Annotated in this window: 363 protein-coding genes, 7 tRNA genes, 20 pseudogenes and 3 CRISPR repeat arrays (2 of these 393 running past the window's edge); of the genes and pseudogenes, 193 read left to right on the top strand and 197 right to left on the bottom strand. The window is 72.5% G+C overall.

Annotated elements, in window-relative coordinates:
- From ACOBQU_RS27100 to ACOBQU_RS27065, 8 genes and pseudogenes are all read left to right on the top strand, one after another.
- On the top strand, positions 1-71 hold the final stretch of the coding sequence (locus ACOBQU_RS27100) for a DUF3367 domain-containing protein (protein ID WP_423630390.1). Its footprint begins 4,450 nt before the window's first position; only the last 71 of its 4,521 coding nucleotides appear in the window; its start codon lies off the left edge, out of view; it ends in the stop codon at positions 69-71.
- Positions 68-1,491 (top strand): annotated as a pseudogene (locus ACOBQU_RS27095) (condensation protein). Before ACOBQU_RS27100 ends, ACOBQU_RS27095 begins: the two are co-directional and overlap by 4 nt.
- On the top strand, positions 1,488-2,258 hold the full coding sequence (locus ACOBQU_RS27090) for a class I SAM-dependent methyltransferase (RefSeq protein ID WP_423630388.1): 771 nt from the start codon (positions 1,488-1,490) through the stop codon (positions 2,256-2,258). The pseudogene ACOBQU_RS27095 and the gene ACOBQU_RS27090 overlap by 4 nt, the downstream one beginning before the upstream one ends.
- A gap of 3 nt (positions 2,259-2,261) precedes the next feature.
- Positions 2,262-3,209: a DMT family transporter gene (locus ACOBQU_RS27085; protein ID WP_423630386.1), complete on the top strand. Its 948-nt coding sequence runs from the start codon at positions 2,262-2,264 to the stop codon at positions 3,207-3,209.
- Between the two features lie 96 nt (positions 3,210-3,305).
- Positions 3,306-3,533 carry a Trm112 family protein gene (locus ACOBQU_RS27080; RefSeq protein ID WP_423630384.1) on the top strand — a complete coding sequence of 76 codons (228 nt, stop codon included), beginning with the start codon at positions 3,306-3,308 and terminating at the stop codon, positions 3,531-3,533.
- 80 nt (positions 3,534-3,613) lie between these two features.
- Positions 3,614-4,417 (top strand): FkbM family methyltransferase, encoded by an 804-nt coding sequence (locus tag ACOBQU_RS27075; RefSeq protein ID WP_423634737.1) that lies wholly within the window; start codon positions 3,614-3,616, stop codon positions 4,415-4,417.
- Positions 4,395-5,000: a hypothetical protein gene (locus ACOBQU_RS27070; RefSeq protein ID WP_423630382.1), complete on the top strand. Its 606-nt coding sequence runs from the start codon at positions 4,395-4,397 to the stop codon at positions 4,998-5,000. Before ACOBQU_RS27075 ends, ACOBQU_RS27070 begins: the two co-directional genes overlap by 23 nt.
- A gap of 284 nt (positions 5,001-5,284) precedes the next feature.
- Positions 5,285-6,751: an acyl-CoA synthetase gene (locus ACOBQU_RS27065; protein WP_423630380.1), complete on the top strand. Its 1,467-nt coding sequence runs from the start codon at positions 5,285-5,287 to the stop codon at positions 6,749-6,751.
- 185 nt (positions 6,752-6,936) lie between these two features.
- Here ACOBQU_RS27065 and ACOBQU_RS27060 read toward each other — a convergent pair.
- Positions 6,937-10,738: pseudogene (locus ACOBQU_RS27060) on the bottom strand (S8 family serine peptidase).
- A gap of 172 nt (positions 10,739-10,910) precedes the next feature.
- On the opposite strand from ACOBQU_RS27060, the gene ACOBQU_RS27055 reads away from it, so the two are divergent.
- The 6 genes from ACOBQU_RS27055 to ACOBQU_RS27030 all read left to right on the top strand — a co-directional run bounded on the left by ACOBQU_RS27055 (position 10,911) and on the right by ACOBQU_RS27030 (position 18,571).
- Positions 10,911-11,798, top strand: a complete 888-nt coding sequence (locus tag ACOBQU_RS27055; protein WP_423630379.1) for a CU044_2847 family protein — start codon at positions 10,911-10,913, stop codon at positions 11,796-11,798.
- The gene (locus ACOBQU_RS27050; protein ID WP_423630377.1) at positions 11,795-13,648 is read left to right on the top strand and encodes a trypsin-like peptidase domain-containing protein; all 1,854 of its coding nucleotides are present in this window, start codon (positions 11,795-11,797) and stop codon (positions 13,646-13,648) included. The genes ACOBQU_RS27055 and ACOBQU_RS27050 overlap by 4 nt, the downstream gene beginning before the upstream one ends.
- Positions 13,649-13,673: 25 nt before the next feature.
- Positions 13,674-14,723, top strand: a complete 1,050-nt coding sequence (locus tag ACOBQU_RS27045) for an AAA family ATPase (RefSeq protein WP_423630375.1) — start codon at positions 13,674-13,676, stop codon at positions 14,721-14,723.
- Positions 14,710-15,975 (top strand): SAV_2336 N-terminal domain-related protein, encoded by a 1,266-nt coding sequence (locus tag ACOBQU_RS27040; protein WP_423630373.1) that lies wholly within the window; start codon positions 14,710-14,712, stop codon positions 15,973-15,975. Before ACOBQU_RS27045 ends, ACOBQU_RS27040 begins: the two co-directional genes overlap by 14 nt.
- A 71-nt stretch (positions 15,976-16,046) precedes the next feature.
- Positions 16,047-17,525: a BTAD domain-containing putative transcriptional regulator gene (locus ACOBQU_RS27035; RefSeq protein WP_423630371.1), complete on the top strand. Its 1,479-nt coding sequence runs from the start codon at positions 16,047-16,049 to the stop codon at positions 17,523-17,525.
- Positions 17,525-18,571 carry an HAD family hydrolase gene (locus ACOBQU_RS27030; RefSeq protein ID WP_423630369.1) on the top strand — a complete coding sequence of 349 codons (1,047 nt, stop codon included), beginning with the start codon at positions 17,525-17,527 and terminating at the stop codon, positions 18,569-18,571. Before ACOBQU_RS27035 ends, ACOBQU_RS27030 begins: the two co-directional genes overlap by 1 nt.
- A 2-nt stretch (positions 18,572-18,573) precedes the next feature.
- Here the strand turns inward: ACOBQU_RS27030 and ACOBQU_RS27025 are convergent, their stop codons facing one another.
- Positions 18,574-19,848, bottom strand: coding sequence for an MFS transporter (locus ACOBQU_RS27025; RefSeq protein WP_423634735.1), 1,275 nt, complete (start codon positions 19,846-19,848; stop codon positions 18,574-18,576).
- 332 nt (positions 19,849-20,180) lie between these two features.
- Between ACOBQU_RS27025 and ACOBQU_RS27020 the strand changes: the two genes are divergently transcribed.
- Together ACOBQU_RS27020 and ACOBQU_RS27015 are read left to right on the top strand one after the other, a co-directional pair.
- Positions 20,181-21,218: a rod shape-determining protein gene (locus tag ACOBQU_RS27020; RefSeq protein WP_423630367.1), complete on the top strand. Its 1,038-nt coding sequence runs from the start codon at positions 20,181-20,183 to the stop codon at positions 21,216-21,218.
- Positions 21,219-21,251: 33 nt separating this feature from the next.
- The gene (locus ACOBQU_RS27015; protein ID WP_423630365.1) at positions 21,252-22,898 is read left to right on the top strand and encodes a GAF domain-containing protein; all 1,647 of its coding nucleotides are present in this window, start codon (positions 21,252-21,254) and stop codon (positions 22,896-22,898) included.
- Positions 22,899-23,676: 778 nt separating this feature from the next.
- Here the strand turns inward: ACOBQU_RS27015 and ACOBQU_RS27010 are convergent.
- The 4 genes and pseudogenes from ACOBQU_RS27010 to ACOBQU_RS26995 all read right to left on the bottom strand — a co-directional run.
- A pseudogene (locus tag ACOBQU_RS27010) lies at positions 23,677-25,595 on the bottom strand (ABC transporter ATP-binding protein); the annotation flags it as partial.
- Between the two features lie 77 nt (positions 25,596-25,672).
- The gene (gene modA / locus ACOBQU_RS27005) at positions 25,673-26,464 is read right to left on the bottom strand and encodes a molybdate ABC transporter substrate-binding protein (protein ID WP_423630363.1); all 792 of its coding nucleotides are present in this window, start codon (positions 26,462-26,464) and stop codon (positions 25,673-25,675) included.
- A 110-nt stretch (positions 26,465-26,574) separates the two neighbouring features.
- Positions 26,575-26,967, bottom strand: a complete 393-nt coding sequence (locus tag ACOBQU_RS27000) for a TOBE domain-containing protein (protein ID WP_423630361.1) — start codon at positions 26,965-26,967, stop codon at positions 26,575-26,577.
- Between the two features lie 119 nt (positions 26,968-27,086).
- Positions 27,087-28,334: an MFS transporter gene (locus tag ACOBQU_RS26995; RefSeq protein ID WP_423630360.1), complete on the bottom strand. Its 1,248-nt coding sequence runs from the start codon at positions 28,332-28,334 to the stop codon at positions 27,087-27,089.
- Positions 28,335-28,467: 133 nt separating this feature from the next.
- On the opposite strand from ACOBQU_RS26995, the gene ACOBQU_RS26990 reads away from it, so the two are divergent.
- From ACOBQU_RS26990 to ACOBQU_RS26960, 7 genes are all read left to right on the top strand, one after another.
- Positions 28,468-29,487, top strand: a complete 1,020-nt coding sequence (locus ACOBQU_RS26990) for an ABC transporter substrate-binding protein (RefSeq protein ID WP_423630358.1) — start codon at positions 28,468-28,470, stop codon at positions 29,485-29,487.
- Complete coding sequence (locus ACOBQU_RS26985) at positions 29,477-30,601, top strand: FecCD family ABC transporter permease (protein ID WP_423630356.1); 1,125 nt, start codon at positions 29,477-29,479, stop codon at positions 30,599-30,601. Before ACOBQU_RS26990 ends, ACOBQU_RS26985 begins: the two co-directional genes overlap by 11 nt.
- On the top strand, positions 30,598-31,380 hold the full coding sequence (locus ACOBQU_RS26980) for an ABC transporter ATP-binding protein (RefSeq protein ID WP_423630354.1): 783 nt from the start codon (positions 30,598-30,600) through the stop codon (positions 31,378-31,380). The genes ACOBQU_RS26985 and ACOBQU_RS26980 overlap by 4 nt, the downstream gene beginning before the upstream one ends.
- 64 nt (positions 31,381-31,444) lie before the next feature.
- Complete coding sequence (locus tag ACOBQU_RS26975; RefSeq protein WP_423630352.1) at positions 31,445-32,194, top strand: methyltransferase; 750 nt, start codon at positions 31,445-31,447, stop codon at positions 32,192-32,194.
- A gap of 5 nt (positions 32,195-32,199) precedes the next feature.
- Positions 32,200-33,021, top strand: coding sequence for a Rossmann-like domain-containing protein (locus ACOBQU_RS26970; protein ID WP_423634733.1), 822 nt, complete (start codon positions 32,200-32,202; stop codon positions 33,019-33,021).
- Entirely contained in the window at positions 33,018-34,064 is a 1,047-nt protein-coding gene (locus ACOBQU_RS26965) for a GHMP kinase (RefSeq protein ID WP_423630350.1), read from the top strand. The genes ACOBQU_RS26970 and ACOBQU_RS26965 overlap by 4 nt, the downstream gene beginning before the upstream one ends.
- Complete coding sequence (locus ACOBQU_RS26960; RefSeq protein ID WP_423630348.1) at positions 33,985-35,061, top strand: pyridoxal-phosphate dependent enzyme; 1,077 nt, start codon at positions 33,985-33,987, stop codon at positions 35,059-35,061. Before ACOBQU_RS26965 ends, ACOBQU_RS26960 begins: the two co-directional genes overlap by 80 nt.
- On the opposite strand, the gene ACOBQU_RS26955 is transcribed toward ACOBQU_RS26960, so the two are convergent.
- Positions 35,030-35,803, bottom strand: a complete 774-nt coding sequence (locus tag ACOBQU_RS26955) for an FHA domain-containing protein (RefSeq protein ID WP_423630346.1) — start codon at positions 35,801-35,803, stop codon at positions 35,030-35,032. The two genes, ACOBQU_RS26960 and ACOBQU_RS26955, sit on opposite strands and share 32 nt — an antisense overlap.
- Positions 35,804-36,335: 532 nt before the next feature.
- On the opposite strand from ACOBQU_RS26955, the gene ACOBQU_RS26950 reads away from it, so the two are divergent.
- A complete protein-coding gene (locus ACOBQU_RS26950) occupies positions 36,336-36,566 on the top strand; it encodes a hypothetical protein (RefSeq protein ID WP_423630344.1) in 231 nt (76 codons plus the stop codon).
- A 126-nt stretch (positions 36,567-36,692) separates the two neighbouring features.
- On the opposite strand, the gene ACOBQU_RS26945 is transcribed toward ACOBQU_RS26950, so the two are convergent.
- The 12 genes from ACOBQU_RS26945 to fabG form a co-directional block, all read right to left on the bottom strand.
- Positions 36,693-37,073: a hypothetical protein gene (locus ACOBQU_RS26945; RefSeq protein WP_423630342.1), complete on the bottom strand. Its 381-nt coding sequence runs from the start codon at positions 37,071-37,073 to the stop codon at positions 36,693-36,695.
- Positions 36,968-38,623 carry a serine/threonine-protein kinase gene (locus ACOBQU_RS26940; protein WP_423630340.1) on the bottom strand — a complete coding sequence of 552 codons (1,656 nt, stop codon included), beginning with the start codon at positions 38,621-38,623 and terminating at the stop codon, positions 36,968-36,970. The genes ACOBQU_RS26945 and ACOBQU_RS26940 overlap by 106 nt, the downstream gene beginning before the upstream one ends.
- An 88-nt stretch (positions 38,624-38,711) precedes the next feature.
- Positions 38,712-39,497 (bottom strand): ABC transporter ATP-binding protein, encoded by a 786-nt coding sequence (locus tag ACOBQU_RS26935; RefSeq protein ID WP_423630338.1) that lies wholly within the window; start codon positions 39,495-39,497, stop codon positions 38,712-38,714.
- Positions 39,494-40,576 (bottom strand): FecCD family ABC transporter permease, encoded by a 1,083-nt coding sequence (locus ACOBQU_RS26930; RefSeq protein WP_423630336.1) that lies wholly within the window; start codon positions 40,574-40,576, stop codon positions 39,494-39,496. Before ACOBQU_RS26930 ends, ACOBQU_RS26935 begins: the two co-directional genes overlap by 4 nt.
- A 131-nt stretch (positions 40,577-40,707) precedes the next feature.
- Positions 40,708-41,766: an ABC transporter substrate-binding protein gene (locus ACOBQU_RS26925; protein WP_423630335.1), complete on the bottom strand. Its 1,059-nt coding sequence runs from the start codon at positions 41,764-41,766 to the stop codon at positions 40,708-40,710.
- 91 nt (positions 41,767-41,857) lie between these two features.
- Positions 41,858-43,063: a methionine adenosyltransferase gene (metK, locus tag ACOBQU_RS26920; RefSeq protein ID WP_423630333.1), complete on the bottom strand. Its 1,206-nt coding sequence runs from the start codon at positions 43,061-43,063 to the stop codon at positions 41,858-41,860.
- Positions 43,064-43,151: 88 nt separating this feature from the next.
- A complete protein-coding gene (locus ACOBQU_RS26915) occupies positions 43,152-44,828 on the bottom strand; it encodes a lyase family protein (protein WP_423630331.1) in 1,677 nt (558 codons plus the stop codon).
- The gene (locus tag ACOBQU_RS26910) at positions 44,825-46,837 is read right to left on the bottom strand and encodes an FAD/NAD(P)-binding protein (RefSeq protein WP_423630329.1); all 2,013 of its coding nucleotides are present in this window, start codon (positions 46,835-46,837) and stop codon (positions 44,825-44,827) included. The genes ACOBQU_RS26915 and ACOBQU_RS26910 overlap by 4 nt, the downstream gene beginning before the upstream one ends.
- An 80-nt stretch (positions 46,838-46,917) precedes the next feature.
- A complete protein-coding gene (locus ACOBQU_RS26905) occupies positions 46,918-47,886 on the bottom strand; it encodes a quinone oxidoreductase family protein (RefSeq protein ID WP_423630326.1) in 969 nt (322 codons plus the stop codon).
- Positions 47,883-48,836, bottom strand: a complete 954-nt coding sequence (locus ACOBQU_RS26900; protein WP_423630324.1) for a DMT family transporter — start codon at positions 48,834-48,836, stop codon at positions 47,883-47,885. Before ACOBQU_RS26900 ends, ACOBQU_RS26905 begins: the two co-directional genes overlap by 4 nt.
- A 112-nt stretch (positions 48,837-48,948) precedes the next feature.
- The gene (locus ACOBQU_RS26895; protein ID WP_423630322.1) at positions 48,949-49,803 is read right to left on the bottom strand and encodes an SAM hydrolase/SAM-dependent halogenase family protein; all 855 of its coding nucleotides are present in this window, start codon (positions 49,801-49,803) and stop codon (positions 48,949-48,951) included.
- 871 nt (positions 49,804-50,674) lie between these two features.
- Entirely contained in the window at positions 50,675-51,478 is an 804-nt protein-coding gene (fabG, locus tag ACOBQU_RS26890) for a 3-oxoacyl-ACP reductase FabG (protein ID WP_423630320.1), read from the bottom strand.
- A 521-nt stretch (positions 51,479-51,999) separates the two neighbouring features.
- Positions 52,000-52,762: direct repeats of the CRISPR family, unit length 29 nt; unit sequence GTGGTCCCCGCGCGTGCGGGGGTGGTCCC.
- A gap of 834 nt (positions 52,763-53,596) precedes the next feature.
- Here fabG and casA (ACOBQU_RS26885) point away from each other — a divergent pair.
- The 13 genes and pseudogenes from casA (ACOBQU_RS26885) (at position 53,597) to ACOBQU_RS26825 (ending at position 69,436) form a co-directional block, all read left to right on the top strand.
- Positions 53,597-58,363, top strand: a complete 4,767-nt coding sequence (gene casA, locus ACOBQU_RS26885) for a type I-E CRISPR-associated protein Cse1/CasA (protein WP_423630318.1) — start codon at positions 53,597-53,599, stop codon at positions 58,361-58,363.
- The gene (gene casB / locus ACOBQU_RS26880) at positions 58,360-59,130 is read left to right on the top strand and encodes a type I-E CRISPR-associated protein Cse2/CasB (RefSeq protein WP_423630316.1); all 771 of its coding nucleotides are present in this window, start codon (positions 58,360-58,362) and stop codon (positions 59,128-59,130) included. The genes casA (ACOBQU_RS26885) and casB (ACOBQU_RS26880) overlap by 4 nt, the downstream gene beginning before the upstream one ends.
- 111 nt (positions 59,131-59,241) lie before the next feature.
- Positions 59,242-60,441 (top strand): type I-E CRISPR-associated protein Cas7/Cse4/CasC, encoded by a 1,200-nt coding sequence (gene cas7e, locus ACOBQU_RS26875; RefSeq protein ID WP_423630314.1) that lies wholly within the window; start codon positions 59,242-59,244, stop codon positions 60,439-60,441.
- Positions 60,438-61,193: a type I-E CRISPR-associated protein Cas5/CasD gene (gene cas5e / locus ACOBQU_RS26870; RefSeq protein ID WP_423630312.1), complete on the top strand. Its 756-nt coding sequence runs from the start codon at positions 60,438-60,440 to the stop codon at positions 61,191-61,193. The genes cas7e (ACOBQU_RS26875) and cas5e (ACOBQU_RS26870) overlap by 4 nt, the downstream gene beginning before the upstream one ends.
- A complete protein-coding gene (gene cas6e / locus ACOBQU_RS26865) occupies positions 61,193-61,951 on the top strand; it encodes a type I-E CRISPR-associated protein Cas6/Cse3/CasE (protein WP_423630310.1) in 759 nt (252 codons plus the stop codon). The genes cas5e (ACOBQU_RS26870) and cas6e (ACOBQU_RS26865) overlap by 1 nt, the downstream gene beginning before the upstream one ends.
- Positions 61,948-62,922 carry a type I-E CRISPR-associated endonuclease Cas1e gene (gene cas1e, locus ACOBQU_RS26860; protein WP_423630308.1) on the top strand — a complete coding sequence of 325 codons (975 nt, stop codon included), beginning with the start codon at positions 61,948-61,950 and terminating at the stop codon, positions 62,920-62,922. Before cas6e (ACOBQU_RS26865) ends, cas1e (ACOBQU_RS26860) begins: the two co-directional genes overlap by 4 nt.
- Entirely contained in the window at positions 62,919-63,281 is a 363-nt protein-coding gene (gene cas2e / locus ACOBQU_RS26855; RefSeq protein ID WP_423630306.1) for a type I-E CRISPR-associated endoribonuclease Cas2e, read from the top strand. The genes cas1e (ACOBQU_RS26860) and cas2e (ACOBQU_RS26855) overlap by 4 nt, the downstream gene beginning before the upstream one ends.
- 263 nt (positions 63,282-63,544) lie before the next feature.
- A complete protein-coding gene (locus ACOBQU_RS26850; protein WP_423630304.1) occupies positions 63,545-64,774 on the top strand; it encodes a sensor histidine kinase in 1,230 nt (409 codons plus the stop codon).
- A gap of 18 nt (positions 64,775-64,792) precedes the next feature.
- Complete coding sequence (locus ACOBQU_RS26845) at positions 64,793-65,491, top strand: response regulator (protein WP_423630302.1); 699 nt, start codon at positions 64,793-64,795, stop codon at positions 65,489-65,491.
- A gap of 330 nt (positions 65,492-65,821) precedes the next feature.
- Positions 65,822-66,157, top strand: a complete 336-nt coding sequence (locus tag ACOBQU_RS26840) for a hypothetical protein (RefSeq protein ID WP_423630300.1) — start codon at positions 65,822-65,824, stop codon at positions 66,155-66,157.
- A gap of 761 nt (positions 66,158-66,918) precedes the next feature.
- Positions 66,919-68,799: pseudogene (gene fxsT, locus ACOBQU_RS26835) on the top strand (FxSxx-COOH system tetratricopeptide repeat protein); the annotation flags it as partial.
- A 103-nt stretch (positions 68,800-68,902) separates the two neighbouring features.
- A pseudogene (locus tag ACOBQU_RS26830) lies at positions 68,903-69,049 on the top strand (tetratricopeptide repeat protein); the annotation flags it as partial.
- On the top strand, positions 69,047-69,436 hold the full coding sequence (locus ACOBQU_RS26825; protein WP_423634731.1) for a tetratricopeptide repeat protein: 390 nt from the start codon (positions 69,047-69,049) through the stop codon (positions 69,434-69,436). The pseudogene ACOBQU_RS26830 and the gene ACOBQU_RS26825, both read left to right, overlap by 3 nt.
- 199 nt (positions 69,437-69,635) lie before the next feature.
- Here the strand turns inward: ACOBQU_RS26825 and ACOBQU_RS26820 are convergent, their stop codons facing one another.
- The 3 genes from ACOBQU_RS26820 to ACOBQU_RS26810 are packed head-to-tail and all read right to left on the bottom strand — an operon-like array spanning position 69,636 to position 70,758.
- A complete protein-coding gene (locus tag ACOBQU_RS26820) occupies positions 69,636-69,809 on the bottom strand; it encodes a hypothetical protein (RefSeq protein WP_423630299.1) in 174 nt (57 codons plus the stop codon).
- 15 nt (positions 69,810-69,824) lie between these two features.
- Positions 69,825-70,406: a hypothetical protein gene (locus tag ACOBQU_RS26815; protein ID WP_423630297.1), complete on the bottom strand. Its 582-nt coding sequence runs from the start codon at positions 70,404-70,406 to the stop codon at positions 69,825-69,827.
- 43 nt (positions 70,407-70,449) lie between these two features.
- A complete protein-coding gene (locus tag ACOBQU_RS26810) occupies positions 70,450-70,758 on the bottom strand; it encodes a hypothetical protein (RefSeq protein ID WP_423630295.1) in 309 nt (102 codons plus the stop codon).
- A gap of 838 nt (positions 70,759-71,596) precedes the next feature.
- A CRISPR array of direct repeats spans positions 71,597-73,882; the repeat unit is 29 nt; unit sequence CGGATCACCTCCGCTCGCGCGGAGAGCAC.
- A 193-nt stretch (positions 73,883-74,075) separates the two neighbouring features.
- Between ACOBQU_RS26810 and ACOBQU_RS26805 the strand changes: the two genes are divergently transcribed.
- From ACOBQU_RS26805 to cas2e (ACOBQU_RS26765), 9 genes and pseudogenes are all read left to right on the top strand, one after another.
- Positions 74,076-75,845, top strand: coding sequence for a CRISPR-associated endonuclease Cas3'' (locus ACOBQU_RS26805; protein WP_423630293.1), 1,770 nt, complete (start codon positions 74,076-74,078; stop codon positions 75,843-75,845).
- Positions 75,754-76,956: a hypothetical protein gene (locus ACOBQU_RS26800; RefSeq protein ID WP_423630291.1), complete on the top strand. Its 1,203-nt coding sequence runs from the start codon at positions 75,754-75,756 to the stop codon at positions 76,954-76,956. Before ACOBQU_RS26805 ends, ACOBQU_RS26800 begins: the two co-directional genes overlap by 92 nt.
- Positions 76,957-77,025: 69 nt before the next feature.
- Positions 77,026-78,644, top strand: a pseudogene (gene casA / locus ACOBQU_RS26795) (type I-E CRISPR-associated protein Cse1/CasA).
- A 16-nt stretch (positions 78,645-78,660) separates the two neighbouring features.
- The gene (casB, locus tag ACOBQU_RS26790) at positions 78,661-79,416 is read left to right on the top strand and encodes a type I-E CRISPR-associated protein Cse2/CasB (protein ID WP_423630289.1); all 756 of its coding nucleotides are present in this window, start codon (positions 78,661-78,663) and stop codon (positions 79,414-79,416) included.
- A 71-nt stretch (positions 79,417-79,487) separates the two neighbouring features.
- On the top strand, positions 79,488-80,660 hold the full coding sequence (cas7e, locus tag ACOBQU_RS26785) for a type I-E CRISPR-associated protein Cas7/Cse4/CasC (RefSeq protein WP_423630287.1): 1,173 nt from the start codon (positions 79,488-79,490) through the stop codon (positions 80,658-80,660).
- A complete protein-coding gene (gene cas5e / locus ACOBQU_RS26780; protein WP_423630285.1) occupies positions 80,657-81,517 on the top strand; it encodes a type I-E CRISPR-associated protein Cas5/CasD in 861 nt (286 codons plus the stop codon). The genes cas7e (ACOBQU_RS26785) and cas5e (ACOBQU_RS26780) overlap by 4 nt, the downstream gene beginning before the upstream one ends.
- The gene (gene cas6e, locus ACOBQU_RS26775; protein WP_423630283.1) at positions 81,514-82,188 is read left to right on the top strand and encodes a type I-E CRISPR-associated protein Cas6/Cse3/CasE; all 675 of its coding nucleotides are present in this window, start codon (positions 81,514-81,516) and stop codon (positions 82,186-82,188) included. Before cas5e (ACOBQU_RS26780) ends, cas6e (ACOBQU_RS26775) begins: the two co-directional genes overlap by 4 nt.
- Entirely contained in the window at positions 82,185-83,180 is a 996-nt protein-coding gene (cas1e, locus tag ACOBQU_RS26770; RefSeq protein ID WP_423630281.1) for a type I-E CRISPR-associated endonuclease Cas1e, read from the top strand. The genes cas6e (ACOBQU_RS26775) and cas1e (ACOBQU_RS26770) overlap by 4 nt, the downstream gene beginning before the upstream one ends.
- Positions 83,181-83,206: 26 nt before the next feature.
- Positions 83,207-83,518 (top strand): type I-E CRISPR-associated endoribonuclease Cas2e, encoded by a 312-nt coding sequence (gene cas2e, locus ACOBQU_RS26765; RefSeq protein WP_423630279.1) that lies wholly within the window; start codon positions 83,207-83,209, stop codon positions 83,516-83,518.
- Positions 83,519-83,536: 18 nt separating this feature from the next.
- Positions 83,537-86,492: direct repeats of the CRISPR family, unit length 29 nt; unit sequence GTGCTCTCCGCGCGAGCGGAGGTAGTCCG.
- Positions 86,493-86,622: 130 nt separating this feature from the next.
- Here the strand turns inward: cas2e (ACOBQU_RS26765) and ACOBQU_RS26760 are convergent.
- From ACOBQU_RS26760 to ACOBQU_RS26740, 5 genes are all read right to left on the bottom strand, one after another.
- Positions 86,623-87,231: a hypothetical protein gene (locus ACOBQU_RS26760; RefSeq protein ID WP_423630277.1), complete on the bottom strand. Its 609-nt coding sequence runs from the start codon at positions 87,229-87,231 to the stop codon at positions 86,623-86,625.
- Positions 87,228-88,496, bottom strand: a complete 1,269-nt coding sequence (locus ACOBQU_RS26755) for an MAB_1171c family putative transporter (protein WP_423630275.1) — start codon at positions 88,494-88,496, stop codon at positions 87,228-87,230. Before ACOBQU_RS26755 ends, ACOBQU_RS26760 begins: the two co-directional genes overlap by 4 nt.
- Before the next feature lie 49 nt (positions 88,497-88,545).
- Positions 88,546-89,073: a hypothetical protein gene (locus tag ACOBQU_RS26750; RefSeq protein ID WP_423630273.1), complete on the bottom strand. Its 528-nt coding sequence runs from the start codon at positions 89,071-89,073 to the stop codon at positions 88,546-88,548.
- 34 nt (positions 89,074-89,107) lie between these two features.
- Entirely contained in the window at positions 89,108-89,614 is a 507-nt protein-coding gene (locus ACOBQU_RS26745; RefSeq protein ID WP_423630271.1) for a hypothetical protein, read from the bottom strand.
- A 349-nt stretch (positions 89,615-89,963) separates the two neighbouring features.
- A complete protein-coding gene (locus tag ACOBQU_RS26740; protein ID WP_423630269.1) occupies positions 89,964-90,770 on the bottom strand; it encodes a helix-turn-helix domain-containing protein in 807 nt (268 codons plus the stop codon).
- Between the two features lie 459 nt (positions 90,771-91,229).
- Between ACOBQU_RS26740 and ACOBQU_RS26735 the strand changes: the two genes are divergently transcribed.
- The 16 genes from ACOBQU_RS26735 (at position 91,230) to ACOBQU_RS26660 (ending at position 107,041) form a co-directional block, all read left to right on the top strand.
- Positions 91,230-91,841: a WhiB family transcriptional regulator gene (locus tag ACOBQU_RS26735; RefSeq protein ID WP_423630267.1), complete on the top strand. Its 612-nt coding sequence runs from the start codon at positions 91,230-91,232 to the stop codon at positions 91,839-91,841.
- A 1,033-nt stretch (positions 91,842-92,874) separates the two neighbouring features.
- Positions 92,875-93,597: an ATP-binding protein gene (locus tag ACOBQU_RS26730; RefSeq protein WP_423630265.1), complete on the top strand. Its 723-nt coding sequence runs from the start codon at positions 92,875-92,877 to the stop codon at positions 93,595-93,597.
- Positions 93,597-94,379 (top strand): DUF6195 family protein, encoded by a 783-nt coding sequence (locus ACOBQU_RS26725; RefSeq protein WP_423630263.1) that lies wholly within the window; start codon positions 93,597-93,599, stop codon positions 94,377-94,379. The genes ACOBQU_RS26730 and ACOBQU_RS26725 overlap by 1 nt, the downstream gene beginning before the upstream one ends.
- Before the next feature lie 44 nt (positions 94,380-94,423).
- Positions 94,424-95,491: a DUF2637 domain-containing protein gene (locus ACOBQU_RS26720; protein WP_423630261.1), complete on the top strand. Its 1,068-nt coding sequence runs from the start codon at positions 94,424-94,426 to the stop codon at positions 95,489-95,491.
- A gap of 1,080 nt (positions 95,492-96,571) precedes the next feature.
- Entirely contained in the window at positions 96,572-97,180 is a 609-nt protein-coding gene (locus ACOBQU_RS26715) for a hypothetical protein (RefSeq protein WP_423630259.1), read from the top strand.
- A gap of 7 nt (positions 97,181-97,187) precedes the next feature.
- On the top strand, positions 97,188-98,168 hold the full coding sequence (locus tag ACOBQU_RS26710) for an NlpC/P60 family protein (RefSeq protein WP_423630257.1): 981 nt from the start codon (positions 97,188-97,190) through the stop codon (positions 98,166-98,168).
- A gap of 49 nt (positions 98,169-98,217) precedes the next feature.
- On the top strand, positions 98,218-98,553 hold the full coding sequence (locus ACOBQU_RS26705) for a hypothetical protein (protein WP_423630256.1): 336 nt from the start codon (positions 98,218-98,220) through the stop codon (positions 98,551-98,553).
- A gap of 249 nt (positions 98,554-98,802) precedes the next feature.
- Entirely contained in the window at positions 98,803-99,819 is a 1,017-nt protein-coding gene (locus ACOBQU_RS26700; RefSeq protein WP_423630255.1) for a hypothetical protein, read from the top strand.
- Between the two features lie 64 nt (positions 99,820-99,883).
- Entirely contained in the window at positions 99,884-101,446 is a 1,563-nt protein-coding gene (locus ACOBQU_RS26695; RefSeq protein WP_423630254.1) for a hypothetical protein, read from the top strand.
- A 3-nt stretch (positions 101,447-101,449) separates the two neighbouring features.
- The gene (locus ACOBQU_RS26690; RefSeq protein ID WP_423630253.1) at positions 101,450-102,976 is read left to right on the top strand and encodes an SCO6880 family protein; all 1,527 of its coding nucleotides are present in this window, start codon (positions 101,450-101,452) and stop codon (positions 102,974-102,976) included.
- A complete protein-coding gene (locus ACOBQU_RS26685; RefSeq protein WP_423630252.1) occupies positions 102,973-104,415 on the top strand; it encodes an ATP/GTP-binding protein in 1,443 nt (480 codons plus the stop codon). Before ACOBQU_RS26690 ends, ACOBQU_RS26685 begins: the two co-directional genes overlap by 4 nt.
- Positions 104,416-104,477: 62 nt before the next feature.
- Positions 104,478-104,804 (top strand): DUF6238 family protein, encoded by a 327-nt coding sequence (locus tag ACOBQU_RS26680; protein ID WP_423630250.1) that lies wholly within the window; start codon positions 104,478-104,480, stop codon positions 104,802-104,804.
- The gene (locus ACOBQU_RS26675; RefSeq protein WP_423630248.1) at positions 104,801-105,061 is read left to right on the top strand and encodes a hypothetical protein; all 261 of its coding nucleotides are present in this window, start codon (positions 104,801-104,803) and stop codon (positions 105,059-105,061) included. The genes ACOBQU_RS26680 and ACOBQU_RS26675 overlap by 4 nt, the downstream gene beginning before the upstream one ends.
- A gap of 23 nt (positions 105,062-105,084) precedes the next feature.
- Positions 105,085-106,050 (top strand): type IV secretory system conjugative DNA transfer family protein, encoded by a 966-nt coding sequence (locus tag ACOBQU_RS26670; RefSeq protein ID WP_423630246.1) that lies wholly within the window; start codon positions 105,085-105,087, stop codon positions 106,048-106,050.
- A complete protein-coding gene (locus ACOBQU_RS26665) occupies positions 105,957-106,532 on the top strand; it encodes a TraM recognition domain-containing protein (protein WP_423630244.1) in 576 nt (191 codons plus the stop codon). The genes ACOBQU_RS26670 and ACOBQU_RS26665 overlap by 94 nt, the downstream gene beginning before the upstream one ends.
- Positions 106,529-107,041: a hypothetical protein gene (locus ACOBQU_RS26660; RefSeq protein ID WP_423630242.1), complete on the top strand. Its 513-nt coding sequence runs from the start codon at positions 106,529-106,531 to the stop codon at positions 107,039-107,041. The genes ACOBQU_RS26665 and ACOBQU_RS26660 overlap by 4 nt, the downstream gene beginning before the upstream one ends.
- Before the next feature lie 334 nt (positions 107,042-107,375).
- On the opposite strand, the gene ACOBQU_RS26655 is transcribed toward ACOBQU_RS26660, so the two are convergent.
- From ACOBQU_RS26655 to ACOBQU_RS26605, 11 genes are all read right to left on the bottom strand, one after another.
- Positions 107,376-108,029, bottom strand: a complete 654-nt coding sequence (locus ACOBQU_RS26655) for a hypothetical protein (RefSeq protein ID WP_423630240.1) — start codon at positions 108,027-108,029, stop codon at positions 107,376-107,378.
- Positions 108,030-108,252: 223 nt separating this feature from the next.
- Positions 108,253-109,455, bottom strand: a complete 1,203-nt coding sequence (gene fxlM / locus ACOBQU_RS26650; protein ID WP_423630238.1) for a methyltransferase, FxLD system — start codon at positions 109,453-109,455, stop codon at positions 108,253-108,255.
- A 20-nt stretch (positions 109,456-109,475) separates the two neighbouring features.
- A complete protein-coding gene (locus ACOBQU_RS26645; RefSeq protein ID WP_423630236.1) occupies positions 109,476-110,681 on the bottom strand; it encodes a lanthionine synthetase C family protein in 1,206 nt (401 codons plus the stop codon).
- On the bottom strand, positions 110,621-113,629 hold the full coding sequence (locus ACOBQU_RS26640; RefSeq protein WP_423630235.1) for a lantibiotic dehydratase: 3,009 nt from the start codon (positions 113,627-113,629) through the stop codon (positions 110,621-110,623). Before ACOBQU_RS26640 ends, ACOBQU_RS26645 begins: the two co-directional genes overlap by 61 nt.
- A gap of 70 nt (positions 113,630-113,699) precedes the next feature.
- Positions 113,700-113,846 carry an FxLD family lanthipeptide gene (locus tag ACOBQU_RS26635; RefSeq protein WP_423630233.1) on the bottom strand — a complete coding sequence of 49 codons (147 nt, stop codon included), beginning with the start codon at positions 113,844-113,846 and terminating at the stop codon, positions 113,700-113,702.
- A 257-nt stretch (positions 113,847-114,103) separates the two neighbouring features.
- Complete coding sequence (locus ACOBQU_RS26630; protein ID WP_423630231.1) at positions 114,104-115,081, bottom strand: endonuclease/exonuclease/phosphatase family protein; 978 nt, start codon at positions 115,079-115,081, stop codon at positions 114,104-114,106.
- A gap of 100 nt (positions 115,082-115,181) precedes the next feature.
- Entirely contained in the window at positions 115,182-115,640 is a 459-nt protein-coding gene (locus tag ACOBQU_RS26625) for a DUF6624 domain-containing protein (protein ID WP_423630229.1), read from the bottom strand.
- A 21-nt stretch (positions 115,641-115,661) separates the two neighbouring features.
- Positions 115,662-116,276 (bottom strand): hypothetical protein, encoded by a 615-nt coding sequence (locus tag ACOBQU_RS26620; protein WP_423630227.1) that lies wholly within the window; start codon positions 116,274-116,276, stop codon positions 115,662-115,664.
- A 45-nt stretch (positions 116,277-116,321) separates the two neighbouring features.
- Positions 116,322-116,738, bottom strand: coding sequence for a hypothetical protein (locus ACOBQU_RS26615; protein ID WP_423630225.1), 417 nt, complete (start codon positions 116,736-116,738; stop codon positions 116,322-116,324).
- Positions 116,735-117,100 carry a hypothetical protein gene (locus ACOBQU_RS26610; protein ID WP_423630224.1) on the bottom strand — a complete coding sequence of 122 codons (366 nt, stop codon included), beginning with the start codon at positions 117,098-117,100 and terminating at the stop codon, positions 116,735-116,737. Before ACOBQU_RS26610 ends, ACOBQU_RS26615 begins: the two co-directional genes overlap by 4 nt.
- Before the next feature lie 98 nt (positions 117,101-117,198).
- Positions 117,199-117,618, bottom strand: a complete 420-nt coding sequence (locus ACOBQU_RS26605; protein WP_423630222.1) for an ATP-binding protein — start codon at positions 117,616-117,618, stop codon at positions 117,199-117,201.
- 290 nt (positions 117,619-117,908) lie between these two features.
- Here ACOBQU_RS26605 and ACOBQU_RS26600 point away from each other — a divergent pair, with 290 nt between their 5' ends.
- Both ACOBQU_RS26600 and ACOBQU_RS26595 read left to right on the top strand, forming a co-directional pair.
- Entirely contained in the window at positions 117,909-118,808 is a 900-nt protein-coding gene (locus ACOBQU_RS26600; RefSeq protein ID WP_423630220.1) for a helix-turn-helix domain-containing protein, read from the top strand.
- Positions 118,808-119,080 carry a DUF397 domain-containing protein gene (locus tag ACOBQU_RS26595; RefSeq protein WP_423630218.1) on the top strand — a complete coding sequence of 91 codons (273 nt, stop codon included), beginning with the start codon at positions 118,808-118,810 and terminating at the stop codon, positions 119,078-119,080. Before ACOBQU_RS26600 ends, ACOBQU_RS26595 begins: the two co-directional genes overlap by 1 nt.
- A gap of 1,054 nt (positions 119,081-120,134) precedes the next feature.
- Here the strand turns inward: ACOBQU_RS26595 and mobF are convergent.
- Entirely contained in the window at positions 120,135-124,574 is a 4,440-nt protein-coding gene (gene mobF, locus ACOBQU_RS26590; protein WP_423630216.1) for a MobF family relaxase, read from the bottom strand.
- Positions 124,575-124,802: 228 nt separating this feature from the next.
- On the opposite strand from mobF, the gene ACOBQU_RS26585 reads away from it, so the two are divergent.
- The 4 genes from ACOBQU_RS26585 to ACOBQU_RS26570 are packed head-to-tail and all read left to right on the top strand — an operon-like array spanning position 124,803 to position 129,890.
- Complete coding sequence (locus ACOBQU_RS26585) at positions 124,803-125,564, top strand: TnsA-like heteromeric transposase endonuclease subunit (RefSeq protein ID WP_423630214.1); 762 nt, start codon at positions 124,803-124,805, stop codon at positions 125,562-125,564.
- A gap of 20 nt (positions 125,565-125,584) precedes the next feature.
- A complete protein-coding gene (locus tag ACOBQU_RS26580; protein ID WP_423630212.1) occupies positions 125,585-127,597 on the top strand; it encodes an integrase in 2,013 nt (670 codons plus the stop codon).
- Complete coding sequence (locus tag ACOBQU_RS26575; RefSeq protein ID WP_423630211.1) at positions 127,594-128,682, top strand: AAA family ATPase; 1,089 nt, start codon at positions 127,594-127,596, stop codon at positions 128,680-128,682. Before ACOBQU_RS26580 ends, ACOBQU_RS26575 begins: the two co-directional genes overlap by 4 nt.
- Positions 128,682-129,890, top strand: coding sequence for a hypothetical protein (locus ACOBQU_RS26570; RefSeq protein WP_423630209.1), 1,209 nt, complete (start codon positions 128,682-128,684; stop codon positions 129,888-129,890). The genes ACOBQU_RS26575 and ACOBQU_RS26570 overlap by 1 nt, the downstream gene beginning before the upstream one ends.
- Before the next feature lie 223 nt (positions 129,891-130,113).
- Here ACOBQU_RS26570 and ACOBQU_RS26565 read toward each other — a convergent pair whose 3' ends face one another.
- Positions 130,114-133,653, bottom strand: a complete 3,540-nt coding sequence (locus tag ACOBQU_RS26565) for a helix-turn-helix domain-containing protein (RefSeq protein WP_423634729.1) — start codon at positions 133,651-133,653, stop codon at positions 130,114-130,116.
- Between the two features lie 246 nt (positions 133,654-133,899).
- Here ACOBQU_RS26565 and ACOBQU_RS26560 point away from each other — a divergent pair, with 246 nt between their 5' ends.
- The 4 genes from ACOBQU_RS26560 to ACOBQU_RS26545 all read left to right on the top strand — a co-directional run bounded on the left by ACOBQU_RS26560 (position 133,900) and on the right by ACOBQU_RS26545 (position 137,628).
- Complete coding sequence (locus tag ACOBQU_RS26560) at positions 133,900-134,196, top strand: hypothetical protein (RefSeq protein ID WP_423630207.1); 297 nt, start codon at positions 133,900-133,902, stop codon at positions 134,194-134,196.
- A 579-nt stretch (positions 134,197-134,775) separates the two neighbouring features.
- The gene (locus tag ACOBQU_RS26555) at positions 134,776-135,201 is read left to right on the top strand and encodes a hypothetical protein (protein WP_423630205.1); all 426 of its coding nucleotides are present in this window, start codon (positions 134,776-134,778) and stop codon (positions 135,199-135,201) included.
- Between the two features lie 706 nt (positions 135,202-135,907).
- Positions 135,908-136,828, top strand: coding sequence for a hypothetical protein (locus tag ACOBQU_RS26550; protein ID WP_423630203.1), 921 nt, complete (start codon positions 135,908-135,910; stop codon positions 136,826-136,828).
- A 95-nt stretch (positions 136,829-136,923) separates the two neighbouring features.
- Complete coding sequence (locus tag ACOBQU_RS26545; protein WP_423630201.1) at positions 136,924-137,628, top strand: hypothetical protein; 705 nt, start codon at positions 136,924-136,926, stop codon at positions 137,626-137,628.
- Positions 137,629-137,930: 302 nt separating this feature from the next.
- Here the strand turns inward: ACOBQU_RS26545 and ACOBQU_RS26540 are convergent, their stop codons facing one another.
- The 17 genes from ACOBQU_RS26540 to ACOBQU_RS26460 all read right to left on the bottom strand — a co-directional run bounded on the left by ACOBQU_RS26540 (position 137,931) and on the right by ACOBQU_RS26460 (position 149,314).
- On the bottom strand, positions 137,931-138,104 hold the full coding sequence (locus ACOBQU_RS26540) for a hypothetical protein (RefSeq protein ID WP_423630199.1): 174 nt from the start codon (positions 138,102-138,104) through the stop codon (positions 137,931-137,933).
- A 1-nt stretch (position 138,105) separates the two neighbouring features.
- Complete coding sequence (locus tag ACOBQU_RS26535) at positions 138,106-138,759, bottom strand: hypothetical protein (RefSeq protein ID WP_423630197.1); 654 nt, start codon at positions 138,757-138,759, stop codon at positions 138,106-138,108.
- 46 nt (positions 138,760-138,805) lie between these two features.
- The gene (locus ACOBQU_RS26530; protein ID WP_423630195.1) at positions 138,806-139,084 is read right to left on the bottom strand and encodes a DUF6211 family protein; all 279 of its coding nucleotides are present in this window, start codon (positions 139,082-139,084) and stop codon (positions 138,806-138,808) included.
- A gap of 199 nt (positions 139,085-139,283) precedes the next feature.
- Positions 139,284-139,880 carry a DUF6349 family protein gene (locus tag ACOBQU_RS26525; protein ID WP_423630193.1) on the bottom strand — a complete coding sequence of 199 codons (597 nt, stop codon included), beginning with the start codon at positions 139,878-139,880 and terminating at the stop codon, positions 139,284-139,286.
- Entirely contained in the window at positions 139,877-140,287 is a 411-nt protein-coding gene (locus tag ACOBQU_RS26520) for a DUF6181 family protein (protein ID WP_423630191.1), read from the bottom strand. Before ACOBQU_RS26520 ends, ACOBQU_RS26525 begins: the two co-directional genes overlap by 4 nt.
- A 71-nt stretch (positions 140,288-140,358) precedes the next feature.
- Complete coding sequence (locus ACOBQU_RS26515) at positions 140,359-140,787, bottom strand: DUF6197 family protein (RefSeq protein WP_423630189.1); 429 nt, start codon at positions 140,785-140,787, stop codon at positions 140,359-140,361.
- Between the two features lie 166 nt (positions 140,788-140,953).
- A complete protein-coding gene (locus ACOBQU_RS26510) occupies positions 140,954-142,000 on the bottom strand; it encodes a DUF3560 domain-containing protein (RefSeq protein ID WP_423630187.1) in 1,047 nt (348 codons plus the stop codon).
- Positions 142,001-142,329: 329 nt separating this feature from the next.
- Complete coding sequence (locus tag ACOBQU_RS26505) at positions 142,330-142,743, bottom strand: DUF6409 family protein (RefSeq protein WP_423630185.1); 414 nt, start codon at positions 142,741-142,743, stop codon at positions 142,330-142,332.
- A 120-nt stretch (positions 142,744-142,863) separates the two neighbouring features.
- Positions 142,864-143,748: a hypothetical protein gene (locus ACOBQU_RS26500; protein ID WP_423630183.1), complete on the bottom strand. Its 885-nt coding sequence runs from the start codon at positions 143,746-143,748 to the stop codon at positions 142,864-142,866.
- A gap of 131 nt (positions 143,749-143,879) precedes the next feature.
- Positions 143,880-144,233: a hypothetical protein gene (locus tag ACOBQU_RS26495; protein WP_423630181.1), complete on the bottom strand. Its 354-nt coding sequence runs from the start codon at positions 144,231-144,233 to the stop codon at positions 143,880-143,882.
- 145 nt (positions 144,234-144,378) lie between these two features.
- A complete protein-coding gene (locus ACOBQU_RS26490; RefSeq protein ID WP_423630179.1) occupies positions 144,379-144,615 on the bottom strand; it encodes a hypothetical protein in 237 nt (78 codons plus the stop codon).
- Between the two features lie 5 nt (positions 144,616-144,620).
- Positions 144,621-145,604 carry a hypothetical protein gene (locus ACOBQU_RS26485; protein WP_423630177.1) on the bottom strand — a complete coding sequence of 328 codons (984 nt, stop codon included), beginning with the start codon at positions 145,602-145,604 and terminating at the stop codon, positions 144,621-144,623.
- 135 nt (positions 145,605-145,739) lie between these two features.
- Positions 145,740-146,162 (bottom strand): hypothetical protein, encoded by a 423-nt coding sequence (locus tag ACOBQU_RS26480; RefSeq protein WP_423630175.1) that lies wholly within the window; start codon positions 146,160-146,162, stop codon positions 145,740-145,742.
- A gap of 65 nt (positions 146,163-146,227) precedes the next feature.
- On the bottom strand, positions 146,228-147,439 hold the full coding sequence (locus tag ACOBQU_RS26475; RefSeq protein ID WP_423630173.1) for a hypothetical protein: 1,212 nt from the start codon (positions 147,437-147,439) through the stop codon (positions 146,228-146,230).
- Positions 147,436-147,948: a ParB/RepB/Spo0J family partition protein gene (locus tag ACOBQU_RS26470; RefSeq protein WP_423630171.1), complete on the bottom strand. Its 513-nt coding sequence runs from the start codon at positions 147,946-147,948 to the stop codon at positions 147,436-147,438. Before ACOBQU_RS26470 ends, ACOBQU_RS26475 begins: the two co-directional genes overlap by 4 nt.
- Before the next feature lie 120 nt (positions 147,949-148,068).
- The gene (locus ACOBQU_RS26465) at positions 148,069-148,512 is read right to left on the bottom strand and encodes a DUF6197 family protein (protein WP_423630169.1); all 444 of its coding nucleotides are present in this window, start codon (positions 148,510-148,512) and stop codon (positions 148,069-148,071) included.
- Between the two features lie 67 nt (positions 148,513-148,579).
- Positions 148,580-149,314 carry a DUF2786 domain-containing protein gene (locus tag ACOBQU_RS26460; protein WP_423630167.1) on the bottom strand — a complete coding sequence of 245 codons (735 nt, stop codon included), beginning with the start codon at positions 149,312-149,314 and terminating at the stop codon, positions 148,580-148,582.
- Positions 149,315-149,837: 523 nt separating this feature from the next.
- Here ACOBQU_RS26460 and ACOBQU_RS26455 point away from each other — a divergent pair.
- From ACOBQU_RS26455 to ACOBQU_RS26440, 4 genes are read left to right on the top strand one after another with little or no spacing between them, the layout of a single operon-like run.
- Positions 149,838-150,092, top strand: a complete 255-nt coding sequence (locus tag ACOBQU_RS26455) for a hypothetical protein (RefSeq protein WP_423630165.1) — start codon at positions 149,838-149,840, stop codon at positions 150,090-150,092.
- Entirely contained in the window at positions 150,089-150,535 is a 447-nt protein-coding gene (locus ACOBQU_RS26450; protein ID WP_423630163.1) for a hypothetical protein, read from the top strand. The genes ACOBQU_RS26455 and ACOBQU_RS26450 overlap by 4 nt, the downstream gene beginning before the upstream one ends.
- Positions 150,525-151,157, top strand: coding sequence for a hypothetical protein (locus ACOBQU_RS26445; RefSeq protein ID WP_423630161.1), 633 nt, complete (start codon positions 150,525-150,527; stop codon positions 151,155-151,157). The genes ACOBQU_RS26450 and ACOBQU_RS26445 overlap by 11 nt, the downstream gene beginning before the upstream one ends.
- A 40-nt stretch (positions 151,158-151,197) precedes the next feature.
- On the top strand, positions 151,198-151,899 hold the full coding sequence (locus ACOBQU_RS26440; RefSeq protein ID WP_423630159.1) for a zinc finger domain-containing protein: 702 nt from the start codon (positions 151,198-151,200) through the stop codon (positions 151,897-151,899).
- A gap of 233 nt (positions 151,900-152,132) precedes the next feature.
- Here the strand turns inward: ACOBQU_RS26440 and ACOBQU_RS26435 are convergent, their stop codons facing one another.
- Positions 152,133-152,408 carry a Clp protease N-terminal domain-containing protein gene (locus ACOBQU_RS26435; protein WP_423630157.1) on the bottom strand — a complete coding sequence of 92 codons (276 nt, stop codon included), beginning with the start codon at positions 152,406-152,408 and terminating at the stop codon, positions 152,133-152,135.
- A 1,282-nt stretch (positions 152,409-153,690) separates the two neighbouring features.
- Between ACOBQU_RS26435 and ACOBQU_RS26430 the strand changes: the two genes are divergently transcribed.
- Positions 153,691-153,927, top strand: a complete 237-nt coding sequence (locus tag ACOBQU_RS26430) for a hypothetical protein (RefSeq protein ID WP_423630155.1) — start codon at positions 153,691-153,693, stop codon at positions 153,925-153,927.
- A 454-nt stretch (positions 153,928-154,381) separates the two neighbouring features.
- Here the strand turns inward: ACOBQU_RS26430 and ACOBQU_RS26425 are convergent, their stop codons facing one another.
- The 4 genes from ACOBQU_RS26425 to ACOBQU_RS26410 form a co-directional block, all read right to left on the bottom strand.
- Positions 154,382-155,614 (bottom strand): tyrosine-type recombinase/integrase, encoded by a 1,233-nt coding sequence (locus ACOBQU_RS26425; RefSeq protein WP_423630153.1) that lies wholly within the window; start codon positions 155,612-155,614, stop codon positions 154,382-154,384.
- Between the two features lie 104 nt (positions 155,615-155,718).
- A tRNA-Ile gene (locus ACOBQU_RS26420) sits at positions 155,719-155,792 on the bottom strand.
- 287 nt (positions 155,793-156,079) lie between these two features.
- Positions 156,080-156,152, bottom strand: a tRNA-Asn gene (locus ACOBQU_RS26415).
- A gap of 5 nt (positions 156,153-156,157) precedes the next feature.
- A tRNA-Asn gene (locus ACOBQU_RS26410) sits at positions 156,158-156,230 on the bottom strand.
- Between the two features lie 167 nt (positions 156,231-156,397).
- Here ACOBQU_RS26410 and ACOBQU_RS26405 point away from each other — a divergent pair.
- The 4 genes from ACOBQU_RS26405 to ACOBQU_RS26390 all read left to right on the top strand — a co-directional run bounded on the left by ACOBQU_RS26405 (position 156,398) and on the right by ACOBQU_RS26390 (position 162,355).
- Positions 156,398-156,700, top strand: coding sequence for a YtxH domain-containing protein (locus tag ACOBQU_RS26405; protein WP_423630151.1), 303 nt, complete (start codon positions 156,398-156,400; stop codon positions 156,698-156,700).
- A gap of 180 nt (positions 156,701-156,880) precedes the next feature.
- The gene (locus ACOBQU_RS26400; protein WP_423630149.1) at positions 156,881-158,332 is read left to right on the top strand and encodes a xylulokinase; all 1,452 of its coding nucleotides are present in this window, start codon (positions 156,881-156,883) and stop codon (positions 158,330-158,332) included.
- A 367-nt stretch (positions 158,333-158,699) separates the two neighbouring features.
- Positions 158,700-160,433 (top strand): ABC transporter ATP-binding protein, encoded by a 1,734-nt coding sequence (locus tag ACOBQU_RS26395; protein WP_423630147.1) that lies wholly within the window; start codon positions 158,700-158,702, stop codon positions 160,431-160,433.
- A gap of 26 nt (positions 160,434-160,459) precedes the next feature.
- Positions 160,460-162,355 carry an ABC transporter ATP-binding protein gene (locus ACOBQU_RS26390; RefSeq protein ID WP_423630145.1) on the top strand — a complete coding sequence of 632 codons (1,896 nt, stop codon included), beginning with the start codon at positions 160,460-160,462 and terminating at the stop codon, positions 162,353-162,355.
- Positions 162,356-162,378: 23 nt separating this feature from the next.
- Here ACOBQU_RS26390 and ACOBQU_RS26385 read toward each other — a convergent pair.
- From ACOBQU_RS26385 to ACOBQU_RS26365, 5 genes and pseudogenes are all read right to left on the bottom strand, one after another.
- A pseudogene (locus ACOBQU_RS26385) lies at positions 162,379-163,619 on the bottom strand (sigma-70 family RNA polymerase sigma factor).
- A 186-nt stretch (positions 163,620-163,805) separates the two neighbouring features.
- Positions 163,806-165,707, bottom strand: a complete 1,902-nt coding sequence (gene dnaG, locus ACOBQU_RS26380; RefSeq protein ID WP_423630143.1) for a DNA primase — start codon at positions 165,705-165,707, stop codon at positions 163,806-163,808.
- 221 nt (positions 165,708-165,928) lie between these two features.
- Positions 165,929-167,191 (bottom strand): NAD(P)/FAD-dependent oxidoreductase, encoded by a 1,263-nt coding sequence (locus tag ACOBQU_RS26375; RefSeq protein ID WP_423630141.1) that lies wholly within the window; start codon positions 167,189-167,191, stop codon positions 165,929-165,931.
- Positions 167,192-167,315: 124 nt separating this feature from the next.
- On the bottom strand, positions 167,316-168,656 hold the full coding sequence (locus ACOBQU_RS26370) for a deoxyguanosinetriphosphate triphosphohydrolase (protein WP_423630140.1): 1,341 nt from the start codon (positions 168,654-168,656) through the stop codon (positions 167,316-167,318).
- 46 nt (positions 168,657-168,702) lie between these two features.
- A complete protein-coding gene (locus ACOBQU_RS26365) occupies positions 168,703-169,470 on the bottom strand; it encodes a sirohydrochlorin chelatase (RefSeq protein WP_423630139.1) in 768 nt (255 codons plus the stop codon).
- A gap of 223 nt (positions 169,471-169,693) precedes the next feature.
- Here ACOBQU_RS26365 and ACOBQU_RS26360 point away from each other — a divergent pair, with 223 nt between their 5' ends.
- Complete coding sequence (locus tag ACOBQU_RS26360) at positions 169,694-171,784, top strand: molybdopterin oxidoreductase family protein (protein ID WP_423630137.1); 2,091 nt, start codon at positions 169,694-169,696, stop codon at positions 171,782-171,784.
- Here ACOBQU_RS26360 and ACOBQU_RS26355 read toward each other — a convergent pair.
- Positions 171,750-172,193: an ATP-binding protein gene (locus ACOBQU_RS26355; RefSeq protein ID WP_423630135.1), complete on the bottom strand. Its 444-nt coding sequence runs from the start codon at positions 172,191-172,193 to the stop codon at positions 171,750-171,752. The two genes, ACOBQU_RS26360 and ACOBQU_RS26355, sit on opposite strands and share 35 nt — an antisense overlap.
- 178 nt (positions 172,194-172,371) lie before the next feature.
- Between ACOBQU_RS26355 and ACOBQU_RS26350 the strand changes: the two genes are divergently transcribed.
- From ACOBQU_RS26350 to ACOBQU_RS26335, 4 genes are all read left to right on the top strand, one after another.
- Entirely contained in the window at positions 172,372-173,250 is an 879-nt protein-coding gene (locus tag ACOBQU_RS26350; RefSeq protein WP_423630133.1) for a helix-turn-helix domain-containing protein, read from the top strand.
- Positions 173,251-173,253: 3 nt separating this feature from the next.
- Entirely contained in the window at positions 173,254-173,451 is a 198-nt protein-coding gene (locus tag ACOBQU_RS26345) for a DUF397 domain-containing protein (RefSeq protein WP_423630131.1), read from the top strand.
- Complete coding sequence (locus ACOBQU_RS26340; RefSeq protein ID WP_423630129.1) at positions 173,444-173,635, top strand: DUF397 domain-containing protein; 192 nt, start codon at positions 173,444-173,446, stop codon at positions 173,633-173,635. The genes ACOBQU_RS26345 and ACOBQU_RS26340 overlap by 8 nt, the downstream gene beginning before the upstream one ends.
- A gap of 238 nt (positions 173,636-173,873) precedes the next feature.
- Positions 173,874-174,272, top strand: a complete 399-nt coding sequence (locus ACOBQU_RS26335) for a DUF6507 family protein (RefSeq protein ID WP_423630128.1) — start codon at positions 173,874-173,876, stop codon at positions 174,270-174,272.
- Positions 174,273-174,411: 139 nt separating this feature from the next.
- Here the strand turns inward: ACOBQU_RS26335 and ACOBQU_RS26330 are convergent, their stop codons facing one another.
- Positions 174,412-174,792 (bottom strand): hypothetical protein, encoded by a 381-nt coding sequence (locus tag ACOBQU_RS26330; RefSeq protein WP_423630126.1) that lies wholly within the window; start codon positions 174,790-174,792, stop codon positions 174,412-174,414.
- A 327-nt stretch (positions 174,793-175,119) separates the two neighbouring features.
- Here ACOBQU_RS26330 and ACOBQU_RS26325 point away from each other — a divergent pair, with 327 nt between their 5' ends.
- From ACOBQU_RS26325 to ACOBQU_RS26295, 7 genes are all read left to right on the top strand, one after another.
- The gene (locus ACOBQU_RS26325) at positions 175,120-176,781 is read left to right on the top strand and encodes a hypothetical protein (protein ID WP_423630124.1); all 1,662 of its coding nucleotides are present in this window, start codon (positions 175,120-175,122) and stop codon (positions 176,779-176,781) included.
- On the top strand, positions 176,778-177,650 hold the full coding sequence (locus tag ACOBQU_RS26320) for an immunity 49 family protein (RefSeq protein ID WP_423630123.1): 873 nt from the start codon (positions 176,778-176,780) through the stop codon (positions 177,648-177,650). The genes ACOBQU_RS26325 and ACOBQU_RS26320 overlap by 4 nt, the downstream gene beginning before the upstream one ends.
- A gap of 42 nt (positions 177,651-177,692) precedes the next feature.
- A complete protein-coding gene (locus ACOBQU_RS26315) occupies positions 177,693-178,709 on the top strand; it encodes a hypothetical protein (protein ID WP_423630121.1) in 1,017 nt (338 codons plus the stop codon).
- 322 nt (positions 178,710-179,031) lie between these two features.
- Positions 179,032-179,382, top strand: coding sequence for a hypothetical protein (locus tag ACOBQU_RS26310; protein ID WP_423630120.1), 351 nt, complete (start codon positions 179,032-179,034; stop codon positions 179,380-179,382).
- Positions 179,375-179,962, top strand: coding sequence for a hypothetical protein (locus ACOBQU_RS26305; protein ID WP_423630118.1), 588 nt, complete (start codon positions 179,375-179,377; stop codon positions 179,960-179,962). Before ACOBQU_RS26310 ends, ACOBQU_RS26305 begins: the two co-directional genes overlap by 8 nt.
- Complete coding sequence (locus tag ACOBQU_RS26300) at positions 179,959-180,819, top strand: immunity 49 family protein (protein WP_423630116.1); 861 nt, start codon at positions 179,959-179,961, stop codon at positions 180,817-180,819. Before ACOBQU_RS26305 ends, ACOBQU_RS26300 begins: the two co-directional genes overlap by 4 nt.
- A gap of 59 nt (positions 180,820-180,878) precedes the next feature.
- The gene (locus ACOBQU_RS26295) at positions 180,879-181,742 is read left to right on the top strand and encodes an immunity 49 family protein (RefSeq protein WP_423630114.1); all 864 of its coding nucleotides are present in this window, start codon (positions 180,879-180,881) and stop codon (positions 181,740-181,742) included.
- Positions 181,743-181,785: 43 nt separating this feature from the next.
- Here the strand turns inward: ACOBQU_RS26295 and ACOBQU_RS26290 are convergent, their stop codons facing one another.
- The 3 genes from ACOBQU_RS26290 to ACOBQU_RS26280 form a co-directional block, all read right to left on the bottom strand.
- A complete protein-coding gene (locus tag ACOBQU_RS26290) occupies positions 181,786-182,223 on the bottom strand; it encodes a gamma-glutamylcyclotransferase family protein (protein ID WP_423630113.1) in 438 nt (145 codons plus the stop codon).
- Positions 182,220-182,555, bottom strand: a complete 336-nt coding sequence (gene cutA / locus ACOBQU_RS26285; protein WP_423630111.1) for a divalent-cation tolerance protein CutA — start codon at positions 182,553-182,555, stop codon at positions 182,220-182,222. Before cutA ends, ACOBQU_RS26290 begins: the two co-directional genes overlap by 4 nt.
- A 151-nt stretch (positions 182,556-182,706) precedes the next feature.
- Positions 182,707-183,372 carry an NADPH-dependent FMN reductase gene (locus tag ACOBQU_RS26280; RefSeq protein ID WP_423630109.1) on the bottom strand — a complete coding sequence of 222 codons (666 nt, stop codon included), beginning with the start codon at positions 183,370-183,372 and terminating at the stop codon, positions 182,707-182,709.
- A 64-nt stretch (positions 183,373-183,436) separates the two neighbouring features.
- Between ACOBQU_RS26280 and soxR the strand changes: the two genes are divergently transcribed.
- The 3 genes from soxR to ACOBQU_RS26265 all read left to right on the top strand — a co-directional run bounded on the left by soxR (position 183,437) and on the right by ACOBQU_RS26265 (position 185,629).
- Positions 183,437-183,895, top strand: coding sequence for a redox-sensitive transcriptional activator SoxR (gene soxR / locus ACOBQU_RS26275; protein WP_423630107.1), 459 nt, complete (start codon positions 183,437-183,439; stop codon positions 183,893-183,895).
- Between the two features lie 430 nt (positions 183,896-184,325).
- A complete protein-coding gene (locus ACOBQU_RS26270) occupies positions 184,326-184,877 on the top strand; it encodes a hypothetical protein (RefSeq protein ID WP_423630105.1) in 552 nt (183 codons plus the stop codon).
- Between the two features lie 107 nt (positions 184,878-184,984).
- The gene (locus ACOBQU_RS26265) at positions 184,985-185,629 is read left to right on the top strand and encodes a class F sortase (protein WP_423630104.1); all 645 of its coding nucleotides are present in this window, start codon (positions 184,985-184,987) and stop codon (positions 185,627-185,629) included.
- 127 nt (positions 185,630-185,756) lie between these two features.
- On the opposite strand, the gene ACOBQU_RS26260 is transcribed toward ACOBQU_RS26265, so the two are convergent.
- A complete protein-coding gene (locus ACOBQU_RS26260) occupies positions 185,757-186,539 on the bottom strand; it encodes a sulfite exporter TauE/SafE family protein (RefSeq protein ID WP_423630102.1) in 783 nt (260 codons plus the stop codon).
- 1,197 nt (positions 186,540-187,736) lie between these two features.
- Between ACOBQU_RS26260 and ACOBQU_RS26255 the strand changes: the two genes are divergently transcribed.
- From ACOBQU_RS26255 to nirD, 3 genes are read left to right on the top strand one after another with little or no spacing between them, the layout of a single operon-like run.
- Complete coding sequence (locus ACOBQU_RS26255) at positions 187,737-188,966, top strand: NAD(P)/FAD-dependent oxidoreductase (RefSeq protein WP_423630100.1); 1,230 nt, start codon at positions 187,737-187,739, stop codon at positions 188,964-188,966.
- A gap of 1 nt (position 188,967) precedes the next feature.
- The gene (gene nirB / locus ACOBQU_RS26250) at positions 188,968-191,517 is read left to right on the top strand and encodes a nitrite reductase large subunit NirB (protein WP_423630098.1); all 2,550 of its coding nucleotides are present in this window, start codon (positions 188,968-188,970) and stop codon (positions 191,515-191,517) included.
- The gene (gene nirD, locus ACOBQU_RS26245) at positions 191,514-191,867 is read left to right on the top strand and encodes a nitrite reductase small subunit NirD (protein ID WP_423630096.1); all 354 of its coding nucleotides are present in this window, start codon (positions 191,514-191,516) and stop codon (positions 191,865-191,867) included. Before nirB ends, nirD begins: the two co-directional genes overlap by 4 nt.
- 270 nt (positions 191,868-192,137) lie before the next feature.
- Here the strand turns inward: nirD and ACOBQU_RS26240 are convergent, their stop codons facing one another.
- Positions 192,138-192,740, bottom strand: coding sequence for a hypothetical protein (locus ACOBQU_RS26240; protein ID WP_423630094.1), 603 nt, complete (start codon positions 192,738-192,740; stop codon positions 192,138-192,140).
- Positions 192,741-192,977: 237 nt separating this feature from the next.
- Here ACOBQU_RS26240 and ACOBQU_RS26235 point away from each other — a divergent pair, with 237 nt between their 5' ends.
- The 4 genes and pseudogenes from ACOBQU_RS26235 (at position 192,978) to ACOBQU_RS26220 (ending at position 198,196) form a co-directional block, all read left to right on the top strand.
- Positions 192,978-194,834 carry an APC family permease gene (locus ACOBQU_RS26235; RefSeq protein ID WP_423630092.1) on the top strand — a complete coding sequence of 619 codons (1,857 nt, stop codon included), beginning with the start codon at positions 192,978-192,980 and terminating at the stop codon, positions 194,832-194,834.
- 306 nt (positions 194,835-195,140) lie between these two features.
- Positions 195,141-196,403 carry an ABC transporter substrate-binding protein gene (locus tag ACOBQU_RS26230; protein WP_423630090.1) on the top strand — a complete coding sequence of 421 codons (1,263 nt, stop codon included), beginning with the start codon at positions 195,141-195,143 and terminating at the stop codon, positions 196,401-196,403.
- A gap of 38 nt (positions 196,404-196,441) precedes the next feature.
- Positions 196,442-197,356: a carbohydrate ABC transporter permease gene (locus ACOBQU_RS26225; protein WP_423634727.1), complete on the top strand. Its 915-nt coding sequence runs from the start codon at positions 196,442-196,444 to the stop codon at positions 197,354-197,356.
- Between the two features lie 4 nt (positions 197,357-197,360).
- Positions 197,361-198,196, top strand: a pseudogene (locus tag ACOBQU_RS26220) (carbohydrate ABC transporter permease).
- A gap of 18 nt (positions 198,197-198,214) precedes the next feature.
- Here ACOBQU_RS26220 and ACOBQU_RS26215 read toward each other — a convergent pair.
- Positions 198,215-199,225: an alpha/beta hydrolase gene (locus ACOBQU_RS26215; protein ID WP_423630089.1), complete on the bottom strand. Its 1,011-nt coding sequence runs from the start codon at positions 199,223-199,225 to the stop codon at positions 198,215-198,217.
- 757 nt (positions 199,226-199,982) lie between these two features.
- Between ACOBQU_RS26215 and ACOBQU_RS26210 the strand changes: the two genes are divergently transcribed.
- A complete protein-coding gene (locus tag ACOBQU_RS26210; RefSeq protein ID WP_423630087.1) occupies positions 199,983-202,916 on the top strand; it encodes an AfsR/SARP family transcriptional regulator in 2,934 nt (977 codons plus the stop codon).
- A gap of 148 nt (positions 202,917-203,064) precedes the next feature.
- On the top strand, positions 203,065-203,826 hold the full coding sequence (locus ACOBQU_RS26205; RefSeq protein ID WP_423630085.1) for a DUF4232 domain-containing protein: 762 nt from the start codon (positions 203,065-203,067) through the stop codon (positions 203,824-203,826).
- A gap of 173 nt (positions 203,827-203,999) precedes the next feature.
- Here ACOBQU_RS26205 and ppdK read toward each other — a convergent pair whose 3' ends face one another.
- Both ppdK and ACOBQU_RS26195 read right to left on the bottom strand, forming a co-directional pair.
- Positions 204,000-206,735 (bottom strand): pyruvate, phosphate dikinase, encoded by a 2,736-nt coding sequence (ppdK, locus tag ACOBQU_RS26200; protein ID WP_423630083.1) that lies wholly within the window; start codon positions 206,733-206,735, stop codon positions 204,000-204,002.
- A gap of 435 nt (positions 206,736-207,170) precedes the next feature.
- Positions 207,171-208,346 carry an ROK family protein gene (locus ACOBQU_RS26195; protein WP_423630081.1) on the bottom strand — a complete coding sequence of 392 codons (1,176 nt, stop codon included), beginning with the start codon at positions 208,344-208,346 and terminating at the stop codon, positions 207,171-207,173.
- A 270-nt stretch (positions 208,347-208,616) separates the two neighbouring features.
- On the opposite strand from ACOBQU_RS26195, the gene ACOBQU_RS26190 reads away from it, so the two are divergent.
- Together ACOBQU_RS26190 and ACOBQU_RS26185 are read left to right on the top strand one after the other, a co-directional pair.
- Positions 208,617-210,224 (top strand): MGH1-like glycoside hydrolase domain-containing protein, encoded by a 1,608-nt coding sequence (locus ACOBQU_RS26190; RefSeq protein ID WP_423630079.1) that lies wholly within the window; start codon positions 208,617-208,619, stop codon positions 210,222-210,224.
- Positions 210,217-212,196 carry a glycogen debranching N-terminal domain-containing protein gene (locus tag ACOBQU_RS26185; RefSeq protein WP_423630078.1) on the top strand — a complete coding sequence of 660 codons (1,980 nt, stop codon included), beginning with the start codon at positions 210,217-210,219 and terminating at the stop codon, positions 212,194-212,196. The genes ACOBQU_RS26190 and ACOBQU_RS26185 overlap by 8 nt, the downstream gene beginning before the upstream one ends.
- 238 nt (positions 212,197-212,434) lie before the next feature.
- Here the strand turns inward: ACOBQU_RS26185 and dusB are convergent, their stop codons facing one another.
- Positions 212,435-213,577 (bottom strand): tRNA dihydrouridine synthase DusB, encoded by a 1,143-nt coding sequence (dusB, locus tag ACOBQU_RS26180; RefSeq protein ID WP_423634725.1) that lies wholly within the window; start codon positions 213,575-213,577, stop codon positions 212,435-212,437.
- Between the two features lie 142 nt (positions 213,578-213,719).
- Here dusB and ACOBQU_RS26175 point away from each other — a divergent pair, with 142 nt between their 5' ends.
- Complete coding sequence (locus ACOBQU_RS26175) at positions 213,720-215,171, top strand: MFS transporter (RefSeq protein ID WP_423630076.1); 1,452 nt, start codon at positions 213,720-213,722, stop codon at positions 215,169-215,171.
- Here ACOBQU_RS26175 and ACOBQU_RS26170 read toward each other — a convergent pair.
- The 3 genes from ACOBQU_RS26170 to ACOBQU_RS26160 all read right to left on the bottom strand — a co-directional run bounded on the left by ACOBQU_RS26170 (position 215,168) and on the right by ACOBQU_RS26160 (position 216,322).
- Positions 215,168-215,530, bottom strand: a complete 363-nt coding sequence (locus ACOBQU_RS26170; RefSeq protein ID WP_423630074.1) for a hypothetical protein — start codon at positions 215,528-215,530, stop codon at positions 215,168-215,170. The two genes, ACOBQU_RS26175 and ACOBQU_RS26170, sit on opposite strands and share 4 nt — an antisense overlap.
- Before the next feature lie 85 nt (positions 215,531-215,615).
- Positions 215,616-216,059, bottom strand: coding sequence for a PIN domain-containing protein (locus ACOBQU_RS26165; RefSeq protein WP_423630072.1), 444 nt, complete (start codon positions 216,057-216,059; stop codon positions 215,616-215,618).
- Positions 216,056-216,322 (bottom strand): CopG family transcriptional regulator, encoded by a 267-nt coding sequence (locus ACOBQU_RS26160; RefSeq protein WP_423630071.1) that lies wholly within the window; start codon positions 216,320-216,322, stop codon positions 216,056-216,058. The genes ACOBQU_RS26165 and ACOBQU_RS26160 overlap by 4 nt, the downstream gene beginning before the upstream one ends.
- 168 nt (positions 216,323-216,490) lie before the next feature.
- Between ACOBQU_RS26160 and ACOBQU_RS26155 the strand changes: the two genes are divergently transcribed.
- The 3 genes from ACOBQU_RS26155 (at position 216,491) to ACOBQU_RS26145 (ending at position 219,853) form a co-directional block, all read left to right on the top strand.
- Complete coding sequence (locus ACOBQU_RS26155; RefSeq protein ID WP_423630069.1) at positions 216,491-217,507, top strand: aldo/keto reductase; 1,017 nt, start codon at positions 216,491-216,493, stop codon at positions 217,505-217,507.
- A gap of 31 nt (positions 217,508-217,538) precedes the next feature.
- Positions 217,539-218,129: a TetR family transcriptional regulator gene (locus ACOBQU_RS26150; RefSeq protein ID WP_423630067.1), complete on the top strand. Its 591-nt coding sequence runs from the start codon at positions 217,539-217,541 to the stop codon at positions 218,127-218,129.
- 185 nt (positions 218,130-218,314) lie between these two features.
- Entirely contained in the window at positions 218,315-219,853 is a 1,539-nt protein-coding gene (locus ACOBQU_RS26145; RefSeq protein ID WP_423630065.1) for a GMC family oxidoreductase, read from the top strand.
- A gap of 69 nt (positions 219,854-219,922) precedes the next feature.
- On the opposite strand, the gene ACOBQU_RS26140 is transcribed toward ACOBQU_RS26145, so the two are convergent.
- Complete coding sequence (locus tag ACOBQU_RS26140; protein WP_423630063.1) at positions 219,923-221,305, bottom strand: glycine--tRNA ligase; 1,383 nt, start codon at positions 221,303-221,305, stop codon at positions 219,923-219,925.
- Between the two features lie 467 nt (positions 221,306-221,772).
- Here ACOBQU_RS26140 and ACOBQU_RS26135 point away from each other — a divergent pair, with 467 nt between their 5' ends.
- The 4 genes from ACOBQU_RS26135 to ACOBQU_RS26120 all read left to right on the top strand — a co-directional run bounded on the left by ACOBQU_RS26135 (position 221,773) and on the right by ACOBQU_RS26120 (position 225,110).
- Positions 221,773-222,780, top strand: coding sequence for a metal ABC transporter substrate-binding protein (locus tag ACOBQU_RS26135; RefSeq protein ID WP_423630061.1), 1,008 nt, complete (start codon positions 221,773-221,775; stop codon positions 222,778-222,780).
- 46 nt (positions 222,781-222,826) lie between these two features.
- Positions 222,827-223,603: a metal ABC transporter ATP-binding protein gene (locus ACOBQU_RS26130; protein WP_423630059.1), complete on the top strand. Its 777-nt coding sequence runs from the start codon at positions 222,827-222,829 to the stop codon at positions 223,601-223,603.
- A gap of 11 nt (positions 223,604-223,614) precedes the next feature.
- Positions 223,615-224,508 carry a metal ABC transporter permease gene (locus tag ACOBQU_RS26125; protein ID WP_423630057.1) on the top strand — a complete coding sequence of 298 codons (894 nt, stop codon included), beginning with the start codon at positions 223,615-223,617 and terminating at the stop codon, positions 224,506-224,508.
- Positions 224,509-224,699: 191 nt separating this feature from the next.
- A complete protein-coding gene (locus ACOBQU_RS26120) occupies positions 224,700-225,110 on the top strand; it encodes a Fur family transcriptional regulator (RefSeq protein WP_423630055.1) in 411 nt (136 codons plus the stop codon).
- A 109-nt stretch (positions 225,111-225,219) separates the two neighbouring features.
- Here the strand turns inward: ACOBQU_RS26120 and ACOBQU_RS26115 are convergent, their stop codons facing one another.
- Together ACOBQU_RS26115 and recO are read right to left on the bottom strand one after the other, a co-directional pair.
- Complete coding sequence (locus ACOBQU_RS26115) at positions 225,220-226,041, bottom strand: isoprenyl transferase (RefSeq protein ID WP_423630053.1); 822 nt, start codon at positions 226,039-226,041, stop codon at positions 225,220-225,222.
- A gap of 91 nt (positions 226,042-226,132) precedes the next feature.
- Positions 226,133-226,879 carry a DNA repair protein RecO gene (gene recO, locus ACOBQU_RS26110; RefSeq protein WP_423630051.1) on the bottom strand — a complete coding sequence of 249 codons (747 nt, stop codon included), beginning with the start codon at positions 226,877-226,879 and terminating at the stop codon, positions 226,133-226,135.
- A 163-nt stretch (positions 226,880-227,042) separates the two neighbouring features.
- Here recO and ACOBQU_RS26105 point away from each other — a divergent pair, with 163 nt between their 5' ends.
- A complete protein-coding gene (locus ACOBQU_RS26105; protein WP_423630049.1) occupies positions 227,043-227,246 on the top strand; it encodes a hypothetical protein in 204 nt (67 codons plus the stop codon).
- A gap of 78 nt (positions 227,247-227,324) precedes the next feature.
- On the opposite strand, the pseudogene ACOBQU_RS26100 reads toward ACOBQU_RS26105, so the two are convergent.
- Positions 227,325-227,528: pseudogene (locus ACOBQU_RS26100) on the bottom strand (hypothetical protein); the annotation flags it as partial.
- 354 nt (positions 227,529-227,882) lie between these two features.
- On the opposite strand from ACOBQU_RS26100, the gene ACOBQU_RS26095 reads away from it, so the two are divergent.
- From ACOBQU_RS26095 to ACOBQU_RS26065, 7 genes are read left to right on the top strand one after another with little or no spacing between them, the layout of a single operon-like run.
- Complete coding sequence (locus ACOBQU_RS26095) at positions 227,883-228,725, top strand: helix-turn-helix domain-containing protein (RefSeq protein WP_423630047.1); 843 nt, start codon at positions 227,883-227,885, stop codon at positions 228,723-228,725.
- A complete protein-coding gene (locus tag ACOBQU_RS26090) occupies positions 228,707-228,907 on the top strand; it encodes a DUF397 domain-containing protein (protein ID WP_423630045.1) in 201 nt (66 codons plus the stop codon). The genes ACOBQU_RS26095 and ACOBQU_RS26090 overlap by 19 nt, the downstream gene beginning before the upstream one ends.
- A 58-nt stretch (positions 228,908-228,965) precedes the next feature.
- Positions 228,966-229,166: a DUF397 domain-containing protein gene (locus ACOBQU_RS26085; protein WP_423630043.1), complete on the top strand. Its 201-nt coding sequence runs from the start codon at positions 228,966-228,968 to the stop codon at positions 229,164-229,166.
- A 37-nt stretch (positions 229,167-229,203) separates the two neighbouring features.
- A complete protein-coding gene (locus tag ACOBQU_RS26080) occupies positions 229,204-229,404 on the top strand; it encodes a DUF397 domain-containing protein (protein ID WP_423630041.1) in 201 nt (66 codons plus the stop codon).
- Positions 229,405-229,441: 37 nt separating this feature from the next.
- Complete coding sequence (locus tag ACOBQU_RS26075; RefSeq protein WP_423630041.1) at positions 229,442-229,642, top strand: DUF397 domain-containing protein; 201 nt, start codon at positions 229,442-229,444, stop codon at positions 229,640-229,642.
- Positions 229,643-229,679: 37 nt separating this feature from the next.
- On the top strand, positions 229,680-229,880 hold the full coding sequence (locus tag ACOBQU_RS26070; protein WP_423630039.1) for a DUF397 domain-containing protein: 201 nt from the start codon (positions 229,680-229,682) through the stop codon (positions 229,878-229,880).
- Between the two features lie 53 nt (positions 229,881-229,933).
- Complete coding sequence (locus ACOBQU_RS26065; RefSeq protein WP_423630037.1) at positions 229,934-230,542, top strand: DUF397 domain-containing protein; 609 nt, start codon at positions 229,934-229,936, stop codon at positions 230,540-230,542.
- Here ACOBQU_RS26065 and ACOBQU_RS26060 read toward each other — a convergent pair.
- Complete coding sequence (locus ACOBQU_RS26060; protein WP_423630035.1) at positions 230,439-231,866, bottom strand: MFS transporter; 1,428 nt, start codon at positions 231,864-231,866, stop codon at positions 230,439-230,441. The genes ACOBQU_RS26065 and ACOBQU_RS26060 overlap by 104 nt on opposite strands.
- A 103-nt stretch (positions 231,867-231,969) precedes the next feature.
- Between ACOBQU_RS26060 and ACOBQU_RS26055 the strand changes: the two genes are divergently transcribed.
- Entirely contained in the window at positions 231,970-232,893 is a 924-nt protein-coding gene (locus ACOBQU_RS26055) for a LysR substrate-binding domain-containing protein (RefSeq protein WP_423630033.1), read from the top strand.
- Between the two features lie 24 nt (positions 232,894-232,917).
- Here the strand turns inward: ACOBQU_RS26055 and ACOBQU_RS26050 are convergent, their stop codons facing one another.
- A complete protein-coding gene (locus ACOBQU_RS26050; protein WP_423630031.1) occupies positions 232,918-234,798 on the bottom strand; it encodes a beta-galactosidase in 1,881 nt (626 codons plus the stop codon).
- Positions 234,799-235,000: 202 nt separating this feature from the next.
- Here ACOBQU_RS26050 and ACOBQU_RS26045 point away from each other — a divergent pair, with 202 nt between their 5' ends.
- The 5 genes from ACOBQU_RS26045 (at position 235,001) to ACOBQU_RS26025 (ending at position 242,288) form a co-directional block, all read left to right on the top strand.
- On the top strand, positions 235,001-236,644 hold the full coding sequence (locus ACOBQU_RS26045) for an ABC transporter substrate-binding protein (RefSeq protein WP_423634723.1): 1,644 nt from the start codon (positions 235,001-235,003) through the stop codon (positions 236,642-236,644).
- 456 nt (positions 236,645-237,100) lie between these two features.
- Positions 237,101-238,060, top strand: coding sequence for an ABC transporter permease (locus ACOBQU_RS26040; protein WP_423630029.1), 960 nt, complete (start codon positions 237,101-237,103; stop codon positions 238,058-238,060).
- 37 nt (positions 238,061-238,097) lie between these two features.
- The gene (locus tag ACOBQU_RS26035; RefSeq protein WP_423630027.1) at positions 238,098-240,134 is read left to right on the top strand and encodes a dipeptide/oligopeptide/nickel ABC transporter permease/ATP-binding protein; all 2,037 of its coding nucleotides are present in this window, start codon (positions 238,098-238,100) and stop codon (positions 240,132-240,134) included.
- A gap of 82 nt (positions 240,135-240,216) precedes the next feature.
- Complete coding sequence (locus tag ACOBQU_RS26030; protein WP_423630025.1) at positions 240,217-241,356, top strand: oligopeptide/dipeptide ABC transporter ATP-binding protein; 1,140 nt, start codon at positions 240,217-240,219, stop codon at positions 241,354-241,356.
- Positions 241,353-242,288, top strand: coding sequence for a dihydrodipicolinate synthase family protein (locus tag ACOBQU_RS26025; RefSeq protein WP_423630023.1), 936 nt, complete (start codon positions 241,353-241,355; stop codon positions 242,286-242,288). Before ACOBQU_RS26030 ends, ACOBQU_RS26025 begins: the two co-directional genes overlap by 4 nt.
- A gap of 551 nt (positions 242,289-242,839) precedes the next feature.
- On the opposite strand, the gene ACOBQU_RS26020 is transcribed toward ACOBQU_RS26025, so the two are convergent.
- The 5 genes from ACOBQU_RS26020 to leuA form a co-directional block, all read right to left on the bottom strand.
- Positions 242,840-243,457 (bottom strand): response regulator, encoded by a 618-nt coding sequence (locus tag ACOBQU_RS26020; RefSeq protein ID WP_423634721.1) that lies wholly within the window; start codon positions 243,455-243,457, stop codon positions 242,840-242,842.
- Between the two features lie 59 nt (positions 243,458-243,516).
- Positions 243,517-244,764: a sensor histidine kinase gene (locus ACOBQU_RS26015; RefSeq protein WP_423630021.1), complete on the bottom strand. Its 1,248-nt coding sequence runs from the start codon at positions 244,762-244,764 to the stop codon at positions 243,517-243,519.
- Positions 244,765-244,908: 144 nt separating this feature from the next.
- Complete coding sequence (locus ACOBQU_RS26010) at positions 244,909-247,002, bottom strand: MMPL family transporter (RefSeq protein WP_423630020.1); 2,094 nt, start codon at positions 247,000-247,002, stop codon at positions 244,909-244,911.
- A gap of 328 nt (positions 247,003-247,330) precedes the next feature.
- Positions 247,331-248,071, bottom strand: coding sequence for a TerB family tellurite resistance protein (locus ACOBQU_RS26005; protein WP_423634719.1), 741 nt, complete (start codon positions 248,069-248,071; stop codon positions 247,331-247,333).
- A gap of 199 nt (positions 248,072-248,270) precedes the next feature.
- Complete coding sequence (leuA, locus tag ACOBQU_RS26000) at positions 248,271-249,995, bottom strand: 2-isopropylmalate synthase (RefSeq protein ID WP_423630018.1); 1,725 nt, start codon at positions 249,993-249,995, stop codon at positions 248,271-248,273.
- 391 nt (positions 249,996-250,386) lie between these two features.
- Between leuA and ACOBQU_RS25995 the strand changes: the two genes are divergently transcribed.
- The 3 genes from ACOBQU_RS25995 (at position 250,387) to ACOBQU_RS25985 (ending at position 253,246) form a co-directional block, all read left to right on the top strand.
- On the top strand, positions 250,387-251,472 hold the full coding sequence (locus ACOBQU_RS25995; RefSeq protein WP_423630016.1) for a M4 family metallopeptidase: 1,086 nt from the start codon (positions 250,387-250,389) through the stop codon (positions 251,470-251,472).
- A gap of 60 nt (positions 251,473-251,532) precedes the next feature.
- Positions 251,533-251,799 (top strand): protealysin inhibitor emfourin, encoded by a 267-nt coding sequence (locus ACOBQU_RS25990; protein WP_423630014.1) that lies wholly within the window; start codon positions 251,533-251,535, stop codon positions 251,797-251,799.
- Between the two features lie 142 nt (positions 251,800-251,941).
- Positions 251,942-253,246: a GH1 family beta-glucosidase gene (locus tag ACOBQU_RS25985; RefSeq protein WP_423630012.1), complete on the top strand. Its 1,305-nt coding sequence runs from the start codon at positions 251,942-251,944 to the stop codon at positions 253,244-253,246.
- An 85-nt stretch (positions 253,247-253,331) separates the two neighbouring features.
- On the opposite strand, the gene era is transcribed toward ACOBQU_RS25985, so the two are convergent.
- The 3 genes from era to ACOBQU_RS25970 form a co-directional block, all read right to left on the bottom strand.
- Complete coding sequence (era, locus tag ACOBQU_RS25980; protein WP_423630010.1) at positions 253,332-254,294, bottom strand: GTPase Era; 963 nt, start codon at positions 254,292-254,294, stop codon at positions 253,332-253,334.
- A gap of 115 nt (positions 254,295-254,409) precedes the next feature.
- Positions 254,410-254,760: a cytidine deaminase gene (locus tag ACOBQU_RS25975; RefSeq protein WP_423630008.1), complete on the bottom strand. Its 351-nt coding sequence runs from the start codon at positions 254,758-254,760 to the stop codon at positions 254,410-254,412.
- 29 nt (positions 254,761-254,789) lie between these two features.
- Positions 254,790-255,608, bottom strand: a complete 819-nt coding sequence (locus ACOBQU_RS25970; protein ID WP_423630006.1) for a helix-turn-helix transcriptional regulator — start codon at positions 255,606-255,608, stop codon at positions 254,790-254,792.
- A 232-nt stretch (positions 255,609-255,840) separates the two neighbouring features.
- Here ACOBQU_RS25970 and ACOBQU_RS25965 point away from each other — a divergent pair.
- Positions 255,841-257,321 (top strand): annotated as a pseudogene (locus tag ACOBQU_RS25965) (MFS transporter).
- Between the two features lie 27 nt (positions 257,322-257,348).
- On the opposite strand, the gene ACOBQU_RS25960 reads toward ACOBQU_RS25965, so the two are convergent.
- On the bottom strand, positions 257,349-257,591 hold the full coding sequence (locus ACOBQU_RS25960) for a DUF397 domain-containing protein (RefSeq protein WP_423630004.1): 243 nt from the start codon (positions 257,589-257,591) through the stop codon (positions 257,349-257,351).
- A gap of 192 nt (positions 257,592-257,783) precedes the next feature.
- Entirely contained in the window at positions 257,784-258,683 is a 900-nt protein-coding gene (locus ACOBQU_RS25955; RefSeq protein WP_423630002.1) for a helix-turn-helix domain-containing protein, read from the bottom strand.
- Between the two features lie 515 nt (positions 258,684-259,198).
- Here ACOBQU_RS25955 and ACOBQU_RS25950 point away from each other — a divergent pair.
- Positions 259,199-259,333, top strand: a complete 135-nt coding sequence (locus tag ACOBQU_RS25950) for a hypothetical protein (protein WP_423630000.1) — start codon at positions 259,199-259,201, stop codon at positions 259,331-259,333.
- 232 nt (positions 259,334-259,565) lie between these two features.
- On the opposite strand, the gene ACOBQU_RS25945 is transcribed toward ACOBQU_RS25950, so the two are convergent.
- The 15 genes and pseudogenes from ACOBQU_RS25945 to hrcA all read right to left on the bottom strand — a co-directional run bounded on the left by ACOBQU_RS25945 (position 259,566) and on the right by hrcA (position 276,063).
- Positions 259,566-259,922 (bottom strand): MmcQ/YjbR family DNA-binding protein, encoded by a 357-nt coding sequence (locus ACOBQU_RS25945; RefSeq protein WP_423629999.1) that lies wholly within the window; start codon positions 259,920-259,922, stop codon positions 259,566-259,568.
- The gene (locus tag ACOBQU_RS25940; RefSeq protein WP_423629997.1) at positions 259,919-261,253 is read right to left on the bottom strand and encodes a hemolysin family protein; all 1,335 of its coding nucleotides are present in this window, start codon (positions 261,251-261,253) and stop codon (positions 259,919-259,921) included. Before ACOBQU_RS25940 ends, ACOBQU_RS25945 begins: the two co-directional genes overlap by 4 nt.
- 4 nt (positions 261,254-261,257) lie before the next feature.
- Positions 261,258-261,755 carry an rRNA maturation RNase YbeY gene (gene ybeY, locus ACOBQU_RS25935; protein ID WP_423629995.1) on the bottom strand — a complete coding sequence of 166 codons (498 nt, stop codon included), beginning with the start codon at positions 261,753-261,755 and terminating at the stop codon, positions 261,258-261,260.
- Positions 261,756-261,768: 13 nt separating this feature from the next.
- The gene (locus ACOBQU_RS25930) at positions 261,769-262,821 is read right to left on the bottom strand and encodes a PhoH family protein (RefSeq protein ID WP_423629993.1); all 1,053 of its coding nucleotides are present in this window, start codon (positions 262,819-262,821) and stop codon (positions 261,769-261,771) included.
- 169 nt (positions 262,822-262,990) lie between these two features.
- Positions 262,991-264,142: a carbohydrate kinase family protein gene (locus ACOBQU_RS25925; RefSeq protein ID WP_423629991.1), complete on the bottom strand. Its 1,152-nt coding sequence runs from the start codon at positions 264,140-264,142 to the stop codon at positions 262,991-262,993.
- A 119-nt stretch (positions 264,143-264,261) separates the two neighbouring features.
- Positions 264,262-265,248 carry an adenosine deaminase gene (locus ACOBQU_RS25920; RefSeq protein WP_423629990.1) on the bottom strand — a complete coding sequence of 329 codons (987 nt, stop codon included), beginning with the start codon at positions 265,246-265,248 and terminating at the stop codon, positions 264,262-264,264.
- Positions 265,249-265,348: 100 nt separating this feature from the next.
- Positions 265,349-266,257, bottom strand: coding sequence for a ribonuclease Z (locus ACOBQU_RS25915; protein ID WP_423629988.1), 909 nt, complete (start codon positions 266,255-266,257; stop codon positions 265,349-265,351).
- Positions 266,258-266,263: 6 nt separating this feature from the next.
- Positions 266,264-266,617, bottom strand: a complete 354-nt coding sequence (locus tag ACOBQU_RS25910) for a histidine triad nucleotide-binding protein (protein ID WP_423629986.1) — start codon at positions 266,615-266,617, stop codon at positions 266,264-266,266.
- 98 nt (positions 266,618-266,715) lie between these two features.
- A complete protein-coding gene (locus tag ACOBQU_RS25905) occupies positions 266,716-269,937 on the bottom strand; it encodes a S41 family peptidase (protein ID WP_423629985.1) in 3,222 nt (1,073 codons plus the stop codon).
- A 45-nt stretch (positions 269,938-269,982) separates the two neighbouring features.
- Entirely contained in the window at positions 269,983-270,633 is a 651-nt protein-coding gene (locus ACOBQU_RS25900; RefSeq protein WP_423629983.1) for a hypothetical protein, read from the bottom strand.
- A gap of 309 nt (positions 270,634-270,942) precedes the next feature.
- The gene (locus tag ACOBQU_RS25895) at positions 270,943-271,344 is read right to left on the bottom strand and encodes a VOC family protein (protein WP_423629981.1); all 402 of its coding nucleotides are present in this window, start codon (positions 271,342-271,344) and stop codon (positions 270,943-270,945) included.
- A 49-nt stretch (positions 271,345-271,393) separates the two neighbouring features.
- Positions 271,394-272,142: pseudogene (locus ACOBQU_RS25890) on the bottom strand (16S rRNA (uracil(1498)-N(3))-methyltransferase).
- On the bottom strand, positions 272,139-273,212 hold the full coding sequence (locus ACOBQU_RS25885; RefSeq protein WP_423629979.1) for a nitronate monooxygenase: 1,074 nt from the start codon (positions 273,210-273,212) through the stop codon (positions 272,139-272,141). Before ACOBQU_RS25885 ends, ACOBQU_RS25890 begins: the two are co-directional and overlap by 4 nt.
- Before the next feature lie 694 nt (positions 273,213-273,906).
- Entirely contained in the window at positions 273,907-275,046 is a 1,140-nt protein-coding gene (gene dnaJ / locus ACOBQU_RS25880) for a molecular chaperone DnaJ (protein WP_423629977.1), read from the bottom strand.
- Complete coding sequence (hrcA, locus tag ACOBQU_RS25875) at positions 275,047-276,063, bottom strand: heat-inducible transcriptional repressor HrcA (protein WP_423629975.1); 1,017 nt, start codon at positions 276,061-276,063, stop codon at positions 275,047-275,049. It abuts the gene before it with no gap.
- 194 nt (positions 276,064-276,257) lie between these two features.
- Between hrcA and ACOBQU_RS25870 the strand changes: the two genes are divergently transcribed.
- Together ACOBQU_RS25870 and ACOBQU_RS25865 are read left to right on the top strand one after the other, a co-directional pair.
- The gene (locus ACOBQU_RS25870; RefSeq protein ID WP_423629973.1) at positions 276,258-277,043 is read left to right on the top strand and encodes an MBL fold metallo-hydrolase; all 786 of its coding nucleotides are present in this window, start codon (positions 276,258-276,260) and stop codon (positions 277,041-277,043) included.
- Positions 277,044-277,101: 58 nt separating this feature from the next.
- Complete coding sequence (locus ACOBQU_RS25865) at positions 277,102-277,917, top strand: DUF3097 domain-containing protein (RefSeq protein ID WP_423629971.1); 816 nt, start codon at positions 277,102-277,104, stop codon at positions 277,915-277,917.
- Positions 277,918-278,043: 126 nt separating this feature from the next.
- Here ACOBQU_RS25865 and hemW read toward each other — a convergent pair.
- Positions 278,044-279,269, bottom strand: a pseudogene (gene hemW / locus ACOBQU_RS25860) (radical SAM family heme chaperone HemW).
- A gap of 151 nt (positions 279,270-279,420) precedes the next feature.
- Complete coding sequence (locus ACOBQU_RS25855) at positions 279,421-281,376, bottom strand: SpoIIE family protein phosphatase (protein ID WP_423629970.1); 1,956 nt, start codon at positions 281,374-281,376, stop codon at positions 279,421-279,423.
- 750 nt (positions 281,377-282,126) lie between these two features.
- Between ACOBQU_RS25855 and ACOBQU_RS25850 the strand changes: the two genes are divergently transcribed.
- Both ACOBQU_RS25850 and ACOBQU_RS25845 read left to right on the top strand, forming a co-directional pair.
- A complete protein-coding gene (locus ACOBQU_RS25850) occupies positions 282,127-286,284 on the top strand; it encodes a HAMP domain-containing protein (protein WP_423634717.1) in 4,158 nt (1,385 codons plus the stop codon).
- Positions 286,281-286,877 (top strand): response regulator, encoded by a 597-nt coding sequence (locus tag ACOBQU_RS25845; RefSeq protein WP_423629968.1) that lies wholly within the window; start codon positions 286,281-286,283, stop codon positions 286,875-286,877. Before ACOBQU_RS25850 ends, ACOBQU_RS25845 begins: the two co-directional genes overlap by 4 nt.
- Before the next feature lie 116 nt (positions 286,878-286,993).
- Here ACOBQU_RS25845 and ACOBQU_RS25840 read toward each other — a convergent pair whose 3' ends face one another.
- A complete protein-coding gene (locus ACOBQU_RS25840; protein ID WP_423629966.1) occupies positions 286,994-288,883 on the bottom strand; it encodes an AMP-dependent synthetase/ligase in 1,890 nt (629 codons plus the stop codon).
- A 404-nt stretch (positions 288,884-289,287) separates the two neighbouring features.
- The gene (gene lepA / locus ACOBQU_RS25835; RefSeq protein WP_423629964.1) at positions 289,288-291,150 is read right to left on the bottom strand and encodes a translation elongation factor 4; all 1,863 of its coding nucleotides are present in this window, start codon (positions 291,148-291,150) and stop codon (positions 289,288-289,290) included.
- Positions 291,151-291,352: 202 nt separating this feature from the next.
- On the opposite strand from lepA, the gene rpsT reads away from it, so the two are divergent.
- Positions 291,353-291,619, top strand: a complete 267-nt coding sequence (gene rpsT, locus ACOBQU_RS25830) for a 30S ribosomal protein S20 (RefSeq protein WP_423629963.1) — start codon at positions 291,353-291,355, stop codon at positions 291,617-291,619.
- 275 nt (positions 291,620-291,894) lie between these two features.
- Here the strand turns inward: rpsT and holA are convergent, their stop codons facing one another.
- Positions 291,895-292,881, bottom strand: a complete 987-nt coding sequence (gene holA, locus ACOBQU_RS25825) for a DNA polymerase III subunit delta (protein WP_423629961.1) — start codon at positions 292,879-292,881, stop codon at positions 291,895-291,897.
- A 127-nt stretch (positions 292,882-293,008) separates the two neighbouring features.
- Here holA and ACOBQU_RS25820 point away from each other — a divergent pair, with 127 nt between their 5' ends.
- Positions 293,009-293,254 carry a hypothetical protein gene (locus ACOBQU_RS25820; RefSeq protein WP_423629959.1) on the top strand — a complete coding sequence of 82 codons (246 nt, stop codon included), beginning with the start codon at positions 293,009-293,011 and terminating at the stop codon, positions 293,252-293,254.
- A gap of 194 nt (positions 293,255-293,448) precedes the next feature.
- On the opposite strand, the gene ACOBQU_RS25815 is transcribed toward ACOBQU_RS25820, so the two are convergent.
- The 6 genes from ACOBQU_RS25815 to leuS all read right to left on the bottom strand — a co-directional run bounded on the left by ACOBQU_RS25815 (position 293,449) and on the right by leuS (position 303,901).
- Complete coding sequence (locus tag ACOBQU_RS25815; RefSeq protein WP_423629958.1) at positions 293,449-294,333, bottom strand: YceI family protein; 885 nt, start codon at positions 294,331-294,333, stop codon at positions 293,449-293,451.
- 281 nt (positions 294,334-294,614) lie between these two features.
- A complete protein-coding gene (locus ACOBQU_RS25810; RefSeq protein ID WP_423629956.1) occupies positions 294,615-297,308 on the bottom strand; it encodes a ComEC/Rec2 family competence protein in 2,694 nt (897 codons plus the stop codon).
- Positions 297,305-298,453, bottom strand: a complete 1,149-nt coding sequence (locus tag ACOBQU_RS25805; protein WP_423629954.1) for a helix-hairpin-helix domain-containing protein — start codon at positions 298,451-298,453, stop codon at positions 297,305-297,307. The genes ACOBQU_RS25810 and ACOBQU_RS25805 overlap by 4 nt, the downstream gene beginning before the upstream one ends.
- Positions 298,454-298,826: 373 nt before the next feature.
- Positions 298,827-299,672, bottom strand: coding sequence for a DegV family protein (locus tag ACOBQU_RS25800; protein WP_423629952.1), 846 nt, complete (start codon positions 299,670-299,672; stop codon positions 298,827-298,829).
- Positions 299,673-299,782: 110 nt separating this feature from the next.
- Positions 299,783-300,595: a hypothetical protein gene (locus tag ACOBQU_RS25795; RefSeq protein WP_423629950.1), complete on the bottom strand. Its 813-nt coding sequence runs from the start codon at positions 300,593-300,595 to the stop codon at positions 299,783-299,785.
- Between the two features lie 366 nt (positions 300,596-300,961).
- Complete coding sequence (gene leuS / locus ACOBQU_RS25790) at positions 300,962-303,901, bottom strand: leucine--tRNA ligase (RefSeq protein ID WP_423629948.1); 2,940 nt, start codon at positions 303,899-303,901, stop codon at positions 300,962-300,964.
- 675 nt (positions 303,902-304,576) lie between these two features.
- On the opposite strand from leuS, the gene ACOBQU_RS25785 reads away from it, so the two are divergent.
- The gene (locus ACOBQU_RS25785; RefSeq protein WP_423629946.1) at positions 304,577-305,686 is read left to right on the top strand and encodes a hypothetical protein; all 1,110 of its coding nucleotides are present in this window, start codon (positions 304,577-304,579) and stop codon (positions 305,684-305,686) included.
- Positions 305,687-305,691: 5 nt separating this feature from the next.
- Positions 305,692-307,281 carry an NADH-ubiquinone oxidoreductase-F iron-sulfur binding region domain-containing protein gene (locus tag ACOBQU_RS25780; RefSeq protein ID WP_423634716.1) on the top strand — a complete coding sequence of 530 codons (1,590 nt, stop codon included), beginning with the start codon at positions 305,692-305,694 and terminating at the stop codon, positions 307,279-307,281.
- A gap of 142 nt (positions 307,282-307,423) precedes the next feature.
- Here ACOBQU_RS25780 and ACOBQU_RS25775 read toward each other — a convergent pair.
- Positions 307,424-307,496 (bottom strand) — tRNA-Ala (locus ACOBQU_RS25775).
- Between the two features lie 145 nt (positions 307,497-307,641).
- Here ACOBQU_RS25775 and ACOBQU_RS25770 point away from each other — a divergent pair.
- Positions 307,642-309,072, top strand: a complete 1,431-nt coding sequence (locus ACOBQU_RS25770) for a glycosyltransferase 87 family protein (RefSeq protein WP_423629944.1) — start codon at positions 307,642-307,644, stop codon at positions 309,070-309,072.
- Here ACOBQU_RS25770 and ACOBQU_RS25765 read toward each other — a convergent pair.
- From ACOBQU_RS25765 to ACOBQU_RS25755, 3 genes are all read right to left on the bottom strand, one after another.
- The gene (locus ACOBQU_RS25765) at positions 309,041-309,274 is read right to left on the bottom strand and encodes a hypothetical protein (RefSeq protein WP_016643127.1); all 234 of its coding nucleotides are present in this window, start codon (positions 309,272-309,274) and stop codon (positions 309,041-309,043) included. The genes ACOBQU_RS25770 and ACOBQU_RS25765 overlap by 32 nt on opposite strands.
- Positions 309,275-309,277: 3 nt before the next feature.
- Entirely contained in the window at positions 309,278-309,454 is a 177-nt protein-coding gene (locus ACOBQU_RS25760; protein ID WP_423629942.1) for a hypothetical protein, read from the bottom strand.
- A gap of 89 nt (positions 309,455-309,543) precedes the next feature.
- A complete protein-coding gene (locus ACOBQU_RS25755) occupies positions 309,544-311,055 on the bottom strand; it encodes an MFS transporter (protein ID WP_423629940.1) in 1,512 nt (503 codons plus the stop codon).
- 94 nt (positions 311,056-311,149) lie between these two features.
- Between ACOBQU_RS25755 and ACOBQU_RS25750 the strand changes: the two genes are divergently transcribed.
- Positions 311,150-312,088, top strand: coding sequence for a helix-turn-helix transcriptional regulator (locus ACOBQU_RS25750; protein ID WP_423629938.1), 939 nt, complete (start codon positions 311,150-311,152; stop codon positions 312,086-312,088).
- 141 nt (positions 312,089-312,229) lie between these two features.
- On the opposite strand, the gene ACOBQU_RS25745 is transcribed toward ACOBQU_RS25750, so the two are convergent.
- The 7 genes from ACOBQU_RS25745 to ACOBQU_RS25715 form a co-directional block, all read right to left on the bottom strand.
- Positions 312,230-312,302 (bottom strand) — tRNA-Ala (locus tag ACOBQU_RS25745).
- A gap of 128 nt (positions 312,303-312,430) precedes the next feature.
- Complete coding sequence (locus ACOBQU_RS25740) at positions 312,431-313,072, bottom strand: histidine phosphatase family protein (RefSeq protein WP_423629936.1); 642 nt, start codon at positions 313,070-313,072, stop codon at positions 312,431-312,433.
- A complete protein-coding gene (rsfS, locus tag ACOBQU_RS25735) occupies positions 313,069-313,527 on the bottom strand; it encodes a ribosome silencing factor (protein WP_423629934.1) in 459 nt (152 codons plus the stop codon). The genes ACOBQU_RS25740 and rsfS overlap by 4 nt, the downstream gene beginning before the upstream one ends.
- A 245-nt stretch (positions 313,528-313,772) precedes the next feature.
- On the bottom strand, positions 313,773-315,575 hold the full coding sequence (locus ACOBQU_RS25730) for an LCP family protein (protein WP_423629932.1): 1,803 nt from the start codon (positions 315,573-315,575) through the stop codon (positions 313,773-313,775).
- 16 nt (positions 315,576-315,591) lie between these two features.
- Entirely contained in the window at positions 315,592-316,242 is a 651-nt protein-coding gene (nadD, locus tag ACOBQU_RS25725; RefSeq protein ID WP_423629930.1) for a nicotinate-nucleotide adenylyltransferase, read from the bottom strand.
- Positions 316,243-316,295: 53 nt separating this feature from the next.
- Entirely contained in the window at positions 316,296-316,460 is a 165-nt protein-coding gene (locus tag ACOBQU_RS25720) for a hypothetical protein (RefSeq protein ID WP_423629929.1), read from the bottom strand.
- Positions 316,461-316,644: 184 nt separating this feature from the next.
- Complete coding sequence (locus tag ACOBQU_RS25715) at positions 316,645-316,797, bottom strand: hypothetical protein (protein ID WP_423629927.1); 153 nt, start codon at positions 316,795-316,797, stop codon at positions 316,645-316,647.
- Between the two features lie 99 nt (positions 316,798-316,896).
- Between ACOBQU_RS25715 and ACOBQU_RS25710 the strand changes: the two genes are divergently transcribed.
- Positions 316,897-318,000, top strand: coding sequence for a M48 family metallopeptidase (locus tag ACOBQU_RS25710; RefSeq protein ID WP_423629925.1), 1,104 nt, complete (start codon positions 316,897-316,899; stop codon positions 317,998-318,000).
- 28 nt (positions 318,001-318,028) lie between these two features.
- Here ACOBQU_RS25710 and ACOBQU_RS25705 read toward each other — a convergent pair.
- From ACOBQU_RS25705 to proB, 5 genes and pseudogenes are all read right to left on the bottom strand, one after another.
- A pseudogene (locus tag ACOBQU_RS25705) lies at positions 318,029-319,092 on the bottom strand (hypothetical protein).
- Positions 319,093-319,170: 78 nt separating this feature from the next.
- Positions 319,171-319,827 (bottom strand): hypothetical protein, encoded by a 657-nt coding sequence (locus ACOBQU_RS25700; RefSeq protein WP_423629923.1) that lies wholly within the window; start codon positions 319,825-319,827, stop codon positions 319,171-319,173.
- 82 nt (positions 319,828-319,909) lie between these two features.
- Entirely contained in the window at positions 319,910-321,196 is a 1,287-nt protein-coding gene (locus ACOBQU_RS25695; protein ID WP_423629921.1) for a glutamate-5-semialdehyde dehydrogenase, read from the bottom strand.
- A gap of 173 nt (positions 321,197-321,369) precedes the next feature.
- Positions 321,370-321,867: a hypothetical protein gene (locus ACOBQU_RS25690; protein WP_423629919.1), complete on the bottom strand. Its 498-nt coding sequence runs from the start codon at positions 321,865-321,867 to the stop codon at positions 321,370-321,372.
- Between the two features lie 272 nt (positions 321,868-322,139).
- Positions 322,140-323,244 (bottom strand): annotated as a pseudogene (proB, locus tag ACOBQU_RS25685) (glutamate 5-kinase).
- 447 nt (positions 323,245-323,691) lie between these two features.
- Between proB and ACOBQU_RS25680 the strand changes: the two are divergent.
- Positions 323,692-325,752: a hypothetical protein gene (locus ACOBQU_RS25680; protein WP_423629917.1), complete on the top strand. Its 2,061-nt coding sequence runs from the start codon at positions 323,692-323,694 to the stop codon at positions 325,750-325,752.
- A gap of 191 nt (positions 325,753-325,943) precedes the next feature.
- Here the strand turns inward: ACOBQU_RS25680 and obgE are convergent, their stop codons facing one another.
- The 18 genes and pseudogenes from obgE to folC form a co-directional block, all read right to left on the bottom strand.
- Positions 325,944-327,392: a GTPase ObgE gene (gene obgE / locus ACOBQU_RS25675; protein ID WP_423629916.1), complete on the bottom strand. Its 1,449-nt coding sequence runs from the start codon at positions 327,390-327,392 to the stop codon at positions 325,944-325,946.
- A gap of 116 nt (positions 327,393-327,508) precedes the next feature.
- Positions 327,509-327,763, bottom strand: a complete 255-nt coding sequence (gene rpmA / locus ACOBQU_RS25670; protein ID WP_127912897.1) for a 50S ribosomal protein L27 — start codon at positions 327,761-327,763, stop codon at positions 327,509-327,511.
- A gap of 14 nt (positions 327,764-327,777) precedes the next feature.
- Positions 327,778-328,098 carry a 50S ribosomal protein L21 gene (rplU, locus tag ACOBQU_RS25665; RefSeq protein ID WP_030673925.1) on the bottom strand — a complete coding sequence of 107 codons (321 nt, stop codon included), beginning with the start codon at positions 328,096-328,098 and terminating at the stop codon, positions 327,778-327,780.
- 266 nt (positions 328,099-328,364) lie between these two features.
- Positions 328,365-329,732: a phospholipase D-like domain-containing protein gene (locus ACOBQU_RS25660; RefSeq protein ID WP_423629913.1), complete on the bottom strand. Its 1,368-nt coding sequence runs from the start codon at positions 329,730-329,732 to the stop codon at positions 328,365-328,367.
- Between the two features lie 237 nt (positions 329,733-329,969).
- Positions 329,970-334,439: an Rne/Rng family ribonuclease gene (locus ACOBQU_RS25655; RefSeq protein WP_423629911.1), complete on the bottom strand. Its 4,470-nt coding sequence runs from the start codon at positions 334,437-334,439 to the stop codon at positions 329,970-329,972.
- Between the two features lie 247 nt (positions 334,440-334,686).
- Positions 334,687-335,496: a TIGR03936 family radical SAM-associated protein gene (locus ACOBQU_RS25650; protein ID WP_423629909.1), complete on the bottom strand. Its 810-nt coding sequence runs from the start codon at positions 335,494-335,496 to the stop codon at positions 334,687-334,689.
- A 180-nt stretch (positions 335,497-335,676) separates the two neighbouring features.
- Positions 335,677-336,717 (bottom strand): hypothetical protein, encoded by a 1,041-nt coding sequence (locus ACOBQU_RS25645; protein ID WP_423629907.1) that lies wholly within the window; start codon positions 336,715-336,717, stop codon positions 335,677-335,679.
- A gap of 62 nt (positions 336,718-336,779) precedes the next feature.
- Complete coding sequence (locus ACOBQU_RS25640; RefSeq protein ID WP_423629905.1) at positions 336,780-336,932, bottom strand: hypothetical protein; 153 nt, start codon at positions 336,930-336,932, stop codon at positions 336,780-336,782.
- Positions 336,933-337,012: 80 nt separating this feature from the next.
- Positions 337,013-338,953, bottom strand: a complete 1,941-nt coding sequence (locus ACOBQU_RS25635) for a TIGR03960 family B12-binding radical SAM protein (RefSeq protein WP_423629903.1) — start codon at positions 338,951-338,953, stop codon at positions 337,013-337,015.
- Between the two features lie 93 nt (positions 338,954-339,046).
- Entirely contained in the window at positions 339,047-340,576 is a 1,530-nt protein-coding gene (locus ACOBQU_RS25630; RefSeq protein WP_423629901.1) for a CHAD domain-containing protein, read from the bottom strand.
- Between the two features lie 72 nt (positions 340,577-340,648).
- On the bottom strand, positions 340,649-341,845 hold the full coding sequence (rodA, locus tag ACOBQU_RS25625; RefSeq protein WP_423629899.1) for a rod shape-determining protein RodA: 1,197 nt from the start codon (positions 341,843-341,845) through the stop codon (positions 340,649-340,651).
- A pseudogene (gene mrdA, locus ACOBQU_RS25620) lies at positions 341,845-344,108 on the bottom strand (penicillin-binding protein 2). The gene rodA and the pseudogene mrdA overlap by 1 nt, the downstream one beginning before the upstream one ends.
- Before the next feature lie 166 nt (positions 344,109-344,274).
- The gene (gene mreD / locus ACOBQU_RS25615; RefSeq protein ID WP_423629897.1) at positions 344,275-344,949 is read right to left on the bottom strand and encodes a rod shape-determining protein MreD; all 675 of its coding nucleotides are present in this window, start codon (positions 344,947-344,949) and stop codon (positions 344,275-344,277) included.
- A gap of 14 nt (positions 344,950-344,963) precedes the next feature.
- Entirely contained in the window at positions 344,964-345,920 is a 957-nt protein-coding gene (mreC, locus tag ACOBQU_RS25610) for a rod shape-determining protein MreC (protein WP_423629896.1), read from the bottom strand.
- Between the two features lie 226 nt (positions 345,921-346,146).
- A complete protein-coding gene (locus tag ACOBQU_RS25605; protein ID WP_081217257.1) occupies positions 346,147-347,166 on the bottom strand; it encodes a rod shape-determining protein in 1,020 nt (339 codons plus the stop codon).
- Positions 347,167-347,458: 292 nt separating this feature from the next.
- Positions 347,459-347,872: a nucleoside-diphosphate kinase gene (ndk, locus tag ACOBQU_RS25600; protein ID WP_423629894.1), complete on the bottom strand. Its 414-nt coding sequence runs from the start codon at positions 347,870-347,872 to the stop codon at positions 347,459-347,461.
- A gap of 593 nt (positions 347,873-348,465) precedes the next feature.
- Positions 348,466-348,822, bottom strand: coding sequence for a DUF4233 domain-containing protein (locus tag ACOBQU_RS25595; protein ID WP_423629892.1), 357 nt, complete (start codon positions 348,820-348,822; stop codon positions 348,466-348,468).
- 6 nt (positions 348,823-348,828) lie between these two features.
- Positions 348,829-350,385 (bottom strand): bifunctional tetrahydrofolate synthase/dihydrofolate synthase, encoded by a 1,557-nt coding sequence (folC, locus tag ACOBQU_RS25590; protein WP_423629890.1) that lies wholly within the window; start codon positions 350,383-350,385, stop codon positions 348,829-348,831.
- 165 nt (positions 350,386-350,550) lie between these two features.
- Here folC and ACOBQU_RS25585 point away from each other — a divergent pair, with 165 nt between their 5' ends.
- The 6 genes from ACOBQU_RS25585 (at position 350,551) to ACOBQU_RS25560 (ending at position 357,542) form a co-directional block, all read left to right on the top strand.
- Positions 350,551-351,558 carry a rod shape-determining protein gene (locus ACOBQU_RS25585; protein ID WP_423629888.1) on the top strand — a complete coding sequence of 336 codons (1,008 nt, stop codon included), beginning with the start codon at positions 350,551-350,553 and terminating at the stop codon, positions 351,556-351,558.
- Between the two features lie 574 nt (positions 351,559-352,132).
- Complete coding sequence (locus ACOBQU_RS25580; RefSeq protein WP_423629886.1) at positions 352,133-352,762, top strand: hypothetical protein; 630 nt, start codon at positions 352,133-352,135, stop codon at positions 352,760-352,762.
- Positions 352,759-353,901, top strand: coding sequence for an ATP-binding protein (locus ACOBQU_RS25575; RefSeq protein WP_423629884.1), 1,143 nt, complete (start codon positions 352,759-352,761; stop codon positions 353,899-353,901). The genes ACOBQU_RS25580 and ACOBQU_RS25575 overlap by 4 nt, the downstream gene beginning before the upstream one ends.
- Positions 353,898-354,575, top strand: a complete 678-nt coding sequence (locus tag ACOBQU_RS25570; protein ID WP_423629882.1) for a response regulator transcription factor — start codon at positions 353,898-353,900, stop codon at positions 354,573-354,575. The genes ACOBQU_RS25575 and ACOBQU_RS25570 overlap by 4 nt, the downstream gene beginning before the upstream one ends.
- A 428-nt stretch (positions 354,576-355,003) precedes the next feature.
- A complete protein-coding gene (gene wecB / locus ACOBQU_RS25565) occupies positions 355,004-356,155 on the top strand; it encodes a non-hydrolyzing UDP-N-acetylglucosamine 2-epimerase (protein ID WP_423629880.1) in 1,152 nt (383 codons plus the stop codon).
- A 34-nt stretch (positions 356,156-356,189) separates the two neighbouring features.
- A complete protein-coding gene (locus ACOBQU_RS25560) occupies positions 356,190-357,542 on the top strand; it encodes a glycosyltransferase family 2 protein (protein WP_423629879.1) in 1,353 nt (450 codons plus the stop codon).
- A 75-nt stretch (positions 357,543-357,617) separates the two neighbouring features.
- On the opposite strand, the gene ACOBQU_RS25555 is transcribed toward ACOBQU_RS25560, so the two are convergent.
- On the bottom strand, positions 357,618-360,242 hold the full coding sequence (locus ACOBQU_RS25555) for a valine--tRNA ligase (protein ID WP_423629877.1): 2,625 nt from the start codon (positions 360,240-360,242) through the stop codon (positions 357,618-357,620).
- A gap of 164 nt (positions 360,243-360,406) precedes the next feature.
- Here ACOBQU_RS25555 and ACOBQU_RS25550 point away from each other — a divergent pair, with 164 nt between their 5' ends.
- From ACOBQU_RS25550 to ACOBQU_RS25540, 3 genes are all read left to right on the top strand, one after another.
- Positions 360,407-361,366 (top strand): hypothetical protein, encoded by a 960-nt coding sequence (locus ACOBQU_RS25550; protein WP_423629875.1) that lies wholly within the window; start codon positions 360,407-360,409, stop codon positions 361,364-361,366.
- A gap of 142 nt (positions 361,367-361,508) precedes the next feature.
- On the top strand, positions 361,509-362,507 hold the full coding sequence (locus tag ACOBQU_RS25545; RefSeq protein ID WP_423629873.1) for a hypothetical protein: 999 nt from the start codon (positions 361,509-361,511) through the stop codon (positions 362,505-362,507).
- A 220-nt stretch (positions 362,508-362,727) separates the two neighbouring features.
- Complete coding sequence (locus ACOBQU_RS25540) at positions 362,728-363,663, top strand: hypothetical protein (RefSeq protein WP_423629871.1); 936 nt, start codon at positions 362,728-362,730, stop codon at positions 363,661-363,663.
- A gap of 106 nt (positions 363,664-363,769) precedes the next feature.
- Here the strand turns inward: ACOBQU_RS25540 and clpX are convergent, their stop codons facing one another.
- The 5 genes from clpX to ACOBQU_RS25515 form a co-directional block, all read right to left on the bottom strand.
- Positions 363,770-365,056, bottom strand: coding sequence for an ATP-dependent Clp protease ATP-binding subunit ClpX (clpX, locus tag ACOBQU_RS25535; protein ID WP_030673850.1), 1,287 nt, complete (start codon positions 365,054-365,056; stop codon positions 363,770-363,772).
- Positions 365,057-365,265: 209 nt separating this feature from the next.
- Positions 365,266-365,937: an ATP-dependent Clp protease proteolytic subunit gene (locus ACOBQU_RS25530; RefSeq protein WP_423629869.1), complete on the bottom strand. Its 672-nt coding sequence runs from the start codon at positions 365,935-365,937 to the stop codon at positions 365,266-365,268.
- A gap of 102 nt (positions 365,938-366,039) precedes the next feature.
- Complete coding sequence (locus ACOBQU_RS25525) at positions 366,040-366,645, bottom strand: ATP-dependent Clp protease proteolytic subunit (RefSeq protein WP_423634714.1); 606 nt, start codon at positions 366,643-366,645, stop codon at positions 366,040-366,042.
- A gap of 347 nt (positions 366,646-366,992) precedes the next feature.
- A complete protein-coding gene (gene tig / locus ACOBQU_RS25520) occupies positions 366,993-368,387 on the bottom strand; it encodes a trigger factor (RefSeq protein WP_423629867.1) in 1,395 nt (464 codons plus the stop codon).
- A gap of 184 nt (positions 368,388-368,571) precedes the next feature.
- A tRNA-Pro gene (locus ACOBQU_RS25515) sits at positions 368,572-368,648 on the bottom strand.
- Between the two features lie 281 nt (positions 368,649-368,929).
- Between ACOBQU_RS25515 and ACOBQU_RS25510 the strand changes: the two genes are divergently transcribed.
- A tRNA-Gly gene (locus tag ACOBQU_RS25510) sits at positions 368,930-369,000 on the top strand.
- A gap of 78 nt (positions 369,001-369,078) precedes the next feature.
- Here ACOBQU_RS25510 and ACOBQU_RS25505 read toward each other — a convergent pair.
- Together ACOBQU_RS25505 and ACOBQU_RS25500 are read right to left on the bottom strand one after the other, a co-directional pair.
- A complete protein-coding gene (locus tag ACOBQU_RS25505; RefSeq protein ID WP_423629865.1) occupies positions 369,079-371,199 on the bottom strand; it encodes a protein kinase domain-containing protein in 2,121 nt (706 codons plus the stop codon).
- Between the two features lie 41 nt (positions 371,200-371,240).
- Positions 371,241-371,435 (bottom strand): hypothetical protein, encoded by a 195-nt coding sequence (locus ACOBQU_RS25500; protein ID WP_423629863.1) that lies wholly within the window; start codon positions 371,433-371,435, stop codon positions 371,241-371,243.
- A gap of 711 nt (positions 371,436-372,146) precedes the next feature.
- Between ACOBQU_RS25500 and ACOBQU_RS25495 the strand changes: the two genes are divergently transcribed.
- Positions 372,147-373,358 carry an acyltransferase family protein gene (locus ACOBQU_RS25495; RefSeq protein WP_423629861.1) on the top strand — a complete coding sequence of 404 codons (1,212 nt, stop codon included), beginning with the start codon at positions 372,147-372,149 and terminating at the stop codon, positions 373,356-373,358.
- 211 nt (positions 373,359-373,569) lie between these two features.
- Here ACOBQU_RS25495 and ACOBQU_RS25490 read toward each other — a convergent pair whose 3' ends face one another.
- The 3 genes from ACOBQU_RS25490 to ACOBQU_RS25480 all read right to left on the bottom strand — a co-directional run bounded on the left by ACOBQU_RS25490 (position 373,570) and on the right by ACOBQU_RS25480 (position 378,512).
- Positions 373,570-376,005 carry an FtsX-like permease family protein gene (locus ACOBQU_RS25490; RefSeq protein WP_423629859.1) on the bottom strand — a complete coding sequence of 812 codons (2,436 nt, stop codon included), beginning with the start codon at positions 376,003-376,005 and terminating at the stop codon, positions 373,570-373,572.
- Positions 376,002-376,838: an ABC transporter ATP-binding protein gene (locus tag ACOBQU_RS25485; RefSeq protein ID WP_423629857.1), complete on the bottom strand. Its 837-nt coding sequence runs from the start codon at positions 376,836-376,838 to the stop codon at positions 376,002-376,004. The genes ACOBQU_RS25490 and ACOBQU_RS25485 overlap by 4 nt, the downstream gene beginning before the upstream one ends.
- 489 nt (positions 376,839-377,327) lie before the next feature.
- Complete coding sequence (locus ACOBQU_RS25480) at positions 377,328-378,512, bottom strand: PP2C family protein-serine/threonine phosphatase (protein WP_423629855.1); 1,185 nt, start codon at positions 378,510-378,512, stop codon at positions 377,328-377,330.
- A 174-nt stretch (positions 378,513-378,686) separates the two neighbouring features.
- Between ACOBQU_RS25480 and ACOBQU_RS25475 the strand changes: the two genes are divergently transcribed.
- Complete coding sequence (locus ACOBQU_RS25475; RefSeq protein ID WP_423629853.1) at positions 378,687-379,922, top strand: GNAT family N-acetyltransferase; 1,236 nt, start codon at positions 378,687-378,689, stop codon at positions 379,920-379,922.
- A gap of 35 nt (positions 379,923-379,957) precedes the next feature.
- Here the strand turns inward: ACOBQU_RS25475 and ACOBQU_RS25470 are convergent, their stop codons facing one another.
- Positions 379,958-380,782, bottom strand: coding sequence for an Fpg/Nei family DNA glycosylase (locus ACOBQU_RS25470; protein WP_423629851.1), 825 nt, complete (start codon positions 380,780-380,782; stop codon positions 379,958-379,960).
- 260 nt (positions 380,783-381,042) lie between these two features.
- Positions 381,043-381,528 carry a ribose-5-phosphate isomerase gene (locus tag ACOBQU_RS25465; protein ID WP_423629849.1) on the bottom strand — a complete coding sequence of 162 codons (486 nt, stop codon included), beginning with the start codon at positions 381,526-381,528 and terminating at the stop codon, positions 381,043-381,045.
- 218 nt (positions 381,529-381,746) lie between these two features.
- Between ACOBQU_RS25465 and ACOBQU_RS25460 the strand changes: the two genes are divergently transcribed.
- Entirely contained in the window at positions 381,747-383,198 is a 1,452-nt protein-coding gene (locus ACOBQU_RS25460) for an amino acid permease (RefSeq protein WP_423629847.1), read from the top strand.
- Between the two features lie 186 nt (positions 383,199-383,384).
- Complete coding sequence (locus tag ACOBQU_RS25455; protein ID WP_423634712.1) at positions 383,385-384,713, top strand: FAD-binding oxidoreductase; 1,329 nt, start codon at positions 383,385-383,387, stop codon at positions 384,711-384,713.
- On the opposite strand, the gene ACOBQU_RS25450 is transcribed toward ACOBQU_RS25455, so the two are convergent.
- Positions 384,697-385,308 (bottom strand): biotin transporter BioY, encoded by a 612-nt coding sequence (locus tag ACOBQU_RS25450; protein WP_423629845.1) that lies wholly within the window; start codon positions 385,306-385,308, stop codon positions 384,697-384,699. The two genes, ACOBQU_RS25455 and ACOBQU_RS25450, sit on opposite strands and share 17 nt — an antisense overlap.
- Positions 385,309-385,568: 260 nt before the next feature.
- On the opposite strand from ACOBQU_RS25450, the gene ACOBQU_RS25445 reads away from it, so the two are divergent.
- From ACOBQU_RS25445 to ACOBQU_RS25430, 4 genes are all read left to right on the top strand, one after another.
- Positions 385,569-386,999: an amino acid permease gene (locus tag ACOBQU_RS25445; protein WP_423629843.1), complete on the top strand. Its 1,431-nt coding sequence runs from the start codon at positions 385,569-385,571 to the stop codon at positions 386,997-386,999.
- Between the two features lie 268 nt (positions 387,000-387,267).
- Complete coding sequence (locus tag ACOBQU_RS25440) at positions 387,268-388,674, top strand: amino acid permease (protein ID WP_423629841.1); 1,407 nt, start codon at positions 387,268-387,270, stop codon at positions 388,672-388,674.
- 253 nt (positions 388,675-388,927) lie between these two features.
- Entirely contained in the window at positions 388,928-389,578 is a 651-nt protein-coding gene (locus ACOBQU_RS25435) for a superoxide dismutase (protein WP_423629839.1), read from the top strand.
- 142 nt (positions 389,579-389,720) lie between these two features.
- Positions 389,721-389,930: a hypothetical protein gene (locus ACOBQU_RS25430; protein ID WP_423629837.1), complete on the top strand. Its 210-nt coding sequence runs from the start codon at positions 389,721-389,723 to the stop codon at positions 389,928-389,930.
- 3 nt (positions 389,931-389,933) lie between these two features.
- Here ACOBQU_RS25430 and ACOBQU_RS25425 read toward each other — a convergent pair whose 3' ends face one another.
- On the bottom strand, positions 389,934-390,587 hold the full coding sequence (locus ACOBQU_RS25425; protein WP_423629835.1) for a DsbA family protein: 654 nt from the start codon (positions 390,585-390,587) through the stop codon (positions 389,934-389,936).
- A gap of 164 nt (positions 390,588-390,751) precedes the next feature.
- On the opposite strand from ACOBQU_RS25425, the gene pepN (ACOBQU_RS25420) reads away from it, so the two are divergent.
- The gene (pepN, locus tag ACOBQU_RS25420) at positions 390,752-393,340 is read left to right on the top strand and encodes an aminopeptidase N (RefSeq protein ID WP_423629833.1); all 2,589 of its coding nucleotides are present in this window, start codon (positions 390,752-390,754) and stop codon (positions 393,338-393,340) included.
- A 152-nt stretch (positions 393,341-393,492) separates the two neighbouring features.
- On the opposite strand, the gene ACOBQU_RS25415 is transcribed toward pepN (ACOBQU_RS25420), so the two are convergent.
- A complete protein-coding gene (locus ACOBQU_RS25415; RefSeq protein ID WP_423629831.1) occupies positions 393,493-394,572 on the bottom strand; it encodes a S1 family peptidase in 1,080 nt (359 codons plus the stop codon).
- A 357-nt stretch (positions 394,573-394,929) separates the two neighbouring features.
- On the opposite strand from ACOBQU_RS25415, the pseudogene ACOBQU_RS25410 reads away from it, so the two are divergent.
- Positions 394,930-396,011, top strand: a pseudogene (locus tag ACOBQU_RS25410) (hypothetical protein).
- A 134-nt stretch (positions 396,012-396,145) separates the two neighbouring features.
- Here the strand turns inward: ACOBQU_RS25410 and ACOBQU_RS25405 are convergent.
- The 3 genes from ACOBQU_RS25405 to ACOBQU_RS25395 all read right to left on the bottom strand — a co-directional run bounded on the left by ACOBQU_RS25405 (position 396,146) and on the right by ACOBQU_RS25395 (position 400,930).
- Complete coding sequence (locus ACOBQU_RS25405) at positions 396,146-397,348, bottom strand: serine hydrolase domain-containing protein (RefSeq protein ID WP_423629829.1); 1,203 nt, start codon at positions 397,346-397,348, stop codon at positions 396,146-396,148.
- Between the two features lie 146 nt (positions 397,349-397,494).
- Positions 397,495-399,291 (bottom strand): TIGR03767 family metallophosphoesterase, encoded by a 1,797-nt coding sequence (locus ACOBQU_RS25400; RefSeq protein ID WP_423629827.1) that lies wholly within the window; start codon positions 399,289-399,291, stop codon positions 397,495-397,497.
- Between the two features lie 1,081 nt (positions 399,292-400,372).
- A complete protein-coding gene (locus ACOBQU_RS25395) occupies positions 400,373-400,930 on the bottom strand; it encodes a CGNR zinc finger domain-containing protein (RefSeq protein WP_423629825.1) in 558 nt (185 codons plus the stop codon).
- A gap of 122 nt (positions 400,931-401,052) precedes the next feature.
- Here ACOBQU_RS25395 and ACOBQU_RS25390 point away from each other — a divergent pair, with 122 nt between their 5' ends.
- From ACOBQU_RS25390 to ACOBQU_RS25375, 4 genes are all read left to right on the top strand, one after another.
- Positions 401,053-401,508, top strand: coding sequence for a VOC family protein (locus ACOBQU_RS25390; protein ID WP_423629823.1), 456 nt, complete (start codon positions 401,053-401,055; stop codon positions 401,506-401,508).
- A gap of 72 nt (positions 401,509-401,580) precedes the next feature.
- On the top strand, positions 401,581-402,501 hold the full coding sequence (locus tag ACOBQU_RS25385) for a pyridoxamine 5'-phosphate oxidase family protein (protein ID WP_423629821.1): 921 nt from the start codon (positions 401,581-401,583) through the stop codon (positions 402,499-402,501).
- A gap of 41 nt (positions 402,502-402,542) precedes the next feature.
- Positions 402,543-402,995, top strand: coding sequence for an NUDIX hydrolase (locus ACOBQU_RS25380; protein WP_423629819.1), 453 nt, complete (start codon positions 402,543-402,545; stop codon positions 402,993-402,995).
- 747 nt (positions 402,996-403,742) lie between these two features.
- Positions 403,743-407,051, top strand: coding sequence for a S8 family serine peptidase (locus ACOBQU_RS25375; RefSeq protein WP_423629817.1), 3,309 nt, complete (start codon positions 403,743-403,745; stop codon positions 407,049-407,051).
- Positions 407,052-407,131: 80 nt separating this feature from the next.
- Here the strand turns inward: ACOBQU_RS25375 and ACOBQU_RS25370 are convergent, their stop codons facing one another.
- The 3 genes from ACOBQU_RS25370 to ACOBQU_RS25360 all read right to left on the bottom strand — a co-directional run bounded on the left by ACOBQU_RS25370 (position 407,132) and on the right by ACOBQU_RS25360 (position 410,194).
- The gene (locus ACOBQU_RS25370) at positions 407,132-408,628 is read right to left on the bottom strand and encodes a M28 family metallopeptidase (protein WP_423629815.1); all 1,497 of its coding nucleotides are present in this window, start codon (positions 408,626-408,628) and stop codon (positions 407,132-407,134) included.
- A 193-nt stretch (positions 408,629-408,821) separates the two neighbouring features.
- Entirely contained in the window at positions 408,822-409,670 is an 849-nt protein-coding gene (locus ACOBQU_RS25365; protein WP_423629814.1) for a hypothetical protein, read from the bottom strand.
- Positions 409,667-410,194: an RNA polymerase sigma factor gene (locus ACOBQU_RS25360; protein WP_423629812.1), complete on the bottom strand. Its 528-nt coding sequence runs from the start codon at positions 410,192-410,194 to the stop codon at positions 409,667-409,669. Before ACOBQU_RS25360 ends, ACOBQU_RS25365 begins: the two co-directional genes overlap by 4 nt.
- Positions 410,195-410,614: 420 nt before the next feature.
- Between ACOBQU_RS25360 and ACOBQU_RS25355 the strand changes: the two genes are divergently transcribed.
- Together ACOBQU_RS25355 and ACOBQU_RS25350 are read left to right on the top strand one after the other, a co-directional pair.
- Positions 410,615-411,625, top strand: a complete 1,011-nt coding sequence (locus tag ACOBQU_RS25355) for an aspartate-semialdehyde dehydrogenase (protein WP_423629810.1) — start codon at positions 410,615-410,617, stop codon at positions 411,623-411,625.
- A gap of 300 nt (positions 411,626-411,925) precedes the next feature.
- Positions 411,926-412,432 carry a DUF1203 domain-containing protein gene (locus ACOBQU_RS25350; protein ID WP_423629808.1) on the top strand — a complete coding sequence of 169 codons (507 nt, stop codon included), beginning with the start codon at positions 411,926-411,928 and terminating at the stop codon, positions 412,430-412,432.
- Between the two features lie 44 nt (positions 412,433-412,476).
- Here the strand turns inward: ACOBQU_RS25350 and ACOBQU_RS25345 are convergent.
- Positions 412,477-413,331: pseudogene (locus ACOBQU_RS25345) on the bottom strand (LysR family transcriptional regulator); the annotation flags it as partial.
- 143 nt (positions 413,332-413,474) lie between these two features.
- Between ACOBQU_RS25345 and ACOBQU_RS25340 the strand changes: the two are divergent.
- Positions 413,475-414,659, top strand: a complete 1,185-nt coding sequence (locus ACOBQU_RS25340; RefSeq protein WP_423629807.1) for an MFS transporter — start codon at positions 413,475-413,477, stop codon at positions 414,657-414,659.
- 713 nt (positions 414,660-415,372) lie between these two features.
- Here ACOBQU_RS25340 and ACOBQU_RS25335 read toward each other — a convergent pair.
- The 5 genes from ACOBQU_RS25335 to ACOBQU_RS25315 all read right to left on the bottom strand — a co-directional run bounded on the left by ACOBQU_RS25335 (position 415,373) and on the right by ACOBQU_RS25315 (position 420,552).
- The gene (locus tag ACOBQU_RS25335) at positions 415,373-416,647 is read right to left on the bottom strand and encodes a flavin-dependent oxidoreductase (protein WP_423629805.1); all 1,275 of its coding nucleotides are present in this window, start codon (positions 416,645-416,647) and stop codon (positions 415,373-415,375) included.
- Entirely contained in the window at positions 416,644-417,426 is a 783-nt protein-coding gene (locus ACOBQU_RS25330) for an ABC transporter ATP-binding protein (RefSeq protein ID WP_423629803.1), read from the bottom strand. The genes ACOBQU_RS25335 and ACOBQU_RS25330 overlap by 4 nt, the downstream gene beginning before the upstream one ends.
- Before the next feature lie 324 nt (positions 417,427-417,750).
- Entirely contained in the window at positions 417,751-418,530 is a 780-nt protein-coding gene (locus ACOBQU_RS25325) for an ABC transporter permease (protein ID WP_423629801.1), read from the bottom strand.
- On the bottom strand, positions 418,527-419,372 hold the full coding sequence (locus tag ACOBQU_RS25320; RefSeq protein WP_423629799.1) for an ABC transporter permease: 846 nt from the start codon (positions 419,370-419,372) through the stop codon (positions 418,527-418,529). Before ACOBQU_RS25320 ends, ACOBQU_RS25325 begins: the two co-directional genes overlap by 4 nt.
- A gap of 181 nt (positions 419,373-419,553) precedes the next feature.
- Positions 419,554-420,552 carry an ABC transporter substrate-binding protein gene (locus ACOBQU_RS25315; RefSeq protein ID WP_423629797.1) on the bottom strand — a complete coding sequence of 333 codons (999 nt, stop codon included), beginning with the start codon at positions 420,550-420,552 and terminating at the stop codon, positions 419,554-419,556.
- 372 nt (positions 420,553-420,924) lie between these two features.
- Between ACOBQU_RS25315 and pepN (ACOBQU_RS25310) the strand changes: the two genes are divergently transcribed.
- From pepN (ACOBQU_RS25310) to ACOBQU_RS25300, 3 genes are all read left to right on the top strand, one after another.
- Complete coding sequence (gene pepN, locus ACOBQU_RS25310; RefSeq protein WP_423629795.1) at positions 420,925-423,489, top strand: aminopeptidase N; 2,565 nt, start codon at positions 420,925-420,927, stop codon at positions 423,487-423,489.
- A gap of 380 nt (positions 423,490-423,869) precedes the next feature.
- A complete protein-coding gene (locus tag ACOBQU_RS25305; protein ID WP_423629793.1) occupies positions 423,870-424,217 on the top strand; it encodes a hypothetical protein in 348 nt (115 codons plus the stop codon).
- A 92-nt stretch (positions 424,218-424,309) separates the two neighbouring features.
- Positions 424,310-424,483 carry a hypothetical protein gene (locus ACOBQU_RS25300; RefSeq protein WP_423629792.1) on the top strand — a complete coding sequence of 58 codons (174 nt, stop codon included), beginning with the start codon at positions 424,310-424,312 and terminating at the stop codon, positions 424,481-424,483.
- A gap of 7 nt (positions 424,484-424,490) precedes the next feature.
- Here ACOBQU_RS25300 and ACOBQU_RS25295 read toward each other — a convergent pair whose 3' ends face one another.
- Entirely contained in the window at positions 424,491-425,435 is a 945-nt protein-coding gene (locus tag ACOBQU_RS25295; RefSeq protein WP_423629790.1) for an EamA family transporter, read from the bottom strand.
- Between the two features lie 154 nt (positions 425,436-425,589).
- Between ACOBQU_RS25295 and ACOBQU_RS25290 the strand changes: the two genes are divergently transcribed.
- Entirely contained in the window at positions 425,590-426,153 is a 564-nt protein-coding gene (locus ACOBQU_RS25290; protein WP_423629788.1) for a MarR family winged helix-turn-helix transcriptional regulator, read from the top strand.
- A gap of 162 nt (positions 426,154-426,315) precedes the next feature.
- On the opposite strand, the gene ACOBQU_RS25285 is transcribed toward ACOBQU_RS25290, so the two are convergent.
- From ACOBQU_RS25285 to ACOBQU_RS25275, 3 genes are read right to left on the bottom strand one after another with little or no spacing between them, the layout of a single operon-like run.
- Positions 426,316-426,555: a hypothetical protein gene (locus ACOBQU_RS25285; RefSeq protein ID WP_423629786.1), complete on the bottom strand. Its 240-nt coding sequence runs from the start codon at positions 426,553-426,555 to the stop codon at positions 426,316-426,318.
- A gap of 48 nt (positions 426,556-426,603) precedes the next feature.
- Positions 426,604-428,793, bottom strand: a complete 2,190-nt coding sequence (gene malQ / locus ACOBQU_RS25280; protein WP_423629784.1) for a 4-alpha-glucanotransferase — start codon at positions 428,791-428,793, stop codon at positions 426,604-426,606.
- Positions 428,794-429,030: a hypothetical protein gene (locus ACOBQU_RS25275; protein ID WP_423629782.1), complete on the bottom strand. Its 237-nt coding sequence runs from the start codon at positions 429,028-429,030 to the stop codon at positions 428,794-428,796.
- Between the two features lie 1,198 nt (positions 429,031-430,228).
- Between ACOBQU_RS25275 and ACOBQU_RS25270 the strand changes: the two genes are divergently transcribed.
- Complete coding sequence (locus tag ACOBQU_RS25270; protein WP_423634711.1) at positions 430,229-433,012, top strand: beta-N-acetylglucosaminidase domain-containing protein; 2,784 nt, start codon at positions 430,229-430,231, stop codon at positions 433,010-433,012.
- A 259-nt stretch (positions 433,013-433,271) separates the two neighbouring features.
- On the opposite strand, the gene ACOBQU_RS25265 is transcribed toward ACOBQU_RS25270, so the two are convergent.
- The gene (locus ACOBQU_RS25265) at positions 433,272-433,808 is read right to left on the bottom strand and encodes an HNH endonuclease (RefSeq protein WP_423629780.1); all 537 of its coding nucleotides are present in this window, start codon (positions 433,806-433,808) and stop codon (positions 433,272-433,274) included.
- Positions 433,809-434,097: 289 nt separating this feature from the next.
- Between ACOBQU_RS25265 and ACOBQU_RS25260 the strand changes: the two genes are divergently transcribed.
- The 10 genes and pseudogenes from ACOBQU_RS25260 to ACOBQU_RS25215 all read left to right on the top strand — a co-directional run bounded on the left by ACOBQU_RS25260 (position 434,098) and on the right by ACOBQU_RS25215 (position 446,461).
- Positions 434,098-435,186: a mechanosensitive ion channel family protein gene (locus tag ACOBQU_RS25260; protein ID WP_423629778.1), complete on the top strand. Its 1,089-nt coding sequence runs from the start codon at positions 434,098-434,100 to the stop codon at positions 435,184-435,186.
- Between the two features lie 375 nt (positions 435,187-435,561).
- Entirely contained in the window at positions 435,562-436,743 is a 1,182-nt protein-coding gene (locus tag ACOBQU_RS25255) for an ROK family transcriptional regulator (protein WP_423629776.1), read from the top strand.
- Positions 436,744-436,849: 106 nt separating this feature from the next.
- Positions 436,850-438,192, top strand: a pseudogene (locus tag ACOBQU_RS25250) (ABC transporter substrate-binding protein).
- A gap of 13 nt (positions 438,193-438,205) precedes the next feature.
- Complete coding sequence (locus tag ACOBQU_RS25245) at positions 438,206-439,138, top strand: carbohydrate ABC transporter permease (protein ID WP_423629774.1); 933 nt, start codon at positions 438,206-438,208, stop codon at positions 439,136-439,138.
- A gap of 7 nt (positions 439,139-439,145) precedes the next feature.
- Entirely contained in the window at positions 439,146-440,057 is a 912-nt protein-coding gene (locus ACOBQU_RS25240; protein ID WP_423629772.1) for a carbohydrate ABC transporter permease, read from the top strand.
- Between the two features lie 7 nt (positions 440,058-440,064).
- On the top strand, positions 440,065-441,330 hold the full coding sequence (locus ACOBQU_RS25235; RefSeq protein ID WP_423629770.1) for a 6-phospho-beta-glucosidase: 1,266 nt from the start codon (positions 440,065-440,067) through the stop codon (positions 441,328-441,330).
- Complete coding sequence (locus tag ACOBQU_RS25230) at positions 441,321-442,319, top strand: N-acetylglucosamine kinase (RefSeq protein WP_423629769.1); 999 nt, start codon at positions 441,321-441,323, stop codon at positions 442,317-442,319. The genes ACOBQU_RS25235 and ACOBQU_RS25230 overlap by 10 nt, the downstream gene beginning before the upstream one ends.
- A 211-nt stretch (positions 442,320-442,530) precedes the next feature.
- A complete protein-coding gene (locus ACOBQU_RS25225; RefSeq protein WP_423629767.1) occupies positions 442,531-443,940 on the top strand; it encodes a hypothetical protein in 1,410 nt (469 codons plus the stop codon).
- Between the two features lie 29 nt (positions 443,941-443,969).
- A complete protein-coding gene (locus tag ACOBQU_RS25220) occupies positions 443,970-445,028 on the top strand; it encodes a glutamate ABC transporter substrate-binding protein (RefSeq protein ID WP_423629765.1) in 1,059 nt (352 codons plus the stop codon).
- A 107-nt stretch (positions 445,029-445,135) separates the two neighbouring features.
- Complete coding sequence (locus tag ACOBQU_RS25215) at positions 445,136-446,461, top strand: hypothetical protein (protein ID WP_423629764.1); 1,326 nt, start codon at positions 445,136-445,138, stop codon at positions 446,459-446,461.
- 58 nt (positions 446,462-446,519) lie between these two features.
- Here the strand turns inward: ACOBQU_RS25215 and ACOBQU_RS25210 are convergent, their stop codons facing one another.
- The gene (locus ACOBQU_RS25210; RefSeq protein ID WP_423635041.1) at positions 446,520-446,918 is read right to left on the bottom strand and encodes a hypothetical protein; all 399 of its coding nucleotides are present in this window, start codon (positions 446,916-446,918) and stop codon (positions 446,520-446,522) included.
- Here ACOBQU_RS25210 and ACOBQU_RS25205 point away from each other — a divergent pair.
- The 4 genes and pseudogenes from ACOBQU_RS25205 (at position 446,845) to ACOBQU_RS25190 (ending at position 454,342) form a co-directional block, all read left to right on the top strand.
- Positions 446,845-449,242: pseudogene (locus ACOBQU_RS25205) on the top strand (tetratricopeptide repeat protein). The gene ACOBQU_RS25210 and the pseudogene ACOBQU_RS25205 sit on opposite strands and share 74 nt — an antisense overlap.
- A gap of 2 nt (positions 449,243-449,244) precedes the next feature.
- Positions 449,245-450,675, top strand: a complete 1,431-nt coding sequence (locus ACOBQU_RS25200) for a PP2C family protein-serine/threonine phosphatase (RefSeq protein WP_423629762.1) — start codon at positions 449,245-449,247, stop codon at positions 450,673-450,675.
- 194 nt (positions 450,676-450,869) lie between these two features.
- The gene (locus ACOBQU_RS25195; RefSeq protein ID WP_423629760.1) at positions 450,870-452,213 is read left to right on the top strand and encodes a vWA domain-containing protein; all 1,344 of its coding nucleotides are present in this window, start codon (positions 450,870-450,872) and stop codon (positions 452,211-452,213) included.
- A 308-nt stretch (positions 452,214-452,521) separates the two neighbouring features.
- On the top strand, positions 452,522-454,342 hold the full coding sequence (locus ACOBQU_RS25190) for an FHA domain-containing protein (RefSeq protein WP_423629758.1): 1,821 nt from the start codon (positions 452,522-452,524) through the stop codon (positions 454,340-454,342).
- 48 nt (positions 454,343-454,390) lie between these two features.
- Here ACOBQU_RS25190 and ACOBQU_RS25185 read toward each other — a convergent pair whose 3' ends face one another.
- A complete protein-coding gene (locus ACOBQU_RS25185; protein ID WP_423629757.1) occupies positions 454,391-455,380 on the bottom strand; it encodes a methyltransferase domain-containing protein in 990 nt (329 codons plus the stop codon).
- A gap of 85 nt (positions 455,381-455,465) precedes the next feature.
- Here ACOBQU_RS25185 and ACOBQU_RS25180 point away from each other — a divergent pair, with 85 nt between their 5' ends.
- Positions 455,466-455,870 (top strand): globin, encoded by a 405-nt coding sequence (locus tag ACOBQU_RS25180; RefSeq protein ID WP_423629755.1) that lies wholly within the window; start codon positions 455,466-455,468, stop codon positions 455,868-455,870.
- A gap of 162 nt (positions 455,871-456,032) precedes the next feature.
- Here ACOBQU_RS25180 and ACOBQU_RS25175 read toward each other — a convergent pair whose 3' ends face one another.
- From ACOBQU_RS25175 to ACOBQU_RS25155, 5 genes and pseudogenes are all read right to left on the bottom strand, one after another.
- Positions 456,033-456,722, bottom strand: a complete 690-nt coding sequence (locus ACOBQU_RS25175) for a hypothetical protein (RefSeq protein ID WP_423629753.1) — start codon at positions 456,720-456,722, stop codon at positions 456,033-456,035.
- Complete coding sequence (locus ACOBQU_RS25170; protein ID WP_423629751.1) at positions 456,719-457,174, bottom strand: acyl-CoA thioesterase; 456 nt, start codon at positions 457,172-457,174, stop codon at positions 456,719-456,721. Before ACOBQU_RS25170 ends, ACOBQU_RS25175 begins: the two co-directional genes overlap by 4 nt.
- Position 457,175: 1 nt before the next feature.
- On the bottom strand, positions 457,176-458,840 hold the full coding sequence (gene ettA, locus ACOBQU_RS25165) for an energy-dependent translational throttle protein EttA (protein ID WP_423629749.1): 1,665 nt from the start codon (positions 458,838-458,840) through the stop codon (positions 457,176-457,178).
- A gap of 483 nt (positions 458,841-459,323) precedes the next feature.
- Positions 459,324-460,721: pseudogene (locus ACOBQU_RS25160) on the bottom strand (LAETG motif-containing sortase-dependent surface protein).
- Positions 460,722-461,068: 347 nt separating this feature from the next.
- Positions 461,069-461,373, bottom strand: the 3' portion of a protein-coding gene (locus ACOBQU_RS25155) for a single-stranded DNA-binding protein (protein ID WP_423629747.1). Its footprint extends 223 nt past the window's final position; the window shows 305 of its 528 coding nt (coding positions 224-528); its start codon lies beyond the right edge, outside the window; its stop codon occupies positions 461,069-461,071.

Here is a 461,373-nt window from a genome sequence, read left to right as displayed (position 1 = left end):
CCGACACCGGCGCCGACACCGGCACCCGCGCCGACTCCGGCATCGACGACACGCGAGAGGACCGGTCATGACCGCGTTGGAGAACCCGGCGCACTCGACGGGCCCCGCCCGGCGCGCCGCCGGGCCCCGCCGCGTGCCGTTCCCCGTCGTCGACGAGGTGTCCCGGCACTGCCTCCAGGAGGAGGAGCCGGAGACCGTCCACATCGAGGTGCACCTGCCGGGCAGGCCGGACGCGGACCGGCTGCGGGCCGCGTTCGGCGAGGCGCTGCGGCGGCACGCGCGGATCCTGATGCGGGAGGCGCGCGGGCCCTGGTACCGGCGGCGCTACGAGTGGGAGCTGACCGAGCGGCCCGACGTGGACGTGGTGTCCTTCCCGCGGCCCGAGCCGGACGCGCTGGAGCGGGCCCGGGAGCGCGCCCTGAGCGACGCGCCGCCGCTGACCGCGTCCCCGCCGGTCCGCCTGGAGGTCGTCGCCGCCGACGCGGCGGCCGGGGGCGGCGCGGTGGACGGCTGCCGCACGGTGCTGTTCCTCACCATCAACCACACCGCCCTGGACGGGCCCGCGTGCCTGCGGGTCCTCGCGACCGCCGCCGAGCTGTACGGCGGCCGCGACAACGCCCCGGCGGCGCCCCCCACCCGGACCACGGACACCGCGACCGCCTCCCCCACGGACCTCCCCTCCCCGTGGGCGGCCCCCGCCCGCGTCGCCCACGGCACCCCCGAGCCCTCCCCGGCAACGGCATGCTGGTCGCCGAACTGCCCGTGCCGCGCCGCCCCAAGGGCGCGCCGTTCACCGTCAACGACCAGCTCATGGTCGCCACCGCGCTGATGATCGCCCACTGGAACCGCGAACACGGCGCCCGGCCGCGCCCGTTGCGCATCACCATGCCCGTCGACGACCGCCCGCGCGACATGACGATGCCCATCGGCAACGGCACCCGCCTCGTCGAAGTCCCCTTCGCCGCCGCCGAGTTGACGCCGCTGCTGGACTCAGGCCCGCGCCCGGGGGACATCCACGCGCTGCTGCGCCGCACCTCCGACCGCACCCGCGCCCTCAAAGCCCTGTCCCGGCCGCAGCTCGGCCACGGCGCCACCCTGCTCACCGCGCCGGTCCTGCCCGTCACCGTGCGGGCGGCCGTGACCCGGGCCCTGCGCCGGGCCGCCGCGCCGTGGACGTCGACGACGCTGCTCAGCAACATCGGCCGGGTGCCGTACGCGCTCGACTTCGGAGACGCCGGGCAGGCGCGCGCCGTGTGGTTCTCCGCGCCCGCCCGCATGCCGCGCGGCCTGACCGTGACCACCGCGTCCACCGCGGGCCGTCTGCACCTGGCGCTGCGCTGGTCGAAGGCGCTGCTCAGCCAGGGCGACGGCGCCCGCCTGCGGGACCTCTTCGAGCACTATCTGCACGCCACGCAGGAGACTCAGGAGTCCAAGGGAGCCCAGGAGACCGACCGGAAGCGGAAGGCCGAGGGGAAGGGCGGCGGCTCATGACGACCGGCACGACCTCCGATACCGGCACGGCCTCCCGTACCGGACCGCACCGCCCGCGCGGCCTGCGGGACTTCTACGAGAACCCCGACGTGCCGGTCGCCTCGGGGGACGCGCGCAGCCTGCGCCAGGCGCGCATGCTGGCCGCCGCCCTCGGGCCCGCGGCCGGGGAGCCCGGCGTCGTCCTCGACGTCGGCTGCGGCGACGGCAGCGCCGCCCGCGTGGCCGCGCCGCTGCTCGCCGGGCACCGCGTCATCGGCGTCGACTGGTCCCAGGACGCGCTGCGCCGGGCCCGGGGCCACCTGCCGCACGTCGTACGCGGCGAACTCAGCGACGGCGGCCTGCCGTTCGCGGACGGCTCCGCCGACGCCGTCCTGTTCAGCGAGGTCATCGAGCACCTCGTGGACCCCGACAGCGCCCTCGACGAGCTGCGCCGCGTGCTGCGGCCCGGCGGGCACCTGATGCTGTCCACGCCCAACCTCGCCGCCTGGTACAACCGCGGGCTGCTGCTCGCCGGGGTGCAGCCGGTGTTCTCCGAGGTCAGCCTGCGCGGCATCCACGGCCGCCCCGGCAAGGAGGTCGTGGGGCACCTGCGCCTGTACACCGCCCGCGCGCTGCGCGCGTTCGTGACCGCGTCCGGCTTCCGCGTGGTACGCGTGGCGGGGGCGCCCTTCCACGGCGTGCCGCGCCCGCTGCGCGCCCTGGACCGGCTCGCCTGCGCCGCACCGAGCGCCGCCTCCATCCTGCTGCTCCACGCCCGGAAGGCGTAGCCCGTGTGGTGGGGGGTGGCCGCGGCGCTGCTCGCGAACGTGCTCTACAGCACCGGCTTCGTCCTGGAGAAGCGGGCGCTGAGCGCCATGCCGTCGGTGAGCGTGCGCAGGCCGCTGCGGCTGCTGCGGCAGGTGCTGGCCAGCCCGCTGTGGTTCGCGGGCTCGGTGGCGCTCGCCGCCGGGTTCGGCGCGCAGCTCGTGGTGTACCGCACGCTGCCGATCGCCGCCGCGCAGGGCATCTTCGTCTCCGGCCTGGTCCTGCTGCTCCTGCTGTCCTCGCTGCTGCTCGGGGAGCGGACCTCGGGGCGCGAGCGGTTCGCGGTCGGCGGGATCCTCGCCGCGCTGCTGATGGTCGTGCTGTCCCTGAAGGAGCACGGCGACGGCGCGGACACCGTGGGCCACGAGGCACCCGTCTACCTGGTCCTCACCGTGTGCCTGCCGTCGCTGGCGCTCGGCGTGTGGCTGTACGCCCACGGGGAGCGCCGCGCGCGGCGGCCGCACCGGCAGCCGTCGTCGGGCGTGGAGTACGGCGTGGGCGTGGGCCTGCTGTACGGGGTCAGCTCGCTGGCCATCAAGGGCGTGTCCAGCTCGCTCACCGACGACGGCCTTGGCGGCGCGCTGCTCGGCCTGCTGCGCTCCCCGTACCCGTATCTGCTGCTGTTCACCGGCGCGTTCGGCCTGGTCATGTCGCAGGCGGCGCTCCAGCGGTGCCGGGCGTCGCTGATCGTGCCGGTGTGCACGACGGTGACGTCGCTGTTCACGGCGGTGCTCGGGACGCTGGCGTTCGGCGAGGCACTGCCGGACGAACCGGCACGCCTTGCGCTGCGGGTCGCGGGCACGGGGCTCGCGGTGGCGGTGCTCCTGGTGATGCCCAAGCACGACGAGGCGCCGCCGTCCGGCGCCGCCGGGACCGGACCGACCGTACCTCCGAAGGAGTTGACCTCCGGATGAACCGCTGACTGGACCGCCGGACGAACCTCCGGATGAACCTCCGGATGAACCTCCGGATGACAGAGGCCTCCGCACGACAGAGGAGCTGACCCCCACATGACCCCCGACGACCCCCTCCTGAAGATCCTGGCCTGCCCTTTGGACAAGGGCCCGCTGACGCTGCTGATGCCCGACGAGTCCCTCGTACCGGAACAGGCCCTGTACAACCCCCGGTTGCGCCGCCGCTACCCCATCGTCGACGGGGTGCCGCAGCTGCTGCCGTCCTCCGGGGAGCAGCTCACGGAGGACGAGCACGAGCGGCTGCTGAAGCGGATCGCGCCGTGACGGGCGGGACCGCCGAGACGGCTGGGTCGGCCGGGACGGAGCCCTCGGGGGCGGGCCCGCCCGACGCCGCGCACCGGACGCTGGCCGCCCGCGTCGCGCCGCGCCTGCCCACCCGGGCCGTGGCCGCGCTCGCCCGGCTCGTCTACCCCCGCTTCGAACCGGAGCTGGCCCGCCTGCCCGAGCTGTGCCCGCCGGACTGCGGCACCGCCGTGGACGTCGGCAGCTGGTACGGGCCCTGGTCGCGCCGCCTCGCCGCCCGCGCCCGGCGCGTGGTGGCCGTCGAGCCCGTGCCGCACCTGGCCCGCGCGCTCGCCGCCGCCGCGCCCGCCAACGTCCGCGTCGTCCAGGCCGCGGCCAGCGACCGCCCCGGCACCGCCCGCCTGTGGCTGCCCCGCGGCGACCGGGGCGACCGGGGCGTGTCCTCGCTGGTGCGGCGCGACGAGGTGCACACCGCCGCCGTGGAGGTGCCCTGCCTCACGCTGGACGGGCTCGGCCTGCGCGACGTGCGCTTCATCAAGATCGACGTGGACGGGGCGGAGCTGCCGGTGCTGCGCGGCGCCCGCGGACTGCTCACCCGTGACCGGCCCGCGCTCTTCGTCGAGCTGGAGACCCGCATCCAGCCCATCGCCCCCGTCGTGGACTTCCTGGCCTCGGAGCACGGCTACCGCGGCTGGGTGCTGCCGGGCGCCGCCTGGCTGCCGCTCGACGCCTTCGACCTGGCGGCGCACCAGCGCGCCACGGCGCACGTCGTCGCGCAGGGCCTGCTGCGGCGCGTCCTCACGCCGAGACGCCCCCGGTATGTGAACTCGGTGCTGTTCCTGCCGGACGGCCGCCGTCCGCGCGGCCCGGTGATGCGCGACGATGGAGCACATGCCGCCCGCTAGCTCCGCCGCCGCGCCCTTCACCCCCCTCGACTTCCAGCTGGTCCTCCTGCGCCGCATGGCCGACCACAACCCGGTCCTCGTCGAGGACGCCCGCCGCGAACTGGGCGCGTCCGTCGCCGACATGCGCGAGGCGAACCGCCGCTGGCAGGCGATGCTGCACTCCCGCCGTGCCCGCGCCGCCGTCTCCCGCTACCGCTCGGTCCTCGGCGAGCCGGAGGCGACCGTGCGGCGGCCGGTCGGCGACCTCACGTGCGAGGCCCTCCTGTGGCCCGTACCGCTCTGGCCCGACCTGCGCTTCGAGGTCCTGCTCGCGCCGAACAACGCGGTCTGGAACGAGTGGCTGATCCGCGCCCCCGGCGCGCCCGCCCCCGCCCTGCGCACCCTCGCCGACCTCACCCCCTGGTCCTGCACGGTCGACGAGGCCGCCCGCGCCTTCGCCCCCGCCCGGCCCCTGGAGGGCACGGCCCCCACCCGCTGGCGCCTCGCCTTCACCGCCCCGGACGCGGACACCGGCGAACCCCGCCCCTGCGTGGCGGAGTTCACCTGGGGCCTCCTCCAGCGGGTGTCCTTCCCGACCGGGTGACCCCCTGGCACCCCCGTGAATTGCCGCTTCGCGGCTCGTCCTCAAACGCCGGACGGGCTGGATCCAGCCCACCCGCCCCGGAGGGGGCGGGTGGGCGGAGAACATCCGCCGCGAAGCGGCGGATCACGGAGAGCCGAACACGGCGAGCAAGCGCGTGACCCAGCCCGTCCGGCGTTTGAGGACGAGGCGCGAAGCGCCCATCAAGCGGTGCCGGGCGCCCACGCCAGGGAGTGGCACCGCCCGTCGCTGGATAGGTTGGCGGCGGACCCGCACACGTCGCGCCTATGAGGAGCCCGCCCGTGGAACCCGAACCCCTCTTCCCCGCCCTGACCGGCACCCCCGCCTCCGGGCCCGCGCTGCGGTTCGGTGACCGCGCGCTGACGTACGCCGAACTGGCCGCGGCGGCGGGGGCGGTGGCGGCGCGGCTGACGGGCGCGGGCGCCGCGCGCGTGGCCGTGTGGGCGACGCCCACGCTGGAGACGGCGGTCGGCGTGGTGGGCGCGCTGCTCGCGGGGGTGCCCGCGGTGCCGCTCAACCCGAAGTCGGGGGACGCCGAGCTGGGCCACATCGTGCGGGACAGCGAACCGTCCGCGGTGCTGGCGGCGCCGGGCGACGAACTGCCGGGCGCGCTCGGCGCGCTGGACCGCGTCGACGTGGCGGTGAGCGGCGGCGAACCCCTGGCCCCCGCCCCGGCGCACGCCCCCGGCGCCCCCGCCCTGATCGTGTACACCTCCGGGACCACGGGCCCGCCCAAGGGCGTCGTCCTGCCGCGCCGCGCGCTCTCCGCGACGCTGGACGCGCTGGCCGACGCCTGGGAGTGGACCGGCGACGACGTCCTCGTGCACGGCCTGCCCCTGTTCCACGTACACGGCCTGATCCTCGGCGTCCTGGGCCCGTTGCGGCGCGGCGGCTCGGTGCGGCACCTGGGGCGGTTCAGCACACAGGGCGTGGCCCGCGAGCTGTCCGGGGGCGCCACGATGCTGTTCGGCGTCCCCACCATGTACCACCGCCTGGCCGAGGCCCTGCCCGACCAGCCGGGGCTGGTCAAGGCCCTGGCCGGGGCGCGGCTCCTCGTCTCCGGGTCCGCCGCGCTGCCCGTCCACGACCACGAGCGCATCACGTCCGCGACGGGGCGCCGCGTCATCGAGCGGTACGGGATGACGGAGACCCTGATGAACACCAGCGTCCGCGCGGACGGCGTCCCGCGCGCGGGCACCGTGGGCGTGCCGCTGCCCGGCGTCGAACTGCGCCTCGTCGACGAGGCGGACCAGGAGCTGCCGCCCGGCCCCGAGGCCGTCGGCGAGATCCAGGTCCGCGGCCCGAACCTGTTCACCGAGTACCTGAACCGGCCCGACGCCACCGCCGCCGCCTTCGCCCCCGGCGGCTGGTTCCGCACCGGCGACATGGCGGTGCGCGACCCCGACGGGTATGTGCGCATCGTGGGGCGCAAGGCCACCGACCTCATCAAGAGCGGGGGGTACAAGATCGGGGCCGGGGAGATCGAGAACGCCCTCCTCGAACACGAGGGGGTGCGGGAGGCCGCCGTCACCGGCGAGCCGGACCCCGACCTCGGGGAGCGCGTCGTCGCCTGGGTCGTCCCCGCGGACCCTGGGCGGGCGCCGTCGCTCGACGAGCTCGCCGCGCATGTGGCGGCGCGGCTGGCTCCGCACAAGCGACCGCGGGTCCTCCACTGCGTGGAGGCGCTGCCTCGGAACGACATGGGGAAGGTGCTGAAGCGCGCGCTGGGCTGACCCTGGGGCCAGCCCCCTGGCACCCCGACAAGCCTCGGCCTGACGGCCTCGTCCTCACACGCCGGACGGGCTTGTTGTGTTCTGCGGCGCCGTTCGTGGGCTCCGCCGCTTCGCGGCGGATTTTCCCCGCCCACCCGCCCCTTTTCAGCGGCGGGTGGGCGGGGAGATAGCCCGCCCGGCGGGGGCTAGCGGACGCCCGCTCCCCGTACGATCTCCTGTCTCACCGAACCGCCCCGGTCGTCCTTGGCCGAGGCGCGGAAGGAGATGGCCGGTGCGTCCCGGGGGACGCGGAGCTTGCCGGTCCAGGCGGCCCCGGCGCGCTTCAGGGGGACCGCGTGCCAGGACGCGCCGTCGTCGTAGGAGACGGCGAGGGACGCGGACCCGATCCGCCCGGTGCCGGTCGCGCCGCGCACGTACTCAGCCGAGAGGCCGACGGGGACGGCGCGGCCGCCGCGGACGTCGCCGTGGAGGTCGGTCGGGACGTCGAAGCCGAGGTTGAGCATCGGCAGGAACGTGGCGCGGCCTTCGGGGGTGCGGGCCGAGCGGACGGTCCACTCCGAGTGGGCCCTGGTGGCGAGGCGCCAGCGCGCCGGGTCCAGGGTGGTGTCCGTCTCGACCTTGTAGGTGCGTTCCTCGGGCGCCGCGTCCCACACGTACACGCCGGAGCTGTTCTTGCGCTCGACCAGCTCCCCGTCGGCGTACACCGCGGTGGTCTGCGTCATGGAGTCATCGCTCCACACGTCGCCGAAGCCGGTGTGGTCGGGGCCCGAGTCGCCCCAGCCGGGGGTGTTGAAGGCCAGGTCGTCGCCGGTGCGCTGCTGGCCCCAGCCGAGGCCGGTGCCGAGCCAGGGGTGCCAGACCGGCTTGAACCAGTCGAGGCCGGTGCGCTTGCCGGGCCGGTAGGCGACGAGGCCGCCGCGCTGTTCGAGGGAGGTCGGGCCGGTGGTGACGGACTCGTGCCACCGGCGGGCCCCGCCCGCGGCGACGTAGTCGGTGCGCTCGGCCGGGTAGGCGACGCGCTCGGGGAAGCCAAGGCCGACGCGGAAGGTGTCGGTGAGGGAGTAGCGGAACTCGCCGCCCGTCTCCGGCTCGCGGGACGGGGCGTGGAAGGCGGTGTCCAGGACGGCCAGTTCGCGCGCGGCGGGCGCGTAGGTGAGGGCGCGGTCCGGGATCGCCCCGGTGTGGCCGTGCTCCAGGTCGTACACGTACGGGGTGTACGGGGTGCCGGTGGCCGTCACGGTGCGGCCCGCGCGGGCGGCGGCGCGCAGCTTCGCGCCGTCCGCCGCGTTCACGGTGGCGATCGTCAGCGGCCGGTCCTGGTTGTCGTCGGTGCCGAACCAGGCGTTGAGGCGGCCGGGCACGTCGTCGGTGACGTACAGGGCCTTGGCGCCCGCGTCCTGCGCGGCCTGCGCGAGCTGGGCGGGGCCCGGCTGACCGGCGGCGCCGGTGCGGCGGACGACGGCCGCCTTGCCGCGGACGTCCTTGCCCGCGTACGCGGCCGGGGTGCCGTCCCCGGCGTCGACGAGCTTCAGCCGGGTGCGGCCCTCGGTGACGGTGCCGCCGGGCTGCGCCACGGCCTCGCCGACGCCCCGGACGTCCACGACGGGCTTGCCGAGCCGCCACACCGTGCGGTACTCGAAGCGGCCCTGGCGCACCTTCCCGGTGGGCGCGGCGAAGACGCTGTCGTACCGCACGGGCACCTGCACCGCGCCCTGGTAGGCGGAGCCGTTCGCGGTGCGGTCGAACTCCATGATGAGCTGCCGGGTCTCGGAGCGGCGCGGCACCTTCGCCGTGACCTCCCTCAACTCACGTGCGTCCAGGGTGACTTCGCGGTCGCGGTCCAGGGTGACCTCGGGGGCGGCGAGGAAGCCGAGGCCGAGGGAGTCCTCGCCGTGGCTGCCGCGCACGTCGAGGAAGGTGGACAGGGCGTACGCGCCGGGGGCAGGCGCAGCTTCAGCTCGCCGCTGTCGCCGACCGGCGCCGGATACGCGTCGCCGTTCTCCACCAGCGGCTGCACCACCAGGTGCGCGGGGCTCGCGGCGCCGTCGCGGTCCTTGACGCGGACCGTGAGGGTGTACCGCTCCTCCTCCTTGACCAGGCCGAACGCGGTGTGCGCGACCTCCTTGCCGCCCGCGCGCGCGACGATCCGGCCGCTGGTCTGCCCGACCGGGGCCCCGCGCCGTCGCCGGTGACGGTGGTGGTGGCGGTGCCGTGCGCGGGCACGGTCAGCTTCGGGTCGGCGATCCGCGCCACGCCGTCGGCGGCGCCCTCGGCGGTCAGGGTCAACTCCACCGTTTCGTCGGTGGAGTTGGTGTACGTGAGGGTGCGGGTGACCGGCTTGTTGTCGTCGTACGGCCAGCGGTAGAAGCCGAGGTCGGCGCTGCCGGTGGCGGTGACCGGAGCGGCGAGCGCGGACGGCACGTCGACGCGGCCCGCGCCCAGCGCGTACGCCGACGCGTCCAGGCGGTGGGACGTCGACATCAGCGCGTCCTTGAGCTGCCGCCCGCTCCAGTCGGGGTGCCGCTCGGCGAGCAGGGCGGCGACGCCCGCGACATGCGGTGTCGCCATCGACGTACCGCTCATGGCGGTGTACGGACCCTCGCCGGACGCCAGGTGGGAGCGGGCCGCGAGGATGTCGACGCCGGGTGCGGACAGGTCGGGCTTGAGGGCGTTGTCGCCGAAGCGGGGGCCCTGGCTGGTGAAGTACGCGGCCCGGTCGGCGGAGTCGACGGCGCCGACGGCGAGCGAGGCGTCGGCCGCCGCGGGGGAGCCGATGGAGGAGGGCGCGCCGGTGTTGCCCGCGGCGATGACGAACAGCGTGCCGGTCTCCTTGGAGAGGCTGTTGACGGCGGCGGCCATCGGGTCGGTGCCGTCGCTCGGCTCCGACGAGCCGAGGCTCATGGACACGATCCTCGCGTCCACGTCCCTGGCCGCCCACTCCATGCCCGCGACGATCTGCGACTCGCTGCCGAAGCCGTCGTCGCTGAGCACCTTGCCGACGGCGAGGTCGGCGCCGGGCGCGACGCCCTTCTCCTTGCCGTCGGACGCGGCGCCGCTGCCGCCGACGGTGGAGGTGACGTGCGTGCCGTGGCCGTCGCGGTCGGCGACCTCCTCACCGGGGATGAAGCTCTTGGCCGCGCTGACGCGGTCCTTCAGGTCGGGGTGCGTGGCGTCGACACCGGTGTCGAGGACCGCCACCTTCACGCCCTTGCCGGTGAGCCCGGCCTCCCAGGCCTTGGGGGTGCCGATCTGGGCGTTGCTCTCGGCCATGTCCGCCTTGACCCGGCCGTCGAGCCAGATCTTGGCGATGCCGTCGCGCAGCGCGCGGGGGCTCTTGGGCGTGGTGACGGCGCGCCAGAAGGCGGTGCCCGGGGCGGCCTTGACGGCGGTGGCGCGGATGCTGGGCAGGGCGCGGACCGCGCGGGTGCCGGGCGGGGCGCTGGCGCCACCGCGGGCGGCCCGCCGCTTGTCGTACGTGTCCTTCTTGTACGTGACGATCAGGGGCGTCGCCCCGGAGTTCTCGGTGCCCTTGGCGTCCTTGGCTTTGGCGTCCTTGGCTTTGGCGTCCTTGCCGCGCGTGGTGCCGAGGCCCTGGCGTATCAACTCCGTGACGTCGAACAGTCGTTCGTCCAGGACGCCCGCGTCCAGATACGGGCGGGCCTCGTCCGGCACGACGGTGACGCGGCCGTCGCTGACCTCGGTGCGGACAGCGCCGTGCGCGCCGCGCGGGCGGTCCACGGTGACGGTCTGCCTGCCGCCGCCGAGGGGGGTGACGGTGACCTTGTCACCGGTGACGAGGGTGACGGTGTGCGCGGCGGACGGGCGGGGCGGGGCGGCCTGGCGTCCGGTGCCGCGCGCGCCGTCCGCGGCGGTGGCCGTCGCGAGGGAGGTGGCGGTCAGTCCGGCCGGGAGCAGGGTGAGCGTGAGCCCGGCGGTCAGGAGTCGGCGTCCGGCTCTTCGGGAGCGCCGCGTACGGGATCGCTGCATGAAGCCTGCCTCTCTGGGGCGGTTCGTCGGCACGGCCGGATCGGGGGCATCCGGGTGCTGGGAGAAGTGTCAGTCCGCTTGTGTTAAGGGAGAGTTGCACGGGGCTGGCGGGAAGCTGCCAGGGCGGCTTTCCGCCAGGGGTCCGGTCGGCAAGAATGTGGGCGGGTTTCCCATGGATCTCTACGGGGGCGCGATGGAAGGTCTGGTGCAGTTCACGACGGAGGACGGCGCGCGGGTGGTCGTCGCCGACGCCACCGACGACGCGTCGGGCGCGCGGCTCGTCGCACGGGGCGACGGCCCCACGCAGGCCGCCCGCACCTTCGAGGCGTCCCTGGCGGGGGCGCGGGCCGCCGCCGCGTCGGCCCTGCGGACCTTCCGCGACGGCAGCCTGCGGCCGGACGCCGTGGAGATCGAGTTCGGCGTCCGCATGACGGCGGAGACCGGTGCGGTCCTGGTGAAGGGCTCGGCGGAGGGGCACCTGCTGGTCCGGCTGTCGTGGTCGCCCCAGGGGGCTTCCGACGGGGGCGCGCGGGGGGCTTCCGACGCGCACGTCCAGGCAGGATCCGGCGCCAACGCCCAGACAGGTTCCGGCGCGCACGCCCAGGCAGGCCCCGGCGCCAACGCCCAGGCGGGTTCCGGCGCGCACGCCCAGACAGGACCCGGCGCCAACGCCCAAGCAGGCCCCGGCACACACGCCCAGGGTTCCGGCACCAACACCCAAGCAGGCCCCAACACGCACGCCCAGACAAGACCCGGCACCAACACCCAGACGGGTCCCGGGACACACGCCCAGGCAGGCCCCGGCCCCCACGCCCAAGCAGCTCCCGACACACACGCCCAGACAGACCCCGGCACCCACGCCCAAGCAGCCGCCCCGCGCGCCGCGTCCGTCGCGTCCGTCGCGTCCGTCGCGTCCGGCGCGTCCGTCGCGTCCGGCGCGTCCGTCGCGTCCGGCGCGTCCGTCGCGTCCGGCGGCGCGGTGCCCGCTGCCGCCGCCAGTGACCCGCCCGCGTACGGGCCGTCCGGCGCCGCCGCCCCGGAGCCCCCGTCCGGCTCATGAGCAGCACGTCCTGGCACGCCCGCGTGGAGTGCGGCCGCGAGCGGGGCGCGGGGTTCCTCGTGTCGGAGCGGCACGTGCTGACGTGCGCGCACGTCGTACGGGACCACGCGGCCGCCCCGGTCGCCGTGTCCTTCCCGCACCGCAAGGACCTGGGCGAGGTCGGCGCGGCCGTCGAAGCGCACGGCGGCTGGGACGGCCCCGGCGCCGACCCCGGCGACCTCGCCGTCCTCGAACTCGACAGGCCCGTCCCGATCGCGCCCGCCGCCTTCGCGCCGCCCGACCACGCCTACGCCGAGCCCCGGCCGCGCCTGGTCGCGTACGGCTTCCCGCGCGGCTACGAAGAGGGCACCCTCGCCGAGTACCGCGCCACCGCCGCCCAGTTGATCGCCGACGAGTGGGTGCAGCTCGAAGCGTGGAGCGCCCACGGGCAGCCGCTCGCGCCGGGCTTCAGCGGCGCCGCGGTGGCCCTCGCGGAGAGCGGGCTCGTCGTCGGCATGGTCGCGGCGGCGGCCGGGGCGGCCGGGGTGCGCAACGGGCGGATGCTGCCCGCCCCGGTCATGGCCCGCTACTGGCCCCGGCTCGCCGAGCTGATCCCCGCCCCCGGTGGGCAGGAGCGGGCGGCGCTGCACCGGCTGCGGGACCTCGTGGAGCGGGCGGGCAAGGAGCCGGGGGCCGTGGGCGCCCCGGAGCGGCTCTACCGGGACGCGGTGGGGCCGCTGGGCCCGCCGGTGCCGCCGGGCGGCTTCGGCTCGCTGTGGTCGGCGGCCTGGTACGTGGTGTCGGAGGTGGACGTGCCGGGGGCCGTGGAGCGGTTCGCGGACCGGCTCGCGGCGCTCCTGGACGCCTCCGGCGCGCAGGGCCCGGCACCGGCGCGGGGCGGTGGCGGCGGTGCCGGACCCTGCGCGCCCGCCTGGTCGCCCATCGTCGTCGAGCTGGCCCACAGCGGCGCGGGCGGCGACCAGGTCCTCGTCGAGGTGTCCGCGAGCCGCGAAGGGCGCCGCCACCCGGTGGGGTCGCGGACGCTTCCCCGCGGCCAGGTGCGCCGCTACGTCCAGGAGTGCGTCGACGAGGCGTTCGGGCACCTGGCGCCGGGCGCCGACGAGCTGATCGTGTTCGTGCTGCCCCGGGACTGGCTGAACGAGCCCGTGGCGCGCTGGGAGCGCAGCGCCCACGACGCGACGCCGCTCGGCTGCTCGTACCCGCTGGTGGTCACCGACCGCTCGCGGCGCGCGGGCGGCCTGCGGCACCAGCTCGCCCGCAAGTGGGACCGGCTCGACGGCAAGGCCACGACAGCCGTGCACCGGGTGGCGTGCGACGGCGCCGAGAAGCCGAACCAGCTCCGGTACCGGCTCCGCCGCGACGAGGCCGACCTGACGGCCTTCGCCGCGCCGCCCGCGCCCCACCGCCCCCACTTCGACGCCTCCCTCAACGCCCCCGGGCCGGTGCTGCTGTGGGCCCGGGAGGGCTGCGCGCACACGGCGGACGGCACACCGCCCGGCGCCGCCGGGCAGGAGCGCGGGGAGCGCCCCGGAACCGGGCACCACACAGGCCCAGGGCACCCCGCGGGCCAAGGGCACCCGGCCGACCGGCCCCACCCCGCCCCCGAGTCCGCCCCGGCACCGTCGCCGCGCCCCCACGAGGAGTGCACCGCCTTCCTCGACGCCGTCGTCGCCCACCTGTCCACCCTGCCGCCCGCCGAACTCCCCCGGCACGTCCTGGCGTTGCGCGAGAGCGCCGACGCCGAGGACGAACCGGAGCGGCACTGGGCGCGGGACGTGCAGCTGCTGTGGGACGATCCGCGCCGCATCCCCGACGCCGTCGCCGCCCCGCTGCGCTCCCCCGTCGCCTGACCCGACCGCACCCTACGGAGGTCGCATGTCCCTGTGGCCCGTCTACACCGGCTCCGGAGAGCCGCACGACGGCATCGAGCAGCTGCCGCCGCCCCCTCCGTGGCGCGCCTTCGACGGCGGCCCCGTCCTTCCGCCCCCGCCCGCCGGAGGCGGCACGGCGTCCCCGGACCGCGCGCACCGCGCCCGCACCTACCGCGCCACCCCCGAGTGCGTCCAACTGGTCAACGCCGCCCTGTACTTGCGCCGCCCCCTGCTGGTGACGGGCCCGCCCGGCAGCGGCAAGTCCAGCCTCGCCTACGCGGTGGCGCGCGAGCTGGGCCTCGGCCCCGTACTCCGCTGGAACATCACGAGCCGCAGCACCCTGCACGACGGGCTCTACCAGTACGACCCGCTGTCGCGCCTGTACGCCGCCGGGCGCGCCCACGGCGCCGGGGTGCCGGACGGCGTGGACCGCGCGGGCATCGGGGACCACCTGCGCCTCGGCCCGCTCGGCACCGCCCTGCTGCCGTACGCCCGCCCCCGCGCCCTGCTCATCGACGAGATCGACAAGAGCGACCTGGACCTGCCGAACGACCTGCTGAACGTCCTGGAGGAGGGCCAGTACGAGATCCCGGAGCTGGTCCGGATCGCCCGGCACACCCCGACCGCAGCGCTGCTGCCCGACGGCGCCGACGGCACGGCGGAGCCCGTCACCGTCGAGCACGGCCGGGTGCGCTGCCGCGCCTTCCCGTTCGTGGTGCTCACCAGCAACGGCGAGCGCGAGTTCCCGCCCGCGTTCCTGCGGCGCTGCGTGGCGCTGCGGCTGCGCCAGCCGCACGGCGAGCACCTGGAGGAGATCGTCCGCGCCCACCTGGGCGAGCCGGACGCGTACGCGCACGAACTGATCGACCGCTTCCTCCAGCGCGGCAGCGGCGGCGAACTCGCCACCGACCAGCTCCTCAACGCCCTCTACCTCACGGGTGCGGCGGGCCTCACCGCGTCGTCGCGCGACGACCTGGCGGCGCTGCTCATGCCGTACCTGAGCGCGGACGCGGGCGGCGCGGCGGCCGACCAGGGGTCCGATGCCGCCTTCTGACTCCGCCGCGCCCGGCCCCGCGCCAGGCCCCGCGTCCGGCCCCGCGTCCGGCCCCGCGTCCGCCGCCGCGTCCGTCGACCGGCTCGCCGCCGTGCTCGCCGCCGCGCGCCGCGGCCCCGGCCCCTCGGCGGAGGAGCTGGCCGAAGTGCTGTGGCTGGCCCGGCACTTGGGGCAGCGCTCGGCACCCGGCGAACCGCCCGCGCCCCGCACCGAGGACGCGCCCCGCGACGCACCGCCCCCAGCGCCGCCCCCGCCCCCACCGGAAGCTCCGCACCCCCCGGCGCCCCCGCCCACCGGCCGTGTCCCGCTGCACCTGCCGCCCGCGCCGCCACGGGACAGCGCCCCCGCGGCGCGGCCCGGCGGCGGGGCCCCGCTGCGCGTTCCCGTCCCGCCGATGCTCCCCCACCCGCTCGCCCTCCAGCGCGCCCTGCGCCCGCTGGGCCTCCGTGTGCCCGCGCCGGACCGGCGGGTCCTCGACGAGGGCGCCACCGCCCACCGCATCGCCGCGCTCGGCGCGCACCCGCGCGTCTGGCTGCCGGTGCTCCGCCCGGCGGACGAGCGCTGGCTCAGGCTCTGCCTGGTGTACGACGACGGGCCCACGATGCCCATGTGGCGGCCCCTGGTGCGCGAACTGCACACCGCGCTCGCCCAGTCGGGCCTGTTCCGCACGGTGGAACTGCACCGGGCGGCGCCCGACGGGACGGTTCCCGCGCGGGCCGCCGAGGTGCCCGCGACCGGCCGCACCGCCGCGCTCGTCGTCAGCGACTGCATGGGCCCGCAGTGGCGCCCCGGCCCGGCGGGCCGCCGCTGGCGGCGGACACTGAGCCGCTGGGCCGCGCGGCTGCCGCTGGCCGTGCTCCAGCCGCTGCCGGAACGCCTGTGGCCCACCACGGCGTTCCCCGGCGCGCCGGGCCTCCTCAGCGCCCCGCACGCGGCGGCGCCCTCGGCGCTGCTCGACTTCGCCCCGTACGACGCCCCGGGCGCGGCGCCCGCCGGGGCGGTGCCGGTGCCGGTCCTGGAGGTCGCGCCCGCGTGGCTGTCCCACTGGGCGGCGCTGGTCGCCGACGCGGGGCGGCGCCGACTGCCGGGCGCGGCGGCCTGGTTGGGCGCCCCCACCGAGGACGCGCCGCCCCGCGAGGACGTCACGCTCCTGTCCCCCGAGGAACTCGTCCTGCGCTTCCGCTCCACCGCATCCCCGAGGCGTTCCGCCTCGCCGGTCACCTCGCCGTCGGCGAACCCCACCTGCCCCTGATGCGCCTCGTCCACGCCGCCGTCTCCCCCTGCCCCCGCCCCCAGCACCTCGCGGAGGTCGTCCTCAGCGGCATGCTCACCGAGGTCCCGGGCGCGGCCCCCGGCGCGTACGCCTTCCGCGAGGGCGTACGGGACGTCCTCCTCGGCACGCTGCCGCGCACCGCGCGCGGGCGCACCCGGCACCTCCTGGCCCGCGTGGGCGGGTTGATCGACGAGCGGGCGGGGGTGACGCCGGGGGTGCTGCGGGCGGTCGCTGGCGGGGGCGCGCAGGGCGGGGAGCCGTTCGCGGAGGTGAGCGAGGACAGCGCCCGGCGGCTGGCCGGGGGGCGGCGCAGGCTCTTCGCGGGGCGGTACCGGTTGCTGCACCGAATGACGTCGGCGCGTGTGTGGCTGGCGGAGGACACGCTGAACGACCGCGTAAGGGTGCTCATCCAGACCTATCCCTTCGAGGTGCGGTCGGAGACCATCCTGCGGAACGCCCGGCTACTCAGCCTCGTCCACCATCCCGGCGTAGCCACCGTCACGGACTACGGCAGGCACGGCGGCGTCCCTTACGTGGTACAGCAGTTCGTCGACGGAATCAGTCTGCGGGAGCTGCTGCGTGAGGCGCCGCAGGGCCTGCCCGCCGAACGCGTTCTGTCCTTGGTTCCGGCCATCGCCGAAGCGGTGGCCGTACTGCACGACCATGGCATCCGGCACGGCGCCCTGAACCCCCATCACGTGTACGTCACCCCGACAGGGCCCGTTCTGACGGTCCTGGATGAGACGCCGCTGGGAACGGCAAGCCGCGCGGATGACTTCCGCGCACTTGGGGAACTGGTCCGCGAGGCATGTCTGGGCACGAGCGCCCCTGACGGCGCGCCCGACTCGTCTGCGAGGTTGCCTGATTGGCTGCGCCAGGACCTGGCGGCGGCATTGTGGGGCCTCGCTCACCAGCGTCCGGACAGCCAACTCCATGGGTTCAACCAACTGCGCCTCCTGGCACGGGGGCGGCACCGCTACCGCCTTCTCGGCCCGGTCCACGTGATGCAGGACGAGCACCCGCTGGTGATCGGATCCCCAGGCGCGCAGGCTGTCCTCTGCATGCTGCTCCTCCACGGAAAGGGCGGCACCGTCACCAGCGCCGAACTGATTCGAGGCTTGTGGTCCAGCCGCCCCCCATCACATCCCGACCACACCCTCCGGTCCCATGTGTCACACCTGAACGCGGTGTTGGGCGCCCATACCATCGTGCGCCACAGGGACGGCTACGCCCTCCCGCTCGACGCCAGGCGCGGTCTCGACGTCATCGACGTCTTCCAGTTCCAACGGCTCGGCGCAGGCGCGGCGGCGGCCCGCACCGCGGGCGAGACGGGCCGCGCGCACGACCTCGCGCGGTCCGCGCTCGCTCTGTGGCGCGGCGAGCCCCTACAGGGCGTCCCCGGCCCCGCAGCCCGGGGCAACCGTGCGGAACTGCTCGATCTCCACAACCGGCTACGCGGCATGCTTCCCCACCCACCACCCTCTCCTTCTCCTTCGCCGCGCGACCCGGCTGGCAGGCCGACACCCTGATGAAGCTCAGCCGGGCGGTGTCCGAGGTGCTCGGGCGAGCGGGCGTGGCGCCGGAGCAGTTCGAGCTGCTGCCGCGCGAGCGGGGCTGGGACGCGGAGGTCGGCGCCGAGGTGGCCGTGGGGCCGCTCGTCGCGGAGGTCCTGCGGGAACTCCCCGCACTCGTACGCAGGTTCAACGGGCTCGGCCTGATCGTCGCCGTCGACGTGCGGCCCCCGTCGGCGCTGCCGGGGCCCACCGACCACGCGACCGTCGTCATCCCGCGCGCCCTGCGGGACACGGTGGCCGACCCGCGCTTCCAGCCGTTCCCGGGGACGGACACCTGGTTCTGCCAGCTGCCCGCCGCGCCCGGCACCAGCCCCCTGGCGGTCACCCTGGCCGCCGCCAGCGCGGTCGTCCTGGGCTTCGACGGGACGCTGACCCGCCTGTACACGCCGGGCAGGGCCCGTGAGACCACGCTGCGGCTGCTCGCTTTCGTCGGAGAGCGGCGCGATCCCGAGGAGGCGTCCAGCGGACGGCCGATCGAGGGGACGTCGGAGTTCACGCACCCGCTCGACGTGCTGCGCGCGTTCGCCGACGAGGGCGCCGTCACGGGCGCGATGCACGCCGAGTTGGCGCAGTCCGAGCGGCAGGCGGTGCGGGACGCCGTGCCCGTACCGCACAGCGCCACGCTCGTCGAGACCCTGCGGGGCCGTGACTACCGGGTGGCCGTCGTCTCGGACGTGTCGGCGCGGACCGTCACCGCGTACGTGGCGGTACAAGGGCTCGGCATCCCGCCGGAGGGGCTGCTCGGCCGGGGTCCGGACACCCCGCAGCTGCTGCCGGACCCGGTCTGTCTGCGCCGGGCCCTGTGGCGCCTTGACGTTCCTCCGGAGCGGTGCGTGATGGTGGGCGCCACTGTGCCGGAGGCCATGGCGGCCTGGGCCACGGGCATCCCCTTCATCGGGCTCGCCCGCGACGACCGCACCCGGGAGGCCCTGCTGGCCGCCGGTGCCCGGCACACCGTGGCGTCGCTCGCGGAGGTCGTCGACGCCCTGCGGGCCGGGTGAGGTCAGGGGCGCGGGTCCCGGGCGTCGTACTGGAGGAAGGCCCGCCAGCGCGTCACAAGCAGGCCCACGGCCACCACGCACGCGACGCCGCCGCCGACGATCGCGACGGAGGGCGAGAAGGCGTCGCCGACCGTCCCGGCGAGGAAGTCGCCGAGCCGGGGGCCGCCCGCCACGACCACGATGAACACGCCCTGGAGGCGGCCGCGCATCGCGTCCGGCGTCGCCGCCTGGAGCATGGTGCCGCGGAACACCATGGAGATGGTGTCGGCGGCGCCCGCGAGGCCCAGGAAGAGCAGGCCGAGCCAGAGGTTCCGGGTGAGGCCGAAGACGGCGATGGCGGTGCCCCAGGCCGCCACGGACAGGGCGATGGCGAGCCCGTGCCGCCGGATCCGGCCGAGCCAGCCGGAGAACACGCTGCCGAGCAGCGCGCCCACCGCGGGCGCCGCCGCGAGCAGGCCCGCCGTGCCCGCGTCGCCGCCGTACCAGACGACGGCGACGGCGGGGAACAGCGCCCGGGGATGGGCGAGGACCATCGCGCACATGTCGGTGAAGAAGGTCATGCGGAGGTTGGGCCGGGTGGCGAGGAAGCGCAGGCCGTCGGCGACGGAGGCGCGCCGCCGCTTGCCGTCGGGCCCCTGGTCGCCCTCGCCGGGCCGCATCGGCGGCAGCTTCCACATCGCGTACAGCGCCGCCGTGAACGCCACCGCGTCGATCGTGTACGCGGCCTGGTAGCCCCACAGGCCGACGAGCAGGCCGCCGAGCATGGGGCCGACGGTGGTGCCGGACGTCGTCGTCAGGGAGTTCAGGGCGTTGGCGGCCGGGAGCTGCTCGGGCGGGAGGAGGCGGGGGATCATGGCCGTGCGGGCGGGCGAGTTCAGGGCGCCGCACATCGCCTGGAGCGCGACCACCCCGTACAGGAACCACACGTGGTGGAACCCGGCGAACGCCGCCACCGCGAGCGCGCACGACAGGCCCCACAGGCCCGCCGCCGAGTACAGGCCGAGCTTGCGGCGGTCCACGGTGTCGGCGATCGCGCCGCCGTACAGGCCGAAGACGACCAGCGGCACCAGCGAGCACAGGCCGACGAGCCCCACCGAGAAGCTGGAGCCGGTGATGTCGTACACCTGGAGCGACACCGCCAGCGCGGTCATCGCCTGCCCGACCCAGGAGATGGTGTTGCCGACCCACAGCCGCCGGTAGTCGGCGGAGGTCCGCAGCGGCGTCAGATCGGCGAGGATCCGCCGCTTGGGCGGGGCGGGCGCGGCGGTGTCGGGTATCTCGGGTTCGTCAGTCGCGTCTTCGGTCGATGCTCGTGTCACACGGGATGCTAACCGACGGTGCGCCTCGGCCCGTCCGGTGCGATTCAAGCCCGTCCGGCGTTTGAGGACGAGCCGCGAAGCGGTGATGAACAGGGGTGCCAGGGGGGCGGAGCCCCCCTGGTTTCGGGAAAGGGGCGGGCCTGGGGCGCCCCCGCGAGGGAAACCACCCGTGCGGCGGCACCCCGCCCGGCCCACCCCAGCGCGCGCCCGCCACCGGCCCCCCACACGATGCCAGTGGGGACCGCCGCCCCGGCGTCCCGCAACGGTCTGTGCTCTCGGGAGGATCCGCCATGACCGTCAGCCTGGAACAGCTGCGCCGCTGCCATATCGCCGTGGACCTGGGGGCCGCCCGCACCCGGGTGTACGTGAAGGGCGCGGGCCTCGTCGTGGACGAGCCGAGCTGCGCCGCCGTGAACACCCGCACGGGCGCGCTGATCGCGGTGGGCCAGTTCGCGGAGCAGATGACGGGCCGCACGCCCGCCTACATCCGTGTGATGCGGCCCGTGTCGGGCGGCACGGTCGTGGACATCGAGATGTGCCAGCGCATGCTGCGCCACCTGCTCGGCGAGAAGCTGCGCCGCGCCCTGCGCCGCAAGCCGCGGCTGCGGGCCGCCGCCTGCACGCCGCACGAGGCGGACCCGCTGGCGCAGCGCGCCGCCGTCGAGACGATGGTGGGGCTCGGGGCGCGGCGCGTGGAGCTGGTGGACACGCTGATCGCGGCGGCCGTCGGCTGCGGGCTGCCCGTGGAGCGGCCCGAGGCGACGATGATCCTGGTGTGCGGCGCCGCCACCACGCAGGTCGCCGTGCTTTCGCTCGGTTCGATCGTGACGGCCGAGCGGATTCCGGTGGGCGGCGAGGCCATCGACCACGCGATCGTGCAGCACCTGCGGCACCAGCACGAGCTGATGCTGCCGTCGCAGTCGGTACGCCCCCTCCAACTGGCCCTCAGCGGCAACGGCCTGACGCCGCACGGCCCCGCGTCCACCGAGATCCACGGCCGGGACGTGGCCACGGGCCTGGCCCGCTCGGTGCAGGTGGACACGGCGGCGGTCCGCGACGCCATCCACACGCCGCTGACCGCCGTCCTCGACGGCATCGGCAAGGTGCTGCGGGACTGCCCGCCGGACCTGGTGGCCGACCTCGCCGACCGCGGCATCATGATGGTCGGCGGCAGCGCGCTGCTCCCCGGCCTCGACCAGATGCTGCGCGACGCGACGGGCATGCCGGTGCACATCGCCGAACGCCCCGACGTGTGCGCGGTGCTCGGCCTCGGTGCGATGCTGGAGGGCAAGATCCAACCGCTGGTGCTCAACCCCCTCGCGGGCTGACCACGCGACACGGACGGGGAGTACGCCGCCGCCATGAGCCACGACGCCAACGGAACGCGGGACGGCGGCGGGCGCGCTCACGCGGGCGCGGGGAGCGGTGCTGGCGGCGGCGCTAGTGACGGCGGCCCCGACGCCCGTACGCATGCCAGCGGCAACGGCAACGGCGGCGGCAGCGCGGACGACGGCGGGCGCAGGGGCGCGAGGCCCGGCGGGGCTGGCGCCGGGGGGTCCGGTGGGGCGCCGCTGCCCTCGCTGCTCGACGCCGTCCTGAGCGTCGGCGCGAAGCTCGACCTGCCCGCCACGCTCCAGCACCTCGTGGACAGCGCCGCGCGCCTGACCGGGGCCGGGCACGGCGTCCTGCGGGTCGTGGACCCGGACGGCGGGGGCCCGACGGCGGTGTACACCACCGGCTCCCCCGGGCCGGACGACGACGACGGCGGCGGTGACTCTCTGAGCCTGCCCGTGCACGTCCATGACGAGGAGTTCGGCCGTCTCCACCTCACCCGCAAGCGGGGCGGCGCCTCCTTCACCGACGCCGACCTCGGCCTGCTGCGGGTCCTCGCCAGCCAGGCGGGCATCGCCATCGGCAACGCCCGCCTGTACGAGGCGGCCCGGCAGCGGGAGCGGTGGATCGAGGGCGCGGCGGCCGTCACCACGGCGCTGCTCACCGGCGAGGCCGCGCCCGACGCCCTGATGACGGTGGCCCAGCAGGCCCGGCTCCTCGCGGACGCGGCGGCGGGCGTCGTCCTCCAGCCGACCGAGGAGGGCGGCATGCGCATCGTGGCGGCGGCGACGGACGTCGGCGGGACGCCCGGCGCGGGCACCGACGCGCGGGCGCGCAGGCCGCACCCGGCCGCCGCCGCGCAGAACGACCTCATCGGCACCACCATCGAGCCCGGCAGCGCCGTCCTCGAACAACTCCTCGGCGGCGAACCGGTGTTCATCGAGGACTCCGCGACCGACCCCCGCATGACCACGCACGTACGGACCCGCTTCGGGCCCAGCATGATGCTGCCGCTCCAGTCGGGCGGGCGCCTCATCGGCACGCTCGCCCTGCCGCGCCGCCGCGGCGAACGCCCGTACACCGCCGTCGAGCGGCTGCTCGCCACCCAGTTCGCCTCACAGGCCGCGCTCGCCCTCGTCCTCGCCGACGCGCAGCGGTCCCGGCAGCGGCTCGCGGTGTTCGAGGACCGCGACCGCATCGCCCGCGACCTGCACGACCTCGTCGTCCAGCGCCTCTTCGCCACCGGCATGATGCTGGAGTCGACGCGGCGGCGCGCCGAGTCCGACCCGGTGCGGTCGGCGCTCGACCAGGCCGTGGAGGAGCTGGAGTCCACGATCCAGGAGGTCCGTACGGCGATCTTCGCGCTCCAGCAGCCGCCCGCGGACGCGCCCACGACGTTCCGCGGGAGGGTGCTGAAGGAGGCGGCGGGGGCGGGGGCCGCGCTCGGCGCGCAGCCGTCGGTCCACTTCGGCGGGGCCGTTGACGCGTGCGTCACGGAGCCGGTGGCGGGGCGGCTCCTCGCCGCGTTGCGGCGCGCCCTCGCCGGGCGCGCCGGGGACTCCCGGGTCGATGTGGCCGTCGAGACCGTCACCCTCCCCGACGGCCGCCCCGGCGTCCGCCTCACCGTCTCCGACGACACCGCCACGGCCCCGCGTACCTGGCAGTGCCCGCTGTAGCCGTCTCTCCCACCCACCGGCTCCCCTCACCGCCCCGCGCCACACCCTCAAACGCCGGACAGGCTCTTCCCCCACCCACCCGCCCTCACCGCCACTCCGCGCCGTGTCCTCAAACGCCGGACGGGCTCTTCCGCCCCACCCACCCGCCCTCCAACGCGCTGACGCGCTCGTCCTCAAACGCCGGACCGGCTGAATCATCGCGCTACGCGCTCGCCCTCAAACGCCGGGCAGGCTCCATCCCACCCACTCGCCCCGAAAAGCGCGGGCGGGCAGGACAAAGGGCCACACAGGCCCGGCGGTTGAACCCCGACCGCGAACTCGCCCCCACACGCCAGACCGGCCGAAACAGGCACACCACGCGCTCACCCGAACACCGGGCAGACCTCATCCAACCCGCCCACCCCTGAGGGGGCAGGCAGGTGGGACAAGAGGCCGCGCAGGCGCGGTGATCGAACCGGAGACTCGTCCTCACACGCCGGACCGGAACCACCCCACCCACTCGCCCCGAAAAGCGCGGGCGGGTGGGACAAAGGGCCGCGCAGACGCAGTGGCCAAACCGCACTCGCCCCGGAGAGGGCAGGTGGGCAGGGCAAAGGGGTGCACAGGCGCGCTGGTCAAACCGCAGCTACAGACCCGCCCCCACACCGGACCGGCCGAAACAGGCGCGCTGCGCGTTCGCCCCAACGCCGGGCAGGACTCATCCCATCCGCTCGCCCCGGAAGGGGCGGGCGGATGGGACCAAGGGGTGCGGTGGGCGGAACCGCGGGATCGGGCACCGTTACAGCGGTACGACCGACACCTCCGTGGCCTTGACGCTGGCCCAGACCTCCACCCCGTCCGTGAGCCCCAGCTCCGCCACGGCCGCGGGTGTGACCTCGGCGACGAGGTCGGGCACCTCACCGGAGGTGACGAGCACCCGCAGCCGACTCCCCGCGGCGGTGACCTCCCGCACCGTCCCGGCCCACACGTTGCGCGGGCTCCCCTCGGGCCGCTCCCGGTGCAGGGACACCGCCTCCGGCGCGATGACGGCGAGGGCGGGCTCACCCGGCGGCAGCGGGTCGGCCACGACGAGCCGTCCCCCGCCGCCGAGCGCCAGCGAACCGTCGTCGCGCCCGGCCCCCGGCCAGGCGTTGCGGCCCAGCATCCGGGCCACCCAGGGCGACCGGGGGTGCCGGGTGACCTCGGCGGGCGGCGCGTCCTGCACGGCGCGCCCCTCGTCGAGGACGAGCACCCGGTCGGCCAGGGAGACCGCCTCGACGGGGTCGTGGGTGACGATCAGGCAGACCCCGCCGAAGCCGTCGAGGTGCCGCCGCAGGGTGTGCCGTACGTGGGCGCGGGTCGTCTGGTCGAGGGCGGCGAGCGGCTCGTCGAGGAGCAGCAGCCGGGGCCGCGCGGCGAGCGCCCGGGCGAGGGCGACGCGCTGGGCCTGCCCGCCGGAGAGCTGGGCGGGCCTGCGGTGGGCGAGGTGCCCGACGCCGAGCCGCGCCAGCCACTCCTGGGCGGCGCGGCGGGCCTCGCGCCGGGGCACGCCCTGGGCGCGCAGCCCGTACGCGGTGTTGCCGAGGGCGGTGAGGTGCGGGAACAGGGCGCTGTCCTGCGGCACCCAGGCGACGCCGCGGCGGTGCGGGGCGAGCGCGGTGACGTCGGTGCCGCCGAGGCGCAGGGCGGCGTGGGCGCGCGGGGTGAGGCCGAGCAGGGCGCGCAGCAGGGTGGTCTTCCCGGCGCCGTTGGGGCCGACGACGGCGACGGTGGTGCCGGGCGGCGCGTCGAGGGTGAGCCGGGTGCAGCCGGTGACGTCGGCGTGCAGCGCCCAGCTGCCGCCGCCGGCGGGCTCGTTGGCCGGGGGTGGGCCGCGCTGCCGTCGTCCTCGTCGGCCGGGGCGGGCGCCGCCCGGCCCTGGGTGGTGGCGCCCGCCGTCCACCTGCCGCGCAGCGCCACCAGCACGGCCAGGGCGATGGCCAGGAGCAGCAGGGAGACGGAGGTGGCGGCTTCCGGGGAGTTCTGGAGGAGGAGGTAGACGTGCAGCGGCAGCGTCTGGGTCGTCCCCGGCAGGTTGCCCGCGAAGGTGATGGTGGCGCCGAACTCGCCGAGTGCCCGCGCCCAGGTGAGCGCGGCCCCGGCGGCGAGGCCGGGCGCGACCATCGGCAGCGTGACGGTGCGGAACACCCGTACCGGTGAGGCGCCGAGCGAGGCCGCCGTCTCCTCGTACGCGGGCCGCAGTCCGGCGATCGCGCCCTCCAGGCTGATCACCAGGAACGGCATGGCGACGAACGTCGCCGCGATGACGGCGCCCGAGGTGTGGAACGGCAGGACGATCCCGAAGGTGTCCTCGAGCCAGGGCCCGAGCAGGCCGCGCCGCCCGAAGCCGAGCAGCAGCGCGACGCCGCCGACGGTGGGCGGCAGCACCATCGGCAGCAGGACGAGGCAGCGCACGGCCGCCTTGCCGGGGAAGGGCACCCGGGCGAGCAGCCACGCCAGCGGCACCCCGAGGACCAGGGACAGGCCGAGGGCCCAGAAGGACACGACCAGGGACAGCTTCAGGGCCTCGGTGACGCCGGGCTCGGTCAGGTGCGTGCCGAGTTCGCCCCACTCGGTGCGGGCGAGGACGCCGATGAGGGGGATCAGCAGCAGCGCCACGGCCCCGAGGGCGGGGAGCAGCAGGGTGACGGGGGCGCGGGTCCCTCGGGTGCGGGTCATCGGTGGTCCTCTGTACGGGGCTGCGCCGCCGCCCCCGCCGTCGGCGGCGCAGGCGGAGGGTGGGCGGGGAGGAGCGCTTACGGTCGTTGGAAGCCCGCGTCCCGGAGGATCCTCTGCGCCTCGGGCGAGCGGAGCCACTGCACGAACTCGGCGGCGGCGCCCTGGTGGTCGGAGTCCTTGAGCGTCGCCGCCGGGTAGTCGGCGACGGCGTTCTGCGCGTCGGGGATGGTGATCGCGTCGACCTTGTCGGGCGCGGTCGCGGCGTCGGTCTGGTAGACGATGCCCGCGTCGGCCTCGCCGAGTTCGACCTTGCTGAGGACGCCGCGGACGTTGCTCTCCTGCGAGACCGGGCGGACCTTCAGGTGCTGCTTGTCGAGGACCTGCTGGCTGTAGCGGCCGACGGGCACCTCGGGCGCGGCGAGGACGACCTTGAGGCCGTCGCCGGTGAGGTCCTTGAGCGCCTTGATCTTCTTGGGGTTGCCGTCGCGGGTGGCGATGACGAGGCGGTTCCTGGCGATGACGGTGGGCGTGCCCGTCTCGCCCTTGAGGCCGTCCATGGTCTTGGTGTCGGCGGTGACCAGGACGTCGGCGGGCGAGCCCGCCCTGACCTGGGCGGCGAGTTCCTGGGACCCGGCGAAGGACAGGGTCAGCCTCGTGCCGGGGTGCTTGTCCTCGTACGCCTTCTGCGCGGTGGTGAAGACGTCGGTGAGGGACGCCGCCGCGAGGACCGTGAGGTCGGCCTTCTTGCCGCCGTCCTTCGTGTCGTCGTCGCCGTCGTCGCCGCAGGCGGCGAGGGAGACGAGCAGCGCGCTCGCGGTGAGCGCGGCGGCGGTGCCGCGCCGGACGCGCGGGGACGTGATCGTGGGCATGGGGGCGGGACTCCTTACGGGGCTGGGGCGCACGGCTCGGGCCGCTCCGGTGCGCACGCCGGTCGGGCCACTCGGGGGCCGGTCGGGAGGAGGCGGGGCGGTCGGGCCGGTCAGACCGTGTCGATGTGCACGCTGGTCGACTTCACCCGGGCCGTGGCCCGCATCCCGACCTCCAGGCCGAGTTCCTCCACCGCCTCCCGGGTCAGCAGGGAGACCAGGCGGTGCGGGCCCGCCTGGATGTCGACCTGCGCGGCGACGTCGCCGAGCTTCACGGCGGTGACGATGCCGGGGAAGGCGTTGCGCGCCGAGGTGTAGGCGTCCTCGTCCTCGCCGTCGCCCTGCGCCAGCTCGACGGAGAACGCGGCCAGGTCGCGGCCGTCGATGACCCGCCGCCCGCTGTCGTCGCGGCGCGTGGCGACCCGCCCGGCGTCCGCCCAGCGGCGCGCGGTGTCGGGGCTGACCCCGAGCACCCGCGCCGCCTGGCCGATCGTGTAGGACTGCATGTGCAGCACAATAGGCCAATTTTCCTCGCACCTGCCAAACTTTGGACGAAGGTCCATGGCATCTGCGGGGGCGTGCGACCGCCGCTGGAGGATGTCCCAAGCCCCGGCGGCGGCCGGGGTCAGCGCCGCGTGAAGCCCCGCGCGCTCGGCACCAGCGCCGCCGCCGCGGGCGCCGCGAAGCACAGCGCCGCGCACACCGCGAGCACCGGCCGGGCCCCGAAGTGGTCGATGGCGGGGGCGATCAGGGCGAGGCCCGCCGGGGCCAGGCCGTAGGACAGCAGGAAGTCGAGGGACGAGACCCGGGCGAGCTTGTCGGGCGCGACCTCGCGCTGGGTCGCCGTGAACCAGGGCACGTTGAACAGCTCGATGCCGATCCCGGCCACCGCGTACGCCGCCACGACCAGCGCCCCGTGCGCGGGCAGCAGCAGGCTCAGCGGGGCGAAGCCGTACAGGGCCAGGCCCGCGAGCGCCGCCCAGCCCTGGGCGCGGGGCCGCCAGCGGGCGACGACCAGGGCGCCGCCGAGGGCGCCGAGGGTGTAGGCGGTCAGGGCGGCGGCGAGCACCACTTCGGTGCCGTAGGTGTCCCGGCTGACCAGCGGCAGCGCGACACCGGTCGCGGAGTAGCCGGTGGCGATGACGGCGGTCAGCGCCCCGAGCCCAGCGAGGAACCAGGGGTGCCGCCGCGCCTCCCGCAGCCCGTCCACGAACTCGGCGCGCAAGGAGGGCCGGGCCGTACCGCCGGAGGCCGCCGCGCCCCGCGCCGCCCCCGGGCCCGGCACCAGCGCCGCCACCAGCCACAGCACCCCGATGCCGAGCAGCAGCGCCCAGGTGTCGAGGGCCACGGCGAGCAGCGCGGTGAGCGAGGGCCCGGCGAGGGTGGTGACGCGCACGGACAGGGTCATCGCGGCGTTGGCCTGCTGGCGCCGGTCCTCGTCGACGGTCTCGGCGGTCAGCGCCTGGAAGGCGGGGCGGCAGGCGCCCTGCCCGGCGCCCGCGACCACGGCGGCGGCCAGGGCCAGCGCCAGCGAACGGCCGAGGCCGAGCGCGAGCAGCGGGGTCGCGGCGGCGGCCGCCAGGCCCGACCAGCGGACCACGCCGCGCCGCGAGTGGCGGTCGGCGAGGACGCCGCCGACCGCCACGGCCACCAGGAAGCCCGCGGTGCGGGCGGCGAGCAGCAGGCCGAGCGTTCCGGCGCCGATGGTCCGGTCGAGGACGGCGAGGCCGAGCACGAAGGGCAGCGCCCAGGTCGCGAGCCCGGACGCGGTGGTGCCGGACCAGAGCCGCAGGAAGGCGGGGTCCCGCAGCACGGACCGTGTGCGCGGGGGGCGTTCGGGCTGCTCGGCGGCTCGGGTGGACGTGGTCGCCACGTGGGGCGCCCCCTTCTGTCGTACGGGTCGCGGCCGACCCCGGCGCGCGGTCGAGGCCGACCCCGGACCCGTAATTGAAAATGATTACCATTACAGTACTCTTATCGCACCCCACCCCCAGACCGGAGGTCCCATGCGTCACCCCGCCCGCCTCGGCATCGCCGCCCTGGCCCTCACCCTCACGGCCGTCGGCTGCTCGTCGGACGGCGAGGGCAGCGAGGACGGCACCGGCGACAAGGCCGCCGCCCACCGGACGACCGTCACGAGCTGCGGCCGCACGCTCGCCTTCGACAAGGCGCCCGAACGCGCCGTCGCCCTCGACCAGTCGTCCACCGAGGTGCTGCTCGCCCTCGGCCTCCAGGACCGCATGGCCGGTACGTCCAACCTCAAGACGAAGATCGCGCCGGAGTACGCGAAGGCGTACGACCAGGTGAAGGTGCTCAGCCCGAAGATCCTCACCAGTGAGCAACTGCGCGCCGCCACACCGGACTTCACCCTCGGCGGCTTCACCGACTACTTCACCAAGGACCGCGTCGGCACCCGCGAGGAGCTGGCGAGGCTCGGCCTGCCGTCGTTCGTGAGCGCCGTGGACTGCCCGAAGCAGAACGGCACGGGCAAGACGCCCTTCGAACTGCTCTTCAAGGACTACGCCGACGTCGGGCGGATCTTCGGCGTCGAGAAGCGCGCGGCCGAGCTCGTGCGGCAGCAGCGGGCCACGCTCGCCGAGGCCGCGAAGACCAAGGAGAAGGTCAGGGGCGAGCCCAGCGTGGTGTGGGTGTACTCCGTGTACGGCGACACCCCGTACGTCGCGGGCGGGACGGCGATCCCCAGCGAGATGAGCCGGATCGTCGGCGCGAAGAACGCCTTCGACGACATCGACGAGGACTGGCCGCAGGTCACCTGGGAGGAAGTCGCCAAGCGCGAGCCGGACTTCCTGGTGATCGGCGACCTGTCGGAGCGCGGCAAGCCCGGCGACAGCGCCGCCGACAAGCTCAGGGCGATCCGCGCCAACCCGGTCATGGCGAAGCTGCCCGCCGTGCGGGAGAAGCGCGTCGTCGAGATCCCCGGCACGGAGATGGACCCGTCGGTGCGGACGTCCAAGGCGCTGCCGCGGCTCGTCGCCGGGATGAGGGACCTCGGGTATGTCCGCTAGCGCGGGCCTTCGGGAGGCCGTCGGCGCCCCAGACCTGCTGCACCCGTCGGCGCGCGGCGCGGCGGTGCCCGAGGAGTCCCGTGCCGCCGCCCCGGGCGTCCGGGGGTTCGGGGCGCGGGCCGGGCTGTTCCTGCTGTGCGCTCTCGCGCTGGTCGCGTCCGCCGCCGTGTCCGTGCGCATCGGCACCACCGATGTGTCGTACGGCGACGTCTGGCGCGGCGTCGGCTTCCATCTGGGCCTGGACGTGGAGCCGTTGCCGCCGCTGGTGGACTCGCTGATCTGGGAGCTGCGGGCGCCGCGCGTGCTGCTCGCGGCGCTCGTCGGCGCCTGCCTCGCGGTGTGCGGCGCGGCCCTCCAGGCGGTCACCCGCAACGCGCTCGCCGACCCCTACCTCCTGGGCATCTCCTCGGGCGCCTCGACGGGGGCCGTCACCGTGGTGGTGCTCGGCGTCGGGTCGGCGTCGCTCGGCGTGACGGGCGGCGCGTTCGTGGGCGCGATGGTGTCGTTCGCGCTGCTCATGCTGCTGCTGCGGCGCTCCGGGCTCGACTCGACGCGGATCGTGCTCACGGGCGTCGTCGTGGCGCAGCTCTTCACGGCCCTCACCTCGCTGGTCCTGATGGCGTCCGGCGACGCGGAGATGGTCCGGGCGATCACGCAGTGGCTGCTCGGCTCGATGGCGCCCGCCCGCTGGGACGCGGTGGCGGTGACGGCCGCCGTGACGGGGGCGGGACTGCTTGTGCTGTGGCTCAACTCGGCGGCCCTGGACGGGTTCTCGTTCGGCGCGGACACCGCGTCCTCGCTGGGCGTGGACGTGCGGGCCACCCGGTGGGCGCTGCTGGTGGTGACGTCCCTGATGACGTCGGTGGCCGTCGCGTCCGTCGGGGCGATCGGGTTCGTCGGGCTGATCGTGCCGCACGGCGTGCGGTTCCTCGTCGGGCCGCCGCACCGGGTGCTGCTGCCGCTGTCGGCGCTGGTCGGCGCGGTGTTCCTGGTGTGGACGGACGCGCTGGCGCGGGTGGCGTTCACACCGCAGGAGGTGCCCGTCGGCGTGTTCACGGCGCTGCTCGGGGTGCCGCTGTTCCTGCTGGTGCTGCGCGGGAGGGGGGAGCTGTGAGGATCACCGCCGAGCACGTGAGCTGGTCCGTCGGCGGCCGGGTCGTCGTCGACGACGTGTCCCTGGACGTGGCGCCCGGCGAGACCGTCGGCCTGATCGGGCCCAACGGCTCCGGCAAGTCCTCCCTGCTGCGCTGCCTGGCGGGCCTGCGGGCCCCCACCGCGGGCGCCGTCGCGTACGACGGGGAGCCGATCCGCGGGTGGGGCGCGCGGCGGATCGCGCGGCGCCTGGCGTTCGTGGAGCAGGCCGCCGACACCGACAGTGAACTGCGGGTCGTCGACGTCGTGGGCCTCGGGCGCACCCCGTTCGGCGACCGGTGGCGCGGCGCCGACGCCCGCGACCGGGCCGTGGTGGCCGCCGCCCTGGACCGGCTCGGCCTGACCGGGCTGCGGGAGCGCCCCTGGAAGGCCCTGTCGGGCGGGGAGCGGCAGCGCGCCCACATCGCGCGCGCCCTGGCCCAGCAGCCGTACGCGATCCTGCTCGACGAGCCCACCAACCACCTCGACGTCAAGCACCAGTTGGAGCTGCTCGGGCTGCTCGCGGCCACCGACCAGACCGTCCTGGTCGCCCTGCACGACCTGGCGCTCGCCGCCCGCCACTGCGACCGGCTGCTCCTGCTGCACGGCGGCCGCCTCGTCGCCGCCGGGCCGCCGAAGGACGTGCTGACGCCGGAGCTGCTCGCGGAGGTCTTCGAGGTGGACGCCGAGACCGGACCGGACGCCCTCGGCCACCTCACGGTCAGCTACCGCGGCACCCTCCCCACACCCCCGAACCCCTGAGAGAACCCCTTAGAGATCCCCCTAGAGAACCCTTTAGACAACCCCTTGGAGAAAAGGACTGTTGATGGACACCACCGCCACCGGACCCGATCTGCTGCGGCAGCTGCCGCCGCCCCTGCCCGCCGAGCGGATCATCGCGCTCAACCGGCCCCAGCAGGACCTGCACACCACCCGTGCGTACGAGTGGAACGGCTGGACCTTCGACGTGCCGCCCGGCGTCTTCCTGCCGGGCTGGACCAGCCGCCTGATCCACGAGCGGATCCTCGACGGCCGCATCGAGACCCGCGGCCTGCGCTACGGCGCCATGGGCGCCGGACTCGGCGTGGAGGCCGTCGCCGCCGGGGTGCGCGGGGCGCGGGAGATCCACGCGATGGACGTGCACCCCGAGTCCGTCGCCACCGCCGCCCGGCACTACGCCCGGCTCGTCGGCGACCGCGACGGCACCGCGTTCCTGCCCGCCGCGGGCGACCTGTTCGACGGCCTGCCGCCCGGCACGCGGCTCGACGTCGTCACCTTCAACCCGCCCGCCGTCAGCCAGAGGGTCAGCGACGACCCCGACGTCGTACGGAACACCTGCGTCGGCGCGCCGCTGCTCGCCCGGTTCTTCGCGCGGCTCGCCGAGCGGGAGCTGCTCGCGCCGGGCGGCGCGGTGTACGTGATCGCCTCCAACACCGCCGACCTGCGCACCATCGTGCGCGACGCCCAGGAGAGGGGCTTCACGCCGGAGATCGACTACGTGCGCGACTGGCGCGACGGCGTCCTCACCTTCCTGTTCAGGTTCGTGTCCCACCGCACCCGCGGAGGCCGGGCGTGAAGGCCGTGAAGACCGTCGACGAGCTGCTGGCCGCCGCCCTCGCGGGCGAACTGGGCCCCGACCCGGCCGAGTTGACCGCCACCAGCGTGTTCTGGATCCACCACGGGACGCGCCTGGCGGGCGGCGGCGTCACCTACCTCAACCAGTACGTCCTCGTCCGCGTCGGCGGCGCCTTCGGGGGCTGCGCCTTCGAGGCGGGCGAGATCGACCCCGCCGTCTGCCGGGACGCCTCGGGCAGTCCGCTCGCCGCCCTGCTCGGCACGGCGCCCACGCCGCTGCGGACGGCCGCGCTCGACGCCTACCTGGCCGCCGTCCAGCCGCACCGCGAGAGCCCCGGCGCCGAGCCGGTGACGCTGCCCGCAGGCCCGCCGGAGGTGCGGGCGGTGGCCAGGGACACGGCCATCGCGGGCCTCCTCGACATCGAACCCGGCGCCAAGGTCGCCCTCATCGGCGTCGTCAACCCGCTCGTCGCCGCCATCCGCGAGCGCGGCGGCCAGCCGCTGCCCTGCGACTTCAACCTGCGCGCCACCCAGTGGGGCGACCCGGTCACGCGCGACATGCACGAGGTGCTCGACGCCGCCGACGCCGTCGTCGCCACCGGCATGACGCTGTCCAACGGCAGCTTCGACACGATCCTCGGCCGCTGCCGCGAGCGCGGCGTCCCGCTCGTGGTGTACGCCCAGTCCGGCAGCGCGGTGGCGCGGGCCTTCCTCGGTACGGGGGTGACCGCGCTGTCCGCGGAGCCGTTCCCGTTCTCCCAGTTCAGCGCCGAGCCGACGGCCCTGTACCGGTACCGGGCGGCGCCGGGCGGGAAGGGTGCCGCATGACCGCGCGGGAGGGCACCGGGCACGCCGCCTGCCACCACGGCGAGATCCTCCAGGGCGTCTTCCTCGACGAGCGGGGGCGGCGCCGCGCGGGCCTGGTCACGCTGCCGCTGGCCGGGCTCGGCACCCGGGCGCGGTTCGTCCGCCGCCCCGGCACCGAGGACGTCACCGTGGTCCCCGCCGACCGCACCAAGGCGCTGCGCGCCGCCACGTACGCCATGGCCGAGTGCGCCACGCTCCGCCAAGAGCCGCTCTGCGGCGGCGAGTTGCGCCTCACCGGCAGCGTGCCGGTGGGCCTCGGCATGGGGTCGTCGAGCAGCGACGTGATCGCCGCGGTGCGGGCCGTCGCGGACGCGTTCGGCGCCCGGCTCGCCCCCGACGCCGTCGCGCGGCTCGCGGTGCGCGCCGAGCGGGCCTCGGACCCGCTGATGCTGGACGGCCGCCCCCGGCTCTTCGCGCAGCGCGAGGGCCGGGTCCTGGAGGAGTTCGGCGCCGCGCTGCCGCCCGCCGTCGTCGTCGGCTGCGCGCTCGGCGGCGGGCGGCCCGTGGACACCCTGGCGCTGCCGTGCCCCGCGGACGACGACGCGGACGTCACGGCGTACGAGCACCTGCGGGCCCAGCTGCGGCGCGCGGTCGCCGCCGCCGACCCCGTGCTGCTCGGCCACGTGGCGACCGAGAGCGCGCGGCGGCGCCAACGCGTGCTGCCGCACGCCGAGTTCGGGACGCTCACGGACATCGCGGGCCGCGTCGGCGCCGTCGGCGTGCAGATCGCGCACAGCGGCAACGTGGCGGGCCTGCTGTTCGACCCGGCGGCGCCGGACCTGCGCGACCGCGTCGCCCGCTGCGCGCGCTCCCTCGACGCGGCCGGAATCCCCACCACGTACACCTTCGCGACGTCCGCGACGGCCGCCACGCGCCCCCCGACCCACAGAACCGCCCACCACCCCACCCCCCTGGAGCCCCCGCATGGACGAGCACATCGCGGAAGCGATCGGCCGACCCGACCTGATACGCGTCGACGAACGGCTCATCTGCCTGCGCTTTGAGACCATGAAGGTGGTCTCGGCCCTCGCGGCCGTGCGCCACCTGCTCGACACCGGCGCGGTGCGCCCCGGCGACACCCTCCTGGACAGCTCAAGCGGCATCTACGCCTACGCCCTCGCCCTGGCCTGCCACCGCCACGGGCTGCGCTGCCACATCGTCGGCTCCACCACCGTCGACCACACCCTGCGCACCCAACTGGCCATCCTGGGTGCCGAGTTGGAGCAGATGCCGCCGAGCGCCGACCTGAAGCTGGACCAGAAGCGGCGGGTGGAGCGCGTCCACGAGATCCTCCGCGAGCGCCCCGGCTACTTCTGGATGCGCCAGTACCACGACGACATCCACTACCTGGGCTACCGGGCCGTCGCCGAGCGCCTGCGCGCCGCCGCCGGGCCCGGGCCGCTGACCCTCGTCGGCGGCGTCGGCTCCGGCGCCTCCACCGGCGCGCTCGCCCGCTACCTGCGCGCGGGCGGCGACGGGGTGCGGCTCGTGGGCGTACAGCCCTTCGGCAGCGTCACCTTCGGCAGCGAGCACGTGTCCGACCCGGAGATCATCATCGCCGGGATCGGCAGCTCCATCCCGTTCGCCAACGTCGCCCACGACGCGTACGACACGGTGCACTGGCTGTCGTTCGACACCGCGCTCGCCGGGAGCGTCGACCTGCTGCGCCGCCACGCCGTGTTCGCGGGCCTGTCCACCGGCGCGGGCTACGCCGCCGCGCGCTGGGAGCACGGCCGCTCCCCCGGCGGCACCACGGTGTTCATCGCCGCCGACACCGGCCACCGCTACGTCGACACGGTCTTCGCCCGCCACCTCGAAGCCGCTCCCCTGCACACCCTCGCCCCCCGCACGGTCACCTCCCTGACCGACCTGGCGCTGCCGTGGGCGCGGATGGAGTGGAACGGGGCGGCGGCCCCGCCGCCCGCGGTGGCGCCGCGCGAGGCCACCGCGCCCCGCGGGGAGCCGTCCCCTACGCTTCCGGGTCGTCGTCCATCAGGGTGAGGTCCGGGGGGACCAGGGTCGTGGACTCCACCAGGCCCCTGAGCAGGTTGTGCAGCAGGCTGTTGTCGGAGGGGCGGCCCGCCGTCGTGTCGTGCAGCAGCGGGTAGGGGAAGCCGCTCTCGTGCAGGCGGCGACGCACGGACTCCACCCGGTACTCGATCTTCCGCTCGCCCCAGGAGCGGTCGGGCCGCAGATACGCCAGCTGCTTCGCGGCCCGTGTGTACGTCAGGGGGCGCGGGCTCTCCTCGTACAGCAGGTACTCCTGGCCGAGGACGACGAGCAGCAGCCGCTCGTCGTCGTCGAGGTGCCAGCGCTTGGGCGGCACGGTGTCGGCGCGGCGCCGGGTCACCAGGCCCTGGTCGTCGTGGCCGGAGACGTACAGCTCGACGAGGTGCTCGCGGTAGCCGGAGCCGCGCACGAACAGCGGGGTGTAGCCGGGGGCGAGCGGCACGGGGTCGGTGCTGGTGTGCATCATCCGGCCGCGCGGCAGGCGCAGCAGCTGCTGCCCGGTGTTGCGCAGCCACCAGCTCCGGTCGTGGTACGTGAGTTCGCCGTGCCGTCGGCTCACCATCAGGTCGTGCTCGCCGACCCCGAGGTCGACGTCCGGCTCCTCGCCCCGCCCGAACCGGACCACCAGGCCGGGCCGCGGCGGCACCTTGATGTCGCCGGTGACGGTGCGCGCGTGCAGGGTGCCGGGCCGGGCGGGCGCGACGCCGCGCGCGAGACTGCTGGCGCTGTTCATGGTTCGGCCTCCTCGTCGGCCGCGCTGGGACGACCTGGGACGACCAGTGTGTCCCGCCGGTACGGGACCCGTCCCGGACCGCCCGCCCTACAACCGTGGCACGGCACACGGCAGTCACGGGTGGGACGAGGGATCACGCCATGGGGAAGCAGCGGACGCGGACGGCCTATCGGACGGCGGGCCTGCTGGCCGCGGCGGTGGCGCTCGGCCTGACGGCGGTCTGCGGCTGCGGCGCCGACGAACCGGACGACGGCTCCGCAGGGGGAGGGAGCCGTCGTCCGCCGCCCCGGGCACGGCCGCGCGGACCCCGGGCCCGGCCACGGACCCCGCGGCCGGGGAGAGCCCGGAGCCCGGCCGCGGCTCGGCGCGGCCCAAGAGGCCCGTACGGCGCACGAGTCCCGCGCGGCCCCCGCACTCCGCGCGCCCCACCCGGACGGCCGAGCCCCCGCGCCCCGCCCCGTCGACCGGGCCGCCGCGCACCGCGCCCGTCACCGACGTGCGGGCCTGCTTCGACGGGCGGTGCCGGATCGCCGTGTCGAAGCCGACGGTCATCCCCATCGACAGCCGGTTCCGGGTGGGTGAGCTGACCGTCGCCGCGATCACCCGGGACTCGGTGGTCGTGGAGGCCGTGGGCGTGGGCGGCGGGCCGTTCCTCAGTACGACGATGAGCGAGGGCGGCACCGGCCAGCTGAACCGCGTCGCCTTCCGCGTCCTGTCCCTCGGCGGCGGCACGGCCGTGCTCTCCATCCACCCCGCGAAGTGACCGCCCGGCCGACCCGCGCAGCCCGAGCAGCCCGGCCTGTCTGGCCTGTGCGGCCTGTCTGGCCTGTGCGGCCTGTGCGGCCTGTGCGGCCTGTGCGGCCTGTGCGGCCTGTGCGGCCTGTGCGGCCTAGCCGACCCCGGCCCGGTGGGCCGCGGCGGCCGCGAAGCGCGTGGCCAGGCGGCGCAGCCGGTCCTGGGACGGGTCGCCGCCGACGGTGACGTTCAGCGTCTCCACGGCCTTGTCGCCGCCCGCGTCGGTGTACTCGCGGTGGACGACCCGGACGCGGCAGGTGCGGGGGCCCTCGACGTCCGGCTCGACGACGGCGCGCCGCCCGTCGATCCGGGTGAGCGTGCCGTCGTCGGCGGTCAGCGGCTGGCCGCGGTCGAAGCGGATCTCCAGGGTCAGGTCGTTGGTGGTGCTGGCCCACTCGCAGTCCCACGCCCCGAAGCCGATGTCGCGGGCGCGGGCGTCGATGCCGGGGATCGCCTCCAGGGTCTTGGCGTCCACCAGGGCGCAGGCGTCCTCCCGGATGAGGGAGCCCGGCGGCGACGGCGGACGGCGGGGAGCTTCCCCCGGTTGAGGACCCGCACGGCGTGCTCGGTGGCGGCGTCGGCCATGGCGCACAGCCGCGCGTCGCCCTCGTCCTGCTGCACGGCGACGGAGATGTTCACGTCGGGGTCCCCGGCGGGCAGCATCGTGCGGACGCACACGTCGCTGTCGTCCGCCTCGTCCACCACGGTGACGCGCCCCCGGGTGCGGCGCGGCCCGGACAGGTCGCTGGCGCCGCCGGTGTCGAAGTGGAACTCGACGTCCACGGGGTCGCCGTCGCCGGTGTCGACGATGACGTCGCAGCGGTCGAAGTTGCCGTAGTCACGGTCGAGTTCGGCCTCGCCGTACCGTTTGAGCACGGCCGGGTCGGCGAGCGCGCACGGGTCGGCGGTGCGCTGCTCGCCGACGGCGGGCAGCGCCGTGGCGCGCGCCGTGCCGGTCGGGTTCCGCCCGTCGCCGCCGCCGTCGTCGTCCGACCACACCTCGGGGATGACCAGGGCCGCGGCCAGGGTGACGGCGGCGACGCCGAGCGCGAGCAGCAACTGCCGTGACCTGCCCGGCAGTACGCTCCGCCCGGCGTCCGTGCCGCCGTCGGAGCCCGTGGTGTCGCCGCTGCTGTCGCCGCCGTCGCCGCGCTGCGGGGGCAGCCGCTCCTGGGGGCCCGCGACCTGCTCGAAGAGCCGCTGGGCCTCGACGGCGGTGGGCCGGTACTTGGCGCGGGCGTCGAGCATCGCGGGCAGGATCTCCGCCAGCGGTCCGAGCCCCGGGCCGAGGGCGGTCTCGCCGCGCTCGGCCTGCCGGTCGGCGATCAGCGCGTCGACGTCGGCGCCCGTGTGGGGGCGCGGCGGCACACCGGTGACCAGGGCGTGCACGAGGGCGGCGAGGGAGAACACGTCCGACGCCGGTTCCGGCTGGCCGCGGACGACCTCGCGGGCGGCGTAGTCCGGCGTGTAGCCGCAGCGGACGGGCGGGGTGATGGTCTCGGTGCCGCCCACGCGGTAGGCGGCGCCGAAGTCGGCCAGCTTGACGAGGCCGTCGGGCGTCGCGACCACATTGCCGGGCTTGACGTCGCCGTGCACGATGCCCTCGGCGTGCAGCGCGGCGAGGGCGGAGGCGATCTGCGCCCCGGCGCGCGCGGCCCGCTGCGGCGTGAGCGGCGGCCGGTCGGCGAGGCTGCCCCCGGACACGTACTCCATGACGAGCCAGGAGCCGTACCGGCGGCGCACCCGGGCGAGCGGGCCCTCGGACAGCGACAGCACGTCGTGCAGGGTGACGACGTGCGGATGGCTGAACCGGGCCAGCGCGCGGGCCTCGGCGAGCAGCCGGTCGAACTCCTGGCGCTCCAGGCGCTCGGCGCCGGGGCCGCCCGCGCTCGGCACGCGCAGCCGCTTCAGCACCACCTTCCGGGGCAGCCTGAGGTCATGGGCGATCCACACCTCGCCCGTGCCCCCTTGGAGCGGACCTCGCATCAGACGGTAGCGGCCACCGACGGTCGTGCCCCGGCGCACACCAGCTCCCCTCACCGCGGGGTAGGGGCCCCGCTGCCTCCCACGTGCCCCTGAACCTACTGGCTGCGCCGGGGGGCCCACAGGTCCTTCACGGGATGTCCGCGCACTGCCCCCGATGGTCGAAGGCGATGAGCGGATCGCCGGTCAGGGGGTGCCCGACCACCGCGGCCCGCACGCCGAACACCTCCTCGATCAGCGCGGGGGTCAGCACCTCGCGCGGCGGCCCCGACGCGACGACGGCGCCCTGGTGCAGGACGTGCAGCCGGTCGCAGACGGACGCGGCGGCGTTGAGGTCGTGCAGCGACACGAGGGTGGTGCGCCCCCTGCCGCGCAGCAGCGAAAGCAGCTCCACCTGGTGGCGGATGTCGAGGTGGTTCGTCGGCTCGTCCAGCACCAGCACGTCCGGCTCCTGCGCGAACGCCCGCGCCAGCAGCACCCGTTGGCGTTCGCCGCCGGACAGCGCGGAGAACGCGCGCCCGGCGGCGCCGTCCATGCCGACCTCGGCGAGCGCCTTCGCCACGGCGTCCCGGTCGGCGTCGTCGTCCGCGGCGAAGGCCCGCTTGTACGGCGTGCGCCCCAGGGCGACCACCTCCCCCACGGTCAGCTCGACGTCCGCGCCCCGCTCCTGCGGCAGCGCCGCCACGTGCCGGGCCGTCCGGGCGGGGCTCAGCGCGCGCAGGTCGGCGCCGTCCAGCAGGACGCGGCCCGCGGTGGGGCGCAGATGCCGGTAGACGGTGCGCAGGAGGGTGGACTTGCCGCTGCCGTTGGGCCCGACGAGCCCGGTGACCTCCCCGTCGGCGGCGAGCAGCCGCGCCCCCGACACCACGGTGCGCCCCGCGTAGGCGACGCTCAGGTCCTCGACGTCGACCCTCACCGGGCGCCTCCCTGCCCGCCGCGCAGCCGCCGGTCCAGGAGGTACAGCAGGGCGGGGGCGCCGATGGTCGACGTGACGACGCCGACGGGCAGCTCCTGGGTGTCCATGGCGGTGCGGCACACGGTGTCGACGACCACCATGAGCAGCGCCCCGGCGAGCGCGGACAGCGGCAGCAGCCTGCGGTGGTCGTCGCCCACGAGGAGGCGGCAGGTGTGCGGCACCATCAGGCCGACGAAGCCGATCGCGCCGGACACGGCGACCAGGACGCCGGTGAGCACGCTCGTCACGGCGAACAGCTCCCGCCGCAGCCGTCCGGTGTCGACGCCGAGCCCGGCGGCCGTCTCGTCGCCCATGAGCAGCGCGTTCAGGCCGCGGGCGCGCGCCTGGAGCAGTACGAAGGCCAGCGGCACGGCCGCCGCGGGCGCGGCGAGCTGCTCCCAGGTGGCCCCGCCGAGGCTGCCCATCAGCCAGAACAGCACGCTCTGCGTCTGCTGTTCGTCGCCCGCCCGCAGCACCAGGTAGCTGGTGACGCCGGACAGGAACTGCCCGATGGCGACTCCGGCGAGCACCAGCCGCAGCGGCGCGAACCCGCCGCCGCGCCGCGCCACCGCCCACACCAGCGCGAACGTCACGAGCGCCCCCGCGAACGCGGCCCCCGACAGGCCGAGCCCGAACGCCCCGCCCGCCCCGGCGCCGAGGACGATCGCGGCGACGGCCCCGAGCGAGGCCCCGCTGGAGATGCCGAGCAGGTAGGGGTCGGCCAGCGGGTTGCGCACGAGCGCCTGCACGGCCGTGCCCACGAGCCCGAGCCCGGCCCCCACCAGCGCGGCGAGCAGCGCCCGCGGCACCCGCAGCTGCCACACGATCATGTCGTCGGTGCCGCCCCGGGGCGCGGCCCCGCTGACCCGCCGCGCCACCACGCCCCACACCTCGCCGGGCGGCAGGGAGGTCGACCCCCAGGACACGGCGGCGGTCAGCGCGAGCAGCAGCAGCACGCCGAGCACGCACGCGAGGGCCCCTGCGGGGAGGCGCCGGGGGGCCGCAGGGGAAGCGGGCGCCCCAGAAGGACCGGAAGGCATCGGCGGCTTGGACTGCTTGGACGACTCGGACGACGCAGAAGACGCAGAGGACGCAGAGGACGCAGAGGACGCAGAAGACGCAGAAGACGCAGAAGACGCAGAGGACATCGAAGACCCCACCACGCCCCTCCCTACCGCACCTTGCCGGGATGGACGGCCCGGGCGATCTCCCGGACCGTGTCGGCGTTCGCCACGCCCGCGATGGTGGTCCGCTCGGACCCGATGCGCAGGAACCGCCCCCGCTTGACGGCGCTGAGCCCCTTGGTGGCCGGGTTCGTCTCCAGCCACCGCTGGGCCTCGTCGAAGGCCTTCTCGTTCGCGGCGGCGCCGCCCCGGTTGCGTACGGCGAGCTGGATCCAGTCGGGGTCCTTGGCGACGACGTCCTCCCAGCCGACCTGCTTGAAGGCGCCGTGGCAGTCGCCGAAGGCGTTGCGGGCCCCGGCGAGGGTGATCACGGCGTGGGCGATCTGGCGGTCGCAGACGACGGTGGGCTGCCGGGTCCCGGCGTCGTAGTCGAAGAAGAAGTACGAGGGCCGCTGGTCCCGCGGCAGTCCGCCGACCGCCCTGCGCACGGCCGTGACCTTCGCGCGCATGTCCGCGACGAGCCGCCGCGCGGTGGCGGAGCGGCCCGTGAGGGCGCCGAGCGCGGTGATGTCGTCCTCGACGGCCGACAGGTCGGTCAGCGGCTCCTTCCGCTCGGCGGCGCAGGCGGTGGACTTGAGGAAGACCCGCTTCATGCCGACGGCCCGGTACTCCTCGGCGGTCGGGACGCCTGCGGCGCCGCCGCCCATGCCCGCCATGGAGGCGAACGTGTCGACGTACAGGTCGGCGCCGGAGCCGAGCAGCTTCTCCTTGGGGATCACGCCCCGGCTGAGTACGGTGACCTTCCGGGCCCGCGCGTCGAGCGCCGTGGGCAGCGCCCCCTTGCCCGGTGGGAACCCGGTCCCGACCACCTTGTCCCCCGCGCCGAGCCGCAGCAGCAGTTCGAGACCGGCCGCGTTGCTGGTGACGATCTTCCGGGGGGCGGAGGAGAAGGTGGTCTCGCCGCCCGCGCAGTCGCTGACGCTCACCGGGAACCCGCGGGCCGCGCCGCCCCCGGCGCCGCCGCCCCCGCCGCCGCCCCCACAGCCGACGGCGGCGGCGAGCCCCACCACCGCACCCACCACACCGAACCGCACCCGACCGCGCATGACGACGCTCCCACCGCGTGACCCGAGGGGCGGCCCGTCGCCGCCCGCACCGGTAGTCGCGCCGCGGCGCCGCCGGGTTCCCGGCGGCCCGCTACCCGACCGCCCGGCGCAGGGCGCCCACGCGGTCGGTGCGCTCCCAGGTGAACTCCGCGCGCTCCCGCCCGAAGTGGCCGTAGGCGGCGGTCTGGGCGTAGATGGGGCGGCGCAGGTCGAGGTCGCGGATGATGGCGGCGGGGCGCAGGTCGAAGACCTCGGTGACGGCCTGCTCGATGCGCTCCGCGGGCACGGTGTGGGTGCCGAAGGTCTCCACGAACAGGCCCACCGGCTCGGCCTTGCCGATGGCGTAGGCGACCTGGATCTCGCAGCGGGCGGCGAGGCCCGCGGCGACGACGTTCTTGGCGACCCAGCGCGTGGCGTACGCCGCCGAGCGGTCCACCTTGGAGGGGTCCTTGCCGGAGAAGGCGCCGCCGCCGTGGCGGGCCATGCCGCCGTACGTATCGATGATGATCTTGCGGCCGGTCAGGCCCGCGTCGCCCATCGGGCCGCCGATCTCGAAGCGGCCGGTGGGGTTGACGAGGAGGCGGTGGCCGTCCGTGTCGAGCTTGATGCCGTCCTCCTCCAGTCGGCGCAGCACGGGTTCGACGACGTACTCGCGGACATCGGGGGTGACGTGCCCGTCCAGGCTGGCGTCGGGGGCGTGCTGCGTGGAGACGACGACGGTGTCGAGGCGCACCGGGCGGCTGCCCTGGTACTCGATGGTCACCTGCGTCTTGCCGTCGGGGCGCAGATAGGGAATCGACCCATCGCGCCGGGCCTGCGCGAGGCGGTATGAGAGGCGGTGCGCGAGGTCGATGGGCAGCGGCATCAGGGTGGGCGTCTCGTCGGTGGCGTAGCCGAACATCAGGCCCTGGTCGCCCGCGCCCTGGGCGGCTAACGCGTCGTCGGCGCCGAGGACGCGCCGCTCGTACGCGGCGTCGACGCCCTGCGCGATGTCGGGCGACTGGGTGCCGATGGACAGGGACACGCCGCAGGAGGCGCCGTCGAACCCCTTGGCGGAGGCGTCGTAGCCGATCTCCAGGATCTTGTTGCGGGCGAGCGCCGCGATGTCGGCGTACGCCGTGGTGCTCACCTCGCCCGCGATGTGCACCTGACCGGTGGTGATGAGGGTCTCCACGGCGACCCGGGAGGCGGGGTCGGCCTTGAGGAGGGCGTCGAGGACGGTGTCGCTGATCTGGTCGGCGATCTTGTCGGGGTGGCCTTCGGTGACGGATTCCGAGGTGAACAGGCGAGTGGCCATGGCGGCTTCCTTGGGGTCGGTGGGGGCGAACGGCTCGGCGGGGTGCGGGAGTTCACTGAGGTGCCGGGGTGCGGCGGAGTACGGGGGTTCAGCGCGGGACGGGCGTGGGCAGCGCGCGGCGGGTGTGCGGGGCGGCGGCGGGCTGGCGCAGGGCGCCGGTGACGAGGCGGTCGGCGGCGCCCGTGTAGTGGGCCGGGTCGAGCAGGGCGTCGAGGGCGGCGGCGTCGAGGTGCCGGGCGACGTCGGCGTCCTCGGCGAGCACGGCGGCCAGCGGGCGGTCCTCCCGGTCGGCCCGCGCGGAGGCGTCGGCGAGCAGCCGCGCGGCCCGCGCCCGGCCCAGGTGCGGCGCGAGGGCCGCCGCGAGGCGCTCGGTGACGATCTGGCTCCTGGTGAGCGCGAGGTTGGCGCGGACGCGCTCGGGCCGCACGACGAGACCCGCGGCGAGTTCGTACGCGGTCGCCGCCGCGCCGCCCGTCAGGCGCAGGCACTCGCGCAGCGGCAGCCACTCCGCGTGCCAGGCACCGGCCGCGCGCTCGTCCTCCGCCACCAGGGACCGGGTCAGCACGGAGGCGAAGGCGGGGACTTGGAGGGCGGCGCTGCGGATGAGGGTGGCCAGGGCCGGGTTGCGCTTGTGCGGCATCGCGGACGAGGCGCCGCGCCCCGTCCCCGTCGGCTCGGTGACCTCGCCGACCTCGGTCCTGCTCAGGGTGGTCACGTCGGCGGCGAACTTGCCGAGCGCCCCGGCCGTGAACGCCAGCGCCGCCCCCAGGTCGGCCACCGGGGTGCGCAGCGCGTGCCACGGCAGCACGGGCCGCGCGAGGCCCAGTTCGGCGGCGTAGGCGTCCACCAGGCGGTCGGCGTAGTCGTCGTCGAGCGTCCCGGCGCCCTGGCGGGCGTACTCCAGGTAGCCCGCGAGGGTCCCGGCCGCGCCGCCGAGCGACACCGGCAGGGACCGCTGCACCACCGCCAGGCGGTGCTCGGCGTCCAGGACGAGGGAGCGCCAGCCCGCGGCCCTGAGGCCGAAGGTGGTGGGGACGGCGTGCAGCGCCAGGGTCCGTGCGGCGGCGACCGTGGCCCGGTGCCGCTCGGCGAGGTCCGCGAGGGCGTCCGCGGCGCGCGCCAGGTCCGACCGCACCACGGTCAGGGCCCGCGAGGCGACCAGCATGGCGCCGGTGTCCAGGACGTCCTGGCTGGTGGAGCCGCGGTGCACGTACTCGGCGGCGCGCGGGTCGCGCCGGGCGACGGCCTCGGTCAGGGCGCGGACGAGGCCGACCACGGGGTTGGCCGTGGCGCGGGAGGCCAGGGCCAGCTCGCGCGGGTCGTACAACTCCGCCCGCGCGGCGCGCCCGATGGCGTCGGCGGCCGTCGCCGGGACGGCGCCGAGGGCGGCCTGCGTGCGGGCCAGGGCCGCCTCGGCGTCGAGCATCGCCTGCAGCCAAGCACGGTCGCCGACCACGTCCTCCACGGGGACGCCCGCGCGCACCGGGGAGAGCAGCCCGCTGTCGGGGGCGGTCGCCGCGGGGGCGTCGAGGGGGGTGCCGTGCTCGCCGCCCGGCGCCTCGGGTCCCGTAGGGCCGAGCGCGCCCGGTGCCTCAAGTCCCGTACGTCCGGGCGCGCCCGGCGCCTCAGATCCCGTACGGCCGGGCGCGCCCGGTGCCTCAGATCCCGTACGGCCGGGCGCGTCCGGCGCCTCAAGTCCCGTCGGAGCGGGCGCGTCCGGTGTGTCGGCGGTGCGCTGCCGGGGCTGTGCGGGGTGGCGGGTCACGGGGTCACCTCCAGCAGGTCCCGTTCGCGGCCGGGCCGTGCGGGCGGCGCCGGGGCGGCCGCGCGGGCGGGGCGCAGCGCGAGGACGGCGCGCGCGATGGCGTCCGCGTCGCCGAGGGTCACCGAGTCCACGCCGGGCCGGATCCCGGCGGCGGTCACCCAGTGCACGCCCTCCGTGGGCACGCCGTAGGCGAAGCGCCGCGGATGGGCCCGGCCGTGGGCGTCGACCAGGCGGGACGGGCGCGCGGTGACGGCGAGTCCGCCGGTCTCGTACGCCGTGCCGCGCCCGGCCTCGATGCGGTACGCGGTGGCCTGGCCGTCGGCGAGGAGGCGGCGGAGCAGGGTGTCGCCGGTGTGCCGCACGTCGGGTTCGGGCAGGCGGGCCTCGATGAGCGCGGTGGCCCTGACCGGGGCCGCGTCGACCGCGGGCGAGCGGGCGACGAAGGCCGGGTTCGGCCCGTCGGCGTCGACGGTGACGTCCAGGTCGGGGCCGAGGAGTTCGACCACTCCGGCCTCGACGAGGGCGCGCAGTTCCTCGACGCGGGAGACGGGCGGCCCGATGGACAGGAAGGCGTTCAGGGGCGTGTACCAGCCCTGGAGTTCGTCGCGGTACGAGTCGCCCTCCACTCCCCCGTGGTCCACGCACAGGCGGATCTCGTTGCGCAGGTCGCGCAGCACGTCGAGGGCGGCCTTGAGGGGGCCGCTGACGTTGCCCTGCCGGGCGGCGCGCACGTCCTCGGACAGGTGGCGCAGCGTCCAGGAGCGGAAGTGGGCGCGGGAGGCGAAGCGGCGCCCGAGGTGCGGCCGGGCGAGGCGCTCCCAGTCCCAGCGGTCGGCCTCGGCGACGCCGTGGGCGTCCAGGAGGCGGCACCGGGCCCGCTCGTCGGGGGCGGTCAGGTAGCGGTCGGCGAAGTCCGCGGCGCCGGGGTGGCGGCGGGAGGCCAGGAGGGTGCCGTAGTAGACGCTCTCGACCTCGCGGGCGATCAGCGGCCACAGGTCGGTGCCGAAGCGGGCGCCGCGCTCGCCGTCGCGCCGCCGCAGCCGTGCAGCCGTCTCCTCGGTGACCAGGCGCGGCACGTACCGGCCGTGCGCGCCCTTCTCGTTCTCGCCGCGCGCGTGGTACGGCAGGCCGCGGCGCGACCCGGCGACGATGACCGGCTCGCGCCCGGAGGGCTGGTACACGAGCCTGCCGTGCCGCCGCGTGAACAGCCCGCCCCGGCCGCGGGTGAGCAGCGCCAGGTGGTCGAAGAAGTTCAGGCCGAGGCCGCGCAGCAGCACCGGCTCGCCGGGCGGCAGCGCGGACAGGTCGAGGTCGGCGGGGTTGGCGGGGCGTACGTAGGTCAGGCCGTGGGCGGCCGCGGCGCGGGCCAGGCGGTCCTCGTGGGCGGTGGCGGCGGCCGGGAGGTGCCCCTGGGCGAGGACGACGGCCTCCAGGTCGGCGAGGCGCGTGCCGTCGGCGAGGTCCAGGGTCTGCGCCGCGTCCGGGTGGCCGTCCGCGTCGACGAGGCGCACCGCGCGGGTGCGGTGCTCCACGACGCGGCAGTGCGCGGGCGCGGCGGCCCTGACCCGTGCGTATACGTCCTGGAGGTAGCGGCCGTAGAACGCGCGCGTCGGGTAGGAGTCGGGCAGCAGGTCGCGGGCCTCGGCGCGCACCTGGTCGTCGTACGCGGCCGGGTCGCCGGGCAGCGCGGTGTGCTTGGCCCACTCGTACAGGCTGGGGCCCTCCTCGACCGGCCCGGCCATGGTGACGGTGGCGTCCGTGTACGCGGTGACCTGGCTGGCGACGGTGTTCATCAGCAACAGCCGGGACTGGGTGGTGCGCCAGACCCGGCCGGGCCCCGGCGGGTAGGGGTCGATCACGTGGATCGTCAGCGGGGTGGGGCGGGGGTCGGCGCGTTCGTTGGCGCGTTCGTTGGCGCACAGGCGCTCCAGTACGGACAGGCCGCGCGGGCCCGCGCCGACGACGGCCACTTCACGGCGCGCCGCGGGGGGTGGGGTGTGCGGGTGCATGGTGCCGGTGTCCTCCGATGGGTCCGGGGTCGTCCGAGGTCACCCTGGTGCGTGCCAGGGTCGGTCCGGGGTGGCCCGGGTCAGGGGCGCAGCAGGACCTTGCCGAGGCTGGCGCGGCGCTCCAGGTGCGCGTGGGCCGCGGCGGCGTCGGCGAGGGCGAACTCGGCGTCGACGCGGGCGCGCAGCGTGCCGTCGAGCAGGCCCGCGAAGACGTCGTCGGCGCGGGCGGTGAACTCCTCGCGGGTGAGGACGTGGTGGGTGAGGGTGGGCCAGGTGAGCTTGAGGGAGCCCTTCTGGGCGAGCAGGAACGGGTCGATGGGTTCGGTCTTCCCGCTGGCCTGCCCGAACAGGACGAGGGTGCCGCGGGGGCGCAGCGCGTCGAGGCTGCCGTGGAAGGTGCGCTGGCCCACCGAGTCGTAGACGGCGTGGGCCCCGGCCCCGTCGGTCGCGGCCAGGACCGCCGCGGTGAAGTCCTCCCGGTCGTAGCGCACCACGGTGTCCACGCCGAGTTCGGCGGCGAGCGCGGCCTTGGCGTCGGTGGAGACGGTGCCGACGACGTGGGCCCCGGCCCGCTTGGCGAACTGGACGAGGAACTGGCCGACGCCGCCCGCCGCGGCGTGCACGACGACGGTCTCGCCCTTGGCGATGGGGTGCGCGTCGTGCGCCAGGTAGTGGGCGGTGAGCCCCTGGAGCATGGCGGCGGCGGCCAGGCGCGAGTCGAGCGCCGGGGGCACCGCCACGGCGAGCCGGGCCGGGACGGTGACGAACTCGGCGTAGGCGCCCGGCACTTCGCCGTAGGCGACGCGCTCGCCGACGGCGAGTTCGGTGACGTCGGAGCCGACGGCGTCGACGGTGCCGACGGCGTCCATGCCGGGGGTGAACGGCAGGGGCAGGCCCATGGCGCCGGTGCGGTGGTAGACGTCGACGTAGTTGACGCCGATGACCTCGGTGCGCAGCCGGATCTCGTCGGGCGCGGGCTCGGGCAGGGGGACGTCTTCGAGGCGGAGCTCTTCCGGTCCGCCGGGGGCGTGGACGCGGATCGCCTTCATCGGGTGCTCCCTTGGCTGTTGGTGAGGGGTTCGGTGGAGGTCGGTGGCGGGGCTGGGGCCGGTTCGGTGGCGGTGCGGTCGGGGCGCTGGGCGACCAGACCACCGGCGATCATCAGGGCGCCGCCCGCGAACTGGAGCGGCGTGGGCACCAGGGCGAGGGCGGCGAGGCTGATGACGACGGTGAAGGCGGGCTCCAGCTGCAGGACGCTGGCGGTCTGCCAGGGCCGCAGCCGGGCCAGGGCCAGGTGCAGGGTCACGTACGCCAGGCAGAAGTTGGTGACGGCGAGGACGAGTTGCAGGGTGAGCGTGGTGGTGGTGGGGTGCCAGCGCAGCCGTCCGGGGACGAGGGGCAGCACGGGCAGCAGGACGACCGCGGCGGGCAGCAGCCGCCACAGGCTCAGCTGGAGCGCCGGGACGCGGTCCATGAGGGACTTGGCGGGCAGGTAGGCGATGCCCGCGAGCAGCGCCCCGAGGAGCACGAGGACGTCCCCGCCGTGGATGGAGGTGAGCCCGGCACTGGGGCTGCGCATGACGATGAGCAGCCCGCCGAACAGGGTGACGGCGATGCCCAGCGTCTGCCACCAGCGCAGCCGGTCGCCGAGGACGGCGACGGACGCCAACACCGCGGCGGGGCCTTGGAGTTGGATGAGGAAGCCGCCGTTGACGGGGCTGGTCATGCTCAGTCCCGTGATGACGAGGGCGAGCGAGAGTCCCGTACCGACGACGGAGACGAACGCGAGCCGCACCCAGTCGCCGCGGCCAAGGCCGCGCGGCAGCAGCGGTCGGCGGCGCACCGCCAGGTAGGTGCCCAGCAGTGCGGCGCCGATCGCCAGGTTCAGCTCGGTGGTCAGCAGCGGATGGATGTCGGCGGTGACCCGGTTGGCCAGGACGGCGCCCGCCCCGAAGAACGCGGCGGTCAGGAGCGCGAAACCGTAGCCTTGCGCGGGCATGGGCGGGCCTTCCGGGTCGTGGGGGATGTCCGGTGGCGGCTCTACGTGCGGGCCGCGACCGGTGGTGCGTACGGCGGCGGGGGCGCCGCCCGGCTGTCCGGCGTGGCGGGCGTCACTGGGCGCGCAGCCGGACGGGGTGGCCGCGCTCGACGCCGTACCGGGCGGCGAAGTTCCCCTGGTTCAGGGCGAGTCCGAGCTGATTGCGGCTGGCGATGTAGGCCAGCGGTTCCCCTTCGCCGGTTTCCCCGAAGGTGTGCCGCAGCGGGGTACGAATTAAAGTGCCGTTCACTTCGATTTCCAGCTCGGCGCCGAATTCTATGCGCTGCCCGTCGAGGAATTCGCGGGTGATGTTGGTCCACACGTTGCCGTAGTTCTTGTCGAGCAGGGCGACCTCACCGACGACCCACCCGTCGTTCAGCTCCGGCTGGGCCACCTTGAGCAGGGTGATGTCGGCGGCGTCGATTTCCTCGCCTATTTCCGCGAACGGCACGCCGTTGGCGACGTGCGCGGCCGCCGACATGACGATGTCACGCCCGTAGAACGTGGGGTCGATGACGGGGCGGCGCACCTTGTCCGCGGTGATGTGCCGCACCTCGGCGACCCCGGCCTCGGCCACGATGCGGGTGAGCAGCCCGTTGTTGGGTGCGAAGTAGGTGTGCCCCTGCGGGGTGCGCAGCCCGATCGCGTCGTCCTGGACGCCGGTGTGCGGGAACGTCACGCACGCGAAGATCGCGTCGGCGGGAAAGTACCGGAAGGAGTCCCGGATATACAGACTCGCCTCGTAGATGTCGAACGGCGTCACATCGTGCGTGACGTCGACGATGTTCGCCTGGGGCGCGATGCCGAGCACCATGCCTTTGCAGATGCCCACGGCGTCGTCGACGAGCCCGAAGTCGGTGAGCAGCCCGACGATGGGCCGGTTGCCGACGAGCGTGGCGGCGGGGTCGGTGGGGGCGGCGACGGTCATGCGGGGGTCCTTTCAGGGACGCGGTGACGGTGACATGGGTGAGGGCACGGATGTCGACGGGCGGAGGAGGGGAATGAAGGGGGCCCACGAAGGCCGCACGCACGAGCACACCACCTCGCGCGCACGCAGCGGCCCCCGAGGCTCGGGCCTCGGACCCCGGGCCTCGGAAGGCGACGGCCTACGACGGCTTCCGCGTCAACAGGAGCGACAAGCGAACGGCACGAACAGCGAGCACGGCACGCACAGCACGCACAGCACGAACGGCACACACGAACGAATGACGCCAGGACTCACGGTCGGCACCGAAAATCCTACTGAAGCGAACACCCTTCCCCCTGTAATTCTCCGCAAGGGCGAAACCTGGTTGATCAGGTGCGACCGGTTCTCCACGGCCACCTGTTTTCAGGGTGGTGCGTAATTGAAAGGGACACTAGCACCGCGCCAAGGACTGAACCAAAGATTCCTCGGTTTCCGTCCCATAAACACCCTGTAAAAAAGCGGAGTTCAACTTACCGCTTCGCCCCGGGCTTTCCACGCCACGCCGACCGCGGGCCGGGCACGAAACACCGCCGGAATTCACGGTCGTACACACGTGCGTGAGCGGGCCGGGAGCGGAACGGCCCAGCGTGAAGAGGGGGTCGCGGTCCGTACCGCGAGGAAGAGCACGCACCTGCGCAGGGCGAGCCGCACTCTCCAGGGGCGAGGCGCCCGGGCCCCGGGATCATCTGGATCATCTCGCGGCCGAGGGAGAGCAACGCGGCGAGGCCCACCGGCGCCCGTCCCGCCTGGGAGGCGGCAGGAGGAGCGCCCGGGGCACCGAGGGAACCAAGGGAATCGAGGGGATCCAGGAAACCCAAGCGAACCAAGAGGATCAAGGGGCTTCGAGGGAGTCGAGGGAGTCGAGGGATTCCGGCAGGGTCTGGCCGCCGTCGACGGTGAGGGTCTGGCCGGTGATGAACGCGGCCTCGTCGGAGGCGAGGAAGAGCGCCGCGTGGGCGATGTCCGCGGTCTCGCCGATCCGGCCGAGGGGGATGGAGGCCGTCATGCGCCGCAGGTAGTCCGCGCCCATCGCGTCCAGGCCCTCGGTACGGATGTTGCCGGGCAGCACGGCGTTGACGGTGATGCCGAGCGGGGCCAGCTCCAGGGCGGCGCCGCGCAGGAAGCCGAGCTGCCCGGCCTTGCTCGCGCCGTAGTGGGACCAGCCGGGGAAGCCGGTGGTGGGGCCGGTGATCGAGGACGTGAGCACGACGCGGCCGCGCCCGACGCGCTCCATGGCGGGCAGGCAGGCCCGCACGGCGAGCATCGAGCCGCGCAGGTTGACGTGGAGGACCTCGTCGATGTCGGCGGCCGTCATCTCGCGCAGCGGCTTCTCGGGGAAGATCCCGGCGTTGGCGCAGAGCACGTCGATGTGTCCGTGGCGGCGTTCGACCTCCGCCGCCAGTGCCTCGATCGCCTCCGGCTCCCGCAGGTCCGCCCCCACGCCGCACACCCGGCCGCCGGTGGCCCGGGCGAGGCCGTCGGCGACCTCCTCGGCGGTCTTCGCGTCCCTGCCGGTGAGCGCCACCGCCGCGCCCCGCCGGGCGAACGCCTCCGCGATGCCGCGCCCGATGCCACGCGTCCCACCGGTCACGACGACGGACCGGTCCTGCCAGGGAGTACTGGGGGTGAAGCTCATACCGTGAAGCACCTCGCCGTCCTGCGCCGCCATGTTCGTACCAGGCCCGTGGGGGCCGGTGGCCTCGGGCACGGCACACCGTAGAGGACTCCCACCCACCCGACGCACGCATTCGGCCGCGCGACACGACGACTGCCGCCGCACCCCTCAGGGGAAGCCCCTCCCCAAGGCGCGCTCGCACATCGCCGCCTCCCCAAGGACTCACACGACAGGAGGACCATCACCACGCCCCGTATGCAGCAAGGGGCCTGGAGATCGCTTAAGGCTTGCGCAGCCCATAAAGGGAGAGCACAGCCCGAACGGCCACGGACCTCAACACGCCTACGGATACGCTCTACTGGCCCCGTCCGACCACATCAACGTCAGGCACACAGCCCCGCCGACGGCTTGACGCCTGACAGCCACCACCTGCGGAGCCCTGCCACGTGACGGCAATTCACGAAGATTGAGACGGAATGCCGCCTTCTGAAGAAGTAAGCAAAAACCAAGAGACAGCCAACTAAAGCCGCAGGCCACGGCCTGTGGTCCCCGCGCGTGCGGGGGTGGTCCCGGACATGGGGGCCTCCCTCCTCCCCGCCAGCCGTGGTCCCCGCGCGTGCGGGGGTGGTCCCTGACCCGTGGTCGATCCGGCGGAGCCGCTGAAGGTGGTCCCCGCGCGTGCGGGGGTGGTCCCGGCGGTGCGGGCGGTCCGGTCGGTGTGGTGTCGTGGTCCCCGCGCGTGCGGGGGTGGTCCCGTTTCAACCCTTAAAGGAGGTGCGCGGATGGCGTGGTCCCCGCGCGTGCGGGGGTGGTCCCAGCTCGATGGCGGCGGCGGGCCCGGGGTAGGCGTGGTCCCCGCGCGTGCGGGGGTGGTCCCCGCGATCGCCGCCTGGACGATCCGCTGTTCCGGTGGTCCCCGCGCGTGCGGGGGTGGTCCCGCGACCGGGCTCCCGAGGTCGGTGACCTTCTTGTGGTCCCCGCGCGTGCGGGGGTGGTCCCAGATACGCCTTGGGGCCCTCGATCGGCTCGCCGTGGTCCCCGCGCGTGCGGGGGTGGTCCCGATACGACCCCGCGGACGCCTCGGGTGAGGAGGTGGTCCCCGCGCGTGCGGGGGTGGTCCCGTCTGGCAGCTCGATTCGGATTACGGCATGTGGTGGTCCCCGCGCGTGCGGGGGTGATCCCTCGCCGACGCCCGCATCCACGGCAACGTAGCGGGTGGTCCCCGCGCACCCGGGGGTGGTCCCGCTCAGGAGTTCCTGGCAGTGTGACCAGTCGGATGGTCCCCGCGCGTGCGGGGGTGGCCCCTGGGATGCTCGGTCGGCTACGTGCTCCCCGCCGCTGCGGGGCTATGGCGAGCTGTACCGGGGCGACCGCCGACTCATTTCAAGTCCGGCATTCGCCTTCCGCATTCGGGCCCAACTCTGCTACTGAGCCGGGAACGCTCTCTCATGCCCTGGGGCAAGCAGTCACCGGCTTGCCAGGACGCCAGAGGCGCCACCACCGCTACGGTCCGGGTGGCCCTCACTGGCGGACGCGAGGGGAGACGAGCGAGCTCAGCATCGCCAATTGTGCTTCCCAGTTTAGAACTGGGAAGCACGATCTGCTGGAAAGATCATCCAATCGAAGCCGGGACACAGCGCGCACCACACGCGTAGGCTCCACCTCGCCCAACAGACACGGCGCTTGACCAACAGGCCGAGCCCCCTGGCCGCTCGTGTCACCGAGGTTGGGGCCAGGGGGCCCGGGATGCCGTAAGAGCCAAGCTCCGACGACACGAGAGGATGCTATTCCGTGACCCATCGACACGCACCCGCACCCCAGCCTGAGCCTCCGTTACCACCGCGGCCCACTCTGTACGGCCTGCTCATGGCGCTGATCGCGGCGTGCCCGTCAGCTCCTTCCTCGTACGCACCGTGGGTATGGGGCGCCGTAATCGTGATCGTGGTGCTCATCCGTCCGAGCGTGTTCGCCCCGCGCCCAGCCTGACCGGCAGGGTCCAACAGCCTGGTGTCGGCTCGGGGCCGACACCAGGCGCCGCCCACAGGGGCACCTGTCTCCCCATAGCACCTCTTCGTGCGCGGCCCATCGACTTCCCTGTTGTTCCGTACTCAGGATGTGGCAGGCATGTTTCATGCACCCATGACTCCGGACGCCCCCAAAGCAGCTGTGCCGTTCGCGGCGCTGTCGCCGACCGCTCGTACGGTGTGGGCGAAACACGAGCGCGCGTCGGACAGTTGGCTGCCCCTGTGGCGGCACCTGGCGGACACTGCTGCCACTGCCGGGCAGTTGTGGCAGCACTGGGTGCCCCAGGGTGTCGTCGAGTTGGTGGCCGCCGCGCTGCCCGGCGGGGCGGAAGACGCCCTCCGGCTCGTCCGGTTCCTGGGGGCCAGCCACGACGTCGGCAAGGCGACACCCGCCTTCGCCTGCCAAGTCGAGCCGCTGGCCGCGGAGATGCGGGACGCCGGACTCGACATGCCGCTCGCCAAGGAGTACGGGCAGGACCGGCGGCTCGCGCCGCACGGCCTCGCCGGGCAGTTGCTGCTGCGGGAGTGGCTGACGGAGCGCTACGGGCTTCGCGAGCGGGAGAGCGGGCAGTTCACGGTCGTGGCCGGAGGCCACCACGGGACGCCTCCCGACCACCAGCACATCCATGATCTCCTGTTGCGGCCGCACCTGCTGCGGCACCCGGGACCGAGCGAACAGACCTGGCGCCAGGTCCAGTACGAACTGATGGACGGATGCGCCGAACTGGCCGACGTGACGGACCGGCTGCCGACGTGGCGTGACGTCCGCCTCCCGCAACCCGCCCAGGTGGCCCTGACCGCGGTGGTCATCCTCGCCGACTGGATCGCCAGTTCCCCGGAACTCTTCCCGTACGAACCGGAGACCTGGCGCCCTGAGGGCCCGGTCGGCGAGCGGCGGCGGCTGCGCGCGGCCTGGGAGGGACTCGCGCTCCCCGGGCCGTGGGCGCCGGAGGAACCGGCGGGCGAGCCCGCGGAGCTGTTCGCCCAGCGGTTCCCCCACCTGGCCGGGGCCGAGGTGCGCCCCGTGCAGGCGGAGGCCGTACGCCTGGCCCGGGAGATGCCCGCACCAGGGCTCCTGGTGATCGAGGCACCGATGGGTGAGGGGAAGACGGAGGCGGCGCTCGCCGCGGTGGAGGTCCTCGGCGCACGCGCGGGCGCCGGTGGCGTGCTCGTCGCCCTGCCGACACGGGCCACCAGCGACGCCATGTTCTCCCGGCTGACGGCGTGGCTCGACCGGCTTCCTGGGGCGGGAGAGGACGACGAGGCCCGTTCCGTCGTCCTCGCGCACGCCAAGGCGGCGCTCAATGACGAATGGGCGGGGCTGCTCGCCAAGGGACGGCGGACCATCGCCGCCGTCGACCTCGACGGCGAGGAGACGGTGGCACCCGGCGCCCTCCGGCCTGCCGGACTCCAGGCACATCAGTGGTTGCGGGGGCGGAAGAAGCAGCTCCTGGCCTCCTTCGCGGTGACGACCATCGACCAGGTGCTGTTCGCGGGGCTGCGCAGCCGCCACCTCGCGCTGCGACACCTCGCCGTCGCGGGGAAGGTCGTCGTCATCGACGAGGTCCACGCGTACGACGCCTATATGGGGCGGTACCTGGACCGCGTACTGGAGTGGCTGGCGGCGTACCGCGTCCCCGTCGTCCTGCTCTCGGCGACGCTTCCGGCGGCACGCAGGAACGCCCTCGTAGCCGCCTACTCCGGCGGCAAGGGCGACGGGAGTCACGCCACCGGCGACGCCGCCTACCCGCTGCTCACTGCCGCCGCTCCTGGGCACACCGCGATCACCGCGACGCCGCCCGCGGCATCCGGCCGCCGCACCGACGTGGTGGTCGAGCGCCTGGACGACGACCTGTCCGCCCTCGCCACCCGCCTGGAGCGCGAACTGGCCGACGGCGGCTGCGCCTTGGTTCTCCGCAACACGGTCGACCGCGTCCTGGAGGCCGCCGACGAACTGCGGGCACGGCTCGGCGAGGACGTGGTGACGGTGGCGCACTCCCGTTTCCTCGCCGCGGACCGGGCCGCCAAGGACACGACGATGCTTCGGCTCTTCGGCCCGGACGGCGCGGAGCGGCCCCGGCGGCACGTGGTGGTCGCCAGCCAAGTGCTCGAACAGTCCCTGGACGTCGACTTCGACCTGCTCGTCACGGACCTGGCGCCCGTGGACCTGGTGCTCCAGCGCATGGGACGCCTGCACCGGCACCCGAGGGCGAGGCCGCCGCGCCTGACGCGGCCGCGCTGCCTGATCACCGGCGTGGCCTGGGAGGACGACCCGCCGCGACCCGCTCCGGGGACGCTGGCCGTGTACCGGAGCGAGTACACCCTGCTGCGCACCCTGGCGGTGCTCGGCCCGTTCCTGGACGGGGCGGCGCTGACGCTCCCCGACGGCATCAGCCCCCTCGTGCAGGCCGTGTACGGCGATGAACCCGTCGGGCCGGTCGCCTGGGCCGACCGGCTGGACGAGGCCCGGACCGCGCACGAGCGCCTGCTCGCCGAGAAGCGGGAGCGCGCCGAGGGGTTCCTGCTCGGTCCGGTGCGGCGCCCGGGACGACCGGTGTACGGGTGGCTGGACACCCATGCCGGTGACGTGGATGACGAACGGGATGGGCGCGCCCAGGTGCGCGACTCCGACGAGTCGTTGGAGGTGCTGGTCATCCAGCGGCAGGCCAACGGTCGGCTCAGCACCGTCCCGTGGCTGGACGAGGGCGCCGAAGGCGGGCGGGGCGGTCTTGAGCTGCCCGTCGACTTCCCGCCCTCGCCCCGCGCCGCCACGGCGGTCGCGGCGAGCGCGCTCACGCTCCCCCGGCGCTTCAGCACGCCGTGGATGATCAACCGGTCCATCACCGAGCTGGAGCGCTTCCTGATCCCCGCCTGGCAGGTCAAGGAGTGCCCCTGGCTCGCGGGCGAGCTGATCCTCGTTCTGGACGCCGCTTGTCAGACCCGTCTGTCAGGCTTCCATCTCACCTACAGCCGGGCCGATGGGCTGCGGGTGACGGCTCCCGGTGCGCCCGTGGACGGTCGCGACGAGGCGGGGGACGGGACAGCGAGATCGGTGGGGACAGGAGGTTCAAGTGAGCCAGGTGTTGGGGGACTTAAGGCTTCGACAGCGGACGGAACCGTCCAAGTGCCGTGCCGGGACGCCGATCGCGCCTCGCGGCAGGAGGCTGCCGTGACCGCGCGGGGCGCCGGGCCTCCCTCCTTCGACCTGGTGTCCGCGCCCTGGATTCCCGTCCAGCGGACCGACGGCACGGTGACGGAGGTCTCCTTGCTCGGTCTCTTCGAGGAGGCCCACACCCTGCGGCGGATCGTGGGCGACCTGCCCACTCAGGAACTGGCGCTGCTGCGCCTGCTGCTCGCCATCCTGTACGACGCGCTGGAAGGCCCCGAGGAGCTGGAGGACTGGGAGCAGCGGTGGCTCTCGGACGAGCCGTTCCGCGAGGTGGCGCCATATCTGGACCTCCACCGAGACCGCTTCGACCTCTTCCATCCCGAGTACCCGTTCTTCCAGGTCGCCGATCTGCGCACCGTCAGGGACGAGGTGGCTCCGCTCAGCCGCGTCGTCGCGGACGTGCCCGTGGGCGAGCCCTTCTTCGCCATGCGCCGCCCTGGAGTCGAGCGGTTGTCGTACGCGGAGGCGGCGCGCTGGCTCGTGCACGCCCACGCCTACGACACCTCCGGGATCAAGTCGGCGATGCGCGAAGACCCGCGCGGGAAGGCCGGGAAGGTCTACCCGCAGGGGGTGGGCTCGCTGGGAGACCTCGGCGGGGTCTTCGCCGAAGGCGACACGCTGCGCGAGACGCTGCTGCTCAACCTCATCCCGCTTGAGGAGGCGTACGACGGCACCGGGAGAGGCGACGAGGACGCGCCCGTCTGGCGGCGGCCGCCCGTCGGGGCCGCGGAGCGCACGGACGTGCCCGCCGGGCCGCACGGCCTGCTCGACCTGTACACCTGGCAGTCCCGCAGGATCCGGCTGCACGCGCGGGGCGGCGCCGTCACCGGGGTGGTCCTCGGCTACGGCGACCGGCTCACCTGGTCCTCTCCGTGGGCGGTGGAGCCGATGTCCGGCTGGCGACGCAGTCCGGCGCAGGAGAAGAAGCAGAAGCGCCCACTGGTGTACACCCCCCAGCGGCACGACCCCAGCAAGGCGGCCTGGCGCGGGCTCGCCTCCCTGCTGCCCGCGCGGCAGCGGACGACGGACGCCGCACGCCGCGGTGAGCCCCCGGCCACCCGGCGCTCTGGCGTCACCCGCTGGGTCACCCAAGTGATCACCACTGGGCAGGTCGCCCCCGGCAAGCTGGTGCGCCTGCGGCTCGTCGGCGCGGCCTACGGGACCCAGCAGTCCGTGATCGACGAGATCGTCGACGACTCCGTCGTCCTGCCGATCGTCACCCTGCACGAGGAAGACCCGGTGTACGGCGCGGCGGCCGTGGACGCCGTCAGCGAAGCCGAGCAGTGCGTGATCGCGCTCGGCCAGCTCGCCGCGAACCTGGCCCGCGCCGCGGGCAGCGACCCCGCCTCCCCCACGGCCACGGCGCGCGACCTCGGCTTCGGCGCACTGGACGGACCGTACCGAGCGTGGCTGAAGGACCTGTACGCCTTCCCGGACCTGCCCACCGCCCGCCAGGAGTGGCGGGCCACCGTGCGGCGGCTCGTGACGCGGCTCGGCAGGCAGCTCCTGGACTCCGCCGGGCCAGCCGCCGACGAAGGGCGGCTGGTGGACACCCCGGGGTTCGGGGTGCGGCTGCTGGACGCGAGCCGCGCGGAGAGCTGGTTCCGCGCCCGGCTCGACCAGATCCTCGGACCGCCAGCCGCGAGGATTCCCGCCCCGCGTCCCTCGGCTTCCCCGGTCGCCCCTGACATCCGTACGGAGGCAGCACCATGACCTCGGCCAGCAACGGCACCACGCGCTCCCTCGCCGCTCAGGCAGCCGCGGAGACCATCGGGCGGCTCCAGGCGGGATACCGGCACAGTCTTCCGCCCGCGATCGCCGCCGTGGCCAGGCTGCGCCGCGAGGCCGGACGAGACCCCCATGCCACCCCCACCAGCTGGGGACTGGACGACCTGGAGGCGTTGACCAGGCTCCGTGACCTGGCCTCGCGGCAGGAAGAGGACGACGCGACCAAGCCGTTCCTGTACCAGGACAGGGTCCGGCGCGAAGCGCAGGAGGAGCGCGAGGACCGCGCGGTTCACCTGGCCGTGACCCTCTGGGCACTCCACCAGCAGTCGCTGCGCGAGGAACCGATGCATGTGTCCGGCTGGACGCTGGGCCGTGCCGCACGGCGCCTGGCCGAGGGCAGGACCGGGAGCAGGGACCGAGTCGGCGACGAGGACTCCGGCCCCGACACCGCCGCGGAAGAGGGCACGCGCCCCAAGGCGGTCCCGGACGCGGACCTCAGCCCCGCGGTCCGCAAGCGCTTCGTCCGCGTCGGCGGCTCGACCGACTTCGACACGCTCGGGGTCCGCCTGCGCGAACTGGTGCTGCTGCTGCGCACCGCCCGCATCCCCCTGGACTACGGCCGCCTCGCCGACCAGCTCGACCGCTGGCAGCAAGTGGCGTTCCAGGCCGGGGTCAGGCGGGAGTGGGGGCGGGGCTTCCACCGCGTGCACGCCCCGTCCACGGATCCGGCGACCGCCGACGCGAGCGACTAGTCCCGCGGCCACCGCGCCCCGACACCGCGCCCCGAGTGCCTCTCCCCATAAGCCACCCACCTGCGCACGGGTGAAGCGCAGGCCGACCCGAGAAGAACGGAACCCACCACCGTGCCCCGGACCATCCTCGACATTCACATCCTCCAGACCGTCCCGCCGAGCAACCTCAACCGCGACGACACGGGGACCCCCAAATCGGCCATCTTCGGCGGGGTGCGGCGGGCCCGCGTCTCCAGCCAGGCGTGGAAGCGCGCCACGCGCAAGGCGTTCGACGACCTCCTGCCCGCCGACGCGCTCGGTGTCCGGACGAAGAAGGTCGCCGAGGCCCTGGCCAAGCGGATCACCGCCAGGAATTCCGCACTGGAGAAGTCGGCCGTGCACCTGGCCGCCGCGACCCTCGAAGCGGCGACGGGCTCCAGGATCGAGCCGCCGAAGCGCAGGCCGAAGAACGGCGAAGACGACCCCGCCGCACCCGAGTCCTCGTACTTGCTGTTCCTGAGCAGCAGGCAACTGGACGCCCTCGCGGAGTTCGCGGTGGAGGGCGGCGGGCCCGACGGCGACGTGAAGACGCTCAAGGAGTATCTGAAGTCCAAGGAGAACAAGGCACGGGCCAAGCAGGCCGTGGACGCCCGGCACTCGGTGGACATCGCGCTGTTCGGGCGGATGGTCGCGGACTCCGCTGACCTCAACGTGGAAGCGGCGGTCCAGGTGGCGCATGCCATCAGCGTGCACAAGTCGGAGATCGAATCGGACTACTACACGGCGGTGGACGACCTGAGCCCGGACGACGAGTCCGGCGCGGGAATGATCGGAACCGTCGACTTCAACTCCGCCACGCTCTACCGCTACGCCGCCCTGGACGTGGACGAGCTGCACCGCAATCTCGGCGCCGGGCTCAAGGACGACGAACCGCCGAGCGCTCCCGTGGAGAAGGCCGTGGGCGCGTTCCTGGAGGCGTTCATCACCTCCCTGCCCACCGGGAAGGTCAACACCTTCGGCAACCACACGCTGCCCGCCGCCGTCATCGTCAAGCTCCGCGACCGCCGCCCGGTCAGCTTCGTCGGGGCCTTCGAGGAGCCGGTGCCGCAGGGGCCCGGTGGTGGCTTCCTGCGCGAGAGCTGTGCCCGCCTCGCGGAGTACGTGCCGGACCTGGAGCGGCAGTACGACATCGTCTCCGAGGAGCACAGCTGGGTGTTCCGGGTGGGTGAGGAGACGCAGGTGCTGGCCCCGCTCGGTGCGGGGGTCACGCTCGGTGTCCTGGTGCGGGACGTGACGGCGGCTGTGGCACAGCGGGTGGGGTCCGGGGCATGACGGTGCTGCTGCTGCGGCTCGCCGGTCCCTTGCAGTCCTGGGGGGCGGCGGCCCGCTTCGCCCGCCGCGGCACCGAGAACGCGCCCACCAAGAGCGGCGTCCTCGGTCTGCTGGCCGCCGCCGAGGGGCGCCCGCGCGATGCGGACCTCTCCGACCTGGTGGCGCTGCGGTTCGGCGTACGGATCGATCAACCCGGCTCCAGGCTGCGGGACTTCCACACCGCGCACCACGCCGACTCGGGCAAGGCCATGCCGCTTTCCGAGCGGTTCTACCTCAGCGACGCCGTCTTCGTCGCCGGGGTCGAGGGGGACGGGGAACTGCTGCGCCGCCTGTACCAGGCCGTACTCGCCCCGCGCTTCCTGCCCTACCTCGGCCGCCGCTCCTGCCCGCCGTCCCGCCCGGTCGACATGGGGCCGCCGCAGCCGGGCGTCACTCTGGAGGAGGCCCTGCGGGGCGCTCCCTGGCAGGCGTCCCGGTGGTATGTGCGGCAGATGGAGCGGGCGGCGCAGCGCGGAGAGGCTTCGGCAGTTCCCGAGTCCTTGGACCTGCTTCTGGACTGCCCGCCCGACGACACGCCGCACCTGTCCCTGCGGGACTCCCCGGTGAGCTACGACCCGCGCCACCGGCAGTACGCCCTGCGCGGTGTCCTCACCGGCCACGTCGATACGCCGACCGCGCACGACCCGACCATCGGCCTGCGCCGTCTCGACACCACCGGGCCGACCGATCCGCCGTCTCCGAGGACTCCCTGATGTACCTGACCCGCTTCCGCTTCAACACCGGCCGCCCGCAGGCCCGTCGGCTCCTCGGGTCACCCCACCTGCTCCACGGCGCCGTCAACATGTCCTTCCCCGAGCTTCCGCCGCGCGACGGCCAGGGGCCGCGGGTGCTGTGGCGGATCGACCCGGCAGCAGGCGGGCGGACCGACCTGTTCATCGTCAGCCCCGCCCGGCCCGACCTGACGCACCTCGTCGAGCAGGCGGGCTGGCCCGCCCTGGAAGAGCAGGGGTGGAGCACGTTCGCCTACGGAGAGTTCCTGAATGCCCTCGCGGTCGGCGACACCTGGGGATTCCGCCTCACCGCGAACCCCGTCCACAACATCCGCAAACCAGAGGACGCCCCTAAGGCCCGCACAAAACGCACCGCGCACGTCACCCCCACGCACCAGATCAACTGGCTGCTCCAACGCCAGGAGCGGGCGGGGTTCGAGGTGCTGCGCACTCCCGCCGAACGACGGCTGACCGAGCACGGCCACGAGCACCAGGTCGTCGTGCACGACCGCCTCCCCTTGCAGTTCCGCAAGGGGAGCGCGGAGGACGCGGGCCGCCGAGGGCCCAGGGGCAGCGGGAAGCCCACCGACCGGGCCGTGGAGTTCACCCGCGTCACCTTCGACGGTCGGCTCCGCGTCACCGACCTGGACGCCTTCCGCCGCACCCTCACCCATGGCCTGGGGAAGGCGAAGGCGTACGGCTGCGGCCTGATGACGCTCGCCCCGGTCCGGGCGTCATGAGCACCGTCGGCGCCCGCGGCGCTTCCACGCCGCGCGAACTGACCCGCGTCGGTGACCGCGTCTCCTTCATCTACCTGGAGCGGTGCACCATCCACCGCGAGGACAACGCGATCACCGCGAGCGACGCGGACGGAGTGACACACATCCCCTCGGCCACCATCGGCACCCTGCTCCTCGGCCCGGGCACACGCGTGACCCATCAGGCGATGTCCGTCCTCGGCGAGTGCGGAGCGGGGGTCGCCTGGGTCGGCGAACGAGGCGTGCGCTTCTACGCGGGCGGGCGGGCCCTGACCCGCTCGTCCCGGCTCGTCGAAGCACAGGCCACGGCGTGGGCCAACCTCCGCACCCGTCTCCAGGTGGCGCGAGCCATGTACCGCCTGCGCTTTCCCCAGGACGATCCGTCGGCCCGTACGCGCCAGGAACTGCTGAGCATGGAGGGCGGCCGGGTCAGGGAGTGCTACCACCGCGAGTCCGCCCGCACGGGGGTGCCCTGGCGGCGGCGCGAGTACCACCACGGCGACTTCAGCGCCGGTGACGCCCCCAACCAGGCCGTCACGGCTGCCGCGCAGTGCATGTACGGCATCGCCCACGCGGTGGTGGTGGCCCTCGGCTGCTCACCCGGTCTCGGCTTCGTCCACTCCGGGCACGAGCGCTCCTTCGTCCTCGACGTCGCCGACCTCTACAAGACCGAGATCGGCATCCCCGCCGCCTTCGACGCGGCGGCCCAAGGCGACGACGACGTCGCCTCCCGCACCCGTCGAGCGCTGCGGGACCGCATCAACACGACGGGACTGCTCGACCGCTGCGTGGCGGACATCAAGGGCCTGCTCGAACCCCACAGTCGCCTGGAGCCGGACGAGACCGCGGATCGCGTGACCGTGCAGACCGACGGCGACCGCCACGTCGAGGGCGGACGCAACCACGGCCACGCGGCGCCAGCTGACGCACCCGGCGAGGAACCGATCTGGTGACCGTCATCGTCCTGGCCAACTGCCCCGCCGGGCTGCGCGGCTTCCTCACCCGCTGGCTCCTGGAGATCTCGCCCGGCGTCTTCCTCGGCGCGCCCTCCGCTCGCGTGCGCGACATCCTGTGGGACGAAGTACGCCACTACCGCGGCAAGGGCCGCGCACTGCTCGCTTACCAGACCGACAACGAACAGGGCTTCACCTTCGCCACCCACGAACACACCTGGCACCCCACCGACCACGAGGGCCTCACCCTCCTCCGCCGCCCCACATCCCCCTCACCGTCGCCGACCGGCGACTCCACGGCTCCCCCGCGCCAGGGCTGGAGCAAAGCAGCGAAACAACGCCGCTTCGGCAAGCGCTGAAGGACGCCGACCACGCCGGTTCCCACCTGGCCAGCCGCCTTCAGCCGGTATGCCGGATTCCATGAAAGTATCCGAGAACGGAGGTCCCCCCGCCTAAAACCCCAGGCCACGCCCTGTCTTCCCCGCGCGTGCGGGGGTGGCCCCGGCCCCCACCTCAAATCAGCCGCCCGAACAACCCCACCCCGCCACACCACAACGCCAGTTGACGGCACCTCAACCGTGCGACTGACGACAGAGATGGGCCGAGGACCTACCATCCCCCGATGCAGGTGAGATCAGTGCGGCGGCCCGCGCTCGCGCAGCGGATCGTCTACGCCGTACTCGCCGCCGGGGTCGCGGTGAGCGGAAGCGTCGCGGGGCACGTGTACCACCCCGAGGGGTGGGTGCCCTTCGACGCATGGGCGTACCTGCTCACCAGTCTGGTCGCGCTGCCCCTGGCGTGGTGCCGCTCGGCCCCCGTGGCGGCTTTGGCCGTCTCCTGCGCCGCGTACGCCGGGTATCTCGCGCTGGGCCACCAGCCCTCGCTGAACTGGTGGGCCCCGGTGATCGCCCTGGTGAGCGTTACGGCACAGCGTGCGCCGCGCGTGTCGCTGGCCTCGTCGTCGCTGGCCGTCGGCGTGATCCTGTACAGCGGGGTGTGCGGGCGTCTGCCCGCGCTCCTGGTCCTCGCCCAGGGGATCCTCGTTCCCGCGATCGCCCTGGCCTTCGGGTACGCGATGCGCCTCGTCAGCGAGCGCAACCGTGAACTGCGGCGCCTGAGCGCACAGTTGGCGAACGAGCAGGCGGCGCACGCGCGCAACGCCGTGCTCGGCGAGCGAGTGCGCATCGCCCGCGAACTGCACGACGTGGTCGCCCACCACCTGTCGGCCATCTCCGTGCAGGCGGGCCTGGCCGCGTACGTCTTCCACACCGACGGCGACACGGCACGGTCGGCCCTGTCCGCCGTGGCCGATTCCAGCCGGGAGGCCCTGGACGAGTTGCGGCGCCTGTTGTCGATGCTGCGCGTCGACGACGGGTGCGACGAGGAGGGCGGCGGCGCGCCGCGGCACGCCCCGCCCGGCCTCAGCCGGGTCGGCGAGCTGGCCGACCGGCTCAAGGCGGCCCACGTCGACGTCACCGTCCACACCCAGGGCACCCCCCGGAAGCTGGCCCTCGGCCCGGACCTGTGCGCGTACCGCGTGGTCCAGGAGGCCCTGACGAACGTGGTCAAGCACGCGGCGCCCACCAGCGCGTACGTACACATCACCTACGAGCCGGACCGCGTGACGATAGCCGTGCGCGACGACGGCAGGATGCGGGACAAGGGCCATGAAACGGCCATTTCGCCGCCGGAAAGCGGGTACGGCTTGATCGGAATGCAGGAACGGGCGAACCTCTGTGGAGGTTCGCTGTCCGCTGGACCGCGGCGTGAAGGGGGGTACGAAGTCCGGCTCACCCTTCCGACCAGCGCCGCGCCCCCAGTGCCTGACGCACCGGGCGGCAGTGGACCGTAACAAAGGGGGAGTTCGCGCATGACCAGTGTTCTCGTTGTCGACGACCAGGATCTGATCCGGGCGGGGGTGGCCGCGCTGGTGCGTGCCACGCCGGGTTTCACATCCGTCACCGAGGCCGCGAACGGCGAAGAGGCCGTGTCCTTGGCCGAGCGGCACCGACCCGACGTCGTGCTCATGGACGTCCGTCTGCCCGGCATCAGCGGCCTCACCGCGGCGGAGCGCATCCTCGACCTGGGCCTCGCTCCCCCACCGCGTGTCGTCGTCCTCACGACGTTCGACGAGGACGAGTACGTGTACGACGCCCTGCGCATCGGCGCCTGCGGCTACCTCCTCAAGGACACCCCGCCGGAGCGCCTGCTGGGTGCCATCGCCACCATCGCCGACGGCGACGCGCTGTTCGCCCCCACGGTCATGCGCCGCCTCATCGAGGCGTACACGCCCCGTCCCGGCGCCGCGCTGCGTCGGCCCGAGCAGTTGGCCGAGCTGACCGCGCGCGAACTCGACGTCCTCACCCTGGTGGCGCGCGGTCTCACCAACGACGAGATCGCCGCCGAGCTCTTCCTCAGTGACGGCACGGTGAAGACGCATCTGCACCGCATCATGTCCAAGCTGGATCTGAAGAGCCGCGCCCAGGCCGTGGTCGTCGCCTACGAGACCGGGCTCGTGGTGCCGGGTTCCGCGTCGGCCCGGTTCGGCCGCCCGTCGCCGGACCGCTGAGCCCCGGGCCAGGCGTCCCTCGGCCCTGCCCCTGCCCCTGCCCCTGGTTGCCCCCGGTTACGTGCTCGGTTGGCGAGCAAGGTCCAACGAGCACCTGACACGCGCCGTCTGGCCCGTCCCCTGGGTTCTCGTGTCGACCGCACAACCAGAAAGCGAAGGGGGAACCACCACGCGCACCTCGCACGCGTTGACGGGCCTTGCTCTCGGGGCCACGCTCGCCCTCGGCGGCACAGCCGTGACGGCCCAGGCGGCCACGGGCTCGGGCTCCGAGGGCCGCGGCGCGCCCCTGGCCGTGTCGAACCCCGGGACGACCTACCAGAGCGGCGGCTGGTGTCACACAGCAACTGGGGCGGAAGCTTCTACTGCAACAGCCAGCTCAAGCACAAGCTGCCCAACGGGCAGTGGCAGGTCTTCGTCATCGGCACGAACCGTCAGGCGTACACGAAGTGGGGCACCGGAAGCGGGACGAGCGCCTGGAAGTCGCTCGGGGGGACGTGCACGCAGCCCGGTAACGGCTCCATCGACATGGCCTGGGCCAACGGGTGGAACTTCACGATCACCTGCAAGGGAACCGACGGCAGGGCCTGGTATAAGGAGCGGTTCAACGGGGGCAGCACCGGCGGAGCGCCCGGGACCTGGAGCAACTCGCGCCTCAACAAGTACTGAGGCTCTCCAGCCGGGAGTTCCCAGCGGTTCCTGACGGCGCCCCAACCAGGAGGTCACAGCGTCACGCCACCGCAGCGGGCCCAGAGAACCCCGTACGTCTCTCAGCGAGCCCGGACCGCGTCACGCGGCCCGGGCTCGCACCATGCCGTGGCACCCCTGGGGGACGGCGGGGCGACCGCGCGGCGCCGTTGGCATCGGCAGGGCGGCCGGGCCCATTGCGCTCACGGTGGCTTGCGCACTGGTCGGCACCTGGGGCTGGTGTGCGCCTCCGCTTGCGGGCGTGCCTGGGCTGGGGCACGCGGTGGGTCAGTGCGCGCCCCCACCAGTCTGGGGATTCCCGTCGTGTGGTCCGGCGGCCGGGAGGAGGATGGCTTCGTGGTGGGATGGCGGAAGGCTTGCTGGTGGGGGTTGGCGGCGGTCGGTGCCGGTTCGGTGGTAGGGCTGCTGGTGTGGGTGACAGCTGCGGATCTGGAGCGGTCGAGTCAGGCGTGGGGGGTGGCCGGATCGGTGGCGGGGGTTCTGGCACTTGGGGTTGGCCTGTGGCAAGTGAGGAGGGCAGGCGAGCCCTCTGGCCCGGGCCGGGATTCGGTGCGGGCCGAGGGCGGGTCGAACGCGGCAGGCGGGAGCATCCGTGATTCCCGAGCGCGGGATACGGTGCCGGGTGCGGAGGCAGCGCCGGGTGGGCCAGGGGTCTCGGCAAGTGGCGGGTCGAACGCGGCGGGCGGGGACATTGACGGGTCCACCGCGCACCGGGGCCCGCGATGACCGTATTCCGGCGCCATAGCGAGGAAGCGGCCACTCCGGCCGAGGTGTCCGCAGCGCGCGGGTCCAATGCCGCGGGCCGCGACGTGAACAACTCGGTGGCTCTGAACGTGGAGCGGGCGACGCTGCTGCCGGAAGCCGCGTACGGGCCGATTCTCGACGACGCAGCCGCGCGAGGTGTCACCAATATCCCCCGAGTGCAGGGCTTCGTCGGCCGCGTCGAGGAACTGGACGCGCTGGATTCGGCGTTCGCCGAGCTGGGCACGGTGGTGCTGCGTGCGGTGTACGGGCTGGGCGGGGTCGGAAAGTCCGCGCTGGCCGCTCAGTGGGCGACACGCCGGGCCACCGTGCCCCTGCGCTGGTGGATCACCGCCGACAGTACGGCGGCGATCGACGAGGGTCTCGCCGCCCTGGCCGTCGCCCTGCAGCCGGGCCTGACCGAGCTGCCCGCCGAACTACAGAAGGAACGCGCGCTCCACTGGCTCGCCAAGCACCGCGACTGGTTGATCATCCTCGACAACGTCGACCACCCCGACCACATCCGCCCCTTCGTGGAGCGCGTGCCGAACGGTCGGATCCTGATCACCACCCGCCGGGCGACCGGCTGGCACCAGCTCGCCACCACAGTCCCCCTCGACGTCCTGCCTCCGGACGACTCCGCCACCCTGTTCCACCAGGTCCTCACCCACCACGGCCCCCGCGACGACGACGGCACGGCCGAAGTGTGCGAGGAACTGGGCCACCTGGCACTCGCCATCGAACAGGCCGCCGCTTTCTGTGCCGAGACCGCCACCAGCCCCCGCGCCTACCTGGACATGCTGCGCCAGTGGCCCGCCGAGACGTTCGCCGCCGGACCCGAGGGCGGCGACGCCGAGCGCACCGTCGCCCGGATCTGGCGAATCACCCTCGACCGACTGGCCGACACCCCTCTCGCCGGACAGATCCTGCGCATCCTGGCCTGGTACGCCCCCGACCACATCCCCCGCGCCCTCCTCGACGGCCTCGCCCCACCACCTGCGCTGACCCGGGCCATCGGGCGCCTACTGGCGTACAGCATGATCACCGACAACGGCGACGACACCGTGAGCGTCCACCGCCTAGTCCAGGCCCTCGCCCGCACCCCGGCCCCCGACGACGCCCAGCGCCCGGCCACCGGCATCAGCCAGGCCCGCGACGACGCCACCACACGCCTCAACAGCATGTTCCCCGACAACGTCAGCCTGCCCGGCCAGTGGCCACTATGCCGGGCACTGCTGCCACACGTGGAAGCCCTGGCCCGGCACAGCCCACCCGACCACGACACCACGGCCACCTCACTCCTCCTGGATCGGGTCGCCGCTTTCCTCCACGACCAAGGCACAGCGGCGCCCGCCATCAGCTACCTTCTGCGCGCCCTCGCCGCTTCCGTCCGCGTCCTCGGCAACGACCACCCCGACACACTCGCCTCGCGCAACAACCTCGCAAGCGCGTACGAGTCGGCAGGAGACCTCGACCGCGCCATCCCCCTGTACAAGCGCGCCCTCGCCGCTTCCGTCCGCGTCCTCGGCAACGACCACCCCCACACACTCACCTCGCGCAACAACCTCGCAAGCGCGTACGAGTCGGCAGGAGACCTCGACCGCGCCATCCCCCTGTACGAACGCACCCTCACCGACTGCCTCCGGATCCTCGGCAACGACCACCCCGACACACTCACCTCGCGCAACAACCTTGCAAGCGCGTACAGGTCGGCAGAAGACCTCGACCGCGCCATCCCGCTGCACGAACGCACCCTCACCGACCGCATCCGCGTCCTCGGCGACGACCACCCCGACACACTCGCCTCGCGCAACAACCTCGCAAGCGCGTACGAGTCGGCAGGAGACCTCGACCGCGCCATCCCTCTGTACGAACGCACCCTCGCCGACTGCCTCCGCGTCCTCGGCGACGACCACCCCCACACTCACCTCGCGCAACAACCTCGCAAGCGCGTACGCGTCGGCAGGAGACCTCGACCGCGCCATCCCCCTGTACAAGCGCGCCCTCGCCGCTTCCGTCCGCGTCCTCGGCAACGACCACCCCGACACACTCGCCTCGCGCAACAACCTCGCAAGCGCGTACGAGTCGGCAGGAGACCTCGACCGCGCCATCCCCCTGTACAAGCGCGCCCTCGCCGCTTCCGTCCGCGTCCTCGGCAACGACCACCCCGACACACTCACCTCGCGCAACAACCTCGCAAGCGCGTACGAGTCGGCAGGAGACCTCGACCGCGCCATCCCCCTGTACAAGCGCGCCCTCGCCGCTTCCGTCCGCGTCCTCGGCAACGACCACCCCGACACACTCACCTCGCGCAACAACCTCGCAGGCGCGTACGAGTCGGCAGGAGACCTCGACCGCGCCATCCCCCTGTACGAACGCACCCTCGCCGACTGCCTCCGCGTCCTCGGCGACGACCATCCTCTGACGGTCACAGTGCGAGGCAATTCAGCTGCTGCACGCGCAAACCCAGATGGGCGTCCGTTACCCAACTCGCCGTAACGCCCTAGGCAGTAGCAACTCGTCCGACGAGTGCGATCGTGGCTTGGCTGGCTGAAGTTGCGTGCTGCTGCTGCGCTGCGGCACCGACTTCATCGTTTCCCTACCAAGGAGGACGACGTCCGGCGCCTGTCTGGGGCACCTCGCGCATGAACGAGGCCGCCAACCATCCGGTTGGCGGCCTCCGGTTCATCAGGGCCGCTCAGCTCACGGCCCACTCGTCGAACGACACGGGAGCCTGCCCGTGCGCCCCGCGGACCGCCGCGCCGGTTCCGCAGGGCGTACAGATCAGAACGTCCCGGTCGGTCGTGAGCCGGGAGCGGGCGGGGCGGTCGCCGCGCGGGCCGCCGCAGCGCGGGCGGTGGGCTTCGGGCACTTCACTCCTCGCGCTTCACTCCTCGGGGTGTTCGCGGGCCGACTTCAGGATCAGGTTCCAGGTCGGGCGGGAGTACGTCTTCTCCGTCTGCTCCTGGAGCTGGGGGATCAGCTCGGCGTTCGTCGCGCCGGGGTTGGCCGCGAGCGCCTTCCGCGCGAGGGTGAGCCGTTCGTCGCCCTGGTACGGGTAGGCCAGCCCGCGGCGGCCCTTCGGGCGACGACGGCCGCTGGGCAGCAGGTCGTAGGTGTCGGGGTCGGGCCAGCCCTCGGGCGGGTTCTTGACGTAGTGGGAGATGGTGGCGCTGTCGGCGAAGCCGCAGACGCGGGCCGCTTCGGCGGGGCCCACTTCCTCGTCCGGGTCGCCGGTGAGGTTCGGGGCGTTGGTGGTGACGGCGGTGGCGCGCTGGCGCTGGAGTTCCTTGTACCAGACGACCCAGACGGTGCCGTCCCAGTGCATGACGCCGTCGATGACCTCGGCGTCCGGGTGGCCGTTGTTCTCGCGGTCGGTCCAGAGGTTCTGAAGGGTGGACTGGCTCAGGCCGTGGACCTTCTGTAGATCGGCGCGTGAGTAATACGTGCGGCCGTTGGCGCGGTGCACGGGGTCTCCTGTTCGTGCTGGGGGTGGCTGGCGCCCGGAGGGATCATGCGCTGGCCCCCGGGTCGGGTGTGGGCGACCACGTTCGGGCACGGTCCGGGTGGCCGACGGGGAGGTTGAGGACGACGTACCCGATGCTGGGTGGAACGTTCTCGACGATGACGATGACGAAGGCGTCGCGGAGGACTGCGTACTGCTCCGGTTCCAGGAAGGCATCCTCGGCCTCGGGCAGGCGGGTGTACGCGCAGGGGATCGAGTCGCGCAGGGGCGGGCGGCGGTTACGGCGGTCCGGAGGATGCCGGAGAGCGGCCCGTGGGGGGTCTCCCTCAGCGGGCCGCTCGCGGACGGTGGGCATGCGGTCCCCGCGCGTGCCGTGTGCGGAGGGCTCCACGGCAGACCGGAGCGGGCTGACGCGAGGGGGTGCGGAGGTTGATGGGGGCCTTCGGGGCGCGTGAGGTTCGACCGTGTTCGTGAGTGGCTCGGCACGGGTGCGGGTGCGGTGGGGAACACGTCTTCGGTGGGGCACTCAGGGTCGTGTGAGGCGACGGGGCCTGTCTCCCCGCTCAGGGGGCCGCCGGGGTCTCGCCCGGCCGTGGTCGCGTTTCGCGTCGTCCGGCCGTCGACGGCTCCGGCTCGCCGCCCGCCGCGGGGGGGCACCGCGCGCGACACGGCGTCGGACTCTGTCGCACGAGGCCCGGCGAAAGGACCCCCGAAGTGACGCTCCCACAGGTCAGAACGATTCTGCACAGGGAGCGCACAGTGGGGCGGGTGGGACTCGAACCCAATACGGTGACCCATCTCACCTGCGGTTTTGCCGGGGAACCGGACATGTCCACCCGTTTCGATCCCGCCGCCTCCCCCTCGGTCCCGCTCGATCCAGCGCGGTGAGGCAATTGCCTCACCACCAGTCGGGAGCCGCATCGGGGCACGGAGCGCGGGGTGGAGGCGCTTCGACTCCGACTCGAAGACCGCAGCGCGCAAGCTGGTGAGGCGCCCTCGAACACCTCCCCTGAGATTACACACCGTAACCACAAGGGGTGCGTGGGCCGTGACACCTGACACCTCCTATCTACGGCACAGGCCACCTAACTGACAACTGCCCCCAAGCATTTCGAAAGCGCAGTGCATGAGCGCCGCAGCGGGGCACGACCCACGACAGAGATGGACACCTGAGCCCAGCTGATTGACCCACATGGGTCACCTCCGCTCGCGCGGAGAGCACAAATCTCCCCCACCTGATCCAGGTCCGCCCGCGGATCACCTCCGCTCGCGCGGAGAGCACACGTAGAGGCGGCCGGTGAAGTCGGTGGCGTGCGGATCACCTCCGCTCGCGCGGAGAGCACTCGATCGGCTGGCGCGTCCTGTCGGGGGGCGTCGGATCACCTCCGCTCGCGCGGAGAGCACCTCCTGCTCCGCGGCGAGGGCGAGGCCATCGGCGGATCACCTCCGCTCGCGCGGAGAGCACCCTCCGCAGCAATCCGCCGCACAGCAGCGCGCCGGATCACCTCCGCTCGCGCGGAGAGCACCGGCTGAGTTCAGGGCATCCAGACCACTGCTGCGGATCACCTCCGCTCGCGCGGAGAGCACAAGGTTTCGCTGCGCCGGACGACGTCGAGGAACGGATCACCTCCGCTCGCGCGGAAAGCACGAGCCGGTCCTCGACGGTGAGGCAGGCCAGTACGGATCACCTCCGCTCGCGCGGAGAGCACCCGCTCCCGGGGATGCCGACGAGGACGACCAGCGGATCACCTCCGCTCGCGCGGAGAGCACCTGCTGGGCACCTACAAGGGCCACTGGTACACCGGATCACCTCCGCTCGCGCGGAGAGCACCTCGTCGTCGCCGTAAATCCACACCCAGGCGCCGGATCACCTCCGCTCGCGCGGAGAGCACTTCTGAGCGAGTTCGTCCGCCAGCTCCCGCCACGGATCACCTCCGCTCGCGCGGAGAGCACCGGCAATCATCCCCGCGCGTACGTCGGTGCGCCGGATCACCTCCGCTCGCGCGGAGAGCACGAAGATCGCGAAGGCGCACGCCTGGGCGGCGGCGGATCACCTCCGCTCGCGCGGAGAGCACCGCCGCCGCACCCCGGTGAAAGCCTCCACTCCCGGATCACCTCCGCTCGCGCGGAGAGCACGGGTCCTCGCCCGCCTGCTCGTCGCCCACCCACGGATCACCTCCGCTCGCGCGGAGAGCACCGCACGTCGTCCGAGAACGAAAATCCGCCCCACGGATCACCTCCGCTCGCGCGGAGAGCACTGGACGAGTTCGGCATCAACGTGCCCGAGGACCGGATCACCTCCGCTCGCGCGGAGAGCACGGATCAGCCCCCGGCCACCGCCCGCACCCGTACGGGATCACCTCCGCTCGCGCGGAGAGCACCAGTACGCGTCAAACGGAATTCCCTGGGAGTACGGATCACCTCCGCTCGCGCGGAGAGCACGTGTAGGCCCGAAGCCACGCGTCCTGGCCCTGCGGATCACCTCCGCTCGCGCGGAGAGCACATCACCAGCGAGCCCGCGAGCCCGGAAGCCCGCGGATCACCTCCGCTCGCGCGGAGAGCACAGTACGGCGGTGGCGCGGGCGGTGTCGGAGGACGGATCACCTCCGCTCGCGCGGAGAGCACCGAATCACGGGAGACCCCGTAGCCGTGACGGCCGGATCACCTCCGCTCGCGCGGAGAGCACGCCGCGACCATCCGCCGGTGGTAGCGGCCCGTCGGATCACCTCCGCTCGCGCGGAGAGCACGCCGACCCGTACTCGCGGCGGACGAACTCGGTCGGATCACCTCCGCTCGCGCGGAGAGCACTGGTCGGCGGGCTGCTCCCCGGTGATGCGGATCGGATCACCTCCGCTCGCGCGGAGAGCACCAACGCACCGGCGTCTCTGCTGACCCTGGGTACGGATCACCTCCGCTCGCGCGGAGAGCACTCCGCCGCGCTCGGTGCCGCGGTGCCCGCCACCGGATCACCTCCGCTCGCGCGGAGAGCACACGGGAACGCCCGCGCCCGCCGCGTACGAGGGCGGATCACCTCCGCTCGCGCGGAGAGCACGCCTCGCTCGCCGTGCTGAACCCCGGCGGGATCGGATCACCTCCGCTCGCGCGGAGAGCACCGCGCGATGTCCCCGGCGAGTGGCACGTGGAGCGGATCACCTCCGCTCGCGCGGAGAGCACAAGAACGCATCTTGAATGCCCTGCTGAAGGGCCGGATCACCTCCGCTCGCGCGGAGAGCACGCGCTCGGCCAGCTTGGGAACGGGCAACAGGGCGGATCACCTCCGCTCGCGCGGAGAGCACCCGTCACGGTGGATGCGGGCGAGGACTGCGTCCGGATCACCTCCGCTCGCGCGGAGAGCACCTCCTCGAACCGGCTGGCGAGGGCGCGCGCCTCGGATCACCTCCGCTCGCGCGGAGAGCACCCCCTCGGCAAGGCCAAGGTCGGGCTCCTCTCCGGATCACCTCCGCTCGCGCGGAGAGCACCCTTCCCGACCAGCACCGTTATGGCGCCTTTGCCAATTCTTGACCCTCGTGACACTGCCCAGACCGGGCACCGCGATGCGTTCCACCCAGCCAAGGCACAGGGGCAGTCTATGGTCCCAGCCGGAGCGGGTGGCGGTGATGAGTTTCGCCTGGCCGGGGCCAGTTGTCAGTGGCGGCTGCTATCCCTGTCGTCATGACGAAGCAGGACGGTCACTCGCGCCGGAGCGAGGCCACCGACGGTCGGATGTGGGGTAAGGAGTGGGGGCTGCCGCGCCCCTATCCCGTGATCTGTCATCTCCTGGACACGGCCGCGGCGTTCGGGGTGCTGTGGGACGTGCTGCTCAGCGACCGCGTGCGTGAGCGGATAGCTGTCGCGCTGGGCCTGTCGGTGAGCGAGGCTCGTGCGGTGGGCTCGTTCTGGGCGGCGTTGCACGACCTGGGCAAGATCACTCCGCCGTTTCAGGCCCAGGTGCCGAACGCGTTCGCGGCCGTGCAGGACGATCCCGGCTACGCGTTCGCTCCCGGAGCAGCTGACGAGCGGGCCTTTCGACATGAGATGGCGACGCACTGGGCGGTCGCGCTGCTGTTGGAGGAGGCTGGTTACCCAGGGCATCGGCGGCGTATGCGACAGGCGGTGTGGCATCAGGTCGCCCAGATGCTGGGAGGTCACCACGGGTGCTTCGGTCAGGTGCTGCTGGCCAAGGAGATGGCCGATCCGAGTGGCTATCAGCCGGGTCTTGGTGAGGAGGGCTGGGCGGTTCAACGAGGGGCGCATTTCACGGAGTTGCGGCGCCTGACGTGTGCTGATGCCGTACCGACCGGAGGGCTGCCCGCCGAACTGAGTGTGATCGTCTCCAGTCTGGTGGTGATCGCGGACTGGCTGGCCAGCCAGAAGGACGTGATCGTTCCGAGGCTGCCGCCCGAGGACTGGCGGGCGAGCGCCGAAGAGCTGGACGCGCACTGGGACCGTGCCCGCGCGGCCGCGCCGAACTGGGTGTCCAGGGCCCAGCTGGGCCGTGCGCAGTTCGAGGCCGAGTCCTTCGGCGAAATGTTCCCCTTCACCCCCAACGCCCTTCAAGGTGACCTGGCGAGCCGGTTTCCGGAGCTCGTGGCGGCCAAGGGCGCGGGCCTGCTGCTGGTCACGGCGCCTACCGGTGATGGAAAGACGGAGGCCGCGTTGTACGCGGCGTCGGTGTTGGGCCGGGCCGCCGGGGCGCGGGGGCTCTACTTCGCGCTGCCCACGATGGCCACCGCAGACGCGATGTTCCCGCGGGTGAGGAAGTTCGCGCTGTCCGCAATGGGTGGGGAGCGGGCGTTGACGCTGCTGCACTCCATGGCCTGGCTCAGCCCGCTGTACGCCGAGGGTGACGCCGCAGGTGAGGAGGCGGAGGTGCCGGATGGTGAGATCAGCGCGGATACGGAGACCGCAACGGCGGCGGGTACCTGGCTGCGGGGGCACAAGCGCGGGCTGCTGGCCCCGCTCGGCGCGGGCACCATTGACCAGGCGCTCAGTGGCGTTCTCCCGCTCAAGCACAACGCTTTGCGGCTGTTCGGTCTGTCCGACAAGGTCCTGGTCGTCGATGAGGCCCACGCCTACGGCCCGTGGATGCACCAGTTGCTGGTCCGTCTGCTGGAGTGGCTGGGGGCGTTCCGCGCACCGGTGATCCTGCTGTCGGCGACGCTGACAGGCCGTACGGCGACTTCGCTGGTGGACGCCTATCGGCGGGGGGCTGGCTTCCTGGAGCCGTCCGTGGTCGAACCGCAGTATCCGGGCTGGCTGTTTTCCGATGCCGCCACGGGCTCTGTCTCGCCCGCCGCAGGCGGTGAAGAGCGAGCGGGCCCGTCGCATCGACCTCGCTGTCCGGCCGGTCGTGTGGGACACGGAGGCGGACCTGGCGCGGCCACCGCGTCCCGGCGGCCGACGCGAGGCACTGCGAGAGGCGCTGCACCCGGTTGCTTCTGACGGGGGTACCGCGCTGGTGTGCTGCACAACGGTCGCCGAGGCACAGCAGACCTACCGGGACCTTCGCCGGGCGTTCCCCGAACTCGCCCAGCGGGAGGGCGGGTTGCGTCTGCTGCACTCGCGCTATCCGGCGCACGTGCGGCAGCGCATCACCGCCGAGTGCGAGACCTCGTACGGTAAGCCCTATGGCGAGGAGGACATCGCCCAGCCGCGTCCGGCGTCCATCCTCGTGGCCACCCAGGTCGTCGAGCAGTCCCTTGATCTCGATTTCGATCTGATCGTCAGCGACCTCGCCCCGCTGGCCCAGCTCCTCCAGCGAGCCGGGCGCGGCCGCCGCCACCAGCGCGGCGCGACCGGGCGCCCCACCTGGGCGCTTCCTGAAGAGGAACCGCGTCTCATCGTCCTTGAACCCGTCGATTCCGAGGGGGTTACCGATGGACCTCGAAGCTGGGGCCCGGTCTACGATGCCGGGCTGCTGCGCCGGACCGCCCTCATCCTGGCCGAGGCGGAAGCGGCGGGCATCGACGTTCCCGGCGACGTTCAGAAACTGATCGACGCGGTGTACGCGGAGGACTTCGTCGACCGGCTGGCCGGGGCCGCCGAACAGGAGCAGCAGCGCATCCTGGACGCCGAGCGGCAGGCCGAGGAGATGGCGCAGACCCACCTGGCCAGCATGGTGCACATCCGCGCCCCGGCGGACGTGGCCGGTGACCTTCACCGGCTCAGCGAGCGGAAGGCAGGCGTCACGGAGGAACTGCTGACATCACGTCTGGGAGCGGACACAGGCCGGGTGTTGTGTCTGTATGAGCAGAGTGATGACTCACTGGCGCTCGACGAGGCAGGAACCCTTCGGCTGCCCGCCGACGTCCGCAGGCTCCCCCGGCGTCACCTGGCGCAGATCATTTCCCACGCCGCCCCGGTGCCGGGCACGTGGCTGCGGGGCGACAGCGGCCACGCGACGCCTCAGGGGTGGGACGAGCAGCCGCTGCTCCGCGAGGTCGTGCTGCTGCGCATGCGGCCAGAGCCCGATGACGGCTCAGGTGTCGCCTGGTCCTGCCGCCACGGAGACCGCACCATCCGGACATCGGACGTCGGCCTGGAGATCGTATAGCCGCGCTGTCGAGCTTCGCGCGGACACAGCTCCCGGCCTCCTCGCCACCCTTCACCTGGAGCCCCATCGATGCCTACACGCGCCTACAGCCTGCTCCGCGAACCGTGGATCCCGGTCCACTGGTCGCCAGCCGCCACTCACCCATCACCTGGCGAGCCCCCCGACCACATCGGGCTGCGCGAGCTGTTCCTGCGGAGTGCCGACATCACGGCCTTGGCGGTCACCTCCCCTCCGGCGCACTCCGCCCTCCTGCGGATCCTGTACGCGCTCACTGCCCGAGTAACCGGTCTGGACGAGACAGGCACCACGGACTGGGGCTCGCGGCTCCAAGGCGTCTGGGATGAGGGCGAGTTGCCGAGGAAGGGCATTGACGACTACTTCGCCAAGTACGAGGACCGCTTCTGGCTGTTCGACCCAGCGGGCGGTCGCCCGTGGATGCAGGACGCTCGCCTGGCCGAGCAGTGCGATCCGGACAACACCGCCGGGGTGAACAAGCTGATCGTCACACGCGCCTCGGGCAACAACCACGCCTGGTTCAGGCCTGACAGGGACGCCCACCCCGATCTTCCCACGGCGTCGGAGGCCGTGCTGAACCTGCTGGTGTGGCACTACTACGGGCCCTCTGGCCGCTGCTCGTCCCGGGAAGTGAACGGCGTGAAGAGCGCCAGCATGACGGCGGGCCCGCTGCGTACCGCGCTGTCGTACCACCCTGAGGGAGACACGCTCTTCGAGACGCTGCTGGCCGGGCTGCTCAGGCCGGACGTCACCGTGATGTCCGCGCGGGATCAGTGCCCGTGGGAGTGGGCTGAGTTGCCGGACCCGGACGCGGCGCCCCCCGAGCCGGTGGGTCCCTGTTCCCGGCTCACCGCCTGCTCCCAGCACGCGCTGCTTCTGGTGCCGCAGGGGCAGGACGGCCAGGTGGTGCGGGACGCCTACATCACCTGGGCGTACCGTAAGGGCCGTATCCCACGGAGTGATCCCTTCCTGATCTGGCAGGTGAGCCAGCAGGGCAATCCCTACCCGCGTCCGGCTGACTCCCGGCGCGCGTTGTGGCGGGACCTGGATGCCCTGCTCCTGAAGGAACCCCCGGGACCGCCCAGCCGAAGCGGCCCGAGGTCTTCGGCTATGCCTTCGAGGTGTCGGAGGACCTCCGGGTGCGATCCCTTGGTTTCGAGCAGGAAGCCCAGGCCAAGGACATCCAGTTCGTATCCGGCACCACGCCTGCGGTGCTGGGCTTCGCGGAGCGGGAGACACCGCGTACCGCTCTGCCGGTGGCGCGGCTGCGGCAGCTCGGCGAGCTGTACGGGAAGCGGCTGGACAGATCGGTGAGACAGGCCTGGTCCGCCTACGTTCGTGACCCGAAGGACAAGGGCGAGGCGTGGGCCGGGGAGGCCGCCGCGCGTTACTGGCCGCGCGCCGAGGCCGAGTTCTGGGACCACTTCCACCGCCTGGACCGCTCGGGCAAGTCCCTGGACGCGGGCTTCGACCGGGCTGGAGCACGAGCGGCGTTTCTGGCCTTGGCGGTTGCGGCCTACGACACGGTGACGGCTTCCGTCACCCGTACGCAGCGCGGCGCCAAGGCCGTCTCGGATGCCCGGATCGGGTTGTACGGCGGAGTGCGGACGAAGAAGACCACCGGAGCTTCGAAGGCGCAGGACGCACCTGCACCCCGGGCGGACGAGAGCTAGAGGGACGAGGAAGAGGATGACCACTCAGGCCGCTACTACGGACCCGGCCGCGGCACGGCGTCAGCGTCTGCTCACCTACACCCAGCGGGTGGAGCGGCTCTGTCACAAGGATCCCGGTGCCCGAAGCGCGCTGCGCGGTGGCCTCCGCCGAGGGATCAATGACCGCCTGACACAGCGCATGCACCGGTTCGTCGCCCCCTGGCTACCGGACCACGCCCTCGGATCGGACACCGATCAGCGGGCCTACTACGCGGTGGCCTCGATGATCGCGGCGCAGCCGCGCAGCGGATCGGCCACCGCGGACCCACCTGACGAACGGGCAGCCGACGGGGGCGCCGCGGCCTCCCCCGCCGAGACTCCGGGTGAACCGGATGCGGGGGCACCTGCGGAGCCATCGGACGCGCAGCGCTACGGCGCGAGCCTGGGCGCCGCCTTCGCCGCCGCCGTCACGACCGGTCCCGGCCGGGACAAAGCGATGCGGGAGTCGGGGGCTGAAGCGCGGCTGAATCTCCTCACCCGGCAGAGCATTGACGGCCTGCACCGTCATCTTCCCGCCGCTGTCGGCTATTTGCGCAGCGTGGACGTCCCCGTCGACTGGCCTCAGCTCCTGAGTGATCTGCTCGCCTGGCCACAGCACTCCGGGCGGATCTCGCGGCGGTGGCTTCAGGACTACTACCGGCAGCGTTCCGCAGATGAGCACAAGCGGGCCCAGCAGGCCGACGCCGAAGCGACCGCCCTGGAGGAGTCCAGCCAGTTCGAGGCCGGGGGGTGACCGGCACCGCTCTCACACGTCCGCTTGCGCCCCGCACCTCCGCATCACCTACCTCTCTCAGGGAGATCACCGTGTCCGTTGCTGCCCGCTTCATCGACATCCACGTCCTTCAGACGGTCCCCTTCGCCAACTTGAACAGGGACGATACGAACTCCGTCAAAACCGTCCAGTACGGCGACACGCTGCGCACCCGTGTCAGCAGCCAGTCCTGGAAGCGTGCCGTCCGTACCGTCTTCGAGGAGAAGATCGGCGAAGCGGCGCTGCGTACCCGCCGTATCGGCGAACGCGTCACCCGGGAACTGGAGGGCCGGAACTGGCCTGAGGCCGAGGCCCAGCGCGCGGGCGCGCACGTGGCGGCGGCCAGCAGCATCAAGTTCGAACTCGCCAAGAACCCGGATGACCCCCAGCAGATCCTGCCCAACAAGGTGCTCACCAACGCGATGGTGTATGTGCCGCAGGCGGCGGTGTCGGAGCTGGCCGATCTCGCCGAGGCCCATCGCGAGGCGGTGGGCAAGGCCAAGGACATCAAAAAGCCCTCCGACAAGAGCGTGCTGCCCAAGGACGAGGTCGAGGCGGTGCTGCGCTCGCGCAACGGCGTCATCAACCTCTTCGGCCGGATGCTCGCCGAAGTCGACAACGCCGGGGTGGACGGCGCCGTCCAGGTCGCCCACGCACTGACCACCCATCAGACGGACGTCGAGCTGGACTACTTCTCCGCCGTCGACGACATCACCGCCGCCTGGGGTGATGCCACCGGCAGCGGCCACATGGGACACTCCGAGTTCAGCGCCGGTACCTTCTACCGCTACGCCACCGTCGACCTGCGTGACCTCGCCGCCAACATCGGCGACAAACCGCAGGCGGCCCGCGATTTGGCCGGAGCATTCCTCGCCGCGTTCATCGAGTCCCTCCCGCAGGCCAAGAAGAACTCCACCGCCCCCCACACCATCCCCGACCTGGTCCACCTCTCCGTACGCACCGACCGCCCGCTGTCCTACGCGGCGGCCTTCGAAGAGCCCGTCCACGCCCGCGGCGGCTTCGCTCGGGAGTCCTGGGCCCGGCTCGACGAATACGCCCAGGAGGCGAACACGCTGCTCGGCGGCGGGCGCATCCTCACCTCCGGCTGGGCCGGACGGGAGGCCAAGGACCTGACCGGCCTCGGCCAGCGCCACGGCTCGTTCGACGGCCTGATCACCGCCGCCCTCGACGCCGCCCTCGCCCAGCACCAGGACGCGTCGGCGTGACCTCCCCCCACGCCCCGACCACGCCCACGGCCACCGGCCTGCTCCTGCGGCTGACCGGACCGCTCCAGTCCTGGGGCGAGCGCAGCCCCTTCAACGAGCGGGACACCGCCCTGTTCCCCACCCGCTCCGGCGTCATCGGCCTGCTGGCGTCCGCGCTCGGCCGAAGCCGCGACCAGCCGCCCAGCGACCTCGCCCGGCTCTCGCTGACCATCCGCGTCGACCGGCCCGGCGTGCCGCTGCGCGACCTGCACACCGTCGGCGGCGGCCTGCCCGCCAAAGCCACCGTCACCACCGCGGAGGGCAAGAAGCGCTCCAGCAGCACCAGCACGCTGCTCACCCACCGCACCTACCTCGCTGACGCGGCCTTCACCGTCGCCGTCACCGGCGGCCCCGCCGAGGCAGAACTCCTCGACCAGGCCGCACAGGCACTCACGGCACCGCGATGGCCGCTCTTCCTGGGCCGCCGATCGTGCCCGCCCGAGGGCCCCGTACTGCTGGGCGCGTCCGAGGATCCCCTCCACCACCTCGTGCGTCTCCCCCTCGCCGCACCCCGCCCACGCAACGGCGGCCAGGACGTCGAATTCCTCTCCGACCAGCCCCTGAACACGCTCCGGGCCCCGCAGGAACCAGAGTCCGGCGACGACCAGAACGGCACGCACCCCGTGAGCGAGATCAACGACCAGCCAGTCTCCTTCCGCCCCGGCCACCGCGCCCACCGCACCCGCGCCCTCTACCGCCGCACCCTGCGCCTTCCCGCCGACCAGCACGCCGGTCTCGGCCTTCGCCATCTGACCGCCCTCACCGCGTACGTACGCGAGCACCTCGACCGCGCCGCACTGGAAGGAGACCGTCGTTGACCACCTGGCTGACCCGCATCGTCCCCGACCAGCGCTCCCGCGACGCCCGCCACGACCTCAACGGCACCGAAGCAGCCGTCGGTCTGCACCACCGCCTCATGACCCTCTTCCCCGCCCACGCGGGCCCCGACCCACGCGCCCGCTTCGGCGTCCTGTTCCGCGTCGAGGACACCCCCACCGGAACCCACATCCTGCTGCAAAGCACCCACGAACCCGACCTCAGCCAGCTCCCCATCGGCTACGGCAACGGGACAACCCGCCCCCTGGATGCGCTCCTTGACGCCCTGCGCCCCGGCCTGACGGTCCACTACCGCTGCGTGGCCAGCGCCGTCCGCAAACCCGGCGCCACCACCCGACGCCTCTACAACCTGCCCGCCGTCGTCCCCCTGAACGGCGCCGACGCCGACGCATGGTGGCTGCGCCAAACAGACACCGCCGGACTCAAACCCCTCACCCTGCGCTCCCACCCCCTCGAAGCCGCCCGCGGGGCCCGCGGCCCCCGCAACTCCCGCCAGCAGCAGCACATCTGCCACGCCCGCACACGCTTCGACGGCACCGCCGCCATCATCGACCCCGACCTCCTCCGCACGAAGATCATCGAAGGCATCGGCCGCGGCAAGGCCTACGGCTGCGGCCTGCTCAGCATCGCCCCCGCCCGGGAGCCCTCATGACCAGACCAGCCCCCGCACGCGCCCGCCGCACCCCCGCCGACGCCCGGCGCCGCCTCGCCGCCCCCACCGTCGCGATGCTCCCGCGCATCGCCGACTCCCTGTCCTTCCTGTACCTGGACATCGTCCGCATCCACCAAGACGACACCGGCGTCTGCGCCGAAGTCACCAGCGACCGCCGCGGCACCGAAACCCTCTACCTCCCCACCGCCGCCCTCAGCTGCGTCCTGCTCGGCCCCGGCACCTCCATCACCGCCCGCGCCCTGGCCACCCTGGCCCGCCACGGCACCACCGTCCTGATCACCGGCTCCGGCGGCGTCCGCTGCTACGCCGCCGCCCTGCCCGACTCCCTGTCCACCACCTGGCTCGAACGCCAGACCCGCGCCTGGGCCGACGACACCCAACGCCTCGCCGTCGCCACCGCCATGTACGAAAGGCGCTTCGGCCACGGCACCGCCCCACCCCAGCCCACCCTCGACCAACTCCGCGGCCTCGAAGGCAAACGCGTCAAAGCCCACTACCGCCTACTCGCCCAACAACACAAGATCGGCCGCTTCCGCCGCGCCTACGACCCCGCCTCCTGGGACACCCAAGACCCCGTCAACCTGGCCCTCTCCTCAGCCAACACCTGCCTATACGGCATCGTCCACGCCGCCATCCTCGCCCTTGGCTGCTCACCCGCCCTCGGCTTCGTCCACAACGGCAACCAGCAAGCCTTCGTCTACGACATCGCCGACCTCTACAAGGCCGAACTCACCATCCCCCTCGCCTTCTCCCTCCACTCCGCCACCAACCCGGAAGCCGACGCCCGCCGCTCCTTCCGAGACGGCCTGCGCCTCTTCAAACTCCTCCCCCGCATCGTCACCGACATCCAGCAACTCCTCGACCCCCAAACCCCCTACGACACTCCAGACCCCGAAGAGCACCTCGTCGACCTCTGGGACCCCATCAGCGGCGCCATCCCCGGCGGCATGAACCACGCAACCGACCCCTGACCCCGCCCCCAAAGGACCCACCCCCGATGGCCTCGATGATCGTCCTCTCCGCCACCGCCGTACCCGACCACCTCCGCGGCGCCCTCACCCGCTGGCTCCTCGAAGTCACCCCCCACCTGTACGTCGGAACCGTCTCCGCCCGCGTACGCGACGAACTGTGGTCCGCCGTATCCGCCACCACCGGCGACGGCATGTCCGTCCTCGCCTACCCCAGCGACAACGAACAAGGCTTCACCCTCCGCACCGCAGGCACCCGCCGCCGCACCCCCACCGACTTCGACGGCCTCACTCTCATCGCCTTCCAGAACGAAAGCAAAGAACACGCAAAGCCGCTATAAACCCGCAGTTCATGAAGGGTGCTCTCCGCGCGAGCGGAGGTAGTCCGGCGCGCCCGGGCACGGGCTTCGGGGTGCAAGAGTGCTCTCCGCGCGAGCGGAGGTAGTCCGGTGCTGGAGACCGTGCGCCTGCAACTGGACGAGTGCTCTCCGCGCGAGCGGAGGTAGTCCGTGCGTCGACCTGCTGCGCGAGGCGCTGGGGATGTGCTCTCCGCGCGAGCGGAGGTAGTCCAGATGGTGCCGAGCACGTCCCCCGGGTTGGCGTGTGCTCTCCGCGCGAGCGGAGGTAGTCCGGACGGGCCGCGGGCCGCCGCCCTGGCGATGGAGTGCTCTCCGCGCGAGCGGAGGTAGTCCGCTATCCGTCCCAAGATCCATTACGACCCGGGCGTGCTCTCCGCGCGAGCGGAGGTAGTCCGCTGTTCCCGTCCAGCCGCCTCGCACGTCAGGCGTGCTCTCCGCGCGAGCGGAGGTAGTCCGACGAACGGCTACCTGGCCGACCTCTGGGTGGAGTGCTCTCCGCGCGAGCGGAGGTAGTCCGCGGATGAGGGCACGCCGACGCCAGCCTCGGATGTGCTCTCCGCGCGAGCGGAGGTAGTCCGTACGGCGCCGCTGGCAGCCGCAGGTGAGAGCGGTGCTCTCCGCGCGAGCGGAGGTAGTCCGGCGTTGGGGGTCGTGGCCGCCGGGGTCTGCTGGTGCTCTCCGCGCGAGCGGAGGTAGTCCGGCAGGCAGCGAGGACCGCTACAAGTACCTGTCGTGCTCTCCGCGCGAGCGGAGGTAGTCCGGCGCTCGGCCTCGCGGTAGTGCTCGGGCCCGGGTCCCTCCGCGCGAGCGGAGGTAGTCCGACGCGCGGGCTGCTGCCCGTGGGCACCGTGGAGTGCTCTCCGCGCGAGCGGAGGTAGTCCGATTCCCAGTGCTTGTATCAGTTCCCTCCGCCTGTGCTCTCCGCGCGAGCGGAGGTAGTCCGGCCGCGCCGCACTCGTCATCCCCGGCTTCACCGTGCTCTCCGCGCGAGCGGAGGTAGTCCGCGGCAGGCGCAAGCGCGGGAAGCCGCCGAGAGGTGCTCTCCGCGCGAGCGGAGGTAGTCCGACGTGCACCCCGCTCAGGCCGGGCTGGGCGGTGTGCTCTCCGCGCGAGCGGAGGTAGTCCGTCAGCGACGTCATCACGTTCGACGCAGACGACGTGCTCTCCGCGCGAGCGGAGGTAGTCCGACGAGATGCGCAGTCCGGATTGGTGCTGGACGGCGCTCTCCGCGCGAGCGGAGGTAGTCCGGCGGCGGGTGACGAACAGGCACCGGGGCAGGTGTGCTCTCCGCGCGAGCGGAGGTAGTCCGGCCGGGCTGCACCTCCTCCGGGGCCTCGACGGGTGCTCTCCGCGCGAGCGGAGGTAGTCCGCAGCGTCCTTCCCACGCTCGCCGCGGTGCCGCGTGCTCTCCGCGCGAGCGGAGGTAGTCCGGAGGGTGCCGAGCACAGCGATCCCGGCGGCCAGTGCTCTCCGCGCGAGCGGAGGTAGTCCGCGGCCGATGCCTTCGGAGTCAGGGTCCAGGTCGTGCTCTCCGCGCGAGCGGAGGTAGTCCGCAGTGCGGGCTCGCTCGGGCGTCATGCCGTGCGTGCTCTCCGCGCGAGCGGAGGTAGTCCGATCTGCAGGACGACACCGAGCGCGTGCCCCAGGTGCTCTCCGCGCGAGCGGAGGTAGTCCGACCTGCCGGTCCCAGTCGGACATCCACGGGGCGTGCTCTCCGCGCGAGCGGAGGTAGTCCGCGCTCGCGCCGGAGTTCCTGGATGGTGTGCTGGTGCTCTCCGCGCGAGCGGAGGTAGTCCGGCGCCCTCGCCCGACACCGTCGAGCGGTACCTGTGCTCTCCGCGCGAGCGGAGGTAGTCCGTCAGTCCACCTCAAGGGCGGGCGTAGCGGTCGGTGCTCTCCGCGCGAGCGGAGGTAGTCCGGGGCGCCCCGGAGGACGCCCCTTGCGTGTGTGGTGCTCTCCGCGCGAGCGGAGGTAGTCCGCAGCTGGCCGAGAGGGTTCGGCACCACGAGACGTGCTCTCCGCGCGAGCGGAGGTAGTCCGGTTTTCCAGGACTCCTACCGGCAGTCCTCGGGGTGCTCTCCGCGCGAGCGGAGGTAGTCCGCCCTGGGATCTGGCGGTCGAGTTCGGCGTGAGGTGCTCTCCGCGCGAGCGGAGGTAGTCCGATCCCCTCCTAGTGAGACGGCAGAACCCCCATGTGCTCTCCGCGCGAGCGGAGGTAGTCCGGGCTCCAGCCGCTGCAGCTGCTCCTTCTGTGTGTGCTCTCCGCGCGAGCGGAGGTAGTCCGATGAGCGACACGGACTGGGAGAAGCAGAACAAGTGCTCTCCGCGCGAGCGGAGGTAGTCCGACCGGCACAGAGCTGTTTCTGGGCAAGCTCGAGTGCTCTCCGCGCGAGCGGAGGTAGTCCGGCCAGGGACGGCACGGACACCAAGGGGTTGCTGTGCTCTCCGCGCGAGCGGAGGTAGTCCGGCCATCGACGGGGCGGAAGGGGTGAGGCGTGCGTGCTCTCCGCGCGAGCGGAGGTAGTCCGGCCATCGACGGGGCGGAAGGGGTGAGGCGTGCGTGCTCTCCGCGCGAGCGGAGGTAGTCCGCGCGCGGACCCCGAGCTCCTCGGCAGTGATGCGTGCTCTCCGCGCGAGCGGAGGTGGTCCGCTCGGAAATCAGCGGGGAATTCACGGCTCCTTGTGCTCTCCGCGCGAGCGGAGGTGGTCCTCGGTACCTCAGCGTCTTCCACTGCGGGCACTAGTGCTCTCCGCGCGAGCGGAGGTAGTCCGGACACGGCGGGTGACGGGGCCACACCACGGCCGTGCTCTCCGCGCGAGCCGAGGTAGTCCGTCGCTGCCGTAGCTGACGGTGATGAGGGAGCCGTGCTCTCCGCGCGAGCGGAGGTGGTCCGACGACCTCGGTGGCCTCGGCGTTAACGCGGTTGTGCTCTCTGGGCGAGTGGAGGTTCTCCGGGCTTCCCACCACGCTGCGTGCACTCTCGGCGGCGCCCTCGGATGGCTAACGACTGCCGGAGTGGCGCGAAGTGGTCCTTCTGTCGCGGCGGATGCGCAGAGCTTGCGCGCGAGCATCTCGACGCCGTCCTCACGTTCCCATGGCGCTGAATGCGAGGCCTGCCACGATCGTGCCCAAGCAGCCGCCCGCGATGGTCTGGGCGACCGTGTGCGCACGCAGGGCCACCCGCGACCAGGCGATCACGGCCACGAGCGGAGCCGCGAGCCAGACGAGGGCGCCGTACGCGGTCGCCAGGATGGCCAGGGAACCGGCCGCGACGCTGGTGTGCACCGAGATCTTCCAGAACACGGTGACCGGCAGCAGCACCGCCAAGGTGGCGAGCATCGCGACGACTAGGGCGAGCATCTGGCGCGGGGCGTCGAGCCAGAGCATGCCGCCGATGCCCGCGCCGACCGAGGCCATGATGACGGGGATCAGGAGCAGGCGCCGTCGGCGGTCGCCCACGTGCCGGTCCGCCCACTTCCCGGACCTGATGCCGTACTTGATGTAGGCGATGGGGATCAGCGCGGCGAAGACGATGGCCTCCGCGCCCCAGGCGAGGCCGACGAGCGGGTCCTGCTGGGCGAGGCCGGTCAGGAGGCTGACCGCGATGATGACGTTCTTGGGGTCCAGGCCGTCGGTGATGAAGCGGGCTATGTGAAGCTCGCTGGTGGTGTCCGGGTCGTGCAGGGCGGTCACGCCGTTCCTACCTTCTCGGCCCCGGTCGTCAGGGCCTTCTCGATGTCGTCCAGGCGCGTGGAGCCGTAGTAGGAACCGACACGTGTCAACCACAGCGCGTTGGACTCCTGGTCATCCCGCAGGGCCAGCAGGGGCTCGACCGTGGAGGGCACGGCGTGAGGTTCGCCGTCGACCGCGCGGCGCCGGGCGATGCGCAGGCACAGGGCCTCCGCGGCGGCCTCGGCGTCATCGCCGGTCGGGCCCGCGGCGCGTACGGCGGCCAGGGCCCGCTCCGGCAGGTCCTCTTCGATCCATGGCAGCAGTTCGTAGGTGGCGTCCCAGATCTCCACCACGCGCTGGTCGAGCCGGTCGTAGGTGTGGCGCATGAGCCAGCGGTCACGAACCAGGGAACTGCCCTCGTCGAAGTGGCGGCGAACCGTGTCCGGCGAGAGCACGACGACCAGGTCGACCCACAGCGGACGCAGGGCGATGAGGGCGCGGCGGTGGCGCAGGGCGCGGACAACGATGTCGATGGCGCGGATGCTGGAGCCCGCGATCACGGGGAGGATCGTGGCAATCTGAAGGAGGTTGCCGCCCAGGTCGAACTGGTCCTCGCTCAGGGGGAATTCGGCGCCCGCGAGCCCGTAGCCGAGGTAGGTCAGCCGGTACAGGGGGTAGGTGACGCCGAGTCCGCAGCCCACGGCCATCAGGTGCATGCAGCGGCGAAACGCCCCCGCCGGGCTGCGGCTGGCCGCCGTCGCACACAGGGCGGTGGAGAGGGTCAGGGCGATGCCGATCGGGATGAGGTAGACGGCGAGGTAGAGGGTTCCCCAGCCGTCGCCGAACTGGCCGTTGATGAAGTCGGTGTCCCCGTTGGGGGCCACCCGCGCGGGTGCGGTGCCCGGGAACGTGGCGATGGCGATCACCGCGGCCACCGCCCAGATGGCCAGACGCGGCGGCAGGTCGCCCAGGCGGCGCCACCGTGGCTCGGGCGAGCGCGCGGGTACGGCGGAGTCGACCCAGCCCACCAGGAGCAGGCAGGCCGCGACGACGGCCAGGTGCTTGGGGAGGATGGCCGCATCGCGTGTCCCCGTCAGGGAGGCGATGGCGTGTTCCAGCGGCGACAGCCGCAGGGTGGTGCCGATGGCGAGGGCGACGAAGGTCCACAGCAGGGCGTCCTTGCCGCGGCTGGGCTCGTTGCGTTTACGGCGGGAGTGGACTCGGAAGCCGACGACGACCCACAAAGGGATGATCGTCAGCAGGGCTATCGCGTCGTCGGAAGTCATAGGGACTGATCTCTGAGCAGGTGGCGCTGAACTAGCTGGACGAGCTGGGCTAGAGGACTTTGTAGAGGCTGTGGAGCAGCGGATCGCCGCTGTGCTGGTTCTCCCGGGCGTGGTCGAGCGCCTTGCGGCGCAGGGCGAAGGCGAACTTCTCTGCCTGGTCCTCGACCTTGACGTGCTCGGGGTCCTGAGGGCCCTCCTGGGAGCGGGTCCGGCCGATCAGGCAGCCGCCGAGGAAGCTCGGGCTCAGGAACTGGAAGGGCTCGGGTTCGGGCTCGGCGGGCAGCTGGACCGGCTGGTGCCCCAGCGCGATGTGCCCGCCCTCGTGGGCCAGGGTGTGGACCGCGGCCGCGCCGTTGAGTTCCGGCGCGACCCAGATCACGTCACTCCGCGCATCGGGGCGGGTCAGCCACAAGCCGTTAGCCCTCAGGCCCTTCAGCGGGGGCTGGCCGCGCCACAGCTCAAGAGGCCGGTGGTAACCGCGTCGGATCACGTCGAAGAGCGACTCGACCGTGAGGGGATCGGGCACCGGAAAGGTCGCGACGGCGCGGCGTATAGGGCTGTCGGCATAGTGGATCACCGGAGTCGTGCACCTTGCGTGGGGGGGTGTTCGGTCAGCGGTCGAGGTGTTTGCTCTGCCGTTCCATCTCCTCGACCTCTTCGAGCTTGCTCGCGAACTGGGCGACGCGGGCCTGCCCCTGCGGGGACAGTCGGCTGGCGGAACGCGCGAGCACGGCGAGCGTCTCGTTCCCGGCCTGTTCCTGCCGCTGACGCCGCTCGTTGAGGAGCCGCTCCAGCTCGGCGACAACGGCGCTCGCCGTCTTGTTCGCCTCGGTGCTGGTGAGGTTGAAGACGTCGAGAGGCATGTCGAAGAAGTCGGCTAGCACCGACATGTAGGGGGCGGTGGGGTTCGGGCCTCCCTCCCGGCGGAGGCGGCGGATGTACTCGGCGGTGATGGTGCCCTCGCCGTGGCGACGGTTGATCTCATCGGCGACCTCCTGGTTGGTGTACTCGACGTACTCACCGGGGTGCTTCGGGTCTGGCCGAGCCGCTGCCTCGAAGAGGAGGTTGAGTCGGCCAGCGAAGGTCGGCCGCCCCGAGGGGTTTGGCACTGGGGTCACGGGTAGTGGTCTTTCTGACGCGTGGTGATGTGATCACCATAGCTACAGGTCCAACGATCGTTGTAGACCCCCCTTGGCTGCAAACAATCGTTTGACTACTGATCGTTTGCATACTTTCATGGATGCGTGCAGGGCGCACCCATCCGGTCGCCCTCTGCTACCCGTGTGCCCGTACTCGATCTGGGCCGCCACCCAGACAGGGAGCCGACCGTGCCCATCCGTACCGCCGATTCGGCGCCTGGCGCGTGGGGGGCCGATGACGGCGCCAACCCGCCGCCCGCCCAGCCCCTATGGCCGTGCAGCCCGCCCGACCCGTGAGCACGGGGCGCCGTTCGCCCGGCGAAGGGCCTCACCCAGCGGGCCGCCCCGCCCGCTTGGCTTCGAAGTCCGCCCGCCACCGCGCATCGGCGGCCTGCTTGGCCTGACGCACCCGATCCACAGAGACGCCGTAGAGATCGGAAAGGGCACCGACCCACTCGTCCCTCATGCGCCCGATCCCGAGTTCCAGCTCGGAGACGTCGGACGCCTGCACGCCGAGCCGTCCGGCGACATCCTCCTGCCGGAGACCAGCGCGCGTACGCAGCACCGCGAGGTCCGCGTCGGAGGCGAGCGGCTCCAGAAGATCCGACGGGGGCACGTCGAGCTGCTCGACGAGGGCGGCGAACAAGCGGGGACTGGGCGCGCCCTTCCCCGTCGCCCAACGACCGACCGTCCCGACCGAGACGCCAACCGCCGTCGCCACATCACCCTGGGACCACCCTCGCCCTTGATAGGCGGCACGGAACCCGGCAGGACTGAAGTCTCGGACACTCTTCACTCGGCAAGTATCCCAACCGCCCCAACAGGGGCCATCGACACCAGCAGCGGGATGGAAATGATGGGTTGGAAATGATTGTATGGTGATCGCGTCGGCAGCACTCAGGTGCGTGCCGGTGGTGATCAGGGCTGCGTCCACGCGGCCCTCGAAGAACGAGTTCGGCCCACTGGCAGGAGCGCCAACTCCCAGCCAGCGAGCCGAACCCACGAAGCAGTGCGCGCCGCAGCGGGCCTCGTAAACCTCGCGGCTGCACCTTGGTTGTGGCGACAGAGCCCTGCTCTGGCGCCACTGGACGGGCGGGCGACGTGGTCGCTCGCCATCGAGGAGTGATTGTGTCATGGGACTCCCTGCGGGGACATCGGCCGTGAGCACGGGGATGCTCACTGGGCCTGAGGGCCTTGGCCTTGAAGCCTTGGCTGCCGCCCTCCGACTGGCCATGGAGGTGGGGGACCTCCGACCACCGGAGCGCGAGCCCGAACCGCTTCACATGGGTTACGAGGAAGCCGCGCGTCGGCTGAACGTTCCGGAGAAGTGGCTGCGGGCACGGATCGGGGTGCTTCCTCACCGAAAGCTGGGGAAGCACGTCAAATTCGCCGAGGAAGACATAAAGGCGATTTCGGCGATGCACTTCGTAGCACCGGGAAGTGGAACAAATTCGGGCTCCGGCAACACAGGGAAACCACAACTCATCAGGCCTTCTGTGCGGTCTCGCACGCGTTCACGCGCCTAACCTCCCCCGCTCAGGCGCTGGAACTTCTGCATGGATGCGTGCGCCTCTGATCGCCAGGAGCCATTCCCGTGAATCAAGCATTCAATTTCCCTAATCTATCGCCGTCCTTGAGTTCCGCAGTGAAGTCCGCACTGAATGACAATTGGACACCTCTGCTGGACGCGACAGAGGAAGCAAAAGGCAAAAGGTGGACGGATAACGCCCCCTGTGCAGAGTTCCGCACTGACCTCTTCTTCCCTGAAGTAGAGCACCCGTGGAGCGACCCCGACCAAATACGCCGCGACCACGGCTCTTCCCTTAGGGAACCGTTCAACGCATGCGCAAGATGCCCTTTCCCAGTTTCCGCTCGATGCCTGGTTGAGGCGCTGAGGCATGAGGACAAGTACGGGATCAGAGCCGGGCTGCTCTCTTCGGAGCGCGCTCCCCTCCTGACCGCGTGGAAGGCTCGGATCGACTCTGCTGCCGTCAGCACGGCACTGCGTGGAGTCCCGACCACCCTGACGACGCTGGAGCGGGAAGAGGCCATATCGCGCCTTGCTTCAGATCCTTCGCTGGATCCCGCTGTGGCGGCGCGAGGGTTGGGGATGTCCAGCAAGTACGTCTTCCAGCTCCTCCGTGATCACCATCAGCGACGCGAGACCGCAGCACGGCATGAGGACACCGTGGAGGACGCGGCTTGACGGCCCGGCGTGGGCCAAATAGACGCCCGCCCACTCTCCCCTTCCTCAACTTTCCGAACGGGATCTCGCATGCCTAAAATTCCGAATTTCCCACCCACTCCCCCTGGCCTGGCCATAGAGATAAACACCCTGATCCTCGAAACCGCCCATGCAAGGGCCTTCCCATCTGTCGCACCGACTAGCGGAGCACCCCAATGAGTGAAGCGGTGACGACCCTCGTATGGGGCCGGTCGAAATCCAAGAGGGCCTCACGTCTCGTGATGTTGGCCCTAGCTCGTGAAGCGGATGACCGGGGAACAGTAAGCCTTTCACTGGATCAGATAGCTGACCTTACGAATCTGTCGCCTCGCACTGTGACCAATTGCATCGCAGAGCTGTGCAAACTGAATGAGCTTACGTGCGACCGCCAACCCGGCAGAGGACGGGTTAATCGATACTCGGTAACGCTGGGAGAGGTAGCCCGCCACCCGAACAAGGCCACGGCACCTCAGAAAACACGAAGCACTTTCCAGGAAGGAACTTCCGAAGAGGCACAGCCCAGGACGGAAACCTGGAACAGTTTTCCTGGAAAAGTTCACGCAGTACGCCCTCATACGGGAAGTGTTAATACTCCCTTCGGGAGTATTAACACTTCAGGCAAGCAAGCTAGCTCGCATTCCTGCGGCGCCTCGCCGCATCAAGGTGACCCCGCGACCACCAATGTCCCCGCTGGCGCCGAAGCCGTCGTCTCGGCCCTGACCCAAGCGGGCATGCTCGTCGGATGGCGGCTGAACAGCGATGAGTGGGACCGGGTAACAGCGCTCTGCGACCGCTGGGGGCCTGAGCGGCTGGTCGAGATCATCGCCCGCCGCTGGGACCCGAAGCGCCCTCCCCAAACAGCTCGGTACCTGCTGCGCATTTGGGCCGACCTTCCGACGAACACTCCGAGCGCCCCCCAGACGGACAACATCGTCCCCCTCCGACGCTCCCCGGCCAGATGGACGTCTTTCCGGAACCCAGTGGATTCGACGGCCTACCAGAATGGATTTTGAGCATGGCTAAGCCCGAACTCGCAGCCAGCTCCCGGACGATGCGGGCCTTGGAGCGGATCATCGCCGCCAAAGGAATTCGACTGGCCCCTGACTGCGCACTGCCCGCTGGAGAAGAGCCGGGTGACCCGCTGTGGCATCGCGAAGCACGCGCCCAGTACGCCCTGGGACGTTGGCGTGCGGCCACCCCGCCGCGGTTCCGCGGGGCGGAGTCGAGCCTCCCCCAGGTCGTGGACTGGGCGGACAAGGCACTCGCTGACCCGCTGTCCGCCGGAACGCTCCTGATCACGGGATTGACCGGCACGGGGAAGACGTACGAGGCGTACGGGGCGCTCCGTCACATCGCCGCTGGTGGGCCTGAGCGCTACGAGGTGATCGCCGTCAACAGCGCCGACATGTACGGCCGTCTGCGGCCGACCCACGTAATCGGTGCCACGGAGGAGGAACTGAGGCGGCTGAGCCGGGTGCTCCTCCTCTTCCTGGACGACTTCGGCACGTCGAAGGTGTCCGAGTGGACCGAGGAGGTCACCTACCGGTTGATCAATCACCGGTACAACCACTGCCTCCCAACGATCATCACCTCCAATCTCCCCGCGAGGGACCAGCACGGCCCCGACCTGACCGACTTCGTGGGTGACCGCGTCGCGAGTCGACTGGCCGAGATGGTGACGGCGCTCGTCCCCATGGTCGGGAAGGACCGACGCCGTCAGGAACGGAGGGCTGCGTGATGCCCGTCCGACTCCGCGCTTCACAGCACACGGCCGAGACGCTGCCCGCGAACTGCGTCTTCGTCGGCCCCGGGAGCGAGTTCGCGAACCCCTTCCGGCCCGGTTTCCCCAGCGCCTCCACCCCGGCGGCCTCGATGAGCGCGGAAGAGGCCGTTGACCTCTTCGTGGCCACTCTCCGGGGCCCGGTCGGGCGTCACTACGCCGAGCGGCTCGCCGCAGACCTGCGCGGCCTCGACCTGGTCTGCACGTGCCCCCTGGACGCCCCGTGCCACGCCGACGTACTCCTCCGCCTGGCTAACGGATCACCTTTCGCCTGCCGCGACATCCCCCCGCAGCACCCAGTACTTGGAAGGCACTATTCGATGACCCACCCGATCATGCTCGCGGCGGCCGAGCGGCTCACGGCCTCCGAGAAGCGCCGCACCGCGGAGCGGGAGACCGCGTTCCGCACCTGGGGGCCACGGTCGCTCGCGGCGGCGTCGAAATACGCCCTCGCGGTACTCGGCGAAGAGGCAGCGTCGTTGTCCTGGGACGTGCTCGGGATCCTCCCCTTCGACGAGCATCTGCAAGCAGTCGCGTCACTGGACACCGTGGAAGGCCAGCACCTGGAGCTGTACTACAGCGGCGAGGACGGGGTGGAGCGGCTGATGCTCCGTGTGTCGTGCGTGTCCTGCACCCATCAAATGGCCGAGGAAGTGACCTCGCTGGAGCAGTTCGGGCGGCTGCTGTCTCGAACCGTCGCGTGGCGGGAGATCAACGGGCGGAACGGGGGTGCTCGCTGATGCGGCCCAGACCGGATCCGGCGATGCTGCCCACGGGGGCGGGGATGCGGGGCTGGGACTACGCGGCGATCATCACGCTTGCGACGGTCGGCTTCACGCTCTCCTACGACGCGCTCCGTCAGGTGGCCATCGCCATCCACGTGCGCCCGAGCCTCTCGTACCTCTTTCCGATCGTCATCGACGGCTTCATCGCGTACGGAGTCAGAGCGATCGTGCTGCTGCGGCACCACCCGTTCCCCGCGCGCCTGTACGCCTGGTTCCTGTTCCTGGCGGGCACCGGGGCGAGCCTCTGGGCGAACTCTCTGCACGCCGTCACCCTGAATCACGGTCCGCTGTCCGGACCGTCCTCCCTGTACCTGGGCGACCGCGTGGTCGGCGCCCTGTCGACGCTCGCGCCGTTGGCCCTGGCGGGCTCGGTGCACCTCTACACCGTGATGGCGCGGACGGCGGACCCGTCCGTCCCGGACCGTTCGGGGACCGGTCCAGGACTGGTCTGGGCTCGCGGGCACGGAAGCCGAGCCGAGCGCGGGCCGGTAGCTGTCGCGGACACCTGGGGGAGTGAGCCGATATCGGATCACTGTGTCGCGGGCGACGTCGTGGACGGACGGATGAGACGGTCCGCAACCCTCGGTCGAGCCGGGACAGGAACCGATCTCCGGACGAGGGCAGAGGCGGACCACCCAGATCAGGCGGACCGTCCACATGCTGTGGAAGACGGCAGTCCTGATGGGTCTCCGTTCGTTCCGTCCCGGCCAGACGGTCCTCTCGGGCGCCTCGGGACACCGTACTCGGACCGGTCCGGCGGCGAACCCGAGGTGGGCTCGACCGTCGCGACTGCTCAACCGGACCGGGCGGAGGCACCCGTCCCGAACAGCGACGAGTCGGCCGCAGACAGGGAAGTCGTGGACGAGTGGATGAAGGACCTCTTGCCCATCGCGCGGGAGGCGTCAGCGCGTGCCGGACGGGTCAGCCGGTCCGTGGTCCAGGACGCGGTCCGCGCTCACCAGCCCATCAGCAACGAGCGCCTGGGCGACCTGCTCGCGTACCTCAAGAAGGAGGCCAAGCAGGCACCGCAGTCGGCAACCGCGGGCCCCAGCGGCAAGCTCTGGTGATCTGATCGTTCAGGTGAGGTACGCGGTCTCCGCGCCGATGAACTTCCGGCGCGGAGACCGCGGTGGTCCGCTCGACCAGGAAGGAAGACCTTGCAGCAAGGAAGTGAACCCGCAGGCGATCCCGAGCGGGACGCGGGTGTGCGTGCGGCGGCTGAGCTGGAGCGGTTCCTCCAGGCGGGGAGCCCTCTCCCATCTGTCTCGGTGCCGGGGCTCCCTCTTGATGACGACGAGGTCGCGTACGCGGCAGTCGTCTGCTCCACGGCCCGGTTCTATGAAGGGGACGTGATCCCTCCGAAGGGGCGAGCCGGGTACTTCGACAACCACCCCACCTTTGGCCGTGGTTGGGTCCCCAACCACCGTCTGGCAGCTCGAAGGCAGCAGCAGGCAGAGGCGGAGGCGAGACCGCGGTGGCGCGACCACGAGTGGGCACACGTCGCTCTGACTTCGCACGGCTTCCGTGTGCTGCCTGCTGAGGCTCCTACGGTCTGGCTTCCGTTCGACCACGCCCTCCTGACGCACGTCGAGTGCTCGGCGGCGCGCTGCGAACTCGTGCTGGCGTACAGCACGTGCGCCCCTCTTCTGCTCTGCGGTCCAGCGGTCCCGTGGCTGGCAGTGGCCCTTCGGCACCTCACGCCGGGCAGCCCTACGCGCTGGGACCCAGAATTCCAGGAATCTGATTCCTAGCAACGCGTTCCCCTTTTCCTTCTGCCATGTGATTACTTCCCAGCCCTCTGTCAGGATTTCCGCACAGGCCGAGCCCGGACTCCGGGCGTCTAGGGCATTGGCCTGCCTTGCGAAGTTCCATTCCTAGGGGGCTGGTCAATTTTGAGATAGCGCAAGGCGCCGAACGGCGCGGAACTTTATGCCTTAACTGAAGGCACCCAGGAATTAGCTCGCGGATCTTTCCCCTTGACCCTCCTGGTCGACGCTATGACCGTTGACCATTAGGCAGCGGCCTTGGCGGCGACTGAGCGAGCGCCTCGAACGCGGATCTCGACGAAGAGGCGCGGGGCGGCAGTCCTTTCCCTCCGCCCCTCGCCTTCGTCTTCCGCTCCCACCGCACCAAGGTCTGGCTCTCCCATGCCTCGCTCCAGCCAATTTACGACTCTTTCTAATGGAATTCTCAGCATTACAGCCTTTGTCATTATCACGTCTGGTTGCTCCAGTTCGTCACAGGGCGCACCACCGAAGCAGATCTCTCGCCCCATCGCGATCGCGACGGACCCCAGCTCCATCGCGGCGCCCGCGCCCGACATCGCTGAGTCGCGCAGTCCTTCGGGCACGCTCCTCCCGCCCGAGGCGAAGAGGGTCGCTCGTGGCTTCGTCACCGCCTACGCGGAGCATGACGCCACGGACAGCGGCGACCTCTCCTACGCCGACGCGGGAAAGCGCGCGGCGCGGCTCGCTACCGGCAAGCTGGCCGTGGAGCTGGCGCAGAAGCGGCCTGGCCAGGAAGCGCCCTGGGGCGCACTGAAGGCTCGGCAGGTTCGGCAGACGGCCGAGATCACGTCCGTCGGTCTGCCCGACGGCGCTCCTGCCCCCACTCCGAAGGCCGCCTTCGTACGCGTTGCGTACACGCTCACTAGCAAGCCGAGGACCGGCTCCGTTCAGCACAGCTCCGAGCAGCTCGCACTTCGCCTGGTGCGCACCAAGGTCGGATGGCGCGTGGCAGATCTGCCTTGGGCGTGAGCGGCGCATGAAGAAGATCGCCTACGTCTGTCTGGCCCTGCTGATGGCGCTGGTCCTCCCCGGCCTCACGCTGCTGACGGCCTTCGGGGGCGCCGATGCCGCCAAGGTTCAGGAGACAGGACCGGGAGGTGGAATCGCCACCGGAGCCAAAGTGCCGGGCTGGGTACGCCAGATCATCGACAAGCACGCTGGGCTCTGCCCGCAGGTCACGGCATCGTTGCTGGCGGCCCAGCTCTACGTCGAGAGCGGCTTCAACCGGAACGCGAAGTCGCCTGTGGGCGCCAGAGGGATCGCGCAGTTCATGCCTGCTACCTGGAGTGAGTACGGCGTTGACGGAGACGGCGACGGGGACAAGGACATCCTCGACCCGGAAGACGCCATAGCCGCGCAAGCGCACTACGACTGCGTGCTGGCGAAGCTGGTCAAGGACGTCCCCGGTGACAGCACGGACAACATGCTCGCCGCGTACAACGCAGGAAGCTACCCGGTCATCAAGTACGGCGGCGTTCCTCCCTATTCCGAGACCCGGAACTACGTAAAGAGCATCCGGTCCCTGGCCGATAAATGGGCTGCCGACGACGCAGCTCCCAAGGGGAATTCGAGCAAGAGCGCCGACCGCGCGATCGCGGCGGCAAAACGAGCCCTAGGCAGTTGGTACCGCTGGGCTGGAACGTGCACTCCTCCCTTCAAGGGGTCCGCTGGCTGTGACTGTTCCTCCCTCACCAAGATGGCGTGGGCTGCCGGAGGCGTGAATCTGCCTCGGCAGACCTACGAGCAGGTGCGCGCGGGCGATCCCGTGAAGAGCGTTTCTCAGCTCCGCCCCGGGGACCTGGTGTTCTCGGAACCCAGCAGCGCTGGCCCCGGACACGTCGGCATGTATCTCGGCAACTCGCAGGTCATCGATGCCCCGCATACAGGCGCCACTGTGCGCATCCAATCCCTGAGGGTCTGGAAATCCCAGATCGTCGCGATGCGGCACATCGGCTAACCGGCGACGAACTCCTCCGACTCACCTTTATCTCGTACAAGGAATATCCATGAACAGCCTGATTTCCGTTGCTGATCCGACCCTGCACACCACGCTCGCGGCCGGTGCCGATGTGGTCAGTGGCGTCAAGCCGAACTGGGGCCCCTTCGGCAAGCTGGGCGGGACGACCAAGGTCGTCCTCGGCGTGATGGCCGCCGCCGTCCTTGCCATCGGCGTCGCCGCCTTCCTCGCGGGAATCGCCAAGAGCCGCGGCTGGTTCGGTGACCAGCACTCCACCATGGAGAGTTCACGCGGCAAGGGCCTCATGGTCGGAGGCCTGACCTGCATATTCCTCGTGGCCTCTCTCGGCACCATCGTCGGCATCACGTACGGCATGGGCGTGTGAGCCGTGAGGAAGCAGTCAGGCGCCCGACTCTGGGGAATAGCCGCAGGAGCTATGGCCGCGCTCTCCGCTGCTGGCGTCGTCGTGAGCGTATCCACGGGCAGCGAATCATCGACATCGACGGCAGCGACTCCACCGTCCTCAGCGCCGAATTCCGGTGGAGTCCTGGAACGTTCCGCTGACGGCAGGCCGGTCAGCCTCCCTCGAACGGAGTCTGGCGCGAAAGCCGCAGCCGCGAACTACACGATTTGGATGGGTAGTTCGCGCTTCCTGGTCAATCCGCACACGCGGCATCGGACGATGTCCTCCATCACCTCTAAAGCCACCAAGTCCGAGCTGGTCAAACGGGCTGATGACGTGGCGCACAAAGCTCGTAGCACCCTTCGTGGAGACAACAGGAAGTTCCACCCGGAGCACGTCATCGCGCGTACTGGAGTGCTCGCTGCCCACACCCTCGGCTTCGATATCCACAAGGCGACCGTGCGTCTATGGACGACGACCGTTCGAGGGAACAGTAAGGGAGGCGAGGCACCACAAGCGGCCTTTCACTCCGTCACCGTGAGCTTGGTCTGGGAGGACAACGACTGGAAGCTCGCCGGGAGTTCTACCGGCCAGGGCCTCGTTGCGCCGGTCGACACGCAGCAGGCGACCAACTCCGCTGCGGACTTCTCGGACTACGGGTCGCGCTCGTCCCGGGGGCCCGTCTTCAGCGGCGTGACGACGTCCGACGGCTTCCCCGCGGCGTACTCACGGAACAGGCGAGGCGCTCGTGCTGCGGCGACGAACGCCGTGATGCTGTACGGCGACAGCCGCTTCTTCACAGACACCGGCTGGCGGCACCGGATGCTCAAGTCGACCTCCGCGCCGAGCGTTCTGGAGAACGTACGCAGCGAGGCCGACGCCACCGCCCGGATAGTCACCGAGAACCGCGGGCTCGGCTCCGACGGGAAGACGCTGGACGGCGGCCTGCTCGTCACCCGCACCGCCGTCCTGGGCTCCCGGTGCCTCACGTACTCGGACCAGGCGGCGAGCTTCGAGCTGTGGACGACGTCCGTCGGCGGAATCGCCGGTGACGACGAGGACGAGCGCCCGCGGGTCAACTTCCTGCGGATGACGGTGGATCTCGCCTGGTCCGGTGGCACCTGGAAGACGACGGCTGTCACCCCCTCGCAGCCGCTCGTGCCGAACCCGCCCATGGACCAGGAGGCTTCTGCGGCCCAGAACTTCGCGGACGTGGGAGGTGCCAGCAATGCGCCTTCGCTTGCGTGAGGATGCTCCGGGGCTGCTGACCGTGGAGCGGACGAACTCGGGTCACCGGTGGCCACGGCGCCTGATGACCTTGCTCTCGGTGAACGTGTTCGTCGGGTTCCTCTTCGTTCCCTCCGCGGTGGCCAACCCCTTCTGCCACATCCCGATGGTCTGCGAGGTCAAGAAGGCCATCGACTTCGTCAAGGACCCTCTGGGCTTCCTCCTCCAGAAGCTCACCGAGGCGAACATCTGGTTCCTGCGCAAGATGCTGGAGCTGATCCAGAACACCACGAAGGTCGACCTGACCAGCGCGGGGTTCCTGAAGCAGTACGCGCTCATCTTCGCCGCTTCCTCGCTGATCACCGTGGCGCTGTGGCTGGTCGCCGTGGCCAAGCGCGCCGTCCGCGGGGTCGGCGTCACGACCGCGATCGGTGAGGCGATCGGGTTCCTGTTGCTCCAGGTCGTCGTCAACGCCCTGACGCCCGGCGCCATCGCGCTCCTGATCAGGGGCATCGACGACGTCACGGCGGTCTTCGAGCCGTACGCCACGCAGAACTTCAAGCCGTTCCTGGAGAACCTGCTCAAGGTCATGGCGGCCAAGCCGTCGGAGGGCGTCGGGCAGCTTCTCGCTGTGAACCTGATCATGATGTGCGGCGCCCTGCTCATGTGGATCGAGATGCTGGTCCGCGGGGCCGCCATCTACGTCGCCGTCGCCCTGGGTCCGATCGTGAACGCGGGCCTGGTGGACCGCGACCTCTGGGGGAAGAGCAAGAAGTGGTTCGGGGCCGTCTTCGCGATCGGCCTGTCCAAGCCGGTGCTGTTCGCCCTCCTCGGCCTCGGTGGCGCGGTCCTGAGCGACTCGACCGGCAGCATGTCCGACGTCGTTTCGAAGACGCTGGTCGGTGCGCTGATCCTGCTGCTCGCGGTGTTCGCCTCGGCCACGCTCTACAAGTGGTTGCCCGCCTTCGGTGACGAGATGGCGCACCTCTACCAGGACCGGAAGGCCGTCCAGTCCGCCGGTCCGGCCGCCGCCGTCGACGGGCCTGCCCAGCATGCGAACCGTGCCATCGGCATGCACATCCAGGACGCCCTCGTCGGCGGCGGCACAGGCGCGGGCCGCGCGGGCGGGGCCCCCTCGTCCAAGGGCAAGGGCGGCGTCTCCGCGGCGGCGCGCAGCCGGGCCGGTACGGCGAGCGCCAAGGCCGGTGCTGGCGCGGGCGCCGCCGGAACGGCCGCGAAGGCAGGGCTTGACCTCGCGAAGAACAAGGCGATGGCCTCGCCGGGCGCCGCTGCCGCTGACTCCGCCGGTGGACAGTCCGATCAGGGCCGGTCCGGTGCCCCTGCCAGCGCGGCGCGGGCGTGGGCGGAGAGTGTCGAATCGGGCGCAGGGCCGACGTCCGCCGCTGCTGGTGGTCGCCCCGGCACGCCAGCCTCGGCGCGCGGCACCGCGGGCTCGCCGTCGGGGTCGGTGATCGGGTCCGCTCAGGGCCCTTCCTCCAGCTCGGCACCGTCATCACCCCACCCGGGGCCAAGGCCCACGCCTCCGGCCTCCGCCTCCGGGACCACTGCGGGCTCGGGCCCCTCGACCACCCCCACTCCTCCCCCTGGCCGGTCGGCCAGTCGGCCGCCAACCAGCAAGGACCAGTGACGCATGTCTGTTCGTACGTATCAGTTCGGAAAGCACCGCCCGACCGGCCTGGTAGGCCGCCGAGACCTCGGCGAGCAGGCCGTGCTCGGCTGCGGTGCCGCGCTCGGCATCCTGTGCGGCTTCCTCCTCAACAGCGTCTTGGTGCTGGCGATCGTCGGCATGGTGCTGCCCATCGGGCTCGCCCTGGCCGTGGTCTTCGTGCCGTACCGGCCGAAGGGGACCCAGCAGCGGCGCACGGTGTACCGCTGGTGGCGGATCATGCGCTACCGGCGCAAGTCGCTCGCTCGTACCGGTGGTGTGTGGGTGTCCCCCGCCGTGGAGGCCGGTACGCGCCGTGACGGGACTCCTCCGGACGCGGCGCTCGTCGAGCCCGAAGGCGTCGCGGGGATGACCTGGGTGCCGGTGTCCGTGCGGGGCCGGGATGCCGTCGTCGTCCTCCAGCCGGAAGCGGGGTGCGTGACGGCGACGTTGGAGATCGCCTCGCCGGGGTTGGGTGGCAAGGAGGTCGAGGAGCAGGTCGTCGCTCTGGAGCGGTGGGGAGAGCTTCTCGACGCCTTCGGCAATACCGACGAGCACCCGGTCAAGCGCATTCAGGTTCTCGCTCGCCAGGTGAAGAGTGACCCGCATGCCCATCAGCGGTTCGTGGCGCAGCGCGACGAGTCCTCCGCCACGGCCGACGCGCCCCAGTGGCTGAAGGAGTCGTACGACGCGCTGGCGAACGCGGTGTCCACCAGTGCGGAGGAGCACCGGTACTACATCACCGCCCACGCGCGGTTCACCCGCGACCTCGCGGCGGACGCCGCGGCCCGCGGCGTCGGCGATGAGGGCGTCGCTGCGGCCATGGCCGCGTACATGGACGAGCTGTGGTCGCGCTGCGAGGACGCGGACCTCCAGGTGATCGCTCCGCTCGACGCGGGCAGGCTGACCGCGGTCATCCGCAACAGCTACGACCCCGACCACGCCGTCTGGGACACCGACCTGCCCCAGGCGCACGCGTTCCCGCGCAACGTCGATGTCCGCGACGGCTCGTACGTCGCCACGCGTGCCGCAGGGTCGACGGAGTGCTGGTACCACGCAACGGCCGCGGTGGTCTCCTGGCCGACGACGCCCGTGGGTCCGGACTTCCTGTCGCCGCTGCTGATCGGGATGCCGGACGTAATCAGGACCATCGCCATCACGCAGGACCTGGAACCGAACGGCGCCGCCGTGGAGCGCATGCTGGCCGAGGACACCAACAACCAGGCGGAACTCCTCCGCGACCGGCAGCGCGGCAAGAACGTGGACCCGCGGGACGTACTCGCTGCCGAAGCCACCGGCTCGCGCGGCATGGCCCTGGCCGCCTCTGGCGCGGCTGGGTCCGCCGTCGTCGGCTACATCACCATCTCCGCGCGGAGCGCCGAGGAGCTGGAGCGGACCAAGCGCACCACGGCGTCGCGGGCGCGGAACGCCCACCTGTACATCGAGTGGCTCGACTTGGAGCACGCGCGGGCCTTCGCGACGACGCTGCCGTTCGCCGGGGGGATCAAGTGACCGACCTGCTGACGCTCAGCCCGCTGACGCCGCTGCGTGAGACCGTGCGGCGCCCGCTGTACACCGAGACCACGTCCAGTCAGGCGCTGTTCCTGCCGATCGCCCCGCCCACCCTGGGAACGGCGGGCGCGGTCATCGGCCGTGAGCTGTACTCGGGGAAGGCGTTCATCTACTGCCCCTTCTGCGCCTTCGGCGACGGACTGCCCGGCGGCAACATGATCGTCCTGGGGGACACCGGCCGGGGGAAGAGCGCGCTCGTCAAGACGTACACGGCGCGGCAGATCCGCCTGGGACGCAAGGTCGTCGTGCTCGACACGAAGGAGCAGAAGGAGCGGGAGGAAGGCGAGTGGGCGGCGCTGTGCCGCTCGCTGACCGGCCGCGCTCCGGTGAAGTTCTCCCCCGGCGGCGACCAGGCGCGAGGCGCCGCCTGCATCAACCCGATGGACCCGGCCATCGCGGGCAAGCGGCAGATCGAGCTGGTCCGCACGATCGTGGAACTCGGCCTCGGCAAGCCCCTGGACGAGTTCGCCGGGTCGGCCCTGCGCATCGCGATCCGGCAGGCCCACCTGCGTGCCACCGCCGACGGGCGCACGCCGGTGCTCGCCGACGTCGCCGCCGCCCTGCGCTCGCCCGACCCGGCCGACGCGGCAGCGAAGAAGCGCACGCGCGAGGAACTCCTCAACGACGGCCTTGAGGCGTCGTACGTACTCGACCGGCTGTGCGGAACCGATCAGGACGCGACTGGTGACCTGATCGGCATGCTCGACGGCCCCACCAGTCTCAGTGTCGACCTCGACGCCGACATGATCGTCTTCGACCTGACCAAGGTCCCCTCGGGCGGCGTCGCCATGACCATCCTCGTCGCGGTGATCAGCATCTTCCTGGAGGAGGTCTGGCTGCGCCCGCTCTGCGAGTGCGGCACGGGGCCAAGCGAGCATGAGCGCCGGGTCGTCGACGCGAAGTCCGGGGCCTGGGAACTCGGCGCCAACCCCGCCGCCCGATGCCTGCGCTACACCCAGCGCAAGCGCATCCTCGTGTGCGAGGAAGCCTGGCACATCCTCGGCACGCCTCAGCTGGCCGCGCTGCTGGAGAAGTTCCTGAAGTTCGCGCGGGGCTACGGCCTGAGCTGCATCTTCATCGTCCATCACCTCTCGGACATCGACGACTCCCCCGAGACGCAGGCCGCCTTGAAGATGGCGGACACCGTCGTCGTCTACTCGATGAAGAAGTCCGAAGCCGAGGACACCGTCAAACGCCTGGGACTACCGGCCTGGACCGCCGAGCACATCATGCGCCTTCGCAGGGGCGTCGCCCTGTGGAAGGTCGGCGAAGTCATCTACCCGGGCGTCCAGCACCTGCTGACCGAGGCCGAACAGCACCTGTGCTTCTCCAGCGGATCCATGTCCGACCTGACCCCCAGCGCCCCGGACCTCGAATGAGCGCCCTTTCACCGCTCGCCCTCAACTCCACCAACAGCTCCAGGACAGAACCACCTCACCCCATGACTGCTCTCACCCTCGCCCCCACCGACTCCACGCCCCGCGAGCGCACCACGCGCGACGACATCGACCGCCTGCACGCCGACTACCTGGACCTCGCCCAGCGCACGGCCCGCCTCGGCGCCGTCCTCGACCACGGTGACTACTCAGCCGCCGGCGGGCGAGTACGCGCCGCCGTCGCCGCCACCTGGCGGGCGTCGGAGGAACTCCACGCCGCCTTCCACAACGCCCCGCCTCGTGGTGCCGGGCCCGAAGCACCACTGTCGCGCCTGTGCCGTCGGCGGATGCGCTACCTCGCCGCCCGCCTCACGCGGAGGTCGCAGAAGTGAGCGCCATGCCGGGCGGCCTGTCTCTGGTCCTGTACTCCGCGGTCGCCCTCTGCGGCATCGCCCTGCTCGCCCTGTCGATCGCTTCGAGCCGTGGCCACCGCAACGCCGGGTTCGCGTCCAAGGCGCAGCTCAGGCGGAGCCTCTCGGCCAGGGCCGTCCTCCGGGCCACGGAGATCCGACCGTCCCTCGCCAAGGAGAGCGCCCGTACGCGATCGGACGCGAACCGTCTCAAGCCCGCGCGCTCCCGCACGCGCTGAACCACCCCTCCTCGGAGTACCTCATGCACACCCCCACACCCGACCCGCTCGACTTCGGCTACGTGCTCGGCGTCTCCCAGCGGCCCAAGGGCGTCCCGCTGTGGTCCCGGGCGGACAAGGCGTGCCGGGTCATCGGCCCGATGGGCAGCGGCAAGACCATGCGGTTCTTCGCGCCCGTCATCCGGAGCTGGCCGGGCCCGGTCCTGGCCACCTCCACCAAGCCGGACCTCGTGGAACTCACCCTGGATGCCCGGCAGCGTGGCGACCGCCCGATCCTGGTCTTCGACCCGCAGAACATCGCGCCCTCACTTCCTCGGCTCCGCTGGTCACCCCTCGCGGGTGCGTCGGACACGGAGGTGGCGATGATGCGGGCGAAGGCCCTGGTCGCCGGGTCCCGCGTCCCGGGCGCGGCGGCCCAGTCCTCCGAGGGGAGCGTCTTCTACAAGGGTCAGGCCGCCAAGGTCCTCGCCGCGCTGCTGCACGCCGCCGCGCTCGACGGCGCCCGCCTCGACCAGTTCCTGAGGTGGGCCAGGAAGATCACCGATCCCGCGCCGCTCGGCATCCTGACCGCCCATCCCGGTGCGGGCCCCGGCTGGGCGGACATGCTGCGTACGTCGACGACGGGAGACAGCAGGACGGTGGGCAACACGGCCGTCACGCTCGAAGCCGCCCTCGAACCGCTGATGCACCAGTCGGTGATCGATGCCCTCCAGGGAAGGGACGAGGCGCCCACCAACGTCCGTGATGTCCTCGACGCGGGCGGCACCATCTACCTCTTGGGCAAGGACTCGGAGGTCAACTCGGTCGCGCCGCTGACGACCGCCGTGACGGAGGACCTCCTGGACGTCGCGGAGGCTCATGCGGTCGCGTCCCCGCGGGGCGGCTCGACCCTCCGTTGCTTGCCGCGCTCGACGAGGCCCCGAACATCGCGCCGATCCCGTCGCTTCGCCAGCGGGTGGCGGACGGACGCGGGCGCGGCATCACCGTGATCTACGGCCTCCAGGGCTGGGCCTCGGCCCGGTCCCGCTTCAGCGAGGACGTGGCCAACGAGCTGGCCAGCTTCACCAACCACGTCCTAGTGTTCGGCGGCGCGAAGGACCCGACGTTCCTCAAGGACATGTCCGAGCTGTGCGGTCAGGTCGAACGGATCCGCAAGACCCGCACCACCACGAGCGGTGACCGCGGCGGGGAGTCGACAGCGACGCACACCGCCCTGGAAGCCGTGCTGCGCAGTGATGAGATCAAGGCCCTCGCGGAGGGGCACGCCCTCCTCCTGGCCGACAACCTGCCCCCGGTCATCACCCGCCTCGACGGGATGTGGACCTGGGACTCATGGCCCGAGATCGAAGACCACGTACGACGGCTCCGCCGGGCGAACGAGGCCGAGCGAGCGCGGCAGGACGCCGACAAGCGCCGCCGGGCCGAGACACACGCCGCCGAGTGGGCCAAGCGCCAAGGGGCCGCCGCGTGAACCCGAACCCCCTCGCTCGGCTCGCCCCCTTCCCCGACCCACCCGCCCTGATCGCCGACTACCTCGCGGAGCGCGCCACGGCCGAATCCGTCGTGGACGGCCCGCCCCCATGGGACATCGGCGCCCTCTCGGCCGAACTGCTCGCCCCACTTCCCGCCTGGCTCGACGCGGTGTGCCGCTGGCTGAACCAGACCTACGCCTGGCAGCCCCACCACGTCATCCCGCCGTGCTGGACCGAGCACGAGCACCTGCCCTACGAGATCGCGGCGTTCGCCTTCGCCCGCGTCGAGGCGTACGACGACGCCGGATCAGTGATCGTCTGGCACGAGCAGTACGACCGGTTCCTCACCCGGATGAACAACGCCCTCGGCAAAGCCGGGGACGACTGCCGCGTAGGGAAGCACGAACCACGTCCGGCACGCTTCGCGCTGGCCTCTTGGCCCCCGCGATCACCGGGCCCCAACGCGAGCGCCCGCACGGACGACGAACTCGTGGAGAGCGAGCGCTGATGCGCTCGGAGCCCGACATCGCCTTACCACTGACCCTCGAATCAGTCACCGTCTGAGGTGACTGGAAGTACTGGACACCGCCGCCCGACCCCGCGCAGCGACGCAACTTCCTTTGTTTGTCATTAACAGTGGCGTCCTTCGAATCCTTTCGGCAGCACACTGCGGCTCGCGTATCGGCTGACTACACACAGCCTTTCAGATGCATGAGGGCCCAAGCTTCCTGATTATATATGAGTTGAGGCACGCGCATCACGCATGACGGCGTCACCTGCGATAACGATGGGCTTGCCGACTCACCTAGACACGCCGACCTCATTAACAGAGCAAAGAAGGACTAACACGCAAAAGCGACCGCCAAGCCTGAACCCATTCTCGGCGTCAATTCGACGGCCGACACCTTCCCTATCGCTCGGGCGCCCGTATCAATCATGCCGATAGGTAAATTTGTAGCAACCATCACCGCTACCGCTAGAGCCACCACCCACGGCACTTGCTGGGATAACACCTTCACCCCCCGTGGATTCTTGCAAGGTTCATAATCCCGGATCAACTGCGGATGAGGCAGGAGAGGGCGTATTCGCTCAGACACCTGACGCTTATGCCACGTCCGCCCTTTACTGTCCACAAAAATGATCTCCACTGGATAACTAGCGAAGGCCGGATCCATCATCCGCAAGCCCGGATCAATTTCCTCATAATCCGGCCCTCCAGACTGGATGAACGGCACGAAGCTGAGCTTGTCCCGGCCAGGCTGGACTACGGCTACCTGCCGGATATCATTCCCCGATGCATTGCGAATCACGTACTTGAGGTGACAGTAACCAGGAGGACAAGCAGGGGACGTAGGCACGAACTGCTCTGCCCACGCGTTGATACCGCTGATGTGGCTCTGCTCATCGTTCGCACGCGACCTCTTGTAGACCTCGACGAGGAAGGGTGTGACAAATGCGACTACGACACCCAGGATAGCCAGAATCTCGGTCCCCATGCCATGCGAGGGTAGAGCAACTGGGCTGCTACAGTGGCGAGTTGCCCATATCTTGCCAGTGGCAGCCCAGGTGGACGAGCCCTCGCCGGGTGGCAGTCCGGTCAACAGAGACGCCGCGTGATCCACAGGGAATTAGGCCAGTTCGACCGACCCCGGGAACCAGCGGTGCTTGCGCTCATCGATAACACGGGTGTCCCTTCGCAGTCCACAAGAGTGCCCGCCCCTACCGCCCAAAGGAGAGCACGACGCGGGTGTCCTGCTTGTTGATGACGTGGCCTGCCGGGAGGCCGGAGTCCGGTGTCGCGATGGGGTGCACGCTCAGATGCGGGACCGCGGTGCGGTCGGCTCCCCAGGCGGTGACGTGGGCGGCGAGCCGACGGGCGAGTTCGGACCCGTTGGGGCCGTAGCTGGCGGCGCCGAGTTTGGACGGGCGCTCGGGATCGGCGTCGTCGCGCTCGGCGATGAGGTAGGCGAGGGAGTCCGCCGAGACGAGCGCGGGGCTCAGACCGGGGATCACGGGGCGGCGGATGCCGCCTGCCAGGGCTTGTTGGGTGGCCTGGATGCGGCAGACGGTGTCGTCGAAGGCCGTGGCGCGCAGCCAGATCCCGTCGAAGGACTCGGTACGGCCAACCCGTACGTCGGTCCACAGTTCGGTGGCCGGGGCGGCGAGGGCCTTGCTGAGGCTGTCGGGGTCGACGGGCTGGTCCTGGTCGTGGTGGAGACGGACGGTGCCGCCTGCCAGTTCGGTGGTGCGTTCGCCGTCTTGACCGATGATGGGCACGAACCCGCACAGCTTCATGCCGGTGGACACGAGGGTGTCGCCGTGGCGGGTGAGGGCGACGGAGCGGGTCTGTCCGCGCCAGCGCAGGGGCAGGACGAGTCGGCCGCCGTCGGCGAGCTGGGCGCGCAAGGCGTGGGGGATGTCCCAGAAGCCGACGGTGCCGATGATCCGGTCGTAGGGGGCGTGCTCGGGTGCTCCCACCAGCCCGTCGCGTTCGATGACGCGGACGTGTTCGTAGCCGGTGCGGTTCAGGGCCTGGCGGGCGTGGAGTGCGACGCCTGGGTCGATGTCGAGAGTGGTGACCGTGCCGGTGGGGCCGACGATCTCGGACAGCAGGGCGGCGTTGTAGCCGGTGCCCGCGCCGATCTCCAGGATGTTCTCCGCGGGCTTGGCGTCGAGCTGGGTCAGCATCATCGCGACGGTGGAGGGGACGGAGGCGCAGGAGAGTGCGAGCGGGCCGTTGGGGTTCTCCTTGATCGTGACGGCCTTGTCGCTGTAGGCATCGACCGGGTCGAGGCCGGGGAGGTGCAGGTCGCGGCGCACGGTCCGCAGGGCGCGCTCGATGGCGTGGGGCAGTGGCTGTTCGGCGCTGATCTGGTCGACGAGCTGGTTGCGCAGGTTCTCGATGGGGGTCGTGTCGTCCACAGCGAAGTTCTCTTTCGTCTTCAGGCGAGGAGGAGGCAGGTGTCCCACCCTGGTGCAACGCTGCTGGCCGAGGTGAGGGTGTGCAGGGTGAGAAGGATGCCGTCGGCTCCGGTGAGCAGTCCGGCAGTCCGCGGCAGAGAGGTCTCATCGGCGTAAGCCCTCAGACGCTCACGCGCCGTACGTCGGTGATGGCGGAGGGCGCTGTCGGGTCCCGCGTCGGAGGCGGCTCGGTCGAGGGCGAGGCAGAGTCCGGCCCAGCCGTGGCAGACAGTGGCGTCGGTGATGCGGGCCAGTTGTTCCGGGTCGGCGGCGCAGGAGGCAAGGATGTTCTCCGCACGCCGTTGGACTCCGGGCTGGTTGCTGGCGAGCGCGGCGAGCTGGAGGCTGCGGGCGATGCCGGGCGTGCCGTAGCACCAGGAGGGTCTGCCTGGGCGAGTACGTGAGCGCGGCCCGTCCAGCCACTGCTCCAGAGTGAGGGTCTCGGGCCAGCAGGCTCCGCCGGACTCCGGTCGCGCCCGGTCGGTCAGGAGCTGGCATCCCTGTCGGAGGGCTTGGCGGTGTCCGGGCACCTGATGTCCGGCGCGAGCGCACAGGGCCAGCAGGGCGATGGGCCCGGCTGCCCCGTGCGCCATGCCGAAGTTGCCGTGCCCGTTCGGCCAGCCCTCGTCGGGTCGACCCTTGGGGCTGTCGGAGGTCCACCAGCCCGGCACGTACTGTCCGTGAACGGTGACGGGTTCCTGGAGGAGTCGCACCAGGTAGCGCAGCACGCCGTCGAGCAGGTCGGGGCGGGTCCCGCGGTGTAGTAGGTACGCACCGAGCCCGGTGAGACCGCTGATGAGGTCGTACTCCCGCATGCGGGGCGGTGCGCCGGTGTCCAAACGGTGCGCCGCGGTGGTCAGGCGTGCGTGGATCAGCGGTGCGATCCGCTCGTCCAGAGTGTCGAGTGCCTTCTGGTAGGCGCGGTGACCCGCCGTGTGGAGGGCGTAGGCGACGGCGGGTGCGCCCCGGTAGAGGCTGGCACTTCGTCCGTGAACGGTGGCTGGCTTGCCCGCCAGGGTTCTCATGATCGTGTGGGCGGTCTGCCAGTGACCGTGGTCGCGGGCAAGTACGCCCTGATACAGGGCTGTTCCTGCCAGCCCCTGCCCCAGGTCGTGGACGTGACCGGTCACGTCGGGCCCTGCCGGGCTAGAAGGGAGCGGGATGCCTGCCGGGCGGCGTGTCGGCATGCGGCCTCTGCCTCCCGGTCGGGGCCCATGAGGCGGTTGTGGTGCATGTGGAGGAGCGATTCCAGCACAGCGACCGCTCGCTTCTCGGTGAGGTGGGCTCGGTAGGCGACCAGTGCGGTGCGGCGCTGTGCCCACAGGTCATCGAGCTGAGTGGTCCAGCCAGGGCAGTGCGGCAGTCCACCGTCGCGGATGAGCTGGAGGGTCTGGCGGGTGACTACCGGATCGGCGCTTCCGCGGGCCAGGGTGGTCGCCATCCAGTGGGTGCCCGCGTCCTGGCCGAGGAGGCCCCGGGTGATGTCGAGCATGCCCAGGGCGCACAGCACGTGGCGGTCAAGGGCGAGGTCGGTAAGGGTCTGGCGTACGGCGTTGCTGTCCGCGACGAAGGCGTCTTCGGCAGCCGCCAAGGCCTTGTCGGTGCCGTAGCGGCCGAACTCGGGCCGGTAGCCGTCGAAGAGCAGCCGCGCGGTGAGCGCGTCTGCCTGGAGACGGGCGGCCCACCGGGCGACCGCCCGCGTGGTCTCGCTGTGCGCGTCCGGGCCGGGGGCGGCGATTCGCAGTCGAAGGTGGTCTTCCTCTTGTGGGGTGCGGTAGCGCACGAACCAGCAGCGAGCCTCGCCGAGTTCCTCCAGGAGGTCGGGCAGCCGCCGGGTGAGGATCTGGTCCATGGCGCGCGGGTGGGTGAACACCTTGGCCTGGACCCAGGGCTGCTGGCCGTCCCCGGGGTTGGGCAGCATGTGGTTGGTGACGATCGGCGCGGACGTGAGGTCGGGGTGGGGTTCGGGCGGGCGGGCGGAAACGAGCGGGATGGTGAACTCGTGGGCGTGGCCGATCCAGCCGAGCGCGTCCGCGTCCGGAGCTTCGACAAGCTCGGCATGCGGGTGCCGCAGCAGGTGGCGGTGGAGCAGTCGCGCGTGGAGGGCCTCGCGCAAGTCCAGGCGTAAGCTGCGGTCGTCGTCCCGAAGATCCATCACCGGAGGACACTTCCAGGTCCGTGTCCACGCCTCCAGCGCCTCGCGCCACTCTGTCCGGAAGGGACCGTCAGGGAGATCGCGAGCAGCCAGACGCCACTGCGCGGGCGACAGGACGGTCTTGCGGTAGCGGACGCGTGGCAGGTACGGCAGCCCGCTCGCGAGCGGTCCCCAGTCGAAGCGCGTCCAGGCCGTGGCGAACCCCCGCCCCACCAGCGCGATGAACCGTGCCACGGGCGGGGCCTGCTTCTCCAGCGCCAGGGGGTGCAGCACGATCGGCTCCACCACGCGGCGGCGGGAGAGGCTGACCAGGTGCAGTCGGCGGCTGGTGGACAGTACGGCGAGGTCGTCGATCGGGATGAGGTGGGCTCCCGGTTCGCGATGCTCGCCGACGCTGATCACGTGCGGTACGAGGGCTGGGGTACGGGCCACGTTCTCGGCGTGCGGGTAGCTCGGGGTGAACGAGAGCTGCGCGAGCAGGGCCCCGTCGACCGAGGTCGGCAGCTTCTCGTACGTGCTAGCCAGGGCGCCGTCCTTGAGGACGGTGGCGAAGCGGCCGGTGAACGTGCCCGCGCTCCAGGCGGGCCGGACGGTGAGGGTGAACTCCCCTCGGTCAAGAGACTGCGTGCTCGGCGCGTGCACCTGTACGCCCATCTCCATGTGCGGAGCGATCAAGGTGTCCTCGGCGAGTGCTCCGTCACACAGGACGTCGAGGTCCGCCTCATTGAGCCGGATCTCCCGCGCGCCTGCGACCACGGCTTGCCACGCCTTGGCCATCAGCAGCTCGTCACGCGCCAGCACCCTGGTGGCAGGCAGCGGCCACAGCGACATCGGGAAGTCGGCGGGCAGACCCACCCCAGCCACAAGATCGACGGCCTCCCGCACCGGCACCAGGCTCCCCGCGCCGTATCGCTCCCAGAACAGCGTATGGTAGGCGGACCAGACGGGCCTTTCTCCTTGGTTCCGGGTCAGGCGCAGAAGGGCTTCTGCCGCCAACTCCGCCTCCTCCACCACGCGTTCAGGCACCCGCACGGTGGCATCAAGCCGCAAGTCCAGGCTCAGGCGCGTCCGTCCTTGGGCGTTGAGCGCGCGCATCCGGTCCTCGGCCGCCCGGCGAAGCGGTGCCGCCACGGTGGCCTCGGTCGTCGCGTTGTGATCAACGAGGATCTGGTGGATGGCGTCGAGCTCGTGCAGGACGTCAACAGTGTCGACGTCCAGGTCCGCGACCAAGGGCAGGAGCGACCATAGGAGGTGGCCGAGAGGGTCGCTGTCCGTCATCGGCGCATGCAGCGAACTCGTCAGCAGCCCTGCGTCGAGCGCGGTAGCGATCAACCGCTGTACTCGCTCGACGGTGCCGCCCTTCGAAGCCAGCCGCCCGGCGATGTCGGCGCACCGCACGGGGACCTCGGCGGCCTCCAGCACTGCTCGTAAGGGTCGGGTCAGGCGAACGGTTGCGGTGCGACCGCCGGGCAGAGGGCGCTCCAGCACATCCCCGTGCCGCATCACGAGGTCGTTTGCCTGCACACGTAGGTGGGGCATGACGTCGTGGCGGGTCTCCAGATCTCGGCGTACGTGATCGAGCCAGAGCGTGTCGGGGCGCGCGAGCGGCTGGTGCGCGGGGCCGATCCGGGCTTGTGTCGGGCCGCATGCCGCTGTGGTTACGCCTGCGAACAGACCGAAGGGCGTCGGGCGGCCGGTCGCTCGCATCAGGTACCGGGCGACCGCGCTGGTCGTCTTCCGCACCGTCCTCGGCGGGACTACGGCACCCGTGATCACCTCGTCAACAGCACGCTCCAGCCGCGGAGATGCGGAACGCACCGCGTCTGCGAAGGCGGGATGCGACCACACCTCGCTCAGCCAGCGGCGGCACTCTGCTGTGTCCTCGCCTGATGGCCACCGCGCGTGCTGCCACTGTTCCGGTAGGACGGCCGCGCGTAGAAGGAGGGTGTCACCGCGGCGAAGAAGTCGACTCCGCGTCATCGCTGGCTCCTGTTTCTAGGGGAACCTGTGCGGGCCAGCGGCGCTGGCCCGCACAGAACGGGGCCGGGGATCAGCTGGTGCAGGACGAGGCGCAGGTCGATTCGCACCCGTCACTGGTGTCGCAGTCGTCCTGAGCAGCCACGCGCGGCGCGTCGGTGATGGTGATGTCGAGATCCCACTCGTCCACGGCGAACAGCTTTTCTCTGAGCGTGTCCATCCAGCACCTCCGGGCTAGCGATCCGTCCGCACGACGTACGGACGAGGGAGCACGGAACTCCCGCACTCGGCTGCCGTACTGGGTGCAGCCGACTGCGCGAGCACCGCACGAACAACGGACGCGGCTGAAACGGCGGACCTCAGGCTTGCAGGGGCGAACCGCCAACGGAAGACCGCCAGCTCGGTGCGGCGTCCATGGCCACCGATGCACGGCCGGGTCGCGAGACCGACCGTGCACCGGGCATCGAACGGCTCTGCTCAGGCGGCGAGTTCCGGCTTCGGCGAGAGCGCCTGGCGGAGCTTGGTGTGGCTGAACTCGGCGAGGACGGGTGCGTGGTCGGAGGCGGTGCGTACGCGGTCGGTGTCGATGACCTCCAGCCGGAGCAGGGCCGTGGCGACCTGGGGGGTGGCGTAGAGGCGGTCGATGCGCCGCATGGGGCCTTGGTCCTTGCGCCACAGGGAGGCGGTGGGGGCCAGCGGGTTGCTGTGCTGCTGGCCCAGTTCGGTGGCGGCGTAGTGGCCCAGTTCGCGGAAGACGGGTGGCTGTCCGCCTTCGCGTTCGCCGGAGAGGATCTCGTCGGGGCGGGTGTCGCAGACGCGGCGGCCGTCGCGTTCGATGGTGCGGTGCTCGTAGTGGGAGCTGTCGGTGATGGTGGTCCAGTCGGGCAGGGGTTCGGTCTCGTTGCGGGTGTGGGGGTAGGAGTTGCAGTCGCCGCCGATGAGGGCGGCCATGCCCGGCTGGCCGAGGACGGTGAGCCGTTTGGCTTCGTTGGCCCGGCGGGCGGGGTCGAAGGTGCACAGGTGGAAGGAGGCGACGCTGAGGTTGGTGGTGCAGCCCTTGAGGCGGACGACGGGGTTGGCGATCGGGTGCCACAGGCCGGTGATGTGCTCGTGGTACTCGACCACGTCGAAGACGGTGGGGTCGACATAGACGCCGACGGGGTTGGCGGAGTCCGGCGTCGCGCTGGCCAGCAGGGGGATGTGGGGGATGTCGCCGCCGAGCCGCCTGGCCTCGGCCCACAGGGCGCGGGCGCCGTGCAGGTGGGCGCGGGTCAGTTCCTGGCGCAGCAGCAGGTGGGGCTTGAGGTCGGCGAGGACGTCCATGGCGGTGTGCCAGCGGGTGGTGTCGCCGTCGGGTTCGGTGCCGTTGTGTTCCAGGTTCCAGGTGACTACGCGGATCACGTCGTCCTGCGGGGCCGGGGACTGGCCCGGGGTCGGGGTTGGGGTTGGGGTCATGGCGTCACACTCCTGATCGATGGGGTCACGGATTCGGTGGTGTCCTCGTCGCGCGCGAGCTCGCCCTGCGGCGGGCGGGCGAAGCGGCGACGCAGGTTAGTCAGCGCCACGGCAGCCGGGGCAGCCCGGCCTCGGCGCGGCGCGCACCCAGCCCGGCCGGGGCCCGGGCCGGGCAGGGCTCGATGCCGTGGGGGCCGGGCTGGTCCTGGGTGCCGTACGTCTGGGCCGTACCGGCGCGGATGTGGCACCGGGCGTGCAGGTGCGCCCGCTGCCCACGGGTGTCCTGCCCCTGCTCGGCGGCCGCGTGGAGCAGGCGCTGGAGGTCGGGGAGGTGATCAGCGTGCGGGACGAGCCACCAGGCCGCCTTGGCGCCCTCGGCCCTGACGAGGTCCAGTCCGGGCCAGCCGTGGTCGGCGATGACGCGCTGCAGCACTTGCGCGTTGGCGTGCTCCAATTGACGGCCCCGACTGATCTCGCCCCCCACCGAGCAGCCCGCGCGCGAGCCGGGCGCGGCAGGAGCGCGCCTTCGACGCGCGGTCCAGCAGGCCGCGGGCCACATCCGGCGGGGGCGGGTGCGCGGTCATGCCGCCTCCGGGGGACGCTCCAGAGCACGGGCGAGGCGTCGGGCGGTGACCGCGGGGATGGAGCCGAGCGCGAGTTGTGCCTCGGCGTTGCAGTGCAGGCAGTCCGGATGGAACTGCGGATCCAGGAACCCGCCGCCGGTCGCCCGCTGGAACGCTTTGCTGAGCCGGGCGGTCAGGAGCTGGGCCTCGGGCCAGTAGGACAGGTCCACCTCGGGGTCCGGTACCGGGCCGCCGAGCAGGCCCGTGAGGCGGTCGGCGGTGATCAGGGAGATCGCTCCGAGTTCGATCCGGCCGTGGTCCACGTACGGGTCGGGCATGTCCAGCCCGCGGGTACGGAAGGCCGCGTGCAGTCGCTCGCTGACGCGCAGGGCCTGTTTGATCGTGCGGCGGATCAGCCGGGTCAACTCATCCGCGGTCTGCGGGCTGACCCAGCCGATGTCCACCTGGCCGGGCCGCTCCATGCTCGGCAGCGCCGAGAGGTTCAGGCCCGCGGCGGTGCACGCGCTGTGCAGGTCCAGCGCGGCGGCTGACGCGGCACGGCGGGCATCGGGGCGGGCGCCGGGCCCTGAGCGGTCGGTGAGCGAGGTGATGGGGGTGACGTTCGTGGTCACGCGGTCTCCAGAGCAGCAGTGCACAACGGTGAAGTGCGGGCAGGTTCAAGGGCGTTGGGTCCAGAAGGCGATGGGTGGGAGCCCCGTTCTTCGCTCCGGCCACGCGCCGTCCCCCAGAAGCGGCAGCCGACGGACGGGGGAGACGGCCCACGTCCAGGTCTCGCTGGCGGTCAGCAGCTCGAAGCGCAGCGGTCGGCCCTTACGCAGGTCACGCAGGACGGCCCTGGCGTTGGACGGGTCGTCCAGCCACCCCGTCGCCGCATCGCTCGACGCGGCGTCCAGTTCGGCGGCCACGTCACTGACCCCGGCACGCATCCAGATCAGCGCGACCCCGGGAGAGGGCGTGGTGATCCCGCTGAGCAGCGGTGTATCGGTGACCGCGCCCAGTGGGCCGGGCTGCTCTTGCGGGGGCGGGCTGACGTCGAGGTGGCACCAGTAGGCGAGAGGCAGCGGCTGACTCATGGCTGCCTCCCGACAGGAGCAGGCTCGGCGAAGGTCGGCAGCGGCTCATCCTGAGCGTCCTGACGGTCGAGGAGGTTCAAGACGAGCAGGCCCAGACGGCGGACGAACCCGGCATCTGGGGGAAGCCCGCGACGGTCGCGTTCAAGGTGGAGATCGGCGGCGAAGCGGATCTGTAGAACCAGGTCATCGTCGGGGTGCCGAGGATCCTGCTGGAGTGCCTCACTCACCAGGCCCCACGCGCACTGGCTGAGCAGGCGCACCGACCGCTCGGACTCCTGCGGCGTCAGCGGCACTGCATCCCGACCGAGAATCCGCTCAAGACAGTCGGACACCTCATCGGCCAGCAGCGACGCCCACAGCACCGCCCGTACCTTCTGCGCGGTCTCAGGCGAAACCGACCACCGGGGCTCAACCTCACTCCAACCTAGGCCAGTTACCGCTCGGACGTGGGGTTCAGGCGTCACGTGGCGGTCTCCTCGCGGGACGTCCCCAAACGCAGCTCCGCCCAGACGCTCTTACCGGTGGCCGTCGGCACGGCTCCCCAGCCGTCGGCGGTCGCAGCGATCATCAGCATCCCGCGGCCGTTCTCGGCGAGTGGGTCCTGCCCGCGTACGACGGGCATGCTCTTGCAGTCGTCGCTCACCACGATCCGTACGGACAGCGGCGACGACTCCAGCCGCAGGTCACACTCGCGCGAGCACGTATGCGTGCCGACGTTGGTCAGCAGCTCCGTCAGGCACAGAAGCGCCGGGTCGATGACCTGATCCCAGCCCCAGTACCGGAGTATCGCCGCGACGATGCGCCGCGTACGCCCGATCTGTTCTGGGTCAGCGGTGAGTTGCTGCTGGTAGTGCGTTCCTGCCCTTGCCGTGACGGCCATGGCTCCTCCAGCACACGAGCGGGTCGACGGCGCATGGACGACGCCGACCAAGATCACAGAGGGTTACCACCCGGAACGGATGCGTTCGGGCCCGAGTCAGCATGCCAGCAGAACGGCTACCGTGAAAGCCGTCTCACAGAATTCTGTGAGAAGAGTTGCATGGCAAACTCGTGTGCCACGCAAGCGAGTTGGCGAAAGCCTGCGAACGTTGCGCGCCATGGCGCAAGATGCGTTGCGGAGGACGAACGTTCGCCGTCAAACTGTCATCGATGCATGGGAGGGGCACCGGGATGAGCGAGGCATCGGAGTCGGCCACGCCGACGTTCGAGGCGGCGACACCGGCGTTGTGTCGGCTTCAACTGGGCAGCGAGCTGCGCCAGCTACGCACCCGCGCTGACATGAAGGCCGCTGAAGTGTGCCGCATACTCTCCTGGTCCGGCTCGAAGCTGACGCGGCTGGAGACCGCTGACAACGGCGTCGTCGAACCTGCGGACGTGATCGCTCTCTGCCAGATCTACCGAGCGACGCCCGACCTACAAGACACCCTCACCGGGTACGCGACGGTCACCAAGACCAAGAAGGACTGGTGGCAGTCACCCGACATCCGTGACGCGATCTCGCCAGGCTTCAAGGCGTACCTCGGGCTCGAAGCCACGGCGGAGAAACTGGAGAACTACGCCAGCGAATACGTGCCCGGCCTCCTTCAGACCGAGGCATATGTGCGTTTCATCCACGAGCGCCGCGGGATTCCTTCTGAGCAGATCGAGCGCAGCGTCGAGGTGCGCATGACGCGCCAGGAAGCCCTTCGCCGTGAGACCAGCCCGCTGGAGTTCACCGCGATCATCAACGAGGCCGTCCTCCGCCGGAAGATCGGCAGCGCGAAGCTGATGAAGGAGCAGCTTCGGCATATGGCTGATCTTGCCGCCGCCAACCCGCACGTCAAGATCCAGGTCGTGCCGTTCGAACTCGGCGCCCATCCAGGGATGAACGGACCCTTCACCGTCTTGAAGTTCGGTCCGCGACTCGGCCTCAAGCCGATCGTCTACCTGGAGAACCTTGTCGGCGCTGGCGTCTCGCGTCGCGAGGACGACGTGAAGCGGTACGACGCAGCGTTCAGCGACCTCCAAGCACTCGCTCCGGGCTATGAGGAGTCCCTGAGCATGATTCACACCGCAAGCAAGGAGTTCTGATGCATTTCCGAGCCGATGACCTGAGCGTCGACTGGTTCACATCGAGCTACAGCAACGACCAGGGAGGCGAGTGCGTCGAAGCGGGCAGGATGCGCGACGGCTCCATGGCCGTCCGCGACTCCAAGAACCCCTGCGGACCCGCCTTCGTCATCCCCCCGCCCCCTGGGCCAAGTTCGTCGATGCCCTCAAGGACGACCACCTCCACAACTAACCTGCGGCACGATGAGCGCCCCTTCGCCACTAAAACGCGAGGGAACGCTCGTCGCTCATAGGTGATGGGTAACGGTTTCGAGTTCGCCTCCCCCAGTCCCTATCCGGGGGGAGGCGAACCCAGCGTCACACGGTCGTGCCCGTGCGGGCCATATCAGAGCGACGGCACTCACCGGTCCGGAACTTCCCATACTGTGACCTCAAGCCGTACGATTCCCTCAGCCGGGACAGCGATAGCGCGCAGGTAGACCGTGCGCCCCTCGCGGGAAACTGTGCAGTAGCGGGCCCCCCTGGCCAGATCCAAGTTGTACGTGCCATTTACCTTCACTGCCTCAACACACTCAGCTTCACTCGGATCAGAGTCAGAAGGAGGTAGCGGGGCGAGTCTGGACTCACCATTGATCGTGCTGAGGTGAGCGTTGCTGATGTCGACGGCTATATCCGTACCCTTGGTGGTAGTACCCAAGATGACCGGAGGTTTAGAATCTAGGTCGATTGCGTCACTACCTTTTGAAAGATCGACGATTTTCGGACCGAATCTAACCTTTGAGGGCGCTTCTCTCGTACCCCCACTGCTGGGCGTTACGGTTGGAGTTGATGAGGCCGGGTCCTTTGCGCCAGTCGACGGCTTCGATTTCCCAGGTAGTGGAGAATCCGCAGACTCTGTCACGCCGTTTGACGAGTTTGGGTCCGCTGAAGTGGATAACCCCTGGTTACTGACGATCAACGTCACGAGGATGCCGACGACGGGGATCAGGATCCCGACAACCCACCATGCCCACCTCGGCTGCTGAGGGTGAGACGGAGTAGACGGTGGCGGCGATGGTGGTAAGGGTGGCGTTGAAGGCGGTGGTGGTAATGGTGCGGAGGCATTCGGTTTACCGTCGTCGGAGTCCCCAGTCATGACACCCAACTTAGTTTCCTCCAGCCTCATCAGGAAGCGAGCGAACCTCGGCCTGTGGCCCTGTGGTCTGAACCCGGTCAGTCCTCAACACACCGTGGCAACAGCCAGCGTCGCCCACGTGCCCCCGCTGCATTGACACCTACCGCCGCGCACGCACCGCGGTCCCTCGGTGACATACGCCCTACGTGAATTGGAACTGCGCTAGCGGCACGTCAGAACGACGGATCAAGAGGCCACGTCGCGTTCGACGACTCGTATGTATGCTCGGCATCACCGATGCGCCCGTGATCACCGTAGTCCCACGTACACCGAGATGCCGCTGGACGCGTCGGTCTCGTCGATTCCTGGTGATCCTCACTGGACGAGCGCTGATCGAGTTCGGCGCGCAGAGCTCGTTCGCGGTGATCGGCAGCGCGTGCGGTGGCGCGGGCTTTGATCGCGTCGGTGCGCAGGGCTTGCGCTCGGCGGCCGTCCTGGCTTTGCGCGATGCCTATGAGCCGCGCCTTCTCGCCCACCAAATCGACTTGCTGGGCTACCACTTCTTCGTGCTCATCGGCGGGGCCCGCGAGGGCTTCGAGTTCACGTAGGTGCTCCCTCGCGGCGTCCAACACCCTGCCCGTCTCGACGGACTGCTGCTGAAGCCGGACACGCTCGGCCTCGGCTCGGGCGCGGGCGTCGCCTCGCAGTACAGGGCGTCCGAATCGGCCGACGGCAGCGAGCTGCGCTTCGAGTTGGTGTTGCTGGTCGGTGATGAGCCCTTGTGCGCGGACGTTCCGGGCCACCGTGTTCGTGAGCGCTCGGTGCTCGTGGATGGCCTCGGCGCGGATGGTCAGGTCGTGGATGCGGCGGCGGAGTTCGAGGACGTTGGGGCCGGTACCTGCTGCCGCCTGCTGCTCGGCGTGGTCGGCCTTGGCTTCGGCCTCGTCCGCGGCGGCGCCCGCGGAACGTGCCGCGAGGGCAGCCTTGCGGATCGCGTCGCGCAGAGCCTGGGTGCTGAGGTGCCGGTAGGGGCGAGCGTCGTCCCGGGTGGCGGTGTCAGGGGACGGGTCGGCCGCGCGGCTGGGGGCACGGCGCTGCTGATTGGGGGGCTCTGGGGCGGCCTCGGGGGCGTCGTCGCGGTCCCGCTGTCCGTCTCCGGGTGCCCGCGGGACGGGGAGGCCGCCGACCAGGTCCCGGATGTGGTGGGGGACGGCGGCTTCGGGGAGTTCGGTGAGGATCATGCGTTCCTCGGTGCCGGTCTCGATCTCGCGGATGAGTCCGGCTACTGCCCGGTCGAGCTGCTCCTGCTCGGTCTGGGGGGTGCCTGCGCGGGCGCGGTCGGCGTCGGTCTCGTAGAGGGCCAGCGGAAGGAAGAGGTGGCTCTCCTTCTTGTCGCGGCTGAGCATGGTGTAGAGCGCGTTGGCCTGAGCACCGGGGCCGTAGACGAGGGCCTCGTTGGCGGTGAGGCCCTGGCTCTTGTGGCCGGTGATCGCGTAGCCGAGGCTCAGTCCGCCCTGCGCGATGTAGTCGGCGTCGACCCACTCGGCGTGGTCGCGGTGGCCATCGGCCGTCTTCTCGCGCCACTCCACCAGAACGCGGCGGTCCGCGTCCACATCACGGACGAGGCCACGGTAGCCGTTGAGCACGTCATGCTGTTCGTCGTGGGTTCGCTTGGCGCGGTAGTCGTTGGTGCGGAGCAGGACCTGGTCGCCGATGGCGAGGGTCAGTTCGCGCCCTCCGGCGAGGGCGTAGGTGTGCTCGGGGCCGGTCAGTTCGCCGTTGGCCTTGCGCAGTGCGCGGGCGCCGAGGTTCAGTTCCTCGACGACCTCGTTGGTGGCGGCGAGCATGAGGAGCTGCTGCACGGCGGTGTGGTCGTCGGTGTACGCGGCCCGTTTGTCGGCCCACACCGTGAGCATCGCCGCGAGCGTCTCGTCCTTGTCCGCGAGGGCGTGCACCCGGCCGGTGCCGACCAGGGTGCGGAGCGATTCGACGCGCCGGTCATCGCGCCACAGTTGGAGGGCGCGGCGCTCGATGGCGTCGGTCTGCCGGAAGTTCTCGGTGAGGGTGAGCCCGCCGACCAGGTGGTGGACGGCGGCGAAGTGGCCGCCGACGCCGGGGCTGTGCAGTTGCTTGGGATCGCCGATGCCGACGACCTTGGTGCCGGTGGTCGCAGCGTGTTCCAGCAACCGGGCGACGTCGCGGTCATCGCACATGGCGGCTTCGTCGACGACCAGGACGTCCACGCCGTGGAGCCCACGGCCACCGGTCTGGATGCTGGTGAGCCAGGAGGCGAGCGTGCGGGAGGTGATGCCCGCCTCGGCCTTGAGGTTGGCGGCGGCGACGGCGGCGGTGCTCGCCCCGGCGACCACGAGCCCTTGGGCCTCCCATGCCTGTCGGGCGGCATCCATGATCGTGGTCTTGCCCGCGCCCGCGACCCCGATCACCGCGTCGACGCCATGCCCGGCCGTGAGCAGGCGCTCCAGGACCGCGCGCTGCTCGGCGGAGAACGCGAAGCCCTGCTGGGCCTCGGCCGTGGACACCGTCATCGCGACGGTGTCGGCGCTGACGACGGCGGCCTGCTCGCCCAACCGCCGGGTCGTCTCGGAGACGATCACCGTCTCGGCGGCGACGATGTCCGCGGTCGTGTACCGGGCCGCGTGGGTGAAGTGCTGGGGCCCCTTGGGGTTCAGCTCCACGGCGTATCCCGCGTGCCGGAGTACGGCGGTGGTGAGCTGCTCGGCCTCGGCAGCGCTGGCGACGCCGCGGGGAAGGGCATCGAGTACGGCCGCGATGGCGGCGGCGTGCGTGAACTCCTTGGAGTGGCTGGTGAGCCCGCTCTTGGGGTCGAAGATGATGCGGCACAGCTCGTCCAGACCGGGGTTCGGCTGCTCGGTGACCTCGCCGATCGCGCGGGAGGTGAGCGCGTCGGGGTCGTCACCGGCGGCGCGTCCTTCGGCCTGCCAGTACGCGCGCAGCACATCGTCCGCGACACCGGTGGCCTCGCCGTTCTTGGCGGCCTTGGACGCCGCGGACACGGCCGTGCGCTGGCGCACGGTGGCCTCGTCGTAGTCCAGCCCAAGCCTGCGCAGCAACTCGCGGACCTGGCCGTCGCGCTTGCTGAACAGCCTGATCGTGGCTTCGGGGATGGCGGCGATCTCCCACGCGCCGGTCCGCTCCTCGCGACGGAAGCGAATGCCGTAGCGGTCGCTGAGTTCGTGGCGGACCCGGGCGTTCATCAGCGACTGCGTCGCGCGGGCGTGACGGTGCAGGTCTCGGCCGCCCGCGGCGACGGTGGACCACTTGCCGTCGCTGCCCTTGACCATGTTGGCCAGCGTGAAGTGCAGGTGGAAGTGCGGGTCACCGTATGGCGCCCCGCCCACGGGCCGAGCGGCGCGGTGGATCATCATCCAGCCGGAGAAGCCGCTCGTGTCGATCTTCTCGGCTTCCTCGCCGTCGCCGTGGTGGCCGCGCATCGCGTACGCGGTCCAGCGCTCCAGCGCCTCGATGGACTCGCGTCCGGCGCCGGTACAGATCGCCTCCACCTCGTCGGCGATCTCCCGCGGGGCGTAGGCGCCGAACACGGAGTAGGTCTTGGGGAGATCCAGCGTGACATCCGCGCCCCGGTTGCCGACCTCAACGCGCCCCTCCCGCATCGCGGCCTTGATCTCTTCGGTGTCCCAGACCTCGCTGACATCGAGCCCCGCGGCCTTGGCCATGGCGACGGCCTCACGGACGTCCATCGGCAGATCCCGCAGCCGCCGTTCGCCTTCGGCCTCGACCTGGGCGTAGCGGCGCTTCATGGACGGCGAGCGGAAGAGGTCCACCGGCTGTTGCCCGCTCGCGCGGGCCTTCTCCTCGACCGCGCGCAGAAGGGCACGGGCGTCGAGCCGCCCACCGGCCTCGGCGGTGAGCGCCTGCTCCACGGCCTGTTCGCCGTACAGCTCGACCGCGTCGACGCCCACGGCGCCTGCCAGCTTGAGCAGGGTGGACACCGGGACCTTGTACGCTTCGCCGAACCGGGTGAGCTGCCGCTCCATGGTGGCGAAGGCCGCCCGCTTACGCCCCGAGTCCAGCAGCGACTCCGGCCGCACACCTCGCTCGGCGGCGGTCCTGCGGATCGCCCGGACCAGGGGCGCGGCGGGGAGCTTAGCCGCCGGGGCGATCGCCAACTTCGGCTCCACGAGGGCCTGACCGGTGCGCGGGTCCTCGCCCCGCATCAGGCGACGAGCGCCCTGGAAGTGCTCGGGGGCCAGCACGCTGCCGGGCACGATCCCGAACTCCCGGAGCCCCTGCCCGATCCACACCAGCGGGCGCTCGCTCGCATCCAGGTGGTAGTCCACCTGGCCATCCGCCCGGGAGGCGGGGAGGGCCTCATCGCCGTACAGATCACGGGGGTTGAGCCCCGCCGCGGTGGCCAATTCGACGGCGTCGAAGCCGGTGAGGACGGTGTCCTTGCCGTTCCGAAGGTGCGTGCGGGCGCGGAAGTAGATCTTCTTGGCCTCCACGGCGCCCAGGAGGGCGGCGACGCTGGTTCCGGCCTCGGCAGCGGCGGCCTCGACCGCGGCCACGAGGGGCGCGGCATCGACGGTGACGGCCTTCCCGCACCCGTGCCCGCCGGTCAGCCGGTACTCGACCTGCTCGTCGGACGGGCCGATCATCGTCACCCACGCCACCGGACCGCCCCACCCTCCTCCGGTCAGGCCACCTCGTTCATGATCATCGTATCGTCACGAAGTGACGATACCTTGGTCCTTGTTAGTCAAGATCGACTCTGCTGAGTGAGGGGCCGCTCCGACGGCTGCTGTCCGGTACGGCTTGACCTTGCAGATGTCAGCTCTAAGCTGCATGCGATCTTGCATAGGTCAGCGTGACCTTGCATCGAGGGGCGGGGTTAGCCGTACATGGCACATGCGTTAGGGGTCCTTCAGGGCGGTTCCGCCGGGCCGCCGGCGGTCGGCTTCGAGGTGGTGTACGTCGCCTCGGACGGGTCGGAGGTGCGGCGCTCGCTGGCGGACGTATGGGCGGTGCGGTTCGAGGACGTCGCGCCCGTACGTGCCTTCGCCTCGTACCGCGGCCAGCGGAACTTGCCGGGCCTGTGGTGGTCGGCGACGGCGGGCGGGCACATCGGGTACGAGTCGTGGCTGGAGCGGGACCACGTGATGCTGCTGGACTTCGATCCGGCGGTGGCGGGCATCTCCTCGCAGCCGTTCTGGCTGTTCTGGTCCTCCCAGGCGGGCAAGCCGGTCTCGCACGCGCCGGACTACTTCGCTCGCCGGGGCGATGGCTCGGCGATCGTCGTCGACTGTCGCCCGGCCGAGCGTCGTCGGGCGAGGGACTGGGTGAAGTTCGAGGCGACCCGGGCGGCCTGCGATCAGGTGGGGTGGGAGTTCCGGCTGCTGGGGGCGCCGGATGCGGTGAGGGTGCGGAACGTGCGGTGGCTGGCGGGCTATCGCCACCCGCGCCACCGGATGGAGCCGGTGGCCTCCCATCTGCTGGCGGCGTTCGCCGAGCCGGCGGCACTGATGGACGGCGCCTTGGTGGTGGGTGAGCCGGTGACGGTGCTGCCGGTGCTGTTCCATCTGCTGTGGTCGCACGAGCTGACGGTGGACGTCTCGGTGCCGCTGCACGCCGATGCGCTGGTGTCGCCGGGGGATCCACGGTGAGGGCCGGCGGTGAGGGGGCGGTGCTGCGGGTCGGGGACTGGGTCACCTTCGACGACGGCCACCACCAGGTGGTGGCCCTGGCGGGAACGGCGGTGCGGCTGCGCTCGTCCGGCGGGGACGAGTCGGTGGTGCTGGCCGCCTACTTGATGGCGGCGCCGGACTTTGCGGTGGTGGGCACGGAGCCGCTGCCCGCGCTGGAGCCGTCCGGGCTGTTGGAGACGCTGCCGGAGGCGGCGCGGGCGGCGGCGGTGGAGTGGGAACGGCACGTGGTGGAGGTGGACACCGGACTGCCGCCCGGCGCGGAGCCGGGCACGCCGGTCCGGCCCGAGTACGACCCTGCGCGGCCGTTGGGGGAGCGGGCGAGGGCGAAGGCGGACGAGCTGGCGGTGAGTCTGCGCACGGTGATGTCCAAGCGGTCGCGTTACGCCCAGCAGGGGTTGTGGGGGCTGGTCGATCAGCGTCTGGTGCGGGTGACGGAGGCGACAGGCCGGGCCGATGCCCGGCTGGTGGCCGCGGTGAGGCAGGTGCTGGACGACGAGACGCACGCCTCGACCGGCACGCGTTCGCGGCTGATGCGGCGGGTGGTGAAGCTGGTGGAGGACACCTACGGCGAGGGGGTGGTGCCGCTGCCGAGCCGGAACACCTTCTACAAGCTCATCGACGCGCTTTCCACCGGCCGGCACTCCTTCGGTTCAGCGGTCACCCGGCGGCAGACGGCGAACCGGCCGGCGGGGGCGTTCACGCCGACGTTCGCGGACCGGCCCGGAGAACAGGTACAGATCGACTCCACCCCGCTGGATGTGATGGTGGTCCTCGACTCCGGGGTGGTTGCCCGTGCGGATCTGACGATCGCGGTCGATGTCGCCACCCGCACGATCTGCGCGGCGGTGCTGCGGCCGGTGAGCACCAAGGCGGTGGACGCCTCGCTGCTGCTGGCGCGGATGCTGGTGCCGGAGCCGATGCGGCCGAGCTGGCCAGTGAGCCTGCGGATGGCGGCCTCGCGGATGCCGCACCGGCAGCTGCTGGATGCGGATGCGCGGATGGAACAGGCCGCCGCGAAGCCGGTGATCGTGCCGGACGCGGTCGTGATCGACGGCGGCAAGGTGTTCATCTCCGACGCCTTCATCCGCACCTGCGCACGGTTGGGCATCTCCGTCCAGCGCGCCCGCCCGCGCACGCCGACGGACAAGGCGATCGTGGAGGCGACGTTCTCGGCGATCAACACGCTGTTCTGCCAGCACCTGGCCGGCTACACCGGCCGGGACGTCTCGCGCCGCGGTGAGCGGTTGGAACAGGCCGCGGTCTGGACGATCCCCGAACTGCAGAGCCTGCTGGACGAATGGCTGCTGGCCGGGTGGCAGATGCGGCCGCATGACGCGCTGCGGGACCCGTTTCGGCCAGGGAAGGCGATGTCGCCGAACGACAAGTACGCCTCGCTGGTCGCGGCCTGCGGCTACTTGCCGCTGGTCCTGCGCGGGGAGGACTATCTGGAGCTGCTGCCGGTGGCCTGGCGGGCGATCAACGACTACGGCATCCGGATCGCGCACCGCACCTACGACACCGCCGAGCTGGGACCCTGTCGGCGTCAGCACTCCGGCCACGCGGGCAAGCGCGGGCTGTGGGAGGTGCACTACGACCCTTACGACCTCTCGCAGGTCTTCGTCCGCACCGACGGCGGATGGATCACCGCGCCGTGGGTGCACCTTCCGTTGGTCAGTGCCCCGTTTGCGGACTTCACCTGGGCCCATGCCCGCCGCCTGGCCGCCGAGGCCGGCCTGGACGACACCAACGAGGCCGCCGTCGCCCGCGTCCTGGATGCGCTGCTGACCCGCGCCGAGCACGGACCGGATACGGCCACGGCCCGCGTGGTGGGCCGCACCCGCGCAGCCGCCGCTCTGCCGGCCCCGGCCGCACCGCCCGAAATCGAAAGCACCCCCGGCCCCGAACAGGAATCCGCGGCGGCCTCCCCGTCCGCCGAGGTGGTGCCCTTCGGGGTCTTCGACGCCCACGCCGAAGCCGAAAGGTGGCTATGAGCACGTCCTTGACGGTCCCGACGACGGAGACGGAGCCGGCCGAAGGAGCCCCGCCGGATTCCCCGCTGACCACCAAGGAGGGCTGGCGCCGTTACGTCGAGCACGAGACCGTCCCGCCGCAGCATCGGACGGCCGCCGAGCGGGCCGCGCTGACCGGTCGGGAACGGGCCCGTGAGGACGAGTGGCGCCGGGAGTATCACGCGGACCTGCCGATGGTGAACACCCCGACCATCCGCAAGGTCATCGCCACCGCCCGGCTGCTGATCCAGCTCAACCGCCACCAGGTCTCCGCCCGCCGGGGCATGATCCTCTCCGGTGCCTCCGGCACCGGCAAGACCACCGCGCTGACCCAGCTGGGCCGCGCGCACGAGCTGGCCACACGCAAGCGCCATCCGCGCGACGGGGTCCGCCTGCCGGTCATCTACGTCACCGTCCCGCCGGCGGCAACCCCGAAGATGCTCGCGATGGAGTTCGCCCGTTTCTACGGCCTGCCCTTCCCCAAACGGGGGTCCACCCTCCCCGACATCGTGGACGCGGTCTGCGCGACCGCCGCCCACACCCACGTCGATCTCGTCCTGGTGGACGAGCTGCACAACCTCAACCTGGCCACCCGCTCCGGCGCGGAAGCCTCCGACCAGCTGAAGTACTTCGCCGAACGCCTGCCCGCCACGTTCGCCTACGCGGGCATCGACATCGAGACCCAGGGCCTGTTCGCGGGCACCCGCGGCCGTCAGATCGCCGGACGGTTCGTCGTCATTCCCGCTGCCCCGTTCTCTCACGCCACCGCCGCCGACCAGGAGACGTGGCGGGCTCTGATCGGCACCCTGGAGTCCTTGCTCCGTCTTCACGAGCACGCCCCGGGCACGCTGAGTGCGATGAGCGGCTACCTCTTCCAGCGCACCGGCGGCATGATCGGCAGCCTCTCCCAGCTCATCCGCGGCGCCGCCGTGCTGGCCATCGAGGACGGCAGCGAGCGCATCACGAGGGAGCTGCTGGAGCTGGTTCCCCTCGACTTCGCCGCCGAGCAGACCCAGCAGATGATCACTCCGGCCAATGTCAAGGGCCGCCGCAGGAGCGTGGCCTGATGCTCCTGCCCCGGCTTCCTGATGCGGTGCCTCCGGCCCGGCACGAGATCGCCGTCTCCTACATCAGCCGCCTGGCCACTCTGCACGGCATGGATCCGCAGATCCTCTGGATGCAGGTCACCCGTCCGGAGCGGGACGGCGCCGCCCGACGCGTTCCCATCCCCGAACAGCTTGCCGCGCTCACTGGCCGCAGCGTCTACGCTCTGGCCGGGGCCCTGCCGGAACTGCGCGACCCGCCGCCCGACTGGGCGATGTTCCGCCACGCCACGCAGGTCGGCTGTCAACTCTGCGACGCCCGCCACCCGGGCGGCCGGGTGGTCAGGCTTCTGCCGCACCACGCCTACGTCTGCCTGCGGCACGGCACCTGGATCGGCCCGCCCGACATTGACCACCCCGCCGTCGACCTCAGCCACCTTCCCGACGTCATCGACGCCCAGCGCCGCCACCACCTCGTCCTGCGGCGCTACGGCTGGCAAGCCACTTACGACGCGGTGCTGTCCGCCTTCATGATCTGCGCGCACATCTGGGCCGACGGCCGCCTGCCCGGCGAGGACTTCCACACCTGGAACACCTGGGACAGCAGGACGTACACGCTCATCCCCTACGACCACGCCGCCAAGTCCTACAGCTCCTACAGCACCTCCAAGCTGTTCGCCGCCATCTATCCCGAAGCCATCGCCCTGGCACCGCTGATCGCCTCCCCCTACTGGCGGCAGATGGCCTCCGGCACCACCACCGAGCAGGCCCGGTTCTTCACCGAAGTCAGCAAGCGCGTCACCTACCCCTGCAACGACCCTGGCCGCGGGGACGCCGTCGCACACTGGGCCATCGCCGACTCCTGGCGCCCGCCCTCGAAGCCGCTGACGACCTACACCCCCGGCCGGGTCCGCGGCAAGATGTCACCCCTCCACGCCAGCCGAGTCGCACGCCACAACAACAGCGTGAAGTGGTACAGCCGCATCCAACGAAACCAGGGCCGCACGCTCCTGTTCCACAACCACCTCAAGCCCGTCCTCCTGCGCGAGCGGACACCGCAATACGTGAAGTGGGAAGGCACCGTCTGGCACAGTAGCCGGACCGATGACCTCATGAAGGAAGAGGTCGCGCGACGACGCAAAGAACTCCAGGCCGGGGCGGCGCGCTTGAGGCGCCAGCGGACGGAAAATGCCAGATCGAACTGCACGGACCAGGAGTGGGTTGTCCAGTGACATAGAGTGCTGCGGATTGAGGCGCGGACTTCCCGGCGCGCTCGACATCGAGTGACCGACACCGCGCCTCACGACCGCGTACGGCCGTACTGGTGACGGCATGCTGACGTTGTGCGGGCGCTGAGGCTTTCGACGCCCCACTGGACCAAGAGCAGCAGGGGAACAGGATGGGGAGCGTGCTGGCCAGCTCTCTGAGCTGCCGGTTTCCGTATCGTTTCCCTGATCAGCATGGGGATTTCCGTACGACGTCGGGGCGAGCCACGTCTGGGAGGAGGCGCTCCCACTCGTGCGGTGCCGGTGCTGCGGCGGTACGACAGGCGTGTTCCAGCGCCCATGGCTGGGACAGTTTCCACGTGCGGGTCGAACCGAGTTCCCCGACGACGGTTACCTGGTTGTCGTCCGGTGAGAAGCGCAGGGCGAGGATGGGGCCTTGATTGCTTGTGAGAGTAAGGGTTCGCTTGCCGTCTTCGAGGTCCCACAGCGTCACCGTGCCGTCGCGGGTGCCGATGGCGATTGTTTCTCCGCGCGTGTCGTAGGCGAGTGCGGTGACTGGTGAAGAGAAGGCTGCGAGGATCTGCATCTGCTTGCCGGGCGTGAGACTGCGGAGCTCGACGACACGGTCCGCGCCGACGGCGAGCGTCTGGTTGTCGGGGCTGAAGGCGAGGGCTTGCACGGTGCCGGTGGCCCACCAGCCGGGACGTCGTTCAGGGCCGCTGTCGGTCATGGTCCACACTCGGATTTGGTTGGAGTACCCGCCGACTGCCACGAGGGCGCCGTCCGCGCTGACAGCAACTCCGTGCTGTGCCCCGCCACCGTTGACCAGATCCAGATCGTAGGGTTTCGCGGTCTTCCGCTTCAGGTCCCAGACCCGGAAGCGTCCGTCCTGTCCTCCGGCTGCCAGGAGGTGTCCGCCCTCGCCCCCGCGGGCGAGACCGTGCACCGGGCCTGCCTTCATACGCAGTGTGCGGCACCGACCGGAGCTCCGGTACCGGATGATGCCGCCTTGCGTGTCGTCGGCGCCGATGACCAGGCCGCCGGGCCCGTACGCCGCGGCGCGGGGCAGCGCGCCGGTGCAGCCGTCGCCGCGCCAGGCGCCTGTGTCCCACAGGGCCACGGTCTGGTCGCTGGCGCCGCTGGCCATCAGCGCGCCGTTGCGGGAGAACGCCACCGTGTGAACCGATGCGCTGTGGCCGTCGAGTACGGCGAGGGGACGTCTGGCGGGAACATCCCACAGGACGACTCGCTGGTCTTCCCCCGCAGTGGCGAGCACCCGTGCGTCGCCGCGAAAGGCGACCCGCCAGATCCGGCCGTCGTGGTGTTTCAGGGCTCCGATCCGCTGCCAGTCGGAGGTGCGCCACAGGTAGACGACGCCGTCGTCGCCTACGGCGGCCAGCAGCTCACCGTCGGGGCTGAAGGCCACGTCGTGCAGGATCGTCGCCGCAGTCTTCAGGCCGCCCGGCAACGCGTTCGTGCCTGCGTCTGCTCTATCGGAGGAGGGGCTGGCTTGGCGCCGCCACAGCCGCACTGCTCCGTCATGCCCTGCCCCCGCTACCCAGGCCCCGTCGGGATGGAGAGCTAGCCCGTCCATGGGACCCGCCCAGGACGGGGACCGCGTTGCCCTGAGTCCGTCGACAAGCCGGAGTTCGACCCCGGTGCCGGCCGCGGCGATGACCATGCCGTCCCTGCTGAATTCCAGTGCCCCCAATGCCGTGCCGTGACGCAGGGTGGCCCTCGCGAGCTGCTTGCCAGACCTGGTGTCCCACAGCCACAGGCCGCCGTCCCGGCTGGCGCCGGCCACCCGGCGGCCGTCCGGGCTCACGGCGATGGCCTGCAGAGGCTGCCCACTCAGCGTGCGGATCCGCCTCCGCCGCTGGACGTCCCACACCGCTGCACGGCCTGTGCCATCGCTGGTGGCCAGGATGCGGCCGTCGTCGCTGAGACTGGTCGACCACAGCATGCCGGCGTGGCCTGACAGCCGACCCATGAAGCCCTGGGCCTGGGTGCTGAGCAGGGCGCCCTCCGACTGCGGAGTGGCTCGTTGCCTGAACGCTGTCGCGGCGAGCAGCGCGGACACATCTGGTCGGGTACGGGCGAGTCGACCTGATTCGGCGGACAGCAGCCCGGCCAGGGCCAGCCTCTGCTGCCCGTGGGCCCGGGCGGTCTGCCGCTCGGCTTCACGGGCCAGGCCCACCGCGATCAGGCTGCTCACCACGGCGATCACCAGCAGTGCCGCGAGAGCGCCGACGAGCCGTCGCAGCCTGCGATTGCGCCCGCGCTCCACCTCACGCTCGGCCTCCTCGTGATCTCGGCTGGCTTGACAGAACTCACGCTCAGCAGGGCGGAGAGCACGCCCTGACCTGCCCTGCTCCTCCAGCCAGTCCGACACTGCGGCGAGGCGGGCTCCGCGCAGAAGGAGGGAGGAGTCCTTGCCTTCCTCCTGCCAGAGGCGGGCGGATTCCGCGAGCTGCTGATGGAGCCTGAGTCGGGCGCGGTCCGCGTCGATCCATGCGCGCAGGCGGGGCCAGGCCCGCAGCAGCGCCTCGTGGCTGATCTCGACGCAGGTGGCGTCAGCGGTCAGCAGCCGAGCCCGGGTGAACGCCTCCACCACCCCTTCCGCCGCGGTGCCCGCCTCGGCCAGTGTGTCCTGGTCGGCCGGCTGCCGGACGTCGTCCTCGCCCGCACCGACCCGCACCATGCTCAGCATCACAGCCCGGGCCGCATCCTGTTCCCTGGAGGTGAGCCGGTCGTAGACGCGCTCGGCGGTGGCGGCGACGGCGCCGTGGACGCCACCGGTGCGCTGGTACCCAGCGACGGTGAGCACACCGTCCTCCCGGTGCTGCCAGGTGGCGCGCAGCGTGTGGGAGAGCAGCGGCAGCGCCCCAGCGGTACACAGCTCGGTGCCGGGGGCGGCGCCTAGGTCCCGCAGCAGCACCTCGACCAGACCCGGCTCCAGCGTGAGTCCTTCGGCGGCGGACGGCTCGGTGATCGCCTGCCGGAGTTCCGTGGTCGACATCGGACCGAGCGGCAGTGAACGCTCGCGGAGCGCGGCGAGGAGCGGTGGGTGCGCCAGGCAGTGCCCGTAGAAGTCGGCCCGTATGCCGATGGCGACCGGCAACCCGCTACTCGCGTGCTGGCACACTGCGCGCACGAAAGCCTCGCGTTCCGCCTCATTGGCGCAGAGCGTGAACAGTTCCTCGAACTGGTCCACGATCAGCAGGGCGTACGACTCCAGGGGGCGTCGGCCGTCGTGCTCGCGCAGCCCGTCCATCGGCTGGGCCGTGGGCGTCAGGTGCAGTACGTCCGGGCCGCCGGGCTGCCGCGCAGGGAGGGCACCACGGCCGACCGCCGCTGCCAGTCCCGCCCTGAGCAGTGACGACTTGCCGATCCCGGACGGTCCAATCACCACCACGGGGTGCCCGGCTGTGCTCGGGTCCGCCAGTAGTCCCAGCAGATCGGCGACTGCCCGCTCCCGGCCGAAGAACCAGCGTGCGTCCTCCGTACGGAATGACGTCAGCCCCGGATACGGGCACCTGCCCGTGCCAGGCCCTACCGCCAGTGCGAGGAGGGCACCACCGGCGTCGAGCGCCTGGTCACAGGCCCGGGCGAAGCCCTCTCCCGGCCGCTGCAGACCGCGCTCCAGGCGGCTCAGATACCCCTTGCTCGTGCCCAGCTTCCTGGCCAGCCTCTCCAGTGATAGCCCTTGAGCCAGACGCAGCCGCCGCAGCTCGATACCGAACGTGACGTCGTCACCATCGGGCTCCATCACGTCCCCTTCCCGCTGCACCGCGCCACCAACGCCCTGAAGCGTTCAACGACCTCCCGAGCGCGTGGTGACGCAGCAGGACAGGCCGACCACCGAGCAGAAGAATCTCCAGGTCAACCAGGGTTCACCGGTATCCCGACGAGCCGGAAACGGGCAACCCATTCCGCCCATGGGACACCCAGCCGAAGCATCTGTCGTGTCGGGCGACACCGCCCGCCGATCCACCTCTGGAACAGGAAGAGACCCATGCGAGCACGCGCCATTGCGGCCGACCTTCTCACCACGGCCGCACTCACCACCCTGGCCCTCCAGCCCAGCCACGCCTCAACCGTGCCGGAAGCCGCTCCTGCCTCTCGGGCAACCGCGGCAGTCGTCTCCGTCGCGTCCCCTGCCGCGCCCGCGGCCTCGTGGCACTACATCGACGACTACTGGACGTACCGGGGCTGCGTGACAGCTGGCTCCGAGGGTGTCGATCTGGGTCGGTGGTCCAAGTTCAAGTGCGTCGACGCAGGCGCCTTCTGGGACCTCTACGTGTGGTACTGAGCCGCTCGGCGTGCCCGTGCCGGTAAACCCCGGGCATGCCCGTAACGGCGGGCGGCCGTCTCCCCGAGGCCGCCCGCCGACCGCACGATCACCGCCCTGGTCCTGGCCATCACCGCCGTGACCACCGCCGCCGTCCAGGCGGGCGCTACGACATCTACCGCACCGTTCGCTGCGGCCGTCAGCGGCGCGCCAGCCGCCCATCCGGCGCTTGCGGCCGCAGCCGCAACTCTGACGACCGTCACTCCAACCCACGCCCTTTCGCCCTCCCTCCTTTGGCATTGCGCAGACGGCTCAGCTCAGTACCGAAGGTGACGCCGTCCCCCTCAGACTCCGTCACGCGAGTTCTCCGATCCGCCGCCCTGCCAACACCGCTCAGCTTCAACGACGCCCCAGGCCGACGGTGACGCACCGAGAGCAATGGGCCACCGCAGGAGGGAAAGGCCAGGTCAAGGCAGGTTTACAGGTATCCGGACGAGTAAGAAACCAGCAACCGCTTCCGCTGCTGGAGCACAGCGCCGAAACATCTGTCGTGTCGGGCGACACCGCCCGCCGATCCACCTCTGGAACAGGAAGAAGCCCATGCGAGCACGCGCCATTGCGGCCGGCCTTCTCACCACGGCCGCACTCACCACCCTGGCCCTCCAGCCCAGCCACGCCTCAACCGTGCCGGAAGCCGCTCCTGCCTCTCGGACAACCGCGGCAGTCGCCGCCCCGCAATCGGTGAAGTTCGCTTGTTTCGCGCCCGAAGGGCGGTACCGCCATTGCCGAGATGTCCTTGTGCCCGCCGGCCGGAAACTCGTGGTCTACAACCGAACGTCGCAGAACGAGACCATCGGGTTTCTGGTGCACAAGGGCGTGACTGACCTTGCCCTCCGCCACCTTCGTGAGCGGGACGAGGCTGCGGTTTGGAAGAACAACGGTGGCAACACGGTTAAGGTGAGCCTTTCCGTGGCCTCACATGACAATGACGTCCACACCGGGGGGACCATTTCCACTCCGCAGTGACACGTTCGGACACCGGGTCGGCGGGGGAAGATCCACTCTGACACCGACCGACCCGGCCGCCGAAACCAAGAGAAGCTACGAGCCGAGACGCTCGCCCAGGCACTATCCGGCCGTCGTCAAGCCCGAGGATGGGCGACTCACGTCCGGTCGGCGACGGGGCTGCAGCGGCCGGTAGCCGGCTGGGTCGAGCTCAGTGTCGACTTCCACGTTGATCGTGCCGAAGAAGTTCACGTTCCCGCTGTGAGCTGCGGAGATTTGGTCACCGCGCTGGCCCGGTACGGCCCGTACGGCCCGCGTCATCGCCGCCGTACCGGGGCTTATATGGCCTGGTAATGGTACCCGGGCGGCCACCAGCTTCTTCCCGGGACGTCACGCGCATGCTGACAGAAAATGCAAGATCAAGTTACACGGCCCAGATCGACGCCGCCCACCGGATCCCTTCATCACCCAGCTCGTCGCGGCGCGCACATGCAGCATCGGGAATCAACGGACAGCTGCGCTGGAACTGGCCTGCCGCTTCAGGCGTCTCGGGGATCACGGAGAGAGACGCTGTTACCTCAAGTCTGTGACGGAGGCGTTCGGCGCTGCTGCCGCGCTCACCTTCTCGGGCGTCGCCGTACGGACAAGGAAGCGTCGGCAGAGAACGTCTGGAGGCACGATGGCTCAAACCCACCACCGGAGTGGATCGCGAGGTCCACGGCGCGGCATGGGTCAGCTGAAAATCTGGCTTCGGAGCCATTCAGCGGACTGGCAGGCTGCTGCGGCTTCTGCGCTCGCCTTCCCCGCGTTGATCTTTCAGCTCGTGATGGTCCTAGTCGGCTCACCGGTAGGAAGCTTTATTGGTCTAGGACTGCTCAGCATCGCCGCCATCGCCAGCAGCTGGCTGTTCCGCCCCTGGATTGAAGGATTTCCGAGGAAGCAGCAGCGGCGCATCACAGCCGCCCCCCTCGCTTGGTACCTGGGGTTGGTCTCGCTGTTCGCGCTGTGCAGCATGTCGTTGGCCCCTCAAGATCGCGGGGTCGCGGCCATGTTCCTGATACTCGTCTGGATCTCCCACTCCCTCTACGGGTCCGGCTTCGAGCCGTCGAGCTTCGCCTACGAGCGACTCGCGGGCCGCCTCCGTCGCGCCGCACCGGTCCGTGTCGGCGTCATCTGGATCGGCATCATCGGCCTGTACTGCCTACTCCAGTACGTTCGGGAGAAGAACGAATACAAGGCCGTCGTGTTCGGCGTGATGGTCACCATCGGGTTGGCCGGAGTCGCCGCCTCTCTCAAGGTGTTCGCCCGGGTGCGGCGGCTGTGCACCAGTCTCGATCGGCAAGCAGACGAGCTGATCCTGGCCCTGGAGAAGCTGCGCACGCTACCGGACGCTCAACGCCCGGAGCAGCGACTCGCTGTAGAGCAGGCCTGGCGGGAGTTGCGCCGCGTCCTGGCGAACAAGATCGATACCGGTTTCAACGTCTCGGGGGTGTTCGTGCTGCCGCGGGCAACGCTCCGGGAGTTGCAGGCACAAGTGCACCGCGCTATGCGCGCGTCGGGTACAGATTTCGCAGCCCACCGAACCGTCGTCGCACGGCTCCGTGTTCTCCGGATGGCTTGCGTAGGTCGCATAGACACGTTGGCTTGACTCTGCGGGCAGGGCCGGGTCCGTGATGGACGCACTCTACATGAATCTTGACCAAGCAACCGCACGTCGGTTCTCTCGGGTCGTAGGCTAGTGCCATGTCGACCGGATGGACCTCAGCCCCGCTCCCAGCGGGCCCAGTGGTTCTCCCTGGACGTGCGCTCGACGTCAACTCCTTTGAGCTGACCTGGGGGTTGCTCGCCCGCATGTGGTCGCGACAGACCCTCGATTCTCCCGGGCAGAAGCGTGGGCTTCTTCTGCGGCACCTCAGGAACACGCTCGAAGCCCAGTACGTACTAAATGATCTGGGTGCCGTCGAACGACTGATTGCGGGCGAGTTCCAGGTTGACCGGCCGCTGTCAGAGATTCTGTTGGCCCAGGCCGAACGGGACACAGGCCTTCCGTCCATCACCTCCGGCATCGCGTACGGGCTCGGTCAACACACATGCTCAGAGTTGGCGTGTTTGCTGCGCGAGGCTCAGAGGCGGTTCGGGGACTTGCCTTATACGAGCAAGACCTTGGCGAGCCTCGCTTTCCTCGAAGTAGAGGCCCCACGCACGGCGACAGAACGCGCGCAGATTATGGAGGCCCTCGCGGAGGCCAAGGCCAGCGTCCGCCGCGCCTGGGCAGCCAGCCATTCGTTTCTGAACCCGGATGTCGACCGGCAGTACAAGTTCTTGGGCCACGTCCCGCCACATGACACATCGCCATGTGGCGTGCTGCGGCTTGCCGCGTCGATCGTCCCCGGAGCGCCCGGTGCGCACAGGTCCCCCAACCAGGAATCTGTGGCCATCGCCGCGTAGCCCTCGTGCAGGGCCGCGGCCCTGCACGAGGACGAGCGTGAACGTTTTCTACTTTCTGATCGCCTACGCCGCGATCTCGATTCCGCCGGTGGTGAGCTGGTACGGCACCAGGCTCCGACGGGCTGCCCGCCGACTGCGGTGGTGGCTGCGCGGACTGAAGACCCGCGCCGCTGCGGCGCTACGGCACCGGCTTCGCCGTTTCCTCACCGAGGACGACGACGGTCGGCACCCCCCTGGGGCGCCTCGCGCATGATCGAGGCCGCCAACCATCCGGTTGGCGGCCTCTGGTTGATCAGGGCCGCTCAGCCCACGGGCCCTTCGTCGAACGGCACGGGAGCGTGCCCGTGTGCCTCGCGGACCGCCTCGTCGGTTCCGCAGGGCGTACAGATCAGGGCGGCCCGGTCGGTGGTGAGCCGGGAGCGGGCGGGGCGGTCGCCGCGCGGGTCGCCGCAGCGCGGGCGGTGGGCTTTGGGCACTTCACTCCTCGGGGTGTTCGCGGGCCGACTTCAGGATCAGGTTCCAGGTCGGGCGGGAGTACGCCTTCTCGGTCTGCTCCTGGAGCTGGGGGATCAGCTCGGCGTTCGTCGCGCCGGGGTTGGCCGCGAGCGCCTTCCGTGCGAGGGTGAGCCGTTCGTCGCCCTGGTACGGGTAGGCCAGCCCGCGGCGGCCCTTCGGGCGCCCGCCCGCGTGACCGCGGCCCTTGCGGTTGGCGACGTACTCCCACAGCCGCCACCGCTTCCACTTCGGGCGACGTCGACCGCTGGGCAGCAGGTCGTAGTTGTCGGGGTCGGGCCAGCCCTCGGGCGGGTTCTTGACGTAGTGGGAGATGGTGGCGCTGTCGGCGAAGCCGCAGACGCGGGCCGCTTCGGCGGGGCCCACTTCCTCGTCCGGGTCGCCGGTGAGGTTCGGGGCGTTGGTGGTGACGGCGGTGGCGCGCTGTCGCTGGAGTTCCTTGTACCAGACGACCCAGACGGTGCCGTCCCAGTGCATGACGCCGTCGATGATCTCGGCGTCCGGGTGGCCGTTGTTCTCGCGGTCGGTCCAGAGGTTTTGAAGGGTGGACTGGCTCAGGCCGTGGACCTTCTGAAGATCGGCGCGTGAGTAGTACGTGCGGCCGTTGGCGCGGTGCACGGGGTCTCCTGTTCGTGCTGGGGGTGGCTGGCGCCCGGAGGGATCATCATGCTCTGGCCTCCGGGTCGGGTGTGGACGACCACGTTCGGATGCCCTCGGGGCTGATCCTGGTCAGGCTGGCGATTTCGCGCTCGTGGACGGACGCGGCCCAGTCGTCACGGTTCGGGTGGCCGACGGGGAGGTTGAGGACGACGTGCCCGATGCGAGGTGGAACGTCCTCGACGATGACGAAGGCGTCGCCTGGCTTCGCGTGGATGCTGTTACCTGCCCTGAGCTGGGCGATATCTCCGGGGCGGGGACGGTCGGGGTGTCGATCGCTTAGCATGGAGGGGTTCTTTCTGGTGAGAGAACACTGACGGCCAGCGCCTTGTTGCCCTTGTGCGCTGGCCGTCGCTTTTTGTCCTGGGCCGGACGTGACAGCGGTCCGGTGCCGGTAGGGGCGTTGCCCTGCCCTCTCCCGACGAGGAAATTAAACCACCTTTAGTGACGGGGTGGGGATCACACCTGTAGATCACCTTGAGGATTCAGAAGAGGGCCTCCTGGCCGTCGCTGACGAGCGCCCTGTCCTGGCCTGGCCTCGGGACGCGGAGTTCGTACCGGGGACGACGGCCGTGCGGCGGCTGGTGGAGGTCGGTTCGGTAGCGAGCCCAGACCACCAGCGGGGCTCCCGCCTCGATCCACCCGTGGGGGTACCCGGCGGCGATCTGTGCCCACAGGAGCCGGTTCCGGGGCAGGTCCCACGGCTCCGCTCGGTGGGACGTGGTGGGCAGCGAGCGCCAGCCGGGAAAAGCGTGATCGTGGGCGTCTTCGACCGCTGTATTGAACGCCGTGTGCTCCGGACCGGCGGTGACGTTCCCTTCCCAGTCGCACGCGAGGCAGCCGCCGCGGTATTGGTCGTCGTCCAGCCCGTACGTACGGCGGGTGAGGAGTGTGGGGCTGTGGTGGTCGGGCGGGGCGAGGTCGTGGCCGAAGTCGGAGTAGGCGCCGCCGGGGTGGCCGTGGCGGATGTGCCACACCTCGCATGCGTGCACGGCCTGTAGGGCTCGGGTCCGGGCCATGCGTACCCGCCAGTAGTGGGATTGCCGGGCGCGGGCACCACGGGGTTCGCGGGTCGTGTTCACGGCCGGTCCAGGAGGTGGTGGCGAACGACGTCGAGGAGGGGGTCAGCGAGGAAGGCTTGTTCGTCCGGGGCGCCGGTGAAACGGGGGCCGTAGGCGCGGCGGATCGCGCGCCGGGCGGCCTGGTGCCGGTCGTCGCTGCTGTCGAACGTGGTCCGGGCGAGGATGTCGTACCCGTGCTGGGTGAGGAGGTCCGCAACCAGGGCCCGGACCGCGACGGGGTCGAGGGCGGTCAGGTCGTGCTCGGCGGGCGCGGCGATGAGTACGCGGGTGAGTTCGGATGCGCTGAGGCGGGGCTGGAGGGTGATTCCTATCCGGGCGATGCCGTCTCGGCTGGGCTGGGCGGCGCCGCGTCGACTCGGTGTCCGCGGTGATGGTGCCGTGGTGAGGGGTGCCTTCGTCGTGTGCATGGTGATGGCCTTGGGGTCGTGGGCGGTCGACGGCGCCGGGGCGGGGCTGTCCCCCGCCCCGATGGGTCCGGTCAGAAGAGGCAGTCGGCGGGGTCCGCGGCGGCACGGAGGGCGCGGGCGGCTTCCGCGGCGGTACGGCCGGGCGCGGCGGTCCACCGGTCGATCACGTCGCAGTGGAGACGCTCGGCGTCAGCGGCGTCCTCGGCTTCGAGCGGGTGTTCCGCGAGGTACTCGGCGAAGATGCGGAGGGCGCGGGCGCGTCCGCGGCGGATGGCGTCCGTGTCGTAGAAGCGGTCGCTGCTGCGGCGTCCCTCACCGGCGGCGACTTCGATGGCTCCGCGGGGCGAGCACGCGAGGGTGACGGTCCGCCCGGCACCGGCGAAGGGGTAGGCGCCCTGGTGGATGCCGACGTTCTCGATGTGACAGGCGGCCCATTCGAGGATCGCGATGGGGTCGGTGGGGATGACGACGCTTTCGGGGCTGTAGCGGATGCGGGGCATGGTCGGCCTTTCGGATGGCGGAGGGGAGGGGAGCCCGGCTCGGCGGGCTCCCCGAAGGTTGAGCGCGGCTCGGCGGGCGCGGAGCCCGGTGCGAGCGCCCTGGCGCGAGGGCGAGCCGCGTTTCCACGGCTTCGCCCCCGGCTGACGGCGGTGTCAGCGGGCGGCGCTACTCACCGGCGTCGTGGCCGCAGGCGTCAGGGGACGACAGCGCTTGGCGCATCTCGTCGGCGCTCATGCGACCGCTGACCTCGTCGTACGTGAACCGCCACGTCGAGCCGGGGCGCGGCATGTCGGTGGCGCGGATGACCTTCTTCTCGATGCCGAGGTGAAGGTGCGGGGTGGTCAGGCTCTTGGCGTTGACCCGCAGGACCTCCCACCATCGCCCGCCTGCCCGGACGTAGTCCCCGCGGCGGAAGTCCGTCCGCGACCAGACCTTGAAGCCCCTCGCTTCGGCTTCCTTGATCACGCCCTGCCAGTAGACGATCTCCTCGGTCAGCTCCTGGCGCTGGATCTCCAGCTCCTGGCGGACCTCAGGGTCGTCGATGTTCTGGGGGTAGCCGTGGGCGGATTCGCCGCGCTGCCACTTCTCGACCGCGCGGAGTTCGGCCTGGAGCTTGTCGATGCGGCGGAGGGTGCGGGCCGGGTTCTTGCGGAACTGCTCGTACCCGGCGGCGGCCTTCTCCCTGCCCGACCAGTACCCGGCCTTGTCCCGTTCGCCGACGCTAGTCCGCATGGCGTTGTCGATGCGCTCTTGATCACGGCGGGCGCGGCGCTCGGAGTGGTGACCCACCAGGATGGGCTGGCCCATCGGGATACCGTCGGCGATCTCGTGCCCGCGACGCCACGCTGCCTCGGACCTGGCGGCGGCGTTGTCCGCGTACTGGGCGAAGCGCTCCGCGCGGTCCTCTGCCCGCTCGACTCGCTCGGCTTCGGCCTCGGCGAAGGTGCGGCGGTCGGTCTCGTCCACCGTGACGGTGACCTCGAAGCCTTCGGCACGGAGGCGGTCGGCGAGAGCATCCAGCATCGGCTTGGAGGTGCGCTTGTCTCGGCTGTGGGGGAGGTACCAGCACCCGAGGTGGTGGGAGAACCGTGCGGTCTTGGTGTATCCGGATGCGTAGTGCCGGGTCTGGAGGACTTCCGCCGACCCGTCGCCCTTGCTGGTCCCCGTGATCAGTGTGCCTTCGCGGCGGGTGTGGGTGATCTCGATCGTCACTGAACTGCCCTGTCTGGTGAGACATTTCGCTCCGGTTCAAGCCCGGAGCGGTGCTGTGAAGTGCGGCCCGCACCACCGGCGCGGGCCGTGAGGGACGAGCGGCTCGCGGGCCGTCGCGCCCTGCGCGACGGCAGAGGCAGCCGCGCCCCCGCGGGGCGCGTCCGCGGCCCGGTGCCCGTCGATGGCCGGCGGAGCCGCCTGCGGCGGAGTCGGCCAGCGGCGGTGAACGCACCGGGCCAGGTGCTGCCGCCCCCGCAGGGGGTGTCCGCTTCCCCGCCGGGGCACCGATCCGAGGGTGTTGCCCTCCCCCGGATCGGTGGTCGTTTGGTTTACCTGCGGTGGAGCGTGTGGCGGGCGCGCGGGTCCGCGTCGGTCAGTCCGGTCCGCTGGCGCCATGCCTGGCGGACTGCGGCGCGGAGAGCCTCACCGTCGTCGTAGTCGAACTGTCCTCGACGGAGGCTGCGGACGATGCTGCGGAAGATGTCCGGGTGCATCGTGACCAACGTGTCGTCCATCGCAGTGAGTTCGTTGGGGAACATCGCCTGGACGCTGACGCCCGGCTCGGGGGCTCCGATCGTGAAGTACCAGACCAGAACGGTGGTCGCGTCATGCAGGGAGCCGAAAGGGCCCACGACGATGGCGGGGCGGGATTCGAGCTGACTCCCTTGGCGCCAGGGCCCGGCCAGTACGAGCGTGGCGGCGGGGAAGTCCTCGACGGTGGGGGTGTGCTGGACGGTGATCATCGGGCATGTCCTGTTCTGGTGAGTAGTCCCGCCGGGCCGGTTGGCCCGGCGGGGGTGCCGGTCGGGGTGTTGCCCTCCCCCTTCCAGCACGGTTAATTAAACCAAATTACGAGAGGTTGATCAACCACTGGTGACAAGGTTTCGGGTATCGGAGTCGGCGACAGCGGGGCACATGGCCGCCCCGCTCATGACGGCGTCCGCGATGGCGCGGCCGGTCTCGATGACCCGGATCACCGCACCGTGGACAGGGGGCTTCTTGTCGCCGGTGACGATTCCCGCGAGCGGAGGCATGACAGCCTCTCCGGGCGTGATACCGAGCATGAGCGCGGCGACATGGGCGGCGGACGCGACCTCGGCGGCGTGCTGGCCGGGCATCGGGGCGTCGACTTCGGCGATACGGCGCCACGCGTGGCCGTACAGGAGGATGCGCGCGGCGTGATCCGGCACCTGCCGACCGCCGTCGAACCCTTCGGCCGCCTCGGGGTCCTCGCCGTACATCTCGCGGTACTGCGCGGCGAGCGTGTCACGTACGACGTCCACTGGCAGCGTGACGGCGGCGGGCGCCTGGTAGTCGTCACCGTCCGTCTGGGAAAGGTCGAAGACGGGTCCGGCCTTGTATCCGGAGACCTTGCGGGCGCTGGTCTCGGCCGGTGCCTGCTCGGTGCCGCTCGGCGCTTCGGCGGCGTCGGAGGTCTCGACAGGGCGGCGCTTGATCGGGGTCCATATGCGGATCGAGGTGGAGCCCTTGGCGGGGTAGCGCCCGACCTTCCGCCAGTCGCCGGAGCTGAGGATTCGGGTGGCACCGGGGAGCTGCGCCGCGACGGCGACGACGTTGATCGGGCTCCGGTCGGTGAGGGTGGCCCCGGTGCGCAGGACCTCCGCCCAGAACTCCTGGCTGACGACCATGGCCCCGTAGGCGCGATCCATGATCGATTCCAGTTCGGCGCGCATCTGGACGGCATAGGCCCGGCGGTCTTCCTGACTCATCTTCGGCTTGCGTGCCATGACAGCTCTCCTTCTGGCGAGAAAGGCTCAACACCCCGAACGTGGACGCCCAGGGTGTTGGAGGGGGTGTTGCCCGCCCCCTCCAACATGGTTAATTAAACCAAATTCCTGGCGGGTGATCAACCCTTGTCTCAGGTAGCGGCCTCCGCGTGGCACGCCGCCCGGTACGCCTGGGCTATGGCGCTTTCTATCTCCTCGTAGTGCGCGAGCGTTTCAGGGGCCGTGTTCCGCTCCCAGGTTCCGCGCTTCGAGTGGCGCCACTTCAGGGCGGTCACGAGCGTCGCAAGCTGGGACGTGGTGAGCAACCACGGCCCCGAATCGGGCAGTTCGTCGCCGTAGATCATCACGATCGCATTGTTGATGTGCTCCGCGCTCGACCACACACGCTGCGCGGGCTGCAACTCAAGGGCTCTCCGGAGGGTGCTTCGTACGTAGGGGGCCTGGACGGTCCAACGCGGCTTGATGACATAGATGTCCGCACTCATGGAGCGGTCTCCTTCGCTGGGCGGAGGCGCGGGCGCGGGCAAGGGCGCCCGGCCAGGGGGCGGGGTGCGCGCGGCTCGCCGCTGCCCGCACCCCGGTTCCCACGGTCCGGGGCGGCCGGGCGGTCGCACCCGCCCGGCCGGTCCCTCACGCTGCGACCGGCTCGCGCTCGGCGACGCGGCACCGGGTCAGTACGGTCTGCGCGACCTCGCCGTACATGTCGTGCTTCTTGACGGTGCCGGTCACCTCGACTTCGTCACCCTTGTCCGGCACGATGGCCGCGCTGCTGAACCAGACGTACACGTTCCCGCTGGCGTCCGAGAACTTGACCAGACGGCGGCGCTGGGCGTGGTAGCCGTAGTAACGCTCCTCAAGCTCGATCACGGCCGTCACGGTGGCGGTGACGGTGAGTCGCTCACCCTCTTTTCCCTGCGGCTTCGAGTTGCGGGCGGCCCTCTCGGCAGCGGCCTTCTCCTGGTCGCGGTGCCATCCCGCGATGGCGGACACGAGAGTAGGGATGTGACGGGGGCGACCGTCTCCCCCTTCGCGAGCTGCCCCACCTTGTGGCGGTAGTCGTTCACGCTCCCGTATCCCTGGACCGCCCATTCACGGACGGCGGACGCGACGGTGAGCGCGTCGGGCTCGGCGTCGATGGCCGCGCGCCACTCGGCGGGGGCCCTGCGGTCGAAGAAGTATGCCGAGACTCCGTCGGCGGTCGGGCTCGCCTGCTTCCACTCCTCGGACCGGCTGTAGTACCGGCCCTCCTGAGCCACGATCGCGGCGGTGACCCGGAGGACGTCGACCACGGGCACCCGCAGATCGGCGGGGTATCCGCCTTCGCCGCTGTCGTCGTCCCAGTCGGAGTCCTTCAGCTTGCCGAAGCGCCACAGTGCCTCAAGCCCCTTGATCGGCAGACCGGTGTACGGCTCCACGCACGTGGTGCCCAACTGGCGGTAATCGCCGCTGTCGTGGCGAACAAGGTAGGTCGCGGTCCGGTGGCGGGACACCTGGCAGCCGTGGCAGAAGTTCGCAACCACGCGCTGGGCGCTCGCCTCGGCGGCAAGGTGATCGGGGAGCCCGGGGAACAGGCTGAGGAGCGTCTCCCCCTCGTCGTCGTGGTCGAGTCGGGCGACGACGGTCCACCCGCTGTGGCGGGGGATCTCTCCGAAGATCGTCACGGTGACGGTGGGCCGCTGACCGACAACGCGGCCGTCGTGAGGGTCGGTGTAGTCCGCGAGGAACGGGGCGGAGATCTCAAGTCCGTAGGCGGTCAGGCCGTGGACGGCGGCGCGCGTGTTGGTGGACTCGATGAGCTGACGGACGCGACTGGCTGACGTGGCGGGGACGTCGAAGCGCATGGCTGCGCTGTTCATCGTGGGTGCTCCTGCTGGTGAGAGGTGATGACGTCCGGCCGGGCGGGTTGCCCTCCGCGTTCGGCCGGACCGGGCGGGCCGCGGTGCGGCCCGGTGGCTGAAGGAGGTGTTGCCCTCCCCCTTCAGTGAAATTAATTAAACCACATTCAGGCGGCCACGGCAAACATCTCGGCCGGGGAAGCTCAGGGCTGCACGGTCGCGGAGGAACGCGGCGAACAGGGCGGCGGTGTAGCTGTCGGCGGTGCCGTAGGTACGGCGGCACTCCAGGACGCCGATGTGCTTGCCCTGGTAGCGGACGGGGAACCGCTGGCCGGGGGCGGGGATCGCGAGTCCGTACAGACCTCGCGGGGTGTCCACCCGCAGAACGACGGCGGCGGCCTGGTGGTCGTAGGCGGCGGACCAGTGGGCGGGACCGATGCCGAACTCCGCGAGTCCGGCCGCGATGGCGCGGGCCTGCATGATGTCGGCGGTGGTGCCGGGGTCGGGCTCGGCGGGGGCGGGGACGCAACCGCAGCCGTGGTCGTCTACAGAGGGCTCGAACGGCGCTGTACGGATCACGTAGGGCTCCTGGGGGTGGCCGGGGCGGGGCGGTGTTCCGCCCCGGCGTCGGGCGGATGAGGCGCTTAGGCGGCTGCGGCGGTCTGCGCGTCGGCGGCGGCCTGGTCGGCCACGGGCTTGGCGCTGGCCGTGATCGCCGCGCGCTGCTTCTTGTGCGGGTCGTACGGCTCCCCGTCCTTGACCGCGCGCTCGATCGGGGTGAGCTGGTACCCGAGCGCTTCGAGGATCGCGAACCACTGGGCGGTGGGCTGGCGCACCCAGTCGCACCGCTGGCCGTCGGTGCGCCACGCAGCACGGCTCGCGGACTTCTCTCGGACGGCCGCGACGGCGGCGAACTGGAGCTGTGGGGCACGGCGCGGGTCCTTGGCGACGTGCTCGGGGAAGCCCACACGGTCCTTGGCCTTGTCCCCGGTGAGCCCAAGCAAGATCGCCAGGATCTCGGTGGTGGGCTCCTTGTTCAGGTCGTCGCACAGGCCCCACCCGCCCCCGAGCAAAGCCGCGTTGACGTGGCCAACCAGGGCGTTGACAGTCTCCTTGGGGAGGTTGCGACGCTTGACGAGGTCCGCGAGCCACTGCCGACGGCGGGTCTGGGCGGCGTCCCACTCAAGGTTGCCCTTCTTGACGGCGGCACGGGCGGATTTCTCCGCCTCCATCTCGGCGGTCGTCTTGCCGTTGCGGCCCATCGGGCTGCCGGGCTCGGCGTGGCCGTAAAGTGCCGGGGAGGTGCAGTACGGCTTGTACTGGTCGTCGTCGCCCTCCTCCAGAACCCACACCTGGCCGTTGCAGTCCGCGTGCTCCTCGGCGGTGATGCGCTGGCCGTCCGGAGTCCTGAGCCTCCACACCGGGGTGGCCCGTTCGGACAGTTCCGCCATGTCCCGGACTCGCTGCCTGGCCTTCTCCAGTTCGGCGCGGTGAGCCTCGGCCTTCCGTCGCTTCTCCCGCTTGGTCTGCTCGATCCGGATGGCCCAGTCGACGTCCTCGGCGTCCGCGTCCTCGTTTGCGGCGGCCTCCTTGATCGCTTCCAGCGCCTTGGGGTCGTCGGCGAAGTCACCAAGGGCGGCGAGCTGATCGAACGTCCACGCGTAGGCCGTGCCCGCGACGGCTCCGTTCAGGGCCTCGTTGCCCTTGACCTTGACGACGGCCATGACGTCCTTCTGTCGGACACCTGCGGCCTTGGCGATACGCCCGACCTGAGCGCCTGCCTCGGCCGCGCTGAACATCGCGGCGGTCATCTCGGACCGAGTGAGGGACTTCCGGTGCTGGGCAGTCGTGATCATGTCGAGAAACTGCCCGGCCTCGTCGCGCTCGTCGTCCTCCCACTCGAACGGGAGATGGGTAAGCCCGGCGTCCCGGCCTCCGAAGTACCGCCGGTTGCCGTCGTTGACCTGGAGGATTCCCCGGCCAGTCGCTGCACTTTGACCGGGATGCGGCACCCGTCGACGCGGAGCGACTCGACGAACGCGGCGTTGATGTCGAGATCCTCGCGGGCGTTCTTCGGGTGCGGGGTGAGCGCGTCGATGCGGATCACCGGGCGGTGAGTGAACGGAACGGTGTCCAGTCCGGCGGCGACGGCGGCGGCCAGCCGCTGGAACCCGTCGATCACCTGGGGCACGTCGCCGTGGGTGCGCACGACGTAGAGCGGCTCCTGGACGCCGTTGGCCTTGATGTCGGCCAGGAGGTCGGCGGGGGCTTCGATGTCGCGGACGTTGCCGGGGTGTGCGGTCAGGTCGGCGACGGGGAGGGTGTCCCACTCGGTAGGGGCGGCCTGGACCATGGTGTTGCTCATCGCGTTCTTCGTCTTTCTGGTGAGAGGCGCCGCCGGGCCGGCCGGCCCGGCGGGGTGCCGATCGGGGGTGTTGCCCTCCCCCTTCGACGTATCTAATTAAACCATATTCTAACGAGTTGATCAAGCACTCTTGGCATGATCGCGCTCACTCCCACAGCGGGCTGCGGCGGCGCGGAACGCTTCGACGGCCCCTCTGGTGGTGCGGCCCGGCTCGTCGCCCCAGCACCACAACATGGTGCGGCGGTAGGCGTCTTCGACCATCCGGAGGTGCTGCCACGCGGCGGGCCGGACCGGGCGGCCGTTGACGTGGTTGCTGATCGCGACGAGGGAGCGTCTGAGCGCGCGGTGAAAGGCGCCCCACAGTTCCTCGTCATGGTCTGACCAGCGCGGTTTGACCGCACGGACGCCTTGGTCCCACGCGTGCAGCACGCTGCACGGGGCGGACTCACCGGGCTTTCCGGGCTGCCAAAGGCGCTCGCCCTGATACAGGCCCACGCGTTCGATGTGGTCTGCGGCGACCGCGAGGACGCGGGCGGGCGTGGCGTGATGATGCTCAACAGGCATGCGACGGACTTCTTGTTGCGGGGCTACGGAGCCGGGGGCGGGGCGTCGCCGCCCCCGGCTCGGGCGACTAGTACGTGAGCGCTCCGGCGGCGGGTCGGCCGATGCGGCGTCCCCCGATGTCGGCGCGGCCCCCTGCGGCCCATCCGTCGCCGTACCCGCTGCCCCTCATGGTGGTCCTGCCGCTCCGCGTACGGGGGTAGGCGGAACGGTAGTTGCGTTCGACGAGCGCCTTGCGGTCGGCCAACACCAGGGCTGCGCTACGGCCACCGGCCGAAGTCTCGTGGGCTGCGTCGTTGCGCGCGCGGCGCTCGGCCTCCTCGACGCGGGTGCCGACGCGGCTGATGTAGCCGAGCAGCCAAGACCGGCGCCACGCACGGGGTGATTCCCCGAACGGTACGACCTGCCGGGCGAGGCTGCTCTCCATCTGGAGGAGCAAGGAGGAGTAGAGAAGTTCCGCGCGCTGAATGTCCGACTCGTAGCCGAAGACGTGGACCTCGCGCGACGGACCGTTTCCGTTCCGACCAAGGTGGATGAGTTCGCAGCTCATAGCCTTGGCTATGCGGTTGATCAGGCGGACACGCTCCATGGCCCAGGGGTTGGTGATCGTGATCTTCCGATCCGTGGGAGCGTCGCGGTCAGCGCGCCCGTCGTTGAGCATGGCCTCCTCGATGCCGTACTTGGCCATGAGCTGAGCCGCCTTGGCCGTCAGCGACTCGGCCTCTTCCGCGAAGTTGGTCGCCTCAGCCTTGGCGAGGAGGGCGCGGATCCTCGCGAGCATGGGGTTCTGCTGTCCTTCAGACATCACACGTCTCCTGGTGAGAGATTCCGCCAAGCCAGTCGACTCAGCGGGGCGCCGGTCGGGGGTTGCCCTCCCCTTCCGACACATCTAATTAAACCATGCTTTTAGGGTTGAGACAACCCCTGACCTGGTGTTTTACGGTGGAGACGGCGACCAGAACAGGCTGACGGCCTCGGCCACAACGGGCCTGTGGCGGGGTTCCCTCCTCGGTCGGACGGCGCTGCTGTGCGTGCCGTGGTGCAGGGGTGCGGGGTGGAGCGCCCGGAAGCCGGGGCTTTCTGAGGTACGAGGAAAGTCCCGGACCCGGACGTACGACCCCGTACCCCTGCGGCGCGGTGCGCTTTGCTGGGTCGGCCGGCCGAGGAGGGAACCCCGCCTCCCTCTCCGCAACCACGACGGCGCGACACCCGGGGGACTTGCCCCCTCCCCCTCCGAGGGAGGACCCGCCGGAGGCACGAAGATCTTGAAGCCAGCACCACTGTCTGCCATGTGAGTTCTTCCCAATCCCGTGCCTACGGTGCGGGCCATGAGCAGGTACTCCGAGCAACAGCACGTCGCGACCGAGGAAGCCGTCCATGACCTCGTCGGGGAGGCGCAGGGCGCCCCGCAAGGCCAAGTTGCCGACAGGAGTGCGCCCCCGCCGCGCAAGGAGCTGGTGGGCCTGGACGGCGCGGAGCTGCGGCATGAGGCGGATCGGCTGGCCGGGCGCTGGGCGGAGGCAGCCGACCACACGCTCGCGGCTTCCGCAGGTCTGCCGAACGACGGCGGAGCGAGCCGATGACCGCGGCTTCGACGGGAGGGGTGAGCGCGGCTGAACTCCGGCGCCGGGTGAGGGAAGTTGAGGCTCTCCAGGCGAGGACGCGGGAGCTTGCGGCGGCGAGCGTCCTGACGACGCGCAAGGCCGCCGCGGAGGCGGCGAAGGCGAAGGAGGACGCAGACGTCGCGGCGCGGGAGGCGTCCGCGGCTGCGCTGCGGCTGTTCGGCAACGATGTTGAACTCGTCGCGCAGTTGCTGGGGATACCGGCTGAGGACCTGGAGCGCGAGGCGAAGCCTGTTACCGCGGCTCGGGCCAAGGAGGTCATCGAGGGGCTGCGGGCACGCGCCGAGCGTCCCCGCGTCCGGCGTACGCGGCCAGCGCCTGCCGTGCAGGATCGGTCCGCGCCTCCGCCAGCGACTGCTCCGGTCGTCGTGAGCCCGGACGACGGCGGGTCCGGTGTCGGCTGAGGACGGCCCCGGCCTGTTCCCGCTGTCCGAGCTGGCTCCGTCGTCCTCCATGGATGATGGGCCGCCTGAGCAGCTCGCCCTGGTCGGTGAGCCGTCGCCGGTGCGGATTCCGGCTGCGGAGTGGTCCGTGTGGCTCGCTGACGGATCGGTCCGGGCTCGGTACTGGGCGAAGGTGTACCGGACATCCGGTACGGGCTGCTGGTTCTGGTCCGCCGGGATCAGCAGCACGGGGCATGCGACCTTCCGCGCGGCGTCCCGGCCGGGGCCGACGCGGCGGGGCACTGTCCCCGCCCATCTGTACGGCTACCAGCTCGCCCACGGCGTGATCCCCCGCCTGGGCTGGGGCAGTGACAACCCGACCGTCTGCCACACCTGCGACAACCACTCGTGCCAGCAGCCCCAGCACCTGCGTCTCGGGACACCGGCCGAGAACCGGGCCGAGTGGCTCGAACGACGGCGCGACCCCAACGGCCCGCTGGCGGACCTCCGCGGGCCCGCTGGCCGCGCGCGCGACATCGCCGCCGCGATACGCGTGGGCCTCGCGCTCGGCGAGTCCGACGCGGCCATCTCGCACCGCATCAGCCGGGCGTCGGCTTCCGGCAGGCCGCTGAGCCTGTGGTGAGCGCTACCGCTTCTTGACCATGAACTGGAGGACTGCACCTATGAGTTCGACTTCTGAGTACGAGACCTCGGCGGAAGCGGATCTCTCCGGCCTCATGGCTGGCCCGCGGATCACTGTGGACGAGCTGGCCGTGGAACTGGCCGGGATCGAGCTGCGGCTGCGGCAGCTCGCGCGCGCCGCCGAGATACCGTCGGCCCCGGTGGAGCTGGCGGACGCCATCGACATCATGCGCTCCTCGGCCGCGAGCGTGCGCAGACTCAGTGATCAGTTGGAGACCGTCGCCCGGATCGTCGAGGGCGACGTGCCGCTGGCCCGGCACTTCGAGCGGGGCGACCCGTGGGGAGTGGCCGCGCGCGGAACCGATCACCAGGACTTCGGCGGTCCGGCCATCGTGCCCACCTTGTGGCAACTGCTGCACCTCGCCAAGAGGGCGACGCAGCCCCGGGACATGGAGGGCAGCGACGAGACCACCACGTACCCGGAGGCGATGGCCGGGATCGGGATCTGGGAGTCGAAGGCCGCGGCCGTCAGGCGTCGCCGCGAGCGGGACGCGGCAGTCGCCGCCGAGGTCCTCCGGCGCTCGTGCGAGCGGTGCGGCGCCGGTGAAGGCGAGCTGTGCCGCACGAGCAACGGCCGCTCCTCCGAGAAGCCCCACGTTGCTCGCTTGCGGAAGGCAGAGGGAGTGGTCGATGCCCGGCTCGGTGCGCTCGGCGAGAACCCCGTGGCTGTGCCGGACGCCTAGCACCGAGGACGGGGACGGCCAGGACGAGGTGGTGGCGCGGCAAGTTGAGCAAGCCCTCGCGAAGGTTTACTAGGTGACTTTCGGAGCGCGTTATCGGCTTTAGGTCGACCTATCATTTCCCCTGGACTAGCTCATATCGATCGTGAGAAACGAGGTTCGCTACGGACACGAGTTCCCCGCCCCTTCCAGAAGGCCCAGGAGGAGCGGGGATCGCGCACTTCCTTCATTTAGCCCTACTCCTTCTCGGAGGACTCCTCTCCTGCAACCGCCGATCGAGAGTAGCTCGTTGATTGAATTGCCTCACGCAAAGCAGCAACGACTTGCTCTCGATCAGCAATGGTCGCAAGAACTTGACTTGCCAGCTGATCCGGATCCAGAAGTACAGCAAGAACCAGATGCTCAGGGTTGACTGCCTCGTGGCCCATAAACCTTGCGAGCGTGTCCGCCGAGCCAACGACCTGATTCCAGGCAGCAGTATGGATGAGCGGTTCATCGTTCGGGCGAGCCATTTATGCCTCCTGACTGCCATGACGGGAGAACCTTTTAGCTACCCTGCACAGGGGGCGCTAACCGACTGCCAGGTGACGCAGGCTGCGCGCATCAAGTGATCGCTCAGGTGCAGAACTCGCGCGTCGCCGTACGGCAGCCATCCTGCTGCCGCCAGGCATAGCGCTGTTCTACATCACCGTTCGTGCTCCAACTTCCCTTCCAGTACTTGCAGAGCCACCTGTCCCCATACTTGTCGACCTTAAGGTCTCCGGACTTGGCGTACGTGCACTGGTACTGAACCTGCCCTCCAGGCCTGCAGAAATAGAACTTCGACCCCCCGGGGTACGAACCCGACCGGACGTTGCAGGTCACCTTCGTGTCATCGAGCGGAGTGACCATTGAAACAGTCTTCTTACTCTCCGCCGAAGCTCCCTGCTCGACCGCCATAGCCGATGAGGAGCTAAAGACGATCATTCCAGCAAGACATAGTCCCAGCGCAACCCGTGCCGACTTCAACATACGTCTCTTTCTCCTTTCTGGCTTGTCCTCATAACTCACCCCTAGGCACCTTAGGTGACCTTGGCTGCACGAGATCCAAGCTTCTCGCGCGATTGCTTTCGATGCTCATTTCACACCAGGGAAGCAAAGGAGGCAATACATAGTTACAAGAGCAAATAACCTGGCCAAAAATAGCTGTGCCACGAGCAGGAAAACGGAACTCTAGATCTCTGTTTCTGCGGGATGTGTAGATGTGCTGCAAGCACCCGAATCTGCTGGACAGAGCCCTGGGGGGAAACCGCCATCGTGCACTGGGATCAAAGATTGCATGAAGGGAAAGAGTCCTGGCCGTGACATCTCGTTCATGAGCAGGATTCTGACTGTCTGCCCCACGGCAGATTTGGTCGCGGTGGCATGGGCTCGACCTGGCCGAGCAGTAGACGCGATTGAAGGCGGGCTGTTCGTACTGCTGGGCCCACTGGGGGCGAGCGGCATGAGCCGGGTCTTCCTGGGCCGCTCGCCCGGCGGGCGGCGGTGGCCGTCTAGGTCGTCGCCAAGGGCGTCGGCAGCGGTGAAGTGGTCATGGTGAACGTGGACAGCGGCAAACAGCGCTGGACACTCCCCATCGACCACGGGGGTAAGAGCACTCACTGTGGCCGACGGCATGGTCTCCGCCGCGACCAGCGACGCCGTGGCCGCCATCCGGGCACGAGGACAAGCCCACAGTGCTCCACCGGGCCACACCGGCCTGACTCCGCCGTGCCGCCTTGCAACCAAATTCGAACACGCGATCTAATCTTAGGTATGCACCGACACACATTCCCTGACGACCTCCTGGAGGCCCAGACCGCCTGGTACGTCACGTACGGACAGCTCGCCACCGCTCCATCAGCCAGCTCAGCCTCTCTCCGGCGTCGGCTGCTGCGGCTCTCCCGGCAGATCGTCGGCCACCCCTACTGGCGGACCCCCGCGGGTACGCCCGCGGCCCGCGTGGCGCTCAAGGAGCGAGCCCTCACGCTGGCCGCAGGGCCGCGGTCGTGACGCTCACCGACCGTCAGATAGGGATCGTGCGCAGCGCCCGCGAATGAGTCGCCGAGCACGGCGAGGCCCTCACCCTGTGTGAACTCGCCGCCGCAGGACTCACCTCCGCTTCCTCCGTCCACTGCCAGTTGGCGCAACCAATTCAGCAGGGCGTAATCGTGGAGGCCCGGGGCCGCCGCAGCACGCGATGCCGGTACTGCGGGCACTGATCCTGCTGCGGCGGCCTACGCCCGGGGGCAGTCCTATCAGCCCGACGACGTCGCCAAGGCGGTTTGTGGTGCGCCGAAACCCACGAAGCTGAGGCACGGGTTCCGCATTTACGAAGCGCACGTCGCGACCGCCCACCCGCTCACATCTGCCCAGCAGGCTTGAGCGCCCCACTATGCCGCGCTCTCCCTCTCTCCACAGAGAGGGAGAGGGAAGAGAGGGAAGGCGGGGCAGGTCGGAGGGCGACCTAGGCTTTGGCGATCTCCGGCATCCTCGCTGGGCTCATGGCCCATTCCACGGCCGCCACCACGTCGTCGTCCGCGGAGTCCAGGAGATGCCCGTACCGGTCGACCGTGGTCGTGATGGACTCGTGCCCGAGCCTCCCCTGGACGACGGGCAGGGGGACCTTCCTGGCGATCAGCCACGAGGCGTGCGTGTGGCGGAGGTCGTGGACACGTGGCCGCTTCGTCAGGCCAGCCTCGTTGGCGGCGTTCAGGGCAGGCTTCCACCGGTGGGCGAAGAAGTAACCGGAGTGCCAGGCCCCTCCCCCGGGCGCTGTGAAGATCAGGTCCTGCGGCTGCTTGCCTCGACAGACGCGCTTGAACAGCTTCACTTGATCAGGAGTGAGGACAAGGGTTCGTCGGGACTTCTTCGTCTTGGGGGCGCCCAGATACGTGCCACCCTCCGCCCGGCGCTTCCACGCGCGCTGTACCCGGAGCTTGGGGCGCTTGCCGGTGAACGTGAAGTCGCGGGGCTGGAGTGCCGTGGCTTCTCCCCAGCGCAAGCCGCTGCCGACCAAGGCGTCGACCAAGTCGACCGCGTCCTCCTTCAGGTGGGAGCGGAGGACCGCGTACTCCTCCGGCTCCAGGAAGACCTCCTCGTCCTCGGCCTCGTCCCCCTTCGGCAGACGCGTGTGCGCGCACGGGTTCGAGTCGCGCAGCGGCGGATCGGCGGTCACGGCGGTCTGGAGGATGCTGAAGAGCAGCCCGTGGAGGTTGGCGATGGTCTTCGGCGCGTAGGCCCGGCGCACGGTGCCGGGCTCGTGGTGCGGGCCCGGTCGCCCCTCTTTGAGGTCATTGATCCACTGACTGACGTGATCACGCGTGATCTTGTTCGCGTGATCCGATACGGCCAGGTCCCGGAACCACGGGATCATGTGGTTCTCTATGAACTTCTGGTAGTTGGTACGCGTGTGGCCAGATATGTCCGTGAGCAGGTCAACGTACTTGCGAGCGTAGGCGGGGAACAGTTGGTCGGCGGGGCACTCGCCCTCGTCCGACTCGACGAACCCCTCCCCCTTGACCCAGCCCGGCGGCCATTGCTGTCCGTGACCGTTCACCAGGTCGCGGAAACGTTTCGCCATATCCACGTCGTCGAAGGACTCGCCCTGCCAGCCGCCGCCACGGGAGCCGCCCAGTCGCCACACGACCCTGTAGGTCACCGCACCCGACTGCCGTTCGTAGGTCTTGATGCTCGCCATGACAGGCATCGTAGGAGGGGTGCGTGTGGCAAATGTGAGGCAAAAAGCGCAGCGAAAAGGCCCACGGAGTGACGTTTCCGCAGGCCAGATCGATTCTGCTTCGGTGGGGCGGGTGGGACTCGAACCCACGGCCGACGGATTATGAGTCCGCTGCTCTAACCGGCTGAGCTACCGCCCCCAACGGCGCGTCGCGCACATTTGTGCGCGCCGTCTGCCGCAGCATAGCCGCTCATACGATCTCCTGCTCCAGGGGATCGGCATCGCACGACCATGAGGACCCCGCAGCGGGCCGCGCGGTTCCACCTGCGGCTCATCAGATGTGCGCGAGGGGCGTGAAGAGGGGCGCGCGGGGGGTGATGGGGGGCGGGCGGAGCCCGGGGGCTCGGGGTGCCGAGGGGTGCCGGGGTGTTACGCGCGAGGACCCCTGAGGCGCCTTGACGGTGCCTCAGGGGTCCTCGCGTACAGCTCTCCCGACTGGACTCGAACCAGTAACCTGCCGGTTAACAGCCGGCTGCTCTGCCAATTGAGCTACAGGAGACCGAGCTCCCCCGACTGGACTCGAACCAGTAACCTGCCGGTTAACAGCCGGCTGCTCTGCCAATTGAGCTACAGGGGAATGACTCCTGGTGACGGAGTCACTGCAACAATGTCACTTACCTGGGGATTCCCGGGCGGCGTGCGCTCGCTGCGACACATACATTAGCGCAAGCAGGGGGGTGCTCCGCCAATCGGTATCCCCAGGCGACCGACGTCGGCAGTCGAGGCAAGGGAAGGGTGGCCGTCATGCGCTACCGGCTCACATTCGTGGCAGGACTCGTCATCGGGTACGTGCTCGGGACGCGGGCCGGACGGGAGCGCTACGAGCAGCTGAGGAAAACCGTCCGGGAGATCTCCCAGAACCCCGCCGTCCGCAACACCGTGGAGTCCGCCGCCCAGCAGGGCCGCGACGTGGCGGGCAAGGCCTTCCACTCGGTGTCCGAGAAGGTCGGCGACCGGATGCCGGACTCCGTGGCGGAGCGCGTGCGGTCGCTGCGCGAGCGCGGACAGGGCGACACCGAGGACGACTGGGGTACCAGTAACACCTAGGCAGGCATCAGCGGCACAGCAGTGACGCATCAGTGATCTCTGCGACCTCTGCCCCGGGCTGGGCCTTCCCGCCCGGGGCAGAGGCGCGTCCGGGGGCGCCCCGAGGGCCTGACCGGGGGCGTTTCCGTGGGGGCGGACGTCTGTGCGAGGCACCCCCCGGGGTGCGGCAGAATCCTCGGCATGGGGATAGTCGCGGGGTTGGACAGTTCGCCCGAATTCACACGCATCGTGGTCTGCGACGCCGACACCGGCGCCGTGCTCAGGCAGGGGTACGCCCCGCATCCGCTGGAGAGCGGCGAGGGCGGGCGCCCGGCCGATGTCGACCCGCAGGCCTGGCTGCTCTCCCTCGGCGAGGCGGCGGGCGGGGGGCTGCTCGAAGGGGTGCAGGCCATCGGCGTCTGCGCGCAGCAGCACGCGCTCGTCCCGCTGGACACGCAGGGCGCCACGGTGCGGCCCGCGCTCGTCGGCAGCCACGCCCGCGCCCAGGTCGCCGCCGCCGACCTCGTCGACGCGCTCGGCGGGCGGCAGGCCTGGGCGCAGGCCGTGGGCTGTGTGCCGCAGGCGCCGCTGCCGGTGGCGAAGCTGCGCTGGCTGGCCAAGCACGAGCCGGAGTCCGCGCGGCGCGTGGGGCTGCTTATGCAGGCGCACGACTGGCTGGTGTGGCAGCTGCTCGGGCGGCCCGCGCGCCGGACCACGGACCGCGGCGGCGCCTCCGGCACCGGCTACTGGTCGGCGGCGACCGGCGCGTACCGCCCGGACCTGGTGGAGCTGGCGCTCGGGCACCAGGCGATGCTGCCGGAGGTCATCGGGCCCGCGGACGCCGCGGGCACCACGCCCGAGGGGCTGCTGATCTCCGCGGGTACGGGCGAGACGCAGGCGGCGGCGTTCGGGCTCGGGGTGGGGCAGGGCGACGCGGTCGTCTCGCTCGGCGCCTCCGGTTCCGTGATGGCCGTGCACCACGAGGCGCTCGCCGACCCGACCGGCACCATCACGTCGCTCGCCGACGCGACCGGTCTGCACCTGCCGGTGGTGCACACCGCGAACGCCGTACGGGCGCTGCGCGGCACCGCCGAGATGCTGGGCGTGCCGGACCTGGAGGCGCTGTCCGACCTGGCCCTGAAGTCGACGCCCGGCGCCCACGGGCTGGTCCTGCTGCCCTATCTGGAGGGGGAGAAGACGCCGAGCCTGCCGCACGCCGCGGGCACGCTGACCGGCCTTCGGCGCGAGTCGATGAAGCCCGAGCACCTGGCGCGGGCCGCCTTCGAGGGCATGCTGTGCGGGCTCGGCGACGCGCTCGACGTGCTGCGCGGGCGGGGCGTCGAGGTGCGGCGGGTGTTCCTGCTGGGCCCGGCGGCCGACCTGCCCGCGGTGCGGGCGATCGCGCCCATGCTGTTCGGCACGCAGGTCGTGGTCGTGCAGCCCGCGGACTACGCGGCGATCGGGGCGGCGCGGCAGGGCGCGTGGGCGCTGACCGGGCGGCTGCCGCAGTGGCAGGGGGCGGTCACGCAGGTCTTCGAGCCGGGTGAGGAGCTGGCGGTGGGGCAGGCGGTGCGGCAGCAGTACGTGACCGTGCGGGAGCAGGCGCATCCGGGGGCGTTCGCCGGTACCGCCGCGGGGCCTGCGGCTGGCTGAGGCGTGGGGTGCGGGCGGGGTGCCCTCGCGGGGCGCCCCAGGCCCGCCCCTTCACCGAAACCAGGGGGCCCACCCCTGGCACCCCCGGCCTATTGCCGCTTCGCGGCTCGTCCTCAAACGCCGGACGGGCTTGAATACCCGCCCCCGGAGGCGAGGACGAAACCGCCAGGACAGGGGCCCGCCCGTCCGGAGCTCTGTGTGAGGGGTTTGAAACGTTTAGTGCACCCACTTCTTGACCCGGATCAATTTTTGACTCGATCATGGGTTAATTCGTTGCGCGCCCGGGGGGCCGGTGGCGCAGGATGGTGGGCGCCCATCGCCCGCCCCGCACTTCCTGACGTTCACCGACTGCTGCCGAGAGTTGAGCGTGCTCATACGACTCCTGCGGACCCATCTGGCTCCGTACAAGAAACCCATCGCCCTGCTGGTGCTGCTGCAGTTCCTGCAGACCTGCGCCTCGCTGTACCTGCCGACCCTGAACGCCGACATCATCGACGAGGGCGTCGTGAAGGGCGACACCGGCTACATCCTGTCGTTCGGCGCGCTGATGCTCGCCGTCACCGTCGTGCAGATGGTGTGCAACATCGGCGCCGTGCACTACGGCGCCCGCACCGCGGCGGCGCTCGGCCGGGACGTGCGGGCCGCCGTGTTCGACCGCGTCCAGTCGTTCTCCGCGCGGGAGATGGGGCAGTTCGGCGCGCCCACCCTGATCACCCGCACCACCAATGACGTCCAGCAGGTGCAGACGCTCGTGCTGATGGCGTTCACGCTGATGGTGACCGCGCCGATCATGTGCGTCGGCGGCATCGTGATGGCGCTCGGCCTGGACGTGCCGCTGTCGGGCGTGCTGCTGGCCGTCGTGCCGGTGCTCGGCGTCAGCGTCAGTCTGATCGTGCGGCGGCTGCGGCCGATGTTCCGCACCATGCAGGAGCGGCTCGACACCGTGAACCGGGTGCTGCGCGAGCAGATCACCGGCAACCGTGTCATCCGCGCCTTCGTCCGCGACGCCTACGAGAAGCAGCGCTTCCGGGGCGCCAACACCGAGCTGACCGATGTCTCGCTCGGCACCGGGCGGCTGCTCGCGCTGATGTTCCCGATCGTCATGACCGTGGTGAACCTGTCGTCGATCGCCGTCGTCTGGTTCGGCGCGCACCGCATCGACAGCGGCGCCATGGAGATCGGCGCGCTCACCGCGTTCCTCGCCTATCTGATGCAGATCGTCATGGCCGTGATGATGGCCACCTTCATGTTCATGATGATCCCGCGGGCCGAGGTGTGCGCCGAGCGCATCCAGGAGGTCCTGGACACCGGCACCAGCGTCGTGCCGCCCGCCGAGCCCGTGCGGGAGCTGCGCGGCCACGGCCACCTGGAGCTGCGCGGCGCCGGATTCCGCTACCCGGGCGCCGAGGAGCCCGTACTCAAGGGCATCGACCTGATCGCACGCCCCGGCGAGACGACCGCCGTCATCGGCTCCACCGGCAGCGGCAAGTCCACGCTCCTCGGCCTGGTCCCGCGCCTGATGGACGCCACCGAGGGCGAGGTGCGCGTCGGCGGCGTCGACGTGAGCGCCCTGGACCCGGCGCTGCTGGCCCGCACCGTCAGCCTCGTACCGCAGAAGCCGTACCTGTTCGCCGGGACCGTCGCGAGCAACCTGCGGTACGGCAATCCCGACGCCACGGACGACGAGCTGTGGCACGCCCTGGAGGTCGCGCAGGCCCGGGACTTCGTGGCGGGGCTCGACGGGGGGCTGAACGCGCCGATCGCGCAGGGCGGCACCAATGTGTCCGGCGGGCAGCGGCAGCGCCTGTCGATCGCCCGCACCCTCGTCCAGCGCCCGGAGATCTACCTGTTCGACGACTCCTTCTCCGCGCTCGACTACGCCACCGACGCCGCGCTGCGGGCCGCGCTCGCGCACGAGACCCGCGAGGCCACCGTCGTCATCGTCGCCCAGCGCGTCGCGACGATCCGCGACGCCGACCGCATCGTCGTCCTCGACGAGGGCCGCGTCGTCGGCACCGGGCGCCACCACGAGCTGATGGCCGACAACGAGACCTACCGGGAGATCGTCCTCTCCCAGCTGACGGAAGCGGAGGCCGCGTAATGCCCCCAGGTGGCTTCAGCGGACCGATGGGGCCCGACTCCCGGTCCATGGACTTCAAGGGCTCCGGCAAGCGGCTGCTCGGCCTGTTCCGCGCCGAGCGGGCCACGGTGTACGCGATGCTCGCCGCCGGAGTCCTCAGCGTCGCCCTGTCGGTGCTCGGCCCGAAGATCCTCGGCCACGCCACCGACCTGGTGTTCGCGGGCATCGTGGGCCGCTCCATGCCCGACGGCCAGACCAAGGACCAGGCCATCGAGCACCTGCGCGACCGGGGCGACGGCGGCATGGCCGACATGCTCACCGGCCTCGACTTCACGCCGGGCCACGGCATCGACTTCGGCGCGGTCGGCGAGGTGCTGCTGCTCGCCACCGGCGTGTTCCTCGTGGCGGGCCTGCTGATGACGTGCGCGACACGCCTCTCCAACCGCGCCATCAACAAGACCGTGTTCCGGCTGCGCGGCGAGGTCCAGGCGAAGCTGTCGCGGCTGCCCCTGTCGTACTTCGACAAGCGGCAGCGCGGCGAGGTGCTCAGCCGCGCCACCAACGACCTCGACAACCTCAACCAGACCCTGTCGCAGACCATGGGCCAGCTCATCAACTCGCTGCTGACGATCGTCGGCGTCCTGGTGATGATGTTCTGGATCTCGCCGCTGCTCGCCCTGGTGGCGCTCGTCACCGTGCCCGTCTCCTTCGTCGTGGCAACACGGGTCGGCAAGCGCTCGCAGCCGCAGTTCGTGCAGCAGTGGAAGACCACGGGCGCGCTGAACGCCCACGTCGAGGAGATGTACACCGGGCACACCCTGGTCAAGGTCTTCGGCCGCCAGGAGGAGTCCGCGAAGGCCTTCGCGGAGCAGAACGACGCGCTGTACGAGGCGTCGTTCAAGGCGCAGTTCAACAGCGGGATCATGCAGCCGCTGATGTTCTTCGTGTCCAACCTGAACTACGTCCTCGTCGCCGTCGTCGGCGGTCTGCGGGTGGCCTCCGGCGCGCTGTCCATCGGTGACGTGCAGGCCTTCATCCAGTACTCGCGGCAGTTCTCCATGCCGCTCACGCAGGTCGCCTCCATGGCGAACCTGGTGCAGTCCGGCGTCGCCTCCGCCGAGCGGATCTTCGAGCTGCTCGACGCCGAGGAGCAGGCGCCCGACCCGGTGCCCGGCGAGCGCCCCGCCGAGCTGCGCGGGCGCGTGGAGATGGAGCACGTCTCCTTCCGGTACGAGAAGGACAAGCCGCTCATCGAGGACCTGTCCCTCGTCGTGGAGCCCGGCCACACCGTCGCCATCGTCGGCCCCACCGGCGCGGGCAAGACCACCCTCGTCAACCTGCTCATGCGGTTCTACGAGGTCACCGGCGGGCGCATCACGCTCGACGGCGTCGACATCAGCCGGATGTCGCGCGACGAGCTGCGCGGCGGCATCGGCATGGTGCTCCAGGACACCTGGCTGTTCGGCGGCACCATCGCCGACAACATCGCGTACGGCGCCGCCGAGGAGGTCACGCGCGAGCAGATCGAGCAGGCGGCGCGCGCCGCGCACGCCGACCGGTTCATCCGCACCCTGCCCGACGGCTACGACACCGTCATCGACGACGAGGGCACGGGCGTCAGCGCGGGCGAGAAGCAGCTCATCACCATCGCCCGGGCGTTCCTGTCCGACCCGGTGATCCTCGTCCTGGACGAGGCGACCAGCTCGGTGGACACCCGTACCGAGGTGCTCATCCAGAAGGCGATGGCGCGGCTCGCACACGGGCGGACGTCGTTCGTCATCGCGCACCGGCTGTCCACGATCCGGGACGCCGACACCATCCTGGTGATGGAGGACGGGGCGATCGTGGAGCAGGGGGCGCACGAAGAGCTGCTGAGCGCGGGGGGCGCGTACGCGCGGTTGTACAAGGCGCAGTTCGCGGAGGCCGTGGCCGAGGTGGACTGACCCGCGGGTGCTTGGCCAGGGGGTCAGTCCAGGTAGCCGCGCAGCTGGTCGGCGAAGGCGTGGTCCCGCAGCTTGTTGAGGGTCTTGGACTCGATCTGGCGGATCCGTTCGCGGGTGACGCCGAAGATGCGGCCGATCTCCTCCAGGGTGCGGGGCCTGCCGTCCGCGAGGCCGTAGCGGAGCTGGACGACCTTGCGTTCACGCTCGCCGAGGGTGGACAGGACGGCCTCCAGGTGCTCGCGGAGCAGCAGGAACGCCGCCGACTCCACGGGGCTCGCGGCGTCGCCGTCCTCGATGAGGTCGCCGAGCGCCACGTCGTCCTCCTCGCCCACGGGCGCGTGCAGCGACACCGGCTCCTGCGCGAGCCGCAGCACCTCGCTGACCCGCTCGGGCGGCAGGTCCAGGTGGGCGGCGACCTCCTCGGGCGTGGGCTCGTACCCCCGCTCCTGGAGCATGCGGCGCTGGACCCGCACGACGCGGTTGATCAGCTCCACGACGTGCACGGGCACGCGGATCGTGCGGGCCTGGTCGGCGAGCGCCCGGGACATGGCCTGGCGGATCCACCAGGTGGCGTACGTGGAGAACTTGTACCCGCGGGCGTAGTCGAACTTCTCCACGGCCCTGATCAGGCCCAGGTTGCCCTCCTGGACCAGGTCGAGCATGGTCAGGCCGCGGCCCACGTACCGCTTGGCGACGGAGACGACCAGGCGCAGGTTCGCCTCGATGAGGCGGCGCTTGGCCATGCGGCCCATGACGACCAGCTTGTCCAGGTCCAGGGCGAGCTGGGAGTCCAGGTCGGGGGTGCCCGCCAGCTTCTCCTCGGCGAACAGCCCGGCCTCCACGGCGCGCGCCAGCTCGACCTCCTCGGCGGCCGTGAGCAGCGGTATGCGCCCGATCTCCCGCAGGTACTGGCGGAACAGGTCGGAGGAGGGGCCGCCGGTGTCGGCGCGGCCGCGGGGCGTGGGCAGCTCGATCGTCTCGACGACGGACTCCGCCTCCAGGCCGTCCCGGGCCTCCCGCGGGTCGCTCGCCGCGCGGCGGGACTGGGCCGGGACCGTGGCGACGACGTCCGGTTCCGCCAGGTCCTCGGGCGTGGCCTTCCCGTTCTGGGTGAGGGTCTGGGTCTGCACGGGGGCGACCTCCAGGGTGATCGCTGCTGACGGGTGTGGCAGCGCTGCGCGGGACCGGGGTCGGCCGCGGGGCCGTTGGACCTGCCTGTGCCGTGGCTGGCTGCGGTCCGGCCGGGCTCCGAGGACTCAGGCACCGCACCCCAGTGTGGAGTACGACACGTGGCCGCCACGAGGGGCGTGCGGTGACTTTTTGAGTCCGGTCCGTAACCGGCCGGTTACCCCTCGCGGTACGCCCCAGACCCTGCCGCGGGGTTCAAGCCCGTCCGGCGTTTGCGGACGAGCCGCGAAGCGGCGATGAACCGCTGCGCCGCCCGCGAGGGCTACAGCGCTGCCGCGCCGCGTTCGCGCAGGGCGCGCCCGTACTGCTGGAGGACCCACAGCTCGTTCTGGACGGCGGCCAGCTGCTGGGGGTCGCCGCCGGCGGCGAGGCGGGTGAAGGTGCCCTGCACGTCCCGGACGCGCCGGTCCACCGCCCGCAACCGCACGGTGACCAGCTGCTCCCCCGCGTACGCCTCGTCGACCGTGCGCCGCATGATCGCCTCCACGGCCAGCTCCGTGACCATGGCGCGGACCGTGTCGTCGGGCGCGGCGTCCCGCACCCGCACCAGGTACTCCTGCGGGTCCTGCGCGCCCAGCTCGACGCCGCCCGCTTCGAGGATGGCCTGCCGCACGGCCGCGTACGGCGCCGCCGTGAACTCGTCGATCCCGTACGCGTCGAAGGCCGGGGAGACCAGCTCGGGCCGCTGGAGGGCGAGTTTGAGCAGCTCGCGCTCCGTGGCGTACACCGGGTTGCGGAGGTTGAGCGCGGGCCCGGACGGGGCGGCGGCCGCGGGCGCGGACATCGGCTGGGGGCCGCGCTGCGGGGCGGCCGGGCCCTTGCCGCCGCGCTCGCGCGCCCAGCGGGCGAGCTGCGCGACCCGCTTGACGACGAACTGCGTGTCGAGGATGCCGAGCATGCCCGCGAGCTGCACGGCGACCTCGTGCTGCGCGCCGCTGTTCTTGATGCGGGCGACGACGGGCGCGGCCTCGTCGAGGGCGGCGGCGCGGCCCGCCGGGGTCTCCAGGTCGTACCGGGCGACGATCTGGCGCAGCGCGAACTCGAAGAGCGGCGTGCGGGGTTCGACGAGGTCGGCCACGGCGGCGTCGCCCTGTGCGAGGCGCAGCTCGCAGGGGTCCATGCCGTCGGGCGCGATCGCGATGTACGTCTCGGCGGCGAACTTCTGGTCGTCCTCGAAGGCCCGCAGCGCGGCCTTCTGCCCGGCGGCGTCGCCGTCGAAGGTGAAGATCACACGGGCGGAGCCGTTGTCCATGAGCAGGCGGCGCAGGATCTTGATGTGCTCGCCGCCGAAGGCGGTGCCGCAGGTCGCGATGGCCGTGGGCACGCCCGCGAGGTGGCAGGCCATGACATCCGTGTAGCCCTCGACGACGACGGCCCGCGACGACTTGGCGATCTCCTTCTTGGCCAGGTCGATGCCGTACAGGACCTGGGACTTCTTGTAGATGGGGGTCTCGGGGGTGTTCAGGTACTTCGGGCCGTTGTCGTCGTCGCGGAGCTTGCGGGCGCCGAAGCCGACGACCTCGCCGCCGATGTCGCGGATCGGCCACATCAGGCGGCCCCGGAAGCGGTCGATGGGGCCGCGGCGGCCGTCCTGGGACAGGCCGGAGAGGATCAGCTCCTTGTCGGTGAAGCCCTTGCCGCGCAGGAAGCGCGTGAGGTGGTCCCAGCCCGCCGGGCTGTAGCCCACGCCGAAGTGCGCGGCGGCGGCCTGGTCGAAGCCGCGCTCGGCGAGGAACTTGCGGCCGATCTCCGCCTCGGGGGACTCCAGCTGCGCCGCGTAGAACTCGGCGGCGACCTTGTGCGCCTCGATCAGGCGGATGCGCTCGCCGCGCTGGTGGGAGGGGTTGTACCCGCCCTCCTCGTAGCGGAGCGTGATGCCCGCCTTGGCGGCGAGGCGCTCCACCGCCTCCGCGAAGGTCAGGTGGTCGACCTTCATCAGGAAGGTGAGGGTGTCGCCGCCCTCCTGGCAGCCGAAGCAGTGGAAGAGGCCCTTGCTGGGGCTGACCTGGAACGACGGGGACTTCTCGTCGTGGAAGGGGCACAGGCCCTTGAGGTTGCCGCCGCCCGCGTTGCGGAGCTGGAGGTACTCGGACACCACGGCGTCGATCGGGACCGCGTCCCGTACCGCCTTCACGTCCTCGTCATTGATCCGCCCACCAGCCACGCCCAGATTCTACGGCTCTCTGGCGGGGGCGCCTTGAGCCGGTGGTCGGATCGCGCTGGCGCGCTCGTCCTCAAGCGCCGGACGGGCTGAAACCCTGCCGCGACCGGCAGGATCCAGCCCGTCCGGCGTTTGAGGACGAGGCCGCAGGCCGATGGACGGGGGTGCCAGGGGGCTGGCCCCCTGGTTCGGGAAGGGGCGGGTCTGGGGCGCCCCCGCGAGGGTCAGTCCAGGAGGGCGGTCAGGGGGCGGGACGGGTCGGCGAGGGCGTCGGGGTCGGGGCGGGCGCCGGAGCGGATGAGCTTCTGGATGGTCTCCGTGACGTCCCACACGTTCACGTTCATGCCCGCGAGGACCTGCCCATCCCCCAGCCAGAACGCGATGAACTCCCGCTTGCCCGCGTCGCCCCGGATGACCACCTGGTCGTAGGCGCCGGGCGGCGCCCAGCCCGAGTACTCCAGGCCGACGTCGTACTGGTCGGAGAAGAAGTAGGGCACGCGGTCGTAGGTGACGTCCTTGCCGAGCATGGCGCGGGCGGCGGCCGGGCCGCCGTTGAGGGCGTTGGCCCAGTGCTCGACGCGCAGCCGGGTGTCGAAGAGGCGGTGCTGTACGGCGGCGACGTCCCCGGCGGCGTAGATGTCGGGGTCGGAGGTGCGCAGGCTCGCGTCGACGGCGATGCCGCCGCCGTCCTCGCGGTCGACGAGGGCGAGGCCCGCGGACTCGGCGAGGGCGGTGCGCGGGGCGGCGCCGATCGCGGCGAGCACGTCGTGCGCGGGGTGCTCCTCGCCGTCGTCGGTGCGGGCGGCGAGGACCATGCCGTCCTGGCCGGTGATCTCGGTGAGGCGGGCGCCGAAGTGGAAGCGGACGCCGTGCTCGGCGTGCAGGTCGGTGAACATCTGCCCGACCTCGGGGCCGAGCACGGCGTGCAGCGGCGTCGGCTCCGGCTCGACGACGGTGACCTCCGCCCCGTACTCCCGCGCCGCGGCGGCGACTTCCAGGCCGATCCAGCCCGCGCCCGCGATCACCAGGTGGCCGTTGTCCCGGCCGAGGGCGGCGAGGACCTGGCGGAGGCGGTCGGCGTGGGCGAGGCGGCGCAGGTGGTGGACGCCCGCGAGGCCGGTGCCGGGCACGTCCAGGCGGCGCGGCTCGGCGCCGGTGGCGAGCAGCAGCTTGTCGTAGCGGATGACGGTGCCGTCGCCGAGCCGGACGGTGTGCGCGGCGCGGTCTATGGCGACGACGGTCTGGCCCAGGTGCAGCTCGACGTCCGCCCGCGCGTACCAGGACGGCTGGTGGACGTAGACGCTGTCGCGGTCCTCCTTGCCGAGGAGGTAGCCCTTGGACAGCGGTGGGCGTTCGTACGGGTGGTCGCGCTCGTCCCCGATGAGGATCACCCGGCCGGTGAAGCCCTCGGAGCGGAGCGTCTCGGCCGCTTTCGCACCCGCCAGACCTCCTCCGACGATGACGAACGTCTGATCCGCGTCGACCACTTGATGCCTCCTCGAAACCTGTGGGCCACTGGGAGAGTCCCGCACGGAGCGTGATGACGGAAGGGGGTGTGCCCCGATCCGGCCACTTTCCGTCACCTACCGTGTCTACCCCATGGTCACCCGGTCACGTGTCGATGGGGTCTTTCCGCTGGTGGCCGGTGAGCCGGGCGTGCAGGGCGCGGGCCGCGGCGTCCGTGAGGGACGCGATCTGGTCGATGACCACGCGCTGGGCGGCGCGGTCGTCGGGCGCCGCGTCGTACAGGGCGCGGAACTGCGGGTCGAGGCCCTCGGGGGCGCGGGCGGTGAGCGCGTCGGCGAGTTCGGCGACGCAGACGCGCTGGTCGGCGCGGAGCCGGGTCTGCGCGGGGCGCTGCATGACGTAGCGGTCGGCGACGGCCTTGAGGACCGCGCACTCCATGCGGGCCGCGCGCGGTACGACCAGCTCGGCGGCGTAGCGCGTCAGCGGCCCGGTGCCGTGGCGGGCGCGGGTGGCGCTCTCGGCGGCGAGGCAGAAGCGGCCGATGAGCTGGCTGGTGGCGTCCTTGAGGCGGGCCTGGGCGACGGCCGTGCCGTCGTAGCCGTGCGGCCACCACTCCTGCTCCTGGAGGCGGTCCAGGGCCGCGGACAGCTCCTCGGGGTCGGTGTCGGCGGGCACGTACCGGCCGATGGCGACGGCGAACACGTCCTGCCGCTCGGGCTCGGCGTGCAGCAGGTTCGGGTCGATGTGGCCCGCGTGCAGGCCGTCCTCGACGTCGTGCACGGAGTACGCCACGTCGTCGGACCAGTCCATGACCTGCGCCTCGAAGCAGGTGCGCTGCCCAGGGGCCGCCTCGCGGACCCAGTCGAAGACGGGCCGGTCGTCCTCGTACACGCCGAACTTCGCCGAGTCCGGGTCGGTGGGGTGGGCGCCGCGCGGCCAGGGGTACTTGGTGGCGGCGTCCAGGGCGGCGCGGGTCAGGTTGAGGCCGACGCTGACCAGGTCGCCGGTGGCGGGGCTGCGCACGAACCGCTTGGGTTCGATGCGGGTGAGCAGCCGCAGGGACTGGGCGTTGCCCTCGAAGCCGCCGCAGTCCTGGGCGATCTCGTTCAGGGCCTGTTCGCCGTTGTGCCCGAACGGGGGGTGGCCGAGGTCGTGGGAGAGGCAGGCGGTCTCCACGAGGTCCGGGTCGCAGCCGAGGGCGGCGCCCAGCTCCCGGCCGACCTGGGCGCACTCCAGGGAGTGGGTCAGCCGGGTGCGGGCGCTGGCGTCCCAGGCCTGGCTCTTCGTGCCGGGCGTGACGACCTGGGTCTTTCCGGCGAGGCGGCGCAGCGCCGCGGAGTGCAGGACGCGCGCCCGGTCCCGCTGGAAGGCCGTGCGGCCCGGCCTCTTGTCCGGCTCGGCAGCCCAGCGCTCGGTGGCCGCCTCGTCATAGCGCGACGAGTCGAGGGTGTCATCGGCGTGCGGGTGCGGTGCGGTGCCTGCCATGCCCCGACAGTAGACGGCCCGGCGAGCGCTGCGCGCCAGGGCCCCGTCAGACGGGCGTCAGGGGGCGCCCCGCCGCGCGGGCGCCGCCCGGCCGGGCGGCGCGTGCCTGGTCGTAGCGGTGCAGGACGAGCGCGGCGAGCGCCGGGTGGGCGCCGAGCGGGGCGGCCGCGAGGCCCGGGGCGGCCCGGGCGGCCTCGGTGGCGAACCTGCCGGGTGCGGTGAAGTACGACGCGACGGCCACGTGGCGTGCCCCGCGCGCGGCGAGGACGCGGGCCGCCTCCGGCACGGTGGTGGGGGTGCGGGCGGTCGGCGCCGCGTACCCCGGCACGACCGGGGCGCCGACGCGGCGGGCCAGCAGGGCGGCGGCGCGGCGGATGTCCTCGGCGTAGCCCGGGTCGCGGGACCCCGCGGCGGCGAGGACCACACCGTGGCCCCCGGGCGGGGCGCCACCGGGCCAGCCCGCCTCGGCCAGGCGGTCGCGCAGCGCCTCGCTGAGCAAGGGGTGCGGGCCGAGCGGCGCGGCCACGCGGTGGGGCGCGCCGTGCGGGCGGGCCGTGGCTGCCGCCGCCGGGATGTCGTGGGTGGCGTGGTGGCCGTGGCCGAGGAGCAGCGGCACGAGGACGGCGGGCGCGCCCAGGCCGCGCAGGGTGTCCGTGAGCAGTGGCTCGGTCAGTTCGATGTGGCCCGTGCGTACGTCGAGGGCGGGGCGTTTCGCCTGGACGGCGTGGCGCAGGGCGGTGAGCGTCGTGAGGGCGCGGGGGTCTCGGCTGCCGTGGGCCACGAGCACCAGCGGGGTGGGGGGCGGGCGGGTCATGGGGGGAGCTTGGCGGCGGAGCGTTGCCCTGGCGTTGCGGCGGTGTGACGACGCGTTGCGTCTCGCTCACGGCCGGGGGTGCCCTTTGGACCGGCCGTCACGGGTGGGCGGCGGGGAAAGGGGCACCGCCTCACAGGGGCCGCGCGGCCGGGTTGAGGGGCGTGTGGCCCGCGTGTAACCGGGCGGGGGGTCAGGGGAAACACCAGGGGCACAGGGTGGCCGGATGGAGAACGAATCCGGCGGCGCCCTCGGCGCGACCCCCACCCACTGCCCGTACTGCGCGCTCCAGTGCGGCATGACCCTTGCGCCCGGCGGCGAAGGCGTGAAGGTTGTGGAGCGACCCCGGTTCCCGGTGAACGGGGGCGCGCTGTGCGGCAAGGGCCGCACGGCCCCCGCGGTGCTCTCCTCCCGGGTGCGCCTGACCGAGCCCGTCGTCCGATCCCATGCCACGGGCAGGCTCGTACCGACCACCTGGGAGGAGGCCCTGGACCGCGTGGCCGAGGGCCTGGCCCGCACGCGCGCGGCGCACGGCGCGGACGCCTGCGGGGTCTTCGGCGGCGGCGGTCTGACGAACGAGAAGGCGTACGCGCTGGGGAAGTTCGCGCGGGTGGCGCTCGGAACGTCGCAGATCGACTACAACGGAAGGTTCTGCATGTCGTCCGCCGCGGCGGCGGGCCAGCGGGCGTTCGGCCTCGACCGGGGCCTGCCCTTCCCGCTCGCGGACGTGGCCCGCACCGGCTGCCTGATCCTCGTGGGGTCGAACCTCGCGGAGACCATGCCGCCCGCCCTGCGCCACCTCACCGAGCTGAAGGCGAACGGCGGCACCCTCGTCGTCGTCGACCCCCGCCGCACCCGCACCGCCGAGCAGGCCGACCTGCACCTCGCCCCGCGCCCCGGCACCGACCTCGCCCTCGCGCTCGGCCTGCTGCACCTCGTGGTGGCCGAGGGCCGCGTCGACGAGGCGTACATCGAGGAGCGCACCCGCGGCTGGGCGGAGGCGCGGGCGGCGGCGATGGCGCACTGGCCGGAGTACGTGGAGCGGATCACCGGCGTGCCGGTGCCCCAACTCCGCGACACCGTACGGAGGTTCTGCGCCGCCGAGCACGCCATGGTGCTCACCGCGCGCGGCCCCGAGCAGCAGGCCAAGGGCACGGACACGGTCGCCGCGTGGATCAACCTGTGCCTGGCCACCGGCCGCCCCGGCCGCCCCCTGTCCGGCTACGGCTGCCTCACCGGCCAGGGCAACGGCCAGGGCGGGCGCGAACACGGCCAGAAGGCCGACCAGTTGCCCGGCTACCGCAAGCTCACCGACCCGGCCGCCCGCGCCCACGTCGCGGGCGTGTGGGGCGTCACCCCCGAGTCCCTGCCGGGCCCCGGCCGCTCGGCGTACGAACTCCTCGACGCGCTCGGCGGCGACATCAAGGCCCTGCTGCTCATGGGGTCCAACCCGGTGGTGTCCGCGCCGCACGCCGCGCACGTCGAGGCGCGCCTGCGCTCCCTGGACTTCCTCGCGGTCGCGGACGTCGTGCTGTCGGAGACCGCCGCACTCGCCGACGTCGTCCTGCCGGTGACCCAGTGGGCGGAGGAGACCGGCACCGTCACCAACCTGGAGGGCCGGGTGCTGCTGCGGCGCCGGGCCCTCGCGCCGCCGCCCGGAGTGCGCAGCGACCTGGCCCTGCTCCACGGGCTCGCGGAGCGCCTCGGACACGCCAAGGGGTTCCCCGAGGAGCCCGAGGAGGTCTTCGACGAACTGCGCCGGGCCAGCGCGGGCGGGCCCGCGGACTACTCGGGGATCACGTACGGGCGGCTCGCCGAGGGCGACGGGGAGGGCGTCTTCTGGCCCTGCCCCGAAGGCGGCGCCGGGACGCCCCGCCTGTTCCTCGACCGCTTCGCCACGGCCGACGGGCGGGCCCGGTTCGTGCCGGTCACCCACCGGGACGCCGCCGAGGAGCCCGACGCCGAGTACCCCGTCCTGCTCACCACCGGCCGGGTCCTCGCCCAGTACCAGTCCGGCGCCCAGACCCGCCGCGTCGACGCACTCAACGCCGCCGCGCCCGGCCCGTTCGTCGAGCTGCACCCCCGCCTCGCGGCCCGTCTGCGCCTGGCCGACGGCGAACCGGTCGCCGTCACCTCCCGGCGCGGCCGGGTCGTCGTCCCCGCGCGCGTCACGCCCGGCATCCGCGCGGACACCGTCTTCATGCCGTTCCACTGGCCGGGGCCCGGCCGCGCCAACACCCTCACCCACCCCGCGCTCGACCCCGTGTCCCGCATGCCGGAGTTCAAGGTGTGCGCGGTACGCCTTGAGCGTCCCTGACGACGTCCAGCTCGCACCACACCGACTTCCCCACGGTCAGCTCGCACACCCCCCACCGCGACGCGAACTCCCGCACCAGCAGCAGCCCCCGGCCGCCCACGTCGTCCGCCGCCGCACCCCTCGGCCGGGGCAGGCTCTCCCCCTTCGGGTCGGATACGGAGATCCGCAGCACCCCCTCCTCCGTCAGCGCCAGCTCCACCCGGAACAACCGCCCCGGCACGCACCCGTGCAGCACCGCGTTCCCGCCCAGCTCCGACACCAACAGCGCCGCGCTGTCGGCCAGTTCGGGATGCCCCCACTCCGTGAGCAGCCGGTGCGCGCGATGCCGGGCGAGGGTCACGCTCTTGGGGAGCGGCGTGTAGTCGAGGCGGTCATAGCGGTCATAGCGGTCGTAGCGGGGGGCGACCATGTCGCTCACCTCCGGGCGCAGGGGTCAACGGGCTTCGCTCCGCGAGCGGTTCGACACGGAAGGTAGCGACTGACCCATGACCCCTTCAAGCTCTACTCAGTAGAATTCCACCGATCGCGTTGCGAACGCCGCCTCCAGCGCAGCAGACTGTCGTCGCGCTACCCGGAGGAGCAGGCACGTGACACAGAGTCAGGCAACGCAAGGGAACAGCACATCCAGCGTTCTGGGCCGAAGACTGGGCGGCGAACTGATCAAGCTCCGTACGGCAGCGGGGCTCACCCAGGCGCACGCCGCGAAGACGCTGACCGCGTCGGTGGCCAAGGTCGCGAAGATGGAGCGCGGCTGGGTCCCGATGCGCGACCCGGACATCCGCGCGCTGTGCGAGCTGTACGGCGTACGCGACCCCGGTACGGTCGGCGGCCTCCTGGAACTGGCCCGGGTGGACCGCGAGCGGCGCAAGGCCAAGGGCTGGTGGGACGACACGAACGTCGGCCCGATGCAGGAGTACGTCACGCTGGAGAACGCCGCGACAACCATCACGGTTTGGCAGCCAGCGTTCGTCCCAGGCCTGCTCCAAACCGTGGGCTACATGCGCGCGGTCCGCACCGGTCACTCGCGGAGGGAACTCACGGGCGCAGACGAGGAGTTCATCGCCGCCCGCGTACGGCGACAGCGCCGACTCACGGACGATCCGCCGCTCACACTACGGGCCGTCATCTGGGAAGCCGTGCTCCGGAACACGCTCGGCGGCGCCGGGGTCATGCGTGAGCAACTGGAGCATCTGGCCGCGGTAGCTAGACAACCAAACGTCGCGATCACAGTGTCCCCCTTCGGGGCGGACGCTCATAATGGCTTGGACGGCCCCTTCAACATCATCTCGTTCGCGGAACCGGGCGCGATGGACGTGGTGTACAGGGAAATGCCGTTCTCACAGATGTGGATCGAAGGCGGAGAGGGAGCTGCTCAGCACGTCGAGCTGTTCGAGAGGATCGCTCAAAGCGCCCTCAGCGAAAGTGATTCACTGGCATTCATCTGCGACCTGAGCAAGGAACTCTGAGCCGTGTCCGACCCTTTCCAGTACCGCAAGTCCAGCTACAGCGACGGCGAATTCGAGTGCGTCGAAGTTGCCACCAACGTCCTCACTACGATCGCCATACGCGACTCCAAGAACCCCACCGGCCCCACAGTCACCGTCACCCCCGCCGCCTGGACGGCATTCCAGACGGCGCTCGCCAAGACGGAACTGAGCCATGGCTGACGTCTTCACGTACCGCAAGTCCCGCTACAGCGACCCCAAGGCCGCCTGCGTCGAGGTAGCCACCAACATCCCCCACACCATCGCCGTACGGGACTCCAAGAACCCCACCGGACCGACGGTCACCGTCGCCCCCACTCCCTGGACCGTCTTCCTCACCACCCTCATCAACAAGTCGGATCTGTAAGGCGATCCCAGCACCGCCACCCCCACCCCCCACCAAAAAATTGTGACACCCCGCCGCCACCTGTCACATTCCTCGCACCCGATGCTCGGGTCGACGGCGGACGGCGGACGGATGGCGGCGGGGATCACGCCGCCCTCACCCCAACCCCGTTGCGCCTGCAACTCCGTACGAGAGAACATGGTCGGTGCATGGCACACGGGGAACGACGGGGATCAACGGGGACCGGCTGGGGGTCGGCATGACGGGGTGGGACATCTCGCCGTCCGGGGTGAGTTCGGTGGTGTCGCTGGTGAAGCTGGCGATGGACGACATGGCCAAGGACGTCAAGGCGTACGGGAAGGACGTGCAGAGCGCCGCGACCTGGGCGGGCACGATCGGCCCCGAGATGTGCCCGCCCGGCCCGCCAGGGCCGGTCGGTACGGCGCTGGCGCTGTTCGTGGAGCGGACGGCGGGTGAGGTGCTGTATCTGGGGGCGCGGGCGGCGAAGTCGGTGAACGGGGCGATCGAGGCGACGAACTTCTATGTCGCCGGGGACCTGGAGCACGCCGCGAACGCGCAGCGGCGGGCCAGGCAGGCCATCGATGTGAAGAAGCTGCTGGAGGACGCCCGGGAGAAGTCCGGGCGGCGGCAGAAGTGATCGAACCGGACGCCATACCTCAGTACTGCGGCAGCTTCGAGCAGGTGGAGAAGGACATCTCGGCGCTGCGGAGCGACGCGACCGGCATCCGCAACGGCGGGGCGGATGTGCACGGCCGCTTCCAGGCGCTCGGCGCGCACTACAAGGCGCCGGAGGCGGAGGACTTGTTCGCGAGTACGCGGCCGGTGATGGACAAGGCGGACGCGTTCGCGGCGAAGCTGGAGACGGTGGCGGACGCGCTGGAGGCGTACGTGACCGAGGCGCGGCCGCTGGCCAGGCGCCTGGAACGGCTGAAGGAGGAGGCGGTCGCGTTCGCCGCGAGCGTCGAGGGGGACGACGACTGGAAGGACGACGGCGACAAGACGGCCCGCAGCAACGAGTTGCGGGACAGCGTGTCGGAGGCGAAGGCGGCCTTCGAGGCGGCGGAGCGCCGGGCGGCGACGACGATCTCGGCGCTGGTGGGCGGGCCGAGGTTCGTCGAGGACGACGGCAGCGGCCGCAAGCCGACCAAGAAGGTCATCCCGTACGGCTATGACGCGGACCTGCTGAAGAAGGCCAAGGAACTGCCGTGGGGCACGCCGGTCCAGGAGACCCTCCAGCCGTGGGAGGTCCACCGGATGGTCAAGCGGTACGTGTGGGACGGGATCGTCGTCGACGGCGGGGTCGCGGCCCTGAAGGGGCTCGGGCACCTGGTCGGGATCGGGGGCTCGGCCAAGGACGCCTGGAGCGGCCTGGGCGATGTGGTGGGCGGCATCGGGCAGTACACGCTGAAGCCGTACGACTGGGTCATGGACAAGACCATCCTGGCGGACCAGGACAGCGCGGGGAACGGCGGCAGAAGGGGGCCGTGCGCGAGTTCGCCAAGGGGGTGGTGGCCTGGGACCAGTGGAAGGACAACCCGTTCCGCGCGGCGGGCGCGACGACCTTCAACGTCATCACGCTGGGTGCGGGGCCGCTCGGGGCCGTATCGAAGGGCGGCAGCGCCGCGGCCAAGGCGGCGGGGGCGGCGGCGAAGGCAGGCACGTACGCCGACCCGCTGTCGGCGGCGATCACGGCGGGCGGCAAGGCGGCGAGCAAACTGCCGAAGGTCTCGGAGCTGGCCACCCGGGTGGGCGGCGGGGGTGTCCACAGCGTTCTCGACTTCAAGGGCATCTCCAAGGTCCGCGTCGACGACGGCGAGTTCCTCGTCACCAAGAATGGCGCTCCCGAGGACGGCCCCATCCCCCACGAGCCCTCCGCCGCCGAACGCGCGACCGCCCCCGAACCCGCCCGGCACTACGAACTCACTGGGGCCGGGGCCCGGGGCGCTGAAGGGCCCCCGGGCAGAGACGGAGCCCTGACCCCACACGCCAGCCATGAGCCCCCGGCCGGACGGGGCGGCGCCGCCCACTCTGCGCACGGCCAGGGGCACGACGGGACCGGCGGCGGCACGGCCGGGGCCCGAGACCCCCATGACCCCGGCCAGAGCGGGCCCTTCGACTCCGCCTCCAACGGCGGGCGGCCGCCCAGTGGTGGCGCGGGCAGCGGCGGGGCAGGAAGGGGCACGGACGCTTCAACGGACCCGGGCGGCGGCCCAGGGCGAACCGAGCGCCCTGCCTTCATGCACGACGGCGACAACCCGTACGGGTCTCGTGGCTCACTCACCCGTGAGCAGATCGAAGAGATCCAGGTCTACCGCGCCAACAACGAACCCGGGTATTTCGAAAGGTACTACCAGGGTGGCGAGCACCTCGGCGCCCGCAAGGACCTGAAAGCCACCGACGAGAGCGGATTCACTCCACCGCAACTGACCCGACTCTCCGAGGGCGGCCCCCTCATCCGCGCCAAGGACTCTCCTGAGCCGCCCGCCCCCCACTTCCTGGACGATGACTACATCCCCGTACGGGCGGACTCAGTCACGAGCCCGGCCAGGCTCAAGATTCTCCACAAAGCCGCCCAGGACCGCCATCTCGCTATTCTGTGGGACAAGCTCATGGAGAACATGAGGGCAGAGACCGGAAAGGCACACAAAACCCACGGAACTCTTGAAACGAGGGGGCTCTGGGGCGAGGCAAAAGGCGCTTACCGGGAATCCCATACTCAAATGGGCGACCTGGCCGAGGAATTCGGCGAGAAGGTAGCGGAGTACCACTTCATCGCCGAACGGTACCCGAACTTCGAAAGACAGCCCTTGCTCGGCCCGAAGAACGGGAACGACCAGTTCGACCAGGTATGGATGCACGAGGACGGCCGGGTAGTGGTCATAGAGGCCAAGAGCAGTGTTGATACGCAGCTCGGCCATCGAACCCTTCCGAAAGGCAACCGCGTCTCCCAGGGGAGCAGGGAGTACTTCGTCGACATTATCCGCATGATGAAGCGGCGTGGCGAGATCCGAGTCGTAAGCGCCCTTGAGAGGGCTCTGGCTGAAGGGAAGCTGGAGTATATTGTCGTCAAGGGGGAGAGGAATGCGGGCACATACACCGGCCTCCAGTACCGGCGGTTCGATATCAGCAAGGGGACTCTTTCGTGACTGCACAGATCGCGCGGCATGTCATCTCGGCCGATCCAGACGCCGAGCAGCTCTCGCGGCAACTGAATGCCCACTTGATCGAGGGCATCGACGGGCTTGAGTCCTCCGCTGGCGCCGCGAGCCTGCTCGACTCCCACTTCGACACGTCCCTCCTGGTACTGCACGCCCGTTGTGTCAATGACCCGGAAGCCGCTCTGTTCGAGACGTGGGAAGCCACCGTCAACGCGATGCAGCTGGGCTCGGCACTGTTCGCCGTAACGGGTGTGAGTGAGGGGGTGGTTGAGTGCCGTGTGAACGGGAAGGTGCGCAGGATTCCGGCTGTGGGGCCGTTGTCCACCGCTGACGCGGGGAACTGGCTCACCGCGTTCTGGCTGGCGGTCATCTGCCGCGAGCAGGGGCGGATGACACAGCTCTGCGAGATCCCACTGGAGCGGCTGCGGGCGCCGGAGGGGCAGTACGACGAGTACGTCTACCACTGGGTGGACACGCTGCAGACGTACTGGCTGCGGAGGCCAGGGCTGGTGGAGAAGCTCACGGACGCCTTGCGGATGTCCGACCCGGCTGTGGCGCGCATCGCCCCGCCGGATCTGCTCCAGGCCGTGCTCTATCCGCCGATCAACCTCTTCTACCACTTCGTCACCAAGGACGAGGCAGGCTTCAGCCCGGCGCTGGAAGAGGCGCTGAAGCTCCACAGGACGTACTGGACCTTGAACGAGGAACGGGCTTCGGACATCGACGGCAGCATCGCCCTCGGTCCCCTGGCCATCGCGTGCCTCGCCTACGACGGGAAGCTCCCGATCAACGTCGAGTCGGAGTACCTGCCCAAGCACCTCCTCCAGCACGACTGGCTCGGGGAGTTCCCCACCTGAGAGGCTCTGGCAGGGGCCGAGAATCCTACCCAAGGACGCATCGTGATCACTACGAGTGCTGTGGGTGACTGGAGTTGGGAACTCGGCCACAGCCCGCACGGCATTGGTCTCATATCCGCGGTGGAGACTTCAGACGCCGTTTGGAGGGCCCTCGCCGCACAGGAACTCGCGCTGCCCGGCGGGAAGTTCGCGGTCACCGCACGCACTACCGGCGATGTCAGGGATGCCCATCTCGCGCTCTCGAGGGCGGTTGCGTCATCGGCTCCCCTGGCTTCTGACCCTGCGATTCTGGACGCCGTGGGAGAGCTGGAAACTCTCAAGGAGATTTCCCTCGCCGAGATGCGCGTTCAGTGTTCTGGTCTCTGGCTGGAGCCGTCAGGGAAGCATCGCGCTGAACGGCTCTTCAGCGTTCAGGTGGATATCTGGAAGAACAGCCTCGTGGTGGTGTCGCTGGAGACGTACTCCGACGCGTGGATGACGATGGATCTGCGTGAAAGGGAGCAGGTCGAGGTGCACGCGTTGAACGCCCCCCGGCTCGCGGCCGCTCTGGCGGGAGTGTCCGCGCTGCTGGGCCGCCCGCCCACGCCAGGCGACCCCACCCCCTACGCGACCCCCACCAAGGAAGGGTTCGAAGACCTCCGGGAGGAAGGGGCCGCGTACCCGGACCCCTGGGCCACGTTCGAAGTCCCCGCTCGTTCTCGCCGACTGCGCGCCCTGCTCCCGGCTGACCAGGACGAGTATCTGGAGACCACGGACCACGCGGTGCGCTACTACACCATCCAGCGCGAGGGGCGGACTCTGGGCTACGTATGGGCTTCCGTCGCTGACAACGCGGCGGGCTACGAGCCCAGGTCGGCTGCCGGAGACGACGCCTTCGCGGCGGGCGCCGCCTGGCTGACGCGGCTCCGCGACGCCCACGGCCGCGGCCTCACCGCGCTGGCCGCACTCGACTGGCTCACGCATCTGCCCCCGCTGCCGGACATCGGCACCATCGCCGAGAACACGCCCCGCGAGGCATCCTCTCTGGACGCGCTCGAAGAGCTGTCAGGCCGGTACTGAGTCGCTGGCGTACGTAGGACGACCTAGACGTACTGCGGTAAGGGGACCCTTCGGTGACCGTAGTGATCGCTCGGCACCCGCTGCCGGAAGGACCCGATGCCGTGAGGTTCGCGGAAGGATTCGAGGAGGAACTGGCTGGTGACACCGACAGGCTTGAGCAGTCAGCGGGCATGATCGACTACACCTTCAGCACCGCCGTGCTGTCCCTCCACGCCGCCAGGGACACGATCAGCCCGGCGGCGCGGCCGGGGCCAGGGACTCCGCCGGTCACGGTCCGAGCGGCGCCACCGATCGGGATCTGCCCTCCGGAGGATCTGGTGGCGTGGGTTCCGGTACCGGCGGCGGGCCGGACGGTCCGGCTGGTCCAGGCAGTGACGTGCCGGGGCATCGCGCACGGGTCGAGCGCCCCAGCTTCATGCGGGAGGGCAGCAATCCGTATGGGCCGCGTGGTTCGCTCACCCTGGACCAGATCGAGGAAATTCAGGTCTACCGCGCCAATACGGAGCCGGGGTACTTCGAGCACTTCTACAGGAAGGACGGCACACGCAAGAGCCTGGAGTACTTCGACGAGAGCGAGTTCACGCCGCCGCAGCTCACGCGCTTGTCGGACGAGCGCCCGTTGATTCGCGCCAAGGATGCTCCACAGCCCCCGAAACCTCATTTCCTTGGATGAGGCCGCGAAGAAGCGCTGGTGGTCCATTCAGTGGGACAACCTCGCCCAGAGGCTGAAGGCGGAGGCCGGTCATCATCACGACATCCAGGGCTCTCTTGAGTCGGGAGGGCTCTGGGGCGAGGCCAAGGGGGCGCACAAGGAAGCCCACACCCAGATGGTCGACGACGCCGAGGCGTTCGGCGAGAAGGTGGCCGAGCACCACTTCATGGCGGAGCGCTACCCGGGCTTCGAGCCCCAGCCCCTGCTCGGCCCCAAGAACGGAAATGACCAGTTCGACCAGGTGTGGACGCACGAAGACGGTCGAGTCGTCGTCATCGAGGCCAAGAGCAGCACCAGTACGGAGCTAGGGAGTCGCAGGCTCCCCAACGGTAAGCCGGTTTCCCAGGGGAGCAGGGAATACTTCTTCGAAATCCTCCGGAAGATGGAGAAGCGGAGAGAAATCGGCCTTGTGAGGAAACTGGAAAAGGCGTTGGATGAGGGCAAGCTGGAGTACGTCCTGGTGAAGGGCGAGAGAAACACGGGTGCCTACACTGGCTACCAGTACAGACGGTTCGACATCAGCAAGGGGACCCTTCCATGACCGAGGTCATTACCCGCCCTGATCTACGAAGCCCCGACGCCAAGGAGTTCGCGGAGCAGTTGGACGAGCGTGTGGCCCGACGAATCGACAGACTCGATGAGTCGGCAGACATGATCGACTACGCGTACAGCACCGCCGTCCTGTCCCTGCACGCCCGATGCGTCATCGACCCCCGCGCCGCGCAGGCCGAGACGTGGGACGCCGCGGTCAACGCGATGCAGTTGGGCTCGGCGCTGTTCGCCGTGACCGGCGCGAGCGAGGGCTTCGTCGAGTGCCGTATCAACCGGAAGACGCGCAGGATCCCGGCCATCGGACCACTGCCGTCAGCGGACGCGGGGAACTGGCTGACCGCGTTCTGGCTGGCGGTCATCTGCCGGGAGCAGGACCGGATGACGCAGCTCTGCGAGATCCCGCTGGAGCGGCTGCGCGCCGAGGAGGGGCAGTACGACGAGTACGTCTACCACTGGGTGGACACGCTCCAGACGTACTGGCTGCGCCGCCCCGGCCTGGTCGAGAAGCTCACCGCCACGATCGAGGCCTCTGACCCCTCGACAGCGCGGATCGCCCCGCCGGATCTGCTCCAAGCGGTGCTCTATCCGCCGATCAACCTCTTCTACCAGTTCGTACGCAGGAACACAGAGGGCTTCAGCCCGGCACTGGCCGAGGCACTCAAGCTGCACAAGACGTACTGGACCCTGACCGAGGAACGAGCGACAGACATCGACGGCGCCATCGCCCTGGGCCCGTTGGCCATCGCCTGCCTCGCCTACGACGGCCAACTCCCCATCGACGTCGAGTCGGAGTACCTGCCCAAGCACCTCCTCCAGCACGACTGGCTCGGGGAGTTCCCCACCTGAGTTGCCCCCGGCAGGGACCGGGAACCACACCAGAGGCGATGGAGAGGGCGAGCCGTTACGTGACCGTACGCATTTCCCGGCACGATGTGTTGGCGGGATCCGATGCCCAGCGTTTCGCGGAACAGTTGAGCGAGTTCCTGGCTGAGGAGATCGACGAGCTTGAGGAATCGACCGCGGTGGTCGACTCGGCCTTCGGCACCGCCGTCATGGCGTTGCGGGCTCGTTGTGTAGTCGATCCGGAAGCGGCCGAGGTCGAAACGTGGGAAGCCGCGGTCAACGCGATGCAGGTGAGCTCGGCCCTGTTCGCGGTGACAGGACTGCGCGACGGCTTCGTCGAGTACCGCGTCAACCACAAGGTGCGCAGGCTCCCAGCGGCCGGACCGCTCTCCACGGCCAGTGCCGGAGCGTGGCTGACGGCCTTCTGGCTGGCGGTCATCTGCCGCGAGCAGGAGCGGATGACACAGCTCTGCGAGATCCCGCTGGAGCGGCTGCGGGCACCGGAGGGGCAGTACGACGAGTACATCTACCACTGGGTGGACACGCTCCAGACGTACTGGCTGCGCCGCCCCGGACTGGTGGAGAAGCTGACCGCCACGATCGAGGCCTCTGACCCCTCAACGGCGCGGATCGCTCCGCTGGATCTGCTGCAAGGCGCCCTCTATCCGCCGATCAACCTCTTCTACCACTTCGTGCGTCGGGACGTGGAGGGGTTCAGCCCCGCCCTGGAAGAGGCACTGAAGCTGCACAAGGCGTACTGGACCCTGAATGAGGAACGGGCAGCGAAGCTGGACGGCAGCATCGCCCTCGGCCCCCTGGCCATCGCGTGCCTCGCCTACGACGGGAAGCTCCCGATCAACGTCGAGTCGGAGTACCTGCCCAAGCACCTCCTCCAGCACGACTGGCTCGGCGAGTTCCCCACCTGAGAGCTCCTGGCGGCGCCGGAGCGTGGCACGCCGCCGCCAGCTGTCAGCTTCCGCGCGCTCGTGGACTGGCGGTGCGCCACTCCCCTCCCGCGACCCGCGCCCCCGTGGCGCGCAGGCGGGTGGCGACGCGTGGGGTCGCGATGTACACCCAGGCCCGGGCTGTCGTGCCGTCGGGGCGGGTCACGGCGCGGGGGACGCGTTCGTAGAGGCTGGCGGGGTCCGCGGGGGTGTACTCCTCCAGGTCGTCCAGGGCGGCCAGCAGGGCCTCGTACGCGTGCGGGTGCGGGGTGACCAGTTCGCCGCGGATCGGGGGGCCGCCCGGTTCCTCCACCGCGTACGGGTAGCCGGGGCCCTCGTACAGGACCGCGCCCGGGAGCCACGCGGGCTCCTCTCGGGCCACCCGGCCCCGGAGGAACGCCGCGTGGTTGTGCTCGCCGGGGCGCAGCGTGCCGTACACGAAGAACGGGAGGCGGTCCGTCACTCGGTGGTCTCCGTCGCGACCCAGGTCAGGTAGGCCGCGCTGCCGTGGGTGACGGGGGTGGCGATGATCTCCGGCGTTTCGTAGTCGTGCGCCTCGCGCAGCCAGGTTTCCAGGGCCTCGTACCGCGCGGTGGTCGTCTTCAGGAGCAGCTGCCACTCGCGGGACTCCTCGATGGCGCCCTCCCAGCGGTAGACGGCGGTCACGGGGCCGCTGACCTGCGCGCAGGCCGCGAGCCGCGCCTCGATGGCGCCGCGCGCCAGGGCGTTGGCCTTGTCGGCGGTGTCGGTGGTGGTCAGCACCGTCAGGACGGTCGGGGCACCGGCTTCGGACATGGCGCGCGGTCCTTTCGTGGTTCGCGGCAGGAGGCGTTCCGGGGAGGCTACCGGCCTGGGCCGGGATTGCGGTATGAGGGTTTCCCCTGGTTCGGCCCTGACAGCCGCGCGGCCTCCGCTCGGCGCCCGGGGGCGCCCCGGGCGCCGCCGGTCACTCCCCGTACGGTCGTACCTCCTTGGCCGCGCGCAGCGCCCACGCCCACCACTCCAGCTGCCCCAGCAGCGCCCGCACGGCCTCGTCGGCGCGCTGCGGGTCGCGGTGGTTGCCGTCGTCGTCGAAGAGGGCGCCCGCGTTGTGGAAGGAGACCGTCTCGCGGATGGTCACGGCGTGCAGCTCGGCGAGGACCGGGCGCAGGTGCTCGACCGCGCGCAGGCCGCCCGACAGGCCGCCGTACGAGACGAAGGCGACCGGCTTGGCCTGCCACTCGGCGCCGTGCCAGTCGATGACGTTCTTCAGGGACGCGGGGTAGGAGTGGTTGTACTCGGGGGTCAGGACGAGGAACGCGTCGGCGGCGGCCAGCTTCGGCGAGACCTTCGCCAGCTCGGCGGCGACCTCGGCGGACGGGCTGTACGACAGGGAGGTCGGCAAGTCCACCTCCGCTAGATCGACCACGTCCACCTCGAAGCCCCCGTGCTCGCGCACCCGCCGCAGCACCCACTCGGCGACAACCGGGCCGAAGCGGCCCTCGCGGTTGCTGCCGATGATCACAGCGACCCTGACGGGCGTGGCGGCCGACGACGTGAGCGCCACGTCGAGGGACGAAGCGGAGGAAACAGGAGGAACGGGGGAAACGGCGACATTCGTAGTGGTGTTCATGCCTCCAGGCTCTTAGCTCAACCTTGGTTTAAGTCAAGCCGCTTCCCTGGTTAATCTGACGCCCATGACGACGCACCTCGCACCGGGCGCCAAGGAAGCCACCGTCGGCGAACTGGCCGAGCGCAGCGGAGTGGCCCCCTCCGCGCTGCGCTTCTACGAGCGGGAGGGGCTGATCAGCAGCCGCCGCACCTCCGGCAACCAGCGCCGCTACAGCCGGGACACGCTGCGCCGCGTGGCCTTCATCCGCACCTCGCAGCGGCTCGGCATCCCGCTCGCCACGATCCGCGAGGTGCTGAAGCTGCTGCCGGACGACCGTACGCCGACGCGGGAGGACTGGGCGCGGATCTCGGAGTGCTGGCGCGAGGACCTCGACCGGCGCATCCGCACCCTGGAGCGGCTGCGGGACAACCTCACGGACTGCATCGGCTGCGGGTGCCTCTCGCTGGACCGGTGCGCGCTGTCCAACCCGTGGGACGAGCTGGCGGCGCACGGGCCGGGGCCGCGGCGGCTGATCGAGGACTGAACCGAGCATTGAATCCAACACTGAACCGAGCGCTGAATCGAGGACTGAATCGAGGGCTGACCGGCCGTCGACGGCGCGCGGGCGTGCCCGAGGGCGGGCGCGGGCGTCGTCCGACTGCGGGCGCGAGCGTTGTCCGAGGGCGTGCGCGGGCGGGCGTGCCCGGCGGTGTGCGCGGGTCTTGCCCGGCGGCGATCTGAGGGCGGGTCACCCATTCACAGGCGCCGCGCCACCCCTTCGCCCTCCCGCCGCCGACACGCCCATGACCTGCTGGAACGTTGCCGTCGGGGCGTCAGGAGGCGGGGCGCGGCGGTGTTTCTGATGGGGCATCAGCAGGCGTACGGGGGCGAGTGCCCGTTACCTCGACAGTGCGCCCCCGAGCGGGGCCACCGCGACCGCGCCCGCCCGCAGGCCCCGAGTAGGAGCAAGCACCATGCGCACTGCCCGCCAGCTCACGACCTCCGCCGCGCTCGCCGTCACCTCGGCGGGCCTGCTCGCCGCCCCCGCGGCCGCCGCGGGCACCGGCACCCTGGAGGTGACGCCGAGCCCGGTCACGCCGGGCACCAGGGTCACGGTGTCCACGACGGCGTGCGGCGCGGGCGGCAGCGCGACGGGCGACGCGAGCGCGGTGGGCGCGGGCACGTTCGCGCTGGCGCCGGGGCCGCGCGGGAAGGCGGCCGTGGGGCGGTTCGAGGTGCCGCCGTCGGCGCAGCCCGGCACATACGAGATCGTGGCCCGCTGCTCCGGCGCGGGCACCGGCGGGCGTCCCGTCGCGGGCGACCTGACGGTGACGCTGACGTCCACCGCGTCGGCCCGCGAGCAGGCGCCGGTGCCGGTCCACCCGAGGGGGCACGTGAAGACGGGGGTCGGCGGCGCGCTCGGCCCCGACCCCGTACAGACCGCGGCGGGCGTGGCCGCTCTCGCCATCGCCGCCGCGGGCGGTACCTGGCTCCTGCATCGCCGGGCGAGAGGCGACAGGTTCTGACGGGCACCCTCCGCTGCCCGCGGGTACCGCCGTCCCCTCCCGTTCCCCGCCGCCCGTCCCTCGCGGCCGGGGAGCGGGAGGGGCCCCGACCTTCCTGAGGGGAAGCCATGGTCCACAGCTCGCGCGGCGGCGCCCTGCGCGCCCGCCTCATAGGGGCCGTCACCGTGCTCGCCCTGAGCTCCGGGGCCTGGCTGCTGCACAGCGGCACGGCCTCGCACCCGCCGCCGCAGCCGTCCGCCGCCGAGGCCGCGACGGCGTCGCCCGGCGTAGCGCTGCCCGCCGCCGCGCCGCTGCCGCCGTCGCCGCCCGACCGCGTCCGGGTCCCCGCCATCGGCGTGGACGCCCCCCTCATGGGGCTCGGCCTGACCCCGCAGGGCAGCCTCGACGTACCGCCGCCGCGCCACCGCAACCTCGCCGGGTGGTACGAGGCGGGCACCACCCCCGGCGAGCGCGGCACCGCCGTCGTCGCCGGGCACGTCGACAACGCCGACGGCCCGGCCGTCTTCTACCGCCTGGGGGCGCTGCGCAAGGGCCAGGCGGTGGAGGTCGAGCGCCGCGACGGCTCCGTCGCGCTGTTCGCCGTCGACGCGGTCGAGGTGTACGACGCGAAGGACTTCCCCGACGAGAAGGTGTACGGCGCCGCGGCGCGGCCCGAGCTGCGGGTCATCACCTGCGGCGGGCGGTACTCGAAGAAGACGGGCTACCAGGGGAACGTGGTCGTGTTCGCGCACTTGGTCGGCAGCCGCCACTGATTCTGGCGTGGGCGCCTGGGGCGGTGGGGTGGGTGTGGGGTGGGCGTGGGGTGGGTGTGGGGTGGGTGTGGGGTGGGTGCGAGTGCGGGGTTTGTGGGGGTTTGTGGGGGGTGGGGTTTGTGGGGGGCTACGCCGCCCACTGTTCGTATGCCATCTTCGCCACCAGGGCGACCACGGTCGTCAGGAGCACGATCCGTACGAAGCCGCTGCCCTTCTTCAGGGCCGTGCGGGCGCCGAACATGCCGCCCGCGAGGTTGAAGACGGCGAGGACCGCGGCCAGTTGCCACAGGACGGCGCCCTGCCAGGAGAACATCGCGAGGGCGCCCACGTTGGTGCAGCAGTTGACGATCTTCGCGTTGGCGGAGGCCCGCACCAGGTCGAGCTGGAGCACGGCGGTCAGCGCCAGCACCAGGAACGTTCCCGTGCCGGGTCCGATGAGGCCGTCGTAGAAGCCGATGCCCACGCCCGCGACACCGATCGCGGCGAGCACGCGGCGCGGCGGGAGCGGGCCCGTCGCCGGAGCCGTACCGAAGTCCGGGCGGAAGATCACGAACGCGCCGACCGCGACGAGCACGACCATGATGACCGGCTTCAGAACCTCGGTGCTCATGCCCGCCGCGAAGAAGGCGCCGCCCGTGGAACCGGCGAGCGCGGCCACTCCGATGCGGACGGCCGTGCCGACGTCCACCGGGGCCTTGCGTACGTACGTGACGGCGGCGCCGGTGGTGCCGACGATCGCCACGGCCTTGTTGGTGCCGAGGGCGGTCGCGGCGGGGGTCCCTGGCGGGAGGCCCAGCAGGAGTGCGGGCAGCAGGAGCAGGCCGCCGCCGCCCACCACGGCGTCTATCCACCCTGCCGCGAGGGCGGCGAGGCACAGCAGCGCCATGGTGGTCACAGGTATGTCTGGCATGATCGCGACACTACCGGCAGCCTCAGGGGCCGCTTTCCCACCCGCCCGCCCGTGCGGGCCTGGTGCCCGGTGACCGCCCCCCGCGGGGGTACGCGCACATCGGCGACTGCCGCCATGGTCATGGCTCCCCCCTCCCACCCGCCCACCCGTTACCGCCCGCTGACCCGGGACCGCCCCCCGTGGGGGTACGCGAGCGTCGGCGACTGCCGCCATCGTGGGCCGACCCTTCCCACCCGCCCACCCGTGCGGGGCACATGAGGGTGGGCGCTCCTTGTGGGGGTCAACCGCCGTCGGCACCTCCAGGAGGCGGCAACGGGCGAGCCGGAGGGAGACGAGCGGCCACGCGGGAGCGGCAGGCGTTGACGTGCGCTGCGGGTGCGTGGGTGGTTGTTCTCTCCCACCCGCCCGCCCGTTTCCGCCCTCGCGGGACGTGGAGGCTCCTTGCCGGGGCTGGCCGCCGTCGGCGACTGCGGGCCGCTGGGGGGCGAAGACCCGCAGTCGCCGACGGCGTCCGCTCCCCCACACACAAGAGACCCCCACCCACACAGCCAGGCAGCAACGAGCGGGCGGGTGGGTGAGCAATCGCCCCACGGACCGGCAGACGCCGACGGCGGTCAGCCCCCACCAGAGGCGCCCACCCGCACAGCCAGGCAGCAACGAGCGGGCGGGTGGGAAAGGAAGCGCCCCACGGACCGGCAGACGCCGATGGCGCCCGACCCCCGCGTGGGGCGCCCACCCGCGCAGCCAGGCAGCAACGGGCGGGCGGGTGGGAGAGGAAGCGCCCCACGGACCGGCAGACGCCGACGGTGGCCAGCCCCCACCAGGGGCGGCAACGTCCCGCGAGGGCGGTCACGGGCGGGCGGGTGGGAAAGGAAGCGCCCCACGGACCGGCAGACGCCGACGGTGGCCAGCCCCCACCAGGGGCGGCAACGTCCCGCGAGGGCGGTCACGGGCGGGCGGGTGGGAAAGGAAGCGCCCCACGGACCGGCAGACGCCGACGGTGGTCAGCCCCCACCAGAGGCGGCAACGTCCCGCGAGGGCGGTCACGGGCGGGCGGGTGGGAAAGAGGAACCGGCACCAGACCCGCACGGGCGGCGAAAGGGCTCACACACCCCCGCGCCCAACGTGAGCGCCGCGTTCCGCGCGGGTAACGCAACCGCCCCCCGAGGGAAACGGCGGCACCGCACGCTGCGGGGCATGACCACGACCACCACGCCCCCGCGAGTGACCATCGTGGGGGCGGGCCTCGCCGGTGCCCGCCTCGCCGCCCGCCTCGGCTCCGGCGCCACCCTGATCGGGGACGAGCCCCACCCCCCGTACAACCGCGTCCTGCTCACCGACGTCCTCGCGGGCCGCTACGCCCCGGAGGTGATCGCGCTGCCGCCGCCCCCGGGGGCGTACCACCGCGCGCGGGCGGTGGAGATCGACCGCGCCGCCCGGGTGGTGCGGTGCGCGGACGGCACCCGCGTCCCGTACGAGACGCTGGTGCTCGCCACCGGCGCGAACCCGGTGCTGCCGCCGCTGAGGGGCCTGTTCGCGCCCGGCGCCGCCGAGGAACTGCCCCGCGCGGTCCACGCGTTCCGGACCATGGACGACTGCCTGGCCCTGGCGCGGGCGGCCCGCCCCGGCACCCGCGCGGTCGTCATCGGCGGCGGACTGCTCGGCGTGTGCGCGGCCCGCGCGCTGGCCGACCGGGGCGCGCGGGTGGTCCTCGCGCAGCAGGGCGACCGGCTGATGGAGCGCCAGCTGGACCCGGCGGCCGCCGAGCTGGTGCGGCTCCATCTGACGGGCCTGGGCGTGGAGGTGCACACCGAGTGCCGGGTCACGGGCGTGCGCCAGGCCGACGGCGCGGTGCGCGCCGTGCACCTCGCGGACGGGTACGTCCTCGCGGCCGAGCTGACCGTGCTTGCCTGCGGGGTGCGGCCCCGCACGGGCCTGGCCCGCGCCGCGGGGCTGGACGTGCGGCGCGGCGTCGTCGTCGACGACCAGCTGCGCACCAGCGACCCGCGCATCCGCGCCATCGGCGACTGCGCCGAGCACGCGGGCACGACGGCCTGCCTCGCCGCTCCCGCGCTCGACCAGGCCGACGCGCTCGCCGCCGCCCTGCTGCCGCGCGGGCCCGCCCCGCCCTACACGGGCACCCGCTCCCTGACCCGTCTGACCCTTCCGCACGCCCACCACCCCCTGGACGTCGCGGCGTTCGGCGAGGCCGAGGCCCGGCCCGACGACGACGTGATCCGCCTGGCGGACGCGACCCGCGGCACGTACCGCAAGGTCGTCGTGCGCGGCGACCGGATCGTCGGCGGTGTGCTGCTCGGCGAGCTGGCCGCGGTCGGCGCGCTGGCCCGCGCCTGGGAGTCCGACGAACCGCTGCCCGCCGACGGCGCCCCGCCGCTGCACCTGCTCACCCACGACGGAGGCCACTGACATGCCGCTGCCCACCCTCGTCCTCGTCGGCCACGGCATGGTCGGCCAGCGCTTCCTCGAAGCCCTCGCCGACCACGGCGTGACGGCCACGCACCGGGTCGTGGTGCTGTGCGAGGAGCCCCGGCCCGCGTACGACCGCGTGCGGCTCACCTCGTACTTCTCCGGCCGGACCCCCGACGAACTCTCCCTGACGGACGCGGAGTTCCTCGCCGCGCACGGCATCGAGCTGCGGGTCGGCGACCCCGCCGAGCGGATCGACCGGGCCGCGCGGACCGTCACCGCCCGCTCGGGCCTCAGGGTCGCGTACGACACGCTGGTGCTCGCCACCGGCTCGTACCCGTTCGTGCCGCCGGTGCCGGGCCGGGACGCCACGGGCTGCTTCGTCTACCGCACCGTCGACGACGTCCTCGCCATCGAGGAGTACGCGACCAAGCGGGCGCGGACCGGCGCGGTGGTCGGCGGCGGGCTGCTTGGCCTGGAGGCGGCGGGCGCGCTGCGCGGGCTGGGCCTGGCCACGCACGTGGTGGAGTTCGCGCCGCGTCTGATGCCGGTGCAGATCGACGACGGCGGCGGCGCGGCGCTGCGGCGCACCCTGACCGGCATGGGCCTGACCGTGCACACCGGCACCGGCACCCAGGAGATCACCGCCGACGGCGCGGGCGCGGTGACCGGGATGCGCCTGTCGGACGGCTCCCGCCTGGACGTGGACCTCGTCGTGTTCTCGGCGGGCGTGCGGCCCCGCGACCAGCTCGCCCGGGACTGCGGCCTGGCGGTGGGCGAGCGCGGCGGGATCGTGGTGGACGAGCGGTGCCGCACCGGCGATCCGGCGGTGTACGCGATCGGCGAGTGCGCGCAGGCGGCCGACGGCCGGGTGTACGGCCTGGTGGCGCCGGGCTACGAGATGGCCGAGACGGCCGCCGCCGCCCTCGCGGGCGCCGCCCGGCCCGGCTTCACCGGCGCGGACACCTCCACCAAGCTGAAGCTGCTCGGCGTGGACGTGGCGTCCTTCGGCGACGCGCACGGCACGGCCGACGGCTGCCTGGACGTCGTGTACGCCGACTCGCGCTCCGGCACGTACAAGAAGCTGGTGATCGGGCCGGGCGGGGAGCTGCTCGGCGGCGTCCTCGTCGGCGACGCGGCGGCGTACGGCACGCTGCGCGCCCTGACCGGTTCGGTGCCGCCGGTGCCCGCCGAGCAGCTGGTGCTGCCCGCGGGCGCGGGCACGGGCGCGGCCAAGGGGCTCGGCCCTCAGGCGCTGCCCGATGACGCGGTGGTGTGCACCTGCCACCACGTCACCAAGGCCGCCGTGCGGGACTGCGCGAGCCTCGCCGAGGTGAAGGAGCGCACCAAGGCCGGTACGGGCTGCGGAAGTTGCGTCCGGCTCATCGGCCAGCTGCTGCCGAGCACCGGGCCCGGCGGCCTGTGCGGCTGCTTCGCCCGGACCCGCCAGGAGCTGTACGAGATCGTGCGCACCCTGCGCCTCACCTCCTACCGGGAGCTGCTCGACCGCCACGGCCGCGAGGAGGCGCGCGGCGGCGAGGGCTGCGAGACCTGCAAGCCCGCGGTCGGCTCGATCATCGCCTCGCTGGCGCCCGCGATCGGCGCCGACGGCTATGTCCTCGACGGCGAGCAGGCCGCCCTCCAGGACACCAACGACCACTTCCTCGCCAACCTCCAGAAGAACGGCTCCTACTCGGTGGTGCCGCGCGTCCCCGGCGGTGAGATCACCCCGGACAGGCTCATCGTGATCGGCGAGGTCGCCCGGGACTTCGGGCTCTACACGAAGATCACCGGCGGTCAGCGCATCGACATGTTCGGCGCACGCGTGGAGCAACTGCCGCTGATCTGGCGGCGGTTGGTGGACGCGGGCTTCGAGTCCGGGCACGCCTACGGCAAGGCGCTGCGGACGGTGAAGTCCTGCGTGGGCTGGACCTGGTGCCGCTACGGCGTGCGGGACTCGGTGCGCATGGCCATCGACCTGGAGCTGCGCTACCGGGGCCTGCGCGCCCCGCACAAGCTGAAGTCGGCGGTGTCGGGCTGCGCCCGCGAGTGCGCGGAGGCCCGCTCGAAGGACTTCGGCGTGATCGCCGCGTCGGGCGGCTGGAACCTGTACGTCGGCGGCAACGGCGGCGCCTCCCCGCGCCACGGCGACCTGCTCGCCAAGGACCTGGACGACGCCGGACTGGTGCGCCTGATCGACCGGTTCCTGATGTTCTACATCCGCACCGCCGACCGCCTGGAGCGCACCTCGGCGTGGCTGGAGCGGCTCGACGGCGGCGTCGACCACGTACGCGAGGTGGTCGTCGACGACTCGCTCGGGCTCTGCGCCGAGCTGGAGGCGCTGATGGCCGAGCACGTCACGCACTACCGCGACGAGTGGGCCGCGACCCTCGACGACCCCGAACGGCTCGCCCGCTTCGTGTCGTTCGTGAACGCACCGGAGTCCCCCGACCCCATGGTGGCGTTCGTCCCGGAGCGCGAGCAGATCAAGCCGGACCTGCCGCTGCTCGCCCTCACCCCCCGGAACCTGGAAGGGACGTCCGCGCGATGACCGACACGGCCACCCCTACCGGCCCCCGCGTCCGGCTCCGCGTCGACGGCGGCTGGCTGCCCGTCTGCGATCCGGCCCGCCTCACGCCGGGCCGCGGCGCGGCGGTGCTGCTGCCGGACGGGCGGCAGGCGGCGCTGTTCCGCGACCGCGCGGGCCGGGTGTACGCGATCGACAACCGCGACCCGTTCACCGGGGCCGCCGTCCTCGCCCGCGGCCTGGTCGGCTCGGCGTCCGGCCGGGTCTTCGTCGCCTCGCCGCTGCTCAAACAGCGCTTCGACCTGGAGACGGGGGTGTGCCTCGACGACGCGGAGGTGCGGGTGGGGGTGTACGAGGTGCGGGTGCGCGCCTAGGACCGGATGGGCCGGTCCAGAGCCCGCGGGGCCGGATGGACCGGTCCAGAGCCCGCGGGGCCGGGCCGTCCGCGCACCCCGAGGAGCCCCCGCATGCCCGCCCCCGCCCGCCCCCGCTCAACCGGCCGCACCGCCCTCGCTACCGGCGCGGGCTCCGGGCTCGGGGAAGGAAGCGACCACAGAGCCGCGGACGCCGACGGTGCGCAACCCCCGCGAGGGGCGGTCACCGCTCGCCAGGGGGTGACGGGCGGGCGGGCAGGAAGGGCCCCGCTAGGGGAGCCCGGAGGCCCTGAAGACGGCCTGGGCGGCAGCGCCGTCCACCCGCGCCACGAGCTGGCCGAGCTCCACGGTGCCGGTGCGGAGCAGGCCCGCGGCCCTGGCCTGCCGGGCACCGGCGTCGAGGCGGTGCAGCAGCAGCGGGTTCTCCACGAGGACCTTCGGGTCGAACTCCACGCGGTGCCCGAGGGAGTCGCGCAGCACCAGCCGCGCGGCCACCGTCTCGCTGACCCGCACGCTCGTCAGCAGGCCGGTGCACACGTGCCGGGTGCGCAGCGGGCCGCGTACGGCGAGCCAGCCGGGGCCCGCGGACACGCGCACCGGGTGCAGGATCACATACAGCAGCGCGGAGAGCGCCGTCCACAGGGCGGTGCGGGCCGCGCTGAGGCTGCCCGCGGCGAGGTCCACCAGGACGATCAGGACGAGCAGCGCCGCGGAGCAGAAGACGGCGGCCCGCAGGTCCCCCGCCCAGCGCCGGTCGCTGACGACCCCGTCGGCCGACGGCGGTCCCCCGGCGCGCACCCGCCCGAGGGCCCGCGCCCCGCCCGCCACGCCGTGCCCCGCCGCCCGGTCCCGTTCCCAGCGCCCATGTCCCATGTGCCGCACCGTAGGACCGGCCCCGCGGCGCGGTCCGGTGCGTTGACGGCCCATATACACCTTCAGGGAACACCTTTACGCATTGCTGACGAACCCCCTTAACAAGTCGTCAAGAAGGAGATCGCCCCCGCCAAGGAGCCGCCAAGAGGAGCTGCCACCGGCCCCCGGCGAGCCGAACCTGAGTTCCCACGGCCACCACGGCCGTCACGGCGAACTCGCACGAAAGGCACCCCCGACATGACGACCGTCTCCGAGGACACCAGCGCCGCGGCCGTCGAGGAACCCCCCGATACCGGCGCCGCCGGGGACCCCGGTGACCGGCACCGCCTCACCGCCCTGCAGGGCCTCGCCGCGCTGTCCCTCGACGCCATGGCGTCCGTCGCCTACGGCCCCGAGGCGATCGTCCTCGTCCTCGCCGCCGCGGGCGGCTACGGGCTCGGCTTCACCCTGCCGGTGACCCTCGCGATCGCCGCGCTGCTCGCCGTGCTCGTCGCCTCCTACCGGCAGGTCATCGCCGCCTTCCCCGACGGCGGCGGCAGCTACGCCGCCGCCAAGGCCCACCTGGGCCGCCGTCCTGGCCTGGTCGCCGCCGCCTCGCTGGTCCTCGACTACGTCCTGAACGTCGCCGTCGCCGTGACCGCGGGCGTCGCCGCCCTCACCTCCGCGTTCCCCGAGCTGTACGCGGACCGGCTGCCGCTGTGCCTGGGCGTGCTCGCGGTGATCACCGCCGTCAACCTGCGGGGCATCGTGGAATCGGCGCGCGTGTTCATCGTGCCGACCGCCGTGTTCGTCGGCGCGATCCTCACCGTGGTGGCCGTCGGCCTGTTCCGGTCCGCGCCCGTCAGCACCGAGGCCGCCCACGGGCACGCGTCGGTCGTCGCCGACAACGCCACCACCGTCGGCGCGCTGCTACTGCTGAAGGCCTTCGCCTCCGGCTGCTCGGCGCTCACCGGCGTGGAGGCCATCGCCAACGCCGTGCCGTCCTTCCGGGCGCCGCGCGTCAAGCGGGCCCAGCACGCGGAGGTCGCCCTCGGCGCGCTCCTCGGCGTGATGCTGATCGGCCTGTCCGTCCTGATCTCCCGCTTCGGGCTCCAGCCCGCCGAGGGCGTCACCGTCCTCGCGCAGCTCACCGACGCCTCGCTCGGCCACAACTGGGCTTTCTACGTAGTGCAGTTCGCGACGATGGTGCTGCTCGCCCTGTCCGCGAACACCTCCTTCGGCGGGCTGCCCGTCCTGATGAGCCTGCTGGCCCGCGACAACTACCTGCCGCACGTGTTCGCCCTCAAGGCCGACCGGCAGGTCCACCGCCACGGCGTGCTCGCCCTCGCCGTCGCGGGCGCCGCGCTCCTCGTCTTCTCCGGCGGCGACACCAACACTCTCGTACCGCTCTTCGCGATCGGCGTCTTCGTCGGCTTCACCCTCTGCCAGACCGGCATGGTCATCCACTGGCGCGCGGCGGGCAAGCCCGCGAAGGCCCTGCTCAACGGCTTCGGCGCGGTCCTGACCGGCGTGTCGGCGGTTGTCGTCACGGCCACCAAGTTCACCGAGGGCGCCTGGCTGATCGTGCTCGCGCTGCCCGCGATCGTGTGCTGCTTCGAGGTCGTGCACCGCGCGTACGGGCGCATCGGCGAGGACCTCGGGCTCGGCCGCGTGCCCGAGCCGCCGCACCGCGACCACTCCCTGGTCATCGTGCCCGTCTCCGGCCTGTCCAAGCTGACCTGCGAGGCGCTCACCGCGGCCGTGTCCCTCGGCGACGAGGTGCGGGCCGTCACCGTCACCCACCAGGACCCCGAGGACCGGCGGGCCGCGGCGGCCCTGCGGCGCGACTGGGAGCTGTGGGATCCCGGCGTCGAGCTGATCGAACTGCCGTCGCCGCAGCGGAGTGTGGGGCGGCCGGTCGCCGCGTACGTCCGGCGCGTGTACCAGTACCACCCGGGGACGCGGGTCACCGTCCTCATCCCCGAGGTCGAGCCCGGGCGGCTGTGGCAGCGGCTCCTCCAGAACCAGCGGGGCGCGGTCCTCGCCCACGCGGTGCGCCGCGACACGGACGCCGCCATCTGCCGCCTCCGCTTCCGCCTCGCCCCACGGCGCTGACCCTCGCGGGGGCGCCCCAGACCCGCCCCTTCCCGAACCAGGGGGCCAGCCCCCTGGCACCCCCGTGAATCGGCCTTCGGCCTCGTCCTCAAACGCCGGACGGGCTGGATATAGCCCGTCCGGCGTTTGAGGACGAGGCGCGGAGCGCCGATCAAGTGGTGCCGGGCGCCCACGCCAGGAAGGGGCGGGTCTGGGCGCCCCCCGCGAGGGATCACACGGCCGCAATACGCCTGTCGTAATCCCGCCGCATGGTTGATCGTTGGGCCCGTACCCGACGCCCGACGATCCAGCGCAGGGGGACACGCCATGACCATCAGCCGCAGGACTCTGCTCGCCACCGCCACCGCGACCGCCGCCACCACCGCCCTCCTGACGGCCTGCGGCGGCAACACCGGGCGCGACGGCAAGGGCAAGGGCACGCCCCTGTCGCACTGGTACCACCAGTACGGAGAGCCCGGCACCGAGCAGGCCGTGAAGCGGTACGCCGCCGCCTACGACAAGGCGGACGTCCGCGTCCAGTGGCGGCCCGGCAACTACGACGAGCAGACCGCCGCCGCCCTGCTCACCGACTCCGGCCCGGACGTGTTCGAGGTCAACGGCCCCACCCTGGACCAGATCCGCGGCGGCCAGGTCCTGGACCTCACCGAGGCGTTCGACGGCGTGAAGGACGACTTCAACCCGGCGGTGCTCGCCCCCAAGACGTACGACGGCCGCGTCTGGGCGATCCCGCAGGTCGTCGACATGCAGCTGCTCTACTACCGCAGGAGCCTCCTCGACGACGCGGGCGTCGAGCCGCCCACGACCCTCGACGAACTCGTCGACGCGGCGAAGGCCCTGACGGACAGGAAGGTCAAGGGCCTGTTCCTCGGCAACGACGGCGGCGCGAGCGCCCTCGGCGGAACCCCCCTGTACGCGGCGGGACTCGAACTGGTCACCAAGGACGGCGAGGTCGGCTTCGACGACCCGGCGGCGGCCCGCGCCCTCGCCCCGCTGCGCCAGCTCTACGCGGACAAGTCGCTGCTGCTCGGCGCGCCCTCCGACTGGTCGGACCCGTCGGCGTTCGTGCAGGGGCTCACGGCCATGCAGTGGTCGGGCCTGTGGGCGCTGCCCGCGGTGAAGAAGGCACTCGGCGACGACTTCGGCGTCCTGCCGTTCCCCAAGGCCACCGGCGGCGGGAAGCCCGCGGTGCCCGTCGGCGCGTACGGCGCCGCCGTCAGCGCCCGCACCCGCCACAAGGAGGAGGCCAAGGCGTACCTGCGCTGGCTGTGGGTGGAGAAGACCGACTACCAGCGGGACTTCGCGCTGTCGTACGGCTTCCACATCCCCGCCCGGCTGTCCCTGGCGAAGCGGGCCGACGTCCTGAAGAAGGGCGCGGCGGCCGACGCCGTCGGCTACTCCACGCGGTACGGCTACGCCGAGCCGCTGCTGTGGACCACGGCGAGCCGCGTCGCCTACCAGGACGCGCTCAGCCGGATCATCAAGTCGGGCGCCAACCCGGAGAGCGAGCTGCGGTCCGTCGTGCGGAAGGCGGCGGCGGAGCTGTCCCGGGTCAAGAGGAAGTCCTCGTGAGCGCCCCCCACGCGGCCCGGGAGGCGCGGCGGCCGTCGCTGGCGCGGCGGCTCGCCGGGCCCCAGAACCGCACCCTCTGGTTCTGGATCTTCGTCGGGCCCTTCGCGCTCGGGCTGCTCGTCTTCACGTACGTACCGCTCGGCTGGAGCGTCTACCTCAGCTTCTTCGACGCCCACAACACGGTCTCCCCCACGGAGTTCGTCGGCCTCGACAACTACACGACGCTCCTGAAGGACGACGCGTTCACCGACAGCCTGTGGACGTTCACCGTCTTCACGGCCTTCATCGTGCCCACGACGTATCTGCTGTCCCTGGCGCTGGCGCTGATGGTGAACCGCGCCCGCCGCGCGCAGGCGTTCCTGCGGTCGGTGTTCTTCCTGCCAGCGGCGTGCAGCTACGTGGTGGCCGCCCTGATCTGGAAGATGTCGATCTTCAACGGGGTGCGGTTCGGGCTCGCGAACACCGTGCTCGGCTGGTTCGGCGCCGACCAGACCGCGTGGCTGTCCACCACGGACCCGCCCTGGTACTGGCTGGTGATCGTCACCGTGCGGCTGTGGCTCCAGGCCGGGTTCTACATGGTGCTCTTCCTGGCGGGGCTCCAGCGGATCTCCCCCACCCTGTACGAGGCCGCCGCGGTCGACGGGGCCCGGCCCGGCTGGCAGGTGCTGCGGCACATCACGCTGCCGCAGCTGCGCGCCACCTCCGTGGCGGTCGTGCTGCTCCTGGTCATCAACGCCTTCCAGGCGTTCGACGAGTTCTACAACCTGCTGTCCGACGCCCGCGGCTATCCGCCGTACGCCCGTCCCCCGCTCGTCTACCTCTACTACACGGCGCTCGGCCAGGGGCAGAACCTCGGCCTCGGCAGCGCGGGCGCGGTGCTGCTCGCCCTGATCATCGCCGTGGTGACGATCGGCCAGGCCCGCTGGTTCGGCCTGGGAAGGAAGGAGGACTGACGCCATGCACGACGCCTGGCTGCGGGTGGGGCGCGCGCTGCGCGTGGCGCTGCTCATCGCGCTCGCGCTGCTGTTCCTGATCCCGTTCTACCTCCTTGTGCGCAACGGCCTGTCCTCCGAGGCGGACATCACCTCGCCCGACTGGACGTTCTTCCCGTCCACGCTGCGCTGGTCGAACGTGACCGAGCTGTTCGACGACCCGACGGTGCCGATGGCCCGCGCCCTCGCCAACTCCGCGCTGGTCGCGGTCCTGACGACGCTCGGCACCCTGCTGCTCGCCTCCCTCGCGGGCTACGGCCTGGCCCGCATCCCCTACCGGTACGCCGACCACGTGTTCTACGCGATCCTCGGCACGATGATGGTCCCGGCCGCCGTCACCTTCGTACCGACGTTCGTGCTGGTGTCGTCGCTCGGCTGGGTCTCGACGCTGCGCGGACTGATCGTGCCGACGCTGTTCTCGGCGTTCGCGTGCTTCGTCTTCCGGCAGTACTTCCTGGGCTTCCCCGGGAGTTGGAGGACGCGGCGCGCGTCGACGGGCTCGGCTACTGGCGCACCTACTGGCGGGTGGTCGTGCCGAACGCGCGGCCCGTGTTCGCGGCCGTCGGCACGATCGTGTTCATCGGCGCCTGGAACTCCTTCCTGTGGCCGCTGGTGATCGGCCAGGACCGGGACGCGTGGACCGTCCAGGTGGCCCTGGCCTCGTTCACCACCTCTCAAGTGATCCGGCTGCACGAGCTGTTCGTCGCGGCGGCCGTGTCGATCGTGCCGCTGCTGCTGGTGTTCCTGTTCTTCCAGCGCTGGATCGTGGCGGGCGTGGAGCGCTCGGGCATCGACGAGTGACCGCCGCGCCCCGGGGGCTCAGAACGCGTTCGCCCGGGGCTCGGCGCGGCGCTGGCCCGGCGTGGCGTGGCAGGTGAGGTCCTTGCCGGGGAGCTTGCCCGTGGCCAGGTAGCGCATGGTCGGGTTCTCCGCGCACGGGTGGCCGCCACCGCCGAAGACCACGCCGTGGCCCTCGCCCTCGTCCACGGTGATCATCCGGGAGCCCTTCAGGGCCCGGTGCATGTTCCGCGCGCCGGACAGCGGGGTCTGCGGGTCCCATTCGTTCTGCACCAGCAGCAGCGGCACGCCGTTGTCGACCTTGGTGGCGGGCTCGGCGCCCCGGGGCCAGAACGCGCACGGCGCGATGCCGGACGGGAAGTCGCCGTACAGCGGGTAGCGGACGGAGTTGCGCACCGTGTCGCGGTAGTACGTCGCCGGGTCGCGGGGCCAGGCCGCGTCGGAGCAGACCACCGCGAAGTGGGAGGCGAACTCGTTGTCGGAGAACGGCTCGGACGGCGTGCCGGACACGGACGCGCCCCCCGCCGCCCGCTTCAGCCGCTTGACCAGCTCGGCTCCGCTGCGGACGCTGAAGAACTCGGGCCGCGCCAGGTCGCGCACGGCGGCGCCGTCGAGCTTCTGCCCGTCGACGACCAGCGGCTTACGGTCGGCGCGCGCCACGATCTTCCAGAAGGTCCGCCGGGCCTGCGCCGGGGAGTCGCCGAGGTGGTAGGTGGCGTTCCGCTCGGCGGTCCACTTCGCCCAGCGGTCGAAGGCCCCTCCGACCTCCTCTGCCCAGATCTGGTACATGCCCCGCCACATCCGCCCGGGGTCGACGGCGCTGTCGAGGACGAACCGGTCGGCGCGGCGCGGGAACAGCTGGGCGTAGACGGCGCCGAGCGCGGTGCCGTACGAGACGCCGAAGTACGACAGCTTCCGCTCACCGACGGCGGCGCGCAGGACGTCCATGTCGCGCGCGGTGTTGCGGGTGCTGATGTGCGGGAGCACGCCGGGGTTCTTCGTACGGCACTGGTCGGCGACCCTCTGGCCCACCGCGCGTTCCGCCCGAACTCGGCGGCGGAGCGGGTGGGGCGCGGGAAGTACTGGTCGGCCCGGCTGAGCCCGCACGTCACCGGCGAGCTCTTGCCGACGCCGCGCGGGTCGAACCCGATCAGGTCGTAGCGGTCCAGGACGGCCTTGGGCAGCCCTTCGGACGCGGCCAGGGGCAGGTCGAGCCCGGAGCCGCCGGGGCCGCCGGGGTTGAAGGTCAGCACGCCGTGCCGGGTGCCGGGCTTGCTGGTCTTGACCCGGGAGACCGCGACCTTGAGGGTCTTCCCCTTCGGCGCGGCGTAGTCCAGCGGCACGGTGAGCGTCGCGCACTGGAACTTCGCGGGCTTGTCGGCGGCGCATCTCTTCCAGGTGAGCTTCTGCTGGGTGTAGCGGGCGAGGCCACGCGCCTCGGCGTCGGCGGCATCGGCGGTGGCGTCGGTGGCGTCGGCGCGGGGCGCGGCCGTCGCCAGGCCCGGGGCGAGCGTCGCCGTCAGGCCGAGCGCGAGCAGCGGCACGACGAGGCGTCGCGGCAGGGGGTGCACCACGTGGGGCTCCCTTCGGTGGGTTCGGTTGGTTCCGTTCGGTTGGGCGTACCGCTGAGGGGGACGCGAGAGCGGGGTGGGGCACCTCCGTCCGGAAGGGAAAGATCACGTCAAACGGGGCGGGGAGCCGTGCCGGGAGGGGCGGACGCGGGGTGCGCGCGTCCCGGTCCGCGCGCCCCTCCGATAACCTGGCGGCTTCCCCAGGAGGAGTTACGCGCGTGGAGTTCCGGCTGCTCGGAGCGGTTTCCATCGGCACCGAGGCCGGTGAGCTGCCCCTCGGTCCCGCCAAGCGGCGCAGCCTTCTCGCCGCGCTGCTGCTGCGGCCCAACCGGCCCGTGCCGGTGGAGCAGCTGACGGCCACCCTGTGGGACGACGAGCCGCCCGCGCGCGCCCGCAGCGTCATCCAGGGCCATGTGTCGCGGCTGCGGAGCCTGCTCGCCGACGCGGACGCCGACGTGTTCGGCGTCGAGCTGGTGACGCGGGGCGCGGCGTATGCCCTGCGGATGCCGGAGTCGCTGCTGGACGCGCACCGCTTCGAGGAACTGGTGACGCTGGCCCGGGAGCAGCGCGCGCCGGGCGATGCCGTCGCCATGTACCAGGAGGCCCTGGCGCTGTGGCAGGGGCCCGCGCTGACCGGCGCCTACCCGAGCCCGCCGCTGCTGGCCGCCGCGCACGCCCTGGAGGAGCTGCGCCTCGCCTCGGTGGAGCTGCTCGCCGCGGCGTACGCCCGCCAGGGCGAGCACCACCGGGCGGCGGCCGTGCTGCGCGCGGAGGCCGGGGCGCACCCGCTGCGCGAGTCCCTTTCGGCGGCGCTGATGCGGGCGCTCCAGCGGGCGGGGCGCCGCTCGGAGGCGCTGGACTGGTTCCACCGCACCCGGCGGCTGCTCGCGGACGAGCTGGGTGTGGACCCCGGCCGGGAGCTGGCGGACGCGTACGCGGCGGCACTGCGCGGCGCCGACGACGGCCACGACACCTACGGCGACCACGCCGTCCCCGGCGGCCACCACGCCCCCGGTGGCCACCAAGCCCCCGAAGGCCACGCCAACCCCGGCAGCCACCACGCCCCCGGCAGCCAGGACAGCCCCAACGGCCAAGGCAGCGCCGCCGGACCCGTCCAGGCCGCGCCGCCGACCCCGGTGACCGCCCCGGCCGCGCCCCCGCCGCCCGGCCCCACGCCGGGAATCGGCTCCCCGCCGGGAATCGGCTCCCCGCCAGGCCTCGGCCCCGCCCCGGGACTCGCCCCCGTCGACCTGCTCCCCCGCGTCCCCCGCGGCTTCCACGGCCGCGCCGCCGAACTCACCGCGCTGTCCCGCGCCGCCGCGGGCGAGGCGCCGGTGTGCCTGGTGACCGGGCCCGCGGGCGTCGGCAAGACGGCCCTGGTGGTGCACTGGGCGCACCGGGAGCGCGCCGCCTTCCCCCACGGCCTGCTCTACGCCGACCTGCGCGGCTTCAGCGACGCCGACGAGCCGGGCCACCTCGAAGTGCTGCGCGAGTTCCTGCTGGCGCTCGGGGTCGCGCCGCGCCGCGTACCGGAGTCGGCGGGCGGCGCCGCCGCGCTGTACCGCTCGCTGGCCGCCGACCGGCACCTGCTCGTCGTCCTCGACAACGCCCGGGACTCCGCGCAGGTCCGGGAGCTGCTGCCGGGCGGCACCCACTGCGTCACCGTGGTCACCAGCCGGTACCGGCTGCGCGGCCTGATCGCCTCGGACGCGGCGCGGCCCGTACTGGTGGACGTCCTCGGACCGGACGACGGCACCGCGCTGCTCGCCGCGGTCCTCGGCGAGGAGCGGGTGCGTGCGGAGGCGGTGGCCGCCCGGCGCCTCGCGGAGCTGTGCGGCGGGCTTCCGCTCGCGCTGCGTGTGACCGCCGCCCGGCTCGCCGACCAGCCGGACCTGTCGCTCGGCGCGCTGGGCGCCGAACTGTCCGACGAGTCCCGCAGGCTGGCCCTGCTCGACGTGGAGGACACCGGCGTGCGGGCGGCGCTGCGGCTGACCGTGCGCCGCCTGCCGGGGGACGTCGCCCACCACTTCGCGCACCTGGGCCGCCACCCGGGCACGCACGTCGACCGGTACGCGGCCGCCGCCCTCGCGGGCACCGGCCCACAGGCGGCCGAGGCCGCCCTGGAGCGCCTGGCCGCGGCCCACCTCGTCATCCGGTCCGCGCCGGGCCGCTGGTCGCTGCACGACCTCGTACGCCTGTACGCGCGCGGTCTGGACGCCGGGCCCGGCGCGGTCCCGCGCCTCCTGGACCAGCAGATCGCCACCGCCCTCGCCGCGATCGCCGCGGCCGAGCCCGGCGAGGAGGACTGCTTCGCGCTGCCCGGCGACTTCCACCAGCCGCCCGGCGTACGGGAGTTCCGCGACCGCGAGGAGGCCATGGCCTGGTACGCGGCCGAGCGCGACGACCTGGCGCAGGCGGTGGCGGCGGCGCGCGCCGCCGGGCTGCACGGCAGGACCTGGCGCCTGGTGCTCGGGCTGTGGCCGCACATCGTGTGGCGGCACCGGGACGGCTGGACCCCGCTCCTGGAGACAGCCCTTGACGCCGCCCGCGCCGACGGCGACGCCCGCGCCGAGTCGCGGGTGCGGGCGCTGCTCGGCTGGGTGCTCGCCGAGGAGGGCCGCACCGGCGACGCGGAGGCCCACCTGGAGGCGGCCGCCGCGCTCGCCGCGCGCGTGGGCGACGTGTCCGGCGAGGCGACGGCGCTGGTCAACCTGTCGCTCACGCAGGCCGCCCTCGGGGACCCGGAGGAGGCGGCGCGGGGCTGCCTGCGGGCCGCGCGGCTCGCCCGCGAGGCGGGCGACCGGCCCACCGAACGGCTCGCCCTGCACCACCTGGCCCGCCACCACCTGGCCCTGGGGCAGTGGCGGCGCGCCCTGGACACGGCGAGCGCCGCCCTCGCCGTCGACCTGCCCGCGCAGACGTCGGCGGCGTCGCGGGTGCTGCTGCTCACCACCGCCGGTGAGGCCCTGATCGGCCTGGGCGACGAGGCCGAGGGCGTCCGGCGCCTGGAGACGGCGGCGCGGGAAGCGGAATCCTCCGGCTTCGACGAGGGCGCGGTCGGGGCGCTCGGCGCGCTGCTGCGCGTCTCGGCCGACGTGGGCCTGCGGGCCCGCTACGACACGGCGGTCCTGCGGCTCACGGCCCGCTCCTGAGGGCGCCGCGCACGGGTGTGGACGGCGCGTCAGCGGGACATCAGCCGGGCGTGAGCGGAACGCCAGCGCGGGCGGCGAAGGTGGTGTCCACAGCGGGGGTGACTCCGCGAGGACCACGAGCCAGCACCACCGCACTGGGGGACATCACATGCGTACGACGCGCATCCGCACCACCGCTTTCGCCGCCGCGGCCACCGCCGCCCTCGCCCTGTCCCTGACCGCCTGCGGCGGCTCCGGTGACGAGGGCTCGGGGAAGTCCGGTGGCTCCAAGGCGAGCGAGGTCGCGGGCACCACGGGCGGCAAGGCCACGGAGGGCACCGTGAACGCGGGCGGCGAGGGCACCGCGGACGACGGCCGGTCCGCCCCCTCCCGCTCCGGCGCGGCCCCCGCCGCGAAGGGCTCCGGCACGAGCGGTTCCGGCGCGAGCGGTTCCGGCGCGAAGGGTTCCGGCGCCACCGTCGACGCCGCGCGCTCCGCGAGCGTGCGGCAGTGCGACGGCAACGAGATGTCGTACTCCGTCCTGCACCGCTTCCCCGGGCAGCGCGGCGAGCACCTGCTGATCACCGCCGTGAACGCCGACACCAAGCCGTGCTGGGTCACCTCGTACCCGTCGGTGATGCTCGGCGACTCCGTCACCGTCCTCGGCCACTCGTCCAAGGACGCCCCCGGCGGCACCGCCCGCGTGACCGTCAAGCCCGGCGGCAAGGTCTACTCCGCCGTGAACCTCTTCACCGACGGCGCGAAGAGCCGCACCTCGACGAGCCTGTCCCTGGCGCTGCGCGACCAGACCGGCGACACCGGCCCCGGCAACGGCCAAGAGGCCTTCGACGCCAAGGGCGCCCCGTCCAAGTTCACCTGGTCCTCCGCGGACGTCACCCACTGGAACCCGGCGAAGCCCTACGCCTTCTGACCCCCCAGACCTGTCCGGGCACCCCCCGCCCGGACAGCCGGAAGGGGCGGCACCCCCGCACAGGGCGCCGCCCCTTCCTTTCGTGAACCGGAGCCGCCGCCGCATCGGTTGAGGGTCGGGGACACGACGACGACTCCGGGGCTCTATGGGGGCAGCCCCCCAACGACCCGCGGCTAGCGGTGGTCGCTGCCCTGGGCCTGGCTGGCCGCCCGGCCTGCCTCGAGGCGGGCCACCGGGATGCGGAACGGCGAGCAGGAGACGTAGTCCAGGCCCACCTCGTGGAAGAAGTGCACGGACTCCGGGTCGCCGCCGTGCTCGCCGCAGACGCCGAGCTTGATGCCGGGCCGGGTGGCGCGCCCGGCCTCGACCGCGCCGCGCACCAGCGCGCCGACGCCGTCCCGGTCGATGGTCTCGAAGGGGCTGACGCCGAAGATGCCCTTCTCCAGGTACGCGGTGAAGAAGGAGGCCTCCACGTCGTCGCGGGAGAAGCCCCACACCGTCTGCGTGAGGTCGTTGGTGCCGAAGGAGAAGAACTCCGCGGCCTCGGCGATCTGACCGGCGGTCACGGCGGCGCGCGGCAGCTCGATCATGGTGCCGATGGCGAGCTTGAGGTCGGTGCCGGTGGCGGCCTCGACCTCGGCGATGACCTGGTCGGCCTCCTCGCGGACGATCTCCAGCTCCTGGACGGTGCCGACGAGCGGGATCATGATCTCGGCGCGCGGGTCGCCCTTGGCGCCCCGGCGCTCGGCCGCGGCCTCCGCGATGGCCCGCACCTGCATGGTGAACAGGCCGGGGATGACCAGGCCGAGGCGTACGCCGCGCAGGCCCAGCATCGGGTTCTGCTCGTGCAGGCGGTGCACGGCCTGGAGCAGCCGCAGGTCGTTCTCGTTGTGGTCCTTGCGGGACTCGGCGAGCGCGACGCGCACCGACAGCTCGGTGATGTCGGGCAGGAACTCGTGCAGCGGCGGGTCGAGCAGCCGCACCGTCACGGGCAGGCCGTCCATGGCCTCGAACAGCTCGACGAAGTCCGCCTTCTGGAGCGGGAGCAGCTCCTTGAGGGCGTCCTCGCGCTCGGCGTCGGTGTCGGCGAGGATCAGCTTCTCGACCATCTCGCGGCGCTCGCCGAGGAACATGTGCTCGGTGCGGCACAGGCCGATGCCCTGCGCGCCGAACCGCCGTGCGCGCAGCGCGTCCTCGGCGTTGTCGGCGTTGGCGCGCACCCGCAGGCGGCGCTTGCCGTCGGCGAAGGCCATGATGCGGTGCACGGCCTGCACCAGCTCGTCGGCGTCGTCGGCGCCCGCGTGCATACGGCCCTCGAAGTACTCGACGACCGGGGAGGGGACCACGGGCACCTCGCCCAGGTAGACCTTGCCGGTGGAGCCGTCGATGGAGACGACGTCGCCCTCCTCGACGACCGTGCCGTTGACGGTGAGGCGGCGGCGCTTGGTGTCGACCTCCAGGTCCTCGGCGCCGCAGACGCAGGTCTTGCCCATGCCGCGGGCGACGACGGCGGCGTGGGAGGTCTTGCCGCCGCGGGAGGTGAGGATGCCCTCGGCGGCGATCATGCCGTCGAGGTCGTCGGGGTTGGTCTCGCGGCGGATCAGGATGACCTTCTCGCCGGACCGGGACCACTTGATCGCGGTGTACGAGTCGAAGACGGCCTTGCCGACGGCGGCGCCCGGCGAGGCGGCGATGCCCCGGCCGAGCTGCTCGACCTTGGCGTCCTCGTCGAAGCGCGGGAACATCAGCTGCGCCAGCTGCGCGCCGGTCACCCGCTGCAGCGCCTCGGCCTCGGTGATCAGGCCCTGGTCGACGAGCTGGGTGGCGATGCGGAAGGCCGCGCCCGCGGTGCGCTTGCCGACGCGGGTCTGGAGCATCCACAGCTGGCCGCGCTCGATGGTGAACTCGATGTCGCAGAGGTCCTTGTAGTGGGTCTCCAGGGTCTCCATGATCCGCATGAGCTGGTCGTACGACTTCTTGTCGATCCGCTCGAGCTCGGCGAGCGGGACGGTGTTGCGGATGCCCGCGACGACGTCCTCGCCCTGCGCGTTCTGCAGGTAGTCGCCGTACACGCCCTGGTGTCCTGAGGCGGGGTCGCGGGTGAAGGCGACGCCGGTGCCGGAGTCGGGGCCGAGGTTGCCGAAGACCATCGAGCAGACGTTGACGGCGGTGCCGAGGTCGTGCGGGATGCGCTCCTGGCGGCGGTAGAGCTTGGCGCGGTCGCCGTTCCACGAGTCGAAGACCGCCTTGATGGCGAGGTCCATCTGCTCGCGCGGGTCCTGCGGGAACTCGCGGCCCGCCTCGGCCTTGACGATCTTCTTGAACTTGGTGACGAGCTTCTTGAGGTCGCCCGCCTCCAGGTCGGTGTCGACCGTGACCTTCTTGGCGGCCTTGGCCGCCTCCAGGGCGTCCTCGAAGAGGTCGCCGTCGACGCCGAGGACGGTCTTGCCGAACATCTGGATGAGGCGCCGGTAGGAGTCCCAGGCGAACCGGTCGTCGCCCGCCTGCTTCGCCAGGCCCTGCACCGACTTGTCGGAGAGCCCGATGTTCAGGACGGTGTCCATCATGCCGGGCATGGAGAACTTGGCGCCCGAGCGGACGGAGACGAGCAGCGGGTCGTCGGCCTGGCCGAGCCTCTTGCCCATCTTCTGCTCCAGGGCGTCGAGGTGCGCACTCACCTCGTCACGCAGTGCCGCGGGCTCCTCGCCGCTGTCGAGGTAGACCTTGCAGGCCTCGGTGGTGATCGTGAAGCCCGGGGGCACGGGAAGCCCCAGGTTGGTCATCTCGGCGAGGTTCGCGCCCTTGCCGCCGAGGAGGTCCTTGAGGTCCTTGTTGCCCTCGGTGAAGTCGTAAACGAACTTCACGCCCTGAGCTACCTGAGCTACGTGGGGATCTTTGTTTTCCGACACGGGTCTCGACTCCTGGACGTGGTGGCTGCCCTGACGGCGAGGAACATACCCAGATCGAAGGCGTCTGGGTACGTCCACTTGTGGGTCACACGGCTGTAACCACCCGTCCGCCACTAGATCGAAAGTGACTCGCCGGTAGCGAGGGTGAAGGATCTTCGTTCAAGTCTTGAACGGTCAACCCCTGTAGAGCCTGCTTTTCGCTCAGATGAGCAGGGGAGTCGCCAGTTGTGAGTTCAGATCGTAAATGATCGAGCAATGGCACTCAGTGCCACCACTTGGAGAAGTGCAGCCACCCGAAGGGCGCCTCCCGGCCGCTCATCTGAGCGCAAGGTCTATCAGGGGTGGCGAGAATCACGCCGTTTGCGCGGCCGAAATCCCGGCATCCGGACGCCGTCGGAACGCTCGCCGGGCACGGAAGCGGAACGCCCACCGCCGTCAGAAACCGAGCGCCGCCAGCCGCGCCTCGGCCCGCTCCGGCGCGTACAGGTGCTCCACCACCAGCGCACCCGCCCCCACCAGACCCGCCCGCTCCCCCAGCGTCGAGGTGACGATCTGCAGATGGGCCGTGGAGCGCGGCAACGCCCGCTGGTACAGCAGCTCGCGCACGCCCGTCAGGAAGGGCGTTCCGGCCAGATCTCCGGCGATCATGAGAACGCCGGGGTTCAGCAGCGTCACGACCGTGGCGAGCACCTCGCCGACCCGCCGCCCCGCCTCCCGCGCGAGCCGCACCGCCTCCGGGTGCCCCGCCGCCAGCAGCCGCCGCACGTCCCAGCCGGACGCCGCCGGAACGCCCGCCGCCGCGAGGCGCCCCGCGAGCGCCCGCCCGCTGGCCACGGCCGCCAGACAGCCGTGCGCGCCGCACTTGCACAGCGCGTCCGCGTCGCCGGGGCCGCCCGGCAGCCGCACATGCCCGATGTCGCCCGCCCCGCCGTCGATGCCCCGGTAGACCGCGCCGTCCACGACGACGCCCGCGCCGATGCCGGTGGAGACCTTGACCAGCACGAAGGCCGCGCAGTCCGGGTGGGCGGCGCGCTGTTCTCCGTACGCCATGAGGTTCGCGTCGTTGTCGACGAGCACCGGCACCCGCGCCGACCCGCCCGTGCGCGCGGCGAAGGCCCGGCGCAGCCTGCCCCGTATGTCGAAGTCGTCCCAGCCCGGCATGATCGGCGGCTGCACCACGCGGCCGGTCTCGCTGTCCACCGGGCCCGGCACCGCCAGGCCGATGCCGCACACCGCCGACGCCGGACTGCCGCCCTCGCGCAGCAGCGCGCCGAAGCGGGCGCCCAGCTCGTCCAGGACGACGCGCGGGCCCTCATCGACGCGCAGCGCGCCCGTGTGCTCGGCCAGCACCTCGCCGGTGAGGGTCAGCAGGGCCGTGCGGGCGTGCCGGGTCTCCAGGTCGGCGGCGAGCACCACGGCGTGCGCGTCGTCGAACTCCAGGCGGGCGGCGGGACGCCCGCCGAGCGGCGACGCCACCGGCGCGGGCGTGCCGGTGGCCTCGCGCAGCCAGCCCGCGCGGAAGAGCCGGTCCAGACGCTGGCCGACGGTGGCCCGGGACAGGCCGGTGGCCCGCTGGAGGGCGCCGCGCGTGGTGGCCCGGCCGCTGCGCACCAGGTGCAGCAGGTCACCGGCGCTGGCCTGGGGGGCGCTCCCCCGCCCCGGCCGCGCCCCCGGCGCACCCGGCGCACCCCTGAAAGGTCCGCTCCTCGCGTCCACCGGCCTCACTCCCCCCGCGCCCCCTGGCATATCCAGGCGGCCCCTTGCGCGCGTCAACTCAGCGTTACATATTGGGTTTTGCGTACTGAGTAGACGTAACTCTAGGCTGAACCCCACCGAACTGACAGCCCGGACGGCAGCCCGGACGGGCGGGGGAAGAGACGCGTGGACCGCACCACCACGGCCCGCAGCAGGGCCGCCGCCCCGGCCGGGAGCGCCCCGCGCGCGCCGCGGCGCGCGGACGGCGGACTGCGCGAGCGCGCCGCCCGGGTCCTGTCCGCCAACTGGACCGGCACGTCCACGGTCCCCTCCCGGAGCCTGTATCCGCACCAGTGGTCCTGGGACTCGGCGTTCATCGCGATCGGCCTGCGGCACGTCTCGCCGTTACGGGCCCAGATCGAGCTGGAGACGCTGTTCGCGGCGCAGTGGGCCGACGGGCGCGTCCCGCACATCGTGTTCCACCCGTCCGTGCCGCTCGACGCCTACTTCCCGAGCCCCGACTTCTGGCGCTCGGCCACCACGGGCCGCGCCGCGGGCGCCCCCGGCCGCGTGCAGACCTCCGGGATCGTGCAGCCGCCGGTGCACGCGCTCGCCGCCTGGCTGGTGCACCTCGCCGACCCCGGCCTGTCCCGGGCCCGCTCCTTCCTGGCCCGTCTGCACCCGCGCCTGGCCGCCTGGCACCGCTTCCTGCTGCACCGCCGCGACCTGGGCGGCGCGGGCCTGGCCGCCGTGGTCCACCCCTGGGAGCAGGGCATGGACAACAGCCCCTGCTGGGACGGCCCGTTGAGCCGGGTGCGCCCCGCCGCGGCCCACGCGTTCCGCCGCGCCGACCTCGCCCACGGCTCGCCCGGCGACCGCCCGACCGACCTCGACTACGGGCGGTATGTGCGCCTGGCCGCCGACTACCGCGACCGCGGCTACGGCGGCCACGAGGCGCCCACGGCCCCTCATCCGAGTGAATTCGCCGTCGAGGACCCGTCGTTCAACGCGCTCCTGATCGCCTCCGAGCACGCCCTGGCCCGCATCACCGGCGAGCTGGGTGTGCCCGCCACGGCCCGGCACGAGCGCGCCGAGCGGCTGACCCGCGCCCTCGTGGACCGGCTGTGGGACGCCGACGCGGGGATCTTCCGCTGCCGGGACCTGCTGGCGGGCCCGGACACGGGCGGGGACGCGGGGGCGCTGGTGGCCGAGCGCGGGGTCACCGGCCTTGTCCCGCTGCTGCTCCCGGGGCTGCCGCGGCCGGTCGTCGCGGCCCTGGTGGACACCGCGCGCGGGCCGCGGTTCGGGCTCGGCGGGCGGGTGCGGCTCGCGCCGAGCCACGACCTGCTCAGCCCGGCGTTCGACGCCGCCCGGTACTGGCGCGGACCGGCCTGGTTCAACGTCAACTGGCTGCTGGAGCGCGGCCTGCGCCTGCACGGCGAGCACGCGCTCGCCGACGGCCTGCGGACGGCGCTGCTCGACACCGCGCTCGCCTCCGGCTTCGCCGAGTACGTGGACCCGTACACGGAAAGCGGCCACGGCGCCCGCGGCTTCAGCTGGACCGCGGCGCTCGCCCTCGATCTGCACGTCGATCTGCACGTCGATCCGCACGCCGATCCGCACGTTGATCGGCACCTCGGTCGGCACGTCGATCTGCACCCCGATCGGCACCTCGATCTGCACGCCGCTCGGCACGTCGATCGGCACGCCGATCCGCACGTCGATCCGCACGTCGATCGGCACACGGACACCACAGCGGGGCCTGACAGGGACGAAGGGGCTCGGAATGACTGACCGGCAGCACCATCTGCTCGTGCGCGGCACGACGTTCGCGGCGCTCGGCGCGGGCGGCGACATCCGGGGCGTGCCCGGCACCACCGCGCCGGACGGCCTCTTCGTCCGCGACGCCCGGCACCTGAGCCGCTGGCAGCTCACGGTGGACGGCGCGGTGCCGGAACTCCTCACGCTGCCCGAGGGCTCCCTGTCGGCCGACGGCGGCGACGGCGCGCGCAGCGTCCTCGTGCCGCGCGGCGGCCGCGACGAGCCGCCCGCCTACACCCTCTTCCGTGAACAGGCCGTCACCGACGGCGCGTTGGTGGAGTCGGTGCGCGTCACCAGCAACCGGGCGGTGCCGACGACGCTCAGGATCGCGCTGACCGCCGACGCCGACTTCACCGACCAGTTCGAGCTGCGCTCGGACCACCGCACGTACGCCAAGCCGGGCGCCGTGAGGTCCCGGCGCGTCCTGGAGCGCGACACCGAAAGCGACCGCGGCGGCGTCGAGTTCGCCTACCGGCGCGGCGACTGGCGCTCGCGGACCACGGTCACGGCCACGCCCGCGCCGGACGCCGTCGAGGAGACCGGGACCGGCGCGCGGCGCCTGGTGTGGGCGCTCGAACTGGCCGCGCACGGCTCCGCCGACCTGGCCCTGACCGTCACCGCGGCCCCGCACGGCGCGCCCCCGCCCGCCCCGCCGCCCCCGACGCCGCGGGCCGCGCTCGCCGAACTCTCCGCCCGGCAAAGGGAGTTCACCGACGCCGTGCCGCTGCCCGCCGCCTGGCCCGAGCTGGCCGCCGCGTGCGCCCGGGGGCTCGCCGACCTCGCCGCGCTCCAGGTGCCCGCGCGCGGGCCCGACGGCGAGGAGCTGCGGGTGCCCGGCGCGGGCGCGCCCTGGTTCCTCACGCTGCTTGGCCGGGACGCGCTGCTCACGTCCCTGTTCGCGCTGCCGTATCTGCCGCGCCTGGCCGCCGCGACCCTGACCGCGCTCGCCGCGACCCAGGCCACCGGCGCCGCCGGGGGGCGCGGGGCCGCCGCCGGGAAGATCGTCCATGAGGTGCGGCACGGGGAGCTGGCCCACTTCGAGCAGGTGCCCTTCGGGCGGTACTACGGCTCCGTCGACGCCACCCCGCTGTTCCTGGTGCTGCTCGGCGCGTACACGGAGCGCACCGGGGACACCGCTGTGGCCCGCCGCCTCGCCGACGCCGCGCGCGCCGCCGTCACCTGGATGCTGGACCACGGCGGGCTCCGCGCCCACGGCTATCTCGTGCACGGCGCCGACGAGGGCGGCCACGCCGACCAGAACTGGAAGGACTCCCCCGGCGCGATCTGCCGCGCCGACGGCAGCCGCGCCGCGGGGCCGCTGGCCGCGGCGGGCGCGCAGGGGTACGCGTACGACGCGCTGCTGCGCACCGCGTGGCTCGCCCGCTCGGTGTGGGGCGACGCCGGGTACGCCGACCGGCTCGCGGCGGTCGCCGCGGGTCTGCGCGACCGGTTCCAGCGGGACTTCTGGATGGAGCGGCACCAGTTCCCCGCGCTCGCCCTCGACGGCGCCGGGCGCCAGGTCGACGCGCTCGCCTCCGACGCGGGCCATCTGCTGTGGTCGGGTCTCCTCGACAAGGAGTACGGGGAGACGGTGGGCCGTCGCCTGCTGGAGCCGGACTTCTTCTCCGGCTGGGGCGTGCGGACGCTGGCCGCCGGGCAGGAGGCGTACCATCCGCTGTCCTGCCACCGCGGCTGCGTGTGGCCGCACGACAACGCGCTGCTCGCCCTGGGGCTGGCCCGGTACGGGCTGCACGACGAGGCGCGGGCCGTGGCGCACGGGCTCGTCGACGCCGCCGGGTCGGCCGGGGGCCGCCTGCCGGAGGTCTTCGCCGGGTACGACCGCTCCGCGCACCCCGCGCTCATCCCCTACCCCCACGCCTGCCCCCGGGAGTCCCGCACGGCCACGACGCCGCTGGCGCTCCTGACAGCCACGGGTTCGGCGTAGCCCTGCGGGCAGTTCCCCGCCGCCGTCCGCCCTGCGGGCAGCTCCCGCCGCCCCGCCCTACCGCCCACCGAACGGCTGCCCGGCGCCCAGGGCTGTGCCCACCCGTCCCGCCCTGCGGGACGACTGCCCACAGCGGCGATGACAGCGGGCACCGGCCACAGGAGGCACCGCCCGCGGCGGGCACCGGCAGCGGCAGCGGGCGGTGGCAAGCGGCACCGGGCGTCGCCGGGGCCGTGGGTCAGCCGCCCGAGGTGTCCAGTTCCGCGTCCGAGGAGATGCCCGCGCAGTCGTAGGGGTCGCGGAGCCAGCCGTCCGGGAGGACGACCCGGTTGTTGCCGGACGTACGCCCCCGGGGCCCGTCCGCGCCCGCGGGCCACCCCTGGTCGAGGTCCAGCTCGTCGAGCCCGCCCCGCAGCTCCGCGAGCGACGACGCGACGGCGAGCCGCTTGCGCATCTCGGAGCCCACGGCGAAGCCCTTCAGGTACCAGGCCACGTGCTTGCGGAAGTCGATGACCCCGCGCGCCTCGTCCCCGAGCCACTCCCCGAGCAGCGCGGCGTGCCGCACCATGACGTCGGCGACCGCCCGCAGCGAGGGCCGCGCCAGGTCCTCCGTACGCCCCTCGAACACGGCCACCAGGTCCCCGAAGAGCCACGGCCGCCCCAGGCAGCCGCGCCCCACGACCACCCCGTCGCACCCGGTCTCGCGCATCATCCGCACGGCGTCGTCCGCCGACCAGATGTCGCCGTTGCCGAGCACGGGGATCTCCGGCACGTGCTCCTTGAGGCGGGCGATGGCGGACCAGTCCGCCGTGCCGCCGTAGTGCTGCGCGGCCGTGCGCCCGTGCAGGGCGATCGCGGTGACGCCCTCCTCGACGGCGATGCGGCCCGCGTCCAGGTACGTGATGTGGTCGTCGTCGATGCCCTTGCGCATCTTCATGGTGACCGGCAGGTCCCCGGCCCCGGACACGGCCTCGCGCAGGATCGCCCGCAGCAGGTTCCGCTTGAACGGCAGGGCGGAGCCGCCGCCCTTCCGCGTCACCTTCGGGACCGGGCAGCCGAAGTTCAGGTCGATGTGGTCGGCGAGGTCCTCCTCCGCGATCATGCGGACGGCCTTGCCGACGGTCGCGGGGTCCACCCCGTACAGCTGGATCGAGCGCGGCTGCTCGCTCGCGTCGAAGCGGATCAGCTGCATCGTCTTCTCGTTGCGCTCGACCAGCGCCCGCGTGGTGATCATCTCGCTGACGAAGAGGCCCTTGCCGCCGCTGAACTCCCGGCACAGCGTGCGGAACGGCGCGTTCGTGATGCCCGCCATGGGCGCGAGCACGACGGGCGGCCGCACCTGGTGGGGACCGATCGCGAGCGACGGCTTCGGCTGGGACATCGGGCGGCTCTCCGGGAACGTGTGGAACGGGGGCAAGCCTCCATTGTCCCCCAGCCGCCCGGCACCCGTCCCCCGGCCGCCCCCTCCCCGAAGCGCCCCCCTCCCCGGAGCGCCCCGAACACCCCGGGGATACCGTCGCCGTATGCCCGGACTCAGCGCTCGGCGCCGCCACCTGGTGCTCGCGATCTGCTGTATGAGCCTGCTGATCGTGAGCCTGGACAACACGATCCTGAACGTCGCCCTGCCCACCATGGCCAGGGAGTTCGACACCAGCATCTCGGGCATGCAGTGGACGGTCGACGCCTACACCCTCGTCCTCGCGTCGCTGCTGATGCTGGCGGGTTCGACGGCGGACCGCGTGGGCCGCCGCCGGGTGTTCCAGGCGGGCCTGACGGTCTTCACGCTCGGCTCCCTCCTGTGCTCCCTGGCCCCGAACCTGGAGTCGCTCGTCGCCTTCCGCATGGTCCAGGCGGTCGGCGGCTCCATGCTCAACCCGGTCGCGATGTCGATCATCACCAACACGTTCACCGAGCCCCGCGAGCGGGCCCGCGCGATCGGGGTGTGGGGCGGGGTCGTCGGCATCTCCATGGCGGCGGGCCCGCTGGTCGGCGGGCTGCTCGTGGACGCGCTGAGCTGGCGGGCGATCTTCTGGGTGAACCTGCCGGTGGGCCTCGCGGCGCTGCTGCTGACCGCGCGGTACGTCCCGGAGTCCCGCGCGCCGAAGCCGCGCCGCCCGGACCCGGTCGGCCAGCTCCTGGTGATCGTGCTGCTGGGTGCGCTGACGTACGCGATCATCGAGGCGCCGGTGGCGGGCTGGACGTCCCCGCTGATCCTGGCCGCGGCGACGGCGGCGGCCCTGGCGCTCGCGGGTCTGCTCCGCCATGAGCCGCGCCGCGCCGAACCCCTCATCGACCTGCGCTTCTTCCGCTCGGCCCCGTTCAGCGGCGCCACGGTCATCGCGATCAGCGCGTTCGCGGCGCTCGGCGGCTTCCTGTTCCTGTCCACGCTCTACCTCCAGGACGTACGCGGCCTGGACGCGCTGCACGCGGGCCTGTGGATGCTGCCCATGGCGGCGATGACGCTGGTGTGCGCGCCGCTGTCCGGCCGCCTGGTGGGCGCCCGGGGCCCGCGTCTGTCGCTGCTGGTCGCGGGTGTGGCGATGACGGCGTCCGGGGTCCTCTTCGCCGCGTTCGAGGCGGAGACCGGGAGCGGCACGCGGCTGCTCGCCTACCTCCTGTTCGGCCTCGGCTTCGGCATGGTGAACGCCCCCATCACCAACACCGCGGTCGCCGGGATGCCCCGCGCCCAGGCGGGCGTGGCCGCCGCCGTCGCCTCCACCAGCCGCCAGATCGGCCAGACCCTGGGCGTCGCCGTCATCGGCTCGGTCCTGGCCTCGGGGGTGACCACGTCGTACGCGGCCGACTTCGCGGCGGCCAGCCGCCCCGCCTGGTGGATCATCACGGGGTGCGGCGCGGCGGTCCTGACCGTGGGCACCCTCACCAGCGGCCCCTGGGCCCGCAAGACCGCCGCCCGCACGGCGGCCCGCCTGACCCCGCCGTCGGCCGAAACCCCCCGCCCCACCAGACCCGCCTAGCCGGTCGGCCCCCCGCCGCCCCCGCCGCCGGGGGCCGCGGCCCTGTGCCGGATGGCGGACGCCCGCTCCAGGAGCCGTCTGGCCTCGGCGGCGTCCGCGGCTTCGACGGCGCGCGCTTCGAGGTCGGCCACGTGGGCGTCGAGCAGCGGGTCACGGGCGATGGCGTACTCGCCCCACCAGCGGGCCATGAACGCGGGCACGGGGCCGAGGTCGTAGGTGTCGGCGATCGCCCGCCTCCAGTGCGCGTCAAAGTCGGCGAGGAGATGCGGGGCGTACTGGGCGATGGCTTCGCGGAGCGCCTTGGGAGTCCTCTCCGGCAGGGGAGGAACGCCCGGTGGACCGCCAGCGGCAGTAGTCATACGTCACTCCTACGCCTCCTCCCTTGGCCCGCGCCTCCGCGTCAGGCCCGATTCACCCCCGCGATCAGGCCCGATTCACCCCGCGTCACAGCGGCAGGTCGTCCGGCAGCACCCGGAACGCCTTGTGGCGGCCCAGGGGGCGTACGGCGCGGAAGTCGCGGCGGTCGAGGGTGAGGATCGCGTCGGTGTCGTAGTCGGCGGCCAGGGCCACGTTCACCGCGTCGGTCAGGTCGAGGTCCAGGGAGCGGTAGCGGGCGCGGACGGACTGGGCGGCGCCCAGGTGGGCCTCCGTGATCTCCGGGAGGACGACCCGCCCCCGGCTCACCCAGCGCCGCAGGTCGTCGACCGCGCTGACGGCTGCCTCCCGGCCCAGTTCGCGCGTGGCGACGTGGTCGAGTTCCGCGAGCAGGAGCGGGGACATGACGAGCAGACCGGCGGCCATGATCGCCTCGTTGGCTGCCGTCTGCTCCGGGTGGGCCGAGTCCAGGGCCGCGAGCAGGCCGGAGGTGTCGGCGATGACGACGATCACGCGGCGGTTCCGGGCTCCGGGGCGGCCTCGCGGCGCACCGCGTCGGCGACCGCGTCCCGGACCTCGTCCTTGGACGGCGTACGGCCCGGGCCCTCGAAGGTGCGCGAGAACAGCGGCTCGTCCCAGACCCGGTTCGCCATCGCCGCGAGGTGGATGCCCTGGCGGATGATCTCGGCCTCGCTGATCCCGCGGCGCCTGGCGGCCTCCTTGATGATCGCCAGGTCCTCGGGGTCGGCGTACACGTTGGTGCGCTTCATGGACATGTACCAACGGTAGTCCATGTGCCCGGCCGAGCCAGGGGTTACAAGTTACAGATAACAAAACTTGAAATCTGTCAGCCATGGGTGCATGGTGGAGACACGGCGCCTCCTCGCCCCCGCCCGGCAGGGCGCGGCGGGGCCGCCTCCTCCACCCCACTCCCAGGAGCCCCCATGCGCACCCTCAAGCTCGGCAGCACCGGCCCCGTCTCCTCCGTGCTCGGCCTCGGCTGCATGGGCATGTCCGCGCTGTACGGCGAGGCGGACCGGGGCGAGTCGATCGCCACGATCCACGCCGCCCTCGACGCGGGCGTCACCCTGCTCGACACCGGCGACTTCTACGCGATGGGCCACAACGAACTGCTCATCGGCGAAGCCCTGCGCACCGCCCCCGCCGCCCACCGCGAACAGGCCCTGACCAGCGTGAAGTTCGGCGCCCTCCGCGACCCGGACGGCGGCTGGGCCGGGTACGACGGCCGCCCGGCGGCGGTGAAGAACTTCGCCGCGTACTCGCTCCAGCGCCTCGGCGTCGACCACATCGACGTCTACCGCATCGCCCGCCTCGACCCGGACGTCCCCGTCGAGGAGACCGTCGGCGCCATCGCCGAGCTGGTCGAGAAGGGGTACGTGCGCCACATCGGCCTCTCCGAGGTCGGCGCCGACACGCTGCGCCGGGCCGCGGCCGTGGCACCGATCGCCGACCTCCAGATCGAGTACTCGCTCGTCTCCCGCGGCATCGAGGAGGAGATCCTGCCGACCGCCGCCGAGCTGGGCATCGGCGTCACCGCGTACGGCGTCCTGTCGCGCGGCCTGATCTCCGGGCACTTCACCCGCGACCGGCAGCTCGCCGCGGACGACTTCCGCGGCGTCAGCCCCCGCTTCCAGGGCGAGAACCTCCAGCGGAACCTGGACCTGGTCGACGCCCTGCGCGCGGTCGCCGACGCCAAGGGCGCGAGCGTCGCGCAGACCGCGATCGCCTGGGTGCTCGCCCAGGGCCCGAAGTCCGGCGCGAGCATCGTGCCGCTGGTCGGCGCCCGCCGCCGCGACCGCCTCGCCGAGGCGCTCGGCGCCCTGGACGTCACCCTCGACGACGCCGACCTCGCCGCCGTCGAGCGGGCCGTGCCCGCCGGTGCCGCCGCGGGCGCCCGCTACCCCGAGGCCCAGCTCGCGCACCTCGACAGCGAGCGCTGAGCCGCCGACGGCGGCGGGTACCGTCGTGACCATGGCTACGACCGAGACCCTCACCGCCGAGCGCATCCTCGCCACGACCGAGGAGGTGCTGCGCCGCCACGGCGCGGCCAAGGCCACCGTGGTGGACGTCGCCCGCGCGCTCGGCGTCAGCCACGCCAGCGTCTACCGCCACTTCCGTACGAAGGCGGCGCTGCGGGAGGCGGTCACCAAGCGCTGGCTGGACCGGACGACGGCCGAGCTGGGCGGCCTGTTCGAGCGGCCGTCGACCGAGGAGGAGCGGCTGCGCGCCTGGCTGTCGACGCTGTTCGCGGCCAAGCGCCGCAAGGCGGGCGACGACCCGGAGCTGTTCGCCACGTACGAGGTGCTGCTCGGCGAGAACAGCGAGGTGGTGGAGCGGCACATCGCGGACCTCGTCGGCCAGCTCCGCAGGATCGTCGAAGCGGGCGCGCGGTCCGGCGAGTTCGCGCCGCCCGCCCCGGACGCGGCGCTCACCGCCCGCGCGGTCTTCGACGCCACCAACCGCTTCCACGACCCGGCGTACGCGCGCGAGTGGACGTCCCCCGGCATCGAGACGGCGTTCGCCGCGGCGGTCGACCTGGTCGTACGCGGCCTGCGCCCCTGACCCCGCACCCCCGGGCGCCGCTCCCGCTCCCCGCTCCCCCGCACTCCCCACGTCCCACCCCCGCACCTCCCGTGCCTCCGCCCCACCCCCCGCATTCCGCCACATTCCCCCATTCCCCTGAGCCGCGCCCGCCGCGCCTGGTTGCCTGATCCCGGCAACGGCCGGATCACCAAGGGGAGAGCCAAGTGGCGCACGAGGCACGTGAGTTGGCGGAGTTCGACTACGTCGTGGTGGGGGCGGGGTCGGCCGGGTGCGTGCTCGCGGCGCGGCTCAGCGAGGACGCGGACCGCTCGGTGCTGCTGCTCGAAGCCGGTCCCCGGGAGGCGACGGCGGACATCGCGACGCCGTACAACTGGCCCGCGCTGTGGGGCACCGAGGTCGACCACGGCTACACCACCGTGCCGCAGGCGGGCGTCGGCGGCCTCACGCTGGTGTGCCCCCGCGGCCGGACCCTCGGCGGGTCCAGCGCGATCAACGCGATGGTGTTCCTGCGCGGCCACCGCGCCGACTACGACGGCTGGGCGGCCCTGGGCTGCGCGGGCTGGGCGTACGACGACGTCCTGCCGTACTTCCGGCGCATGGAGACCGTCCCCGGCAAGGATCCCGCCTACCGGGGCGACGCGGGCCCGCTGCGGCCCGCCCCCGTGGACCCCGCGCTCGCCAACCCGCTCTCGGCGGCCTTCGTCGAGGCCGCCACGGCCACCGGCCACCCCTACAGCGACGACTTCAACGGCGCCCGGCAGGAAGGCGCGGGCTGGCCGGACCTGACGATCTCCGGCGGCGCCCGGCAGAGCGCCGCCGACGCCTATCTGCTGCCCGCGCTCGCCACCCGCGACAACCTCACGGTGTCCACGGACTCCCGCGCCTACCGGCTGCTGTTCGACGACGACCGCTGCACCGGCGTGGAGTACCTGCGCGACGGCGCGCCCCAGCGGGCCTACCCGCGCGCCGAGGTGGTCGTCTGCGCGGGGGCCGTCGACTCGCCCCGGCTGCTGCTGCTCTCCGGCGTGGGCCCCGCCGACGAGCTGCGCCAGGCCGGGGTCGAGGTGCGGCACGACCTGCCGGGCGTGGGCCGCAACCTGCACGACCACCCGCTGTGCGGCCTGGTCTTCGCGGTGGACCGGCCGGTGCCCGCGCCCCGTACGAACATGTCGGAGGCCGCGCTGCACTGGCGCAGCGACCCGTCGCTCCCGGGCGCCGACATGCAGCTGATGTTCATCCACATCCCCTACTGCCCGCCGACGATGACCCCGCCCGAGCACGCCTTCACGCTCGGCGTGACCACGGTGCCGCGCAGCCGCGGCTCGGTGCGCCTCGCGGACGCCGACCCGGCCTCGGCGCCGCTGATCGACCCGGGCTATCTGCGCGACGAGGACGATGTGCGCAGGCTGCTGCACGGGGTGGAGGTGGCGCGCGAGGTGGCCGCGGCGGCGCCGTTCGCGAAGTGGGGCGCGCGCGAGGCGCTGCCCGGCGCGAGCGCGTCGGCGACGGAGCTGCGCGCGTTCCTCACGGCGGCCACCGGACCGTACTTCCACCTGGCGGGCAGCTGCGCGATGGGCGTGGGCGAGGACGCCGTAGTCGGCCCCGACCTGCGCGTACGGGGCCTCGCGGGCCTGCGGGTCGCGGACGCCTCGGTGATGCCGACGATCGTGTCGGTGAACACCAACGCGGCGGCCCTGATGATCGGCGAGAAGGCCGCGGACCTGGTGCGCGCGGCGGGCTGAGCGCACGCGGAAGCCCCCGGTTCCGCGCGGGAACCGGGGGCTTTTGCGGTGCCTACGGCACCCGGTGGCTCAGCAGCCGACGAGCCGCGTGGCGAGGTAGCCCTCGATCTGGTCGAGGGACACCCGCTCCTGCTTCATGGTGTCGCGCTCGCGCACGGTCACCGCGTTGTCCTCAAGGGTGTCGAAGTCGACGGTGACGCAGAACGGCGTGCCGATCTCGTCCTGGCGGCGGTAGCGGCGGCCGATGGCGCCCGCGTCGTCGAACTCGATGTTCCAGTTCTGCCGGAGCGCGGTCGCCAGGCCCTTGGCCTTCGGGGACAGCTCCGGGTTGCGGGACAGCGGCAGGACCGCGGCCTTCACCGGGGCGATGCGCGGGTCGAAGCGCATGACCGTGCGCTTCTCCAGCTTGCCCTTGGCGTTGGGGGCCTCGTCCTCGACGTACGAGTCCAGCAGGAACGCCAGCATCGTGCGGCCGACACCGGCCGCGGGCTCGATGACGTACGGCGTCCAGCGCTCGCCCGCCTCCTGGTCGAAGTACGACAGGTCCTGGCCGGAGGCCTTGGCGTGCGCCGACAGGTCGTAGTCCGTGCGGTTGGCGACGCCCTCCAGCTCACCCCACTCGCTGCCGCCGAACTGGAAGCGGTACTCGATGTCGGCGGTGCGCTTGGAGTAGTGGGAGAGCTTCTCCTTCGGGTGCTCGTACCACCGCATGTTCTCCTCGCGCAGGCCGAGGCCGGTGTACCAGTTCCAGCGCTGCTCCATCCAGTACTCCTGCCACTTCTCGTCCTCGCCCGGCTTGACGAAGAACTCCATCTCCATCTGCTCGAACTCGCGGGTGCGGAAGATGAAGTTGCCCGGCGTGATCTCGTTGCGGAACGACTTGCCCATCTGGGCGATGCCGAACGGCGGCTTGCGGCGCGAAGTGGTCTGCACCTGGGAGAAGTTGGTGAAGATGCCCTGCGCGGTCTCCGGGCGCAGGTACGCGACCGAGCCGCTGTCCTGCGTCGGGCCGAGGTGCGTCGACAGCAGGCCGCTGAACTGCTTGGGCTCGGTGAACTGGCCCTTGGTGCCGCAGTTGGGGCAGTTGATGTCCGCCAGGCCGTTCTCCGGGGCGCGGCCCTTCTTTTCCTCGTACGCCTCCTCCAGGTGGTCGGCGCGGTACCGCTTGTGGCAGGACGTGCACTCGGTCAGCGGGTCCGTGAACGTGGCGACGTGGCCGGAGGCCTGCCAGACCTCGGTGGCCAGGATCACGGACGAGTCGATACCGACGACGTCTTCCCGCGAGGTGACCATGTAACGCCACCACTGGCGCTTGATGTTCTCCTTCAGCTCCACGCCCAGGGGTCCGTAGTCCCAGGCGGCGCGCTGGCCGCCGTAGATCTCACTGCAGGGGAAGACGAAGCCTCGGCGCTTGCTCAGGCTGACGATGGTGTCGATCTTGTCGGCGGCCACGGTGCTCTCTTCATACGACGACGGGCGAAGCGAATGCTTCAGATTACCGGCGCCCGCACCCCCCGGATCAAATCGGTTCCCCTCCCTCCCACCCACCCGCCCTTCGTCGCGCTCCGCGCCTCGCCCTCAAACGCCTCTCCCTGGCGCGGGCGCCCCGCACCGCCCCATCGGCGCTCCGCGCCTCGCCCTCACACGCCGGGCAGGCTCGATAGTCGCGCTCCGCGCTCGTCCTCAAACGCCGGACGGGCTGAATCTTGCCCCGCGCCGTCGTCGGCTCCCCACGATCCGCCACGGCCGCGGCGCGGTGAATCAGCCCGTCCGGCGTTTGAGGACGAGGCCGGAGGCCGATTTACGGGGGTGCCAGGGGGCTGGCCCCATGGTTTCGGGAAAGGGGCGGGTCTGGGGCGCCCCCGCGAGGGCACCCACTTTGTTGACAATCGTTTCCACTTTTGTTGAAAATGACTGTCATGAACGCACGACGCCGCCGCCCCCTCATACCCACCCTCGCCCTCACGACCGCCGCCACCCTGGCCACGGCCGCCCTCACGGCCTGCTCCGCCAAGGACGACCCCGCGGCGAGCAACAACGAGGACAAGCTCGACGTGGTGGCGTCGTTCTACCCCATGGAGTACCTCGCGGAGCAGATCGGCGGGGAGCACGTCGAGGTCACCCGCCTCACCGAGCCCGGCCAGGAGCCGCACGACCTGGAGATCAGCGCGAAGCACACCGCGCAGCTGGAGGAGGCCGACGCGGCCCTCTACCTGAAGGGCCTCCAGCCCTCCGTGGACGAGGCCATAGGCCAGTCCCCGATCAAGACGAAGATCGACGCGGCGACCCTGACCAGCCTGGAGAAGCACGGCAACGAGGTCGGCGGCCACGCCGACGAGCACGACCACGAGGAAGAAACCCACGGCGACCACGAGGGCCACGACCACGGCCACGACCACGCCGACGGCGAGGACCCCCACATCTGGCTGGACCCCGTCCGCTACGCCGAGGTCGCCGAAGGCGTCGGCAAGGCCTTCGCGAAGGCCGACCCGGACCACAGGGCGGCGTACGAGAAGAACACCAAGGCCCTGGTGAAGAAGCTCACCGGCCTGGACACGGAGTTCAAGAACGGCCTGAAGGACACCGAGTCCAAGGTGTTCATCACGACGCACGCGGCCTTCGGCTACCTCGCCGAGCGGTACGGCCTGACCGAGGAGGCCATCAGCGGCCTGGACCCGGAGGGCGAGCCGAGCGCCGCGCGCGTGAAGGACCTCCAGAAGATGGCGAAGGCCGACGGGGTCACCACGGTGTTCTACGAGACGCTCGTCAGCGACAAGACGGCGAAGACCCTGGCGGACGACACCGGTCTGAAGACGGCCGTACTCGACCCGATCGAGGGCATCACGGACAAGTCCCAGGGTGACGACTACGTCCAGGTGATGCGGTCGAACCTGAAGGCGCTCCAGAAGGCGCTCGGCGCGAAGTGATCAACCAGGCAGACCAGGCCGGTCCAAGAGCGGAGAGGTGCGAGCCATGACCGAGGCGACAGGGGCACCCGTCATATCCCTGCGCGGGGTGACCGCCGAGCTGGGCGCGCGCCCGGTGCTGCGCGGCATCGACCTGACCGTGCGCCGCGGCGAGGTGGTCGCGCTGCTCGGCGCGAACGGCTCGGGCAAGTCCACGGCGGTCCGCAGCGTCATCGGCCAGGTGCCGACGACCGGCGGCGAGATCGAGCTGTTCGGCACCCCGCGCCGCCGCTTTGGCGACTGGGCCCGCGTGGGCTACGTACCGCAGCGCACCACGGCCGCGGGCGGCGTCCCGGCGACGGTCACGGAGGTCGTGACGTCGGGCCGCCTGTCCCGCACCCGGTTCGGGGTGCTGCGCAGGGCGGACCGCGAGGCGGTGCGCGCCGCGCTTGAGCGGGTCGGCATGGCGGACCGCGCCAAGGACTCGGTGAACGCGCTGTCGGGCGGCCAGCACCAGCGCGTCCTGATCGCCCGCGCCCTGGTCTCCGAGCCCGACCTGCTGATCATGGACGAGCCGATGGCGGGCGTGGACCTGGCCAGCCAGGAGGTCCTGGCGGCGACGCTGCGCGAGCAGGTCGAGCGCGGCGCGACGGTCCTGCTCGTCCTGCACGAGCTGGGCCCCCTGGAGCCGCTGATCGACCGCGCGGTCGTGCTGCGCGACGGCTGTGTGCTGCACGACGGCCCGCCCCCGAAGGCCGTGGGCCAGCACGCGCTGCCCGGCCACGACCACGTCCACCCGCACGACGCCGACGCGGCCCCGGTCCGCACCGGCCTGCTCACCTGAAGGACCCGGCGATGGAAATCCTGAACTACGCGTTCATGCAGCGCGCGCTGCTCGCCGCCGTCCTCGTCGGCGTCACCGCGCCCGCCGTCGGCATCTACCTGGTACAGCGCCGCCAGGCCCTGATGGGCGACGGTATCGGCCATGTCGCGATGACGGGCGTCGGCCTCGGCTTCCTGCTGTCCACCTCCCCGGTGTGGATGGCGACGGCGGTCGCGGTGGTCGGCGCGGTGGTCATGGAGCTGATCCGCTGGTACGGCAAGACGCGCGGCGACATCGCGCTCGCGATGCTGTTCTACGGCGGCATGGCGGGCGGCGTGATGTTCATCAACCTCGCGCCGGGCGGCTCCAACGCCAATCTGAACTCGTACCTCTTCGGCTCCCTCTCGACGGTCTCCCCCGACGACGTGACGGCGATCTGCCTGCTCGCGGCGTTCGTGGTCGTGGTCACGGTCGGCCTGCGCCGCCAGCTGTTCGCGGTCAGCCAGGACGAGGAGTTCGCCCGGGTCACCGGCCTGCCGGTGCGCGCCCTGAACCTCCTGACGGCCGTCACCGCCGCCGTCACGGTCACCGTCGCCATGCGGGTCGTGGGCCTGCTCCTGGTGTCGGCCCTGATGGTGGTGCCGGTCGCGGCGGCCCAGCAGCTCACCCGCGGCTTCGCGGCGACGTTCGCGATCGCGGTGACCATCGGCGTCGGCGTCACGATCGGCGGCACCGTCACCTCGTACTACCAGGACGTGCCCCCGGGCGCGACGATCGTGCTGCTGACCATCGGCGTGTTCGTCGCGCTGACGGTTCTGGCCACGCCGCTGGCCCGCCGAAGGGCGCGGGCGCAGGCAAGCAGCGGCGCGGCGTGCACGGCGGGCGTGCCGGGCGCGCGAGGCACGTCGGACGAGATCAAGGTCTGAGCAGGCGGTCACCCGGGCAGTGATCGGAAGGGGCCCGCGCGGGGTCCGGAAGCGGTCCGGTCTTGACCGGTCTGGACCACGTCCGATCACTGTCCGAGAGCGCTCTGGTCACGGTCCTGTAGCGACCTGGCACAATGGCCGGGAGATTCTGACGGTGACGTTGTGTGCGGGCGAGCGCTGAGGAGGCATCTGTGACTACGGCGGGACCCCCCGTGCGAGGCCGGTCCACCCGGCAGCGTGCCGCGGTGGCCGCGGCACTCGACGAGGTGGACGAGTTCCGCAGCGCGCAGGAGCTCCACGACATGCTCAGGCACCGCGGCGACTCGGTCGGCCTGACCACGGTCTACCGCACGCTCCAGTCCCTCGCCGACGCGGGCGAGGTCGACGTCCTGCGGACCACCGAGGGCGAGGCCGTCTACCGCCGCTGCTCCACCGGCGAGCACCACCACCACCTGGTGTGCCGCGTCTGCGGCAAGGCCGTCGAGGTCGAGGGCCCCGCGGTGGAGAAGTGGGCCGAGGCCATCGCCACGGAGCACGGCTATGTGAACGTGGCGCACACGGTCGAGATCTTCGGCACGTGCGCGGACTGCGCCAAGAAGTAGCGAGCCGAGAAGCAGCGGTCCGGGAAGCAGCGAGCCAAGGAGCAGCGAGCCGTCCGTACGAGGGCCCGCACCGTCGACGAGACGGCGCGGGCCCTTCGTCATGGGGCGTCTAGCCCTTCTTGAGCTGCTCCTCGTTGGGGATCGCGCCGCCGAAGCGGCGGTCGCGCGAGGCGTACTCCAGGCAGGCCCGCCACAGGTCGCGGCGGTCGAAGTCCGGCCACAGCACGTCCTGGAAGACCATCTCGGCGTACGCGCTCTGCCAGATCAGGTAGTTGGAGGTGCGCTGCTCGCCGCTGGGCCGCAGGAACAGGTCCACGTCCGGCATGTCCGGGTAGTACAGGTACTTCGCGAGGGCTTTCTCGCTGACCTTCGACGGGTCGAGCCGTCCCGCGCGCACGTCCTCCGCGAGGGCCTTCGCGGCGTCGGCGATCTCGGCGCGGCCGCCGTAGTTCATGCAGAAGTACAGGGTCAGCCGGTCGTTGTCCTTGGTCTGCTCCTGGGCGATCTGGAGCTCCTTGGCCACGGACTTCCACAGCTTGGGCATGCGCCCCACCCAGCGCACCCGCACGCCGAGGTCGTCGAGCTGGTCCCGGCTCTTGCGGATGAAGTCCCGGTTGAAGTTCATCAGGAAGCGCACCTCGTCCGGGGACCGCTTCCAGTTCTCCGTGGAGAACGCGTACAGGGAGATGCTGCCGACGCCCATCTCGATGGCGCCCTGGAGCACGTCGACGACCCGCTCGGCGCCGACCTTGTGCCCCTCGGTGCGCGGCAGGCCCCGCTCCTTCGCCCAGCGGCCGTTGCCGTCCATCACGACGGCCACGTGCCGCGGCACCAGCTCGCCCGGGATCTTCGGCGGCTGCGCGCCCGAGGGGTGGGGCTCGGGCTCCCGGTACTCACGGCGGGACCGTCCGAGGATTCCGCGACGTGCCATAAGGAACTACTCCAGTTTCTCTGCGTACTTCGCGTTGCTTGGCGTTGCTTGGCGTGCTGAGGGTCGTACCGGGGGGTGCCGGGGGGTGCCGCTACTTCTCCACGTACCGCAGCGAGCGCAGGCCGCGCTCCAAGTGCCAGTGCAGATAGGCCGATACGAGCCCGCTGCCCTCCCGCGCGTGCCGGGCCTCGCAGGCGTCCGCCGTCTGCCAGTCGCCCGTCAGCAGCGCCGCGAGGTGCGTGAGGGTCTCCGCCGACGGTACGACGCTGCCGGGCACCCGGCAGTCTCCGCAAATCGAGCCGCCGGACGCGACCGAGAAGAACCGGTTGGGCCCGGGGAGCCCGCACTTGGCGCAGGCGTCGAAGCTCGGCGCGTAGCCGTTCACGGCGAGGGAGCGCAGCAGGAACGCGTCCAGCACCAGATGCGGCTCGTGCTCGCCCCTGGCCAGCGTCCGCAGGCCGCCCACCAGCAGCAGGTACTGCTGCACCGCGGGCTCCCCTTCGTGGTCGGTGAACCGCTCCGCCGTCTCCAGCATGGCCGTCCCCGCCGTGTACCGCGCGTAGTCGCTGACGATGCCGCTCCCGTACGGAGCGATGGTCTCACTCTGCGTGCACAGCGGCAGCCCCCGTCCGACCAGCTCGCTGCCCCGCGCGAAGAACTGCACGTCCACGTGCGAGAACGGCTCCAGGCGCGCCCCGAACTTCGACTTCGTCCGGCGCACCCCCCGCGCCACGGCCCGCACGCGCCCGTGCCCCCGCGTGAGCAGCGTGATGATGCGGTCCGCCTCCCCCAGCTTCTGGGTGCGCAACACGACACCGTCGTCACGGAACAGGCTCATGGGCCCATTCTCCCGTATGCCGGGGGGCTGGCCGCGCGCCGGTAACGTTCGGGGCCCATCCCCCTCCCGGAGGCGGCAGTGAGCACACCCGACGGCCCGCTGATCCCGATGCCCGAGCCGACCCTCTCCCCTGCGTACGTTCGTCCACTCCTGGGCCGTCTTCGTGGCCATCGAGCGGCATCCGCGGCGCGCCGCCCGACTGCGTGAGCTGGAGCGCTTCGTCAGCGTCGGCGACAGCGACCCCATGGACGCCGTGACGGAGATCCGCCAGATCCGGGAAGCCGCCGAAGCCGAGGCCGGGCTCCGGTGCACGACCGGCCCCGGCACCTCGGGCCGCCCGGCGCGACCGCCGGGCGCGTACGCCTGATCAGCGGGTCCGCCCGCCCCTCACCGGAGCGGCACCACCCGGTGCGGCTGGCGCCCCCGCCCCGCAGTCAAGGCACCTCCCCCTGCTGCGCGCGTTCGCGTACGCCGTCGCCGCGCGCAGCCGCTCCGCCGTGGTCGCCGTCCGCAGCGACTCCGGTCGGCAGTCCCACTCCCGGCCGCCCCCGTACGGGCGCAGCTGCACGTACGGGCCCTCGTGGCCCATCACCCGCCCGACCCTCCCGGTCCGGGTGTCCACCGCGTACGTCCCGATCGGCAGCCTCATGGGTGCGCCCCCTCACCTGGCAGACAGGCGGCCAGGCGCGCCGCCGCCTCCACGGAGCAGCGTCCCAGGTCCACCACCGGGCACGGCGCCTGCCGCGCGACACTCACCGGGTCCACCCGCAGCGACGGCACCGAGATTCCCGCCCTCTCCAGGGCGGCGCGCAAGTTTTTCACCGTGTCCTCCGCGTCTTCCACACACGCCGCCGAGTGCTTCTCACCAGCGGCCCTTTTCGCCGTCACGTGGCTCCCCTTTGCCGTCGATTTTCACGCTTCGTATCTCCACGGTGACGCATTGCGTCTACGCTTGGCAGGAGTCTGTGCGCTACAAGTGCGGCGCAGGGGAAGGGAGTTATCCATGGCCAAAGGTGCCCATGGGTCACGCCAGGCGGCCTGGGAGTTCTTCGGTACGGAGTTAAAGCGGCGCCGGGAGAACGCGGGCCTCACGCAGGTGGAGCTGGGGGCCCGCGTTTTCGTGTCGGGCGGGTACATCGGCCAATTCGAACAGGCCATTCGGAAGCCGCAGTTGGATGTGGCTCAGCGGATCGACGAGGTCCTGCAAACCGAGGGCTTTTTCGAGCGGTTGTGGAAGAAGCTGATCAAGGACTCGCCGTTCGCGTCGTGGTTCGAGGAGGTGGTGGAGCTTGAGCGGCTGGCCACCAAGATCAGCGAGTTCGCGCCCACGATTGTGCCTGGGCTGCTTCAGACACCCGCGTACGTCCGGGCAATCATGGTGTCGGGCAACCCGTTCGCGACGGACGAGTACATCGAGGAGAAGGTGCAGGCTCGGGTGGAGCGAGGGCGCATCCTCAAGGACGCCACCCGACCCAAGTACTGGGCGATCCTCCACGAGTGCGTCCTGCGGGTCCCGGTCGGCGGCCCGGCCACAATGGCCGAGCAGTTGGAGCACATCCTGACGCTCGCGCGCGTGCGGACGATCCTCGTACAGGTTCTGCCGTTCGCGGCCGGGGCCCACCCCTCCATCGGCAAGATGATGAAGCTGATGGAGTTCGAAGACGCGCCGCCAACTGCCTATACAGAAAGCTTGCTTTCGGGGAATCTGCTGGACGAACCGTCGGTGGTGAAGCACAGCCTGGAGATCTACGATCACCTTAGGGCCGCCGCGATGTCGCCGGAGGCGTCCCTCACCCTGATCGAATCGGCGGCTGAGGACTTCAGACAATGCGCGAGTACGAGCTGATCAACGCCCACTGGCGCAAGAGCAGTTACAGCGACGAGCACGGCGGCGACTGCGTCGAGGTCGCCGATGGCGCTCACGGGGTCGTGCCCGTCCGGGACAGCAAGATCCCGGACGGGCACGTCCTGTTCATAGGCGCCCCGGCCTGGACCCGCTTCGTCAACGGCATCACCGCCTCCTGCTGACGTCGTCGCCGGAGGCCTTCCTGCCCCTGATCGAATCAGCGACGGAGGACTACAGCCCATGCGTGAGATCGACTTGAGCACCGCCCAGTGGCACAAGAGCAGCCACAGCGGCGACGAGGCAAACGAGTGCGTCGAAGTCGCCGACGGCGCTCACGGGGTCGTGCCCGTCCGGGACAGCAAGGTGGTGGACGGGCCCGTCCTCGTCATCGGCGCCCCGGCCTGGACCCACTTCATCAACGGCGTAGCCACGGTTCGCTGACGTTGCCCATCGCATCGGGGACGGGGGACCACAGGCCATGCGCGAGGTCCACCTGAGCAACGCCCACTGGCGCACGAGCAGCCACAGCGATCAGCACGGCGGTGACTGCGTCGAAGTCGCCGACGGCGCTCACGGGGTCGTGCCCGTCCGGGACAGCAAGGTGGTGGACGGGCCCGTCCTCGTCATCAGCGCCCCGGCCTGGACCCACTTCATCAACGGCGTAGCCACGGTTCACTGACGTTGCCCATCGCATCGGGGACGGGGGACCGCAGCCCATGCGCGAAGTCCACCTGAGCAACGCCCACTGGCGCACGAGCAGCCACAGCGATCAGCACGGCGGTGACTGCGTCGAAGTCGCCGACGGCGCTCACGGGGTCGTGCCCGTCCGGGACAGCAAGGTGGTGGACGGGCCCGTCCTCGTCATCAGCGCCCCGGCCTGGACCCACTTCATCAACGGCGTAGCCACGGTTCACTGACGTTGCCCATCGCATCGGGGACGGGGGACCGCAGCCCATGCGCGAAGTCCACCTGAGCAACGCCCGCTGGCGCACGAGCAGCCACAGCGATCAGCACGACGGCGACTGCGTCGAAGTCGCCGAAGGCGCTCACGGGGCCGTGCCCGTCCGGGACAGCAAGATGGTGGACGGGCCCGTCCTGGTCGTCGGCGCCGCCGCCTGGACCCACTTCCTCACCGGCATCACCACCCCCCGCTGACGTTGCCGCCGAAGGCCGTCCCTGATCAAATCAGCGACGGAGGACCACAGCCCATGCGCGAGGTCGACCTGAGCAACGCCCACTGGCGCAAGCGCAGTTACAGCTACGAGCACGGCGGCGACAGCGTCGAGGTCACCGAAGGCACTCACGGCATCGTGCCCGTCCGGGGCAGCAAGATCCCGGACGGGCACGTCCTGTTCATCGGCACCCCGGCCTGGACCCACTTCATCAACGGCGTAGACCCCGGTCGAATCAGCGACGCAGACCACAACCCAACGGATGCGCAGGAGGGCGATGACGGGCTTGATGCCTTTCGCCCGGACGCAGCCGCTGGCGGGGGCGGCCGCGGTTGCCGCCGTCACGGCCCGCGGGAGCTGTCGATCACCGCCCGCGACAGGTCCAGGCGGCCGGTGGCCCGCAACTCGGGCGCCGCTGGTGACAGGCGGGGACCGGCGGTAGCGATTCGATCCGCGACCACAACTCGCCGTCAACCAGCCAGGGTTGAGGGTCGCGCTTGCTCACGCCCAAGCAACCGGCCCCCTCGCCCACAGGACACGGTCAGAGGCGGCGCCAGCGCCCACCCCGCGCGGCCGGGCCGACGAGAACGGCGGCGGTCGCGACCGCCAGCGCGGCGCCGGTGGCGAGGATCTGCGGCGGGGTGAGTGCCCCCGCCTGGCTCAGGAGGGTGATCCCGTACGGCACGAACATGCCCGCGTACGCGGCGGCCCAGAAGTACGCGGTGAGGCGGGCGAGCCGGTGGGGCGGGGCGAGGGCGGCGACTTCGCCAAGGCAGTGCGTGAGTACGAACCCGTAACCACCGCCCAGCGCGGCGGCGGCGCCCAGGGCCAGGGGCCAGGACTCGGCATGCGCGGCGAGGGTGGCGAGGACGAGGCCGAAGGCGATGGCGAGCAGGCCGACGACGGCGTTGGCCAGGGGCCTGACCAGCCGCCGGGCGACGGGCTGGACGAGGAGCCCGGTGCCGGGAACGACGGAGGTGGCGACGCCCGCGTAGAGCAGGCCGCCGTGCACGAGCCCGGGCAGGGTCACGAACCCCACGGTGGGCGCGGCGAACACCCAGGGGGCGACGGGCAGCACGCTCCGCCGGAACCACCCACGCGAGGCGCCCCGCGCCAAGGGGCCACCCGACGCAGCCGCCCCCGCACGGGTGGGCGGGTGGGAAACCCCCGCCGCGGTAGCGGCGACACCCGCCGAACCAGCCGCAGCGCCCCGCGCCGGGGGGCCACCGGGCGAAGCCAGACCCGCAGGGGTGGGCGGGTGGGAAGGGGCGCCGCCCAAGCCCGCCGCAGCGCCCCGCGCCAGGGGCCCGCCAGGCGAAGCCAGGGCCGCACGGGCGGGCGGGTGGGAAAGGGCCCCGCCAGGCGAAGCCAACCCCGCACGGGTGGGCGGGTGGGAAAGGGCCCCGCCCAAAGACTCCGGTGCCGACCGGGCCAGCGCCAGCGCGACGGCGGCCAGGAGCACGTGGGGCACATACGCGGTCACCAACGGCACCGGCGCCCACTGTGCGATGACGGCCGCCACCAGCCCGCCGGAGGCGAAGCCACCGGACACGAACAGCCCGGCCCGCCTCCCGGCCCCCGGCACCCCGCCGGAAAGCTCCTTGATCCACGCGCTACCGGCCGCCAGCAGGGCCCCGGCACTCACCCCCGTAAGAAAGCGCCCGGGCAACAGCAGCCCGGGAACCACGGCGCCGAGGACGAAGACGACGGTGGACAGCAGGTTCAGCGCCAGCGCGCCCAGCGCGATCCGGCGGCGGCCACGGCGGTCGGCGAGGGGCCCGGCCACCAGGAGGCCGGGGATGAGCCCGACGACGTACACGGCGAAGAGGCCGGTGACGGCGGACTCGGACAGGCCCTGCTCGGAGCGGTACGCGCCGAGCAGGGAGGAGAACTGGTTGGCGCTCCACCCGGAGGCAGTCATCATCCAGGCGGTACGCAACCCGTGGTCGGGAGGGGCGGTGGTGCTCATGGGGCCCAGTTGTAGGCGGAGCCCCCCGTGGCGGGCCGCCCGCGTTCACGATCCCTGAAGAGGACCCCGGGCGCGCCCGGCGCCCCGGCTTACGCTGGAGGACATGGCACCCCTTGACCTGCGGCTTCTCTCCTCGTTCCTGGCCGTCGTGGAAGAGGGCCACTTCGGGCGGGCCGCCGCGCGCCTGTTCCTTTCGCCCCCGGCGGTGACGGCACACGTACAGCGCCTGGAGGCGGACCTCGGCACGAAGCTGCTGCACCGCGGCCCGGTGGCGCCGACCCCGGCGGGCGAACGCCTCGCGGGCCACGCCCGGACGCTGCTCGCGGCGTCGAACGCGGCCCTGGACGACATGGCCGCGCTGACGGACCCGGCCCGCGCCCCGGCGCGCCCGCTGCGGATCGGCATCATGGGCCACGGCTCCGCCGAGCTGACCCCGGCGGCGATCAACGCCTACCGGCGGGCCCGCCCCGACGTACCCGTGGAGATCAGCCAGCTCGACTTCACGGAGCACGCGTCGGCGCTGCTCGAGGACCGGGTGGACGTGGCGTTCGTCCGGCCGCGCCCGGACGACGAGCGGGTCGCCGCCGACGTCCTGACGACGGAGCAGCGGATCGTCGCGGTACCGGAGAACCATCCGCTCGCGGACGCCCGCACGGCGGGCGCGACGCTCGCGGACGTCGCCGACCTGCCGTTCTTCCGGACGCCCGGGCACACGCCGCGTCCGTTCCGGGAGTACGTGTACTTCGGCGAGGAGGCCCGGCGGCGCGGCACGGACTACGCGCTGAACCCGCACGAGGTGCTGACCGGCGTCATCACGGGCCGTATCGCGGGCTCGGGCCTGCACTCGTTCGCGCGCTACTACGCGTGGCCCGGCGCCGCCTTCGTGCCCGTCCTCGACGCGGCGTGGGAGAGCAGCTACCTCGCGGTGCGGGCGGGCGACGACGACCCGGAGGTCCGGGTGTTCCGGGCCCTCGCGGTGGCCCTGGCCCGGGAGCTGGGCCCGGCGCTCGGGCTCGCGGGGCCGTGAGGTCCACAGCGGGCCCCCGGGCGGTCAGCCCGTCGCCCCCCGCGGCCCGTCCCGCTCCACGGACACCGACCCGTCCCGGTGGTCGAGCCGCACCCGCAGCCGCTCCCCCGCCGCCGTGACCCGCGCCCGCACCTGCACGCCCTCCGGCAGCCCCGCCTCCACCGGGCGCACCCCGCACTCCCGCCGCACCCGGTCGAGCAGCCCGCGCAGCTCCTCCGCGCCCAGGTCGCACCCCACGTACCAGGCGGTGCCCCGCCCGTACGCGTGCCGCGTCACGGCGGGCGAACCGTCCGCGAAGTCCCGTACCGACTCGGCGCCCTCCAGGCGGATCACCTCCGCCCAGCTCCCGTCCGGGCGCGGGTCGAACTCCTCCACCGTCAGGCCCAGCACCTCGCGGAACGGGCCCGGATAACCCCCCAGGTACACCCGGTCGTGCTCGTCGGTGATCCCGGAGAAGTACGACATCACGAGCGTGCCGCCGTCGCGGACGTACGCCGTGACGCGGTCGGCGGCGGCGCGCGACACGGCGTACAGGTGCGGCACCAGAAGCAGCCGGTAGGCGCCGAGGTCGCCGTCGGCCGGGACCACGTCGCACGCCACGGACGCGGCGTAGAGCGCCCGGTGGTACGCGAGCGCGCCCTTGAGGTAGTCGATCTCGCTGGGGTGGGCGTCCGTCTCCACGGCCCACCAGGCGGGCCAGTCCAGGAGGAGCGCGGCGTCCGCCCGCTCCGGCACGGAGCCGAGGAGTTCGGGCCGCGCCGCCAGCTCGGCGCCCAGGTCCCGCACCTCGCGGAAGATCCGTGTGTCGGGGCCCGCGTGCGGCACCATCGCCGAGTGGAACTTCTCGGCGCCGCCGCGCGACTGGCGCCACTGGAAGAACAGCACCGCGTCCGCGCCGTGCGCCACCGCCTGCCAGCTGTCGAGCCGCATCCGGCCCGGCGGCTTGCGGCCGTTGTGGCGGCGCCAGTTCACCGCCGACGGCGCCTGCTCCAGGAGCAGCCAGGGCCTGCCGCCCTTCAGGCCGCGCATCACGTCGTAGGAGAACGCGGCCCGCTGGGCGGCGTCCGGGTCGTGCGGGTCCGGATAGGAGTCGTACGCGATCACGTCCAGGTGCGGGGCCCAGGCGAAGAGGTCCAAGGTCTTGGCGATCGGCACGAAGTTCGTGGTGACCGGAGTGTGCGGGGTCAGGCGGGCCAGGACCCGCTTCTCGGCCAGGTAGCAGGCGAGGAGTTCGTCGGAGGAGAACCGCTCGTAGTCGGCGCGCTGGGCGGGGTTGCGGAAGGAGGGGGCCGTGCGCGGGGTGTGGATCTCGTCCCAGGCGGCGTAGTGCTGCGACCAGAAGGCCGTGGACCAGGCGTCGTTGAGCGCCTGAAGCGTGCCGTAGCGGGCGCGCAGCCAGGTGCGGAAGGCCGCCGTGGACACCGGGCAGTGGCAGTGCCGTGAGATGTGGCAGCCGTACTCGTTGCCGATGTGCCACAGGGCGAGCGCCGGGTGGTCGGCGTACCGGGTGGCGAGGCGCTCCACCAGGCGCACGGCGTGGCGGCGGAACACGGGGCTCGACGGACACCAGTGCTGGCGGGAGCCCGGGTAGAGCCGGGTGCCGTCCGCCAGTTCGGGCAGCGTCTCGGGGTGCAGCCGGGCCAGCCACGGCGGCGGGGACGCGGTCATCGTCGCCAGGCACACGGCGACGCCCGCCTCCGCCAGACGGTCCAGGTGCGCGTCCAGCCAGGTGAAGTCGTACGCCCCGGGCGTGGGTTCGGCCCGCGCCCAGGCGAAGATGCCGAGCGTCACCAGGCTGACGTTCGCCTCGCGCATCAGCGCGATGTCCTCGGCGTGCGTGGCGGGCCCCCACTGCTCGGGGTTGTAGTCCCCGCCGAACCCGACCCCCGCGAGCCGCCCGCGCACAGCGCCTTCCCCTTCCCCGGACTTCTCCCGAAACACCCCGGTCCGACACCTTGACCGGGCCCTGCCTCGCTCTTATGGTCGCTGCGCCGGACACGACGTAGGACGTCGGACCTCTTCAGCGCAGCGTACTCCCGCCGGGCTCGCCCGGGGCCCCGTGACCCGCATCTCCCCCCGACTCCTCTGGGAGGCACCCGTGAGTGACCTGACCCCCGTGACGCGTGACGGTGACGGACCCCCTCGGCGGGCCGTGCTCAGGGGCGGTGGCGCCGTGGGCCTGGGTGCCGTGGGCCTGGGCGCGGTGGGGATCGGCGGGGGGCTCGTGGGCTGCGGTGGGCCCGAGTCCACCAACGAGACCGGGGGCGGCGGCAAGAGCGGCGGGACGCTCACCGCCGTCATCGGGTACGGCAACGACGGCAGTTGGGACCCCACGGTCACGGCGTCCGCGTTCGCCATGGCGGGTAACGAACACATCTACGAGGCGCTGCTCGGCACCGACCCGATCACCCGGGAGCCGTATCCGCAGCTCGCCCTGGCAGTGCCGGTCGACCTGAAGGCCACCACGTGGAAGTTCGAGCTGCGGGCCGGGGCCAAGTGGCACGACGGGAAGCCGGTCACCGCCGACGACGTGGTGTTCGTCTTCGACCGGATCCTCGACCCGGGCACCCAGACCCTCGTCAAGGGGTTCTTCGCGAGCTGGCTGAAGGAGGTGCGCAAGGTCGACGCGCGGAACGTGGAGCTGGTGCTGAAGTTCCCGTTCCCCGACGGCGCCGCCCGGCTCACCCTCGCCAAGATCATGCCGAAGCACGTGTACTCCAGGCCCGGCGCCTGGGAGGAGGCCACCAAGGGCAAGGCGATCGGCTCCGGCCCCTACCGGCAGACCGCGCACCACCCGAAGTCCAACACCACCTTCGAGGCCTTCGCCGACTACAACGGCCCCCGGACCGCCGCCTTCCAGAAGATGAACTGGCTGACCATCGTCGAGGCGTCCTCACGCGTCGCCAAGATCTCCGGCGCCGGTGCCGACGCCGAGATCGCCGACAACATCCCGTACGCCAACATCGGACAGCTCAAGAAGAGCGGCATGACCGTCGAGGGCGGCGCCGGGATGAACAACCTCTTCCTGATGTTCAACACCGCCCACAAGCCCTTCGACGACGTGCGGGTGCGCCAGGCGCTGCACTACGCCATCGACCGCGAGAAGATGATCGAGGTCGCCCTGAAGGGGCACGGCAAGCCCGCGACCTCGTTCCTGAACGAGGGGAACCCCAGCTACCGGCCCGCCAAGACCGTGTACGGGTACGACCCGAAGAAGGCCAAGGCCCTGCTGGAGGAAGCGGGCGTGTCGGGCCTCAAGGTCAACCTCATGGCCGTCAACGTGAGCTGGATCGCCGACTGCCTGCCCACCATCAAGGCCTCCTGGGACGCCATCGGCGTCAAGACCACGCTCGACCCTCAGGAGACCACGGCCGTCTTCACCAAGCTCGACCAGAAGAAGGACTTCCAGGTCGTCGCCGCCGCCTCCAACCCCAACCAGTTCGGCATCGAGGCCGACCTGATCATGCACTACAACTACGGACCCGACAACATCTGGATGGGCTACGCGCGCTGGGCGAAGAACGCCCGCGCCAAGGAGCTGTTCCGGCTCATGGACAAGGCGACCCGCGAGACCGACGCCTCCCGCAAGAAGACGATGGTGCAGGACTACATCGACCTCGTCGCCGAGGAGGCGGTGCTGTACCCGGTCGTCCACAACGAGCTGATGACGGCCTGGGACCCCAAGCAGCTCACCGGCATAAGGCCCCAGCCCTACCCCGGCATCAACCTCCTCCAGGCCAAGTGGGTGTGACGGCCACCGCCGGACCGGCCCCACCGCACCGGCAGGGGCCGGGCAGCCACCGCCGCACCGGCCCCCTGCCGGGCAGCCACCAGACCGGCAGGGGGCCGGACAGCCACCAGACCGGCAGGGGGCCGGACAGCCACCGCCGGAAGACCGAGGCCCGGCCGCCGGGGGCCGGACCGCCGGAGGCCAGACCGCCGGAGACCTGGCCGCCGGAAGCCAGGCCGCCAGGGCCAGACGAGGGCCGGACCGCCGGAGACCCGGCCGCCGGAAGCCAGACCGCCAGGGCCAGACGAAGGCCGGACCACCGGAGACCCGGCCGCCGGAAGCCAGACCGCCAGGGCCAGACGAGGGCCGGACCGCCGGAGGCCCGGCCGCCGGGAGCCAGACCGCCAGGGCCAAGGGGGGCGAACCGCTGAGGGCCAGGGGGCCAGACGACGTACCGCCAGTGAGGAGCCGCACCACGTGACCGCGATCCTGCGCATCCTGCTCCGCCGCATCGCCCTGCTCGTCCCGCTGCTGCTCGGCATCGTCCTGTTCGTGTTCCTGGTGATGCGCTTCTCCGACGCCGACCCGGCGTCCGCGTTCTTCCAGGGCGCCAACCCGACGCCCGAGCAACTGCACCAGTTCCGTGAGGAGAACGGCCTCCTCGACCCGCTGCCCGTGCGGTACGTCGACTTCGTCGGCGACCTGCTCGGCGGCGACATGGGCATCAGCGTCCTCACCCGCTCCCCGGTCATCGACCAGGTCACCACCGCGCTGCCGCTCACCATGCAGCTGACCTTCCTCGGCCTCGGCATCGCCGTCGTGGTGTCGCTGCTGCTCGGCGTGACCGCCGCCATCTACCGCGACCGGCTGCCCGACCAGATCGTCCGCGTGGTGTCCCTCACCGGCGTCGCCGCGCCCGGCTTCTGGCTGGCGCTGCTCATGATCCAGTACCTGGCGGTGGACCTCGGCTGGTTCCCCACCGGCGGATACATCAACCCCAACGACTCCTTCACCGGCTGGCTCAAGACGATGACGCTGCCCGCGCTCGCCCTGTCCCTGCCCGTCGCCGCCCAGCTGACCCGCGTCATCCGCACCGCCGTCGTCGAGGAACTCGACAAGGACTACGTGCGCACCGCCATCGGCAGCGGCCTGCCGCCCGTCGTGGTCGTCGGCCGCAACGTGCTGCGCAACGCCCTCATCAACCCGCTCACCGTGCTCGGCCTGCGCGTCGGCTATCTGCTCGGCGGCGCCGTCGTCATCGAGACGATCTTCTCGCTGCCCGGCATGGGCAAGCTCATGATCGACGCCGTGAAGAACGGCGACCCGGCCGTCGTCCAGGGCGTCGTCATCACCACCGCCGTCGGCTTCGTCGTCGTCAACCTCGTCATCGACATCCTGTACCTGCTGGTCAACCCGCGCCTGAGGGGGACCTCCTGATGCTTCCCGCCGACCCGCCCGTGAGGGGAGCCGCCTGATGCCGCTCACCTCGCGCAAGGCGTCCACCTCCCGCAAGGCGTCCACCTCCCGCAAGGCGCTCACCGACAGGCTCGCCCGGCCCGGGCTCAGGGTCCGCTCGCTGCGCAGGCTGCCCGTCCTGTCCCGCGTCGCCGTCGGCGTCCTCGCCGTCGTGGTGCTCGTCGCCCTGTTCGCCCCGCTCCTCGCGCCCCACGACCCGCTCGACCAGCAGTCCCTGACCGACGGCACCGGACGGCCCTCCGCCGACCACTGGATGGGGCAGGACAGCCTCGGCCGGGACATCCTCTCCCGGCTGATGTACGGGGCCCGCTGGTCGCTGGCCATCGGGCTCGGCGCGACGCTGCTCGCCCTGGTCGTCGGCGCGGTCATCGGCGCCGTCGCGGCGACCTCCCGCAAGGCCGTCGACGAAACGCTCATGCGGATCCTCGACGTCGTCATGGCCTTCCCCGGCATCGCGCTCGCCGCCGTCCTCGTCGCCGTGTTCGGCGGCGGCATCGCCGTCCTCATCTGCGCGATCGCGTTCCTGTTCACCCCGCCCATCGCCCGCGTCGTGCGCGCCAACGTCCTCGACCAGTACGGCGAGGACTACGTCACCGCCGAACGCGTCATCGGCGCCCGCACCCCGCACATCCTCATCAAGCACGTCGCCATCAACTGCGCCGCGCCCGTCCTCGTCTTCTGCACCGTGCAGGTCGCCGAGGCCATCGTCTTCGAGGCGTCCCTGTCGTTCATCGGCGCGGGCGTCAGGCCGCCGGACCCGTCCTGGGGCAGCGTCATCGCCGACGGCAAGAACATGGTCCTCATCGGCGGCTGGTGGGCGACCGTCTTCCCCGGCCTGCTGATGCTGTTCACCGTGCTGTCCCTGAACGTGCTGTCCGAGGGCGTCTCCGACGCGTGGGCGGCGCCCTCCGGCCGCGACGTCGCCCCCGCCCGCGCCCAGGACCGCGTCGAGGCCCCCGAACCCGGCAGCGGCGAGGTCCTCGGCCTGCCCGGCCTCACCGAGGCCGCCGCCCGGCTGCGCGCCCGCGCCCGGCCCCTGCCCGAGGGCGAACCCGTCCTCGCCGTACGGGACCTGGCCATCGGCTTCGACGCCCGCCACGAGGGCGTCGACATCGTCGACGGCATCAGCTTCGAGGTGCGGCCCGGCGAAGTCCTCGGCCTGGTCGGCGAGTCCGGCTGCGGCAAGTCCCTGACCGCGCTGACCGTCATGGGCCTGGCGCCCAAGGGCGCCCGCATCCGGGGGCACGTCACCTTCGACGGCCGGGAGCTGATCGGCCTGCCCATGCGGGCCCGGCGCCGCCTCCTCGGCCACGACATGGCGATGATCTACCAGGATGCCCTGTCGTCCCTGAACCCGGCGATGACCGTGCGCGCCCAGCTCAAGCAGGTCGTCCGGCGCGGCGGCCACCGCACCCCCGCCGAACTGCTCTCCCTCGTCGGCCTCGACCCCGAACGCACCCTGCGCAGCTACCCCCACGAACTCTCCGGCGGCCAGCGCCAGCGCGTCCTCATCGCCATGGCCCTGTCCCGCGACCCCAAGCTGATCGTCGCCGACGAGCCGACCACCGCCCTCGACGTCACCGTCCAGGCCCAGGTCATCGAACTCCTGCTGCGGCTGCGCGCGGAGCTGGGCTTCGCCCTCATCCTGGTCTCCCACGACCTGGCGCTCGTCGCCGACGTCACCGACCGGGTCGCGGTGATGTACGGCGGCCAGATCGTCGAGACGGGCGTGACCGCCGACCTCGTGGAGGCCCCCACCCACCACTACACGCGCGGCCTGCTCGGCTCCGTGCTCTCCCTCGAAGCCGCCGCCGAACGCCTCACCCAGATCAAGGGCGTCGTGCCGTCCCCCGCCGACTTCCCCGCCGGGTGCCGCTTCGCCGACCGCTGCCCGCTGGCCGACGAGGTGTGCCGCACCACCGCGCCCGCCCTCCTGGGCACGCCCCGGCACCGCACCGCGTGTCACCACCCGGCGATCGAGGCACCCGCAGACCAGGACCCGCGAGAGAGCGAGACCGTCCGTGACCGCGCCTGACACCCCGCCGACGCCCCCGACACCCCCGGCGTCGCCGACGTCCCCGGAGCCCTCTGGGCCCTCTGGGCCCTCTGCGCCTTCCATGGCCGGGGCCGCCGACCTGATCACCCTGCGCGACGCGCACGTCGTCCACCGGGCCCGCACCGGCGGCGTCTTCTCCCGCGACAAGGTGTACGCGCTCACCGGCGCCGACCTGGCCATCGCGCCCGGCGAAACCGTCGGCGTCGTCGGCGAGTCCGGCTGCGGCAAGTCCACCCTCGCCAAGGTCCTCGTCGGCATCCAGCGGCCGACCGCCGGGACCGTCGCCTTCCGGGGCCGCGACCTGTGGGAGATGTCGCCCGCCGAGCGCCGCACCACCCTCGGCAGCGAGACCGCCATGATCTTCCAGGACCCGTCGACCGCCCTCAACCGACGGCTGCCCGTACGGCAGATCCTGCGCGACCCGCTGGACGTGCACCGGCGCGGCACCCCCGCCCAGCGCGCCGAGCGCGTCCGCGAGCTGATGGCGCTGGTCGGCCTGCCCACCGCGCTCGCCGACGCCCTGCCAGGACAGCTCTCCGGCGGCCAGCGCCAGCGCGTGGCCATCGCCCGCGCCCTCGCCCTCGAACCGGACCTGGTCGTCGCCGACGAGCCGACCAGCGCCCTCGACGTGTCCGTCCGCGCGCAGATCCTCAACCTCCTGCTCGACCTCAAGGAACGCCTCGGCCTCGCCCTGGTCTTCGTCTCCCACGACATCCAGACCGTCCGCCGGATGAGCGACCGCGTCATCACCATGTACCTGGGCCGCATCGTCGAGGAGGCCCCCGCCGCCGACATCCTCACCCGCGCCCGCCACCCCTACACCCGGGCCCTGTTCTCCGCCACCCCCGGCCTCCTCTCCCCCATCGACCCCATCCCCCTCACCGGTCCGGTCCCCTCCGCCACCCACCCCCCGAGCGGCTGCCCGTTCCGCACGCGCTGCTGGAAGGCGGACGACGTGTGCGCGGAGGTGATGCCGGAGGTGTCCGACGCGGACGGCGACGGAGGCGCGGACGCAGGTGGGCGGAGAGCGGCCGGGGGGCATGTGTACCGGTGTCACCACCCGGTGCTGCCCGGGGAGTCCACCCGGGACCTCGTCGGGCAGTCCGCCCAGTCCGCCCAGTCCGCCCAGTCTTCGCAGTCCTCGCGGTCCTCATCCGCAGCGACGGCCGCCGCCACGGCCACGTCCAAGGAGGCTCCATGACCCTTCCCGCCCTGTTGACCGGGGTCATCCCGCCCGTGTGCACCCCCCTGACCCCGGACAACGAGGTGGACACCGCCTCCCTGCGGCGCCTCGTCGACCACCTCGTCGACGGTGGCGTCACCGGTCTGTTCGTCCTCGGCTCGACCTCCGAGGCCGCGTATCTGCCCGACCGGCACCGCGAGACGGTCGTACGGACCGTCGTACGCCACGTCGCGGGACAGCTCCCCGTCCTCGCCGGGGCCATCGACATGACCACCCCCCGCGTCCTGGACCACGTGCGCACCGCCGGGGCCGCCGGAGCCGACGGCGTCGTCGTCACCGCGCCCTTCTACGCCCGCACCCACCCCGCCGAGATCGCCCGCCACTACCGGCTCGTCGCCGAGCACGGCGGGCTGCCCGTCTTCGCGTACGACATCCCCGTCTCCGTGCACACCAAGCTCGACGCCGACCTCGTCCTCGACCTCGCCGCCGAGGGCGTGCTCGCCGGTCTGAAGGACTCCAGCGGGGACGACGGCGGTCTGCGGCGGGTGCTGCTCGGCGCGCGGGCGCGGCCCGACGTGTCCGGGTTCAGCGTCCTCACCGGGTCCGAGACCACGGTGGACGCGGCGCTGGCCATGGGGGCGGACGGGGTGGTGCCGGGGCTCGGGAACGTCGACCCGCACGGGTACGTACGGCTGTACCGGCACTGCCGGGCCGGGGACTGGGACCTGGCGCGGGCCGAGCAGGAGCGGCTGTGCGCGCTGTTCCGGATGGTGGACGTGGGGGCGGCCGAGCGGATGGGGCGGGGGTCTTCGGGGATCGGGGCGTTCAAGGCGGCGCTGCATCTGCGGGGGGTGATCGGCTGCGCGGTGACGGCTCCGCCGCAGGTTCCCCTGACGGCCGGGGAGGTGGAGCGGGTGGGGAAGCACCTCGCCGCGGCCGGGCTTCTCTAGGGGGTCCGTCGGCGCCTCGCCCTCAAACGCCGGGCAGGCTGTTTCCCCCACCCACCCGCCCTCCCCGCTCCCGCGATTCGCCTGGGGCTCCGCCCCTCTCCCCCAAATCGCCGCTCCGCGGCTCGTCCTCAAACGCCGGACAGGCTGGATCAGCCCCGCTGACGCGCTCGTCCACGCACACCAGACAGGCCGAATCATCGCGCTACGCGCCCGTCCTCAAACGCCAGACAGGCTGAATCAGCCCCACTGACGCACTCGTCCACGCACACCAGACAGGCCGAATCATCGCGCTGCGCACTCGTCCTCAAACGCCGGACAGGCTGAATCAGCCCCGCTGACGCACTCGTCCTCAAACGCCGGACGGGCTGAATCGTCGCGCTGCGCACCCGTCCTCAGCGCCGGACGGGCTTGGTCCCCCCTCCCTCGGCGGGACGCGGAGCATTTCAAGCCTGCCCGGCGTTTGAGGGCGAGGCGCGGAGCGCCGATGAGGGGGAGAGGGGCGCAGCCCCAGGCGAGCCGCGGGAGCGGGAGAGGGCGGGTGGGTGGGGGGATCAGGCACCGGGGGTGACGAGGCCGGACTCGTAGGCCGTGATGACGAGTTGCGCGCGGTCACGGACCGCCAGCTTGCCCATGATGCGGCTGACGTGCGTCTTCGCCGTCAGCGGGCTGAGGCCCAGCTCCTCGGCGACCTCGACGTTGTTCAGGCCCCGCGCCACCAGCGTGAGCACCTGCCGCTCCCGGTCGGAGAGCACGGACAGCGAAGGCGCCGGAGGGCTCGCGGCGGCGCCCCCGCCAGGAGACCGCAGGACGCGGGAGATGAGCCGCGCCGTGGGCCCCGGCGAGAGCAGCGCCTCGCCCGCCGCCACCGTGCGGATCGCGTCGAGCAGCTCCGCGGGCTTGGTGTCCTTGACGAGGAACCCGGACGCCCCGGCCCGCAGCGCCTCGACGACGTGCTCGTCGGTGTCGTACGTGGTGAGCATGAGGACCTTCACCCCGGCGAGGTCCTCGTCGGCGGCGATGAGCCGGGTGGCGCCGATGCCGTCGAGGTCGGGCATGCGGACGTCCATGACGACGAGGTCGGCCCGCTCGGCGCGGGCCAGTTCGACGGCCTCGCGGCCGGTGCGGGCCTGGGCGACGACGTCCATGTCGGGCGCGGACTCGATGAGCATCGCGAACGCGGCCCGTACCAGGGCCTGGTCGTCGGCGAGGAGCACGCGGATGGTTCCGGTCACCGTCGGCCCCCGCTCGCCTCCGCCGCCCCCAGCGGCAGTTCCGCCAGCACTTCGAACCCCCCGTCGCCCCGTGGCCCGGCCTCCAGCGTCCCGCCGACGCTGCGGGCCCGCTCGCGCATGCCGATGATGCCGAACCCGGACGCGGTCGTCTCCACCGGGGGCGGCCCCGCGCCGTCGCCGTCGTCGGTGACGCACACCCGCAGCGCGCCCTCCCGCTCGTGTATCGCCACGCGCACGCCGAGGCCGGGCCCGCCGTGCCGCACGGCGTTGGTGAGGGCCTCCTGCACGATGCGGTAGGCGGCGGCGCCGACGGCGGGCGGCGCGGCCACCTCGCGCACGGCGAGGTCGACCTTGGCGCCCGCGGTGCGGGCCGCGTCCGCCAGGTCGGGGATGCCGTCGAGGCCGGGCAGCGGGCCGCGGCACTCGTCGGCGCCGTCGTCGCCGGACTCCGAGCCGGAGCGCAGGACTTCGAGGGTGGCGCGCAGCTCGCCGCGGGCGGTGCGGCAGGTCTCGGCGATGTCGTCGAGGGCGTCGGCGATGGCCGCCCGGTCGAGGCGGTCGGGGTCGGCGGCCAGGACGTGCGCGGCGACGGACGTCTGCACGCCGACGAGGGTGATGCTGTGCGCGAGCAGGTCGTGCAGGTCGCGGGCGACGCGCAGCCGCTCCTCGGCGACGCGCCGCCTGGCCTCCTCCTCGCGGGTGCGCTCGGCGCGTTCGGCGCGCTCCACGACGGAGGCGATGTACTGCCGGTGCACGCGGACGTACGTACCGAAGAGCAGGACGGCGACGATCCAGCCGGAGATGCGCAGGATCTCCTCGACCTGCTTGGGGCCGACGCTGGCGTTCACCACGAGAGTGATGCCGACGACGGTGACGCCGGTGATCAGGGCGCGGCGCGGGCGCCCGGAGACGGCGACGGTGTACAGGGCGACCATGCCCACGGGGATCGCGGCGGTGTGCGGGTAGTCGACGGCGTGGTACGGGGCCACGCCGACGATGGTCGCGAGCAGCACCGGCATGGGGTGGCTGCGACGCCAGACGAGGGGGACGTGGGCGGCCATCAGCAGCAGCCAGCCGACGGCGTCCAGGGAGCGGTTGCCGTCGCTGGTGACGAGGCCGAGGACCATGTCGAGCGCCGCGACGAAGGCCGCGAACAGCGCGTCGTCGCGCAGGGCGCGCCGCGTGCCCGGCGCGGCCCCGGAGAAGGGCCACCACGGGCGTGAGGCGGAGGGCGGGTACGGCACGTCGTCGGGTCCCCCTTCGCGTAGCCGCCGCGGCCGGTGTGGCGCGCGCCGCTGACGCCTGTCGGCTGTGTCCATGCGTCGGCCCCATCTTCCAGGAAGGCGGCGCCCCTCCGGCAGGGAGGGGCGCCGCGGTGTGCGCGCGGTTCAGCGGACGGAGGTCAGTCGGGGCTCCTCCCGTGCCGGGGCGGCGGGTCCGCGGCGCCGGGCCAGCGGTCCCGGCCACCACACCTTGTCGCCGAGGGCGAGGCTCGCGGACGTCACCAGATAGGTGCGGACCAGGAAGGTGTCGAGGAGCACGCCGACGGCGATGACGAAGCCCAGTTCGACGAGCTGGACCATCGGCATGTTGGTCAGGACGGCGAAGGTCGCGGCGAGGACGAGGCCCGCGGAGGCGATCACGCCGCCCGTGGTGCGCAGCGCGGTGAGGGCGGCCGTGCCGGTGTCGGCGCCCGCCAGGCACTCCTCGCGCATGCGGTGCATGAGGAAGATGCCGTAGTCGACGCCGAGGGCGACGAGGAACACGAAGGAGAGCAGTCCGAGGCCGGGGTCGGTGCCGTCGAAGCCGAACAGCGGGCCGAAGACGAGTCCGCCGATGCCGAGCGAGGCGCCCCAGACGGCGACGACCGCGAGGAGCAGCAGCAGCGGCGCGAGAAGGCTGCGCAGCAGCGCCACGAGGATGAGCAGGACGGCGCCGAGGACGATCGGTACGACGACCAGGCGGTCGCGGGCGTTGGTGTCCTTCAGGTCGATCTGCTCGGCGCTGGGTCCGCCGACGTAGGCGCCGTGCGGGTCGAGGGCGTCGCGCAGGGCCTCGATGGTGGTGGTCTCGGCGGCGGTCTGCGGCGGGGCCTTGGCGACGACGGACAGCTCCGCCCAGTCGTCGGCGGTGCGGCCGCGTTCGGCGCTGTCGACGCCGGGCACGGTCTTGGCCCGGCCGAGGAGTTCGTCGGCCTTCCGGGCCGGGACGATGACGTTGATGGGCTGGGTGCCGCGCTCGGGGAAGGCCGCGGCGAGGGTCTCCATGGCGGTGATGGAGTCGGGGGTGCTGGTGAAGGAGTCCTCCTGCTTGAGGTTGCCGGGCAGGTTGAACGCGCCGAGGGCGAGCGCGCCGAGCAGCACGGCGCCGGAGGCGAGGACGGTCAGCGGGCGGCGACCGGCGGAGCTGCCCATGGAGGCGAACAGCGAGCGGCGCTTCGTGGGTTCGCTGCCGAAGGCGGGCACGATCGGCCAGAACACCCGGCGGCCGAGCAGCACGAGCAGCGCGGGCAGCAGCGTCAGCATCGCCACGAGCGCGCACAGCACGCCGACGGCGCCGAGCGGGCCCATGCCGCGGCTGGAGTTGAGGTCGGCGGCGAGCAGGCAGAGCAGGCCCGCGGCGACGGTGCCGGAGGAGGCGACCACGGCGGGCCCGCAGCCGCGCAGCGCGGCCACCATGGCGTCGTACGGGCGCTCGATACGGCGCAGCTCCTCGCGGTAGCGGGAGACGATGAGCAGGGCGTAGTCGGTGCCCGCGCCGAAGACGAGGATCGTCATGATGCCGGAGCTCTGGCCGCTGACGGAGGTGCCGAAGGCCTGGTTGAGGCCGTAGGCGATGCCCATGGACAGGAAGTCGGCGACGCCCGCGACGACCAGCGGCACCAGCCACAGGAACGGGCTGCGGTAGATGAGGATGAGCAGGATCGCGACGACGGCGACGGTGGTGTAGAGCAGCGGCCCGTCGAGGGACTGGTAGACCTCGCTGGCGTCGGTGGCGAGCGCGCCGGGCCCCCCGACCTCGGCGCTCAGGCCGCCGCCGCCCTTGACGACGTCGCGCACATCGTTGACGAAGGTGTCCCGCTTCTCCTCGTCGGTGCCGGGCGCGGTGCTGGCGACCGGGTACATCAGGGTCGTCCCGTCCTTCGACGCCACCCCCGTGGGCGTCGCGACGAGTTCGAACTTCTGGTCCAGGGACGCGGCCTGACGGTTCACCAGCTGCTTGTCGGCGGGCTTCAGGCCGCCGTCGCGGTGGTAGACGAGGACCAGCTCGGTGGTCTCGCCGCCGGGCAGCTTCTCCTGGATCTTGGCGACCTGGGTGGAGTCGGCGCTCGCGGGCAGGTAGTCCACGGCCCGGTCCTTCTGCACGTCGCCGAGCTTCCCGGCGAACGGCCCGGCGAGCGCGAGGACGGCGACCCAGATGCCCAGCAGGATCCAGGGCACGGCTCGTGGTCGTCGGCGCTCGCTCGTTGTCGCGGCCCCCATCGGCGGGCCTCCCTCCCGTGACGGTGTCTGTCGGCTTCCAGACTTCCGCCGCGGGGCCCCCGATTCGTCGGACGCGGGACCGAGTTGGCCGTTACGCCCGGGGGCGGCAAGGACCGTGCGTTACTCCCGGGGGAGTACGGCTACGGGAGTATCCGAAGCCGCCGGGTTGGGGAGCGCCCCGACCTTGGGAGCGCCCCGACCTTGGGAGCGCCCCGACCTTGGGAGCGCCCCGAAGGGGCGCGGGGAACTGCGCGCCCAGCCACAAAGCAGTCGCACCCGAACGACGGCAAAGCGGGGCACAAGGAGAGCAAGGAGAACAGAGCGCAGCTCAAGACGGCGTGCGCTGCGCCACAGTCAAGAGATGCCCCACATCCTCCGCCCCCAGCGTCAGCGCACACCCGGCGGTAGCGAGAACGTCCCGCTCAGCGGGCGTATAGGGCCCATCGGCCAGCGCCACGCGCGCACCCGTGAGCAGCAGCGCCTCCCGCCCGGCGGGCGCCAGGTGCGGGGCGAGCGGCCCCAGCGCCTCATGCAGCTCTATGGCGAGCCCGGGCGCGCAGTCGGGCGCGCCCACGCGCCCCGTGTCGGCGGCGAGCGCGTCGGCGAGGGCGACGAGCCGTTCCTCGGTGCAGTCGTCGAACCCGGCGCCGCGCAGGGTGGTGACGGCGGCGTCGAGGGTGGCGCGGGAGGCGGCGCCGCCGGTGGTGAGGACGGCGATGGTGATGGTGTGCACGGCGTCGCGGAGCATCGCGGAGAGCCGGACGGTGGTGGGGTGGTCCAGGGCGTCGAGCCCGAAGTGGTCCTGGCAGGCGACGCACTCGACGACGGGCCCGGTCTGACCGCGGGTGAGCAGCGGCACGCCGAGGACGACGAGGCGGCGGCGTCCGGTGCGCCGCCGGTAGTTGCGGTCGCCGCCGCAGCCGGGGCAGAAGAACTCGCCGTCGCCAACGGTGGTCCAGGCGGTGCGGACGCCGACGAGGCGGTGGACGCGGGGCGCGCGGGCGCGGCGGCGGGGTGGCCGCGGGGGCCGGAATCGGGAGTTCTGGCCGTCTCGTTCCCGGTCTGGCAGCACCACGCACCTCCACGACTCCCCGGCAGCCCTGCCGCGTTGGCGTGATGTTAGCCACACCAGTGATGTCGCGTCAGTACCCCGGACGGGAGATGGCCTGTTGCTGGCCCGGACCTTTCGGCGGGAGCGCCGTGGCCCCGGCCGCCGCGGGGGCGGCCGGGGCCACGAAAGCACCGGTCGAACAGGGGACCGAGGGTCGTCAGCGGGCCGCGCGGTTGACGGCGGAGACGACCGCCTTCATGGAGGCGCGTGTCGTATTCGCGTCAATGCCGACGCCCCACAGGACGCGGTCGCCGATGGCGCACTCGATGTACGACGCGGCCTGCGCGGACGCTCCCTCGCTCATCGTGTGCTCCTGGTAGTCGAGCAGGCGCAGGTCGATGCCGACGACGGACTGCAGGGCGTTGAAGAACGCGGAGATCGGGCCGTTGCCGGAGCCGGTCAGGACGATGTCGGAGCCGTCGACGGTGGCCTCGACGGTGAGGGTGTCGGTGCCGTCGACGTCGGTGATCGTCTGGCCGTTCTTGACCTGGATGCGGCCCCAGGGCTTCTCCGGGTTGGGCAGGTACTCGTCGCGGAAGACGTTCCAGATCGCGGCGGGCGTCAGCTCCCCGCCCTCGGCGTCGGTCTTGGCCTGGATGATCTTCGAGAACTCGATCTGCATCCGGCGCGGCAGGTCCAGCTTGTGGTCGTTCTTCAGGACGTAGGCGACGCCGCCCTTGCCGGACTGCGAGTTGACGCGGATGACGGCCTCGTACGTCCGGCCCACGTCCTTGGGGTCGATGGGCAGGTACGGCACGGCCCACTCGATGTCGTCGACGGTCTTGCCCGCGGCGGCCGCGCGGGCCTCCATGGCGTCGAAGCCCTTCTTGATGGCGTCCTGGTGGGAGCCGGAGAAGGCGGTGTAGACGAGGTCGCCCGCGTACGGGTGGCGGGGGTGGACCTCCATCTGCGTGCAGTACTCGTACACCCGGCGGATCTCGTCGATGTCCGAGAAGTCGATCTGCGGGTCGATGCCCTGGCTGAACAGGTTCATGCCGAGGGCGACCAGGTCGACGTTGCCGGTGCGCTCGCCCTGGCCGAACAGGCAGCCCTCGACGCGGTCGCCGCCCGCCATCACGGCCAGCTCGGCGGCGGCGATGGCGGTGCCGCGGTCGTTGTGCGGGTGGATGGACAGGCAGACGAACTCGCGCCGGGACAGGTTGCGGCTCATCCACTCGAAGCGGTCCGCGTGCGTGGACGGCGTCGAACGCTCCACGGTGGCGGGCAGGTTGAGGATGATCTCGCGGTCGGCGTCGGGCTGCCAGACGTCCATGACGCCCTCGCAGACCTCCAGGGCGAAGTCCAGCTCGGTGTCGGTGAAGATCTCCGGCGAGTACTGGTACCCGAACACCGTCTCCGGGCCGAGCAGCTTCTCCGCGTACTCCATGACCAGGCGCGTGCCGTCGGTGGCGATCTGCTTGACCTGCTCGCGCGAGCCGCGGAAGACGACCTCGCGCCACACCGGCGCCGTCGCGTTGTACAGGTGGACCGTGGCCCGCCGGGCGCCCTTCAGGGACTCCACGGTCCGCTCGATCAGCTCCTCACGGGCCTGCGTGAGGACGGAGATGGTGACGTCGTCGGGGATCGCGTCCTCGTCCTCGATGATCGACCGTACGAACTCGAAGTCGGTCTGCCCCGACGAGGGGAAGCCGACCTCGATCTCCTTGTAGCCCAGCTTGACCAGCAGGTCGAACATGGCGCGCTTGCGGGCCGGGGACATCGGGTCGATCAGCGCCTGGTTGCCGTCGCGCAGGTCCGTGGACAGCCAGCGGGGCGCGACCGTGATCCGCTTCTCCGGCCAGGTGCGGTCGGGCAGGTGCACCTGCTCGTACCGGCCGTACTTGTGGATCGGCAGGGAGGTGGGGCGCTGGAAGTTCGGCATGGGTGCGGGTCTCCTCGGAAGGCCGGAAGGTCCGGAAGGACGGCCGACGGTCTTGCACACCGAAACTCCGCGGGGAGGGGGTCGGCCTTCGACTACAGGCCCTCGCCGCGGCGGCTAAGGAGAAGCACCCGGTAACGCATATGCGAGGCAGCCTAGCCCAGCCGCACGGTGTGCGGGGCCCCGTATCAGTATGCGGGACCGCCTCCCGAAGTCACCCCGCAGCGCCCCCACAGCACGCCGTCCCGCTCACAGGACACCCGGAGCGGCCGCCACCGGCGGCGACGCCGACGCATACCACCGGAAGCGGGAGCCAGTCCGCCGTATGGGGTTATTTCATCAATCATGGTCGCAGGTGGTGACAGTCACGTGACGCAGTGCCACATTGCCACGCATGACCGCCAACCCAACGGGGAACCCGGAGAGGTTCGAGCCCGTCTTCTGCACCATCGTGCCGCCGTTCGTCCTGGACACCCTCGCCCAGAGCCAGGACCCCGCCCTCTCGGGCCCGGCCCGCCGCACCCTCCAGCGGGACGCCTTCGAGCGCACCCAGCGCCGCCTGACCACCGTCATCGGCGCGCCCGCCGTGGCCGCGCCCCGGGCCGCCGGGGCGGGCAAGCCGCAGCGCACCGTCCACGACGCCGAGCACCGCACCGACCTGCCGGGCCGCAAGGTCCGCGGCGAGGGCGACGAGCCCGGCAAGGACGCCACCGTCAACCGCGCCTACGCGGGGCTCGGCGCGACCTTCGACGTGTTCTTCCAGCACTTCGGGCGCGACTCCATCGACGGCGACGGCCTGCCCCTGACCGCCACCGTCCACTACGACGAGGACTACGGGAACGCCTTCTGGAACGGCGAGCAGATGGTGTTCGGCGACGGCGACCGGGAGATCTTCCTGGACTTCACGATCCCCGTGGACGTCATCGGCCACGAGCTGACCCACGGCGTCGTGCAGTACACGGCGAACCTCACCTACTTCGGCCAGCCGGGCGCCCTCAACGAGTCCCTCGCGGATGTCTTCGGCTCGCTGATCAAGCAGTACACGCTCGGCCAGACCGCCGACGAGGCGGACTGGCTGATCGGCGCGGGCCTGCTCGCCGAGCGCGTCACCGGCACGGCCCTGCGCTCCATGAAGGCCCCGGGCACCGCGTACGACGACGACGTCCTCGGCAAGGACCCGCAGCCCGCCACCATGGACGACTACGTCCGCACCGGCCGCGACAACGGCGGCGTCCACATCAACTCCGGCATCCCCAACCACGCCTTCTACCTCACCGCCCAGGCCCTCGGCGGTCACGCCTGGGAGCGGGCGGGCCAGATCTGGTACGCCGTCCTCACCGGCGGCGAACTCGCCCAGGACGCGTCGTTCGCGGACTTCGCCAAGCTCACGGTCGCCGCCGCCCGCGCCGCGTACGGCGACGGCGACGAACTGAAGGCCGTCCAGGACGCCTGGGCCCAGGTGAAGGTGGCCACGAGCTGAACCGGCCAGGCGCCGACGGCCCGCCTGGCGGGGCGTCGGCGCCAGGAGTAGACAGGACCCATGCGTATCCAGGTGAAGCGCACCGGAGGTTTCGCGGGCATCGAGCGGCACGCGGAGGTGGACACCACCGGGCGCCCGGACGCCGGGGCGTGGCACGCCCTGGCCGAGCGCGTCCTCGCCACGAGCCGGGACACGCCCCCGGTGGGGGTGCCCGACGGCTTCGGCTACCAGATCACGGTCGACGACCGCACCGTGTACTGCTCGGACCCCCGCCTCACCGACGACCAGCGGGAACTCATCACACGCGTCATGAAGGAAGGCGCCTGACCCGCGCGGGCCCGGCCCCTGGGCCCGCGCGCTTTCGCGTGCACGCCCGTTGACTTCCCCGCCGCCGGGTACGGAAGATCCGGCGCATGGCATCGAGCCCCCACCCCCCGCTCCCCGCGTTTCCCCCGGCTTCCTGTGGGGCGTGTCCACGTCGGCCCACCAGATCGAGGGCGCCGTCGACCAGCGCGGCCCGTCGGTGTGGGACGCGTTCACCGCGCTGCCGGGGAACGTCAAGGACGGCACGACGGCCGCCGTGGCCTGCGACCACGTACGCCGCTACCGCGAGGACGTGGCCCTGGTCCGGGACCTGGGCGTGGGCGCGTACCGCTTCTCGGTGTCCTGGCCGCGCGTGCTGCCCGACGGCGCCGGGCGGGTCAACGCGCGGGGCCTGGACTTCTACGACCGGCTCGTCGACGAGCTGTGCGCGGCGGGCGTACGCCCCGTACCGACCCTGTTCCACTGGGACACACCGCTGGCCCTGGAGAAGGACGGCGGCTGGCTGGCGCGCGCCACCGCCGAGCGGTTCGCCGCGTACGCGGCCGTGGTCGCCGCCCGCATCGGCGACCGCGTACCCACGTGGATCACCCTGAACGAGCCCGCGGAGCACACCCTGCTCGGCCACGCCCTGGGCCAGCACGCGCCCGGCAAGCGGCTCCTGTTCGACGCGCTGCCCGTCGCCCACCACCTGCTCCTCGGCCACGGCCTCGCCGTCGCCGCGCTGCGCGCCGCCGGAGCCCGCGACATCGGCGTCGCCAACTCGCACGGCCCCACCTGGCCCGCCTCCGACGCCCCTCAGGACCGGGAGGCCGCGGACCTGTACGACGTGCTGCTCAACCGGCTGTTCTCCGACCCGCTGCTCACCGGCCGCTACCCCGAGCTGATCACGGAGCTGCTCTGCGCCGACGTGCCCGACCTGGCGGGGGACCTCGCGGTGATCGCCGCGCCGCTCGACTGGTACGGGGTGAACTTCTACCAGCCCACGAAGGTCGGCGCCCCCCGGCCGGGCGCCACCGAGTTCTCCGGGCTCACCCTGCCGCCCGAGCTGCCCTTCTCGCCGCGGCCGATCACCGGCTACCCCGTCACCGACTTCGGCTGGCCCGTGGTCCCCGATGCCCTGACGGAGCTGCTGCTCACCCTCCGCGAACGGTACGGCGACGCGCTGCCGCCGCTGATCATCACCGAGAACGGCTGCTCCTACGACGGCCTGGACGACCAGGCCCGCATCGCCTACCTCGACGGCCACGTACGGGCACTGCACCGCGCCCTGGAGTCCGGCGTCGACGTCCGCGGCTACTTCGTGTGGTCCCTGCTCGACAACTTCGAGTGGGCCGAGGGCTACGGCCAGCGCTTCGGCCTGGTCCACGTGGACGCCACCCTGAAGCGCACCCCCAAGGCCTCCTACCACTGGCTCCGCACCCAGCTCACATCAAGCCCGTCCGGCGTTTGAGGACGAGCCGCGAAGCGGCAATGAGGCGGGGGTGCCAGGGGGCCTGGCCCCCTGGTTTGGGGAAAGGGGCGCCCCCCCGCGAGGGCTAGAACCCGAGCTTGCGGAGCTGGCGAGGGTCGCGCTGCCAGTCCTTGGCGACCTTGACGTGCAGATCGAGGAAGACCGGCGTACCGAGCAGCGCCTCGATCTGCTTGCGGGACTTGATCCCGACGTCCTTCAGCCGCTTCCCCTTGGGCCCGATGATGATGCCCTTCTGGCTGGGCCGCTCGATGTAGACGAAGGCGTGGATGTCCAGCAGCGGCTTGTCCGCGGGCCGCCCCTCCCGGGGGAGCATCTCCTCGACGACCACCGCGATGGAGTGCGGCAGCTCGTCCCGCACCCCCTCCAGCGCGGCCTCCCGGATCAGCTCCGCCACCATGACCTGCTCGGGCTCGTCCGTGAGGTCGCCCTCCGGGTACAGCGCGGGCCCCTCCGGGAGCAGCGGCACCAGCAGGTCGGCCAGCAGGTCCACCTGCTTCTCGCCGACCGCGGAGACCGGCACGATCTCCGCCCACTCGATGCCCAGCTCCTTGCCGAGCTGGTCGACGGCGATCAGCTGCTCGGCGAGCGCCTTGCCGTCCACCAGGTCGGTCTTGGTGACGATCGCGACCTTCGGGGTCTTCTTGATCGACGCCAGCTCCTTGGCGATGAACCGGTCACCGGGCCCGAGCTTCTGGTCCGCGGGCAGGCAGAAGCCGATCACGTCGACCTCGGCCCACGTGGTGCGCACCACGTCGTTCAGCCGCTCGCCGAGCAGCGTGCGCGGCTTGTGCAGGCCGGGGGTGTCGACCAGGATCAGCTGGGCGTCGGGCCGGTGCACGATGCCGCGCACCGTGTGCCGGGTCGTCTGCGGCCGGTTCGAGGTGATCGCCACCTTCTTGCCGACCAGAGCGTTCGTGAGGGTGGACTTGCCCGCGTTGGGGCGGCCGACGAAGCAGGCGAAACCAGCGCGGTGGTCGCTCCGCTGGGACGGCTGAGGAGACTGGGTACGAACGCTCATGCCGCCCATTCTCCCTGATCTTTTCACCCCCGCGCGCCCCGCCCGCCCACCCGCCCCTCCGGGACGGGCGAGCGGAACCGAGCGGGATCAAGCCCGTCCGGCGCCCGCGGACGAGCCGTGAGGGCTACGCCGTCGCGGACGCCCGCACCGCCCCGTCCGGCCCCGCCAGGAACACCGGCGTCCCGGCCCCGCCGAGGTCCCGCACGGCGGCGAGATCCGCCTCCGCGAGCCCCTCCGCCCCGGACACCACGGCCGCCGCCTCCAGCGACCCCGCCCCGGACGCCACCGCCATCGCCACCGCCGTACGCAGCGCCGACAGCGAAAGCGAGGGCAGCCCCACCGTCCCGGCGACATAGGTGCGCCCCATCTCGTCCCGCACCGCCGCGCCCTCCGGCACGCCGTTGCGGGCCCGGGCGGAACGGGCGAGGGTGATGATCTTCTGGTCCTCGGGGCCGAGGTCGGCGCGCTCAGTCATGGGACGAGCATAAGGAGCGGGCCGCGGGCTCAGCCCGCCACCCGGTACATCGACCCGCGCCGCGCCTCGGGCGAGGCCAGCCACTCCAGCTTCGCCGCCGTGTCGGCCAGCGGCAGCGGCGTGTGCAGCACGATCGTCAGGTCGGGCCGCGCGGGCACCTTCAGGGCGGTGGACTCCACGTGCAGGACGCCCGCGAGGGGGTGGTCCAGCTCCTTGTGGACCTGGCCCGCGGGCCGGATGTCCTGCCGCTCCCACAGGGCGGTGAACTCCCCGCCCGTGGCGTGCAGGGTCGCCAGGAGTTCCTGGAAGCCCTCGTCGTCGGGGTGCTCGGAGCAGGCGGCGCGGAACTGCGCGACGAGCGTCGCCGCGTTCTGCTCCCAGCTGACGCTGCGCGAGCGGTACATGGGGTCGGTGAAGAAGTCCAGGACGCAGTTCTGGGTGGTCTCGGGGCGCATGCCGAGGACCATGGCGGCCGCGTCGTTGTAGATGACGCAGTTGTAGTAGCGGTCCATGATGTGCGCCGGGTAGGGCATCCAGGTGTCGATGAGGCGGCGCAGGCCCTCGCACATGTCCGCCGCGTCCTCGTCGGCCTGCGGCGCGGGCGGGTTCAGGCCCGCGAGCACGTACAGGTGGCGGCGCTCGGCGCCGGACAGCCGCAGCACGCGCGCCACGGAGTCCAGGACCTGCGGCGACACGGAGATGTCGCGGCCCTGCTCCAGCCACTGGTACCAGGACGCGCCGACGCCCGCGAGGACGGCGACCTCCTCGCGCCTGAGGCCCGGCGTGCGCCGCCGCCCGCCCTCCGGGAGGCCCGCGTCGGCCGGGCTCACCCGGGCGCGCCTGCTCATCAGGAACTCCCGCAGCTCCACCCGGCGACGCGCCTTGGCTCCGTCGGCCCTCTCCCCGCCTGACCGGCCACCGCTCCCCCTCTGCTGTCTCCTCGGCTGTCCCAGGTGGCCCAGGTGCACGCAGGCGCACGCAGGTGCGCCCTGGTGTGTCCCTGGTGTCTCCCTGGTGGTCGCACCACCAGCATAAGTTCCCGCTCCCCACGCCTATTCCGACCGCGAAAGGGTCGTGGGCATGGCGATAGACACCCCCACCACCTCCCCGGACACCCCCGCCGCCGCGGCGACCGCCCCCGTACCCGCGACCGCCCCCGCCTCCGCACCCGCCTCCGCACCCGCCTCCGCGCCCGCGCCCGCGCCCGTCCCCAGGCTCTCCCCGCGCGACAAGCTGATCCTCTTCGTGCTGTGCGCCGCCCAGTTCATGGTGGCGCTCGACTTCTCCGTACTGAACGTGGCGCTGCCCGTGCTCGGCGCGGACCTCGGCATGAGCCACGCCGCGCTCCAGTGGGCGGTCACCGCGTTCGCGCTGCCGTCGGGCGGGTTCCTGCTGCTCTTCGGGCGCTTCGGGGACCTGTTCGGGCGGCGCAGGCTGTTCCTCGGCGGGCTCGCGCTGTTCGGCGCGGCCTCGCTGCTGGCCACGCTCGCCTGGGACCCGGCGTCGTTCCTCGCCGGGCGGGCCCTCCAGGGCGTCGGCGCCGCCGCGATCGTCCCCACCGGCATGTCCCTGCTGACCACGACCTTCCCCGAGGGCCCGCAGCGCGACCGGGCGCTCGGCATCTCCGGCACGCTGCTCTCCCTCGGCTTCACCGTCGGCATGGTGCTCGGCGGGGTCCTCACCGACACCCTCGGCTGGCGCTCCACGATGGGCCTGCTCACGCTCTTCGCCCTGCTGGTCCTGCCGCTGGCCCCCGGCCTGCTCCCGGAGTCCCGCACCCCGGAGCGCCCCCGCCTGGACGTCCCCGGCGCCGTCACCGTCACCGGCGGCCTGCTGTCCCTGATCTACGCCCTGTCGACGGCCGCCGAACGCGGCTTCGGCGGCACCGACGTGCTGGTCGCCCTCGTGCTCGGCGTGGCGCTCCTCGCCGCCTTCGGGTACGTCGAGTCGCGCGCGGCGGCGCCGCTGGTCTCGCTGCCGATGCTGCGCCGCCGGACCGTCGCGTGGGCAACCTCGGCGGGCTCGTCACCTTCTCGATGATGTCCACCGTGGTGTTCGTCCTGACGCTCTACTTCCAGGACGTCCTGGACCTGTCCGCGTTCCAGACGGGCCTGGTCTTCGGCGTGCAGGGCGTGGTGTCGGTCCTCGCGGGCGTGCTCGCGCCGAGGGTCATCGGCCGCTTCGGACCGCGCCGCACCCTCGTGGGCTCCCTGCTCGGCCAGGGCCTGTTCGTCGCGGCCCTCGTCGCGGTCGGCGAGGCCGCGTGGTCGGTGTGGCTCGCGACGGCGGCCGTCTCGGTGGCCAGCATGTTCCACCTCGGCGCGATCGTGTCGTACGGCGTCACGGTCACCTCGGGCGTCCGCGACGAGGAGCAGGGCCTGGCCACCGGCCTGGTCACCTCCACCCAGCAGGTGGGCATCACCGTCGGCATCCCCCTGCTCGGCGTACTCGCCACGACCGGGGACGTCCTGTCGGGCACCCGGACCGTGCTGGCCCTCGACGCGGGGATCGTGCTCCTCACGGCGGCGCTGGTGGCCGCGGGGCTGGGGCGCCGCGCCTGACGCCGTCACGGCGGCGGCCCGGCTCCCTCAGGGCCGTGCCGCCGCCGTGGCGTCCGCGCGCGAAAGGCGTCCCGCGTCCGAGGACGGGGACGCCTGCGCCGCCAGGGTGAGGAAGGCCGACCAGGCCGACGGCTGAAGCGCGAGCACGGCGCCCCGCGGTCGCGTGGAGTCCCGCACAAGGACCACATCACCGGTCCAGGCCATCTCCACGCACGCATTGGCCCTGGTGTCGCTCGCGCTGCTCTTGCGCCACGTCCATGAGCTGCCCACGCTCTCCTCCACCCCGGGTGCGGAAGGTCAGCCGCTCCTTGCACACGGGGCGAGGGTACGAAGCCGGACTCCACTCTGCCGACTCCCCCGCGCGGCTGATGCAGGGTCACGCAGCACCCCTACAAGAGTAACGGGGCGTCATACGAATATGAACGCGCCGAATCCCGCCAAGGTGCAAGCGCCCAAGGGGAGTTACTCCTGCGCGGCCCCCTGGAGCAACACCTCCAGCTCATCCTGGCCGGACTCCATCCGTTCGGCGAGCGCCCGCAGCAGAGTGTCCACACCGTCCGTGATGGCGAGGTCCTCCAGCTCCCAGAACCGCTCCAGGTACCGCGCGGTCTCCTCCGGGGTGTTGGTGGTGTACGAGTCGCCGCGCGGGTTCTCCAGGTAGAGCAGGTCCGGCATCTCGTCGGCCTCGAACTCGAAGTGGCTGAAGGGCCCCTGGATGCCCGCGTGCGCCCCGATGCTGAACGGCAGGATCTGGATCGTCACACCGGGGCGGTTCGACAGCTCGGCGAGCCGCTCCAGCTGGGCGCGCATGACGCCGCGCCCGCCGACCTGCCGCCGCAGCACGGCCTCGTCCAGGATGTAGAACACCTGGCGCCCGCCCGACGTCAGCAACTCCTGCCGCGCCATCCGGACTTCGACGGACCGCTCCAGGCTGTCCTCCGCGATGTCCTTGTCGTAGGAGCGCATGATCGCGCTGGCGTACTCCTCCGTCTGGAGCGGGCCCGGCATCACCAGCGAGCCGTAGTGCCGGATGATCGACGCCGACGCCTCCAGGGCGAGGAACTGGAGGAACTCCTTGCTGTAGAGGTCGCGGTACTCGCTGTAGGGCATGCGCCGACTGCCCCGGGCCAGGTCGAGCAGCTCCTCGACCTTGCGGCGGTCCCGGATCCCGTACGCCTCGACGAGCGGTCGCAGGTCGTTGACCGAGATCCCCACCTCACCGGCCTCGATCCGGATCAGCTTGGACGGGCTCCACTCCATCTTGGCGGCGACCTGGCGCTGCGTCAGATTGGCCGCGACCCGCGCCTTGCGGAGCTCGGTGCGCAGCCGAAGCCGCTGTAGTGCTGCACTTGGCACGCTCATGATGGCTCCACCCCCAACAGGACCATGCGATACGCAACATAGCAGACTAGCAGCTTACTCATCGAGACCTTCCGAGGTGACGGTTCACTTCACGGCAAGAAGAGCCCGAGCCCCACCGTCCAGCAACCTGACAGGCCCATTGGCGCAGGGTGTCAGCCGAACAGCCGAACTCCCCGGGAGCGCGCGAGAGAGCAGCCAAACAGCTATATCGCATTTGGCGACCTGCTCATCGGAGACTGCGAAGCACATGCTTACTTCAGCAACCTCTCCGACAGCACTACCCAGGTGGCTATGTCGAGGCTACGCTGGTCGCAAGCACCGGTGTGCGAAATGAGTCAACTGGCAGCCACACCAAGGAGGTTGATAGAGGAGGCCGCGAGGCCCCCACGACGAAGCCATCACGTCACCCGATCGGGGTCCGCACCCGCCACCCGCTCCGCACCTGTCACCCACTCGTTCGTGGATCGCCGCGGTATCCACGAGACCCAGGGGTACCAGGAAGGAGAAACAGCCCCATGGCCGAGAAGCCGGAGGGGCGTCGCACCACCCGCACGTGGACGGACCGGGCGGCCCTGGCCGCCCCGTGGGCAAGCCTCGTCATCGTGATCTGCAAGGTCATCGAGGACTGGGTCCTGCCACACGTGCTGTAACCACGCGGAGACATGGTCCAGCCCCGACCCGAAGGCCGGGGCCAGGTAAGGCGGACGCCATCACGCAGGACGTTTCCACTCCGAGTTTCCTTGGCCGGCAGCCCGGAGTGGAAGCGGTTCAGGTCCGCCGCTTCTCCCATTCTGCCGTCCCGTCACCAGGATGGCGAGGGCCTGCGGTGACCGGTTGGGCACGGGAGCGCGCTCCCGGGGCGCGCGAGCCCGTGACCGGAGCTCAGGCCCGGTCCAAGCGCAGCCGGACCGCTCTCGGCAGGCCCGCCACCACCAGGTCGTACGAATCCTCGACGAGCTCGCGGAGCTGCTGGTCGGGCAGGGCGCCGTCGGCCGTCACCGTGTTCCAGTGCCGCTTGTTCATGTGCCAGCCCGGGGTGATCTCGGGGTGGGCGGCGCGCAGTTGGACGGCCAGGTCCGGGTCGCACTTCAGGTTGACCCGCAGCGGGCTCGCGTCCAGGGAGCTGAGCGCGAACATCTTGCCCGCGACCTTGAACACCGACGTCTCCGGGCCGAACGGAAAGTCCTCGACCGCGTCGTTGAAGGACAGGCAGAACGCCCGCAGCTCCTGTGGGGTCATCCCCCGCTCCCCTCTCCGGAGCCGGAGCCTGAACCGGAGCCGGGCCGCTCGCCGCCCTCGGGGGCCACCGGCTCCACCAGAACCGTCACGATCTTGTTGCGCCGCCCCGCCGCGGCCTCCGCGGTCAGCCTGAGGGCCCGGCCGTCGGGCAGGGTCACCACGGCCTTGGCGCCCGCGATGGGCACCCGGCCGAGCTGCTTGGCGAGCAGCCCGCCGACGGTCTCGACGTCCTCGTCGTCGTACGCCTCCAGGCCGTACAGCTCACCGAGGTCGCCGATGTCGAGGCGGGCCGTGACGCGGTGGGCGCCGCCGTCCAGCTCCTCGACCGGCGGCAGCTCCCGGTCGTACTCGTCGGTGATCTCGCCGACGATCTCCTCCAGGATGTCCTCGATGGTGACGATCCCGGCCGTGCCGCCGTACTCGTCGATCACCACGGCCACGTGGTTCCTCTCCTGCTGCATCTCGCGCAGCAGGTCGCCCGCGTTCTTCGTGTCCGGCACGAACGTCGCGGGCCGCATGGCCGTGGACACCAGGTCGCTCTCGGCGTCGCGGTTGATGTGCGTCCTGCGGGCCAGGTCCTTCAGATAGACCATGCCGACGACGTCGTCCTCGCTCTCGCCCGTGACCGGGATGCGCGAGAAACCCGAGCGCAGCGCCAGCGTCAGGGCCTGGCGGATGGTCTTGAAGCGCTCGATGGAGACCAGGTCCGTCCGCGGCACCATCACCTCCCGCACCAGGGTGTCGCCCAGCTCGAAGACGGAGTGCACCATGCGGCGCTCCTCGTCCTCGATCAGGGACTCCTTCTCGGCGAGGTCGACCATCGCGCGCAGCTCCGCCTCGGAGGCGAACGGGCCGCGCCTGAAGCCCTTGCCGGGCGTGAGCGCGTTGCCGATGAGGATCAGCAGCGGCGGGACGGGCCCCATGACGCGGGCCAGCGGCAGCAGCACGTACGCGGCGGCCGTGGCCGTGTTCAGCGGGTGCTGGCGGCCGATGGTGCGCGGCGAGACGCCCACCGCGACGTACGAGACGAGGACCATCACGCCGATGGCGACGGCCAACGCCTCCCAGGTCTTGTCGAACTCCCGCAGGCAGGCGTACGTCACGAGGGCCGCGGCGGCCATCTCGCAGCCGACGCGCACCAGCAGCGCCACGTTCAGATAGCGGGTCGGGTCGGCGGCGACCTGCGCGAGCTTCGCGCTGCCGCGCCGCCCCGACCGCACGGCCTCCTCGGCGCGGAAGCTGGAGACCCGGGCGAGGCCCGCCTCGGCGCACGCGGCGAGCCAGGCCACCACGACCAGGGCGATGGCCCCGGCGACGATCTGCGCGGACATGGGCTTACGAGACGGTGGGGGCCGGAGACGGGCCGGTCAGGCCCCGCTCGGCGCGCCAGCCGTCGACGATCGCCGCCTGCAGGCCGAACATCTCGGCCTTCTCGTCCGGCTCCTCGTGGTCGTACCCCAGCAGGTGCAGCACCCCGTGGACGGTCAGGAGCTGCAGCTCCTCGTCCATGGAGTGCCGCGTCGGCGCCTGCTCGCCCTGCTTGGCGGCGACCTCGGGGCACAGCACGATGTCCCCGAGGAGGCCCTGCGGGGGCTCCTCGTCGTCCTTCGTCGGCGGCCTCAGCTCGTCCATCGGAAAGGACATCACGTCCGTGGGCCCGGGCAGGTCCATCCACTGCACGTGCAGCTGCTCCATGGCGTCGGCGTCCACGACGATCACCGACAGCTCGGACAGCGGGTGGATCCGCATCCGGGCGAGCGCGTAGCGGGCGATGTCGAGGATCGCCTGCTCGTCGACCTCGGTGCCGGATTCGTTGTTGACGTCGATCGACATGGCGCTGGTTCTTCTACTTCCCTCTGGGGCGGCTCTTGTGGGAGCCGTTCTCCGTACCGTTCTCGCTGTCGTACTTCTCGTACGCGTCGACGATACGGCCGACCAGCTTGTGCCGGACGACATCGTGGGAGGTGAGCCGCGAGAAGTGCACGTCCTCGACGCCCTCCAGGATGTGCTGGACCTGGCGCAGACCGGACTTGGTGCCGTTCGGCAGGTCGACCTGGGTGACGTCGCCCGTGATCACGATCTTCGAGTCGAAGCCGAGGCGGGTGAGGAACATCTTCATCTGCTCGGGGTTCGTGTTCTGCGCCTCGTCCAGGATGATGAAGGCGTCGTTCAGCGTCCTGCCGCGCATGTACGCCAGCGGGGCGACCTCGATGGTGCCCGCCGCCATCAGGCGGGGGATCGAGTCCGGGTCCAGCATGTCGTGCAGCGCGTCGTAGAGCGGGCGCAGATACGGGTCGATCTTCTCGTAGAGCGTGCCGGGCAGGAAGCCGAGGCGCTCGCCCGCCTCCACCGCCGGGCGGGTCAGGATGATCCGCGTGACCTGCTTGGACTGCAGGGCCTGCACGGCCTTGGCCATGGCCAGGTAGGTCTTGCCGGTGCCCGCGGGGCCGATGCCGAAGACGATGGTGTGCTTGTCGATCGCGTCGACGTACCGCTTCTGGTTGAGCGTCTTGGGGCGGATGGTGCGGCCGCGGGAGGAGAGGATGTTCTGCGTGAGGACCTCGGCGGGGGTCTCCTCCGGGCCGTCACCGGTCTCGCCCGCCCTGAGCATGGCGATCGAGCGTTCCACCGCGTCCTCCGTCATCGGCTGTCCGGTGCGGAGCACCAGCATCATCTCGTCGAACAGGCGCTGGATCAGGGCCACTTCACGGGCCTCGCCGACAGCGCTGATCTCGTTGCCCCGGACGTGGATGTCGGCCGCCGGGAAGGCCTTCTCTATCACGCGCAGCAGCGCGTCCCCGGACCCGAGAACGGTCACCATGGGGTGCTTGGCCGGGACCGTGAAGTGGGCCCGCGCCTGATCCTGCGCAGGGGTCTGGGCTGAGGGTGTCTGAGTCATGGGCCGGCGCTTAAGGCCTGCACGTCCTCCTCGTCGCGGGGGCTCGCCGCTCGGCGCCCTTTCGTACTGCCAAGAGTACGACGAGCCACGGACAACCCCGTAGGGCTTTTCCCCCGCGGGCGCGCGGCTCCGGCGGGGGCCCGGGGCGGGCCCGGCGGGGCCCGGCGCGTCACGGGGCGCTGCGGAAGCCGATGGTGGGGACCGCCCTGCGCAGCGGCCAGGGCCGGGTGACCCGGGGCAGCAGGGGTTCGAGGAAGGCGTACCGGTCCAGGGCCAGCGGGTCCTGGCCCTCCAGGTCCCGCACGCGCCGCCACCACGCGGCGACCTCCGCCCAGCCGGGCGCCGACAGGGAGCCGCCGAACTCCTGGACGGACAGCGCGGCGGTGAGCCCGGCGAAGGCGAGCCGGTCGGCGAGCGGCCACCCGGCGAGCGTGCCGGTGACGAACCCGGCGACGAAGACGTCCCCCGCCCCGGTCGGGTCCAGGGCCTCGACCTCGATGGCGGGCACGGACGCCGTCTCGCCGGTGCGCCCGTCCACCGCGTACGCGCCCTCCGCGCCGAGGGTGACGACGGCCAGCGGCACGTGCTCGGTGAGCGCGTGGGCGGCGGCGCGGGGGCAGGTGGTGCCCGTGTACCGCATGGCCTCCTCGGCGTTGGGCAGGAACGCCTCGCAGTGCCGCAGGTCGGGCAGGGCCGCCAGGTCCCAGCGGCCGGTGTCGTCCCAGCCGACGTCGGCGAAGATCCGGGTGCCCTGGCGGGCGGCGGTGGCGATCCACGGCTCCCGCTCCCCCGGGGTGAGGGAGGCGACGGCGGCGCGGGCGCGGGGCGGGGCGCAGGGGGTGCCGTCGTCGGGGACGCCCGCGTTCGGGGGCGGCTCGTGGCCGTGGCTGACCATGGTGCGCTCGCCCTCGTACGCCATGGAGACGGTCACCGGGGAGTGCCAGCCGGGCACGGTGCGCGACGAGGACAGGTCGATGCCCTCGCCCTGCTCCAGGGCGTCCCAGCAGTACTCCCCGTAGTGGTCGTCCCCGAAGGCGGCGGCCAGGGAGGTGTGCAGGCCGAGCCGGGAGAGCGCGGTCGCCATGTTGGCGACGCCCCCGGGGCTCGACCCCATGCCGCGGGCCCAGGACTCGGTGCCGCGCACGGGCGCCGAGTCGAGGCCGGTGAAGATGATGTCGAGGAACACCGTCCCCGTCAGATACACGTCGCAGGGCGGATCGCCCGGCCTGCGGGCGGACTTGAGCGGATCGACGACGGGCTCGGTGGCACGCTCGGGTGGTACGGCCGCTGTCTCCGGTGGTACGGCAGGTGGTACGGGCATGGAGGCAACGTAACGGAAGCCTCCGACAAGCGGCCCGTGCGAGCGGCCCGGCACGGGGCCGCGTCGCCCGTGGCGGTGCTGGTCACCCGTGGCGGGGCCGGTCACCCGGGGCACCCGGGTCACTCGAACTCGTACGCGGCCACCTCCGCCAGGTAGGCCCGCTTGCGCTCCTCGGGCAGGAACGCCGCCTCGAAGGAGTTGCGGGCCAGCTCCCGCAGCCGCTCCTCGTCCAGGCCGAGGGCGTCGCGCAGGGCGTGGAAGGTGTCGCCGACGTAGCCGCCGAAGTACGCCGGGTCGTCGGAGTTGACGGTGCACAGCAGGCCCGCGTCCATCATGCGGGGCAGGGGGTGGTCCGCCAGGGTGTCGACGACGCGCAGGCGGACGTTGGACAGCGGGCACAGGGTGAGCGGGATCCGCTCGCGGGCGAGGCGCTCCACCAGGCCGGGGTCGTCGAGGCAGCGCAGGCCGTGGTCGACGCGCTCCACGCCGAGGACGTCCAGGGCCTCGCGGACGTAGGCGGCGGGGCCCTCCTCCCCGGCGTGGGCGACCTTGCGCAGGCCGAGCGCGGCGGCGGCCTCGTACACGGCGGCGAACGCGCCCGGCGGGTTGCCCGCCTCGGCGGAGTCCAGGCCGACGGCGGTGAGGCGGTGCAGATACGGCTTCGCGGACTCCAGGGTCGCCAGGGCGGACTCGGCCCTCTTGTCGCGCAGGAAGCACAGGATGAGGCCGGTGGTGATGCCGTGCCGCTCCTCGCCGCGGTCCAGGGCGCGGCCGAGGCCCTCGATGACGGTGCCGATGTCGACGCCGCGCTCCGTGTGGGCCTGCGGGTCGAAGAAGATCTCGGCGTGCCGCACGCCCTGGGCGGCGGCCCGGGCGAGGTAGGCGTCGGCCAGTTCCTCGAAGTCGGCCTCCTCGCGCAGGACGGCCATCAGCTCGTAGTACAGGTCGAGGAACGACTGGAGGTCCTCGAAGCGGTAGGCCTCGCGCAGGGCGTCGGCGTCGGCGTACGGCAGCTCGACGCCGTTGCGCTCGGCGAGGGCGAAGGCGAGTTCGGGCTCCAGGGTGCCTTCGATGTGCAGGTGGAGTTCGGCCTTGGGCAGGGGCATGGCGGTGCTGCTCTCGGGGTCTCGCGGGGTCTCGCGGGGTCTCGCGCGGTCTCGCGGGTCGCGCGTCGCACGGGCCTTTCGGATCGTTCCGGCGAGTGGTTCAGGGGCTGCGCTTGGGCACGGGTACCCGCATCAGGTCCCGGGCCACCGTCAGCTCGCCGTCGAATCCGGCGGCCCGCGCCTGCTGCTCGAACGCGGCGGGGTCAGCGTAGCGCTGGCTGAAGTGGGTGAGGACGAGGTGGCGCACGCCCGCGTCGCGGGCCACCGACGCGGCCTGGCCCGCGGTCAGGTGGCCGTGGTCGGCGGCGAGCCGGGCGTCCTCGTCGAGGAACGTGGACTCGATGACGAGCATGTCGCAGCCGTCGGCGAGGGCGTGCACGCCGTCGCACAGCCGGGTGTCCATGACGAAGGCGAACCGCTGTCCGCGGCGCACCTCGCTGACCTCGTCGAGGGTGATCCCGCGCAGGCTGCCCTCGCGCTGGAGCACGCCGACGTCGGGCCCGGTGACGCCGCGCTCGGCGAGCAGCCGCGGCAGCATGCGCCGCCCGTCGGGCTCGACGAGGCGGTAGCCGAAGGACTCGACGGGGTGGGAGAGCCTGGCGGTCTCCAGACGGTACGAGGGCGTGGTGGCGAGGACGCCGTCGGCGGCGACGGGGGCCTGGGCGAGGTCGACGGTCTCGCGGTAGGCGGTGGCGTACCGCAGCCGTTCGAAGAAGCGCTCGCCGGAGGCCGGGTAGTGGGCGGTGACCGGGTGCGGCACCCGGTCCAGGTTGATGCGCTGGATGACGCCCGCGAGGCCGAGGCAGTGGTCGCCGTGGAAGTGGGTGACGCAGATCCGGTTCAGGTCGTGCGCGGCGACGGAGGCACGCAGCATCTGCCGCTGCGTGCCCTCGCCCGGGTCGAAGAGGATGCCGTCGCCGTCCCAGAGCAGCACGTACCCGTTGTGGTTGCGGTGCCGGGTCGGGACCTGGCTGGCCGTGCCCAGCACCACCAATTCACGTACGGACACCGCGTGTCATCCGGGGGGCCACTGCAGGCCGCGGCCCGCGAGGACGTGGGCGTGCGCGTGGAAGACGGTCTGTCCGGCGCCGGAGCCGGTGTTGAAGACGATGCGGTAGCTGTCGGCCTGCTCGGCGGCGGCGACCTCGCCCGCCTCGCGCAGCACGTCACCGGCGATCTCCGGTTCGGCGGCGGCGAGCGACGCGGCGTCCGGGTGGTGCACCTTGGGGATCACCAGGACGTGCGTGGGCGCCTGGGGGTTGATGTCGCGGAAGGCGAGCGTCGTCTCGGTCTCGCGCACGACGGTCGCGGGCACCTCCTTCGCCACGATCTTGCAGAACAGGCAGTCGGCCTGCGGTTCGCCCGCCATGGGGCACCCTCCCTGGGTCCGGGGATCGGTGGGGATCACGTACGACGCATGCATGCTATCCGGGGCGCCCGCGCGGTACGCGGGGCTGGTCGGGGCGCCTAGTCGGGCAGCGGAGGCGCCGACTTCGCCGGGTTCTCGGCCAGCGCGGCCAGCGCGACGCGGACCGCCTCGTCGAGCTGCGGGTCGCGCCCGGCGGCGTAGTCCTCGGGCGTGACCTGGACCTCGACGTCGGGGTCGACGCCGTAGTTCTCCACGCCCCAGCCGTACCCCTCGAGCCAGAACGCGTACTTGGGCTGGGTGACGAGGGTGCCGTCGACCAGGTGGTAGCGGCTGTCGATGCCGACGACGCCGCCCCAGGTGCGGGTGCCGACGACGGGTCCGATGCCGAGGGCCTTGATCGCGGCGTTCACGATGTCGCCGTCGGAGCCGGAGAACTCGTTGGCGACGGCCACGACCGGGCCGCGCGGTGCGTCCCCGGGGTAGCTCAGCGGTCCGGAGCCGCGCGGCACGTCCCAGCCGACGATGCGGCGGGCCAGCTTCTCCACGACGAGCTGCGAGGTGTGCCCGCCGCGGTTCTCCCGCACGTCCACGACCAGGCCCTCGCGGGCCACCTCGATCCGCAGGTCCCGGTGGATCTGCGCCCAGCCGGGGGCCTGCATGTCGGGCACGTGGAGGTAGCCGAGGCGCCCGCCGGAGCGTTCGTGGACGTAGGCGCGCCGGTCGGCGACCCAGGCGTGGTAGCGCAGCGGCTCCTCGTCGTCGACGGGCACCACCACGGCGTGCCGGGCCTCGCCGCCGCCCGCGGGCGACACGGTCAGCTCCACGGGCTTGCCCGCGGTGCCCACGAGCAGCGGGCCGGGGCCGGTCACGGGGTCGACGGGCCGCCCGGCGACGGCGAGGATCGCGTCGCCCGGCCGGACGGCGACGCCGGGCGCGGCCAGCGGGGAGCGCGCCTCGGGGTCGGACGTCTCGGACGGCAGGACCCGGTCGACGCGCCAGGTGCCGTCCTCGCCGCGGGAGAGGTCCGCGCCGAGCAGGCCCTGTCCGGCGCCGCCCCCGCCGCCGCGGGGCACCACGTAGGCGTGCGAGGTGCCGAGTTCGCCCTGGACCTCCCACAGCAGGTCGACGAGGTCGTCGTGGGTGGCGACGCGGTCGAGGACGGGCCGGTAGCGGTCCAGGACGCCGTCCCAGTCGACGCCGCCGAGGTCGGGCCGCCAGAAGTTGTCCCGCATGAGGCGGCCCGCCTCCGCGTACATCTGCCGCCACTCGGCGGCCGGGTCGACGCTCTGGCGGACCCGGCCGAGGTCGACGGTGACGGACGCGCCGCCGTCGTCGTCGCCGGAGACGCGCCGGTCGCTGGGGACGACCTTCAGCTTGCCGTCGGCCCACAGCAGCACCCGCTTGCCGTCGCCGGTGACCGCGAAGTGGTCGGCGTCGGAGCTGAGTTCCTCCACGCGCCGCTGGGCGAGGTCGTAGCGCTCCAGGGACGAGGAGGGGTCGGGGGCGGCGGGCGTGGCCCGGGAGGCGCCGAGCACGCCGCGCACCGGGTGGCGCAGCCACAGCAGGCCGTCCTTGGCGGCGCGCAGCGTGCTGTAGCGGGCGGCCTCGACGGGGAACGGCACGATCCGGTCGGTGAGCCCGTCCAGGTCGATGCGGGTGACGGGGGCGCCCTCGCTGTCGGGGGTCTCGTCCTTGTCGGGGGCGTCGAAGGGGCGGCCGTGGCGCTGCGGGCCGAACGGCGAGGGCGTGGTGGCCGCGAGGGTGATCAGGTGCGGCCGGGCGCCGCCGACGAAGGCCAGGTCGAAGACGTGGTCGTCGTAGACCGGGTCGAAGGCCCGCTCGGACAGGAACGCCAGGTGCTTGCCGTCGAGCGTGAACGCCGGGCTGTAGTCGCGGAACCGCAGCTGGGTGGCCTCCGACACCGACAGGTCGGCGGTGTTGGCGAGCTTGAGCTGGCGCAGCGGGCGCGGGCCCGGGTGGGACCAGGCGAGCCAGGCGGAGTCCGGCGAGAAGACCAGGCCGGTGGCTTCGCCGTGCTCGGCGCGGTCGACCTCGCGGACCTCGCCGCTGTCGCGCTCCACGGTCAGGACGCGGCCGTCGTGCGAGGCGACGGCGGCGCGGCTGCCGTCGGGCGCCATGGCGAGCGACAGGACCCGGCCGAGCTGCCCGGCCGCGAGCCGCCGGGGGGTGGCGCCGGGCGCGAGGCCGGTGGCGGGCGCGAACTCCAGGGCGTCGTCGCCCTCCGCGTCGGTCACCCACACCACGTGCTCCTCGCCGTCCACGCGGAAGGTGCGCGGCAGGCGGGCCCGGACGCCGTCGGTGGCGGCGAGCGCCCGCGCGGGGCCCTCGCGGTGGGTGACCCAGTGCACGCAGCCGCGTACGGAGACCGCGCTGCCGCGTCCGGTGTGGTCGGGGGCGGCGGCGCCGAACCAGCGGGCGGCGTTCACCGGGTGCGGCTGGAGGTCGACGCGCTGCCCGCCGAGGCGCACGTCCAGGCGGCGCGGCTCGGCGTCGGGGTCGCCCACCGGGTCGTCCAGGAGCCAGAGTTCACCGGCGGACGAGTACGCGACGCGGGTGCCGTCGGTGGCGGCGTGCCGGGCGTAGAAGCCGTCGACGGGCGTGTGCCGCCGCAGGTCGTCGCCGTCGGGGGTGGACGAGTAGAGCGCGCCGACGCCTTCGTGGTCGGAGAGGAAGGCGACGCGGTCGCCCACCCACAGCGGGTGCTCGACGTTCCCGTCGAGGTCCGCGTGCAGCCGTACGAAGGTGGCCTCGCCGCCGTCCGCGGCCTCGCCGCCCGCCCTGATCCACAGCTTGCCCGCGGTGCCGCCCCGGTAGCGCTTCCACCAGGCGGCCTCGCGGCCCATCAGCGCGGACAGCAGCAGGACCTGGCCGCCGGGCCCGTGCGCGACGTCGCCGACCAGGCCGTAGGGCAGCCTCTCGGCGGGCCCGCCGTCCAGGGGCACGGCGTGCGCCCAGGTGCGGCGCAGGGACGCCTGGCCGTGCGCGGTGACCGCGAGGACGCGGCCGTCGGGCGTCCAACCGCGCACGCTGGTGCGGCTGTTGCCCCAGTAGGTGAGGCGCCGGGAGGGGCCGCCGTCGACGGGCGCGACGTGCACTTCGGGTGCCCCGTCGCGCGTCGACGTCCACGCGACGGTCGTCCCGTCTGGGGAGATCCGCGGGTGGGTCACCGGTACGTTGTCGGCGCTGACCCGCCAGGCGCGGCCGCCGTCGAGGGGCGCGACCCACACGTCGTCCTCGGCGGTGAAGGCGATCAACTCGCCGTGCGGGTGCGGAAACCGGAGGTAGGCAGGCTGTGTCACCTTGTCAGCCTAAGCAGGCGCCGGGGCCCGGGTCATCGTTTTGGATCACTTGCCCGGATAGCAGTCGCACGTCGGGTCCGGACGCGCGGTGACGGTGACGGTGGCGGTGGGACCGGGTTCGGGCTCGTGGGTGACGGGCTGATCACTGTCGTGACCGCCGTCTTGATCACCGTTCTGGTCGCCGTTCTGGTCGCCGTTCTGGCCACTGTCGTGGTCGCCGCCCTGGTCGCCGTTCTGGTCGTGACCACTGTCGCCGCTGTCGCCGCCGCCGTCGCCGCCGTCACTGTCGTCCCCTTCGTCACCGCCCTGGCAGTTGCCGAGGACATCGACTTGGAACCATTCCTTCCCCTCGACCCTGGCGACCAGGTTCCCGCGCACGCAGGCGCCGTTGCGGACGTCGGTGACCCGGCCCGTGAGCCTGATGTCCTTGTCGTCCTCGGACTTGCCCTGGCAGTCGACCCGCGCCTCCCGGGGCTCGTCGTCGGAACCGTCGTCTCCGTCGTCGTTCTTCACGAACGACGCCGTGCAGTTCAGCCAGCCCACCTCAAGGTGCTGCCGCTCCAGCTCGCGGGTGCCCATCTTGTCCGTGGTGAGGGCGATCGCGGACGTACTCATGTCGCCCTCGACGGGGTCGCAGGCGGCGGCGCCCAGCACGGTGCACGTGACGGCCGCGACGCCGATGGCGAGTCGCCGCACTCTTCCGTCGTAACGCCTCAGGGCCCCCATGGCCGCCAGGGTGCCACCCCAACTCCCCCACGGAAAGCACACTTTGCGCCCATTCCCCTACCCGCCCGCCCATCGCGCTCCGCGCTCGTCCTCAAACGCCGGACGGGCTGGATCGCCGTCGGCCGGGCCGAGTTCTCCACGTGCCGCCTTCGCCGTGGCGACCGTGATCCGCCGCGCCAGCGGCGGGGAACGCGCGGGCGCCGACGGCGCTGAGGGCCCCCGCCAGGAGCGGCCCCCTCGGCAGACAGTCATGGGCGCGGGAGGGGAATCCCGCGGCGGCTACGCCCGGTCCGTGCGGAGCAGGAGCCACTCCTGGAGTTCCACGAGGTTCCCCTCGGGGTCCTTCAGGTGGGCCACCCGCATCCGGTCCGTCATCGGGGCCGGGCCCCGCAGCAGCACTCCCCCGCGGGCGGCGACCCCCTCGCAGTACGCGTCCAGGTCGTCGACCCGCAGCACCACGAGGGAGCGGTGCCCGGTCGCCGACTCGGCCAGCTCGCCGAGGAGTTCGGCCATCATGGCCCGGCTCTGCAGGGCGATGCCCGCCGAGCCGGTGGCCGGGCTGAACTTCTCGTACGGCCCCCGCTCGGCGCCGGACTGCGGCTTCAGGCCGAGGACGTCGGCGTAGAAGCGGTAGCAGGCGGGGAAGTCCGTGACGAGCAGGCGGACCTGGGCGAGTTCCACAGCGGGGCCTTTCCGGGACGTGCCGCGAGGGCCGGGGCGCCGCCGCCGGTCAGGACCAGCGGCCCGTCCGGCCGAGGAGGAGCGCCGTCGCCGCGGTGCCCGCGGTCGACGTACGCAACACGCTACGCCCCAGCCGGTACGGCTTGGCACCCGCCTGCGCGAACACCGCCAGCTCCTCCGGGGACACCCCGCCCTCGGGGCCCACGACGAGCACGATGTGCCCGGCCGCGGGCAGCTCCGCGCGGGCCAGCGGCTCGCTGCCCTCCTCGTGCAGGACGCCCGCGAAGTCGGCGTCCGCGAGCAGCGCCGCGACCTGCCGGGTGGTGGCCAGCTCGGCGACCTCGGGGAAGCGCACCCGGCGCGACTGCTTGCCCGCCTCGCGCGCCGTGGCCCGCCACTTGCCGAGCGCCTTCAGGCCGCGCTCGCCCTTCCACTGCGTGATGCAGCGCGCCGCCGCCCACGGCACGACGGCGTCGACGCCCGTCTCCGTCATGGTCTCCACGGCCAGTTCCCCGCGGTCGCCCTTCGGCAGGGCCTGCACGACCGTGATGCGGGGCTCTCGGGGGCCTGTTCGCGTACGCCGTCGGCGTCGAGGGTGACCACGAGGCGGTCCTTGCCCTCGGTGTCCGCGACGACGCCGCCCGCCCAGCGCCCGGCGCCGTCGGTGAGCACCACGTCCTCACCGGCGCGCAGCCGCTTCACGGACACCGCGTGCCGCCCCTCGGGGCCTTCGAGGACGTACGGGCCGCCGCCGACCGCGCCTGCGAAGTCCTCGACGACGAACACCGGCGCCGTCACCGCGCACCCCGCCTGGCGAACGCGGCCCGCGCCCGGTCGAGTTCGGCGACCAGGACCTCCACCAGCTCCGCGGCGGGCAGCTCCCGCGCCTGCCGGTGGCCCTGGCCCGCCCACAGCGCCATGGCCTGCGGGTCGCCGGTCTTGGCCGCGGCCTTGCGCAGGCCGGAGGTCAGATAGTGGATCTGCGGGTAGGCGGCGGGCGCGTACGGGCCGTGCTCGCGCATGAAGCGGTTCACCAGGCCGCGCGCCGGACGGCCCGAGAACGCCCGCGTCAGCTCCGTCCTGACGAACATCGGGTCCGTCATGGCCTGCTTGTGCAGGGCGTGCGCGCCGGACTCCGGGGTGACCAGGAACGCCGTGCCCAGCTGCGCGAGGTCCGCGCCCGCGGCGAGCACCGCGGCGATCTGCGAGCCGCGCATCAGGCCGCCCGTCGCGATCACCGGCAGGCTCACCGTCTCGCGGACCTGGCCGATCAGGCTGAGCAGGCCGATGCCCGCGCCGTCGGCCTCCGGGTTGTCGCGGTGCGTGCCCTGGTGCCCGCCCGCCTCCACCCCCTGTACGCACACGGCGTCGGCGCCCGCCGCCTGCGCGGCCAGCGCCTCGTCCGGCGTGGTGACCGTGACGACGGTGGTGGTGCCCACGCGGGCCAGCGCCGCGACGTCCTCGGCGCTGGGGCAGCCGAACGTGAACGACACCAGCGGCACCGGGTCGTCCCGCAGGATCGCCAGCTTCGCCTCGTACCCGTCGTCCCGCTTCACGTCGGTGTCGCCCAGCTCCGTCTCGTACCAGGTGGCCTCGCCCGCGAGCTGGTTGCGGTACACCTCCACGGCGGCGGGGTCCGCGCAGGCGGGCTGCGGCATGAAGAGGTTCACCCCAAAGGGGCGCGAGGTGAGCCCCCTGAGCTGCTTGATCTCCTGGTACATCCCGTCGGCCGTCTTGTACCCGGCGGCGAGGCAGCCGAGGCCTCCGGCCTCGCTCACGGCGGCGGCGAGCCGCGGTGTGGAGGCGCCGCCCGCCATGGGGGCCTGCACGATGGGGTGACGACAGAGGGCGTGGGGAGGGGTGGGCATACGGGCATGGTCCCACGACTCGACGGCGTGGCCCGCTACGGGGTCCCCCTCCCTGCGGGAGGCTCACCGCGGCCGCCGCCCACGGCTCGCCTCCCTTGTGGCCCGCCCGTTCCCGCGGGCGCCCCACGCGGTGGCCCACCGCCGTCGGCCCCTGCGGGGCGCGTCCTTCCCGCCCGCCCGCCCGTTGCCGTCACGCGGGGGTTCCCCACCGTCGGCGCCCGCGGGTCGCCTTCCTTCCCACCCGCCCGCCCGTGACCGCCACGCACCAGGCGGACGCCCCTCGCGGGGGTTCGCCGCCATCGGCGCCCGCGGGTTCTCCGCCGCTACCGCGGCGGGACATCTCCCACCCGCCCACCCGTGACCGCCTCGCGCGGGGTGGACGCCCCTCGCGGGGGCTGAGCGCCGTCGGCGACTGCCGGGGCGTCCGGGGGTACGGGCTCGGCACCGTCGGCAGATGCGGAAGCGCGTGGGGTGGGCGGGCGGGAAGAAGCCGCCGCGGTAGCGGCGGGACGGAAGCGGCAGCGGTGGCCCGGCCACGCCGGGTGCCAACCGCCGTCGCGGAAGCGCATAGGGAGGGCGGGCGGGAAGAAGCCGCCGCGGTAGCGGCGGGACGGAAGCGTCAGGGGTGCCCCCAGCCGTTCAGGGCACCCCTCCCGGCAAAGGCGCCCCGCCAGGTCAAGGCGCCCCCGTCTGGTCAACGCCCGTTGAAGGCGTCCTTGAGCCGCGAGAACAGCCCCTGCTGCCCCGGCTGGAACTGCCCCGTGGGGCGCTCCTCGCCGCGGGCCTTGGCCAGCTCCCGCAGGAGCCGCTCCTGCTCGGGGTCGAGCTTCGTGGGCGTGAGGACCTCGACGTGCACGATGAGGTCACCGCGCCCGCCGCCCCGCAGATGCGTGACGCCCCGGCCGTGCAGCGGGATCGACTGCCCGGACTGGGTGCCGGGGCGGATGTCGACCTCCTCCATGCCGTCGAGCGTCTCCAGGGGCACCTTCGTGCCGAGCGCGGCCGCTGTCATCGGCAGCGTGACCGTGCAGTGCAGGTCGTCGCCGCGGCGCTGGAAGACGGGGTGCGGGGTTTCGTGGATCTCCACGTACAGGTCACCGGCGGGGCCGCCGCCGGGGCCGACCTCGCCCTCGCCCGCGAGCTGGATCCGCGTGCCGTTGTCGACGCCCGCGGGGATCTTGACGGTGAGGGTGCGCCGGGAGCGGACCCGGCCGTCGCCCGCGCACTCGGGGCAGGGCGTGGGCACGACCGTGCCGAAGCCCTGGCACTGCGGGCAGGGCCGGGAGGTCATGACCTGGCCGAGGAAGGACCGGGTGACCTGCGAGACCTCGCCGCGGCCGCGGCACATGTCACAGGTCTGCGCGGACGTGCCGGGCGCGGCGCCCTCGCCGGAACACGTCGTGCAGACGACGGCCGTGTCGACCTGGATGTCCTTGGTGGTGCCGAAGGCGGCCTCTTCGAGGTCGACCTCCAGGCGGATCATGGCGTCCTGGCCGCGCCGGGTGCGCGAGCGGGGCCCGCGCTGCGACGCCGTACCGAAGAACGCGTCCATGATGTCGGAGAAGTTGCCGAAGCCGCCCGCGCCGAAGCCGCCGGGGCCACCGGCGCCGCCCGACTGGGACAGCGGGTCGCCGCCGAGGTCGTAGACCTGCTTCTTCTGCGGGTCCGACAGCACCTCGTACGCGGCGTTGATCTCCTTGAAGCGCTCCTGCGTCTTCGGATCGGGGTTGACGTCCGGGTGCAGCTCGCGAGCGAGCCGCCGGAAGGCCTTCTTGATGTCGTCCTGGGACGCGTCGCGGCGCACGCCGAGCACGGCGTAGTAGTCCGTGGCCACTTACGACTCCGCCAGGATCTGTCCGACGTAACGTGCCACTGCGCGTACTGCTCCCATCGTTCCCGGATAGTCCATGCGGGTCGGTCCGACCACGCCTAGCTTGGCCACTGCCTCGCCTCCCGAACCGTAGCCGACGGAGACCACGGACGTGGAGCTGAGCCCCTCGTGGGCGTTCTCGTGGCCGATCTTCACGGTCATGCCCGAATCCGTAGCCTCACCAAGCAACTTGAGGAGGACGACCTGCTCCTCCAGGGCTTCGAGGACGGGCCGGATCGTGAGAGGGAAGTCATGTCCGAAGCGGGTGAGATTGGCGGTGCCGCCGATCATCATCCGCTCCTCGTTCTCCTCCACGAGCGTTTCGAGGAGGGTGGACAGGACCGTGGCCACCGTGGCCCGGTCCTCCATGTCGAAGGACTCGGCCAGGTCCTGCACGAGCTGCGGCACGTCCGTGAAGCGGCGGCCCGCCACCCGGCTGTTCAACCGGGCCCGCAGGTCCGCGAGCGACGTCTCGCCGAACGGCGCCGGGCAGTCGATCATGCGCTGCTCCACCCGGCCCGTGTCCGTGATCAGTACGAGCATCAGGCGGGCCGGAGCCAGCGAGAGCAGCTCCACGTGGCGCACCGTCGACCGCGTCAGGGACGGGTACTGCACCACCGCGACCTGCCGGGTGAGCTGCGCCAGCAGCCGCACCGTGCGGCCCACGACGTCGTCCAGGTCGACGGCGCCGTCCAGGAAGTTCTGGATCGCGCGGCGCTCCGGCGCGGTCATCGGCTTGACGCCCGCGAGCTTGTCCACGAACAGGCGGTAGCCCTTGTCGGTGGGGATGCGCCCCGCGCTGGTGTGCGGCTGGGCGATGAACCCCTCCTCCTCCAGGGCGGCCATGTCGTTGCGGACCGTGGCCGGGGAGACGCCGAGGCGGTGGCGCTCGGTGAGCGCCTTGGACCCGACGGGCTCCTGCGTGCCGACGTAGTCGTGGACGATGGCGCGCAGCACTTCGAGCCTGCGTTCACTGAGCATCGCGCACACCTCCAGCTTGCGTCCCTCGCCCTGAGCCCCCACGCACCCCGCGGCGGCCCCTCACCCTGGCACTCACCGCGTACGAGTGCCAACCTTCATCGGGTCAGTGTACGGCCGGTGGGTGTACGCCCGGCAAGGGCCGACCCCCCTCGTCCTGCCGGGCCCGTGCCCGGGCACCGCCGTAGGGTCGCCGTATGACGGACACCATGGCGGCCGGGCCGGCCTGGGAGGCGGCGGGCTGGGAGCGGCTCACCGCGCGCGTGGGGCGGCTGCGGCTGCCCGTGTGGGACTGCACGGCCGGGCTGGTCGTCGGCGCCGGGGCCGCCCTGATGGTCGAGGCCGGGGCCAGCCTGCGGGAGGGGGCGCGGCTGCGGACCGAGGCGTGCGGACTGCTCGGCGGCCTCGGCCCCCAGGGCGCGGTCCGCCGTGTGACCCATCTCGCGCTGACGCATCCGCACTTCGACCATGTGCTCGGGGCGGCGGCGTTCGCGGGCGCCGAGGTGTACGCGGCCGTCGGCGTCGACACGGTGTTCGCCGCGGGCGCCGAGGCGCTGCGCGCGGACGCCGTCGCGCACGGGCTCGACCCGGCCGCCGCCGCGGAGGCCGCCGACGTGCTCGTGCGGCCGCGGCACCTGGTCAGCGGCGAGTGGACGCTTGACCTCGGCGGCGACGGCGACGACGGCCCGCGGGTGCTGCTCGCGAACGTGGGTCCCGGGCACACCGGCCACGACCTGGCGGTCCTGGTGTCCGGCGGCGGCACGGACCCGGAGGTCGTCTTCTGCGGCGACCTGGTGGAGGAGTCCGGCGAGCCGCAGGCCGGGCCCGACGCGGTGCCGGGGCGGTGGCCCGCCGCCCTGGACCGGCTGCTCGACCTGGGCGGCGAGGACGCGCTGTACGTGCCGGGGCACGGGGCGGTCGTCGACGCGGCGTTCGTACGGGCCCAACGGGACGCGCTGGCGCGCCGGTTCGGGGTGACGTGAGCGCCGTACGGGCCCGCCCGGCGCGCGGCGGGTGACGCGATGTCATAACGTCTGCCCAATGCGCAGCTACAACCCGGACCTGACGCCGCCGTGGAAGAAGTCGGCCCCCGTTCCCGAAGTGCCCGTCGAGGTGGACCTGGTCGTGGAGGAGGTCGGCACGGGCTTCTGCGGCGCGGTGATCCGCTGGGAGAAGACCGCCGAGGGGCTCACGGTCACCCTGGAGGACCGCTTCGGCAAGCACCGCGTGTTCCCCATGGTGCCGCGCGGCTTCCTCCTGGACGGCAAGGTGGTGACCCTGGTGCGCCCGCGGGCCGCGGCGCCCTCTAGGCCCGCGCGCACGGCGTCCGGGTCGATCGCGGTGCCGGGGGCGCGGGCGCGGGTGGCGCGCGCCGGGCGCATCTACGTCGAGGGGCGCCATGACGCGGAGCTGGTCGAGAAGGTGTGGGGCGACGACCTGCGCGTCGAGGGCGTCGTCGTCGAGTACCTGGAGGGCGTCGACGACCTGCCCGGCATCGTCGCGGACTTCGCCCCCGGGCCCGACGCCCGCCTCGGCGTCCTCGTGGACCACCTGGTGCCCGGCTCCAAGGAGTCCCGCATCGCGGCGGCGGTCAGCAGCGAGCACGCGCTGGTGGTCGGCCACCCGTACATCGACATCTGGGAGGCCGTGAAGCCGTCCTCCCTGGGCATCCCGTCCTGGCCCCGCGTGCCGCACGGCCAGGACTGGAAGACGGGGGTGTGCCGGGCCCTTGGCTGGCCGGAGAACACGGGCGCGGCGTGGCAGCGGATCCTGGGTTCGGTGCGCAGCTACAAGGCCCTGGAGCCGACGCTGCTGGGATGTGTCGAGCGTCTCATCGACCACGTGACCGTGCCCTGAAGCCTGCCAAGTCGTTGACGTGTCGGGACTGGTGGACTGCTCTCCGCCCACGCGGAGGTGGTCCGTCGATCAGCTCGTCCACACGGCCGAGCAGAGCACGGTCCCCGCAGCTGCGGGGGTTGCCCCTCAGTCCACCAAGTCCCGCACCACCGCGTCCGCGAGCAGCCGCCCCCGCAGGGTGAGCACCGCCCGCCCCTCCTCGTACGGCCCCTCTTCGAGCAGCCCGTCCGCCAGCGCGCGCCGGGACGCGGCGAGGCCCTGCTCCTTCAGGAGGGCCAACGGGCACCCCTCCCGCAGCCGCAGCTCAAGGAGGATCCGCTCGACCCGCCGGTCCTCGTCCGACAGGACCTCGCGCCCGGCACCGGGCGACCGCCCCTGCGCGAGGGCGGCGGCGTACGCGCCGGGGTGCTTCACGTTCCACCACCGCACGCCCCCCACGTGGCTGTGCGCCCCGGGTCCCGCGCCCCACCAGTCGGCGCCCCGCCAGTACAGCTCGTTGTGCAGGCACCGGCCCGCGTCGGTGGTGGCCCAGTTGGACACCTCGTACCAGGAGTACCCGGCGGCGGACAGCCGCTCCTCGGCGATCAGATAGCGGTCGGCGTGCACGTCGTCGTCCGTCATGGGGACCTCGCCGCGCCGGATGCGGCGGGCGAGCTGGGTGCCCTCCTCGACGATCAGCGCGTACGCGGACACGTGGTCGGGCCCGGCGCCGATCGCCGCGTCGAGGGAGGCCCGCCAGTCGTCGTCGCTCTCGCCGGGGGTGCCGTAGATCAGGTCGAGGTTGACGTGGTCGAAGCCCGCCGCGCGGGCCTCGGCGACGCAGGCCTCGGGGCGGCCGGGGGTGTGGGTGCGGTCGAGGATCTTCAGGACGTGCTGCCGGGCGCTCTGCATGCCGAAGGAGATCCGGTTGAAGCCGCCCTCGCGCAGCGCGGCGAGGTAGGCCGGGTCGACGGACTCCGGGTTCGCCTCGGTGGTGATCTCCGCGTCGTCGGCGAGGCCGAACTCGTCGCGGATCGCCGCGAGCATCCGTACGAGGTCGGCGGCGGCCAGCAGCGTGGGGGTGCCGCCGCCGACGAAGACCGTGCGGACGGGGCGCGGGTCGTCGCCGAGGACCTTGCGGGCGAGGCGGACCTCTTCGGTGAGGGTCTCGGCGTAGTTGTCGCGGGAGGCGAGGACGCCGCCGGTGCCGCGCAGTTCGGTGGCGGTGTAGGTGTTGAAGTCGCAGTAGCCGCAGCGGGTGGCGCAGTACGGGACGTGGAGGTAGAACCCGAGGGGGGTGGTGCCGCCGAGGGCGGACGGGGGAGGGTCCCGTCCTGGGGCACGGGTTCTCCATCGGGCAGAGCGGAAGGCATGCCTTCCATTGTCCCGCACGCCACCGCGACCGGTGCCCTCGCGGGGGGCGCCCCAGACCCACCCCTTCCCGAAACCATGGGGCTCCGCCCCCTGGCACCCCCGAAGATCGGCCTTCGGCCTCGTCCTCAAACGCCGGACGGGCTGAAACCCTTACTGCGCGCGGAGGACCAGGACCGCCAGGTCGTCGTCGGGCGGGCGGTGGGAGAAGGCGTGGACCTCACGCCGGATCCGCTCGGCGACGAGCCCCGCGTCGAGCCCGGCGCAGTCCGCGAGGACCCTGGCCAGCCCGTCCCCGTCGTCGAAGAGCCGCAGGCCCGCGCGCCGCTCGGTCACCCCGTCGGTGACGCACAGCAGCGTGTCGCCGGGCAGCAGGTCGAAGGTGTGGCTGGTGTACGTCTCGTCGTCGACGACGCCGAGCAGCACCTGCGGCGCCGCCGCGGCCCGCACCTGCCCGTCGGCGCTCAGCAGCAGCGGCAGCGGGTGCCCGGCGCACGCCACGGTGCAGCGCACCCCGCCCTCGTACGGGACCAGCTCCCCGTACAGCAGGGACAGGAACCGGGAGGTGGCGCCGTCGGGCGGCACGCCCTGGCCGCCCGCGACGGCCATCACCGCGGCGGCGGCGTCGGCGGCCTCCGTGGCGTCGTCGAGGAGGAGCTGGTTGAGGCGGTCGAGGACCTCGGCGACCTGGTAGCCCTCGCGGGCGAGGAGCCGCAGCCAGGGCCGGGCGAGGCCGATGACGACGGCCGCCTCGGGGCCCTTGCCCTGGACGTCGCCGAGGGCGAAGCACCAGCGGCCCCGGCCCGCGGGGAACACGTCGTAGAAGTCGCCGCCGGGCCCGCCCTGCTCGCGCGGCTCGTAGACGATGCCGCTCCGCACGCCGGGGATCTCCGCGACGGCGCTCGGCAGCAGCCCCCGCTGGAGGACCTGGCTGATGGTGGCCTGGCGCTGGTAGCGGCGGGCGGCGCCGATGGCGAGCGCGACCCGGCGGCTGAAGTCCTCGACGAGCCCGGTGACCTCGTCGGGGAAGCGGAGCAGCCCGGCCCGCCCGATGACGAGCGTGCCGAGCTGGCGGCCGCCCGCGACCAGCCGGTAGGCGAGGGCGGAGCCGGACGCGTCACCGCCGACGGCCTCGCCGGGCCACGGCACCGGGACGGCGCCGGTGCCCACGGCGTCGGCGACCGTCGGCGGCTCCTTCTCCAAGAGGCGGCGCAGCTCTTCTATGCGCTGTTCGCTGAGGTGCCAGACGCGGGCGAGGCGGGTGCCGGGCGTGCCGCTGCCGGGGGCGCGGCCCGCGTCCTCGGCCTCGTCGTTGAGCCACACCGCGCACCAGTCGGCGAGCCGCGGCACGAGGAGCTGTCCGGCGAGGGCGGCGACGAGGTTCTCGTCGAACTGCCCGGCGAGCAGGTCGGAGGCCTCGGCGAGGAAGGTGAGGGCGCCTCGGTTGATCCACTCCGTGTCGTACGCGGGACGGCGGGGCGCGGGCGCGAGGAGGTCGGCGGCGCGCGGCCCGCGGGGAGCGCTCTTAGCCGCGTACGCCGGGGTCTCGTGCGGGGCGGTCGCGGGCTCGGGGTCGCCGTCGCTGTGGGTGAGGGGGGCGAGGCGGGCCCAGACCGTCTTGGTGCCCTTGCGGTAGGTGATGCCCCAGGACTCGGAGAGGGCGGCGACGAGCTGGAGGCCGCGGCCGTACTCGGGGGTGCCGGGCTGCGGCGGCCGCGGCTCGCCGCGCAGGGCGCGCGCCGGGTGGTGGTCGGACACCTCGAGGACCAGCGCGTCCAGGCACTCCCCTGGCCGGGCGTCGGCGGGCCAGTAGGGGTCGTCGAGGCGGCACAGCACGTCGACGGCGGTGCCCGCGTGCACCACCGCGTTGGTCACCAACTCGCTGACGAGCAGCGCCGCGTCGTCCGCGAACCGCTCGCCGCGCCCGGCGGCCAGCACCCCGAGTTCCGCCCAGTCGGTGAGCGCGGCGCGCACGAACCGGCGCGCGGCGGCGGGCGCAAGCGGGTTTCCGGGCAGTGAGGTGCGCACCGCCGCGAGGGGGCCGGGGCGGCCCGCGGGTCCGCCCGCGGCACGAAAAGCGGTCTCCCGTTGCATCGCAATGGCCCCCACGGTGCGGCTCCTGAGCAGTTCGGACGAATACGCCTCAGGCGACACAGACAGAGTGACAGACTGACTGTGCCCATAAGCACCGAGTCACTGAAGTGGGCCACGATGAGTGAGAACAGTGCTATCCCTGCGCCAGGACACGGTCAGATTCCGGCATCCTCCGACACGGCGGGACCTGCGCCGGTCCCCGCTCCGGCGTGCCCCGAAGACCGTGGCCCGCTCCGGCGGCCCGCCTCCGCGGCGCCCCCTGGCCGGAACTCGCCACCGGCGGCACCGCCACCCCCAGCGGCACCGGCGGCCCCGGCGCCCCCTGTGGCACCGGCCGCCGAGGCCGCCCCGCAGCCACCGCCAACCCGCCCTCCCACCGGGGGAGTTGACGCCCGCCCGGCACCTCCGGACCCTGCGGCGCCTCCGGACCCTGCGACGCCTCCGGACCCTGCGACGCCTCCGAGCCCTGCGGCGCCTCCACAGCCAGCGGCACCCCCGCTCCCCCTGGCACCCCCGCCCCGCACCGCCGCCGCCACCCGCCGCACCTCCGGCACCGCCCACGTGAAGCTCCCGCCGCCCGCGACCGGGCGCGCACCCGAGGAGGCCCCCGGGCGGACGTCCGCGCAGCCCCCCGGCCCGGCGCCCCAGCCGCCCCGCACCGCGGCCGCTCCCCCGGGCACCGCCGCCTTCCCGGCGCCCCCGGGCACCCCCGGCGGCAACGGCGCCGCCGACTCCGAGGCCGAGCTGCGCGTGCTGCTCGCCGCCATGCGCGCCGCCCGCGACGGCAACTTCACCAAGGCCCCGCTGACCGGCTCCGGCATCACCGCCGAGCTGATCACGGTCTTCAACGAACTGGTCGACCGCTCCGTCCACTTCGACGGCGAACTCATCCGCGTACGCAGGGAGATGGTGCGCCACGGGCGGCTCGACGAGCGGTTCACGGCGAGCCCCGGGCAGGGCAGCTGGACCACGCGGGTCGCCGAGGTGAACTCCCTGCTCGACTCGCTGGTCGCGCCCGCCACCAACGCCACCCGCGTCCTGAACGCGGTCGCGGGCGGCGACCTCACCCAGCGCGTGGACCTGCACGACGGGTCCCGGGAGCTGCGCGGCGACCTGCGGCGCCTGGGCCGGGCCGTGAACACGATGGTCGACCAGCTGTCCCTGTTCACGGGCGAGGTCACCCGGGTCGCCCGCGAGGTCGGCACCGAGGGCCGTCTCGGCGGCCGCGCCAAGGTGCGCGGCCTGTCGGGGAGTTGGCGGGACGTGACGGAGGCCGTGAACACGATGGCCTCCCGGCTCACCGCGCAGGTCCGGGACATCGCCCTGGTCACGACGGCCGTCGCGCAGGGCGACCTGACCCGCACCGTCACCGTCGAGGCCACCGGTGAACTCCTCGAACTGAAGCTCACCGTGAACACGATGGTCGAGCAGCTGTCCGCGTTCGCCGCCGAGGTCACGCGAGTCGCCCGCGAGGTCGGCACGGAGGGACGGCTCGGCGGGCGGGCGCAGGCGCGCGGCGTCAGCGGCGTATGGAAGGACCTCACCGACAACGTCAACTTCATGGCGTCCAACCTCACCTCCCAGGTCCGCAACATCGCACAGGTCACGACGGCCGTCGCCAACGGCGACCTGAGCCAGAAGATCACCGTGGACGCCCGCGGGGAGATCCTGGAGCTGAAGGACACCGTCAACACGATGGTCGACCAGCTGTCCGCGTTCGCCGACGAGGTCACCCGCGTCGCCCGCGAGGTCGGCACCGAAGGCAACCTGGGCGGGCGCGCCCACGTACGCGGCGTCAGCGGCGTATGGAAGGACCTCACCGACAACGTCAACTTCATGGCGGACAACCTGACCTCGCAGGTCCGCAACATCGCCCTCGTCTCCACGGCCGTCGCGCAGGGCGACCTGTCGAAGAAGATCACCGTGGAGGCGAAGGGCGAAATCCTGGAGCTGAAGTCGACGATCAACACGATGGTCGACCAGCTGTCCGCGTTCGCCGACGAGGTCACGCGCGTGGCCCGCGAGGTCGGCACCGAGGGCAACCTGGGCGGTCAGGCGCAGGTGCGCGGCGTCAGCGGCGTATGGAAGGAACTGACCGACAACGTCAACTTCATGGCGTCCAACCTCACCTCCCAGGTCCGCAACATCGCGCAGGTCACCACCGCCGTCGCCAACGGCGACCTGTCGAAGATGATCACGGTGACGGCGCGCGGGGAGATCCTGGAGCTGAAGGACACCGTCAACACGATGGTGGAGCAGCTGCGGGCGTTCGCCGACGAGGTGACGCGGGTGGCCCGCGAGGTCGGCACCGACGGCCGCCTCGGCGGACGCGCCCAGGTCCTCGGGGTCAGCGGCGTATGGAAGGACCTCACGGACAACGTCAACTACATGGCGGACAACCTCACCGGGCAGGTCCGCAACATCGCGCAGGTCGCCACCGCCGTCGCCCAGGGCGACCTGTCGAAGAAGATCGACGTGGACGCGCGCGGGGAGATCCTGGAGCTGAAGACCACCATCAACACCATGGTGGACACCCTGTCGTCGTTCTCGTCGGAGGTGACACGCGTCGCCCGCGAGGTCGGCTCCGAGGGGCAGCTCGGCGGGCAGGCCCGCGTCGAGGGCGTGTACGGCACCTGGAAGCGCCTGACCACGAACGTGAACGAACTCGCCCTCAACCTGACCACGCAGGTCCGCGCCATCGCCGAGGTGGCATCGGCCGTGGCGCAGGGCGACATGTCCCGCTCCATCACCGTCGAGACCCGCGGCGAGGTCGCCGAACTCAAGGACAACATCAACCTGATGGTGTCCAACCTGCGCGAGACCACCCGCGCCAAGGACTGGCTGGAGTCCAACCTCGCCCGCCTCGCCGGGCTCATGCAGGGCCACCGCGACCTGATGGAGGTCGCCGACCTGATCCTGCGCGAGCTGACGCCGCTGGTGAACGCCCAGTACGGCGCGTTCTTCCTCGCCGACCCCGACGCCGAGGGCACCGCGCCCCTCCAGGCGTCCCCCGCCAAGGGCCTGGCCTTCATCGCCGGATACGGCTCCGCGCAGGGCACCAAGAACGAGGAACAGGGCTTCCTCGTCGACACCGGCGGCATGCCCGCGCACGGCCTGGTCCGCCAGGCCGCCCTGGAGAAGAAGCGCATCCTCCTCGACGAGGTCCCACCCGACTACATCAAGATCCACTCGGGTCTGGGGGACGCCTCACCGGCGAGCGTCGTCATCATCCCGATCCTCTTCGAGGACAAACTCCTCGGCGTCATCGAGCTGGCCACGTTCTCCCGCTTCTCCGACGTCCACCTGGCGTTCTTCGACCAGTTCGTCAACACCATCGGCGTCGCCATCAACACCATCATCGCCAACTCCCGTACGGAGTCCCTGCTCGGCGAGTCCCAGCGGCTCGCCACCCAGCTCCAGGAGCGGTCCGACGAACTCCAGCGCCAGCAGGCCGAACTGCGCCGCTCCAACGCCGAACTGGAGGAGAAGGCGGCCCTCCTCGCCACCTCCTCGCAGTACAAGTCGGAGTTCCTCGCGAACATGTCGCACGAGCTGCGCACCCCGCTGAACTCCCTGCTCATCCTCGCCCGACTCCTTTCCGACAACCCCGACGGGAACCTCTCCGACCAGGAGGTGCAGTTCGCGTCCACGATCCACCGCTCCGGCTCCGACCTGCTCCAGCTCATCAACGACATCCTTGACCTGTCGAAGATCGAAGCCGGACGCATGGACGTCCGCCCGAAGAAGCTCCCGCTGATCAAGGTCCTGGACTATGTGCACGCCACGTTCCGGCCGCTCACCCTCGACCGGGGCCTCGCCTTCGACGTCACCGTGGGCCACGACGTGCCCCGCGAGATGTTCACCGACGAGCAGCGCCTCCAGCAGATCCTGCGCAACCTGCTGTCCAACGCGGTCAAGTTCACCGCGAACGGCCGGGTCGAGCTGAGCGTGCAGCATGTGAAGCAGTTCCCCGACCCGCTGCTCAGCGACCGCGGCGACCTGATCAGCTTCACCGTCAAGGACACCGGCATCGGCATCCCGCCCGAACAACTCCCGGTGATCTTCGAGGCGTTCCAGCAGGTCGACGGCACCACCAACCGCAAGTACGGCGGCACCGGCCTCGGCCTGTCCATCAGCCGCGAGATCGCGGGCCTGCTCGGCGGCCGCATCACCGCCGAGTCCCGCCCCGGCGAGGGCTCCACCTTCACGCTGTACGTACCCGTGGTGCACCCCGGGCACGGCGCGGCCGCCGTGGCGTACGCCTCCTCGCGCACCCTGCCCGCCCCGCAGCCGCAGGAACCGGGGGCGCCGTCGCCGCTGGGGCACACGGACACCGACGACAACTGGCCCGCCCCGACCAAGCTCGAAGCGTGGAAGGAGGGCCGCGCCGGGCGCGTCCTGCCCGGCCACCGGGTGCTCATCGTCGACGACGACATCCGCAACGTCTTCGCGCTCACCCACGTCCTCAGCCGCGTCGGCCTGATCGTGCTGTACGCGGAGAACGGCCGCGAGGGCATCGAGACCCTGGAGCGCAACCCCGAGACCGACCTGATCCTGATGGACATCATGATGCCGGAGATGGACGGCTACGAGACCATCGCCGCGATCCGCCGCTCCCCCGCTGGACGGGCCTGCCCATCGTGGCCCTCACCGCGAAGGCCATGCCCGGCGACCGCGAGAAGGCCATCTCGCAGGGCGCCACCGACTACGTACCGAAGCCGGTGGACGTGGACCAGCTGCTCACGGTGGTCTGCGCCCTGCTGGATCCGGAGGGCACGGAGAGCACGGAGAGCACGGAGGCCGCCGACTCCTCCGGGGCTCCCGACTCCTCCGGGGCAACCAGGGCGGCCGAGGCAGCCGACGCCTCCGAGACCGGCATCACCGAATCCGCTGACACCGCTGAGTGAGGCACCGCCACCATGACCACCGAGGCCCCCGCGGGGGACCGCGCGAGCATCCTCCTCGTCGACGACATGGAGGACAACCTGGTGGCCCTAGAGGCCGTCCTGGGATCCCTCAACGAACCACTGGTCCGGGCCCGCTCCGGCGAGGAGGCCATGAAGGCACTGCTGCGGCAGCGCTTCGCCGTGGTCCTCCTGGATGTGCGGATGCCCGGCATGGACGGCTTCGAGACGGCCTCCAACATCAAACGCCTCGACCAGACCAAGGACGTGCCGATCATCTTCCTGACCGGCACCGACAACGACGCGGGCTACGCCTTCCGCGGCTACGCCACGGGCGCCGCGGACTACCTCACCAAGCCGTTCGACCCCTGGGTGCTGCGCGCCAAGGTCACCGTGTTCCTCGAACTGCACCGCAAGAACCAGCAGCTGGAGCGGGTCCTCGCCCGCGAACAGCGGCAGTTCGACGAACTGACCCGGCGCCTCGCCGCGATCGAACGCCACATAGCGGACAGCCCCCTCAGCGAGGACCGCGAACTCCGCCACCACATCACGCGGATGGAGGAAACCCTCCGAGAGATGCGCCGCGCGGTATCAAGCCCGTCCGGCGTTTGAGGACGAGGCGCGAAGCGCCAATGAAGCGGGGTGCCAGGGGCGGCGGCCCCTGGTTTCGGGAAAGGGGTGGGTCTGGGGCGCCCCGCGCGGGAGAGACGCCCCCGCCCACCCCGCGATCAGGCCTCCCGGGCCCCCGCGTACATCTCCTCGATGAGGTCCTTGTACTCCCGCTCCACCACCGGCCGCTTCAGCTTCAGGCTGGGCGTCAGCTCCCCGTGCTCCACGTCGAGGTCCCGCGGCAGCAGCTTGAACCGCTTGATGGTCTGCCAGCGCTGCAACCCCTCGTTGAGCTGCTGGACATAGCCGTCGATCAGCTCGACCGTCGCGGGCGAGGCGACGACGTCGGCGTACGACTTGCCGCCCAGGCCGTTCTCCTCCGCCCAGCCGAGGATGGCCGCCTCGTCGAGCGCGATCAGCGCGGAGCAGAAGTTCCGGTCGGCACCGTGCACCAGGATGTTGGAGACGTACGGACACACGGCCTTGAACTGGCCCTCGACCTCCGCGGGCGCGATGTACTTGCCGCCGGAGGTTTTGATCAGGTCCTTCTTGCGGTCGGTGATCCGCAGATAGCCGTCGGGCGACAGCTCGCCGATGTCCCCGGTGTGGAACCAGCCGTCGGGCTCCAGGACCTCCGCGGTCTTCTCGGGCTGGCCGTGGTAGCCCTCCATGATGCCGGGGCCGCGCAGCAGGATCTCGCCGTCGTCGGCGATGCGGACCTCCGTGCCGGGCAGCGGCTTGCCGACGGTGCCGGTGCGGTACGCCTCGCCGGGGTTCACGAACGACGCGGCGGACGACTCGGTGAGGCCGTAGCCCTCCAGGATGTGGATGCCCGCCCCGGCGAAGAAGTAGCCGATGTCCGGGGCCAGCGCCGCAGACCCGGACACCGCCGCCCGCAGTCGGCCGCCGAAGGCCTCCCGCAGCTTGGCGTACACCAGCTTGTCGGCGACCCTGTGCTTGGCGCCGAGCCCGAACGGCACCGACGCCACACCGGTGCGCCGGAAGTTGTCCTGGCTGACCTTCGCGTACTCGCGGGCGGTCTCCGCCGCCCACTGGAAGATCCTGTACTTGGCGTTGCCGCCCGCGCGGGCCTTGGCGGCGACGCCGTTGTAGACCTTCTCGAAGATGCGCGGCACGGCCGCCATGTACGTCGGCTGCACCACCGGCAGATTCTCGATGATCTTGTCGACGCGGCCGTCGACGGCCGTGACGTGCCCCAGCTCGATCTGCCCGCTGGTCAGCACCTTGCCGAAGACGTGCGCCAGCGGCAGCCACAGGTACTGCACGTCGTCCGGACCGAGCAGCCCGGTCGCCGCGATGGCCTTCGCCATGTACGACCAGTTGTCGTGCGGCAGGCGCACGCCCTTGGGGCGGCCCGTCGTGCCCGACGTGTAGATGATCGTCGCCAGGTGGTCGGAGCGGATCGCCTCCATGCGCCCCTTGACCGCGTCGGGGTTCTTCTCCAGGTACGCGGCACCCCGCGCCTGAAGGTCCTCCAGGGTCAGCAGCCAGCCCTCGGGGTCGTCGGCGGCGGGCTCGACGCCGTCCGCGTCGAACACCACGACGTGCTTCAGCTCCGGCAGGTTCGCGCGCTGCTCGCGGGCCTTGGCGACCTGCTCGGCGTTCTCCGCCATCAGCACCCGGCTGCCGGAGTCGGCGAGGATGAACGCGGACTCCTCGGCGTTGGTCTGCGGATACACCGTCGTCGTCGCGGCGCCCGCGCACAGGATGCCGAGGTCGACGAGGATCCACTCGACCCGCGTCGACGAGGCCAGCGCCACCCGCTCCTCCGGGGCGAGCCCCAGGTCGATCAGGCCCGCGGCGATCCCGTACACCCGCTCGGCGGCCTCCGCCCAGCTGAGCGACTTCCAGTCGTCGGGGCCCTCGCCCGAGGCCGGGGGCACGGGATAGCGGTACGCCTCGGCGTCGGGTGTCGCGGCGACCCGCTCCAGGAAGAGGTGCGCCACCGAAGGCGGTCGGTTCTCGATCAAGGTCTGTGTGTCGCTCACGACATCCTCCGGGCCCGCGACGGTGCGTCCTACTGGCTGGCTGCGTGTGGCTCTGCTGCCTCTGGCTCTGCTGTGTGGCTCTGCTGCGTGTGACGTGCTCGCTGCGTGTGGCTGCTGCTCCGATGTCACTCCAGGCACGTTGTTTAACTTGCGAGTAACCTCCGAGCAGTGATCAGGGTAGAGCCCATGGGCCCACCGCGTAAGGGGCTGCTGCCTGTCACTTTCCACAGAACGGGGCGGTAGCGTCACGCGCGGCACGGCCGCCGGTGATCTGCTCACCCCCGTACGAAAAGCGCCCGTCCGGGGGATGGACGGGCGCTTCTCACCGGCCTTGCGCGGGCCCGCGGCAGACCCTCGGGCAGCGGCTGGGCCGAGGCTGTGCGGGCACGCGACGGTGCGGACGGCTACTTCTTCTTGGGGGCCTCGTCGCTGGAGAGCACCGCGATGAAGGCCTCCTGCGGGACCTCCACGGAGCCCACCATCTTCATCCGCTTCTTGCCTTCCTTCTGCTTCTCCAGCAGCTTCCGCTTACGGGAGATGTCACCGCCGTAGCACTTGGCGAGGACGTCCTTGCGGATGGCGCGGATCGTCTCACGGGCGATCACCCGCGAACCGATGGCCGCCTGCACCGGCACCTCGAACGCCTGCCGGGGGATCAGCTCCTTCAGCTTGGCGACGAGCCGCACGCCGTACGCGTACGCCTGGTCCCGGTGCGTGATCGCCGAGAAGGCGTCCACCTTGTCGCCGTGCAGCAGGATGTCCACCTTGACCAGGCTGGACGTCTGCTCGCCCGTGGGCTCGTAGTCCAGCGAGGCGTAGCCGCGGGTCTTGGACTTCAGCTGGTCGAAGAAGTCGAAGACGATCTCCGCGAGCGGCAGCGTGTACCGGATCTCCACGCGGTCCTCGGACAGGTAGTCCATGCCGAGCAGCGTGCCGCGCCGGGCCTGGCACAGCTCCATGATCGAACCGATGAACTCCGACGGCGCGAGGATCGTCGCCCGCACCACCGGCTCGTACACCTCCGCGATCTTCCCCTCGGGGAACTCGCTCGGGTTGGTGACCGTGTGCTCGGTGCCGTCCTCCATGATCACGCGGTAGACCACGTTCGGGGCGGTCGCGATCAGGTCGAGGCCGAACTCCCGCTCCAGGCGCTCCCGGATCACGTCCAGGTGCAGCAGGCCGAGGAAGCCCACGCGGAAGCCGAAGCCGAGGGCCGCCGACGTCTCCGGCTCGTACACCAGCGCGGCATCGTTGAGCTGGAGCTTGTCGAGGGCGTCGCGCAGCTCCGGGTAGTCCGAGCCGTCCAGCGGATACAGGCCCGAGAAGACCATCGGCTTGGGGTCCTTGTACCCGCCGAGCGGCTCCTCGGCGCCCTTGGACTGGCTGGTGATCGTGTCACCGACCTTGGACTGCCGGACGTCCTTCACACCGGTGATCAGATAGCCGACCTCGCCGACGCCCAGGCCGTCGGCCGCCAGCATCTCCGGCGAGTTCGTCCCGATCTCCAGCAGCTCGTGGGTGGCGCCGGTCGACATCATCCGGATCCGCTCACGCTTGTTGAGCTGACCGTCGACGACACGGACGTACGTCACCACGCCCCGGTACGAGTCGTACACCGAGTCGAAGATCATCGCGCGGGCGGGCGCGTCCGCGACGCCGACGGGCGCCGGAACGTCCTTGACGACCCGGTCGAGCAGCGCCTCCACACCGAGGCCCGTCTTCGCGGACACCCGCAGCACGTCGTCGGGCTCGCACCCCACGAGGTTCGCCAGCTCCTCGGCGAACTTCTCCGGCTGTGCGGCGGGCAGGTCGATCTTGTTGAGCACCGGGACGATCTGAAGATCGTTCTCCATCGCCAGATACAGATTGGCGAGGGTCTGCGCCTCGATGCCCTGAGCGGCGTCGACCAGGAGGATCGTCCCCTCGCACGCGGCGAGGGACCGCGAGACCTCATACGTGAAGTCCACGTGGCCCGGGGTGTCGATCATGTTGAGGATGTGGGTCCGGCCCTGGTCCGGCCCCTCGGTCGGGGCCCAGGGCAGACGCACCGCCTGGGACTTGATCGTGATGCCGCGCTCACGCTCGATGTCCATGCGGTCGAGGTACTGGGCGCGCATCTGCCGCTGCTCGACCACACCGGTGAGCTGGAGCATGCGGTCGGCGAGCGTGGACTTGCCGTGGTCGATGTGCGCGATGATGCAGAAATTGCGGATCAGAGCCGGGTCGGTACGGCTCGGCTCGGGCACATTCATAGGGGTCGCGGGCACGCAAGGTCCTGATTCTTGAGGCGCCTTTTGCCTCGGGTCGGATCGATACGTAGCCTCCATCGTCCCACGGGCGGGCCCCGCCCATCGGTTTGGGCCGGTCGGAGGACGACTGATATCGTGGGCAGCTGTGTCTCCCAGCCCTCTCAGCCGTGGGACACCTGTCAGAGAAACCAGCAGTACCTGAACCTGAAAAGGCTCTTTCGTGGCGAACATCAAGTCCCAGATCAAGCGGAACAAGACCAACGAGAAGGCGCGCCTGCGCAACAAGGCCGTCAAGTCGTCGCTCAAGACCGCGATCCGCAAGGCCCGCGAGGCCACCGCCGCCGGTGACGTCGAGAAGGCCACCGCGCTGACCCGCGAGGCCGCGCGTCAGCTCGACAAGGCCGTCTCCAAGGGCGTCATCCACAAGAACCAGGCCGCCAACAAGAAGTCGGCGCTTGCTTCGAAGGTCGCCTCCCTCAAGGGCTGACTCGTGATGTAACCGCCGGAAGGACCCGGGCGGGCCCTCTCTCATCCGCCCCCGACCGGCACCCCGAGCTCGTACGCGGCCTGCGTTCGCCACGCGGGTACGGGCTCAGTCTTTACTTTGCGTAACCGGGACCCCGTGCCTCGTCCCTCCGGGACGGGGGGCGGGGTTTTTGGTGTGCCGGTTCCTGGAGTGCCGGTTCCTTGGGAGGGCGGGGCCAGGGAGGGCGGGGCCAGGGGCGCCTCCCGGCTCCCAAGGCCCCGGTGAGCGCCTCTCAGCTACCCCCGCCGGGCCCGCGCCGCCCGCGCGACGGCGACGACCGCCTTCTCCAACGCGTACTCGGGATCGTCCCCACCGCCCTTTACCCCCGCGTCGGCCTCCGCGACAGCGGCGAGCGCCACCGCCACCCCGTCGGGAGTCCACCCGCGCATCTGCTGCCGCACCCGGTCGATCTTCCACGGCGGCATCCCCAGCTCCCGCGCGAGATCGGCGGGCCGCCCGCCCCGGGCCGAGGACAGCTTCCCGATGGCCCGCACCCCCTGCGCGAGCGCACTCGTGATCATCACGGGCGCCACCCCGGTCGCCAGGGACCACCGCAGCGCCTCAAGGGCCTCGGCCGCCCGGCCCTCCACGGCCCGGTCGGCCACGGTGAAGCTGGAGGCCTCCGCCCGCCCCGTGTAGTACCGCCCGACGACCGCCTCGTCGATTGTCCCCTCGACGTCCGCCACCAGCTGCGACACCGCCGACGCCAGCTCACGCAGATCACTGCCGATCGCGTCCACGAGCGCCTGACACGCCTCCGGCGTCGCCGAACGCCCGAGCCCCCGGAACTCGCCGCGCACGAACGCCAGCCGGTCCGCGGGCTTGGTCATCTTGGCGCAGGCCACCTCCCGCGCCCCCGCCTTGCGCGCCGCGTCCAGCAGCCCCTTGCCCTTGGCGCCGCCCGCGTGCAGCAACACCAGGGTGATCTCGTCGACCGGCGCGCCGAAGTACCCCTTCACGTCCTTGACCGTGTCCGCCGACAGATCCTGCGCGCTGCGCACGACGACGACCTTGCGCTCGGCGAACAGCGACGGGCTGGTCAGCTCCGCCAGCGTGCCGGGCGACAGCTGGTCGGGGGTGAGGTCCCGCACGTCCGTGTCGGCGTCCGCGGCGCGGGCGGCCGCCACGACCTCCTGCACGGCGCGGTCGAGCAGCAGATCCTCCTGGCCCACGGCGACCGTGACAGGAGCGAGCGGATTGTCGTTTGCGTTCTTCCTGGCCATCGCCGTCAAGCATCCCACGCGCCACTGACAGTCGGTCCCGCCCAACCGGACGCACGGCCCCGCACGGCGCGGGCACCCGCCCGGGCCCGTCGGCCCCGTACGCGAGCCCGTACGCGAAAATGGCCAGGTGAACGACGTACGACATGTCCTGGTGCTGCCCGACCGCGACGCCGCGGAAGAGGTCGCCGAACAGCTCCCCGACCGCTTCGGCGTGACCGAGGAACCCCAGCTCGTCCGCGACGCCCTGGCCGGAGAGGACGACGCCGAGGACGCCCAGTGGCTGGTCGTCATCGAAGACCCCACCCACCGCCTCGACCCCACGGCCCTCGACGAACTGGCGGCGGAACACGAAGGGTGGCTGGAGAAGCCCTGAGGCCCGCCGGGCCGCGGCTTCAGGCCGGGGCGGGGCGGGGCGGGGCGGGGCGGACAACGGCTTAGGGCCGGGCTACGACTTCGGGTCAGGTCAGGCCGGGCTTCGGCTTCGGGCCGGGCCGCAGCGGCAGGGCGTGAGTGAGGCGCCGGGCTGGGCCGGGCCGGAAGCGCTACGGCCACGGTCCGGCTCGCGCGTCAGCTCTTCTTCGGCAGGACCTGGATGTCCAGCTCGATGTTGATGCTGGCACCGATCGCCGCGATGCCCCGGGCCAGCATCGTCTGCCAGGTGATGGTGAAGTCGTCGCGGTGCAGCTCGGCCGTCGCCCGGCAGGCCACCCGGGTCTCGCCCTCAAGGCCGCGCCCGACCCCCAGGTACTCCGTGTCCAGCGTCACCGTCCGCGTCACACCGTGCAGCGACAGCGCCCCCGTGATCGCCCAGCGGCTGCCGCCCTTGTGCACGAAGCGGTCGCTGTAGAACTCCATCGTCGGGAACCGCGCCACGTCCAGGAAGTCACCCGACCGCAGGTGGTCGTCCCGCATCTTCACGGCCGTGTCGATCGACGAGGCGTCGATCACCACGTGCATGGCCGACTCCTCCATCCGCTCGGCCAGCCGGATCGCCCCCGCGAACGTGTTGAACCGGCCATGGATCCGCGCCAGCCCGATGTGCCGCGCCGTGAACGCGATCGACGAATGCATCGGGTCGATCTCCCAGTCCCCCGGCTCCGGCAGCGCCGGAAGCTGAGCGACCTGAAGCGTCACATCCCCCACGGAGGCATGCGCTCCCTCACCGACCGTGACGTTCCCCCGGTACGGAGTGAACCCCTCCGCCGACACCGCAACCCGGTACTCCCCCGCCGGAACCGTCGCCAGGAACGACCCGAACGGATCCGTACCCCCACCGACGACCTTGCGCCCCATGCTGTCGCTGACCGAGAGCTCCGCGTGCCCCACCGGCTCGTTCACCGGATCGAGCACCCGGCAGCTGAGCACCCCCGCGCTGGGTGGCACCGTCACCGCCGACAGCGGCCCCGACCGCCCTCCCCGGCTCGACCGGTCTCCCAGCCAACGGCTGAACACTGCGACACACCCCCGAGGGCCTTGACAACACCTGTAACGAAGAGGCATTCGATCACCGTTGCGGCTTTCGATGCAACACGGGCCCACTTCAGCAAGAACGTTGCAGAAGCAGCGGGACTGGTCGGAGTGTCCTGGTGGACCCGAATTGATCTTTGGGTGGGGTGGGGAGGGGGCGGTAACGAACGCTTCAGGGACTCCCTGGGGGCGGGGTCCCCCTCCCCCTCCCCCTCCCCACCCCCCCCCCGGGGGGGATCCCCCCGCCCCTCCCACCCCACCCCCCACTAACGCCGAGTAACCGCCCCCAACCCCACCCCAGCCCCAGCCCCCACCCCACCCCTACCCCCCGCCTCGGTCCGTCCCCCGGTCACCGCGATCGCGCCGCTCGTGTCCGTCCTCAGCACCCGGGCCCCTGCCGCGCGCAGCGCCATGACCGTGCGTGGTGACGGGTGGCCGTACGGGTTGTCCTCGCCGCAGGAGATCAGGGCCAGGCGCGGCGCGGTCCGGTGCAGGAGCAGCGGATCTTGGTAGGCGGAGCCGTGATGGGCGACCTTGAGGACGTCCACCGGTGGCAGCGCCGCCACGGCCGGTGTGCGCAACAGGGCGCGCTGCGCCAGTGGTTCGAGGTCGCCGAGCAGCAGGAATGTGAGTCCTTGGGCGCGTACGAGGAGTGTGACGCTGGCGTCGTTCGGGCCCTCCGGCTTCGGTGCGGGGCTTGGCGGGGGCCACAGCACCCTCCAGTCGAGCCCGCCCGTGCGCCTCCGCTCCCCCGCCACGGCCCGTGTCACCGGCACTCCCCGCGCCGCCGCCTGTCCCTGTACGAACGCCACCTGCCCCGGCGGCTCCTGAAGCCCTGTCGTCTGGATCGCCCCCACCGAACGCCCCCTCAGCACGCCCGGAAGCCCCGCCACATGGTCGGCGTGGAAGTGGGTGAGCAGCACCAGCGGAACCCGTGTGATGCCGAGCGCCCTCAGGCACCGGTCCACGAGTACCGGATCGGGTCCGGCGTCGACGACCACCCCCGTGCCCGGCCCCGCCGCGAGCACCAGCGCGTCGCCCTGGCCCACGTCGCACATCACCATCCGCCAGTGCGGTGGCGGCCAGCCCGCGATCACCCGTGTGAGGGGCGGTGGTTGAACGATCACGACGAGGAGCAGCAGTGCGCAGGCGGCGCTCAGCCAGGGGTGGCGGAGGAGTCGGCGGCCGACCAGCACCGCCACGGTCGTGGCGGCGGTGAGGAGCAGTGCGCCGCGCCAGTCCCCCGGCCAGTCCATGCCGCTCCCGGGCAGCGCGGCCCCGGTCCGGGCGATGCCCGCGATCCACTCGGTCGGCCAACTCGCCCCCCAGGCCAGCGCCTTGGCCACGGGCAGTGCCAGCGGCGCCGTCGCGAGCGCCGCGAAGCCGAGCACCGTGGCGGGTGCGACCGCGAACTCCGCGAGGAGGTTGCACGGCACCGCGACGAGACTGACCCGGGCCGCCAGCACGGCGACCACGGGCGCGCACACCGCTTGTGCCGCCGCTGCCGCCGCGAGCGCCTCCGCCAGGCGGCCCGGGACTCCGCGCCGTTGGAGTCCCGTGCTCCATCGTGGGGCGAGCGTGAGCAGCGCGCCCGTCGCCAGGACGGAGAGCAGGAAGCCATAGCTGCGTGACAGCCACGGGTCGTAGAGGACGAGCAGCAGCACCGCCGTCGCGAGCGCGGGGATCAGTGATCTGCGCCGTCCGGTGGCGAGGGCGAGCAGTACGACCAGGCCGCAGGCCGCGGCCCGCAGCACGCTCGGCTCCGGCCTGCACACGATGACGAACCCGAGCGTCACCGCCCCGCCGAGCAGCGCGGTCGTCCGCAGTGGGATGCCCAGCCGGGGAGCGATCCCTCTCCGTTCGGCCCGGTGGGCCGTGCCGGGTGGTCCGATGAGCAGGGCCAGCATGATCGTGAGGTTGGTTCCGCTGACGGCGAGCAGGTGCGTGAGGTCCGTTTCCCGGAAGGCCTGTTCCAGTTCCGGTGGCACTCGGGAGGTGTCTCCGATCACCAGGCCCGGTACCAGCGCGCGGGCGTCGGCCGACAGTCCGTCCGTTGCCTCGCGCAGCCCGCCGCGCAGTCCTCCCGCGAGCCGCTGGACCGCGGACGGCTCCCCGGTCACGGCTGGGACGCTGCCTTCCGGGACGCGCAGGACCGCCGCGATCCTGTCGCTGTCCGGCATCGGTGGCGCGAGCGCCGCCCTGACCCGTAGCCGTGTCGACGGCAGCAGGTCCAGCCACGACGGCCCCTGACTCCGGTCCGTCCTTCCTGCCTCCGGTTCCTCCCGCTTCTCCTTCTCGTCGTGGGGCTCGTTGTGACGCTCCTTGCTCTCGTCCTTCCGGTCCTCGCGCACGATCACCAGCACCGGTGTCCTCGTCGTGCTCGTCGTACCGTCGGCTTCGGTGACCCGGACGATGTCGGCGTTGAGCACGATGGACGGGGGCAGGGCGTGGTCGCCGGTCACTCTTGGCTTGGTGCGGTGCGGGTCCGAGGTCACTTCGACCTCGGCGGTCACCTCCGCGTATCTGTCGGCGAGCGCGGGGACGGGGCCGCGGTGCAGGTCCGCACCGTGCAGTCCGGCGGACGCCGCCGACGCGCCCGCGCAGAGCAGTACGGCGGCGACACTGACGCGGCCCCATCTGCCGCCGCCCCGCCACCCCCGGTGTCGTCGCCGTGGGTCCGGTGTGCGGCTTCGCGTCCACGTCACGAGGAGGGCTCCGGCCGCCAGGGCGCAGAGCGCCACGACGGCGACGACCAGTTGGGGTGGTGCGTCGAGTGCGAGGGCCGCTGCGGCCCAGGCCGCCAGGGCGGGTGGGACGAGGCGGAGGTCGGTGGGGCCTTCCTGGCGCGGGTGGGACGCGCCGCGTCGGTGGGGTGCGGTGGCGTGGGTGTGCGCGGGCCTCGCGGCTGCCTCCGGGGGCTCTGGTGGTGTGTTCGGGTTCCTTCCGGTGGGGCTCCTCATGGCCGTACGAGGTTCTGTAGGTCGGCGAAGCGGCGTTCGCCGATGCCGGTGACTTCGCGGAGCTCGTCCACGGAGCGGAATCCGCCGTGTTCGGTGCGGTAGTCGATGATGTGCTGGGCGAGGACGGGGCCGACGCCGGGCAGGGTGTCGAGTTGCTCAGCGGTGGCGGTGTTGAGCGGGATCGGTGCGGCGGGCGCGCCCGGTCCGCCCGTCGGGGCCGCTCCGGTGCCACCGGCCGTGGCTCCTGGTGCCGCCGCTCCGGGCGCCGGGGGCGCGGGTTCGCCCACGACCACCTGCTCGCCGTCCACTAGGAGGCGGGCGCGGTTGAGGTCGTCCGTGTCCGTGCCGGGGCGGACTCCGCCTGCCGCTCGCAGTGCGTCGGCCACCCGTGACCCGGCGGGGAGTCGCTGTACTCCGGGGCTGCGGACCTTGCCCCGTACGTCCACGACGACTCCGCCGCTCGCCGTACCGGCCGCGCCTGCTTGGCCTTCGGGTCCCGTCGCCGGGCCTGGGCCGGGCCCGGGCGGTGATGCGGACGGTCCGTGCTGCCGCCCTGGCGCGGCCGCGTCTCCCACCACGTCCGGTGCTCGCACCGGCTGTGTCCGCCCGGCCCAGAAGTGCTGGGCGGCGAACGCCGCGGCGACGATCAGCACCACCGTCAGCGCGAGGACGCTCCGGCGCTCCATTCCGCACCGCACCTGCAGCCAGACGGGCAGCCGCTCCCGTACCGCCAGCCCTGCGCGGGTCCGCCACGAGGGCTCCGTCGTGCCGCTGGGCGCGCCCTCACTGTCCGTCGGGGGCGCCGTCAGAGGCGTCGCTTCCGGCGCGGGCACGGGACTTGTCGAGTGCGCCGGGTCCGCCGCATCGCGTGCGGGTGGCGCACTGGTCGGCGGTGGTGGACCTGCCCCTGACTGCCCTCCCGGTGCCCGGCCCGTTCCCGTGCCGGGCGATGCGCTCGCCGATCGGGCCGCGCCGCCCGGGGGCGCGCTCGTGCCGAAGCCGGGGTCAGCGCCGACACCGGCATCCGCCCCGCCCGGTGCTGGGGCCCGTGTCTGCTCAGCGAAGAGTGCTTCCGCCCTCAGCCGCGTCGCTTCCGCCGCCGCGTGCCTGCGCCGTGCCCTTCGGCGGGCGTGGCGCCGCGCCATGCGGTCGTCGAAGGCGTGAACGTCAAGCGTCTGGGGCCCGCCCGTCTCCCCCGCTGGTGCCGCGACGTGCGCGGAAGCTCCTGCCTCCGTCCCGGCGCCCCTGGCGTCCCGTACTCCCTGCGTGCCCTGCGCTACTCGCGCGCCCCGCGCGGCCGACGCCGTCCGTGAAAGTGATCGAAGTGCCATGCCTGAAACGCTAGGCATCGCGGCGCCAGCTTGTTGATCTTGCTCAATTCCCGGGGATTACCCAGCAGTTGTGGATAACTCCGTCACCCACACGTGAGACACCCCCAGCACCACCATCACCGCCGCCACCACGATCACCCCACGACCGCCCCAGTCCCCCGCTGATGCGAGAAGCACGGCCCTCGCCTCACCTAGGCGAGACAACGGCCCCCAACAGTCCCGGCCCGGTATGCGCCCCGATCACCGCTCCGACCTCGCTGACGTGGAGCTCGGCGAGCCCTGGCACCCGGTCCCTGAGCCGGTCCGCGAGGGTGGCGGCCCGTTCGGGGGCCGCCAGGTGGTGGACCGCGATGTCGACGGGGTGTGTTCCGGCCCGTTCGACCGCGAGTTCTTCGAGCCGGGCGATGGCCTTCGACGCCGTACGGACCTTCTCCAGGAGTTCGATGCGGCCGTTGTCCAGTTCGAGCAGGGGTTTCACGGCGAGGGCGGAGCCGAGGAGTGCCTGCGCCGCGCCGATGCGGCCGCCGCGGCGCAGGTAGTCGAGGGTGTCGACGTAGAAGTAGGCGGAGGTGCTCGCGGCCCGCTTCTCCGCGGCGGCCACCGCCTCGTCCACGGAGCCGCCGGACCCGGCGGCTTCGGCGGCGGCGAGCGCGCAGAAGCCGAGGGCCATCGCGACCATGCCGGTGTCGACGACGCGCACGGGCACCGGCGCGTCCCGTGCCGCGAGGACGGCCGCGTCGTACGTGCCGGAGAACTCGGCCGACAGGTGCAGCGAGACGATGCCGGTGGCGCCCGCCTCCGCGACCTTGCGGTAGGTCTGGGCGAAGACCTCGGGGCTGGGCCGGGACGTGGTCACGGAGCGCCGCTTCTGGAGGGCGAGCGCCAGGGAGCGGGCGGAGATCTCGGTGCCCTCTTCGAGGGCCTGGTTGCCGAGCACCACGGTCAGCGGCACCGAGGTGATGCCGTGCCGCTCCATCGTCCGCTGCGGCAGGTAGGCCGTGGAATCGGTGACGATCGCGACATGGCGGGACATGAGCTGGAGATTACCCGCAGGAACCCTGGTGCGGCAGTCCGACCCCTTCACCCGGGCGACGGGGTGCGGGCCGCGTCAGGTCGGATCGGGTCGGGTCAGCTCAGGGCGGGTCAGGCCGTGCTCTCCGGCTTGGCCTTCTTCTCCCAGGGGTACGTCGGCTGGGGACCGGGCGGGGTGATCGCGGGGCGCTCCGGCTCCCGGGGGGCGGAGCCGCCCGACGCGCCGCCCTGTGCGCCCTCTGCCGTGGCCGGGCTCGGCCGGTCGGCCGACGGGGACGGGGTGGACGGGGTGGACGCGGCGGATTGGGCGGATTGGTTGGATTGGGTGGACGGGCCGGACGGGATGGACCAGGAGTCGGCGGGGCGTCCTTCTGTGGGTTCCGTCGCCCAGTGCCGCAGCGCGCCCGCTTCCATGTCGATCTGTGAGCGCAGCAGGTCCAGGTCGTCGTCGGCGAACTTGTGGGCCCGGTCGCGGGCCGCCCAGCGCAGGGAGTCCGCGGCCTTGGTGATCTGCTCGGTGCGCTCGCGCAGCGCGGGCAGGCGCTGGCTGAGGGCGACGCGGTCCGGCTCGCTCTCCAGGCGCTTGAGGTCGTCGTCCAGCTCGTGGCCGTGGGCGCTGAGGCGCTCGAAGAGGGCCAGGGACTCGTGCAGGGAGGGGTCTTCGGCGACGCCCGCGCGCAGGGCGTCCTGGGTGGCGCGCATGGAGGTGCGCAGCTTGAGGCGCAGCTGGGCCAGTTCGCCGACGACGCCGGGCTGGGCGAACGTCTTGGCTCTGAGCGTGGTGTCCTCGACCGTGCGGCGGGCCTGCGTGATCGTACGGTCCGCGGCGCGCTTGGCGGCTCCGATGGCCTTGACCGCGGCATACGCTCCGATCACCAGGAACAGCACGAAGAGCAGCGCGACCACTGCGATCACGGCTTCCACGATGCTTCTCCTTCGGCCGGGCGGTTCGGTGCGGCGAGCGACTGGAACAGGCGGGGCGAGCGGGCAGGCGCGACGGGCGGGGCGAGCGGCCCTCCGCCTCCTCCACGGTAAACGCCGCAAGCGCCGCGCGGGTTCCCTCCGAACCCTCAACCTGCCCCTAGGGGACTACCCGCATACCCCGCTCCCCCGCACTCGCACTCATGCCCTCGCCCTCCCCCGCAGCCACACCCCCACCCCCACCCCCAGCCGTACCGGCACCCCCACCCCACTCCCCCGGAAGCAATCCACCCCGCTCCCCCGGGCACCAAAAGACAGCGACCGGCCGCCCCCTTCGGGGCCGACCGGTCGCACACGGCGCGCGATGGCTCACGCGGGCACGATGTTCACCAGCTTCGGCGCCCGCACGATGACCTTGCGGATGCCCGCGCCGTCCAGCGCGGCCACGACGCGCTCGTCGGCCAGGGCGGCCTTCTCCAGCTCGTCGTCGGAGATCGTCGGCGGCACCTCCAGGCGGGCCTTGACCTTGCCCTTGATCTGCACGACGCAGGTCACGGTCTCGTCGACGACGTACGCGGGGTCGGCGACCGGGAAGTCCTGGTGGACGACGGACTCGGTGTGGCCCAGGCGGCGCCACAGCTCCTCGGCGATGTGCGGGGCCAGGGGCGCGACCAGCAGCACCAGGCGCTCGGCGACGGTGCGCGGGACGGGCGCGCCCGCCTTGGTCAGGTGGTTGTTCAGCTCGGTGATCTTGGCGATGGCGGTGTTGAACCGCATGCCCTCCAGGTCCTGGCGGACGCCGTCGATCGCCTTGTGCAGGGCGCGCAGGGTGTCCTCGCCGGGCTCGGCGTCGACGACGGTGACGTCGCCGGTGGCCTCGTCGACGATCAGGCGCCACAGGCGCTGGAGCAGCCGGTACTGGCCGACGACGGCGCGGGTGTCCCAGGGGCGGGAGACGTCCAGGGGGCCCATCGCCATCTCGTACAGGCGCAGGGTGTCGGCGCCGTACTCGGCGCAGATCTCGTCCGGAGTGACGGCGTTCTTCAGGGACTTGCCCATCTTGCCCAGCTCGCGCTTGACCGGCTCGCCCTGGAAGAAGTACGTCCCGTCGCGCTCCTCGACCTCGGCGGCCGGGACGGGGAAGCCCCGGCTGTCGCGGTAGACGTAGGCCTGGATCATGCCCTGGTTGAACAGCTTGTGGAACGGTTCGGCGGACGAGATGTGGCCCAGGTCGAACAGGATCTTCGACCAGAAGCGGGCGTACAGCAGGTGCAGTACGGCGTGCTCGGCGCCGCCGACGTACAGGTCGACGCCGCCGGTGGGCTGGCCCTCGCGGGGGCCCATCCAGTAGCGCTCGGTGTCGGGGTCGACCAGCCGCTGGTCGTTGTGCGGGTCCAGGTAGCGCAGTTCGTACCAGCAGGAGCCCGCCCAGTTGGGCATGGTGTTGGTCTCGCGGCGGTACTTCTTGGGGCCGTCGCCCAGGTCCAGGGTGACGTTGACCCAGTCCTCGTTGCGGGACAGGGGCGTCTCGGGCTGGGTGTCGGCGTCGTCCGGGTCGAAGGTGCGCGGGCTGTAGTCGTCGACCTCCGGCAGTTCCAGGGGCAGCATCGACTCGGGCAGGGAGTGGGCGACGCCGTCCTCGTCGTAGACGATCGGGAAGGGCTCGCCCCAGTAGCGCTGGCGGCTGAACAGCCAGTCGCGCAGGCGGAAGTTGACGGTGCCGCGGCCGGTTCCGGTGCGCTCCAGCCACTCCGTGATGCGGGCCTTGGCCTCGGTGACGACCAGGCCGTCCAGGGAGACCTGGTCGCCGGAGGAGTTGATGATCTTCGCGTCGTACGAGTCGAAGGCGTCGTCCCAGGTGGCGGGGTCGGTGCCGCGGTCGTCGGAGGGCTCGACCACGCAGCGCATGGGCAGTTCGAAGGCGCGGGCGAAGGCGAAGTCGCGGCTGTCGTGGGCGGGCACGGCCATGATGGCGCCGGTGCCGTAGCCCATCAGGACGTAGTCGGCGATGAACACGGGGACGCGCTCGCCGCTGACGGGGTTGGTGGCGTACGCGCCCGTGAAGACGCCGGTCTTCTCCTTGGCGTCGGCCTGGCGCTCCACGTCGGACTTGGCGGCGGCGGTGGCGCGGTACTTGGCGACGGCCTCGGCGGGGGTGGCGTGGCCGCCGGTCCACACCTCGTGGGTGCCCTCGGGCCAGGCGGCGGGCACGATCGCGTCGACCAGGTCGTGCTCGGGTGCCAGGACCATGTAGGTGGCGCCGAACAGGGTGTCCTGGCGGGTGGTGAAGACGGTGACGGCCGTCTCTTCGGAGTCGGCGGAGGCGTCTACGGAGGAGACGGGGAAGTCGACGCGGGCGCCTTCGGAGCGGCCGATCCAGTTGCGCTGCTGCAGCTTGATGGCCTCGGGCCAGTCCAGCGCGTCCAGGTCCTCCAGGAGGCGGTCGGCGTACGCGGTGATGCGCATGTTCCACTGGCGCAGCTTGGCCTTGAAGACGGGGAAGTTGCCGCGCTCGGAGCGGCCGTCGGCGGTGACCTCCTCGTTGGCCAGGACGGTGCCCAGGCCGGGGCACCAGTTGACGGGCGCGTCGGAGGCGTAGGCCAGGCGGAAGCCGCTCAGGACGTCGGCGCGCTCGGCGGCGGTCAGGTCGTTCCAGGCGCGCGTGGTGCCGGGGACGGCGCGCTCACCGGTCTCGAACTGGGCGATCAGGTCGGCGATGGGGCGGGCCTTGCGCAGTTCGTCGTCGTACCAGGAGTTGAAGATCTGTACGAAGATCCACTGGGTCCACTTGTAGTAGTCCGGGTCGATCGTCGCGAAGGAGCGGCGCTTGTCGTGGCCCAGGCCCAGGCGGCGCAGCTGCGCCTTCATGTTGACCATGTTGGCCTCGGTGGACACGCGCGGGTGGGTGCCCGTCTGCACCGCGTACTGCTCGGCGGGCAGGCCGAAGGCGTCGAAGCCCAGGGAGTGCAGGACGTTGTGGCCCGTCATGCGCTGGAAGCGGGCGAAGACGTCGGTGGCGATGTACCCCAGGGGGTGGCCGACGTGCAGGCCCGCTCCGGAGGGGTACGGGAACATGTCCATGATGAACTTCTTGGGGCGTGCCGCCAGCTCGGGGTCACCGGCCAGGTCGCCGCTGGGGTTGGGGGCCTCGTACGTGCCGTTGGCGTCCCAGAAGTCCTGCCAGCGCGCCTCGATCTCGGCGGCCAGCGCGGCGGTGTAGCGGTGCGGCGCGGCCGCCTCGGCGGCGGAAGGGGCGCCTCCCGTGCCTCCCGCGCCTTCAGCGGTGGCGGAGGAATTCGTCTCGCTCATGGTCCTCAAAGCTCCATCGATCGTCTCTGCCTGCGGAAACGGCCGTGCGGCCAAATAAAAATGCCCCTCGCACAGGAGGGGACGCCGCGCCGATTCCGACCGCTCTCAGGTGCGGTCGGGACTGATCAGCGCGGCCCGCTAAGCAGAAGGCGTACGGCACGCATGGCGTCAGGGTACCGCAGCGCTCCGGGGCGGGGCGACGCGCTTGGTGACGGGGAGCGACGCCCCGTGTCCGGATCCGGGCCCCGCCGGTCGCGGTCCGCCACCGGAACCGGAACTTCAGCGTTGGCCAGGAATTACCCCGCGTACCGCCCGCTATCGGGACAAGGCCAAGATCGAGTCGCACTTTGATAACAACGCAATAACTCAAACCACGTACCCGTCGGTATGGCGCGACTTAGCATGCGGCGACCGGACCATTTCGGAGTCGCTCCCATGAAATCTCTGCACCCTCATCGCAAACCCCCCAAACGCCCCTCCTTACCCTCCGCGGCACCCCCATCGCCCCCACCACCCCCGCCGCCTCCAGCACCCCCTCCTCCCCCGCCTCCCCCGCCTCCCCCATCCGCTGCCTTCCCCGCCTCCCCCTCCCCCGCGCTCCGCCCCCGACGTGAAGCCCGCCGCACCGTCCGCGGCCCCCTGACCACGGCCGCGCTGCTGCTGATCCCCCTCCTCGTGCTCCTGGGAAGCGACGCCTTCCGCGCCGCCCTCGACCACACCACCGGAGTGCTGTCCCTCGTCGCGCTGACCGCCTCCGTCGCCTGGGGCCTGGTCGCCTCCGACCGGCTCTTCCTGCGCTCCCGCGAGCGCCTGCTCGCCCAGGCCGTGCACCGGGCCACCGCCGTGGCCTCCGTCGGCTTCCTGCTCCTGCACGGCACCGTCAAGCTCGCCCTCGACCACGTGTCCTACGTAGGCGCCCTCGTGCCCTTCGGGCTCGGCTTCTCCGGCAGCGCCGGGCTCATCGGCCTCGGCTCACTCGCCGGGCTCCTCATGGTGGCGACCGGCGTGACCGGCGCCCTGCGCAGTGCCTTCGCCTCCCCTGTGCGGATCGCCGCCCGCTGGCGGGCCCTGCACATGCTGGCCTACCCCGCCTGGTGCGCGGCCCTCCTCCACGGCCTGTACGCGGGCCGCCCGCCCAAGGCATGGGTGATCGCCCTGTACTGCCTGTGCCTCGTCGCGGTCGCCGGTGCGGTGGCGCTGCGCGCGGCCCCCCGGCCGGTCAAGCTCGCGGTGGCCGCCCGCGTCCTCGCCCTCCTGGAGCCGGACGACCGGGGCGCGCCTCCCCGCTCCCGGTGCCGCCGCGCCGCCGCGCCGCCGGACCGGGACACCGACTCGGCCCCCCTGCCGGGCACCGGCGGCGGCCACCACGGCGGCTCCCTGCCCGACAAGGGGTCCGCCGTCGGCATCGCCGCCGCCTACCGGGCGCTGACCGCCGCCGCCGAGCACGACGCCGCCGACCTGCCACCGGGCCTCCAGCCCACCGCCACCACCCGCTGGCCCACCCCCACCCCGCCGCCTCCCGTGACCGCACCGGCCACCGGATCCCCGTACGCCACCGCCTACGACTCCGAAGCGACGGCACCCACCCCCGTAGAGACCGGATACGCCGGATACGCCCCCGTAGAGGCCCGGTACGACTCCACGGATCCGCGGCACGACTACGGAGACGCCCGGTTCGGCCACCCGGACAGCGGGCCAGACGCGCCCACAGCGACCGGCCACGGGCCCTTCCAGGCGCCCAGCACCGGTGAGCCCTGGAACGCGGCCACCGGAGGAGGCAAGTGACCCCCGTGAACGCCGCGCTGCCCGACGTCCCCGAAGTCCGCGTCGTCGGACTGCCGCTGCTGACGTCCGGCTTCGACCTGGTCGAGCGGCTCGACCTCGCCATGCACCTGAAGGTGCACGGCCCCTTGGCCCCCCTGGCGGGCGAACACCTCGCCGCGCTCGCCGAGCAGATCGCGCTGCGCGGGCGCGGCGGTGCGGGCTTCCCGTTCGCCAGGAAGCTGCGGGCCGTCGCCGAAGCCGCGATCCGCCGGGGCGTGCGCCCCGTGGTCGTCGTCAACGGCAGCGAGGACGAGCCCGCCTGCCGCAAGGACACCGTCCTGATCAACCGCGCCCCGCACCTCATCCTGGACGGCGCCCTGCTGGCCGCCGAGGCCCTCGGCGCGCGCACCCTGGTCGTCGGAGTCACCCGGGACTCCACGGAGGCGTCGATGCGCGCCGCGCTCGCCGAGCGGGGCCTGAGCGACCGGCGCCGTTCACCGCTGCGCGCCCGGGTGCGGCGCAACCCCGTGCGGATGGTGACCGGGGAGTCCTCGGCGCTGGTGCGCTCGGCGGACGGCGGGCCGCCGCTGCCCCCGGGGCGCAAGGTCCGCACCGCCGAGTCCGGGGTGGGCGGCGCGCCCACGCTCCTGTCGAACGCGGAGACGTTCGCGCAGCTGGCCGTCGCCGCCCGCCTGGGCCCCGACCGCTACCGGCGCACCGGCCTGCGCGACGAGCCGGGCACCGTGCTGCTCACCCTCTCCGGAGCGGTCACCCACCCCATGGTGGTGGAGGTCCCAACGGGCGTGCCCCTGCGGTACGTTCTCCAGCTCGCCGGTGCTCCCCCGCTGCCGCAGGGCGTCCTCACGGGCGGCTACCACGGCAAGTGGCTCGACCCGGTCACCGCCCAGGACGCGGTCGTCTCCCGTGCCGCCCTGGAGGCGTGCGGCGGCGCCCTGGGGGCGGGCGCCGTGCTGCCCCTGGGGCCCGGCACCTGCCCCCTGGGGGAGGCGCTGCGGGTGGCGGACTGGCTGGCCGGGGAGAGCGCGGGCCAGTGCGGGCCCTGCTACCTGGGGCTGCCCGCCGCCGCGCGCGGGCTCGCGGAGGTCCTGGACGGCGGCGGGCTGACCGCCCTGGAGGCGCTGCGCGAGGTCACACGGGCCGTGAAGCGGCGGGGTGCGTGCAAGCACCCGGACGGCTCGGCGGCGTTCGTGGAGTCCACGCTGGCGGCGTTCACGGACGACCTGGCCGCGCACGTCCTCGGCGAGGGCTGCGGGCGCCCCGTGGAGGGCGTGCTGCCGCTGCACGAGGCGGGCCCGCAGGGGGCGGCGCCCAGCGGGCGCAGGCTGGCCGTGGACTGGACGCTGTGCCAGGGGCACGGCCTGTGCGCGGACATCGTGCCGGAGCTGATCCAGCTCGGCCCGGACGGCTTCCCCTCGGTGGCGGAGGCGGCGGTGCCGGGCTACTCGGAGGCGCGCGCCCAGCGTGCCGTGCGCCGCTGCCCCGCGCTGGCGCTGCGCATCGAGGAGGACCCTTCGGCGGCCCGCGCTCCGGAGACGCGGCTTTCGCTGCTGCCACGCGGCCTGAGCCGCCGGGCACTCGGCAGCGGACGGCAGTGACACCGGACACACCGCACGGCTCCCGGCCGGGCACATCGCCAGCCGCCCGGCCGGGCAACCGCAAGCCGCCCGGCCGGGCACGGCCGTCGGACACACAAAAGAGCGGGTCACCCGATTCGGATGACCCGCTCTCCATCTCCTGTGGAGCTAAGGAGAATTGAACTCCTGACCTCTTGCATGCCATGCAAGCGCTCTACCAACTGAGCTATAGCCCCTTGCTTGTCCCGCCCGGTTTCCCCGGCGGCTCCGCCAACATTACACGGTCACCCCCGTGCTCCACCAAATCGTTTGTGTTCCGTCCCCGTGGACGTCGCCGGAGACAGAGGATCACGAGGGATTCAGCCGGTACGGTCCGGCCCCGTGACCGTGCTCGCGACCACCGCCGCCCGCCACCGTCTGCCGCTCGCCGCCGTGGGCTGCCTGCTCTCCTTCGCCGCCTTCTGCGCCGCGCAGCACGCGGCCGACGTCTCACTGATCGACCTGATGGTCTACCGCGCGGAGGGCGAGGCCGTGCGCGCGGGCGGCGACCTGTACGCGCTGCGCGCCACCGAGGCCCATCTGCCGATGACCTACCCGCCGTTCGCGGCGCTGCTGTTCACGCCGCTCACGCTGCCGCAGACGGCGGACCTGAAGCTGCTGGCGACGGCCGGGAACCTGCTGCTGCTCGTGGTCTTCGTACGGCTGAGCCTCAGCCTGATCCACCAGTGGGGCGGGCGGCGGGGCCTAGTCGAGCGGCACGCGCGCGTGGAGACGGCGCTGTGGGCGTCGGCGCTCGCCGTGTGGACGGAGCCCGTGTGGACGACGCTGCGCTACGGGCAGGTCAACCTGCTCCTGGCCGTCCTGGTGCTGTGGGACCTCACCCGGCGCCCGGGGCACCGCTGGGCGGGCGTGGGCATCGGCGTCGCGGCGGCGATCAAGCTGACGCCCGCGCTCTTCGCGGTGTTCCTGCTGCTCGTGGGGGTCGTGGAGGTGGTGCGGCGGGGCGTGTGGCGGCCCACGGTGCGGCGGGCGGGCGTGGCCGCGGCCGCGTTCCTGGGGGCGACGCTGCTCGCGGCGGTCGTGCTGCCGGACGACTCCCGGCGCTTCTGGACGCGGGTGGTCTTCGACGCGGACCGGGCCGGGCACGTGGAGCAGACGGCCAACCAGTCGCTGCGCGGGGTGCTGGCCCGGCTGCTGCACACCGACGACCCCGGCCTGTGGTGGGTGGCGGTGGCGGCGCTGGTGTGCGCGGCCGGGCTCGCGGTGGCGGTCGCCTCGGCGGTGCGCGGGCAGTGGGCGTGGGGCGCGGCCGCCTGCGCGGCGACCGCGCTGCTCGTCAGCCCGGTGTCGTGGTCGCACCACTGGGTGTGGTGCGTGCCGATGGCGCTGCTGTGGTGGACGCGGGCACTGGACCGCGGAAGCCGCCCGGAACACAGGAGTGGCCCAGAGCGCGGGAGCGGCCCAGAGCGCGGGAGCCGTCCGGACCGCGGGGGCCGCCGGGGCCGCGCGTGGCGGGTGGGCGCGATCGGCCTCTCCGTAGTGTTCTGTTCGTACGCCCTGTGGTGGGTGCCGCACCGGCCCGGGCGGCCCGAACTCGACCAGAGCGCCGGGCAGATGCTCCTGTCAGGGCTCTACCCCCTGGCGGGGGTCGCCTTCCTGGCGGTCGCCGCCGTGACCGTCCTCGCGCGGGGCCAGGGCGGGCCCTCCGAAGAGGCGCACGACACAGAAGAGACGGCCGAGTACACCCGGCAGGCGCCGCCGAGCCCCCGCGCGCGGGGGCTCAGGCCGTGGCGAACGAATAGAAGCGCTTGAGCGTGCAGTGCTCGTCGAGGAGACGGCCGTAGATCGGCTCCCCTTCGAGTTCGCGGTACGTCTCGATGGGGTCGCCTTTTATGATCAGCGCCCGCGCGCATTCCTCGCACCAGTACTGGTAGTCCGGGTTGACCGGCTCCATGTCGCGGACGATCGGCGTACCGCTGCCGCACCAGTCGCACTTCCGCCTGTGTGCACCCATCGATCAGCTCCAGCTATGGCCGCAGGCCGTGCACACGTAACTGACGCCGCCGTTGTCCCCGAGGACTTGGGCGACATGGGACGAGCCGCAGGAGGGACAGTTCAGGAGTGCGGCGTCGCCGGACCGTGTCTCGGTCACGTCAAGGAGGCGGTCGGCCTCCTTGAGGATGCTCGCGGGCATCGCGCTCTCCCTCCCGTCGGGTCACCGTCGGCGCACTGGTGCAGTCCCCTTCCGGCCCGTCGAATTCTGCCACGACCATGGCGAGCCGGTCAGCGACGCATACGTACCAGTCCGGACACGGCCCCCAGCGCGGCGGCACCCGCCAGCGCGTAGGCGCACACCAGGAGCGCGTCCGCCGACGCATACGCCCCGGGGGCCCCGTTCGACTCGAGCTGGGCGAGGAAGAGCGCGCCGAAGGCCGCGACGCCCAAGAGCTGCCCGAGCTGGGTGACCGTCGCGAGGGAGCCGCTGGCGTCCGCCGCGTCCTCGGGCCTGACGGTCGCGAGGGCCCGGGTGAGCGTGGGGCTGAAGCCCAGCGAGAGGCCCACGCCGCCGCTCAGCAGCGTCACGTACAGCCACGCCCCGCCGTCGCCGCCGTCCCGCAGCAGCAGGCCGAGGCCCAGCATCGACACCGCGGCGAGCGCGAACCCGCCCGGGATCAGGGCCCGTTGGCAGGCCGCGGGCCATGTGCGCCAGGTCAGGCCGACCACGCCGAAGGCCACCGCGGAGGGCGCGAACGTCAGCCCCGCGCGCAGCGCGCTGTAGCCGAGCCCGCCCTGGATGTGCAGGGTGAGGACGAACAGGAAGCCGGAGTTGACGGCCATGACCGCGGCGAGGCGCAGGACGGCCAGGCCCATGCCGGGCACGCGCAGCACCCGCGGGGAGATCAGCGGCGCGCCGCCCCGTGCCGCCAGGCGCGCCTCGTACCCGCAGAACAGGGCGAAGACCACGGCGCAGGCGCCCAGCGAGAGCCAGGTCCACAGCGGCCAGCCCTTCTGCTCGCCGAGGACCAGCGGCACCGTGAGCAGCGTGACGGCGGCGCCGAGCAGCACCAGGCCGGTCAGGTCCAGGGGGCGGGACCGGCCGGGCTCGTGCGCGTCGTCACGCGGCAGGACGCGGGGGGCGAGGGCGAGCAGGGCGATGCCGACGGGCACGTTCACGAGGAACACCGGGCGCCAGCCGGTGCCGAACAGGTCGGCGCTGACCAGGACGCCGCCGAGCACCTGACCGGCGGCGGCGCCGGTGGCGAGCACCGCCGAGTAGGCGCCGAGGGCCCGGACGCGGGCCTCGCCGGTGAAGGTGCGCTGGATGATGCTGAGCACCTGCGGGATCAGTACGGCGGAGCCCGCGCCCTGCGCCAGCCGGAACGCGATGAGCTGGCCGGTGGTCTGGCTCAGGCCGCAGGCGAGCGACGCGGCGGTGAACAGGGCGAGCCCCGCGAGGTAGACGCGGCGGTGCCCGAGCCGCTCGCCGAGGCGGGCGCCGGTGATCAGCAGGACGGCGTACGTGATGGTGTAGCCCGCGATGACGAGTTGGAGGCCCGCGCCGGAGGCGTTCAGGTCGGTACGGATCGTGGGCGCGGCGACGTTGACGATGAACACGTCGAGGAGCGCCATGAACTGGGCGGCGAGGACGATCGCGAGGACGCGTCCGGGCCGGTTGTCAGTGGTGGGGGCTTTACTGGATGCGGGACTGGGGGCGGGAGTTGAGGCGGGGCCGGATGATGGACTGGGGGCGGGAGTCGAGGGGGGCACCGGAGCGGATGGGGTGCTGGTCGTCATGCGGTCGAGCGTGCCGATCAGCCGGTACAGGTAGTGAGAGCCCGCTGATGCTGGTACTGGCAGCACCTGGCAGGGGCCAGGGCGAGCGTCGACGATGGGGGACGTGACGACGATGGACATCAGGAGCGTGCCGCTGCCGCCCGGCCGGGCGGGGGCGGCGACGGGGCGGGCGGCGGGGGCGGCGCCCTCGCCTCCGGCCGCCGCCCGCCGCCGCTCCGAGCTGGCCACCTTCCTGCGCAGCCGCCGGGCCCGCATCACCCCGGCCGACGTGGGCATGCCGCCGGGCCCGCGCCGCCGGACGCCCGGCCTGCGCCGCGAGGAGGTAGCCCAGCTCTCCGGCGTCGGCGTGACGTGGTACACGTGGCTGGAGCAGGGCCGCCCCATCAACGCCTCGGCGCAGGTCCTGGACGCCGTCGCCCGCACCCTGCGCCTGGACCGCGCGGAGCGCGAGCATCTGTACCACCTGGCGGAGGTCGCCCCCGCGCCCCGGCACGAGGAGGAGGCGGCCGCCGCGGTCAGCCCCGAGATCCAGGGGATCATCGACGCCCTGGACCCCCACCCGGCGGCGGTCTACAACACGCGGTACGACATCCTCGCCACCAACGCCGCCTACCGGGACCTGTTCATCGTCCCGCAGGTCGAGGAGATCGGCGTGCGGAACGTGCTGTGGACCCTGTTCGTCGTGCCCAAGCGCTACTGCCCGCTGGTCTTCCGAGACTCGGAGCTGCCGTTGATGGTGGCGACGCTGCGCGGGGCGTACGGGCGGCACGTGGGCGAGCCCGCGTGGGAGGAGTTCATCCGGGCGCTGTCCCTGGCGAGCCCGGAGTTCGCCCGGCTGTGGGCGAGCGGGGACGTGGTGCCGCCCGGCCCGCGGGTGAAGACGTTCCGGCACGCCGCGGTCGGTGAGATGCGGATGACGTCCGTGTCGCTGTCGATCAACGGCATGCCGGAGTGCCGGATCGTGGCGTACACGCCGGACGACGAGGAGACCCGCCACCGCATGGCCCGCATACGGGAGCTGAAACGCGCATGACGGCGGTACGCACGTGACGGCGACGCGCGCGTGACGGCGGCGCGCGTGACGGCGGCGCGCGGCCGGGAACACGGGCGGGAACGCGGCCGGGAGCGGACAACGCAAAGGTCCCGCCCCCTTGCGGGGACGGGACCAGGACTGTGGAGCTAAGGAGAATTGAACTCCTGACCTCTTGCATGCCATGCAAGCGCTCTACCAACTGAGCTATAGCCCCTGGTGTTCCTCTGTTCTTCCCGCTCGGCGGGGCGAACAAGAAGAACTTTAGCCTGCCACCTGCCCGAATGTGAAATCCGGGTCCCGGGCCCGGCCCGGGCGGCAGCCGTCCCCCGCCCGGCCGGAGGGCTAGTCGTCGTCGCCGAGCACCGGCTCCGGCAGCGTGCCCGCGTTGTGTTCGAGCAGGCGCCAGCCGCGGGCGCCCTGGCCGAGGACGGACCAGCAGCAGTTGGAGAGCCCGCCGAGGCTTTCCCAGTGATGGGACTCCAGGCCGAGGAGGCGGCCGATGGTGGTGCGGATGGTGCCGCCGTGGCTGGCGACGACCAGGGTGCCGTTCTCCGGGAGCTTCTCCGCGTGCCGCAGCACGATGGGGGCGGCCCGGTCGGCGACCTCGGTCTCCAGCTCGCCGCCGCCGCGCCGCACCGGCTCGCCCCGCTTCCACGAGGCGTACTGCTCGCCGTAGCGGGCGATGATCTCCTCGTGGGTGAGGCCCTGCCACTCACCGGCGTAGGTCTCGCGCAGGCCCTCGTCGTGCGTGACGGGGAGCCCCGTTATCGCGGCCAGCTCGGCGGCCGTCGCGGCGGCGCGGCTGAGGTCGGAGGCGATGATCGCGTCCGGCTTCAGGGAGGCGAGCAGGCGGGCGGCCCGCTTGGCCTGGGCGACGCCGGTCTCGGTCAGGCCGATGTCCGTGGAGCCCTGGAAGCGGCGCTCCAGGTTCCACGCGGTCTGGCCGTGGCGCCACAGGATGATGCGGCAGCCGCGGCTGGTCACCTCAGCTCACCGCCCAGCTCGCGCAGCTCCTCGGCCTCCTCCGCGGCCTGCTGGAGCTTCGCGTGCTCCGCGGCCTTGCCGCGGGTGGCCTTGGCGTCGGCGGGCAGCTCGATCTCGGGGCAGTCCTTCCACAGGCGCTCCAGAGCGTAGAAGACCCGCTCCTCGCTGTGCTGGACGTGCACCACGATGTCGACGTAGTCGAGGAGGACCCAGCGGGCCTCGCGGTCGCCCTCGCGGCGCACCGGCTTGGCGCCCAGCTCCTTGTTCAGGCGCTCCTCGATCTCGTCGACGATCGACTTGACCTGGCGGTCGTTGGGGGCGGAGGCGAGCAGGAAGGCGTCCGTGATCGACAGCACGTCGCTGACGTCGTACGCGATGATGTCGTGCGCGAGCTTGTCGGCGGCCGCCTGCGCGGCGACGGTGATGAGCTCGGTGGAGCGGTCCGTGGCGGTCACTAGAGAGCTTTCCTTCAGACGGGCAATACCCGTCAAGGGTCTCACGGACCGCCCGCGACTCCCCAGACGATTATTCGATCACCGCTCGCACACCCACCGGAGAGCCGCGGCACGGACGCCCGGCGCTCCCCGGCACCTCCGGTGCTCCCCGGGACCCGGCCCTCCCCCGGCACCCGCCACTCAGCCCCCGGCGCCCAGCGCCCAGCAAGGCCCGGCAGGCCCCAACAGGCCCCGGCACCCGAGGCTCACCCCTTCTTGAAGTCCTGCCCGAGGACCACCGACACGTCCGCGTTCGGCGCCGCCTTGCCCTTGGTGACGGCGGACGCCGGGAGGCCGAGGGTCTTGGCGACCTCCTGGGCCTCCGCCTTCTTCGCCGCGTCGGCGTAGGTGACGCGGGAGGCGGCGGCTGCGGGGGCCGAGCCCGCGTCGACGAAGGTGTAGCCGCCGTTGACCAGGGAGATGCGGGCGCTCTCCGTGGCCGCGTCGCCGCCGGTGGCGTTGCGCACGCCGACGCGGACGGCGGCGCCCTGCTCGGGGCTCTTCAGGACGCCGCCGAGGACGTCCTTGACGACGCTGGTGGAGGCCTTCTGGGTGAGGGTGCCGTCCTGCTGCACGGGCAGCAGCGTGGTGGTGTAGTCGCCGCCCTTGGCGAGGTCGGCGAGCTTGGCGAGGAACGCGCCGAGGTCCTTCTCCTTCAGGGACGGGTCGAGGATCTGCGCGAGCGACTGCACGGTGACCGTCGCGGCCTTCGGGTCGGACGACAGCTTGCGCAGCACGCCCTGCATGACCTGCCCGAACCGGGTGAGCTGGGCGCTCTCGCCCTCGCCGGGCGCGCGGTAGGTGGCGTACGCGACGGCCATCGGGCCACTGAGGGTCTGCTGCTCGCCCTTCCTCACCAGCGGGGCCTCGCCCTTGCGCTTGGCCTTGGGGTCGGGCACGTCGGCGTTGGTGTCGATGTCGATGTTGCCGACGAGTTCGACGAGGTTGTTGAGGAAGGGGGTGTCCAGGCGCCAGGTGCCCTCGACGTGTGTGCCGAGGAGCGTGTCGAGTTCCTCGCGGGTGCCGGTGGAGCCGTCGTCGTCGACGGACTTGCCGAGCGTGGTCGCGGTGCCGTCGTCGCTGGTCAGGGCGAGGGAGTTGGGCAGCAGGACGGTGGTGCCGCGCTTGGTGGTGGTGTTGTTCACCAGCAGGGCCGTGGAGGTGCCGCCGCCCTTGGTGTGGTGCAGGTGCAGCACGATGACGTCGCGCTTCTGCGGTCCGCTCGCCGCCGCGTCGCCGGAGGAGCCGTCCGAGCCGCCGAAGGTGCCGCTGACCCACAGGTAGCCGACGCCGCCGACGAGGACGAGGGCGAGCGCGACGACGAGGGCGACGACCCGGGACCGGCCGCGCCGCTTGGCCTCCTCGCGCCGCTCGGTGCGGCTCTCGGTGAACTTCAGCCAGTCGATGACGTCTTCGGAGTCCTCGTCGGGCTCTTCGATGAACGAGAACTGGGCCGTGTGGTACTGGCGCGGGTCGTCGTCGGCGGCGCCCTGCCCCGGCTCCGGCGCGGACGGGGCGTCCTGCTGCGGCGAAGCCTGCTGGGGCTGGGCCTGCGGGGACTGGGCCTGCTGAGGCTGGGCCTGCTGGGGCTGCTGTGACGGCGGGGCCTGCTGGGGCGCGGCCTGCTGCGGGATCCAGCCGCCCGCGTCGACCGCCGGGTCGGCGGCGGGCGCCGCCGTGTACGCCTCGTACGGCTGCGGAGCGTACGCACCCGTGTCGTACGGGGACGGCGCGGCCCCCGGCTGGCCCGCCGGGCCCTGGGCGTACGGGTCGTACCCGTACCCCTGGTGCTGCTGCGGCTGAGGGACCTGGTGCTGGGCCTGCGGCTGGGCCTGGTGCTGGGGCTGCGCGGCGTAGGTGCCGTACGTGTCGTAGGAGGGAGCCGCCGCCTGCCGGGGCACGAGCTGGTAGACCGGCCGCCCGTACTCGTCGTACCCGACGACCTCGTACTGAGCGGCCGCGTCCCCCTCGTACTCACCGCCGTACGGATCGTACTGTCGGTCGTTCACCGGTGCCCCTCTCGGCTCACTCGCCGCGGTACAGCTCGCGCTTGTCGATATAACGCACCACGCCGTCCGGCACCAGGTACCAGACGGGGTCCCCCTTCGCGACCCGGGCGCGGCAGTCCGTGGACGAGATGGCGAGCGCGGGCACCTCGACCAGCGAGACGCCGCCCTCGGGCAGGCCGGGGTCGGCCAGGGTGTGGCCGGGCCGGGTGACGCCGATGAAGTGGGCCAGCGAGAACAGCTCTTCGGTGTCCCGCCAGGTGAGGATCTGGCCGAGCGCGTCGGCGCCCGTGATGAAGAACAGGTCCGTGTCGGGGTTGAGGCGGCGCAGGTCGCGCAGGGTGTCCGTGGTGTAGGTGGGGCCGCCGCGGTCGATGTCGATACGGCTGACCGAGAACTGCGGGTTCTCGGCGGTCGCGATGACCGTCATCAGATAGCGGTCCTCGGCGGGCGAGACCTTCTTGTGGCTCTTCTGCCAGGGCTGCCCGGTCGGTACGAACACGACCTCGTCGAGGTGGAACTGGGCGGCGACCTCGCTGGCCGCCACCAGGTGCCCGTGGTGGATCGGATCGAACGTTCCACCCATGACGCCCAGTCGGCGCTTGGCGGTGCTGGCCGGGCCGGTGCCCGGTGCGCTCCGCGGGCCGGTAGGCATGTCCTGCTCTCCCATGCGTGCAGACACTACCGGCCCCCGTGGACGTGCCCGGTTTCAGCCGGTGGGGCTCAGCGGTCGCGGTTGAAGCGCGTGGTGATCCACAGCAGCAGCAGGAGGACGACGAGGGCGCCGCCGCCGGTGACGTACGGGCTGATGCTCGCGTGCTCGTCGACGTGCTCGCCCTCGGAGGAGGCGAGGGTGACCAGCTGGGTGGCGGTGGCGTGGAGGCTCATCGTCAGCAGGACCTATCCGGTGTGGGATCGGGGTAAAGACTTGGGCACATCGTATGCGGGGCGCGCTGGCGCGGCGACGGCGCCCTGCCGGGTGGCCCCGAGCCCGCCCCTTCCCGAAACCGGGGGCTGCCGCCCCCGGGCCCCGCTCATCGCGCTTCGCGCTCGTCCTCGAACGCCGGACGGGCTATTTGCGGTAGCCGCGCAGGAGTAGCCAGCCCACCAGGACGCAGCCGACGACCATCACGATCAGTACGACGCGGAGCAGGTTGCCCGGGCCCTGCTTGTCGGCCGCGTGGGCCGCGAGGGTGAGGGCGTCGGCGGCGGAGAGGTGCTCCATGGCGGGTGACTCCTTCTGTGCGCTGCCCCGTCACGGTATCTCCGCCTAGTCTTGGGGCCATCTCGGGGGCCCGAACGCGACTCACATGGGGGAAGCGGCATGACCAACGGCAACAGCGGCGGCACGGGAGCCGGGCACGAGCAGGTGCCGGGCAGGCAGCGCAGGCGGTTCCCGGGGATCTCGTCCCGGGCGTACGAGCACCCGGCGGACCGCTCGGCCCTGGTGGCCCTGCGCAAGCTCACCGGGTTCGACACGGTGTTCAAGGCGCTCAGCGGACTCCTTCCCGAGCGGAGCCTGAGGCTGCTGTTCCTCTCGGACTCGGTGCGGGTGTCCGACGCCCAGTTCGCGCACCTCAACGACATGCTGCGGGACGCCTGCTACATCCTGGACCTGGAGAAGGTCCCGCCGATGTACGTCACGCAGGACCCGAAGCCGAACGCGATGTGCATCGGCCTCGACGAGCCGATCATCGTCGTCACCACCGGCCTGGTGGAGCTGCTCGACGAGGAGGAGATGCGCGCGGTCGTCGGCCACGAGGTGGGCCACGCCCTGTCGGGGCACTCGGTGTACCGCACGATCCTGCTGTTCCTGACGAACCTGGCCCTGAAGGTCGCGTGGATCCCGCTCGGCAACGTGGCGATCATGGCGATCGTGACGGCGCTGCGCGAGTGGTTCCGCAAGTCGGAGCTGTCCGCGGACCGCGCGGGCCTGCTCGTCGGCCAGGACCTCCAGGCGTCCATGCGCGGCCTGATGAAGATCGCGGGCGGCAACCACCTGCACGAGATGAACGTGGACGCGTTCCTGGCGCAGGCCGAGGAGTACGAGGCGGGCGGCGACCTGCGGGACTCCGTACTGAAGATCCTGAACGTGCTGCCGCGCAGCCACCCCTTCACCACCGTGCGCGCCGCCGAGCTGAAGAAGTGGTCGGAGACCCGCGACTACCAGCGCATCATGGACGGCCACTACCCGCGCCGCGAGGACGACGGGGACACGTCCGTGACGGACTCCTTCCGGCAGTCCGCGTCGTCGTACGCGGAGAACGTGCGCAACAGCAAGGACCCGCTGATGAAGCTGGTCAGCGACATCGCGGGCGGCGCGGGCGACCTGGGCGGCAAGCTGCGCGGGAAGTTCACCGGGGGCGGGTCGGCGGGCGGCGGCCCGTCCGACGGTGACGGCGGCAGCGGTCCGTCCGACGCCAAGTAGCCCCGGGCGCGGAGGAGTTCGGGGCGGTTCACACTCTGGGCTGGGCCGAGCGTGCCAGCGTCCCGCACAGCGCCCTCGCGTCGCCGGTCGCGTAGGGGTCGGTGCCCGCGGGCCCGCCCCGCCCGCCTTCTGGCCCGCGAGCAGCGGCCGCAGCTGGCGGGTGTGGTCGGCGGCGCAGGCGAGCGGCCCGGCCTGGGCGTACGAGGTGAGCAGCTCGGCCTGGTGCATGCGCAGGTCGTCGCGGTCGAAGCGGAAGCGCAGCTCGCGGCGGACGGTGAACAGGGAGGCGCGGGCGTGGTCGTCGGCGCCTGCGGGGCGCAGCGCGTACACGAAGGTGTGGTCGGAGGTGACCTCCAGGGTGTCCTCGTCGGTCTCGGCGGCGTGCAGGGTGCCCTGGACGCGCACGCCGGGGTCGGCGAGGGCGGTCCGCTCGGGGTCGAACCGCACGAGCCAGCCGGTGGGCGCGTGGTGCCCGTCGGCGCTGGGGCGGCGGAAGCTGCGGTCGAACTGGTCGAGTTGGGCGGGGTCGAGGAGCACGCGGGGCCCGCGGATGGCGCGGCTGGTGAGGACGTCGGGGTCGAGGGAGGACTCGACCAGGTAGTCCTTGGCGGTGGAGAGCGCGGCGACGACCTGGTCCTCGGAGAAGTGGGCGGTGCGGCGCGCGGCGGGCAGGTTGATGCCGCCCGCGCCGATGCGGAACTGGGCGGCGGGGCTCTTCGCGAAGAGCCGGGCGACGTCGGTGGTGCCGGGGACGGGGCCCTGGGGGGCGAGCGGGACGACGGTCATGCGCAGTGGCTCGGGGCGCTGGGCGACGGAGGTGCGGTAGGGGTGGCGCACCCCCATGTAGATCGCGGTGCCGAAGGCGACGGCGATGAGGACGACCAGGATCAGGACCTGTTTGGAGAGTCTGCGGTGGGGGCTCGGCCTGCGGCGCACGGCGCGCGCGTGGTCGCCCATGCGCTCCTGGGCGGAGAACTCCTGGAGCCGGGCAGCGCGCACGAACGACTCGTCGAAGACGACGGAGCCGTACTCGTCGTCACCACCGGGAGTGCCCTCGGGTGTCCCCGCAGGTGGTTCTCCTGGCCCGCCCATACCTTCAGGGTAGGTCTCCGGGACGTGAGGTAAACGCCCTGGTACGCGACAAGTTCTGACGGCTCCTCATGGGTGTCGTCACGGTGTGCGGGGCTCGGCGGGGACGGCGGGCTGGCCGAACTCCGCCGACGCGGAGGGGCCGCCGCTCCCGGCCGGGCCCGCGCTCCGCTCGACCTCCGTCGTGGCGGGCGGGGGTGTGCGCTCCCCGCGGCCGGACGACGCGCCGCGGTAGACCGCGGCGAAGGCGAAGGCGATCATGCCGATGCCCATGAGGAGGGCGAGCAGCCAGGCCACGGGGCGGTGCCAGCGGACCTTGCCGCGCCTGCCGTAGCGGCCGCGGGTGCCGTCGGCGAAGTCGGGGTCGTCGGGGTCGCCGTACTCCCCGTACTCCCCGTACTCGCCGTAGCGGCCGAACTCGCCGCTGTCGTCGGGGTCGTGGCCGTCGTGGCCGTAGGGGTCGTACGGGTCGTAGTCGTCCCCGGGGGTGTCGGTGCCGTTGGCGCCTCTGCGGCGGCGGGCGCGGCCGCGGCGGGCCTCGGCCTCGGAGGCTTCGGCGCGGGCCTGGGCGGCGGCCAGCAGGCGCTCCACCGCGGTGGGTTCGTGGAACGCGGCGGCCTGGACGAAGGCCTCGTCGAAGACCACGGAGGCGAACTCGTCGTCCGCACCCCCGTGGTCGCGCTCGTCGTCGGGCTCTCTGCCGTCGGGAAACGGCATGCCCCCCACGTCCTCCGGCACGTGTCCAGCGTAGACCTGGAGGGGTGGATTTGGGCAGACGGAAAGGGAATTCAGCGGGTGTGGCCCCGAACGCCCCGGCGCGTCAGCGCACGTGTCCGTCGCCCGTGACGATGTACTTCGTCGAGGTCAGTTCCGGCAGGCCCATGGGGCCGCGGGCGTGCAGCTTCTGCGTGGAGATGCCGATCTCGGCGCCGAAGCCGAACTGGCCGCCGTCGGTGAAGCGGGTGGAGGCGTTCACGGCGACGGTCGTGGAGTCGACGAGCTGGGTGAAGCGGCGGGCGGCCTGCTGCGAGGTGGTGACGATGGCCTCGGTGTGCCCGGAGGTCCACAGCCGGATGTGCTCGACGGCCTGCTCCAGGGAGTCGACGACGGCGGCCGCGATGTCGTACGACAGGTACTCGGTCTCCCAGTCCTCGGGGGTCGCGGGCACCACGGTGGCCTTGGTGCCGGGGGCGTACGCCTGGACGCGCTCGTCGGCGTGGACGGTGACGCCCGCGTCGGCGAGGGCGTCGAGGGCGCGGGGCAGGAAGGCGTCGGCGATGTCGGCGTGCACGAGGAGGGTCTCGGCGGCGTTGCACACGCTGACGCGCTGCGCCTTGGAGTTGATCAGGATGTCGACGGCGGTGTCGAGGTCGGCCTGGGCGTCGACGTAGACGTGGCAGTTGCCGGTGCCGGTCTCGATGACGGGGACGGTGGACTCCTCGACGACGGTCTTGATCAGGGAGGCGCCGCCGCGCGGGATGAGGACGTCGACGAGGCCGCGGGCGCGCATCAGCTCGCGTACGGAGTCGCGGTTCTCGCCGGGGACGAGCTGCACGGCGTCGGCGGGCAGGCCCGCGCCGTGGACGGCGTCGCGCAGCACGCGCACGAGCGCGGTGTTGGAGGAGTACGCGGAGGACGAGCCGCGCAGCAGGACCGCGTTGCCGGACTTCAGGCACAGGGCGGCGGCGTCGACGGTGACGTTCGGGCGGGCCTCGTAGATGATGCCGACGACGCCGAGGGGGACGCGGACCTGGCGCAGGTCGATGCCGTTGGGCAGCGTGGAGCCGCGGACGACCTCGCCGACGGGGTCGGGCAGCGCGGCGACGTCGCGGACGTCGGAGGCGATGGCGCGCACCCGCTCGGGGGTGAGGGTGAGGCGGTCCACGACGGACTCGCTGGTTCCGGCCGCGCGGGCGCGCTCGACGTCCTCGGCGTTGGCCTGGACGATTTCCGCGGTGCGCACTTCGAGGGCGTCGGCGATCGCGAGGAGGGCGTCGTCCTTGGTGGCGCGCGGCAGGGGCGCGAGCCGCGCGGCGGCGGCGCGGGCGCGGTAGGCGGCCTGGGCGACGGGGGTCATGTTGTCGTACGGGGAGAGCGGCGCGGTCATGCTGGAAGGGTAGCCGTGCGGTCGCGGGCGGTCAGCGGGGTTTCGCTCCGCGAGACATGGCTGGTTTCGGTCAGCCGCGTGTCCGCCGGTCGTTTGCGGCGGGGCGCCGTCAGCGCGGCGGGGTCGCGCCCCGGCACCCTCCCGTGCCGCTGGAAGGGCCGCGAGAAGGGCCGCTAGAAGGGGTGGACGCCCACCGGGGTCGCGGGGAGGGGGCCGTAGCCCTCCGCGATGCGCTGGTGGTAGGTGTCCCGGTCGATGACCTCCAGGCCGACGATCTCCCAGGGCGGGAGCTTGGCGGTCTGCCGGTGCTCGCCCCACAGGCGCAGCGCGACCGCGGCGGCGTCGTGCAGGTCGCGGGCCTCTTCCCAGTAGCGGATCTCCGCGTGGTCGTGGGCGTAGCGGCTGGTCAGCAGAAAGGGGTGGTCGTGGGCGAGCTGTTCCAGGCCGCGCCGGATCTCCTGGAGCGGCGTCCGGGCGCCGGAGACGCTCAGCGTGACGTGCCACAGGCGGGGCGCCTGGGTGCTGTCGCCGTCCTTGGTGCCGGTCTGGTCCCCGGTCTCCCGCTCGTGGCCCCCGTGCGTGTCACCGGCGTACGTCGCCCCCGCGGCGACGCTCGTCAGCGCGCGCTCGGCCGACCCGCGGGACGTGGCCCCTTGGCGCACTCGTCTCACGACGGCCTCCTTCAACGCGTGGTGGTGCGGATATGCAACGGTCGTGCGGAACTGCCCTGACACAAAGTTGAGCAGGCCAAGCGGGCCCGCGGGGCGGTTTTGGGGAGTTTCACCTCGCGCGGGACGGGGGCAGCCGGGTGTTCGCGCTTGTTTTCGGCCTGTTTTGCGCTGGTGCGTGTCGGACGAGCGGGGTTATTGGGGCGGGGCCCCGGGGGCGGGCGGTCGGTGGGGGGCTCGCGGTGGGGGGCGGGTGGGGGTGGCACGTGTGAGCGTCACGTGTGGAGCAGCACCAGGTCGTCGCGGTGCACCACTTCGCGTTCGTAGGCGGGGCCCAGCTCGCGGGCGAGGTCGCGGGTGGAGCGGCCGAGGAGGCGGGGCAGCTCCCTGGCGTCGAAGTTCACCAGGCCGCGGGCGACCGGGCGGCCCTGCGGGTCGCGCAGCTCCACCGGGTCCCCGGCGATGAACTCGCCCTCGACGGCGGCGATGCCCGCGGGCAGCAGCGAGGTGCGGCGCTCGACGACCGCGCGTACCGCCCCGTCGTCGAGGGTGAGGGCGCCGCGCGGGTCCGAGGCGTGCTGGAGCCACAGCAGCCGGTCGGCACAGCGGCGGCCGGTGCGGTGGAAGTAGGTGCCGGTGTCGCGGCCCGCGAGGGCGTCGGCGGCGTGGCTGGCGGAGGTCAGGACGACGGGGATCCCGGCGGCCGCGGCGATCCGGGCGGCCTCGACCTTGGTGACCATGCCGCCGGTGCCGACGCCCGCCTTGCCCGCGCTGCCGATCTTGACGTGGGCCATGTCGGCGGGCCCGGTGACCTCGGCGAGGCGGGTGGTGCCGTCCGCGGCGGGGTCGCCGTCGTACAGGCCGTCGACGTCGGAGAGCAGCACGAGCAGGTCGGCGCGGACGAGGTGGGCGACGAGGGCGGCGAGCCGGTCGTTGTCGCCGAAGCGGATCTCGTCGGTGGCGACGGTGTCGTTCTCGTTGACGACGGGCAGGGCGCCCATGGCGAGGAGCTTGTCGAGGGTGCGGGAGGCGTTGCGGTGGTGGGCGCGGCGGCTGGTGTCGTCGGTGGTGAGCAGGACCTGGCCGACGCGGACGCCGTAGCGGGCGAAGGAGGCCGTGTAGCGGGCGACGAGCAGGCCCTGGCCGACGCTGGCGGCGGCCTGCTGGCGGGCGAGGTCCTTGGGGCGGCGGCGCAGGCCGAGCGGCGCGAGCCCGGCGGCGATGGCCCCGGAGGAGACGAGGACGATCTCGCGCTCTCCCCGCTGCGGTGCTTGGCCAGCACGTCGACGAGCGCGTCGACGCGGTCCGCGTCGAGGCCCCCGAAGCGGTGGTCAGGGACGACGATCCCACCTTGACGACGACCCTGCGGGCCTCGGCCACGCCCTGCCTTGTCACGCGCTTCCCCAATGGTCCCGATGCTCTTGTGGCTGTTCGGAGCAGCAATCTACGCGAAGTGGGTGAGCGGCCGCCGCCGTGTTTCGGCGGGCGGACACCACGGCCTCGGGACGGGCATCGGAAGGGCGTGGGACGGGAGTGGGACGGGCGCGGGAAGTGCGCGGGCAGGGCATCGCAGGGCATCGCAGGGCATCGCGGGGCTCTGAACCCGGGAGAGGGAATTCCGACCCTGGGGTTCCATGACCTTTGACCCTTTATGCGGTGATTGACGTCACGGAAGATTGCTCCGGAGGCACTGCGCGTCATACGGTCAGGGGTCTTCTCCGTATCCGGACGGTTGACGGCGTCGTCCTCACTGTCCTCGCCGTCCTCACGCCCGGACCCCGCACCGCCCACCCCCATCCGACCGCCCCCCGCCAGGAGCCCAAGCCCGTGCCCTCCGCCGGACTCGCACCCCGCCGCGTCCTGCAGCTCACCGCGCTGCTGACGATGTTCGCACTCTTCGCGGCCCAGCTCGTGACCGCTCTGGTCCCGTACGTACCGGTGTTCATCGCCGCGTCGGCGGCGAACCTCGCGCTCGATCTCTACCTCCAGAGAAAGCAGCCGGGGCTGCTGTCCCTCCTGGGCAAGATCCGCTTCGACATCACCATCCGGCAGCTGCTGCGCGACATGCTGATCCTGGTGGGGCTGCTGCGCATCGACGGCATCGAGCCGCTGGCGGAGCAGTCGCCGCTGACGATCTCGCTGCTCGGCTTCTACGCCCTGCACTTCGCCTGCACGGCCGCCGCCGTCCTGGTGCGGCGCACCCGCTCGCTGCCGATCGTCACCCGCAACATCGACACCACCGGCCTTCGCCTGTCCGCCGCCCCGCCGCGGATCTTCGCCCGCCGCCACGCCTACCGGCTGCTGACGTTCTCCATCCCGGCCACCGCGGGCCTGCTCGCGACGGCGGCGACCAAGGACGCGCTGTGGGGCGGCATCGGTCTCGGCGTCTCCGTCGCGCTGATCGCCGGGGGCACCGTCTATCTCGCGAGCTGGCTGCTGCCGAAGAAGCGCGCCAAGAACGGCGAGGCGGTCATCGAGTGGCTCGACCGGTGGCTGGCCGAGTACCAGCCGACCGTCGGCATGTACTTCTCCGGCGGCGCCACGTCGGCGTACCAGGCCAACATGTGGCTCTCCACGCTGTCGCAGCTCGACGGCAACCCGCTGATCGTGCTCCGCGAGCGCTTCATGGTGCAGAAGATCGACTCCACGGACGTGCCGATCATCTGCTTCCCGAAGGTCGCCACGATGTTCTCCCTGGAGCAGTCGACCCTGAAGGTGCTCCTTCACCCGGCGAACGCCGCGAAGACCTCGCAGGTCCTGCGCATCCCGTCGATCAAGCACGCCTTCATCAACCACGGCGAGAGCGACAAGCTGTCCTCCTGCAACCCGTACGCGAAGGCCTACGACGAGGTGTGGGTCGCGGGCCCGGCCGCCCGTGAGCGCTACCAGCTCGCCGACATCGGCGTCGAGGACAAGGACGTGCGCGAGGTCGGCCGCCCGCAGCTGTCGCCGATCCGCCCGTACGCGGGCCCGCCCACCGGCCCGTTCACGACCGTCCTGTACGCGCCCACCTGGGAGGGCTGGGACGGCAACCCCGGCAACACCTCGGTGGTCCTCGCGGGCGAGAACATCGTGCGGAACCTGCTCGCCGACCCGGGCGTGCGCCTGATCTACAAGCCGCACCCGATGACCGGCTCGCAGAACCCGGCCGCGGGCGCCGCCAACGAGCGCATCAAGGCCATGATCCGCGAGGCCAACGCGCGGCGCTCCGGCGTCCGCCCCGGCCCCGAGGCCGCCGCCGAGCTGGAGCGGCGCGCCGAGGAGCTGAGCCTGCTCACGGCGAAGAAGTTCCGCAAGAGCGCGGACGAACAGGAGCGCATGATGCTCCAGGGCAAGCCGGACGGCGACATCCGCGCCGCGATCGCCGAGGCCACGCTGGCCTGGGAGCAGGCGTACTGGGCGGCGCTGCCGGAGTGGGAGCACCACATCGTCGAGTCCCGCCCGGCGATCTTCTCCTGCTTCAACCAGGCCGACCTGCTGATCAGCGACGTCTCGTCGGTCGTCTCCGACTGGCTGAGCAGCGAGAAGCCGTACGCGGTGGCCAACACGTCCGGCATGACCGAGGCGGAGTTCCGCGCCGGGTTCCCGACCGTGCGGGCCGCGACGATCCTCGCGCCGGAGGCGGACGGCGTGGCCGGTCTGCTCGCCGCCGTGCGGGACCCGTCCCTGGACCTGTACGCCGAGGCGCGCGCGGAGCTCAAGGAGCACCTGCTCGGCCCGTCCGACCCGCCGTCCCTGGTCCGCTTCAACGCGGCGGCGCTGGCGCTGGCCGCGAAGGCCGACGCGCGGCGGGCGCGGGTGGCCGCGCGGGTCGCCGCGGAGATTCCCGCGCAGCGGGAGGAGGAGGCGGAGGAGTCCGCCGCCGCCGACGAGCTGGAGACGGCGTAGCCCTGTAGACGCCGAAGGGGCCCCGGAGCGAGTTGATTCGCTCCGGGCCCCTTTCGCTGTACGGGCCGCTCGGCGGGCTCGGCCTGCCACGGCGGGAAAGCGCTCCGCGCCCGAGGGGCGGCCTGGCAAGGCCGGGGGTGATGGGTGGGCGGGGTGGGAGAAGTCCGCCGCGAAGCGGCGGCACAGTCCCCCTAGAAGGGCTCGAACCCGTCGAACTCGCGCTCCGCCTCGTCCCGCTCCGCCTGCCGGTCGCGGCGGCGCTGCGCGGCGGGCCGCGGCGCCTCGAAGCGGTGGTCCTCACCGCGGCGCCCGAGCATCTCCGCGCCCGCGGACATCGACGGCTCCCAGTCGAAGACGACGGCGTCGTCCTCGGACCCGATGGCGACGCCGTCGCCCGCGCGGGCGCCCGCCTTCATCAGGGCCTCCTCGACGCCGAGGCGGTTGAGCCGGTCGGCGAGGTAGCCGACGGCCTCGTCGTTGTTGAAGTCGGTCTGGCGCACCCAGCGCTCCGGCTTCTCGCCGCGCACGCGGTACAGCGGCTCGCCGCCGTCGTCCTCGCGCGTGACGGTGAAGCCCGCGTCGTCGACGGCCTTGGGCCGGATGACGACGCGCGTGGCCTCCTCCTTGGGCTTGGCGGCGCGCGCCTCGGCGACCAGCTCGGCGAGCGCGTACGACAGCTCCTTGAGGCCCTTATGGGCGACGGCGGAGACCTCGAAGACGCGGTAGCCGCGGGCCTCCAGGTCGGGCCGGACCATGTCGGCGAGGTCCTGGCCGTCGGGGATGTCGACCTTGTTGAGGACGACCAGGCGGGGCCGGGTCTCCAGGCCCGCGCCGTACTGGCGCAGCTCGGCCTCGATGACGTCGAGGTCGGAGACCGGGTCGCGGTCGGATTCGAGGGTCGCGGTGTCCAGGACGTGCACGAGCACGCTGCACCGCTCGACGTGGCGCAGGAACTCCAGGCCGAGGCCCTTGCCCTGGCTGGCGCCGGGGATGAGCCCGGGCACGTCGGCGATGGTGTAGACGGTGGAGCCCGCGGTGACGACGCCGAGGTTGGGCACCAGCGTCGTGAACGGGTAGTCGGCGATCTTCGGCTTGGCGGCGGACAGCACGGAGATCAGCGAGGACTTGCCCGCGCTGGGGTAGCCGACGAGCGCCACGTCGGCGACCGTCTTCAGCTCCAGGACGATGTCGCCCGCGTCGCCGGGCTCGCCGAGCAGCGCGAAGCCGGGGGCCTTGCGCCGGGCGGAGGCCAGCGCCGCGTTGCCGAGGCCGCCGCGGCCGCCCTGGGCCGCGACGTACGAGGTGCCGTGGCCGACGAGGTCCGCGAGCACGTTGCCCCGCTTGTCGAGGACGACCGTGCCGTCCGGGACCGGCAGGACCAGGTCCTGGCCGTCCTTGCCGGAGCGGTTGCCGCCCTCGCCGGGCTTGCCGTTGGTGGCCTTGCGGTGCGGGCTGTGGTGGTAGTCGAGCAGCGTCGTGACGGACTGGTCGACGGTGAGGATCACATCGCCGCCGCGGCCGCCGTTGCCGCCGTCCGGGCCGCCGAGCGGCTTGAACTTCTCACGGTGGACGGAGGCACAGCCGTGGCCTCCGTTACCCGCGGCGACGTGCAGCTCGACGCGGTCCACGAAGGTGGTCATGGTTCGGTGCCTCCAGAAACGTGCGGGATTGTCTCTTGATTAACACGCGAAAGGCGGACCCGCTTCCCGGCAGGGAAGTGAGGTCCGCCTCGCGAAAGTTCCGGTCAGGAAGCCGTTCAGGCGACCGGGACGATGTTCACGACCTTGCGGCCGCGGTGGGTACCGAACTCCACCGCACCGGCGTCCAGGGCGAACAGCGTGTCGTCCTTGCCGCGGCCGACGCCCGCGCCCGGGTGGAAGTGGGTGCCGCGCTGGCGGACCAGGATCTCACCGGCGTTGACGACCTGACCGCCGAAGCGCTTCACGCCGAGCCGCTGAGCGTTGGAGTCGCGACCGTTCCGGGTGGACGATGCGCCCTTCTTGTGTGCCATCTTGTCTCAGTCCCTTACTTCGCAGCCGTGGGGATGCCGGTGACCTTGATCGCCGTGTACTGCTGGCGGTGACCCTGGCGGCGGCGGTAGCCGGTCTTGTTCTTGTAGCGCAGAATGTCGATCTTCTGGCCCTTGTGGTGGTCCACGACCTCGGCCGTGACCTTGATCCCGGCCAGGACCCACGGGTCGCTGGTCACGGACTCGCCGTCGACAACGAGCAGGGTAGAGAGCTCTACCGTGTCGCCAACCTTGGCGGTGGAAATCTTGTCAACCTCAACGATGTCGCCGACAGCAACCTTGTGCTGGCGACCACCGCTGCGCACGATGGCGTACACGCGGATCTCTCTCTCGCTCGGAACGGAACCCCCGCAGTCCAGCCGCCCGGCGCGACAGCGCGGTCGGCCTCTCCCGAAGCTCCGTGAAGAACCCGGGAGGAAGAGGTTTACGGGGATGGACGTGCCGATGGACACGCCGACGGTCAAGGTTACGGGTCCCACCCGGACGGGTCAAACCGGGCCCCAGAAGCGCCCCGAAGGGGCGCGGGGAACTGCGCGACCAGCCACAACCGACCCGCGGATCCGGCACGGCCCAAGCACAGCGCTCAGCGCCCCGGCTTCTCACCGTCCGGCGGCAGCGGCTTCACGCCCCGGCACAGGTTCGTCTTGTCCTTGGTGCCCGGCCAGGCGACCTTCTTCACGCGGTCGAAGTGCTTGCGGTAGGTGTCGTGCACCGCGTCGTCGTCGACCTTGACGATCAGCTCGTCGTTCTCGCGCAGCGCGGGCGCGGTGTAGTTCTGCGAGCCCGTGAACGAGACCTTGTTGATCTTCCCGTCGTACTTGCCGTCGATCAGCACGTACTTGCTGTGGATGATGTACGGCGTGGTGAGCCTCTGCCCGGGCCTGAGCGGGTCCCGGTCGTCGTTGAAGCAGCGTACGGAGGGGCCGCCGCGCTGGTGCAGGGCCTCCCACGTACCGGGGATGCCGCCCTGGCTCTGGGCGCTGTCCGTCTCGGCGTACACCAGGTCGACGGAGCAGCCCTTCTTCTTCAGGGCGACCAGCTTGTCGGCGATCTGCTGCCGCGTGATCTTGAAGATGGAGGCGCGGACCTTGGTGGCGCGCTGGACGCCGCGGGCGTCCTTGTAGGTGCAGGAGACGTTGTTGAGGACCGAGTACATGGTGTCGGTCTCGTTGAGGGTGCCCGCGCGGGGGAAGAAGTAGGCCTTGTAGCGGCCGTTGCTCACCGTGCGGTAGTCCCAGGACCGCCAGTCCTTGCGGACCATGTCGTCGAAGTAGTCGGAGAACGCGTCGTACATCGCCGGGTTCTCCGGCAGGACGAGGGCGTCGTTGAAGAACTTGGTGTGCGCGGACGGCGTCGCGTTCGACGTGGTCTCCACGACGACGTTCCGGGCGCCCTTGACCTGCGAGAACAGCCAGAACTTATTGTGCATGATCGACTTGCCGTGGCGCGGGTCGCCCAGGCACGACTTGTCCTGGGGGCAGAGCGTCACGAACGACGGCTTCGCGCGGCTGGTGCCGAGCGCGTCCGCGAGGGTGCGGTAGGCGGTGTTCTCGGGCCGGTCCGTCCTGCTGGTCGAGTCGAGCAGCAGTTGTACGTGGACACCGCGCTGGTGGGCCTTGACGAGGGCCTCGACGATCGGGGCCTCCCACACGTGGTAGACGGCGACCTTGATCGTGGAGCCAGGTTCGGCGGCCTCGGTCAGCTCGATGAGGCGGGTGCGGATCGCGTGCTGCTGCTCGACGGTGCCCAGCGGGTCGTTGAAGACCGGGCCCTCGGGCCAGGAGGGCGTCGCCGCGGGCGCGGCGGTCGCGGTCGACGCGGCCTGCACCCCCGCGGTGGCGGACAGCACGGTGGCCAGGGCTATGGCCTGCCGTCCGCCCTTGGCGGGCCGCACCGCCCGGTGCCGCCCCGTCCCCCTCAGCCGTATCCCTCGCGGGCGCGGAACCGCCACGTCCTTCCCCTCCCCATGCGTACCGGACTGGGTGAGTCTTACAGGTATCCCCGCCGGGAACCAAGCGGGCGGAAACGAGGAAACCGGGGACGCGGGCGGGATGGTGCGGTAGGGGCGGGATGGTGCGGCGGGGGCTTCGGGGGCGGCGGGCAGGGCACGCGGCGGGGTGCACATGGCCGTGCCCCCGCCCGGCGGGTTCGCCGGGCGGGGGCACGTGGGGTGCGGTGACCTCGCGGGTCAGCTCGCGTCGGCCGGGACGGCGGACGGCGTCTGCTCCGCGGCGGCGGCCTTCTTCGCGGCGGTCTTCTTCGCCGCCTTCTTGGCCGTCGTCTTCTTGGCCGTCGTCTTCTTCGCGGCCGTCTTCTTGGCCGCTGTCTTCTTGGCGGCGGTCTTCTTCGCGGCGGCCTTCTTGGCGGGCGCCTTCTTGGCCGTCTTGCGCGCCGTCTTCTTGGCGGCCTTCGGCTCCTCGGCGGGCGCCTCGTCCGCGGCGGCCTCGGGGGCCTCGGCGGTTTCGGGCGCCTCGGCGGCGGCCTCGGGGGCCTCAGCCGGGGCGGCCTTCGGCGCCTTGGGCTCGGCCTTCTCGGCCTTCTCCGCCGCCTCGACCTTCTCCGCCGCCTCGACCTTGTCGGCCTTGTCCGCCTTGTCGGCCGATGGGACGACCACCACGGCCGCCTCCACCGGGGCGGTCGGCGCGGTCGCCTTGCGCACGGCACGGCGGCGCGGGCGGGCCGGGGCCGCAGGGGCCTCGGCAACGGGCTCGGCAACCGTCTCGGCGACGGGCTCGGGCTGCGCCACGGACTCCGGCTCGGCCTCGGCGACCGGCTCGGCGGGAGCCTCCGGCCCCTGCTTGGCCGTCTCCGCGACGATCACCTCGCCGTCACCGGCGGCGGCCTTCGGCGAACCGGCCGGTGCCGACGCCTTGCGGGTCGCGCGGCGCCGCGTACGCCCCTTGGGTGCCGCGTCGTCCTCGGCGGCGGGCGCCGGGGCCTCGACGGCGGCCGGGGCAGGCTCGGCGGCCCCGGCCGGGGCCTCCTCCGCCGCCACGGGCTCCGCGGACTCCGTCGCCACGGGCTCCGCCTTCGCCGCGGACTTGGCCTTCTTGGCCTTCTTCCGGGGCTCCGGCCGCTCGGCCTCGGGCGCCTTCGCGGGCTCCACGGGCTCCGCCGCCGCCACGGGCTGCGCCGTCTCCTCGGCGGCCTCGGACCGCTCCTGCTTCGGCGCGCCCGCCGGAGCCGACGCGCGGCGCGTGGCCCGGCGCCGCGAACGGCCCCGGGACGCGGCGGCCGCCTCGGCCTCCGCCGCGCTGCTGTACAGCTCCTCGTCCGGCGCGAAGTCGGGCTCGGGCAGCGCCACCGGCTCGGCGGTCTCGGCCTCGACCTCGGCCGCCGTCTCCACGGCGGTCTCCGAGACGCCGGACTCGACGGCCGCCGGGGCGTCGTGCGTGTGCTGCTCGGCCGCGCCGCCGCGACCGCGCTTCTTGCGCTTGCCGCCGCCACCGGGCGCCGTCGCCTGGTCCATGTGGACGATCACGCCGCGGCCGTTGCAGTGCACGCAGGTCTCGGAGAACGACTCCAGAAGGCCCTGGCCCACGCGCTTGCGGGTCATCTGGACCAGGCCCAGCGAGGTCACCTCGGCGACCTGGTGCTTCGTACGGTCCCGGCCCAGGCACTCCAGCATGCGCCGCAGGACCAGGTCGCGGTTGGACTCCAGGACCATGTCGATGAAGTCGATGACGACGATGCCGCCGAGGTCGCGAAGCCGCAGCTGGCGCACGATCTCCTCGGCCGCCTCCAGGTTGTTCCTGGTGACGGTCTCCTCGAGGTTGCCGCCCTGACCGGTGAACTTGCCGGTGTTGACGTCGATGACGACCATCGCCTCGGTCTTGTCGATCACCAGCGAGCCGCCCGAGGGCAGCCACACCTTGCGGTCGAGGGCCTTGGCGAGCTGTTCGTCGATGCGGTACGTCGAGAAGACGTCCACCTCGGACGTCCACCGCTGGAGCCGGTCGGCGAGGTCGGGCGCGACGTGCGAGACGTACCCGTGGATGGTCTCCCAGGCCTCGTCGCCGCTGATGACGACCTTCGAGAAGTCCTCGTTGAAGATGTCGCGGACCACGCGGACGGTCATGTCCGGCTCGCCGTACAGCAGGCTCGGGGAGCTGGTGGTGGACATCTTCGACTTCTTGACGATGTCCTCCCACTGCGCCTGGAGCCGCTCCACGTCGCGGCGCAGCTCGTCCTCGCTCGCGCCCTCGGCGGCGGTGCGCACGATCACGCCCGCGTCCTCGGGGACGATCTTCTTGAGGATGGTCTTCAGGCGTGCCCGCTCGGTGTCGGGCAGCTTGCGGCTGATGCCGGTCATCGAGCCCTCGGGCACGTACACCAGGTAGCGGCCGGGCAGCGAGACCTGGCTGGTCAGGCGGGCGCCCTTGTGGCCGATCGGGTCCTTGGTGACCTGCACCAGGACCGACTGGCCGGACTTCAGGGCGGACTCGATGCGGCGCGGGCCGTTGGCCATGCCCAGCGCCTCGAAGTTGACCTCACCGGCGTACAGGACGGCGTTGCGGCCCTTGCCGATGTCGATGAAGGCGGCCTCCATCGACGGCAGGACGTTCTGCACCTTGCCCAGGTAGACGTTGCCGACGTAGCTCGTCGACTGCTCCTTGTTGACGTAGTGCTCGACGAGCACGTTGTCCTCAAGGACGCCGATCTGGGTGCGGTCGCCGTTCTGACGGACGATCATCTCGCGGTTGACGGCCTCGCGGCGCGCCAGGAACTCCGCCTCGGTGATGATCGGCACCCGGCGGCGGCCCTGCTCGCGGCCCTCGCGGCGGCGCTGCTTCTTCGCCTCCAGGCGGGTGGAGCCCTTGATGGACTGCACCTCGTCGGACGGCGCGTCGTCGCTCTTCTTGCGGGGCTCGCGGACCTTGACGACCGTGCGCTCCGGGTCGCCCTCGCCCGGCTCGGTCTCGGCGGCGTCCCCGGCGCGGCGGCGACGGCGACGGCGGCGACGGCTGCTGCTGGAGCTGCCGCCCGCCTCGACGGGCTCGGCGGGCCCAGCGGCGTCCGCGGCCTCCTCGGCGTCCTCCTCGACCTGCTCGGCGGTGTCCTCGGCGTCCTGCTCGGCCTGCTCCGCGGCCAGCTCGTCGGCGGCGTCGGCGGCCTCGCCTCGGCGGCGGCGACGGCCACCCCGGCGGCGGCGGCGGCCCGAGCGCTCGCCGGACTCCTCGGCGTCGGCGGCGTCGTCGGCCTCCGCCTCGGCGTCCTGCGGCTCGTCGTCCGCGGCGCTCTCCTCGGCCTCGTCGGCGGCCGGGGCGGGGGCGGCGGGCTGCTCGTCCGCGGCCCGGCGGCGACGGCGGCGGCGCGGCGCGGGCCCCTCCTCGACGGGCTCGACGGACTCGACGGACTCGACGGGCTCGGTGTCCCGCGCCTCGGCGGCCTCGGCGGCGGCAGCGGCGGCGGCGCGCTCCGGCGTCTGGAACATCGGCTCGGTGAACACCGGCGCCTGGAACACGGCGACGGCGGGCCGCGCGGGCCGCCGCTCGGCGTCGTCGGCGGCCTTGGCCCGCGTCTCCACGGGCGCGGTGAACCCGGCGGCGGCCTTGCGGGTCGCGCGGCGGCGCGTACGGGCACGGGGCCCGGCGTCGCCCTCGGGGGCGGCCTGCGCCTCGGCGGCGGGGGCCTCGGCGGCGGGCGCGTCAGCGGCGGGCGCCGCGCCGGTGGACGCCTCGGCGGCGGGCGCGGAGACGGCGCGGGTCACGCGGCGGCGGGCGCGGCGGGGCGCCTCGGCGGCGGCGGTCTCGGCGGCGGCGTTCTCGGTGTCCGTCACGTCAGCGGTCTCCTCGGTCGCCGCGGCCTCGGCGGTCTTCGGGGCCCCGGCGGGCGCGGACGCGGCACGGGTCGCACGGCGGCGCGTACGGCGCGGCGCGGCGGATTCGACGGCCTCGGCGGTCGCGTCGGTCTCGACGGCCTCGGCGGGGGCGGCCTCCGGGGCGGCGGCCGGAGCGGGGGCGGCCTCGGCGGCGGGCGCGGCGGCGCTCTCCGCGGCGGGCGCGGAGACGGCCCGCGTGGCGCGGCGGCGCGTACGGCGCGGGGCGGCCTCGGGCTCGGCGGGCTCCACGGCGTCAGCGGCCTGGGCGGGCGCGGCGGCCTCGACGGCCACCTCGGCCGTTTCCGCGGCCGTTTCCTCAGTCGCCTCCTCGTCAGTCTCCTCGGCCTCCTCGGCAGCCTCCTCGCTCTTCTCGGCGGCCTTCGGCGCACCGGCGGGCGCGGTGGCGCGCCGCATCGCACGACGACGCGTACGCGGAGCGGGAGCGGCCTCAGCGGCCTCCGCGGTCTCCGCCACGACAGGCTCGGCGGACTCCACGGACTCCACGGCGGCGGCCTCCACGCTCTCCGTCACCTCGGCGTCGGCGCCCTTCGGCGCACCCGCGGGCGCGGTGGCGCGCCGCGTCGCACGACGACGCGTACGCGGAGCGGGAGCGGCGGCCTCGGCGGCCTCCGCCACGGGCTCAGCGGCGGCAGCTGTGGTCTCGGTGGTCTCGGCGGCGGGGGCGGCCGGTATGGCCGGGGCGGCGGCCTCGGCGGTGGTGCCCGCGGGCGGTCCCGCGGGGCGCGACGCAGCACGGCGCCGACGGCGCGGCGGCAGGGTGTCGCTGGGGGTGCTGTTGTTCTGCGAGCCCTCGGTGGGGTCGTTCGGCTCAAGCATGCGGGCGGTTCTCCCGTCACGCTCCCGGGCGCCGCGCCGTAACCGGACGTACCCGCGGCCCTCGCGTGTCGTGCGGGGCCGCCATCCGCGGGCGTGGGCGCCGCACGGGAGCTGTCTGTGTCTTGTCTCGCCGGTTCCGTACGCTCCTGGCGTACGGCCTGGCGAAAGTCTTCTGGTCAGTGCGCCGCCCGACCCAGGTGGCTCCCGAGTAACGAGGGCGGCGCTGCGGTGTTCTCGGCGAGCGCCCCTACGCGGGACCTTCCGGCACCGGCGCCGTCGCGGCGGCAGCCGGGGCGGCGGCCCCTGAGCGATCGGCCGGGGCGGCCGTGACTGCCTCGCGGTCGGGCGCGAGCGGGTCGGTCACCGTGCCGGTCTCGTCATCGAAAAGCCCCTGCGCCAGCCTCGTCACCGCTGCGGGGACGGGCGGCGCCAGGTCGGCCACAGCTCGGAGACCGGACAGGACGTCGTCGGGTCGGACGGCAGGTGTCACGTGCCGCACAACCAGCCGCAGTATCGCACAGGGCCTGTCGGTCGGCCTATCAGCGGCGGAGGCGGGCGCCTCCGGGCCGAGGGCGTCCAGGCTCACGACGGCGGCGCGGGCGTCGAACGTGCGCATCCCGTTCTTGGTGCGCCGCTGGACCTCGACGGTCTCGGCGGCGCGGAACGCGGCGGCGGCCCGCTCGGCCTCCTCGGGCGTCACGCCGTCCAGGCGCAGCTCCCACACGGAGGCGGTCAGCCGGTCGGCGAGCCCGGAGGTGCGGGCCTCGACGGCGTCGGTGATGTCGAGCCCGGCGGGCAGCGACTCGTCGAGCAGCTCCCGCAGCGTGTGCGGGTCGCGGGGCTCGGTGAGCGCGATCTCCAGATACTCGGCCTCGCTGCCCGTGCCGGTGGGTGCGGCATTGGCGTACGACACCTTCGGGTGCGGGGTGAAGCCCGCCGAGTACGCCATGGGCACCTCGGCGCGGCGCAGCGCCCGCTCGAAGGCGCGCTGGAAGTCACGGTGGCTGGTGAACCGGAGGCGGCCGCGCTTGGTGTAGCGCAGTCGGATGCGCTGCACCGCGGGTGCGGGCGGCGGGCCTTCGGGCTGTCGCTTGCCCAGGGGAACTTCTCCTCGTGTACGCGGTCCGTGACGCGGCCCCCACGCGGGTGGGGGCACGTCCGGGCTGGCGCTCGCCCGGCGTCTCAGTCCGGATCGCCCCCGCGTCGGCGGGGACACCTCGCGCCGGAACCCTTCTCCCTAGGGTACGCGCTCCGCCGCCCGCGGGTTCCCTCCGCCCTCGGGCCCCCTGGTGACGGCGGCCTTCCCGGTGGGCGCGCCGAACAGCAGCCGCCGGACGTCGGCGCGGGCCTCGCGGACGCTGTCCCGTACGGAGCCGAGTGCCTGCCGGGTGGCCCGGCCGACGGCGCGGGCGCCCCGGGCGGTCGGCCGCCACAGCGCGTCCCGCAGGGCGTGCCCGACCGGTGTGAGCACGGTCCGGTACACCCAGCGCACCGGTTCCACGAAGATCCACCGCAGCAGCGTGCCGACGGCGCCCCCCACGGCCCGCGAGATCCGCCCGGCGATCCGCCAGGCGTGCCGCAGCGCGTCCCCGATCTCCCGGGCGACGAGGGCGACGCCCCGCCCGACCGGCGCGAGCACCCACCGCCACAGGGCGACGGCGGGAACGACGACGATCCACCGCAGGAGCGTGCCGACGACGATCCCGATCCCGCGCAGCACCCACCACACGCCGAGTCCGACGCCTCGTACGACCCACCACACGCCGAGCCCGACGCCCCGCAGCACCCACCACACCCCGGCCGCGAGCCAGGCGACGCCGTGTCCGAGGGGGGTGAGGACGTGCGCGTACAGCCATCGCGCGGGCGTGGCGACGAGCACCCGTCCCAGCCAGGCCAGCCCGTGCCCGAGCGGTGTGAGCACCCAGCGGTACAGCCACACGGCGGGGACGACGACCAGCGCGTTCCCCAGCCAGAGCAGCCCGAGCCCGAGCGGCCTGAGCAGATACCGCCACAGCCCCACCCAGGGCCATACGAAGAGCAGCTTCCCGAGGAGGCCGAGCACGGCTCCGAGCGCCCGCCCCAGGGGCCGCAGCGCCCGCTCGTACACGAACCGCCCGCACACCACGAGCGCGTCCCACACGATCCGCACCGGCACGACGAGCACCAGCACGACGATCCGCACCGGCAGGCGCAGCGCGACGACGAGACATCCCTCGGTCCGCTGCGGCGCGCCAGCGGCGGGCTCGGGCTCCCGCGGAAGCCGCTTTTCCAGGTCCATGCCGACTGAGACGTCGTCAACGGCGTCTCGTTTCCCCCGTTTCCGAACCGATACCGCGGGACTTACGCGTGGCGCCCTCCCGGCGGCCGGGCCCCCGCGGTCGAGGGGAACCGCTCCTCGGCGGCGCGCGTCTTGTCGGCGTCCACCGCGGTGACGCCGAGCGCGACACCAGCGGCCTGGCCGAGCGCGACACCAGCGGTCTGAGACCCCCGCACGGGCTTCTCCCTCCGACGCGGGGCCCGGAGCGGGCCCCGCGCGGGAAGCTAGCCGGGTCGGTGCGGGACGGGTCCCGGTCTCAGGTGGCCGCGGGTGTCTTCTTGACCGTCAGCGGCAGCAGCTTCTTGCCCGTCGGGCCGATCTGGATGTGCGTGTCCATCTGCGGGCACACGCCGCAGTCGAAGCACGGGGTCCAGCGACAGTCCTCGACCTCGGTCTCGTCGAGGGCGTCCTGCCAGTCCTCCCAGAGCCAGTCCTTGTCGAGGCCGGAGTCCAAGTGGTCCCAGGGCAGGACCTCCTCGTAGGAGCGCTCGCGGGTGGTGTACCAGTCGACGTCCACGCCGTACGCGGCGAGGGCCTTGTCGGCGCAGGCCATCCAGCGGTCGTAGGAGAAGTGCTCGCGCCAGCCGTCGAAGCGACCGCCGTCCTCGTAGACGGCGCGGATGACGGCGCCGACGCGGCGGTCGCCGCGGGAGAGCAGGCCTTCGACGATGCCGGGCTTGCCGTCGTGGTAGCGGAAGCCGATGGAGCGGCCGTACTTCTTGTCGCCGCGGATCTTGTCGCGGAGCTTCTCCAGGCGGGCGTCGGTCTCCTCGGCGGAGAGCTGCGGGGCCCACTGGAAGGGGGTGTGGGGCTTGGGCACGAAGCCGCCGATGGAGACCGTGCAGCGGATGTCGTTGGAGCCGGAGACCTCGCGGCCCTTGGCGATGACGTTCATCGCCATGTCGGCGATCTGGAGGACGTCGTCGTCGGTCTCCGTGGGCAGGCCGCACATGAAGTACAGCTTCACCTGGCGCCAGCCGTTGCCGTAGGCGGTGGCGACGGTGCGGATCAGGTCCTCCTCCGACACCATCTTGTTGATGACCTTGCGCATGCGCTCGCTGCCGCCCTCGGGGGCGAAGGTCAGGCCGGAGCGGCGGCCGTTGCGGGTCAGCTCGTTGGCGAGGTCGACGTTGAAGGCGTCCACGCGGGTGGAGGGGAGGGACAGGCCGATCTTGTCCTCCTCGTACCGGTCGGCGAGGCCCTTGGCGATGTCGCCGATCTCGGAGTGGTCGGCGGAGGACAGGGACAGCAGGCCGACTTCCTCGAAGCCGGTGGCCTTCAGGCCCTTGTCGACCATCTCGCCGATGCCCGTGATGGAGCGCTCGCGCACCGGGCGGGTGATCATGCCCGCCTGGCAGAAGCGGCAGCCGCGCGTGCAGCCGCGGAAGATCTCCACGGACATGCGCTCGTGGACCGTCTCGGCGAGCGGGACCAGCGGCTGCTTCGGGTACGGCCACTCGTCGAGGTCCATGACGGTGTGCTTGGACACGCGCCACGGCACGCCGGACTTGTTCGGTACGACGCGGCCGATGCGGCCGTCCGGGAGGTACTCGACGTCGTAGAACGCCGGGATGTACACGCTGCCGGTCTTCGCGAGGCGGAACAGGACCTCCTCGCGGCCGCCGGGGCGGCCCTCGGCCTTCCACTGGCGGATGATCTCCGTCATGTCGAGCACGGCCTGCTCGCCGTCGCCGATGATCGCCGCGTCGATGAAGTCGGCGATCGGCTCGGGGTTGAACGCGGCGTGGCCGCCCGCGAGGACGATCGGGTCGTCGAGCGTGCGGTCCTTGGACTCCAGCGGGATGCCCGCGAGGTCGAGGGCCGTCAGCATGTTCGTGTAGCCCAGCTCCGTGGAGAAGGACAGGCCGAAGACGTCGAAGGCCTTCACGGGCCGGTGCGAGTCGACGGTGAACTGCGGGACCTGGTGCTCCCGCATCAGCGCCTCCAGGTCCGGCCAGACGCTGTACGTGCGCTCGGCGAGGACGCCGTCGCGCTCGTTCAGTACCTCGTACAGGATCATGACGCCCTGGTTGGGGAGTCCGACCTCGTACGCGTCGGGGTACATGAGCGCCCAGCGGACGTCGCACTCGTCCCACGGCTTGACCGTGGAGTTGAGCTCGCCGCCTACGTACTGGATCGGCTTCTGCACATGCGGGAGCAGGGCTTCGAGCTGCGGGAAAACCGACTCGACAGACATCGCTGGACCTTCGTGAGCTGACAGGGGTGACCCTCAAGCCTAACGTGGCCGCGGCCGCTCCTCGTCACCCGATCGGCCCGGCGGCCGGGCCGATCAGGCGTCGAGCGCCGCCCGCAGCTTCGGCCGGGCGGCCTTCGCCCACACCTGGGGCAGCTCCCGCTCCCGGGCCGCCGCGGCCGCCTCCTCACGCCCGTACAGCAGGCCCCAGGTGAACGCGGACTCGCCCGCCGCGTGCGCCTGGACCGCCAGGTTCCGCAGCGCCTCGCGGGCCACCACGCTGTCCTGGTGGTCGCCGAGGACCGTCTGGACGGCCTTGACGCGCCGGGCGAAGCGCTTCGCGGGCCTGCCGATGGCGGGCCGCGCCGCCTCCCCCGCGTACCGGGCGCGCTTGGCGGCCTTGCGGGCCTCGTGCAGCGCCAGGTCGCGCTCCGCGCCGGGATCGAGGGCCAGGGCGTGGTCCACGCGGGCGGCGAGGCGGTCGAAGTCCTTGCGGATGGCCTGCGGCAGGGCCTCGGCGGCGGGCGCGGCGGCGGCCTTCAGGAGCGGCGGGTCGGCGAGCAGCGCGTCGACGGCGTCGAGCAGGGCCAGGTAGCGCCTGCCGTCGAGCACGGCGAGGGTGCGGCGCCGGGAGCCCGCGCGGCCCGCGACGGACCAGATCCGCAGGCGGGCGCGGACGGGGCCGAGGCGCAGGGTGCGCGGGACGTCCGCCAGGGCGGCCGTCAGGCGGTCGGTGAGGACCTCGCGGTCGCGGTCCACGCCCAACTCGGCGGCGAGCCACTTCAGCTCCTCGCCCAGAGGGTCGGTGATCCTCCGGTCGAGGATCTTCCCGTACGTCTTGAAGGCGCTGCGCATGCGGCGGGTGGCGACGCGCATCTGGTGCACGGCGTCGGGGACGTCCCGGCGGACGGCGGGGTCCCACTCGACCAGGGCGGTGCGCTGCTCGCGGAGGTACGCGAGGACGTGGTGGCCCGCGGTGTCGCCGCCGGTGTCCGGCGCGGCGGGGGCCGCGAGCGGGTCGCCGTCCGCCGCGGTCTCCGCCAGGGCCCGCGCCAGTTTCGACGGTGACGCCGATCTGTGGACGCCCGCCTTGCGGAGCTTCTTCTCCACCTTGTCCAGGAGGGCCGGGTCGCCGGACTCCCCCAGCTCGACCTCGATCTCCGTCCAGGAGGTCTCGCCCCGTCCGCCGTTCAGGCGCCGCGCGCGTACGTCGTCCACGCAGACCTCCGCGAGCAGCGCGCCCGACGCGTCGAGGAGGTGGCGTACGCCGCGGGCGGAGCGCAGGCGTACGACGGGGACGAGGTCGGCGTCCCGTACGCGGGAGCGGACCAGGCCCGCCAGGGCGCGCGGCACCGTGTCCGACAGGGGCGCGTGGATCTCGTCGCGCACGCCGTCGGCGACGGGGAGCTTCAGGTGCCAGCCCTCGTCGAGGCCGCCGGTGCGGCGGCGCAGGGTGATCGCGGCGGCGGCCAGGCGCTGGTCGGCGGTGTCGTAGTAGACGGCGTCCAGGTCGGCGGTGCCCTGGTCGGCGACGTCGGCCACGTGGGCGACACCCCGCAGGTCGGGGAGGGTCCTGCCGGGCCCGGCGTCGTACTTCCGCTCGATCTCGCGCTTCGTCTCCGCCATGCACCGAATCTAGACGCGAACGGGGGCGCCCGGCAGTCCCCGAGCGCCCCCGCGTGCTCCGCGTGCCACAGTTCAGGCGGACAGCGGCCGCTGCACCTTGATCGACTGCAAGAGGCCCACGGCCACCCAGACGGCGAACATGGACGTGCCTCCGTAGGACACGAACGGCAGCGGCAGGCCCGCCACCGGCATGATGCCGAGGGTCATGCCGATGTTCTCGAAGGCCTGGAAGGCGAACCAGGCGACGATCCCGGCGGCCACGATCGTGCCGTACAGCTCGGTGGTCTCGCGGGCGATGCGGCAGGCGCGCCACAGGACGACGCCGAGGAGCAGCAGGATCGCGCCCGCGCCGACGAAGCCGAGTTCCTCGCCCGCGACGGTGAAGACGAAGTCGGTCTGCTGCTCGGGGACGAACTGGCCGGTGGTCTGGGTGCCGTTGGTGAGGCCGGTGCCGGTGAGGCCGCCGGAGCCGATGGCGATGCGGGCCTGGTTGGTGTTGTAGCCGACGCCCGCCGGGTCGAGGGCGGGGTTGGCGAAGGCGGCGAAGCGGGCGATCTGGTAGTCGTCCAGGACGCCGAGCTGCCATATGGCGACGCCGCCGAGCGCGCCCGCGCCGAGGAGTCCGAAGACCCAGCGGTTGGAGGCGCCGGAGGCGAGCAGCACCCCGAGGACGATCATCACTATCACCATGACCGAGCCGAGGTCCGGCATCAGCATGATGATCATGATGGGGACGGTGGCGAGGCCGAGGGCCTGCACGACGGTGCGGTGGTCGGGGTACTCCTTGTCGCCCGCGTCGACGCGGGCGGCGAGCAGCATCGCCATGCCCAGGATGATGGTGATCTTGCAGAACTCGGAGGGCTGGAGCGACTGGCCGCCGATGACGATCCACGCGTGGGCGCCGTTGACGGTCGCGCCGAGCGGGGTGAGGACCAGCAGGATCAGGAAGACGGAGACGCCGTAGAGGATCGGCACGGCGGTGCGCAGGGTGCGGTGGCCCAGCCAGATGGTGCCCGTCATCAGGGCGAGGCCGATGCCGATGTTCATGACGTGCTTGATCAGGAAGGCGTACGGGTCGTCGCCGACGAGTTCCGTGCGGTTGCGGGTCGCCGAGTAGACGAGCGCGGAGCCGATCACGGAGAGCGCGAGGGCGGCGAGCAGCATGGGCCAGTCGAGTCGGCGCACTATCGAGTCGCGGGCCAGCAGGCGGGCCATGCCGGACCGCTCGGGGCCGTAGCCCGAGACGGAGAAGCCGTTGGTACCGGCCATCAGTCGCGCCTCCACGCCGCGGGCGGGCCCGCTAGCTCCTGCTGGTCGTCGTCCTGGCCCGGGTCCGGCTGACCGTCCTGCTGCTGGCCGTCCGGCTGCTGTTGCTGGCCGTCCGGCTGCTGCTGTTGTCCCGGCTGTCGCGGCGGGACGGGCTTGCCGGGCTTGAACGGCTTGATCTTCGGGGCGTCGATGGAGCCGTCGGGCTGGATCTTGGGCAGGGACTTCTGCGGCTTCGGGAGCAGGGCCTTCTTCAGGTCCTGGTTGCCGCTGTCGTCCAGGCCGTACATCGCGTCGTAGATCTTGCGCACGGCGGGCCCGGACGCGCCGGAGCCGGTGCCGCCCTGGGAGATCGTCATCACGATCGAGTAGTCCTTGGTGTACGTCGCGAACCACGACGTCGTCTGCTTGCCGTAGACCTCGGCGGTGCCGGTCTTGGCGTGCATCGGGATCTTGTCCTGGGGCCAGCCGCCGAACCGCCAGGCGGCGGTTCCCTTGGTGGCGACGTCGGCGAGGGCACCGTCTATGTCCTTGCGCAGCGCGGCGTCCATGGGCAGCTTGCCGTGGGCCCTGGGCTTGATCTCCTCGATGTGCTTGCCGTCGCCGCTGATGATGGCCTTGCCGACGGTGGGGTCGTAGAGGGTGCCGCCGTTGGCGATGGCGGAGTAGATCGTGGCCATCTGGATGGGCGTGACGAGGGTGTCGCCCTGGCCGATGGAGTAGTTGACGGAGTCACCGGCGCGCATCTTCATGCCTTCGAGGCAGTTCTCGTACGCGATGCGCTCGGCGTAGCCGCCGTCCTTCTTGCCCTGCTTGCACCAGGCGTCCTTGTTGGCCTCCCAGTAGCTCTTCTTCCACCGGCGATCGGGGACGCGGCCGCTGACCTCGTTGGGCAGGTCGATGCCGGTCTCCTTGCCGAGGCCGAACTGGTGGGCGGTCTTGTAGAACCAGTCCTTGGCGTCCTTCTTCGGCTTGTTGCCGCCGTCCTTGCGCCACTCGTCGTGGGAGAGCTTGTAGTAGACGGTGTCGCAGGAGACCTCCAGGGCCTGGCCGAGGGTGATGTTGCCGTGGCCCTGGGACTCGAAGTTCTTGAAGGTCTGGCCGCCGATCGAGTACGAGCTGGGGCAGGGGTAGCGGTCGTTGAACTCGTAGCCCGCGTTGACGGCGGCCGTGGTCGGGATGACCTTGAAGATGGAGCCGGGGGCGGCCTGGCCCTGGATGGCGCGGTTGAGCAGCGGGTAGTTGGACTTCTTGCCGGTGAGCTTGGCGTAGTCCTTGCCGGAGATGCCGCCGACCCAGGCGTTCGGGTCGTACGTCGGGTTGGAGGCCATGGCGATGACCCGGCCGGTCTTGTTCTCCATGACGACGACGGCGCCCGCGTCGGCCTTGTAGTTCTCGCCGGTGTTCTTGTCGAACTCGCCGCGCGCTTTCTTCATCGCGTCGTTCAGCCAGTACTCGGCGACGGCCTGTACGCGGGCGTCGATGCTGGTGACGACGTTGGCGCCGGGCCGGGCCGCGTCGGAGTCGGCCTTGCCGATGACCCGGCCGAGGTTGTCGACCTCGTAGCGGGTGACGCCCGCCTTGCCGCGCAGGTACTTGTCGTAGGTGCGCTCGAGTCCTGAGCGGCCGACCTGGTCGGAGCGGAGGAACGGCGAGTCGGTGTCCTTGGCCTTCTCGATCTCCTCGTCGGTGACGGGCGAGAGATAGCCGAGGACCTGTGCGGTGTTGGCCTTGCCGGGCGCGGGGTAGCGGCGCACGGCGGTGGGTTCGGCGGTGATGCCGGGGAAGTCCTCGGAGCGCTCGCGGATCTGGAGGGCCTGCTTGGGGGTGGCCTCGTCGGTGATCGGGATGGGCTGGTAGGGCGAGCCGTTCCAGCAGGGCTGGGGGGTCTGGGAGTCGCAGAGCCGGACCTTGTCCGAGACGTCCTTGGGGCTCATGCCGAGGACGTCGGCGAGCTTGGCGAGGACCGCCTTGCCGTCGTCCTTCATCTTCATCAGCTCGGTGCGGGACGCGGAGACGACCAGGCGGGTCTGGTTGTCGGCGATGGGGATGCCCCGGGCGTCCAGGATGGAGCCGCGCACGGCGGGCTGGACGACCTGCTGGACGTGGTTGCCCGACGCCTTCTCGGCGTACTCGTCGCCGTTGCGGACCTGGAGGTACCACAGGCGGCCGCCGAGGGTGAGCAGCAGCGAGACGACGAGGATCTGGAGGACGACGAGACGGATCTGGACGCGGGGGTGCGTCCGGTCTCCGGGATGTTGGTCACGGCTGTCCTCCCCTGACAGTCGGGACGGGAGCGACCCGAAGGGGCGCGGGCCGTGTCGATGTGCGGCTCCGCCGCGTGGGCGCGCCCAGCCACGACGGCACCGCGGACGAACGACGCCAGCGCACGGCACATCCAGCGGAACGCCGAGCGACGATGCGGTAGGCGCTCACAGGCGCTTGACCCCCTTGATGCGTCCGGCGCGGGCCACGCGGGCCTTGGCGGCCTTCACGCGCAGGCCCGCGCCGCGCTGGTTGCCGATGCTCAGGCCGGTGCCGGAGGACAGCCAGCCCGAGGAGACGTCGGCGGCCTTGGTGTTCGCGGCGCTCTCGCCCAGCGGGTCGTTCTCGGCGCGCCGGGCGACCGCGATGATCAGCGGGATGGTGAACGGCGCGAGCAGCAGGTCGTACAGGGCGGCCGTGAAGAGCAGCCCGCCGAGGCCCACGTGCCGGGCGGCGTCGTCCCCGACGAGGGCGCCCACGCCCGCGTACAGCAGCGTGGAGCCGACGGCGGCGCCGACCACGACGAACAGCGGGCCGCTGGCGGTGCGCAGGCGGCCGGTCTCGGGCTTGGCGAGGCCCGCCAGATAGCCGATGACGCACAGGACCAGGGCGTACCGTCCGGCGGCGTGGTCGGCGGGCGGCGCGAGGTCGGTGAGCAGGCCCGCGCCGAAGCCGATGAGGCAGCCGCCGACGTGCCCGTACACGAACGCCAGGCCGAGGACGGTGAGCAGCACCAGGTCGGGGACGGCGCCGGGCAGCTGGAGCCGGGCGAGCACGCTGACCTGGATGACGAGCGCGACGACGACGAGGGCGCTGGAGAGCAGGATCCGGTTGAAGCGCATGGGTGTCAGTGCTCCTACTGCTCGTTCTGCGCGTCGGGCAGCCCATTGGCAGGGGGCTGCCCGGAGGGCGTCGCGGTGACCGTGACGGTCGGGGCGGGCTTGGGCTTCCTGGGCTTGTCGGGCAGGACCGTGTCGCGCGGGTCCTTGCGGGGGGCCTCGACGACGACGCCGACGACGTCCAGCTTGCTGAAGCCGACGTACGGCCGGACGTAGACGTTGCGGGTGAGGTCGCCGCCGGAGGGGTCGACGCGGACGACCTCGCCGACGGGCACGCCGGGCACGAACGGCCTGTCGGCCTGCGAGCCGAAGGTGACCAGGCGGTCGCCCTTCTTGACCTTGGCCTTGCCGTTGAGCATCTGCACCCGCAGCGGGCGGTCGCCCTGGCCGGAGGCGAAGCCCAGCTCGTCGGTCTTCTCCATGCGGGTGCCGACGGTGAAGTCGGGGTCGTTGGCGAGCAGCACCGTGGCGGTGGAGGGGCCGACGGTGGTGACGCGGCCGACCAGGCCGTCGCCGTTGAGCACCGTCATGTCGCGCTTCAGCCCGTCGTTGGCCCCGGCGTCGATGGTGACCGTCCAGGAGAAGCCCTGGGCCGCTCCTATGCCGATGACCTCGGCGCCCTTGATGCCGTACTGTCCGGCGCCCGCCTTCTTCAGCAGGGCGTCGAGCTGTTTGACGCGGCTGCGGTTGCGGTCGTCGCTGCCGAGCTTGGCCTTCAGCGCGGCGTTCTCCCGCTCCAGCTGGGCGATGCGGTCGTGGCGGTCGCCGGAGTCACGGACGGCGCCGATGGCGTTGCCGATCGGGTCCACGGCCGACGCCATGCCGTCCTCGACCGGGCCGAAGACCGTGGCGGCGGCCTGGCGGGCACCGTCGACCGGTGAGTCCTCGCCGCCGCGGATGTCCACCGTGATCAGTGCGAACGCGATGGCGATCAGCAGCACCAGGAGCAGCCGGCTCTCTCGTGTGTCCCTCACGTGCGGCGGCCGTGCCTTCCTCAAGTCGGAATCTGCGGAAAACTACGTCAACAGATGTCTATGAAACCGCGAACGGGCGAGCGCGCGCGGAATTGTGGGTTCTCTCAGTTTCGCAGAGGCAGTTTCGCAGAGGGCGATTCCCGGAGTGTTCCTCAGGGTGCCTCTATATCAACGATCCGCCGTACGACGTGCCAGGCACTCGTACGGCGGACGTCGCGGCGTCACGTCATCTGCGGGGCTGGGCGTCCAGGACCTGCTGGAGCGCCTCGAACTCCTCGACGCACTTGCCCGAGCCGAGCGCCACGCTGTCCAGCGGGTCCTCGGCGATGTGGATGGGCATGCCGGTCTCCCGGCGCAGCCGCTCGTCCAGGCCGCGCAGCAGGGCGCCGCCGCCGGTGAGGACGATGCCGCGGTCCATCACGTCGCCCGACAGCTCGGGCGGGCACTTGTCGAGGGTCGTCTTGACGGCGTCGACGATGGCGTTGACCGGCTCCTCGATGGCCTTGCGGACCTCGGCCGCGGAGATCACGACGGTCTTGGGCAGGCCGGAGACCAGGTCGCGGCCGCGGATCTCGGTGTGCTCGTCGGTGTCCAGGTCGTACGCGGAACCGATGGTGATCTTGATCTGCTCGGCGGTCCGCTCACCGAGGAGGAGGGAGTACTCCTTCTTGATGTGCTGGATGATCGCGTTGTCCAGCTCGTCGCCCGCGACGCGGATGGACTGTGCCGTGACGATTCCGCCGAGGGAGATGACGGCGACCTCGGTGGTGCCGCCGCCGATGTCCACCACCATGTTGCCCGTGGCCTCGTGGACCGGGAGGCCGGAGCCGATGGCCGCGGCCATGGGCTCCTCGATGATGTGCACCTGACGGGCACCGGCCTGGGACGACGCCTCGATGACGGCGCGGCGCTCGACGCCCGTGATGCCGGAGGGCACGCAGACGACCACGCGCGGGCGGGCGAGGTACCGCCGCTTGTGGATCTTCAGGATGAAGTAGCGGAGCATCCGCTCGGTGATCTCGAAGTCGGCGATGACGCCGTCCTTCAGCGGGCGCACGGCGACGATGTTCCCCGGCGTGCGTCCGATCATCTTCTTCGCTTCGGCGCCGACCGCGAGGATTCCGCCGGTGTTGGTGTTGATCGCGACGACGGACGGCTCGTTGAGTACGATCCCCCGACCCCTGACGTACACCAGCGTGTTGGCGGTCCCGAGGTCGACAGCCATGTCACGGCCGATGAACGACATGTTGTTCCCCATGAGGATGCGTCTGGCCTTCCCTAGTGGAGCGTGTGATGGCTTGTTAGGTAGGCGAGGTGGGTGCTGTGTGGCGTGGAGGCTTCCATCGTAGTCTCGCCCGCACGAACACGGCGCGAGGGTCTGCGCCATTGTCAGCAGATGATGAGCCGCCCCGCCCTTGGAGACGTGCCATCGGGGGCACGGGTTCCCCAATCGGGGCGCATATGCCAAAAGGCGGCCGGTTTTCCCGGCCGCCCCTGGTCAGAAGTCGTACTGCGCTGATGCCCCGTCAGATGTCCCGTCAGGCGAGACCCGGGAAGAAGATCTTCAGCTCGCGCTCGGCGGACTCGGCGGAGTCCGAGGCGTGGATCAGGTTCTCGCGGACGATGGTGCCGTAGTCGCCGCGGATGGAGCCCGGCGCGGCGGCGATCGGGTCGGTCGGCCCGGCGAGCTGGCGTACGCCCTCGATGACCCGCTCGCCCTCGACGACGAGCGCGACGACCGGGCCGGAGGACATGAACGCCACCAGCGGCTCGTAGAACGGCTTGCCGACGTGCTCGCCGTAGTGCTGCTCCAGGGTCGCCTGGTCGAGCGAACGCAGTTCGAGAGCGGCGAGGGTCCAGCCCGCCTTGCGCTCGATACGGCCGATGATCTCGCCGATCAGCCCGCGGCGGACTGCGTCGGGCTTGAGGAGGACGAGGGTGCGCTCGCTCATGGTGTGCGGCTCCAAGAGGTGGTTTTACGATCACATGGGATGGGCCGCACGATACCGCTGCCGCTACGCAGGGTGGCCATCGGGTAGCACGCCCCGGCGTCCACCGCGCCACCGCCCGCCGCCCACCGCGTCACCGCCCACCGCGTCACCGCCCACCGCGTCACCGCCCATCGCCGCTTCGCGGCTCGCCCTCAATCGCCGGGCAGGCTCTCCCCCACCCACCCGCCCTTCCATCGCGCTGGCGCGCTCGTCCTCACACGCCGGACGGGCTGGGGTCTGCCCCTGCGGGCTCGGCTTCCCCTGCCGCCTTCGTCGTGGGGCTCCGCCGCTTCGCGGCGAATTTCCCCGCCCACCCGCCCCCTCCAGGGGCGGGCACTCAAGCCCGCCCGGCGGCAAACAAGGGCGAGCGGGCGGGAAAAGCCCGTCCGGCGCTTGAGGACGAGCGCGCCAGCGCGACGAAGGGCGGGCGGGTGGGAGAACGCGAGCGCGGTAGCGCGAAGCCACCCGCACCCAAAAGACGGACCCCAGCCAGGACACAGCCCGCCCGGCGCATGAGGGCGAGCCGCGAAGCGGCGACAAACCCGGCGGCCACCTCACGTACCGGCGGCTTCGCCCTCCTCCGCCATCGCCGCAAAGCGGGCCTTGGCCTCGTCGATCTTCCGCCCGAAGTGCACCGACGCCCACCACAGGGCGGCGAACATCGCCCCCATGAAGAACATGATCGGCACGATGAACCCGCTCGCGACCAGCGCGATCTGCAGCGCCCAGCCCAGCTGGACACCCCCCGGCCGGGTGACCATCCCGCACAGCAGGACGGACACCGCCATGGCGATCCCGCAGACCGTCCAGACCGTGCTCATCTCCAGGTCCGGGTCCTTCATGGCGACCAGACCGGCGAAGCCGATGACGAAGAACTCACCGATCAGGGTGGAAGAACACAGCGTACGCACGAGAAGTCAGCCCCTCCCCAGGAGCAGTCGGGCCTCGCCGACGGTGATGACGGAGCCGGTGACGAGGACGCCTCCGCCCGCGTACTCCCCCTCCTCCTCGGCCAGGGTGACCGCGGCCTCCAGGGCGTCGTCGAGCCGGGGCTCGACCTGCACGCGGTCGTCGCCGAAGACCTCGACGGCGATGGCGGCGAGCGCGTCGGCGTCCAGGGCGCGGTCGCTGGAGTTCTGCGTGACGACGACCTCGGCGAAGAGCGGCTCGAAGGCCTCGAACATCTCGCGGGCGTTCTTGTCGTCGCTGACGCCGACCACGCCGATCAGACGGCTGAAGTCGAAGACCTCGCTGATGGCCGCGGCGGCGGCCCGCGCCCCCGCGGGGTTGTGCGCGGCGTCCAGGACGACGGTGGGCGAGCGCCGGACGACCTCAAGGCGCCCCGGCGAGGAGACGGCGGCGAAGGCCTTGCGGACCGTGTCGATGTCCAGCGGCTCCACGCGCTGCGCGCCGACGCCGAAGAACGCCTCCACGGCGGCGAGCGCCACCGCGGCGTTGTGCGCCTGGTGCTCGCCGTGCAGGGGCAGGAAGACCTCCTCGTACTCCCCGCCGAGGCCGCGCAGCGTCAGGAGCTGGCCGCCGACGGCGATCCGCCGCCCCACGACGCCGAACTCCAGGCCCTCGCGGGCGACCGTGGCGTCCACCTCGACGGCCCTCTTCAGCAACACCTGCGCGGCGTCCACCGGCTGCTGGGCCAGGATGACCGTGGCGTCCTGCTTGATGATGCCGGACTTCTCGGCGGCGATCTCCGCGGTCGTGGAGCCGAGGCGGTCGGTGTGGTCCAGGTCGACGGGGGTGACGACGGCGACCGTGCCGTCGATGACGTTGGTCGCGTCCCACGTGCCGCCCATGCCGACCTCGACGACGGCGACGTCCACCGGCGCGTCCGCGAACGTGGCGTACGCCATGCCCGTGAGCACCTCGAAGAAGGAGAGGCGGTACTCCTCCCGGGCGTCGACCATCTCCACGTACGGCTTGATGTCGTCGTACGCCTCGATGAAGCGCTCGGGGGCGATCGGGGCGCCGTCCAGGCTGATGCGCTCGGTGATGGACTGGACGTGCGGCGACGTATACCGCCCGGTGCGCAGCTCGAAGGCGCCGAGGAGGGCCTCGATCATGCGGGCCGTGGAGGTCTTGCCGTTCGTCCCCGTGATGTGGATCGCCGGGTACGCGGTCTGGGGGTCGCCCAGGATGTCGAGCAGAGCCCTGATGCGCTGGACGGACGGGTCCAGCTTGGTCTCGCCCCAGCGGTCCGCCAGCTCCGCCTCGACCCGGCGCAGCTCCCGGTCCACCTCGGGGTCGGCGGGGCGGGCGGGGACGTCGCCCTGCGGCGGGCCCGCCTGGGTGCGCAGCGTGCGGCTGCCCGCCTCGATGACGGCGAGGTCAGGGTCGCGGTCGGTCTCGGCCGCGACGATCTCGTCGAAGGGGTCGGCGGCGGCGCCGTCGGGGCCGAGGGGGCCGTCGGGGCCGTCCTCGTCGTCGCGCGGGCTGTCGTTCGCAGGGAGGTCACTCACGTACGCCAGTCTACGGAGACCCACCGACAGCGGCCGTGCGGGCGCCGCCTACGGCCGCCGGGCCGCCCCAGGTGCCGGGCCCCGGCGGCTTCGGGACCTTCGACCCGTCCGTTTCGGGACCTTCGTCCCTCCGTCTTCCGGATGTGCCCGGCAAACTTGGCGATCATGGACATAGGCATCGACCTCGGCACCGCCAACACCCTTCTGTACGTACGCGGTCAGGGCATCGTGCTCAACGAGCCGTCCGTGGTCGCCGTCAAGGAGGGCGCGCGCGGGGCGCTCGCCGTCGGCACGGACGCCAAGGAGACCATCGGCCGCACCCCCGGCTCCATCACCGCGATCCGTCCCCTCAAGGACGGCGTGATCAGCGACTACGAGGCGGCCGAGGAGATGATCCGGCACTTCGTGCGCAAGGCGGTCTCGGGCCGCAGGCCCCGTACGCGCATGGTGGTGTGCGTCCCCAGCGGCGTCACGCAGGTCGAGCGGCGCGCCATCGTGCACGCCGCGCAGCGCTCCGGGGCGCGGGCCGTGCACCTGGTGGAGGAGCCGATGGCGGCGGCGATCGGCGCGGGGCTCCCGGTGGCGGAGCCGCGGGGCTCCATGGTGGTCGACATCGGCGGCGGCACCACGGAGGTCGCCGTGATCTCCCTGGGCGGCATCGTCACCGCCCAGTCCCTGCGCGTGGGCGGCGACCGCCTGGACGCGGCGATCACCGACTACGTGCGCAAGGAGCACGCCCTGCTCATCGGGGAGCGCACCGCCGAGGACGTCAAGGTCGCGATCGGCTCGGCGTGGCCGGTGCCGGGGGCGGACGACTTCGAGGGGCGGACGTTCACCGTGCGGGGGCGGGAGAAGGTGGGCGGGCTCCCGAAGACGGTCGAACTGACCGTACGGGAGGTGCGCGCCGCCCTGGACGAGCCCGTCGAGGCCGTCATCGCCGCGGTGCGGGCCACCCTGGAGGAGTGTCCGCCGGAGCTGTCCGGCGACGTCATGGAACACGGCATCGTCCTCACCGGCGGGGGCGCGCTGCTCCCCGGCCTCGACCTGCGGCTCGCCTCCGCCACCGGGATTCCCGTCTTCGTGGCGGACGATCCGCTGGACAGCGTGGCGCTGGGGTGCGGGAAGTGCGTGGAGGACTTCGATGGGCTGGAGCGGGTGATGTCCGCCGCGTAGCCCTTGCCGGGCAGGCAGACAACCGCGCTCCCGCACCCCCACCGGGCCTCCCCCGGCCTGCTGCCGCGCTCGTCGCTGGGCTCCGGCTTCCCCACCCACCCGCCCTCTCATCGCGCTGACGCGCTCGTCCTCAAACGCCGGACGGGCTGGATCGTGCCCCTGCGGGCTCATCTCCCCCCTGCCGCTTTCATCGTGGGGCTCCGCCGCTTCGCGGCGGAAATATTCCCCGCCCACCCGCCCCCTCCGGGGCGAGTATCCAAGCCCGTCCGGCGTTTGAGGACGAGCGCGCCAGCGCGACGAAGGGCGGGCGGGTGGGAAAAAGCCCGCCCGGCGACTGAGGGCACGGCGCGCAGCGCCGAAAAGGGCGGGCGGGTGGGAGAACGCGAGCGCGGTAGCGCGAAGCCACCCGCACCACAAAGACGGACCCCAGCCAGGACACAGCCCGCCCGGCGCATGAGGGCGAGCCGCGAAGCGGCAAGACAGGGCGGGCGGGCGGGTGGGGGGAACGGCATAAACGGGTGTAAGCCCGGCGCGGCTGCCCCGGCGGCGCCCACCGCGGCGGTCCAATCGGACCATGTGGTATGCCCAGAACCCGGGTCGCAGGACCCGTCAGCTCGCCGGTGACGCCGCCGCCCTGCTGTGGACCGCGCTGTGGACCGCCGCCGCGATCGTCGCGTACCGGCTGGCCGTGCTCCTCACCCGCCCGGGCCCGGACTCGGGCGTCGCCTCCGCGGGCTCGCCCGCCGCGCGGCTGCCCGTGGTGGGCGACGACGTCGGGGCGGCGCTGCGCTCGGTGGCGGGCGCCGTCGACGCCGTCGACCCGCTGACCCTGCGCGCGGCGCTCGCCATGAGCGCGGCGGCGCTGTTCCTGCTGCCGGTGGTGGTGGTGCTCGCGCTGTGGCTGCCGCGGCGGCTGCGCTGGGTGCGGCAGGCGGCCGCCGCGCGGGAGCTCGCCGCGTGCGACAACGGCCGGGAACTGCTCGCCCTGCGCGCCCTGCTGCGCCCCCTCGACGAGGTGGCCGCGACCGCTACCGCCCTGCCCGGCGCCAGCCCCGGCAGCCTCGCCGAGGGCTGGCGGTCCGCCGACCCGCGGACCCTGGACGCGCTCGCGGACGCGGAGCTGGACCGCCTCGGCCTCTCCCCCGCCGCCGCACCCGGCGGCGGCTTCCTCACCCGGCCCGCGGGCCAGGGCGGCCAGCCGTGACCGTGGAACCACGGAGGCTGCACGCCCCGTTCTCCGAAGCCGTGCTGCGCGCGATCCCGCAGGGCGCGCTCCTCGTCGGCGACGACGGCCGCGTGGTCGCCGCCAACCAGCTCTTCGTGGACATCCTCGGCCTGCACGGCGTCGACACCGCCACCGGAGCGCCCGCCGACCCCATCGCGGACGCCGTCACGCGCCTGCTCCCCGACGGCGAGCGCGGCTCCGTACGCGGCCTGCGCGGCCAGTTCGTCCGCAAGGCGGAGATCCACCTGCGCGACGGGCGCACGCTGCGCCGCAGCCGCCAGCCCATCGACGCGGGCGATAACCGCCTCGGCGTGCTGTGGCTCGTGGAGGACGTCACCGAGCAGCACCGGTACGAGGCCGAGCTGCACCGGCACATCGACCGGCTCGGCGAACTCGCCCGCGAGCGCGCCGAGTTCGCCGCCCGCACCTCGCACGAGCTGCGCACCCCGCTGGCCACCGTACTGACGTTCTGCGAGCTGCTCGCCGACCCCGCCGCCGGGCCGCTCGACGAGGCCCGGCGCGAATACGTCGACACGATCCGGCGCGGCGCGCAGCGCATGCAGGACATGGCGGACGGCCTGCTGCACCGGTACGCGGAGGCCGCGAGCGGCGCCCCGCCGTCGTTCGCGCCGTTCGACCCGGGACCGCTGCTCGCCCGCCTGGTGCGGGAGGTCACCCCGCGGGCCGCCGCCGACGGCGTGTTCCTCACCCTGGACGTGCCCGGCGGGCAGCGGCCCGCGCTGGTCGCCGACGCCGTCCAGGTGGAGCGGGCCCTGGCGGCGGTGCTCGACAACGCCGTGAAGTTCACCCCCGGCGGCGGCACCGTCGCGGTGACGGCCCGCCCGCACGGCGGCGAGCGCCCCGGCTGGCTGTTCTCCGTGGTGGACGACGGGATCGGCGTGCCCAAGGAGTTCCAGGAGGAGGTCTTCACCGAGTTCGTGCGCGCCCCGAACGCCCGGCGCGGCCCCTACCCCGGCACCGGGCTCGGCCTCAGCGTCGTACGGGACGCCGTACGGCTGCACGCCGGGACCGTCACCGTGCACAGCGACGGGGAGCGCGGCACGGCCGTGGAGGTGTGGCTGCCGCTGGGCGGCCCGCCGGGGAGCGGCACCGCATGACCTGCCTGCTGCTCGTCGAGGACGACGCCGACCTGGGGCTCGCGCTGCGGGTGCTGTTCACCCGGGCCGGGTACGAGGTGGTGGTCGCCGACGACGGGCAGGCCGCCCTGCGGGAGCTGTTCGCGCGGCGGCCCGCCCTGATGGTGCTGGACCTGGTCCTGCCGGGGCTGGACGGCTGGGAGGTCCTCGACCGCACCCGCGACCTCACCGACCTGCCCGTCCTGATCCTCTCCGGCCGCACCAGCCCCGCCGAGCGCGTCCGCGGCCTCCGCTCGGGCGCCGACGACTACCTGTGCAAGCCCTTCGACCACGTCGAGCTGCTGGCCCGTGTGGAGGCGCTGCTGCGGCGCTCCACGCCCGAGCAGTGGCGCGGCGACTACGTGGAGGCGGGGCTGCGGCTGGTGCCGGAGCGGCGGTCGGCGGTCTGGCAGGGGCGGGAGACGCGGCTGAGCGCCATCGAGTACCGGCTGCTCGAAGTGCTCGTCCGCAACCGGGGGCGGGTGGTGACCACCGAGCAGCTCCTCGACCTGGTGTGGGACGATCCCGCGGGTACGGGGCGGGAGCGCGTGAAGTTCGCCGTGCTGCGGCTGCGGCGGAAGCTCGCCGTGGACGAGGGCACGGATCCCTTGGAGTCGGTACGGGGGCTCGGGTACCGGTACCGGGGAGAACCGTGACGGACCCTCGCGGGGGGCGCCCAGACCCGCCCCTTCCCCAAAACCATGGGGCTCCGCCCCCTGGCACCCCCGAAAATCGGCCTTCGGCCTCGTCCTCAAACGCCGGACGGGCTAAAAGCTCTGCCGCACCGGCAGAATCCAGCCCAGCCCGCGAAGATCCAGCCCGTCCGGCGTTTGAGGACGAGCCGCGAAGCGGCGATAACGGGGGTGCCAGGGGGCGGAGCCCCATGGGTTCGGGAAGGGGCGGGATTGGGGAGCCCCCGGCAGGGACCTCCCGGCAGGGACCAACGGCCCGGGGCCTTTGGCACGAGCCGGTCCGGGCGGCGGGCTCGCAACCGTTCCGCAACCGAAGGCGATCCGCCTCCGCAACCCGCACCCCCCACGCTCCTGGTTCCGCCCGGAAACCCCCCGCCCCGCCAGGAGCCCCGTTGCACCCCGCCCCCGCCCCCCTCCCGCCCCGCTCCGTGGCCGTCGTCCTCGGCACCCGCCCCGAGCTGGTGAAGGTCGCCCACCTGGTCCGCCTCCTCGGCCCGGCCGCGCACCTGATCCACACCGGGCAGCACTACGACACGGCCCTGTCGGGACAGTTCCTCACCGAGCTGGGCCTGCCCGAGCCCACCCTGCTCCAGGGCATCGGCGGCAAGCCCCGCGCCGTACAGATCTCCGCGGCGCTCGCCCAGCTCGACGAGCTGTTCACGGCCGAGCCGCCGCTGGCCGTGGTCGTCCAGGGCGACACCAACGCCGCGCTCGCGGGGGCGCTCGCCGCGAACGCCCGCTCCGTGCCGCTCGTCCACGTCGAGGCGGGCCTGCGCAGCCACGACCGGGCCATGCCCGAGGAGCACAACCGGATCGTCATCGACCAGCTCGCCGACGTGCTGTGCGCCGCCACCGACGACAACCGGGAGCTGCTGCGCGCCGAGTCCGTCCCGGCCGGGCGGATCACCGTCACCGGCAACACCGTCGTCGAGGCCGTCCAGGAGCACCTGCCCGCCGCCGACGAGCGGGCCGCGCTGCTCGCCGCGCACGGCGTCACCGCCGACCGCTACCTCCTGGCCACCGCGCACCGGCCCGAGAACACCGACGACCCCGCCGCGCTGCGCGCCATCCTCACCGAGCTGGCGGCGCTCGCCGCCGACCTGCCGGTGCTGTTCGCCGTGCACCCGCGCACCCGCGCCCGCGTCGAGGCCGCCGGGCTCGGCGACCTGCTCGCGCCGCTCACCGAGCTGCCGCCGCTCGGCTACCGCGCGTTCCTGGCCCTGGCCCGGCACGCCGCCGTGATCGTGTCGGACTCCGGCGGCATCCAGGAGGAGACCACCGTCCTCGGCCGTCCGCTGGTCGTCGTACGCCGCTCCACCGAGCGCCCGGAGGCGATGGCCGCCGGGTTCGCCGACCTGGTCGCGCCGGGCCGGGAGATCGGCCGGGCCGTGCGGCGCCGCCTCGCGGCGGGCCAGGCCGGGCTGCGGGAGCTGGCCGAGCGGCCCTCCCCGTTCGGTGACGGCCTGGCCTCGCAGCGGATCGCCGTGCTCCTCGGCGCGATGGCCTCCGGCCGCGAGGAGCGCGAGCTGCCCGCCGCCGCCTGACCGACCCGCCCCCACGACCTCCCCGGGACCCCGCATGCTCGCCCCCCACTTCCTGCTGTACGCCCTGCCCTTCTTCCTGCTCGCCTGCTTCCTGCTCTACTGGGCGGGCGCCCGCCACGCCTATGTGCGCCGCCCCGCCGCGCCCGAGGGCGACTCCGCCCCGTTCGCCTGGCACTTCTTCGTGCCGTGCCGGGACGAGGAGACCGTCATCGGCACCACCGTCAGCCAGCTCAGGTCGGACTTCCCGGCCGCGCACGTGTGGGTCGTCGACGACGACAGCGACGACGCCACCGCCGACGTCGTGACCGCGCTCGCCGAGGACGACCCGCGCGTGCACCTGGTCTCGCGCCGCCGCCCCGACGCCCGCGTCGGCAAGGGCGCGGCCCTCAACTCGGCGTACGCCGCCCTGAACGCGTACCTGCCCGAGGACACCGACCGCTCCCGGGTGATCGTCTGCGTCGTCGACGCCGACGGGCGGCTCGCGCCGGACGCGCTGGCGCGGGTCAGCGGCCCGGCCGGGTTCGGCGACCCGGAGACGGGCGGCGTGCAGGTCAGCGTGCGGATGCGGAACGTCGACGACGAGACGCTGCCGCTGCCCGAGCGCGGGCGGCTCGCCAACGCCGTGGCGCGGCTCCTGGTGCGCATGCAGGACATGGAGTTCGCGGTGTCCAACGCGGGCATGCAGCTCCTTCGCGGCCGCACCGGCTCGGTGGGCCTCGGCGGCAACGGCCAGTTCACCCGGCTCACCGCCCTCGACCACATCGCCGCCGCCGAGCGCCGCCCCTGGCAGCGCGACGCGCTCCTGGAGGACTACGAGCTGGGCCTGCACATGATCCTCGGCGGCTACCGGGTGGCCCACATCGCCGACACGTACGTCTCCCAGGAGGGCCTGCCCCGGCTGCGCCGCTTCCTCACCCAGCGCACCCGCTGGGCGCAGGGCAACCTCCAGTGCGTGCGCTACGCCCCGCGCATCGTCTCCTCCCGGCACTACTCGGGCCGGGGCGTCCTGGAGACCCTGTACACGTTCATGCAGCCCCTCGCCCACGTCGCGACGCTGATCCTGAGCGTGCTGCTGCTCGGCAGCGTGGTCATCGGCGGTTCGATGCGCGACGCGTTCCTCGGCGCCTGGCCGCTGATCCTGGTCCTGTCGGCGCTCTCGGTGCTTCCGTTCGTGGCGTGGGGGCCCCTGTACCGGCGGGACTACGCGCCCGACCGGTCCCGCCTGACCGGCCTGCTGTGGGGGCTCGCGCTGTGGGTGTACGCGTACCACGTGTTCCTCGTGTCGGCGCGCGGCTTCCTGCGGCTGCTGCGCGGCCGCAACGGCTGGGCGAAGACGCGGCGGAACGCGGAGGCGGTGGGGACGGGGCCCGTCGCCACGGAGGCCTAGGTACGAAGACGAAGGCGCCCGGAACTCGGTGAGTTCCGGGCGCCTTCGCTTGCGTACGCGTACGTACGAACTGCCTTACGCGGCCGGGAGGTTGTCCAGCTGCGCCTGGAGGCGGGCGATGTCCTCCTCGGCCTTGGCGAGGCGGCCGCGGATCTTGTCGACCACGTGGTCGGGGGCCTTGGCGAGGAACGCCTCGTTGCCGAGCTTGGCCGTGGCCTGGGCCTTCTCCTTCTCCGCGGCGGCCAGGTCCTTGGCGAGCCGCTTGCGCTCCGCCGCCACGTCGATCGTGCCCGACAGGTCGAGCGCGACCGTGGCGCCCGCGACCGGCAGCGTCGCCGTCGCCGCGAAGCCCTCGCCCTCCGGCTGGAGGCGAAGCAGCTGGCGGACGGCGGCCTCGTGCGCCGCGAACGGCGTGCCGTCCAGGGTCAGCCGGGCCGGGACCTTCTGGCCGGGCTGGAGGCCCTGGTCGGCGCGGAACCGGCGGACCTCGGTGACCAGGTCCTGGACGGAGGCGATCTCCTGCTCGGCGCCCGCGTCCCGGAAGCCACTGTCCTTCGGCCACGCGGCGATGACCACGGACTCGCCGCCGGTGAGCGTGGTCCACAGGGTCTCCGTCACGAACGGCACCACCGGGTGGAGCAGGCGCAGCGTGACGTCGAGGACCTCGCCGAGGACGCGCTTGCTGACCTCGGCGGCCGGTCCGCCCGCCAGGAACGTGGTCTTGGACAGCTCCACGTACCAGTCGAAGACCTCGTCCCAGGCGAAGTGGAACAGGGCGTCCGACAGCTTCGCGAACTGGTAGTCCTCGTAGAGCGCGTCGACCTCGGCGACCACCGTGTTCAGGCGGGAGAGGATCCAGCGGTCGGTGGCCGACATCTCGGACGCGTCCGGGAGGGGGCCCTCGACCGTGGCGCCGTTCATCAGCGCGAAGCGGGTGGCGTTCCAGATCTTGTTGGCGAAGTTGCGGGAGCCCTGGACCCAGTCCTCGCCGATCGGCACGTCGACGCCGGGGTTGGCGCCGCGCGCGAGGGTGAAGCGCAGGGCGTCGGAGCCGTACTTGTCCATCCAGTCCAGCGGGTTGACCGCGTTGCCGAAGGACTTCGACATCTTCTTGCCGAACTGGTCGCGGACCATGCCGTGCAGGGCGATGGTGTGGAACGGCGGGGTGCCGTCCATCGCGTACAGGCCGAACATCATCATCCGGGCGACCCAGAAGAAGAGGATGTCGTAGCCGGTGACGAGGACGGAGTTCGGGTAGAACTTCGCGAGGCTGTCGGTCTTCTCGGGCCAGCCGAGCGTGGAGAACGGCCACAGGCCGGAGGAAAACCAGGTGTCGAGGACGTCGGTGTCCTGGGTCCAGCCCTCGCCGGTGGGCGGCTCCTCGTCGGGGCCGACGCAGACGACCTCGCCGTTCGGGCCGTACCAGACCGGGATGCGGTGGCCCCACCACAGCTGGCGCGAGATGCACCAGTCGTGGAGGTTGTCGACCCAGTCGAAGTAGCGCTTCTCCATCTCCTGCGGGTGGACCTTGACCCGGCCGTCGCGGACCGCGTCACCGGCGGCCTTGGCGAGCGGGCCGACCTTGACCCACCACTGCAGGGACAGGCGCGGCTCGATGGTGGTCTTGCAGCGCGAGCAGTGGCCGACGGAGTGCGTGTACGGGCGCTTCTCGGCGACGATCCGGCCCTCGGCGCGCAGGGCGCCGACGATCGCGGAGCGGGCCTCCAGGCGGTCCAGGCCCTGGAAGGGGCCGGGGACCGTGATGACGGCGTGCTCGTCCATGACCGCGATGTTCGGCAGGTCGTGGCGCTGGCCGATCTCGAAGTCGTTCGGATCGTGGGCGGGGGTCACCTTGACGGCGCCGGTGCCGAACTCGGGGTCGACGTGGGCGTCGGCGACGACGGGGATGGAGCGGTCGGTCAGGGGCAGCTTGACCTGCTTGCCGACCAGGTGCCGGTACCGCTCGTCCTCGGGGTGCACGGCGACGGCGGTGTCGCCGAGCATGGTCTCGGCGCGGGTGGTGGCGACGACGATGGACTCGTCCCCGTCCCCGTACCGCATCGACACCAGCTCGCCGTCGTCGTCCTGGTACTCCACCTCGATGTCCGAGATGGCGGTCAGACAGCGCGGGCACCAGTTGATGATGCGCTCGGCGCGGTAGATCAGCTCGTCGTCGTAGAGCCGCTTGAAGATCGTCTGGACGGCCTGGGAGAGCCCTTCGTCCATGGTGAAGCGCTCGCGGGACCAGGCGACGCCGTCGCCCAGGCGGCGCATCTGCCCGGAGATCTGGCCGCCGGACTCGCCCTTCCACTGCCACACGCGCTCGACGAAGGCCTCGCGGCCGAGGTCGTGGCGCGACTTGCCCTCCTTGGCCAGCTCGCGCTCGACCACGTTCTGCGTGGCGATGCCCGCGTGGTCCATGCCGGGCTGCCACAGGGTCTCGTACCCCTGCATGCGCTTGCGGCGGGTGAGGGCGTCGATCAGGGTGTGCTCGAAGGCGTGGCCCAGGTGCAGGCTGCCGGTGACGTTGGGCGGGGGGATGACGACGGTGAAGGGCTCCTTGTCGCTCTTCGCGTCCGCGTCGAAGTAACCCCGCTCTACCCAGCGCTCGTACAGCGGCCCCTCTACCTCGGACGGCGCGTACTGCGTCGGGAGTTCGGGGGCGGTCGCTGGGGGCTGCTGCTGAGTGTTCTCGGTCACGGGCCCAGTTTAGGGGTGTCACAGACTGGTCCCGAAACCGGAAGCTTCAGTAACGGTTGCGGCCCGAGGACCCCCATGGCTCCGCCCTTCGGTCAGGATGTCGGGAACACATAAACGCGCGAGACTCCGTACGCGCGTACACGCGTTCGAGGGGAACCCCAGAAATGAGCTACAACCAGCCGGGTCCGTACGGCGGCGGCCAGCAACCCCAGCAGCCGGGCCCGTACGGCGGCGGCCAGCCGGGCCCTTACGGCCAGCAGCCGCCCCAGGGGCCGGGGCCCGGCTACGGCTACCCGCAGCAGCCGCCGCAGGGCGTTCCCCCGCAGGCGCCGTACGGGCAGCCGCAGGCCCCTTACGGGCAGCCGCCCCAGGCGCCGTACGGGCAGGCTCCCTACGGGCAGCAGGCCCCCTACGGGCAGGTTCCGCCGCCCCCGCCGGACTCCGGCGGCAAGAAGCGGACCGGGGCGATCATCGGCGCGGTCGCGGTGGTGGCCGCGATCGGCGTCGGCGCGTACTTCGTCCTCGGCGGCAAGGACGGCGGCTCCGCCGCGGTCAAGGACGACGGCCCGCACAAGCTGACCACGCCCGCCACCGTCCTCGGCGACTACACGAAGAAGGACGACGGGGGCAGCGGCGGCTTCAGCGACGACGACCTGAAGGACGCCGAGAAGGACGGCGTGAAGAACGCCAAGGAGGTCAGCGCCGAATACCAGTCCGGGGACAAGAGCAACCCGCTCTCCGGCAAGGCCCTGAACCTCATGGGCGTCTACGGCGACATCGACGACCCCGAGAAGGTCGTGGACAAGATGTTCGACCGGATGAAGACGGAGTCGCAGAAGGAGGAGAAGGACACCGGCGAACTCGTCGGCTCCCCCGAGGACTTCGGCTCGGACAAGGCGGCGCTGAAATGCCAGGAGTCCGTGATCAAGAACAACTCGACGTCCGGCGGCGCGTCGGGGCCCAAGGAGATCCACATGCCGGTGTGCATCTGGGCCGACCACAGCACGCTCGGCGTGGTGATCCCGATCGACCTCGCCGACGCCATGGCAGGCAAGAGCCCGTCGCTCGACGACTCCGCCGACACCGCGAAGAAGCTCCGCGACGAAGTCCGCGTCAAGATCTGAGCCACGTCCTCGACGCCCGCCGCCCGCGCATTCACGGCACGCCGTGACGAAGCGGGCCCGGCCCGGCACCGCCGCCGGGCCCGCGCGGGCCGGGTGTCACGATGTGGGCGCAAGCGCAGTACACGAAGGGGGAACCCAGGAGATGAGCTACAACCAGCCGGGTCCGTACGGCGGCCAGCAGCCCCAGCAGCCAGGCCCCTACGGGCAGCCGCAGCAGGGCCCGTACGGGCAGCAGCCCCAGGCCCCGCAGCCGGGCTACGGCTACCCGCAGCAGCCGCCCCAGGGCGTTCCGCCGCAGGCGCCGTACGGCCAGCCCCAGGCCCCCTACGGACAGCAGCCCCAGCCTCCCTACGGGCAGGCTCCCTACGGGCAGCAGGCCCCCTACGGGCAGGTTCCGCCGCCCCCGCCGGGCTCCGGCGGCAAGAAGCGGACCGGGGCCATCATCGGCGCGGTCGCGGTGGTCGCCGCGATCGGCGTCGGCGCGTACTTCGTCCTCGGCGGCAAGGACGACGGCGGCTCCGGCTCGGTCAAGGACGACGGCCCGCACAAGCTGACGGCGCCCGCGACCGTCCTCGGCGACTACACGAAGAAGGAGTCCAAGGAGGACTCCATGACGCCCGAGGGCCGCGCGAAGGCCGAGAAGAACGGCGTGAAGAACGCCAAGGACCTCTCCGTCCAGTACCAGTCCGGCTCCAAGGACAACCCGCTGGCGCAGAAGGTGCTCCACCTCAACGGCATCTACGGCGATATCGAGGACCCCGAGAAGGTCGTCGACTACATGTTCACCCGGGCGCAGGACGGCTTCTCCGAGGAGTCCGACTCGCCCTCCGGCTCCGGCGTCAGCGGCCAGAAGCTCACCCCGATCGGCAAGCCCGAGTCGTACAACCCCTCCGAGCTGGACGGCGCGATCATGAAGTGCCAGGCGATGAAGATGGAGATGGGCTCCGGCTCGTCCTCGTCGGCCGGGTCGCAGGGCCCGAAGGAGATGAAGATGCCGGTGTGCATCTGGGGCGACAAGAGCACCATCGGCGTCGTGATCACCACGGACGTGGCGAGCGCGCTCGGCGGCAAGGACCCCGATCTGGACGAGGGCGCCAGCACCGCCGCCAAGTTCCGCAAGGAAGTCCGCGTCAAGATCTGACCCCGCGATCGGAATTCGCGGTCTGATCCCGCGATCGGATCTCGTGCTCTGATCCCGCGATACGACCCCGCGCGCCAGCGCCAGCCAGGGCCCGGCCGGAACCACCGGCCGGGCCCTCGCGTGCCCCTGTGCGTCCCCGCCCGTCCCCGCCCGCCCTCGCCCGTCCGCAGGTGCTCCGCGCACCCCGGTCGCACGCACCACCACGGAGGAGTCCCCGCCCATGAGCCACCACCAGCCGGGCCCCTACGGCCAGCAGCCGCCGCAGGGCCCTTACGGGCAGCAGCCGCCCGGACCCTACGGGCCGCCGCCGCAGGCCCCCCACCCCCAGCAGCCACCGGCCCCCGGGCCCGGCTACGGCTATCCCCAGCAGCCCCCGCAGGCCCCCTACGGGCAGCCGCCCCAGGCCCCCTACGGCCCCTACGGGCAGGTCCCGCCTCCCCCGGCAGGCGGAGGCGGCGGCAAGAGGACCGGGGTCATCATCGGCGCCGTCGCCGTCGTGGCCGCGATCGGCGTCGGCGCGTACTTCCTGTTCGGCGGGGGCGGCTCCGGCTCCGGTGAGGTCGCCGACGACGGGCCGCACACGCTGACCACGCCCGCCACCGTCCTCGGCGAGTACAAGAAGGGCGACGGCGCCACCTCCAGCTCCCTCGACGACCTCGACGACGCCGACGAGCACGGCGTGGCGAACGCCCGCTCCGTCGGCGCCGGTTACGAGGTGCGCGACGAGAGCAACCCGCTGGGCGGCAAGCTGCTCCAGTTCAGCGGCGTGTACGGGGATGTCGCCGACCCGGAGAAGACCGTCGACGGACTGTTCGCCGACGCCAAGAAGAAGGCCGCCGAGGGCGCCGCCATGGACGGCGACGACCAGGGCGAACTGGTCGGCACCCCCGAGGACTTCAGCGACGGCGACGCGATCGTCAAGTGCCAGGAGGCCCGGGTCGAGAAGGGCTCCGCGAGCGGCGGCAGCAGCGGGTCCACCGGCTCCACCGGGCCGAAGGAGGCGCGGGTGCCGGTGTGCCTGTGGGGCGACCACAGCACGGTCGGCCTGGTGATGCCCATGACGATCGCCGACGTCATGGCGGGCGGAAGCCCCTCGCTCGACGACGCCGCCGAGATCACCAAGAAGCTCCGGGACGAGGTCCGGGTCAAGAAGTAGGCCCCGTAAGGGAGCGCCCCTCGGGGCCCAACGACAGGGGTGCCACGGCAAGGGCGCCCGGCGAGGTCAACTCGCCGGGCGCCCTTGGCCGTTCAACGGGTCGGCGCTAGGCCGACTTCTGCTCGCCCGCGCCGGGCCCGCGCACCTCGCGCGGCACCAGGGTCGGGTTCACGTTCGAGTGGACGACGTCCGCCGTGATGACGACGCGGGCCACGTCCTTGCGGGACGGCACCTCGTACATCACCGACTGGAGGACCTCCTCCATGATGGCGCGCAGGCCGCGCGCGCCGGTCTGGCGCAGGATCGCCTGGTCGGCGATGGCCTCCAGCGCCTCGCGCTCGAAGTCCAGCTCCACACCGTCGAGTTCGAAGAGGCGCTGGTACTGCTTCACCAGGGCGTTACGCGGCTCGACGAGGATCTGGAGCAGCGCCTCGCGGTCGAGGTTGTGCACGCTCGTGATCACCGGGAGGCGGCCGATGAACTCGGGGATCATCCCGAACTTCACCAGGTCCTCCGGCATGATGTCCTCGAACTGGTCCTTCTCCTCCAGCTCCCGCTTGGAGCGGATGGTGGCGCCGAAGCCGATGCCCTTGGCGCCCGCCCGGGCCTCGATGATCTTCTCCAGGCCCGCGAAGGCGCCGCCCACGATGAACAGCACGTTCGTCGTGTCGATCTGGATGAACTCCTGGTGCGGGTGCTTGCGGCCGCCCTGCGGCGGGACCGAGGCCGTCGTGCCCTCCAGGATCTTCAGCAGGGCCTGCTGGACGCCTTCACCCGATACGTCGCGCGTGATCGAGGGGTTTTCGCTCTTGCGGGCGACCTTGTCGATCTCGTCGATGTAGATGATGCCCGTCTCGGCCTTCTTGACGTCGTAGTCGGCGGCCTGGATGAGCTTGAGGAGGATGTTCTCCACGTCCTCGCCCACGTACCCCGCCTCGGTGAGGGCGGTGGCGTCCGCGATGGCGAAGGGGACGTTCAGCATGCGGGCGAGCGTCTGGGCGAGGAGCGTCTTGCCGGAGCCGGTCGGGCCGAGCAGCAGGATGTTGGACTTGGCGAGTTCGATGGCGTCCTCGCGGCCCTGCGCGCCGCCGTTCTCCCCGGCCTGGACGCGCTTGTAGTGGTTGTACACCGCGACGGACAGGGCCTTCTTCGCGGGCTCCTGGCCCACCACGTACCCCTCGAGGAACTCGTAGATCTCGCGGGGCTTGGGCAGTTCCTCCCAGCGGACCTCGCTCGTCTCGGCGAGCTCTTCCTCGATGATCTCGTTACAGAGATCGATGCACTCGTCGCAGATGTACACGCCGGGGCCTGCGATGAGCTTCTTGACCTGCTTCTGGCTCTTTCCGCAGAACGAGCACTTGAGCAGATCGCCGCCGTCACCGATGCGTGCCACGGTGTGCTTCCCCTTCGCCTGGGAGACGCCGTTGGTCCAGCGGCTCCTGGTGCCTTGTATCCGACGGTACCTTGCCTGGCCCCCCGTTCGGGCCCCCCTTGGCGCGGTTCGCTCCGTCACGGGGTGACGAAACCACACGGTTCGGCACGGAGTGACGCGGACCGCGCCAAGGAGCGGGCAGATGGTGCTGCGGTGTGTCCGGACGTCGCTCAGGCGACCGCGGAGTTGTTCATCTTGCGGGTGGAGATGATCTGGTCGATCAGGCCGTACTCCAGCGCGTCCTCGGCGGTGAGGATCTTGTCGCGCTCGATGTCCTCGCGGATCTTCTCGATCGGCGTCGAGGAGTGCTTGGCCAGCATCTCCTCCAGCTGCGTCCGCATGCGGAGGATTTCGTTGGCGGCGATCTCCAGGTCGGAGAGCTGCTCGCGGCCGGTGCCGCCGGAGGGCTGGTGGATCAGCACACGGGCGTTGGGCAGCGCCATGCGCTTGCCGGGGGTGCCCGCGGCGAGCAGCACGGCCGCGGCGGAGGACGCCTGGCCCATGCAGACCGTCTGGATGTCGGGCTTCACGAACTGCATGGTGTCGTAGATCGCCGTGAGCGCCGTGAAGGAGCCGCCGGGGCTGTTGATGTAGACCGAGATGTCCCGGTCGGGGTCCATCGACTCCAGGCAAAGGAGCTGCGCCATGACGTCGTTGGCGGAGGCGTCGTCGATCTGGACGCCGAGGAAGATCACGCGCTCCTCGAAGAGCTTCGCGTACGGGTCGTACTCGCGCACGCCCTGCGAGGTGCGCTCGACGAAGCGGGGGATCACGTAGCGGTTGTCCACCTGGGGGCCGGTGTGCAGGCCCGTGGCCTGGCCGCTGGCGGGGAAGCTGTTCATCTGAGGTGTTCCGTCCTGGTGATGAGCGTGGGCTTGGTCGGCTGGGGCGGGCCCTGGCGGGCGCCCCCGGAGGGGGCCTTCGTCAGCCCCCGGGATGCCTTCTCAGGCCCCCGTGCCGCCGCCGCCCGGAACACCGGAAGCGGCGCTGATGATCTCGTCGATGAGGCCGTACTCCTTGGCCTCCTCGGTGGTGAACCAGCGGTCGCGGTCACCGTCGCGGATGATCGTCTCGACCGTCTGGCCGGAGTGGCGGGCGGTGATCTCGGCCATGCGCTGCTTGGTGCGCAGCAGGTACTCGGCCTGGATCTTGACGTCGGACGCGGTGCCGCCGATGCCCGCGGAGCCCTGGTGCATCAGGATGTCCGTGTGCGGCAGGGCGAAGCGCTTGCCGGCGGTGCCGCCGGTCAGCAGGAACTGGCCCATGGAGGCGGCCATGCCCATGCCGATGGTGACGACGTCGTTCGGGATGTACTGCATGGTGTCGTAGATGGCCATACCGGCCGTGACCGAGCCGCCCGGGCTGTTGATGTAGAGGTAGATGTCCTTCGTCGGGTCGGCCGCGAGGAGGAGCATCTGCGCCGTGATCTTGTTCGCGATGTCGTCGTCGACCTGCTGGCCGAGGAAGACGATGCGCTCGCCGAGCAGCCGGTTGTACACATGGTCGCCGAGGCCACCACCGATGGACGGCTCACCGGCTGCGTTGGGCATCAGATTCGTCACGTATCCACCTGCTCGTCTCTGACGGCACCGGCCGTCTCAGCATCTTCGTTCTGAGGGCAACGACTCCACTGCCCCCGTATCCATGGACCCTAACGCGCGGCCCCCTTCGGCGAATCCCGCAAGGGCAACTGTTCGCTGTGAGCGCAGGTAGGGCCCCGGGGTAGGGCCCTAGGGGGCGGGCCGGAGCGCCCCGAAGGGGCGCGGGGAACTGCGCGCCAAGCCACGTCGAATCCGCACCCGCGAACGCGCCGGAAGGGGCAGCCCCCGAGGCGTGAAGGGCCCCCGGGACACACGTCCCGGGGGCCCTTCACGTACAGCTCACTACCGCGCGGAGATCAGCTCTCGGCCTTCTCCTCGTCCGCCTTGGCGGAGTCGGCGGAGTCGGCGCCCTCGGCCTGCTCACCCTCGACGGTGTCGTCTTCGTCGTCGAGGTCGACGACCTCACCGTTGGTGTCCTTGACGGTGGCGGCCTCGACGACGACCGCGAGGGCCTTGCCGCGGGCGACCTCGCCGACCAGCATCGGGACCTGGCCGCCCTCGACGACCGCCTGGGCGAACTGGTCGGGGCTCATGCCGGAGGACTGGGCGCGGCGCATGAGGTGCTCGGTGAGCTCCTCCTGGTTCACGTTCAGCTTCTCCTTGTTGACCAGCTCGTCGAGGACGAACTGGGTCTTGATGCCCTTGATCGCCTGCTCGCGGGTCTCGGTGTCGAACTCCTCCTCGGTCTTGCCCTGGATCTCCAGGTACTTCGCGAGGTCGAGGCCCATCTGGCCGAGCTGGTGGTGCTCCAGGTTGTGCTTGCGGGTGCGGATCTCGTCCTCGAGCAGCTTCTCGGGGACGGGCACCTCGACCAGCTCGAGGAGCTTGTCGAGGACGCGCTCCTGGGCCTGGGTGGCCTGGTCGAACTGGCGGGCCGACTCCAGGCGCTTGCGGCTGTCGGCCTTCAGCTCGTCCAGGGTGTCGAACTCGGAGGCGAGCTGGGCGAAGTCGTCGTCCAGCTCCGGCAGCTCGCGCTTGGCGACCTGGGTGACCTTGACGGTGACCTCGGCCTCCTTGCCCGCGGCGGAGCCGCCCTTCAGCTCGGAGGTGAAGGTGGCCTCGGCCCCGGCCTCCAGGCCCTTGACGGCGTCGTCGATGCCGTCGAGCAGCTCGCCGGAGCCGATGGTGTACGACACGCCGTTGGCGACGCCGTCGGCGAGGACCTCGCCGTCGACCTTGGCCTCCAGGTCGACGGTCACGACGTCGCCGTCCTCGGCGGCGCGCTCGACCGGCGAGGTGGACGCGAAGCGGGCGCGCAGGTCCTCGACGGCCTTGTCGACGTCCTCGTCGCTGACCTCGACGGCGTCGACCTCGACCTCGATGCCCGAGTAGTCGGGGATCTCGATGGCCGGGCGGATGTCGACCTCGGCGGTGAAGTTGAGGGTCTCGTTGTCCTTCAGCTCGGTGATGTCGACCTCGGGCTGGCCCAGGACGTTGAGCTCGGCCTCGTTGACCGCCTCCGTGTAGAACTTCGGGAGGGCGTCGTTGACGGCCTCCTCCAGCACAGCACCGCGGCCGAACCGCTGGTCGATGACGCGCGCCGGGACCTTGCCCTTGCGGAAGCCCTTCACCGTGACCTGCTGGTTGATCTTCTTGTACGCCGCGTCGAGGCTGTCCTTGAGCTCCTCGAAGGGCACCTCGACAGTGAGCCGAACCCGGGTCGGGTTCAGGTTCTCCACGGCGCTCTTCACGGTTCGGTCTCCTTGGTGGGCTGACTGCTTGGTTTCTGCCCGGTTGAGAGACACACGGGCACGCAGCTTGCATAGTAACGGCACGCGGGAGCCGAGCGACAATGCGATCTTGGAAGACGGTGCGCGGGGCCCGCGGGGAGGGCCCGCCGCCGGGGAACCGGCCAGCGGGCGGCGGAGAACGTGCTGGTCGGGGTGGCGGGATTTGAACCCACGGCCTTCCGCTCCCAAAGCGGACGCGCTACCAAGCTGCGCCACACCCCGTCGGTGCGACACGTAGGGTACATGCCCGCGGACAGTGCGGCTCCCCGCTTGTCGCGGTTGCCGGGCGTCTTGTCCCGCGCCTGGTCCGGTGCCTTGTCCCGCACCTGGTCTGGTGCCTTGTCCCGCACCTGGTCCGGTGCCTCGTCCGGCGCTCGTTCCGGGGGGTCCCGGGCGGGCGGTGGCGGCGGTCCGGGCGGGGTGTGCGCGGGGCGGGCCTGACCCGCTACGATGCTTGCCGTGCCGCGCTCGGTGACCTTCGGGTCGTCGCGCGGGCCGTCCTCGCGGGCGTAGCTCAATGGTAGAGCCCTAGTCTTCCAAACTAGCTACGCGGGTTCGATTCCCGTCGCCCGCTCCGTGGCCTCCGGCCCGGCGCGCAGGTTCCGCCCTGCGCGCCGGGCCGGAGGCTTTCGCGCACCCGGCCCCACAGGGCTCAGCGGTCGCGTACGTCGACGCTGTACACGGAGCGGATGCCGTACGGGACGTACAGGGCGTCGCCCACCAGGGTCGGCCGGACGCCGCTGACCACGCCGAAGGTCTCGTCGGTGGCCTCGGGGCCGGAAGCGGTCCAGCGCACGTCACCGGAGCGGCGGTCCAGGGCGGCGACGCGGCCGCCGGGCGAGGTGACGAAGACGTCGTCGTCCGTGACCAGCGGCCGCCCCGGGAACTCGACGCCGGAGTCGCGCTCCCACTCCACCTCGTCGGTCAGCGGGTCGACGGCGCGCACGCCGCCGCCCTGGCGGACGAAGTACAGGGTGCCGTGGCTGAGCGTGACGCTGCTGGCGGGCGGCTGCGCGGGCACCGACGTCGGATCGGTCCGGCGGGTGTCCACGTCGAGGGTGACGATGTCCGTGCCGCCCTCCTCGTGGTCGGCTCTGACGAAGACGAGGCGGTCGGCCTTCCGGCCGACCAGCTCCAGCTCGCCGCTGAGCGTGGCGCTCCACCGCGCCTCGCCGCTCGCCGGGTCGAGGCGCAGCACGCGGGTGCCGTCCCCGTCCTTGGTGCGCACGGCGCAGAGCAGGTAGCCGTCCCCGGCCGCCTGAGCGGTCTGGCAGGCGGCGCCCCGGGGCAGGGGCCGCCGCCAGCGGGGCTCTCCGTCGGCCTCGTCCAGCAGGGCGTACGCGGCCTTGCGGGTGCCGAGGACGGTGAGGATGCCGTCGGCCGTGCGGACCGCGTGCCCGCTGACGTTCGGGTCGGGGTCCGGGGCCTGGGCGTCGGGGCCGCGCTGGGTGGGCCGGGTCCACAGGACGCGGCCGGTCCGGGCGTCGACGGCCTGGATCGCGTAGTCGTCCTCGGGGCTCGCCCCGCCCCGGGCGGCCTGGTGGTTGCGGTAGACGAACACGCGGGTGCCCGAGGCGCCGATGAGGGCGCCCTCGCCCTTGGACTCGCTCTTGTCGGTGGCGTCCACGGGCAGGGACCAGGCGGTGCGGCCGGTGGCGAGGGAGAGCCGCGCGGCCTTCACGTCGTCGCCCGCGCACACCAGCCCTCCGGCCACGGCGGCGCAGCCGCTCAGGGGGCCCGTGGCCATGCCCTTCGGCTCGCTGACGACGAGGGTCTGCCAGGGCCGCCAGCCCGGGGGCAGGTCCCGGGGCCGTTCGCCGTCCGACAGCCACACGCCGAAGCCGGTGGCGAGTCCGGCGAGCAGGGCGCCGCCCAGCGCCCCGGCGATCAGCAGCCGTCGACGGCGGCGCGGGCGGCGGGGCGCGGGCTCGTCGTCGGCGGTCGGGGCGGGGCGCCGCGGCAGCGGGCCGCCGCGCAGCACGGTGAGGAGTTCGTCGGGGGTCGGGCGCTCCTTGGGGTGCTTGGCCAGGCACAGGGCGATCAGGGGCCGCACCTCGGCCGGTACGCCGTCGAGCCTGGCGTCGCCCTCGACCACGCGGACGGCCGTCTCGTACGGGGAGACGTCGTCGAAGGGGCCCCGGCCGGTCGCGGCGTACGCGAGGACCGAGCCGAGGGAGAAGACGTCGGAGGCGGGGCCGACGTCGCGGGGGGAGGTCAGCTGCTCCGGCGACATGTAGGGAGGGGTGCCCATGACGCGGCCGGTCTGGGTGAGGGGGTCGCCCGCCAGGGCCTCCGCGGCGCGGGAGACGCCGAAGTCGATGACGCGGGGGCCGTCGTCGGCCAGCATCACGTTGGCCGGTTTCAGGTCGCGGTGGACGACACCGGCGCGGTGGATGTCGCGGAGGGCCTCGGTGAGCCCGGCGGCGAGGTCGCGCAGGCGGTCGGGCGGCAGCGGGCCCTCGCGGCTCACCCGGGCGCCGAGGGTCTCGCCCGGGATGTGGAGGGTGGCCATCCAGGGGCGCGGCGCGTCCGCGTCGGCGTCCACGACGGGGGCCGTGAACGCGCCGCTGACCTGCCGGGCCGCCTCGACCTCGCGGCGGAAGCGGACGCGGAATTCCTCGTCGTCGGCGTACTGGCCGTGGACGACCTTGACCGCCAGGCGGCGGCCTGACGGGGAGCGGGCGAGATAGACGACGCCCATGCCGCCGGAGCCGAGCCGGTCCTCGATCGGATACCCGCCGACGTCCTCGGGGTCGGATTCCCGCAGCGCCACCGCCCTGAGCCCCCCAAGCGTCGCCGTGGCCGGTCAGCCGGTCAGAACTCTATGTCGCCGATGGTCTCCGCCAGGGAGTTGAGAAGCTCCTGGATGTCGTCGGCCATTCCCGTCGACGCGAGCGTGAAGCCGAAAGTGGCCGCGACGATGGCGGGCCATACCTTGATGTTTCCCTGACGAACCATCATGACAAGGACGATCGCCAACAGCAGCACCACTGACAGCGAAATGGCCACAACTGATCACACCCTCGGTCGGTCGCTCTCCCGCCCGGAGGCGTACGACCCGCACACCCCCGCCAGGACCATCGTGCCACCAACACGGGCGCCCTATGCGGCCGGTGACGCATCGTCGGCCACAGGATGACCAGCGCCGCACCGGTCCCGGGCGCCGCGCGCGCCCCTCCGCGGGGCGCCGCACGGCAACCGCCGTCCTCCGCACGGGAATTCGACGCTTCCGTCGAACGATGAATTCGACCTGATCGTTTCCATGGCCAGCCATCGTCCCGCCACCCGTACACGACACCGCCCGGCAAGCGGCCCCCGCGCGAACACCCGGCGGAACGCTGAAGGGAATTCGCAAAGCCGCCCGCGCCCCTCGGACCGGTCCGCAGGGGTACCCCATCAAGCGAACAACCGGACATTTCACCAGAGTCCCCCGCGGGTGTTATGCACGATTTAAGCGGTACGAGCTATGACGTACCGGACAGTTATCGGTGTCCCCAGGGGGTACTCGCCGCGGAAATACCGGAATCCGGTGAAAGGCCGCCCGGCCGTCGCGACCGGGTGCGCCGCCACCGAATACGACGAATGCGCCGAGGCCCCGCCGAGGGTTTTACGGGAACACCGCCACGGCGCTAGGGTGCCCCAGATGTTCCACGCTGCCATGACCCCCGCGAGCGCAGTGCGGTCCCGGATCGTCTCACCGAGCTCTTGGTGGGAGGGCCTGTGACGAACTCCGTACAGCCGCACGGTCGGCACCGGGCGCCGCTGCCCCCCGTGCAGGAACCGGCGACCGCCCCTCCCGGCCCGCGCTCCCCCCAGTCCCCCACGGCCACCCCCACCCACACCGCCCCGCCCCCCTCCCACCGCCGCGCCACCCCCACCGGCAAGCCCGCCAAGCAGCGCGACGCGTTCTTCGACAACGCCAAGTACCTGGCGATCGTCCTCGTTGCGATGGCCCACGCGTGGGAGCCGCTGACGGACCACAGCCGCACCGCCGAAGCGCTGTACATGACCGTGTACACGTTCCATATGCCCGCGTTCATCCTGATCTCGGGCTACTTCTCGCGCAGCTTCGACATGCGGCCCGACCGGCTCAAGCGGCTCATCACCGGCGTCGCCGTCCCCTACGTCCTGTTCGAGGTCGCGTACACCCTCTTCAAGCGGTGGGCCGACGACGACCCGACGCAGCCGATCAGCCTGCTGGACCCCTGGTATCTGACCTGGTTCCTGATCGCCCTGTTCGTGTGGCGCCTGACGGTGCCGCTGTGGCAGGTCGTGCGCTGGCCCGTGCCGCTCGCGCTGTGCGTGGCCGTGCTCGCCGTGATCTCGCCCGACATCGGCGACGACCTGGACCTCCAGCGGGTGCTCCAGTTCATGCCGTTCTTCGTGCTGGGCCTGTTCATGAAGCCCGAGCACTTCCAGCTCGTGCGGCGGCGCGAGGTGCGGCTGCTCGCCGTGCCGGTCTTCGCCTGCGCGGTGGCGCTCGCGTACTGGGCGGCGCCGAAGATGACGTCCGTCTGGTTCTACCGCCGCGAGAGCGCCCAGGAGCTGGGCGTGCCGTGGTGGGTCGGCGTCGTCATGACGCTGGCGCTCTTCGGCTGCTCGGTGGTGCTCACCGCGGGCTTCTTCGCGTGGGTGCCGCGGCGGAGGATGTGGTTCACGGTGCTCGGCGCCGGGACCCTCTACGGGTACCTGCTGCACGGCTTCCTCGCCAAGGGGTCCCGGTTCTGGGGCTGGTTCGAGGAGTACGAGTGGCTGCACCAGCCGCTGGGCGAGGTGTTCGTCTCGCTGGTCGCGGCCGCCGTGGTCACCCTGCTGTGCACGTCCCCGGTGCGACGGGTGTTCCGCTTCGCGATGGAGCCGAGGATGGAGTGGGCGTTCCGCCGCGACGCCACCGCCGTGGCCCGCGGCCGCGAGCCCACGGCCACGCGCTGAGCCCCCACCCGAACCCACCGCCGCGCTTCCGTCCCGCCGCTACCGCGGCGGTCTCTTCCCGCCCGCCCACCCCCACGCTTCCGCAGCGGCAGACGCCGACGGCGAGCAAGCCTCACGAGGGGCGGGCGGGTGGGAAAGAAGCCCGCCGACGGCGCGCAGCCCCCACAGGGACGGTCACCCCGCGTGCGGCGGCACGCCGGGCACCCTCGCCCTATGCCTGGTCCGCGGACAGGGCCGCTCGGGCCGGGAGCGTCGTGGCGGCCAGGCCGAGCAGCACCGCCGAGCCCGCGAACGCGGCGTACAGCAGCGGCGGGATGTACGGGGCCTCCCCCGTCAGGCCCCGCATCATCGGGATCAGCGTGGCCAGCGCGATGGCCGTGCCGATGGCCACGCCCGCGCCGGTCACCAGAAGGGCCTCCCAGCGGATCATCCGCATCACCTGGCGGCGCGTGGAGCCGATCAGGCGCAGCGTGCCGAGTTCGCGGCGCCGGTCCAGGACGGTCATCACGAGGGTGTTGGCGGCGGCGACGGCCGCGAAGCCTCCGAGGACGGCCGCCATGACGCCGTTCGCCCAGGCGTTGACCTCGCGGTCGACGGACTGCGCGGTGGTGTAGCCGTCGCGGTCGCGGACGGCGCCGAGCGGCGCGAGGTCCTTCTCCGTACCGCCCTTGGTCCAGATCTCCGTGGCGAAGGACGAGGTGACGTGCCGCCGGACGTCGGCGGCGGGCAGCGTCACCTGGGAGAGGCCGAGGCCGCGCCCGTACGTCGCCGCGACCGTGGCCCGGGTCTTCGTGCCGTCGGGCAGGCGCAGCGTGACGCGGTCGCCGGTCGTGAGGTCGGCGGAGGTGGCGAGGGTCGCGTCGAGGGCGATCTGGCCCTTGCGGAGGGTCAGTTCGCCGGTCTTCACCTTGAGGTCCTGCACCTGGGCGAGGTCCTTGGCGCTGCCGGTGACGCCCTGCGCGGTGACCGACTGGAGCATGCCGCCGGTGGGGATCAGCACGGAGGTCTTCAGGACGCCGACGGCGGAGGTGACGCCGGGGCGGGCCCCGGCCGCGCGGACCTCGCCGGGGCCGAAGCCCGCGTCGGAGGTCACGATGTGGTCGGCGGTGATGCCGTCCCGCTGCTGGTCGGCGGTGACCTTCTCCTCGCTGGTGTGCATGAACACGAGGGTGGAGGCGAACGCCATCGCGAGCACGATGGGGGTGATCGCGGAGGCCAGACGGCGGGCGTTGCTGCGGGAGTTGGCGGCCGCGAGGGACGCGGAGGCGCCCGCGCCGCGCAGCGGAAGGCCGAACAGGCCCGCGCACAGCCGCGCCACCAGCGGCCCGAGCAGCGCCACCGCCAGCATGAACAGCATGACGACGCCGAGCGCCGCGTTGGCCGCGTCATCGCCGCTCGCGGTGGCGGCGAGGCGGGCGCAGACGATGCCGCCGACGGCCGCGGCGACACCGAGCGGCGTACGGATCCAGCCCGGCCTCAGGCGCTCCACGGAGGCTTCGCTGAGGGCCTGGCCCGGCCGGATGCGGGAGGTGCGGTGGGCGGCCATGTACCCGGCGAGCAGGGCGGTGACCAGGGCGGTGCCCGCGGCCGTGACCAGCGGGATCCAGGACACGGCGAGGTCGACACCGTCCGGCACCGCGCCCCGGTCCTTGAGCTGGCCGAACCACCAGCGGGCCAGGCCGATGCCCGGCAGGCAGCCGATGACTCCGGCGAGCGGCGCGACCAGCAGGGCCTCGGTGGCGATGCTGCGGCGGACCTGGCGCGGGGTGGTGCCGATGGCGCGCAGCAGGGCGAACTCGCGGGAGCGCTGGCCGACGGAGAGCGCGACGGTCCCGGCGGCGGTGAACACGGCGACGGTCGCGGCGATGCCGCCGAAGGAGCCGCCGAGAGCGGTGAGCAGTTCCTTGGCCTCGGCGAGCGCGGGGTTCTCGGCGCCGCCGCGGCCGTCGCCCGCGAACACCTTGGCCTTGCCGTCGAGGGCCTTGGCGACCTGGGACTTCAGGGTCGCCGCGGAGACGCCGTCCTTGGCGAGCACGGCGACGGCGTCGACCCGGCCCGGGTGCCCGGACAGGCGTACGGCGTCGGAGTCGGCGAGCCAGGCGGTCGGCGCGGCGCCGGGCGCCCCGGCGAGGCCGCGGACGCGGAAGGCGCGCGGCCCGTCCGGGGTGGTGAGCGTGACGCGGTCGCCGACGCGGGCCTTGGTTCCGGCCAGGACGACCTCTCCGGCGGCGGGCGCGCGGCCCGCGCGGAGCCGGTCGCCGGTGAACGCGGTGGAGCCCCAGTTGTGCGCGGTCAGCGCCGTGCCGCCGTCCTTCACCGGGAAGGTGACGTCGGCGACGGCCTCGCGGGCGCCGGGCGCGGTGGCCGCCTTCGCCACCAGGGCGGCGTCCATGCGGGCCCGGTCGGGGACCTGCTCGGTGGAGTCGTCCTCGCCGCTGCCGTAGTGGACCTGCTGGTCGGCGGTGGCGACGACGGGGGCGTGGCGGTAGCGCTCGGGCGGCACGGAGGCACGCAGGCCCGTCTCCAGGAGGATGCCGCAGGCGGAGACGATCAGGGACGCCATCATCAGCGCCACGAACGTGCCCACGAACGCGGCGGGCTTGAAGCGGACGGCCGCGCGGGCGAGGCCGTTGGGGACGAGGCTCATGCCGCCACCCCGGCGAAGGCGGGGGCCGTCAGGGCCTTCAGGCGGTCGCCGATCTCGGCGGCCGACGCGCGCTCCAGGCGGTCGACGATCGCGCCGTCGGCGAGGAACAGGGTGCGGTCGGCGTACGCGGCGGCGCTCGGGTCGTGCGTGACCATCACGACGGTGGCGCCCATGGTGTCGACCGCCGAGCGCAGCAGGCCGAGGATCTCGGCGGCCGTGGTGGTGTCCAGGGCGCCGGTCGGCTCGTCCGCGAACACCACGTCCGGCTGCGTCACCAGGGCGCGGGCGATGGCCACGCGCTGCTGCTGGCCGCCGGACAGCTGGCCGGGGCGGCGCCCGCCCTTGTCGCCGAGGCCGACGCGGGCCAGCATCTCGGCGGAGCGGCGGCGGTCGGGGCGGTGTCCGGCCAGGCGCATGGGCAGCAGTACGTTCTGCTCCACCGTGAGCGACGGCAGCAGGTTGAACGCCTGGAACACGAAGCCCAGGCGGGTGCGGCGCAGGGCGGTCAGCTTGTTCTCGCCCATGCCGGTGATCTCCGTGCCGCCGAGGCGGACGGTGCCGCCGCTGGGGCGGTCCAGGCCCGCCGCGCACTGCAGGAACGTGGACTTGCCGGAACCGGAGGGGCCCATCACGGCGGTGAAGCTGCCACGGGGCAGGGCCAGGTCGATGCCGCGCAGGGCGTGCACGGCGCCGGTGCCGCGGCCGTACTGCCGCCGGACGCCGCGCAGCTCCACGGCCCACTCCTGGCCCAGGGCCTGCTGCGGGGCGGCGGGCCCCCACCCCTGCGCGGAGGCCGTCCGCTCGTCCCGCCGCTTCTTCTTCCGCAGCCCCATGGCCTGCCCAGCCCTTCCGTCGTGGTGTCCGTGCCTGATGCATCGAACGTACGGATCCGGGGGTGCGGTGAGCCATGAGGCGACCCGGCGAATAAGAGGTGGGGGAAACCCCACCTCTTCCTGGCGTGGGCGCCTGCACCACCCCATCGGCGCTCCGCGCCTCGTCCTCAAACGCCGGACGGGCTGGAGCGTGCCGCTTGCTCGCCGTCGTCGGCTGACCGTGATCCCACCGCTACCGCGGCGGATGTCCCCCGCCCACCCGGCGCCTGTCGACGAGCACGCACCGCGACGATTCAGCCCGTCCGGCGTTTGAGGACGAGCACGCACCGCGACGATTCAGCCCGTCCGGCGTTTGAGGACGAGCGCGGAGCGCGATGATTCAGCCCGTCCGGCGTTTGAGGACGAGGCGCGGAGCGCCGATGGAGCGGGGTGCCAGGGGCGGCCGCCCCTGGTTCGGGAAGGGGCGGGTCTGGGGCGCCCCCGCGAGGGTCAGGGCTCGCGGCAGATCAGCAGCAGCGCCCGGTCGTCGTTGACGTCCTTGGCGACCGCCTCGATGAGATGCCACGCGGCGCCGTGGAAGCCCCCGGCGACATAGCGGTCGGCCTCCCCGGTGAGCCGGTCGATGCCCTCGGCGATGTCGCGGTCGGCGGCCTCGACGATGCCGTCGGTGAACAGCATCAGGACGTCCCCGGGCCGCAGCGAGCCCTTGACGGGGTCGAACTGGGCGCCGTCGAACACCCCGAGGAGGGGCCCGTCGGCGGACTTCTCCTCCCAGCGCCCGGTGCCCGCGCTGAGCTGGAGCGCGGGCAGGTGCCCGGCGGACAGCAGCTCGTAGTCGCCGGTCTCCAGGTCGAGGACGAGGTGGATGGAGGTGGCGAAGCCCTCGTCCCAGTCCTGGCGGAGCAGGTAGCCGTTGGCGGCGGGCAGGAAGGCGTGCGGCGGCAGGGAGCCGAGGAGGCCGCCGAAGGCGCCGGAAAGGAGCAGCGCCCGGGACCCGGCGTCCATGCCCTTGCCGGAGACGTCGGTGAGGACGACTTCGAGGGTGCGGCCGCCGTTCGTGCGGGCGGCCACCACGAAGTCCCCGGAGAAGGACTGCCCGCCCGCGGGCCGCAGCGCCATCTCGCGGTGCCAGCCGCGCGGCAGCTTCGGCAGCTTGCTCTGCACCCGGATGCGCTCGCGCAGGTCGAACAGCATCGTCCCGCCGCCCCGCCACGGCACCCCGACGCGGCTGCGGAACTGGGCGATGAGCAGCCCGAAGAACCCGCAGGCCGCGACGGTCAGGACCGTGCCGGGGGTGACCCGCGCGGGGCCCTCGGTGTACGGGCCGAGCCGGGCGGACTCCACGATGAGCGCGGCGGCGGAGGCCGCGTACAGACCGAGCAGGCTGGAGGGCCGAAGCAGCAGCCCGCCCGCGACGATCGGCAGGACGAGGGTGGAGGGCGCGAACCACACCGGGTTGACGATGGTGCAGACGGTGATGACGGGGACCATGAGGAGCAGCGCGGCCAGCGCCACCCAGTCCGAGCCGTCGCCGCGGAAGTAGTCCACGCCGGATTTGCGCAGCCCGACGCGGGCCCGGTGCGCCTTCTTCCGCATCCGGGCCGGGAACGTCTCGGCCGCGGCGCGCCGCTCACGCGGTTCGCGCCGGTCACGCCCTACTCGTCGTACCGCCATTGCTCGTGGACCCTATCCACCGGGCCAGGCGCTTCGCACGGGAGGTACCTCTTGTCCCCCTTCAGGGGCACTTCGGGGGCACCTCTCCGCGCCGTCGCGCCCGGCGTCCACGCGTGCGTTCCGGCACACGGAAAACCATTCGCCGCGCCCATGGAGCCCTGGTAGGCATGGCATATGACAGCAGAATTGCGGGAGTTGGACCAGAGCGACTGGAAGCAGTGGTACGAAACACTGATCGTGGCGTTCGGCGGGGTCGCCGAGGCGCCCGAGGAGAAGGCGCTGTGGGACGCGCTCACGGAGTTCGACCGCGCCCTGGGCATCTGGGACGGCGACGTCTGCGTGGGCACGGCGGGCGGGTTCAGCTTCCGGCTGTCGGTGCCGGGCGGCGCGCTCGTGGACGCGACGGGCGTGACGATGGTGAGCGTCGCGGCCACGCACCGGCGCCGCGGGCTGCTCACGTCGATGATGCGGCGCCAGCTCGACGACGTGCGGCGCCGCGGTGAGGCCTTGGCCGTGCTGACCGCGTCCGAGCCCGCCATCTACGGCAGGTTCGGCTACGGCATCGCGTCGACGAGCCTGCGGGCGGACATCGACACCACCCGGGTGCGGCTCTCCGTGCCGGAGGGCACGGACGACGTGCGGCTGCGGTACGCGGACCCGGCCGCCGCCAGCGCGGACTGCGAGGCGGTGTACGCGCGCCTGGTGCCCACCCGCCCCGGCATGCTCGCCCGGCAGCCCGGCTGGGAGCGGCTGCCGCTGCTCGACCCGGAGAAGGAGCGGGACGGCGCGTCACCGCTGCAGTGCGTGCTCGCCGAGCGCGACGGCGAGACCGTCGGGTACGCGCTGTTCTCGGTCAAGCCCGACTGGGACTTCCAGGGCCCCAAGGGCGAGGTGCGGGTCAAGCAGCTGGACGCCCTGGACCCGGCGGCGTACGCCGCGCTGTGGCGCTTCCTGTTCGACATCGACCTGACGTCGAGGCTGACCTTCCGCAACCGGCCCGTGGACGATCCGCTGCTCCACCTCGTCTCCGACGTGCGGCGCTGCGACCTCGGCTTCCGGGACTCGCTGTACGTACGCCTGGTGGACGTCGGCGCCGCCCTCGAAGCGCGCGCGTACCGGGCGCCCGTCGACGTGGTCCTGGACGTCCGGGACTCCTTCTGCCCGTGGAACGAGGGCCGCTGGCGGCTGCACGGCGATCCCCGGAGCGCGTCCTGCAAGCGCGTGGACGACGCCGCTTCCGCGGACCTCTCCCTGTCCGTACGGGAGTTGGGCGCCGCCTATCTGGGCGGCACGTCGCTCGCGGGGCTCGCGGCCGCGGGGCGGGTGCGGGAGCTGCGCCCCGGCGCCCTCGCGGAGGCCGACCTCGCCTTCGGCTCCGCCGTGGCCCCCTGGCTGCCCCACGGCTTCTGACCGCCCCCGTGCTCGCCGGGCGCGCCGTGCTCCGCTCAGCGGCCCTGGCAGGTGGGGCACCAGAAGAGGTTGCGGGCGGCGAGGTCGGCGGTGCGGATCTCGCCGCCACAGATGTGGCAGGCCATGCGGGCCCTGCGGTACACGTAGACCTCACCGCCGTGGTCGTCCACGCGCGGCGGGCGGCCCATCGCCTCCGGCGTGTGCTCGGGGCGCACGGTGTCGATGCGGTTGTGCCGCACTCCCTCGCGCATCAGGTCCACCAGGTCCGCCCAGATCGCGGTCCACTGGGCGTGCGTGAGGTCCCTGCCGGGCGTGTACGGGTCGATGCCGTGGCGGAAGAGGACTTCCGCGCGGTAGACGTTGCCGACGCCCGCGATGACCTTCTGGTCGAGGAGCAGCGCCGCGATCGTCGTGCGGCTGCGGGAGATCCGGCGCCAGGCGCGCTCGGGGTCATTGGTGCCGCCCCGCTCCACCGGGCGCAGCGGGTCCGGTCCCAGGCGCTCGTGTATCGCCTGCTTCTCCCCGTCCGTGATCAGCGCGCAGGTGGTGGGGCCGCGCAGGTCGCAGTAGTGGGCGGTGGTCTCCAGGCGGAGGCGGACGGTGTCCGTGGGCGGCGGGGCGGGCGCGGCGCCCCAGGTGTACTTGCCGAACAGGCCGAGGTGGATGTGGACCCAGCCGGTTTCGGCGAAGCCGAGGAAGAGGTGCTTGCCGTGGGCCTCGGCGGTGGCCAGGGGCTGTCCGGTCAGGAGGGCGGCGCTGTCGGAGAACTTGCCCTGGGGGCTGGTCGCGCGGACGGGTCGCCCCTCGAACCGGTGCCGGTGGTCGGCCGCCAGTCGGTGAATGGTGTGCCCTTCCGGCACGGTGCTCCTCCTCTGCGGGTGCCCTCGCGGGGGCGCCCCAGACCCGCCCCTTCCCGAACCAGGGGCGGCTGCCCCTGGCACCCCGCTTTTTCGGCGCTTCGCGCCTCGTCCTCAAACGCCGGACGGGCTGAAACTCTGCCGCGACCGGCACCATCCAGCCCGTCCGGCGTTTGAGGACGAGGCCGGAGGCCGATTTCGGGGGTGCTAGGGGGCTGGCCCCCTGGTTCGGGAAGGGGCGGGTCTGGGGCGCCCCGCGAGGGTCAGGCCTTGGGGTGGTGGGCGGGGATCGGCGGGAGTTCGCCCGTCGTCTCGTACTGGGAGAGCATCTCGATGCGCCGGGAGTGCCGCTCCTCACCGGAGTACGGCGTGGCGAGGAAGATCTCCACGAACCGCGTGGCCTCCTCCAGGGTGTGCATCCGCCCCCCGATGGAGATGACGTTGGCGTCGTTGTGCTCGCGCCCGAGCGCGGCGGTCTGCTCGCTCCAGGCGAGCGCCGCCCGCACCCCCTTCACCTTGTTCGCGGCGATCTGCTCCCCGTTCCCGGAGCCGCCGATGACGATGCCGAGGGAGTCGGCGTCCGCGGCCGTGCGCTCCGCGGCGCGCAGGCAGAAGGGCGGGTAGTCGTCCTGGGCGTCGTAGATGTGGGGCCCGCAGTCGACGGGCTCGTGGCCGTGGGCCTTGAGCCATTCGACGAGGTGGTTCTTGAGTTCGTAACCGGCATGATCGGAGCCGAGGTACACGCGCATGGCTCCGAGTGTGGCATGCGCGGCCGTGGCGGGGCGCCGTGGGGCCGGTCGACGGGCACCGATTGGTTCAGGCCAATCACGGGGTCCTGTCATCGTCCGTGACCGGCCGTTCACTCAGGATTCCGCTGAATACAACGATCCGGAGACGGGTCTTTCGTCCCGTACGCCCCTGAGCTTTTAATGCGGAGGCTCTTGCCCGTGAACCAAAGGATCTGCCTATGACCTCGCAACCGTCCCTTGCGAAGGAAGACAGCACCCCCAGCGGGCCCGTGAAATCACAGCCGGGGAGCGGCGACGGCGGTGACGGCGACGGCCTCAAGGCCGGTCTGAAGAACCGCCATCTGTCGATGATCGCCATCGGTGGCGTGATCGGTGCGGGTCTGTTCGTCGGGTCCGCCGCCGGGATCAAGGCGGCGGGGCCCGCGATCCTCGTCTCGTACGCGCTCGTGGGCGCCATGGTCGTGCTCGTGATGCGGATGCTCGGCGAGATGGCCGCGGCCCGGCCGTCCTCCGGGTCCTTCTCGGCCTACGCCGACCAGGCCCTCGGGCGCTGGGCGGGCTTCACCATCGGCTGGCTGTACTGGTTCTTCTGGGTCGTGGTGCTCGCCGTGGAGGCGACCGCCGGTGCCGACATCCTGAACAAGTGGATGCCGGGCGTCCCGCAGTGGGGCTGGGCCCTCATCGTGATGGTGGTGCTCACCGCCACCAACCTGGTGTCGGTCGGCTCCTACGGCGAGTTCGAGTTCTGGTTCGCGGGCATCAAGGTCGTGGCGATCGGCGGCTTCGTCCTCGTCGGACTGCTCGCCGTGTTCGGCGTCCTGCCCGGCTCGGACAACCCGGGCAGCGGCTTCGCGCACCTCACCGACGCGGGCGGGTTCATGCCCAACGGCGCGGGCGCCATCCTCACCGGCGTCCTGATGGTGGTCTTCTCCTTCATGGGCTCGGAGATCGTCACGCTCGCCGCCGGTGAGTCGGAGGACCCGCAGCGCGCCGTCACCAAGGCCACCAACAGCGTCATCTGGCGCATCGCCGTCTTCTACCTCGGCTCGATCTTCGTCGTCATCACGCTGCTGCCGTGGAACGACAAGTCGATCGCCGACGACGGCAGTTATGTGGCCGCGCTGAACTCCATCGGCATCCCGAACGCGGGCACGGTCATGGACGTGATCATCCTGACGGCCGTCCTGTCCTGCCTGAACTCCGGCCTGTACACGGCCTCGCGCATGGCCTTCTCGCTCGGCGAGCGCGGCGACGCCCCGAAGTCGTTCACCCGCACCACCGGGAGCGGCGTGCCGCGCGTCGCGATCCTCAGCTCGGTCGTCTTCGGCTTCGTCGCCGTGTGGTTCAACTACCAGTGGCCGGACACCGTCTTCGAGTTCCTGCTGAACTCGTCCGGCGCGGTCGCCCTGTTCGTGTGGCTCGTCATCTGCTTCACGCAGCTGAGGATGCGCGGCATCATCCTGCGCGAGCAGCCGGAGAAGCTCGTCGTGAGGATGTGGCTGTTCCCGTATCTGACGTGGGTCACCATCGGGATGATCTCGTTCGTGATCGTCTACATGATCTACGACGACGCCGGGCGCAAGCAGATGCTGATGTCCCTGCTCGTCGGCGCGCTCGTCCTGGGCTTCGCCCTGGTCCGGGAGAAGGTCCAGCCCCGCGTGTCGGGCTGACCCCGCGCCTCTCCGAACCGCCCACCCGCCCTTTCCGAGGGGCCGGTGGGCGGCGGCGTTTCCAGAGGGCGGAAAACCTGACGGCGCCTGTCAGGTTACTGCGGCACAGTGAGCCCCGTACGAAAGATCAGCGACGGAGGACAGACCGTGGGACTCAGTGACCTCACCGCCAAGCGACGTGCCTTCCTGCCCGGTCAGGAGGGGTACGACGAGGAAGTCGCCGGGTTCCAGACCGGCTTCGCGCAGCGGCCCGCGCTGGTGGTCGCCGCCCGGGACACCGGCGATGTGGTGGCCGCCGTGCGGTACGCCGCCGAGGCGGGCCTGCCCGTGGGGGTGCAGGCCACCGGGCACGGCCTGCCGGACGCGGCGGAGGGCGGCGTCCTGATCAGCACCCGCCGCATGGACGCGGTCGCCGTCGACGCCGGGGCGCGGACCGCCAGGGTCGGGGCGGGCACGCGCTGGGGGCAGGTCGTGGCGGCCGCGGCGGAGCACGGCCTCGCGCCGCTGAACGGCTCCGCGCCGGGCGTCGGCGCCGTGTCGTACACGCTCGGCGGCGGCCTCGGCATCCTGGCCCGGCAGTTCGGGTACGCGGCCGACCACGTGCGGTCGCTGGACGTGGTGACCGCCGACGGGGAGGCCCGGCACGTGACGGCCGACCGCGAGCCCGAGCTGTTCTGGGGGCTGCTCGGCGGCGGCGCGAACCTCGGGGTCGTCACGGGCCTGGAGACCGGTCTGGTGCCGGTGGCGCGGCTGTACGGCGGCGCCCTCGCCTTCGACGGCCGCGCGGTCGACCCGGCGGCCGCCTTGCGTGCGTACGCCGCCTGGACGGCCACCGTGCCCGACGAGCTGACCTCGTCGCTGGCCGCCCTGGTCTACCCGGACCTGCCGCAGCTGCCGCCGCACCTGCGGGGCCGCTACCTGCTGACCGTGCGGGTGGCGTACACCGGCTCCGCGGCCGACGGCGAACGGCTCGTGGCGCCGCTGCGCGCGATCGGGCCCGCCGTCTCGGACGACCTGCGCGAGCTGCCGTACACCGAGAGCCACACCATCCACAGCGACCCGGACTTCCCGCACGCCTACTACGGGGAGAGCCGCGTGCTGCGCGACCTCGACACGGACGCGGTCGCCCGGATCCTGGCGCTGACCGGGCCCGCCGCCGACCACATGCACGTGGTGCAGCTCAACCACCTGGGGGGCGCGCTCGGCAGGCCCGCCGACAACGCCGTGCCCCACCGGGAGGCGGGCTGGCTGCTGCGGCTGCTCTCGCCGCTGGACGGCACGGACCGCGAGGCCCTGCGCGCGCTGTACGCGGAGGCGTTCGGGGCGGTGCGCGACGACGTCATCGGCCGCTCGCTGAACTTCACCTTCGCCAGCGGCGACCGGCCCGAGGGGCTGTACGACGCCGGAACGCTGAAGAGGCTCGCCGGGCTGAAGGCCACGTACGACCCGGCGAACCTCTTCAGGCGGAACTACGGCGTCGGTGACGCCGTGGCGAGCGTCAGCGCTTGTCGTTGACCCACTTCCACGTCAGCGGCAGCGCGCCCATCGCGAGGGCCGCCTTCAGGGCGTCGCCGATGAGGAACGGGGTCAGGCCCGCCGCGACGGCCGCGCTCAGGGACATGCCGGTGGCGGCGGCCAGGTACGGCACGCCCACGGCGTAGATGATCGCGGAGCCGAGCGCCATCGTGCCCGCGGTGCGCAGCACGCTGCGGTCGGCGCCGCGGCGGGCGAGGGCGCCCACCACCGGGGCGGCGAGCAGCATGCCGAGGACATAGCCGAACGAGGGCATCGCGTAGCCGGACGAGGCCTCGGCGAACCACGGCACGCCCGCCATGCCGACGACCGCGTACAGCAGCAGCGACAGCAGGCCGCGGCGGGCGCCCAGCGCCGTGCCCACGAGCAGCGCGGCGAACGTCTGGCCGGTCACCGGCACCGGGGAGCCCGGCACGGGCACGGAGATCTGGGCGGCGATCCCGGTGAGCGCGGCGCCGCCGAGCACGAGGGTGGCGTCGCGCAGCCGGGAGGCGGGGATCAGGTCGGCCAGGACCAGGCCGGGGCGGCCAGCGGAACCAGCGGAACCTGCGGAAGGTGAGACGGCGGCAGTGCTCATGGGACTCCGTCCGGGGTGGGTGCGGCGTGGGACCCTGCGACGCTATCCCAGGCGGGCCGGGCGGATGAGGAGAGTGTGGGCACAAAGGCCCGGGGCAGGGCTTGGTGGGCTCCGTACAAAAGCCCGCCCCGTCCCGTACCGTCCCGTGCCCCCGGGGTGATGCTCGTCACTGAGGTGGGCCCGCTTTTGCGTGCCGGGCGGTCGCCCGGGGACACTGTGGACTCCTGCCAAATCTCCGAAAGCCCGAGGGTACGCCGCCCATGCACGACCACCTGCCGCCCGACACGGCGGCGCCCGGCAGCGGCGCGGGCTCCTCCGCCGCCCGCCCCCTCGCGCGGGAGGGCGAGCCCCTGGGCGGCGGCCTCAAGCAGCGGCACCTGACGATGCTCGGCCTCGGCGGCGTCATCGGCGCCGGGCTCTTCGTCGGCTCCGGCGCGGGGATCTCCGTCGCCGGGCCCGGCATCGTCCTGTCGTATCTGATCGCGGGCGCGCTCGCGATGTGCGTGATGCGGATGCTGGGCGAGATGTCGGCGGCGCTGCCCGCCTCGGGCGCGTTCTCCGTGCACGCGGAGCGGGCGCTCGGGCGGTGGGCCGGGTTCTCCGTGGGGTGGCTGTACTGGTTCCTGCTGGTCGTGGTGCTCGCCGTGGAGGCGACCGGCGCGGCGCGGATCGCGCACGAGTGGGTGCCGGGTGTGCCGCAGTGGACGTGGGTGCTGGTGTTCATGGTGTTCTTCACCGGCACGAACCTCGCGGCGGTCAAGAACTTCGGCGAGTTCGAGTTCTGGTTCGCCGCCCTGAAGGTCTTCGCGATCGTGGCGTTCCTGGTGCTCGGGCTGCTCGCGGTCTTCGGGGTGCTGCCCGACACCGATCCGGTGGGCTTCACCAACCTGACCGGCGCGGGCGGCTTCCTGCCGCACGGCTGGGACGGGGTGGTCTCCGGCGTGGTCGTGGTCCTGTTCGCGTTCGGCGGCCTGGAGATCGTGACGATCGCCGCCGCCGAGTCCGACGACCCGGTGCGCTCGGTGGCCCGCGCGGTGCGCAGCGCGGTGTACCGCATCCTCTTCTTCTACGTGGGCTCGATGCTGGTCATCGTGACGGTGCTGCCGTGGACCGCGCAGCGGGCGGGCCTCAGCCCGTATGTGAAGGTGCTCGACTCGATCGGCGTCCCGTCGGCCGGGACGCTGATGAACATCGTGGTGTTCGTGGCGCTGCTCTCCTCGCTGAACGCCAATCTGTACGGCTCCTCGCGGATGATCTTCTCGCTCGCCGAGCGCGGTGAGGCGCCGCGCGGGCTGCTCGCGGTGTCCGGGGGCGGGGTGCCGCGCCGGGCGGTCCTCGCGTCCGTGGTGTTCGGCTTCGTATCGGTGCTGCTCAATCTGAAGTGGCCCGAGTCCGTCTTCCTCTACATGCTCAACTCGGTCGGCGCGGCGCTGCTGTTCGTGTGGGCGCTGATCGCCGTCTCGCAGCTGCGCCTGCGGCGCCGCATCGAGCGGGAGGCGCCGGAGCGGCTCACCCTGCGCATGTGGTGCTTCCCGTGGCTGACGTGGGCGGCGCTCGCGGCGATGGCGGCCGTGATGGTCCTGATGCTCCGGGACGACGGCGCGCGACCGCAGCTGCTGTGGTCGGCGGGCGCGACGGCGACGGTGATCGCGGTGGCGTGGGTGCGGGAGTGGCGGCTGCGCCGGACGTAGCGTCGAGCTGCGCCGGACGTAGCGTCGATACGGAGAACGCGGGGCACCGTTGGGACGGAACCGGGCGAACTACCTCCGCCATATGACGACAACGTGATCGCGATGTGAAGATATCTTCACCTTGTGTAAGCACCGTGTCCGTATACCGGGCACCTGTTCCCTGTGAGCGGTGCCAGTGCTCACACTGTGGGCCACTTCCCCCGGGCGGTGCCGCCCACGGCTTCCGCGCGTTTCCTCCCCGTCTTCCCGCTACCGAACAGGGACGCCCATGTCTCAGACGTCCGTGAAAGACGCACCGCCCCAGACCGAAGCGCCCCTCGGACACGGCCTGAAGCAGCGCCATCTGTCGATGATCGCCCTCGGCGGCGTCATCGGCGCCGGGCTCTTCGTCGGCTCCGGGAAGGCCATCGCCGCGGCCGGGCCCTCGATCATCCTGGCCTACGCGATATCCGGCGCCCTGGTCATGCTCGTGATGCGCATGCTGGGCGAGATGGCCGCCGCCAACCCCGCGTCCGGCTCCTTCTCCGTGCACGCCGAGCGGGCCATGGGCCCCTGGGCCGGGTTCACGGCGGGCTGGTCGTTCTGGTTCCTGCTCTGCGTGGCCGTCGGCCTCGAAGGCATCGGCGCCGCGCAGATCGTGCACGGCTGGGTGCCGGGCGTGCCCGAGTGGGCCTGGGTGGCCCTGTTCATGCTGATGTTCTGCGGCACCAACCTGGCCGCCGTGAAGAACTTCGGCGAGTTCGAGTTCTGGTTCGCCGCCCTGAAGATCACCGCGATCGTGCTCTTCCTCGCCGTCGGCGTGCTCGCCATCCTCGGCGTGCTCCCCGACACGGACGCGCCCGGCATGACCAACCTCACCGGCCACGGCGGCTTCATGCCCAACGGCGTGGACGGCCTCATCGTCGGCCTGCTGGCCTCCGTGTTCGCGTACGGCGGCCTGGAGACCGTCACCATCGCCGCGGCCGAGTCCGAGCACCCGGTGCAGGGCGTCGCCAAGGCCGTGCGCACGGCGATGTGGCGGATCGCCGTCTTCTACATCGGCTCCATGGCGGTCGTCGTCACGCTGCTGCCGTGGACCGCCGAGGAGGTCGCGGCCAAGGGCCCCTACGTCGCCACGCTCGACCACCTCGGCATCGACGGCGCGGGCCAGATCATGAACGTGGTCATCCTCGTCGCCCTGCTCTCCGCGATGAACGCCAACATCTACGGCGCCTCCCGCATGGCCAACTCCCTGGTGCAGCGCGGCCAGGGGCCCAAGGTGCTCGGCCAGCTGTGGGGCGGCGTGCCGCGCGTCGCCGTGCTGACCTCGTCGGCCTTCGGGTTCCTGTGCGTGCTGCTGAGCTACTGGCGGCCCGACGACATCTTCCAGTGGCTGCTCAACACCATCGGCGCGATCATCCTCGTCGTCTGGTTCTTCATCGCCGCGGCGCAGCTGCGGCTGCGGACGAAGCTGGAGCGCGAGGCGCCCGAGAAGCTCGTGGTGAAGATGTGGCTCTTCCCCTGGCTGACCTATGTCGCCCTGCTCGGCATGGCCACGGTCTTCGTCCTGATGGCCCGCGAGGAAGAGACCCGCACCCAGCTCTACTACACGGGCGGCCTCACCCTGATCCTCATCGGCGTCGGCCTCGTACGGCAGAAGCTCATGGAGCGGCGCGAGGCGGCGCCGACCGCCTGACGGCCTCCGGCTTCCAGGGAGCCCCGGACCACGGTGTGGTCCGGGGCTCCTGTCGTGCGGGCAGGGCGCTCGTCCGCTCAGGGGCGCCCCCGCCTCCGTATTCCCGCCATGGCCTAGGACGAAGGGCTGATCAACTTCTCTCCCCTACTGCTGCTAGCCTGCACTTGCACATAGGTCGCAATAAGAGGTGCGCGGCGGCGCCGCGCGACACACGGCGCGGCAGGCACGCAGAGCACGGTCGGAGGGCTCACTGATGGCCATTTACACGCTTCCCGAACTCCCGTACGACTACGCGGCGCTGGAACCGGTGATCAACCCGCAGATCATCGAGCTCCACCACGACAAGCACCACGCGGCGTACGTGAAGGGCGCGAACGACACCCTGGAGCAGCTCGCCGAGGCGCGCGACAAGGAGTCGTGGGGCGCCATCAACGGCCTGGAGAAGAACCTGGCCTTCCACCTCTCCGGGCACATCCTGCACAGCATCTACTGGCACAACATGAACAGCCCGAAGGACGGCGGCGGCGGCGAGCCGACCCACGCCGACGGCGTGGGCGACCTCGCGGACGCCATCACCGAGTCCTTCGGCTCCTTCGCCAAGTTCAAGGCCCAGCTCACCAAGGCCTCGGCGACGACCCAGGGCTCGGGCTGGGGCGTGCTCGCCTACGAGCCGCTCAGCGACCGCCTGATCGTCGAGCAGATCTACGACCACCAGGGCAACGTCGGCCAGGGCTCCACGCCGATCCTGGTCTTCGACGCCTGGGAGCACGCCTTCTACCTGCAGTACAAGAACCAGAAGGTGGACTTCATCGAGGCCATGTGGCAGGTCGTCAACTGGCAGGACGTGGCCAAGCGCTACGAGGCCGCCAAGCAGCGCGTCAACAGCCTGCTGCTGGCCCCGTGACGCCGACCCGTCGCACCGAACGCCCTGCCTCGTGATCGTCTTCTCAACCTTCGCGTCGGCAGGCGGATAGAGGAAAGGCCCCCGTGAGGACGTGACTCACGGGGGCCTTTCGGTACCGGGGATTCCGGCCGAAGGTACCGCCATGGCGAATGAAGAGTTCTGCTACACGTGCGACCGCTTCGAACCCCACCGGAGGCTGGACGAGCGCGAGGCGGCGTGGCTCAAGGGCCGCCTCGGCCGCGCGAGCGTGAACGAGTTCCTCGTGTGCCTCGCGCCGGGCTGCCGCAACCTGCGGACCGGCGGGAACAAGCGCCCATTCGACAGCACCATCCGGGTCCCCGTCTTCGACTGAGGATCAGTCGAAAATCGGGCCCTGCGTCCGCGTCCGCTTGATCTCGTAGAAGCCGGGGGTGCCCGCCACCAGCAGCGTGCCGTCCCACAGGCGGCCCGCGGCCTCGCCCTTGGGGGCGGGGGTGACGACCGGGCCGAAGAAGGCGATCTGCTCGCCGTCGGCGCCGGGGACGGCGATGACGGGCGTGCCCACGTCCTGGCCGACCTTCTCGATGCCCTCGCGGTGCGAGGCCCGCAGCTCGGCCTCGTACGGCGTGTCGTCCCAGTGCTCCAGGAGGGACTCGGGCAGGCCGACCTCCTTCAGGGCACCGGCCACGGCCTCCTTGGTGGGGCCCTCGCCCTGGTTGTGGATGCGGGTGCCGAGCGCGGTGTAGAGGGCGCCGAGGACCTCGGCGCCGTGCTCCTGCTGGGCGGCGATGACGACGCGGACGGGGCCCCAGGCCGTCGTCTCCAGCATCTCGCGGTATTCCTCGGGCAGCTCGTCCAGCTTGTTCTCGTTCAGGACGGCGAGGCTCATCAGGTGCCAGCGGACCTCGATGTCGCGGACCTTCTCGACTTCCAGGACCCAGCGGGAGGTCATCCACGCCCACGGGCACAGCGGGTCGAACCAGAAGTCGACGGGGGTCCTCGCGACGGCGTCGGCGGTGGTCTCGGACATGTCTCTCCCTAGGGAATGTGTGCGGAGCCTGGCCAGGGCAACGTCGGGGGTGCGCTGGGGCATTCCCCGGATGTCCGCCGGGCGGGCCACATGCGAGGATCTGAGGCATTCGAACGCGTCATGCCAGTCATGCCAGTCATGCGAGCCACGAGGGAGTGCCGCCCGTGCCCGGTGAGAATCTGTCCCGCGACGAGGCCCAGGAGCGGGCCGCGCTGCTGTCCGTCGACGGGTACGAGGTCTTCCTCGACCTGCGCTCGGCCGTCGGAGACGGCGACGGAGCCGACGGCGCGCCGCGCACGTTCCGCTCGGTCACCACGATCCGCTTCCGCTGCGCGGAGCCGGGCGCGGCGAGCTTCGCCGACCTGATCGCGCCGAGCGTGACGGCCGTGTCGCTGAACGGCAAGGACCTCGACCCCTCGGAGGTCTTCGACGGCTCCCGGATCGCCCTCGAGGACCTGCGCGAGGAGAACGAGCTGGTGGTCGACGCCCAGTGCGCCTACAGCCGCACGGGCGAGGGCATGCACCGCTTCGTCGACCCGGAGGACGGCGAGGTCTATCTGTACACGCAGTACGAGCCCGCGGACTCCCGGCGCGTCTTCGCGAACTTCGAGCAGCCCGACCTGAAGGCCCCCTTCCGCTTCTCGGCGCAGGCGCCGGAGGGCTGGACGGTGTGGAGCAACGGCGTCGGGGAGCTGGTCGACGGCGTCTGGAAGTTCGCCGAGACCAAGCCGATCTCGACGTACATCACGGCCGTGGTCGCGGGCCCGTACCACTACGTGACCGATTCCTACGAGCGCGTCTTCGAGGACGGCACCCGCCTGGAGATCCCGCTCGGCGCGATGTGCCGCAAGGGCCTCGCCAAGCACTTCGACGCGGACGACGTCTTCCTGGTCACCAAGCAGGGCCTGGACTTCTTCCACGACCACTTCGACTACCCGTACCCCTTCGGGAAGTACGACCAGGCCTTCGTCCCGGAGTACAACCTGGGCGCGATGGAGAACCCGGGCTGTGTCACCTTCCGCGAGGAGTTCATCTTCCGCGGCAAGGTCACGGCCGCGTCGTACGAGCGCCGGGCCAACGTCATCCTGCACGAGATGGCGCACATGTGGTTCGGCGACCTGGTCACCATGCGCTGGTGGGACGACCTGTGGCTGAAGGAGTCCTTCGCGGACTTCATGGGCTCCTTCTCCATGGTGGAGGCGACCCGGTTCACGAACGGCTGGATCACCTTCGCCAACAACCGCAAGTCCTGGGCCTACCGCGCCGACCAGCTCCCCTCCACGCACCCGGTCACGGCCGACATCCGCGACCTGGAGGACGCCAAGCTCAACTTCGACGGGATCACGTACGCCAAGGGCGCCTCGGTCCTCAAGCAGCTCGTGGCGTACGCGGGCCGGGACGCCTTCCTGGAGGGCTCCCGCCGCTACTTCAAGCGGCACGCCTACGGGAACACCCGCCTGGGCGACCTGCTCTCGGTCCTGGAGGAGACCAGCGGCCGCGACATGACGGCCTGGTCGCGGGCCTGGCTGGAGACGGCGGGCGTCAACTCCCTCACCCCGCAGGTCACCCTGAGCGCGGAGGGCCGGATCACCGAGCTGGCCGTCCTCCAGGAGGCCGCGGAGAGCCACCCCACGCTGCGCCCGCACCGCGTCGCCGTCGGCCTGTACCGCCGCTCGGACGCGGGCGACCTCGTGCGGTACGCCCGCGCGGAGGTGGACGTCGAGGGCCCGCGCACGGTGGTCGCCGACCTGGCCGGTGCCGAGGCGCCGGAGCTGGTCCTGGTCAACGACGACGACCTGACGTACTGCAAGATCCGCTTCGACGAGACCTCCCTCGCCACGCTCCGGGACCACCTGGGCGACATCACGGACCCGCTGGCGCGGGCCCTGTGCTGGTCGGCGCTGTGGAACCTGACGCGGGACGCGCTGATGCCCGCGCGGGACTTCGTGGACCTGGTGCTGCGCTTCGCCGGGCGCGAGAGCGACATCGGCGTCCTGCAGATGCTGCACACCTGGGCGGGCTCGGCCCGGACGCACTACGCGGCGCCCGACTGGCGCGAGGAGGGCGGCCGGAAGCTCGCCGAGGGCGCGCTGCGCGAGCTGCGGCTCGCCGAGCCGGGCAGCCAGCACCAGCTGACCTGGGCGCGGTTCTTCGCGTCGGCCGCGTCGTCCGAGGCCGACCTCCAGCTGCTCCAGGGGCTGCTCGACGGCACCGCGAAGATCGACGGCCTGGACGTGGACCAGGAGCTGCGCTGGACCTTCCTCGGCCCGCTCGCGGTGCACGGCGTCGCGGACGAGCAGGCCCTCGCCGCCGAGCTGGCCCGCGACGACACGGCCTCCGGCAAGCGGCACCAGGTGCGGTGCCTGGCCGCGCGGCCCTCGGCGGCGGTGAAGGCGCAGGCGTGGGCCGCCGTGGTGGAGTCGGACGCGCTGTCCAACGCGCTGGTGGAGGCGACGATCGCGGGCTTCCAGCAGCCCTCGCAGCGGGAGCTGACCGCGCCGTACGCGACGAAGTACTTCGAGGCCATCGAGCGGGTCTGGGCCGAGCGGTCCATCCAGATCGGCATGGACGTGGTCCGGGGCCTGTTCCCGCACCTCCAGGACAGCGAGCGGACCCTCGCGGCGGCGGACGCCTGGCTGACCGCCCACGAGACGGCCCCGCCCGCCCTGCGCCGCCTGGTCCTGGAGGCCCGGGACGACCTGTCCCGGGCACTGCGGGCCCAGCAGTGCGACCGGGCTGCCGCGGGGGCCTGACGCGGCCTGCCCGGCGGTGACGACGCGGCCCGGCGCGGTGGGCGGTGCCCGTGCCGCCGCCCTGGCTGTGCCCACCCGGTGCCGGGCACCGTTGGCACCACGCCCGCCGGGCCGGGGACACCGCCCCCCGGCCCGGCAGTGAGGGCGCGGCGTCAGCCGATCTCGGCGCCGTAGCGGGACAGGGCGTCGACGACCGGGGCGAAGAACGTCTGGCCGCCGCTGCTGCAGTTGCCGCTGCCGCCGGAGGTGAGCCCCAGCGCGCTGCTTCCGGCGAACATGGCGCCTCCGCTGTCACCGGGCTCGGCGCAGACGTTGGTCTGGATCAGCCCGTTGACCGTGCCCTGGGGGTAGCTGACGGAGACGTTGAGCCGCTGCACGGAGCCGCCGTGCAGCCGCGTCGTGCTGCCGCTGCGCTGCACCTGCTCGCCGACGACGGCCTGCCGCGCGCCGGTGATCTGCTGGGCGCTGCCGTTGTAGAGGTTGACCTCGCTCGGGTGCGCGACATTGCCCGTGTACTTGACGATGGCGTCGTCGCGGCCGGGGAAGCCGTAGTCCTCGACCTGGCCGATGACCGGGCCGCCCTGGGTCTCGGACCAGCTCGTCCCGGCGAGGGACGCGCAGTGACCGGCCGTCAGGAAGTACGGCTGGCCGTCCTTGACCACGTTGAAGCCGAGCGAACAGCGGCCGCTGGAGGCGTAGATGGCGTCGCCGCCGCGCAGCAGCGGCTGGAACTTTCCGGCGGTGCGCTCCAGGACCGCCTTGCCGTGCTGGGCCGCGACCGCCTTCCTCACCCGGTCGAGGGCGGCGCCCTTGACCGTGGCGTCGGCGGTGACGACCACCTTGTTCAGGACCGGGTCCATGCCGCGTGACGTGCCGGGGACCGCGCGCTCACCCAGGGTCCGCTGGGTCGCGTCGAGTTGGGCCTGGGAGTAGGTGACGTTCCTCGGTTCGGCACCGGCGGCCCGGACCCGTTGGGCCGCGGCCTCGCCGAGGACGTTGACGACGAGCTTGCCGCTGTCGGCGTCGTAGTAGGCGCCCGCGGTGTCGCCGCGTTCGCCGTCGGTCAGGGAGTCGGCGAGCCTGCTCGCCGCCGACGAGGTGAGGGTGTCCGGCGTGGGGGCCGGTGCCGCGGTGCCGGGGGCCGCGAGGGTCAGCGTGGTGGCCGCCGCGAGGGCGGCGACGCCCGCGGTGGCCGCGGCGAGGCGGCGGGATCGTGCGAGGTGCGTCGTCACTCAGGACCTCCATTGGGGGAGGGAACCGCCTAAGTGGGGTGCGGTTCCTCGGAGTTCTGGCGTGGACGCGCCCCACGGGATCACCGTACGACGCGTCCATGTCAACACCTCGGCGAGTATGACAACGGTGTCGGCGCCCCACAAGGGGGCCCTGGAAATCCACACGCCCCCTCCCCGCCCTCCCCGGCCCCGCCGCGAACGCCCCGATTCGCCCCCGGTTCGACCCCGCTTCATCCTCCGGACGGCTGCGCCTTTTCGGCCATCGAACGCGCGTACTTTAGGGCGGATGCGTCCCGTTTTGTCGACGGGACTGTAACAGCGGTTAACTGCCGGAGCGGGCTCGGGAACGGTGTCGGCATGAACCACAACACCCCACTCTCCCCCGCCCGCTGCGCCACCTCGCCGACGTCCAGCGCCGGGTGATGAGCGCGGCGCAACTGCGCGAGCACGGCGTCTCCGGCTCCGACGCCAGCGCGCACTGCCGCCCGGGCGGCCCCTGGCAGCAGTTGCTCCCCGGTGTGTTCCTGCTGCACCCGGGGCCGCCGACGAGCGAGGAGCGGCTGCACGGCGTGCTGCTGTACGCGGGGCGGCCCCCGGCGAAGGCGGCGCGGGGCATTCCGGCGCAGCCGCGCCCCGGCGAACCGCACGCCCCGTACGCCGACGCGATGATCACCGGTCTCGCCGCGCTCGCCCTGCACCGCTTCGCGTCCGCGCCGCCGCTGCTCTCCCTCGACCGGATCGACGTCCTCGTCCCCCGCACCCGGCGGCTGCGCTCGACCGGCTGCGCCCGGCTGATCCGCGGCCACCACCTGCCGACGCCGCAGCAGATCACCGGCGTGCCGGTGGCGCCGGTGGCGCGGGCGCTCGCCGACGCCGTGGCGCACCTCGCGGACGCGGGTTCGGTGCGGCGGCTGCTGACGGAGGCGGTGCGCGGCGGGCACTGCGAACCGGCTGCCGTGGTGCGGGCGTTGAGCCAGGCCCGGCTGCTGTCGCGGCCGCACGTGGTGGACGCCGTGGACTCGCTGCTCGCGGAGGGGCGGGCGATCGCCGAGGACCGGCTGTACGCGATGGTCCGCGAGTACGGGCTGCCGGATCCGCTGTGGAACGTGGATCTGCGCCTGCCGGGCGGGCCGCCGCTCGGCGGTGTCGACGCCTACTGGCCCGACCAGGCGGTGGCGGTGGAGCTGGACACGCGGGCGCCCCGGCAGGGGCTGCGGCACCCGGGCGCCGAGGGCAGGGAGGACACCGACGACGCCGAGTTGTGGTCGGAGTACGTGCGCAAGCGCGAGCACCTGGAGCGGCTCGGCGTGACCGTCGTCCACATCACGCCGAAGAAGCTGCGCGACACCCCCGACCAGCAGGCCGCGGTCGTGCGCACCGCGCTGATGGCGGCGGTCGACCGGGACCCGGCGGCGTACCTGGTGGTGCTGCCGAGATAGCGCGCCACGGGCGCGACGGCAGGAGGGGAGCGCGGGGGCGGCATCCTGGACGGCAGGATGCCGCCCCCGCGCGTGCGCGCCCCGGGCGGGTGGGGCCCGGGTGGGCGGGGGCCGTCAGGCGCGACACGCGGCCGTCAGGCGTGGCAGTACTCGGCGTTGAGGACGCGGCCCGGGCCGCCGCCCCAGTCGCCGTTGACGTTGAGCGCGAGGGAGTGTTCGCCGCGGGGTGTCGTCACGGCGAGGGTGAGCGAGCCGTGGATGCCGCCGCCGTGGCCCCACAGGACGGCTCCGCAGGGCAGTTCGATCCGCAGCAGGCCGAGGCCGTAGCGGCCGCCGCCCGTCGCTTCGCGCCCGGTGGGCACGGTGGTCAGCAGCGCGGTCCGCTGCCGCTCGGGCAGCAGGTCGCCGCGGAGCAGGGCGGCGTAGAAGCGGTTGAGGTCGGCCGTGTCGGTGACGAGGGCTCCGGCGGCGCCCGCGAGGGACGGGTTCATCTCGGTGACGTCGTACGGCAGGCCGTGGGCGCCGCCGGACAGCCGCGCGTAGGCGCGTGAGCTGGGCGGGGGCAGGCGGGAGGCGGTGCCGGGGACGCTGGTGGAGCGCAGCTTCAGGGGGGCGATGATCCGTCGGCGGATCTCCTCGGCGTACGGGCGGCCGGTCGTGCGCTCGATGAGCATTCCGGCGACGACGTAGTTGGTGTTGGAGTAGCGCCAGGCGGTGCCGGGGGCGAAGTGCGGCCGGTGGCGCATGGCGAGGGCCACGAGCTGGCCGGGTGTCCAGGTGCGGTGGCGGTGGGCGGTGAACCGCGGGGTGCGGTAGGCGCGTTGGATGCCGGGGTCCTCGGCGTAGTCGTAGAGGCCGCTGGTGTGGTTGAGGAGCTGGCGGACGGTGACGCGGCCGCCGTCGTGGCCGTGGCCGCGGACGACGCCCGGCAGGTGGGTGCCGACCGGGTCGTCCAGGTCGAGGGCGCCCTCGGCCTCCAGTTGCAGCAGCACCGTCGCCACGAACGTCTTGGTGACGCTGCCCGCGCGGAAGCGGTCGTGGGCGCCGCGCGGTCGCTGGGTGGCGAGGTCGCCGACGCCCGCGGTGCCGTGCCAGGCGCCGTGCGCGTCCTCGGCCCGGGCGGTCGCGCCGGGGACGCCGCCCCGCACGACGGCGTCCAGGGCGGCCTGGGTCCGGGCGTGCCGCTGGGACGGGAGGGGCCCGGTGAGGTGGGTCAGGTGCGGGAGGTGGGTGGGGTGCGGGGTGGGGGCGGCGACGGCGGGGGCGATCAGGGCGCCCGCGACGGCCGCGGCGACGGCGACGGCTCCCAGCGGGCGTCCCGGCGTACGTCGCGGCACAGGTGTGGAACGCGGCACCGGCGTGGATCGCGGCACGGGCGTGGGTCGCGGCACGGGTGCCCCCTGGTGTGACCGTCGCGGTGGTTTCCGTCCGCGGTGGAGAACTCCGCGGCGGCCTCGGGGTCACGCTCGGGGGCCGGGGAGGTTCAGGTCTTGCGCAGGACGAGTTCCGTGTTGCGGTCGCCCGGGGCTCCGGCGAGGCCGGGCTTGGCGCCGGGGGCGTTGAAGGACAGCTCGCGGTAGAGCGCGGCGAGGCCGGTCTGGGAGAGGTCGGCGAAGTCGGTGCGGTGCGGGGCGGCGGACTCGATGAGGGTGGTGAACACGGAGAGCGTGCCGTCGTGGTTGTCGACCAGCTCGATGACGCGGGCGAGTTGGGGGAAGTCGACGTGCGAGGCGGTGGATATCTCCCAGAAGGTGCCGTGCGGGGTGATGGCGTTCTTGTGGCTGTGGCCGTTCACCCAGGCGAGTACGGAGCGGTGGCGGCGCAGCAGGGCGAGCACCTCGTCGCCGCCGTGCCGCCGCTCGCGGGGGTGGTGCGGGTCGGTGGTCAGGTTGCGCATGGTGCGGCTGGTGTGGTGGCTGAAGACGACGGCGTACGACGCGTCGCCGCTCTTCTCGACGTCCTTCAGGGTCCGCTCCAGCCAGCGCAGTTGGGTGGTGCCGAGGGAGCCCTCGTAGTGGCCGCCGGGGTCGGTGGTGTCGAGGCTGATGCCGAGGACGTCGTCGCTGATGCGGAAGGTGTAGTACTGGGTGCGGTCGGCCAGGTTCTGCTGGGTGTAGCCGTGGCCTACGGGGCCGCGGCCCGCGTACGCCGGGTCGAGGTGGGCCTGGACGTACTGGGTGGGTGTGAACGGGGCGCGCGCCTCGTCGGGCGTGACGCGGCGCATGCGGCGGGCCTCGGCACGCAGGACCTCCTTGAAGGCGGCGCCCTTGGGGTCGCGTCCCTTCTTGACGTTCTTCCACAGGGCGGCGCCGCGGGTCTCGTCCAGGGTCATGAGCTTGCGCCCGCCGACGGCGAGTTCGGCGAAGTACGGGTCCTCGGCCGCGTAGCACCCGCCGGGCAGGGCGTCGTGGTTGCCGACCGTGGAGTACCAGGGCAGGCCGAGTCCGGGGCTGTTGACCTGGCGGATCGCGGCGTCCAGGAAGCCGTCCAGGCGGGGGAAGCCGAGGCGCTTGTCGGCGTCGCGCAGGGCGGCGTCCGGGTGCCAGTAGAGCGCGAGCCCGCTGTCCTGGACGCCTTCGTAGCGGCGCGGGTCGCCGGAGTTGGGCGTGATCCGGCCGCCGCTCATCACGGTCAGGAACCACTCCAGTTCGTTGCGGGAGTTGTTGTCCGTGTTGTCGCCGGTCGTCATGACGAAGTGCAGGGGCGCACCGGTCGCGGGGGCGCCGCGCAGCGCGTTGACGCGCTCCACCAGGGAGATCGCGCCCTGCACGGACAGAGCCTCCTGCGGGCGCCAGGCGCTGGCGGTCTGGGCGCGCAGGTACTCGTAGCGCAGCGGGTGTTGTACGTCGACCAGGTGCAGGTCGGTGAACTGCACGAACGCGGTCAGGGGCGTGCGGCGGGCGGCGCGGTCGCGGTGGGCGGGGGCCAGGTCCTCGCGGACGACGCGGCCCCAGGCGGGGCCGTCGCCGAGGCGGCGGTAGCCGGTGGCGCCGCGGGGGGTCGCGACGGAGCCGAGGGTGGTGCCCGCGCGGTACGGGGCCAGGGGGGCGGCGGGGGCCGGGCGGGAGCGCGCGACGGGGTTCCGCGACTGCGTCCGGGCGGCGGCCTCGCCGTGTGCGGCGCCCGGACCGAGGGCGTAGCCCACGCCCGCGGAGAGGGTGACGGCGCCGGTCGCCGCGAGGAGCGCGCGGCGGTTCACGGCGGCCCTGGCGGTGGCGGTGGCCCTGGCGGTGGCGGTGGCGGTCCGCGCGGTGGTGGCGACTGAGCGTGTGCGCGACATGGCGCGTCTCCCCGGGGTGCGAACGCGTCGGCAGTGGTCGCGGGCGGCGGATCCCTCCGCGCCTCCCGCTCGTACTGGATCGTTGGCAGCGGGGGTGGCCTGCGCGTTAACGTCGCCGCAACGGGTGGCGCCGATCACCGTAAGTGGATCTGGCGGTACGGTGCGTGTGCACGGGGCCCTTGCCGGGTGGCCGTGGGGCGGTCACTCGGCGTTCACGTCCCGGGGTAACCCGCGGGCGGCGGCCGCTGGCGGGGCGCCCGGCGCTGCCCTTGGCGGGGCGCCCGGCGCTGCCCTTGGCGGGGCGCCCGGCGCTGCCCTGATCGGCGCTGCGCGCCGTGCCCTCACACGCCGGGCGGGCTTTCCCCCGCCCACCCGCCCCTCCTTGCCGCTCCGCGGCTCGTCCTCAAACGCCGGACGGGCTGGAACGCCCACCGTCTCACCGCCGTCGCCTGCCGCGCGTACCCCACGCGCCCCTGGGTCCCACCTGCCCCGTGGTCCCACCCGCCCGCCCCCTCTAGGGCGAGCGGGCGGGACCAGCCCGCCCGACGCCAGGCGGGCCGCACACCGCGACGCTCCAGCCCGCCTCCGGTGCCTTAGAGCGAGCCCGCCACGACGATCCAACCCCGCCCGGCACCTGCGAACCAGCCCGCCACCGGGCCCTTGAGAGCGAGCGCGGCACCACGATCGCTTCAGCCGGTCCGGCCCATGCGGACCAGCGCGCCACAGCGACGACCCAGCCCACCGGGCGCTTGAGAGCGAGCCCGCCACCACGACGATCCAACCCGCCCGGCACCTGCCAACCAGCCCGTCACCGCAACGATCCAGCCCGCCCGGCGTTTGAGGGCGAGCGCGGTAGCGCGACTGGTCCAGCCCGTCCGGCGTTTGAAGACGGGCCGCGCAGCGGTGATGTCGGGGGTGAGGGGCGGAGCCCCGTGAAGGGCGGGTGGGTGGGGGACGCGAGCGCGGTAGCGCGGAGCCAGCCGCACCGGGAAGACGGGGCCCGGCAGGCCCACAGCCCGCCCGGCGCATGAGGGCGAGCCGCGAAGCGGCAAGAGGAGGGCGGGCGGGTGGGCCCAGAGGGTCAGGAGGCCCGCGCCCGGGCATAGTGGCGGGACGCCTTGGCCCGGTTCCCACACACAGCCATGGAGCACCACCGCCGCGTACCGTTCCGCGACGTGTCGAAGAAGTGCAGCACGCACGCCTCGTGGGCGCAGGCCCGGATGCGGTCGGGGGCCCTGGACAGCAGGTCCAGGTAGTCGCGGGCGGCCAGCCACGCGGGCCCCCAGGCGGGGTCGGCGAACTCCGCCTCCTCCGCGGGCCCGGCAGGGGTGAGCCGCGCCCGCACGCGCCCCCGCGAGAGAACGGCGTCGACGCGCGCCACAGCGGCCGGTTCGCCCCCCGGCTTGCCGGGCAGGTCGACGAGCCCGGCCAGGGCGTCCCGCGCGCGCAGCACGTTCTCCAACGTGGCGCCGTCCGCGGCGAACCGCCCGTCGAGTCCGTTCGCGGCGAGCCACACGGCGAGCCCGTCGATGTCCGTGAGCAGGTCCTGGCGGGCCCCTTCGTGCACCCAGCGGGTGTTGAGCAGGTCCAGGGAGAGCGGCTCACCGGTCAGCGGCCGGGGGTCAGGGGTGCCGGTCATGAGGGTCTCCCTTCAGAGCTAACCAACAAAGCGTACGTGACCGGTTGACGCTCTTGATCTCTAACCTCTAACATCAAATTCAACGGTTAGACGTACCGGACGGACACGACAAGGGGACAGCCATGACCACGCACACCGCACCGCGCACCGGCCACATCGGCCTGAACGTCACCGACCTGCACCGCTCCCTGGCCTTCTACCGGGACGTACTCGGCTTCGAAGTGATCGGCGAGGGCACAGAGGAGCACCGCAGATTCGCCTTCCTCGGCCGCGACGGCACCCTGGCGCTCACGCTGTGGCAGCAGGCGAAGGGGGCCTTCGACGCCGGGCACGCGGGGCTGCACCATCTGTCGTTCGGGGTCGAGTCCGTGGACCGGGTCCGGGAGTACGAGCGGGACCTGCGGGCGTACGGAGTGGAGTTCGCGTACGACGGAGTCGTGCCGCACGGCGAGGGCAGCGCGTCCGGGGGGATCTTCTTCCACGACCCGGACGGCACCCGCCTGGAGATCTACGCCCCGACCGGCGCCGAGTCCGGCACCGCACCGGTGTCGTCGGCCCCGACCTGCGGCTTCTTCTAAGAAGACGACGTCCGAGCCCCCCAAGACTCCTCAAGACCCCACAAGACCCCACAAGAGAGGAGGGCGCGTCCCATGAGCGGCCGCTCGCCCTACCGTCCCGGCTCCCGCGCCGTGCAGGACCGCGTGGGCGTACGGGAGCTCGCCGACCACGTCGGGCGGTCGATCGGCCCGGGCATCCGCCCGGTCGCGGCCGCGTTCCTCGCACTGCAGCCGATGCTGGTCGTCGGCGCGCGGGACCCGGAGAGCGGCCGGGTCTGGGCTTCGCTGCTCACCGGCGACCCGGGGTTCGTCCGGGCCACGGGGGCGCACCGGATGACGGTGGCGGGCGCCCCTGCGGCGGGCGACCCGCTCGCCGCGGCGCTCGCCCGCCCCGGGACGCCCGTCGGCACCCTCGCCCTCGACCCGCGCACGCGGCGCCGCATGCGGCTCAACGGCCGGGCCGACCCGACGCCGCGCGGGCTCGCGGTGGCGGCGGAGCAGGTGTTCTCCAACTGCCCCAAGCACCTCCAGAAGCGGCAGTTGGCGCCGCGGCGGCGGACCGCGCCGCCGTCCGCGCCGCGCCGCTCCGCCGAACTGTCCGCGGCCCAGAGGAAGTTCATCGGCGCCGCCGACACGTTCTTCATCGCGACGGCGTACGACGACGGCGCCGAGGCCAGCCACCGCGGCGGCAACCCCGGCTTCGTCACCGTCACCTCCCCGTCCGAACTGAGCTGGCCGGACTACCCCGGCAACGCCATGTTCCTGACCCTCGGCAACCTCACCGCCGACCCGCGCGCCGGACTCCTGCTGCTCGACTGGACCACCGGCACGACCCTCCAGCTCACCGGCCACGCCCGCGTCGAGTACGCCGACGACGGCTCCCGCGCCGTGCGCTTCCGGCTCACCGAGGCCGTCGAGACCCCCGGCGCCAGCCCCTGGACCTGGACCGGAACCGAGTACTCCCCGGCGAACCCGCCCCTGCCGCCACACCCGTCACACGGGGCAGTCGGGTAACAACCCGTGCTGATCCGGTGTACGGGGTCTAACGTCAGGCCGTGCACAAGGAGCTGAGGGTGGCGGCCTACGCCGTATGCGTACGGGACGGATCGGTGCTGCTCGCTCGCTGGGTCGCGGGTGACGGCAGCAAGCGGTGGACGCTGCCCGGGGGCGGCATGGACCACGGGGAGGACCCCTACGACACCGTGATCCGCGAGGCCGACGAGGAGACCGGCTACGCCGTGGAGCCGGTCTCCCTGCTGGGGGTGGACTCCACGCGGCGGCGCTATCCGCGGCGGCTCGGCGCCGTCGCGGACTTCCACGGGTTGCGGATCGTGTACGAGGGGCGGGTGACCGGGGGGTCGCTCCGCCATGAGACCGCCGGGTCCACGGACATGGCCGCGTGGCACCCTCTGGAGGCGGTGCCGTCCCTCGACCGGGTCAGCCTCGTCGACGTCGGCCTCGCGCTCTGGCGGCAGCGCCCCCAGGACGGCCACCTTCCCCTCCCCTAGCGGCCCTTGCCACCCCCCTGCTGCCGCCGGGCACCCCACTTCCCCACCCACCCGCCCTTCCCCGCACCCGCACCCGCCTGGGGCTCCGCCCCTCTCCCCCGCATCGCCGCTCCGCGCCTCGTCCTCAAACGCCGGACAGGCTGGATCGTGCCCCTGCGGGCTCGTCCCCCCTGCCGCCTTCGCCGTGGGGCTCCGCCGCTTCGCGGCGGAAATATTCCCCGCCCACCCGCCCCCTCCGGGGGCGGGCGCTCAAGCCCACCCGGCGACTGAGGACGAGCCGCCCAGCGGCAAACAAGGGCGGGTGAGCGGGAAAAGCCCGTCCGGCGCTTGAGGACGAGCGCGCCAGCGCGACGAAGGGCGGGCGGGCGGGGAAAAAGCCCGCCCGGCGACTGAGGGCACGGCGCGCAGCGCCGAAAAAGGGCGGGCGGGTGGGAGAACGCGAGCGCGGTAGCGCGAAGCCACCCGCACCACAAAGACGGACCCCAGCCAGGACACAGCCCGCCCGGCGCATGAGGGCGAGCCGCGAAGCGGCAAGACAGGGCGGGCGGGCGGGAACCACCGGCACCCCACAACCCGGCGGTAGATATGCCCCGCTCTGCGCCGCATGGCGTATGGCGGAAGTACGCCACGCGCACAAACCGTCACGGACGGCCCTCCCCAAACCCCCGCCCCGTACGAAAGGCTGAGCGGTCATCCGGTCCCGAATTCCGGACCGAACGATCAACGACCCGAGATACAGGGATGCCGATGACCCCCGATCCGAACAGCGCACCCGCTCCGGGTGCGAGACGCACGGCCCGCCTCGCCACCGCGATAGGCGTGGCGGCCGCCCTGGGCGTGGCAGCGCCCCTGCCGCTGGCGTTCGCCGCCGACACCCCCTCGCCCACCCCCAAGTCCGCCGCCCCGAAGGACGCCTCCGCGAAGCTCGGCGCCGCCGACGCGGAGCTGCTCGCCGACGCGAAGGCCGACGGCGAGAAGACCGTCACCCTGATGGTGGCGACCGCGCCGGGCGCGACCGAGCAGGTCGCCCAGCAGCTCGACGCCGTCAAGGGCGGCTCCGTGGGCCGCGCCTACGACAAGCTCGGCTATGTCCGCGCCACCGTGCCGACGGCACGGGCCGACGCCGCGATCAAGGCGGCCGCCAAGCTCGACTCCGTCCACGGGATCGACCTGCGCCAGGAGATCAAGCTCGACGACCCCCGGCCCGCGGGTGCGCAGGGCGCCAAGGGCGGTGCGGGCCGCGCCGCCTACCCGGCGCCCGGCAAGGACACGCCCGCGAAGAACCCGTACAACCCGTCCTTCGAGACCGGCGCCGTCGACTTCGTGAAGAAGCACCCGAAGGCCGACGGGCGCGGCATCACCATCGGCATCCTCGACTCCGGCGTCGACCTGGGGCACCCCGCCCTGCAGAAGACGACGACCGGCGAGCGCAAGATCACGGACTGGGTGACGGCGACCGACCCGATCGTGGACGCGGACGGCACCTGGCGCCGGATGACCAACCCGGTGACCGGGCCCACGTTCACGTTCGACGGCGACACCTGGAAGTCCCCCGCGGGCTCCTACCAGATCAGCCGGTTCCGCGAGGCCGCCACCACCGGCGGCGACGCCAAGGGCGACCTCAACCGCGACGGCGACACCACCGACACCTGGGGCGTGCTCTACGACCCGGCCGCCGGAACCGTCCGCGTCGACCTGAACGACAACAAGGACTTCACGGACGACGAGCCGCTGAAGCCCTACGGCGACAAGCACCAGGTCGCCTACTTCGGCAAGGACAACCCGGCGACCGACGTCGTCGAACGCGTGCCGTTCGTCGTGGAGATCCGCAAGGACGTACCGACGGACCCGTACGGCGGCGACTGGGTCGGCAAGAAGGCCGACTTCGTGAACATCGGGCTCATCGAGTCCGAGCACGGCACGCACGTCGCGGGCATCACCGCCGCCAACAAGCTGTTCGGCGGCAAGATGAACGGCGCGGCGCCCGGCGCCAAGCTGGTCTCCTCGCGCGCCTGCACCTGGACCGGCGGCTGCACCAACGTCGCGCTCACCGAGGGCATGATCGACCTCGTCACCAAGCGGGGCGTCGACATCGTCAACATGTCCATCGGCGGCCTCCCGGCGCTCAACGACGGCAACAACGCCCGCGCGGAGCTGTACAAGCGGCTCATCGACACCTACGGCGTGCAGCTGGTGATCTCCGCGGGCAACTCGGGGCCCGGCGCCAACACCATCGGCGACCCCGGCCTCGCCGACCACGTCGTGTCCGTGGGCGCGTCCATCTCCAAGGAGACCTGGGCCGCCAACTACGGCTCCGAGGTGACCAAGAAGTACGGCATGTTCAACTTCTCCTCGCGCGGCCCGCGTGAGGACGGCGGCTTCCAGCCGCTGGTGACCGCGCCCGGCTCGGCCATCAACACCACCCAGACCTGGCTGCCCGGCGGCCCGGTCGCGGAGGCGGGCTACCAGCTGCCCGCCGGATACTCCATGCTCCAGGGCACGTCGATGGCGTCGCCGCAGGCCGCGGGCGCGTCCGCGCTGCTGCTGAGCGCCGCCAAGCAGCAGCGGGTCGACCTGACCCCGGCGAAGCTGCGCACGGCCCTCACCTCGACCGCGCACCGCATCCCCGGCGTGCAGGCCTACGCCCAGGGCACCGGCCTGATCGACGTCGTGGACGCCTGGGACGCCATCAAGGGCGGCGCCAAAGCGCACGAGTACACGGTGAAAGCGCCCGTGGACACGGCCCTCGACCAGGAGCTGAAGAAGCCCGGCACCGGCCTGTACGACCGTGAGGGCGGCCTGAAGGTCGGCCAGAAGAAGACGTACAGCGTGACGATCACGCGGACCACGGGCCCCAACCGGCCGCTGCGCCACAAGCTGGCCTTCGTCAACAACCACGGCTCCACATTCAGGCTCGTCGGCGACGACGACGTGCTGCTGCCGCTGAACCGCGCGGTCAAGGTCAAGGTGTCGGCCAAGCCGAAGACCGCGGGCGTCTCCAGCGCGGTGCTCACCGTGAACGACAAGCGGACCCGTGGCGTCGACCACCAGATCATGACGACGGTCGTGGTCTCCAAGGCGCTGGCGAAGCCGTCGTTCACGTACCGGGCCAAGGGCTCGGTACAGCGCAACGGCACCGTGTCGCACTTCGTGACCGTGCCCAAGGGCGCCAAGTCCCTTGAGGTGGCGCTCGGCGGGCTCGCCGACAAGAGCCAGACGCGCTTCATCTCGATCCACCCCTACGGGCTCCCGGCCGAGTCGACGTCGTCGCTCGTCTGCTACCCGAACTTCCCGAACCCGGACAACACCTGCCGTCCCGACGTGCGTTCGTACCCGAACCCGACGCCGGGCGTGTGGGAGATCGAGGTCGAGTCGCGCCGCACCTCGCCGCAGCTCGACAACCCGTACACGCTGGACGTCTCCGCGCTCGGCGTGTCCTTCGCCCCGGCCCCGCAGAAGGTCGCGGACGCCAAGGTCGGCGCGGCCACTCCGGTCACCTGGAAGGCGACGAACGACTACGCGGCCGTCGACGGCAAGCTGAAGGGCGGCTCGCTCGGCTCGGCCGCCACCGGGCAGCCCACCATCAAGCAGGGCCAGACGCTGACCACCACGGTGGTCGTGCCCGAGGGCGCCGAGCGGCTCGACGCGGCGATCGGCGCCACCTCGGACGCGCGGGCCGACCTGGACCTCACCCTGCTGAAGGACGGCCAGGTCGTCGCGCAGTCGGCGGACGGCGACGCGGAGGAGTCCGTGAGCGTCACCAAGCCCGCCGCGGGCACCTACACCCTTGAGGTCGCGGGCTACTCCATCCCGTCGGGCCAGACCGCCTACGACTACCGCGACGTGTTCTTCTCCGCCTCGCTCGGCCAGCTGAAGGTCGACGAGTCCAAGGCCGTGAAGCTCGCCTCCGGCCAGTCGGCGGACGTCTCCGCCGAGCTGGTCGTGGGGGCGCCCGCCGCCTCCGGCCGGGTGCTGTTCGGCGAGGTCAACCTGCTGAACGCGCGCGGCACGGTCGCGGGCACCGGCTCCGTCACGGTGGAGAAGGTCACCCCGTGACCGCCCCCGCGGGGCGCTGACAGCGGCATGACGACGGGGCGGCACCTGGTGCCCGCCCCCGTTGGGTTGTCCGCCCGCCGCTAGCGCCTGAGGGAGCCCAGGTCCTGCGCGTAGGTGCCGACGGCGTGCGCGATGACGCCGATGTTCAGGTCGAACGCCGCGCGGTTGACGTTCTTCAGGTCGTCGCCCTTGCCGTGGTAGTTCGGGTCGTACGGCTGACCGGCCGTGCCGCCCGCCTTCGCCGCCTGCTCCGCGGTCTTGAGGCCCTCGGCGCCGGTGTAGGTGCCGCCCGCGGGGATGCCGTTCGCGATGAACGGGCCGTAGTCGGAGCGGCCGTCGAAGTCGGTGCCCCAGTGCGGGACCTTCTTCTTGTCGAGGTAGCCGTTGATGAGCTTCTCGATCTGGGCGGAGCCCTTCGGGCCCTGGCCCTCGCCGACCTTGTCGGAGTCGTCACCGTCGTAGACGAGCTGCGCCGCGTTCGGCGAGGCGATCATGTCGAAGTTCAGGTACAGCTTGATGTTCTTCTTCTGCCGCGGCGTCAGGGACTTCACGTAGTGGTCCGAGCCGAGCAGGCCCAGCTCCTCGGCCGACCACCAGGCGAAGCGGACCTTGTTGTTCAGCTTCTTGCCGCCCTTGGTCTCCTTGGCGAGCCGCTCGGCGACCTCGATGAGCCCGGCCGAGCCGGAGCCGTTGTCGTTGATGCCGGGGCCCTCGGGTACGGAGTCCAGGTGGGCGCCGAGCGCGACGACGCGGTCGGCGCGGCCGCCGCGGGTCTCCGCGACGACGTTGCGGGTCTGGTGCGCGACCGCCTCGGTGGCGACGTCCAGGGACACCGTCACCGCGCCCTGGGCGAGCTGCTTGGCGAGCGCCTCGCCCTCGGCGAGGCTGACACCGGCGGCGGGGATGTGCGCGTTCTCGGGGACCTCCAGGTTGCCGTGGACGGGCTGGTCGCCGGAGTGGTTGTACAGGAGCAGGCCGACGGCGCCCGCCTTGGCCGCGGCGGCCTCCTTCTCGGCGAAGGTGCAGGCGCCGCGCTTCACCAGGGCGATCTTGCCGGTGAAGGTGTCGGAGGCGTAGTCGTCGGCCTCGCAGCCGGGCGTGGCGTCGACGCGGGCGGCGGCGAGCGGGGCCTTCAGGCCGCCCTCGGGCGTGGACTTGCTGAAGTCGAAGGCCACCGCGTTCAGCTTGCGCGCCTCGGGCGACAGGACGGCGGCACCCTCGCGCAGCGTCTTCGACTCGTAGAAGGCGAAGTCCTGGTACGAGACCTTGTACCCGGCCTTCTTCAGGCGCTCGTACACGTACGTCGTGGACGCCTTGTGGCCCTTGGTGCCCGCCGCGCGGTTGCCGCCGTGGGCGTCCGCTATCTCCTGGAACTTCCTCAGGTGCCGGTAGGCGCTCTTGCCGGAGGAGGTGGCGACGAGCTTCTTCGCGAGCTTCCTCGCCTGCTGCTCCTGCTTCGACGGGCGCGGCTCGGGGGCGCCCTGCGCGCCCGCCTGGGGTGCGGCGGCGAACAGGACGGGGAGGGCGACGGCCGCGGAGACGACTGCGGCGGCGGCCCGGCTGCGGGATGCGCGCACGGGGTTCCTTCCATGGGGGGCGGTAACCACCGGAGCGCGAGCGGCGCGCCCCGGTGATCATCTGTGATCGCGGTGGAAGGACGTTAGCCCGGGAAAACCCCAGGTCAAAGGGATTATGGTCGGGCGCAACAGCGCCTTCACCCGAATGTCACCGGAACTCAGCAGTCCGGTTGCCGCCCACGTGGCCGTCCGCTCAGCACTCCACCCCGCGCGCTCTGGGCAGCGCCTTCTCGATCCACGCGCGGTCCCGCGCCAACCGCTTGCCGGTGGACCACAGGTCGGGTTCCGCCTCGCCCTGGGGGATGCCGATCAGGACGCGGTCGCCCGCCTCGGGGGCCGACTCGGCGTGCGCGCCCAGGACGAACGTGACCTCCTCGGGCGCCTTGGCGGGCTTGTACGCGCGGGACACGTCCAGGGTGACGCGGTTGTCCACCCCGCCGGGCAGCGGTTCCACGCTCGCGACGGTGCCCTCCACGATGAGGCGGGCGCAGGCGACGTACCCCTCGGGCGACTGGTCCTCCTGGCCGCGGTCGCGCGGGCCGCCCCGGTCGTCCGGCCGGTCCCCGGCCTCCGGCATCGCCTTGCCGTTCCCGGCGCCGCTGTCGTCGCCCCCCGTGCCGACGCCGTCGCGCACGCCCAGCCACACCGTGCCGCCGAGCAGCCCGGCGGCGAGCGTGGCGGCGAGGGCGAGCAGGGCGCGGCGGCGGACCGCCGGTGAGCGCCAGGGGCGGGCGGGGCGGGGCGCGGGGGGCGGGGGCGCCGGGTCGCCGCCCCGCGCCAGCGCGTCCCCCACCGCCCGCACCCGCTCCCGCAGCAGCGCGACATCGGCGACGGCCGCCGCGTGCTCGGCCAGGAACGCCGGGTCGTCGCGGGCCGCTTCGGGCACCGGGGCGCCCGTGAGCGCCAGCATCAGCGCGTCGGCGGCGCCATCGGTCCCGTCGGCCCCTTCGCCCCCGTCACGGGGCTCGTACGGCTCCTCGTGCGGCTCCCTGTGCGGCTCTTCGTACGGCTCCTCGTGCGGCTCCTCGTGCGCCACGGTCACACCACCTCTCCCTCGTGCAGCCGCTCCCTGAGGACCCGTACCGCCGCGTGCAGCCTGCTCTTGACCGTGCCCTCCGGAATGCCGAGTTCCGCCGCGATGGCGCGCACGGGCAGGTCGGCGTAGAAGCGCAGCACCACCACCTGCCGCTGGCTGTCCGGCAGTTCGTCGAGGCCCTGCGCCACGGCCAGCGACAGGACGCGCGACTCGGCGCCGTCCTCCTCGGCGCCCGGCGGGCGCAGCGCGGCGAGCCGTTCCCCGAGCCGCTCCTGGCGGCGGCGCGCCCGGTGCCAGTCCATCGCCCAGTTGGAGGCGACGACCGCGGCCCACGCCGCGACGTCGCGCGGCGCGCGCTCCCCCTTCGCCGCGCGCTCCAGCAGCCGCAGCCTGACCTGCTGCACCCCGTCCTGGAGCTCGCCGTACGGCACCCCGCCGAGCGACAGGACGGCCCGCACCCGGTCCACCTGGGCCGGATCCAGCGGATCGGCCTGCTCGCGCTCCGGGCGGCGCGGTCTTCTGCGCAGCAATGCGCCCCCTTCTCCCCACGCCCGCGGCGCGGCGCCCACGGGTCCCCTCCCGGGTTTCCCCTAGGACGCCGGACGGGGCCCGAACGTTCGACGGAACCGGGGGATTCCTCGCGGGGTTCCTCGCGGGGCTCTTCGCGGGGTCCTTCGGGAGGAGTCGTACGTCACACCGGTCCGGTGCCGGGAGGGTCCTCACGCCGGGGGCCGCGGCCCGGACGAGCGGGCGCCGGGCCGTGGAGAAGCCGGTGCCGACCGGCCGCGCGCCGCCGGGGCCCGTGTCTCAGCCGCTGGTCAGGGCCGGTCCCGGAGTGCGTTCCGGCCCATGATTGAGGGGCCAGAGAATTGGACAGGCGCCCTGGGGTCCCCCGCATGATGGAGGACCCCAGAGCCAGCCGAGGGTCTTGAAGGATCAAGGGAGTCACCGTGAAGGTCGGAATCGTCGGAGCCACCGGTCAGGTCGGCACGGTCATGCGCAGGATCCTCGCCGAGCGGAAGTTCCCGCTGGACGAGCTGCGCCTGTTCGCCTCGGCCCGCTCGGCCGGAACGGTCGTGGACGGCGTGACCGTCGAGGACGCCTCGACGGCCGACTACACGGGCCTGGACATCGTGCTGTTCTCCGCGGGCGGCGCCACGTCCAAGGCGCTCGCCGAGAAGGTCGCCTCCCAGGGCGCCGTGGTGATCGACAACTCCTCGGCGTGGCGGCGCGACCCGGACGTACCGCTGGTGGTCTCCGAGGTGAACCCGCACGCGATCGCGGACCGCCCCAAGGGCATCATCGCCAACCCGAACTGCACGACGATGGCCGCGATGCCGGTCCTCAAGCCGCTGCACCTGGAGGCCGGGCTCACCTCGCTCGTCGTCTCCACCTACCAGGCCGTGTCCGGCTCCGGGCTCGCGGGCGTCGAGGAGCTGTACGGCCAGATCGAGAAGGTCGGCGCCGACGCCCCGAAGCTCACCCACGACGGCGCGGCCGTCGACTTCCCCGCACCGGACAAGTACGTCGCGCCGATCGCGTACAACGTGCTGCCGATGGCGGGCTCGGTCGTGGACGACGGCCTCAACGAGACCGACGAGGAGCAGAAGCTGCGCCACGAGTCCCGCAAGATCCTGGAGATCCCGGAGCTGAAGGTGTCCGGCACGTGCGTGCGCGTGCCCGTCTTCACCGGGCACTCCCTCCAGGTCAACGCGCGGTTCGAGCGGCCGATCAGCCCCGAGCGGGCCCTGGAGATCCTCTCGGGCGCGGAGGGTGTCGTGGTGACGGACGTGCCGACGCCGCTGGGCGCGGCGGGGCGCGACGAGTCGTTCGTCGGGCGCGTCCGCCGCGACGAGACCGTGGAGAACGGGCTGGCCTTCTTCATCTCCGACGACAACCTGCGCAAGGGGGCGGCGCTCAACGCCGTGCAGATCGCGGAGCTGGTGGCGGCGGAGTCCTGACCCCCGCGGGGCGCCCCAGACCCGCCCCTTTGCCCAAAACCAGGGGGCGCCGCCCCCTGGCACCCCCGGTTATTGCCGCTTCGCGGCTCGTCCTCAAACGCCGGACGGGCTGGATCGTCGCGCTGCGCGCTCGCCCTCAAACGCCGGGCGGGCTCGATCGTCGCTGCGCGCTCGTCCTCGCACGCCGGACGGGGTTTTCGCCTGCTCGCTCGCCCCGGAGGGGGCGGGTGGGCGGGCGGGGGAAGCTCCCTGTCTGAAAAGCGCCAGCTCACGGTGGGGGGTGGAGGTGACGCTTGGGGTATGAGCACCGCATTCACACCGCACCCCATTGACACCGACACCCTCAAGCAGCTCCGGGACGTCGACGACGCCGGGAAGCCCTGCGTGCCGTTCGTCGCGGACGAGGGCGGCTCGCCGCTGCGCTGCTGCCTGCGGCCCATCCAGGAGGGCGAGCGCGTCGCGCTCGTGTCGTACGCCCCGCTGCGCCGCTGGGCGGAGCGGACCGGCGCGCGGCCGGGCGCGTACGACGAGCAGGGGCCCGTGTTCATCCACGCCGACGCGTGCGACGGGCCCGAGGCCGACCCCGACCGGTACCCGTTCGACCGTAGCGGCGCCCTGCGCACCGTACGCCGCTACGACAGCGAGGGCCGCATCGTCGGCGGGGCCCTCCTGGAGATCCCCGAGGACGCCACCGCCGGGTTCGACGCGGCGTTCACGGAGGCGTTCGCCCACCCGGAGGTGGCGTTCGTGCACGTGCGGGCCGTCGAGTACGGGTGCTTCCAGTTCGCGGTGGACCGCCCCGCGTGACGCCGGGCAGCGCCCGCTAGGCCGCCGCGCGGGGACTCGGACTCCGTGACCGCCCGCGCGAAGGCCCGCACCCGCTCCGTCTCCGCGTCCCGGTGCCAGACCACGCCGAGCACCGAGTCCGGCAGCCCGTCCACCGGCACGAAGACCACGTCGTCCCGGCCGTGGTACCGGGCCGTGGGGCGGCACAGCAGCATCGCGCCCCGGTCCGCGGCGACCAGCGTCAGGCCCTCCTGAAGGGTGCGCACGCTGGGCGCGGGCACCGCCGACGGGGCGTGCGCCTCGCGCCAGTACGCGGGGGCCGGGCCCGCCGCCGCGATCAGGGGCGTGTCCGCGAGGTCCGCGGCGGTCAGGGACGCGCGGGACGCGAAGGGGTGGCGCACGGAGACCGCCACCGTCTGCCGCTGCCGGGAGAACAGCGGGCCAAGGACCAGGTCCCGCTCCGCCACCGGCAGCAGCACGATCGCCACGTCCACGTCGCCGTGCCGCACCGCCCCGAACGGGTCCGCGAACGGCACCTCCACGATCTCCGTCACACAGCCCGGGTGCCGCTGCTGGAACGTGGTGATCGCCTCCATCAGGCGGGCGTCCGCCGTGCCCTGGAAGCCCACCCGCAGCCGCCCCTCGACGCCCCGCGCCGCTTCCCGCGCCCGTGTCACCACGCCCGCCAACTCCTCGTACGCGGGCCGAAGTTCGGCCAGGAAGCGCTGCCCGAGCGGGGTCAGCGCGACCCGGCGGCTAGTACGCTCCACGAGCCGCGCCCCGATCCGCTGTTCGAGCGCGGCGAGCAACTGGCTGACCCTGCTCTGGGAGACGTAGAGCCGCTCGCCCGCCCGGCCGAAGTGCAGTTCCTCGGCCAGGACGAGGAAGCACTCCAGCTCCCGTACCTCAAGCCCGCCCATCCGCGACCGCTCCCTGAACCCGTGTTCCCGTGACCGTGCTCGCCGCCGTCGGCCGGTGCGCCGCCGATCGATGAGCCCAGCTCATTCAAGGATGAGAACTTCGGCGTTGTTCCCGGTCGGCGTGCGGGCGTTGGCTGGTGCCCATGGAAACCCTGACCCAGACCCCCCACGCCGCCACCGGGCGGCGGAGTCTGCCGCCCGCCGTCCTGGCCGTCGCCGCCGCCACGTTCTCCGTCGTCACGACCGAGATGCTGCCCGTCGGCCTGCTCACCTCGCTCGCCTCGGGGCTCGACGTCTCCGACGGCACCGCGGGGCTCACCGTCACCCTGCCCGGAGTCGTCGCGGCCCTCGCCGCGCTCCTGCTGCCCGTCGCCGTGCGCCGCGCCGACCGGCGCACCGTGCTGTGCGGTCTGATGCTGCTGCTCGGCGCCGCGAACCTGCTGTCCGCGCTGGCGCCGTCGTTCGCCGTGCTGCTCGTCGCGCGGATCGTCGTCGGCCTGTGCATCGGCGGCGTGTGGGCCGTCGCCGCGTCCCTCGCCGTGCGCCTGGTGCGTACGGAGTCCGTGGGGCGGGCCACCGCGGTGATCTTCAGCGGCATAGCCGTCGCCTCCGTCCTCGGCGTGCCCGCGGGCACGTTCCTCGGGGAGGTCGCCGGGTGGCGCTGGGCCTTCGGCGCCGTCGCCGCGCTCGGGCTCGGCGTGGCCGTGCTGCTGCGGGTGCTGCTGCCCGCGCTGCCCGCCGCGGAGGCCGTGCGGCTCGGCGTGTTCGGGGGACTGCTGCGGCTCGCGCGGCTGCGGGTGGGGCTCGTCGCGGTGGGGCTGCTCGTCGTGGGGCACTTCGCCGCGTACACGTACGTACGTCCCGTCCTGGAGCGGGTGCCGGACGTCGGCGCCGGGCTCATCAGCTCCCTGCTGCTCGCCTACGGCGTCGCCGGGATCGCCGGGAACTTCCTCGGCGGCTCCATCGCCGCGCGCGACCCCCGGCGGGCGCTGCTCGTCATCACCGCGGCACTCGGGGGCGTGGTGCTCCTCATGGGTACGGCCGGAGGCTCGCTGGTGGCGTCCGTGGTGCTGCTCGTGGCGTGGGGCCTTGCGTACGGCGGAGTGTCGGTGTCCTCCCAGAACTGGGTGATGGCGGCGGCGCCGCACGCCCGTGAGGCGGCGTCCGCGCTCTTCGCCGGGGTGTTCAACGTGGCGATCGCGCTCGGGGCGCTGGTCGGGGGCCGGGTCGCCGACGGGGCCGGGGTGACGTCGGCGCTGTGGGTGGGGGGCGGGCTCGCGGTGGCCGCGCTCGCGGTGGTCGTGGTGGCGGGCGGCCGCCGGGGGTGACGCCGCTTCTCCCCCACCCCGCCCCTTCCCGGAACCATGGGGCTCCGCCCCCTGGCACCCCCTCCTCTTGCCGCTTCGCGGCTCGCCCTCATGCGCCGGGCGGGCTGTGGGCCTGCCGGGCCCCGTCTTCCCGGTGCGGCTGGCTCCGCGCTACCGCGCTCGCGTCCCCCACCCACCCGCCCTCCACGGGGCTCCGCCCCTCACCCCCGACATCACCGCTGCGCGGCCCGTCCTCAAACGCCGGACGGGCTGGACCAGTCGCGCTACCGCGCTCGCCCTCAAACGCCGGGCGGGCTGGATCGTCGCGGTGACGGGCTGGTTGGCAGGTGCCGGGCGGGTTGGATCGTCGTGGTGGCGGGCTCGCTCTCAAGCGCCTGCTGGGTGGGTCGTCGCTGTGGCGCGCTGGTCCGCATGGGCCGGACCGGCTGAAGCGATTGTGGTGCCGCGCTCGCTCTCAAGGGCCCGGTGGCGGGCTGATTCCACCCGCCCGCCCCAGAGAGGGCGGGCGGGTGGGACCACGGGGCAGGTGGGACCCACGGGCGCGTGGGGCACTCGCGGCAGGCGACGGCGGTGAGACGGTGGGCGTTCCAGCCCGTCCGGCGTTTGAGGACGAGCCGCGGAGCGGCAAGGAGGGGCGGGTGGGCGGGGGAAAGCCCGCCCGGCGTGTGAGGGCACGGCGCGCAGCGCCGATCAGGGCGGGGCGAGGGTGGGGCCTACCCCACCCCCCAGCTCCCCCTGCCGTTGAGCTCCGCGACATCCGTTCCGGTGGTCCAGCGGTACGCCGCCTCCAGTTCCCCCAACTCCTCGGCCGTCAGGACGTCCTCGACGCGGTCGAAGCCCTCGGGGGCGCGTTCGGCGACGGCGGCGAGGAAGCGGTCGGCGGGCATGCTGCGGTTGGCCAGCACCAGCGCCGTCGTGGCCTCGCGGCGGATCTCCTCGTACGCGCGCAGGCCCGCCACCCGGTCGGGGTCGGTCATGGCGAGGCAGCGGGCGAGGACCCGGGCGTCGAGGATGGCCTGGGAGCCGCCGTTGGAGCCCACGGGGTACATGGGGTGCGCGGCGTCACCGAGGAGGGTGACGGCGCCCTTGCCCCACCAGGGCAGCGGCTCCCGGTCGACCATGGGGTACTCCAGGATGCGCCGGGTGGCGGCGAACAGCGCCGGGACGTCCAGGTCGCCGATGCGCCAGCCCGCGTAGTGCGGCAGCACCTCGGAGAGCCGCCCGCTGCGGTTCCAGTCGGCCGATCCGGAGGGCCCGCCCGGCTCGAAGGGGAACCGCACCTCGGCCACCCAGTTGAGCAGCGCCCGCCCGCGCAGCTCGGCCTCCCGCGAGATGGGGTAGACGACGAGCTTGGCCTGGGCGTTGCTGCCCGCGACGGCGACGGTGCGGCCGCCGAGGACGGGCTGCCACTCGGTGACGCCGCGCCACATGCGGATGCCGTTCCACAGCGGCGGCCCCTCGCCCGGGTGCAGCCGCGCCCGCACCGCCGAGTAGAGCCCGTCGGCTCCGACGAGCGCCCGCGCCCGCACGGCGTGCTCCCGGCCGCGCGCCAGGTCCCGTACGACGACCCGCAGCGCCGAGCCCTCCTCCAGGAACCGCACGAACGCGGTGCCGGTCACCACGGCCCGCTCGCCGAGCCGCTCCCGCACCGCGTCGAGCAGCATCATCTGGAGGGCGCCCCGGTGGATGGAGTACTGCGGCCAGTGGTAGCCGAGGGCGAGGCCGCGCGGCTCGCCCCAGATGCGGTTGCCGTGGCGGTCGTAGTGGACCATCTCCGCGGTCTGCACGCCGGTCGCGGCCAGCTGCTCGCCGAGGCCCAGCTCCGTCAGCTCCCGCACGGCGTGCGGGAGCAGGTTGATGCCGACGCCGACGGGCCGCAGCACGTCCACGCTCTCCACCACGCGCACGCCGATCCCCGCCGCGTGCAGGCTGAGCGCGGTGGTGAGTCCGCCGATGCCCGCGCCCGCGACCAGCACGTCCACGCTCATGGGCGCCGCACCGCCCGTCCGACCTCGGCCCGCAGCTTCACGAACTCCGGCAGGCCGCGCGTGGCGATCTGGTCGCGCGGCGCCGGGAGTTCGACCCGCAGGTCGCTGTGCACGCGCCCGGGGGCGCCGGTGAGGACGACGACGCGGTCGCCGACGTACACGCTCTCGTCGATGTCGTGCGTGACGAGCAGGATGGTCATGCCGTCCCCGGGTGCTCTCGGGGGGCCGCCGGGGTCGCCGCCGCCCCGCACCGCGAGCAGCAGGTCCTCCAGGTCCTCCCTGGTCTGCGCGTCGACGGAGCCGAACGGCTCGTCCATGAGCAGCAGCGCGGGCCGGTAGGCGAGCGCGCGCGCCAGGGCGACGCGCTGCTGCATGCCGCCGGAGAGCTGCCAGGGGTGCTTGCCCTCGGTGTCGGCGAGGCCGACCTGCGCGAGCGCGGCGCGCGCCCGCTCGTGCCGCTCGGCGCGCGCGAGCCCCCGGCGGCGCAGCGGCAGCGCCACGTTGTCGCGGACGGTCAGCCACGGGAAGAGCGAGCGCGTGTAGTCCTGGAAGACGACGGCGAGGCCGTCGGGCACGCCGTCGACGGCGCGGCCGTCCACGGCGATCCGCCCCGCGCTCGGCCGCTGCAGCCCGGCGACGCATCTGAGCAGCGTGGACTTGCCGCAGCCCGAGGGGCCGACGATGCTCACCAGTTCGCCCCGGTCCACGAAGAGTTCGACCCCGTCGACGGCCTGGTGCCCGTCGTCGTACCGGTGGCTGAGCCCCGTGATCTCCAACATCCCCTGTTCCCCCTGCTACCGATGGCACGCGGTCAACGTGCTGGGTGGTCTGTGCGCGACCCCTGTGGGCGGGTCCGTGTACGTGGTCGGTGTGTCTGTGCGCGTGGTCTGTGTGCGTGATCGGTGTGTCTGTGCACGTGGTCTGTGCGCGTGGTCTGTGTGTCTGTGTGCGTGGTCTGTGTGCGTGGTCTGCGTGATGGTCGTGGTCTACGTGCTGTGAGTACGCGGACGGGGCGAGCGTTCCCCCGTGCCCCGTACACCGGATGCATCGCGTGCGCGGCCGGTGCGCTCGCGGTACCGGGCGCCCCGTCGCGCCTCAGCGCCCTAAGTGTTCATCCGCCTCGCGCCCCTGTGCCAGGCGAGGGCCTTCCGTTCGACGAGCAGGAACAGCCCGTTGAGTACGCAGCCGATGACACCGAGCAGCACGATGGTGGCCCATAACTCGTCGGGCCTGAAGTCCCGTTCGGCCGCGTTGAGCCGCGCGCCGATGCCGTCCCCCGACCCCATCAGCTCGGCGATGACCATGAGGATCAGGGCGAAGCCGAGCGCGACCCTGAGCCCCGCGAAGATCTTCGGCGCGGCGGCGGGCAGCACGACGTACCGCAGCCGCCCGAGGCCGCCGATCCCGAAGACGCGCGCGGAGTCGAGCTGCACGGGCTCGACGGACCGCACCCCGTCGGCGGTGTTGAGCAGCACCGGCCAGACGACCCCGAAGACGATCGTGGCCACCTGCATGGACGTGCCGAGTCCGAAGGCGACCATGAAGAACGGGATCAGCGTGGGCGGCGGCACGGCACGGCCGAACTGGAGCACCGGGTCGAGCACGTAGAACGCCGTCCGCGACAGCCCGATCGCCGTCCCGAGGGCGATCCCCGCGGCCCCGGCCAGCGCCCACCCCAGCAGCAGCTGGCTCAGGCTCGGCACCAGGTCGTCCAGCGCCCGCTCGGACCACCACAGCTCCCCCATCACGCGCACGATCCGCGACGGCGGCGGAAAGTACAGGTCCCCGGCCCGCCGGGCGGCTCCTTCCCACACTCCGACGAGCACCACGAGCAGCCACCCGCGCGCGAGCAGGTACGTGAGGAGACGGCTGAGGAATGTCATGGCCCCGCCCTCTCGATGCCGTCGGGCGAAGCCCCAGCCCGTCCGGCGTTCGAGGACGAGGCTCGGAGTACCGAGGGGCGCGATTGAGGAAACAACCGCCTCCCCACCCCCACCAGCACCGCGTTCGCCCCCATCCCCAGCGCCCCCGCCCACACGGCCCCCGCCACCATCAGGTCCGGCCGCCCGCCGCCCGACTGCGACTCCAGCAGATACACCCCGAGCCCCGCGTCGCCCCCGGCGCGCAACTCCGCGCTGACCGCGACGATCAGCCCCACCGACGCCGCGATCCGCACCCCCGTCAGCACGAACGGGCCCGCGCTGGGCAGCGACACCCGCCACAGCACCCCCCACGCCCCGAACCCGAAGGACCGCAGGGTCTCCTTGGCGACGGGGTCGACGTCGCGCAGCCCGTACAGGGTGTTCAGCAGGATCGGCCACAGCGCCGCGTAGCAGACGAGGGACCGCTCGACCCGGTCCGGTTCCACGAAGACCAGGATGGCGAGGGGGATCAGCGCCACGGACGGGATGGGCCGGGCCAGCTCGACGACGGCGAGGCTCGCGGTGTTCAGCCTCGGCAGGCTGCCGAGCAGCAGCCCGGCGGGCACGGCGAGGGCGGCGGCGAGCGCGAGCCCGCCGAGCCAGGCGGAGACGGTGGTGCCGAGGTCGCCGAGGAAGCCGTCGTCGCCCGCCATCTCGGCGGCGCGGGCCAGCACGGATGAGGCGGGCGGCAGGGCCTGGGCGTCGAACACCCCGCTGCGGGCGACGACTTCGACGAGGAGCACCGCGCCCGCGATGCCGAGCGCCCCCAGGAGCGCCCGCCCCCACCTGCGCGAGACCAGCACTCCGGCGCGCGACGGGGCGCGCGAGCGAGCGCGCGCCCCTGACTCCGGGCCGGAGCCCGGACCGGAACGCGCCGTCCGCTTCACCGCATCGCCCGCTTCACCGCATCGCCCGCCTCACCGCGCCACCCGCTTCACGACGTCACTCGCCCCGCACCAGCCCCGCCCGCCCGGCATCGCGGCCTCACGGCTCCGGGCGGACGACGAGCCGCTCCACGTCGACCTTCTCCCGTACGTAGCCGAACTCCCGCATGAGGTCGACCACCCGGCGCAACCGGCCCGGGTCGAGCGTCACGGGATAGCCGCCGAGGTGCATGCGGGCCGCCTGCTCGGCGGTGATCCGCGTGTACTCCGGAAGCGCGGCGACGACGGCCGAGCGCTTGGCGGCCTGCTTCTGGGCGCGGGCCAGGGCCCGCTGGAAGGCGGCGACCGTCTTGGGGTGGTCCTTGGCGAAGGACGCGGTCGTCGCGTACCCGGCGATCGGGAACCCGGCCGTCGGCGGCTTGCCGAGGTCGGCGACGACGCGGCCGGTGCCGGAGTTCTCGATCGCGGTGACGAAGGGCTCGACGGCCTGCACGGCGTCGACGCTGCCGGACTTCAGGGCGGTCTCCATGTTCGGCATGTCGACCTCGGCGAAGCTCTTGTCGTCGTCGAACGCGGCGCCCTCCGCCTTGGCCGCCTTGCGCACCAGCAGGGCGCTGATGTTCCGCTTGGTGTTGACGCCGATCTTCTTGCCTTCGAGGTCCTTCAGGTTCTGGACCGGGGAGTCCTTGGGGACGAGCACCGCGTGGGTGCGGGGCGCCGACTGGAAGGCGTCGGCGACGAAGCGCACGTCGATGGCCTTGTGGGCGTGGGCGAGGACGTACGAGACGTAGTTGCCGAAGGAGATGTCGAGGGCGCCCGCGCGCAGGCGGCTGACCGACTCGGCGCCGCCGCTGAGGGTGGTCGTGCGGACCGTGAGGCCCTCCGCCTTGAAGTAGCCCTTCTCCATGGCCAGGTGCAGCGGGGCGGTGTCGGCGACGGGCATGGTGCCGACGGTGATCCGGGTCTTCTCCAGGCCGCCGGGTCCGCCGCCGGAGTCGGAGCCGGAGCCGCCGCAGGCCGCCGTGGCCGCCACGAGCAGGGTGAGCGCGACCACCGAGCGCGCGGCCGTCAGCGGACGCGCGGCCGCCAGGGAGCGCACGGCCGCCAGGGGGCGCGCGGCCGCCAGGGGGCGCGCGGCCGTCAGAGGGCGCGCGGCCGTCAGAGGGCGCGCGGCCGTCAGGGGGCGGAGCGCCGCCGTCGGGGGTGCGCCGCGTAGCCGCCGAAGACCCCGTGCCCCGCCTGCCATCCGCATCCGCTCCCGACCCCGCTCCCAGGCCGCTCCCGGCCCGCGCCGGGCCGCTCACTGACCGCTCACTGACCGCTCCGGGCCGCTGTGCGGCCCGAGCCGACGCGCGGATGCTAACGGCAGCACACCGTGAGAACAATGGCCCGGGGCGCCCCGCCCGGCCCCATGGAAGGATGGCCGGAAACATCACGGAAAGTTCGCACGTCGTACCGAGGAGATGACCGCGTGCCCGGCACCAATCTGACCCGCGAAGAGGCGCAGCAGCGAGCGAAGCTGCTCACCGTGGACTCGTACGAGATCGATCTCGACCTCTCCGGAGCGCAGGAGGGCGGCACGTACCGGTCGGTGACCACCGTGCGCTTCGACAGCGCCGAGGCCGACGCCGAGACGTTCATCGACCTGGTGGCCCCGGCCGTCCACGAGGTCGTCCTGAACGGCCACGCCCTGGAGATCGGCGCGGTCTTCCGCGACGCGCGCATCGCGCTGCGCCACCTGCGTGAGGGCCGCAACGAGCTGACGGTCGTCGCGGACTGCGAGTACACCAACACCGGCGAGGGCCTGCACCGCTTCGTCGACCCGGTCGACGACCAGGCGTATCTGTACACGCAGTTCGAGGTGCCGGACGCCCGCCGCGTCTTCGCCTCCTTCGAGCAGCCCGACCTGAAGGCCACCTTCCAGTTCACCGTGAAGGCGCCGAGCGGCTGGACGGTGATCTCGAACTCCCCGACGCCCGAGCCCAAGGACGACGTCTGGGTCTTCGAGCCCACGCCCCGCCTCTCCACCTACGTCACGGCCCTGATCGCGGGCCCGTACCACGCGGTCCACTCCTCGTACGAGAAGGACGGGCAGGTCGTGCCGCTCGGCATCTACTGCCGCCCCTCGCTCGCCGAGCACCTGGACGCCGACGCGATCTTCGACGTCACCCGGCAGGGCTTCGACTGGTTCCAGGAGAAGTTCGACTACCCCTACCCGTTCAAGAAGTACGACCAGCTGTTCGTGCCGGAGTTCAACGCGGGCGCGATGGAGAACGCGGGCGCGGTGACCATCCGCGACCAGTATGTGTTCCGCTCCAAGGTCACGGACGCGGCGTACGAGGTGCGGGCCGCGACGATCCTGCACGAGCTGGCGCACATGTGGTTCGGCGACCTGGTGACCATGGAGTGGTGGAACGACCTGTGGCTGAACGAGTCGTTCGCCACCTACGCGGAGGCCGCCTGCCAGGCGTACGCGCCGGGGTCGAAGTGGCCGCACTCCTGGACCACCTTCGCCAACCAGATGAAGACCTGGGCCTACCGCCAGGACCAGCTGCCGTCCACGCACCCGATCATGGCGGACATCCGCGACCTGGACGACGTCCTGGTCAACTTCGACGGGATCACCTACGCCAAGGGCGCCTCCGTCCTGAAGCAGCTGGTCGCCTACGTCGGCGAGGACGAGTTCTTCCGCGGCGTGCAGGCCTACTTCAAGCGGCACGCGTTCGGGAACACGCGCCTGAGCGACCTGCTCGGTGCGCTGGAGGAGACCAGCGGCCGGGACCTGAGGACCTGGTCGAAGAAGTGGCTGGAGACCGCGGGCATCAACGTCCTGCGCCCGGTCGTGGACGTCGACTCCTCCGGCACCATCACCTCCTTCGCGGTCAAGCAGGAGGCCCCGGCGCTGCCCGAGGGCGCCAAGGGCGAGCCCACGCTGCGCCCGCACCGGATCGCCATCGGCCTGTACGACCTGGACGACGCGTCCGGCAAGCTGGTGCGCACCGACCGCGTGGAGCTGGACGTCGACGGCGAGCTGACGGCCGTGGAGGCGCTGGTGGGCCGGGCCCGCCCGGCGGTGATCCTGCTCAACGACGACGACCTGTCGTACGCGAAGGTCCGCCTGGACGCCGAGTCCCTGGCCGTCGTCACCGAGCACCTCGGCGACTTCGAGGCCTCGCTGCCGCGCGCGCTGTGCTGGGCGTCGGCGTGGGACATGACGCGCGACGCGGAGCTGCCGACGCGCGACTACCTGTCCCTGGTCCTGTCCGGCATCGGCAAGGAGTCCGACATCGGCGTGGTGCAGTCGCTGCACCGCCAGGTGAAGCTGGCCCTCGACCTGTACGCCGCCCCCGCGGGCCGCGACGCGGCGCTGGCCCGCTGGACGGAGGCGTGCCTCGCCCACCTGCGGGACGCCGAGCCGGGCAGCGACCACCAGCTTGCCTGGGCCCGCGCGTTCGCGGCCACCGCCCGCACGGACGCGGAACTGTCCCTGCTCGAAGGGCTGTTGAACGGCACGGAGACGGTGGACGGGCTCGCCGTCGACACCGAGCTGCGCTGGGCGTTCGTGGGGCGCCTCGCGGCGACCGGGCGGTTCGGCGAGGCGGAGATCGCCGCCGAGTACGAGCGGGACAAGACGGCGGCGGGCGAGCGGCACGCGGCCGCCGCGCGGGCCGCGCGGCCGACCCCCGAGGCCAAGGCCGAGGCCTGGGCGTCGGTCGTGGAGTCCGACAAGCTGCCCAACGCCGTGCAGGAGGCCGTGATCTCCGGCTTCGTCCAGACCGAGCAGCGGGAGCTGCTGGCGCCGTACACGGAGAAGTACTTCGCCGCGGTCAAGTCGGTCTGGGAGTCCCGCTCCTACGAGATGGCGCAGCAGGTCGCCGTGGGGCTCTACCCGGCGGTGCAGGTGGCGCGGGAGACGCTGGACGCCACCGACGCGTGGCTGGCCGCCGCCGAGCCGAACGCCGCGCTGCGGCGGGTGGTGACGGAGGCGCGGGCCGGGGTGGAGCGGGCCCTGCGGGCGCGGGCGGCCGACGCGTAGCCCTGGCCGGGCGGGCGGGGCGGGGTGCCGCTGCCGCGGCGGGGTGCTTTCCCACCCGCCCGCCCGTCACCGCCCTCGCGGGACGTGGGCGCTCCCCGTGGGGGCCGAGCGCCACTGGCGGCCGCGGGCCGTCGTCATGGGGTTCTCCCACCCGCCCACCCGTTGCCGCCTCGTGAGACGTGGACGCTCCCCGTGGGGGCTGAGCGCCACTGGCGGCCGCGGGCCGTCGTCGGGGGGCTTTTCGCCGTTGGCGGCTGCGGCCTCTCCCCCTCGCGGCGGGGGTGGTCGCTACCTGAGGGGGACGTGGGGCGTGCGGGGGTTCAGGAGGATCGACGTGTGTTCTCACCTCGCCCCCTAGTGCTGGAAGACACGGAGCCGTCATGCGTCCTCTGACTCTGAAGAACTCCCTGCGTGCCGTCGCGCTCGTCGCGGTCGTCGCCGCCGTCGCGGCCCCCGTTGCCGTCGCCGCGCCCGACCAGCCGGACGCCGTCCGCACCCCGCAGAAGCCCGCCGTCGTCACCTCCGCCCTCAAGGGCGAGGGCCGCCTGAACTACCCCGTCCCCGAGGACGACGTCCGGATCAGCGTCGACGCCACGGCGACCTACCCGGCGCAGAACCCGTGGCGGCCCACCAGGAGCAAGGGCACCTTCCGGATCTACCACAGCTTCGGACAGCCGGGCGGCAAGCCGCCGAAGGTGTACTGGGGGACTTCAAGGTCGACTGCCTGACCACCGGCGGCCCCACCGCGACCGTCACCGGTCGGCTCTTCCGTACGAGCCCCGGGCACCCGTGGCTCAAGGAACTCGACCCGCACGTCCGCATGGGCGCCAGCTTCCACGTCCCCGAGGACGGCCGCGGCCCCGCCCGCGTCGGCATGACGGGGCCGAACGGGAAGGGCGAGCCGCCCCTCGCCAAGTGCATGGCGCCCGCCGCCGACGGCACCGTCATCGCCGGGGGCTACACGCTCAAGGACAAGGTGGCGCCCCGCCGGTAGCGGCGCGCTACGGCCGCGCCGCCTCACCCGGCACGGCTGGCGCGGGGACCGGTTCCGGCTGCGGCACCGGTTCCCGCTCCGGCCGCGGGACGCGCCTGGCGGCGCCCGCCGCCAGCTGCCCGAACACCGTCGCCCCGAAGGCCACCACCATGCCCACCACTTGGAGCGGTGTCAGCGACTGGCCGAGCGCGGCCCAGCCGATGACGGCCGCCGTCAGCGGTGAGAGCGGGCCGAGGAGGCTGACCTGGGTGGCGCGCAGGCGGCCGATGCCGTGGAACCAGAGCCAGTACGCGAGCGCCGTACCGGCCAGGGCCAGATAGACGTACCCCGCGATGTTCCGCCCGTCCAGGGCGGGCGGGGCGCCCTCGACGAGGAGCGCCACCGGCGCGATCAGCAGGCCCCCCGCGGTCAGCTGCCAGGCGGTCAGGGCCAGCGGGCCGATGCCCTCGGGGCGGCCCCAGCGCTTGGTGAGGACCGTGCCCGTGGACATCGACGCCGTCGAGCCTACCGCCGCGGCCAGGCCCACCGCGTCCAGCGAGCCCGTCGCCTTCAGGACGACGAGGCTCACGCCGAGCGCGGCCGCCACCCCCGCGAGCACCGTGCGCGTACGGGGCCGCTCGCTGAGCAGCAGCGCCGAGAGCCCCGCCACGAACAGCGGGCCGACCGAGCCGACGACCGCCGCCATGCCGCCGGGCAGGCGGTACGCGGACAGGAACAGCAGCGGGAAGAAGGCGCCGATGTTCAGGGCGCCGAGGACCGCCGCCTTCCACCACCACTCGCCTCTCGGCAGCCGTCTCGCGAGCAGCAGCAGGAGCAGGCCCGCGGGGAACGCCCGCATGAAGCCCGTGAACAGCGGGCGGTCCGGCGGCAGGAACTCCGTCGTGATCGCGTACGTGGAGCCCCAGACGACCGGGGCGTAGGCGGTGAGCAGCGTCGCGGTGGCACGGTTCATGGAAAGTAGCTTAGAGCTAAGCTACTTACTGTCAACCCACTTACCATCAACCCTCTTACCACCAATCCTCTTACCGTCAATCTGCTTACACAGAAGCAGCTTCCTCCGAAGCTACTTTCTTGCAAGCTTCTTTCCCTGGATGGATACTGCGGGCATGCACGCCACAGAGAGCAGCGCCGCCACGGGCAGCGCGGCCACGGACACCGCCGTGGCCGCCGTCGAGCGGGACGGCGTCGACGCGATCATCGACCAGTGGGCCGTGGTGCGGCCCGACCTGGAGACCACGCCCATGGAAGTCTTCGGCCGCGTCTACCGCACCGGTCAGGCCATGGCCGACCGCATCGAGAAGACGTACCGCCGCATCGGCGTCACCCGCGGCGAGTTCGACGTCATCGCCACGCTGCGCCGCTCCGGCGAGCCCTACACGCTCTCCCCGCGCCAGCTCTCCTCGACCCTGATGCTGACCAGCGGCGGGATGACGGGGCGCCTCGACCGGCTCGAGCGGGCCGGGCTGCTGCGCCGCTCGCCCGACCCGCACGACCGGCGGGGACTCCAGGTGACGCTCACGCCGGAGGGCCTCGCCGTCGTCGACCGGGCCGTCACGGCGGGCCTTGAGGAGCAGCGGGCGGCGCTCACCGCCTCCGGGCTCGACGAGGCGGAGGCGGCCCAGCTGGCCGCGCTGCTGCGGAAGTTGCTCGCGGGCGTCCAGTCCGCCTGAGCCGGGCGGCGCTCGGCGGCGGCCCGCACACACGTCGAGGGCGCCCTTGGGCGGCGCATCCCCCACGGGGAAGTACGTCGCCCAAGGGCGCCCTCGACTGGGCCCTCGACCGGACTCTCAGCCAGAGAGGAACCGGTGGGTCCCGGAGGTGTGCCGGGCGGGTCAGCCCTGCTTGGCCTGCTTGCGGGACTTGTCACCGATCATCACGAGGCCCGCGATCACCAGGAAGAGGACGATCGGCGCCGCGACGAACAGGCCGAGCGTCTCGACCACGCTCAGCTTGGGAGCCGGGTCGTCGCCGTCGTCGCGGGTGAGCGCGAGCGCGGGGGACGACATGAGCAGCATCATCAGCGTCGTACCGGCGGCAACCGCACCGGCGCGCAGGGCGTTCTTCTTGTCCACGGTGCCAACGTAGCGAACCGCTTCGCGGGCCGCGCGCCCGGGGTGCCATCAGAGGGCGCCGCCCCCGCCGAACCCTCCGGCCCCGCCGGGCCCACCGAACCCTCCGAACCCTCCGGGCCTGCGGAAGACGTCGAGCAGCGCGTGCAGCCGCGGTGCCGCCGCCAGCTCCTCCAGGCCGAGGGGGCGGCCCTGGGCGTCCGCGACCGGCAGGCGCCAGTTCGGATACTGGTCCCAGGTGCCCGGCAGGTTCTGCGGGCGGCGGTCGCCGACGGTGTCCGGCAGCCAGACGCCGACGAGCCGGGCCGGGGTGGCGATCAGGAAGCGGTGCACGGCGCGCACCTCTTCCTCCTCGCTCCCCGCGCCGCCCGGCAACAGCCCGAGCCGGGAGATCAGGGCCAGCCACTCGCGCACGTCGGCGGCGGCCTCGGCGCGCTCGGCCGCCGCCGGACGGGTCAGCAGGCCCAGGTCGTGGCGGAGCGCCACGTGCTCGCCGGTGATGCGGGCCGCCGTGGACGGCAGGTCGTGCGTGGTGGCGGTGGCGAGGCAGTCCGCGCGCCACCGCTCCGGCGGCAACGGCAGCCCCGTACCCGAGCCACCCTCCGTGTCGTCACCGCTGTCGGGGCCCTCCCGGCCCTCCCAGTCCCGCTCGAACCACAGCACCGACGTGCCGAGCACCCCCCGCTCGCGCAGCGCCGCCCGCACGCCCGGCTCGACGGTGCCGAGGTCCTCGCCGATGACCAGGGCGTTCGCGCGGTGCGCCTCCAGGACGAGGACGGCGAGCATCGCGTCGGCGTCGTAGCGCACATACGTGCCCTCGGCCGGAGGCGCGCCCTCCGGCACCCACCACAGCCGGAACAGGCCCATCACGTGGTCGATGCGCACGGCGCCCGCGTGCCGCAGCGCGGCGCGCAGCAGGGCGCGGAAGGGGGCGTAGCCGGACGCGGCGAGCCGGTCCGGGCGCCACGGCGGCAGGCCCCAGTCCTGGCCGCGCGCGTTGAACGCGTCCGGCGGGGCGCCCGCCGACATGCCGGTGGCGAAGTACCGCGCCTGCGCCCAGGCGTCGGCGCCCTCGGGGTGGACGCCGACGGCGAGGTCGTGGATGACGCCGATGCCCATGCCCGCGTCCCGCGCGGCACGCTGGGCGGCGGCCAGCTGCTCGTCGACGTACCAAGCAAGGCGCTCGTGGAAGTCGACGCGGTCCAGCAACTCGGTGCGGGCGCGGGCCGTTTCGGGGCTGGCCGGATCGCGCAGCGGGGCGGGCCAGGCGCGCCAGTCGGGGCCGTGCCGCTCGGCGAGCGCGCACCACGTGGCGTGGTCCTCCAGGGCCTGCCCGTGCTCGGCGAGGAAGTCGCTGTACGCGGCGCACCGGCCGGGGCCGAGCGGGACCTCCCGGATCAGTTCGAGGGCCGCGGACTTGGCCGCCCACACCGCGTCGCGGTCGATCAGCGCGCCCTCGTCGAGCACGGAGCGCCGCAGCCGCGCCCCCTCCTCGATCAGCTCCCCCGCCCGCCGCCGCGCCTCGCCCCGCAGGTGCGCGAACTCCGGGACGCTCTCCACGTGCAGGTGTACGGGATCGGGGAAGCGCCGGGACGACGGTCGGTACGGGGAGGGGTCGCTGGCGCCTCCCGGCGCCGCGGGCACCGCCGCGTGCAGCGGGTTGACCTGCACGAATCCGGCCCCGAGCGCGTGGCCCGCCCAGGCGGCCAGCTCCGCGAGGTCCCCCAGGTCGCCCATGCCCCAGGAGTGGCCGCTCAGCAGCGAGTAGAGCTGGACCAGGAATCCGTACTCCCGGCTGCGGGGTCCGGGGGCGCGGCGCGGGGCGACGATGAGCCAGGCCTGCCCGCGGGTGCCGTCCGGGGCGGTGGCGCCCAGGCGGTGGACGCCGAGCGGGAGCGGGGCCGGGGGCGGCTGGGACGCGGGCCACTCGTGGGTGTCGCCCTGTTCGGTGTCGAGCCGGAGCCGGGTGCCGTCGGGCACCGCCACACCGAGCCCGCCCGCCTCCCCCTCTCCCTCACCCGCGCCCTGCCAGTGGACCACCGTCGGCGGTAACAGCCGTTGCCGTAACGCCCGTTCGCGCTCCGCCAGGGCGTTCTGCGTGGCGTCCGGGGTGCTCGCGTCCACGTCGAGCGCCGCGAGGGCGGCGACGACCGCCGCGTCGGACGCCTGGATCGTCGCGCCCGGGGACGGGGAGTAGGAGGTGGCCACGCCGTGCAGGGCGGCCAGCCGGGCCAGGGTCACCTAGAACCCCGCGGAGTCCAGGCCCGCGGCCGTCCCCGTCGACGTCGGCTCACTGGTCAGCGGCGCGGCGTCCGCGAGCGGCGGCTCGCTGGTCAGCGGGGCGGCGTCCGCGAGCGGCGGCTCGCTCGTCAGGGGCGGTTCCAGGCAGCCGCAGGAGCAGGATCCGTCGAGGCCCGAGTCGGGGTGCGAGACCTGGTCGGACAGGCCGGACAGAAGAACATGCGCCGAGGTGGCCATGTAACGCTCCTTTTTCGGGGTGCGGGTGCCGGTCCCGCGGTTCTACCCACTGGGTAGGGGTGCAGACGTAAACAACCCCTGAACGTGACGCCGGTCACACGCCCTTGCCCTCGAAGGCCGGGCGACCTCCACCGCTCCGCCACGGGCGAGCCGGGGTCTACCGCACCCGCCGTGGCACTCCCCCTTCCCTCTTCCTCTTCCCCACCCACCCTCCCTTCCCTCACGCCACCGCACCCGCCCTCACACCGGACGGGCTGGAACTCGCCCCTGCGGGCGCGTGGCCCCCTGCGTCCCCTCATCGCGCTGGCGCGCGCGTCCTCAAACGCCGGACGGGCTGGGGCTTGTCCCCCTGCGGGCACGTGGCCCTCTGCCGCCTTCGCCGTGGGGCTCCGGCTTCCCCACCCACCCGCCCTTTCATCGCGCTGGCGCGCTCGTCCTCAAACGCCGGACGGGCTGGATCGTGCCCCTGCGGGCTCGTCTCCCCTCTGCCGCTTTCGTCGTGGGGCTCCGCCGCTTCGCGGCGGAGATTTCCCCGCCCACCCGCCCCCTCCGGGGCGGGTACTCAAGCCCGCCCGGCGGCAAACAAGGGCGGGTGAGCGGGAAAAGCCCGTCCGGCGACTGAGGACGAGCGCGCCAGCGCGACGAAGGGCGGGCGGGCGGGGAAAAAGCCCGCCCGGCGACTGAGGGCACGGCGCGCAGCGCCGAAAAGGGCGGGCGGGTGGGAGAACGCGAGCGCGATAGCGCGAAGCCACCCGCACCCAAAAGACGGACCCCAGCCAGGACACAGCCCGCCCGGCGCATGAGGGCGAGCCGCGAAGCGGCGACAAACCCGGCGGCCACCCCCGGCACTGAAGGGCCCGCGTTGACACCCGCCGCACGCAAGTGGTGGGGTCGGTGCCGTGCGTGACCACGCAAGTGGCGGCAGTGACGAGGGAGGGGCCCCGGTGCGGACCCGGCGGACAAGGGGCGGCAGCGCAGCCGCCATCGCGGCAGCCGTCCTCGCCAGCACCCTGATCCCCGCCCCCAACGCCCCCAACGCCCTCGCCGCACCCCCCTCACCCCCCTCACCCAGCAACCCCAAGGCCCCCACCACCCTCAACACCCCCAAAACCCCCCAAGCACCACGAACACCCCAAGCACCCAAAGCACCCCGGACACCCCAAGCACCCCAGAAGCCCCCAAGCCCCCTCCCTCCCATCTGGCCCCGCCCCCAAACCATGGGCCCAGCAACCCCGAACGGCTCCCCCTCCCCCTCAGCCACAAAGTCACCCTCGTCACCACCCAGCACACCGACCCCCACGCCACGACAGCCCTCCGCACGCTGTTGCGCCACGCGGGCGTGCGGGAGACCGTCACGGCGAGCGGCAGCGGCGAGGGCGGCGAGGGCGGCGACGGCCCACCGCCCGGTGGGGGCCACCTCGTCGTGTACACCGGAGGCACCGCCGCCGACAGGACCCTGCGCCAGCTCGGCGCGCCCCCGCGCGCGGACCTCCCCGAGGGGGGCTACCGCCTGGCCGCGGGGCGCGTCGCGGGGCGGGCCACGGTCGCGCTGGAGGGCGTGGGCGCCGACGGCCTGTTCCACGGCGTACAGACGCTGCGCCAACTGGTCGGCGAGGGGTCCGCCGTGCCGGGCGTATGGGTGCGGGACTGGCCGGTGACGGCGGTCCGGGGCCTCACCGAGGGGTTCTACGGGACGCCGTGGACGCGGCGGCAGCGCCTGGCGCAGCTGGACTTCCTGGGGCGTACGAAGCAGAACGCGTACGTGTACGCGCCGGGCGACGACCCCTACCGGCAGGCCCGCTGGCGCGAGCCGTACCCGGCGGCGCAGCGCGAGGAGTTCCGCGCGCTCGCCCGGCGCGCGGCCCGCAACCACGTGACGCTCACCTGGGCGGTGGCCCCGGGCCAGGGCATGTGCCTGTCGTCGCGGGAGGACCTGCGGGCCCTCACGCGGAAGGTCGACGCGATGTGGGCCCTCGGCTTCCGGGCGTTCCAGCTCCAGTTCCAGGACGTGAGCTACAGCGAGTGGCACTGCGAGCGGGACGCGGACGTGTTCGGCTCCGGCCCGGAGGCCGCCGCCGAGGCGCAGGCCCGCGTCGCGAACGCCGTGGCCCGCCACCTGGCCGAGCGGCACCCCGGGGCGCGGCCGCTGTCGCTGATGCCGACGGAGTTCTACCAGGACGGGGCGACCGCGTACCGCGAGGCGCTGTCGGGGCGCCTCGACCGGCGGGTGCGGGTGGCGTGGACGGGCGTCGGCGTCGTACCGCGCACCATCACGGGGCGCGAACTGGCGGGCGCGCGCCGGGCGTTCGGGTCGCGGCCGCTGGTGACGATGGACAACTACCCGGTGAACGACTTCGCGCCGGACCGGCTCTTCCTCGGCCCGTACACCGGCCGCGAACCGGCCGTCGCGCAGGGCTCGGCCGCGCTGCTCGGCACCGCGATGGAGCAGCCCGTCGCGTCCCGCGTCCCGCTGTTCACGGCCGCCGACTTCGCCTGGAACCCGCGCGGCTACCGCCCGCACGCCTCCTGGCTGGCGGCGATCGACGACCTCGCGGGCGGTGACGCGAAGGCGCGCGGCGCGCTGCGGGCCCTCGCGGGCAACGACGCGTCGTCCGTGCTCGGCGCCGACGAGTCGGCGTATCTGCGCCCGCCGCTCAGCGCGTTCTGGGCGGCGCGCACCACGGGCGACCGGCGCCGGGTGGAGGCGGCCGCGGGGCGGCTGCGGGCCGCGTTCGCGGTGATGCGGGACGCGCCCGAGCACCTGGCGGGCAGTGACCTTGACCGTGAAGTGCGGCCCTGGACGGCCCAGTTGGCGCGGTACGGGCAGGCGGGCGTGACGGCCGTGGACCTGCTGACGGCGGCGGCGCGCGGTGACGGGGCCGCGGCGTGGCGGGCGGCGCGCGCCCTGCGGACGCTCCGTACGGCGCTGCGGTCGAGCCCGGTGAGGGTCGGCAAGGGCGTCCTCGACCCGTTCCTGGCGCGCGCCGAGAAGGCGTACGCGGCGTGGGCGGGCACCGGTCGGCGGGAGGCCGCCGACGGCGGGCGGGCCGCCTGGCGCGGGGCCCGGCCGCTGGCGGCGGTGACGGCGCTGACGGACCCGGGCACGCGGGGCGCCGTCGAGGCGCGGGTGCCCGGCGGGGGCTGGCGCCGCCTCGCCGCGCTCGACGCATCCGGCGCCACCGAGGTCAGGCCGCCCGAGGAGGTGCGGGCGGACGCCGTGCGGGTCACGGTGTCCGGCGGCGGCGGGGCGCGCCATCTGGTGCCCTGGTTCGACGACCGGCCCGCCGCCGCGCTGGCGCTGGCCCGCGCGGAGACGGACGCGGAGATCGGCGGCGGCCCCGAGCGGATCACGGCGCGGCTGCTGTCCCGGCGCCCCGGCGACGTCCGGGGGACGCTGACCGCGAAGGCACCGAAGGGCCTCGCGGTGCGGGTGCCGGGGCGGCTGGTCCTGCCGCGCGGCACACGGGTCGACGTGCCCGTTGAGGTGAGCGTGGCGCGGGGCACGCGGGCGGGCACGTACGAGGTCCCGGTCACGTTCGCGGGCGAGACGCGGACGCTGGTGGTGCGGGCCTTCCCCCGCACCGGCGGCCCGGACCTGGCGCGCGGCGCCCGCGCGTCGTCGTCGGGCGACGAGACCGGGGACTTCCCCGCGTCGGCCGCGATCGACGGCGACGCCACGACCCGCTGGTCCTCGCCCGCCGAGGACGACGCCTGGTGGGGGCTCGAACTGCCCCGGCCGGTGCGCCTCGGCCGACTGGTGCTGCGCTGGCAGGACGCGTACGCCGCCGCGTACCGGATCGAGACGTCGGCGGACGGCAGGACGTGGCGGACGGCGGCCGTGGTGCGCGCGGGCCGGGGCGGGCGCGAGTCGGTGCGCATGGACGCGCCGGACACCCGCTTCGTACGGGTGCGGGGCGAGCGGCGGGCGACGCGGTTCGGGTACTCGCTGTGGTCGGTGGAGGCGTACGCCGTACGGGACTGAGGGGCGCTCGGGGGCGAGGTGGAGCGCGGCCGGGCAGGACAGCGCGCGGGGGCGGCGCGGACACCATCACCGCGCGCCCCCGAAGCCTCCGAAGCTCCCGAAGCCGCTGAAACCCCCGGACCCCCGAAGCCCCGAAGCCCCCGGACCCCCGAAGCCCCCGGACCCCCGAAGCCCCGAAGCCCCCGGACCCCCGAAGCCCTGCCGGGCGCCGGGCGGCACCGGCAGGGACCCCGTACGACGAAGGCCCGGATGCGGCTCCCTAGGCGGAGATGCCGTCGATCCGGGCCATCGCGTCGTCCGCGCCGAACGGCTGCAGGTACGGCAGCCAGCGCGGGTCCCTATGCCCGGTGCCGATGATGCGCCAGGCGAGGCCGGAGGGTGGGGCGGGCTTGTGCCGCAGGCGCCAGCCGAGCTCCATCAGGTGCCGGTCGGCCTTCACGTGGTTGCAGCGGCGACAGGACGCCACCACGTTGTCCCAGACGTGCTGACCGCCGCGGCTGCGCGGGATCACGTGGTCGACGCTGGTTGCGACGCCACCGCAGTACATGCACCGGCCGCCGTCGCGGGCGAACAGGGCACGGCGGGTCAGAGGAACGGGCCCCCGGTAGGGGACCCGCACGAAACGCTTGAGCCGGACCACGCTGGGAGCGGGGATGGTGCGGGTCGCGCTGTGCAGGAAGGCGCCGGACTCCTCCAGGCAGAGGGCCTTGTTCTCCAGGACGAGGACGAGCGCGCGGCGGAGCGGTACGACGCCGAGGGGCTCGTACGACGCGTTGAGGACCAGGACATGCGGCACGGATGCCTCCTTGTACGCCGGCGGCGCGTGGCTCGCGCCGGGACGATCTGTGGAACAGTCTCCCCTCATGCCTGGTCGTAGCGCCACCATGTGCCGGTAACGGCCTTGAAGTGTTTTCGACCACAGGCCAGGGGTGACACGTTTCCCCGCCGCCGCGCACCCGCTGGTCACCGGGTGATCACCAGGCGCCCTTCGAACATGACAACGATCCCCACACCATGCCCCGTTAGTGTGGTGGGTCTGCCCGGCGCATCTCCTGGGCAGACCGCTATGCCTGGAGGTACCCGCCGTGTTCCTGTCCGTGCTCTCGGCCGCCGGAGCGGACCCGGACCCGACGAAGACACCGCAGACGCCGAAGCCCGTCACGCTCGACGACGCGCACGAGAGCGCGGAGAACGCCGCGAGCTGGGTCGAGGAGAACTGGTCGACATGGCTCGCCATCGGCCTGCGCATCCTGCTGATCGTCGTGATCGCGATGGTCCTCAGGGTGATCGTGCGGCGCACCATCACCAAGTTCATCGACCGCATGAACCGCACGGCGCAGGCCGTGGACGGCACCGCGCTCGGCGGGCTGCTCGTCAACGTGGAGCGGCGGCGGCAGCGGTCGCAGGCCATCGGCTCGGTACTGCGCTCGGTGGCGTCGTTCCTGATCCTCGGCACGGCGGCGCTGATGGTGCTGAGCACCTTCGAGATCAACCTGGCGCCGCTGCTGGCCTCCGCCGGTGTGGCGGGCGTCGCGATCGGCTTCGGCGCGCGCAACCTGGTCACGGACTTCCTGTCCGGCGTGTTCATGATCCTGGAGGACCAGTACGGGGTGGGTGACTCCATCGACGCCGGGGTGGCCTCCGGCGAGGTCATCGAGGTGGGCCTGCGCGTCACCAAGCTGCGCGGCGACGACGGCGAGATCTGGTACGTGCGCAACGGCGAGGTCAAGCGGATCGGCAACCTCTCGCAGGGCTGGGCGACGGCCGGGGTCGACGTGACCGTGCGCTCCGACGAGGACCTGGACAAGATCAAGCGGGTGCTCGGCGAGGTCGGCGAGCGGATGAGCAAGGACGAGCCCTGGAACGAGCAGCTGTGGGGCCCGATCGAGGTGCTCGGCCTGGACAGCGTGCTGCTCGACCAGATGGTGGTGCGGGTCGCGGCGAAGACGATGCCGGGCAAGTCGCTCGGCGTGGAGCGGGAGCTGCGCTGGCGGATCAAGCGGGCCTTCGACGCGGAGGGCATCCGCATCGTGGGCGGCCTGCCGCTCGCCCAGGAGGAGGCCCCGGCCGCCGACCCGACGGCGGGCATGGCGGCGCCGTCCGCGTTCGCGTCGGCGACCTCCCCGCAGTCGCAGACGGCCTCCCCGATACCGCCGCAGAACCTGTCGAAGTAGCCGCGAAACCGCTCTCCGGGCCGGTCCCGGGTCGCTCACCGGGGCAGTCCCGTGCCGGTCAGGCGCCGGTCGCGGGCCGGTCAGGCACCGGTCACGGGCCGGTCAGGCGCCGGTCACGGGCCGGTCCCGGGCTGTTTTCGGACACCTTTCTTCCCCGCCGATGGGGGCGCATGGCACCTGCCGTGCGCCCCCGTCGGCGTATCCGCGCCGCGCAAGCGGTTTCCACGCCCGTCCGCAGATAACGACTTGATTGCCCCTGCGGCACCCACTCTTGACGCGCTCTTCACCCGGGCTTACGTTCCTCGCATCCAATAGGAAGCCTTCCTAACAGTGACGTGAGGGAGGCGGGCCGCCGAAGGGCAGGTGTCGTCAGCGATGGCTGGAACCACCCCATCCAACGGGTCGCCCGGCGTGCCGGGCACGCCCCGCGTGCTCCGCGCCATGAACGACCGCGCCGCGCTCGACCTGCTCGCCGCCCACGGACCGCTCACCCGCACCCGCATCGGGGAGCTGACCGGCCTGTCCAAGCCGACGACGTCCCAGTTGCTGACCCGACTGGAGAGCGCGGGCCTGGTCCGCACCACCGGCCGCGAGAGCGGACGGCCGGGGCCGAACGCCGTCCTGTACGAGATCGACCCGACCGTCGGCCGCGTCGCCGCCCTGTCCGCCGACCCCACCGGCCTCACCGCCCTGGTCGCCGACATCACCGGCCGGGAGGTGGGCCGCTTCCGCATCGAGGCCGACGCCGTCGCCGAGGACGTGCGCCACCGCACCGCCCAGCTCGTCGTGGAGGCCGTGGACGGCGCCCTCGCCCAGGCCGGGCTCGGCCACGACGACCTGCGCGCCACCGTCATCGGCACGCCCGGCGCCATCGACCCGCACTCCGGGCAGCTGCGCTACGCCCCGCACCTGCCCGGCTGGCACTCCCGCACCCTGCGCGCCGAGCTGGCCGAGGTCCTCGGCACGCCGGTCACCATCGAGAACGACGTGAACCTGGCCGCCATCGCCGAGCAGTACGAGGGCGCGGCCCAGGACCACGACGACTTCGTGCTCGCCTGGCTCGACGAGGGCGTCGGCGCCGCGATCGTGCTCGGCGGCACCCTGCTGCGCGGCGCGACCGGCGGCGCGGGCGAGATCGGCTACATGCCGGTGCCGGGCGCCCCGCTGCTGCGCGGCGGCCCCGGGGAGAAGCCCGGCTCCTACCGGGGCGGCTTCGAGAGCCTGGTCTCCGCCGCCGTGATCCGGCGGCGGGCGGGCGGCAAGCCGCTCACCGAGGCCCTCGCCGACCCCGTGGTGCGCGACGAGCTGGCCCACCACATCGCCACCGCCCTCACCGCCGTCGTCGCGGTCGTCGACCCCGAGCTGGTCGTCCTGTCCGGCCTGGTCCCGCAGGCGGGCGGCGAGGAGCTGCGGCGGCGCGTCGAGGAGGAGATGACGGGCCTCGTCCTGCCGCGCCCCCTGGTCCGCGTCAGCGACCTGCACGGCGACCCCATCCTCACCGGAGCCCTGCGCACCGCGCTCGACCAGGCGCGCGACGCCCTCTTCGACACGGCCTGACCCCCTGGCCGCACCACCCCTGCCCCCTCCGCACCACCCCCGCCCCCCGCACTCTCCCTGCCCCCCTGTCTCCGTCCCTGTCCCCCTCCCGCAAAGGACGTCCGCCATGCCGCGACGCACACGCATACGCATCCGCGTGCCGGTCGCGCTCGCCGCCGCCGGACTGCTCTTGTCCGGCTGTGCCAACCCCAGCACCGGCAGCGCCGACGACGACCCGACCAAGCCCGTGACCCTGAAGTTCTGGCACGGCTGGTCGGCACCCGGCGAAGTCAAGGCGATCAACGACAGCATCGAGCGGTTCGAGAAGAAGCACCCCAACATCAAGGTCGAGGCGACCGGGAACGTCCCCGACGCCACCATCAACCAGGCCCTCCGGGCGGGCGGCGGCGAGGCCCCCGACGCGGTGGTCTCCTTCACCACCAACAACGTCGGCCAGTACTGCGACTCCGGCATGTGGGTCAACCTCGACCCGTTCATGAAGAAGACCGGCCTCGACAAGAGGAAGACCTTCCCCAAGACCCTCCTCGACTACACGAGCTACAAGGGCAACCAGTGCGCGCTGCCGCTGCTCGCGGACGCCTTCGGCATGTACTACAACAAGGACGCCTTCGCCGAGGCGGGCATCAAGCGCCCGCCGCGCACCATGTCGGAGCTGAAGGCCGCCGCGAAGAAGCTCACCGTGCGCAGCGGCAAGGACTCGTACAAGCGCGTCGGCTACATGCCCAACTTCCGCCTCTACCAGGGCAGCGCGGACCGCCTCTTCGCGCAGTGGGGCCCGCGCTACTTCGACGCCGACGGCAAGTCGCGGCTCGCGAAGGAACCCGCCGCGTACGACTACTTCAAGACGACGAACGGACTGCTCGACGCGCAGGGCGGCTTCAAGGACCTGGAGAAGTTCCGCCTGACCTTCGGCGACGAGATGTCCAGCCAGAACGCCTTCCTCACCCAGAAGGTCGCCATGCTCCTGGACGGCGAGTGGCGCGGGCTGATGCTGAAGGACGCCAAGGCGAAGTTCGACTGGGGCGTCGCGCCCCTGCCGGTGCCCGACGACCAGGCCGACACCTACGGCCGGGGCTTCATCACCGGCACCGTCGCGGGCATCGCGCACAGCAGCAAGCACCAGAACGCCGCGTGGGAGCTGGTGCGGTTCCTGACCGCCGACACCGACCAGGTCGTGAACTTCGCCAACGCCATCCACAACGTGCCCTCGACGTTCGCGGCCCTCAAGTCGCCGAAGCTGGACGCCGACCCGACATTCCGCACCTTCTTCAAGATCCTGGAGAACAAGCACAGCCGGGCCCTGCCCCCTCCACCAACGGCGGCGCCTACGTCGTCTCGTTCGGGGACTTCGCGTACTCCGTCGAGGCGGGCCACGAGAAGAACCTGCGCGAGGGCCTGAAGAAACTCGACGACCAGATCGACGCCGACAACCTCCAGTCGGAGAACTGAGAAGGGCCCCGCCATGGCATCACTCTCGCCCCCGGCGCGCCGCAGACTGCGCACGCTCGGCTTCCTCTCCCCCTGGCTGATCGGCTTCAGCGTCTTCTTCGCGTACCCGCTGATCGCCACCGTCTACTTCTCGTTCATGCACTACAACCAGATCAAGGAGCCCACGTTCGTGGGCCTCAGGAACTGGCGGTACGTGTTCGAGCAGATGCCGCTGTTCGGCCCGGCCCTGTGGAACACGCTGTGGCTGGTCGTGGTGATGGTGGCCCTGCGGGTGGTCTTCGGGCTCTCGCTCGGCCTGCTCGTGACGAAGCTGAAGAGCGGGGTCGGGTTCTTCCGGACCGCCTTCTACATCCCCTACCTGGCCCCGCCGGTGGCGGCGACGGTCGCCTTCGTCTTCCTGCTCAACCCGGGCTCGGGCCCGGTCAACGAGATCCTGGCCAAGGTCGGCATCGACGCCCCCACCTGGTTCAACGACCCCAACTGGGCGAAGCCGTCACTGGTGATGCTGTCCCTGTGGGGCATCGGCGACCTGATGGTGATCTTCATGGCCGCGCTGCTCGACGTGCCCAAGGAGCAGTACGAGGCGGCGGAGCTGGACGGCGCGGGCTCCTGGGCGAAGTTCCGGTACGTCACCTGGCCCTCCATCACGCCGATCGTGATGTTCGCCGTGGTCACCGGGATCGTGCAGACCATGCAGTACTACACGCAGGCCCTGGTCGCCGGGAAGGTCGCCTCCGGCGTCAACATCGGGCCCGGCTCGGTGATCCAGCCCGGCTACCCCGACCACTCGACCCTCACGGTCCCCCAGCTCGTCTACTCGATGGGCTTCCAGAACTTCAACACCGGTGCGGCGTGCGTGCTCTCGCTCGTGCTCTTCGCCATCGCCATGGCCGCGACGCTGCTGCTGATGCGCAAGCGCTCCGGGCTGCTCTCGGCGGAGGACTGATCCCACCATGACTTCCACGACACTCAGCGCCCCCGCCTCCTCCAAGGCCGCCGCTCCCGCCAAACGGCGCGGCCCGGCCGAGGCCCGCGCCCGCCGCAAGCGGATCCTGCACTGGATCGCCGTGCACAGCGTGGCGATCGCCGTGGCCCTGCTGTTCATCCTGCCGTTCGTGTTCGTCTTCCTGACGTCCGTGATGAGCGACGAGCAGGCCATGAGCGGCGACCTGTGGCCCTCGTCCTGGCACTGGGAGAACTACAAGACGGTCTTCGAGACCGACGGCTTCCTCACCTGGTGGCGCAACTCCCTGATGTACGCGGGCCTCGGCACGCTGTTCACGGTGTGCTCGGCGATCCCCGTGGCGTACGCGCTCGCCAAGTTCCGCTTCCGGGGCCGCCGCACCGCGATGGTCCTCGTCATCTCGACGATGATGCTGCCGCCGCAGGTCATCGTGATCCCCATGTACCTGGTGTGGGCGCAGCAGTTCCACCTGTCCGGCACGCTGTGGCCGCTGATCATCCCGATGGCGTTCGGCGACGCGTACTCGATCTTCCTGCTGCGGCAGTTCCTCCTCACCATCCCCAAGGAGTACATCGAGTCGGCGCGCGTCGACGGCTGCGGCGAGTTCCGCACGATGCTCACGATCATCGTGCCGATGGCCAAGCCCGGCATCGCGGCGATCGCGCTCTTCCAGTTCTTCTACTGCTGGAACGACTACTTCGGCCCGCAGATCTACGCCGCCCAGGACCCGGGCTCGTGGACGCTCTCCTACGGCCTGGAGTCCTTCAAGAGCGCCCACATGGTGAACTGGAACATGACCATGGCGGCGACGCTGCTGGTCATGGCTCCGGTCATTGTCATCTTCTTCTTCGCACAGAAGGCCTTCGTCGAAGGCGTCACCCTCACCGGAGTAAAGGGCTGATTCAGCAATGAAGCTCGCAGTGGTCGGCGGAGGCTCGACCTACACACCCGAACTCATCGACGGCTTCGCGCGGTTGAGGGACACCCTGCCCATCGAGGAGCTGGTCCTCATCGACCCGGCGGCCGACCGCCTGGAACTGGTCGGCGGCCTGGCCCGGCGCATCTTCGCCAAGCAGGGCCACCCGGGCCGCGTCGTCACCACCTCCGACGTGGACGCGGGCGTCGCCGACGCCGACGCGGTGCTGCTCCAGCTGCGCGTCGGCGGGCAGGCGGCCCGGCAGCAGGACGAGACCTGGCCGCTGGAGTGCGGCTGCGTCGGCCAGGAGACGACCGGCGCGGGCGGCCTCGCCAAGGCGCTGCGCACGGTCCCGGTGGTCCTGGACATCGCCGAGCGCGTCCGCCGCACCAACCCCAACGCCTGGATCATCGACTTCACCAACCCCGTCGGCATCGTCACCCGGGCCCTGCTCCAAGCCGGGCACAAGGCGGTCGGCCTGTGCAACGTGGCGATCGGCTTCCAGCGGAAGTTCGCCGCGCACCTGGGCGTCGACCCGGCGCAGGTCCACCTGGACCACGTGGGCCTCAACCACCTCACCTGGGAGCTGGGCGCCCGCATCGGCGGCCCCGAGGGCGAGAACGCGCTGCCGAAGCTGCTGGCCGAGCACGGCGACGCGATCGCCGCCGACCTGCGGATGCCGCGCGCGATCGTGGACCGCCTGGGCGTCGTCCCGTCCTACTACCTGCGCTACTACTACCTGCACGACGAGGTCGTACGGGAGCTGGCCACAAAGCCCTCCCGGGCGGCCGAAGTGGCGGCGATGGAGCGGGAGTTGCTCCAGATGTACGGCGACCCGACGCTGGACGAGAAGCCGGAGCTGCTGGCCAAGCGGGGCGGCGCCTTCTACTCGGAGGCGGCCGTGGACCTCGCCGCGTCCCTGCTCGGCGGCGGGGGCAGCCCGTACCAGGTGGTCAACACCTACAACAACGGCACGCTGCCCTTCCTCCCCGACGACGCGGTCATCGAGGTGCAGGCGTCGGTGGGCCACCAGGGCGCGACACCGCTGCCCGTCCCGGACCTCGACCCGCTGTACTCCGGGCTGATCGCCAACGTGACGGCGTACGAGGACCTGGCGCTCCAGGCCGCGCTGCACGGCGGCCGCGACCGGGTCTTCAAGGCCCTTCTCGCGCACCCGCTGATCGGCCAGTACGACTACGCCGAGCAGCTCACCGACAAGCTCGTCGCACACAACCGGGAGCACCTTTCGTGGGCCTGAGCACCCCGGCCGTCACGGCGCTCGCCGTCGACGCGGGCAACAGCAAGACCGACGTCGCGGTGGTCACGGCCGACGGTCGGCTCCTCGGCGCGGCCCGCGGCGGCGGGTTCCAGCCGCCGAAGGTCGGCGTGGAGACGGCCGTCGACGCGCTCGCGGAGGTGGTGGACCGGGCCCTCGCCGAGGCGGGCACCACCTCCGTCACGCACGTCTCGGCCTGCCTCGCCAACGCCGATCTGCCCGTGGAGGAAAGGGAGTTGGCCGACGCGCTGCGCCGCCGGGGGTGGAGCGACGGCGGCGGCGTCGACGTCCGCAACGACACCTTCGCGGTGCTGCGGGCCGGGCTCCTCGACGACGCGGAGCCGCGCGGGGTCGCCGTGGTGTGCGGGGCGGGCGTCAACTGCGTGGGCATGCTGCCCGACGGGCGCACCGCCCGCTTCCCCGCCATCGGCAAGATCTCCGGCGACTGGGGCGGGGGCGGCGGGCTCGCCCAGGAGGCCCTGTGGCACGCGGCCCGCGCCGAGGACGGCCGGGGCGGGCCCACGGCCCTGATGCGGGCCCTGCCCGCGCACTTCCAGCTGCCCTCCATGTACGCCCTCATCGAGGCCCTGCACCTCGGGCACATCCCGGCCGTGCGGCAGCACGAGCTGACGCCCGTCCTGTTCGCCACCGCGGCGGCGGGCGACGAGGTCGCGCGGGCGCTGGTGGACCGCATGGCCGACGAGATCGTCGCCATGGCCGCGGTGGCCCTGGACCGCCTCGACCTGCTGGAGGAGGCGGCGCCGGTGCTCCTCGGCGGCAGCGTGCTGGCCGCGCGCCATCCACAGCTCGACGACGGCGTCCGCGCCCGCCTGGCGGAACGGGCCCCCAAGGCGGTGCCGCGCGTCGTCACCGAACGCCCGGTCCTGGGCGCCGCCCTCCTGGCCCTGGACGCCCTCCAGGCCCCGCCCGAGGCCTACCCCCGCCTCCGCGCCGCCTACGCCACCGCCTGACCCCGCGCTCACCCGCCCCGCAGGGGGGCGCCCCCGCCGGGGCGCCCCCCGAACGGAACCGAACACCCCCCGTCCGCGTGTTCACAGATGCCCGGCCCATCCGCAATCCGCACAAGATCGGGTCAAGCCCTGTGCGGACCAAGGCCCCGGCGGCGATACTTGCGGCCGAGCACCACGTCCAAGCCGGACCAAGGGGGAGGTCGAGGCCAAGGTGACCCACACGCCACAACCAGGAACGGCGACCGCCGCACCGCCGAAGGCGCTCACGCCACAGAAGCGCGCGACGGCCTGGGCACAGGCCGTCGACCGCCTGCGCGCCGCGGCGACGACGGAACCGGGCAGGCTGCGCGGCATCGGCGCGCTCCTCGCGGCCCTGGTCCTGGCCTTCGGCGCGGTCACCGCCTGGCAGACCACGTCCCGCGCGGACGCCGCGGACCGCGTCCTGCACCGCAGCCAGCCCCTGAGCGCCGACGCGGCGGACATCTACCGCTCCCTGGCGGACGCCAACACCGCCGCCTCCAGCGCCTTCCTGGCGGGCGGTCAGGAACCGGCGAAGGTCCAGGAGCGCTACCAGCACGACATCGACCGCGCCAGCGAGAAGCTGGCGACGGCGGCCTCCAACGCGGGCGCGGACACCGCGTCCGCCGACTCCGTCGCCCGGCTCAACAAGCTGCTGCCCCGCTACACGGCCCTGATCGAGCGCGCCCGCGCCAACAACCGCCAGGGCCTGCCCCTTGGCGGCGCCTACCTGCGCTACGCCAACGACACCATGCAGACGCTGATGCTCCCGGCCGCCGAGCGGCTGTACACGGCGGAGAACGAGCGCCTGGAATCCGACTACGACGGCGCGAAGCCCTACCCGTGGGTGGCCATCCTCCTCGGCGTCACCGCGCTGGCGGCGCTCGCGTGGGCGCAGCGCCGCAACTACCGCCGGACGAACAGGGTGTTCAACGCGGGCCTGCTCGCGGCGACGGCGGCCACCACGGTCGCCCTGCTGTGGCTGGTGGTCGGCCACAGCGTCGCCCGCTCCGGCCTGTCCACCTCGTACGACGACGGCGTCGCGTCCCTGAAGGTCCTCAACGACGCCCGCATCGACTCCCTGAAGGCCCGCGGCAACGAGAACCTGACGCTGGTCAGCCGGGGCGCCGAGACCGTCACGGTCACCAACAAGGAGGGGGAGGAGGAGAAGAAGGACAAGTTCGACGTCGACTACGGCAAGCAGATGAAGCGGCTCGGCGGCGAGAGCGGACTGCTCGCCCGGGCGCAGCGGCTCGCGGACGACGACGAGGGCCGCGCCCCGGTGGCGGCGGCCGTGAAGAACGTGACGCAGTGGAAGGAACGCCACGCCCAGGCCCGCTCCAGGGACGACGCGGGCGACTACGGGGGCGCCCTCGACAAGGTCATCGGCGGGCGGGAGAGCGCGCCGACGGGTGAGTCCTTCGACCGCGTCGACGACGCCCTCAAGAGCGCGCTCAAGCACGAGCAGGGGGAGTTCAGGCAGGCCGCCGAGGACGGCAAGGGCGCGCTGGCGGGCCTGAACGTGGGCGTGGCCGTGCTCGGGGTGCTCGGCGCGGCGGCGGTGGTCCTCGGCATCGCCCGCAGGCTTTCGGAGTACCAGTGACCAAGAGGACGAAGGGGGAGGCGGGGACCATGCGGGTGCGACAGGGCGGGGCACGGCCGGGCGGTACCGGGCCGCGCCGCGGCATGGCGGCGGTGGTGCGCGGCTGGGGCGGCGTCGCCTCGATGGCGCTCGCCTGCCTGCTGGCGGCCGCGCTGGTGCTGGTGCTGCCCCGCGTGACCGGCGGCGACGACCGCGGAGCGGGTTCGGGCGGCGGCGGGGCGGACCGGGTCCAGGCGCAGGCGGCACCCGCGCGCGCCGCCGAGGACTGCGAGGAGCCCGAGCGCAGCCTGCGGCCCGACGACAAGGACGGCCCGACGATCGAGGCCATCAAGAACCGCGAGGTCAAGAAGCTGATCGTCGGCGTCGACCAGAACAGCTTCGGCTGGGGCTACCGCGACCCGAACAAGCCGAAGGGCGCGCTCCAGGGGTTCGACATCGACCTGGCGCGGGAGATCGGCAGGCAGATCCTCGGCAAGGAGGACGCCGTGGTGTTCCGCGCGATCCCCACGAACAAGCGCATCCCCGCGCTGGAGAACGGGGACGTCGACATGGTCATCCGCACCATGACCGTCGACTGCGACCGCGTCGAGAAGGTCGACTTCTCCACGGCGTACTTCGCCACCGGCCAGCAGATCCTCGCGCCCAAGTCCTCCCGGATCACGGGCTTCAACTCCACCCTCCAGGGCAAGAAGGTGTGCTCCGCCGAGGGGTCGACGGCCTTCAAGGAGCTCAAGGAGAACAGCTTCGGTGCCGACATCAGCACCACGGTGCCGAACCAGCTCGACTGCCTGGTGCGGCTCCAGCTCGGCGAGGTGGAGGCGGTCGTCACCGACGGCGCGCTCGCCGCGAGCCAGGCGGCGCAGGACCCGACGGTGGAGCTGAAGGGCGGACCCCTGAAGCCCGAACCGGAGTACTACGCCGTGGCGATGAAGAAGGGCTCCACCGATCTGGTGCGGCGCGTGAACGCCGTACTGGACGACTACCGGACCCGGAAGGAGAAGGGATGGAAGGCGTCGTACGACGAGTGGCTGCGGAAGCCGCTGCGCGGCAAGTCGGCCACCCCGCCGGAGCCGAAGTACCGCGACTGACCGCGGACGGCCCGGCTTTCCGGGCAACCGACCTGATACGACTGACCAGTTGACAACGTACTGACGTACTGAAGAGCCGAAGGACCGGCCGAGCGGAGAGGTGATCGATGAGCGTCGCGGGACCCCCCGGCCCTGTGATGGACCGGGACGAGGTGGACCGTGCGCTGGCGCGGCTCGACGCCGAGCACGAGGCGATCGAGACGTCCCTCCTCGCCCTCCAGGACCACGCGGGCCGCCGCCTCCTCGAAGGCGCGCGGCTCAGCGGCGTCACCCAGGAGCGCTGGCTGGTCACCGAGCGGCAGATCACGCTGCTCTGGTCGTACTTCGACGCGTACGCGGGGGTCCTGCGCACCGCCCGCGAGGTGCGCGAGCGCAGGCGCTGGCCGAACCGCGACGACCTCACGGAGCTGACGCTGCTGCTGCGCGGCGAGAGCGTCACCGTCGCCGGCGGCCCCGCGTCGGGCTCCGCGCCGTCCATCACCGGGCCCGCGAAGCTCACCGAGCGGTTCACGCTGGAGAAGCTCGTCACGCGGATGAACGACCTGTACGCGCACTCCCTGGACATGGTGGTCGCCGCCGACGCCGTGTGGTCGGCGCTGCCCGCCCGCATCGACCTGCTCGCCGCCGAACTCCAGCGCACCCGCCAGCTCGCGCACTCCGTGGGCGTGCGCCCCGGGGAGCACCCCTCGGGCGACGACCTGGAGCAGATCACCCAGGAGCTGTCGCTGCTGCGGGAGCAGGTGATCGCCGACCCGCTGGCGTTCTGGCAGCCCGCGCCGGGCAGTTCGGCGCCGGGCGGCGGCCGCCCCGGCACCGAGCGCTACGACCAGGCGGCGCGCGCCCTGGAGGACGTGCGCCGGGAGATCGACGCCGTGCTCACCGTCCGCCAGGACGCCGAGGCCCGGCTCGGCAAGCTGCGCGACGTGCTGTCGCGCGCCGACCGGACCCTCGCCGAGGCCCGGTCCGCGCGCGGCGAGGTGCTCGCGAAGATCGCCGCGTCGGAGGTGCCCGCGGTGTCCGGGCCGCCCACGGCCCTCCAGGAGCAGTTGGCGCAGGCCGCCGACTACCGCAGGCACGGCCAGTGGCACCGCCTGTCCCCGCTGCTCGAATCCCTTGAGCGCAAGGCCGAGGACGAACTGCTGCGCGCCCGCGAGTCGTTGACGGCGGTCACCGCGCCGCTCGCGGTCCGCGCGGAGCTGCGCGGCCGCCTGGACGCGTACAAGGCGAAGGTGGCCCGGCACGGCCTGGCCGAGGACCCGCTCCTCGTGGAGCGGTACGACACCGCGCGCCGCATGCTGTGGAGCGCCCCCTGTGACCTGCGCGTCGCCGAGCAGGCGGTGCTGCGCTACCAGCAGGCGGCCGCCGAGGCACTGGCGCCCAGGGTCCCGCAGCAGGGCGGGCCCACCGACCGGAGGGGGGATGCGAGCCGATGAGCGAACAGCCTGAGCAGAGCGCCCAGCGACCGTGCCAGCGGCCCGGCTGCGCGGGCCACTACGAGGACGTGGGCGGCGGCGAGCTGTACTGCGACACCTGTGGGCTCGCCCCGGTCGTCTCGCCGCAGGGCCTGCTGGCCTCCCCGGCGACCGGCATCACGGGCGGCGGCCGGGGCGGGCGCGGCTCGGGGTCGGCCAGCTCCCGCTCCTCGCGGGCGAGTTCGCGCTCGTCGCGCTCGTCGCGCTCGCAGTCCTCGCGCCGCTCGGTGTCCGGCCGCCTGTCCCGGTCGGTGTCGGGGCGCGCCTCGTCGCGGTCGGTGTCGGTGCGCAGCTCGGGCGCGTCCAGCGGGGCGTCGGCGCGCGGCAGGCTGGGCGCGGGCCTGGTGTCGGTGCCGCAGGTGCCGCGCCCGGACCCCAACTCCGCGGTGCAGCAGAACCCGGAGGTGCCCGAGCGCAAGCGGTTCTGCTCCCGCTCCGACTGCGGGGCGCCGGTGGGCCGCGCCCGCGGGGACCGGGCCGGGCGCACGGAGGGGTTCTGCACCAAGTGCGGGCACCCGTACTCGTTCGTGCCGAAGCTGCGCAAGGGCGACATCGTGCACGGCCAGTACGAGGTCGTGGGCTGTCTCGCGCACGGCGGCCTCGGCTGGGTGTACCTGGCGGTCGACCGGGCGGTGTCCAACCGCTGGGTGGTCCTCAAGGGCCTGCTCGACACGGGCGACCAGGACGCGATGGCCGCCGCGATCTCCGAGCGGCGCTTCCTCGCGGAGATCGAGCACGCCAACATCGTGCGGATCTACAACTTCGTCGAGCACCTGGACCAGCGCACCGGCTCCATGGACGGGTACATCGTCATGGAGTACGTGGGCGGCAAGTCCCTCAAGGAGATCGCCAACGCCCGCCGCACGCCGACCGGCAAGCGCGACCCGCTGCCCGTGGAGCAGGCCTGCGCGTACGGCATCGAGGCCCTGGAGGCCCTCGGCCACCTGCACAGCCGCAACCTGCTGTACTGCGACTTCAAGGTCGACAACGCCATCCAGACCGAGGACCAGCTCAAGCTGATCGACATGGGCGCGGTGCGCCGCATGGACGACGACGAGTCGGCGATCTACGGCACGGTCGGCTACCAGGCGCCCGAGGTCGCCGAGGTCGGCCCGTCGGTCGCCTCCGACCTGTACACGGTGGCGCGCACCCTCGCCGTCCTCACCTTCGACTTCCAGGGGTACACGAGCGTCTTCGTGGACTCCCTGCCCGACCCCGACCACATCGAGGTCTTCCGGCGGTACGAGTCGTTCTACCGCCTCCTGGTGCGCGCCACGGACCCCGACCCGGCCCGCCGCTTCGCCTCCGCGCAGGAGATGTCCGAGCAGCTCACGGGCGTCCTGCGCGAGGTCGTCGCCCTCCAGAGCGGCCGCCCGCGGCCCGCCCTGTCCACCCTCTTCGGCCCCGAGGTGAAGGTCACGGACACGGTGCTGTTCGAGGAACTGACGGGTGAGGTGTCGGAGCTGGGCTACCGGAGCCTGACCAAGGCCGCCGCCCCGGCCGCGAGCGCCGGGGGCAGCCGTCGGGCGCCGCCGTCCCGGCCCCGCGCACGGGGGGCAAGTCGTCGGCTCCGGTGGCCGTGGGCGCGGGGGGCCAGGCGGCCGTGGGCGCGGGCGTTCCGTCACCGGCCGCCGCGGCCGCGGGTGCCGGGGGCCGGACCGCCACCGCCGTCGTCCCGGCCGCGGGGGGTCCCCTGGCGGAGCGGGAGGGCTGGGCGCAGCCCCAGGCGCCGGGTGCCGCTCCCGTCGGCGGCACCCCGGTCCCCGTACGCCGACTCGACGCGCCCGGCGCGGCCCTGGCGCTGCCCGTGCCCCGCGTCGACCCGGGCGACCCGAACGCGGGCTTCCTCGCCGGTCTCGTCGACTCCACCGGCAGCGAACTGATCGCCGCCCTGAAGTCCGCCCCCGCCCCCTCCCCGAGCTGCGCCTGCGCGAACTGCGCGCACGGCTCACGCTCGGCGAGCACGAGAGCGCGGGCCGCGCCCTCGCCGCCCTGGAGCAGGACCACCCGGACGACTGGCGGGTCGTCTGGTACAGAGGCGCCGCCGCCCTGGCCACCGGCGATCACGAGAGCGCCGCGCTGTCCTTCGACGCGGTCTACGACGCGTTCCCTGGCGAGCCCGCGCCCAAGCTGGCCCTCGGCATCTGCGCGGAGGTCCTCGGCCAGTTGGACAACGCCGCCGAGTACTACCGCCTGGTGTGGACCACCGATCCGAGCTACGTCAGCGCCGCCTTCGGCCTCGCCCGGGTGCAGCTCGCCTCCGGCGACCGGGCGGGCGCGGTGCGCACCCTGGAGTCGGTGCCGGAGTCGTCGATCCACTACACGGCGGCCCGGGTCGCCGCGGTGCGGGCCCGCCTGCGGCGGCGTATGACGTTCGACACGACGGCGGGTCCTGACCCGCGGTTCCTGGAGGACCTGACGGCCGCCGCCGGGCAGGTGGAGGCGCTGGCGGACCTCGGCCTCGACGCGGTGCGCCGCGAGCGCCTCTCGACGGAGGTCCTCGGCACCGCGCTCGACTGGGTACTCTCCGGTAGGCACTCTGGTCAGGGCTCCGGGCCCGCGCCGTCCCCGGACGCGGCGCGCACGCGGACCGTGCTGCTCGGCTGCGAGCTGGACGAGCGCGGCCTCAGGTTCGGCCTGGAGCGGGCGTACCGGCAGCTCGCCCGGCTCGCCCAGAGTGGCGCGGAAAGGATCGAACTGGTGGAGCGGGCAAACCGTTTCCGCCCCCGGACGTGGGTGTGAAGATGTCGCAGATGCACCAACTGTCCGCATGCCCCAGCTGCGAGTGGCCCGTGGAGTCGGGCGACCTGTACTGCGGGGCGTGCGGCTTCGACCTCTCGGCGGCTCCGGCGCCGCCCGACGGCGTCGACCGCCCCACGCTCGCGATCAACGGCCTGCCCCGCTCCCCCGAACCGCCCGCCGCCCCCGGCGCTCCCGCCGCCCCGGACGTCCCCGGCGCTCCCGCCGCCCCGGCCCACTGGCCGATCGCCCCCGAGGTCGACAGCTCCGACACCCCGGTGCCCACCCACCACTCGGCCGACCTGCCCGGACTGGACTCCTCCGGCGCCGACCTCCCGCTCGTGAGCCCCCCGGCCACCGGCGCCCCGGGCGGCCCCGGCGCCCCCGTCGGCGGACCGCCCGGCGGCGTACGGAACGACGGCCCCGCGCCCGACGACTACCCGCTGCCCGCCCCCGACCCCCGCGCCACCGCCCCGGAGGGCGCCGCTCCGGCCCCGGAGGGCACCGCTCCGGCCCCGGAGGGCAAGCTCTGCGTCGCCTGCCGCGCGGGCAGCGTCGCGCCGGACGGCTACTGCGAGAACTGCGGGCACGCGCAGCCGCGCGAGCGCGACCACATGGAGCAGGAACTGGCCGCCGTCGCCGCCGTCAGCGACCGGGGCCTGCGCCACCACCGCAACGAGGACGCCTTCGCGATCTCCGCGGCCACCCTGGCCGACGGCTCGCCCGCCGCCGTCGCGATCGTCTGCGACGGCGTCTCCTCCGCGACCCGGCCCGACGAGGCCTCGCTCGCCGCCTCCCGCGCCGCCGACGCCTCGCTCCGCGACGCCCTGCCCCGCGGCACGCACCCGCAGCAGGCCATGCACGACGCGATCGTCGCCGCCGCCGAGGCCGTCAACGCCCTCGCCGACGAGCCCACTTCGGCCCGCGAGCACCACCCGCACCAGAACGCGCCCGCCTGCACCCTCGTCGGCGCGGTCGTCACGGGCGACCTCCTCGTCGTCGGCTGGATCGGCGACAGCCGCGTCTACTGGGTGCCGGTCGACCGCACCGGCCCCGCCGTCCGCCTCACCGAGGACGACTCCTGGGCCGCCCAGATGGTCGCCGCGGGCCTGATGAACGAGGCGGAGGCGTACGCCGACGAGCGGGCGCACGCCATCACCGGCTGGCTCGGCGCCGACGCGTACGAACTGGAGCCGCACACCGCTTCCTTCAAGCCGGACCGTGCGGGTGTAGTGGTGGTGTGCACGGACGGACTGTGGAACTACGCGGAGGCGGCGGAGGAGATGGCCGCCGCCGTGCCCGCCGACGCGGCCGAGCGCCCGCTGCACAGCGCCCGGGTCCTCGTCGGCCACGCCATCGACGGCGGGGGCCACGACAACGTAACAGTGGCGGTCGTGCCGTTCCCGGTGGCGCCGCGAGGGGCAGGATCGGCCTAGCGGGCAGCCGTGGCGGCCGTGCACGCGAACGGGGCGCGGCGGCCCCAACAGGCCGCCGCGCCCCGGCAGTTGCGCGACCGGACACGGAACCGAGCACACCCGGGGAACAGTCCACGCGTACGACACAGGTACGGACACGCGTACGCACACGCGCAGGGCAAGCCATAGGAACCGCCTGAGGGGGAGCAGCAGCCATGGCCAACTTCGAGAAGTCGAACGTGCCGCAGTTCACGGTCGACGTCTACCAGAACGAGTACCTGCCGGAGGGGGGCCGGGAGGTCAACGCGATCGCCACCGTCACCTCGACCGGCGGCGGAACAGTGGGTTCCGCCGTGGGCGCGCCGCATCTGTACAGCGCGGGCCAGGGCCCGGACGCCGCCGTCGCCGTCATGGTCGACTGCTCGGGCTCCATGGACTACCCGCCGACGAAGATGCGCGGCGCCCGCGACGCCACCGCCGCCGCGATCGACGCGCTGCGCGACGGCGTGCACTTCTGCGTCATCGGCGGCACCCACGTCGCCAAGGAGGTCTACCCCGGCGGCGGCCGCCTCGCCGTCGCGGGCCCCCAGACCCGCGCCCAGGCCAAGGAGGCGCTGCGCCGCCTGAGCGCGGGCGGCGGCACCGCGATCGGCACCTGGCTGCGCCTGGCCGACCGCCTCCTCGCGTCGGCGGACGTGGCCATCCGGCACGGCATCCTCCTCACCGACGGCCGCAACGAACACGAGTCACCGGACGATCTGCGCGCCTCCCTCGACGCCTGCGCGGGCCGCTTCACCTGTGACGCCCGCGGCGTCGGCACCGACTGGGAAGTGAAAGAGGTCACAGGGATCGCCTCCGCGCTGCTCGGCACGGCCGACATCGTCGCCGACCCCGCGGGGCTCGCCGCCGACTTCACGCAGATGATGGAGGCGGCGATGGGCAAGGAGGTCGCCGACGTCAGCCTGCGCCTGTGGACGCCGATGGGCGTGGAGATCGTCTTCGTGAAGCAGGTCGCGCCCAGCGTCGAGGAGCTGACCGACCGGCGCACCGAGGCGGGGCCGCGCGCGGGCGACTACCCGACCGGCTCGTGGGGCGACGAGTCCCGCGACTACCACATCTGCGTCCGCGTCCCCGGCGCCGAACTCGGCCAGGAGATGCTGGCCGCCCGGGTCTCCCTGGTGGTGCCGCAGGGGGACGGCACGGTGCGGACCCTGTCCCAGGGCCTGGTGCGGGCGGTGTGGACCGACGACATGGCCGCCTCCACCAGCATCAACCCCCAGGTCGCGCACTACACCGGGCAGGCCGAGCTGGCCCAGGTGATCCAGCAGGGCCTCGACGCCCGCAAGCTCGGCGACTACGACGGCGCGACGGCCAAACTGGGCCGCGCGGTTCAGCTCGCCAGCGCCTCCGGCAACGAGGACACCGCCAAGCTGCTTTCCAAGGTGGTGGACGTCGTCGACGCCACGACAGGTACTGTTCGATTGAAGGCACGCGTCGCCGAGGCCGACGAGATGACGTTGGAGACCCGCTCGACGAAAACGGTGCGCGTGAAGAAGTAGCACGTGAGCGCGTACGCAGCGGCGTACGCGCGACGGCGGAGCGAGGGGCGGCGTGGCCGTCGTCACACGACGACGGGGAGCGACGTGATACGACGTCGCGGTACGTCCGCGGCGGCGCGGTACGTCGTCCGGGGCGACCCGCGACGTCCGGGGCGCCCGGGGCGACCTGCGACGTCCGGGGCGACCTGCGTCGTCCGGGGCGCCCGGGGCGTCCGTACGCCCGACGAGACACCTGACGAGCGAGCACACGGCCGCAAGGGCCGACGGAACGGCCTTCGGGCCGAAGAAGGAGAGGGGGAAGCGCCGACATGCCGACCTGCCCGAACGGACACCAGTCGGGTTCCGACGACTGGTGCGAGGTCTGCGGTCACCGCATGGCTGGTGCCGTACCGCCGCCGCCTCCCCCGCCGCCCCCGGCCGCCGGGTACGGCTATCCGCCGCCCGCGCCGGGCGGCCCCGGCCAGGGGCCGGGGGGTCCCGGCCAGCCGCCGGGGGGACCTGGCCAGCCCCAGGGCGGGCACGGTCAGCCTCCGGGCGGCCCCGGTCAGCCGATGGGTGGGCCCGGTCAGCCGCGTCCCCATCTCTCCGCGGTGCCCGACCTGTCCCCCGAGCCCGAGCTGTGCCCCCAGTGCCGCACGCCCCGCGAGGCCAACGCGCCGTTCTGCGAGGAGTGCCGCTGGAACTTCCTGACCAACACGGCCACGTCGTACACGCCTGCGGCGCCGAATCCGCCGCTGCCGACGTCACCGGGGATGCCGGGGATGCCGGGAGGACCCGGCGGTCCCGGCGGACCGGGTCGGCCTGGGCCTGGGGGCCCGGGCGGTCCTGGTGGGCCTGGTGGGCCTGGTGGCTTCGGCCAGGGGCCCGGCGGGCCCGGTGGGCCTGGGCCGGGCGGTCCGGGTGCCGGTCCTGGTGGCCCCGGTGGATTCGGTGCGGGTCCCGGTGGGCCCGGTGGTCCGGGCGGTCCCGGCCCGGGTGGTCCCGGCGGTCCCGGTGGACCGGGCAGGCCCGGGCCCGGTGGTCCGGGTGAGCCCGAGGGGCCAGGTGGGCGGCTTCCGTTCGGGCGTCCCGGCGGTCCCGGCGGCCCCGGTGGTCCTGAGGGGCCCGGCGGTCACGGGCCGTTCGGCGGTCCCGGCGGCCCCGGTGCGCACGGTGGTCCTCCCGGTCCGGGAGGCCCCGGCGGTCCTGCTGGCCCCGGCGGTCACGGCGGCCCGGGTGGCCCCGGCGCGCACGGCGGTCCCGGCGGCCCCGGCGGTCCCGGCATGCCCGGCGGCGGCCCTGGCGGGCCTGGTCGCCCCGGTGGCCCCGGTGACTCCTTCGACTACGAAAGCTCCAGCCCCTCCCGGGTGAACCGCCCGGCCGAGCCGATCCCGCCCTTCGGCAGCTCGTCCACGACGCCGCCGCCCGGCGATCCGGGCGGTCACGGCCCGGGCGGTCACGGCCCGGGCGGTCACGGCCCGGGTGGGCCCGGTGGCCCCGGAGCCCCGCAGGGATTCCAGCAGGGCCCGCCCGCGCCGCCCGCGTTCCCGCGCGAGACCGGTGCGCCCCAGGGCCCGCCGCCGCCCGGCCCCGGCCCGGCAGGGCCGACCGGTGGCGGTGACGACTGGGTGCTGTCGCCGCCCTCGTCCGGCGGTCACGGCGACCCCGGGGGTCACGGTGGTCACGGGCAGCCCCCGGGCGCCCCGCAGGGCTTCCCCGCCCCGGGCGGCGCCCCGCAGGCACCGGCGACCTGGACGGTCACGGTCGGCCCCGACCGCGAGTACTTCATGGCGATGATGCAGCGCAGCGGCCCCGAGGCCGCGGGCCTCAACCTGCCCGCGTACTCCCCGGAGCAGCAGCATCCGCTCGCCGGAAACCAGGTCACCATCGGCCGCCGCCGCCACTCCACCGGCGACACCCCCGACATCGACCTGTCGGTGCCGCCGGAGGACCCGGGCGTCTCGCACCAGCACGCCGTGCTCGTGCACCAGCCCGACGGCGCCTGGGCGGTCGTCGACCAGAACTCCACCAACGGCACCACGGTCAACGGCGGCGAGGAACCCATCCCGCCGTTCGTCCCCGTACCGCTCCAGGACGGCGACAAGGTGCACGTGGGCGCCTGGACGACGCTCACCATCCGGCGCGACTAGACGCGACCGGCTCACGCCAGCGACCCCGAAGGGCCGTGCGCCACCGCCTCACAGCGGCCAGGCGTACGGCCCTTCGGGGTCGTCGAGCCACGCCCACGTGTACTCCCCGCTGACCGTCACCCCGAACCGCTCCCGCACCGGCCGCCGCTCCCGCTGCCACAGCGCCAGCGCCTCGTACGGATCGAGGGTCCCGGCGGTCAGGTCGAGCAGGAACCGGAACAGCTCGTTCTGGAGTGCCCTGCGCGGCAGCCCGCCGATGTGCTGCTCCCGCGGCACCGGACCGCTGCCGCCCCGCAGCGGCACGAAGTACGCGGGCGTGTGCAGGAACCGCCCCTCGGCGTGCTCCGCGTCCGTCACCGTCAGCGCGATCAGCCCGGTCGCGAGCGGCGCGAGGATCCGGGCCCCGGGGCGGCACTGGGCGAGCCAGGGCCGGGGCAGCGAGTTCAGGGTGCAGGTCGCGATGATCCGGTCGTACGGGGCCCGGTGCGCGCACCCCGCGGCGCCGTCCCCGGTGACCACCGCGGGCCGGTGCCCGGCGGCGGCGAGGTGGCGGCGCGCCGACTCGGTGATCTCGGGGTCCAGGTCGACGGTCGTCACGTGCGCGTCGCCGAGCCGGTGCGCCAGCAGCCCCGCGTTGTAGCCGGTGCCCGCCCCGACCTCCAGGACGTCGTACGGACCGCCCTCCCCGACCTGGAGCTCCACCAGCATCCTCGCCATCAGCGAGGGCTGGCTGCTGGACGACACCAGCTCCCCGTCGCGCACCCGCGTGGCGAGCGGCGCGTCCGCGTACGCCCCGCGCAGCCAGCGCTCCCGCCGCGCCGGATCCGGGTCCTCGCCCCACAGCCGCTCGTACCCGCCGCCCGTGCTCACGTAGTAGTAGGGCACGAAGAGGTGCCGGGGCACCGCCATGAACGCCGCCCGCCAGCCGGGATCGCCGTCGAAGGCCCCACCGGCCGCGATCTCCCGCACCAGCGCGCCCCGCGCCTCGGCGGCGAGGGCGGGGTCGGGTTCGTCCCTGAGCTGAGCGTGCACACCCATACCCCCACTGTGCTGCCCCGGGTCGTCTGATGCGAGCGGTCCTAAGCCTCGGGTCCTCGGTCACCCGGTCTGAGACCATGGAACGGTGAATGAGATCCCGCGCGGCACGCTTCAGGAGCAGACCTTCTACGAACAGGTCGGCGGCGAGGAGACCTTCAGGCGCCTGGTGCACGTCTTCTACCAGGGCGTCGCCGAGGACCCGCTGCTCCGCCCGATGTACCCGGAGGAGGACCTGGGCCCGGCCGAGGAGCGCCTCGCCCTGTTCCTGATGCAGTACTGGGGCGGCCCCCGCACCTACAGCGACCACCGAGGCCACCCCCGCCTGCGGATGCGCCACGCCCCGTTCACCGTCGACCGCGCGGCCCACGACGCCTGGCTGAAGCACATGCGCACCGCCGTCGACTCCCTCGGCCTCTCCGAGGAGCACGAGCGCACGCTGTGGAACTACCTGACGTACGCGGCGGCGTCCATGGTCAACACGGCGGGCTGACCCCCGCCCACCACCGGGGCGGGCGCCCCCGGGGGCTGATGAGCGGGGCCGTGGGAAGGGCGCCCGCGCTCGGCGGGCAGGGCGCGGGGCGCGGCACGGCAGGGCGCGGGGCGGGGCGCGGCACGGCGGAGGCACCCGCGCCCCGGCAGGCCGGTCAGACGCTCACGCGGGTGTGACGGACAGCGCTCCCACGCCCGCCCGCCGCAGCGCGACCGAGCCGTACGGCGTCCGCAGCCGCAGCCACGCCCCCGACTCCAGCAGCGCGAGCCGGTCGCCCCGCAGGAACCCCAGGGACTGCGCGGCGTGCGCGGCCCGCACCGGCAGCCCGGTGCCCGTGATCGACCGGGACCAGATCTCCCGCCCGATCCGGTCGAGTTCACCGCGCACCCGCAGCTCGGGCGCCAGCTCCTCGACCCGTCGGCGGAACTCCACGACCGCCCCGCGCACCAGGGCCCGCACGTCGTCGGCCGACGGCAGCCCGGCTGCCTGCCGCCAGCCGCCCCGCGGCGGCAGCACACCGGCCCAGGGCGGCCCGGTCACCGCGTCCGGCACCACGGCCGTCCCCGCCGTCTCCACGGACTCGGCCGACTCCCCCACCGACTCCAGGAGTTCACCGGCCGACACCGTCACGTCCAGCAAGGTGTCGAGCCCGTGCTCGTACGGTTTCGCCAGGCGTGCCGTACGGATCGCGAGCACCTCGAACGACGGCGGCCGACCGAAGACCCCCAGGGTCTCCCCGGCCGCCTGCAACCGCACCGCGGCCGCCTTGTCGTAGTGGATCAGGCGGGCCAGGAAGGCGGCGAGGTCCGCCGCCTCCCCGGCGTCGGCGAAGTGCAGCCGGGCAGCGGTCATGCGACCAGCGCCTCCGCACCACCGGTGCCCCCGGCGCTGTCGGCGCTGTCGTCCTGGTAACCCTCCAGGACGGCGCGCTCCTCCGCCGTGATCCGCCGCGGCCGCTGGGCCTTCAGGTCGTAGGGCACGACGACCGTCGTCGCCCGCACGTACACCTGCTCCGGGTCCTTGATCTCGTACGAGATCGTCAGCGACGCGGCGCCTATCTTCGTCACCCACGACTCGATGGTGACCGGCTCGTGCCGGTGCACCAGCGGCCGCAGGTAGTCGATCTCGTGCCGCGCCACCACGGACCCGCCGGAGAACGACGGTCCGCCGTCGCCGTCCGACAGCCGGAACATGAAGTCGATCCGCGCCTCCTCCAAGTACCGCAGGAAGACCGCGTTGTTGACGTGCCCGAAGGCGTCCATGTCCGACCACCGCAGCGGGCAGCTGAACAGATGTCGGGCCATGTCAGCCCCGGGTGAGCTTCTTGTACGTGGCGCGGTGCGGACGGGCCGCGTCCGGGCCGAGGCGCTCGATCTTGTTCTTCTCGTACGACTCGAAGTTGCCCTCGAACCAGAACCACTTCGACTCGCCCTCGTACGCCAGGATGTGCGTGGCGACGCGGTCCAGGAACCAGCGGTCGTGGGAGACGACCACGGCGCAGCCCGGGAACTCCAGGAGCGCGTTCTCCAGCGACGAGAGGGTCTCGACGTCCAGGTCGTTGGTCGGCTCGTCGAGGAGCAGCAGGTTGCCGCCCTGCTTGAGGGTCAGCGCCAGGTTCAGGCGGTTGCGCTCGCCGCCGGAGAGCACGCCCGCGGGCTTCTGCTGGTCCGGGCCCTTGAAGCCGAACGCGGAGACGTACGCCCGCGACGGCATCTCGACCTGGCCGACGTTGATGTAGTCCAGCTCGTCGGAGACGACCGCCCACAGCGTCTTCTTCGGGTCGATGTTGGCGCGGCCCTGGTCGACGTAGGAGATCTTGACGGTCTCGCCGACCTTGATCGAACCGGAGTCGGGCTGCTCGATGCCCTGGATCATCTTGAACAGCGTGGTCTTGCCCGCGCCGTTCGGGCCGATGACGCCCACGATGCCGTTGCGCGGCAGCGTGAAGCTGAGGTCGTCGACGAGGACCTTGTCGCCGAAGGCCTTGGACAGGTTCTCGACCTCGACGACCACGTTGCCCAGGCGGGGGCCCGGCGGGATCTGGATCTCCTCGAAGTCCAGCTTCCGGGTCTTCTCCGCCTCGGCGGCCATCTCCTCGTAACGGGCCAGGCGCGCCTTGGACTTGGCCTGCCGCCCCTTGGCGTTGGAGCGCACCCACTCCAGCTCTTCCTTGAGCCGCTTGGCGCGCTTGGCGTCCTTCTGGCCCTCGACCTTGAGGCGGGACTGCTTCTTCTCCAGGTACGTGGAGTAGTTGCCCTCGTAGGGGAAGGCGCGGCCGCGGTCGAGCTCCAGGATCCACTCGGCCACGTTGTCCAGGAAGTACCGGTCGTGGGTGATGGCCACGACGGTGCCCTTGTACTGCGCGAGGTGCTGCTCCAGCCAGTTCACCGACTCGGCGTCCAGGTGGTTGGTGGGCTCGTCGAGCAGCAGCAGGTCGGGGGCCTCCAGGAGGAGCTTGCAGAGCGCGACGCGGCGCTTCTCACCACCGGAGAGGTTGGTGACCGGCCAGTCGCCGGGCGGGCAGCCCAGCGCGTCCATGGCCTGCTCCAGCTGGGCGTCCAGGTCCCAGGCCTCGGCGTGGTCCAGCTCCTCCTGGAGCTTGCCCATCTCCTCCATCAGCTCGTCGGTGTACTCGGTCGCCATCTGCTCGGCGATCTCGTTGAACCGGTCGAGCTTGCCCTTGATCTCGGCGACGCCCTCCTGGACGTTCTCCAGGACCGTCTTGTCGTCGTTCAGCGGGGGCTCCTGGAGCAGGATGCCGACGCTGTACCCGGGCGACAGGAACGCGTCGCCGTTGGACGGCTGCTCAAGACCCGCCATGATCTTCAGCACCGTGGACTTACCGGCGCCGTTCGGACCCACGACACCGATCTTCGCGCCGGGCAGGAAGTTCAAGGTGACGTCGTCGAGGATCACCTTGTCGCCGTGCGCCTTGCGCGCCTTGCGCATGGTGTAGATGAACTCAGCCAAGAGAAACCGTCCGGCAATCAGTGTGTGGGCAGATACACCCCATCTTGCCTGACGGCCACCCCCGGAGGAAACCAGTACTGTCCGGGGCCCGCGCCCCACCCACCCCTGTGCCCACTCTGTCACTGACCGTCGCCCTCCCTCACTCCTGGTCCACGCCGAACGCCCCCAAGGCGGCCCGCGCCGGATCAGGCCGCGTTCCGGTCGGCCACGCCGAGGTCCTTGCGCGCGATGCCGATCGCCGCGCCGATCAACGTGCTGACAGGCGATATCCACTCCATGGCTCGCCAGGCCGGGTAGGGCGGCCCGGCTCGGGGGCCGTTTGCACGCGGGCGGTGGGGCGGCTTCGGGCGGGAGCTGCTTGGGGCTGCGCGTGTCCATGGCCCGTTGCGCCTGCCCCCGGGCGGGGCGGGGGCAGGCGGAAGGTCCTGACCCCGCACCCCGCAGGACCGGAGCGCGGGGCGTGGGTGGGTGGCTTCCGTCCGGTCACTCCTTGGGCGAGGGCGCCTGCGCGGGCTCGGCCGGGTCCTTCTTCTTGCGCAGCAGGAACACCGCGCCGCCGCCGACCACGACCAGTGCGATCGCGATCCCGGCTATCAGCGGGGTCGCGTTCGACCCGCCGGTCTCCGCGAGGTCGCCGCCGCCGGAGGTGCCGCCCGCCGACGCGGGGCTCGGCTGGGGCGCGGGCTGCGCCTTGCTGCTCACGTCGACGGCACTGCCCTGGGTGCGGCAGTCGAGGACGCCCGTGAAGCGCTGCTCGAAGCCTCCGGGGCCCGTGATCGTGAAGTCGTAGGGCTGGTCCTCCTGGAGCGGTATCGTCACCGTCCGCCGCTGGCCCGCCTCGATGGTGTGCTTGGTGCCCATCAGGCGGAAGCTGAACGGCGCGTCCCCCTTGTTGCTCGCCGTGATGTCCACGCCGCCCTTGGCGCAGTTCTTCTCCGCGGACAGCGCCGGTATCGCGCCCTTCGCCGCCCAGTGCGCCGTCGCCGTCGCCGACACCGTCGACTCGCTGGAGCCCGCGAGGATCTGCGTCTGGCTGCGCGTCTCGGAGGTGAAGGCCCGCCCGACCGGCACGGTCGTCGAGGCCTGCACCTCAAGGGCGGCCGAGCCGTCCGGCGTGTCCTTCGGCACGTCGAAGTAGAGCCTGCTGCCGTCGGCCGCCGTCTTGACCGGCTTGCCGTTCTTCCCCACGACCCGCACTCCGCTCGCCGAGTCCGCGGGGGGCGTGACGGTCACGCTGTCGGCGTCCGTCCGCACCGTCACCGGGCCCAGCCGCTCCCCGCGTGCCCGGCGACGGCGGAGGGCTCCAGGACGAGGGAAGCCTTCGGCTCGGCGGTGTTGCGCGCGCTGCGCTCCAGGTAGTCGGCGAGCTTCTCGGCCTGCGGGTCGAGCGCCTCCACCTCGGCCCGGTCCGAGTAGCGCCAGATCGCCACCTGCGTACCGGCCGCGGCCGCCTCCTCGGTGAGGGAGCGCGCGCCCGCCTTCCGGGCCAGCTCCGCGAGGTCGTTCACCTGCGGGTAGGAGTGCTGGAGGATCCAGCGGATCTTGCCCGCGTTCGCGTTGCGGTGCAGGGACGTGCCGCTCCAGGGGGTCTCGTGGTAGGCGGCGTCCTTCTGTGTGGGCGTGTGGATGTCGACGCAGGTAGGTCTGCAGGGTGCCGCCGTTGTCCACGGACATCTGGAAGAGGCCCGCGGGGATCTGCTGTCTGCCGCCGTTCTCCCGGATGACTGCCTGGCCGTACGTCTCCAGGCCGTCCAGGGTCGCGCTCGCTCCACCCCGGTGCTGCGGGGTGTCCGTCGCGTGCGCGGTGGCTGCCGCGCCCGCCGAGACGAGCCCGGCGGTGGCCAGCGCCACGGCGAGGCGGGCGGCGCCCCGGCTCCGTATGGACAACGCAGAAAACACAGAATTCCCCTCCGGGCGGGACCGATTCACATGGGGGGAGTGGTCCCGCCAGCAGATGCGATGAAGCTTCAACCGGGCACGTCAACCGGGCAGAGATCTGCCGATCGCCCCGCGCGGGCATCACCCGTCCCACGGACACGGGCGCCACCCGTGCCACGGAGCCACGCCCGGCATCCTATGGACGCGGCGCAACTCCGTTCCCAGTAGTGCCGTCTGATAACCGATCCGAATCGGAATCGTTATCGCCAACGCCCCTTCTGAGCTGGGCATATCGACAAATCAACGGTTCCGCTTCGCCCGTTGGTCGGCATCGTCACCCCACGACGCCGTCACCCCACGGCTGCGGGCTCGGGTCGGGCGGGCGCGGGCGGCGCGTCCGCTACGGGCGGCCCCTCCGCCGTGGCGTCCGCTTGCGCGTCCGTCCCGGCACCGCCTTCGCCCCCGGCGCCTTCGGCGGGCGACTCCCATTCCGGCTCCCGCTCCTTCGGCGCCTGGTCCACGGCTTTGGCGCGGCGGAACATGGACGTCCCGCGTGACAGGTCGTGGCCGATGGCGTGCGCGTCGATGTCCACCGACAGCCAGTGCTGGCCGCCGCGCTCGTCGTCTTTGACCTTCAACCTGCCCTGCACGATGA

Source organism: Streptomyces sp. G45 (assembly GCF_049542095.1).
Lineage (GTDB): Bacteria > Actinomycetota > Actinomycetes > Streptomycetales > Streptomycetaceae > Streptomyces.
The sequence above is the reverse complement of the archived record's forward strand: the minus strand, read 5'-3'. Positions and strand labels throughout refer to the sequence as shown.

Excerpts from the sequence above, each read along its gene's own strand:
- ACOBQU_RS26520 (WP_423630191.1), bottom strand. The coding sequence starts at position 140,287 with ATGCACACGACGAAGGCACCCCTCACCACGGCACCATCACCGCGGACA.
- soxR (WP_423630107.1), top strand. The coding sequence starts at position 183,437 with ATGACGACGCACCTCGCACCGGGCGCCAAGGAAGCCACCGTCGGCGAA.
- metK (WP_423630333.1), bottom strand. The coding sequence starts at position 43,063 with ATGGCCACTCGCCTGTTCACCTCGGAATCCGTCACCGAAGGCCACCCC.
- ACOBQU_RS26595 (WP_423630218.1), top strand. The coding sequence starts at position 118,808 with ATGCATTTCCGAGCCGATGACCTGAGCGTCGACTGGTTCACATCGAGC.
- ACOBQU_RS25275 (WP_423629782.1), bottom strand. The coding sequence starts at position 429,030 with ATGGCCACCTCGGCGCATGTTCTTCTGTCCGGCCTGTCCGACCAGGTC.
- ACOBQU_RS25850 (WP_423634717.1), top strand. The coding sequence starts at position 282,127 with ATGCGCGCCGCCCGCGACGGCAACTTCACCAAGGCCCCGCTGACCGGC.
- ACOBQU_RS25330 (WP_423629803.1), bottom strand. The coding sequence starts at position 417,426 with ATGTTGGAGATCACGGGGCTCAGCCACCGGTACGACGACGGGCACCAG.
- ACOBQU_RS26175 (WP_423630076.1), top strand. The coding sequence starts at position 213,720 with ATGCCCGGACTCAGCGCTCGGCGCCGCCACCTGGTGCTCGCGATCTGC.
- ACOBQU_RS25425 (WP_423629835.1), bottom strand. The coding sequence starts at position 390,587 with ATGTCCGAGACCACCGCCGACGCCGTCGCGAGGACCCCCGTCGACTTC.
- ACOBQU_RS26850 (WP_423630304.1), top strand. The coding sequence starts at position 63,545 with ATGCAGGTGAGATCAGTGCGGCGGCCCGCGCTCGCGCAGCGGATCGTC.
- ACOBQU_RS26805 (WP_423630293.1), top strand. The coding sequence starts at position 74,076 with ATGACGAAGCAGGACGGTCACTCGCGCCGGAGCGAGGCCACCGACGGT.
- ACOBQU_RS26260 (WP_423630102.1), bottom strand. The coding sequence starts at position 186,539 with ATGCCAGACATACCTGTGACCACCATGGCGCTGCTGTGCCTCGCCGCC.
- ACOBQU_RS27055 (WP_423630379.1), top strand. The coding sequence starts at position 10,911 with ATGGATCTCTACGGGGGCGCGATGGAAGGTCTGGTGCAGTTCACGACG.
- ACOBQU_RS26020 (WP_423634721.1), bottom strand. The coding sequence starts at position 243,457 with ATGCTCATCGAGTCCGCGCCCGACATGGACGTCGTCGCCCAGGCCCGC.
- ACOBQU_RS26680 (WP_423630250.1), top strand. The coding sequence starts at position 104,478 with ATGACTGCTCTCACCCTCGCCCCCACCGACTCCACGCCCCGCGAGCGC.
- modA (WP_423630363.1), bottom strand. The coding sequence starts at position 26,464 with ATGCCCACGATCACGTCCCCGCGCGTCCGGCGCGGCACCGCCGCCGCG.
- ACOBQU_RS26715 (WP_423630259.1), top strand. The coding sequence starts at position 96,572 with ATGCCTCGCTCCAGCCAATTTACGACTCTTTCTAATGGAATTCTCAGC.
- ACOBQU_RS25395 (WP_423629825.1), bottom strand. The coding sequence starts at position 400,930 with ATGACCGGCACCCCTGACCCCCGGCCGCTGACCGGTGAGCCGCTCTCC.
- ACOBQU_RS25325 (WP_423629801.1), bottom strand. The coding sequence starts at position 418,530 with ATGACATTCCTCAGCCGTCTCCTCACGTACCTGCTCGCGCGCGGGTGG.
- ACOBQU_RS26010 (WP_423630020.1), bottom strand. The coding sequence starts at position 247,002 with ATGGGGGCCGCGACAACGAGCGAGCGCCGACGACCACGAGCCGTGCCC.
- ACOBQU_RS26630 (WP_423630231.1), bottom strand. The coding sequence starts at position 115,081 with ATGACCCCAACCCCAACCCCGACCCCGGGCCAGTCCCCGGCCCCGCAG.
- ACOBQU_RS25550 (WP_423629875.1), top strand. The coding sequence starts at position 360,407 with ATGAGCTACAACCAGCCGGGTCCGTACGGCGGCGGCCAGCAACCCCAG.
- ACOBQU_RS26585 (WP_423630214.1), top strand. The coding sequence starts at position 124,803 with ATGGCACATGCGTTAGGGGTCCTTCAGGGCGGTTCCGCCGGGCCGCCG.
- ACOBQU_RS25910 (WP_423629986.1), bottom strand. The coding sequence starts at position 266,617 with ATGGCGGGCGAACCGCAGGCCGACTGCCTGTTCTGCAAGATCGTGGCG.
- ACOBQU_RS26655 (WP_423630240.1), bottom strand. The coding sequence starts at position 108,029 with ATGGGGACCGAGATTCTGGCTATCCTGGGTGTCGTAGTCGCATTTGTC.
- ACOBQU_RS26160 (WP_423630071.1), bottom strand. The coding sequence starts at position 216,322 with ATGTCCATGAAGCGCACCAACGTGTACGCCGACCCCGAGGACCTGGCG.
- ACOBQU_RS26985 (WP_423630356.1), top strand. The coding sequence starts at position 29,477 with ATGTCCGCTAGCGCGGGCCTTCGGGAGGCCGTCGGCGCCCCAGACCTG.
- ACOBQU_RS26560 (WP_423630207.1), top strand. The coding sequence starts at position 133,900 with ATGCGAGCACGCGCCATTGCGGCCGACCTTCTCACCACGGCCGCACTC.
- ACOBQU_RS25255 (WP_423629776.1), top strand. The coding sequence starts at position 435,562 with ATGGCTGGAACCACCCCATCCAACGGGTCGCCCGGCGTGCCGGGCACG.
- ACOBQU_RS25870 (WP_423629973.1), top strand. The coding sequence starts at position 276,258 with ATGACGGACACCATGGCGGCCGGGCCGGCCTGGGAGGCGGCGGGCTGG.
- ACOBQU_RS26390 (WP_423630145.1), top strand. The coding sequence starts at position 160,460 with ATGGGGCCCGACTCCCGGTCCATGGACTTCAAGGGCTCCGGCAAGCGG.
- ACOBQU_RS26500 (WP_423630183.1), bottom strand. The coding sequence starts at position 143,748 with ATGGCACGCAAGCCGAAGATGAGTCAGGAAGACCGCCGGGCCTATGCC.
- ACOBQU_RS25940 (WP_423629997.1), bottom strand. The coding sequence starts at position 261,253 with ATGTCCGCGCAGATCGTCGCCGGGGCCATCGCCCTGGTCGTGGTGGCC.
- ACOBQU_RS26900 (WP_423630324.1), bottom strand. The coding sequence starts at position 48,836 with ATGCCCGCGCAAGGCTACGGTTTCGCGCTCCTGACCGCCGCGTTCTTC.
- ACOBQU_RS26085 (WP_423630043.1), top strand. The coding sequence starts at position 228,966 with ATGCGTGAGATCGACTTGAGCACCGCCCAGTGGCACAAGAGCAGCCAC.
- ACOBQU_RS26625 (WP_423630229.1), bottom strand. The coding sequence starts at position 115,640 with ATGTGGCCCGCGGCCTGCTGGACCGCGCGTCGAAGGCGCGCTCCTGCC.
- ACOBQU_RS26965 (WP_423630350.1), top strand. The coding sequence starts at position 33,018 with ATGACCGCGCGGGAGGGCACCGGGCACGCCGCCTGCCACCACGGCGAG.
- ACOBQU_RS25865 (WP_423629971.1), top strand. The coding sequence starts at position 277,102 with ATGCGCAGCTACAACCCGGACCTGACGCCGCCGTGGAAGAAGTCGGCC.
- ACOBQU_RS25340 (WP_423629807.1), top strand. The coding sequence starts at position 413,475 with ATGGAAACCCTGACCCAGACCCCCCACGCCGCCACCGGGCGGCGGAGT.
- ACOBQU_RS26905 (WP_423630326.1), bottom strand. The coding sequence starts at position 47,886 with ATGAAGGCGATCCGCGTCCACGCCCCCGGCGGACCGGAAGAGCTCCGC.
- ACOBQU_RS26925 (WP_423630335.1), bottom strand. The coding sequence starts at position 41,766 with ATGCGCGGTCGGGTGCGGTTCGGTGTGGTGGGTGCGGTGGTGGGGCTC.
- ndk (WP_423629894.1), bottom strand. The coding sequence starts at position 347,872 with ATGAGCGAGCGCACCCTCGTCCTCCTCAAGCCCGACGCAGTCCGCCGC.
- ACOBQU_RS26125 (WP_423630057.1), top strand. The coding sequence starts at position 223,615 with ATGGAAATCCTGAACTACGCGTTCATGCAGCGCGCGCTGCTCGCCGCC.
- ACOBQU_RS25710 (WP_423629925.1), top strand. The coding sequence starts at position 316,897 with ATGACCAACGGCAACAGCGGCGGCACGGGAGCCGGGCACGAGCAGGTG.
- ACOBQU_RS26405 (WP_423630151.1), top strand. The coding sequence starts at position 156,398 with ATGCGCTACCGGCTCACATTCGTGGCAGGACTCGTCATCGGGTACGTG.
- ACOBQU_RS25545 (WP_423629873.1), top strand. The coding sequence starts at position 361,509 with ATGAGCTACAACCAGCCGGGTCCGTACGGCGGCCAGCAGCCCCAGCAG.
- ACOBQU_RS25190 (WP_423629758.1), top strand. The coding sequence starts at position 452,522 with ATGCCGACCTGCCCGAACGGACACCAGTCGGGTTCCGACGACTGGTGC.
- ybeY (WP_423629995.1), bottom strand. The coding sequence starts at position 261,755 with ATGTCGATCGACGTCAACAACGAATCCGGCACCGAGGTCGACGAGCAG.
- ACOBQU_RS25170 (WP_423629751.1), bottom strand. The coding sequence starts at position 457,174 with ATGGCCCGACATCTGTTCAGCTGCCCGCTGCGGTGGTCGGACATGGAC.
- ACOBQU_RS25400 (WP_423629827.1), bottom strand. The coding sequence starts at position 399,291 with ATGTCGCGCACACGCTCAGTCGCCACCACCGCGCGGACCGCCACCGCC.
- ACOBQU_RS26335 (WP_423630128.1), top strand. The coding sequence starts at position 173,874 with ATGACGGGGTGGGACATCTCGCCGTCCGGGGTGAGTTCGGTGGTGTCG.
- ACOBQU_RS26845 (WP_423630302.1), top strand. The coding sequence starts at position 64,793 with ATGACCAGTGTTCTCGTTGTCGACGACCAGGATCTGATCCGGGCGGGG.
- cas1e (WP_423630281.1), top strand. The coding sequence starts at position 82,185 with ATGACCAGACCAGCCCCCGCACGCGCCCGCCGCACCCCCGCCGACGCC.
- ACOBQU_RS25715 (WP_423629927.1), bottom strand. The coding sequence starts at position 316,797 with ATGGAGCACCTCTCCGCCGCCGACGCCCTCACCCTCGCGGCCCACGCG.
- ACOBQU_RS25635 (WP_423629903.1), bottom strand. The coding sequence starts at position 338,953 with ATGTCTGTCGAGTCGGTTTTCCCGCAGCTCGAAGCCCTGCTCCCGCAT.
- ACOBQU_RS26550 (WP_423630203.1), top strand. The coding sequence starts at position 135,908 with ATGGGTCAGCTGAAAATCTGGCTTCGGAGCCATTCAGCGGACTGGCAG.
- ACOBQU_RS27020 (WP_423630367.1), top strand. The coding sequence starts at position 20,181 with ATGACCGTCAGCCTGGAACAGCTGCGCCGCTGCCATATCGCCGTGGAC.
- ACOBQU_RS25930 (WP_423629993.1), bottom strand. The coding sequence starts at position 262,821 with ATGACTCAGACACCCTCAGCCCAGACCCCTGCGCAGGATCAGGCGCGG.
- ACOBQU_RS26725 (WP_423630263.1), top strand. The coding sequence starts at position 93,597 with ATGCCCGTCCGACTCCGCGCTTCACAGCACACGGCCGAGACGCTGCCC.
- ACOBQU_RS26700 (WP_423630255.1), top strand. The coding sequence starts at position 98,803 with ATGGGTAGTTCGCGCTTCCTGGTCAATCCGCACACGCGGCATCGGACG.
- ACOBQU_RS26070 (WP_423630039.1), top strand. The coding sequence starts at position 229,680 with ATGCGCGAAGTCCACCTGAGCAACGCCCGCTGGCGCACGAGCAGCCAC.
- ACOBQU_RS25295 (WP_423629790.1), bottom strand. The coding sequence starts at position 425,435 with ATGAACCGTGCCACCGCGACGCTGCTCACCGCCTACGCCCCGGTCGTC.
- fabG (WP_423630320.1), bottom strand. The coding sequence starts at position 51,478 with ATGAGCTTCACCCCCAGTACTCCCTGGCAGGACCGGTCCGTCGTCGTG.
- ACOBQU_RS27050 (WP_423630377.1), top strand. The coding sequence starts at position 11,795 with ATGAGCAGCACGTCCTGGCACGCCCGCGTGGAGTGCGGCCGCGAGCGG.
- ACOBQU_RS26975 (WP_423630352.1), top strand. The coding sequence starts at position 31,445 with ATGGACACCACCGCCACCGGACCCGATCTGCTGCGGCAGCTGCCGCCG.
- ACOBQU_RS25435 (WP_423629839.1), top strand. The coding sequence starts at position 388,928 with ATGGCCATTTACACGCTTCCCGAACTCCCGTACGACTACGCGGCGCTG.
- ACOBQU_RS26235 (WP_423630092.1), top strand. The coding sequence starts at position 192,978 with ATGACGACCGTCTCCGAGGACACCAGCGCCGCGGCCGTCGAGGAACCC.
- ACOBQU_RS25215 (WP_423629764.1), top strand. The coding sequence starts at position 445,136 with ATGAGCGTCGCGGGACCCCCCGGCCCTGTGATGGACCGGGACGAGGTG.
- ACOBQU_RS26060 (WP_423630035.1), bottom strand. The coding sequence starts at position 231,866 with ATGAGCACCACCGCCCCTCCCGACCACGGGTTGCGTACCGCCTGGATG.
- ACOBQU_RS26185 (WP_423630078.1), top strand. The coding sequence starts at position 210,217 with ATGACTGACCGGCAGCACCATCTGCTCGTGCGCGGCACGACGTTCGCG.
- ACOBQU_RS25375 (WP_423629817.1), top strand. The coding sequence starts at position 403,743 with ATGACCCCCGATCCGAACAGCGCACCCGCTCCGGGTGCGAGACGCACG.
- ACOBQU_RS26425 (WP_423630153.1), bottom strand. The coding sequence starts at position 155,614 with ATGGCGAGCATCAAGACCTACGAACGGCAGTCGGGTGCGGTGACCTAC.
- ACOBQU_RS26090 (WP_423630045.1), top strand. The coding sequence starts at position 228,707 with ATGCGCGAGTACGAGCTGATCAACGCCCACTGGCGCAAGAGCAGTTAC.
- ACOBQU_RS26495 (WP_423630181.1), bottom strand. The coding sequence starts at position 144,233 with ATGAGTGCGGACATCTATGTCATCAAGCCGCGTTGGACCGTCCAGGCC.
- ACOBQU_RS27080 (WP_423630384.1), top strand. The coding sequence starts at position 3,306 with ATGACCCCCGACGACCCCCTCCTGAAGATCCTGGCCTGCCCTTTGGAC.
- ACOBQU_RS25755 (WP_423629940.1), bottom strand. The coding sequence starts at position 311,055 with ATGACGACCAGCACCCCATCCGCTCCGGTGCCCCCCTCGACTCCCGCC.
- ACOBQU_RS26115 (WP_423630053.1), bottom strand. The coding sequence starts at position 226,041 with ATGGCACGTCGCGGAATCCTCGGACGGTCCCGCCGTGAGTACCGGGAG.
- cas6e (WP_423630310.1), top strand. The coding sequence starts at position 61,193 with ATGTACCTGACCCGCTTCCGCTTCAACACCGGCCGCCCGCAGGCCCGT.
- ACOBQU_RS25695 (WP_423629921.1), bottom strand. The coding sequence starts at position 321,196 with ATGACCGCGCCGCTCTCCCCGTACGACAACATGACCCCCGTCGCCCAG.
- ACOBQU_RS26895 (WP_423630322.1), bottom strand. The coding sequence starts at position 49,803 with ATGACCGTCGCCGCCCCCACCGACCCCGCCGCCACGCTCGTCGGCAAC.
- ACOBQU_RS25490 (WP_423629859.1), bottom strand. The coding sequence starts at position 376,005 with ATGAGCCTCGTCCCCAACGGCCTCGCCCGCGCGGCCGTCCGCTTCAAG.
- ACOBQU_RS26255 (WP_423630100.1), top strand. The coding sequence starts at position 187,737 with ATGACCACGACCACCACGCCCCCGCGAGTGACCATCGTGGGGGCGGGC.
- nadD (WP_423629930.1), bottom strand. The coding sequence starts at position 316,242 with ATGGGAGAGCAGGACATGCCTACCGGCCCGCGGAGCGCACCGGGCACC.
- ACOBQU_RS25195 (WP_423629760.1), top strand. The coding sequence starts at position 450,870 with ATGGCCAACTTCGAGAAGTCGAACGTGCCGCAGTTCACGGTCGACGTC.
- ACOBQU_RS26280 (WP_423630109.1), bottom strand. The coding sequence starts at position 183,372 with ATGAACACCACTACGAATGTCGCCGTTTCCCCCGTTCCTCCTGTTTCC.
- casA (WP_423630318.1), top strand. The coding sequence starts at position 53,597 with ATGACTCCGGACGCCCCCAAAGCAGCTGTGCCGTTCGCGGCGCTGTCG.
- casB (WP_423630289.1), top strand. The coding sequence starts at position 78,661 with ATGACCACTCAGGCCGCTACTACGGACCCGGCCGCGGCACGGCGTCAG.
- cas2e (WP_423630279.1), top strand. The coding sequence starts at position 83,207 with ATGGCCTCGATGATCGTCCTCTCCGCCACCGCCGTACCCGACCACCTC.
- ACOBQU_RS26955 (WP_423630346.1), bottom strand. The coding sequence starts at position 35,803 with ATGAACAGCGCCAGCAGTCTCGCGCGCGGCGTCGCGCCCGCCCGGCCC.
- ACOBQU_RS27015 (WP_423630365.1), top strand. The coding sequence starts at position 21,252 with ATGAGCCACGACGCCAACGGAACGCGGGACGGCGGCGGGCGCGCTCAC.
- rodA (WP_423629899.1), bottom strand. The coding sequence starts at position 341,845 with ATGGCCGGTACCAACGGCTTCTCCGTCTCGGGCTACGGCCCCGAGCGG.
- ACOBQU_RS25945 (WP_423629999.1), bottom strand. The coding sequence starts at position 259,922 with ATGACCCCACAGGAGCTGCGGGCGTTCTGCCTGTCCTTCAACGACGCG.
- ACOBQU_RS26730 (WP_423630265.1), top strand. The coding sequence starts at position 92,875 with ATGGCTAAGCCCGAACTCGCAGCCAGCTCCCGGACGATGCGGGCCTTG.
- ACOBQU_RS27000 (WP_423630361.1), bottom strand. The coding sequence starts at position 26,967 with ATGCAGTCCTACACGATCGGCCAGGCGGCGCGGGTGCTCGGGGTCAGC.
- ACOBQU_RS25605 (WP_081217257.1), bottom strand. The coding sequence starts at position 347,166 with ATGTCGTTCATCGGCCGTGACATGGCTGTCGACCTCGGGACCGCCAAC.
- ACOBQU_RS26095 (WP_423630047.1), top strand. The coding sequence starts at position 227,883 with ATGGCCAAAGGTGCCCATGGGTCACGCCAGGCGGCCTGGGAGTTCTTC.
- ACOBQU_RS26430 (WP_423630155.1), top strand. The coding sequence starts at position 153,691 with ATGCACCGACACACATTCCCTGACGACCTCCTGGAGGCCCAGACCGCC.
- ACOBQU_RS25305 (WP_423629793.1), top strand. The coding sequence starts at position 423,870 with ATGCGTCCTCTGACTCTGAAGAACTCCCTGCGTGCCGTCGCGCTCGTC.
- ACOBQU_RS26080 (WP_423630041.1), top strand. The coding sequence starts at position 229,204 with ATGCGCGAGGTCCACCTGAGCAACGCCCACTGGCGCACGAGCAGCCAC.
- ACOBQU_RS26640 (WP_423630235.1), bottom strand. The coding sequence starts at position 113,629 with ATGACGCGGAGTCGACTTCTTCGCCGCGGTGACACCCTCCTTCTACGC.
- dusB (WP_423634725.1), bottom strand. The coding sequence starts at position 213,577 with ATGTCCCAGCCGAAGCCGTCGCTCGCGATCGGTCCCCACCAGGTGCGG.
- ACOBQU_RS25560 (WP_423629879.1), top strand. The coding sequence starts at position 356,190 with ATGCTCGCCCCCCACTTCCTGCTGTACGCCCTGCCCTTCTTCCTGCTC.
- leuS (WP_423629948.1), bottom strand. The coding sequence starts at position 303,901 with ATGAGCGAGACGAATTCCTCCGCCACCGCTGAAGGCGCGGGAGGCACG.
- ACOBQU_RS25970 (WP_423630006.1), bottom strand. The coding sequence starts at position 255,608 with ATGAGCAGGCGCGCCCGGGTGAGCCCGGCCGACGCGGGCCTCCCGGAG.
- ACOBQU_RS26690 (WP_423630253.1), top strand. The coding sequence starts at position 101,450 with ATGTCTGTTCGTACGTATCAGTTCGGAAAGCACCGCCCGACCGGCCTG.
- ACOBQU_RS25845 (WP_423629968.1), top strand. The coding sequence starts at position 286,281 with ATGACCACCGAGGCCCCCGCGGGGGACCGCGCGAGCATCCTCCTCGTC.
- obgE (WP_423629916.1), bottom strand. The coding sequence starts at position 327,392 with ATGACCACCTTCGTGGACCGCGTCGAGCTGCACGTCGCCGCGGGTAAC.
- ACOBQU_RS25950 (WP_423630000.1), top strand. The coding sequence starts at position 259,199 with ATGGCCGAGAAGCCGGAGGGGCGTCGCACCACCCGCACGTGGACGGAC.
- ACOBQU_RS25200 (WP_423629762.1), top strand. The coding sequence starts at position 449,245 with ATGTCGCAGATGCACCAACTGTCCGCATGCCCCAGCTGCGAGTGGCCC.
- ACOBQU_RS26025 (WP_423630023.1), top strand. The coding sequence starts at position 241,353 with ATGACCCTTCCCGCCCTGTTGACCGGGGTCATCCCGCCCGTGTGCACC.
- ACOBQU_RS26130 (WP_423630059.1), top strand. The coding sequence starts at position 222,827 with ATGACCGAGGCGACAGGGGCACCCGTCATATCCCTGCGCGGGGTGACC.
- ACOBQU_RS26150 (WP_423630067.1), top strand. The coding sequence starts at position 217,539 with ATGGCTACGACCGAGACCCTCACCGCCGAGCGCATCCTCGCCACGACC.
- ACOBQU_RS26605 (WP_423630222.1), bottom strand. The coding sequence starts at position 117,618 with ATGGCCGTCACGGCAAGGGCAGGAACGCACTACCAGCAGCAACTCACC.
- ACOBQU_RS25240 (WP_423629772.1), top strand. The coding sequence starts at position 439,146 with ATGACTTCCACGACACTCAGCGCCCCCGCCTCCTCCAAGGCCGCCGCT.
- ACOBQU_RS26740 (WP_423630269.1), bottom strand. The coding sequence starts at position 90,770 with ATGACACAATCACTCCTCGATGGCGAGCGACCACGTCGCCCGCCCGTC.
- ACOBQU_RS26455 (WP_423630165.1), top strand. The coding sequence starts at position 149,838 with ATGAGCAGGTACTCCGAGCAACAGCACGTCGCGACCGAGGAAGCCGTC.
- ACOBQU_RS25300 (WP_423629792.1), top strand. The coding sequence starts at position 424,310 with ATGGGCGCCAGCTTCCACGTCCCCGAGGACGGCCGCGGCCCCGCCCGC.
- ACOBQU_RS25235 (WP_423629770.1), top strand. The coding sequence starts at position 440,065 with ATGAAGCTCGCAGTGGTCGGCGGAGGCTCGACCTACACACCCGAACTC.
- ACOBQU_RS25445 (WP_423629843.1), top strand. The coding sequence starts at position 385,569 with ATGCACGACCACCTGCCGCCCGACACGGCGGCGCCCGGCAGCGGCGCG.
- cas5e (WP_423630312.1), top strand. The coding sequence starts at position 60,438 with ATGACGGTGCTGCTGCTGCGGCTCGCCGGTCCCTTGCAGTCCTGGGGG.
- ACOBQU_RS25955 (WP_423630002.1), bottom strand. The coding sequence starts at position 258,683 with ATGAGCGTGCCAAGTGCAGCACTACAGCGGCTTCGGCTGCGCACCGAG.
- ACOBQU_RS25750 (WP_423629938.1), top strand. The coding sequence starts at position 311,150 with ATGGGGGACGTGACGACGATGGACATCAGGAGCGTGCCGCTGCCGCCC.
- ACOBQU_RS26475 (WP_423630173.1), bottom strand. The coding sequence starts at position 147,439 with ATGATCACGACTGCCCAGCACCGGAAGTCCCTCACTCGGTCCGAGATG.
- ACOBQU_RS25570 (WP_423629882.1), top strand. The coding sequence starts at position 353,898 with ATGACCTGCCTGCTGCTCGTCGAGGACGACGCCGACCTGGGGCTCGCG.
- ACOBQU_RS26635 (WP_423630233.1), bottom strand. The coding sequence starts at position 113,846 with ATGGACACGCTCAGAGAAAAGCTGTTCGCCGTGGACGAGTGGGATCTC.
- ACOBQU_RS26960 (WP_423630348.1), top strand. The coding sequence starts at position 33,985 with ATGGACGAGCACATCGCGGAAGCGATCGGCCGACCCGACCTGATACGC.
- ACOBQU_RS25765 (WP_016643127.1), bottom strand. The coding sequence starts at position 309,274 with ATGGGTGCACACAGGCGGAAGTGCGACTGGTGCGGCAGCGGTACGCCG.
- ACOBQU_RS25720 (WP_423629929.1), bottom strand. The coding sequence starts at position 316,460 with ATGAGCCTCCACGCCACCGCCACCCAGCTGGTCACCCTCGCCTCCTCC.
- ACOBQU_RS26300 (WP_423630116.1), top strand. The coding sequence starts at position 179,959 with ATGACCGAGGTCATTACCCGCCCTGATCTACGAAGCCCCGACGCCAAG.
- ACOBQU_RS26355 (WP_423630135.1), bottom strand. The coding sequence starts at position 172,193 with ATGGTCGCCCCCCGCTACGACCGCTATGACCGCTATGACCGCCTCGAC.
- ACOBQU_RS25290 (WP_423629788.1), top strand. The coding sequence starts at position 425,590 with ATGCACGCCACAGAGAGCAGCGCCGCCACGGGCAGCGCGGCCACGGAC.
- ACOBQU_RS26460 (WP_423630167.1), bottom strand. The coding sequence starts at position 149,314 with ATGTCTGAAGGACAGCAGAACCCCATGCTCGCGAGGATCCGCGCCCTC.
- ACOBQU_RS26230 (WP_423630090.1), top strand. The coding sequence starts at position 195,141 with ATGACCATCAGCCGCAGGACTCTGCTCGCCACCGCCACCGCGACCGCC.
- recO (WP_423630051.1), bottom strand. The coding sequence starts at position 226,879 with ATGAGCCTGTTCCGTGACGACGGTGTCGTGTTGCGCACCCAGAAGCTG.
- ACOBQU_RS26575 (WP_423630211.1), top strand. The coding sequence starts at position 127,594 with ATGAGCACGTCCTTGACGGTCCCGACGACGGAGACGGAGCCGGCCGAA.
- ACOBQU_RS26670 (WP_423630246.1), top strand. The coding sequence starts at position 105,085 with ATGCACACCCCCACACCCGACCCGCTCGACTTCGGCTACGTGCTCGGC.
- nirB (WP_423630098.1), top strand. The coding sequence starts at position 188,968 with ATGCCGCTGCCCACCCTCGTCCTCGTCGGCCACGGCATGGTCGGCCAG.
- ACOBQU_RS26930 (WP_423630336.1), bottom strand. The coding sequence starts at position 40,576 with ATGCCTTCCGGTCCTTCTGGGGCGCCCGCTTCCCCTGCGGCCCCCCGG.
- ACOBQU_RS26645 (WP_423630236.1), bottom strand. The coding sequence starts at position 110,681 with ATGCCGACACGCCGCCCGGCAGGCATCCCGCTCCCTTCTAGCCCGGCA.
- casB (WP_423630316.1), top strand. The coding sequence starts at position 58,360 with ATGACCTCGGCCAGCAACGGCACCACGCGCTCCCTCGCCGCTCAGGCA.
- ACOBQU_RS25525 (WP_423634714.1), bottom strand. The coding sequence starts at position 366,645 with ATGCCCAACGCAGCCGGTGAGCCGTCCATCGGTGGTGGCCTCGGCGAC.
- ACOBQU_RS25450 (WP_423629845.1), bottom strand. The coding sequence starts at position 385,308 with ATGAGCACTGCCGCCGTCTCACCTTCCGCAGGTTCCGCTGGTTCCGCT.
- ACOBQU_RS27045 (WP_423630375.1), top strand. The coding sequence starts at position 13,674 with ATGTCCCTGTGGCCCGTCTACACCGGCTCCGGAGAGCCGCACGACGGC.
- ACOBQU_RS27030 (WP_423630369.1), top strand. The coding sequence starts at position 17,525 with ATGAAGCTCAGCCGGGCGGTGTCCGAGGTGCTCGGGCGAGCGGGCGTG.
- ACOBQU_RS26365 (WP_423630139.1), bottom strand. The coding sequence starts at position 169,470 with ATGACCCGCCCGCCCCCCACCCCGCTGGTGCTCGTGGCCCACGGCAGC.
- ACOBQU_RS27035 (WP_423630371.1), top strand. The coding sequence starts at position 16,047 with ATGCTCACCGAGGTCCCGGGCGCGGCCCCCGGCGCGTACGCCTTCCGC.
- ACOBQU_RS25350 (WP_423629808.1), top strand. The coding sequence starts at position 411,926 with ATGAGCACCGCATTCACACCGCACCCCATTGACACCGACACCCTCAAG.
- mreD (WP_423629897.1), bottom strand. The coding sequence starts at position 344,949 with ATGCGCTTCAACCGGATCCTGCTCTCCAGCGCCCTCGTCGTCGTCGCG.
- era (WP_423630010.1), bottom strand. The coding sequence starts at position 254,294 with ATGGGCGGCATGAGCGTTCGTACCCAGTCTCCTCAGCCGTCCCAGCGG.
- ACOBQU_RS27070 (WP_423630382.1), top strand. The coding sequence starts at position 4,395 with ATGGAGCACATGCCGCCCGCTAGCTCCGCCGCCGCGCCCTTCACCCCC.
- ACOBQU_RS25460 (WP_423629847.1), top strand. The coding sequence starts at position 381,747 with ATGACCTCGCAACCGTCCCTTGCGAAGGAAGACAGCACCCCCAGCGGG.
- holA (WP_423629961.1), bottom strand. The coding sequence starts at position 292,881 with ATGGCCAGGAAGAACGCAAACGACAATCCGCTCGCTCCTGTCACGGTC.
- ACOBQU_RS26600 (WP_423630220.1), top strand. The coding sequence starts at position 117,909 with ATGAGCGAGGCATCGGAGTCGGCCACGCCGACGTTCGAGGCGGCGACA.
- ACOBQU_RS25175 (WP_423629753.1), bottom strand. The coding sequence starts at position 456,722 with ATGACCGCTGCCCGGCTGCACTTCGCCGACGCCGGGGAGGCGGCGGAC.
- ACOBQU_RS26615 (WP_423630225.1), bottom strand. The coding sequence starts at position 116,738 with ATGAGTCAGCCGCTGCCTCTCGCCTACTGGTGCCACCTCGACGTCAGC.
- nirD (WP_423630096.1), top strand. The coding sequence starts at position 191,514 with ATGACCGACACGGCCACCCCTACCGGCCCCCGCGTCCGGCTCCGCGTC.
- ACOBQU_RS25810 (WP_423629956.1), bottom strand. The coding sequence starts at position 297,308 with ATGAGGAGCCCCACCGGAAGGAACCCGAACACACCACCAGAGCCCCCG.
- ACOBQU_RS26435 (WP_423630157.1), bottom strand. The coding sequence starts at position 152,408 with ATGGCTCGCCCGAACGATGAACCGCTCATCCATACTGCTGCCTGGAAT.
- ACOBQU_RS25485 (WP_423629857.1), bottom strand. The coding sequence starts at position 376,838 with ATGGGGCTGCGGAAGAAGAAGCGGCGGGACGAGCGGACGGCCTCCGCG.
- ACOBQU_RS26205 (WP_423630085.1), top strand. The coding sequence starts at position 203,065 with ATGCGTACGACGCGCATCCGCACCACCGCTTTCGCCGCCGCGGCCACC.
- ACOBQU_RS26055 (WP_423630033.1), top strand. The coding sequence starts at position 231,970 with ATGGCACCCCTTGACCTGCGGCTTCTCTCCTCGTTCCTGGCCGTCGTG.
- ACOBQU_RS26370 (WP_423630140.1), bottom strand. The coding sequence starts at position 168,656 with ATGGCAGGCACCGCACCGCACCCGCACGCCGATGACACCCTCGACTCG.
- ACOBQU_RS26075 (WP_423630041.1), top strand. The coding sequence starts at position 229,442 with ATGCGCGAAGTCCACCTGAGCAACGCCCACTGGCGCACGAGCAGCCAC.
- ACOBQU_RS26270 (WP_423630105.1), top strand. The coding sequence starts at position 184,326 with ATGCGCACTGCCCGCCAGCTCACGACCTCCGCCGCGCTCGCCGTCACC.
- ACOBQU_RS25440 (WP_423629841.1), top strand. The coding sequence starts at position 387,268 with ATGTCTCAGACGTCCGTGAAAGACGCACCGCCCCAGACCGAAGCGCCC.
- ACOBQU_RS26545 (WP_423630201.1), top strand. The coding sequence starts at position 136,924 with ATGTCGACCGGATGGACCTCAGCCCCGCTCCCAGCGGGCCCAGTGGTT.
- ACOBQU_RS25920 (WP_423629990.1), bottom strand. The coding sequence starts at position 265,248 with ATGCCCCTGCCCAAGGCCGAACTCCACCTGCACATCGAAGGCACCCTG.
- ACOBQU_RS26470 (WP_423630171.1), bottom strand. The coding sequence starts at position 147,948 with ATGAGCAACACCATGGTCCAGGCCGCCCCTACCGAGTGGGACACCCTC.
- ACOBQU_RS25585 (WP_423629888.1), top strand. The coding sequence starts at position 350,551 with ATGGACATAGGCATCGACCTCGGCACCGCCAACACCCTTCTGTACGTA.
- ACOBQU_RS26265 (WP_423630104.1), top strand. The coding sequence starts at position 184,985 with ATGGTCCACAGCTCGCGCGGCGGCGCCCTGCGCGCCCGCCTCATAGGG.
- ACOBQU_RS25995 (WP_423630016.1), top strand. The coding sequence starts at position 250,387 with ATGACCGCCAACCCAACGGGGAACCCGGAGAGGTTCGAGCCCGTCTTC.
- ACOBQU_RS25220 (WP_423629765.1), top strand. The coding sequence starts at position 443,970 with ATGCGGGTGCGACAGGGCGGGGCACGGCCGGGCGGTACCGGGCCGCGC.
- ACOBQU_RS26155 (WP_423630069.1), top strand. The coding sequence starts at position 216,491 with ATGCGCACCCTCAAGCTCGGCAGCACCGGCCCCGTCTCCTCCGTGCTC.
- ACOBQU_RS25990 (WP_423630014.1), top strand. The coding sequence starts at position 251,533 with ATGCGTATCCAGGTGAAGCGCACCGGAGGTTTCGCGGGCATCGAGCGG.
- ACOBQU_RS26530 (WP_423630195.1), bottom strand. The coding sequence starts at position 139,084 with ATGCTAAGCGATCGACACCCCGACCGTCCCCGCCCCGGAGATATCGCC.
- ACOBQU_RS25385 (WP_423629821.1), top strand. The coding sequence starts at position 401,581 with ATGAGCGGCCGCTCGCCCTACCGTCCCGGCTCCCGCGCCGTGCAGGAC.
- ACOBQU_RS25465 (WP_423629849.1), bottom strand. The coding sequence starts at position 381,528 with ATGCGCGTGTACCTCGGCTCCGATCATGCCGGTTACGAACTCAAGAAC.
- ACOBQU_RS26035 (WP_423630027.1), top strand. The coding sequence starts at position 238,098 with ATGCCGCTCACCTCGCGCAAGGCGTCCACCTCCCGCAAGGCGTCCACC.
- ACOBQU_RS25645 (WP_423629907.1), bottom strand. The coding sequence starts at position 336,717 with ATGGACCTGGAAAAGCGGCTTCCGCGGGAGCCCGAGCCCGCCGCTGGC.
- ACOBQU_RS25475 (WP_423629853.1), top strand. The coding sequence starts at position 378,687 with ATGACAGCAGAATTGCGGGAGTTGGACCAGAGCGACTGGAAGCAGTGG.
- ACOBQU_RS26170 (WP_423630074.1), bottom strand. The coding sequence starts at position 215,530 with ATGACTACTGCCGCTGGCGGTCCACCGGGCGTTCCTCCCCTGCCGGAG.
- ACOBQU_RS26810 (WP_423630295.1), bottom strand. The coding sequence starts at position 70,758 with ATGCCCACCGTCCGCGAGCGGCCCGCTGAGGGAGACCCCCCACGGGCC.
- hrcA (WP_423629975.1), bottom strand. The coding sequence starts at position 276,063 with ATGCTCAGTGAACGCAGGCTCGAAGTGCTGCGCGCCATCGTCCACGAC.
- ACOBQU_RS25390 (WP_423629823.1), top strand. The coding sequence starts at position 401,053 with ATGACCACGCACACCGCACCGCGCACCGGCCACATCGGCCTGAACGTC.
- leuA (WP_423630018.1), bottom strand. The coding sequence starts at position 249,995 with ATGCCGAACTTCCAGCGCCCCACCTCCCTGCCGATCCACAAGTACGGC.
- ACOBQU_RS26705 (WP_423630256.1), top strand. The coding sequence starts at position 98,218 with ATGAACAGCCTGATTTCCGTTGCTGATCCGACCCTGCACACCACGCTC.
- ACOBQU_RS26565 (WP_423634729.1), bottom strand. The coding sequence starts at position 133,653 with ATGGAGCCCGATGGTGACGACGTCACGTTCGGTATCGAGCTGCGGCGG.
- ACOBQU_RS25655 (WP_423629911.1), bottom strand. The coding sequence starts at position 334,439 with ATGCTTGAGCCGAACGACCCCACCGAGGGCTCGCAGAACAACAGCACC.
- rpmA (WP_127912897.1), bottom strand. The coding sequence starts at position 327,763 with ATGGCACACAAGAAGGGCGCATCGTCCACCCGGAACGGTCGCGACTCC.
- ACOBQU_RS27090 (WP_423630388.1), top strand. The coding sequence starts at position 1,488 with ATGACGACCGGCACGACCTCCGATACCGGCACGGCCTCCCGTACCGGA.
- ACOBQU_RS25805 (WP_423629954.1), bottom strand. The coding sequence starts at position 298,453 with ATGGCGCGGCGCCACGCCCGCCGAAGGGCACGGCGCAGGCACGCGGCG.
- ACOBQU_RS25335 (WP_423629805.1), bottom strand. The coding sequence starts at position 416,647 with ATGAGCGTGGACGTGCTGGTCGCGGGCGCGGGCATCGGCGGACTCACC.
- ACOBQU_RS26910 (WP_423630329.1), bottom strand. The coding sequence starts at position 46,837 with ATGCACCCGCACACCCCACCCCCCGCGGCGCGCCGTGAAGTGGCCGTC.
- ACOBQU_RS26465 (WP_423630169.1), bottom strand. The coding sequence starts at position 148,512 with ATGCCTGTTGAGCATCATCACGCCACGCCCGCCCGCGTCCTCGCGGTC.
- ACOBQU_RS25630 (WP_423629901.1), bottom strand. The coding sequence starts at position 340,576 with ATGGCGGAGACGAAGCGCGAGATCGAGCGGAAGTACGACGCCGGGCCC.
- ACOBQU_RS25885 (WP_423629979.1), bottom strand. The coding sequence starts at position 273,212 with ATGCCCACCCCTCCCCACGCCCTCTGTCGTCACCCCATCGTGCAGGCC.
- ACOBQU_RS27065 (WP_423630380.1), top strand. The coding sequence starts at position 5,285 with ATGAGGAGCCCGCCCGTGGAACCCGAACCCCTCTTCCCCGCCCTGACC.
- ACOBQU_RS26755 (WP_423630275.1), bottom strand. The coding sequence starts at position 88,496 with ATGACTTCCGACGACGCGATAGCCCTGCTGACGATCATCCCTTTGTGG.
- ACOBQU_RS26450 (WP_423630163.1), top strand. The coding sequence starts at position 150,089 with ATGACCGCGGCTTCGACGGGAGGGGTGAGCGCGGCTGAACTCCGGCGC.
- ACOBQU_RS26330 (WP_423630126.1), bottom strand. The coding sequence starts at position 174,792 with ATGACCTTCTTGGTCGGCTTGCGGCCGCTGCCGTCGTCCTCGACGAAC.
- ACOBQU_RS26990 (WP_423630358.1), top strand. The coding sequence starts at position 28,468 with ATGCGTCACCCCGCCCGCCTCGGCATCGCCGCCCTGGCCCTCACCCTC.
- ACOBQU_RS26515 (WP_423630189.1), bottom strand. The coding sequence starts at position 140,787 with ATGCCCCGCATCCGCTACAGCCCCGAAAGCGTCGTCATCCCCACCGAC.
- ACOBQU_RS25480 (WP_423629855.1), bottom strand. The coding sequence starts at position 378,512 with ATGGCGGTACGACGAGTAGGGCGTGACCGGCGCGAACCGCGTGAGCGG.
- ACOBQU_RS26440 (WP_423630159.1), top strand. The coding sequence starts at position 151,198 with ATGAGTTCGACTTCTGAGTACGAGACCTCGGCGGAAGCGGATCTCTCC.
- cutA (WP_423630111.1), bottom strand. The coding sequence starts at position 182,555 with ATGTCCGAAGCCGGTGCCCCGACCGTCCTGACGGTGCTGACCACCACC.
- ACOBQU_RS27040 (WP_423630373.1), top strand. The coding sequence starts at position 14,710 with ATGCCGCCTTCTGACTCCGCCGCGCCCGGCCCCGCGCCAGGCCCCGCG.
- ACOBQU_RS25580 (WP_423629886.1), top strand. The coding sequence starts at position 352,133 with ATGTGGTATGCCCAGAACCCGGGTCGCAGGACCCGTCAGCTCGCCGGT.
- ACOBQU_RS26505 (WP_423630185.1), bottom strand. The coding sequence starts at position 142,743 with ATGATCACCGTCCAGCACACCCCCACCGTCGAGGACTTCCCCGCCGCC.
- ACOBQU_RS26555 (WP_423630205.1), top strand. The coding sequence starts at position 134,776 with ATGCGAGCACGCGCCATTGCGGCCGGCCTTCTCACCACGGCCGCACTC.
- ACOBQU_RS26695 (WP_423630254.1), top strand. The coding sequence starts at position 99,884 with ATGACCTTGCTCTCGGTGAACGTGTTCGTCGGGTTCCTCTTCGTTCCC.
- ACOBQU_RS26570 (WP_423630209.1), top strand. The coding sequence starts at position 128,682 with ATGCTCCTGCCCCGGCTTCCTGATGCGGTGCCTCCGGCCCGGCACGAG.
- ACOBQU_RS26240 (WP_423630094.1), bottom strand. The coding sequence starts at position 192,740 with ATGGGACATGGGCGCTGGGAACGGGACCGGGCGGCGGGGCACGGCGTG.
- ACOBQU_RS25185 (WP_423629757.1), bottom strand. The coding sequence starts at position 455,380 with ATGGGTGTGCACGCTCAGCTCAGGGACGAACCCGACCCCGCCCTCGCC.
- cas1e (WP_423630308.1), top strand. The coding sequence starts at position 61,948 with ATGAGCACCGTCGGCGCCCGCGGCGCTTCCACGCCGCGCGAACTGACC.
- ACOBQU_RS26030 (WP_423630025.1), top strand. The coding sequence starts at position 240,217 with ATGGCCGGGGCCGCCGACCTGATCACCCTGCGCGACGCGCACGTCGTC.
- ACOBQU_RS25530 (WP_423629869.1), bottom strand. The coding sequence starts at position 365,937 with ATGAACAGCTTCCCCGCCAGCGGCCAGGCCACGGGCCTGCACACCGGC.
- ACOBQU_RS26340 (WP_423630129.1), top strand. The coding sequence starts at position 173,444 with ATGGCTGACGTCTTCACGTACCGCAAGTCCCGCTACAGCGACCCCAAG.
- ACOBQU_RS25925 (WP_423629991.1), bottom strand. The coding sequence starts at position 264,142 with ATGCCCGTACCACCTGCCGTACCACCGGAGACAGCGGCCGTACCACCC.
- ACOBQU_RS25540 (WP_423629871.1), top strand. The coding sequence starts at position 362,728 with ATGAGCCACCACCAGCCGGGCCCCTACGGCCAGCAGCCGCCGCAGGGC.
- ACOBQU_RS26710 (WP_423630257.1), top strand. The coding sequence starts at position 97,188 with ATGAAGAAGATCGCCTACGTCTGTCTGGCCCTGCTGATGGCGCTGGTC.
- ACOBQU_RS26720 (WP_423630261.1), top strand. The coding sequence starts at position 94,424 with ATGCGGGGCTGGGACTACGCGGCGATCATCACGCTTGCGACGGTCGGC.
- ACOBQU_RS25800 (WP_423629952.1), bottom strand. The coding sequence starts at position 299,672 with ATGTCCCGCCATGTCGCGATCGTCACCGATTCCACGGCCTACCTGCCG.
- ACOBQU_RS26400 (WP_423630149.1), top strand. The coding sequence starts at position 156,881 with ATGGGGATAGTCGCGGGGTTGGACAGTTCGCCCGAATTCACACGCATC.
- ACOBQU_RS26065 (WP_423630037.1), top strand. The coding sequence starts at position 229,934 with ATGCGCGAGGTCGACCTGAGCAACGCCCACTGGCGCAAGCGCAGTTAC.
- ACOBQU_RS25975 (WP_423630008.1), bottom strand. The coding sequence starts at position 254,760 with ATGACTGAGCGCGCCGACCTCGGCCCCGAGGACCAGAAGATCATCACC.
- ACOBQU_RS25430 (WP_423629837.1), top strand. The coding sequence starts at position 389,721 with ATGGCGAATGAAGAGTTCTGCTACACGTGCGACCGCTTCGAACCCCAC.
- ACOBQU_RS26135 (WP_423630061.1), top strand. The coding sequence starts at position 221,773 with ATGAACGCACGACGCCGCCGCCCCCTCATACCCACCCTCGCCCTCACG.
- ACOBQU_RS26485 (WP_423630177.1), bottom strand. The coding sequence starts at position 145,604 with ATGAACAGCGCAGCCATGCGCTTCGACGTCCCCGCCACGTCAGCCAGT.
- ACOBQU_RS26360 (WP_423630137.1), top strand. The coding sequence starts at position 169,694 with ATGGAGAACGAATCCGGCGGCGCCCTCGGCGCGACCCCCACCCACTGC.
- ACOBQU_RS25760 (WP_423629942.1), bottom strand. The coding sequence starts at position 309,454 with ATGCCCGCGAGCATCCTCAAGGAGGCCGACCGCCTCCTTGACGTGACC.
- ACOBQU_RS25245 (WP_423629774.1), top strand. The coding sequence starts at position 438,206 with ATGGCATCACTCTCGCCCCCGGCGCGCCGCAGACTGCGCACGCTCGGC.